This is a genomic window from Streptomyces sp. NPDC033180 (assembly GCF_055577645.1).
Map to the genome: position 1 here is coordinate 279,400 of NZ_JBVIPU010000002.1, position 452,334 is coordinate 731,733.

General features: G+C 70.5%; 402 protein-coding genes and 11 pseudogenes (2 of these 413 cut by a window edge). 184 read left to right on the top strand and 229 right to left on the bottom strand.

The window, feature by feature from the left end; genetic code table 11:
• Positions 1–174, bottom strand: the start of a protein-coding gene (locus tag ACZ5WE_RS07945; protein ID WP_467684687.1) for an MFS transporter. The gene continues 1,461 nt to the left of window position 1, outside the view; 174 of the gene's 1,635 nt are visible here — the first part of the coding sequence; the start codon lies at positions 172–174; its stop codon lies off the left edge, out of view.
• Positions 175–359: 185 nt separating this feature from the next.
• Between ACZ5WE_RS07945 and ACZ5WE_RS07950 the strand changes: the two genes are divergently transcribed.
• A complete protein-coding gene (locus ACZ5WE_RS07950; protein ID WP_467684685.1) occupies positions 360–572 on the top strand; it encodes a DUF4287 domain-containing protein in 213 nt (70 codons plus the stop codon).
• 7 nt (positions 573–579) lie between these two features.
• On the opposite strand, the gene ACZ5WE_RS07955 is transcribed toward ACZ5WE_RS07950, so the two are convergent.
• On the bottom strand, positions 580–2,124 hold the full coding sequence (locus tag ACZ5WE_RS07955; RefSeq protein ID WP_467684683.1) for an FAD-dependent oxidoreductase: 1,545 nt from the start codon (positions 2,122–2,124) through the stop codon (positions 580–582).
• A 99-nt stretch (positions 2,125–2,223) separates the two neighbouring features.
• Positions 2,224–3,138 (bottom strand): AurF N-oxygenase family protein, encoded by a 915-nt coding sequence (locus ACZ5WE_RS07960; protein ID WP_467684681.1) that lies wholly within the window; start codon positions 3,136–3,138, stop codon positions 2,224–2,226.
• A gap of 278 nt (positions 3,139–3,416) precedes the next feature.
• Between ACZ5WE_RS07960 and ACZ5WE_RS07965 the strand changes: the two genes are divergently transcribed.
• Positions 3,417–4,796 carry an alpha-amylase gene (locus tag ACZ5WE_RS07965; RefSeq protein ID WP_467684679.1) on the top strand — a complete coding sequence of 460 codons (1,380 nt, stop codon included), beginning with the start codon at positions 3,417–3,419 and terminating at the stop codon, positions 4,794–4,796.
• Position 4,797: 1 nt separating this feature from the next.
• Here the strand turns inward: ACZ5WE_RS07965 and ACZ5WE_RS07970 are convergent, their stop codons facing one another.
• Positions 4,798–5,226: a nitroreductase/quinone reductase family protein gene (locus ACZ5WE_RS07970; RefSeq protein WP_467684677.1), complete on the bottom strand. Its 429-nt coding sequence runs from the start codon at positions 5,224–5,226 to the stop codon at positions 4,798–4,800.
• 29 nt (positions 5,227–5,255) lie between these two features.
• Positions 5,256–5,807 (bottom strand): TetR/AcrR family transcriptional regulator, encoded by a 552-nt coding sequence (locus ACZ5WE_RS07975; protein ID WP_467684675.1) that lies wholly within the window; start codon positions 5,805–5,807, stop codon positions 5,256–5,258.
• Between the two features lie 177 nt (positions 5,808–5,984).
• On the opposite strand from ACZ5WE_RS07975, the gene ACZ5WE_RS07980 reads away from it, so the two are divergent.
• Entirely contained in the window at positions 5,985–6,452 is a 468-nt protein-coding gene (locus tag ACZ5WE_RS07980) for a nuclear transport factor 2 family protein (RefSeq protein WP_467684673.1), read from the top strand.
• Here ACZ5WE_RS07980 and ACZ5WE_RS07985 read toward each other — a convergent pair.
• The 8 genes from ACZ5WE_RS07985 to ACZ5WE_RS08020 form a co-directional block, all read right to left on the bottom strand.
• On the bottom strand, positions 6,433–7,698 hold the full coding sequence (locus ACZ5WE_RS07985; protein WP_467684671.1) for an MFS transporter: 1,266 nt from the start codon (positions 7,696–7,698) through the stop codon (positions 6,433–6,435). The two genes, ACZ5WE_RS07980 and ACZ5WE_RS07985, sit on opposite strands and share 20 nt — an antisense overlap.
• Complete coding sequence (locus tag ACZ5WE_RS07990; protein WP_467684669.1) at positions 7,695–8,921, bottom strand: ATP-grasp domain-containing protein; 1,227 nt, start codon at positions 8,919–8,921, stop codon at positions 7,695–7,697. The genes ACZ5WE_RS07985 and ACZ5WE_RS07990 overlap by 4 nt, the downstream gene beginning before the upstream one ends.
• Entirely contained in the window at positions 8,918–10,048 is a 1,131-nt protein-coding gene (locus ACZ5WE_RS07995; protein ID WP_467684667.1) for a pyridoxal-phosphate dependent enzyme, read from the bottom strand. The genes ACZ5WE_RS07990 and ACZ5WE_RS07995 overlap by 4 nt, the downstream gene beginning before the upstream one ends.
• The gene (locus ACZ5WE_RS08000; RefSeq protein WP_467684665.1) at positions 10,045–11,055 is read right to left on the bottom strand and encodes an ABC transporter substrate-binding protein; all 1,011 of its coding nucleotides are present in this window, start codon (positions 11,053–11,055) and stop codon (positions 10,045–10,047) included. Before ACZ5WE_RS08000 ends, ACZ5WE_RS07995 begins: the two co-directional genes overlap by 4 nt.
• Entirely contained in the window at positions 11,052–11,867 is an 816-nt protein-coding gene (locus ACZ5WE_RS08005) for an ABC transporter ATP-binding protein (protein ID WP_467684663.1), read from the bottom strand. Before ACZ5WE_RS08005 ends, ACZ5WE_RS08000 begins: the two co-directional genes overlap by 4 nt.
• The gene (locus ACZ5WE_RS08010; protein WP_467684661.1) at positions 11,868–12,995 is read right to left on the bottom strand and encodes a FecCD family ABC transporter permease; all 1,128 of its coding nucleotides are present in this window, start codon (positions 12,993–12,995) and stop codon (positions 11,868–11,870) included.
• Between the two features lie 118 nt (positions 12,996–13,113).
• Entirely contained in the window at positions 13,114–13,857 is a 744-nt protein-coding gene (locus ACZ5WE_RS08015) for a class I SAM-dependent methyltransferase (RefSeq protein WP_467684659.1), read from the bottom strand.
• Between the two features lie 154 nt (positions 13,858–14,011).
• A complete protein-coding gene (locus ACZ5WE_RS08020) occupies positions 14,012–15,376 on the bottom strand; it encodes an FAD-dependent oxidoreductase (protein WP_467684657.1) in 1,365 nt (454 codons plus the stop codon).
• A gap of 256 nt (positions 15,377–15,632) precedes the next feature.
• On the opposite strand from ACZ5WE_RS08020, the gene ACZ5WE_RS08025 reads away from it, so the two are divergent.
• Together ACZ5WE_RS08025 and ACZ5WE_RS08030 are read left to right on the top strand one after the other, a co-directional pair.
• Positions 15,633–16,592 (top strand): SMP-30/gluconolactonase/LRE family protein, encoded by a 960-nt coding sequence (locus ACZ5WE_RS08025; protein WP_467684655.1) that lies wholly within the window; start codon positions 15,633–15,635, stop codon positions 16,590–16,592.
• 81 nt (positions 16,593–16,673) lie between these two features.
• On the top strand, positions 16,674–18,128 hold the full coding sequence (locus tag ACZ5WE_RS08030) for a glyceraldehyde-3-phosphate dehydrogenase (RefSeq protein ID WP_467684653.1): 1,455 nt from the start codon (positions 16,674–16,676) through the stop codon (positions 18,126–18,128).
• A 64-nt stretch (positions 18,129–18,192) separates the two neighbouring features.
• Here ACZ5WE_RS08030 and ACZ5WE_RS08035 read toward each other — a convergent pair whose 3' ends face one another.
• The 4 genes from ACZ5WE_RS08035 to ACZ5WE_RS08050 form a co-directional block, all read right to left on the bottom strand.
• A complete protein-coding gene (locus ACZ5WE_RS08035) occupies positions 18,193–19,461 on the bottom strand; it encodes a PucR family transcriptional regulator (protein WP_467684651.1) in 1,269 nt (422 codons plus the stop codon).
• A gap of 74 nt (positions 19,462–19,535) precedes the next feature.
• Entirely contained in the window at positions 19,536–22,163 is a 2,628-nt protein-coding gene (locus tag ACZ5WE_RS08040; protein ID WP_467684649.1) for a helix-turn-helix transcriptional regulator, read from the bottom strand.
• Between the two features lie 184 nt (positions 22,164–22,347).
• Complete coding sequence (gene bdeA / locus ACZ5WE_RS08045) at positions 22,348–23,244, bottom strand: bis(hydroxyethyl) terephthalate hydrolase (protein WP_467684647.1); 897 nt, start codon at positions 23,242–23,244, stop codon at positions 22,348–22,350.
• A 163-nt stretch (positions 23,245–23,407) separates the two neighbouring features.
• A complete protein-coding gene (locus tag ACZ5WE_RS08050; RefSeq protein ID WP_467684645.1) occupies positions 23,408–25,750 on the bottom strand; it encodes a collagenase in 2,343 nt (780 codons plus the stop codon).
• A gap of 332 nt (positions 25,751–26,082) precedes the next feature.
• Between ACZ5WE_RS08050 and ACZ5WE_RS08055 the strand changes: the two genes are divergently transcribed.
• The 3 genes from ACZ5WE_RS08055 to ACZ5WE_RS08065 all read left to right on the top strand — a co-directional run bounded on the left by ACZ5WE_RS08055 (position 26,083) and on the right by ACZ5WE_RS08065 (position 30,416).
• A complete protein-coding gene (locus ACZ5WE_RS08055) occupies positions 26,083–26,754 on the top strand; it encodes a GntR family transcriptional regulator (protein ID WP_467684643.1) in 672 nt (223 codons plus the stop codon).
• Positions 26,755–26,904: 150 nt separating this feature from the next.
• Complete coding sequence (locus ACZ5WE_RS08060) at positions 26,905–29,607, top strand: discoidin domain-containing protein (RefSeq protein WP_467684641.1); 2,703 nt, start codon at positions 26,905–26,907, stop codon at positions 29,605–29,607.
• 83 nt (positions 29,608–29,690) lie between these two features.
• Positions 29,691–30,416 (top strand): class I SAM-dependent methyltransferase, encoded by a 726-nt coding sequence (locus ACZ5WE_RS08065; RefSeq protein ID WP_467684639.1) that lies wholly within the window; start codon positions 29,691–29,693, stop codon positions 30,414–30,416.
• A gap of 13 nt (positions 30,417–30,429) precedes the next feature.
• On the opposite strand, the gene ACZ5WE_RS08070 is transcribed toward ACZ5WE_RS08065, so the two are convergent.
• Genes ACZ5WE_RS08070 through ACZ5WE_RS08100 form a run of 7 tightly spaced genes read right to left on the bottom strand, consistent with a single transcriptional unit; the run spans position 30,430 to position 36,958 of the window.
• Positions 30,430–31,026: a hypothetical protein gene (locus ACZ5WE_RS08070; protein ID WP_467684637.1), complete on the bottom strand. Its 597-nt coding sequence runs from the start codon at positions 31,024–31,026 to the stop codon at positions 30,430–30,432.
• Positions 31,023–31,892 carry a carbohydrate ABC transporter permease gene (locus ACZ5WE_RS08075; protein ID WP_467684635.1) on the bottom strand — a complete coding sequence of 290 codons (870 nt, stop codon included), beginning with the start codon at positions 31,890–31,892 and terminating at the stop codon, positions 31,023–31,025. Before ACZ5WE_RS08075 ends, ACZ5WE_RS08070 begins: the two co-directional genes overlap by 4 nt.
• On the bottom strand, positions 31,889–32,851 hold the full coding sequence (locus ACZ5WE_RS08080) for a carbohydrate ABC transporter permease (RefSeq protein ID WP_467684633.1): 963 nt from the start codon (positions 32,849–32,851) through the stop codon (positions 31,889–31,891). The genes ACZ5WE_RS08075 and ACZ5WE_RS08080 overlap by 4 nt, the downstream gene beginning before the upstream one ends.
• Positions 32,848–34,131, bottom strand: a complete 1,284-nt coding sequence (locus ACZ5WE_RS08085) for an ABC transporter substrate-binding protein (protein ID WP_467684631.1) — start codon at positions 34,129–34,131, stop codon at positions 32,848–32,850. The genes ACZ5WE_RS08080 and ACZ5WE_RS08085 overlap by 4 nt, the downstream gene beginning before the upstream one ends.
• Before the next feature lie 57 nt (positions 34,132–34,188).
• Positions 34,189–34,935, bottom strand: coding sequence for a cupin domain-containing protein (locus tag ACZ5WE_RS08090; RefSeq protein ID WP_467684629.1), 747 nt, complete (start codon positions 34,933–34,935; stop codon positions 34,189–34,191).
• A complete protein-coding gene (locus ACZ5WE_RS08095) occupies positions 34,929–35,843 on the bottom strand; it encodes a DUF6807 domain-containing protein (protein WP_467684627.1) in 915 nt (304 codons plus the stop codon). The genes ACZ5WE_RS08090 and ACZ5WE_RS08095 overlap by 7 nt, the downstream gene beginning before the upstream one ends.
• Positions 35,840–36,958, bottom strand: coding sequence for a Gfo/Idh/MocA family protein (locus ACZ5WE_RS08100; protein WP_467684625.1), 1,119 nt, complete (start codon positions 36,956–36,958; stop codon positions 35,840–35,842). The genes ACZ5WE_RS08095 and ACZ5WE_RS08100 overlap by 4 nt, the downstream gene beginning before the upstream one ends.
• A gap of 213 nt (positions 36,959–37,171) precedes the next feature.
• Between ACZ5WE_RS08100 and ACZ5WE_RS08105 the strand changes: the two genes are divergently transcribed.
• Positions 37,172–38,515 carry a Gfo/Idh/MocA family protein gene (locus ACZ5WE_RS08105; protein ID WP_467684623.1) on the top strand — a complete coding sequence of 448 codons (1,344 nt, stop codon included), beginning with the start codon at positions 37,172–37,174 and terminating at the stop codon, positions 38,513–38,515.
• A 60-nt stretch (positions 38,516–38,575) separates the two neighbouring features.
• Here ACZ5WE_RS08105 and katG read toward each other — a convergent pair whose 3' ends face one another.
• On the bottom strand, positions 38,576–40,789 hold the full coding sequence (katG, locus tag ACZ5WE_RS08110; protein WP_467684621.1) for a catalase/peroxidase HPI: 2,214 nt from the start codon (positions 40,787–40,789) through the stop codon (positions 38,576–38,578).
• A 359-nt stretch (positions 40,790–41,148) separates the two neighbouring features.
• Between katG and ACZ5WE_RS08115 the strand changes: the two genes are divergently transcribed.
• Positions 41,149–41,562 carry a Fur family transcriptional regulator gene (locus ACZ5WE_RS08115; protein WP_467684619.1) on the top strand — a complete coding sequence of 138 codons (414 nt, stop codon included), beginning with the start codon at positions 41,149–41,151 and terminating at the stop codon, positions 41,560–41,562.
• Positions 41,563–41,616: 54 nt separating this feature from the next.
• Positions 41,617–42,048, top strand: coding sequence for a VOC family protein (locus tag ACZ5WE_RS08120; protein ID WP_467684617.1), 432 nt, complete (start codon positions 41,617–41,619; stop codon positions 42,046–42,048).
• A gap of 10 nt (positions 42,049–42,058) precedes the next feature.
• On the opposite strand, the gene ACZ5WE_RS08125 is transcribed toward ACZ5WE_RS08120, so the two are convergent.
• Together ACZ5WE_RS08125 and ACZ5WE_RS08130 are read right to left on the bottom strand one after the other, a co-directional pair.
• Complete coding sequence (locus ACZ5WE_RS08125) at positions 42,059–43,780, bottom strand: acyl-CoA dehydrogenase family protein (protein WP_467684615.1); 1,722 nt, start codon at positions 43,778–43,780, stop codon at positions 42,059–42,061.
• 72 nt (positions 43,781–43,852) lie between these two features.
• The gene (locus ACZ5WE_RS08130; RefSeq protein WP_467684613.1) at positions 43,853–44,410 is read right to left on the bottom strand and encodes a PadR family transcriptional regulator; all 558 of its coding nucleotides are present in this window, start codon (positions 44,408–44,410) and stop codon (positions 43,853–43,855) included.
• A 146-nt stretch (positions 44,411–44,556) separates the two neighbouring features.
• Here ACZ5WE_RS08130 and ACZ5WE_RS08135 point away from each other — a divergent pair, with 146 nt between their 5' ends.
• Complete coding sequence (locus ACZ5WE_RS08135) at positions 44,557–44,805, top strand: hypothetical protein (RefSeq protein ID WP_467684611.1); 249 nt, start codon at positions 44,557–44,559, stop codon at positions 44,803–44,805.
• 18 nt (positions 44,806–44,823) lie between these two features.
• On the opposite strand, the gene ACZ5WE_RS08140 is transcribed toward ACZ5WE_RS08135, so the two are convergent.
• The gene (locus ACZ5WE_RS08140; protein WP_467684609.1) at positions 44,824–45,693 is read right to left on the bottom strand and encodes an NAD(P)H-binding protein; all 870 of its coding nucleotides are present in this window, start codon (positions 45,691–45,693) and stop codon (positions 44,824–44,826) included.
• Between the two features lie 82 nt (positions 45,694–45,775).
• On the opposite strand from ACZ5WE_RS08140, the gene ACZ5WE_RS08145 reads away from it, so the two are divergent.
• Entirely contained in the window at positions 45,776–46,255 is a 480-nt protein-coding gene (locus ACZ5WE_RS08145) for a MarR family winged helix-turn-helix transcriptional regulator (RefSeq protein ID WP_467684608.1), read from the top strand.
• A 20-nt stretch (positions 46,256–46,275) separates the two neighbouring features.
• Here the strand turns inward: ACZ5WE_RS08145 and ACZ5WE_RS08150 are convergent, their stop codons facing one another.
• Together ACZ5WE_RS08150 and ACZ5WE_RS08155 are read right to left on the bottom strand one after the other, a co-directional pair.
• On the bottom strand, positions 46,276–46,731 hold the full coding sequence (locus ACZ5WE_RS08150; protein WP_467684607.1) for an iron chaperone: 456 nt from the start codon (positions 46,729–46,731) through the stop codon (positions 46,276–46,278).
• Between the two features lie 73 nt (positions 46,732–46,804).
• Positions 46,805–47,260, bottom strand: coding sequence for a carboxymuconolactone decarboxylase family protein (locus ACZ5WE_RS08155; RefSeq protein WP_467685182.1), 456 nt, complete (start codon positions 47,258–47,260; stop codon positions 46,805–46,807).
• A 176-nt stretch (positions 47,261–47,436) separates the two neighbouring features.
• Here ACZ5WE_RS08155 and ACZ5WE_RS08160 point away from each other — a divergent pair, with 176 nt between their 5' ends.
• Positions 47,437–49,881 carry a tetratricopeptide repeat protein gene (locus tag ACZ5WE_RS08160; RefSeq protein ID WP_467684605.1) on the top strand — a complete coding sequence of 815 codons (2,445 nt, stop codon included), beginning with the start codon at positions 47,437–47,439 and terminating at the stop codon, positions 49,879–49,881.
• A 3-nt stretch (positions 49,882–49,884) separates the two neighbouring features.
• On the opposite strand, the gene ACZ5WE_RS08165 is transcribed toward ACZ5WE_RS08160, so the two are convergent.
• The 8 genes from ACZ5WE_RS08165 to ACZ5WE_RS08200 form a co-directional block, all read right to left on the bottom strand.
• A complete protein-coding gene (locus ACZ5WE_RS08165; RefSeq protein ID WP_467684604.1) occupies positions 49,885–50,676 on the bottom strand; it encodes an AAA family ATPase in 792 nt (263 codons plus the stop codon).
• 59 nt (positions 50,677–50,735) lie between these two features.
• Complete coding sequence (gene fabG / locus ACZ5WE_RS08170; RefSeq protein WP_467684602.1) at positions 50,736–51,440, bottom strand: 3-oxoacyl-ACP reductase FabG; 705 nt, start codon at positions 51,438–51,440, stop codon at positions 50,736–50,738.
• Positions 51,440–51,598: a hypothetical protein gene (locus ACZ5WE_RS08175; RefSeq protein ID WP_467684600.1), complete on the bottom strand. Its 159-nt coding sequence runs from the start codon at positions 51,596–51,598 to the stop codon at positions 51,440–51,442. Before ACZ5WE_RS08175 ends, fabG begins: the two co-directional genes overlap by 1 nt.
• 3 nt (positions 51,599–51,601) lie before the next feature.
• A complete protein-coding gene (locus tag ACZ5WE_RS08180) occupies positions 51,602–52,180 on the bottom strand; it encodes a hypothetical protein (RefSeq protein WP_467684599.1) in 579 nt (192 codons plus the stop codon).
• A 117-nt stretch (positions 52,181–52,297) separates the two neighbouring features.
• Positions 52,298–53,308: an AvrD family protein gene (locus ACZ5WE_RS08185; RefSeq protein ID WP_467684597.1), complete on the bottom strand. Its 1,011-nt coding sequence runs from the start codon at positions 53,306–53,308 to the stop codon at positions 52,298–52,300.
• A gap of 190 nt (positions 53,309–53,498) precedes the next feature.
• Entirely contained in the window at positions 53,499–53,984 is a 486-nt protein-coding gene (locus tag ACZ5WE_RS08190; protein ID WP_467684595.1) for a MarR family winged helix-turn-helix transcriptional regulator, read from the bottom strand.
• Between the two features lie 239 nt (positions 53,985–54,223).
• Complete coding sequence (locus tag ACZ5WE_RS08195; protein ID WP_467684593.1) at positions 54,224–55,882, bottom strand: MFS transporter; 1,659 nt, start codon at positions 55,880–55,882, stop codon at positions 54,224–54,226.
• Positions 55,883–56,031: 149 nt separating this feature from the next.
• Positions 56,032–56,454 carry a secondary thiamine-phosphate synthase enzyme YjbQ gene (locus ACZ5WE_RS08200; RefSeq protein ID WP_467684591.1) on the bottom strand — a complete coding sequence of 141 codons (423 nt, stop codon included), beginning with the start codon at positions 56,452–56,454 and terminating at the stop codon, positions 56,032–56,034.
• Positions 56,455–56,555: 101 nt separating this feature from the next.
• On the opposite strand from ACZ5WE_RS08200, the gene ACZ5WE_RS08205 reads away from it, so the two are divergent.
• The 6 genes from ACZ5WE_RS08205 (at position 56,556) to ACZ5WE_RS08230 (ending at position 61,841) form a co-directional block, all read left to right on the top strand.
• A complete protein-coding gene (locus ACZ5WE_RS08205; RefSeq protein ID WP_363206664.1) occupies positions 56,556–56,639 on the top strand; it encodes a putative leader peptide in 84 nt (27 codons plus the stop codon).
• 120 nt (positions 56,640–56,759) lie between these two features.
• Positions 56,760–57,620 carry an ABC transporter permease gene (locus ACZ5WE_RS08210; protein ID WP_467684590.1) on the top strand — a complete coding sequence of 287 codons (861 nt, stop codon included), beginning with the start codon at positions 56,760–56,762 and terminating at the stop codon, positions 57,618–57,620.
• Positions 57,593–58,369 (top strand): ABC transporter ATP-binding protein, encoded by a 777-nt coding sequence (locus tag ACZ5WE_RS08215; RefSeq protein WP_467684588.1) that lies wholly within the window; start codon positions 57,593–57,595, stop codon positions 58,367–58,369. The genes ACZ5WE_RS08210 and ACZ5WE_RS08215 overlap by 28 nt, the downstream gene beginning before the upstream one ends.
• Positions 58,370–58,425: 56 nt before the next feature.
• Positions 58,426–59,469, top strand: coding sequence for an ABC transporter substrate-binding protein (locus tag ACZ5WE_RS08220; RefSeq protein ID WP_467684586.1), 1,044 nt, complete (start codon positions 58,426–58,428; stop codon positions 59,467–59,469).
• A 2-nt stretch (positions 59,470–59,471) separates the two neighbouring features.
• Positions 59,472–60,680 carry an LLM class flavin-dependent oxidoreductase gene (locus ACZ5WE_RS08225; protein WP_467684584.1) on the top strand — a complete coding sequence of 403 codons (1,209 nt, stop codon included), beginning with the start codon at positions 59,472–59,474 and terminating at the stop codon, positions 60,678–60,680.
• A 51-nt stretch (positions 60,681–60,731) separates the two neighbouring features.
• Positions 60,732–61,841 (top strand): NAD(P)-binding domain-containing protein, encoded by a 1,110-nt coding sequence (locus ACZ5WE_RS08230; RefSeq protein ID WP_467684582.1) that lies wholly within the window; start codon positions 60,732–60,734, stop codon positions 61,839–61,841.
• Positions 61,842–61,901: 60 nt separating this feature from the next.
• Here ACZ5WE_RS08230 and mltG read toward each other — a convergent pair whose 3' ends face one another.
• Both mltG and ACZ5WE_RS08240 read right to left on the bottom strand, forming a co-directional pair.
• A complete protein-coding gene (mltG, locus tag ACZ5WE_RS08235; RefSeq protein WP_467685180.1) occupies positions 61,902–62,741 on the bottom strand; it encodes an endolytic transglycosylase MltG in 840 nt (279 codons plus the stop codon).
• Between the two features lie 46 nt (positions 62,742–62,787).
• Positions 62,788–64,605: an ABC transporter ATP-binding protein gene (locus tag ACZ5WE_RS08240; RefSeq protein WP_467684580.1), complete on the bottom strand. Its 1,818-nt coding sequence runs from the start codon at positions 64,603–64,605 to the stop codon at positions 62,788–62,790.
• Between the two features lie 116 nt (positions 64,606–64,721).
• Here ACZ5WE_RS08240 and ACZ5WE_RS08245 point away from each other — a divergent pair, with 116 nt between their 5' ends.
• From ACZ5WE_RS08245 to ACZ5WE_RS08255, 3 genes are all read left to right on the top strand, one after another.
• Complete coding sequence (locus ACZ5WE_RS08245; RefSeq protein WP_467684578.1) at positions 64,722–65,165, top strand: MarR family winged helix-turn-helix transcriptional regulator; 444 nt, start codon at positions 64,722–64,724, stop codon at positions 65,163–65,165.
• Between the two features lie 18 nt (positions 65,166–65,183).
• On the top strand, positions 65,184–68,102 hold the full coding sequence (locus tag ACZ5WE_RS08250) for an FAD-binding and (Fe-S)-binding domain-containing protein (protein WP_467684576.1): 2,919 nt from the start codon (positions 65,184–65,186) through the stop codon (positions 68,100–68,102).
• 163 nt (positions 68,103–68,265) lie between these two features.
• Positions 68,266–69,735, top strand: coding sequence for a Gfo/Idh/MocA family protein (locus ACZ5WE_RS08255; protein ID WP_467684574.1), 1,470 nt, complete (start codon positions 68,266–68,268; stop codon positions 69,733–69,735).
• On the opposite strand, the gene ACZ5WE_RS08260 is transcribed toward ACZ5WE_RS08255, so the two are convergent.
• Together ACZ5WE_RS08260 and ACZ5WE_RS08265 are read right to left on the bottom strand one after the other, a co-directional pair.
• Positions 69,674–71,110, bottom strand: a complete 1,437-nt coding sequence (locus tag ACZ5WE_RS08260; protein ID WP_467684572.1) for a cation:dicarboxylate symporter family transporter — start codon at positions 71,108–71,110, stop codon at positions 69,674–69,676. The genes ACZ5WE_RS08255 and ACZ5WE_RS08260 overlap by 62 nt on opposite strands.
• Before the next feature lie 196 nt (positions 71,111–71,306).
• Positions 71,307–72,047, bottom strand: a complete 741-nt coding sequence (locus ACZ5WE_RS08265; RefSeq protein ID WP_467684570.1) for a L,D-transpeptidase family protein — start codon at positions 72,045–72,047, stop codon at positions 71,307–71,309.
• 272 nt (positions 72,048–72,319) lie between these two features.
• On the opposite strand from ACZ5WE_RS08265, the gene ACZ5WE_RS08270 reads away from it, so the two are divergent.
• Both ACZ5WE_RS08270 and ACZ5WE_RS08275 read left to right on the top strand, forming a co-directional pair.
• A complete protein-coding gene (locus ACZ5WE_RS08270; protein ID WP_467684568.1) occupies positions 72,320–74,155 on the top strand; it encodes an ABC transporter transmembrane domain-containing protein in 1,836 nt (611 codons plus the stop codon).
• Positions 74,152–75,933, top strand: coding sequence for an ABC transporter ATP-binding protein (locus tag ACZ5WE_RS08275; protein WP_467684566.1), 1,782 nt, complete (start codon positions 74,152–74,154; stop codon positions 75,931–75,933). The genes ACZ5WE_RS08270 and ACZ5WE_RS08275 overlap by 4 nt, the downstream gene beginning before the upstream one ends.
• Before the next feature lie 166 nt (positions 75,934–76,099).
• Here ACZ5WE_RS08275 and ACZ5WE_RS08280 read toward each other — a convergent pair whose 3' ends face one another.
• The gene (locus ACZ5WE_RS08280; protein ID WP_467684564.1) at positions 76,100–76,894 is read right to left on the bottom strand and encodes a metal-dependent hydrolase; all 795 of its coding nucleotides are present in this window, start codon (positions 76,892–76,894) and stop codon (positions 76,100–76,102) included.
• Here ACZ5WE_RS08280 and ACZ5WE_RS08285 point away from each other — a divergent pair.
• Positions 76,893–79,529 (top strand): DEAD/DEAH box helicase, encoded by a 2,637-nt coding sequence (locus ACZ5WE_RS08285; RefSeq protein WP_467684562.1) that lies wholly within the window; start codon positions 76,893–76,895, stop codon positions 79,527–79,529. The genes ACZ5WE_RS08280 and ACZ5WE_RS08285 overlap by 2 nt on opposite strands.
• Positions 79,530–79,636: 107 nt before the next feature.
• A complete protein-coding gene (locus tag ACZ5WE_RS08290) occupies positions 79,637–80,542 on the top strand; it encodes an acyl-CoA thioesterase (RefSeq protein WP_467684560.1) in 906 nt (301 codons plus the stop codon).
• A 20-nt stretch (positions 80,543–80,562) separates the two neighbouring features.
• Here the strand turns inward: ACZ5WE_RS08290 and ACZ5WE_RS08295 are convergent, their stop codons facing one another.
• Both ACZ5WE_RS08295 and ACZ5WE_RS08300 read right to left on the bottom strand, forming a co-directional pair.
• A complete protein-coding gene (locus tag ACZ5WE_RS08295; RefSeq protein WP_467684558.1) occupies positions 80,563–80,838 on the bottom strand; it encodes a hypothetical protein in 276 nt (91 codons plus the stop codon).
• A 126-nt stretch (positions 80,839–80,964) separates the two neighbouring features.
• Positions 80,965–83,256, bottom strand: a complete 2,292-nt coding sequence (locus ACZ5WE_RS08300; RefSeq protein WP_467684556.1) for an MMPL family transporter — start codon at positions 83,254–83,256, stop codon at positions 80,965–80,967.
• Between the two features lie 249 nt (positions 83,257–83,505).
• On the opposite strand from ACZ5WE_RS08300, the gene ACZ5WE_RS08305 reads away from it, so the two are divergent.
• Entirely contained in the window at positions 83,506–84,003 is a 498-nt protein-coding gene (locus ACZ5WE_RS08305) for a tetratricopeptide repeat protein (RefSeq protein WP_467684554.1), read from the top strand.
• 40 nt (positions 84,004–84,043) lie between these two features.
• Here ACZ5WE_RS08305 and ACZ5WE_RS08310 read toward each other — a convergent pair whose 3' ends face one another.
• Together ACZ5WE_RS08310 and ACZ5WE_RS08315 are read right to left on the bottom strand one after the other, a co-directional pair.
• Positions 84,044–85,030 carry a DUF6397 family protein gene (locus ACZ5WE_RS08310; RefSeq protein ID WP_467684552.1) on the bottom strand — a complete coding sequence of 329 codons (987 nt, stop codon included), beginning with the start codon at positions 85,028–85,030 and terminating at the stop codon, positions 84,044–84,046.
• Between the two features lie 109 nt (positions 85,031–85,139).
• Entirely contained in the window at positions 85,140–85,553 is a 414-nt protein-coding gene (locus ACZ5WE_RS08315) for a roadblock/LC7 domain-containing protein (protein WP_467684550.1), read from the bottom strand.
• A gap of 93 nt (positions 85,554–85,646) precedes the next feature.
• Between ACZ5WE_RS08315 and ACZ5WE_RS08320 the strand changes: the two genes are divergently transcribed.
• Positions 85,647–86,075, top strand: coding sequence for a PPOX class F420-dependent oxidoreductase (locus ACZ5WE_RS08320; RefSeq protein ID WP_467684548.1), 429 nt, complete (start codon positions 85,647–85,649; stop codon positions 86,073–86,075).
• A 44-nt stretch (positions 86,076–86,119) separates the two neighbouring features.
• Here the strand turns inward: ACZ5WE_RS08320 and ACZ5WE_RS08325 are convergent, their stop codons facing one another.
• From ACZ5WE_RS08325 to ACZ5WE_RS08345, 5 genes are all read right to left on the bottom strand, one after another.
• Entirely contained in the window at positions 86,120–86,725 is a 606-nt protein-coding gene (locus ACZ5WE_RS08325) for a GTP-binding protein (protein ID WP_467684546.1), read from the bottom strand.
• Positions 86,706–87,119, bottom strand: a complete 414-nt coding sequence (locus ACZ5WE_RS08330; protein ID WP_467684544.1) for a DUF742 domain-containing protein — start codon at positions 87,117–87,119, stop codon at positions 86,706–86,708. Before ACZ5WE_RS08330 ends, ACZ5WE_RS08325 begins: the two co-directional genes overlap by 20 nt.
• A 19-nt stretch (positions 87,120–87,138) precedes the next feature.
• Complete coding sequence (locus ACZ5WE_RS08335; protein WP_467684542.1) at positions 87,139–87,573, bottom strand: roadblock/LC7 domain-containing protein; 435 nt, start codon at positions 87,571–87,573, stop codon at positions 87,139–87,141.
• On the bottom strand, positions 87,570–90,122 hold the full coding sequence (locus ACZ5WE_RS08340; protein ID WP_467684540.1) for a sensor histidine kinase: 2,553 nt from the start codon (positions 90,120–90,122) through the stop codon (positions 87,570–87,572). Before ACZ5WE_RS08340 ends, ACZ5WE_RS08335 begins: the two co-directional genes overlap by 4 nt.
• Positions 90,123–90,187: 65 nt before the next feature.
• The gene (locus ACZ5WE_RS08345; RefSeq protein ID WP_467684538.1) at positions 90,188–90,961 is read right to left on the bottom strand and encodes an MHYT domain-containing protein; all 774 of its coding nucleotides are present in this window, start codon (positions 90,959–90,961) and stop codon (positions 90,188–90,190) included.
• Between the two features lie 151 nt (positions 90,962–91,112).
• Between ACZ5WE_RS08345 and ACZ5WE_RS08350 the strand changes: the two genes are divergently transcribed.
• Positions 91,113–91,721, top strand: a complete 609-nt coding sequence (locus tag ACZ5WE_RS08350; protein ID WP_467684536.1) for a class I SAM-dependent methyltransferase — start codon at positions 91,113–91,115, stop codon at positions 91,719–91,721.
• Positions 91,722–91,759: 38 nt separating this feature from the next.
• Here the strand turns inward: ACZ5WE_RS08350 and ACZ5WE_RS08355 are convergent, their stop codons facing one another.
• Positions 91,760–92,665 carry an oxygenase MpaB family protein gene (locus tag ACZ5WE_RS08355; RefSeq protein ID WP_467684534.1) on the bottom strand — a complete coding sequence of 302 codons (906 nt, stop codon included), beginning with the start codon at positions 92,663–92,665 and terminating at the stop codon, positions 91,760–91,762.
• A gap of 100 nt (positions 92,666–92,765) precedes the next feature.
• On the opposite strand from ACZ5WE_RS08355, the gene ACZ5WE_RS08360 reads away from it, so the two are divergent.
• The gene (locus ACZ5WE_RS08360) at positions 92,766–93,047 is read left to right on the top strand and encodes a hypothetical protein (RefSeq protein ID WP_453398570.1); all 282 of its coding nucleotides are present in this window, start codon (positions 92,766–92,768) and stop codon (positions 93,045–93,047) included.
• Between the two features lie 488 nt (positions 93,048–93,535).
• Complete coding sequence (locus ACZ5WE_RS08365) at positions 93,536–94,423, top strand: hypothetical protein (protein WP_467684532.1); 888 nt, start codon at positions 93,536–93,538, stop codon at positions 94,421–94,423.
• Between the two features lie 31 nt (positions 94,424–94,454).
• On the opposite strand, the gene ACZ5WE_RS08370 is transcribed toward ACZ5WE_RS08365, so the two are convergent.
• From ACZ5WE_RS08370 to ACZ5WE_RS08380, 3 genes are all read right to left on the bottom strand, one after another.
• On the bottom strand, positions 94,455–97,868 hold the full coding sequence (locus tag ACZ5WE_RS08370) for a hypothetical protein (RefSeq protein WP_467684530.1): 3,414 nt from the start codon (positions 97,866–97,868) through the stop codon (positions 94,455–94,457).
• A 192-nt stretch (positions 97,869–98,060) separates the two neighbouring features.
• Positions 98,061–98,243 carry a hypothetical protein gene (locus tag ACZ5WE_RS08375; RefSeq protein ID WP_344522782.1) on the bottom strand — a complete coding sequence of 61 codons (183 nt, stop codon included), beginning with the start codon at positions 98,241–98,243 and terminating at the stop codon, positions 98,061–98,063.
• Positions 98,244–98,385: 142 nt separating this feature from the next.
• On the bottom strand, positions 98,386–99,441 hold the full coding sequence (locus ACZ5WE_RS08380) for a fatty acid desaturase family protein (RefSeq protein WP_467684528.1): 1,056 nt from the start codon (positions 99,439–99,441) through the stop codon (positions 98,386–98,388).
• A 247-nt stretch (positions 99,442–99,688) separates the two neighbouring features.
• On the opposite strand from ACZ5WE_RS08380, the gene ACZ5WE_RS08385 reads away from it, so the two are divergent.
• The 3 genes from ACZ5WE_RS08385 (at position 99,689) to ACZ5WE_RS08395 (ending at position 105,776) form a co-directional block, all read left to right on the top strand.
• Complete coding sequence (locus ACZ5WE_RS08385) at positions 99,689–102,559, top strand: DEAD/DEAH box helicase (protein WP_467684526.1); 2,871 nt, start codon at positions 99,689–99,691, stop codon at positions 102,557–102,559.
• Positions 102,556–103,881, top strand: coding sequence for an SWIM zinc finger family protein (locus ACZ5WE_RS08390; protein ID WP_467684524.1), 1,326 nt, complete (start codon positions 102,556–102,558; stop codon positions 103,879–103,881). Before ACZ5WE_RS08385 ends, ACZ5WE_RS08390 begins: the two co-directional genes overlap by 4 nt.
• 542 nt (positions 103,882–104,423) lie before the next feature.
• Positions 104,424–105,776, top strand: coding sequence for an esterase-like activity of phytase family protein (locus ACZ5WE_RS08395; RefSeq protein ID WP_467684522.1), 1,353 nt, complete (start codon positions 104,424–104,426; stop codon positions 105,774–105,776).
• Between the two features lie 29 nt (positions 105,777–105,805).
• Here ACZ5WE_RS08395 and ACZ5WE_RS08400 read toward each other — a convergent pair whose 3' ends face one another.
• Together ACZ5WE_RS08400 and xylA are read right to left on the bottom strand one after the other, a co-directional pair.
• Positions 105,806–106,138 (bottom strand): hypothetical protein, encoded by a 333-nt coding sequence (locus ACZ5WE_RS08400; RefSeq protein WP_467684520.1) that lies wholly within the window; start codon positions 106,136–106,138, stop codon positions 105,806–105,808.
• A gap of 330 nt (positions 106,139–106,468) precedes the next feature.
• Complete coding sequence (gene xylA / locus ACZ5WE_RS08405; protein ID WP_467684518.1) at positions 106,469–107,635, bottom strand: xylose isomerase; 1,167 nt, start codon at positions 107,633–107,635, stop codon at positions 106,469–106,471.
• Between the two features lie 192 nt (positions 107,636–107,827).
• On the opposite strand from xylA, the gene xylB reads away from it, so the two are divergent.
• Together xylB and ACZ5WE_RS08415 are read left to right on the top strand one after the other, a co-directional pair.
• Positions 107,828–109,291 (top strand): xylulokinase, encoded by a 1,464-nt coding sequence (gene xylB, locus ACZ5WE_RS08410; protein ID WP_467684516.1) that lies wholly within the window; start codon positions 107,828–107,830, stop codon positions 109,289–109,291.
• A gap of 27 nt (positions 109,292–109,318) precedes the next feature.
• Positions 109,319–110,521, top strand: coding sequence for an ROK family protein (locus ACZ5WE_RS08415; protein ID WP_467684514.1), 1,203 nt, complete (start codon positions 109,319–109,321; stop codon positions 110,519–110,521).
• A gap of 80 nt (positions 110,522–110,601) precedes the next feature.
• On the opposite strand, the gene ACZ5WE_RS08420 is transcribed toward ACZ5WE_RS08415, so the two are convergent.
• Positions 110,602–111,075: a cupin domain-containing protein gene (locus ACZ5WE_RS08420; protein ID WP_467684512.1), complete on the bottom strand. Its 474-nt coding sequence runs from the start codon at positions 111,073–111,075 to the stop codon at positions 110,602–110,604.
• Positions 111,076–111,313: 238 nt separating this feature from the next.
• Between ACZ5WE_RS08420 and ACZ5WE_RS08425 the strand changes: the two genes are divergently transcribed.
• The 8 genes from ACZ5WE_RS08425 to exaC all read left to right on the top strand — a co-directional run bounded on the left by ACZ5WE_RS08425 (position 111,314) and on the right by exaC (position 119,855).
• Positions 111,314–112,213: a LysR family transcriptional regulator gene (locus tag ACZ5WE_RS08425; RefSeq protein ID WP_467684510.1), complete on the top strand. Its 900-nt coding sequence runs from the start codon at positions 111,314–111,316 to the stop codon at positions 112,211–112,213.
• Positions 112,214–112,344: 131 nt separating this feature from the next.
• Positions 112,345–113,283: a MerR family transcriptional regulator gene (locus ACZ5WE_RS08430; protein ID WP_467684508.1), complete on the top strand. Its 939-nt coding sequence runs from the start codon at positions 112,345–112,347 to the stop codon at positions 113,281–113,283.
• Positions 113,284–113,366: 83 nt separating this feature from the next.
• On the top strand, positions 113,367–113,834 hold the full coding sequence (locus ACZ5WE_RS08435) for a hypothetical protein (RefSeq protein ID WP_467684506.1): 468 nt from the start codon (positions 113,367–113,369) through the stop codon (positions 113,832–113,834).
• On the top strand, positions 113,813–114,595 hold the full coding sequence (locus ACZ5WE_RS08440; protein ID WP_467684504.1) for an MFS transporter: 783 nt from the start codon (positions 113,813–113,815) through the stop codon (positions 114,593–114,595). The genes ACZ5WE_RS08435 and ACZ5WE_RS08440 overlap by 22 nt, the downstream gene beginning before the upstream one ends.
• A 413-nt stretch (positions 114,596–115,008) precedes the next feature.
• Entirely contained in the window at positions 115,009–116,019 is a 1,011-nt protein-coding gene (locus ACZ5WE_RS08445) for an acetamidase/formamidase family protein (protein ID WP_467684502.1), read from the top strand.
• A gap of 38 nt (positions 116,020–116,057) precedes the next feature.
• Entirely contained in the window at positions 116,058–116,657 is a 600-nt protein-coding gene (locus tag ACZ5WE_RS08450) for an N-acetylmuramoyl-L-alanine amidase (protein ID WP_467684501.1), read from the top strand.
• 87 nt (positions 116,658–116,744) lie between these two features.
• On the top strand, positions 116,745–118,010 hold the full coding sequence (locus ACZ5WE_RS08455; protein WP_467684499.1) for a GAF domain-containing protein: 1,266 nt from the start codon (positions 116,745–116,747) through the stop codon (positions 118,008–118,010).
• A gap of 321 nt (positions 118,011–118,331) precedes the next feature.
• Positions 118,332–119,855 carry an acetaldehyde dehydrogenase ExaC gene (gene exaC / locus ACZ5WE_RS08460; RefSeq protein ID WP_467684497.1) on the top strand — a complete coding sequence of 508 codons (1,524 nt, stop codon included), beginning with the start codon at positions 118,332–118,334 and terminating at the stop codon, positions 119,853–119,855.
• A gap of 236 nt (positions 119,856–120,091) precedes the next feature.
• Here the strand turns inward: exaC and ACZ5WE_RS08465 are convergent, their stop codons facing one another.
• Positions 120,092–122,068, bottom strand: coding sequence for a hypothetical protein (locus tag ACZ5WE_RS08465; RefSeq protein ID WP_467684495.1), 1,977 nt, complete (start codon positions 122,066–122,068; stop codon positions 120,092–120,094).
• Positions 122,069–122,461: 393 nt separating this feature from the next.
• Here ACZ5WE_RS08465 and recA point away from each other — a divergent pair, with 393 nt between their 5' ends.
• On the top strand, positions 122,462–123,538 hold the full coding sequence (gene recA / locus ACZ5WE_RS08470; RefSeq protein ID WP_467684494.1) for a recombinase RecA: 1,077 nt from the start codon (positions 122,462–122,464) through the stop codon (positions 123,536–123,538).
• A gap of 269 nt (positions 123,539–123,807) precedes the next feature.
• Here the strand turns inward: recA and ACZ5WE_RS08475 are convergent.
• The 3 genes and pseudogenes from ACZ5WE_RS08475 to ACZ5WE_RS08485 form a co-directional block, all read right to left on the bottom strand.
• A pseudogene (locus tag ACZ5WE_RS08475) lies at positions 123,808–123,924 on the bottom strand (nitroreductase family protein); the annotation flags it as partial.
• A gap of 23 nt (positions 123,925–123,947) precedes the next feature.
• Positions 123,948–124,304, bottom strand: coding sequence for an STAS domain-containing protein (locus tag ACZ5WE_RS08480; protein ID WP_467684492.1), 357 nt, complete (start codon positions 124,302–124,304; stop codon positions 123,948–123,950).
• 140 nt (positions 124,305–124,444) lie between these two features.
• Positions 124,445–125,332: a sigma-70 family RNA polymerase sigma factor gene (locus tag ACZ5WE_RS08485; RefSeq protein WP_467684490.1), complete on the bottom strand. Its 888-nt coding sequence runs from the start codon at positions 125,330–125,332 to the stop codon at positions 124,445–124,447.
• A gap of 94 nt (positions 125,333–125,426) precedes the next feature.
• Between ACZ5WE_RS08485 and ACZ5WE_RS08490 the strand changes: the two genes are divergently transcribed.
• Together ACZ5WE_RS08490 and ACZ5WE_RS08495 are read left to right on the top strand one after the other, a co-directional pair.
• A complete protein-coding gene (locus tag ACZ5WE_RS08490; RefSeq protein ID WP_467684488.1) occupies positions 125,427–125,876 on the top strand; it encodes a carboxymuconolactone decarboxylase family protein in 450 nt (149 codons plus the stop codon).
• Positions 125,877–126,059: 183 nt separating this feature from the next.
• Positions 126,060–126,482, top strand: coding sequence for a CBS domain-containing protein (locus tag ACZ5WE_RS08495; RefSeq protein WP_467684486.1), 423 nt, complete (start codon positions 126,060–126,062; stop codon positions 126,480–126,482).
• Positions 126,483–126,546: 64 nt separating this feature from the next.
• Here the strand turns inward: ACZ5WE_RS08495 and ACZ5WE_RS08500 are convergent, their stop codons facing one another.
• Together ACZ5WE_RS08500 and ACZ5WE_RS08505 are read right to left on the bottom strand one after the other, a co-directional pair.
• Positions 126,547–128,340, bottom strand: a complete 1,794-nt coding sequence (locus ACZ5WE_RS08500; protein ID WP_467684484.1) for a glycoside hydrolase family 15 protein — start codon at positions 128,338–128,340, stop codon at positions 126,547–126,549.
• Between the two features lie 85 nt (positions 128,341–128,425).
• The gene (locus ACZ5WE_RS08505; protein ID WP_467684482.1) at positions 128,426–128,680 is read right to left on the bottom strand and encodes a DUF6480 family protein; all 255 of its coding nucleotides are present in this window, start codon (positions 128,678–128,680) and stop codon (positions 128,426–128,428) included.
• A 210-nt stretch (positions 128,681–128,890) separates the two neighbouring features.
• On the opposite strand from ACZ5WE_RS08505, the gene ACZ5WE_RS08510 reads away from it, so the two are divergent.
• The 4 genes from ACZ5WE_RS08510 to ACZ5WE_RS08525 all read left to right on the top strand — a co-directional run bounded on the left by ACZ5WE_RS08510 (position 128,891) and on the right by ACZ5WE_RS08525 (position 131,641).
• Entirely contained in the window at positions 128,891–129,700 is an 810-nt protein-coding gene (locus ACZ5WE_RS08510) for an SDR family oxidoreductase (RefSeq protein WP_467684480.1), read from the top strand.
• A 287-nt stretch (positions 129,701–129,987) separates the two neighbouring features.
• The gene (locus ACZ5WE_RS08515) at positions 129,988–130,620 is read left to right on the top strand and encodes a hypothetical protein (RefSeq protein ID WP_467685178.1); all 633 of its coding nucleotides are present in this window, start codon (positions 129,988–129,990) and stop codon (positions 130,618–130,620) included.
• Positions 130,617–130,871, top strand: coding sequence for a hypothetical protein (locus ACZ5WE_RS08520; RefSeq protein WP_467684478.1), 255 nt, complete (start codon positions 130,617–130,619; stop codon positions 130,869–130,871). Before ACZ5WE_RS08515 ends, ACZ5WE_RS08520 begins: the two co-directional genes overlap by 4 nt.
• Positions 130,868–131,641 (top strand): metallophosphoesterase family protein, encoded by a 774-nt coding sequence (locus ACZ5WE_RS08525; RefSeq protein ID WP_467684476.1) that lies wholly within the window; start codon positions 130,868–130,870, stop codon positions 131,639–131,641. Before ACZ5WE_RS08520 ends, ACZ5WE_RS08525 begins: the two co-directional genes overlap by 4 nt.
• Before the next feature lie 59 nt (positions 131,642–131,700).
• On the opposite strand, the gene ACZ5WE_RS08530 is transcribed toward ACZ5WE_RS08525, so the two are convergent.
• On the bottom strand, positions 131,701–132,588 hold the full coding sequence (locus tag ACZ5WE_RS08530; RefSeq protein ID WP_467684474.1) for a universal stress protein: 888 nt from the start codon (positions 132,586–132,588) through the stop codon (positions 131,701–131,703).
• A gap of 220 nt (positions 132,589–132,808) precedes the next feature.
• On the opposite strand from ACZ5WE_RS08530, the gene ACZ5WE_RS08535 reads away from it, so the two are divergent.
• Both ACZ5WE_RS08535 and ACZ5WE_RS08540 read left to right on the top strand, forming a co-directional pair.
• Positions 132,809–134,023: a hypothetical protein gene (locus ACZ5WE_RS08535; protein ID WP_467684473.1), complete on the top strand. Its 1,215-nt coding sequence runs from the start codon at positions 132,809–132,811 to the stop codon at positions 134,021–134,023.
• Positions 134,024–134,794: 771 nt separating this feature from the next.
• Positions 134,795–136,066 (top strand): hypothetical protein, encoded by a 1,272-nt coding sequence (locus ACZ5WE_RS08540; RefSeq protein WP_467684471.1) that lies wholly within the window; start codon positions 134,795–134,797, stop codon positions 136,064–136,066.
• Here ACZ5WE_RS08540 and ACZ5WE_RS08545 read toward each other — a convergent pair.
• Together ACZ5WE_RS08545 and ACZ5WE_RS08550 are read right to left on the bottom strand one after the other, a co-directional pair.
• A complete protein-coding gene (locus ACZ5WE_RS08545) occupies positions 136,063–138,180 on the bottom strand; it encodes an ATP-binding protein (protein ID WP_467684469.1) in 2,118 nt (705 codons plus the stop codon). The two genes, ACZ5WE_RS08540 and ACZ5WE_RS08545, sit on opposite strands and share 4 nt — an antisense overlap.
• 116 nt (positions 138,181–138,296) lie before the next feature.
• The gene (locus ACZ5WE_RS08550) at positions 138,297–139,418 is read right to left on the bottom strand and encodes an amidinotransferase (RefSeq protein ID WP_467684467.1); all 1,122 of its coding nucleotides are present in this window, start codon (positions 139,416–139,418) and stop codon (positions 138,297–138,299) included.
• Positions 139,419–139,734: 316 nt separating this feature from the next.
• On the opposite strand from ACZ5WE_RS08550, the gene ACZ5WE_RS08555 reads away from it, so the two are divergent.
• The 5 genes from ACZ5WE_RS08555 (at position 139,735) to ACZ5WE_RS08575 (ending at position 143,319) form a co-directional block, all read left to right on the top strand.
• A complete protein-coding gene (locus ACZ5WE_RS08555; RefSeq protein WP_467684465.1) occupies positions 139,735–140,463 on the top strand; it encodes a dienelactone hydrolase family protein in 729 nt (242 codons plus the stop codon).
• Between the two features lie 72 nt (positions 140,464–140,535).
• A complete protein-coding gene (locus ACZ5WE_RS08560; protein WP_467684463.1) occupies positions 140,536–140,973 on the top strand; it encodes a pyridoxamine 5'-phosphate oxidase family protein in 438 nt (145 codons plus the stop codon).
• A gap of 395 nt (positions 140,974–141,368) precedes the next feature.
• Positions 141,369–141,992, top strand: a complete 624-nt coding sequence (locus ACZ5WE_RS08565; protein WP_467684461.1) for a GNAT family N-acetyltransferase — start codon at positions 141,369–141,371, stop codon at positions 141,990–141,992.
• Between the two features lie 119 nt (positions 141,993–142,111).
• Positions 142,112–143,074, top strand: a complete 963-nt coding sequence (locus tag ACZ5WE_RS08570) for a TerC family protein (protein WP_467684459.1) — start codon at positions 142,112–142,114, stop codon at positions 143,072–143,074.
• Between the two features lie 41 nt (positions 143,075–143,115).
• Positions 143,116–143,319 (top strand): hypothetical protein, encoded by a 204-nt coding sequence (locus ACZ5WE_RS08575; RefSeq protein ID WP_467684457.1) that lies wholly within the window; start codon positions 143,116–143,118, stop codon positions 143,317–143,319.
• 98 nt (positions 143,320–143,417) lie between these two features.
• Here ACZ5WE_RS08575 and ACZ5WE_RS08580 read toward each other — a convergent pair.
• A pseudogene (locus ACZ5WE_RS08580) lies at positions 143,418–143,768 on the bottom strand (CHAP domain-containing protein); the annotation flags it as partial.
• A gap of 268 nt (positions 143,769–144,036) precedes the next feature.
• On the opposite strand from ACZ5WE_RS08580, the pseudogene ACZ5WE_RS08585 reads away from it, so the two are divergent.
• The 3 genes and pseudogenes from ACZ5WE_RS08585 to ACZ5WE_RS08595 all read left to right on the top strand — a co-directional run bounded on the left by ACZ5WE_RS08585 (position 144,037) and on the right by ACZ5WE_RS08595 (position 149,890).
• Positions 144,037–145,022 (top strand): annotated as a pseudogene (locus tag ACZ5WE_RS08585) (hypothetical protein).
• 63 nt (positions 145,023–145,085) lie between these two features.
• A complete protein-coding gene (locus ACZ5WE_RS08590; RefSeq protein WP_467684455.1) occupies positions 145,086–146,969 on the top strand; it encodes an HSP90 family protein in 1,884 nt (627 codons plus the stop codon).
• A gap of 2 nt (positions 146,970–146,971) precedes the next feature.
• The gene (locus ACZ5WE_RS08595; protein WP_467684454.1) at positions 146,972–149,890 is read left to right on the top strand and encodes a hypothetical protein; all 2,919 of its coding nucleotides are present in this window, start codon (positions 146,972–146,974) and stop codon (positions 149,888–149,890) included.
• Between the two features lie 25 nt (positions 149,891–149,915).
• Here the strand turns inward: ACZ5WE_RS08595 and xdhC are convergent, their stop codons facing one another.
• The 3 genes from xdhC to ACZ5WE_RS08610 are packed head-to-tail and all read right to left on the bottom strand — an operon-like array spanning position 149,916 to position 154,652.
• On the bottom strand, positions 149,916–150,725 hold the full coding sequence (gene xdhC, locus ACZ5WE_RS08600) for a xanthine dehydrogenase accessory protein XdhC (RefSeq protein ID WP_467684453.1): 810 nt from the start codon (positions 150,723–150,725) through the stop codon (positions 149,916–149,918).
• 1 nt (position 150,726) lies between these two features.
• Entirely contained in the window at positions 150,727–153,174 is a 2,448-nt protein-coding gene (gene xdhB, locus ACZ5WE_RS08605) for a xanthine dehydrogenase molybdopterin binding subunit (RefSeq protein WP_467684452.1), read from the bottom strand.
• Positions 153,171–154,652 (bottom strand): xanthine dehydrogenase small subunit, encoded by a 1,482-nt coding sequence (locus ACZ5WE_RS08610; RefSeq protein WP_467684450.1) that lies wholly within the window; start codon positions 154,650–154,652, stop codon positions 153,171–153,173. Before ACZ5WE_RS08610 ends, xdhB begins: the two co-directional genes overlap by 4 nt.
• 567 nt (positions 154,653–155,219) lie before the next feature.
• Here ACZ5WE_RS08610 and ACZ5WE_RS08615 point away from each other — a divergent pair.
• Positions 155,220–157,655: a SpoIIE family protein phosphatase gene (locus tag ACZ5WE_RS08615; RefSeq protein ID WP_467684448.1), complete on the top strand. Its 2,436-nt coding sequence runs from the start codon at positions 155,220–155,222 to the stop codon at positions 157,653–157,655.
• Between the two features lie 9 nt (positions 157,656–157,664).
• Here ACZ5WE_RS08615 and ACZ5WE_RS08620 read toward each other — a convergent pair whose 3' ends face one another.
• From ACZ5WE_RS08620 to ACZ5WE_RS08630, 3 genes are all read right to left on the bottom strand, one after another.
• Complete coding sequence (locus ACZ5WE_RS08620; RefSeq protein WP_467684446.1) at positions 157,665–158,492, bottom strand: aldo/keto reductase; 828 nt, start codon at positions 158,490–158,492, stop codon at positions 157,665–157,667.
• Positions 158,493–158,564: 72 nt separating this feature from the next.
• Positions 158,565–159,983: an NAD-dependent succinate-semialdehyde dehydrogenase gene (locus ACZ5WE_RS08625; RefSeq protein ID WP_467684444.1), complete on the bottom strand. Its 1,419-nt coding sequence runs from the start codon at positions 159,981–159,983 to the stop codon at positions 158,565–158,567.
• A gap of 167 nt (positions 159,984–160,150) precedes the next feature.
• Positions 160,151–161,656, bottom strand: a complete 1,506-nt coding sequence (locus ACZ5WE_RS08630; protein WP_467684442.1) for a hypothetical protein — start codon at positions 161,654–161,656, stop codon at positions 160,151–160,153.
• Between the two features lie 294 nt (positions 161,657–161,950).
• Here ACZ5WE_RS08630 and ACZ5WE_RS08635 point away from each other — a divergent pair, with 294 nt between their 5' ends.
• Positions 161,951–162,139: a hypothetical protein gene (locus ACZ5WE_RS08635; protein WP_467684440.1), complete on the top strand. Its 189-nt coding sequence runs from the start codon at positions 161,951–161,953 to the stop codon at positions 162,137–162,139.
• Between the two features lie 183 nt (positions 162,140–162,322).
• Here ACZ5WE_RS08635 and ACZ5WE_RS08640 read toward each other — a convergent pair whose 3' ends face one another.
• The 3 genes from ACZ5WE_RS08640 to ACZ5WE_RS08650 all read right to left on the bottom strand — a co-directional run bounded on the left by ACZ5WE_RS08640 (position 162,323) and on the right by ACZ5WE_RS08650 (position 168,419).
• On the bottom strand, positions 162,323–165,616 hold the full coding sequence (locus tag ACZ5WE_RS08640; protein WP_467684438.1) for a family 78 glycoside hydrolase catalytic domain: 3,294 nt from the start codon (positions 165,614–165,616) through the stop codon (positions 162,323–162,325).
• Between the two features lie 164 nt (positions 165,617–165,780).
• Entirely contained in the window at positions 165,781–166,983 is a 1,203-nt protein-coding gene (locus tag ACZ5WE_RS08645; RefSeq protein ID WP_467684436.1) for a serine hydrolase domain-containing protein, read from the bottom strand.
• Between the two features lie 164 nt (positions 166,984–167,147).
• Positions 167,148–168,419: an alginate lyase family protein gene (locus ACZ5WE_RS08650; protein WP_467684434.1), complete on the bottom strand. Its 1,272-nt coding sequence runs from the start codon at positions 168,417–168,419 to the stop codon at positions 167,148–167,150.
• 239 nt (positions 168,420–168,658) lie between these two features.
• Between ACZ5WE_RS08650 and ACZ5WE_RS08655 the strand changes: the two genes are divergently transcribed.
• On the top strand, positions 168,659–169,219 hold the full coding sequence (locus tag ACZ5WE_RS08655) for a DinB family protein (RefSeq protein ID WP_467684432.1): 561 nt from the start codon (positions 168,659–168,661) through the stop codon (positions 169,217–169,219).
• A gap of 55 nt (positions 169,220–169,274) precedes the next feature.
• On the opposite strand, the gene ACZ5WE_RS08660 is transcribed toward ACZ5WE_RS08655, so the two are convergent.
• Positions 169,275–169,856, bottom strand: coding sequence for a TetR/AcrR family transcriptional regulator (locus ACZ5WE_RS08660; RefSeq protein WP_467684430.1), 582 nt, complete (start codon positions 169,854–169,856; stop codon positions 169,275–169,277).
• Between the two features lie 126 nt (positions 169,857–169,982).
• Here ACZ5WE_RS08660 and ACZ5WE_RS08665 point away from each other — a divergent pair, with 126 nt between their 5' ends.
• Both ACZ5WE_RS08665 and ACZ5WE_RS08670 read left to right on the top strand, forming a co-directional pair.
• Positions 169,983–171,149: an agmatine deiminase family protein gene (locus ACZ5WE_RS08665; protein WP_467684427.1), complete on the top strand. Its 1,167-nt coding sequence runs from the start codon at positions 169,983–169,985 to the stop codon at positions 171,147–171,149.
• Between the two features lie 126 nt (positions 171,150–171,275).
• The gene (locus ACZ5WE_RS08670; protein WP_467685176.1) at positions 171,276–172,781 is read left to right on the top strand and encodes a carotenoid oxygenase family protein; all 1,506 of its coding nucleotides are present in this window, start codon (positions 171,276–171,278) and stop codon (positions 172,779–172,781) included.
• 105 nt (positions 172,782–172,886) lie between these two features.
• Here the strand turns inward: ACZ5WE_RS08670 and ACZ5WE_RS08675 are convergent, their stop codons facing one another.
• Positions 172,887–174,014, bottom strand: coding sequence for a S1 family peptidase (locus tag ACZ5WE_RS08675; RefSeq protein ID WP_467684425.1), 1,128 nt, complete (start codon positions 174,012–174,014; stop codon positions 172,887–172,889).
• 134 nt (positions 174,015–174,148) lie between these two features.
• Complete coding sequence (locus tag ACZ5WE_RS08680; RefSeq protein WP_467684424.1) at positions 174,149–175,168, bottom strand: helix-turn-helix transcriptional regulator; 1,020 nt, start codon at positions 175,166–175,168, stop codon at positions 174,149–174,151.
• 166 nt (positions 175,169–175,334) lie between these two features.
• Between ACZ5WE_RS08680 and ACZ5WE_RS08685 the strand changes: the two genes are divergently transcribed.
• From ACZ5WE_RS08685 to ACZ5WE_RS08700, 4 genes are all read left to right on the top strand, one after another.
• The gene (locus tag ACZ5WE_RS08685) at positions 175,335–175,796 is read left to right on the top strand and encodes a VOC family protein (protein ID WP_467684422.1); all 462 of its coding nucleotides are present in this window, start codon (positions 175,335–175,337) and stop codon (positions 175,794–175,796) included.
• Between the two features lie 125 nt (positions 175,797–175,921).
• Positions 175,922–176,113 carry a CsbD family protein gene (locus tag ACZ5WE_RS08690; protein WP_467684420.1) on the top strand — a complete coding sequence of 64 codons (192 nt, stop codon included), beginning with the start codon at positions 175,922–175,924 and terminating at the stop codon, positions 176,111–176,113.
• Positions 176,114–176,381: 268 nt separating this feature from the next.
• A complete protein-coding gene (locus ACZ5WE_RS08695) occupies positions 176,382–176,795 on the top strand; it encodes a hypothetical protein (RefSeq protein WP_467684419.1) in 414 nt (137 codons plus the stop codon).
• Between the two features lie 83 nt (positions 176,796–176,878).
• Positions 176,879–177,565: a DUF6766 family protein gene (locus ACZ5WE_RS08700; protein ID WP_467684417.1), complete on the top strand. Its 687-nt coding sequence runs from the start codon at positions 176,879–176,881 to the stop codon at positions 177,563–177,565.
• A gap of 27 nt (positions 177,566–177,592) precedes the next feature.
• Here ACZ5WE_RS08700 and ACZ5WE_RS08705 read toward each other — a convergent pair whose 3' ends face one another.
• From ACZ5WE_RS08705 to ACZ5WE_RS08720, 4 genes are all read right to left on the bottom strand, one after another.
• Positions 177,593–178,372 (bottom strand): uracil-DNA glycosylase, encoded by a 780-nt coding sequence (locus tag ACZ5WE_RS08705; protein WP_467684415.1) that lies wholly within the window; start codon positions 178,370–178,372, stop codon positions 177,593–177,595.
• A complete protein-coding gene (locus ACZ5WE_RS08710; RefSeq protein ID WP_467684413.1) occupies positions 178,369–178,917 on the bottom strand; it encodes a cysteine hydrolase family protein in 549 nt (182 codons plus the stop codon). The genes ACZ5WE_RS08705 and ACZ5WE_RS08710 overlap by 4 nt, the downstream gene beginning before the upstream one ends.
• Positions 178,918–179,176: 259 nt before the next feature.
• Complete coding sequence (locus ACZ5WE_RS08715) at positions 179,177–179,677, bottom strand: YceI family protein (protein ID WP_467684411.1); 501 nt, start codon at positions 179,675–179,677, stop codon at positions 179,177–179,179.
• Positions 179,678–179,849: 172 nt separating this feature from the next.
• Positions 179,850–181,352 (bottom strand): SulP family inorganic anion transporter, encoded by a 1,503-nt coding sequence (locus tag ACZ5WE_RS08720; protein WP_467684409.1) that lies wholly within the window; start codon positions 181,350–181,352, stop codon positions 179,850–179,852.
• 235 nt (positions 181,353–181,587) lie between these two features.
• Between ACZ5WE_RS08720 and ACZ5WE_RS08725 the strand changes: the two genes are divergently transcribed.
• A complete protein-coding gene (locus tag ACZ5WE_RS08725; protein WP_467685174.1) occupies positions 181,588–182,013 on the top strand; it encodes a MerR family transcriptional regulator in 426 nt (141 codons plus the stop codon).
• Here the strand turns inward: ACZ5WE_RS08725 and ACZ5WE_RS08730 are convergent.
• A complete protein-coding gene (locus ACZ5WE_RS08730) occupies positions 181,986–183,209 on the bottom strand; it encodes a 4-hydroxybenzoate 3-monooxygenase (RefSeq protein WP_467684407.1) in 1,224 nt (407 codons plus the stop codon). The two genes, ACZ5WE_RS08725 and ACZ5WE_RS08730, sit on opposite strands and share 28 nt — an antisense overlap.
• A gap of 188 nt (positions 183,210–183,397) precedes the next feature.
• On the opposite strand from ACZ5WE_RS08730, the gene ACZ5WE_RS08735 reads away from it, so the two are divergent.
• Both ACZ5WE_RS08735 and cpt read left to right on the top strand, forming a co-directional pair.
• Complete coding sequence (locus tag ACZ5WE_RS08735) at positions 183,398–183,811, top strand: hypothetical protein (protein ID WP_467684405.1); 414 nt, start codon at positions 183,398–183,400, stop codon at positions 183,809–183,811.
• 49 nt (positions 183,812–183,860) lie between these two features.
• Complete coding sequence (gene cpt, locus ACZ5WE_RS08740; protein ID WP_467684403.1) at positions 183,861–184,394, top strand: chloramphenicol phosphotransferase CPT; 534 nt, start codon at positions 183,861–183,863, stop codon at positions 184,392–184,394.
• Positions 184,395–184,420: 26 nt separating this feature from the next.
• On the opposite strand, the gene ACZ5WE_RS08745 is transcribed toward cpt, so the two are convergent.
• The 4 genes from ACZ5WE_RS08745 to ACZ5WE_RS08760 form a co-directional block, all read right to left on the bottom strand.
• The gene (locus tag ACZ5WE_RS08745) at positions 184,421–185,608 is read right to left on the bottom strand and encodes a serine hydrolase domain-containing protein (protein WP_467684401.1); all 1,188 of its coding nucleotides are present in this window, start codon (positions 185,606–185,608) and stop codon (positions 184,421–184,423) included.
• A gap of 264 nt (positions 185,609–185,872) precedes the next feature.
• The gene (locus tag ACZ5WE_RS08750) at positions 185,873–186,229 is read right to left on the bottom strand and encodes a PRC-barrel domain-containing protein (RefSeq protein WP_361839446.1); all 357 of its coding nucleotides are present in this window, start codon (positions 186,227–186,229) and stop codon (positions 185,873–185,875) included.
• 147 nt (positions 186,230–186,376) lie between these two features.
• Positions 186,377–188,425: a CocE/NonD family hydrolase gene (locus ACZ5WE_RS08755; protein ID WP_467684398.1), complete on the bottom strand. Its 2,049-nt coding sequence runs from the start codon at positions 188,423–188,425 to the stop codon at positions 186,377–186,379.
• A gap of 38 nt (positions 188,426–188,463) precedes the next feature.
• On the bottom strand, positions 188,464–189,768 hold the full coding sequence (locus ACZ5WE_RS08760) for an ATP-grasp domain-containing protein (protein WP_467684397.1): 1,305 nt from the start codon (positions 189,766–189,768) through the stop codon (positions 188,464–188,466).
• A 370-nt stretch (positions 189,769–190,138) separates the two neighbouring features.
• Here ACZ5WE_RS08760 and ACZ5WE_RS08765 point away from each other — a divergent pair, with 370 nt between their 5' ends.
• Genes ACZ5WE_RS08765 through ACZ5WE_RS08775 form a run of 3 tightly spaced genes read left to right on the top strand, consistent with a single transcriptional unit; the run spans position 190,139 to position 192,165 of the window.
• Positions 190,139–190,819, top strand: a complete 681-nt coding sequence (locus ACZ5WE_RS08765) for a HemK2/MTQ2 family protein methyltransferase (RefSeq protein ID WP_467684395.1) — start codon at positions 190,139–190,141, stop codon at positions 190,817–190,819.
• Positions 190,803–191,132 (top strand): CDGSH iron-sulfur domain-containing protein, encoded by a 330-nt coding sequence (locus tag ACZ5WE_RS08770; RefSeq protein ID WP_467684393.1) that lies wholly within the window; start codon positions 190,803–190,805, stop codon positions 191,130–191,132. The genes ACZ5WE_RS08765 and ACZ5WE_RS08770 overlap by 17 nt, the downstream gene beginning before the upstream one ends.
• Positions 191,122–192,165, top strand: coding sequence for an iron-containing redox enzyme family protein (locus tag ACZ5WE_RS08775; protein ID WP_467684391.1), 1,044 nt, complete (start codon positions 191,122–191,124; stop codon positions 192,163–192,165). The genes ACZ5WE_RS08770 and ACZ5WE_RS08775 overlap by 11 nt, the downstream gene beginning before the upstream one ends.
• Positions 192,166–192,221: 56 nt before the next feature.
• Here the strand turns inward: ACZ5WE_RS08775 and ACZ5WE_RS08780 are convergent, their stop codons facing one another.
• Positions 192,222–193,253, bottom strand: a complete 1,032-nt coding sequence (locus ACZ5WE_RS08780) for a MerR family transcriptional regulator (protein ID WP_467684389.1) — start codon at positions 193,251–193,253, stop codon at positions 192,222–192,224.
• A gap of 154 nt (positions 193,254–193,407) precedes the next feature.
• On the opposite strand from ACZ5WE_RS08780, the gene ACZ5WE_RS08785 reads away from it, so the two are divergent.
• A complete protein-coding gene (locus tag ACZ5WE_RS08785) occupies positions 193,408–193,968 on the top strand; it encodes an RNA polymerase sigma factor (RefSeq protein WP_467684387.1) in 561 nt (186 codons plus the stop codon).
• Positions 193,969–194,230: 262 nt separating this feature from the next.
• Here the strand turns inward: ACZ5WE_RS08785 and ACZ5WE_RS08790 are convergent, their stop codons facing one another.
• The 4 genes from ACZ5WE_RS08790 to ACZ5WE_RS08805 form a co-directional block, all read right to left on the bottom strand.
• Positions 194,231–194,941, bottom strand: coding sequence for a C39 family peptidase (locus ACZ5WE_RS08790; protein ID WP_467684385.1), 711 nt, complete (start codon positions 194,939–194,941; stop codon positions 194,231–194,233).
• Positions 194,942–195,016: 75 nt separating this feature from the next.
• Positions 195,017–195,697: a peptidoglycan-binding domain-containing protein gene (locus ACZ5WE_RS08795; protein ID WP_467684383.1), complete on the bottom strand. Its 681-nt coding sequence runs from the start codon at positions 195,695–195,697 to the stop codon at positions 195,017–195,019.
• Positions 195,698–195,885: 188 nt separating this feature from the next.
• Complete coding sequence (locus tag ACZ5WE_RS08800) at positions 195,886–196,869, bottom strand: ArsR/SmtB family transcription factor (protein ID WP_467684381.1); 984 nt, start codon at positions 196,867–196,869, stop codon at positions 195,886–195,888.
• Positions 196,870–196,999: 130 nt separating this feature from the next.
• Positions 197,000–197,566, bottom strand: a complete 567-nt coding sequence (locus tag ACZ5WE_RS08805) for a hypothetical protein (RefSeq protein WP_467684379.1) — start codon at positions 197,564–197,566, stop codon at positions 197,000–197,002.
• A 144-nt stretch (positions 197,567–197,710) separates the two neighbouring features.
• On the opposite strand from ACZ5WE_RS08805, the gene ACZ5WE_RS08810 reads away from it, so the two are divergent.
• Positions 197,711–198,049 (top strand): TIGR04222 domain-containing membrane protein, encoded by a 339-nt coding sequence (locus ACZ5WE_RS08810; RefSeq protein ID WP_467684377.1) that lies wholly within the window; start codon positions 197,711–197,713, stop codon positions 198,047–198,049.
• Between the two features lie 266 nt (positions 198,050–198,315).
• On the opposite strand, the pseudogene ACZ5WE_RS08815 reads toward ACZ5WE_RS08810, so the two are convergent.
• Together ACZ5WE_RS08815 and ACZ5WE_RS08820 are read right to left on the bottom strand one after the other, a co-directional pair.
• A pseudogene (locus ACZ5WE_RS08815) lies at positions 198,316–198,987 on the bottom strand (dioxygenase family protein); the annotation flags it as partial.
• Positions 198,988–199,081: 94 nt separating this feature from the next.
• A complete protein-coding gene (locus tag ACZ5WE_RS08820; RefSeq protein WP_467684375.1) occupies positions 199,082–200,038 on the bottom strand; it encodes a helix-turn-helix transcriptional regulator in 957 nt (318 codons plus the stop codon).
• 177 nt (positions 200,039–200,215) lie between these two features.
• Here ACZ5WE_RS08820 and ACZ5WE_RS08825 point away from each other — a divergent pair, with 177 nt between their 5' ends.
• Entirely contained in the window at positions 200,216–200,974 is a 759-nt protein-coding gene (locus ACZ5WE_RS08825; protein WP_467684373.1) for a PP2C family protein-serine/threonine phosphatase, read from the top strand.
• A gap of 67 nt (positions 200,975–201,041) precedes the next feature.
• Entirely contained in the window at positions 201,042–201,662 is a 621-nt protein-coding gene (locus ACZ5WE_RS08830; RefSeq protein ID WP_367038942.1) for an L-threonylcarbamoyladenylate synthase, read from the top strand.
• 10 nt (positions 201,663–201,672) lie between these two features.
• Here ACZ5WE_RS08830 and ACZ5WE_RS08835 read toward each other — a convergent pair whose 3' ends face one another.
• From ACZ5WE_RS08835 to ACZ5WE_RS08870, 8 genes are all read right to left on the bottom strand, one after another.
• Entirely contained in the window at positions 201,673–202,338 is a 666-nt protein-coding gene (locus ACZ5WE_RS08835) for an alpha-ketoglutarate-dependent dioxygenase AlkB family protein (RefSeq protein WP_467684371.1), read from the bottom strand.
• The gene (locus ACZ5WE_RS08840) at positions 202,335–202,898 is read right to left on the bottom strand and encodes a type 1 periplasmic-binding domain-containing protein (protein WP_467684370.1); all 564 of its coding nucleotides are present in this window, start codon (positions 202,896–202,898) and stop codon (positions 202,335–202,337) included. Before ACZ5WE_RS08840 ends, ACZ5WE_RS08835 begins: the two co-directional genes overlap by 4 nt.
• Positions 202,895–203,116, bottom strand: coding sequence for an Ada metal-binding domain-containing protein (locus ACZ5WE_RS08845; protein ID WP_467684368.1), 222 nt, complete (start codon positions 203,114–203,116; stop codon positions 202,895–202,897). The genes ACZ5WE_RS08840 and ACZ5WE_RS08845 overlap by 4 nt, the downstream gene beginning before the upstream one ends.
• A gap of 80 nt (positions 203,117–203,196) precedes the next feature.
• Complete coding sequence (locus ACZ5WE_RS08850) at positions 203,197–203,931, bottom strand: 2OG-Fe(II) oxygenase (RefSeq protein ID WP_467684366.1); 735 nt, start codon at positions 203,929–203,931, stop codon at positions 203,197–203,199.
• Positions 203,932–203,959: 28 nt separating this feature from the next.
• On the bottom strand, positions 203,960–204,463 hold the full coding sequence (locus tag ACZ5WE_RS08855; protein ID WP_467684365.1) for a methylated-DNA--[protein]-cysteine S-methyltransferase: 504 nt from the start codon (positions 204,461–204,463) through the stop codon (positions 203,960–203,962).
• 213 nt (positions 204,464–204,676) lie between these two features.
• Positions 204,677–204,895, bottom strand: a complete 219-nt coding sequence (locus ACZ5WE_RS08860) for a hypothetical protein (protein WP_467684363.1) — start codon at positions 204,893–204,895, stop codon at positions 204,677–204,679.
• Complete coding sequence (locus ACZ5WE_RS08865; RefSeq protein ID WP_467684361.1) at positions 204,888–205,859, bottom strand: DMT family transporter; 972 nt, start codon at positions 205,857–205,859, stop codon at positions 204,888–204,890. The genes ACZ5WE_RS08860 and ACZ5WE_RS08865 overlap by 8 nt, the downstream gene beginning before the upstream one ends.
• 143 nt (positions 205,860–206,002) lie before the next feature.
• Positions 206,003–206,809: an EamA family transporter gene (locus ACZ5WE_RS08870; RefSeq protein ID WP_467684359.1), complete on the bottom strand. Its 807-nt coding sequence runs from the start codon at positions 206,807–206,809 to the stop codon at positions 206,003–206,005.
• Positions 206,810–206,912: 103 nt separating this feature from the next.
• Here ACZ5WE_RS08870 and ACZ5WE_RS08875 point away from each other — a divergent pair, with 103 nt between their 5' ends.
• Entirely contained in the window at positions 206,913–207,764 is an 852-nt protein-coding gene (locus ACZ5WE_RS08875) for a LysR family transcriptional regulator (protein ID WP_467684357.1), read from the top strand.
• Between the two features lie 711 nt (positions 207,765–208,475).
• Positions 208,476–209,261, top strand: coding sequence for an SAM-dependent methyltransferase (locus ACZ5WE_RS08880; protein ID WP_467684356.1), 786 nt, complete (start codon positions 208,476–208,478; stop codon positions 209,259–209,261).
• Here the strand turns inward: ACZ5WE_RS08880 and ACZ5WE_RS08885 are convergent.
• Together ACZ5WE_RS08885 and ACZ5WE_RS08890 are read right to left on the bottom strand one after the other, a co-directional pair.
• The gene (locus ACZ5WE_RS08885) at positions 209,258–210,394 is read right to left on the bottom strand and encodes an FAD-dependent oxidoreductase (protein WP_467684354.1); all 1,137 of its coding nucleotides are present in this window, start codon (positions 210,392–210,394) and stop codon (positions 209,258–209,260) included. The two genes, ACZ5WE_RS08880 and ACZ5WE_RS08885, sit on opposite strands and share 4 nt — an antisense overlap.
• A 46-nt stretch (positions 210,395–210,440) precedes the next feature.
• Entirely contained in the window at positions 210,441–211,139 is a 699-nt protein-coding gene (locus tag ACZ5WE_RS08890; RefSeq protein WP_467684353.1) for a TetR/AcrR family transcriptional regulator, read from the bottom strand.
• 249 nt (positions 211,140–211,388) lie between these two features.
• On the opposite strand from ACZ5WE_RS08890, the gene ACZ5WE_RS08895 reads away from it, so the two are divergent.
• The 3 genes from ACZ5WE_RS08895 to ACZ5WE_RS08905 all read left to right on the top strand — a co-directional run bounded on the left by ACZ5WE_RS08895 (position 211,389) and on the right by ACZ5WE_RS08905 (position 213,636).
• A complete protein-coding gene (locus ACZ5WE_RS08895; RefSeq protein ID WP_467684351.1) occupies positions 211,389–211,805 on the top strand; it encodes an ATP-binding protein in 417 nt (138 codons plus the stop codon).
• Positions 211,806–211,896: 91 nt separating this feature from the next.
• Entirely contained in the window at positions 211,897–212,253 is a 357-nt protein-coding gene (locus tag ACZ5WE_RS08900; RefSeq protein WP_467684349.1) for a DUF779 domain-containing protein, read from the top strand.
• 198 nt (positions 212,254–212,451) lie between these two features.
• Complete coding sequence (locus ACZ5WE_RS08905) at positions 212,452–213,636, top strand: phosphodiester glycosidase family protein (RefSeq protein ID WP_467684347.1); 1,185 nt, start codon at positions 212,452–212,454, stop codon at positions 213,634–213,636.
• Between the two features lie 21 nt (positions 213,637–213,657).
• Here the strand turns inward: ACZ5WE_RS08905 and ACZ5WE_RS08910 are convergent, their stop codons facing one another.
• The 11 genes from ACZ5WE_RS08910 to ACZ5WE_RS08960 all read right to left on the bottom strand — a co-directional run bounded on the left by ACZ5WE_RS08910 (position 213,658) and on the right by ACZ5WE_RS08960 (position 224,203).
• On the bottom strand, positions 213,658–213,852 hold the full coding sequence (locus ACZ5WE_RS08910; RefSeq protein WP_160503040.1) for a hypothetical protein: 195 nt from the start codon (positions 213,850–213,852) through the stop codon (positions 213,658–213,660).
• 134 nt (positions 213,853–213,986) lie between these two features.
• A complete protein-coding gene (locus ACZ5WE_RS08915; protein ID WP_467684345.1) occupies positions 213,987–214,844 on the bottom strand; it encodes a phosphatidylinositol-specific phospholipase C/glycerophosphodiester phosphodiesterase family protein in 858 nt (285 codons plus the stop codon).
• 127 nt (positions 214,845–214,971) lie between these two features.
• Positions 214,972–215,646 carry an ABC transporter ATP-binding protein gene (locus ACZ5WE_RS08920; RefSeq protein ID WP_467684344.1) on the bottom strand — a complete coding sequence of 225 codons (675 nt, stop codon included), beginning with the start codon at positions 215,644–215,646 and terminating at the stop codon, positions 214,972–214,974.
• Positions 215,639–216,553, bottom strand: a complete 915-nt coding sequence (locus ACZ5WE_RS08925) for an ABC transporter ATP-binding protein (RefSeq protein WP_467685172.1) — start codon at positions 216,551–216,553, stop codon at positions 215,639–215,641. The genes ACZ5WE_RS08920 and ACZ5WE_RS08925 overlap by 8 nt, the downstream gene beginning before the upstream one ends.
• Before the next feature lie 83 nt (positions 216,554–216,636).
• Entirely contained in the window at positions 216,637–217,512 is an 876-nt protein-coding gene (locus tag ACZ5WE_RS08930) for an ABC transporter permease (RefSeq protein WP_467684342.1), read from the bottom strand.
• Positions 217,505–218,470 (bottom strand): ABC transporter permease, encoded by a 966-nt coding sequence (locus tag ACZ5WE_RS08935; protein ID WP_467684340.1) that lies wholly within the window; start codon positions 218,468–218,470, stop codon positions 217,505–217,507. The genes ACZ5WE_RS08930 and ACZ5WE_RS08935 overlap by 8 nt, the downstream gene beginning before the upstream one ends.
• A gap of 32 nt (positions 218,471–218,502) precedes the next feature.
• Positions 218,503–220,098: an ABC transporter substrate-binding protein gene (locus tag ACZ5WE_RS08940; RefSeq protein WP_467684338.1), complete on the bottom strand. Its 1,596-nt coding sequence runs from the start codon at positions 220,096–220,098 to the stop codon at positions 218,503–218,505.
• Between the two features lie 122 nt (positions 220,099–220,220).
• Complete coding sequence (locus tag ACZ5WE_RS08945; protein ID WP_467684337.1) at positions 220,221–221,348, bottom strand: acyl-CoA dehydrogenase family protein; 1,128 nt, start codon at positions 221,346–221,348, stop codon at positions 220,221–220,223.
• Positions 221,345–222,562 (bottom strand): acyl-CoA dehydrogenase family protein, encoded by a 1,218-nt coding sequence (locus ACZ5WE_RS08950; protein WP_467684336.1) that lies wholly within the window; start codon positions 222,560–222,562, stop codon positions 221,345–221,347. The genes ACZ5WE_RS08945 and ACZ5WE_RS08950 overlap by 4 nt, the downstream gene beginning before the upstream one ends.
• Positions 222,559–223,527 (bottom strand): NADPH:quinone oxidoreductase family protein, encoded by a 969-nt coding sequence (locus tag ACZ5WE_RS08955; protein WP_467684334.1) that lies wholly within the window; start codon positions 223,525–223,527, stop codon positions 222,559–222,561. The genes ACZ5WE_RS08950 and ACZ5WE_RS08955 overlap by 4 nt, the downstream gene beginning before the upstream one ends.
• 79 nt (positions 223,528–223,606) lie before the next feature.
• Positions 223,607–224,203, bottom strand: coding sequence for a helix-turn-helix domain-containing protein (locus tag ACZ5WE_RS08960; protein ID WP_467684332.1), 597 nt, complete (start codon positions 224,201–224,203; stop codon positions 223,607–223,609).
• Positions 224,204–224,325: 122 nt separating this feature from the next.
• Here ACZ5WE_RS08960 and ACZ5WE_RS08965 point away from each other — a divergent pair, with 122 nt between their 5' ends.
• Together ACZ5WE_RS08965 and ACZ5WE_RS08970 are read left to right on the top strand one after the other, a co-directional pair.
• Complete coding sequence (locus tag ACZ5WE_RS08965; RefSeq protein WP_467685170.1) at positions 224,326–225,306, top strand: NAD(P)/FAD-dependent oxidoreductase; 981 nt, start codon at positions 224,326–224,328, stop codon at positions 225,304–225,306.
• A gap of 51 nt (positions 225,307–225,357) precedes the next feature.
• Positions 225,358–226,380, top strand: coding sequence for an SDR family oxidoreductase (locus ACZ5WE_RS08970; RefSeq protein WP_467684330.1), 1,023 nt, complete (start codon positions 225,358–225,360; stop codon positions 226,378–226,380).
• Here ACZ5WE_RS08970 and ACZ5WE_RS08975 read toward each other — a convergent pair.
• The 8 genes from ACZ5WE_RS08975 to ACZ5WE_RS09010 all read right to left on the bottom strand — a co-directional run bounded on the left by ACZ5WE_RS08975 (position 226,301) and on the right by ACZ5WE_RS09010 (position 235,162).
• Positions 226,301–227,137 carry an enoyl-CoA hydratase/isomerase family protein gene (locus tag ACZ5WE_RS08975; protein WP_467684329.1) on the bottom strand — a complete coding sequence of 279 codons (837 nt, stop codon included), beginning with the start codon at positions 227,135–227,137 and terminating at the stop codon, positions 226,301–226,303. The genes ACZ5WE_RS08970 and ACZ5WE_RS08975 overlap by 80 nt on opposite strands.
• A 74-nt stretch (positions 227,138–227,211) precedes the next feature.
• The gene (locus tag ACZ5WE_RS08980; RefSeq protein WP_467684328.1) at positions 227,212–227,964 is read right to left on the bottom strand and encodes a PIG-L deacetylase family protein; all 753 of its coding nucleotides are present in this window, start codon (positions 227,962–227,964) and stop codon (positions 227,212–227,214) included.
• A gap of 39 nt (positions 227,965–228,003) precedes the next feature.
• A complete protein-coding gene (locus ACZ5WE_RS08985; protein ID WP_467684326.1) occupies positions 228,004–229,323 on the bottom strand; it encodes an alpha/beta fold hydrolase in 1,320 nt (439 codons plus the stop codon).
• A gap of 68 nt (positions 229,324–229,391) precedes the next feature.
• On the bottom strand, positions 229,392–230,408 hold the full coding sequence (locus ACZ5WE_RS08990) for a LacI family DNA-binding transcriptional regulator (protein ID WP_467684324.1): 1,017 nt from the start codon (positions 230,406–230,408) through the stop codon (positions 229,392–229,394).
• A 57-nt stretch (positions 230,409–230,465) separates the two neighbouring features.
• Positions 230,466–231,581, bottom strand: coding sequence for a rhamnose ABC transporter substrate-binding protein (rhaS, locus tag ACZ5WE_RS08995; protein WP_467684322.1), 1,116 nt, complete (start codon positions 231,579–231,581; stop codon positions 230,466–230,468).
• 38 nt (positions 231,582–231,619) lie between these two features.
• On the bottom strand, positions 231,620–232,618 hold the full coding sequence (locus tag ACZ5WE_RS09000) for an ABC transporter permease (protein ID WP_467684320.1): 999 nt from the start codon (positions 232,616–232,618) through the stop codon (positions 231,620–231,622).
• Positions 232,611–233,669, bottom strand: a complete 1,059-nt coding sequence (locus tag ACZ5WE_RS09005; protein ID WP_467684318.1) for an ABC transporter permease — start codon at positions 233,667–233,669, stop codon at positions 232,611–232,613. Before ACZ5WE_RS09005 ends, ACZ5WE_RS09000 begins: the two co-directional genes overlap by 8 nt.
• On the bottom strand, positions 233,666–235,162 hold the full coding sequence (locus ACZ5WE_RS09010; RefSeq protein ID WP_467684317.1) for a sugar ABC transporter ATP-binding protein: 1,497 nt from the start codon (positions 235,160–235,162) through the stop codon (positions 233,666–233,668). Before ACZ5WE_RS09010 ends, ACZ5WE_RS09005 begins: the two co-directional genes overlap by 4 nt.
• A 291-nt stretch (positions 235,163–235,453) precedes the next feature.
• Between ACZ5WE_RS09010 and ACZ5WE_RS09015 the strand changes: the two genes are divergently transcribed.
• The 8 genes from ACZ5WE_RS09015 (at position 235,454) to ACZ5WE_RS09050 (ending at position 247,915) form a co-directional block, all read left to right on the top strand.
• Positions 235,454–238,651, top strand: a complete 3,198-nt coding sequence (locus ACZ5WE_RS09015) for an alpha-L-rhamnosidase (protein WP_467684315.1) — start codon at positions 235,454–235,456, stop codon at positions 238,649–238,651.
• A 33-nt stretch (positions 238,652–238,684) separates the two neighbouring features.
• Positions 238,685–239,854 carry an L-rhamnose isomerase gene (rhaI, locus tag ACZ5WE_RS09020; protein ID WP_467684313.1) on the top strand — a complete coding sequence of 390 codons (1,170 nt, stop codon included), beginning with the start codon at positions 238,685–238,687 and terminating at the stop codon, positions 239,852–239,854.
• 5 nt (positions 239,855–239,859) lie between these two features.
• Positions 239,860–241,899, top strand: coding sequence for a bifunctional aldolase/short-chain dehydrogenase (locus tag ACZ5WE_RS09025; protein ID WP_467684311.1), 2,040 nt, complete (start codon positions 239,860–239,862; stop codon positions 241,897–241,899).
• A 387-nt stretch (positions 241,900–242,286) separates the two neighbouring features.
• Complete coding sequence (locus ACZ5WE_RS09030) at positions 242,287–243,705, top strand: rhamnulokinase (RefSeq protein ID WP_467685168.1); 1,419 nt, start codon at positions 242,287–242,289, stop codon at positions 243,703–243,705.
• 83 nt (positions 243,706–243,788) lie between these two features.
• Positions 243,789–244,550, top strand: coding sequence for a (Fe-S)-binding protein (locus ACZ5WE_RS09035; RefSeq protein ID WP_467685166.1), 762 nt, complete (start codon positions 243,789–243,791; stop codon positions 244,548–244,550).
• Positions 244,547–246,061 (top strand): LutB/LldF family L-lactate oxidation iron-sulfur protein, encoded by a 1,515-nt coding sequence (locus ACZ5WE_RS09040; RefSeq protein WP_467684310.1) that lies wholly within the window; start codon positions 244,547–244,549, stop codon positions 246,059–246,061. Before ACZ5WE_RS09035 ends, ACZ5WE_RS09040 begins: the two co-directional genes overlap by 4 nt.
• A complete protein-coding gene (locus ACZ5WE_RS09045) occupies positions 246,058–246,729 on the top strand; it encodes a LutC/YkgG family protein (protein WP_467684309.1) in 672 nt (223 codons plus the stop codon). Before ACZ5WE_RS09040 ends, ACZ5WE_RS09045 begins: the two co-directional genes overlap by 4 nt.
• A gap of 22 nt (positions 246,730–246,751) precedes the next feature.
• Positions 246,752–247,915, top strand: coding sequence for an ABC transporter ATP-binding protein (locus tag ACZ5WE_RS09050; RefSeq protein ID WP_467684307.1), 1,164 nt, complete (start codon positions 246,752–246,754; stop codon positions 247,913–247,915).
• Between the two features lie 79 nt (positions 247,916–247,994).
• Here ACZ5WE_RS09050 and ACZ5WE_RS09055 read toward each other — a convergent pair whose 3' ends face one another.
• From ACZ5WE_RS09055 to ACZ5WE_RS09065, 3 genes are read right to left on the bottom strand one after another with little or no spacing between them, the layout of a single operon-like run.
• A complete protein-coding gene (locus ACZ5WE_RS09055; protein ID WP_467685164.1) occupies positions 247,995–248,948 on the bottom strand; it encodes an ABC transporter substrate-binding protein in 954 nt (317 codons plus the stop codon).
• Between the two features lie 29 nt (positions 248,949–248,977).
• Positions 248,978–249,658, bottom strand: coding sequence for an ABC transporter permease (locus tag ACZ5WE_RS09060; protein ID WP_399388189.1), 681 nt, complete (start codon positions 249,656–249,658; stop codon positions 248,978–248,980).
• Entirely contained in the window at positions 249,655–250,335 is a 681-nt protein-coding gene (locus ACZ5WE_RS09065) for an ABC transporter permease (RefSeq protein ID WP_467684305.1), read from the bottom strand. The genes ACZ5WE_RS09060 and ACZ5WE_RS09065 overlap by 4 nt, the downstream gene beginning before the upstream one ends.
• 181 nt (positions 250,336–250,516) lie before the next feature.
• Between ACZ5WE_RS09065 and ACZ5WE_RS09070 the strand changes: the two genes are divergently transcribed.
• Positions 250,517–250,963: an SPW repeat protein gene (locus tag ACZ5WE_RS09070; RefSeq protein WP_467684303.1), complete on the top strand. Its 447-nt coding sequence runs from the start codon at positions 250,517–250,519 to the stop codon at positions 250,961–250,963.
• Between the two features lie 166 nt (positions 250,964–251,129).
• Here ACZ5WE_RS09070 and ACZ5WE_RS09075 read toward each other — a convergent pair whose 3' ends face one another.
• Genes ACZ5WE_RS09075 through ACZ5WE_RS09090 form a run of 4 tightly spaced genes read right to left on the bottom strand, consistent with a single transcriptional unit; the run spans position 251,130 to position 255,751 of the window.
• A complete protein-coding gene (locus ACZ5WE_RS09075; protein ID WP_467684301.1) occupies positions 251,130–252,494 on the bottom strand; it encodes a GH1 family beta-glucosidase in 1,365 nt (454 codons plus the stop codon).
• Between the two features lie 38 nt (positions 252,495–252,532).
• A complete protein-coding gene (locus ACZ5WE_RS09080; RefSeq protein WP_467684300.1) occupies positions 252,533–253,429 on the bottom strand; it encodes a carbohydrate ABC transporter permease in 897 nt (298 codons plus the stop codon).
• A complete protein-coding gene (locus ACZ5WE_RS09085) occupies positions 253,422–254,420 on the bottom strand; it encodes a carbohydrate ABC transporter permease (RefSeq protein WP_467684298.1) in 999 nt (332 codons plus the stop codon). Before ACZ5WE_RS09085 ends, ACZ5WE_RS09080 begins: the two co-directional genes overlap by 8 nt.
• Before the next feature lie 11 nt (positions 254,421–254,431).
• A complete protein-coding gene (locus ACZ5WE_RS09090) occupies positions 254,432–255,751 on the bottom strand; it encodes an ABC transporter substrate-binding protein (protein ID WP_467684296.1) in 1,320 nt (439 codons plus the stop codon).
• Between the two features lie 191 nt (positions 255,752–255,942).
• Here ACZ5WE_RS09090 and ACZ5WE_RS09095 point away from each other — a divergent pair, with 191 nt between their 5' ends.
• The 3 genes from ACZ5WE_RS09095 (at position 255,943) to ACZ5WE_RS09105 (ending at position 258,399) form a co-directional block, all read left to right on the top strand.
• Positions 255,943–257,247, top strand: coding sequence for an ROK family transcriptional regulator (locus ACZ5WE_RS09095; protein ID WP_467684294.1), 1,305 nt, complete (start codon positions 255,943–255,945; stop codon positions 257,245–257,247).
• Positions 257,248–257,505: 258 nt separating this feature from the next.
• Positions 257,506–257,703: a hypothetical protein gene (locus tag ACZ5WE_RS09100; protein WP_467684292.1), complete on the top strand. Its 198-nt coding sequence runs from the start codon at positions 257,506–257,508 to the stop codon at positions 257,701–257,703.
• A gap of 6 nt (positions 257,704–257,709) precedes the next feature.
• Positions 257,710–258,399 carry a YoaK family protein gene (locus tag ACZ5WE_RS09105; RefSeq protein WP_467684290.1) on the top strand — a complete coding sequence of 230 codons (690 nt, stop codon included), beginning with the start codon at positions 257,710–257,712 and terminating at the stop codon, positions 258,397–258,399.
• Positions 258,400–258,404: 5 nt separating this feature from the next.
• Here ACZ5WE_RS09105 and ACZ5WE_RS09110 read toward each other — a convergent pair whose 3' ends face one another.
• The 3 genes from ACZ5WE_RS09110 to ACZ5WE_RS09120 all read right to left on the bottom strand — a co-directional run bounded on the left by ACZ5WE_RS09110 (position 258,405) and on the right by ACZ5WE_RS09120 (position 261,054).
• Positions 258,405–258,866, bottom strand: a complete 462-nt coding sequence (locus ACZ5WE_RS09110; protein ID WP_467684288.1) for an SRPBCC domain-containing protein — start codon at positions 258,864–258,866, stop codon at positions 258,405–258,407.
• 10 nt (positions 258,867–258,876) lie between these two features.
• Positions 258,877–260,268, bottom strand: coding sequence for an MFS transporter (locus ACZ5WE_RS09115; RefSeq protein WP_467684287.1), 1,392 nt, complete (start codon positions 260,266–260,268; stop codon positions 258,877–258,879).
• Positions 260,269–260,493: 225 nt separating this feature from the next.
• Complete coding sequence (locus tag ACZ5WE_RS09120; protein WP_467684286.1) at positions 260,494–261,054, bottom strand: NAD(P)H-dependent oxidoreductase; 561 nt, start codon at positions 261,052–261,054, stop codon at positions 260,494–260,496.
• Positions 261,055–261,183: 129 nt separating this feature from the next.
• Here ACZ5WE_RS09120 and ACZ5WE_RS09125 point away from each other — a divergent pair, with 129 nt between their 5' ends.
• Complete coding sequence (locus tag ACZ5WE_RS09125) at positions 261,184–261,852, top strand: TetR/AcrR family transcriptional regulator (protein WP_467684284.1); 669 nt, start codon at positions 261,184–261,186, stop codon at positions 261,850–261,852.
• A 221-nt stretch (positions 261,853–262,073) separates the two neighbouring features.
• Here the strand turns inward: ACZ5WE_RS09125 and ACZ5WE_RS09130 are convergent.
• From ACZ5WE_RS09130 to ACZ5WE_RS09140, 3 genes and pseudogenes are all read right to left on the bottom strand, one after another.
• A pseudogene (locus ACZ5WE_RS09130) lies at positions 262,074–262,333 on the bottom strand (SAM-dependent methyltransferase); the annotation flags it as partial.
• A gap of 42 nt (positions 262,334–262,375) precedes the next feature.
• On the bottom strand, positions 262,376–262,900 hold the full coding sequence (locus ACZ5WE_RS09135) for a DinB family protein (protein ID WP_469157284.1): 525 nt from the start codon (positions 262,898–262,900) through the stop codon (positions 262,376–262,378).
• An 85-nt stretch (positions 262,901–262,985) separates the two neighbouring features.
• Positions 262,986–264,692, bottom strand: a complete 1,707-nt coding sequence (locus tag ACZ5WE_RS09140) for an ABC transporter ATP-binding protein (RefSeq protein ID WP_467685162.1) — start codon at positions 264,690–264,692, stop codon at positions 262,986–262,988.
• Positions 264,693–264,985: 293 nt separating this feature from the next.
• On the opposite strand from ACZ5WE_RS09140, the gene ACZ5WE_RS09145 reads away from it, so the two are divergent.
• Both ACZ5WE_RS09145 and ACZ5WE_RS09150 read left to right on the top strand, forming a co-directional pair.
• Complete coding sequence (locus ACZ5WE_RS09145) at positions 264,986–267,091, top strand: ATP-binding protein (protein ID WP_467684281.1); 2,106 nt, start codon at positions 264,986–264,988, stop codon at positions 267,089–267,091.
• Between the two features lie 105 nt (positions 267,092–267,196).
• A complete protein-coding gene (locus ACZ5WE_RS09150; protein ID WP_467684279.1) occupies positions 267,197–267,625 on the top strand; it encodes a hypothetical protein in 429 nt (142 codons plus the stop codon).
• Positions 267,626–267,688: 63 nt separating this feature from the next.
• Here the strand turns inward: ACZ5WE_RS09150 and ACZ5WE_RS09155 are convergent, their stop codons facing one another.
• From ACZ5WE_RS09155 to ACZ5WE_RS09175, 5 genes and pseudogenes are all read right to left on the bottom strand, one after another.
• Positions 267,689–267,811 carry a hypothetical protein gene (locus ACZ5WE_RS09155; protein ID WP_467685161.1) on the bottom strand — a complete coding sequence of 41 codons (123 nt, stop codon included), beginning with the start codon at positions 267,809–267,811 and terminating at the stop codon, positions 267,689–267,691.
• Entirely contained in the window at positions 267,808–269,220 is a 1,413-nt protein-coding gene (locus ACZ5WE_RS09160; RefSeq protein WP_467684277.1) for an acyltransferase domain-containing protein, read from the bottom strand. Before ACZ5WE_RS09160 ends, ACZ5WE_RS09155 begins: the two co-directional genes overlap by 4 nt.
• A 109-nt stretch (positions 269,221–269,329) precedes the next feature.
• Positions 269,330–270,982, bottom strand: a pseudogene (locus ACZ5WE_RS09165) (beta-ketoacyl synthase N-terminal-like domain-containing protein); the annotation flags it as partial.
• On the bottom strand, positions 270,979–272,781 hold the full coding sequence (locus tag ACZ5WE_RS09170; RefSeq protein WP_467684276.1) for a fatty acyl-AMP ligase: 1,803 nt from the start codon (positions 272,779–272,781) through the stop codon (positions 270,979–270,981). The gene ACZ5WE_RS09170 and the pseudogene ACZ5WE_RS09165, both read right to left, overlap by 4 nt.
• Before the next feature lie 190 nt (positions 272,782–272,971).
• Positions 272,972–273,724: a TioE family transcriptional regulator gene (locus tag ACZ5WE_RS09175; protein ID WP_467684274.1), complete on the bottom strand. Its 753-nt coding sequence runs from the start codon at positions 273,722–273,724 to the stop codon at positions 272,972–272,974.
• 123 nt (positions 273,725–273,847) lie between these two features.
• Here ACZ5WE_RS09175 and uvrA point away from each other — a divergent pair, with 123 nt between their 5' ends.
• The 6 genes from uvrA (at position 273,848) to ACZ5WE_RS09205 (ending at position 280,720) form a co-directional block, all read left to right on the top strand.
• Positions 273,848–276,415, top strand: a complete 2,568-nt coding sequence (gene uvrA, locus ACZ5WE_RS09180) for an excinuclease ABC subunit UvrA (protein WP_467684273.1) — start codon at positions 273,848–273,850, stop codon at positions 276,413–276,415.
• A 156-nt stretch (positions 276,416–276,571) separates the two neighbouring features.
• On the top strand, positions 276,572–277,885 hold the full coding sequence (locus ACZ5WE_RS09185) for a lipase family protein (protein ID WP_467684271.1): 1,314 nt from the start codon (positions 276,572–276,574) through the stop codon (positions 277,883–277,885).
• A 138-nt stretch (positions 277,886–278,023) separates the two neighbouring features.
• Entirely contained in the window at positions 278,024–279,295 is a 1,272-nt protein-coding gene (locus ACZ5WE_RS09190) for a PucR family transcriptional regulator (RefSeq protein WP_467684269.1), read from the top strand.
• 122 nt (positions 279,296–279,417) lie between these two features.
• A complete protein-coding gene (locus ACZ5WE_RS09195; protein WP_467684268.1) occupies positions 279,418–280,002 on the top strand; it encodes a hypothetical protein in 585 nt (194 codons plus the stop codon).
• A gap of 5 nt (positions 280,003–280,007) precedes the next feature.
• Positions 280,008–280,457, top strand: coding sequence for a hypothetical protein (locus ACZ5WE_RS09200; protein WP_467684266.1), 450 nt, complete (start codon positions 280,008–280,010; stop codon positions 280,455–280,457).
• A 122-nt stretch (positions 280,458–280,579) separates the two neighbouring features.
• A complete protein-coding gene (locus ACZ5WE_RS09205) occupies positions 280,580–280,720 on the top strand; it encodes a DUF5999 family protein (RefSeq protein WP_467684264.1) in 141 nt (46 codons plus the stop codon).
• Positions 280,721–280,859: 139 nt separating this feature from the next.
• On the opposite strand, the gene ACZ5WE_RS09210 is transcribed toward ACZ5WE_RS09205, so the two are convergent.
• The 6 genes from ACZ5WE_RS09210 to ACZ5WE_RS09235 all read right to left on the bottom strand — a co-directional run bounded on the left by ACZ5WE_RS09210 (position 280,860) and on the right by ACZ5WE_RS09235 (position 284,969).
• The gene (locus tag ACZ5WE_RS09210; protein ID WP_467684262.1) at positions 280,860–281,153 is read right to left on the bottom strand and encodes a hypothetical protein; all 294 of its coding nucleotides are present in this window, start codon (positions 281,151–281,153) and stop codon (positions 280,860–280,862) included.
• On the bottom strand, positions 281,143–281,892 hold the full coding sequence (locus ACZ5WE_RS09215) for a hypothetical protein (protein WP_467684261.1): 750 nt from the start codon (positions 281,890–281,892) through the stop codon (positions 281,143–281,145). Before ACZ5WE_RS09215 ends, ACZ5WE_RS09210 begins: the two co-directional genes overlap by 11 nt.
• A 42-nt stretch (positions 281,893–281,934) precedes the next feature.
• Entirely contained in the window at positions 281,935–282,219 is a 285-nt protein-coding gene (locus ACZ5WE_RS09220; protein ID WP_467684259.1) for a zinc finger domain-containing protein, read from the bottom strand.
• A complete protein-coding gene (locus ACZ5WE_RS09225; protein WP_467684257.1) occupies positions 282,216–282,563 on the bottom strand; it encodes a hypothetical protein in 348 nt (115 codons plus the stop codon). Before ACZ5WE_RS09225 ends, ACZ5WE_RS09220 begins: the two co-directional genes overlap by 4 nt.
• A 137-nt stretch (positions 282,564–282,700) precedes the next feature.
• Positions 282,701–284,422, bottom strand: coding sequence for a phage/plasmid primase, P4 family (locus ACZ5WE_RS09230; RefSeq protein ID WP_467684255.1), 1,722 nt, complete (start codon positions 284,420–284,422; stop codon positions 282,701–282,703).
• 352 nt (positions 284,423–284,774) lie between these two features.
• On the bottom strand, positions 284,775–284,969 hold the full coding sequence (locus ACZ5WE_RS09235; protein WP_467684254.1) for a hypothetical protein: 195 nt from the start codon (positions 284,967–284,969) through the stop codon (positions 284,775–284,777).
• A gap of 319 nt (positions 284,970–285,288) precedes the next feature.
• Here ACZ5WE_RS09235 and ACZ5WE_RS09240 point away from each other — a divergent pair, with 319 nt between their 5' ends.
• The 5 genes from ACZ5WE_RS09240 (at position 285,289) to ACZ5WE_RS09260 (ending at position 287,484) form a co-directional block, all read left to right on the top strand.
• The gene (locus ACZ5WE_RS09240; RefSeq protein ID WP_467684252.1) at positions 285,289–286,116 is read left to right on the top strand and encodes a hypothetical protein; all 828 of its coding nucleotides are present in this window, start codon (positions 285,289–285,291) and stop codon (positions 286,114–286,116) included.
• Positions 286,113–286,367, top strand: a complete 255-nt coding sequence (locus ACZ5WE_RS09245) for a hypothetical protein (RefSeq protein WP_467684250.1) — start codon at positions 286,113–286,115, stop codon at positions 286,365–286,367. Before ACZ5WE_RS09240 ends, ACZ5WE_RS09245 begins: the two co-directional genes overlap by 4 nt.
• On the top strand, positions 286,354–286,689 hold the full coding sequence (locus tag ACZ5WE_RS09250; RefSeq protein ID WP_467684249.1) for a hypothetical protein: 336 nt from the start codon (positions 286,354–286,356) through the stop codon (positions 286,687–286,689). The genes ACZ5WE_RS09245 and ACZ5WE_RS09250 overlap by 14 nt, the downstream gene beginning before the upstream one ends.
• Positions 286,689–286,892, top strand: coding sequence for a hypothetical protein (locus ACZ5WE_RS09255; protein ID WP_467684247.1), 204 nt, complete (start codon positions 286,689–286,691; stop codon positions 286,890–286,892). Before ACZ5WE_RS09250 ends, ACZ5WE_RS09255 begins: the two co-directional genes overlap by 1 nt.
• 76 nt (positions 286,893–286,968) lie before the next feature.
• Positions 286,969–287,484 (top strand): hypothetical protein, encoded by a 516-nt coding sequence (locus ACZ5WE_RS09260; protein ID WP_467684245.1) that lies wholly within the window; start codon positions 286,969–286,971, stop codon positions 287,482–287,484.
• Here the strand turns inward: ACZ5WE_RS09260 and ACZ5WE_RS09265 are convergent.
• On the bottom strand, positions 287,481–287,705 hold the full coding sequence (locus ACZ5WE_RS09265) for a hypothetical protein (protein WP_467684244.1): 225 nt from the start codon (positions 287,703–287,705) through the stop codon (positions 287,481–287,483). The genes ACZ5WE_RS09260 and ACZ5WE_RS09265 overlap by 4 nt on opposite strands.
• Positions 287,706–288,468: 763 nt before the next feature.
• Between ACZ5WE_RS09265 and ACZ5WE_RS09270 the strand changes: the two genes are divergently transcribed.
• Both ACZ5WE_RS09270 and ACZ5WE_RS09275 read left to right on the top strand, forming a co-directional pair.
• Positions 288,469–289,230: a helix-turn-helix domain-containing protein gene (locus tag ACZ5WE_RS09270; RefSeq protein WP_467684242.1), complete on the top strand. Its 762-nt coding sequence runs from the start codon at positions 288,469–288,471 to the stop codon at positions 289,228–289,230.
• 112 nt (positions 289,231–289,342) lie between these two features.
• Positions 289,343–290,137, top strand: coding sequence for a DUF559 domain-containing protein (locus tag ACZ5WE_RS09275; protein ID WP_467684240.1), 795 nt, complete (start codon positions 289,343–289,345; stop codon positions 290,135–290,137).
• Here the strand turns inward: ACZ5WE_RS09275 and ACZ5WE_RS09280 are convergent.
• The 3 genes from ACZ5WE_RS09280 to ACZ5WE_RS09290 form a co-directional block, all read right to left on the bottom strand.
• Positions 290,122–290,568 carry a hypothetical protein gene (locus ACZ5WE_RS09280; protein ID WP_467684239.1) on the bottom strand — a complete coding sequence of 149 codons (447 nt, stop codon included), beginning with the start codon at positions 290,566–290,568 and terminating at the stop codon, positions 290,122–290,124. The two genes, ACZ5WE_RS09275 and ACZ5WE_RS09280, sit on opposite strands and share 16 nt — an antisense overlap.
• A 47-nt stretch (positions 290,569–290,615) precedes the next feature.
• Positions 290,616–291,872 (bottom strand): recombinase family protein, encoded by a 1,257-nt coding sequence (locus ACZ5WE_RS09285; protein WP_467684237.1) that lies wholly within the window; start codon positions 291,870–291,872, stop codon positions 290,616–290,618.
• Between the two features lie 163 nt (positions 291,873–292,035).
• Positions 292,036–292,647: a TetR/AcrR family transcriptional regulator gene (locus ACZ5WE_RS09290; RefSeq protein WP_467684235.1), complete on the bottom strand. Its 612-nt coding sequence runs from the start codon at positions 292,645–292,647 to the stop codon at positions 292,036–292,038.
• 109 nt (positions 292,648–292,756) lie between these two features.
• On the opposite strand from ACZ5WE_RS09290, the gene ACZ5WE_RS09295 reads away from it, so the two are divergent.
• Positions 292,757–294,232 (top strand): cytochrome P450, encoded by a 1,476-nt coding sequence (locus ACZ5WE_RS09295; RefSeq protein WP_467684233.1) that lies wholly within the window; start codon positions 292,757–292,759, stop codon positions 294,230–294,232.
• Positions 294,233–294,321: 89 nt separating this feature from the next.
• Positions 294,322–294,591, top strand: a complete 270-nt coding sequence (locus ACZ5WE_RS09300; protein WP_467684231.1) for a hypothetical protein — start codon at positions 294,322–294,324, stop codon at positions 294,589–294,591.
• Here ACZ5WE_RS09300 and ACZ5WE_RS09305 read toward each other — a convergent pair.
• On the bottom strand, positions 294,566–294,865 hold the full coding sequence (locus ACZ5WE_RS09305) for a hypothetical protein (protein WP_467684230.1): 300 nt from the start codon (positions 294,863–294,865) through the stop codon (positions 294,566–294,568). The genes ACZ5WE_RS09300 and ACZ5WE_RS09305 overlap by 26 nt on opposite strands.
• Before the next feature lie 65 nt (positions 294,866–294,930).
• Positions 294,931–295,500, bottom strand: coding sequence for a TetR/AcrR family transcriptional regulator (locus ACZ5WE_RS09310; protein WP_467685159.1), 570 nt, complete (start codon positions 295,498–295,500; stop codon positions 294,931–294,933).
• Between the two features lie 214 nt (positions 295,501–295,714).
• On the opposite strand from ACZ5WE_RS09310, the gene ACZ5WE_RS09315 reads away from it, so the two are divergent.
• Together ACZ5WE_RS09315 and ACZ5WE_RS09320 are read left to right on the top strand one after the other, a co-directional pair.
• Complete coding sequence (locus ACZ5WE_RS09315; protein WP_467684228.1) at positions 295,715–297,184, top strand: purine-cytosine permease family protein; 1,470 nt, start codon at positions 295,715–295,717, stop codon at positions 297,182–297,184.
• A 119-nt stretch (positions 297,185–297,303) separates the two neighbouring features.
• Positions 297,304–298,956 (top strand): amidohydrolase, encoded by a 1,653-nt coding sequence (locus ACZ5WE_RS09320; RefSeq protein WP_467684226.1) that lies wholly within the window; start codon positions 297,304–297,306, stop codon positions 298,954–298,956.
• 15 nt (positions 298,957–298,971) lie between these two features.
• Here ACZ5WE_RS09320 and ACZ5WE_RS09325 read toward each other — a convergent pair.
• The 9 genes and pseudogenes from ACZ5WE_RS09325 to ACZ5WE_RS09365 all read right to left on the bottom strand — a co-directional run.
• Positions 298,972–300,156 (bottom strand): annotated as a pseudogene (locus ACZ5WE_RS09325) (glycosyltransferase); the annotation flags it as partial.
• Entirely contained in the window at positions 300,153–300,296 is a 144-nt protein-coding gene (locus ACZ5WE_RS09330; RefSeq protein WP_467684224.1) for a hypothetical protein, read from the bottom strand. The pseudogene ACZ5WE_RS09325 and the gene ACZ5WE_RS09330, both read right to left, overlap by 4 nt.
• An 8-nt stretch (positions 300,297–300,304) precedes the next feature.
• Complete coding sequence (locus tag ACZ5WE_RS09335) at positions 300,305–301,093, bottom strand: MerR family transcriptional regulator (protein WP_467684222.1); 789 nt, start codon at positions 301,091–301,093, stop codon at positions 300,305–300,307.
• Between the two features lie 73 nt (positions 301,094–301,166).
• Positions 301,167–303,050: a DUF2264 domain-containing protein gene (locus tag ACZ5WE_RS09340; protein ID WP_467684220.1), complete on the bottom strand. Its 1,884-nt coding sequence runs from the start codon at positions 303,048–303,050 to the stop codon at positions 301,167–301,169.
• The gene (locus ACZ5WE_RS09345; protein WP_467684218.1) at positions 303,047–304,063 is read right to left on the bottom strand and encodes a hydroxyacid dehydrogenase; all 1,017 of its coding nucleotides are present in this window, start codon (positions 304,061–304,063) and stop codon (positions 303,047–303,049) included. Before ACZ5WE_RS09345 ends, ACZ5WE_RS09340 begins: the two co-directional genes overlap by 4 nt.
• Positions 304,064–304,105: 42 nt before the next feature.
• Positions 304,106–304,387 (bottom strand): annotated as a pseudogene (locus ACZ5WE_RS09350) (carbohydrate ABC transporter permease); the annotation flags it as partial.
• Positions 304,388–304,631 (bottom strand): annotated as a pseudogene (locus ACZ5WE_RS09355) (sugar ABC transporter substrate-binding protein); the annotation flags it as partial.
• A gap of 91 nt (positions 304,632–304,722) precedes the next feature.
• On the bottom strand, positions 304,723–305,817 hold the full coding sequence (locus ACZ5WE_RS09360; RefSeq protein ID WP_467684217.1) for a substrate-binding domain-containing protein: 1,095 nt from the start codon (positions 305,815–305,817) through the stop codon (positions 304,723–304,725).
• A gap of 119 nt (positions 305,818–305,936) precedes the next feature.
• Positions 305,937–307,445, bottom strand: a complete 1,509-nt coding sequence (locus ACZ5WE_RS09365) for a membrane-associated oxidoreductase (RefSeq protein ID WP_467684215.1) — start codon at positions 307,443–307,445, stop codon at positions 305,937–305,939.
• 133 nt (positions 307,446–307,578) lie between these two features.
• On the opposite strand from ACZ5WE_RS09365, the gene rpmF reads away from it, so the two are divergent.
• Both rpmF and ACZ5WE_RS09375 read left to right on the top strand, forming a co-directional pair.
• Positions 307,579–307,749, top strand: coding sequence for a 50S ribosomal protein L32 (gene rpmF, locus ACZ5WE_RS09370; RefSeq protein ID WP_467684213.1), 171 nt, complete (start codon positions 307,579–307,581; stop codon positions 307,747–307,749).
• A 5-nt stretch (positions 307,750–307,754) separates the two neighbouring features.
• Positions 307,755–308,921 carry a GTP-binding protein gene (locus tag ACZ5WE_RS09375; protein ID WP_467684211.1) on the top strand — a complete coding sequence of 389 codons (1,167 nt, stop codon included), beginning with the start codon at positions 307,755–307,757 and terminating at the stop codon, positions 308,919–308,921.
• Positions 308,922–308,955: 34 nt separating this feature from the next.
• On the opposite strand, the gene ACZ5WE_RS09380 is transcribed toward ACZ5WE_RS09375, so the two are convergent.
• Complete coding sequence (locus tag ACZ5WE_RS09380; protein WP_467684209.1) at positions 308,956–309,342, bottom strand: STAS domain-containing protein; 387 nt, start codon at positions 309,340–309,342, stop codon at positions 308,956–308,958.
• Positions 309,343–310,056: 714 nt separating this feature from the next.
• Between ACZ5WE_RS09380 and ACZ5WE_RS09385 the strand changes: the two genes are divergently transcribed.
• From ACZ5WE_RS09385 to ACZ5WE_RS09405, 5 genes are all read left to right on the top strand, one after another.
• A complete protein-coding gene (locus tag ACZ5WE_RS09385; RefSeq protein ID WP_467684207.1) occupies positions 310,057–310,875 on the top strand; it encodes a glutamate ABC transporter substrate-binding protein in 819 nt (272 codons plus the stop codon).
• 93 nt (positions 310,876–310,968) lie between these two features.
• On the top strand, positions 310,969–311,643 hold the full coding sequence (locus ACZ5WE_RS09390) for an amino acid ABC transporter permease (protein WP_467685157.1): 675 nt from the start codon (positions 310,969–310,971) through the stop codon (positions 311,641–311,643).
• On the top strand, positions 311,640–312,518 hold the full coding sequence (locus ACZ5WE_RS09395; protein WP_467684206.1) for an ABC transporter permease subunit: 879 nt from the start codon (positions 311,640–311,642) through the stop codon (positions 312,516–312,518). The genes ACZ5WE_RS09390 and ACZ5WE_RS09395 overlap by 4 nt, the downstream gene beginning before the upstream one ends.
• A gap of 150 nt (positions 312,519–312,668) precedes the next feature.
• Complete coding sequence (locus ACZ5WE_RS09400) at positions 312,669–313,835, top strand: lactonase family protein (protein WP_467684204.1); 1,167 nt, start codon at positions 312,669–312,671, stop codon at positions 313,833–313,835.
• Between the two features lie 67 nt (positions 313,836–313,902).
• Positions 313,903–315,543 (top strand): alpha-amylase family glycosyl hydrolase, encoded by a 1,641-nt coding sequence (locus ACZ5WE_RS09405; RefSeq protein WP_467684203.1) that lies wholly within the window; start codon positions 313,903–313,905, stop codon positions 315,541–315,543.
• On the opposite strand, the gene ACZ5WE_RS09410 is transcribed toward ACZ5WE_RS09405, so the two are convergent.
• Together ACZ5WE_RS09410 and ACZ5WE_RS09415 are read right to left on the bottom strand one after the other, a co-directional pair.
• Positions 315,540–316,163: an isochorismatase family protein gene (locus ACZ5WE_RS09410; protein WP_467684201.1), complete on the bottom strand. Its 624-nt coding sequence runs from the start codon at positions 316,161–316,163 to the stop codon at positions 315,540–315,542. The genes ACZ5WE_RS09405 and ACZ5WE_RS09410 overlap by 4 nt on opposite strands.
• Positions 316,156–317,346, bottom strand: a complete 1,191-nt coding sequence (locus ACZ5WE_RS09415) for an amidohydrolase family protein (RefSeq protein WP_467684199.1) — start codon at positions 317,344–317,346, stop codon at positions 316,156–316,158. The genes ACZ5WE_RS09410 and ACZ5WE_RS09415 overlap by 8 nt, the downstream gene beginning before the upstream one ends.
• Before the next feature lie 225 nt (positions 317,347–317,571).
• On the opposite strand from ACZ5WE_RS09415, the gene ACZ5WE_RS09420 reads away from it, so the two are divergent.
• On the top strand, positions 317,572–317,862 hold the full coding sequence (locus tag ACZ5WE_RS09420) for a YkvA family protein (protein WP_467684197.1): 291 nt from the start codon (positions 317,572–317,574) through the stop codon (positions 317,860–317,862).
• Here the strand turns inward: ACZ5WE_RS09420 and ACZ5WE_RS09425 are convergent.
• The 3 genes from ACZ5WE_RS09425 to ACZ5WE_RS09435 all read right to left on the bottom strand — a co-directional run bounded on the left by ACZ5WE_RS09425 (position 317,833) and on the right by ACZ5WE_RS09435 (position 320,434).
• Positions 317,833–318,552, bottom strand: coding sequence for a DUF2470 domain-containing protein (locus tag ACZ5WE_RS09425; protein WP_467684195.1), 720 nt, complete (start codon positions 318,550–318,552; stop codon positions 317,833–317,835). The genes ACZ5WE_RS09420 and ACZ5WE_RS09425 overlap by 30 nt on opposite strands.
• 167 nt (positions 318,553–318,719) lie before the next feature.
• Positions 318,720–319,349, bottom strand: coding sequence for an MBL fold metallo-hydrolase (locus ACZ5WE_RS09430; protein ID WP_467684193.1), 630 nt, complete (start codon positions 319,347–319,349; stop codon positions 318,720–318,722).
• Positions 319,349–320,434 carry an S-(hydroxymethyl)mycothiol dehydrogenase gene (locus ACZ5WE_RS09435; RefSeq protein ID WP_467684191.1) on the bottom strand — a complete coding sequence of 362 codons (1,086 nt, stop codon included), beginning with the start codon at positions 320,432–320,434 and terminating at the stop codon, positions 319,349–319,351. Before ACZ5WE_RS09435 ends, ACZ5WE_RS09430 begins: the two co-directional genes overlap by 1 nt.
• Positions 320,435–320,645: 211 nt before the next feature.
• Here ACZ5WE_RS09435 and ACZ5WE_RS09440 point away from each other — a divergent pair, with 211 nt between their 5' ends.
• Positions 320,646–321,437 carry an ABC transporter permease gene (locus ACZ5WE_RS09440; RefSeq protein ID WP_467684189.1) on the top strand — a complete coding sequence of 264 codons (792 nt, stop codon included), beginning with the start codon at positions 320,646–320,648 and terminating at the stop codon, positions 321,435–321,437.
• Between the two features lie 33 nt (positions 321,438–321,470).
• A complete protein-coding gene (locus ACZ5WE_RS09445) occupies positions 321,471–321,962 on the top strand; it encodes a glutathione peroxidase (protein WP_467684187.1) in 492 nt (163 codons plus the stop codon).
• 67 nt (positions 321,963–322,029) lie between these two features.
• On the opposite strand, the gene ACZ5WE_RS09450 is transcribed toward ACZ5WE_RS09445, so the two are convergent.
• The gene (locus ACZ5WE_RS09450; protein WP_467684185.1) at positions 322,030–322,731 is read right to left on the bottom strand and encodes a restriction endonuclease; all 702 of its coding nucleotides are present in this window, start codon (positions 322,729–322,731) and stop codon (positions 322,030–322,032) included.
• A 150-nt stretch (positions 322,732–322,881) separates the two neighbouring features.
• Between ACZ5WE_RS09450 and ACZ5WE_RS09455 the strand changes: the two genes are divergently transcribed.
• Positions 322,882–324,054, top strand: coding sequence for a D-alanyl-D-alanine carboxypeptidase family protein (locus tag ACZ5WE_RS09455; protein ID WP_467684184.1), 1,173 nt, complete (start codon positions 322,882–322,884; stop codon positions 324,052–324,054).
• A gap of 25 nt (positions 324,055–324,079) precedes the next feature.
• Here the strand turns inward: ACZ5WE_RS09455 and ACZ5WE_RS09460 are convergent, their stop codons facing one another.
• Positions 324,080–324,493: an SsgA family sporulation/cell division regulator gene (locus tag ACZ5WE_RS09460; protein ID WP_467684183.1), complete on the bottom strand. Its 414-nt coding sequence runs from the start codon at positions 324,491–324,493 to the stop codon at positions 324,080–324,082.
• 187 nt (positions 324,494–324,680) lie between these two features.
• Here ACZ5WE_RS09460 and ACZ5WE_RS09465 point away from each other — a divergent pair, with 187 nt between their 5' ends.
• From ACZ5WE_RS09465 to ACZ5WE_RS09475, 3 genes are all read left to right on the top strand, one after another.
• Positions 324,681–326,222 carry an ATP-dependent DNA ligase gene (locus ACZ5WE_RS09465; protein ID WP_467684181.1) on the top strand — a complete coding sequence of 514 codons (1,542 nt, stop codon included), beginning with the start codon at positions 324,681–324,683 and terminating at the stop codon, positions 326,220–326,222.
• Positions 326,223–326,359: 137 nt separating this feature from the next.
• Positions 326,360–326,845, top strand: a complete 486-nt coding sequence (locus ACZ5WE_RS09470) for a cation:proton antiporter regulatory subunit (RefSeq protein WP_467684180.1) — start codon at positions 326,360–326,362, stop codon at positions 326,843–326,845.
• A 4-nt stretch (positions 326,846–326,849) separates the two neighbouring features.
• Positions 326,850–328,112 carry a cation:proton antiporter gene (locus ACZ5WE_RS09475; protein WP_467684178.1) on the top strand — a complete coding sequence of 421 codons (1,263 nt, stop codon included), beginning with the start codon at positions 326,850–326,852 and terminating at the stop codon, positions 328,110–328,112.
• Between the two features lie 80 nt (positions 328,113–328,192).
• Here the strand turns inward: ACZ5WE_RS09475 and ACZ5WE_RS09480 are convergent, their stop codons facing one another.
• The gene (locus tag ACZ5WE_RS09480) at positions 328,193–330,049 is read right to left on the bottom strand and encodes a gamma-glutamyltransferase family protein (RefSeq protein ID WP_467684176.1); all 1,857 of its coding nucleotides are present in this window, start codon (positions 330,047–330,049) and stop codon (positions 328,193–328,195) included.
• Between the two features lie 11 nt (positions 330,050–330,060).
• A pseudogene (locus ACZ5WE_RS09485) lies at positions 330,061–330,708 on the bottom strand (oligopeptide/dipeptide ABC transporter ATP-binding protein); the annotation flags it as partial.
• Between the two features lie 691 nt (positions 330,709–331,399).
• On the opposite strand from ACZ5WE_RS09485, the gene ACZ5WE_RS09490 reads away from it, so the two are divergent.
• The 3 genes from ACZ5WE_RS09490 (at position 331,400) to ACZ5WE_RS09500 (ending at position 334,986) form a co-directional block, all read left to right on the top strand.
• Entirely contained in the window at positions 331,400–331,813 is a 414-nt protein-coding gene (locus tag ACZ5WE_RS09490; RefSeq protein ID WP_467684174.1) for a VOC family protein, read from the top strand.
• A 111-nt stretch (positions 331,814–331,924) separates the two neighbouring features.
• Positions 331,925–333,451: an MFS transporter gene (locus ACZ5WE_RS09495; protein ID WP_467684173.1), complete on the top strand. Its 1,527-nt coding sequence runs from the start codon at positions 331,925–331,927 to the stop codon at positions 333,449–333,451.
• A gap of 14 nt (positions 333,452–333,465) precedes the next feature.
• On the top strand, positions 333,466–334,986 hold the full coding sequence (locus ACZ5WE_RS09500) for an MFS transporter (protein WP_467684171.1): 1,521 nt from the start codon (positions 333,466–333,468) through the stop codon (positions 334,984–334,986).
• 14 nt (positions 334,987–335,000) lie between these two features.
• Here the strand turns inward: ACZ5WE_RS09500 and ACZ5WE_RS09505 are convergent, their stop codons facing one another.
• Entirely contained in the window at positions 335,001–335,480 is a 480-nt protein-coding gene (locus ACZ5WE_RS09505) for a GNAT family N-acetyltransferase (RefSeq protein WP_467684170.1), read from the bottom strand.
• A gap of 177 nt (positions 335,481–335,657) precedes the next feature.
• Between ACZ5WE_RS09505 and hemC the strand changes: the two genes are divergently transcribed.
• The 5 genes from hemC to ACZ5WE_RS09530 all read left to right on the top strand — a co-directional run bounded on the left by hemC (position 335,658) and on the right by ACZ5WE_RS09530 (position 341,634).
• Positions 335,658–336,593 carry a hydroxymethylbilane synthase gene (gene hemC, locus ACZ5WE_RS09510; protein ID WP_467684169.1) on the top strand — a complete coding sequence of 312 codons (936 nt, stop codon included), beginning with the start codon at positions 335,658–335,660 and terminating at the stop codon, positions 336,591–336,593.
• 102 nt (positions 336,594–336,695) lie between these two features.
• A complete protein-coding gene (locus ACZ5WE_RS09515) occupies positions 336,696–337,583 on the top strand; it encodes an endo alpha-1,4 polygalactosaminidase (RefSeq protein WP_467684168.1) in 888 nt (295 codons plus the stop codon).
• A 60-nt stretch (positions 337,584–337,643) separates the two neighbouring features.
• Entirely contained in the window at positions 337,644–338,903 is a 1,260-nt protein-coding gene (locus tag ACZ5WE_RS09520) for an APC family permease (protein WP_467684166.1), read from the top strand.
• Between the two features lie 257 nt (positions 338,904–339,160).
• Positions 339,161–339,985: a GntR family transcriptional regulator gene (locus ACZ5WE_RS09525; RefSeq protein ID WP_467684164.1), complete on the top strand. Its 825-nt coding sequence runs from the start codon at positions 339,161–339,163 to the stop codon at positions 339,983–339,985.
• Positions 339,986–340,227: 242 nt separating this feature from the next.
• On the top strand, positions 340,228–341,634 hold the full coding sequence (locus ACZ5WE_RS09530; protein ID WP_467684162.1) for an MFS transporter: 1,407 nt from the start codon (positions 340,228–340,230) through the stop codon (positions 341,632–341,634).
• A gap of 54 nt (positions 341,635–341,688) precedes the next feature.
• Here ACZ5WE_RS09530 and ACZ5WE_RS09535 read toward each other — a convergent pair whose 3' ends face one another.
• A complete protein-coding gene (locus tag ACZ5WE_RS09535; protein ID WP_467685155.1) occupies positions 341,689–342,954 on the bottom strand; it encodes an amidohydrolase family protein in 1,266 nt (421 codons plus the stop codon).
• Positions 342,955–343,713: 759 nt separating this feature from the next.
• Here ACZ5WE_RS09535 and ACZ5WE_RS09540 point away from each other — a divergent pair.
• The gene (locus ACZ5WE_RS09540; protein ID WP_467684160.1) at positions 343,714–344,382 is read left to right on the top strand and encodes an HNH endonuclease family protein; all 669 of its coding nucleotides are present in this window, start codon (positions 343,714–343,716) and stop codon (positions 344,380–344,382) included.
• A 111-nt stretch (positions 344,383–344,493) separates the two neighbouring features.
• Here the strand turns inward: ACZ5WE_RS09540 and ACZ5WE_RS09545 are convergent, their stop codons facing one another.
• Complete coding sequence (locus ACZ5WE_RS09545) at positions 344,494–345,504, bottom strand: ArsR/SmtB family transcription factor (protein WP_467684158.1); 1,011 nt, start codon at positions 345,502–345,504, stop codon at positions 344,494–344,496.
• An 18-nt stretch (positions 345,505–345,522) separates the two neighbouring features.
• Between ACZ5WE_RS09545 and ACZ5WE_RS09550 the strand changes: the two genes are divergently transcribed.
• The 3 genes from ACZ5WE_RS09550 (at position 345,523) to ACZ5WE_RS09560 (ending at position 349,687) form a co-directional block, all read left to right on the top strand.
• Positions 345,523–347,436 (top strand): sensor histidine kinase, encoded by a 1,914-nt coding sequence (locus ACZ5WE_RS09550; protein ID WP_467684156.1) that lies wholly within the window; start codon positions 345,523–345,525, stop codon positions 347,434–347,436.
• A gap of 12 nt (positions 347,437–347,448) precedes the next feature.
• A complete protein-coding gene (locus ACZ5WE_RS09555) occupies positions 347,449–348,093 on the top strand; it encodes a response regulator (RefSeq protein WP_467684154.1) in 645 nt (214 codons plus the stop codon).
• Positions 348,094–348,262: 169 nt separating this feature from the next.
• Positions 348,263–349,687 carry a PP2C family protein-serine/threonine phosphatase gene (locus tag ACZ5WE_RS09560; protein WP_467684153.1) on the top strand — a complete coding sequence of 475 codons (1,425 nt, stop codon included), beginning with the start codon at positions 348,263–348,265 and terminating at the stop codon, positions 349,685–349,687.
• A gap of 24 nt (positions 349,688–349,711) precedes the next feature.
• Here the strand turns inward: ACZ5WE_RS09560 and ACZ5WE_RS09565 are convergent, their stop codons facing one another.
• On the bottom strand, positions 349,712–351,211 hold the full coding sequence (locus ACZ5WE_RS09565; RefSeq protein ID WP_467684151.1) for a DNA-binding protein NsdB: 1,500 nt from the start codon (positions 351,209–351,211) through the stop codon (positions 349,712–349,714).
• 233 nt (positions 351,212–351,444) lie between these two features.
• Here ACZ5WE_RS09565 and ACZ5WE_RS09570 point away from each other — a divergent pair, with 233 nt between their 5' ends.
• A complete protein-coding gene (locus ACZ5WE_RS09570) occupies positions 351,445–352,584 on the top strand; it encodes an aminoglycoside phosphotransferase family protein (protein ID WP_467684149.1) in 1,140 nt (379 codons plus the stop codon).
• A gap of 78 nt (positions 352,585–352,662) precedes the next feature.
• On the opposite strand, the gene ACZ5WE_RS09575 is transcribed toward ACZ5WE_RS09570, so the two are convergent.
• The 6 genes from ACZ5WE_RS09575 to ACZ5WE_RS09600 form a co-directional block, all read right to left on the bottom strand.
• Complete coding sequence (locus ACZ5WE_RS09575) at positions 352,663–355,749, bottom strand: ThuA domain-containing protein (protein ID WP_467684148.1); 3,087 nt, start codon at positions 355,747–355,749, stop codon at positions 352,663–352,665.
• A 128-nt stretch (positions 355,750–355,877) separates the two neighbouring features.
• Positions 355,878–356,750: a sugar phosphate isomerase/epimerase family protein gene (locus ACZ5WE_RS09580; RefSeq protein ID WP_467684146.1), complete on the bottom strand. Its 873-nt coding sequence runs from the start codon at positions 356,748–356,750 to the stop codon at positions 355,878–355,880.
• Positions 356,747–357,970 (bottom strand): substrate-binding domain-containing protein, encoded by a 1,224-nt coding sequence (locus ACZ5WE_RS09585; protein ID WP_467684144.1) that lies wholly within the window; start codon positions 357,968–357,970, stop codon positions 356,747–356,749. The genes ACZ5WE_RS09580 and ACZ5WE_RS09585 overlap by 4 nt, the downstream gene beginning before the upstream one ends.
• Entirely contained in the window at positions 357,970–358,998 is a 1,029-nt protein-coding gene (locus tag ACZ5WE_RS09590; RefSeq protein ID WP_467684142.1) for an ABC transporter permease, read from the bottom strand. The genes ACZ5WE_RS09585 and ACZ5WE_RS09590 overlap by 1 nt, the downstream gene beginning before the upstream one ends.
• Positions 358,995–359,963, bottom strand: coding sequence for an ABC transporter permease (locus ACZ5WE_RS09595; RefSeq protein WP_467685153.1), 969 nt, complete (start codon positions 359,961–359,963; stop codon positions 358,995–358,997). The genes ACZ5WE_RS09590 and ACZ5WE_RS09595 overlap by 4 nt, the downstream gene beginning before the upstream one ends.
• 41 nt (positions 359,964–360,004) lie before the next feature.
• Positions 360,005–361,534: a sugar ABC transporter ATP-binding protein gene (locus ACZ5WE_RS09600; RefSeq protein WP_467685151.1), complete on the bottom strand. Its 1,530-nt coding sequence runs from the start codon at positions 361,532–361,534 to the stop codon at positions 360,005–360,007.
• A 191-nt stretch (positions 361,535–361,725) separates the two neighbouring features.
• Here ACZ5WE_RS09600 and ACZ5WE_RS09605 point away from each other — a divergent pair, with 191 nt between their 5' ends.
• Positions 361,726–362,928, top strand: a complete 1,203-nt coding sequence (locus tag ACZ5WE_RS09605; protein ID WP_467684140.1) for an ROK family protein — start codon at positions 361,726–361,728, stop codon at positions 362,926–362,928.
• 66 nt (positions 362,929–362,994) lie between these two features.
• On the opposite strand, the gene ACZ5WE_RS09610 is transcribed toward ACZ5WE_RS09605, so the two are convergent.
• Positions 362,995–363,882 (bottom strand): SDR family NAD(P)-dependent oxidoreductase, encoded by an 888-nt coding sequence (locus ACZ5WE_RS09610; RefSeq protein WP_467684138.1) that lies wholly within the window; start codon positions 363,880–363,882, stop codon positions 362,995–362,997.
• Positions 363,883–363,968: 86 nt separating this feature from the next.
• Here ACZ5WE_RS09610 and ACZ5WE_RS09615 point away from each other — a divergent pair, with 86 nt between their 5' ends.
• Positions 363,969–364,571 carry a TetR family transcriptional regulator gene (locus ACZ5WE_RS09615; protein WP_467684136.1) on the top strand — a complete coding sequence of 201 codons (603 nt, stop codon included), beginning with the start codon at positions 363,969–363,971 and terminating at the stop codon, positions 364,569–364,571.
• 203 nt (positions 364,572–364,774) lie between these two features.
• The gene (locus tag ACZ5WE_RS09620; protein ID WP_467684135.1) at positions 364,775–366,787 is read left to right on the top strand and encodes an N-acetylmuramoyl-L-alanine amidase; all 2,013 of its coding nucleotides are present in this window, start codon (positions 364,775–364,777) and stop codon (positions 366,785–366,787) included.
• A gap of 89 nt (positions 366,788–366,876) precedes the next feature.
• Here ACZ5WE_RS09620 and ACZ5WE_RS09625 read toward each other — a convergent pair whose 3' ends face one another.
• Positions 366,877–369,219, bottom strand: a complete 2,343-nt coding sequence (locus ACZ5WE_RS09625) for a glycoside hydrolase family 95 protein (protein WP_467684134.1) — start codon at positions 369,217–369,219, stop codon at positions 366,877–366,879.
• A 136-nt stretch (positions 369,220–369,355) separates the two neighbouring features.
• Positions 369,356–369,856 (bottom strand): hypothetical protein, encoded by a 501-nt coding sequence (locus ACZ5WE_RS09630; RefSeq protein ID WP_367039047.1) that lies wholly within the window; start codon positions 369,854–369,856, stop codon positions 369,356–369,358.
• A gap of 562 nt (positions 369,857–370,418) precedes the next feature.
• Here ACZ5WE_RS09630 and ACZ5WE_RS09635 point away from each other — a divergent pair.
• Entirely contained in the window at positions 370,419–371,150 is a 732-nt protein-coding gene (locus tag ACZ5WE_RS09635) for a leucine-rich repeat domain-containing protein (RefSeq protein WP_467684132.1), read from the top strand.
• A gap of 35 nt (positions 371,151–371,185) precedes the next feature.
• On the opposite strand, the gene ACZ5WE_RS09640 is transcribed toward ACZ5WE_RS09635, so the two are convergent.
• From ACZ5WE_RS09640 to ACZ5WE_RS09665, 6 genes are all read right to left on the bottom strand, one after another.
• Positions 371,186–372,115 carry a universal stress protein gene (locus ACZ5WE_RS09640; protein WP_467684130.1) on the bottom strand — a complete coding sequence of 310 codons (930 nt, stop codon included), beginning with the start codon at positions 372,113–372,115 and terminating at the stop codon, positions 371,186–371,188.
• Between the two features lie 168 nt (positions 372,116–372,283).
• Complete coding sequence (locus tag ACZ5WE_RS09645) at positions 372,284–372,547, bottom strand: DUF397 domain-containing protein (RefSeq protein WP_336605706.1); 264 nt, start codon at positions 372,545–372,547, stop codon at positions 372,284–372,286.
• Positions 372,548–372,654: 107 nt separating this feature from the next.
• Complete coding sequence (locus ACZ5WE_RS09650) at positions 372,655–373,839, bottom strand: thiolase domain-containing protein (RefSeq protein ID WP_467684128.1); 1,185 nt, start codon at positions 373,837–373,839, stop codon at positions 372,655–372,657.
• Positions 373,839–374,927, bottom strand: coding sequence for a thiolase domain-containing protein (locus ACZ5WE_RS09655; protein WP_467684126.1), 1,089 nt, complete (start codon positions 374,925–374,927; stop codon positions 373,839–373,841). The genes ACZ5WE_RS09650 and ACZ5WE_RS09655 overlap by 1 nt, the downstream gene beginning before the upstream one ends.
• Positions 374,928–375,887: a Zn-ribbon domain-containing OB-fold protein gene (locus tag ACZ5WE_RS09660; RefSeq protein ID WP_467684125.1), complete on the bottom strand. Its 960-nt coding sequence runs from the start codon at positions 375,885–375,887 to the stop codon at positions 374,928–374,930.
• Positions 375,888–375,974: 87 nt separating this feature from the next.
• On the bottom strand, positions 375,975–376,775 hold the full coding sequence (locus ACZ5WE_RS09665) for a crotonase/enoyl-CoA hydratase family protein (protein WP_467684123.1): 801 nt from the start codon (positions 376,773–376,775) through the stop codon (positions 375,975–375,977).
• Positions 376,776–376,950: 175 nt separating this feature from the next.
• Here ACZ5WE_RS09665 and ACZ5WE_RS09670 point away from each other — a divergent pair, with 175 nt between their 5' ends.
• Entirely contained in the window at positions 376,951–378,570 is a 1,620-nt protein-coding gene (locus tag ACZ5WE_RS09670) for an acyl-CoA synthetase (RefSeq protein WP_467684121.1), read from the top strand.
• Positions 378,571–378,722: 152 nt separating this feature from the next.
• Here the strand turns inward: ACZ5WE_RS09670 and ACZ5WE_RS09675 are convergent, their stop codons facing one another.
• Positions 378,723–379,337, bottom strand: coding sequence for a chorismate mutase (locus tag ACZ5WE_RS09675; RefSeq protein ID WP_467684119.1), 615 nt, complete (start codon positions 379,335–379,337; stop codon positions 378,723–378,725).
• Between the two features lie 19 nt (positions 379,338–379,356).
• Positions 379,357–379,563, bottom strand: coding sequence for an alpha/beta fold hydrolase (locus ACZ5WE_RS09680; protein ID WP_467684117.1), 207 nt, complete (start codon positions 379,561–379,563; stop codon positions 379,357–379,359).
• Between the two features lie 177 nt (positions 379,564–379,740).
• On the opposite strand from ACZ5WE_RS09680, the gene paaK reads away from it, so the two are divergent.
• Complete coding sequence (gene paaK, locus ACZ5WE_RS09685) at positions 379,741–381,027, top strand: phenylacetate--CoA ligase PaaK (RefSeq protein WP_467684116.1); 1,287 nt, start codon at positions 379,741–379,743, stop codon at positions 381,025–381,027.
• Between the two features lie 3 nt (positions 381,028–381,030).
• Here paaK and ACZ5WE_RS09690 read toward each other — a convergent pair whose 3' ends face one another.
• Positions 381,031–382,530, bottom strand: coding sequence for an acyl-CoA synthetase (locus ACZ5WE_RS09690; RefSeq protein WP_467684114.1), 1,500 nt, complete (start codon positions 382,528–382,530; stop codon positions 381,031–381,033).
• A 159-nt stretch (positions 382,531–382,689) separates the two neighbouring features.
• Here ACZ5WE_RS09690 and ACZ5WE_RS09695 point away from each other — a divergent pair, with 159 nt between their 5' ends.
• Positions 382,690–385,107 (top strand): penicillin acylase family protein, encoded by a 2,418-nt coding sequence (locus tag ACZ5WE_RS09695; protein WP_467684112.1) that lies wholly within the window; start codon positions 382,690–382,692, stop codon positions 385,105–385,107.
• Positions 385,108–385,240: 133 nt separating this feature from the next.
• Here ACZ5WE_RS09695 and ACZ5WE_RS09700 read toward each other — a convergent pair whose 3' ends face one another.
• Both ACZ5WE_RS09700 and ACZ5WE_RS09705 read right to left on the bottom strand, forming a co-directional pair.
• On the bottom strand, positions 385,241–386,797 hold the full coding sequence (locus ACZ5WE_RS09700) for an acyl-CoA synthetase (protein ID WP_467685149.1): 1,557 nt from the start codon (positions 386,795–386,797) through the stop codon (positions 385,241–385,243).
• 65 nt (positions 386,798–386,862) lie between these two features.
• A complete protein-coding gene (locus ACZ5WE_RS09705) occupies positions 386,863–387,966 on the bottom strand; it encodes an NAD(P)H-dependent flavin oxidoreductase (RefSeq protein WP_467684110.1) in 1,104 nt (367 codons plus the stop codon).
• Positions 387,967–388,141: 175 nt separating this feature from the next.
• Here ACZ5WE_RS09705 and ACZ5WE_RS09710 point away from each other — a divergent pair, with 175 nt between their 5' ends.
• Complete coding sequence (locus tag ACZ5WE_RS09710; protein WP_467684109.1) at positions 388,142–389,950, top strand: serine hydrolase domain-containing protein; 1,809 nt, start codon at positions 388,142–388,144, stop codon at positions 389,948–389,950.
• Positions 389,951–389,989: 39 nt separating this feature from the next.
• On the opposite strand, the gene ACZ5WE_RS09715 is transcribed toward ACZ5WE_RS09710, so the two are convergent.
• From ACZ5WE_RS09715 to ACZ5WE_RS09750, 8 genes are read right to left on the bottom strand one after another with little or no spacing between them, the layout of a single operon-like run.
• Complete coding sequence (locus tag ACZ5WE_RS09715; RefSeq protein ID WP_467684107.1) at positions 389,990–391,540, bottom strand: phytoene desaturase family protein; 1,551 nt, start codon at positions 391,538–391,540, stop codon at positions 389,990–389,992.
• A gap of 48 nt (positions 391,541–391,588) precedes the next feature.
• Complete coding sequence (locus ACZ5WE_RS09720) at positions 391,589–393,829, bottom strand: serine/threonine-protein kinase (RefSeq protein ID WP_467684105.1); 2,241 nt, start codon at positions 393,827–393,829, stop codon at positions 391,589–391,591.
• Positions 393,811–394,779 (bottom strand): oxygenase MpaB family protein, encoded by a 969-nt coding sequence (locus ACZ5WE_RS09725; RefSeq protein ID WP_467684103.1) that lies wholly within the window; start codon positions 394,777–394,779, stop codon positions 393,811–393,813. Before ACZ5WE_RS09725 ends, ACZ5WE_RS09720 begins: the two co-directional genes overlap by 19 nt.
• Before the next feature lie 42 nt (positions 394,780–394,821).
• The gene (locus ACZ5WE_RS09730) at positions 394,822–395,865 is read right to left on the bottom strand and encodes a 2-hydroxyacid dehydrogenase (RefSeq protein ID WP_467684101.1); all 1,044 of its coding nucleotides are present in this window, start codon (positions 395,863–395,865) and stop codon (positions 394,822–394,824) included.
• A gap of 47 nt (positions 395,866–395,912) precedes the next feature.
• On the bottom strand, positions 395,913–396,521 hold the full coding sequence (locus ACZ5WE_RS09735) for a histidine phosphatase family protein (RefSeq protein ID WP_467684099.1): 609 nt from the start codon (positions 396,519–396,521) through the stop codon (positions 395,913–395,915).
• On the bottom strand, positions 396,518–398,029 hold the full coding sequence (locus ACZ5WE_RS09740; protein ID WP_467684097.1) for an FGGY-family carbohydrate kinase: 1,512 nt from the start codon (positions 398,027–398,029) through the stop codon (positions 396,518–396,520). Before ACZ5WE_RS09740 ends, ACZ5WE_RS09735 begins: the two co-directional genes overlap by 4 nt.
• On the bottom strand, positions 398,022–399,608 hold the full coding sequence (locus tag ACZ5WE_RS09745; protein ID WP_467684096.1) for an FGGY family carbohydrate kinase: 1,587 nt from the start codon (positions 399,606–399,608) through the stop codon (positions 398,022–398,024). Before ACZ5WE_RS09745 ends, ACZ5WE_RS09740 begins: the two co-directional genes overlap by 8 nt.
• 13 nt (positions 399,609–399,621) lie before the next feature.
• A complete protein-coding gene (locus tag ACZ5WE_RS09750; protein WP_467684095.1) occupies positions 399,622–400,977 on the bottom strand; it encodes an MFS transporter in 1,356 nt (451 codons plus the stop codon).
• 290 nt (positions 400,978–401,267) lie between these two features.
• On the opposite strand from ACZ5WE_RS09750, the gene ACZ5WE_RS09755 reads away from it, so the two are divergent.
• Positions 401,268–402,053, top strand: a complete 786-nt coding sequence (locus ACZ5WE_RS09755) for a DeoR/GlpR family DNA-binding transcription regulator (protein ID WP_467684094.1) — start codon at positions 401,268–401,270, stop codon at positions 402,051–402,053.
• A gap of 21 nt (positions 402,054–402,074) precedes the next feature.
• On the opposite strand, the gene ACZ5WE_RS09760 is transcribed toward ACZ5WE_RS09755, so the two are convergent.
• From ACZ5WE_RS09760 to ACZ5WE_RS09790, 7 genes are all read right to left on the bottom strand, one after another.
• Positions 402,075–402,749 carry a TetR/AcrR family transcriptional regulator gene (locus ACZ5WE_RS09760; protein ID WP_467684093.1) on the bottom strand — a complete coding sequence of 225 codons (675 nt, stop codon included), beginning with the start codon at positions 402,747–402,749 and terminating at the stop codon, positions 402,075–402,077.
• Positions 402,750–402,786: 37 nt separating this feature from the next.
• Positions 402,787–404,607, bottom strand: a complete 1,821-nt coding sequence (locus ACZ5WE_RS09765; RefSeq protein ID WP_467684092.1) for a bifunctional sugar phosphate isomerase/epimerase/4-hydroxyphenylpyruvate dioxygenase family protein — start codon at positions 404,605–404,607, stop codon at positions 402,787–402,789.
• Between the two features lie 25 nt (positions 404,608–404,632).
• On the bottom strand, positions 404,633–405,496 hold the full coding sequence (locus ACZ5WE_RS09770; RefSeq protein WP_467684090.1) for a shikimate dehydrogenase: 864 nt from the start codon (positions 405,494–405,496) through the stop codon (positions 404,633–404,635).
• A gap of 61 nt (positions 405,497–405,557) precedes the next feature.
• Positions 405,558–406,943, bottom strand: coding sequence for an MFS transporter (locus tag ACZ5WE_RS09775; protein WP_467684088.1), 1,386 nt, complete (start codon positions 406,941–406,943; stop codon positions 405,558–405,560).
• Between the two features lie 530 nt (positions 406,944–407,473).
• On the bottom strand, positions 407,474–408,664 hold the full coding sequence (locus ACZ5WE_RS09780; protein WP_467684086.1) for an acyl-CoA dehydrogenase family protein: 1,191 nt from the start codon (positions 408,662–408,664) through the stop codon (positions 407,474–407,476).
• Between the two features lie 174 nt (positions 408,665–408,838).
• Positions 408,839–409,366 (bottom strand): GNAT family N-acetyltransferase, encoded by a 528-nt coding sequence (locus ACZ5WE_RS09785; RefSeq protein ID WP_467684085.1) that lies wholly within the window; start codon positions 409,364–409,366, stop codon positions 408,839–408,841.
• Positions 409,367–409,464: 98 nt separating this feature from the next.
• Positions 409,465–411,684 carry an NADP-dependent isocitrate dehydrogenase gene (locus ACZ5WE_RS09790; RefSeq protein ID WP_467684083.1) on the bottom strand — a complete coding sequence of 740 codons (2,220 nt, stop codon included), beginning with the start codon at positions 411,682–411,684 and terminating at the stop codon, positions 409,465–409,467.
• A 229-nt stretch (positions 411,685–411,913) separates the two neighbouring features.
• On the opposite strand from ACZ5WE_RS09790, the gene ACZ5WE_RS09795 reads away from it, so the two are divergent.
• The gene (locus ACZ5WE_RS09795; protein ID WP_467684081.1) at positions 411,914–413,212 is read left to right on the top strand and encodes a cytochrome P450 family protein; all 1,299 of its coding nucleotides are present in this window, start codon (positions 411,914–411,916) and stop codon (positions 413,210–413,212) included.
• Here ACZ5WE_RS09795 and ACZ5WE_RS09800 read toward each other — a convergent pair.
• Positions 413,202–414,785, bottom strand: a complete 1,584-nt coding sequence (locus ACZ5WE_RS09800) for a phosphodiester glycosidase family protein (RefSeq protein ID WP_467684079.1) — start codon at positions 414,783–414,785, stop codon at positions 413,202–413,204. The two genes, ACZ5WE_RS09795 and ACZ5WE_RS09800, sit on opposite strands and share 11 nt — an antisense overlap.
• Before the next feature lie 128 nt (positions 414,786–414,913).
• Positions 414,914–415,444 carry a CGNR zinc finger domain-containing protein gene (locus ACZ5WE_RS09805; RefSeq protein WP_467684077.1) on the bottom strand — a complete coding sequence of 177 codons (531 nt, stop codon included), beginning with the start codon at positions 415,442–415,444 and terminating at the stop codon, positions 414,914–414,916.
• A gap of 26 nt (positions 415,445–415,470) precedes the next feature.
• Between ACZ5WE_RS09805 and ACZ5WE_RS09810 the strand changes: the two genes are divergently transcribed.
• The 3 genes from ACZ5WE_RS09810 (at position 415,471) to ACZ5WE_RS09820 (ending at position 417,638) form a co-directional block, all read left to right on the top strand.
• Positions 415,471–416,010 carry a GNAT family N-acetyltransferase gene (locus tag ACZ5WE_RS09810; RefSeq protein WP_467684075.1) on the top strand — a complete coding sequence of 180 codons (540 nt, stop codon included), beginning with the start codon at positions 415,471–415,473 and terminating at the stop codon, positions 416,008–416,010.
• Positions 416,007–417,284, top strand: coding sequence for an MFS transporter (locus tag ACZ5WE_RS09815; protein WP_467684073.1), 1,278 nt, complete (start codon positions 416,007–416,009; stop codon positions 417,282–417,284). Before ACZ5WE_RS09810 ends, ACZ5WE_RS09815 begins: the two co-directional genes overlap by 4 nt.
• 105 nt (positions 417,285–417,389) lie before the next feature.
• The gene (locus ACZ5WE_RS09820; protein WP_367039071.1) at positions 417,390–417,638 is read left to right on the top strand and encodes a hypothetical protein; all 249 of its coding nucleotides are present in this window, start codon (positions 417,390–417,392) and stop codon (positions 417,636–417,638) included.
• Positions 417,639–417,705: 67 nt separating this feature from the next.
• On the opposite strand, the gene ACZ5WE_RS09825 is transcribed toward ACZ5WE_RS09820, so the two are convergent.
• The gene (locus tag ACZ5WE_RS09825; RefSeq protein WP_467684071.1) at positions 417,706–418,104 is read right to left on the bottom strand and encodes a VOC family protein; all 399 of its coding nucleotides are present in this window, start codon (positions 418,102–418,104) and stop codon (positions 417,706–417,708) included.
• A 180-nt stretch (positions 418,105–418,284) separates the two neighbouring features.
• On the opposite strand from ACZ5WE_RS09825, the gene ACZ5WE_RS09830 reads away from it, so the two are divergent.
• The 6 genes from ACZ5WE_RS09830 to ACZ5WE_RS09855 all read left to right on the top strand — a co-directional run bounded on the left by ACZ5WE_RS09830 (position 418,285) and on the right by ACZ5WE_RS09855 (position 423,836).
• Positions 418,285–419,022, top strand: coding sequence for a hypothetical protein (locus tag ACZ5WE_RS09830; protein ID WP_467684069.1), 738 nt, complete (start codon positions 418,285–418,287; stop codon positions 419,020–419,022).
• Positions 419,023–419,304: 282 nt separating this feature from the next.
• Positions 419,305–421,080 (top strand): sensor histidine kinase, encoded by a 1,776-nt coding sequence (locus ACZ5WE_RS09835; RefSeq protein WP_467684067.1) that lies wholly within the window; start codon positions 419,305–419,307, stop codon positions 421,078–421,080.
• A 114-nt stretch (positions 421,081–421,194) separates the two neighbouring features.
• Positions 421,195–421,614: a roadblock/LC7 domain-containing protein gene (locus ACZ5WE_RS09840; protein WP_467684065.1), complete on the top strand. Its 420-nt coding sequence runs from the start codon at positions 421,195–421,197 to the stop codon at positions 421,612–421,614.
• Complete coding sequence (locus ACZ5WE_RS09845) at positions 421,611–421,973, top strand: DUF742 domain-containing protein (protein ID WP_467684063.1); 363 nt, start codon at positions 421,611–421,613, stop codon at positions 421,971–421,973. Before ACZ5WE_RS09840 ends, ACZ5WE_RS09845 begins: the two co-directional genes overlap by 4 nt.
• A complete protein-coding gene (locus tag ACZ5WE_RS09850) occupies positions 421,954–422,568 on the top strand; it encodes a GTP-binding protein (protein ID WP_467684061.1) in 615 nt (204 codons plus the stop codon). The genes ACZ5WE_RS09845 and ACZ5WE_RS09850 overlap by 20 nt, the downstream gene beginning before the upstream one ends.
• Positions 422,565–423,836, top strand: a complete 1,272-nt coding sequence (locus tag ACZ5WE_RS09855; protein WP_467684059.1) for a cytochrome P450 — start codon at positions 422,565–422,567, stop codon at positions 423,834–423,836. The genes ACZ5WE_RS09850 and ACZ5WE_RS09855 overlap by 4 nt, the downstream gene beginning before the upstream one ends.
• 41 nt (positions 423,837–423,877) lie before the next feature.
• Here the strand turns inward: ACZ5WE_RS09855 and ACZ5WE_RS09860 are convergent, their stop codons facing one another.
• Together ACZ5WE_RS09860 and ACZ5WE_RS09865 are read right to left on the bottom strand one after the other, a co-directional pair.
• The gene (locus tag ACZ5WE_RS09860) at positions 423,878–425,104 is read right to left on the bottom strand and encodes a cytochrome P450 (protein ID WP_467684057.1); all 1,227 of its coding nucleotides are present in this window, start codon (positions 425,102–425,104) and stop codon (positions 423,878–423,880) included.
• A 175-nt stretch (positions 425,105–425,279) separates the two neighbouring features.
• Positions 425,280–426,020, bottom strand: a complete 741-nt coding sequence (locus ACZ5WE_RS09865; protein WP_467684055.1) for a chitinase — start codon at positions 426,018–426,020, stop codon at positions 425,280–425,282.
• Between the two features lie 579 nt (positions 426,021–426,599).
• Between ACZ5WE_RS09865 and ACZ5WE_RS09870 the strand changes: the two genes are divergently transcribed.
• Positions 426,600–428,075: a UDP-N-acetylmuramoyl-L-alanyl-D-glutamate--2,6-diaminopimelate ligase gene (locus ACZ5WE_RS09870; RefSeq protein ID WP_467684053.1), complete on the top strand. Its 1,476-nt coding sequence runs from the start codon at positions 426,600–426,602 to the stop codon at positions 428,073–428,075.
• 156 nt (positions 428,076–428,231) lie between these two features.
• Positions 428,232–429,797: a purine-cytosine permease family protein gene (locus ACZ5WE_RS09875; RefSeq protein WP_467684051.1), complete on the top strand. Its 1,566-nt coding sequence runs from the start codon at positions 428,232–428,234 to the stop codon at positions 429,795–429,797.
• Position 429,798: 1 nt separating this feature from the next.
• Here ACZ5WE_RS09875 and ACZ5WE_RS09880 read toward each other — a convergent pair whose 3' ends face one another.
• From ACZ5WE_RS09880 to ACZ5WE_RS09895, 4 genes are all read right to left on the bottom strand, one after another.
• Entirely contained in the window at positions 429,799–430,302 is a 504-nt protein-coding gene (locus tag ACZ5WE_RS09880; protein ID WP_467684049.1) for an SRPBCC family protein, read from the bottom strand.
• Positions 430,303–430,378: 76 nt separating this feature from the next.
• Positions 430,379–430,726 carry an Asp23/Gls24 family envelope stress response protein gene (locus ACZ5WE_RS09885; protein ID WP_467684047.1) on the bottom strand — a complete coding sequence of 116 codons (348 nt, stop codon included), beginning with the start codon at positions 430,724–430,726 and terminating at the stop codon, positions 430,379–430,381.
• Positions 430,723–431,385 carry an Asp23/Gls24 family envelope stress response protein gene (locus ACZ5WE_RS09890; protein ID WP_467684045.1) on the bottom strand — a complete coding sequence of 221 codons (663 nt, stop codon included), beginning with the start codon at positions 431,383–431,385 and terminating at the stop codon, positions 430,723–430,725. The genes ACZ5WE_RS09885 and ACZ5WE_RS09890 overlap by 4 nt, the downstream gene beginning before the upstream one ends.
• Complete coding sequence (locus tag ACZ5WE_RS09895) at positions 431,376–431,900, bottom strand: RNA polymerase sigma factor (protein WP_467685147.1); 525 nt, start codon at positions 431,898–431,900, stop codon at positions 431,376–431,378. The genes ACZ5WE_RS09890 and ACZ5WE_RS09895 overlap by 10 nt, the downstream gene beginning before the upstream one ends.
• Before the next feature lie 297 nt (positions 431,901–432,197).
• Here ACZ5WE_RS09895 and ACZ5WE_RS09900 point away from each other — a divergent pair, with 297 nt between their 5' ends.
• The 4 genes from ACZ5WE_RS09900 (at position 432,198) to ACZ5WE_RS09915 (ending at position 434,533) form a co-directional block, all read left to right on the top strand.
• A complete protein-coding gene (locus ACZ5WE_RS09900) occupies positions 432,198–432,719 on the top strand; it encodes an Asp23/Gls24 family envelope stress response protein (RefSeq protein WP_467684043.1) in 522 nt (173 codons plus the stop codon).
• Positions 432,720–432,781: 62 nt separating this feature from the next.
• Positions 432,782–432,967, top strand: a complete 186-nt coding sequence (locus ACZ5WE_RS09905; protein WP_160503241.1) for a hypothetical protein — start codon at positions 432,782–432,784, stop codon at positions 432,965–432,967.
• Positions 432,964–433,965 carry a DUF6286 domain-containing Asp23/Gls24 family envelope stress response protein gene (locus ACZ5WE_RS09910; protein ID WP_467684041.1) on the top strand — a complete coding sequence of 334 codons (1,002 nt, stop codon included), beginning with the start codon at positions 432,964–432,966 and terminating at the stop codon, positions 433,963–433,965. The genes ACZ5WE_RS09905 and ACZ5WE_RS09910 overlap by 4 nt, the downstream gene beginning before the upstream one ends.
• Complete coding sequence (locus ACZ5WE_RS09915) at positions 433,949–434,533, top strand: hypothetical protein (protein ID WP_467684039.1); 585 nt, start codon at positions 433,949–433,951, stop codon at positions 434,531–434,533. Before ACZ5WE_RS09910 ends, ACZ5WE_RS09915 begins: the two co-directional genes overlap by 17 nt.
• 69 nt (positions 434,534–434,602) lie before the next feature.
• On the opposite strand, the gene ACZ5WE_RS09920 is transcribed toward ACZ5WE_RS09915, so the two are convergent.
• Complete coding sequence (locus tag ACZ5WE_RS09920) at positions 434,603–435,163, bottom strand: rhodanese-like domain-containing protein (RefSeq protein WP_467684037.1); 561 nt, start codon at positions 435,161–435,163, stop codon at positions 434,603–434,605.
• A gap of 81 nt (positions 435,164–435,244) precedes the next feature.
• Here ACZ5WE_RS09920 and ACZ5WE_RS09925 point away from each other — a divergent pair, with 81 nt between their 5' ends.
• The gene (locus ACZ5WE_RS09925) at positions 435,245–435,523 is read left to right on the top strand and encodes a metal-sensitive transcriptional regulator (RefSeq protein WP_467685145.1); all 279 of its coding nucleotides are present in this window, start codon (positions 435,245–435,247) and stop codon (positions 435,521–435,523) included.
• 85 nt (positions 435,524–435,608) lie between these two features.
• On the opposite strand, the gene ACZ5WE_RS09930 is transcribed toward ACZ5WE_RS09925, so the two are convergent.
• On the bottom strand, positions 435,609–437,126 hold the full coding sequence (locus ACZ5WE_RS09930; protein WP_467684036.1) for an SDR family oxidoreductase: 1,518 nt from the start codon (positions 437,124–437,126) through the stop codon (positions 435,609–435,611).
• A gap of 66 nt (positions 437,127–437,192) precedes the next feature.
• Positions 437,193–438,206, bottom strand: coding sequence for a LacI family DNA-binding transcriptional regulator (locus ACZ5WE_RS09935; RefSeq protein WP_467685144.1), 1,014 nt, complete (start codon positions 438,204–438,206; stop codon positions 437,193–437,195).
• A gap of 280 nt (positions 438,207–438,486) precedes the next feature.
• Between ACZ5WE_RS09935 and ACZ5WE_RS09940 the strand changes: the two genes are divergently transcribed.
• The 11 genes and pseudogenes from ACZ5WE_RS09940 to ku all read left to right on the top strand — a co-directional run bounded on the left by ACZ5WE_RS09940 (position 438,487) and on the right by ku (position 450,573).
• Positions 438,487–439,413: a carbohydrate ABC transporter permease gene (locus ACZ5WE_RS09940; protein WP_467684034.1), complete on the top strand. Its 927-nt coding sequence runs from the start codon at positions 438,487–438,489 to the stop codon at positions 439,411–439,413.
• A gap of 4 nt (positions 439,414–439,417) precedes the next feature.
• Positions 439,418–440,386 (top strand): carbohydrate ABC transporter permease, encoded by a 969-nt coding sequence (locus ACZ5WE_RS09945; protein WP_467684032.1) that lies wholly within the window; start codon positions 439,418–439,420, stop codon positions 440,384–440,386.
• Positions 440,387–440,448: 62 nt separating this feature from the next.
• A pseudogene (locus ACZ5WE_RS09950) lies at positions 440,449–441,791 on the top strand (ABC transporter substrate-binding protein).
• Between the two features lie 51 nt (positions 441,792–441,842).
• Complete coding sequence (locus tag ACZ5WE_RS09955; RefSeq protein WP_467684030.1) at positions 441,843–443,897, top strand: beta-galactosidase; 2,055 nt, start codon at positions 441,843–441,845, stop codon at positions 443,895–443,897.
• 38 nt (positions 443,898–443,935) lie between these two features.
• The gene (locus tag ACZ5WE_RS09960; protein ID WP_467684028.1) at positions 443,936–445,978 is read left to right on the top strand and encodes a glycoside hydrolase; all 2,043 of its coding nucleotides are present in this window, start codon (positions 443,936–443,938) and stop codon (positions 445,976–445,978) included.
• Between the two features lie 121 nt (positions 445,979–446,099).
• Entirely contained in the window at positions 446,100–446,279 is a 180-nt protein-coding gene (locus tag ACZ5WE_RS09965; protein ID WP_467684026.1) for a hypothetical protein, read from the top strand.
• A gap of 161 nt (positions 446,280–446,440) precedes the next feature.
• The gene (locus ACZ5WE_RS09970; protein ID WP_467684024.1) at positions 446,441–447,991 is read left to right on the top strand and encodes an FAD-dependent oxidoreductase; all 1,551 of its coding nucleotides are present in this window, start codon (positions 446,441–446,443) and stop codon (positions 447,989–447,991) included.
• A 14-nt stretch (positions 447,992–448,005) separates the two neighbouring features.
• Entirely contained in the window at positions 448,006–448,491 is a 486-nt protein-coding gene (locus tag ACZ5WE_RS09975) for a flavin reductase family protein (protein ID WP_467684022.1), read from the top strand.
• Between the two features lie 83 nt (positions 448,492–448,574).
• Positions 448,575–448,898, top strand: a complete 324-nt coding sequence (locus tag ACZ5WE_RS09980; RefSeq protein WP_467684020.1) for a DUF6343 family protein — start codon at positions 448,575–448,577, stop codon at positions 448,896–448,898.
• Positions 448,899–448,914: 16 nt separating this feature from the next.
• Positions 448,915–449,559, top strand: coding sequence for an HhH-GDP family DNA glycosylase (locus tag ACZ5WE_RS09985; protein WP_467684018.1), 645 nt, complete (start codon positions 448,915–448,917; stop codon positions 449,557–449,559).
• A gap of 84 nt (positions 449,560–449,643) precedes the next feature.
• On the top strand, positions 449,644–450,573 hold the full coding sequence (ku, locus tag ACZ5WE_RS09990) for a non-homologous end joining protein Ku (RefSeq protein ID WP_467684016.1): 930 nt from the start codon (positions 449,644–449,646) through the stop codon (positions 450,571–450,573).
• 8 nt (positions 450,574–450,581) lie between these two features.
• Here ku and ACZ5WE_RS09995 read toward each other — a convergent pair whose 3' ends face one another.
• From ACZ5WE_RS09995 to ACZ5WE_RS10005, 3 genes are all read right to left on the bottom strand, one after another.
• Complete coding sequence (locus tag ACZ5WE_RS09995; protein WP_467684014.1) at positions 450,582–450,953, bottom strand: VOC family protein; 372 nt, start codon at positions 450,951–450,953, stop codon at positions 450,582–450,584.
• A gap of 319 nt (positions 450,954–451,272) precedes the next feature.
• Complete coding sequence (locus ACZ5WE_RS10000) at positions 451,273–451,794, bottom strand: nucleoside 2-deoxyribosyltransferase (protein ID WP_467684012.1); 522 nt, start codon at positions 451,792–451,794, stop codon at positions 451,273–451,275.
• A protein-coding gene (locus ACZ5WE_RS10005; protein WP_467684010.1) for a thymidylate synthase crosses the window boundary here: on the bottom strand, positions 451,791–452,334 show its 3' portion. Its footprint extends 458 nt past the window's final position; only the last 544 of its 1,002 coding nucleotides appear in the window; its start codon lies beyond the right edge, outside the window — the gene reads right to left on this strand; the stop codon is at positions 451,791–451,793. The genes ACZ5WE_RS10000 and ACZ5WE_RS10005 overlap by 4 nt, the downstream gene beginning before the upstream one ends.

Below are 452,334 nucleotides of genomic sequence, written 5' to 3' on the forward strand. Positions count from 1 at the left end.
CTCGGTGGAGAAGCCGAGCGAGGTCTGCATGTGCGGAAGAGCGATGTTCACGATGGTGATGTCGAGGACCACCATCAGCTGGCACGAGGCGATGACGAGGAGTGCGATACCGCTGCCGCTGCCCCGCTTCGGGGAGGCGGCAGGCTTCGAGGGTGTCGTCCGAGAGCCCGTCATGGAATTGCTCGCGTGTCAAGCAGGCAGTGAACGGAGGCGTTCACTCCCTCAGGCTAAGCCCGGCCACCCGGGCCCGCCATTCGTTCGCCCCGTGTGACCCACGACACCCCGGCCGCCCGATGAATTGATCGCGCCCCACCCGTCTTACTGGCAACACCGCTGCGAAAGAACGGGACGGCCTCATCATGACCGAAGCCACCAAGGGACCTGCCGGCTACTTCCCTTCGATCGAGAAGACGTACGGGCGCCCGATCGCGGAGTGGAAAGACCTCATCCGTTCCTCGCCGCTGACCAAGCACATGGAGCTCGTCGGCTGGCTCAAGGCCGAACACGGTCTTGGCCACGGCCACGCGAACGCCCTGGTCGCGCACACCCTAGCCGAGGCCCGTGCCGTGTGAGCCGCCGCTAGCGGCTCAGCGCGGCGCTCCCCTTCCCGCACCGGCGCCGGGCGAGCCGGTGGAAGGCCTTCGGCGCGCTCCGCGGCGGGGGCAGGGCGCCGGCGACCGCGTCGGCCAGGAGCGTGGTGACGGTCTCGGCGGCGCAGGTGCGGTTGGCGCCGATGCCGCCGCTGGGGCCCCGCTTGATCCAGCCCACGACGTAGGTGCCGGGCTGTCCCGTCACTCGGCCGCCCTCGTGCGGCACGGTGCCGGTGGCCTCGTCGAAGGGCAGTCCGGCGACCGGCAGCCCGCGGTAGCCGATCGCGCGCAGTACCAGGCCCGTCCGTATCGTCCGCTCCCCCGACGCCTCCGCGACGCGCACGCCTCGGACGGCATCTTCGCCGAGCATTTCCACCGGGGTCGAGTGGAAGCGGAGCACGATGCGCCGACCGGGAGCGGGCGCCCGCGACCAGTCGATGCCCTTGCGGGTGACACCGCGCAGGAGTGCCGCCCTGCCCTTCGGGTCGGTCGCCGGGCCGGCCTCGTCGATGGCGGGCGCGGTCCGGGGGTCATGGTCGTCGACGACGAGGTCCAGGCCCGGAACGTGCTGGAGGGCGAGCAGTTCGGAGTTGGTGTACGCGGCGTCCTCGGGACCGCGCCGCCCGAGCAGGACCACCTCGCGCACCTTGCCCGCACGCAGCGCCGTAAGGGCGTGGTCGGCGATGTCGGTGCGGGCGAGGCTGTCGGGGTCGGCGAGCAGGATGCGGGCGACGTCGAGGGCGACGTTGCCGTTGCCGACGACGACCACGCGCTCGGCGGACAGGTCGATCGAGTCCGGCGCCGCGTCCGGGTGGCCGTTGTACCAGGCGACGAAGGCCCTCGCTGAGATGCTGCCGGGCAGGTCCTCGCCCGGCACGGCCAGCGTGCGGTCGGCCGATGCGCCCACGGCGTAGATGACCGCGTCATGATGCGCGGCCAGCTCCTGGGTGGTGACGTCGACGCCCACGTCGAGCCCGAGATGCATCCGCACCCTCGGATGCGTGTGGAACCGCGCGAACGTGTCGCCGACCTTCTTGGTCGCCGGGTGGTCCGGCGCCACGCCGAAGCGTACGAGGCCGCCGGTCACCGGAAGCCGGTCGATCAGCGTCACTTCGGCGCTGGTGTGCAGGAGCAGATCCTGGACCGCGTACATCCCCGCCGGTCCCGTGCCGACGACGGCGACCTTGAGCGGCGCGAAGTCCGACGGCAGGACGCGCGGGAAGGACGGCTCGTCCCAGGCGTGGAAGTTCGGTCCTTCCGGGGCCGGTTCGGGCTCCCGGTCGGCGTAGTACGCCGCGTTGATCGTCGCGTACTCCCGCTGGGCGGCGGGCAGGCCGTCCACCGGGAAGATGGCTTCGACCGGGCAGACGTCGGCGCAGGCGCCGCAGCCTATGCAGGTGGCCGGGTCGATGTGCAGCATCTCCGTGCTGCCGAACGCCCTTTCCTGCGGTGTCGGATGGATGCAGTTGACCGGGCACACGGCGACGCAGGTGGCGTCGTTGCAGCAGGTCTGGGTGATGGCGTAGGAGGTCATGAGTGTCGGCTCGACTCGCTCGGGTCAGGGAAGACCGGCTCGGATCAGGTGGGCTCAGATGAGGCCGGCTCAGATGAAGTTGGCGCAGAGGGAGTTGACTCAGATGAGGTTGGCGCGCTTGTAGAAGGCCAGGGCCGGCCTGGTGAGCAGTCGGGAGGAGGCCAGGAACTCCATCAGGCCCGAACAGCTGGACCGCATCATGGACTTGTGGTGCTCGTTGGCCTTCGCCTCGGCGAGCGCGCGCTTCTCGTCGAGCCCTGCGTTCGCGTACACCTTGGGGTTCACCATGCTGGTGACGATGTAGTACGACGCGATGGCGACGACGAACGCGTTGATCTGGCGGCGCAGTCGGCCCGCCCCGGCAAGGCACTTGGTCGTCTGGTCGCGGGCGAACTTCATGTGCCGTGATTCCTCGACGACATGGATGTTGTTGATCGTGCGGACGAAGGGCACGACGCGCTCGTCCCGCATCCAGTCGCGCTGCATGACGTCGAGCACTTCTTCCGCGACGAGGATCGCGGCGTACGCCGCCTCACCGAAGGCCACCGTCTTGAACGCCCGGCCGAGCTCCATCACGAAGCGGTTGGGGCGGTAGGCGGGCGCCCCCAGCTTCTGGGCGCCGCGGGCGAACATGATCGAGTGCCGGCACTCCTCGGCGATCTCGGTGAGCGCCCACTGCACCTCGTCGCTCGCAGGGTTCTTCGCGTACACGTCGCGCAGCACCATTTGCTGGAGGATCATCTCGAACCAGATGCCGGTGCTGGCCACCGACGCGGCTTCCTGCCGCGTGAGTTCCTTGCGCTGGGCCTCGGTGAGCTCCTGCCAGTAAGAGGTGCCGTACAGGGAGCTCCACTCCGGGCTCGCGCCGTGGAAGTCCCGGTCGAGCGGTGTCTCCCAGTCCACTTCGGTGGCGGGGTCGTAGGCCAACACGGCGGCCGAGTCGAGCAGTCGCCGGGCCACGTCGTCCTCTTCGGGGCGGTCCTGGGCTATCGGCCGAACAGTGCTGCTTGCCATGCTGCGGCTCCTTGACTCTGATGCGTACGTTCTCTTGTTCGCTCAGGCAACGGACCGGGGCGCCGTCCCGCAACGCTCCGCGGCCCGCTTGTTAGACAGACCGTATAACAAGGAAAGCGGCGAGCCTACCCCTGAGTAAGAAGTGAGTTGGCGCAAGTTCTTGCAGCAACAACCCCGCACCAGGCAGCGATAGTTGAAATATCTTGCAGAATGCATTGACGCGTACATGCGTGGACGGCAGGCTCCCCCTCGGAATCCCCCCACGAAGGAGCCGCACCATGCAGCACCGTTCCCGCCTGCTCGCCACCACGTCGGCCGGGGTCCTGGCCGCGGCCGGTCTCGCGACGTTCGCGCCCTCGCAGTCGCAGGCGACGCCGCCCGGTGAGAAGACCGTCACCGCCACCATGTTCGAGCGGCAGTTCGTGGAGGTGGGCAAGGCCTGCACTGAGCAGCTCGGCCCGGCGGGCTACGGCTACGTCCAGGTGTCGCCCGCCTCCGAGCACATCCAGGGCGGCCAGTGGTGGACCTCGTACCAGCCCGTCAGTTACCAGATCGCCGGCCGTCTCGGCGACCGCGCCGCTTTCAGGAGCATGGTCGACGCCTGCCACCAGGCGGGCGTCAAGGTCATCGCGGACGCCGTCATCAACCACACGGCGGCAGGATCGGGTACGGGCACCGGTGGCACGGCGTACGGCAAGTACGAGTATCCCGGCTACTTCCGGGACGCCGACTTCCACACCTGCCGCACGAGCATCAACGACTACACCAGCCGCGACAACGTCCAGAACTGCGAACTGGTGGGCCTGGCCGACCTCGACACCGGCAGCGACGCGGTGCGCGGCACCATCGCCGCCTACCTCGACGACCTGCGGTCCCTGGGCGTCGACGGCTTCCGTATAGATGCCGCCAAGCACATGTCCGCCGACGACGTCGCCGCCATCAAGGGCAAGATGAGCGACCCCGGGTTCTGGGTGTCGGAGGTGATTCACGGAGGCGGCGAGGCCGTACAGCCCGACGAGTACACCGGGATCGGGGACGTCGACGAGTTCCGTTACGGCGGGCACCTCAAGAGTGCCTTCCAGGGCGGGAACATCGCACAGCTGAAGTCGGTCGCGGACGGCAAACTGGGCAGCGGTTCGGCCCGTACGTTCGTCGACAACTGGGACACCGAACGAAACGGCTCGACGCTCACCTACAAGGACGGCGCGACCTACGCCCTGGCCAACGTCTTCATGCTCGCGTCCCCCTACGGCTCACCGAACGTGTACTCCGGCTACGAGTGGTCCGACAAGGACGCTGGCCCGCCGAACGGCGCGGACGGCTGGACGAACACGCACACCCAGCGGGCGGTCACCGGCCTGGTCGGCTTCCGCAACGAGGTGGGCGCCGCCGAGCTGACCGACTGGTGGGACAACGGCGGCAGCGCCCTGGCCTTCGGCCGCGGCGACAAGGGCTTCGTGGCCCTCAACAACGGCGACGGCGAGCTGACCCGGACGTTCGCGACGTCCCTGCCCGGCGGCACGTACTGCAATGTCGCCAAGGCATCCCCGGACAGCTGTGACGGCAACACCGTCACCGTCGGGGACGACGGAAAGATCGAGACCCCCCTGCCCGCCCACAGCGCCCTGGCACTGCACACCGGCGCGAAGGCCGGCTGACTCAGACCAGCCGGAACACCGGATGACGTACCGACTCGGCGGCGAACTCCGCGTCCGTCGAGTCGCCCGTCACGTCGAAGTAGGGGCGGGTGACGGGCACTTCGCGCCAGTACTGGCGAAGGACGGGGACGCTCTCCTCGGGACCGAGCTCGACCACGCGCACTGTCTGCGACTTGCCACCCCTCATGAGGTCGATCTGCCCGGCCGCCCGGGCGTTGCGCACCCAGTTGCTCACCCCGTAGGCGCCGACGACCCAGCGCTCGCCCCCGGCCGACATCACATCGACGGGTGTGGAGAACAGGCGGCCCGACTTCCTGCCGCGCACGGTCAGGATGTACCGGTAGCCCTTACCGATCCCGAACCGGGTCATCGTCCGGAACACGCCGTTGATCAGACGCGTGCCGAAACCGACGCGATACGTCTTGGCCATCAGCCTTCTTCCTGTTCTGCGACCGGCGATTACCGCGCGGCCAGCAACTGAGCCGCGCCCTGGCGGGCTTGGCGTGCCGGTTCGGGTGAGCCCGATATGGCGGCCGCGGTCATGGCCCCCTCCGCGAGCAGGACCAACGGGCCGACAGTCTGCCCCGATTCGCCCGCGTCGGCCACTAGTTCCGCCATGTAGTCGCGGAAGGCGCCCTTGTGCGCACGGACGGTGTCGGCCACCGCCGGGTCGACGGCCCCGAGCTCACCGAAGGAATTGATGAAGGCGCAGCCGCGGAAGTCCGGTTCGGTGAACCACTCGTAGAGCCAGTCGTAGACAGCGAGGACACGTTCCGTCCCGCCCTGCACGCTCTGCGCGTACTCGGCCAGCCGGGTCCGCCAGCGGAGATCGCGACGCTCCAGGCAGGCGATGACCAGCTCCGATTTCGAGGGGTAGACCTGATAGAGCCGCTTGAGCGAGACGCCCGATGCCGCGCGCACCTGGTCCATGCCCACGGCCTGGATGCCGCGTTCGTAGAAGAGCTCCTCGGCGGCATCAAGAAGCCTGACTTGCGCTTCGGTGCGGTCCATGCGATCTCCACGGTTGGGGCCGAAACGGCGAGAACGGGCGTTCTCTGACAGTACTACGGTCCTGAGCGCGCCCGCGCCGTTGCGCGAGAACGCACGTTCTCCTATCGTGAGCCCTTCCGCGGGAGAACGGCCGTTCTCGCGGTGGTGGCATTGCCGTTGCGACCTAGGGAGAGAGCCATGACCGCACGACCCCCCGTTCCGCCCTTCACTCCGGAGACCGCGGCCGCGAAGGTCCGCCTCGCGGAGGACGGCTGGAACTCCCGCGATCCCGAGAAGGTGGCCCTCGCCTACAGCAGGGACTCGCGTTGGCGAAACCGCGCGGAGTTCGTCACAGGGCGCGACGCCATCGTCGCCTTCCTCTCGCGCAAGTGGGACCGGGAGCTCGACTACCGCCTCATCAAGGAACTCTGGGCGCATGACGGCAACCGCATCGCGGTGCGCTTCGCCTACGAATGGCACGACGACTCCGGCCACTGGTACCGCTCGTACGGCAACGAGAACTGGGAGTTCGGCGACAACGGCCTGATGCGTGTCCGGCACGCGTGCATCAACGACCTGCCCATCCAGGCGTCCGACCGCAAGTACCACTGGCCGCTCGGTCGCCGCCCCGACGACCACCCCGGCCTCAGCGACCTGGGTCTGTGACCGCCGCCCCGCGGGACCAGCGCCTCAGGAGCAGCGGCAGCAGCGCGCACTGCGCGGCGACCGCGATCCAGAACAGGCCCGCGCCGTCCGCGCGTTCGGCCAGCCGGTAGCCCTCGCCCCCGGCGACTCCGCTGGCGAAGGCGCCGATTCCGGCAGCGAGCCGCTGGTGGCCGAACACGACCGCCGGGGCGCGGGACGACCGGGCGAGGGCTTCGAGGTCGTTCTTGAAGAAGAGGACGATCTCACCGAGGCAGATGAACAACGCTCCGGCCAGGATCGCGACAGGGTTGCCGACGGCGAGCGTGGCCATCCCCGCGCTCATCGCGCCGAAGCCGAACCACAGGGCGCGGGCGTAGGGCAGGCGCGCGATCCAGTCCGAGAGGAGGGGCTGCGCGACGACGAGCACAAGGGCGTAGAGGGCGAGGACGAGGCCGTAGTACGTCGTCGAGGTGCGGGGCACCGCGTACAGCGCGAGGTAGTGCTGGAAGAACATGAAGACGTACAGGCTCAGCACGGTGGTCGCGAAGGGCAGCAGTGCGAGACCGGAGAACACCCTTTCCCTGTGGTCCCTCTGGGCCGATCGGCCTTGCCCGGCCCTCTTGGTCCGCGCGTGGCCGGGGTTCTCCGCGGGCAGCAGGGCATGGCCCGCGGTGATCGCAGCGAACAGCGCGGTCACCGCGGTGAAGAGGCCTGCCGAAGCGCTGAGGACGAAGGGCGCCGCCGCCAGCGGCCCCAGGGCGATGCCCGCGTTCAGGGCCGAGCCGTTGGCGGACAGCAGCAGGGGACGCTGCCCCTCATCGGCTTCGTGTATCAAGTAGGCCTTGTTCGCGGGCAGATAGAGAGCGGCACCCACGGACACCAGGAAGAGGGCGAGGACGGCGGCTGCCGGATCGCTGAGGCCGGGCAGGAAGCCGGCGAAGCCCGCGGTGCGGATCACCAGGGCCAGCAGCATCGTGCGGCGCAGGCCGATGCGCTCGGCGATCGCGCCACCCACCACCCCGCCCGAGAACTGCACGAGCGAGGCCACGGCCAGCACGACGCCGACCGTGCCGAGCCCCATGCCGAGCCGTTCGTGGAGCAGCACCGACATGAAGGGCAGGACGGCGAAGCTGCCCAGCGGGATCAGGAACGATCCGGCAAGGAGGAAGCGTTGCGGCCCGGTGAACCGCGCGAGGCCGGATCGCAGGCGCCCGCGCGGCTTCCCACCAGTCCGCAGGCGCCCGCGCCGCTTCCCCAGGAGGGTCACTGCGGGGCGTCGGAGGCGACGAGCGGCCGTATGCTTCCGGCCGCGCTGAGCGCACGGTGCAGGGCGAGTTCGGCGGTCGCGCCCTCGGCCAGCACGATGCCGGTGCAGCCGCGCTGGTCACCTACGTGTTCCAGGCGGTCACCGGGGGCCGCGGTCGGGTACCACTCGGGCGAACCGGGAAAGGCGGTCAGGCCGTCCACGCCGGTCCATCCGGTGAGGGTGCCGGTCCTGTCGGGGTAGACCAGGACGAACCCCGTGGCGGGGCCCGTGGCCGTCGGTGCGTCGAGCAGGGCGGGGCGCAGGCCGAGCGCCACGGCGACCATCGCGTCGTACACGTTGGTGCGCAGGGCGCGGCACAGTGCCTCGCCGACGAGCGCGCCGCCGATGCGCCGGTTGATCTCGACGAGCTCCGGGCCGTCGGCGGTGAGGACGAACTCGACGTGTGCGAAACCCGCGTCGTGGCCCGCCGTCGCAAGGACGCGCCCCACCCAGTCCTGGATCAGGGCGAACTCGGGTTCCGGCAGGGCCACGGGGAAGGCCGCGGCCTCCTCGCGGACGGACGGCTCGGGAGACATCTGGCGGCTGAGGACGCCCAGGAGCCTCGTCTCGCCCGCCCAGCTGAGCGTCTCCGCGCTGTAGACGGGCCCGGCGAAGAAGGACTCCGCGAACAGCCTCCCGGAGAAGGAGCGTTGGGAGGCTTCGCGGAGAGCGGCGTGCAGCTGCCGCTCGTCGCGGACCAGCCAGACGTTGCGGGACGAGGTGCCCGCAGAGTCCTTGAGGACCACCGGCAGGCCGATCTGCCGGAGCACCTCGTCGGCCGCCGCGAGCTCGGCCGGGATGGTCAGGGCGGGGCCGCGGCTCAGGTTCTGTTCGTGGAGGAGGTTGCGCACCCGGTACTTGTCCCGCAGGAGCCGGACCGCGCTCGGATCGGGGCCCGGCAGGCCGAGTTCGGCGGCGAGGTCCGCGCCCGGCACGCTCCAGGTGTCGGTCGAGTTGATGAGCCCCTTCAGGTCGGGCACGGCTGCCAGGGCCTCGGCGGAGGCGGACGCGACGCGGGTGTCGACGTCGACGATGTCGAGTGCGCCCGCTTCGATGCGGTCCAGTTCGTGTCGGTAGACGGCTCGGTTGCCCGTGAGCAGGCAGAGCCGGTGCCCGGCGGCGTCGGCCGCCTCCACAAGGCGTCCGAGACCGAAGGTGAGTGCTTCCAGAGCGGCGATCGTCACGATGCCTTCCCCTCCTTCTCGTGCTGATCATGCTGATCATGCTGATCGTGCTTCTGGTGCTTCTGGTGCTGGTGCTTCTGGTGCTTCGTGCGTACGTCGTAGCTGCGCCGGTTCCACTCCATCGCCGACCACGGCAGCGCGAGATCGGCCAAGTCCGTTATCTGGTGCGGCTTGAGGGTGCGCGGGTCGAGCGCCTCCTGGTGACGGGCGAAGACGCGCTCGGTGTAGCGGTGCCCCGTGTCGGCGCCGATCACCAGGTGCATCCGGTCCGGGTTGCGTGCCGCCTCCCAGGCCGTGACGAGGTGGGCCGCCCCGGTGGACAGGCCGGCGAACACCGCGTGGGCGCGCAGCAGATCGACGGCTCCCGCCATGGCATGCCGGAAGTCGACCCAGTGGAGGGTGTCGTACAGGTCGTGGCGGACGTTGTCGAAGGGGATCGAGCTGCCGATCCCGGCGATGATCGCCTCGGGATCACTGAAATCCTCACTGCCGAACGTGACACTGCCGAAGGGCTGCAGCCCCAACAGCCTTACCTCACGGCCGCGTTGCCGCAGCGGCTGGACGAGCCCGCCGGTGGAGGCGCCGGTACCGACGGCGCCGACCACGGTCAGCGGGGCGTCCGGCAGCGCGGCGTCGACCAGGTCCGCGAACTCCTCGTAGCCCGCATAGTGGACGCCGTCGTGGTACTGGCGCATCCAGTGCAGGTCGGTGCGCGCGGCGAGCAGTTGCCGCACACGGCGCACCCGCCGCTCCTGGTCGAGCCGCAGACTGTCCGATGGCGGCATCTGGTCCACCGTGGCGCCGAGGATCTCCAACTGGGCGCGCATCGCGGCGTCGACGGTGGTGGAGGCCACGATGTGGCAGCCGAGCCCGTAGCGGTGGCAGGCCATGGCGAGGGCGAGCGCGTAGATGCCGCTGGAGCTGTCGACGAGGGTCTGGCCGGGCCGCACGGTGCCGCGTTCGAGGAGGGTACGGACGGCGCCGAGCGCCGCGTACACCTTCATCGTCTCGAAGCGCGCGAGGACGACGTTGTCACAGAGCCGCAGCAGGTCGGGGGCTTTCATCGCGTCGGTGATGTGCCCGTGCACGGTGGCCGCGGGTGCTGCTGCCGTGCGCAAGGGCGTCATCGGCCCACCGACCGGAGGTAACCGCCCAGGCGCTCCGCGCCCTTGACGTTGCGCGGGCCGCTGACGGCGTCACCGTAGGACATGACGAAGAAGCGGCTCTCCTTCACGGCCGGGACCGACTTCAGGCTGTCGAGCGACTTCAGGTAGGCGATCTTCTCCTTGGCCGGCTGGTCGGCGTAGTCGATGATGACGATGACCTCGGGCTTCGACTTGATCACCGGTTCCCAGCCGACCGTCGTCCAGCCCTTGTCGAGGCCGTCGAAGACGTTCGTGCCGCCCGCCGCCTTGATGATGTCGTTCGGTGCGGCATGGCGCCCGGCGGTGAAGGGCTGGTCGGTGCCCGAGTCGTAGACGAAGACCTTGGCCGGGTCGCCCTTCTCGGGCCACGTCTTCTTCAGGGCGGTGACGCGCCCCTTGAGGTTGTTGACCACCTTCTCGGCTCGCTTCTCCACGCCGAAGATCCGGCCCAGGTTGTCCAGGTCCGTGTAGAGCGCCTCCAGAGGGGTGACGTCGACGCTCTTGTCGCCGTAGTCCCAGCACGTCTCGGTGTGCAGATAGCTGGCGGACCCGACCTTCTCCAAGAGGGCGGGCGTGATGCCCCGCTCCTCGCTGAAGCCGGAGTTCCAGCCGGCGAAGACGAAGTCGGCCTTGGCGTCGGCCACGATCTCGCGGGTGATGCGCTCGGTGCCCAGGCGCTCCACGTCGGCGTAGTCGTCGCGCCAGGGCGACCCCTTGATGGAGGGGTCGCCGAGCTTGTTCATGACGTAGCCGCGCATCCGGTCGGCGAGGCCGAGGGAGAACATCTTCTCGGCGCCGCTGACGTCGTAGGCCACCGGACGCTTCGGGCGGGTGTAGGTGACGTCCTTGCCGCAGTTGGAGACGGTGACCGTCTCCGTCTTGTTCTTCGCCATCGGCTCGACCTCGGCGCCGCAGCCCGTGGTCAGGAGTCCTGTCGTCAGCAGCGCGGCGGCCGCCAGGGCTGCACGGGGCAGCGGTGGTCGGATCATGAGCGGAATCCTTCTGATCGGGCGGCGGCGGGTGCCGGGGTGCCGGTGGGGGCGAGTTCGTAGACGAGTTGGGGCGTCCCGGTGCGGGGGTGGTGCACGACGGTGGCGTCGACGCCGAACACCTTGCGGATCAGCTCGGGGTTCAGGACGTCCGCCGGCGTGCCCGTGGCGACCAGGGAGCCGGAGCTCAGGACGGCGATGCTGTCGCAGGCGGCGGCCGCCAGATTGAGGTCGTGCAGGGCCGTGAGCACGGTGAGGCCCGATCCGCGCAGGAAGGAGAGGAGCTCCACCTGGTGGCGGATGTCCAGGTGGTTGGTGGGCTCGTCGAGCACCAGGACACGGGGTTCCTGGACGAGGGCGCGCGCCACGAGCACGCGCTGCCGTTCTCCGCCGGAGAGGGTGAGCACGCTGCGGTCGGCGAGATGGGTGATGTCCAGGCGGTCCATCGCCTCCCCGCACAGGGCGCGTTCGCGTGCGGTGAGGGGCTGGTTGCCGCGTGCGTGCGGGGCGCGGCCGAGGGCCACGACCTCCCCGACCGTGAAGTCGAGTTCGGTGTGGCTCTCCTGGGTGAGCGCGGCGATCGACCGGGCGCTGTCACGCAGCTTGAGTGTCGTCAGGTCGGATCCGTCCAGGAGCACGGCTCCGGACGTCGGCTTCAGCGCCCGGTAGACGCAGCGCAGCGCGGTGGACTTGCCGCTGCCGTTCGGTCCGACGAGCCCGACGATCCGCCCCGCCTCCACCTCGATGTTCAACCGGTCGACCAGGGCACGTCCCGCCGCCTCGACCGAGAGCTCCCGCAGTACGAGGGTCATTTACCGCCCTCCGAACAGGTAGCCGCGGCGGCGCATCAGCACGATGAACACCGGCACGCCGATGAGCGCGGTGATGACGCCGAGCGGCAGTTCTTCGGGGGCGAAGGCGGTACGGGCGACGAGGTCGACCCAGACCAGGAAGCAGGCCCCGGCGAGTGGGGCGACGGCGAGGACGCGGCGGTGCGTCGAGCCGACGAGGATGCGTACGACATGCGGCAGGACGAGCCCGACGAAGCCGATCGCGCCGCTGACCGCGACGATCAGGCCGGTGACCGCCGCCGTGAGGAGGAAGAGACGGCGCCGCAGCGCCTCCGCGTCGACGCCCAGGCTGGCCGCCGTCTCGTCGCCCAGTGACAGGACGTCGAGCGACCGGCTCTGGCGCAGCAGCACCACGATCGTCATCAGGACGGCACCGGCCGCGAGCGGCAGCGACTCCCAGGACGCCGAGCCGAGGCTGCCGAGCAGCCAGAACAGCACGGTGCGCGCGGCCTGGCCGTTCGGGGACAGGAACACGAGCACGCTCATCAGCGCCTGGAACCCGTAGGCCAGCGCGACGCCGGTGAGGACCAGTCGCAACGGTGTCAGGCCAAGTGGCCCGCGCGCGGCCAGGTACACGAGGACGGTGGCGCCGAGCGCCCCGAGGAACGCGGCGGCGGACAGGGCGTAGACGCCGAGCCCGGCGAAGACTCCGAACACCACGACCGCGGTGGCCCCGACGGAGGCACCGGATGAGATGCCGAGGACGAACGGGTCCGCGAGGGCGTTGCGCACCAGCGCCTGGATGGCGACGCCGACGACCGAGAGCCCCGCCCCGACCACGGCGGCGAGCAGCACCCGCGGGGTGCGCACGTGCCAGACGATGGAGTAGCCGCTCACGTCATCGGCCGCGATGCTGCCGCCGGTGAGGGCGGCGGTCAGGAACCGCACCACGTCCCCGAGCGGTACGACGGTCGGGCCGAGGGCGATCCCGGCCAGGACGGAGACGACCAGCGTCGCGGAGAGCACCACCAGCGTGGTCACGAGCCGTCCGCGGCCTGCCTTGCCCGCCGTCGGCTCGTGCGGGGCTGCCTCTGGGGAGGCGACCCCGGGCGATGCCTCTGTCGGGGCATCGGATGTGGCCTCGGTCATGAAGTCCCTTCACCCGTTGGACAGTTCGGAGCGGTGCGGCACCCCTGCGGGTGCGGCACGATCCAGTAGTCGGCGGGAGACATCACTCAGTTCCCGGAGATCCACGAACTGCCCCCCGTCAGCGGGTGGGCTTGGTCCCTCGCACGATCAGGCGCCGCGAGTGGTGGTCGTAGGGCTCGCCGTCGAAGCCGCCGAAGCACTCCACGTCGGTGAATCCGGCGTCCTCGAAGAGGCCGCGCAGTTCGGCCGCGCTGTAGAGGAAGGAGGTGATGGAGGCTTCGCGCGCGATGCCGTCACGCACGAGCGTCCAGTCGGTCCGCAGCCGTGTCCAGCTGTCCAGGACGGTGTCGCGCTGCACCACGTACGCACCGTCGAGTTCGACGAGTTGGGGGCGCCCGATCCAGCCGGCGAGCACTTCCTTGCCCATCACGTCGATGAGCAGTTGCCCGCCCGGGACCAGCGAATCGTGCGCGTTGCGCAGCACTTGGACGTTGTCCCGCGGGTCGTCGAAGTAGCCGAAGGAGGTGAAGACGTTGAGCACCACGTCGTACGTGTCCGGCTCGACGTGGGTGAGCATGTCCGCCCGGATCAGGCGGACGTCGACCCCGGCGTCCTCGCACCCGGCCCGGGCGCGTTTCAGGAGCTCCGCGCTGAGGTCCACACCCGTGACCGTGTAGCCGCGGCGCACCAGCGGCGCCAGATAGAGCCCCGGTCCGCAGCACAGGTCGAGTACGCGGCTGTCGGCGGGGAACTCGAGGAGCGGCGAGCGCGCGACGAGGTCCGCCGTCTCCTCCCGCCGCCGCTCGGAGAACATCGTCTCGGAGAAGTCGGACCAGAATCCGTCGTCCTCGTACCAGTGCATGCTGCCGCGGCCTCGATCCAGTGGGCTGTTTCGGCCCGTACGCCGCGGCTGTGTGGGCGGCGGCGTACGGGACTTGCGCACCAGTGGTCGGCTGCGGGTCGCGTCTGGTTCCCGCCAGGAGGCGCGGGCCGCTTGTTCGGGCCCGCGCGTCGGCCTAGGCCCCGCTCGCCCTGAGCATGTCCTCACGCTCCACGATCTTCACGCGCTCACGCTCCTGCGGCTCACCCAGCGCCTTCTCCGCGGCGTCGAGGCGGTACCAGCCCTCCCACGTGGTGAAGCGGACGTTCCGCTCGCCGAGGAAGGACTCCACGGCTGCCGGGTCGGGAGCGGTGGGCGTGTGCAGACGGGCGTTCGTGTGGTCGTCGATGAGGCTGGCGACGGTCTCGTTGGCGTCGCCCTTGGTGTGACCGATCAGGCCCACAGGGCCGCGGCGGATCCACCCGGTGACATACGTCGACTGCAGGTGCTCCCCGGTCTCCTCGATGACGCGGCCTGCCTTGTCCGGCACCGTGCCCGACGCGACGTCCCAGGGCAGCTTGGGCAACTCGTCGGAGAGGTAGCCGACGGCGCGGTAGACGGCGCCGAGGTCCCAGTCCTTGAACTCGCCGGTTCCCTTGACGTTGCCCGTGCCGTCGAGGGCGGTGCGCTCGGTGCGCAGGCCCACCACCCGGCCGTCCTCGCCGAGGATCTCGGTCGGGGACTCGAAGAAGTGCAGGAACAGCTTGTGCGGCCGCTCGCCGATGTCGCGGATGGCCCAGTTCTCCAGCGTCTTGGCGACCATGTCGGCCTGCTTGTTGCCGCGCCGGGTCGCGATCGAGCCGTCGTCGTAGTCGATGTCCTCGGGATCGACGATGACCTCGATGTTCGGGGAGTGGTCGAGCTCCCGCAGCTCCAACGGGCTGAACTTGGCCTGCGCGGGGCCGCGGCGGCCGAAGACGTGCACCTCGCGCGCCTTGTTGACCTTGAGTCCCTCGTGGACGTTCGGCGGAATCTCGGTGGGGATGAGCTCTTCCGCCGTCTTGGCAAGGACGCGTGCCACGTCGAGCGCCACGTTGCCGACGCCGAGGACGGCCACCTTCTCGGCGTCGAGCGGCCAGGTGCGCGGCACGTCAGGGTGCCCGTCGTACCAGGAGACGAAGTCCGCGGCGCCGTGCGAGCCCTCGAGGTCGAGGCCGGGTATGTCGAGCGCCCGGTCGGCCGTCGCGCCGGTGGAGAAGATCACCGCGTCGTAGAAGCTGCGCAGGTCGTCCAGGTCGATGTCGCGCGGGTAGTCGACGTTGCCGAAGAAGCGGATCTGCGGCTTGTCCAGGACCTGGTGCAGGGCGGTGACGATGCCCTTGATCCGGGGGTGGTCGGGGGCGACGCCGTACCGGATGAGGCCGAAGGGCGCGGGCATCCGCTCGAAGAGGTCGATCGACACACCGGGCTCGACCGCCACTGCGGATTTCAGCAGCGCGTCGGCGGCGTAGATGCCGGCCGGACCGGCTCCGACAACGGCTACCCGCAGAGGGCGAGACATGATCAGGTTTCCCTTCGAGCGAAGACATGGGGCTCGTCGGGAAGCCTAAACTAAGGCAATCCTAAGTTAGTACCCGGCCTTGACCTATGACCTCATAAGGACAACTTATGGGGTCGCGAAGCCTGGGTTTGAGTCGCAGGTCGCATGCGGGACCAGGACGCGAGGGAACCCCGGGCACGGCCACCTCGTTGTCAACACGCCTGACACGCAACAGAGTCGATGCTCCCATCCCCGCCCTTCACGGAGGCCAGGAACCATGACCCGCGATCACCGGAAGCATCCCCGCCCATCCCGTCGCACCGCCCTCAAAAGCGCCGCCCTGGCGGCAGTGGCGGTGGCGGCCGGCGCCGGCACGGCCGACGCCGCCACTGCCGCACAGGGCGCCACATGGCCGACCGAGTTCCCGCTCCCCGACGGCTTCCTCCCCGAGGGCATCGCCATCGGCAAGAGGCCGTACGCCTACATGGGCTCGCGCGCCAACGGCGCCGTCCACCGCACCGACCTGCGCACCGGCCGGGGCGAGATCCTCTACGAGGGGGCCGCAGGCACGGTGGCGGTCGGCCTGAAGGTGGACGACGACGGCTTGCTCTACGTCGCCGGGAACACCGGGGTCGCACGGGTCCTCGACACCCGCAGCCGGGACCTCGTGGCCACGTACCAACTGACGGAAGCCGCCGGTCACTTCATCAACGACGTCACCCTGCTCGGCGACCGCGCCTGGTTCACCGACTCGCGCGACAGCGTGCTCCATGGAGTACCGCGCGGCCGCAAGGGCAAGGTGCGCGCCCTGCCGCTCCGCGGCGACTGGGTGCAGACACCGGACGCGATCAACGCCAACGGCATCGTCGACACCCCCGACGGCCGGGGACTGATCGTCGTCAGCAGCTCGCCCGGCAAGCTCTACCGCGTCCACCTCAAGACCGGGCACGCCACCGAGATCACACTGTCCGGCGCGCAGAACGTGGTCAACGGCGACGGCCTCCTCCGGATCGGCCACACCCTGTACGTCGTACAGAACCGGCTGAACCTCATCAGCGTGTTCCACCTCGACGCCGAGGCCGGCACCGCCACCCTGCGCCGCACGATCACCGACCCCCGCTTCGACGTCCCCACCACCGCGGCCCGCTGGGGCGACCGCCTCTATCTCGTCAACGCCCGCTTCACGAGCCCTCAGGAGCCCGGGACCACGTTCAACGCCGTCGCCGTACGTCGCTAGATCCCCCAGATGGCACCCATTGCAAGATCAAAAGTCGCTCGGGTTAGCATATGAGCGCCGCCTAGCTCGAAAGATAAACCTGTGACTGTCAATGACGACTCGTTCACCAATTGGAAGCACCGCGAGGAGATCGCGGAGTCGATGATCCCGATCATCGGGAAGCTGCACCGGGAGCGGGACGTCACCGTCCTGCTCCACAGCCGCTCCTTGGTGAACAAGTCGGTGGTCAGCCTCCTGAAGACCCACCGATTCGCGCGACAGATAGCCGGTGCGGAACTCTCCGTCACCGAGACGCTGCCGTTCCTCCAGGCCCTCACCACGCTCGACCTCGGTCCCTCGCAGATCGACATCGGCATGCTCGCCGCGACGTACCGGGCCGACGACCGCGGTCTGTCGGTGGCGGAGTTCACCGCCGAGGCGGTCGCCGGCGCCACGGGCGAGAACAAGATCGAGAGCCGCGAAGGACGCGACGTCGTCCTGTACGGCTTCGGTCGCATCGGCCGCCTCGTCGCCCGCCTGCTCATCGAGAAGGCCGGCTCCGGCAACGGACTGCGCCTGCGCGCCGTCGTCGTGCGCCAGAGCGGCGGGCGGGCCGTCGAGGACTTGGTCAAGCGCGCCTCGCTGCTGCGCCGTGACTCCATCCACGGCCAGTTCCAGGGCACGATCACGGTCGACGAGGCGAACAGCACGATCATCGCCAACGGCAACGAGATCAAGGTGATCTACGCCAACGACCCCTCCGAGGTCGACTACACGGCGTACGGCATCAAGGACGCCATCCTCATCGACAACACCGGCAAGTGGCGCGACCGCGAGGGGCTCTCCAAACACCTGCGCCCCGGTGTCGACAAGGTCGTCCTGACCGCGCCGGGCAAGGGCGACGTCCCGAACATCGTGCACGGCGTCAACCACGACACGATCAAGCCGGACGAGCAGATCCTGTCCTGCGCCTCCTGCACCACCAACGCGATCGTCCCGCCGCTCAAGGCGATGGCGGACGAGTACGGCGTCGTGCGCGGGCACGTGGAGACCGTCCACTCGTTCACCAACGACCAGAACCTCCTGGACAACTTCCACAAGGCCGACCGCCGCGGCCGCTCCGCGCCGCTCAACATGGTCATCACCGAGACCGGCGCCGCGTCCGCCGTCGCCAAGGCGCTGCCCGACCTCAAGGCGCCCATCACCGGCAGCTCGATCCGCGTCCCGGTGCCGGACGTCTCGATCGCGATCCTCAGCCTGCGGCTCGGCCGCGAGACCAACCGCGAGGAAGTCCTCGACTACCTCCGCAACGTGTCGCTGACGTCGCCTCTCAAGCGCCAGATCGACTTCACCAGCGCGCCCGACGCGGTCTCGAACGACTTCATCGGCTCGCGCCACGCCTCGATCGTCGACGCGGGCGCCACGAAGGTCGACGGCGACAACGCGATCCTCTACCTCTGGTACGACAACGAGTTCGGCTACTCGTGCCAGGTGATCCGCGTCGTGCAGCACGTCTCCGGCGTGGAGTACCCGACGTACCCGGTGCCGGTGGCCTGACACGCGTACGACTCTCCGGTGGGCGGCAAGGGATTCCCCTTGCCGCCCACCGGCCGTTTCGCTCTCACCCGCCGAGCAGCCTCCGGGCCCCGAGGGCGAGCGAGATCTCCACGAGGTCGCCGACCCGGGTGAGGCTGCGGCCGGTCAGCTGCTCGACGCGGCGCAGCCGGTTGAGGACGGTGTTGCGGTGGCAGTAGAGGCGGGCACCGGCCCGCTGCGCCGAGCCGTCCGTCTCCAGCCACCCGACGAGTGTGTCGAGGAGGAGGTCCCGGTCGGCGGGGTCGAGGGAACGAAGCGGGCCAAGGACACGCTCGGCGAGCGCCTCCGCGAGCTCGGGCGACGAGACGACGAGGGCGTCGGGCAGACGTTCGTCCAGGAGTACGGTGCCGCCGCTGCGGGGGCAGACGCGCAGGGCGGTGTCGGCGAGGCGGCGGGCGTGAGGGACGGCGGCAAGGCCCTCCACGGGTGAGCCGATTCCGGCGCGGGCCCCGGTCGGCAGGGCCAGAGCGGCGCCGAGCGCGGACAGTTCGGCTGCCGGTCCGCCGTCGGCGGCGGCGTCGCCGAGCAGCACCAGTGCGTACTGAGTCTCGGGGCCGGAGTGGCGCAGGGTCCGCGTCCCCGGCGGCAGGGTGAGGATGCCGCCCTCCCCCGCCAGGGCGATCACGGCGTACCACCCGTGCTCGGGCAGCCCCAGCACATCGGCGGCGGTGGGCAGGTCGGTGAGCCGCGCGCTTCCGTCGAGGAGGCTAGCGGTCAGGAGCCGCATGCGGTTCTCGTGCCGCCAGGCCATGCGGCGTTCGGTGCGGCGGTAGGCGTCGGCGACCACGCCGCAGTGTTCGTCGACGAAGTTCCATACGTCCGTGGCGACATGGATGAGCAGCCGCATGTCGTCGGGGTTGCCGCGCGAGACCTCCTCGACAAGTCCCTGCCACACCATCGCCCCGCCGAGCCGGAAGGCGTGCAGCAACGCGTCGAGCGGCAGGCCCCGTTCGGCGCGTACCCCGGCGATCTGAATGGATGTGCGGTGTGCGGCCTCCCTGGTCTCCGCCGGCTGGAGGAGCGAGGTGACGCTGTACCGCAGCGAGCGGTGCACCTCCTGCCACACCTCGGTGGGGCGGGCCTCGATGGCCGCGCGGTAGGCGGGCTCCTGCTCGCGCAGTTCCGCGACGAGCCGGTCGGTCATCGCGGCCAGGTCCCTCAGCAGGGCGCGGGCCGCGCGGTGCAGTACGGCGACGGCCTCGGCGTCGAGGAGGGAGCGGGCGCCGGGTGCGAGCGGGGCGATGGCGGGCACTTCGTGCAGGGGACCGACCCGTGACCGCAGGACGTGTGGCATGGGGCCTCCACGGGAGTGTGCGCACTGCCGGATCTTCCTGACGCCCGAAGAATGGCATACCGCCCAGTCGGTACCTAGAGGTGTGCGGCAATCTCCTCATCACGGTCCGGCAACCCTCCGTCGCCGCCGAGGAGCCGGGACAGCTCGACGCGGGAGCGTACGCCCAGCGTGGCGAACACATTGCGCAGGTGGTGGTCGACGGTGCGGTGGCTCACCGACAGGCGTTCCGCCACCTCGCGGTTGGTGGCGCCCTCCGCCACATGACGGGCGATGCGCTGCTGCTGCGGGGTCAGCGCCGAGAGCACTCCTGCTCCCGGCTCCCCCGCCACCGCCTCGCCCGCGGCGCGGAGTTCACCACGGCTGCGGTCCGCCCAGGCGCGGGCCCCGCACCGCTCGAAGCCGACCAGCGCGTCGCGCAGCGGGCCGCGCGCCTCGCGGGTACGGCGCCTGCGGCGCAGCCACTGGCCGAACAGCAGCTGCGTACGGGCCCGTTCGAACTCGCCGGGCGAGCGGTCGTGGTGCGCGAGCGCGCTCTCGTACGCGGTGGCCGTCTGCTGCGGCGGAGCCAGCAGGGCGCGGCAGCGGGCCAGTTGGGCCGGGGCGAGCCGGTCCGCGGTGGCCTCGGTCCAGCGGGTGAACTCGGCTGTGGCGTCACGGGCCTCTGCCGTGCGCCCCGTCGTTGCGGCCGCTTCGACGAAGCAGGGGACGGCGAGCATCCTGACGGCGAAGTGCCCGCGCCGGGGTCCCGGCGCGACCAGGGGGGCGAGGCGGGCCGCCGCGTCCCCCGGGCGCCCCGCCGCGAGATCCGCTCGCGCGACGGCCCAGGTGGCGAGTGTGGCGGCCTGGTGGAGACCGTGCGGTCCCGCGCCCGCGGCAGCGGCCGCCGCGTGCCCGGCGCAGGCGTCCGCGTCACCCTCCACGGAGGCGGCGAGCGCGAGGACGGCGTGCAGACAGGCGGCGACGTTGGGCTGCCCGATCCGGTGCGCGGCACGAAGCCCTTCGAGGGCGTGCGCCCGGGCCGTGGTGTGCCGTCCCGCACGCAGCTCTCCGTACGCCAGGTGCTCCAGGGCGCGCGGCAGCAGGACCTCGGGGCCATAAGCGCGCACGGCCGCGAGCGCTCGGGCACCGGCGCCGCAGGCTGTCTCGACCTCGCCGACGACCAGGGCCGCGGCTCCGGCGCGCAGCAGCCCGGCCGGCTCGGCCGTCCGTGGCACTTCGTCCAGGCAGCGGCGCAGCAGGGCGTGGCCCTCGGCGGTGCGGCCCGAGAGGACCGCGCACATCCCGGCGCGGTACGCCTCCAGGGGCGGGTCGTCGGCGCAGGTGGGGACACGCGCCATCGCCTCCCGGTAGGCCGCGGCGTCGCCCATCGCCCAGGCCGCCTCCGCCGCGCCGATCAGCGCGTGGCGGGCGGCTTCGGGCGGGAGCAGCACGGCGGCGGTGAGCAGGGCCTCCCGGGCGTCGGCGGCAGGGCCATCGGCGAGGGACAACAGCCCCCGGACCTGGTGGACGCGGCCGTGGGCGGGGGAACCGGCGGTGCGGGCGAGCAGGGCGCGGGCCCGGACGGGGTCGCCTGCCTGCCGGGCCGCCTCGGCCGCGTCGGCGAGCCGGTCGGTGCGCAGTGTCGTGTCGGCGGTGAGCGCCGCGGCGCGGGCCAGGGCGGCGGAACGCTCGGCCGGCGGGCGGGGCGCGCTCGCCGCGGCGGCAAGGGCCCCAGCGAGCCGCGCGTCGTAATCCCCTGCGGCGCAGGCGAGTTGGACCAGGCGGGAGAGGCGGTCCCGGCAGACCACGGCGAGCCGGGCATGGGCGGCTCTACGGCGAGCGAGCGGGGCACGGTAAAGCACAGCCCGGCGAAGAAGAGGATGAGCGAAGTGAACCCGCCCACCCACTCCGACCACCACCCCAGCAGCTTCAGCGGGCGCGAGCCCCACGGAACCCTCAGCCGCGCGCCCCCCAACCACCCCAGCCCGCAACAGCAGAGCCAGATCCGCCCCCGCACCCTCGGCCTCATGCTCCCCGGCCGCCGCTGCGAGCAGCAGCAGGGATCGGGTGGGGATGGGCAGGTCGTCGATGTGGGTGGCGTAGTCGGCGAGGATGGCTTCGCCGCCGGGGAGGTCGTCGGGGAGTGCGGCGCGGCCGGACAGTTGGCCTGGGGTCAGGGCCGCGACCAGGGCGGTGAGCAGGCGCGGGTTGCCCGCGGCCTCGCGGATCAGCCAGGCTCCGACGTCCGGGTCGGCCGAGCCGCGGGTCAGCCGGTCGAACAGGGCGGCAGCCGCGCTGTCGTCGAGTGGACCCAGGCGCAGGGTGGTGAGCCCGCCCAACTCGTCTGATCCTGCGAGGCGTTCGGTGCGGGTGAGTACGACGGCGACGGAACTTTCGGCGGGTCGGCGGCGCAGGTCGGCCACGAGAGCAGCCCGGTCCGCCGGGCGCCAGGTGTGCGCGTCGTCGACGCAGACCAGCAGCGGGCCCTCACGCGGCAACGCTGCCGGAGCGACGAGTCGCACTGACGGCACCGGCACGCAGATCGCCCGCGCGTACTCGACGAGTGCGGTGCGGCCGAGGCCGGGCAGCGCGGTGAGGGCGAGCACGCCGCCCCTGCCGGCCCGTAAGCGTCCCACCAGGGATTCCACTGCGGCGATTTCCTCGCGGCGGCCGTGGAGCTCGGGAGCCCTGAGCACGCCGGGTACGGTCGTCGAAAGGGTCACGCCCGCACGTTACTTCCGCGTAACACGGCCCGGAAGCCCCGCGTCCGCCGCACTGGGCACGCCACCAGCGGCATCCGCGTCCAGGTGTGCCCGGGCACAGTCCGAAGGCCCGGGACACGACACGCGCCGTCCGCCTCCGGCTGACCGGCGGCGGACGGCGGGCCCCCATGACGGGTCATCAGGGTCAGGAAGTGTGCGGGCAGTTGCCTCGGTACTCCTCGATGGTGAGGCTCGGCCTCGGCAACGGGCAGAGGAACTGCTCGTAGCGGGTGTCGTTGTCGATGAACCGCTTCAGCCAGGAAATGCTGTACTTCGCGATCGTCGTGTTGGACGAGTTCGGCGTGAAGTGGGAGGCGCCGTTGAGCTCCAGGTACGCCTTGTCCAGGCTGCTCGGCAGCGACTGGTAGAACGGCTCGGAGTGGGAGGCGACGGGGGCGACGGTGTCACCGTCGGCGCCCACGACGAGCGTGGGCGTACGCAGCTCGGGCCAGGTCTTGTCGGTGTTCCAGCCGGTCAGCGGGATCGCCGCCTGCAGCGAGGTACGGCTCTTGGCGGCCTCCAGAGTGCCACCACCGCCCATCGAGTGGCCCATCACACCGAGCCGGGAGGCGTCGACGCGGCCCCGCACCGAGCTCGAATTCGTCAAGTAGTCGAGCGCGGACAGGAGTTGGCGTCCACGGCTGTCGGGCTGGTCGAGCGTCGTGTTGGTGTCGATGGTGAAGACCACGAAGCCCTGGGAGGCGAGCCGGGGCCCGAGCCAGGCAATGCTCGACTGGTAGGCGGTGTAGCCCGGCGAGATGACGACCGCACCGAAGGTGCCGTCGGCGGTGGACGTCGGGTAGTAGATGGTGCCGCCGCCGAAGCCGGACACGCTCAGCGAGGAGACGTCGGTCTGCGAGACGGCGTACGAGCCGCGCGTGGCCTCGATGCTGGAGACGGTGGGTTCGGGGCCACGCTCGTACGGGTTGTCCGCGGCGGCCTGGGCGCCGGGCGCGAGGCCGGTGCCGAGGAGGCCGGCGGTGGCGACCGCGGCGGCCAGAGCGGCCCGCACCACAGGGCGGGAGAAGACGTGCAGGCGCACGGAGGGGTCCTCTCGGTCGTGGCGGAGCCACCCGGGAGAGGGAGGTACGCCCCGGTGGAGGCCGCCGTGTTGGTTGGCGGTCCCCACCGTGGCGGTGCCGACGGAGTGTGGACATCGGCGAAATCACCGGTGTCGCGCGGATGTTGTCCGCCCCGCAGGGGTGTCAGCCGCGCAAGGGGCCCTCGCAGGTGTAGTCGGACGTCCCGGCGCGGCCGTTGGTCCAGATGTCCACCTCGCCGAAGGTGCAGTTCATGTCGGCGAGGTTGTTGTCGCCACCCGCGGCTCGGTCGAGGATGAAGCCGTCGACGGTCTCGGACATGTCCTTGAAGACGAGGTCGGCGCTTGCCGCGTCACTGAGGTTCGCGGTGATCCGGCCGGCGCACGCGAACCGCGGGCGGCCGGGCGTGCTGGTGGAGCGGCAGTCGGGCGTGATGCCGGTCGTCGCGACGAACGAGGAGCGGACCTGGCCGGCCGTGCTGTCGCGCAGCTGGGCGACGGGGACGTACTCGGTGTCGGGGACGAACAGGTCGTCGACATGCGCGATCTGCTGGTCGAGGAAGGCGTCGAAGCCGCTCTGCAGCCCCGAGTCCCGGCCGAGGCGATCGCGCCAGGCGTCGAAGGCGCGCGGGTCGTCGGAGCGCAGGTGCCGGTACATCTCCTTGATCAGCGCGGGGCGTTCGGTCCACAGGAACTCGAAGAAGGCGCCGGCGTAGTCGTAGAAGCGGAAGCCGTCCCCGTCGTAGGTGGCGTGCAGCAGCTGGTCCACGGTCATGCGCGGCCCACCGCCAGCGGTGTCGTCGATGATGCCCTGGATCAGGGACTTGCGGACCTTTATGCCGTCGTCGCGGGTGGCACCGTCGAAGAACTCCGCCGTGCCCTCGTCCATCGCCGTGGTCCGGTCGCGCTCGTACCAGGGCCCCTCACCGAAGAAGCCGGGCACCGCCCAGCGGCCGTTGAGGTAGTGCGTGTACTCGTGGCGGAACAGTTCCTCGAGCGTCAGCGAGGAGTCCTGGGGGACGCGCCGCTGGTAGGTGTAGAAGGTCGCGCCCCTCTCGATGTAGACGCCCCCGTTGTCGGTGCCCATGCCGGTCAGCAGCGGATGGAAGTTCTCGTAGTCGGCGCGGGAGGCGTACAGGACCGTGGTCAGGGTTGAGTTGGGGTCGCCGCCCAGCGGCTCCTGGGTGCCGACGACGCGGTGGAACTGGGCCTTGACCTGCTTGCTGGCGTAGTAGAGCTGGTCGACGGTGTCGCGGTCGAGGGCGGTGCGGACCTTCATGCCACCCTCGTCATACGCGTAGGTCTGCGGGAAGAGACGACGCTCGATGTCGTCCTTGCACACCTGGTACGGCTCGCAGGCCTCGAATTCGATCAGCCAGGTGACGACCTTCGCCCACGGCGCGCTGCCGTCACCGAAGTTGCGGGCGGTGGTGTCAAGGAGCGGGCCGAGCCCGGCGACGGTCTCGGCCCGCAGGGCGTCGATCTGGCCGATCCTGCCGTACTCGCTCACCGCGTCGCGCACGACCCAGGCGTTGGGCCTGCCCTTGAGGTGGGTGTGCCCGGCGAACGCCTTGAAGGCGGCGCGGTAGGAGGGGTCCGCTGCCACCGCGGCACGGAAGGCGGTGTCCTGGTTGCCCGGATAGACACCGAGGTAGTTCAGGGTGAGCGCGGAGAGGGCGGCGCCTGCCCAGCTCGTGTCCTGGGCGGTGTCGGGGTGGGCGGCGTCCATCGTCGCCAGGACCCGCTTGACGAGCGGGAGTTGGTGCTGACGCAACCCTGCCGCACTGGCCGCGATCAGCGCCTCGCGGAGCGTCTCGGCGTTGGAGCGCGTGACGTCGAAGGCGTGGGCCGCGGCGCCGAAGGCGTCCACGGCCCGTCGCATGGCGGCCAGGGTCGCCGGGTCGGTGATGTCGACCTCGTCGTGCGAGAAACCCTGGTAGGAGACGGCGTGCAGGTAGGTGAACATCTCAAGGAGGTGGCTGCGGTTGGTGCCGTCGTGGGATGCGGCGAGCTGGGTGGCGCGTTGGGAGACGGCCTGAATGTGGGCGGCCGACATGACCGGGGCGAGGCGCCGGTCCCAGTTCCAGATCAGACCGCGCAGACAGCCGTCGGCGGTGACGGCAGGATCGGCGAGGAAGTCGACGAACCGAGCGGGCGACAAGCCCGTGACGCCGTCGAGAGTGCACGGTACAAGCACCTTGCCGACAGTGGCGCGGGGCACGTCGCCCGTGGCCTTCGCCTTGTCCGTTCGGGGGCCGGGGACACGACCGTCGGCGAGCCCACCGGGGGCGGGGAGCTTCCATGTGGCCGGCTTCGGGGCCTTGGCGCGGCGGTCGACCCGGTCGAACGGGCTCTGCGCCTCGGGTCCCGGCGCGGCGGGTGAAGCGGCGACCGGACGCCGATCGGGTGCGGGGCCGTCCGCGTCGGCGGCGGGTGCGGCCGTGGCGCACAACGCCACGGATATCGCCGCGGCTACCACGGATCTGTGCAGGGTACGGGGCTGGTGCACGACAGGCTCCTGATGTGTGGGAGGTGGGGAGAGCGGTGCATGGCGGCACGACACGGGGCTTGGCGCCACAACTAACGCGTCGTCAGGGCCACTTGAGGGGAGCGGCTCCGCCATGTGATGCGTAACGTAGTAATGTGAAATGGTACTGACAACCCCTCAGACACCGTGTGACTGGCAACTCCCCTTTCGCAATCGGCAGGTTCACCCTGTTCGCGGCCGCCGTGACGGCCCGCCAGACCCTGGGGACAGAACAACGTGACCTTGTACGCTGGTGAACCACTCGGGGCGGGCGCGCGGGCCACGGCCTGCGGGGCCACGAAGGGATCACCACCATGGGTCACCTCCCACAGCGCACCCTCGTCACTCCCCGGGAGCGGCTGCGCGATCAGGTGGCCCACCACCTGCGGGCCGCGCTGATATCCGGTGAACTCAGGCCCGGCGCGGTCTACTCCGCACCCGTCCTCGCCGAAGGCTTCGGGATCTCCGCGACACCGGTGCGCGAGGCGATGCTCGATCTGGCCCGTGAGGGCCTGGTGGAGCCGGTCCGCAACAAGGGCTTCCGCGTCACCGAGGTCGATGAACGCGACCTCGACCAGTACACGGAGATCCGCACCCTCATCGAGGTCCCGATGATCGGCCGCATCACGCGGTCCGCGTCGCGCGCGGAGCTGGAACAGCTGCGCCCCGTCGCCGAGGAGATCGTGCGCGCGGCCCGGGAGCACGACCTCATCGGCTATCTCGAGGCGGACCGGCGGTTCCACCTCTCCCTACTGGCGCTCGGCGGCAACGACCGGCTCGTCGAGACTGTCGGTGACCTGCGCAAACGCTCCCGCCTCTATGGCCTTACGGCGCTGGATGAACGCGGCCGGCTGATCCCGTCGGCGCAGGAGCACATCGAGCTCCTGGACCTGATGGTGGCGGGTGACGCAGAAGGGGCGGAACAGTGCATGACACGCCATCTCGGGCATGTGCGCTCACTGTGGGCCCGGGGCACCAAGGCGTAGGCACCGAGCCTTGACTCGGCACGGGCGCTCGACACGGGCCCTACTCGCGGGTTCGTTTGATTCTTCAACACATCGCGCGACTCATTGACGCGGACCGTTCACCTCTTTATGGTCGCCTGACCTTCCCCGGCGACCCCGCAACGGAGCACAATGAGGTCCCTCCCCCGCACGGCCCGGTTCATCGCACCCTTCCTCGTGGGTGTGCTTGCGGCAGCCGTTCCCCCCACCGCGGCGGCCGACATCGCGTCCCCCGGCACCGAGAAACCGACGACGCCCGCGCCCTCCCCCCATGACGACTGGACGCTGACGTCGACCCGTATCGACGCGAAGGACACGTACCACGCCTTCGTCGGCAACGGCTATCTCGGCCAGCGCGTCGCGCCCGACGGATCCGGCTACACCGCCTCCGACGCCAAGACCGGATGGCCGCTGTTCAGCCGCCGCTACGACGGTTCCTTCGTCTCCGGGCTGTACGCGCACAACAAGGACACCACCGAGAACCGCGAGGTCGCCGCGGCCATCCCCACCTGGAGCCCCCTCACGGTCTCCACCGGTGGCCCCGGCTCCGAGACGTTCACCTCCGCGACCCCGGCCTCCCGGATCTCGCACTACCGGCAGAGCCTCGACCTGCGCCGTGGCCTGGTGCGGACCGAGCTCACCTGGACGGCCGCGGACGGCCGGGCCACCGACCTCGTCTACGACGTCCTCGCGGACCGCGACAACCCCCACGTCGGCGCCGTACGCCTGCGCATGACCCCGCACTGGGACGGCGACGCGAAGGTCACCGACCGTATCGACGGACACGGCGCCCGGCGCATGACAGCCACCGGCGGCGGCGAACGCTCCGGGGGGCGCACCATGGCCGTGGGGTTCCGCACGGACGGTACGAAGACCGACGGGACGGTCGCTTCGACGCTCCGCGCCGGGCACGGCGCGCGTACAGAAAATGAACAAACCTCTGCTCCTGCCCGCAAGTTGAGCGCGCATCAGTCCGTCGGACTGCCTGTCCGGTCCGGGCAGACCTACGAACTGACCAAGTACGTCGGCGTCGACACCGCACTGACCTCCCGCTCCCCCGAGCGCGATGCCGTCGCGGCCTCGCAGCGTGCTGCCGGGCGGGGCTGGGACGCACTGTTCGCCGGCCACACCGCTGCCTGGCGCAAGCTGTGGCGCAGCGACATCGAGGTGGCAGGACAGGGCGAACTCCAGTCGTGGGTGCGCTCAGCCCAGTACGGGCTGCTGTCCAGCACCCGCCCCGGCTCGGCCAACAGCATCTCCCCCACCGGACTGAGCAGCGACAACTACGCGGGCCTCGTCTTCTGGGACGCGGAGACCTGGATGTACCCGGCGCTGCTCGCCGCCCACCCCGGCCTCGCCAAGTCCGTGGTGGAGTACCGCTACCGCACCCGGGACGGCGCCCGCGCCAACGCGAAGAAGCTCGGCCACCGCGGTCTCTTCTACCCCTGGACCAGCGCGAGCAAGGGCGATCTCAAGGCCGAGTGCCACAGCGTGGACCCACCGCACTGCCGCACCCAGAACCACCTGCAGAGCGACGTCGCCCTGGCCGCCTGGCAGTACTACCTCGCGACCAAGGACACGAAGTGGCTGCGCTCCCGCGGCTGGCCGGTGATCCAGGGCATTGCCGAGTTCTGGGCCGACCGCGCCACGCGCAACGCCGACGGCAGCTACTCCATCAAGGACGTCGCGGGTCCCGACGAGTACAGCAACGGCGTCGACGACGGCGTGTTCACCAACGCGGGCGCCGCCACCACTCTGCGCACCGCCACCCGCGCCGCGGAACTGCTCGGCAAGGACGCCCCGGCGAGCTGGAACACCGTCGCCGACAAGCTGCGTATCCCCTACGACAAGAAGAAGCAGGTCTTCCAGCAGTACGACGGTTACAAGGGCTCGGTGATCAAGCAGGCGGACACCGTGCTGCTGATGTACCCGCTGGAGTGGCCGATGTCGAAGCAGGCCGCCACGAACACCCTCGACTACTACGCGGCCCGCACCGACCCCGACGGTCCCGCCATGACCGACTCGGTGCACGCCATCGACGCCGCGGCGATCGGCGAGCCCGGCTGCTCCGCGTACACCTACCTGACGCGCTCCATCCGTCCCTTCGTGCGCGGCCCGTTCGACCTGTTCTCGGAGGCGCGCGGCGACAAGGCGGGGGCCTCCGATCCGCTGTCGGGCTCCCCGGCGCAGAACTTCACGACCGGCCAGGGCGGCTTCCTCCAGGTCTTCACCAACGGACTGACCGGGCAGCGGATGCACGAGAACAGCGTGCACCTCGACCCGATGCTGCCGCCGCAGCTGTCCCAGGGCGTGAAGCTCAACGCCCTGCACTGGCAGGGACGTACGTACGACATCGCCATCGGTGCCCATGAGACGACGGTGCGCCTCACGCACGGCGAGCCCTTCGAGATCGAGACCCCGCAGGGCAAGCAGGTCGTCAGCGAGGGCACGCCCGCGCACATCAAGACCCGCCGCCCGGACCTCGAGCCGACCGACAACCTCGCCAGGTGCCGTGACGCGAAGGCGAGTTCGGAGCAGCCGGGCCAGTACGCGGACGCCGCACTCGACGGCAACACCGCCACCGCCTGGGTCCCCGACACCGCCCGTGCCACGCTCACCGCGGACCTCGGCAAGGTCTCCCGTATCACCGGGATCACCCCGCGCTGGACGGACGTGAAGCCCACGAAGCAGACAGTGCAGACGTCGCGAGACGGCCATCACTGGAAGACCGCCGAGCCGGACGACGGAGCCACGGCCCGCTACGTCCGTGTGAAGTTCACGTCCAAGGACGCGAAGAAGCCCGCGGGCATCCAGGAGTTGACCGTCAACCGCTAGGTCGCGGCGGCAACGGCGGGAGTGGCGGCGAGGCACCGAAAAGGAGTGCCCTCGCCGCCACTCGCGTTGGTAGCGTGCCGCGCGTGGCGGACGAGGCGTACGAGAACCCGAGGCTGGCGGCACTTTACGATCCGCTCGAGGCGGACCGCGGCGACCTGGACGTATATGCCGACGTGGCAGCGGAACTGAGAGCGCATCAGGTACTGGACGTCGGCTGTGGCACGGGGACGTTCGCGCTGCTCCTGTCCGACCGCGGCCTCCGCGTCACCGGCGTCGACCCGGCAGCGGCCTCCCTCGACGTGGCCCGTTCCAAGCCCGGCAGCGAGCGCGTGCGATGGATCCACGGCGACGCGAGCGCGCTCCCGGCCATGCGGGTGGACCTGGCCACCATGACCGCCAACGTGGCCCAGGCGATCGCGGACCCGGAGGTGTGGGAGTCCACCCTTCGCGGCATCCATGCCGCGCTGCGGCCGGGCGGCCACCTCGTCTTCGAGACCCGTGACCCCGCCCGGCGGGCTTGGGAGGGGTGGAACCGGGCCGCGACCCGCCGCACGGTCACCGTCGAGGGCGTCGGCGGTGTCGAGACCTGGGTGGACGTCACCGATGTCAGCTTGCCCCTGGTGACCTTCCGCGGCACCGTCGTCCTCACCTCGACCGGCGAGACGCTCACCTCCGAATCGACCCTGCGCTTCCGCGAGCGCGACGAAGTGACCGCCTCGCTCACCGCCCACGGCTATGTGGTGGACGAGATCCGCGACGCCCCCGACCGCCCCGGCAGGGAACTCGTCTTCCTCGCCCGCCGCCCGTAGCCCCAAGAGCGGCTCAGCACGGGGTCGTCCGTACGTTGCGTACATCGATGGCAGTCAGCGCCAGGGCCAGTGGCCCCGGCACGAGGAACGCGAGCGGCAGCATCATCCATGCGCACAGCGCGGCCGCCCCGAGGGCGAGCAGGACCAGGAGGCTGCCGCCCGTATCCCGCACCGCTGCGCCCGCGGCTCCGCGCACCGCGGCACGCCAGTCGCTCAGCGCTTCGGGACGGGCGCAGGCGCGCAGGCCCACGATCACACCGCACGCTCCGATCACCGCCGCCGTCACGGCGAAGGCCCGGGCCCCCGGCAGCCCCGCCCCGGCCAGCGCCAGGTCCGCCACGAGCAGCAGCACCCCGGTGAGTGCGACCGTCCCAGCGGCGAGATCACCGGCGCGGAACCGACCGCGTAGCAGCAGCAAGTAACGCCTCGCCGTGGCGGGTTGGCCGACCCCGGTGCCGCGCACCACCGCGCAGGCGGTGGAGAGCGCCGCCGGAGCGGTGATCAGCGGCAGGCAGGCGAGCGCCGTGACCACGCCGAGTGCCAGGACGTCCGCGAACAGGGTCATGCGCGGCCCGAAGATCTCGCCCGTCTCGCGGGCCCGCGCGCTCATCCCTTGACCCCGGAGTTGGCCATGCCCTCGACCAGGAAGCGCTGGAAGGCCAGGAAGAACAGCACGATCGGGAGCAGTGCGATCACCGACATGGCGAACATCGGGCCGAACGCCGACTGGCTGGAGGCGTCCACGAAGGACCGCAGGGCCAGCGTCAGCGTGAACTTCTCCGGAGAGAAGAGATAGATCAGCTGGGTGAAGAAGTCGTTCCAGGTCCAGATGAAGGTGAAGATCGCGGTGGTGATCAGCGCGGGCCTGGTGAGCGGCAGGACGACCAGGAAGAAGCTCCGGAACGGGCCGCAGCCGTCGATCCTGGCGGCTTCCTCCAGCTCGCGCGGCAGGCCGCGCATGAACTGCACGATGAGGAAGACGAAGAAGGCCTCGGTGGCGAGGAACTTCGGCAGGATCAGCGGCCAGTAGGTGTTCACCATGCCGAGCTGGTTGAAGATGATGTACTGCGGGATCAGGACGGCGTGGTGCGGCAGCATGATCGTCGCGATCATGAAGGCGAAGAGCGGCCCGCGGAAGCGGAAGCGCAGCCGGGCGAAGGCGTAGGCCGCGAGCGAGCAGCTGAGTACGTTGCCGAGGACCGCGCCGCCCGCGATCAGGAGCGAGTTGGAGAGCAGCCGTCCGACGGAGACGTCGTCCACGCCGTCGAGGGCGGTCGAGTAGTTCGACCACTCCAGCTTGCTCGGCAGCAGGTTCAGGCTCGCGATCACCTCGTCGGCGGGCTTGAGTGACGTGGCGACGAGCCAGGCCAGCGGATAGAGCATCACCAGGAGCGCGGCCAGGCATCCGGCGTGCAGCGCGACGCGACGCCAGGGAAAGGACCGCCGGGCCGCGGTGGTGGCAGTGGTGGTGGTCATCGCTCCCCCTCGTTCGCGTAGAAGACCCAGGAGCGCGAGGTGCGGAAGAGCACCGCGGTCACGGCTCCGATGGCGAGCAGCAGGACCCAGGCCATGGCGGAGGCGTAACCCATGTGTGAGGCGACGAATCCGCGGTCGTAGAGGTAGAGCGTGTAGAAGAGAGTGGAGTCGGCGGGGCCGCCCTTGCCACCGCTGACCGCGAAGGCGGGCGTGAAGACCTGGAAGGCCTGGATGGTCTGCAGCACCAGGTTGAAGAAGAGCACCGGCGACAGCATCGGCAGCGTGATGGAGACGAACTGCCGCTTGCGGCTCGCCCCGTCCACCGCCGCCGCTTCGTAGAGCTCGACGGGGATCCGCTGGAGACCCGCCAGGAAGATCACCATGGGGGCGCCGAACTGCCAGACCGTCAGGAGCGCCACGGCGAGCAGCGCCCAGCCGGGCTTGTTGACCCAGCCGCCGGTGTGGATGCCGATGTCCGCAAGGAGGTTGTCGACGGTGCCGCCGTCGTTGAAGACCGCCCGCCACACCAGGGCGATGGACATGGAGGCGCCGAGCAGCGAAGGGGCGTAGAAGGCGGAGCGGTAGAAGGACTTGCCGCGCTTCATGGACTTCAGGGCGAGCGCGACGGCGAGGGCGAGCGCCAGTTGCAGCGGCACGGCGATCACGACGTACATCAGCGTCGCGCCGACCGAGCGCCAGTAGCGCGGGTCCTCGGTGAACATCTGGACGTAGTTGCGAAAGCCCACCCAGCGCGGGGCGTTGAACAGGTCGTAGTCGGTGAAGGACAGGTACAGCGAGACGGCCATCGGAAGGAGCGTCAGGACGACGGCGCCGAGCACCCAGGGTGACAGGAAGACCCAGGCGGCGCCCTCGCGCCGGAGCCTGCCGGGCTGCTTCGGCGGTGGTGCGGGGCTCTTGGTCCGCGCGGCCTTCGCGGGTATGTCGGTGGTGGTGGTCATGACCTCAGCTCCGCCTTCGCCTCGGTGATGAAGTCCTCCGCGGCCTCGCGGGGTGACATCTGCTCGAACGACACCTGGTCGTAGTCGCGCTGGAAGGTGGTCTGCAGGGAGTTGTCACCGCTGGGCGGAGCCTGCGGCGGCGTCTTGAGGCTGCCGTCGACGGAGGCCTGGTAGTCGGCGACGGTCTTGTCGAAGTCCTTGAGTTCGGGGCCGAGTTCATCGCGGATCGGCTCGTTGACGGGGATACCGCGGGAGGCGCCCAGGATCGCTGCCGCCTTCTCGTCATTGATCATGAAGTCGATGAACGCGGCTGATTCCTCCGGGTGTTCGCTGCCTGCCGCCGCGCCCATGAACATCGAGGGCTTGAAGTACTGGCCGGGTGTGCCGTCCGCGCCTGACGGCATCGGGGCCAGCGTCAGCCCTTCGCCCACCATCGGCGTGTATCCGCTGGCGGGCGCGTCCCAGTTGAAGTCGGCGACCGCCGTGCCGCGGGCCAGCGGCTGGTTCTCCACCGACCCGTCGAGCTGTGTGGTCTGCTCGGCGGACGTCACCGCGCCCTCCCGCCGCAGCTTGTCGGTGAAGGTCCACCAACGGGTCAGGTCGTCGGCCGTGAAGCCGAGTCCGCGGTCCTTCGTGTAGAGCGACTTGCCCTGGCCGCGCAGCCACACCTCGAAGCAGTCCTCGCTCTGCCCCGGGTCGATGGAGCCCGCCTTCCCGGACTTCCTGGCCAACTGCCGCATGGCGTCGGCCCATTCGTCCCAGGTCCAGCCCTTGCGCGGGAGCGTCACCCCGGCCGCCTTCCACTGCTCGGCGTCGTACACGACGGTCTCGGTGCCGCGGCCCTGCGGGATCGCGTACTGGGTGCCGTCGACGACCCCGGTGGCCAGGAGGCCGGGGTCGATCTCGTCGGTGTGCAGGGTCTTCTTCTGCTTTCCGAGGTCGAGGAGGATGCCGCCGGACGCGTACTGGTCGATCTGCCGGTAGTCGAGCTGCATCACATCAGGGGCGTCCCCGCCCGCCGCCTGGGTGGCGAGCTTCTGCTTGTACGCCTCGTAGCCGGCGAACGAGGTCTGCACCGTGATCCCGGGGTGCTCCCTCTCGAACAGCGCGACAGCTTCCCTAGTGCGGGCCGCCCGGTCGGGGTTGCCCCACCAGGTGTAGCGCAGAACGGTCTTGCCGCCGCCGCTCGCTTCGTCCGAGCCGCCGCAGCCGGTGAGCAGCGCGCTGAGCGTGAGCACCGCGACCGCTCCGCAGGACCACTTTGTCCTGTTTCCGGGCATGCCGATGACACCTCTCCTCTCTGGATTCCTGACGGGCGCTTCTAAGAGTGGGGACGGTTACTCGCCGTGGTACGGGAGCGTGGTGCCGGGCAGTTCGTACTCGTCGCGGCGTCCGCACATGCCGTAGCCACCAAGTCGCGAAGGACGGTTGTCGTACGAGCCCGAGCCCGCGAGGTAGTCGGGGCTGCCGGACTCCAGGGCGTCGAGCTGCGTGCCCGTGCGCTCGGCGGTGGCAAGGGCGCCTGCCCGCCACAGCTCACGCCACGTGGGGACCTTGTCCTTCACGAGCCGGGCCGCGGCCTGCTGGAACTCCAGGTAGGGGCCGTTGTCCCCGGCCCTGAGCGCGTCCCGCAGCGGCAGGTATCCCTCGACGGCCAGGTCACGGCGTTTGCGTGCGGCGGCTTCCGCCTCGAGGCCGGTCTTCGCGGGGAGCCGCGCCGCGGCGGCGTACCGCTCGGGGTCGGCGAGCACGTCGGGCGGGAAGGTGAAGACGGCGTCCCCGGCCTCGGGCAGGCCGCTGTTCTGCATCAGGACCGTGATCCGCAGGTCGCCGCCCTGGACCATGCGATGCACGGTGCCGGGCGTGAACCACGCGACGGAGCCCGCTTCCAGGGGGACCTCGCGGTAGCCGTCGGGGCTGAGCGTCTGGACGGCGCCGCGGCCACCGGTGACGACGTACGCCTCCGTGCACACCAGGTGCAGATGCGGGCTGCCGCCGCACACGCCGTCGGCGGCCTCCCACTCGTAGGCGCTCAGATGCGAGAGGCCGACGGCTCCGGGCAGGGGGTGCGGAAGGCTCACCATGACAGGCCCTTCAGATGTGTGGCGACGCGGTCGCGGTCCCAGGCTCCGTCGGCGACCACGACGCGGTAGCGGTAGGCGAAGGAGGCGCCGGGCGGCAGTTCGAACTCCTCGAAGAAGGCCCAGGAGAACGCGACGGTCGGGATGGGTTCGGAGCGCACGAACCAGTGCGAGTCGTGGATCCCGTCCGCGTTCTCCGGGCTGTGCGCGAAGACGAGCGTCGAGTGCGCGTCGACGTCGTCGTGCTCGGCGGTGAAGGCGAGCCAGGGGCCCTGTGTGCCCATCAGACCTCCCGCGTCCTTCTCGCCGTCGGGGCCGAAGGCGGTGCCGCCGGTGAAGTCACGCGGACCGCGCCACTGCAGGCCCGTGTAGCCGGCCATCTCGCGGCCCGCGGTGGTCGGCGAGCCGAAGCGCAGAGGTTCGTCACGGATGTTGGCCAGGCGGATCGACCAGTCCAGGGCCCAGGACCCGGAGTCCTCGTCGACCGAGTGGACGGTGATGTCCCGCTCTTCCCTGGCCCATTCCTGGCCGCCGTTCTCGATCCAGGTGAGCTCCTCGGTGAGGTGCATGCGGTCGTCGTCGACGGCGAGGGCGGGGAAGCCGTCGTGGCGCATGGACCCGATCCGCTCCGGCAGGCGCAGATAACCCTCGCCGTGGACATAGCAGTTGCCGCCCCAGAAGTTCTGCCCCGACAGGTGGCTGGCGGTCATCTGGAGGCCCTTGTGCCAGCGGTGGTCGCTCGGCCGGTAGCCCGAGACCTGGTGTCCGGCCAGGGTGCGCAGAGGGTGGACATAGGGCTTGCGGGCCTCGAAGGCGTCCGTGTCCGGTGCGTAGACGTAGCTGAGCAGTTCGACGCCGCCCGACCGGACCGTGATGCGCTCGCCGTGGGTGTGGGTGACCTGAATCGTCATCGCTGGGGGCTCCAGTCGGGGTGGCTGCCGTGCATGGCCGGGTAGTAGGGGTCGCCGGAGGCGATCTCGCCCGCGAGCACCGGCTGTCCGGTGAACGCCGACTTGTAGAGCGCGGCGGCGAATTCCAGGGTGCGGCGGGCGTCGGTGCCGCTGCCCGGCGGCCTGACGCCCTGCTCGTGGGCGTCGAGGAGGGCGCCGAGCTGGGCGGCGTGCGAACTGGGCGTGTCAGCGGCAGGAGCACGCCAGGCATCCGTGCGTGCGGCGTCGATGTGCGGGGCCGGTGTGTAGACCCAGTCCTCGTTGGAGTGGCCGTAGAGATGCGTGAGTTCAACTGTCGCGTCCGCGCAGTCGACGCGGATGCGGCTTACCTCGTCCGGCGACAGGACGCTGTTGACGACGGTGGCGAGCGCGCCGCTCTCGAACCGCACCAGGGCGGTGGAGACGTCCTCGCTCTCGGTGTCGTGCACGAGACGGGCCGCCATGGCGCGCACCTCGGTCCAGTCGCCGAGCAGGTGCAGGAGCAGGTCGAACTGGTGGATGCCGTGGCCCATCGTGGGACCGCCGCCCTCGCTCTCCCACCGGCCGCGCCACGGCACCGCGTAGTAGGCGCTGTCCCGGTGCCAGGTGGTCTGGCAGTGCGCGACCCGGGGCGCTCCGAGCTCGCCGCCCGCGATCAGCTCGCGGGCGTGGACGGCGCCCGAGCCGTAGCGGTGCTGGAAGACCACCGACGCGTACGTTCCCGATGCCTCCTCGGCGGTGGCGATCTCGTCGTACTCGGCGAGGGAGAGGCACAGCGGCTTCTCGCACAGCACCCACGCGCCCGCCTTCAGCGCGGCCACGGTCTGCGTCCGGTGGAGCGACGGCGGGGTGCCGATCAGGACCAGGTCGGGGCGGACCTCGTCGAGCATCGCGTCGAAGTCCGCGTAGCCCTCGACGTTCAGGTCCGCAGCGGCCGCCTCCGCGCGGAACGCGGCGAGCCGAGCGGGGTCGACGTCGACTGCGGCTCTCAGCTCGATCCGGTCGGAGTGGGCCCGCAGGGCGGGCAGATGACTTCCGGTGACGATGCCGCCTGTGCCGACGACGGCGGCCCGTAGACGGGTGGGGGTGGAGGACATACGGTCTCCTCGAACGAACTTAGAAAGCGCTTGCACCGGTGCCGACCCTAGGCACGGCAGGAATGTCAGGACAAGACCTCGGCGCCGAAAACCGGAACGAACTGAAACGACTCAATAATGGGGACGGCGAACGTTGCCGCGCGCTCACCACCTCCCCCCGCGACGCCCACATCCGGACATCCGAACACCTCGACTCCCCGAACGGATGCACACATGCCCTTCGACGCCGCACGCCGTCGGCGCTGTGCCGTGGTGGGACTCGGCGCCCGCGCCCAGCTCTTCACCGAGGCACTCGCCGGTCCCTACGCGGACCGGATCGAACTGGCCGGTTTCTGTGATGTCAACGCTCACCGCATGGCCGTCCACAACGACTGGATCGCGACCGCCCACCCCGGCCGCCCACCCGTACCGACGTACCCCGCGGACGACTTCGAGGAGATGCTGCGCCGTGAGCGCGTCGACCTCGTGGTGGTCTGCACCGTCGACCACCTCCACGACCACTACATCGTGCGGGCCCTCGAAGCGGGCTGCGACGTCATCACCGAGAAGCCGATGACCACGACTGCCGAGCGCGCCCGCCGCATCCTCGACGCCCGGCGCCGCACGGGCCGGGAGGTCCGGGTGGCCTTCAACTACCGCTACAACCCTGTGCACTCGGCCGTGCGCGAGCTTCTGGCGGACGGCGCGATCGGCGAGGTCGGCTCGGTGCACTTCGAGTGGCTGCTCGACCTGCGGCACGGCGCGGACTACTTCCGCCGCTGGCACCGCGACAAGGCGAACTCCGGTGGCCTGATGGTGCACAAGGCCACCCACCACTTCGACCTGGTCAACTGGTGGCTGGACGCGCGGCCCCAGACCGTCTACGCACAGGGCGGACTCTTTTTCTACGGCGACGAGGCGGGCACCCGGCGCGGTCTGGCCCGCGACTACTCCCGCGCCCACGGCTCCTCCGCCGCCGAGGACGACCCCTTCGCCGTCCGCCTGGCCGACTCGTCCGTACTCAGCGCCCTGTACCTGGAGGCGGAGGAGGAGGACGGCTACCACCGCGACCAGAACGTGTTCGGACCCGGGGTGAGCATCGAGGACGACATGGCGGTCCTGGTGCGTTACGCCTCCGGCGCGACCCTCACGTACCACCTGACCGCCTACGCGCCCTGGGAGGGCTGTCGCATCGCCTTCAACGGCAGCGAGGGACGCGCCGAACTCCTCGTGGAGGAATCCACCTGGACGCGCCCCGACGTGCGGACCGAGGGCGCCAGTGCCGTCCCGCACGGCGCGGCGACCGGGGACGAGGCCGGGCGCGCGCAACTCCTGCTGCGCCGCTTCTGGGAGGAGCCGCGGGAGGTGAAGGTGCCCACCGGTGAGGGCGGGCACGGCGGCGGGGACGTGCGCATGCTCGCCGACCTCTTCGGCGAGCGGGCCCCGGGTGACGGGGACCCCCTGGGCCGCGCGGCGGACGCCGGCGACGGTGCACGATCGCTGGCCACGGGCCTGGCCGCGAACCAGTCCTTCGTGACGGGGCTTCCGGTCGACGCCCCGGGCCTCATGGGCAGTTGAAACGACGTCCGGGCCGGCCCACGTGGGCCGGCCCGGACGTGTCGTTCAAGAGTGCCGGACTCAGACCAGGTCGAACCGGTCGAGGTCCATGACCTTGCTCCAGGCCGCGACGAAGTCCTTCACGAACTTCTCCTTCGCGTCATCGCTCGCGTAGACCTCGGCGAGCGCGCGCAGCTCGGAGTTCGAGCCGAAGACCAGGTCGGCGCGGGTGCCGGTCCACTTGACCGCGCCGCTCGCGTCACGGCCCTCGAACGCGTCCTGCGCCTCGGACGTCGACTTCCAGGTCGTGTCCATGTCGAGCAGGTTGACGAAGAAGTCGTTCGACAGCGTGCCCGGCTTGTCCGTGAACACGCCGTGCTTCGACCCGGCGTGGTTGGCGCCCAGGACGCGCAGACCGCCGACGAGGACCGTCAGCTCGGGCGCGCTCAGGGTCAGCAGGTTCGCCTTGTCGATCAGCAGGAACTCGGCCGGCAGGCGGTTGCCCTTGCCGACGAAGTTGCGGAAGCCGTCGCTGGTCGGCTCGAGCGCGGCGAACGACTCGACGTCCGTCTGCTCCTGCGCCGCGTCGACACGGCCCGGCGTGAACGCCACCTCGACCTGGACACCCGCGTCCTTGGCTGCCTTCTCGACCGCCGCGGAGCCGCCGAGGACGACCAGGTCGGCCAGCGAGACCTTCTTGGCACCGGAGTTGAAGGACGACTGGATGCCTTCGAGCGTACGCAGCACCTGCGCGAGGCTGTCCGGGTTGTTCACCTCCCAGCTGCGCTGCGGCTCCAGGCGGATACGACCGCCGTTGGCGCCACCGCGCTTGTCGCTGCCGCGGAAGGAGGACGCCGCGGCCCAGGCCGCGGAGACCAGCTGCGCGGTGGTGAGGTCCGAGGCGAGGATCTTCTCCTTGAGCGATGCGATGTCCGAGGTGTCGACCGGCTCGCCATCGGCTGCCGGCAGCGGGTCCTGCCACAGCAGCACCTCGTCGGGCACCTCCGGGCCGAGGTAGCGCACGATCGGGCCCATGTCACGGTGCGTCAGCTTGTACCAGGCACGGGCGAACGCGTCCGCGAACTGGTCCGGGTTCTCGTAGAAACGCCGCGAGATCTGCTCGTAGACCGGGTCGAAGCGCAGCGACAGGTCGGTGGTGAGCATCATCGGGAGGCGCTTCTTCGACGCGTCGAAGGCGTCGGGGATGATCGCCTCGGCGTTCGTCGCCACCCACTGGTTCGCACCCGCCGGGCTCTGGGTGAGCTCGTAGTCGTACTCGAAGAGGTGCTTGAAGAAGTCGTGGCCCCACTGCGTGGGCGTGGTGGTCCAGATGACCTCGAGGCCGCTGGTGGTCGCGTCCTTGCCCACGCCGGTGCCGTGGGTGTTCTTCCAGCCGAAGCCCTGCTGCTCCATGAGCGCGGCCTCGGGGTCGTCGCCGACGGCCTCGCTCGGTCCCGCGCCGTGGGTCTTGCCGAAGGTGTGGCCGCCCGCGATGAGCGCGACGGTCTCCTCGTCGTTCATCGCCATGCGGTGGAACGTCTCACGGATGTCGCGGGCCGCGGCGACCGGGTCCGGGTTGCCGTTGGGGCCCTCGGGGTTGACGTAGATGAGACCCATCTGGACCGCGCCGAGCGGGTTCTCCAGCTCGCGGTCGCCGGTGTAGCGCTCGTCGTCGAGCCAGGTGGTCTCGGGGCCCCAGTACACGTCCTCGTCGGGCTCCCAGACGTCGGCGCGGCCACCGGCGAAGCCGAAGGTCTTCAGGCCCATCGTCTCCAGGGCCACGTTGCCGGTGAGGACCATGAGGTCGGCCCAGGAGAGGTTCTGGCCGTACTTCTTCTTCACCGGCCAAAGGAGCCGGCGGGCCTTGTCGAGGCTGACGTTGTCCGGCCAGCTGTTGAGCGGGGCGAAGCGCTGCTGTCCGGCGCCCGCGCCGCCACGGCCGTCGCTGATGCGGTAGGTGCCCGCGCTGTGCCAGGCCATGCGGATCATCAGCGGGCCGTAGTTGCCGAAGTCGGCGGGCCACCAGTCCTGCGAGGTGGTGAGCACCTCGGCGATGTCGCGTTTCACGGCCGGCAGGTCGAGGCTCTTGAACGCCTCGGCGTAGTCGAACTCCTCACCCAGCGGGTTGGCCACCGCGGGGTTCTTGGCGAGGATCTTCAGGTTGAGCCGCTCCGGCCACCACTGGCGGTTTCCACCGCCCTGGGACGGGTGCGGCGCGCGAGCGTGCGCGACCGGACAGCCGCCTGTCTCTTCCGGCTTCGGGTCGGTGACGATCGCGTCATGGTTCTCAGTCATGGGAATCCTTCCGGACGGGGCGGATCACGGTGCTCAGAAACTGCGAACGGCGAAACGGTCGGGGGCGCCCAGGGGTGGCGCGGACCTCGTCGGCCGGGAATCCGATGCCGAGTCGGTCACCGTCCAAGGGCCGGTGCGCGCGTGAGCGGTGCGTTCGCGGGACTGCTTCTCCGCGAACGGGGTACCGGATGCCGGGGCGAACGGACCCGTCTCCTGAAGTCACGTGCTGTTCCCTGCTGTTGCCCTGTCCCTTGGCCGTCGGCCGGAACTGATCCTACGATGGACCAAGTCCAAGTCAATACGACAGACGGGTCCGTACGAATTCAGGCCTCAGACAATGCACAGTTAGGCTGGTAGGCATGAGCGATCTGCTGGGACGACTCCGCGGACGTGGGTGGCGGATGACCGCTCAACGCCGGGTGGTCGCCGAGGTACTCGACGGTGAGCACGTTCACCTGACCGCGGACGAGGTGCTCGCGCGCGCCACGGACCGGCTGCCGGAGATCTCCCGCGCCACGGTCTACAACACCCTCGGGGAGCTGGTCTCCCTCGGCGAGGTGATCGAGGTGTCCACGGGCCGCGCGAAGCGGTACGACCCCAACGCCCACCACCCCCACCAGCATCTGGTGTGCTCCGGCTGCGGCGCCATCCGCGACGTGCACCCCGGCGGCGACCCGCTGGCCGCGCTGCCGGACTCCGAGCGCTTCGGCTTCACCGTGTCCGAGGCCGAGGTCACGTACCGGGGGGTGTGCCCGGCCTGCGCTCGGGCGTGACAGGGGCACGCCCACCCAGGGTCCGCTCGGCCCCACGCCGAAGGAGGCAGCGCCATGACCGTTCTCGACTCCGCCATCCCCCGGTTCCACCTGGCCGTGCCGGTCGACGACCTCGCCGCAGCCCGTCTTTTCTACGGTGAGGTACTCGGCCTGGAGGAGGGCCGCAGCGCGGACACCTGGGTGGACTGGAATCTGCACGGCCACCAGCTCGTCACCCACCTCGCGCCGAAGGCCGTCCAGCGCGTCCACAACGCGGTCGACGGCCACGACGTCCCGGTGCCGCACTTCGGACTGATCCTGCCGACCCCCGAGTTCCAGAAGCTCGCGGAGCGACTGCGCACGGCAGGAATCGAGTTCGTCATCGAACCGTACGTCCGCTTCGAGGGCCGGCAGGGCGAACAGCGGACGATGTTCCTCCTCGACCCGGCCGGCAACGCCCTGGAGTTCAAGGCGTTCGCCGACGACTCCCAGGTGTTCGCCGCCTGAGCGGCGCCGGCTAGGGCGCCATCTCGTACGCCCCGGCCAGCGCCTCCACGCGCTGCCACACCCGTGCCGAGCGGGCCTCGTCGACGACCGGGCGGCGGACCGCTCCCAGCGCCCAGCTCTGCTGCTCCGCGGTGGCGGCGTCCTTGCCGTGCAGTTCGACGGCGTGCGCGGAGAAGTCGCGTACGAGGACGGCGAACAGCTCGTCGAGTACGTCCTCGTCGAGGCCGGTCAGGCGTGCCTGCTCCAGGATCAGCTGGCCGTGCACGACCAGCGCGAACAGCTGGCCGACGGCCAGGAGAAGGTCGAGGTCGCGGCTCTGCTCCTCGTCAGGGGCGGCCGTGGTGACGAACTCGCAGAGGGCGTCGGCCTGTTCGCGCAGACGGGCGACGTTGGGCACGGCGGCGTACGCGTCGTAGGCGGTGCGCCAGTCGTGGAAGCGGATGGCGCCCAGGCCGCGGGCCGGTCCCTGCCGGAAGAGGAAGTCGTCGTCCGCCGCGTCGAGGCGGGTCGGCACGGGCTCGTACGCGGCCGGGTTCAGGAGGTGGTTGCCCATGAACTTGAGGATGAGGGCGAGATTGACGTGGACCGTGCCTTCGAGCTTGGGCAGGCCTCGGATCTCGATGGCCGCCTGGGCGAAGTAGTTGTCCTTCTCGAAGCCCTTGGCCGCGATGACGTCCCACATCAGGTCGATGACCTTCTCGCCCTCCGTGGTCACCTTCATCTTCGTCATGGGGTTGAAGAGGAGGTAGCGGCGGTCGTCGGGACCGGCGGAGCGGAAGTAGTCGACGGCGCGGTCGCTGAACAGCTTCATCCCGACCAGGCGGACGTAGGCGTCGGTCAGCTCGCGGCGCACGTGCGGGAAGGCGGTGACGGGCCGGCCGTAGAGGATGCGGTTCTGGGCGTGGGTGACGGCCTCGTACATCGCGTGCTCGCAGATGCCGATCGAGGCGGTGCAGAGGTTGAACTTGCCGACGTTGACGGTGTTGAGGGCCGCGTCGAAAGCGGCACGGCCGGTGTGCAGGATGTCGTCGGGGCCGACCGGGTAGTTCTCCAGGCTGAACTCACTCACGTACTTCGAGGAGTCGACGACGTTCTTGACCAGGTGGTACGCCTCGTGGCGGCTGTCGGCGGCGAAGAAGACGTAGCCGTCGGGGCCCTCGACGTCGGTGCGGCGGCCGAAGACGGAGACCAGACCCGCGGCGTTGCCGTTGCCGATGTAGTACTTGGAGCCGGTGGCCCGGAAGCCGCCGTCGCCGTCCGGCTCAAGGAGCATGTCGGTGGAGTAGATGTCGGCGCCGTGGGTCTTCTCGGACAGGCCGAAGGCGAACACCTCTCCCTGAGCGAGGAGTTCGGCCGCGCGCGTGCGGGCAGTGGCGTTCTCGCTCTGCCAGACCGGGCCGAGGCCGAGGATGGTGACCTGCCACGCGTACCAGTAGTCGAGCCCGTAGAAGCCGAAGACCTCGTTGAGGGCGGCGATCCGGGCGGTGTCCCAGCGCTTGTCCTGGTGCCCCTCGGCGGCAGACGCCGGGGTGAGGAAGGTCGCGAACAGGCCTTCCTTGGCGGAGAACTCGAGGAAGTCCGCCAGCCAGGCGCGGTCGCGGTAGTCCTCGATCAGGCGACGCTTCCCCCGGGCCTCGAACCAGTCGACGGTCGCGCGCAGCAGCCTTCGGGTCTCGGGGTCGAAGTGCTCGGGGTCGTAGGTGCGCGGGTTGAACAGCAGCGGGTCGGCCATGGGTGTTCGCCTTTCCGGCTCGGGAGGTCGGGTGAGGAGTGGTGGGTGTAGCGGACGCGGCGCCGGGCCGGTTCAGCCCTTGGGGCCGAGCCGGTGGAGGGTGGCGAGCACGTCGTCCAGCCAGGCGAGCGTCATCCGTTCGTACGCGATGCCTCCGCGCAGCACGACGTGCTGGAGCTCCTGCCCGGCGTCAGGCGTGCAGGGCGCGTCGGGTCCGGTGAAGTCGCGCAGCTCGCCCGCGAGATAGCGTGCCAGCCGGTCGGTGTGCGCCCGGCGGTGCCGCTCGACCTCGTGGATCAGCGCGACCGGATCGTCGAAGGCCGCGCCGCGGATCTTCACCGCCAGCTCGTGTCGCACGCTCTCGGGCTCGATCGGCTCGTGCAGCCACCGGGAGAGCACGGACCGCCCGAGGGCGGCGACGGAGTACTCCTTCTTGTCCGGCCGCGCCTGCTGCGGCACCTCGCGGACGTCGATCCACCCGTCGCTCTCCATGCGCTTGAGAACGCGGTAGATCTGCTGGTGGGTGGCGGTCCAGAAATAGCCGATGGACCGCTCGAACCGCCGGGCCAGCTCATAGCCGGAGCCCGGCTTCTCAAGCAGCGAGACGAGGATCGCGTGCTCTAGCGCCATGCCCCGATCCTGCTATGCAACTCGTTGCATAAACAAGTGGAGCTGCCCTGGTGAGACACGGCTCACCCGGGTGCCGACCGCCCAGGACCCTCGGCCGCCGCCGGTCGGCTCGGCATCGACTCCAGGAACGCTGCCGTCGGGAAGCCGTGGCACGAGGCGCGACGGCAGCAGCGCGATACGGGCCCGCCGCGCACCAGGTCGGCGAAGAATTCGAGGCCCTGGCCCCTCGAACGCCACCTCGCGCCGCGGGGCTCACCGTGCCGGGCACCGGCGGCACCATGGTGGTCGACGCCGACGGCGTCTCCGCGCTGTCGATCGAGGATCTCGCGGTCGCCCTGCTGGACGAGGCGGAGCGCCCCAAGCATCACCGGGCCCGGTTCACGGCGGGGTACTGAGCCTTCAGAACGCCACCACTACTGGGTCTGGGCCTGCGCCATGAAGGGGGCCGAGTTCTCGGACACCCACTGCGCATAGCTCAGCGGCGGGCGGCCCAGCAGCCGTTCCACGGTGTCAGTAGTGCGGCCCGGCGTCCGGGCGTAGTCGGCCAGCGAGCCGAGCAACCGTTCGGGGACATCCGTCGGCAGGCCCTGGGCGAGCATCGCGCGGCGGACGTCCTCGGGTCCGACCTCCTGGAAGATCAGCTCTCGGCCGACCGCATCGCCGATGATCCGGAGCTTCTCCCGCTGGTCGAGCGACTGGGGCCCGGTGAGCGCCAGGTCCTGCCCGGCGCACTCTTCGCCGGTGAGCGCCCGCACGGCCACCTCCGCGATGTCGCGCGGATGGATGGGCGAGGTCGCGGCCGAGGGATGGGCGCCGAACACCGTGCCGGTGGCGCGGATCTGCGCGGCCCACGCCAGGGAGTTGGTGGTGAAGTCCGCACACCGCAAGACCGTCCAGGCCGGCCCGGCGGCGCGTACCGCGGCCTCGAACTCCCGGAACTCGTCAATGAATCGGGGGTGGCCCGCGGGCTGCTCCACGGTCAGGGCCGACAGCGCGACGACCTTCTTGGCGCCTCGCTCCGCGGCGAGGGCCAGGAGGTCGGCCGTGGCGGTGGCCGTGCCGACCGGACGGAGGCCGGTCAGTACCCCCTCGACATGATCGGGCAGGACCGAGGCCAGCGACCCGGGCCGGGAGGAATCACCGCACACCACGTGCGCGGCATCCGGCAGTCCCGCCAAGGCCCGGTCGCCGCGGGTCACGGCGGCCACCTCCTGACCTGCGTCCAGCAGAAGTCGTACGGCTTCGCGCCCCACGTGCCCGGTAGCTCCGACCACTATGAACATGGCATTCCCCTTCTCTCGCCCAGCTCGTCCGGGTGCCGTAATATACGAGAACCGTAACACTATCCTTCGAGGGGCGTAAGTTATGAGTTCCGTAGCATCTGGTTCCGACACCGGCAGCCACCGTCGCGCGACCGTCGGTGTGAAGCAGGCGCTGCGTGAGCTGGACGCGCAGCTCGCGCTGCTCAACCGGCAGGTCGGCGGCCGGCTCGGCCTCAAGGACGTGGACATGGACTGCCTCGACCTCATCAACGCCCATGGCCCGCTGAGCCCCGGCGCGCTGGCCCGCCGCGCCGGTCTCCACGCCGCCACCATGACCGGGATCCTCGACCGGCTCGAACGCGCCGGCTGGATCTCCCGTGAGCGCGATCCGGCGGACCGCCGGGCCTCCCTGGTGCGGGCGCTGCGCGACCGCAACGCCGAGCTGCTCGGGCACTTCGCCGGCATGAACGCGTCCGTGGAGCGGATCTGCGACGACTACCCGGACACGGAACTCGAACGCTTCACCCAGTTCCTCCACCGCGTCGCCGAAGCCGGCCAGGCCGCGGCACAAGATCTCGGGTGATCCACAGCCCACCACCCGGATCAGCGCACCGCGTTGCGCACGAGCGCCGTGATCCTCGCCTCTCCCTCCGCGGTCAGCTCCGTCAGGGCGTACGAGGCCGGCCACATGGCGCCGTCGTCGAGGTTCGCCTTGTCGCTGAAGCCGAACGTCGCGTACCTCGCGCTGAACTTCTGCGCGCTCTGGAAGAAGCAGACGACCTTGCCGTCCTTGGCGTAGGAGGGCATCCCGTACCAGAGCTTCGGCGCCAGCTCCGGAACGCTCTCCTTGATCACGGCATGGATCCGCTCGGCCATGACGCGGTCCGATTCCTGCATCTCGGCGATCTTCTCGACCACGGCGGCCTCCTCCTGGGCCGCCTTGTCGGCGCGCGATCCGCGGCGCGCGGACGTCTTGAGCTCCTGGGCGCGTGCTTTCATCGCGCCTCGTTCCTCATCGGTGAATCCGTCGAACTTCGCGGTCTTCTGCGTGGTCGTCATGGCGAGTTCCTTACGTACGTGAGTGGGTGGGGGCACGGGCGGAGCCGCCGCGGCGGCTCGTCCCGACGGGGTCTCAGCCCCGCGCACCGGCGATCTGGCGGGTCGTGGCGTTGAGCCGGTTGAACAGGTTGGTGACGCCGATCATGAGGACGATCGCGGCCAGCTGCTTCTCGTCGAAGTGGGTGGCGGCGGCGTCCCACACCTCGTCGGTCACCGCGTCGCCCCGGTCGGCGAGGCGCGTGGCGGCCTCGGCGAGCTCCAGCGCCGCCCGCTCCGGCTCGGTGAAGTACGGAGCCTCACGCCAGGCGGCGACCGTGGCGAGCCGCTCGTCGCTGACGCCGGCCTTGCGGGAGGACTTCGCACCGCCGTCGACACAGGCACTGCAGCCGTTGATCTGGCTGACCCGCAGGTGCACCAGCTCCAGGGTCTGCCCCTCCACCCCACCGGAGTGCACGGCCTTGAAGAGCGTCTGGATGGCCGGCATGGCGTCGGACAGGACGACGGCGGGGTTCTGCATACGGGACTGCATCTCGGTGTGCTCCTTCTTGCGGTCGGTCCCCGTTCCCTCGGGGTGTGACTCCATATCAGCGGGAACCCCGCGCCACGCCCATGGCGATGGGACACCGTGGGACAGCTGAAACAACCTTGAGCAGCGACGACATGGCCCGGTAGGTTTCCGACCACACGGGACACGGGGGGTATCTGGTGGATGAGCCGCAGCGCACGGCGAAGGCGGACCCGCAGAACGAGCTGGCGGCCCGGCTGCGCCTGATCCAGGAACTGTCCGGACTCGGCGTACGGGCTCTGGCGCGGGACGCGGGCCTCAGCTCGTCGTCACTGTCGCGCTACCTCAGCGGCCAGACCGTGCCTCCCTGGCCCGCGGTGATCGCGCTCTGTCGCCTCGTCAAGCGCGACCCCCGTCCACTGCGCCCCTTGTGGGAGCGGTCCTCGAACCCGCTGCCCGCACCCCCGAAGTCCAGCCGCCAGGGCAGACCGCGGCCCCGCAACGATCTGCCGCGCGACGTACCGGACTTCACCGGCCGCGAGGCCCAACTCGCCGCCGTGCTGGCCGCGGTGGAAACCCACCGGGTGGTCGCCGTCGACGGCATGGCGGGTGTCGGCAAGACCTGTCTGGCGATGCACGCCGCGCACCGGCTCGCCGCCGACTACCCGGACGCCCAGCTCTATGTGGACCTGCACGGCTTCACCGAGGGCCGGGAACCGCTCGACCCCGACTCCGCGCTGCGGATGCTGCTCGGCGCGCTGGACGTCCCGTCCGAGAAGGTCCCGCGGGAGGGAGTCGAGCAACTGGCCGCCTGCTGGCGCTCGGAGCTGGCCGACCGGCGGGTCGTCGTGGTGATCGACAATGCCGCCGACGCCGACCAGGTCCGCCCCCTGCTCCCGGGAGCCGGCCCGTCCGTCGCACTGATCACCAGCCGGAACCGGCTTCTGGGCCTGGACGAGGTGCCGCCGGTCTCCCTCGACGTGCTGAGCCCGCAGGAGAGCGCGGAGCTCCTTGCCCGTGCGAGCGGCGACCCGAGCGGTCCCGATGGGCGGCTCGCCCGCGACCCGGAGTCCGCCGCAGAGGTGCTGCGGCTGTGCGGCCACCTGCCGCTGGCCCTGCGCCTCGCCGCCGCCCGGCTGCGGCACCGGCCGGGCTGGACGGTGGGCGTCCTCGTCGAGCGGATGGCCGAGGGCGCGAGCGAGTTCGACACCGCGTTCGCCATGTCCGTACGGCAGTTGGACCGGTCACAGGCTCGCCTGTTCCGGTTGCTCGGCCTGCTGCCCGGGGGTTCCTTCGACGAGTACCTGGCTGCGTCGCTCGCGGACGTGCCGCTGAACAGCGCGCGGGCGATGCTTGAGGACCTGGTCGACGCGCACCTCGTTCAGGAGTCGACGGCGGGCCGCTACCGCCTGCACGACCTGGTGCACCAGCACGCGCGCCGGGCCGGCGAGGAGCAGGACTCACCGGCCGAACGGGAACAGGCGCTTGCCCGCTTCCTCGACTACTACGTGCACGCGGCCGCTGCCGCCGACGCCGCGATGCCGTTCCTTTCGCCGGGCAGGCCGCCTACCGCGGGCAGGCCGCCTGGCGCGCTGCCGCGGTTCGCGGACAAGAACGCGGCGTTCGCCTGGCTGGTCGCGGAGTACGAGAACCTGGTGGGCGCCTTCGAGACGGCGGCCGCCGTCGGGGCCGACGCGCATGTGTGCGAGCTGCCGCGTTTCCTGCGGGCGTACTTCGCGCGGCGCTGCGGCACGACGCACCTCAACGTCCTCTTCGAACGCTCATTGGCCGCGGCCGAGCGCCTCGGCGATCCGCTCCAACTGGCGAACGCGCACAGTGATCTGGGCTTCGCTCGCTACAACGCGGGCCGTATGGCGGAGGCCACCGCCTCGTATGAGGCGGCGCAGCCGCGGATGTCCCAGGCGGGGGACGTGGGGTCACAAGCCGAACTGACCCTGCGGCGCGGTTATCTGAAGTGGGACGAGGGTTACGTCGAGGAGCCGCTCGAACTCTTCAGGCTGGCAGGGAAGTTGTACGAGCAGGCCGGCTGTCCGACCGGGACGGCCGCCGCGGCCGCGGCGGAGGCCTGGGCGATGCTCCAGCTGGGACACCGCGAGGAGGCGGCGCGGCGGGCCCGGGAGGTCATCGGCATGCCCCACGCCGACCCCGCGTCACCGCCCGCGCTGACGGCGCGGATCACCCTCGGCGTGGCGATCGCCCACGACGAGCCCGACGAGGCGGCGGAGCACCTGCATCAGGCGTTGGCGCTCGCCCGCGAAGACGGGCACCTCCACAACGAGGCGTGGTGCCTCAACTGCCTGGGTGTCGCGCTGCGGCACATGGGCCGCTACGAAGAGGCCCTCGCCGGCCACCGGAAGGCGTTCGCGCTGCTCGACGAGCTCTTCGAGGAACACTGGAAGATCCACTTCCTCAACGGCTACGCCGAGACCTGCCGCCTCGCGGGCCTGCCCGACGAGGCCCTGCGCCTGCACCGCCAGGCTCTCGAACTCGCCCCGGCGCTGGGCTACCGCAACGAGGAAGCGCTGGCCCATGAGGGAATCGCGATCGTCCTCGACGCGACGGACCCGGCCACGGCCGCCGAACACCGCGCGGCGGGCCGGGCCGTCCTGGAGGTGCTCAACTGACGTTCAAAAGCGCACCGCGTACGAGACGCGCCGCCGTAGGGACTTGGCCCGCTGAGCCTCGTGGAAGCGGGCGTCCTGTTCCAGGATCGCGGCGGCCCTGCGCACCTTCACGCCGGCTTGTTCGATCGCTTCGTCGAGCGGCATCACCAGGGGCAGGTCGAAGATGTCGATGATCCGTTCCACGCGTTCGCGGACGCTCCCGCCCACCACGTGGTAGGGGATCTCCAGCTCCTCCAGGGTCTCGATCAGCAGGTCGTCGGACATCCTGCGGAACTTCTCGGAGACCGGCCGGTGTCCGTCGGCCTTCAGCTCGAACTCGACCGGCAGGTGCACATAGGCGTCATAGGTCCGCTTGGCACGGGCCTTGGCGACCGCGCCGTAGGCATCCATGTACTGGCGGTAGAACCGCTTCACAGGAAGCCCGGCCATGTTCTTCACCGCCCGCAGGAACAGGTTCGCGCCGGGATTGATGCCGACCCGCATGCGTGCCTCGCCGTAGATCCACTCGTGGATCACGGAGCCATCCGAGATGAACGGCCCCTGGCCCGCCTCGTGGTGGATCCGCTCCTCGAGCCGGCGCAGCCCGAGCATCGTCAGTTCCATCGCACTGAGTTCCTGGACCTGCTTGCCCGGTACGAGGTCCGCCAGGATCTCCCGGGCTGTCATCGCGTGCGTACGGGGAATGCCCGTCGCCATCGACAACGTCTCGGTCGTGGTGCTCTTGCCGCTGGAGTACGTTCCGGAGATCGCCAGGTGCAGGCCGCTGTGCGGTAGGGGGGTGATGGTGTTCCCCATGGTGTGCTCTCTTCCCGTTGTGGGTGCCCCGGCCGGAGCCGGGGCGTGGGGTGATGTGGTCAGCCGCCCAGGCCCAGGCCGCCGCTGACCGGCAGGACCGCTCCGGTGACGAAGCGACCCGATTCGCCGGCGAGGTAGCGCACGGCGGCGGCGACATCATCGGCTTCGCCGACGCGGCCGAGCGGAGTGATGGACAGCAGGTGTTCGCGTCGCTGATCAGTGATCTCGCGGCTCATGGCCGTGTCGATCAGGCCTGGTGCGACGACGTTGACCGTGATGTTCCTGGGGCCGAGCTCCCAGGCGAGGGAGCGGGCCATGCCGAGCATTCCGGCTTTGGCAGCCGCGTAGTTGACCTGGCCCGGCGCTCCGTACGCGTAGGTCATGGAGGAGATCAGCACGATCCGCCCCCAGCGTGCCCGCACCATGCCGCGCACGGCACGTCGCACCGTACGGAAGGCGCCGTGCAGATTGACGTCGACGACGTCCGTGAAGTCCTGCTCGTCCATGCGCAGCATCAGGACGTCCCGGGTGATGCCCGCGTTGACGACGAGCACTTCTACCGGCCCGTGGGCGGCCTCCGCTTCCTTGAAGGCGGCGTCGACGCTGCCGGAGTCCGTCATCTCGGCGGGGACGCCGAGCAGTCCGCCAGGCGGTGCGGCGTCCCGGTGGGTGACGGCGACACGATCGCCGTCGGCCGCCAGGGCGGTCGCCACGGCGAGTCCGATACCGCGGTTGCCATCGGTGACCATGACCGAACGTCCCATCAGTGACTCCTCGGGACGGTGACGTCCTTCGCCTGCCGACTGCGGCCTTCCGCCGTCCGTCGGCCACTGACCGCCAGATTCCGCGTGGCTGCCGCGACAATCCGGAGACCGATCTCCTCCAGGCTGGGGAGCGGGTTCAGCGGGTTCAGCGGGTTCATGGGTCACCTCGCCGAGCCGGTCGCTGCCGCGCAGTACTGCGAAGCCTCGGCGAACAGATGCTCGACGGCTGCGGCGAGGCGGTCCGCTGTCAGCGCGTTCGGCAGCAGCCGCCTCGCGAACCGGGGGCTCAGCGGCACTCCGTCGCGCCGCTCCTCGGTCATCAGCGGCGGCAGGAACGCCATCGGAGTACGGGACAGTTCCGCGTCGCTCTCCGCGAGGAAGCGCGCGGCGCGCTTCCTGTCCGCCTCGGGCAGCCAGTCGAGGAACGGCAGGCTGACCTCGACGACCTCGTCGTCCGCGGGGTCGTCGAAACCGGCGCCCGTCTGGTCGCGCAGCAGTCGGCAGGGCGCGGCCTGCCACTCCTCGCGCAGCATGGGCACCCGGCATCGGGCCTCGTCAAGGAGGACGAGCAGCGGCCGTTCCCCGTCCAGGTGCTCGCACACCTCGGCACGCTGCTCTGTGTCCGGCCATATTCCCGTCGGTGTCCACTGCGTTCCTGCCGGTGGCCACTGCCTTGTTTCCGGCCCGGCGGCACGCTCCTTCCAGAGCATGCGGGCCGGTCCTTCGAGTACGACGAGCACGTCTCCTAATCGGAGCGTGGGCGTAAAGCGCATGATCTGTTTCCCCCGTTGCGTTTCTTGCGTGCACTCTGGTGCGAATTGGGCGCGGATACAGCCGGCAGAAATGCGGCAGTGCGATTACGCGGCGGCGGGCAGCCGGTGTGCCAGCCAGCATCGCCCGTCAATCCCCGCGAAATCGTCCACCGCGAGTTCCGCGGTGCGCCAGCGGGCGTCGCCCATGGGCAGGAGCCGTGAGCTCGCGGTGCGCACGGTGGGAGTGAAGCTGTGGCCCAGAGGGCGCACCGGTGTGCCCGCGCTGATGACGAAACGCCTCATCCAGAGCGTGTCGGTGTTGCCGCGGGACAACCCGTCCTGTGCGTAGAGCAGGATCTGGGCCAGCTGGGCCACGCCCACGAGCGCGTCGACCAGGGAGACCGACGGCCGGTAGGCCGCTTCCGCTCCACAGGTGTGCGCCTCCTCGCCGGTGGCGACGACGCGCTGCAGCCCTCGGACCTCCTGCCGTTCGAGGTCGACGCGGACCTGCTCGGCGTACTGTTCGCGCTGCTTGTAGCCCACTCCGTAGTGGCGGGCTCGCGCGGGCCCGAGTGCCTGCTTCTCGTCGGAGTACGTGGCCGGTGTTCCCGCCCCGCCGCCCTGTTCGTGCACGAGCGTGCAGCGCACTTTCAGGCTCCCGACCCGGCAGTCGAACGTACTGGCCGGCATGGGGCGCTCGCCCGTCGGACCTTCGACGGCTACCAGCCTGCCGTGCACGGGAAAGTCCGCGAGGTCTTCGTGCGGCGTGCTGCCGGCCCGTACGTCGGCCCGGCGCAGCCAGATCCTGCGCCGCTCGGCGGCTCCGAGCCCGAAGGCCCGGGCCAGGTGCGTCTCCGCGAGGTTCGCGGCGAGCACCAGCGCGTCGATGCTGCTCAGATGCGGTCGCAGCTCACCGACGCCCGTCTTGCGGGACCAGTCGCTCGGATAGGTGAGCGTGCCCCGCGCGGTGACGAGCGCTCCCGGCTCGGCGGAGCCGTCGGTGGTGATGTTCTTGAGGCCTTGAGTGACGCGTTTGTATCCGCTTCCGAAAAAGCGGGAGCTGCCAGGGCCGAGACAGCTATCCAGAGATCCGTATAGTAATTCCTTGTTGCCCATTCCCCGTTTACCTTCCCCCGTGTCGCGGGCCAAGCGGCCCGGACAGAAAAAACACTAGCCAGCACGCCAAGGGGAAAGCAATTACTTAAGGGAATCTGTGACGGCCTCCACAGATCCACATAAAGAAAACCTCAGAAAGGGATTCTATAATTCCAGTTGCACCGGAACAATTACGGAATTCGGCCGAACGTCACTCGCAGGCGATCACGCGCGGCCAGCGGTCGGCGAGCAGATCACCGAGCAGTGCCCGCAGCCGGTCGCGATCCTGTGCGGGCACGGCGGACAGGAAGTCCCGCTCCACGGCGTCCACTGCGCGTCCGGCCTGCTCAAGGGCCTCGCGGCCGCCGTCGGTGAGGCGCAGGATGTAGCGCCTGCGGTCTGCCGGGTTGCGCCGCCGCTCCACATGGCCGGCCCGCTCCATCTCGTCGATCAGAGCCACCATGGTCGTCGGGTCGAGGTGGAGGAGTCGGCTGAGATCCTGCTGAGACAGGCTCAGATCGCTTTCCAGCGCCGCGAGGACGTAGAAATAGCGCAGGCGCATGCCCTGCGCCATGAGGACCCGCTCCGCGTCCTCCATGAGGATCGATCCGGCCTTGTTCAGCAGATAACCGGTCCTGCGGACGAGGGGGAAATCGAGCCCGGCGGATTGCGCCGGGACGGGCGTCGCCTCTGTCATCCGGGCCGTCCCCTTTGCTTCTGAGCGCTTTGAAAGCAACTGAGAGCTGCTGAGCGCTGCTGAGATGTCGGTGAAACGACCGGCCCGGGGAGGCTGTTGCTCGGTGATGTCGAACATCCCCTGCGGCGATCGTCGATCACGTCAAGGGTACTGGCGGTGACACCGGCCTCCAAGGCCGGTGTCACCCAGGGTGCGTGCCGCGCCCGGTAGGGCGGGTGGCCAGGCCGTCCCCGACCGGGCTACCCATCTCCCCCGGCTCGCACGGGCTGGGCCACGGCCGGCACTCCGGCGCTCTCGTCTCCCAAGAGCCCTTGCGCGTCCGCGCCGTTCACCTCTGCCCCGTTCTCGATGTTCCCGCTCTCGCCCCGGGCGCTCTCGTGCAGATCGCGCGTACGGACGAAGGCGAATCCCACGAGCGCGCCGACGGCGGCGACGACCGCGCACACGAACATCACATCCGTCAGCCCGTCCACGAAGGCGGTGCGGGCGGCTGCTTCGAGTGCGGGAGCCATCCCGGCGGGCGCACGGCCGGCCGCCTCCGCGCCACCGCCCGCCGCCACGGCCTCGCCGAACTCGTGGGCGGACGCGCCCAGTTGCCTACCCGCATCGGACTGCGCGAAGAGGTCGCTCACCCTGCCCTGGAACGCGGCACCGAAGCCCGCGATGCCGATCGCGACGCCCACCTGCTGGAACGTCTCGTTGATCCCCGATGCCATGCCCGCCTTGGACGGTTCCACGACGGCGATGGACAGCGACGCGCGCGGCGGATTGAAAAGCCCCATGCCCAGGCCGATCCCGAACATGCTCGGCAGCAACGCGGTCCAGGACGTGTCCGGCCCGCTGAGCGCGACCAGGGAAAGCCCGAGGGCGATGAGGGCGAGGGACGTCCCCATCAGCAGCCGCTGCGGCACCCGGGTGGTCAGCGACCCCGATATCGCCGCGGCGACGAACAGCGTCGCCGTCAGCGGAAGGAACCGAAGGCCGGTCTCCCAGGGCGAGTACGCAAGGACGTTCTGCACGTACGACACCAGGAGGAAGATCGCGGACATGGTCGCGGCGGCGCACAACAGCGTCACCACCGACACCCCGTTGAACGTCCTGTTCCTGAACAACGACAGCTGGAACATGGCCTGTTCACCGCGACGCCCCTCCACGACGCCGAACGCCGCGAGGAGGACCACGGAGGCCACGAACATGCCGACGATGGGCGCGCTGCCCCATCCCTCGGCCTCTCCGCGCAGCAGCGCGAGCACGAGCAGCGTCAGCGCGCCGGTGAAGAGCACCAGACCCCACCAGTCCACGGCGGGCGCCGACTCCGCACGGGACTCGCGCATCCGCAGCGTGCTCACGGCCATGGCGAGGAGCCCGACCGGAATGTTCACCAGGAAGATCCAGCGCCAGCTCAGCCCGTCGGTGAGCGCACCCCCGATGAGCGGGCCGAAGGCGATGGACAGGCCGACCACACCACCGAAGATGCCGAAGGCCCTGCCTCGGTCCTTGCCCTGGTACTCCTGCCCGATCAGCGCGGGGCCGACGGCGAACAGGACTGCTCCCCCGAGCCCTTGGACCCCGCGCGCCACGGCCAGGACGACGGCATCGTTCGCGAGGCCGCAGGCGAGCGAGGCCGCCAGGAACACGACGAAGCCGATGTTGAAGACACGCTTGCGCCCCAGGCGGTCGGCCAGCGATCCGGCCGTCAGCAGCACAGCGGCGAGACCGAGGGCATAGGCGTCGAGCACCCACTGGAGCGAGGTGAAGCTCGCATCGAACGCATCCCTGATGTCGGGCAGCGCCACGTTCACCACGGTCAGGTCGAGCAACAGCATGAACGTGGCCACACACACCACGGCCAGGGTCCACCCCCGCCCGCCCACCGACGTCGTTCGTCCGGACATCATTCCCCCGAAATCAGAATGATCAGTTTCTCAAATCATCGATTTTTCCAACGATTCGAGAAACTACGAACGCCCCGGGCGCCTGTCAACGGACCACCCGTGTCTCGGCCATGATCCGACCGCGATCCGTCCGGAAACCGCCTGGCAGCCCCTCACCCGAGGAACGACAGCCGCACCTCGCGCCGGGGATTGTCCCTGTTCGTGTCCACCAGGCACACCGACTGCCACGTCCCCAGCTCCAGGCGCCCCTCCACCACCGGCAACGTCGCATGCGGCGGCACCAGCGCGGGCAGGACGTGGTCGCGGCCATGGCCGGGGCTGCCGTGCCGGTGCTGCCAGCGGTCGTCGGCCGGGAGCAGGGTGTGCAGCGCGGCCAGCAAGTCGTTGTCGCTTCCCGCGCCCGTCTCCAGGATCGCGACGCCGGCGGTCGCGTGCGGGACGAATACGTTGAGCAGGCCGTCACGGCCGGCCGCCGCCTTACTCAGGAAGCTCTGGATGTCGTCGGTGAGGTCGAAGACCGTCTCCGCCGAGCCAGTGGTGACGTTCAGGACACGGGTGGTGAAAGCATCGGACATGGGGCCATCTTCCCTCACGCCGCTCCCATTCACTGATATGCGGCGTCCGCCTTTCGAGACGACATTGACCGTACGCGGACGATCTGGCTACGTTCTGCGGCATGTTGCGTTCAGCCCTGCTCACCACGCGCGGTCACATCGACCTGCTGCGGGTGGCCTCTGCTGCGTGTCCCCGCGGCTGCTGACGCCTCCTCAGCCCGCTTTTCTCTCTTCGCTCTTCTCTGCCCTGCTGCCCTCGCGCGGTTGATGTCGCCATCCCGCGCGTAGGCCCTTCGGGCACCCCTCCCTCCTGCCGTGGAGCACCCATGAGCATCAGCCATGCCCCGCCGAGTCCCGTACCCGATATTTCGGAGATATCGAGGTACGACCTCGTCCCCCTCACCCCCTCATCCACCCGCCGCACCCGCGTCCCCCGCTGGCTGCGCCGCACCTCCGGCCCCCTGGCGCTCCTCGCCCTGTGGCAAGTCCTGAGCTCCACAGGGGCGTTGCCCCAGGACATCCTCGCCTCGCCGGGGACCATCGCCGGCGTCGCCCGTGATCTCCTCGCCGACGGTTCACTGACCTCCGCCATGGGGGTCTCCCTCCAACGGGTCGCGGTGGGGCTCCTGCTCGGCACCGTCGTCGGGACCTCGCTCGCGCTCGTTTCCGGGCTTTTCCGCGTCGGCGAGGACCTCGTCGACGCCAGCGTGCAGATGCTGCGCACCGTGCCGTTCGTCGGGCTCATCCCGCTGTTCATCATCTGGTTCGGCATCGGCGAGGCACCCAAGGTCGCCATCATCACGTTGGGCGTCTCCTTCCCGCTCTATCTGAACGTGTACGCGGGCATCCGCGGGGTCGACTCACAGCTCATCGAGGCCGGGGAGTCCCTCGGGCTCTCGCGGTGGGGGCTCGTGCGGCACGTCATCCTGCCGGGCGCGCTGCCGGGTGCGATGACCGGGCTGCGGTACTCCCTGGGCATCGCCTGGCTCGCCCTCGTCTTCGCCGAACAGATCAACGCGGACTCCGGGATCGGCTTCCTGATGGTCCAGGCGCGTGACTTCCTGCGGACCGACGTCATCGTCGTCTGCCTGATCGTCTACGCCTTCCTCGGCCTCATCGCCGACTTCATCGTCCGTACCCTCGAAAGGCTGCTGCTGCAATGGCGACCGACGTTCACCGGCCGGTGACCCCCCATGCGCCCACGACTCGGGCCACTTCGGCCGTACGGGTCCAGGAGCTGACCCGCTCCTTCGACGGGCGTGCCGTCATCGATCACCTTGACCTCGACGTACGGCCGGGCGAGTTCGTGGCGCTGCTCGGGCGCAGCGGCTGCGGCAAGTCGACCCTGTTGCGCATCCTCGCCGGGCTCGACCGGGACATCGAGGGGACGGTCCTCGTGCCCCGCCGCAAGGCCGTGGCGTTCCAGGCACCCCGGCTCATGCCCTGGAAGCGCGTGTGGCGCAACGTCCTGCTCGGGCTGAAGGGAAAGCCCGAACGCGGCGTCGCCGAGCGGGCGTTGGAGGAGGTCGGCCTCAAGCACCGCACGAACGCCTGGCCCAAGACGCTCTCCGGCGGCGAGGCGCAACGCGCCTCCCTCGCCCGTGCCCTGGTGCGCGAGCCCGATCTGCTGCTGCTCGACGAGCCGTTCGGCGCGCTCGACGCGCTCACCCGCATCAAGGCCCAGCGTCTCGTCGACGAACTGTGGCAGCGACGCGGCTGCGCCGTCCTGCTCGTCACGCACGACGTGGAGGAAGCCGTGCTCCTGGCCGACCGGGTGCTCGTCATGGACGACGGGGTCATCGCGTACGAGACCGAGATCGATCTGGACCGGCCGCGCGGCATCGCCGATCCGCGCTTCGCCGAGCTGCGCGCCGAGCTCCTGCAGCGCCTGGGCGTCGACGCGCACGACTCCGCGGAAGCCGTGGCCGCGGCGTGAACCCTCCGCATGCCCACTCCCCCGTGAACAGCACGAACGGACCGAACGGACTCACCATGCGACGACACATCGCCGCCCCCGCCCTGCTCCTCCCCCTGGCCCTGCTGCTCGCCGCCTGCTCCGGCTCCTCCTCCGCCAGCACCTCCTCCGGCGGCTCCGGTGGCGGGACCGACGGCCAGGGTTCGCTCACCCTCAACGTCGGTGACCAGAAGGGCGGTTCGGAGGCCGTGCTGCGCGCGGCCGGGGAGCTCGACGACCTGAAGTACAAGATCCGCTGGTCCACCTTCACCTCCGGGCCGCCCCTCCTGGAGGCCGTCAACGCCAAGGCCGTGGACATCGGTGCCGTGGGCAACACGCCGCCTGTCTTCGCCGCCGGAGCGAACTCGAAGATCTCCGTGGTGGCCGCGACCCACGGCACCGCGGCGGGCGAGACGATCCTCGTCCCGAACGGCTCGGAGCTGAAGAAGACCGAGGAGCTCAAGGGCAGGTCCATCGCCGTGGCGCAGGGATCGTCGGCGCACTACCAGCTGATCGCGTCCCTCAAGAAGGCCGGGCTCGGCTTCAAGGACGTCAAGGTCAAGTATCTCCAGCCGGCCGACGCGCTGGCCGCGTTCACCAGCGGAAAGGTGGATGCCTGGGCGGTCTGGGACCCGTACACCTCGCAGGTCCTCGAAAGCAGGAAGGGCCGCGTCCTGACCGACGGTGACGGTGTCGTCAACGGCCTCGGCTTCCAGGTGGCAGCGCCCGGCGCACTCAGGGACAAGAAGAAGTCCGCGGCGATCGACGACTACCTCAAGCGGCTGCGCAAGGCCCAGGACTGGGTCTACGACCACCCGGAGGCGTGGGCGAAGGTCTGGGCGAAGGACACCGGGCTGCCCTACGAGGTCGCGCTCGCCGCGGTCAAGCGCACCAACGGCACCCGGGTCCCGGTGGCCGTGGACAAGAACGTGATCACCTCCGAGCAGGAGATCGCGGACACCTTCGCCGACCAGAAGCTCATTCCGCGCCGCATCGATTTCGGCGACTTCGTCGACACCCGCTTCAACGGCGACCTGCCGCCCTCGACCAGCAAGCCGCGCACATACCGCAAGGAGTCCTGACGATGACCGTCCACCTCAACTGGTTCCTGCCGACCGGCGGCGACGGCCGCACCCTCGTGGACCGGCACGCCTACACCGACGGCGGCATCAAGCGCTCGCGCGTCACGCCGGTCAGCGGCGTGCGAGCCCCCGATATCGACTATCTGATCCAGATCGCCAAGGCCTCCGAGCAGTTGGGCTTCGAGGCGGTGCTGACCCCGACCGGCACCTGGTGCGAGGACGCCTGGCTGACGACGGTCGCGCTGGCCCAGCACACCGAGCGGCTCAAGTTCCTGGTGGCGTTCCGGCCCGGTGTCATATCGCCGGTGCTCGCCGCGCAGATGGCGGCCACGTATCAGCGCATCACGCGCGGGCGGCTGCTCCTGAACGTCGTCACGGGCGGCGACTCGACCGAGCAACGGCGCTTCGGCGACCACCTCGACCACGATCGCCGTTACGCCCGTACCGATGAGTTCCTGTCCGTCGTACGAGGCGTGTGGGGCGGCAAGCCCTTCGACTTCCACGGCGAGCACTACGACGTGGAGGGCGGTCTGACCGCGCTGCCTCCGGACCCGCTGCCGGAGATCTTCTTCGGTGGTTCGTCGGCGGCGGCCGGTCCTGTCGCGGCGCGGCACACGGATGTGTATCTGACGTGGGGCGAGCCGCCCGAGCAGGTCAAGCAGAAGATCGACTGGATTCGTGGTCTCGCCGAGGAGCAGGGGCGCACGGTCCGGTTCGGTATCCGCCTTCACACCATCTCGCGTGATTCCGCCGCCGAGGCGTGGGCCACGGCGCACCGGCTGCTCGACGACCTCGATCCGGACACCGTCGCCGCCGCCCAGCAGGCGCTCGGACGCAGCGAGTCGGTCGGCCAGCAGCGGATGCTCGCGCTGCACGGCGGTTCCCGCGACGATCTGGAGATCTCGCCGAACCTGTGGGCGGGCGTCGGGCTCGTACGGGGCGGCGCTGGCACCGCGCTCGTCGGCAGCCACGCGGACGTCGCCGACCGGATCGAGGAGTATCACGCGCTGGGGGTCGAGCACTTCGTGCTTTCGGGCTATCCGCATCTGGAGGAGGCGTACTGGTTCGGCGAGGGTGTGATCCCGGATCTGGCGGCGCGCGGGCTGCTGCCCCGGATTCCGGTCTCGCGGTTGTCCGGACTGCCCGCGGCGAACGGGCGCCCGGCCTCCGCTCCGGGCGGCGCCCCGCTGCTGGTGGCGGGCGGGCGCTGACCCGGAGGGCTGCGCGGGAAGATCCCGCGCCCCGATGGAGTTAGTAGAAGCGTGAACGACATCGGGGCGCGGGACGCGGCCGCACACGAAGCGGCGCAAGAGGTGGACGCGGTGGTCATCGGCGCCGGGCAGGCGGGCCTGTCCAGCGCGTACCACCTGCGCAGGGTCGGTTTCGAGCCGGACCGGGACTTCGTCGTCCTGGACCACTCACCGCGCCCCGGCGGCGCGTGGCAGTTCCGCTGGCCCTCGCTCACCTACGGGAAAGTGCACGGCATGCACTCGCTCCCCGGAATGGAGCTGACCGGGGCTGACCCCGCGCGCCCTTCGTCAGAGGTCATCCGGGAGTACTTCGAGGAGTACGAGCGGCGCTTCGACCTGCGCGTGCACCGGCCCGTCGACGTACAGCGGGTGCGCGAGGGCGACGGCGGGCGTCTGCTGGTCGAGACGTCGGCCGGGACCTGGGCGACGCGGGCGCTGATCAACGCCACGGGCACGTGGGACCGGCCGTTCTGGCCGCGCTACCCGGGGCAGGACACCTTCCGTGGGCGGCAGTTGCACACGGCGGTCTATCCGGGGCCCGAGGCGTTCAAGGGGCAACGGGTGATCGTCGTGGGCGGTGGGGCCTCGGGCACCCAGCACCTGATGGAGATCGCTCCCTTCGCCGCCGAGACCACCTGGGTCACCAGGCGCCCGCCCGTCTTCCGCGAGGGCCCGTTCGACGAGAACTGGGGGCGCTCGGCCGTCGCCATGGTCGAGGAGCGGGTGCGGCAGGGGCTCGCGCCGCAGAGTGTGGTGTCGGTGACGGGGCTGCCCGTCAACGACGCCATCCGGCAGGCGCGGGCGGACGGGGTGCTCGACCGGCTCCCGATGTTCGACCGCATCACGCCGAGCGGCGTCGAGTGGGACGACGGGCGGCGCGTCGACGCCGACGTCATTCTCTGGGCCACCGGATTCCGAGCAGCCATCGATCACTTGGCGCCGCTGCGGCTGCGCGAGGCGGGAGGCGGCATCCGGATCGAGAGCACCCGCGCCGCCGCCGACCCGCGCATCCACCTGGTGGGGTACGGGCCCTCGGCCAGCACGATCGGCGCGAACCGTGCGGGGCGGGCGGCAGTGCGGGACATCAAGCGGCTCCTTGAGGACGTGCCGGTCCCGGTGTGACCGCAGGGCGCGGCGCTCGTGCCGCCATCCGAGCGCCGGGCTCGAGCACGTCGGGTGTTCTCAGCCGTCCTGCTTCTTCTGGTCCTTGCTCTTGTTCTTGTTGAATTCCGCCACGTTCTTCTGCTGTTCCTCGAAGCTCGCCGTGAAGCGGGTGTCTCCCGGCTTGACCGTCACGAAGTACAGCCAGTTGCCCGGCGTCGGACTCGTTGCCGCGCGCATCGCCTCCTCGCCGGGGTTGCCGATCGGGGTGGGGGGCAGACCCATGCGCGCGTAGGTGTTGTAAGGGCTGTTGATCTCCGTGTCGCGGTCACGGGTGTTCAGCGTCGAGCGGTTCAGGGCGTAGTTGATCGTCGAGTCCATCTGCAGCGGCATGCCCTGTTCGAGGCGGTTGAAGATGACGCGGGCCACCTTGCCCATGTCCGCCTTGGAGCCCGCCTCGGCTTCGATGATGCTGGCGATGGTGACGGTCTGGTAGACGTTCACGGCGTTGCGTTCGGCGCCGGCCGTGACCTGGCCGCCGCTGAACTTCTTGGCGGCCGTGTTCACCATGTACGAGAGCACGGACGCGGGGGTCGACTGGTCGCTGATGGGATACGTGGCCGGGAAGAGGTAACCCTCGGGGTTGCCGCGCGCGTCGCCGGGGAGTTTGAGGCCCGCCTTGGGAAGCGTCTTCTTCGTGGTGCCGGTCGGCACACCGAGGACCTTGTCGACGGCCCCGTACACCTGGCTGGAGCGCCAGCCCTCCGGGATGGTCAGTGACTCGGGGCGTCCGTCGTCGTCCGGGAGCAGCAGCGGTACCGACACGGCGGTGACCGCCGCGACGGCTCCGGTCGCGATCAGGGCGATCCGGCCCCGACGCGTCAGTCGAATCGTGCCCCGGCGCGGAGTCTTGGTCTGCAGCATGCGGGCACGATATCCCGCAAATGCGGACAAACCGTGCATATTTTCATGTTGCTGGCTCCAGTTGGGCGTCTCTTCGGACCAGGGCGGCGTAACGGCCGTCTCTCTCCAGGAGCTCCTCGTGGGTACCGCGCTCGGCGGTCCGGCCCGCGTCCAGGACCACGATCTGATCGGCGCCGCGGACCGTGGAGAGCCGGTGCGCGATCGTAAGCGTCGTCCGGTCGGCGGACAGGGCGTCGATGGCTTCCTGCACGGCGTGCTCGGTGTGCGTGTCCAGGGCGCTGGTCGCCTCGTCCAGGATGAGCACGGGCGGGTCGCGCAGGATCGTACGGGCGATGGCGAGGCGCTGCTTCTCGCCTCCGGAGAAGCGGTGTCCGCGCTCGCCGACCACCGTGTCGTACCCGTCGGGCAGGGACGCGATGTGGTCGTGGATCTGGGCGGCGCCCGCGGCCGCGATCAGTTCCTCGTCCGTGGCGTCGGGCTTGGCGAAGCGCAGGTTCTCGGCGATCGAGGCGTGGAAGAGATATGTCTCCTGGGAGACGACACCGACCGCACGGGCCAGCGTGTCGAAGTCCAGCTCGCGCACGTCGACGCCGTCGATCGTGACGCGGCCGCCCGTCACGTCGTACAACCGCGGCACCAGATAGCTGAGGGTCGACTTTCCCGATCCGGTGGGGCCGACGACCGCCAGGCTGCCGCCGGCGGGGACGGTGATGTCGATGCCGTCGAGGATCGGGCGGCTCCGGCCGTCGTCGCCGTCGTAGCGGAACTCGACGTCCTCGAAGCGGACTTCCCCCTTGATCTGGTCCAGGCGCACCGGGCGCTCGGGCTCGGTGATGTCGATGGGCAGGTCCAGATACTCGAAGATGCGCTGGAAGAGCGCGAGGGAGGTCTGGATCTGCACACCGGTGGACAGCAGGCTCACAGTGGGCCGGAACAGGCCCTGCTGGAGCGAGACGAAGGCGACGAGCGTACCGATCGAGACCGTCGGGCCGCCCATCTGGAAGGCGAGGCCCGCGGTCCAGTAGATGACTGCGGGCATGGCGGCCATGACGATCGAGATGACGGCCATGCGCCAGCGACCCGCCATGTTCGAGCGGACCTCGAGGTCGACGAGGCGCTCGGACTCGTCGGCGAAGGACTTGGTGAGCGAGTCGGCGCGACCCATCGTGCGGCCGAGCAGGATGCCGCTGACGGAGAGCGATTCGGTGACCGTCGCCGCCATCGCGGCCATCTGCTTCTGCCGCTGCGTGGCTATCTTCTTGCGCTCGCGGCCGACCCGGCGGCTGATCCACACGAAGACGGGCAGCAGGAGCAGCGAGACGACCGTCAGGCGCCAGTCGAGGGCGAGCATCGCGACGATCGTGGCGATCACGCTGGTGAAGTTCGAGACCAGGGAGGTGGCGGTGGAGGTGACCGTCGCCTGCATGCCGCCGATGTCGCTGGCGATGCGGGACTGGACCTCACCGGTGCGGGTCCTGGTGAAGAAGGCGAGCGACATGCTCTGCAGCCGGCCGTACACGGCGGTGCGCAGGTCGTGCATGACGCGCTGACCAACCGTCGTACTGATCAGGGTCTGCAGCACGCCGAAAACGCTGGTGACGACCGCGCTGAGAATCATCCCCAGGGCAAGCAGGCTCAGCAGGCCCGTCCGTCCCTGCGGGATCGCGGTGTCGAGAATCTCCTTCAGCAGGAAGGGAGTGGCGACCGAGACCAGGGAGGCGGCGCCGACCAGCAGGCCGACGATGGCGAGGCGGGCGCGGTAGGGGCGGAAGAGGCGCAGGATGCGGCGGATCTGCCGCGGCTGTTCCTCTTGGCCGGGGGCCGGCGGCTGCGGTGTCCACTTGGGTTCGTCGTGAGGCATGGGCTCCTACGGGAGGTGAGACGGCCGCCGACAGAGATACCACCGACGATGGATGAGCGATCCTAGCTCACTGTTACCTATGCTCACAATGCACAAGGTCCTGATAATGTTCCCGCATGACCACCCCGGACGCCGACGGACTGCTCGCCGAACAGCTGCTGCGGCTGAGTCGCAGGCTGCACCGCATCCAGAAGCGCCATCTGGTGCCGATCGGCATCACCCCGGCCCAGTCGCGCCTGCTGCGCACCCTCGTGCAGTACGACACCCCACCGCGTATGGCCGACCTCGCCCAGCACCTCGAAGTGGTCCCGCGTGCCGTGACGAGCCTGGTCGACGGCCTGGAGACCGGTGATCTCGTGCGTCGCGTCCCCGATCCCACCAACCGCCGGGTGATCCGCATCGAGCTCACGGACGCGGGACGCAAGGCTCTCGGAGAGCTGCGCGGCGCGCGCCTGGCCGCCGCGGAGGACATCCTGGCCCCACTGGACGCCGAGCAGCGGAAGCAGCTCGGCGGCCTGCTGAACGCGCTGTTCGCCGTGCAGGACGTCTCTAGCCGCTGACCCCGCCGAGGAGAGCTCATGCCGTTCCTGGAGCCCAAGCCGGAAGCCCTGCGCCCCGCGTCGCACCCGGAGGGCCCGGCCCCCGACCGGGTGCCGGACCGGCAGGCCAAGGGCACCCCCGAGCCACTGCGCTCCGAGCTGTCGGCGCTGCTCGGCGAGGACAAGGTCCTGACGAAGATCTCCGACCTCGTGCGGTACGCCTCCGACGCGAGCCCCTACCGCTTCGTGCCGCAGGTCGTGGTCGTCGCCGAGGACATCGACGACATCTCCGCCGTCCTGTCGTACGCGCACGGCAGAAGCCGCGAGGTCGTCTTCCGCGCGGCGGGCACCTCCCTCAACGGCCAGGCCCAGGGCGAGGACATCCTGGTCGACGTGCGCAAGCACTGGGCGGGCGTCGAGGTCATCGGCGGCGGAGAGCAGGCCCGCATCGGCCCAGGGACGACGATCCTGCGAGCCAACGCCACGCTCTCCCGGCACGGCCGGGTGCTCGGCCCCGACCCGGCGAGCGCCATCGCCTGCACGATCGGCGGGGTCGTCGCGAACAACGCCTCCGGAATGACGGCGGGCACCACGCGCAACTCCTATCGCACGGTGGCCTCGCTCACCTTCGTCCTGCCGACGGGCACGGTCGTCGACACGGCGGATCCGGACGCCGACGAGCAGCTGACACACGCCGAACCAGCCCTGTGCGAAGGCCTGTTGGCCATCAAGCGGGAGATCGAGGCGGACCAGGAGCTGACGGCCCGCATCCGCGCCAAGTACGAGATCAAGAACACGAACGGCTATCGCCTGGACGCGTTCCTGGACGGCGCGACACCCGTCGAGATCCTGCGCGGCCTGATGGTCGGCTCCGAGGGCACCTTCGGGTTCATCTCGGAGGTCGTGTTCGACACGCTGCCGCTGGACCGGCACATCACCACGGCCCTGCTGTTCTTCCCCTCCCTGCCGGCCGCGGCTGCGGCCGTCCCCCTGTTCAACGAGGCGGGCGCACTGGCCGTCGAGCTGATGGACGGCAACACCCTGCGCGCGTCGACCAGCGTGGCGGGTGTGCCCGCCGACTGGGCGCGGCTCCCGAAGTCGGCGGCCGCGCTCCTGGTGGAGTTCCGCGCACCGGACGAGGCACGCCAGGAGGCGTACGAGGCTGCGGCCGCCGAGGTGGTCGAGGGGCTCGAACTGGTCGTACCGGTCGCCTCGGTGACCAACGCCTTCACCCGCGACCCGAAGACGATCGGGGGCTACTGGAAGGCCCGCAAGGCGTTCGTGACGGCGGTCGGCGGCTCGCGCCCCTCCGGGACGACGCTGATCACCGAGGACTTCGCGGTGCCACCGTCCCAGCTCGCCGACGCCTGTGCGGCCCTCCTCGAACTCCAGACTCGGCACGGCTTCGACGCCGCCGTCGCGGGGCACGCCGCGCACGGCAATCTGCACTTCCTGCTCGCGTTCGACGCGGCCCTCCCGACGGACGTGGAGCGCTATGCCGCGTTCATGGACGAGTTCTGCCGGCTGACCGTCGAGCGCTTCGACGGCTCACTGAAGGCCGAGCACGCGACGGGCCGCAACATCGCACCCTTCCTCGAGCTCGAATGGGGCCCGAAGGCCACGGAGTTGATGTGGCGGACCAAGCAGGTCATCGATCCTGATGGGGTGCTCGCGCCGCGCATCGTCCTCGACCGCGACCCGAAGGCCCATCTCCGCGGCCTCAAGACCATCCCCAAGGTGGAGCTGATCGCGGACCCCTGCATCGAGTGCGGATTCTGCGAACCGACCTGCCCCAGCGAGGACTTGACGACCACTCCGCGCCAGCGCATCGTGCTGCGCCGCGAAATGATGCGCCAGGCCTCCGGGTCCCCGGTCGAGGAGGGCCTGGTCGAGGCGTACGGATACGACGCCGTGGACACCTGCGCCGGAGACTCCACCTGCAGGCTGGCCTGCCCAGTGGGCATCGACACGGGCGCTCTGATGAAGGACTTCCGGCACGCACGGCACTCGCCCCGCGAGGAGAGGACAGCCGCCCTCGCCGCCAGGAACTTCAAAGCGGTCGAGGCCGCCGCACGCCTCGCGGTGGCCGCCGGCGACCGGATCAGCGACCGGCTCCTGACCTCGGTGACGCGCGCCGCGCGCAAGGCCGTCCGCCCCGATCTGGTGCCCGAGTGGCTGCCGGTCATCCCGGGGGCGGCAGCTCGCAAGCTGCCGCGCACCACGCGCGTGGGCGCGAGCGCCGTCTACTACCCGGCGTGTGTCAACCGCATCTTCGGGAGCCCGGGCGACCGATCCCTGCCGGAGGCCATGGTGGCCGTCTCCACGCGCGCGGGAAGGCCCGTCTGGATTCCGGACGACGTCGCCGGGACGTGCTGCGCGACGATCTGGCACTCCAAGGGGTACGACGAGGGCAACGCGGTCATGGCCAATCGCATCGTCGAGGCGGCCTGGGGCTGGACGGCGGGCGGCAGGCTGCCCCTCGTCGTGGACGCCTCGTCCTGCACGCTCGGTATCGCGCACGAGGTCGTGCCCTATCTCACCGCCGACAACCGTCAGTTGCACCGGGAGCTGGACATCGTCGACTCCCTCGTCTGGGCCGCGGACGAGCTGCTCCCCCACCTGCGCGTCTACCGCACGGTCAGCTCCGCGGTCCTGCACCCCACCTGCTCCATGAGCCATCTCGGCGACGAGGCCCAGCTGCGCGCCGTCGCCGAGGCCTGTGCGGACGAAGTGGTGGTCCCGGACGACGCGGGTTGCTGCGCCTTCGCGGGCGACCGCGGCATGCTGCACAAGGAGCTGACGGAGTCGGCCACCCGCAAGGAAGCGGCCGAAGTCACCGCGCGCCCTTTCGACGCGCACCTCTCGGCGAACCGCATGTGCGAGGTCGGCATGGACCACGCCACGGGCCGTGCCTACTACTCCGTACTCCTGGAGCTGGAGCGCGCGACGCGTCCGTGAACACCCCGAAACGCCTCACAGCCGGGCCGCCCGCACGAGGCGTCTCGCACGAGGGCGCGAAATAAATCCAACTCCCTGGCCACTTCGGTCCCTTGCGCCACGCTCGTCCCCCCATCAGGGTGGCATCCGTTCCAGCGCAGGCATCCAAAGCCACGGAGGTCCGATGCACGACGAGCACGCGACACCGAACCCTGACGAGTCCGCCACCCCTGACGAGTCCGCCGACGGCACCTCCCGCCGCGCCGTGCTCCGCACCGCCGGCCTCGCCGGAGCCGGGCTCGGTCTCGGTGCCCTCGCCGGCGGCACGGCCCACGCCGACGCCCCGCAGGGCGTGCCCGCGGCGCCCGCGGCCGCGGGCACGGCCGCTCAGGCGCCGCCCCGCAAGGGCAAGACCATGATCGGCGTACCGTTCGAGCGGCGTTCCACGGTGCGTGTCGGCATCGTCGGGCTCGGCAACCGCGGCGGCAGCATGATCGACCTGTTCCTCGCGGTCCCCGGGGTGAAGGTGGTCGCGCTCTGCGACCCGGTCAAGGACAAGACGGCGGCCGCCGCGAAGAAGGTCACGGACGCGGGGCAGCCCGCCCCGGCGACGTACACCAAGGGCGATCACGACTTCGAGAACCTGTGCAAGCGCGGTGACATCGACTTCGTGTACGTGGCGACGCCCTGGGACTGGCACTTCGACATGGCCAAGTCGGCGATGCTGAACGGCAAGCACGTCGGCGTGGAGTGTCCCGTCTCCCTCCAGCTCGACCAGCTCTGGGAACTGGTCGACCTCTCCGAGCGGACCCGCAGACACTGCATGCAGTTGGAGAACTGCTGTTACGGCAAGAACGAGATGCGTGTCCTGCGCATGGCGCACGCGGGCAAGTTCGGCGATCTGCTGCACGGGGCCGGCGCCTACAACCACGACCTGCGCGGCCTGATGTTCGACCCGGACTACTACGAGGGCCCGTGGCGGCGCCTGTGGCACACGCGGCTGCGCGGCGACCTCTACCCCAACCACGGCTTCGGCCCGGTCTCCAACTACATGGACATCAACCGCGGCGACCGCGTCACGCACATCTCCAGCTTCGGCACGCCCGCCCTCGGTCTCGCCGAGTACCGCAAGGCGCACATGCCCGCGGGCGACCCGAGCTGGAAGGAGACGTACATCGAGAGCGACCGCACCATCAGCCTCGTCCAGACGGCGAAGGGGCGGGTGATCCGTCTGGAGCACGACGTCTCGACCCCCCACCCCTACAGCCGCATCAACAGCCTCGGCGGCACGAAGGGCGTCTTCGAGGACTACCCCGAGCGCATCTACATCGAGCCGGACCACACGAACGACGAGTGGGGTGACTTCGCCAAGTACGCGGACGAGTACGACCACTGGCTGTGGAAGGAGCACTCCAACCCGCCGGGGGGGCACGGCGGCATGGACTACATCATGATCTTCCGTCTGATGCAGACCATGCAGCTCGGCCTCGTACCGGACTTCGACGTCTACGACGCCGCGATCTGGACCTCGCCCGTCCCCCTGAGCCATCTGTCGATCAAGGCGAAGGGCGCACCGCAGGAGATCCCGGACTTCACTCGCGGGCTGTGGAAGAAGGCGCGTCCGGGAGTGGACTCCCAGAAGCCGCAGGCGTAAGGGACTTGGGCCCGGCGGTGCTCACATCGGCGCTGCCGGGCTCCTCCTGCGACGCGGCGGTCTCAGCCTGCTCCGGTACGAAGGGGATCTCGCCGCCGAGCACCTTCTTCGCCCGCGCCGTGTCCAGCGCACCTTCCCAGCGCGAGACCACGAAGACGGCGACGCAGTTGCCGAGCAGGTTCGTGGCGACGCGCATGGCGTCCATGATGCGGTCCACACCGAGCAGCAGGGCGACGGCGCCGGCCGGGATGACCCCGAGCGCGGAGGCGGTCGCGGACAGCGCCAGGAACGCCGAACCGGGCACGCCCGCCATGCCCTTGCTGGTCAGCATCAGGACGAGGACGACCGTGATCTGCTGGCCCAGGCTCAGGTCCACGCCCACGGCCTGCGCGATGAACAACGTACCGACGGAGAGGTAGATCGAGGCCCCGTCGAGGTTGAAGGAGTACCCCGTCGGCAGGACAAGGCCCACCGCGTCGTCGCGGCAGCCGGCCTGGCGCAGCTTCTGCATCATGCGCGGCATGACGGCTTCACTGGAGGCCGTGCCGAGCGCGAGCAGCATCTCCTCGCGCGTGTAGCGGACGAACTTCCACAGGCTCAGGCCGGTCAGGGCCTTCAGGGCGACCCCGAGCAGGACCAGGAAGAGCAGGGCCACGGCGTAGCAGACACCGATGAGCTTGCCGTACGTCGACAGGGCGCCGAGCCCGTACTCCCCCACCAGGTGCGCGGTCGCACCGAATACGGCGAGCGGTGCGAGCTTCATGATGAAGCCGACGATCGCGAAGACGACCTCCTGGCCCTGCTCGATGGCGGGCAGGATCGCGGGGACCTTCGTGTTGCCCAGGTGCAGCAGGGCGGCGCCCACCAGGCAGGACAGGACGAGGACTTGGAGCAGCGAGTTCTCGGCGAAGGCGCCGATGGCGCTGTCGGGCAGCGAGTGCAGGATGAACTCGCTCGTCGAGGGAAGTTCACCGCCGCCGGTCTTCTCGTCGACGGCCGACGCGTCGAGTGTGGAGGGGTCGACGTTCATGCCGGTGCCGGGGCTGACGAGGTTTCCGGCGACCAGGCCGACGACCAGGGCCACGGTGGTGGCGACCTCGAACCAGATGAGGGCCTTGATCCCGATGCGGCCGAAGGCCTTGAGGTCTCCGGCCTTGGTGATTCCGGCGACGACCACGCAGAACACGAGCGGGGCGATCATCGCCTTGATGAGACGTACGAAGCCGTCGCCGAGCGGTTGGACGGCGGTGCCCGCGTCGGGCCACAGCCTTCCGACGAGGACTCCGAGCACCAACGCGCAGGCGACCTGCGCGAACAGCGAGGTTCGCAAGGTGCGTGCTACGCGTCGCGGCAGGGACGGTACGGACTGCGGCACGGGCACTCCTGTAGTGAGGCTTCAAGTAGCTTCTGCCATGCGGAAATTTCTTTCCGCGCGGCGTCACTATGGCGGAGCGCTCGCTTCCGGAAAAGACCTCCAGATCACATCGGTGAAAATCTTGGATCTTGCTCCAACTCCCCGGAGCCGGGCATGCCGAGGCACGCTCCGGAACACCGTCTCGGAGCGCGAAGGGCTAGCCCTTCAGATTCGCCTTGTCGCCCATCAGCACCACCGGATGCTGCTTCGGGTCGAGGTTCTCGAGGAGGTACTCCATGCCCGGCTTCGACAGGCTCACGCAGCCCGACGTGCCGCTGCCGTGGTCCATGTGCAGCCAGATGCTGCCGCCCTTGGACTGGCCCTGGGGGCGGGACGGGTCGTTGGGCGGGGTGCCCTTGGCGCGGTTGTAGTCGATCGCGATGACGTAGTCGAAGTCGTGCCAGTGCGTCTTTGGCCAGTAGTGCGGGGCCTGCATGGACGTGCTCTGCGTGTACGGGAACTTCGCGCCCGGGTCGGCGAGGACGCCGCCCGCGTCGGTGAGTGTGAAGACGCCGACCGGGCTGCGCTTGTCGTTCTCGCGGTGGTCGGTCGTCCAGCCCTTCTTGCCGTTGTGCGCGGCCCAGCTGCGGGTCTTGTCCCAGGTCGAGCCGGACTTCTCGTACAGGACGACGGTGGACTTCGCCGAGTCCTCGCCCTCTCCGTAGACCGCGACGACCTGCCGGGAGTTCTCGGGGATCTTGTTCTGCAGACGGTCGCCCACATCGGGGATGCGCTTGAGGTCGGTCGTCGCCGACGCCTCCGCTCTTTTCGCCCGGCCCGCGCCCTCGTCGTTCTTCGCTCCGGCCTTCGCCCCGCCGTCCGAGCTTCCGCAGGACGTCAGGAGAACACCGCAGGCCGCGAGGGCGGCCGCCGTTCGCACCGCACCGGCTATACGCATCCGCCCATGGTCGCACTCGGTTCACGTGAGCCGCCCCGGCGCCCGGCCCCGGGCGGAGAAGGGGCCGAATCTTTACTCCAGGACGGAAAATCGTTTGCTTCGCGCCACCGTGCGAGGCGAACCTTTCACGGCGTGTTACCGCCGCTCGATGTCGACTTCTCCCCCATATGGAGCCGCTGTCCCGCCCGTTCACCGCCGTCCGTTCACGCCGGCACGCTCCGCCGAACCGACGGCCCGTCTCTTTCGACCCCGACCCTGGGACGTCACACGTCATGCAGATTCGCGATCTTCCGTTCACCGACCCGGGCATGCCGGATGCCCGCTCGGGCCCCCACTTCCTGCGCTGGCTCGGGCGGAACCAGCTCGACGGCCAGCTGAAGTCCCTCGCCTGGGGCCTGCTGCACTTCGGCTCCATCGCGGTGCTCCCCTACCTCGTCGGCCTCGCCGTGCAGGCGGTGGTCGACCGCTCCGGGGAGCGGCTCGCCGTCGCGGGCGGGGTGATGCTCCTCTGCGGAATCGCCATCGCCCTCGGCGACACCATGCTGCACCGCACGGCGGTCACCAACTGGATCACCGCGGCCGCTCGCGTCCAGCAGCTGCTCGCCCGCAGGACCGCACAGCTCGGCTCGGCGCTCACACGGCGCGTCGCCGCCGGTGAAGTGGTCGCGGTGTCCACCGGTGACGTCGAGAAGATCGGCTGGTTCGTGGAGGCCATCTCACGGTTCACGGCAGCCGCGCTCACGGTCGTCTTCGTCTGCGTGGGCCTCGTCGTGTACCAGCCCGCTCTCGGCGTGGTCGTCGCGGTGGGCGTGCCGGTGCTCGCGCTCGCCGTGCTTCCGTTGCTGCCGCGCGCCACCCGGCGGGCCGACCACCAGCGCGAGAAGGCCGGGCGAGCGACCGAACTCGCCTCGGACACCGTCGCCGGGCTGCGTGTGCTGCGCGGCATCGGCGGCGAGGAACTCTTCCTCGACCGCTACCGCCGCGCCTCGCAGGAAGTGCGTACGGCCGCCGTGCGCAGCGCCCGGATGTGGGCGGCGATCTCGGCGGTTCAGGTGCTGCTGCCGGGGCTGCTCCTGGTCGTGGTCGTCTGGCACGGCGTGAACCTGGCCCGCGAAGGCCGGATCACCATCGGCGAACTGGTCACCGTCTACAGCGCGGTCACGATGCTGACCTACCCCTTGCGGCACTTCGAGGAGATCGCGATGGCCTACAGCTTCTCGCGCCCCTCGGCCAAGCGTGCCGCGCGGGTGCTCTCGCTCCAGCGCACGACGTGCGCCGGTGACGAGCAGACGGCGAGCACCGACCACGCGGGGGGCGGAGCACGCGGGGACGCTCCGACGCCCACGGGTGATCTCTACGACCCGGCGACCGGGCTTCTCGCTCCCTCGGGCCGCCTCACCGCCGTCGTGTGCGGCGACCCGGACGAGGCGGGACGGCTCGCCGAACGCCTCGGCGGACACGCGACGTTCGACGACGCACAGGAGCTGGCGTCCGTACTGCTCGGCGGGGTGCCGCTCGACGAGGCGCCGCTGGCCACCGCCCGCACCGCAGTCCTCGTCCAGGACAAGGACCCCGTGCTGCTGTCCGGCACCCTCCGCGCACTCCTCGACGTACCGGCATCGGGAGCGGTGAGCGCCGACGAGGCCCTGGAGGCCGCGCAGTGCGCCGACGTCCTGGACGCTCTGGCGCAGGGTTCGGTGGGCGAGGCCCCGCTGGACGCCCATGTCACCGAGCGCGGACGTTCCCTGTCGGGAGGGCAGCGGCAACGGCTCGCGCTGGCCCGCTCGTTGATCACCGACCCCGAAGTCCTCGTACTCGACGAGCCGACGTCCGCCGTCGACTCGCACACCGAGGCGCGGGTCGCCGACGGCATCAAGGGGCTGCGCAAGGGGCGTACGACCGTGGTCCTCACATCCTCGCCGCTCCTCCTCGACCGCGCCGAGCGCGTGGTCTTCCTGCACGAGGGCGAGGTCGCGGCAGTGGGCGTGCACCGCGAGCTGGTGCGCAGCGAGCCGCGCTACCGGGCGGTCGTGACGCGTGAGACGGACGAGGAACAAGCCTCCGTGCACCTGACCGACATCAAGATCGACATTGAGGAGACGGCATGATCGGCCTGGCGCCACCGGAGTACGACCCGGCGGCCCCGACCACCGCGGACACCCTGCCCGTGGGCGCACCCGCGACAGTAGGGGCGTACGTACGCGAGCTGGTCAGGCGGCACCGCCGGGCCTTCGCCCTGCTCATCACGGTCAACACCTGCGCCGTGATCGCCTCGATGGCCGGTCCCTACCTGCTCGGCGATCTGGTCGAGAGCGTCGCGGACAGCGCCCGTGACCTCCATCTGGGGCGCACCATCGGCCTCTTCGCCGTTGCCCTGCTCGTGCAGGCCTTCTTCGTCCAGCAGGTGCGGTTGCGCGGCGCGATGCTCGGCGAGCGGATGCTGGCCGATCTGCGCGAGGACTTCCTCGTGCGCTCGGTCGGGCTGCCGCCGGGTGTGCTGGAGCGGGCCGGGACGGGGGATCTCCTTTCGCGGATCACCACGGACGTCGACCGGCTCGCGAACGCCATGCGGGAGGCGGTGCCGCAGTTGGCGATCGGCGTGGTGTGGGCCGGGCTCCTGATCGGCGGTCTCGCCGTGACCGCGCCACCGCTCGCGCCCGCCATCCTCGTGGCGGCGCCGCTCCTTGTCGTCGGCTGCCGCTGGTACTTCAAGCGGGCTCCCTCCGCCTACCGTTCGGAGGCCGCGGGATACGCCGCTGTCGCCGCCGCCCTCGCCGAGACCATCGACGCGGGGCGCACGGTGGAGGCGCACCGGCTCGGAAAGCGCCGCGTGGAGCTGTCGGAGCGCCGTATCAAGGAATGGACGGCATGGGAACGACACACTCTCTACCTGCGCTCCGTCCTCTTCCCGGTCATCACCTTCACCCACACCATCGTGCTCTGCTCCGTCCTGGTGATCGGCGGGGTGTTCGTCCTGCACGGCTGGATCGGCGTCGGCCAGCTGGCCACGGGCGCGCTGATCGCGCAGATGCTCGTCGACCCGCTGGGAATCATTCTCAGGTGGTACGACGAGCTTCAGGTCGCCCAGGTCTCGCTGGCCCGCCTCGTCGGCGTACGGGACATCGAACCGGACGCGGGCGACAGCTCCGTCACTCCTGACGGACGCGATGTACTCGCGGACGACGTGCACTTCGGCTACCGCGCGGGCGTCGACGTCCTGCGGGAGGTGTCCCTCGCCGTCGAGCCGGGCTCGCGCGTCGCCCTGGTCGGCCCGTCCGGCGCGGGCAAGTCCACGCTCGGCAGGCTGCTCGCCGGGATCTACGCACCGCGCGAGGGCCACGTGACGCTGGGCGGGGCGGAGCTTTCGGCCATGCCCGCGGAAGATGTCCGCTCGCACGTGGCGCTGGTCAACCAGGAGCATCACGTCTTCGTGGGCTCCCTGCGCGACAACCTCCTGCTCGCCAGGGCCGGGGCGCGGGACGCCGAACTGTGGGCGGCGCTCGGCGCGGTCGACGCGGACGCCTGGGCGCGGGCCCTGAGCGAGGGCCTGGACACCGAGGTGGGCTCGGGCGGTTTCGCCCTCACCCCCGCGCAGGCCCAGCAGATCGCGCTCGCCCGCCTGGTCCTTGCCGACCCGCACACCCTGGTCCTCGACGAGGCGACCTCGCTCCTCGACCCGCGCGCGGCACGCCACTTGGAACGCTCCCTCGCGCGCGTCCTGGACGGCCGCACCGTCGTCGCCATCGCCCACCGCCTGCACACCGCGCACGACGCGGACGTCATCGCGGTGGTCGAGAACGGCCGGATCAGCGAGCTGGGCAGCCACAACGAGCTGGTGGGGGCGGGCGGCGCGTACGCGGCGCTGTGGCGCTCCTGGCATGGCTAGTCATCCGCCGCGGGTGACCGGCTAGTCATCCGCGGCGGATGGCCAGTCGGTCATCCGCGGCGGGCCGAAGCCCTTCTCGCTTCGCGCCCGGCGTGGGGCACCACCGAGCCCGTTGCGCCCGTGGCACCGCAGCGTCGATCTCAGGCCGGCAGGCCTCGCCCCCCACTCAGATGAAGTTGAGCGCGGCCGCGCCGCCCACTCCCCCGAGCAGCATGAAGACCGGCATCAGCACCTTCAGCTCGACCCAGCTGCCCGCCCGGAACCGCATCAGCTTCGGCGGTCCGATGGGGTACCAGCGCTTACGGCCGATGGGGATGGGCCACAGGATCGGGCAGCCGGAAACGGTGAGCGCGTCCCCGATGTCGTGCACCAGGGCGCCGAGCACGATCGGTAGTCCCAGCCACAGATACTCCTGGCCCGGCGCGGTGAACAGCCAGTCCGCGCCGTTCCCGGGCTTGTCCAGGACTCCGGCGAGGATCCAGGCGCTCGTCGCGGCCAGCAGCCACACCAGCACATCGCTGCTCGACCCGCGCGCGGCCCGCCACAGCAGGCCTTCGATGGCGAGCACCATGTGGACGAAGAGCAGCGCGAGGACCGCCCAGCGGCCGCCGAAGATGGCGAGGGCTGAAGCACCCGCCCCGATGAGGACGGCCCACAGCCAGGTGTGCGTGAGGGTGCGGTGTCCACCCGCCCGGCGCGGGTCGCCCTGCTTGCGGGTCGCCTTGTAGACGGCGGCCGAGAGCTTGTCGACGATCTCGCAGAGGCCACGGGAGACGGGTCCGAAGGCCCGCGAGATGGTCGCCGACTTGTGATCGAGGTCGGGTGCGAGGGCGGCCCCGGCGCAGATCAGGGCTCCGACGAGGAGAACCGGCCAGGGCATCGTGTGCCCGGCGGCCGCCGCGGCCGCCCCGACGCCGAGCCAGGCCGCCGCCCCCGACAGTGAGTGTGCCGGACCCATCATGGCTGTTCCCCGCCCCATTTCTGTTGTGCTGACGCCCCGTTGGCCACACAGCGTAGCGTTCGTGATCTTCGTGCGAGCCGCCGGTTCCCGGATCGGGACAGAAGGAAGGCAAGATGGGGGTGTGACCCTTATTGATCAGCTGCCGCCGGATGCCGACCCCGATGCCCTCTTCGAAGCCTTCTCCTCGTGGGCCGAGGAGACGGGGATCACTCTCTATCCGGCTCAGGAGGAGGCGCTGATCGAGGTGGTCTCCGGAGCCAACGTGATCTTGTCCACGCCGACCGGCTCCGGAAAGAGCCTGGTCGCGGCGGGCGCGCACTTCACGGCGCTGGCCCAGGACAAGGTCACCTTCTACACGGCTCCGATCAAGGCACTGGTGTCGGAGAAGTTCTTCGACCTGTGCAAGCTCTTCGGCACCGAGAACGTCGGCATGCTGACCGGTGACGCGTCCGTGAACTCCGACGCCCCCGTCATCTGCTGCACGGCCGAGGTCCTCGCGTCGATCGCGCTGCGGGACGGCAAGAACGCCGATGTCGGCCAGGTCGTGATGGACGAGTTCCACTTCTATGCCGAGGGCGACCGCGGCTGGGCCTGGCAGATCCCGATTCTCGAACTGCCGCAGGCGCAGTTCATCCTCATGTCCGCGACGCTCGGCGACGTCTCGATGTTCGAGAAGGACCTGACGCGCCGCACGGGACGCCCCACCTCGGTGGTCCGCTCCGCGACCCGCCCCGTCCCCCTGTCGTACGAGTACCGCCTGACGCCGATCACGGAGACGCTCACCGAGCTCCTGGAGACCAAGCAGGCGCCGGTCTACATCGTGCACTTCACTCAGGCACAGGCCGTCGAGCGCGCGCAGTCGCTGATGAGCATCAACATGTGCACGCGGGAGGAGAAGGACAAGATCGCCGATCTGATCGGCAGCTTCCGCTTCACCACCAAGTTCGGCCGCAACCTCTCGCGGTACGTGCGCCACGGGATCGGCGTGCACCACGCGGGCATGCTGCCCAAGTACCGGCGGCTCGTCGAGAAGCTGGCGCAGGCAGGTCTGCTGAAGGTCATCTGCGGCACGGACACGCTGGGCGTCGGCGTCAACGTCCCGATCCGCACAGTGCTGTTCACCGCCCTCACCAAGTACGACGGCACGCGCGTACGCACGCTGCGCGCCCGGGAGTTCCACCAGATCGCGGGCCGCGCGGGACGCGCGGGCTTCGACACCGCGGGCCTCGTCGTGGCACAGGCGCCCGAGCACGTCATCGAGAACGAGAAGGCGCTCAACAAGGCCGGCGACGACCCGAAGAAGCGCCGCAAGGTGGTGCGCAAGAAGGCCCCCGAGGGCTTCGTGGGGTGGACCGAGTCCGGCTTCGAGAAGCTCATCGCCTCCGAGCCCGAGCCGCTGACCTCCCGCTTCCGCGTCACCCACACCATGCTCCTCGCGGTGATCGCCCGCCCGGGCAACGCCTTCGAGGCGATGCGTCACCTCCTTGAGGACAACCACGAGCCCCGCAAGCAGCAGCTGCGGCACATCCGCCGCGCCATCGCCATCTACCGTTCGCTGCTCGACGGCGGAGTAGTGGAGAAGCTCGACGAGCCGGACGCATCGGGCCGCATCGTGCGTCTGACGGTCGACCTCCAGCAGAACTTCGCACTGAACCAGCCGCTGTCGACGTTCGCACTGGCCGCCTTCGACCTGCTCGACCAGGAATCCCCTTCGTACGCCCTCGACATGGTGTCCGTCGTCGAGTCCACCCTGGACGACCCGCGCCAGATCCTCGCCGCCCAGCAGAACAAGGCGCGCGGCGAGGCCGTGGCCCTGATGAAGGCGGACGGCGTCGAGTACGAGGACCGCATGGAGCGCCTCCAGGACGTCACGTACCCCAAGCCTCTGGAGGAGCTGCTCTTCCACGCGTACAACACCTACAGGACGAGCCACCCGTGGGTCGGTGACCACCCGCTCTCCCCCAAGTCCGTGATCCGCGACATGTACGAACGGGCGCTGACCTTCACGGAGTTCACGTCCTTCTACGAGCTCGCCCGCACCGAGGGCATCGTCCTTCGCTACCTCGCGAGCGCGTACAAGGCCCTTGAGCACACCATCCCGGACGACCTGAAGTCCGAGGACCTGGAAGACCTCATCGCCTGGCTCGGCGAGATGGTCCGCCAGGTCGACTCCAGCCTCCTCGACGAGTGGGAACAGCTCGCCAACCCCGAGGTGATGACGGCGGAGGAGGCCCAGGAGAAGGCCGACCAGGTCAAGCCGGTCACGGCCAACGCCCGCGCCTTCCGCGTCCTGGTCCGCAACGCGCTCTTCCGCCGCGTGGAGCTCGCCGCGCTCGACCACGTCGAGGAGCTGGGCGAACTGGACGCCGATTCCGGCTGGGACGCGGACGCCTGGGGCACGGCCATGGACAAGTACTGGGACGAGTACGAAGATCTCGGCACCGGCCCCGACGCGCGCGGCCCCAAGCTGCTGCTCATCGAGGAGGACCCGGAGCACGGTCTGTGGCGCGTCCGGCAGACGTTCGCCGACCCGAACGGCGACCATGACTGGGGTATCAGCGCGGAGGTCGATCTCGCGGCTTCCGACGAGGAAGGCCGCGCCGTCGTCAGGGTGACCGACGTCGGCCAGCTCTGACGGCTGACAACTGACAGCTGACAATTACTGACAGTTGCCCGCTGACAGTTAGCCGCTGACCGCTGACCGCCCCGAGCTTCCCCCCGGACAGGAGTCGAGGAACCCTCATGAGCAACCCCGCCGACCGCCTTGTCGACGTGCTGGACCTGGAGCAGATCGAGCTCAACATCTTCCGCGGCCGCAGCCCGCAGGAGTCCCTGCAGCGGGTCTTCGGCGGGCAGGTCGCCGGGCAGGCCCTGGTTGCCGCCGGGCGCACCACCGAGGGTGAGCGTCCGGTGCACTCACTGCACGCCTACTTCCTGCGGCCAGGCCGCCCGGGCGTGCCGATCGTGTACCAGGTCGAACGGGTGCGGGACGGACGCTCCTTCACCACGCGCCGTGTCACCGCGGTCCAGCAGGGCCGCACCATCTTCAATCTCACCGCCTCCTTCCATCAGCCCGAGGAAGGGGCCTTCGAGCACCAGCTGCCGCCGCGCATCACGGCCCCCGACCCCGAGTCGCTGCCGACGGTCGCCCAGGAGATCACCGAGCATCTGGGCGAGCTGCCCGAGCAGCTGGAGCGGATGGCCAGACGTCAGCCCTTCGACATCCGCTACGTGGACCGGCTGCGCTGGACCACCGAGGAGATCAAGGACGCCGAGCCGCGCAGCGCGGTCTGGATGCGCGCGGTCGGCCCGCTCGGCGACGATCCCCTCGTCCACACCTGCGCGCTCACGTACGCCAGCGACATGACACTCCTGGACGCCGTCCGCATCCCGGTGGAACCGCTGTGGGGCCCGCGTGGCTTCGACATGGCCTCGCTGGACCACGCCATGTGGTTCCACCGCCCCTTCCGCGCGGACGAGTGGTTCCTGTACGACCAGGAGTCCCCCATCGCGACGGGCGGCCGCGGACTCGCGCGCGGACGTATCTACGACATCGAGGGCAGGCTGCTGGTCTCGGTCGTACAAGAAGGACTCTTCCGAGCCTACGGGGAGCGGCACATGGACGGCCGCCCGTCGACGGGGGCGTGAGCGTCCCGTCAAAACGGCGGTCAGTCCGGTGCGTCGCCGAACGGGTCCCCCAAGACGCCCGCGAGACGGACAAGTCCGAGCCGGTCGCCGTCGCTGACCGCCGCGTAGACGGTGTACGACCACCCGCGGTCGGCCGCGTGTCGCGACGCCCACCCCAGGAGTTCGTCGATGTCGACGGTGTCGAGGACTTCGTACTCGTGCGCCGTCACGGTTGGCACGTCCCAGAAGTAGACGCGGTAGCGCGCGTGGTCCAGTTCCCACGTGGTGTCATGGGGGTCGATGCCGCGGATCTTCATGGGGATGAGCCTAGAGCGTGGCGTTACGACTGCTCCGGCCGCATCGGGGGCTCCGGCTGCTTCGACTACTTCGACTGCTTCGGCAACGCGGCGCCTGACTCAGGCCCTACCTGCCGTCGGTGGAGGTCAGCTGGGGTTGTCCGGCTTCTCGGTCTGCCGTGCGGGCCGGCTCTCGCCCTCGGCGTCGATGTGCGGAAGCAGCCGGTCCATCCAACGGGGCGCCCACCAGGCGCTCTTGCCCAGCAGCGTCATGACCGCCGGCACCAGCAACAGGCGGACCACGGTGGCGTCGATGAGGACGCTGGCCGCGAGGCCGAGGCCCAGCATCTTCACCACGATGTTGTCGCTGATGATGAAAGCGGCGAAGACGCTCACCATGATCAGTGCGGCGCAGGTGATGACCCGTGCGGTGATCTCCAGGGCGTGGGCGACGCTCGCCTTGGCGTCGCGGGTGCGCAGCCACGCCTCATGGACCCGGGACAGCAGGAAGATCTCGTAGTCCATGCTCAGACCGAAGACGATCGCGAACATCATCATCGGCACATAGCTCTCGATCGGGACTTTCCCCCAGACCCCGAGCGCGGGGCCGCCCCAGCCCCACTGGAAGACGGCCACCACGACCCCGTACGAGGCGGCGATCGACAGTACGTTGAGCACGGCGGCCTTGACCGCGACGAGCAGGCCGCGGAACACGACGAGGATGACGAGGAAGGCCAGGGCCACGACCACCGCGATGATCAGTGGCAGCTTCTTGGAGACGATCTCCAGGAAGTCGGCCTGCGCGGCGGTCGTCCCCGTGACGTACGTGCCCGCCTTCGTCCCTGACACTGCCTGCGGGAGCACGTCGTCGCTCAGGTGCTCGTGCAGTTCGGTGGTCCGCTCGTCCTGCGGAGCAGCCACGGAGTAGGCCGTGGAGATCAGCACGTCGCCGTCCGACGTGGCCTTGAGCGGGGTGATCGCCGCCGCGTCGGGCACGTCTGTGAGGGCCTTCTGCGCCTGGGTCGCCAGTGCCGCCCTGTCCGACTGGGGCACGTCGCTCTGGTCGATGACGAGTGTCATCGGGCCGTTCGAGCCGGGTCCGAAGGCGGAGGACATGAGGTCGAAGGCGCGGCGGTCGGTGAAGGACTTGGGATCTGCCCCGTCGCCGATGTGCCCGAGCTGGATGGAGAAGACCGGGACGGACAGGACGGCGAGCACGGCGGCGCCGCCGACGAGGAACCACCACGGCCGTCGCTCCACACGCTGCGCGTAGCGGTGCCAGCCGCCCTGGTCCGCCCCCGGCTCGGTGCTCGTCTCGGCGACCAGGGCTCGCACCCGGAGTTTGTCGATCCGCCGTCCGATCAGCCCGAGCAGGGCAGGCACCAGGGTCAACGCGCCGAGTACGGCCGTGACGACGGTGACCGCGGCGGCCAGGCCCAGCTTGCCGATGAACGAGATCCCGGAGACCCAGAGGCCGGACAGGGCGATGATCACTGTGCATCCGGATACCAGGACCGCCCTGCCGCTGGTCGCCGTCGCGTGTCCCGCCGCCGTGACCGGGTCCTGGCCGAGGAGATTCTGGCGGTGGCGGGTGACCAGGAAGAGGGCGTAGTCGATCCCGACGCCGAGTCCGATCATCGTGGCCAGCGTCGGCGAGACCGTGGCGAAGGTGAACACACCCGCGAGGAGGCCCAGGCAGGCGAGGCCGCACAGCACGCTGATCAACGCGGTCACCAGAGGCAGTAGTGCGGCTAGCACGCTGCCGAAGCCGATCAGGAGGACCACGATCGCTACGCCGAACCCGATGGCCTCGCTCGTCCGGTCGTCCGGCGCGGGCCGGGCGAGCTCGCCCACCGGGCCTCCGTACTCCACCTCCACACCGGCGCTGCGTAGTGGCTGCACCGCCTTGTCGACGCCGTCGAGATAGTCGTCGCCGAGGGTGGAGGGCTGCACGTCGAAGCGGACGGTGATGTAGCCCGTCTTGCCGTCGGAGGTCAGCGGTCCCAGGTTCGGCGTGCCGGCGGGCTGCTGCTGCGCGGGAAGCGGGCTCTGTGCGGACAGCACGTGGGGGAGCTTCTGCAGGCTGCTGACGGCCGAGGCGACCTGGTCGCTCTCGTCTCCGAGAGGTTTGTCCGAGTCGTGCAGGACGACTTGGGCGCTGTAGCCGCCGGCCGCGGGCTCGTGTGCCTGGAGAACATCCAGGCCCGCCTGTGACTCGGTGCCGGGGAGGGAGAAGTCGTCGGAGTACTGACCGCCGTAGGCGTGATTCAGGACCTGCAGCCCGACCAGGGCAGCCAGCCACACCGCAATGACCGTCACGCAGTGGCGGGCGCACCACTGCCCGATCCGTCGAAGCCTGCCCGGACGTTGCGGTGAGGCGTTCGACCGGCGCGGTGACGCGCTCGGCGGCGGCTCACTCGGCCCGTGTGACGCAGACATGCTCGCTCCCGGAGGCATAGGTCACTCCGGATTCAACGCAACCGCGGCGCTCTCGGCACCCCGGAGGCGGGGAAACGGGTGACGCCCCTCGTTCCATGCATTCCAGGTGCTGACGGTCACCACTCTCAGGAGCGCGGTGGGGGAGATGTGTTTCAGGCAAAATGACATGTGAACCTCCGGTCGCTTCGGGGCTTCGGGTGGACTGAGACAGAGTTAGAGAAAGACGGGGCGTTGAAGAGGGATGAGGACATGACCGGGGATCGCGACCGCCTGCTGGCCGAGGCCGTGCGGCTCCGCGCGGACGGTCGCCGCGAGGAGGCACGGGATCAACTCCTCGCCCTGTGCGAGCAGTTCCCTCTGGATGCGGAGGTGGCGTACCAGACCGCGTGGGTGCACGACACACTCGGCCTGGAGGCCGAGGCGGTGCCGCACTACGTACGCGCGGTCGAGGGACCGGGCCTTTCTCCTGATGACCGCCGGGGAGCGCTCCTGGGTCTGGGCAGCACCTATCGCGTCCTTGGCCGGTATCCGGAAGCCGTCACGACCTTGGGCGAGGCGGTGGCCGAATTCCCCGACGACGCCGCGCTCAAGACCTTCCTGGCCATGGCCCTCTACAACACCGGCCGAGCCCATGACGCGATGGAGATCCTGCTGACCCTGCTCGCCGCCACGAGCCAGGACCCGGACATCGTCGGCTACCGCCCCGCGATCGAGCACTACGCCAAGGACCTCGACGCGACCATGTAGCGGTGTGACCCGCGGCCGACCTGCCCTCGCACTCTGCTGGCTACGCTCCCCTGCGGCGCATCCACTTGAGCAGACCTCGTGGCTCCGGCGCCCGGTCCCTCTTCCCCTCGTCGGGCGGCGCGGCGGGTGGCGCCTCGTGAGAAGGCGGGGGTTGCTGGCTTGTCTCGGCGTCGGGCTCTACCCGAGCATCAGGGATGGCACCGGGCGTCGGATCGGGAACGGGCTTCGGTGCGGGCCGCGGCGCCGGGCGCTCCCCCCGGGCCTGGGAGAGGCCGATGGTGAGGTTGGCCCGCAGCCACCGGATCTCGTCCGGGTCGTCGGCGGTCGTGATCTTCTCGATGATCCGTCCCGCCGGTGATTCCGGGGCGCCCTGGCCGAAGGGCTGGGGCATGAGCCTTCGTACGTAGGCGCGTTCGTACGGATCCTTGATGATTTCCGCGATCTGGACAGGGTCGAGCAGTGAGGCCACCGCTGCGGCACGCTCCCAGGGATCGTCGGACTGCCGCAGCAGCGCTCCCGCGTGACGGCCCCGCCAGTTCCGCGCCCGCAGGTCGACACCCGCCTCCAGCTGGGTGCGGATCGTGCCGGGGGCTCGACCGGTGAGGAGACCGGCGTTGACCTCGGACTCGGCGAAATGCTTCAGTTCTTCGGCCAGATACAGCCAGACCACCGCTCGATAGCGGTTGAGGTAGAACTTCACCGGCGTGACGAAGCCTGCGCGTGTGAGACGGGTGAACCGGGCCGTGGAGATGTCCATGAGAGCCGCGCCCTCCGTGGTCCCGACGGCTCTGATGCGCTCCATCCACGCCTCGGGAAAGCCCTTCCCGGCACGGACGCGCTCGATCTCCTCGTGTGTGACGCGGCGCCGTCCACCGAGCGCGTCACTGACGGTGTGGATGCGCCCCAGCATCACCGCGAGCTCGAACTCGCCGCGTTTCAGCCCCAGTTCTCGTGCCGCTCGGCTCTGCGTGACCGATGTCCGCGCTGCCGTGTCGGCGGTTTCCAGCGTGATCGTGTGACCTGTCATGGTGGTTCTCCCCCGTGAGGCGTCTTTGCTCTCGGGAAAACCGTAGCGCGATCACCGCGACCCGCGCCGAGCCTGTGGATAACTTTCGCCGCGTCGCCGTTTCAGCAGGTCAGAGGTCTACAACCGGTGTCCGTTCCGGCTGCCTGGCACCCACGCCGAGATGCTCGCCGACCCGATTGACGAGGAGCGTCATCTCGTACGCGACCTGCCCGATGTCCGCCTCCGCGGAGCTGAGGACGCACAGGCAACTGCCGTCGCCGGCCGCCGTGACGAACAGCACCGCGTCGTCGAACTCGATCATCGTCTGACGCACGCTGCCCGCTCGGAAGTGCCGCCCCGAGCCCTTGGCCAAGCTGTGCAGACCCGAAGAAACCGCGGCCAGATGTTCCGCGTCCTCGCGCTTCAGTTCCGAGCTCGCGGCAGTTACCAGGCCGTCGTTGGAAAGCACCAGAGCGTGCCGTACGGGCTCCATGCGCTTGGTCAAGTCGTCGAGCAGCCAACCGAGGCCCGTGTTCTGCACCATGTTCCCGTCTCCCCGCTTTCTGTTCCCCCTGGCTGAAGGAACTGACCTGCCAGCCTTCCCCACCATCGTTCCCCCGGCAAGCATGATGAGGACATGGCACAGAAGATGACCGAGGACCAGTGGCGGGCGTTCATCTCGCAGGGCACCCGTACCGGCAAGCTGTCGACCGCCCGGCCGGACGGCAGCCCACATATCGCCCCGATCTGGTTCCTGTTGGACGGGGACGAGTTGGTGTTCAACACCGGGGCAGAAACCGTCAAGGGGCGGAATCTGGCGCGGGATGGGCGTGTCGCCCTTTGTGTGGACGACGACAAGCCTCCGTTCGCGTTCGTGGTGATTCAGGGGCAGGCACGATTGATCGACGATCTCGACAAGGTGCGGCACTGGGCGGGCCGGCTCGGCGCCCGCTACATGGGCGAGAGTCGCGCCGAGGAGTTCGGCGAGCGCAACGGCGTGCCCGGCGAGCTGCTCGGGCGCGTCAAGATCGACAAGGTGGTCGCCCACGGCGGCATTGCCGACTGACGACGCCTCAGCTCACCCTGCTGTGCTCGGCCCACCGGCCGGGCTCAGCCCACCGTGTCGAGCAGCCGGGCGGTATGCATCCGCCCGGCGTACTCGACCAGGCGTATCAGCACCTCCTTTCCCGAATCGCGGTCCCGTGCGTCGCACAGCACCACGGGGGTGCCGCGGTCGAGGTCCAGGGCCCGTGACACTTCATGTGCACCGTACGTACGCGCGGTCGCGAAGCAGTTGACGGCCACCACGAACGGGATGTGCCGGTGCTCGAAGTAGTCGACGGCGGGGAAGCAGTCCTCGAGCCGTCGGGTGTCCGCGAGGACGACGGCACCGAGCGCACCCTGGGACAACTCGTCCCACAGGAACCAGAAACGGTCCTGCCCGGGCGTACCGAAGAGGTACAGCGCCAGGCCCGACCTGATGGTGATGCGGCCGAAGTCCATGGCAACGGTCGTCGTGGTCTTGCGGTCGACTCCGCCGGTGTCGTCCACCGACTGACCCACCTCGCTGAGGAGTTCCTCGGTGCGCAGCGGGCGGATCTCGCTGACTGCGCCGACCAGGGTGGTCTTGCCCACCCCGAAGCCGCCCGCGACCAGAATCTTCAACGCCATGGCGGTCGTGTCGCCGCCGCCGGCGTCAGAGCGCTCGGAGCCCATCGATCACCTCTCGCAGGATCTTCTCGTCGGGTAGCTGTGCGGGGGGCACGGGTCGGTTCACCTTCACGCAGCCCATTTCCAGCAGGTCGCCGAGCAGCACCCTGACCACGCCCACGGGAAGGTCTGCGTCGGCTGCCAGTTCGGCGACCGTCTGGGTCTCCGTGCGGCACAGTTCGATGAGCGACCGGTGCTCCGGGCCGAGTGCGGTGTCGTCCCCCGGGCCCGGTGCGTTCTCGTCCAGCGTGACGAGTGCGATCAGATCGAAGCGCACCCCGCTGGGGCCGGGGCGGGTCCGTCCGCCCGTCATCGCGTAGGGCCGGACCAGCGGTCCGGCCTCGCTGTCGTACCACTGGCTGCCCGTGTCGCGCGGTTCGGCGTTCCTGTCCTCGGTCATCTGCGTCGACCGCCCTGTGTCATCCGACGGCCGGTGGCTGCGCCGCGAAGCGCGGTGGCGTGTAGAGGTGCTCGCCCACCCGTTTCACCAGACGTGCCATCTCGTAGGCGACCAGGCCGATGTCGGCGGTCACGGAGCTGAGTACGGCGAGGCAGGAGCCGTCGCCCGCCGCTGCCACGAACAGGAAGCCGTCGTCCATCTCGACCATGGTCTGGCGCACTCCCCCGGCCCCGAAGTGCCGGCCCGCGCCCTTGGCGAGGCTGTGGAACCCGGAGGCGACCGCGGCGAGGTGTTCGGCGTCCTCCCGGGTGAGGGCGGTCGAGGCTCCGACGGCGAGTCCGTCGTTGGAGAGCACCACGGCGTGCCGTACCTCACCGACGCGCAGCACCAAGTCATCGAGCAGCCAGTCGAGTTCGCCGGCCCTGCCTGCTGTGACGCTCTGATCCTGGATCATGTGTGGTCTCCTTCGGTGCTGTCACTGGCCTGGGCGGCCCCTTGGATGTCGGGGACCGCGCCGACGATGCCCGGCCTGCGGCCGCCGCCGCGGGCCCAGCCGTCGCGGTAGGCGGACATGCGGTCACGTGCCTCTTCGGGGCTGCGCTCGGTGTCTTCGCGTACGCTCACGGATCCGGCCGCGCCGTCGTGGGGTCGCTCGCGCAACTGGGGGGCCAGGCTGGCCTGGCGCACGCGACGCGGGAGATCGTCCGAAGGCTCCGGGGCGCTGTCGAGTTCCGCGTCCGGGGGCTTGTGGAGGCGAAGAGCGGTGACGCCTGGGGGCGTCGATGCCGGAGCGTCCGTGGACGCGGCCAGTGCGGGGCGCGCGGGAGGGGCGGGCACGGAGTTGCCGTTCATCGGTGCGGCATCGGGCACGCGCGCGTGCCGGTTCTGTTCGCGGTCGCGTTCCATGGTGTGGGCTCCGGGGCTCTCCGGCGTGGTGCTCTGCAGCAGTGCGGTGGGCAGGAGGACGACCGCGGTGGTACCGCCGTAGGGAGACGTGCGGAGGTGCACTTTGATCCCGTGTCGCGCGGCGAGCCTGCTGACGACGAAGAGCCCCAGTTGGTCACTGTCGAACAGGTCGAGTGCTTCGGACTGCTCGATGCGGCGGTTGGCCTCGGCCAGGGTCTCCCCGCCCATCCCGAGGCCACGGTCCTCGATCTCCAGGGCGTAGCCGTTGCCGACGGGTTCGCCGTTGACCCGCACCTTGGTGTGGGGCGGTGAGAACTGGGCGGCGTTCTCGACGAGTTCGGCCAGGAGATGGGTGAGGTCGGCCACGGCGGTGCCGACGACCGCGGCGGTCGGGAGTTGTCGTACCTCCACGCGCGCGTAGTCCTCGACTTCGGAGACGGCCGCACGGACGACGTTCGTCAGGGAGACGGGCAGGCGCCAGGCACGCCCCGGCGCGGCTCCGGAGAGGATGATCAGGCTCTCGGCATGCCGCCGCATCCGGGTGGTGAGGTGGTCGAGCCGGAAGAGGTCGCTGAGTTCGTTCGGGTCGTCCACCCTGCGCTCCATGCTGTCGAGGAGGCTGAGCTGGCGGTGGACGAGGACCTGGCTCCTGCGGGCGAGGTTGACGAAGACGCCAGAGATGCCGCTGGCGAGTTCGGCGCGCTCGATGGCGGCGCGCAGGGCCGCCCGGTGGACCGTGCCGAGCGCCTCGTAGACCTGTCCCGTCTCGTCCTCAGCGGGCGGGCCGGGTGGTGCTTCGGCGTGAATGTCGATCTCCTCGCCGGTGCGCAGCCTGCGCATGGCGTGCGGGAGTTTGTGGCGTGCGATCTCCAGCGCGCCGTTGCGCAGGCTCACCAGCTCGACGACCAGGCCTCGCCCGATGCGTACGGAGATGACCAGCGAGGCGGCGACGGCCAAGAGCCCGAGGAGCACGGCGGCGCCTGCCGGGGTGAGCAACCCGCGGCTGAACGGGTCGGCCCGGTCGGCGGCGCTGCGGTTCGCGCCCACGTCGATCGCGCGCAGTTCGTCCCGCACGGCTGCGTGGGAGCTGTCCCACTTGGCGGCCGATGACGCGTCGGCGGCTTTGCGGCCCGGTGGTGCGACGAGCACCTTGTCCTCGACGGCGCGCACGTCGGCGTATGCGCTCCCCTCCACGAGGTCCTGCCAGGCTGCTCGTTCGGGGCCGCGCAGATCCGTCACCGCCGCGTCGGTCAGGGTCCGCCGGGTGTCGACAGCGCCGGTGAACTGCCGCAGCCGCTCGCCGTCCAGGGAGCCGTCGAGCCGGGCGCTGGACAGGACGGCGTCCTCGCGCGCCAGCATCTCTGCGGCCCTGGAGAATTCGAGCAGTACGCGCGCGTCGGAGCCGAGTTCGGCGTCCTGGATGCCGGTGAGGGCGCCGCCGACCCCGAAGGCGGCCGAGATGGTCTTCGTGTACTGGCCGTAGGTCGTGTCCCAGCCCGTGCGCCGGTCGAGCACGTCGGTCCGCAACGTGCTCAGGCTCTCGGCAGCGGAGACGAACGATTCAAGCCTGGACGCCACGCCGGTGGGCAGATCGGCGCCGTCGGCGACTGTTCCGCCCTCGCCACGGCGCAGTTTCGCCACCGCGCGGTCCGTGCGTTCCGCCTGCCTCTCGAGTTCACTGCCCCGGTCGGGTGCGGGCTCGGTCGCGTAGCGCACGGCTGCCACGCGCTCGGTCTGGAGTGCGGCGATGGCCGTGTCGACGGGACCGCGGACGTCTGTGTCGACGCGCTGCAACTGCCGCAGGTGCGCCATGTCTTGTGCCGTGCTGACCGTGGCGTACCCCCACAGCCCGAGCAGGGAGACGACCGGGACCATCAGCAGGCACACGATCTTGGCCCGTACGGTGCGGGGGCGCGGCCACCATGAGCGTTCGCGCGACGCGGGGCGCGTCGGCGGTCCGGGCTCCAAGGGGACTTCCGTGTCCGGCCGTTCGTCGGCGGGTGGTCCTGCGTGTGCGCGTCGACCGCGTGCCGGGGCCCCGGGCTTCGGCGGCACCGTGCCGTCGGCCGGGTCGGGGGTCCTACGGGGTGTACGCATGGCCTCCTCGCTCGGAGAGATTTCGGGGGTGAGTCCGCCGGACCGTGCCCGGTTCGAGTGCGACGCTATGGGGCGGCAGGCTCCACCGGTCGCTGGGCCGCCACGGAGGCCTCGCGCTCTCCCGAGGTCGGGGAGAGCGCGACAAACGCCGAGGTCAAGAAGAGATAGGACCCAAGGCCGACCGCGAGGGGGAAAATGAACTGCATGGTCGTCGCCCCGGGCAGTGCCGCACCCGACTCGGTGACACGCACGCTCACGGCCAGCATTCCGGTGTAGTGCATGCTGCTCACCGCTCCGCCCATGACAAGTGACGCGACGGCTACCGCGAGAGGCGACTTGATGTTGAGGGCCGCCCACAGGGCCGCGGTCGCGGCGACGACGGCGATGACAACGGAGAGGCCGACCAGTACGGGGTCGTAGCGCACGTCGCCGTGCAGCCGCAGCGCGGCCATGCCCAGATAATGCATGCTCGCGACGCCGAGCCCGGTCGTGAGCCCGCCGAGCGCGAGCGCGCGCCCGCGGTCACGGCCGTAGCCGACGGCGAAGACGCCGACTCCGACGACGGCCATCGCCACGACAAGGCTCAAGATCGTCAGGGGTACGTTGTAGTGGATCTCGGTGCCGGTGACGCCGAAGCCGAGCATGGCCACGAAGTGCATCGTCCAGATCCCCGTGCCGATGGCCGAGGCCGCGGTGATGAGCCAGTTGCGGCGTGAGGTGCCCGTGGCGCCGAGCGCACGGACGGTGCAGCGCAGCCCGAGGGCGGCGCCGATACAGGCCATCGCGTACGACAGCACGGGGGTCAGCCAGCCGAAGGTGGCGTGGTCCAGGTGTCCCATGGCTCCGGGACGCTAGTCCGGACAGGGGCGCACAACGGGGGCGCAGTTCGAAAGGTGTTGGAATATGACTGAGAGAGGGCCTTGAACGATCGCGTCACGCTCGAACGTGTGCCCCCAACGCACACGCGAGTCGTTGAGCAATCATGTCCACATGAGCGATGACCACACGCGTGTCCGTGACTTCTTCTCCGCCCGAGCGGCCGACTGGGACAGCAGGTTCCCCGACGACGGGCCCGCCTATCGGGCCGCCGCGTCCGAGCTCGGCCTGAGCCCCGGCGGCCGAGTCCTCGACGCCGGGTGCGGCACCGGACGCGCGCTGACCGCGCTCAGGGCCGCCGTAGGGCCCTCCGGGGTCGTAGTCGGGATCGACCTGACTCCCGCCATGCTGGAGGCCGCCACACGGGCGGCCAGAGACCGCGAAGGGCATCTCCTGCTCGGGGACGTGACCCGGCTTCCACTGCGCGACGCGTCTCTCGACGCCGTGTTCGGAGCGGGGCTGATCTCCCATCTGCCCGATCCGGTGGCGAACTTGCGGGAGTTGAGGCGCGTCGTGCGCCCCGGAGGAACCCTCGCCCTCTTCCACCCCATCGGCAGGGCGGCGCTCGCGGCGCGGCAGGACCGACAGATCACCCCGGACGATCTGCGGGCCGAGGGCAACCTCCGCCCGTTGCTCGCCGATGCGGGCTGGCAACTGACCTCGTACGTCGACGAGGACGCGCGGTTCCTCGCGCTCGCGACGAACCGTGCCGAACTCGACTGACCGCGGGCGACGTTGAGTCCACTCCGCTGAACTTGAGCTCACTCCGCCGAGGCGGCCGCCGACTCGTCCGTGTGCGCCACCGGGCAGCCCCGGATGCCGGGCACCGGGAACGTGCCGAGTTCGCCGATCCGGTACCCCTTCGGGTACCCCTTGATCTCCCGGTTCTGGCGGGCGTAGTGCGGCGCGTTACGGGGCGGCAGCAAGCGCACGGCACGGCCGCGCAACCGCACCGCTCGCCTGACCAGCGTGCGGGTGGCGGGGCCTGGTGGTTCGTAGCGGAAGGCGCGCAGGAGGGGGTCGTCGAGCAGCGCGAGGGTCGAGGCACGCAGCAAGGGCGCCAGAGGACGCGGGTACCAGGACGCCATGAGGTCGAGGGTCGCGTCGGAGACCCTGCGCGCTCCCTCGTCCCACGCGAAGTGGGCCTCTTCGTAGGCATCGAGACACATCTCGAAAGCCTCGTAGGACTCCGGGATCCCCTGGATCCCCATGTTCCGGCCCAACGTGCGGTAGTAGACGGCGGCCGCAGTCATCTCGTGTCGGGACAGCTTGCGCCATCCGTAGGCATCGATCCAGCGCTTGGGCATCACCACGAACGTGCACAGCACGTAACGCATGTCTTCATTGCTGATGTCATAGCTGCGGTGCATCTGGTTGATGCGGCGGATCGCGGTGCGGCCCTCGTCCGTGCCGAATCCGTGCTCCACTACGGCATCGAGGAGCAGGGCCGTGTCGTCGTACCGCTTCTGCGTGCGATCCGTCAGTTCCGCTGTCTCAGCGAGGAGTCGACCGATGCTGGGCACGGCGTACGTGCGGTAGAGCGCGAACTCGAGAGCGCGGGTGTAGTCCCATGGGAACTCATACGTCGCGGTGAGTCGGTAGATCGTGAGGGCATCCTTCTCCGGGTCGAGACGCAGGATCTCCTTGAGCCGGTCATAGCGCTTCACCGCACTGTCCCCCTTCTTTCGCCGGAGCTCCAACTCTACGTTGGGGTACAACAGATGAGTGATCATCAGCGGCAACCACAACCGGGGGAAGGCGGCCCACATGTTCGACAAGCTCCGCAAGCTGTGGCGCTCGGACGAAGCTGTTCGCGTCAAGAAAGAGGAACGCCCGCACAACCTCTTCGAGGCGGCTGCCGTCTACGTGGCGGCGTGCGCCGAGGACGACCAGGACCGCCAGGACGAAGCCACAGGCTGGGTGTCGCCGGAGGCCCTGTCCTTCGGTGTCAGCGAACTCGCCTGCCGAGCGGTCATCGCTCTCGCCCGGGAACGCGACGAGTCGCCGACGGACGTGGCGCGTACGCTCCTCGGCCTGCCTGCCGCCTGACATCCGTGGGCGTGAGATCGGGGCAGGCCAGTGCCTCATGGAGGGGGTTGCCTGTCCCGGCCGCGTGCGCGAGGCGTTCTCGGACCTCGCGCGCAGTGCGTGGGCGGTAGCCGGGGCCGCCGCAACAGCCCTGCCGGAAGCGGAGCCCGGACAGCAGGACCGCGCTCAGGGCACGCCAGGCCGCCGTGTCGCGGCGCTTGGGCACGGCGAGCGCCGAGCCCGCGTTGAGCAACTGGCCTCCGCACTGGGGGCAGATGTCGACACGCACACGGCCGTAGTCGGCCGCCTTCTTGAAAGAAGCACGGCACGGCAGACAGACGAAGTGCGAACTGGCTCTGGGCATGACACCCAGCGTAGGTGCCCGCCACGAGGGTGTACGAGCGAGTTTCCCGGTACCTACGAGCGACCTTCCTGGTCACGCGCCCCTCGACGATCAAGCAGACCTGTGGTTAGGGTGCGCCGACGGATGAAGCGATGGGGAGGCTGGCATGGCCGGAACGGACGACGCTGTCGCCGCCGAGGACGACGCGCTGTACGTGCTGACCGCGGTGCTGCTGACACCCGCGAAGTTCCCGAGTGTGCTCGGTGACGACTATCCGGAGGCGTGCGCGGCGCTGGGGCTCGCGCCGCTCGCGGCGGGGTACGGCCTGGTGCTCGGTCAGGACGGTGCGGGCGCACGGTGGACGGTCGTGATCGACGACGTGTCACTGGTGGCCGTCGCCATCGCATCCTGGGACTGCGGCATGGAGTACGACTTGTCGCCCGACGAACGTACGGTGGTCGCCGCGCTGCCCGGCTGGCCGCTCGCGGTCGCCGTCGCGGCGCCCAACGTGCCCGCTCCTCACGATCCCGAGCCCGAGGAAGCGGACCAGAAGCCGCTCGCTCCTCCGCAATCCGACACTTGGGGTCCTGCGCAGCGTCGGCTCGGCGCCGACGAGATCGCGCTCCAGTGGGCGGCGTGGCGCGAGCAGGTCGACGAAGACGACTTCCTGACCGACCGTGCCGAGGAGGGCGCGGCGCAGGAGGGCGCGCACACCGGCTCGGAGAGCGGCCACACCCCCCAGGCCGAAGCCGCTGTCGAAGCCGAAGCCGACGCTGGACAGGCTCCGCTCGCCGGTGTGCGTCGCGTCCTTGCGGAAGCACGGGCATACGTGAGTACTCCGCCGCCCCTGGGCCGCGTGCGATCCTCGTTCGCCTCCGGGGAGGCACGCACGCTGCGCGCCGACGGTCCCGGCTGGTCCATGGTCGCCAGGACCGACGACATCGCGTTCGTACTTCTCGACGAAGAGCCGGGAGAGGTACTGCCGGTGGGCCGCGGGCCCGAACTCCCCTTGCTCCTCGACGCGCTCGACAAAATGGCCGTGCGCCCCGCCTGATCCCCCTTACCCCGCCGGTCCCGCGTCTTGCTCAGGGACTCTGCTCGGGGTCGAGGAGAAGCGCCGCCATCGCTGTGTCGTGGTCCGCGTGATCGCGCAGGGCCTCCAGTTCAGCGCGCCACGCCTGGTCCCACGATGTCGCCCGTCCACCAACGCGCACGAGCGCGAGCGCCATCAGTCCGGCCGCCGGAGTGCCTCGTTCACGCAGCAGGCAGCCGGCGGCGAGCAGGGCCGCACGCGCGCGCGGCGTGGGGACCTCCAGATGGAATCCGCTCGCCAGGGGCAGCCGTTCGGGGCGTTCCTCGACCAGGTCCAGCAGCCGCTCCCAGCGCCCGGCGTGATGTTCGCCGTGCCGCACGGCGGCCAGCGACGTGTCCCATGTCAGGGCTGCCGCCTCGGCGTACAGGCCGACGGCGCGCAGCGACAGGGCCAGGGAGTCTGCGATGAGGAGCATCTGGGCAGAGCCTCGCCGGACGCGTATGGCCTCGCCGATGCCGGAGAGGCGACGGAGCGCGTCAGCGCGCACCTGAGGATCCGGGGTGAGGGCGCGTTCCTGAAGCCGCCGGAAGGCGTCCTTGAGAATAGGCCCTCCGACCCGCCCCAGGGGGAGCCAGGCCAGCTGCTGTGCGGCGGCGTCCCACTCCCGTCGACGCCGCACCGGGTCCGTGGCGACGTCGGCCACAGCCCGCATGGCGTCGGACGATTTCGGCGTGCACCAGGCGGGCAGGGCACGGCACGCGGCGACCACGGTCTCTTCGTCACCGTCCCGTACCAGGCGGGCCAGGAAGTCCGCGTAGCCCTCCCCCGCAGATTCACTCACCGGCCCCACGCGCGCGTGGATCACCGCTTCCCGTACGGCGGGTTCATCCGCCGCAAGAGCCAGACGGGCGGCGATGGCGGGGCGGTCGATCGCGAAAAGGAGGTGGCGTGCCACGACGGCGCGTACGTCACGGTGTTGCCCCGGTGCATCCCAGGCAGCCACCATGGCCTCGAACGCCGCGGCCCCGGTGAGCGTGCCAAGGGCTCGGACGGCTTCCTTGCGGGAGCCGACCGGGGCATCCGCTGCGCAGGCCACGGGGCTGAGCAGGGCGACCGCTTCCGGGTCCGGCACCGTCTCCAGGAGCCGGCGGACAGACGCCATGGCGGCCCGGCCCCGGACGCCGCCCGTCGCGGCGTGCCGCAGCAGGACGCCCAGCAGGGACTCCGTAGAGGGCAGCACGCCATCCTGAGCCTTCATGAGGACGCTGCCCAGCGCACCGAGTGCCGCCGCGGCTACGGGCTGTGGCGCCGACTCCGCGAGTGTCGTGAGCAGCGCCGGTTCGCGCACCTGCGCTGCCGCGTCGGCTCGGGTACGCAAGGGGGCATGCTCGTCGGCGGCGACGCGCGCGTGGTGTTCGTCCCACCTGCGGCGTTGTTCGGGCAGCCAACGACCGGTGACACCGGGGTGCAGCCCCGCGGCCCAGGAGGCGGCCCGGGGGCGTACCTGGCCCGTGAGCCCTTCCCTGGCGGCGAGCAGTACGGAGTCCAGCAGGTCGGTACGACGGGTGACGACGGTGCGCAGGATGGTCGGCACTGCCGCGAACGAGGCGTCGTGGCCGATCAGTTCGGCGCTGCGTCGTTCCCGCAGCGCCACCGGCACCGCCCAGGCGGCTGCCGCGCGGGCGGCGAGGTCCGGGTCATCGGACTCCCATGCCATGTCACGCACGAGAGCGTCGAGTTCCGGCAGCGCGGCGAGGTGCGACGCGAGGAGTTCCGCGAGGGCCATGCGGAGATCGGGACGTGCCGGTGTGCCCGGCAGGACCACGGACAAGACGGCACGCGCCCCTTCCTCACCGATGCGCAACGGCGCCGCTGTCTTGCGGGAGCGCGGGTCGGAGACGACGTGGCAGAGCAATTGCGTCGCATAGGCCGCACGGTTGAGCCTGCCGGTCGCCGCGGCACTTTCCGCGCCGCGGCGGAGCAGTTGTTCCGCCGCGGCCAGGGTGTGGGCGGTCGAGTCGCGGGACTGGACGGTGGTCAGCGCCGCGTCACGCAGGACGCGGTCGGGCAACGCCGCAAGCAGACGCGGGGGCGCCCCGGCGAGCTGCTGGAGGGCGGCCCTGCGCACCTCCTCCTGGTCGTGCCAGGCCCGCTCGCAGTCCCCCGCGATCCTCGCGAACTCGTCCGGGTCGCCCTCGAGTTCGGCGCAGGCGAGCAGCGCCGGCCAGGCCATCAGTCGCTGATGGATGCGGTGCTGCCCGGCCATGTGGCGCAGCAGCGGTTCTCCCAGGCCGAGTGGGAGCGCGACGGCCAGTCGGCTCGATGTCCATTCCCGACGCGACCATCGCTCCACCCAGGGCATGACGAGCGCCGCTCTGTCGGCCGGCTCCAGGGCCGTGAGGGCAGCCACGGGCAGGCTCCGCACCGAGCGGCGACGGGTGGTGCGTTCCTCGACCAGGCGGCGGCGCTCCGCCGCGGGCAGCAGTACCAGCAGGCTGTCGGGCTCGGTGTCGTGACGGCCCGGCCCGTGGTGCCGCGGCTGCGTTACAGGGCAGCGACGGGCGAGGTCCACCAGGTCAGCGGGTGGGAGGGCGCGTAGGCCGCGCAGTGTGGCGGGCGGCAACGCACCGGCGGAGATCGGTAGTTCGCGGGGAGAGCCGTCCTGGTTGGGCGGGGCTGCGCGCAGGATCTCCATGACGTGGGCCGGACGGCGCAGCAGCGTGCGGGCCGCTCGCGGCGTCAGGAGGTCCGGCGCCCGCGCCAGGAGGAGCAGCCCCGCTTCCGAGTCGCGTTCCGCGGCCGTGCTCGCGACCGCGCGGTTACGGTTTGTGAAGTGATAGCGGCCGTGGTTGGCACGGCTCTCGCCCCGGGTGACGAGCAGCTGGGCCACGGCGAGCGGTGCGGTGCGGGTCAGTGCGCTCAGGACGCCCGGAGGTGGATCGAGACGTGGCAGCCAAGCGGCAACCGTCTGTGCGGGGCACGCGGGCAGCAGCCGGGCGGCGTCCCGCGCACCGAACCGTTCGTGGACGTCGGGCAGCAGGCGTGCGGCGAGGGTGTGCCGTCGACTGAGGCGCAGGACGCGGTAGGTCTCGTGCCGGGCCGCCCCGATGTCGCTCAACGCGAGCTGCTCCAGGGCTGTTTCCGGCACGGGTAGCCGGATGGCGGCCGCGAGGGCGCGGCGGCGCAGGAGGGGGTCGGTGAGGGCTTCGGCGATGGTGGTGAGGTCGCGTCGGGCAACGGCGAGGAAGAGGCCGGTGTGCCGTTCGTCAGGGGTTCCCGCGGTGAGAGCCGCGCGGAGTGTGCCGTACGCGTCCTCGGTGAGCGCTCGGGCGTAGCGGGCGAGGGCGCTCATGCGGGCCGGGAAGGGCAGCGGGTCGAAGTGGGCCTTCAGCCAGGCCGACGTCAGCGGCGCGGGAGTGGGCTGAGGCTGGGGGGACGGCGTCAGCGACGCCTCGTGTGCGGCCATCAGCGATCACCGTGGGATCGCTGGGCCTCCTTTCGGGAAGTCATGTGCGCCATGGTCACCGCCGAGCTACTGGGGCGCAATGGGTTTTCCGCTCGCGGTCCCGCCGGGGGCGGGACCGCGAGCGGAAAAGCCGTCAGCCCCTGCGCGTCGCGTGTCCGCTCCCCGGCGCGGTGCCCGCTCCGGGGTGCAGGGTCAGTGGCCGAGCTCCTTGCGCGAGACACGGCGCAGCCTGCGCCGCTGTCCGGGGTCGAGCGTCAGATAGGCCGCGGCCGGGACCCCGAGCACGATCAGGAGGGCGGCCCACCAGGGCAGCCAGATCAACAGGATGATGCCGGCCGCCACACCTCCTGCGGCGATCTTCGCGTTCTTCGACATGTGCGTCGCCTCCTTCGCGGCAGCTGCCGCTCTCTGTCTTGAGAAACGGGCTCAGGCCGTCCACGGTTCCAGACTGCTCCCCTGAGAGACCCCTGAGGAGCAACCCTGACGCAACCCTGAGCCGCAGCGCGTCTCCGCCCGGCTACTCGGCCCTCAGCGGCTCGCCGACCTCGTACATGTGGCGCAGTACCTGTCGGTAGGAGTCGATGAACCCGGCTTCCGTGTACGGCATGCCCAGCTCGGCGCAGTGGGCGCGGACCAGGGGCTGGGCACGCCGCAGACTGGGGCGGGGCATGCTCGGGAACAGGTGGTGCTCGATCTGGTAATTGAGTCCGCCCAGGAACCAGTCGGTCAGCGCGCTGCCGCGGATGTTGCGCGAGGTGAGGACCTGGCGGCTGAGATGGCCCCAGCGCTCCCCGTCCGGGTCGGGCATTTCCATGCCCTTGTGGTTGGGCGCGAAGGCCAGCCCGAGGTGCAGGCCGAAGAGCGCCTGGTGGATGGCGGCGAAGACGAGGGCGTGACTCACCGGCATGGTCACGAGCAGGAGCGTCACGTATCCGACGAGGTGCGCCACCAGGAGAAGGCCTTCGAGCACGCGTTCGCGCGGCGCCTGGCGGCGCAGGTCCTGGAAGCCGTAGATCTTCATGGCGATGCCCTGGAGCAGCGTCAGCGGGAAGAACAGCCATGCCTGGTTGCGGGTTAGCCAGCCCCGGAAGCCCACGCGGACCTTGGCCTGCTTGCTGGTCCAGACGAGGACGTCCGCTGCGACGTCGGGGTCCTTGTCGAGGTGATTGGGGTTGGCGTGGTGGCGGTTGTGTTTGTCGTTCCACCAGGCCGAGCTCATGCCGAGGAGGAGGTTGCCGTGCACGAGACCGATGGCGCGGCTCACGCCGCGGTCGCCGGTGATCTGGGAGTGACCCGCGTCATGGCCTATGAACGCCGTACGGGCACACAGCGCGGCCAGGACGGGCGCGAGGAGCAGCACCCACCAGGAGCCGCCGACGAGGAACATGCCCGTCGCCACGGCGGCCAGCGCAACGGTGTTGATCACGATGGTGCGGGCATACCAGCCGGTGCGGCGACCCAGGAGCCCCTGCTCCTTGACGGTGCGCAGGAGAGGCGTGAAATCGCTCCCGGCCGGCTGCCTTGTGGTGGTGCCTGGGGAACGCTCCGCGACTGCTGCGACGGCCTGGGACATGGTGAGGTCTCCGGTCTCTGACTGGATCGGGCTGACATGGCACAACGTATGGGCCCGTGACCTGCGGCAACAATGGCGCCTTCACCCGTCTTGGGAGGGGGTCAGCACCGCTCGGAAGGGGGGTTGGGTACACCCCCGAGACGTCGTGACATGGATCACCTCGCGATCGCTAACGCCTTCGGCGTGACGTGTTGTACTCTCGGCCGCTCCAGTCCCAGTAGTCAAGTTTGAGGAATGCGCCATCGCCGTGCACAGGCCCTCTGCCGCGTCATCTTCCGAGATCTCTGAACTGTCCCGCTGCTCCGTCCTGTTCGTCTCCGCCGACCCGGCGCGCACCGGCCGGGTCGCCTTCTGGCGTCCCGAGGGAGACGCGCCGCCCGCCTGCTCCGCGGGCACCATCGAGGAGCTGACCATCGCGGTGCCCGGCGACGACGGCGCCCAGCTCAGCGACGTATCCGCAGTAGTGCTGCCGATGCGCGTGGCACTCCCGGTCCTGACACGCGCGCGTGCGTCGGCCGGGGTTCACCCGACGGCCGCTTTCTGGGGCACGGCAGGCGTGCTCGCGCTGCAATTCGCCGCGCGCGGACTGCTGTTGCCCGGCCTGACACCGGGTGATGACGACGCGTGGCGCTCGGGCCCCCTGGGCGCCGACGACCTGCGACGTCTGCGCGATCTCGCCGCCGCCATGCCCCCCGCCGCGCACGCCCTTCCGCTGGGGGGCGACTCCGAGCCCCTGCGGCTGCCCGAACCGGAGCGGCTGCTGCGCCAGTTCCTGGACGCGGTGGCCGATACGCTGCCGCGCTCCCCCGCCGCGACGCTGGCCGCCGGCGCTCCGGCCTTCGCCGCTCCGCAGCCCCAGCACATTCCCGAGCAGCGTCCCTGGGCCACCGATGTGGCCGCCGGGCACGATGCAGGCGTACGGATCTCGCTGCGCGTCGAGGTGCCCGGCCTGGTGTCGGACACCCCCGACGGGACCCGGCCGCCGTTCCGCGCCGTGCTGCAGATGCACAGCGTCAGCGACCCCTCGCTCGTCGCGGACGCGGCGGAGGTGTGGGCCGGTTCCGGCGCATCGGGGCAGGCCTTCGGCGCGCGGTCGCGGATGGACGCACTGCTCGCGCTGCGACGCGCCACGCGCGCGTGGCCGCCGCTCGCCCCACTTCTCTCGGCCACTGTCCCCGATGCGATCGAGCTCGCCGACGAAGAGGTCACCTCACTCCTGGGCGAGGGGTCCCGCTTGCTCGCCACCGCGGGTGTCGACGTTCACTGGCCCAAGGAGCTGGCACGCAATCTGACCGCCCGCGCGGTCGTCGGCCCGCCCGACGACGACGCGAAGGCCCCGGACAAGCCGTCCTCGGACACACCCTCGTACCTCTCCACCGACGCGTTGCTCGCCTTCAACTGGCGGTTCGCGCTGGGCGATCAGCAGCTGTCCCGCGCAGAGCTCGACCGTCTCGCCGAGGCCAACCGCCCCGTGGTCCGTCTGCGCGACCAGTGGGTGCTCATCGATCCCGAAGAGGCGCGGCGCGCTCGCGCACATCAGGATCACAAGGTCACACCGATCGATGCCCTGAGCGCCGTCCTGACGGGCACCACCGAAGTGGGCGGGCGGCGCGTGGAGGTACAGCCGACGGGCTGGCTCGCCACACTGCGCGAACGCCTCGCGGACCCCGAGGGCATGGAGCCTGTCGGCCAGCCCGAAGCGCTCGCCGCGGACCTGCGCGACTATCAGTTGCGCGGCCTGAACTGGCTGGCCCGGATGACCTCCCTGGGCCTGGGCGGCTGCCTCGCCGACGACATGGGCCTCGGCAAGACGATCACGCTCATCTCCCTGCATCTGCACCGGCAGACCGCCGGCGATTCCGCGGGACCCACCCTGGTCGTCTGCCCCACGTCCCTCATGGGCAACTGGCAGCGCGAGATCGAGAAGTTCGCCCCCGGCACCCCCGTACGCCGCTTCCACGGCGCTCAGCGCAGCCTGGAGGCCCTCGCCGACGGGGAGTTCGTGCTCACCACGTACGGCACGATGCGGCTCGACGCGGACAGCCTGGCGCACACCTCTTGGGGCATGGTCGTGGCAGACGAGGCCCAGCACGTCAAGAACCCGTACTCGGCCACAGCCAAACAGCTGCGCACCATTGGCGCACGCGCGCGCGTGGCACTCACCGGCACCCCTGTGGAGAACAACCTCTCCGAACTGTGGGCCATTCTCGACTGGACGACACCGGGCCTGCTCGGGAAGCTCGGCACCTTCCGCACCCGCTACGCCCAGGCGGTCGAAAGCGGTAAGGACCCTGCGGCCGCCGAGCGGCTCGGCCAGCTCGTGCGCCCCTTCCTGCTGCGCAGGCGCAAGTCCGACCCGGGCATCGCACCCGAACTGCCGCCCAAGACGGAGACCGACCGGGCCGTGTCTCTCACCACGGAGCAGACGGGCCTCTACGAAGCCGTGGTGCGCGAGACGCTCGCCGAGATCTCCGGCGCCGACGGCTTCGCGCGGCGGGGCCTGATCGTCAAGCTGTTCACCGGTCTCAAGCAGATCTGCAACCACCCGGCGCAGTACCTCAAGGAGGGCAAGCCGCGGATCGAGGGCCGTTCCGGAAAGCTGGAACTCCTCGACGAGCTGCTCGACACGATCCTCTCCGAAGACGCGAGCGTGCTCATCTTCACGCAGTACGTCCAGATGGCACGCCTCATCGAGCAGCACCTGGCGGGCCGCGGCACCCCGTCCCAGTTCCTGCACGGCGGTACGCCCATCGCGGCGCGCGAGGCGATGGTGGAGCGCTTCCAGGCCGGTGAAGTCCCGGTCTTCCTGCTGTCGTTGAAGGCTGCGGGCACCGGTCTGAATCTGACGCGGGCCGAGCATGTCGTGCACTACGACCGCTGGTGGAACCCCGCTGTCGAGGCGCAGGCCACCGACCGGGCATACCGCATCGGGCAGACACAGCCGGTGCAGGTGCACCGCCTGATCGCGGAGGGGACGATCGAGGACCGCATCGCCGACATGCTGTCGCGCAAGAGGGAGTTGGCGGACTCGGTGCTCGGTTCCGGGGAGGCGGCGCTGACGGAACTCACCGACGCCGAGCTGTCGGATCTGGTGGAACTGCGAGGGGGGACTCGATGAACGACAGGTACGAAGAGCCGAACGGCGGGACCCACGGGGACGGCGGCCACGGGGAGGGCGCGTACGCGCACGAGCGCACCTTTGCCGCGCTGCCGGCCACGCACGGCCGGGGGTTCGCACAGAGCTGGTGGGGCCAGGCCTGGCTGAAGGCCCTTGAGGACACGGCGCTGGACCTCGCGCAGTTGAAGGCCGGACGCAGGCTCGCGCGCGCGGGAGCGGTGGGCGCGGTTTCGGTGCGCCCCGGCCGGATCACCGCGGTCGTCCAGGACCGCGACGGCACCCCGCGCCGCTCCGACGTACTCCTGCAGCGGCTCAGTGAGGACGAGTGGGACCGCTTCCTGGGCATGGCCGTCGAGCGGGCCGGGCACATCGCGGCGCTGCTCGACCGTGAGATGCCGCCGCACCTGGTGGAGGACGCGGCAGCAGCGGGTGTCGAACTCCTGCCCGGCATCGGTGATCTGGAGCCGGAGTGCGACTGCGACGCATGGGACCACTGCGGGCACACTGCCGCGCTCTGCTATCAGGTGGCCCGGCTGCTCGACCAGGATCCGTTCGTGCTGTTCCTGATGCGTGGCCGTGCGGAACGCGAGCTGCTGGACGAGCTCCAAGTACGGAGCGTGGCCCGGGCGGAGGCCGAGGAGACGCCCGCGGCGGAGCAGGAGGGGGCCCAGGAGGGCGTGGACGCCGACGAGGCGTACGCGGAGGGGGCCATCCTGCCCCCGCTGCCCCAACTGCCTCCGCTGCCGCCTGAGCCCGGTCTGCCGCCTTCCCTCGACACGGAGGCGGAGCCCGCGCCCGGTCTCGATGTGGCGGCAGTCGAGTTCCTGGCGACGCAGGCGGCGGTGGAGGCGCACCGGCTGCTGGCCGAGGCGCTCTCCCCCGGCCACGAACGGCTCCCTGTCGAGCAGGAATTGACGTTGGACGAGGATGCCGTGCGCCTTGCCGCCACTGCTCCCGCGCCGGTGGCCGCGCGCCTCGCGACCGCCGCGGGCCGGGGCAAGGACGGCCTCGCGCTGGCCGTACGGGCCTGGGAGTACGGAGGCCTGGCCGCGCTGTCCGTCCTGGAAACGGAGTGGACCCCCGAGGCGGACGCACTGGCACGCGCGCGAGCGGCACTGGACACGGCCTGGGACGAGGGGGAGCGTCCAGCGCTGCGCGCCTCCCGCAATCGCTGGACCGTGGTCGGGAGCGACGCCCAGTTGCGGCACGGCTCCGACGGCCGCTGGTGGCCCTACCGCAAGGAGCGCGGCCGATGGGCCCCGGCGGGCCCCGCGGCCCACGACCCCGCGACCGCACTGGCCGTGGTGACCGGCGGCGAATAGCCGGCGGGTCCGGTGCGAGCCTTGCGCTCGCCCGCACCGGACCCGAGCCCACGGCCCGCTCACGCCGCACCGAATCCGAGCCCCAGCTCGCTCACCGGCAGCGATCCCCCCCAGCGCGTTACGCCGCCGAAACTGTCCACCCGGCAGGAATGCGCGCGGCGGCCACCGGCGCACCCGAGCCACTCACGCGCACGCCGGGAACACCGGCGCGTGCACTCCCCCTGACCAGCGATTGAGCGCGAGCATGACATCCGAGAGTGTGGATCACACCGGTTCAGGGGGCGCCGACCGCGACTGGGCTCCCCCGTCCCGCAGGGCCCCGTAGTGATGGAGTGCGTCAGCGCGATCTAGGCGAAGGGGGGCGACAAGGGCCAGGTGCCCAACTGCTGCCGACCGGCCCGCACATGACGGCGGCGCCTCCTACCCCTCGCGGGAGGCGCCGTCAGCACGCACCCTCACGTTCATCTCCCTGCCTCCCTGTGTTCGCGGCGACGGCGAAGTCTGATCGCTGTCACCGAACACTCGCTCCCCAGGAGGCACTCATGTCCCCGCACGCCGCCCGTAAGCGTCAGGTACGCCGTTCCGTCGCCGCGGGTGTGCCGTTCGCCGTGCTCGTGGCGATCGCGGTGACCGGCACCGCCACGGGCGCCCAGTCCGGTGGCCAGGAGAAGACGCCCCGGATCACCTCGACAGCGACGCTCGGCGACGTACCTCTGGGGGCGTTCAGCAACTCCCTGCTGCCCGGCACGGTGAGCGATGACCGCGGTGTGGATCTCGGCGGCATCGGAAGTGACATCTATCCGGCAGGCCGCAAGGGCGAGTTCTGGACGGTCACCGACCGCGGGCCCAACGGCCAGATCACGGTGGACGGCAAGAAGCGACGCACCTTCCCCGTCCCCGGTTTCGATCCGGCGATCGTGAAGGTCCGCGTCTTCGGTGACACCGTGAAGGTCATCGACGCGCTCCCGGTGACGACCTCCTCCGGGGAGCCCGTCACCGGGCTCCCCAATCAGGAGGGACGCGATGAGGCGCCGTACACCTACGACGCGAAGACGGCGCTGACCTATGACCCGAACGGTCTCGACACCGAAGGCATTGTGCGGGCGAACGACGGCAGCTTCTGGCTGGTCGACGAGTACGGGCCCTCGCTCGTCCATGTCTCCGCACGCGGGAAGGTGATCAAGCGCTATGTCCCCGAGGGCCTGAAGCTGTCGGGTGCCGGCTATCCGGTCGTCGAGGCGCTTCCGGGCGTCCTGCTGCACCGCAAGGGCAATCGGGGCTTCGAGGGGCTTGCCCAACTGCCGGGCGGGGACCTGGTGATGGCGGTCCAGAGCCCGCTGTCCGTGCCGGACGAGGACACGGGTGACGCGTCGCGGACGACGCGCCTGCTGCGTTTCTCGCCCAAGAAGCAGGCGGTCACCGCCGAGTACGCGTACCGCTTCGACGCCGTGGGTGTCGTCGATCCGGGCGAGGGCGACACATCCGAGCTGAAGATCTCCTCCGTGGTGGCCGTCGGCCGGGACCGGCTCCTGGTCGAGGAGCGCACCGACAAGGCCGCGCGGCTGCAGACGGTGAGGCTGGACCGCCGCTCCGACATTCTCGGCGAGCGGTGGGACGACGCCTCCACGAAGCCCTCCCTGGAGCAGCTCGACGATCCGGCGGCCGCCGGAGTGCCCGTCCTGGAGAAGCGTCTCCTGGTCGATCTGGGTGGCATCGACGGCGTACCCGACAAGATCGAAGGTGTGGCCCGCGTGGACGGCCGCACGCTCGCCCTGATCAGCGACAACGACTTCGGGATGACGGACGGGGCTGAGGCGTTCGACGAAGAAGGCCGGCTGGTGGACAGCGACGTGGAGACCACGGTGACGTACGTGCGGCTGCCGAGGGGTCTCTGAGCCCGCCGGCTCCGCGTCGAACCCGCCGGTCAGGGCCTCGGTTTCGTGACGTCCACCTTCAAGAAGTAGTAGCGCACTTCACTGTCCGCACGTGACGGGACCAAGGGGTCCAGGTCGCTCGGCAGCTCGCTCGGCAGTTCGCTCGGCAGTTCGCTCGGGAAGTCCGAAGGCAGGCCGCTGGGCAGGTTCGAGGGAACCTCCGTCGGCAGCTCGGAGGGGATCTCCGACGGGATGCTCAGCGAAGGGGTTGGCTGACTGTCCGAGCTCTCACTGCTCTCGGAGGGGTCCTTCTTGTCTCCTGAACCGTCACCGCTGGTGGCCACAAGTACCACGGCGACGACGGCTCCGATCGCGACGATCACCGCAAGCAGGATGAAGAGTCCGCCCCGGCGTCCGGACGGCCCACTCGGCGGCGGAGCAGGAGGCCACCCGCCTCCACCAGGGGGCGCACCGCCGCCGCCCGCAGGAGGCCATCCCCCGCCGCCCGGAGGTGGTCCGAACCCGTCGCCCGGAGGCGGCCCGTACCCTCCCCCGGGCGGTCCGAAGCCGCCGTCGCCCGGAGGGGGCGTGTCACCCGGTGGAGGGGGAGGCGGCGGTACGGGCGGCATGGCCATACCATCAAGAGTCGCCTCGAATGGGTCAAGATGCGACCCCTGCGCACAAGTTGCTGCCTCCGGATTGGGAGCCTCCGGTCAACCCCGCGCCCCCAGGAGGTGGTCCATGGCCAGCTGGTCGAGGTGTTCGAAGGCCATGCCACGGTCCGCGGCTGCCGTCACGTCGAAGCCCTCGAAGGCACCGCGGTCGGCGAGCAGCCCGGAGAGGCCGTCCTCGGCTGTCGGCAAGGACAGCTCGTCCAAGCGGGATGCCCGCAGGGCCTCCTGGACCTCCGGGTCGGCACGGAACGCCGCCGAACGCTCCCGAAGGATCAGGTAGTTGCGCATGCAGCCGGCGGCCGACGCCCACACGCCCGTGTAGTCCTCCGTGCGCGGCGGCTTGAAGTCGAAGTGCCGCGGCCCCTCGTAACCGCCCCTCTCCAGGAGGTCGACCAGCCAGAAGGCGCTGCGCAGATCGCCGGCCCCGAAGCGCAGGTCCTGGTCGTACTTGATGCCGGTCTGGCCGTTGAGGTCGATGTGGAAGAGCTTGCCCGCCCACAGGGCCTGCGCGATGGAGTGCGGGAAGTTGAGGCCGGCCATCTGTTCATGGCCCACTTCGGGGTTGACGCCGAACAGGTCGGAACGCTCCAGGCGCTCGATGAAGGCCAGGGCGTGCCCCACCGTGGGCAGAAGAATGTCGCCGCGTGGCTCGTTCGGCTTGGGCTCGATCGCGAAGCGCAGGTCGTACCCCTGCTCCGTCACATACTCGCCCAGCAGGTCGAAGGCCTCCTTCATGCGGTCGAGAGCGACGCGTACGTCCTTCGCCGCCCCGGACTCCGCGCCCTCCCTGCCGCCCCACGCGACGTACGTGTGAGCGCCCAGTTCCACCGCGAGGTCGATGTTGCGGATGGTCTTGCGCAGTGCGTAGCGGCGCACGTCCCGGTCGTTGGCGGTGAACCCCCCGTCCTTGAAGACGGGGTGCGTGAAGAGGTTGGTGGTCGCCATCGGCACGACGAGGCCCGTCGCGTCGAGCGCCTGCCGGAAACGCTTGATGTGCGACTCGCGCTCGGTGTCCGTGGCACCGAAGGGGATCAGGTCGTCGTCGTGGAAGGTCACTCCGTAGGCACCCAGTTCGGCCAGGTGCCGCACGGAGTCGGCCGGGTCGATGGCCGCCCTGGTCGCGTCGCCGAACGGGTCCCTTCCCTGCCAGCCGACGGTCCACAGGCCGAAGGTGAACTTGTCCTCAGGAGTGGGCTGGTACGTCATGTGCGGCTCCCTGGATATCTGGTGCACGGGTGTGCGGCCGAGCCGGCACGGCATCGTGCGCGCTCGTGTCCGACTGCCGCGACTATTTCGTCATGGCACTTAACAAATTAGTATCCGGAGGCACCCCTGGGAAGGTCGGACGGAAAGAAGTCCGGGCATGCCCGGACAGAGCCGCGGGAACGGAGACCCCCGATGTCATCAGCGCCAGTAGCCGACGGGCCACTCGTCGTCGGCGTGGACAGCTCCACGCAGTCCACGAAGGTCCTGGTCGTCGACGCCGCCACCGGCAGGGTGGTGGCGAGCGGCCAGGCCCCGCACAGCCTCAGCTCGGGGGCCGCCCGCGAGAGCGACCCGGAGGAGTGGTGGAACGCCCTGTGCGCGGCTCTCGACCAGTGCGGCGAGCCGGCGCGCGAGGCCGCCGCGGTCTCGGTCGGCGGCCAGCAGCACGGGCTCGTCACGCTGGATGCGCGGTCCAGGCCGGTGCGGCCCGCGCTGCTGTGGAACGACGTGCGCTCGGCGGCGCAGGCCCGCTCTCTGGTGGACCGCCTGGGAGGCCCGAAAGTATGGGCCGAGCGCGTCGGCAGCGTGCCGGGGCCCTCCTTCACGGTGACCAAGTGGGCCTGGCTCAGCGAGCACGAGCCAGAGGCGGCCCGCGCCACCGCAGCCGTGCGACTCCCCCACGACTACCTGACCGAACGCCTCACCGGAAACGGCACGACCGACCGGGGCGACGCCTCCGGTACGGGGTGGTGGGCGCCGGCGACGGAGGCGTACGACGAGGAGATCCTGGGGCTCGTAGGCCTTGACCCGGAGCTGCTGCCGCGCGTGGTGCGCCCCGGTGAGGTCGTCGGCACCGTGCGCGGGAGCGGGGAACTTCCCTTCTCCAAGGGCACGCTCGTCGCCCCCGGGACCGGCGACAACGCGGCGGCGGCGCTCGGCCTCGGCCTGCGCCCCGGGATGCCGGTCCTGAGCCTGGGAACATCGGGCACCGTGTACGCGGTCTCCACGCGCCGCCAGGCCGATCCCACGGGCACCGTGGCCGGCTTCGCAGACGCGCGCGGCGACTGGCTGCCGCTGGCCTGCACCCTCAACTGCACCCTGGCCGTGGACCGGGTGGCCGCGCTGCTGAGCCTCGACCGTGAGGCGGTGGAGGCGGGCGGCGCCGTCACCCTGCTGCCCTACCTGGACGGCGAGCGCACCCCTGACCTGCCGCATGCCTCGGGGCTGCTGCACGGGCTGCGGCACGACACGACTCCGGGGCAGGTGCTGCAGGCGGCCTACGACGGGGCTGTGCACTCGCTGCTTGGGGCTCTCGATCTGGTCCTGGACGCGGACGCGGACCGCTCGGCTCCGCTCCTGCTCATTGGCGGCGGAGCGCGGGGCACGGCGTGGCAGGACACCGTTCGGCGCTTGTCGGGGCGGGCCGTTCAGGTGCCCGATGCCAGGGAACTGGTTGCCCTCGGCGCCGCCGCCCAAGCCGCGGGCCTCCTCACGGGCGAGGATCCGGCGGCTGTCGCGCGCCGCTGGGGCACGGCGGATGGGCCGGTGCTTCCCCCTGTGGAGCGGGACGAGTCGGCGCTCGCGCGGATCGCCGGGGTAGTCTCCGACGCGGCGTCGCTGCTCGACGCAAGGGGCCACGAGGACACCCGGCCATGAGGACGGAAGACAGGGACTGACGGGGGCATGACCGCACCACCGCACGACGCGCGCCGGGGCACGTCCGGCGCCTCGCTGCCCGACACCCAGCAGGGAATGCGCCGCCGCAACCTCTCGCGCGTCATGCACGCCGTCGCGGCGCACGGGCCGCTGTCCCGTGCCGCCGTGGCCAACCGCATCGGTCTGACGCGGGCCGCGGTCTCCACCCTGGTGGACGAGTTGATCCGCTCCGGGCTCCTGGACGAGCTGGGTCCCGGGCGCCCCGGCAAGGTGGGGCGCCCTGGCTCCGCGCTCGCGGTCAGCGGAAGCGGACCGGCCGGCATCGGCGCCGAAGTGGGCGTCGACCATCTCGCGGTGTGCGTGGTCGACCTGCGCGGAGAAGTACGCGCGCGTGCCGTGCGACAGGGAGACAACCGGGGACGTGCCCCTCAACCTGTCCTCAAGGAACTCATCTCGTTGGTGCGGCAGGTGAGCGACGAAGCCCACCTGGCAGGGCTGCGTCCGGCGGGAATCGCCCTCGCCGTCCCAGGCCTCGTCGCCCGCGGGACAGGGGTGGTGGTGCGCGCTCCCAATCTCGACTGGCACGACGTCGATCTCGGCGCCCTGCTACCGGACAGGCTGCCGCTGACGGTGGACAACGAGGCCAACTTCGGTGCACTGGCCGAGCTGTGGCTCGGCGACGAGGCGCCCCAGGACTTCCTCCACGTATCGGCTGAGATCGGCATCGGTGCCGCGCTGGTCGTCGACGGCCGGCTGCTGCGCGGGACACGTGGCTTCGCGGGCGAGTTGGGGCATGTGCCGGTCTGGCCGGACGGCCCGGCGTGTCCGTGCGGCGGACGAGGCTGCCTGGAGCAGTACGCGGGCGAAGAGGCGGTGTTGCGCGCGGCGGGTCTTGATCCGCGTGCGGACCGCGTCGGGCTTCTCGCGGAGCGCGCCGCGCAGGGCGACGAGGACGTACGAAGGGCGCTGCACGGTGCGGGAGCCGCCCTGGGCATCGCGCTCACCGGTGCCGTGAATCTGCTGGATCCGCGCTCGGTGGTGCTCGGTGGAGCCCTGTCTCGGCTGGCGCCTTGGTTGCTGCCGTCATTGGAGGGCGAGTTGGGGCCCCGCACGGCGGGGACGGCGTGCGCTGTCGCTGTCTCCGGGCTGGGCTCCGAGGGACCGCTGCTGGGGGCGGCGCACTCGGTCGTGCGAGCGGTGCTCGATGATCCGGCGGGGGCGGCAGCGTAGGGGACGATTGAGGCGGTCCACGAGGAAGCGGCCTGCCGGCAGCGTGACACGCTTCGACAGACTTGCGGACCACCCCGTTGTCAGCGCCACTCTGCTCCCCCGACGAAATGCACGTCGTACCTGTCGTGCAGCTCGTCCATGCTGTCCCACCCCGCCTCACCTCGTGCAATGCGCCCCAACTGCCGGAAATATTCGAACCGTTCGAGTCCCGGGGTGAGCACGGCGAAGAACTCCGCCGGGCCGTCGGCCGACGCTCCGAAGGCGTGCACCGTGCCGGGCGGCAGCACGATCAGACCGCCCTTGCCCACAGCCGTCAGTGTGCCGTCGATCAGGAAATCCATGGTGCCGTCGAGCACATAGAAGAGCTCAGTGGACAAGCGGTGGTGATGCGGGCGTGTGCCGTCGGCGCCGGCCGGCAGGACGAGGCGGTTGGCCCCCAGGAGCCCACCGGTCGCTCGGCTGTCTTCCAGCAGCCGGAACTGGCCGCCTCCGGGCAGGGGCACCTCCTCCGCGTCCCGTGCGTGGACGATCAAGGCTTGTGGATTGCGGGGCATGTCGTACTCCTTCGGGACGGCGGGTGACTGTGGGCCGTCGTGAGGGGTCGTGGGTGGCCAGGAGGCGTGGGTGGCCAGAGGAGGGGCCATGAGGGAGCGTGGGTGGCCAGGAGGGGCGTAAGTGGCCGTGGGCATTAGTCCATCGCGGGAACACAGCGCGTCCAAGAAGCTGTTCATGAAGGCAGTGATCACTCGAGCCGATGAATGTGCTCATCAGGACCGGACGCGGGAGGGGGCGGTGACCACGGTGGAACTTCGGCAACTCGAGTACTTCGCGGCGGTCGCGGACGAGGGCGGCTTCGGCCGGGCGGCGGTACGACTGCACGTCGTACAGGCCTCGGTGAGCCAGCAGGTCGCCCGGCTCGAACGGGGGTTGGGCCTGCGCCTCTTCGACCGGTCCACCCGCCGAGTGAGGCTGACAGCGGCCGGGGAGCGGCTGCTGCCGGAGGCGCGGGCCGCGCTCGCAGCCGCTGCCCGTGTGAAGCACCTGGCCGCCGGGATCGTCTCCGGCAGCGAGGGCGTGCTGCGACTTGGCACCGCCAGGGCGTTCGCCGAGCGCGTGCACCCGGCCCTCGACGTGCTGGCGGAACGGGTCCCGGGGCTTCGGGTGCGGTTGGTCCAAGAGGCCCGTGAGCAGCGAATCGAGGCACTACGGAGCGGCGAGTTGGATGCCGCGCTCGTCCGTGGTGACGGAAAGCTGCCGGGCCTCGCGGCGGTCGCGGTCTGGGACGACCCGCTGATCGTCGCCCTTGCCGCGACGCACCACCTGGCAGCCTCGCCCCATCTCGAACCGGCTGATCTCGCGGGCCTGCCACTGCGGTTGGCGCCGCGAGATCGCAACCCGGCCTTTCACGATCTGGTGACGGGGCTACTGCGGGCCTCGGGTACCGATGTGCCGGCCGGCCCGCACTTCACCACCCTGCAGGAGACCCTGACGGCGATCGCCGCGGACTCCGCGGGCGGCGCGGCGTCGTGGACCGTCTTCGACCTTGTGGGTGAGCTGCCCCAGGTCCGCCGTATCGCTTTCCGGCCGCTGCTCGGCGCACGCTTGGCCGTCAGCCTTGCCGTACGACCCGGGCCGCTCTCCCCCGCGGTTCGACATCTGCTCGACGCCCTGGGCCCCGCGCGTACGCGGTAAGTCACGTGCGCAGTATGTCGCGTGGCCTGTAAGTGCAGTATGTCGCGTGCGCAGTAAGTACTGGGCTCCGCTCCGACCCCGTGGGTGAAGCGGCTTGAGTCTCCAGTAGGGGGAGACATGAAGGTGGGGTCATGAACGGCGACACGCTCTACTCGATCGGTGATCTGGCGCGACGGACCGGCCTGACGGTCAAGACCGTCAGGTTCTACTCCGACGCGGGGATCGTGCCGCCCGCCGACCGCAGCCCGGCCGGCTACCGCCTGTACGGCACCGACGCCGTCGCCCGCCTGGACCTCGTACGCACCCTGCGCGATCTCGGTCTCGACCTTCCCACCATCCGAAAGGTCGTGGACCGGGAGGTCTCGCTCCCCGAGGTCGCCGCGGCGCACGCGGACGCACTGGAAGTGCAGATCCGTGTCCTGCGCCTGCGGCGCGCGGTCCTGACAGCGGTGGCCAAGCGCGGGTCCACCCCTGAGGAGTTGGATCTCATGCACAAGCTCGCCAAACTCTCCGAGGACGAACGCCAACGACTGATCGACGACTTCCTCGGCACCGTCTTCGACGGCCTGTACGACCACCCCGCCTTCGCAGCGGTCACCCGCTCCCTCACGCCCGACCTGCCGGACAACCCCGAGACCGAGCAGGTCGAGGCCTGGGTGGAGCTGGCCGAGTTGTTCCAGGATCCGGGGTTCCGCTCCACTATGCAGGGGATGGCCAGAGATCTGGCGGCCGACCGCACCCCGGACGACAGCACCGGCCTGGCACGTATCCTCGCCGAGGCAGTGAGGGCCCAGGTCACCCTGGCCCTGGCGGCAGGCACCGATCCGGCGTCGCCGGAGGCCGACCCGATCGTCACGGCGCTCGCTGCGCACTACGCACACATACTCGGCCTGCCCGACGACACCGTTCTGCGCCGCCGCCTGGTGTCCCGCCTGGAGACCATGGACGACCCCCGCAGGGACCGCTACTTGACGCTGCTCGCGGTCATCAACGGGTGGCCCGCGCCCGAGAGTCTGGCGCCGGTGCTCGGCTGGACCGTCCGGGCCCTGTGTGCCCGTCTGCCTCGGTAGTGGTCTCGGTGGGGGCCTCAGCAGTGGGCCGAACAAGCTCAGACTGCGCCGTCCACAACGAGTCGACCGATGAGTCGACCAAAGTGGCGCCCCGGCGATTCCTCTCCGGCTACCGGGGCCTCATGGGAGTGCCCGGCTTCTGGCACCTCGTCGCGATCGGGATGGCGTCGAAACTGCCGTCCAGCATGGTCGGCCTGAGTCTGCTGCTCCTGGTCGGCCGAAACCACTCGTACGGGACTGCGGGCCTCGCGGTGAGCGCCTTGGCGGTCGGGCAAGGCGTGACCGCTCCCCTGCGCGGCCGGCTCATCGACCGGCATGTGCCACGCACTGTTCTGCTGAGCTTTCTGGCCGCCTACCTGACGGTCACGCCCCTGCTGGTCCTGGTGGTGCGCGGAGGCGAGTCCGTCACCACGATCCTCGTGCTCGCCGCGGCCATGGGCGCGAGCGCCCCTCCAGTGGCCGTCATGATGCGCTCGGCCTGGCACCGCTCCACGAGCAGTCGACGGACACCGGGGCGCTGGCCACAGCGATGGCTCTCGACTCCTCGATGATGGGCGCCGCACTGATCACGGGCCCTGTGCTCGCCAGCTGGCTGAGTCTGTCGGTCTCGCCGGTCATGCCGTTCGCGGCCGTCGCGCTGCTTACGGCCACCGCGGTCGGTCTCCTGATCAACGCGCCGGGCCCACCGTCGCGTCCAGCTCGGACGGGGCATTGGCTCGGTCCCCTGACGTCCGCTCCCCTGCGGCGCCTGCTGGCTGCGGACGCGCTCTTCGTCATGGCGGTGACCGCCGTGGATGTAGTGCTGCCGATCTACGCACGGGAGTACCACGCGACCGGGTTCACCGGTGTGTACTTGGGGATCCTGTCCATCAGCAGCGTGCTGGGCAGCCTCGCTCTGGGCGCCGTACCGCATCTCCTGTCCCGCGGCCCCAAGATCTCCATACTCCTCTGTGTCCTCGCGACGGGGACCGGCGCGCTGGCGCTCGCCACAGGAGTGTCGCCTCTTGCGGCGCTCCTGGTCTGCCCACTGGCCGGTCTGGTGATCGGCTGCACCTTCGCGGCCCTGCGCACGGCGGGCGGCGACCTCGCTCCCGAGGGACGTGTCACCGAGACGATGTCCTGGCTGAGTGGCCTCGACATGGTCGGCGGTGCGGTGGGAGCTGCGGTCTTCGCACACGTCGCAGCAGACGAGGGGAGCCGGGACGCGCTGCTGCTGATACCAGCTGTCGCCTTGCTGGCCGCGGTGATCGCCTGGAACCCGCGTACGCGGAAGCCAGCACGGAGCCGAGCCACGGAACCAGAACTGTCGTAGCGCATCGCACTCGGCACGATCGCCGCGCTTAGCACTCCCAGCGAACTCGACACCCTCGACGCACTCGACACTCTCGACGCGCTCAACACCTCCAGCGAGCTCGGCAGACTCAACGCGCTCAACACTCCCGGCGAGCTCGACGCTCTCGGTACGCCCGGCACCCTCAAGAGTGACCGCGTTATCCACAATCACGGTGCTGTGCACAGATTCCGATCGCGCCCTTCCGACTCAACCAACCCTCGCCGTAACGTAATTGACGCGGGACACCATCGCACTGGCGGCGGTTTCGTGTCCGCGCGGATCGGGGGATTCAGGTGTCGGGAGCGCAGCCGTCCTGGGCTGCGTCGCGAGGCCATCGGGCCGAACAGAGTGCCCGAGTTCCCCACGGAGCGACAGAGGAGAGCAGTCCTGCCATGAACCAGCCTCGGATCCTGACCGTTCGGCCCGAACCGGGCGAGTACGCATGGACGTTCGGTGGCGTGCCACCCGTGGCACGCATCGCTCCGGGTACGGTGCTCGACCTGTACACGGAGGACTGTTTCGCGGGGAACGTGCGCTCCGAGAAGGACCTGGTGTCCGAGGTCTGCCAGTTCCCGTTCCTGAATCCGCAGACCGGGCCCTTTTATATCGAGGGCGCTGAGCCGGGCGACACCGTCGCCGTGCACTTCGTGTCGATCGAACCGGCACGCGATTGGGCGGCGTCCACGACGGTCCCCCTCTTCGGGGCGCTCACCTCCACCCACACCACCGCATCGCTCCAGCCTCCGCTGCCCGAGACCGTGTGGATATGGCAGCTCGACCGGGACAGGCGCACCGCGCACTTCAGCGCGCGTGACGGCGACTTCGAGATCGCGCTGCCGATGGATCCGATGCACGGCACGGTCGGCGTCGCACCCGCCAATCTGGAGGTGCGCTCGGCTCTGGTCCCCGACGCGCACGGCGGAAACATGGACACTCCCGAGATGCGGGCAGGCGTCACCTGCTACCTCGGGGTGAACGTGGAAGGCGCGCTTGTGAGCCTGGGCGACGGACACGCGCGGCAAGGCGAGGGGGAAACCTGCGGAGTCGCCGTCGAGTGCGCGATGAACACAGTCGTGATCGTCGAACTCCTGAAGGGGATCGCCACGCCCTGGCCGCGCCTGGAATCCGACACTCACATCATCTCCACCGGTTCGGCACGCCCGCTCGAGGACGCCTTCCGAATATCCCAACTCGACCTGGTGCAGTGGCTGGTGCGCGACTACGGCTTCAGTGAGCTCGACGCCTACCAGTTCGCGACCCAGACCGTCGAGTCGCCGCTCGCCAATGTCTGCGACACCAACTACACGTGCGTGGCCAAGCTCCGCAAAGAGTGGCTGCCGGCGCGCGAAACTCACCGGGGGCTGCACGCGCGGCTGCGAGAGACCGCCACGCTGCTGCCCTGAAGAGTCCAGCTGTTCCCCCACCGAGAGGCAGGCCCGCCATGGATCGAGCAAGACGATTCCCCAGCAGGCGCAGGCTGTTGCAGGGGGCAGCCCTGGCTGCCGTCCCCACCGCGCTCCTCCCCGTCACCCGCGCCACGGCCAGGCCTCGGGCGGTCGACTATCCGCTTGCCGAGTGGGTGCCGGCGAGCAGCTCCAACTACACGGCTGCCAACCGCCCCAGCACCTACCCCGTCGACTACGTGATCGTCCACGTCACCCAGGAGACCTACGCCGACACGCTCGCCATCTTCCAGAACTCGGCGAAGAAGGTATCGGCCCATTATGTGGTGCGCTCCAAAGACGGACACATCGCCCAGTGCGTCCGCGAGCGCAACGTCGGCTGGCACGCGGGCAACTGGGACTACAACACCCGAAGCATCGGCATCGAACACGAAGGGTGGGTGGACAAGCCCGAGTACTTCACCGACGCGATGTACGAGCAGTCCGCGCTGCTGACCGCGGCCATCTGCGATACGTACGCCATCCCCAAGGACCGCAAGCACATCATCGGGCACGTCGAAGTGCCCGGCGCCGACCACACCGATCCGGGGTCGCACTGGGACTGGACGCGCTATATCCGCCTGGTCAACTCTGCCTGACGCCGACAGTCCCATGGCGTGGCGCTTGTCGGGGCACGCTCGCGGGGCGACGATGGCACAGCCGCATCGCCGTCCCGGGAGGCCGAGTTGACCGAACCATGGGTGGCTCTGGAAGTCGGTGCTGATCCTGCCGAGCGGGTGCGGGTGCTGCGGCGTGCCCACGAGACGTTCACGGAGGCGGGGACACTCACGCGGCCGGTGCGTTCCGTGGTGGCCGAGTCGTGGCGGCGCTCGGCCAGGGCCAGGGTCAGCCCTGAGGACACCGGAGCTGCGGTGGAACTCACCGACGGGGACCTCGGCTCATATCGCGCCGAGCATCCGCTGGCCGGGGTGATGCCACTGTTCCGTGAGCTGATGGGCACCTTCGCGATGGACGGCGAGCATCTCCTCGCGGTGTGCGACGCGCACGGCAGGCTGCTCTGGGTCGAGGGCCACTCCGCGACCCGGCAGAAGGCCGGGCGGATGAACTTCGTGCCGGGCGCCCGCTGGGCGGAGTCCGCGATGGGGACGAACGCTCCGGGCACGGCGGTGGCGGTGGACCGGCCGGTGCAGGTGTTCGCGGCCGAGCACTTCATCCGGCGCGTCCAGCCGTGGACGTGCGCGGCGGCCCCGGTGCACGATCCGCGGACCGGGCGGCTGCTCGGAGCGGTGGACATCACCGGGGGCGACGGTCTGGCGCATCCGCACAGCCTCGCCTTCGTGCAGGCGGTCGCTCGGGCAGCGGAGTCCCAACTGGCTTTGCTCGCACCGCCGGTGGAGGCGAGGGACGCCGTGGGTCTCACCGCGCTGGGCCGTGACGAGGCGCTGCTCCTGACCGACGGTCGCAAGGTGCGGCTGAGTCGTAGGCACAGCGAGATCGTCGTCCTGCTCGCCCGCCACCCCGAGGGACTGACCGGCGATGAGCTGCTGTGCGCGCTGTACGAGGACGAGTCGGTGACGCCGGTGACGCTGCGGGCCGAGTTGGCCCGGTTGCGGCGGCTTCTCGGGCCGGAGCTGCTGAGGTCGCGCCCCTACAGGCTTTCGGTACGGGTCGAGTCTGATGTCGATGCCGTCGAGCGACGGCTCGGTTCGGGGGCGGTCACCGCGGCCGCCGCCGCGTACGCGGGCCCGCTTCTGCCTGCTTCGCAGGCCCCTGCGGTGGCCAGGCTGCGGCGCAGGCTCACCGAGCAGCTGCGGGCTGCGCTGATCGCACGCCGTGACCCCGATCTCCTGGCGGACTGGTTGCACACTCCGTGGGGTGAGGACGACCTGACGGTGTGGCGCGCGCTGGCGCAGGTACGGGCGACGCCTCCGGTACTTGCCCGGCTCCGGGAGCTGGATGCGGAGTTGACCGACGCGAGGCAGGAGAGCTGAACCCGCCGGGCGGGCCTGTACGGCAGGGTGCGGGCTGGACCGGCGCGGCATCATCACGCCCACCCGGGGGTGGCCGCAGGCGCGGGCGACGCAGCACACCCCCCCCCAACGACCGCAGCCGAAGTTGCCGACGTTGCCGACGTCGCCGCCCAACCCCGGAACAACCGCCCCCACGCGGCCCAGCCGTCCGCCGAGTACCGAACCCGGCCTGAGCGAACGAGCCGCAGACCGGCTCCCGCAACGTAGCTGCAACGTCCGCCCTCCTACTCTCCGGGCGAGAGCTGCCCAGCGGCGGGCAGCCTTCCCCGGGAGGCCACCAAGATGACCCGTTACGCAGCGCCCGGCACCGACGGCGCAGTTGTCTCCTACCAGGACCGCTACGACCACTTCATCGGCGGCGAGTACGTCCCGCCGGCCCGCGGCCAGTACTTCGAGAACCCGAGCCCGGTCAACGGGCAGCCCTTCACCGAGATCGCCCGCGGTACGGCCGAGGACGTGGAGCGCGCCCTGGACGCGGCGCATGCCGCCGCGCCCGCATGGGGCCGCGCCTCCGCGACCGAGCGCGCGGACGTCCTGCGGAAGATCGCCGACCGCATGGAGGCGAACCTCGAACAGCTCGCGGTGGCCGAGAGCTGGGAGAACGGCAAACCGGTACGCGAGACGCTGGCCGCCGACATCCCGCTCGCCATCGATCACTTCCGCTACTTCGCGGGGGTCATCCGTGCGCAGGAGGGGACGCTGAGCGAGGTGGACGAGGACACTGTCGCGTACCACTTCCACGAGCCGCTCGGCGTCGTCGCCCAGATCATTCCGTGGAACTTCCCCATCCTGATGGCGACATGGAAGCTCGCGCCCGCTCTCGCGGCAGGCAACGCGGTGGTACTCAAGCCCGCCGAGCAGACCCCGGCGTCCATCCACTACTGGATGAGCCTGGTGGCCGATCTGCTGCCGCCGGGTGTCGTCAACATCGTCAACGGCTTCGGTGTCGAGGCGGGCAAGCCCCTCGCCTCGAGCCCGCGCGTCGCGAAGGTCGCCTTCACCGGTGAGACCACGACGGGGCGGCTGATCATGCAGTACGCATCGGAGAACATCAAGCCGGTGACGCTCGAGCTGGGCGGGAAGTCGCCGAACATCTTCTTCGACGACGTGTGGGCCGCCAACGACGACTTCCGTGACAAGGCGCTCGAGGGCTTCACGATGTTCGCCCTCAACAACGGCGAGGTGTGTACCTGCCCGTCGCGTGCCCTCGTCCAGCGGGGCCACTACAGCGAGTTCATGGAAGCGGCGGTGGCACGCACCGAGCAGATCGTGCCGGGCCATCCGCTGGACACCGACACCATGATCGGAGCCCAGGCCTCCAACGACCAACTGGAGAAGATCCTCTCCTACCTGGACATCGGCCAGCAGGAGGGCGCGAAGGTCCTGACGGGCGGTCAGCGCATCACATACGACGGCGAACTGGCCGGTGGCTACTACGTCCAGCCGACGATCTTCGAGGGTGACAACCGCATGCGGATCTTCCAGGAGGAGATCTTCGGCCCGGTCGTCTCGGTCGCGTCGTTCAACGACTTCGACGACGCCATCAAGACCGCCAACGACACGCTGTACGGCCTGGGCGCGGGAGTGTGGACGCGCGACATGAACACTGCCTACCGGGCGGGCCGCGCGATCCAGGCGGGCCGAGTCTGGACGAACTGCTACCACGCCTACCCCGCACACGCGGCGTTCGGCGGCTACAAGCAGTCCGGGATCGGACGCGAGACGCACAAGATGATGCTGGAGCACTACCAGCAGACGAAGAACCTTCTGGTTTCATACAGCCCGAAGAAACTTGGGTTCTTCTAGAGCCTCAAGTCGGCTGCCTGGAGGCACCGTTGTGCTCCAGGCAGCCCGACACAATAGCTACCCAATGCAATCAGCCGGGCTCTTCCCGTCACTCTCTGGCGCCCAGTGCCGCCCACCGTAGCTCGACCAGCCGCGCTCACCCAGTGTCGCTACAGCAGGTCGACGGGCTGACTGCCGATCGGCGAATCCTCGGCGCACCGCAACGTCTGCACAACCTGCGGAACGTGCCACCACGCTCAGTGCGGACGCGTCCGCCAGGCCCGGGCGAAGAGTTCGGGCAGGGGGCCCGCGACGGGCCGGGAGTAGACCTTGCGCCCGATGACCCGGACCCCGAGCAGCCCGGCCTTCCAGGTCTCCATCGGAGGGTAGAACTTGTCCCCGCCCGCCCAGTCGCCGGGCAGGAACACCCCCCGTCCAGCCCTGGCTCTGCGGTCGGTGACCGCCAGACCGGCCTCGACGAGTGCGGCCGCAACGGCCTTGTGGTGCGCGGGAGTCCACCGGTTGAAGCGGCGGACACGGCGATCGGTGGGTACGGGCAGAGCGAGCAGCTGCAGATACAAGGTGGCGGCGTCCGTATCCAGACCGGTGGTGGTGGCCGCCTCCTCGACCACCTTTGGAGCGGACAGCCGCGGATCGGTCTCGTAGCCGCCCGGCGGCAGCGACCCCTCGGTTATGCGCTGCACGATCCGCTCGAACTCGGGACCGCGCAGCCGGCGGACCAGCGCCAGATGCGAGTCCTCCCCGTCGACCACAGCCTCCAGGCGCCGCGAGCGCTCGTCGGCCCCGTAGCGGCCTGGCCGGAAGTACACGCCGGGCGCCTCGCGCTCACCGCGCCGGTCGAATCCTGCTTCGGACACGACGACCAGGCCGTCGTCCAGCGTGGGGTGGGCAAGCGGCTCAGCGGCGTCCAAGTAGGGCAGGGCGCCGGGGAAGCCCGGCAGCAGGTCCGCCACGGTGCGGCCGCGCAGGCTGCGGCCACGGGCGGAGAGCAGCAACCCCGGGTGGGCCAGGCGTTCCCGCAGCAGCCGTACGGTCTCGGGGACACCCCGGCGTACGGGATCTCCTTCGGGAAGCTCGGCGTACACCCAGTCGACGGCGTCGCCCACCACGGCGAGCAGCTCTCTGAAACGGAAACCCTCGTCGCCCTCCCAGCCGCCGCCGCTGATGCTGTTCACCCGCAGCCGGGTGTCAGGGTCGCGGGTCAGCCGCGGCTCGCGCGCGGGATCGGCGAACACGGCGCACACGGCTGCCGGGGCCATCCGTACATCGCTGTGCTCGGCAGCGACGGCGAGCGTCGACTCGGGCACGGCGGGGCGTACGCCCTGTTGCCTGCGCCAGGCCTCGGCGATCCGCTCGGCGAGCGCCAGCTGCCCGCCCTCCATCCACAGCTGCCCGGGGTCCGCGGGCAGCACGTCGGCCAACAGGTCTAGGCGCTCGGCCACCCGCAGGGTCGCCAACTCCCGCTCACCGGCCTCGGCTTCGGACTGCTTGAGCCCCATCACCTTGCGCGCCTCGGCATCGAGTCCCCGGTACCCGTACTTCACATCGGGTATTCCGGCGAGCAGCAGCGCGGCACCGGCCTGGCTCAGCCCGGTCCGCTCGGCGAGCACCGCGGCCGCCGCGCGGTCCCAGGGCGCGGGGCCCTTCTGCCGTACGAGGTGCACGAGGCGCCGCAGTCGGTCAGGTGTGTCCCAACCGGCCGCGAGTACCGGCTCGGTGGCCGTGATCCGACCTGGCGCCGGCGGCTGGGCGGTGCCGGTGCGCAACTCGACGAAGCGCTGCCCGTCCCGGCCGGCGCCTAGCCCGTGCAGAGCCACCACCGCACCATCGCGGGTCCGAGCGGCACACGTGTCCTTGTCGGCGAGTTCGAGGACGCCCGTACGCATCCGGACGCGAACCTCCGGGTCGGCAAAGGGAGTTTCTGCCCATACATCCAGCATCGCCAGCTGGACCGCGCGCAGATGGTCCTGCACGTGGAAGGAGCTCGCCCGCAGAGCCACGGCGCCGCACCGGCCGATGAACCGGTACCAGTTCCAGCCCCGGTACCGCGCGGGCGCCTCCTTGCCGCTCCCGGTCAAGTAGCCGCCGACCTCGGTGAACACGGCGAGCGTGCCGGGCCCCCAGTATCCGGAACCTTCGATGAAACCGTTGAGGGCCTGGGCGATCCACTTCTCGTCGAAGGGCTGTGCGGGGCATATCGGGGTGTGGGGCATGCGGCCATCCTGCCGGATCGCGTGCCTGCCTTTTCGCCGGTGCCGGGGCACGCGTTTCACGCTTCTTCCAGGAGCACGAAAAAGGCGCCTGCACTGGGCTATTACCGTCAGGCGCCTTCCGCTCGGCCCCGCTGAGAGCAGCGCCCGGTTTATGTTGTACCTCCCAGTTTCTCCCACTGCTAGCCCCTCCCGACCAGTGCACCGGTCAGTGACCACATCCGACAGTGCCGTGGTTCAGCGAGGGGAAGCGGCCCTCGGTTTGGTACCTTTCACTGGACACGTAAATCGATCGGATGTTCGTTTTCTGGGATCTCCGAGACGTCCGTTGTCGGCAGTAGACGCTCACGTTCTCCGACGTGCGGCGTGCCACACAATCGGACCGGGTGAAAGCTCATGGCAGGAACCGACCACGAGAAGGCGCTGGACACCGCGCTCGCACAGATCGAGCGGAAATTTGGCAGGGGTGCGGTCATGCGCCTCGGCGAGCGGCCCAATGAGCCCATCGAGGTGATCCCTACCGGATCGACCGCGCTGGACGTGGCGCTCGGTGTGGGCGGTCTGCCCCGCGGCCGTGTGGTGGAGGTGTACGGGCCGGAGTCCTCCGGTAAGACGACGCTGACGCTGCACGCGGTAGCGAACGCGCAGAAGGCCGGCGGCTCGGTGGCGTTCATCGACGCCGAGCACGCTCTGGACCCGGAGTACGCCAAGAAGCTCGGCGTCGACACCGACAATCTCATCCTGTCCCAGCCGGACAACGGCGAACAGGCGCTGGAGATCGCCGACATCCTGATCCGCTCCGGCGCGATCGACCTGATCGTGATCGACTCCGTCGCGGCCCTGGTGCCACGCGCCGAGATCGAGGGCGAGATGGGCGACTCCCACATGGGTCTGCAGGCCCGTCTGATGAGCCAGGCGCTCCGCAAGATCACCAGCGCGCTCAGCCAGACGAGGACGACGGTCATCTTCATCAACCAGCTGCGCGAGAAGATCGGCGTGATGTTCGGCTCGCCGGAGACCACGACCGGTGGCCGCGCGCTGAAGTTCTACGCCTCGGTGCGGCTCGACATCCGCCGGATCGAGACCCTGAAGGACGGCACGGACGCGGTCGGCAACCGCACCCGCGTCAAGGTCGTCAAGAACAAGGTCGCGCCGCCCTTCAAGCAGGCCGAGTTCGACATCCTCTACGGCCAGGGCATCAGCCGCGAGGGCGGCCTGATCGACATGGGCGTGGACAACGGCTTCGTCCGCAAGGCAGGCGCCTGGTACACGTACGAGGGCGACCAGCTCGGCCAAGGCAAGGAGAACGCCCGCAACTTCCTGAAGGACAACCCCGATCTCGCCAACGAGATCGAGAAGAAGATCCTCGAGAAGCTCGGGATCGGGGTGCCGGTGAAGGGCGCTGTCGCCGAGGACACGCGCGCCGTCCCGGTCGCTGATGCCGCACGGGCCACGGCGGGAAACGCCGTCTGACAGGCACGGGCGCGGCCAGGCCGCGGGCCAGGCTTCCGACATGTTCGACATCGCGGCGTGCTCCACGGCCCAGATCCGCTCGCGTCCCTGTTCCTTGCCGAGAACCTGCTCCTGCGCGTCCGGGCGATACCAGCCCCCGCGCGAGACACAGAGGACACCGCGCTCGGCAAGGAATCGACGACCGCGTCAGGATCCGGCCGGCCGGGAGCGGCCGGATACGCCGGGGGTGCCGGCTCCTTTCGAGGTGGCAGCTCGGCCAAGGGTTGGCCGGTCACGACATACAGATGCCACAGCTGGAGGTTCCCGCTGGACGGAGCCCGTGGCGCTGCCTTCAGCACTCGTTCGAGTGCCTCCTTGGGCACCGGCTCATCGCTGAACGCCCGCGCGCCCCGGCGGCTGTCGCGGCGCCCTAGTTGGCGTCCGGGGCGGACTCGACGGGTAGTCGCTCCTCAAGTGCGTTGCGGTGGATGCAGGTGCCCACCGCGGGGCTGACCGCCGTCAGTGCGACGCAGATGCCGACCAGGTCCAGGGCTTCGCAGATGCCCAGCAGCGTGAACAGGCTGGCGTTGTCGCAGTAGGTCACGGCTGACAGGTCCAGCAGGAGACGCCCGCGTATCCGGGGCTGCGCCGCGAGAAGCGCCACGGCTTCCCGCACGTCGGCCGAGGTGGAGACATCCAGCTCCCCCCTCAGCGCAACCATGATTCCGGCTCCGGCCCGGTCGTGGTCCTGCTGGATGACCAGACGGGGCAGAAGAGGCTCGCTCATCGTCAGTCCCGAATGCCTGCCGACCCGCCTCACTTGCCGAAGCGGATGCTGACAGGCCGAAGATACCCTTCGTTCCCTGTTGCGCACCTGCGCATGAACGTTGTGGTGGCGCCGGCGAACACGGCCTCCCGGGCCGGGGCTCATTCCGGTTCCGGCAGGTCCATGAGTGCGAGCTTGGCCGGGTCGATCACGACCGTGATCTCGGTGATCCGGCTGTCGACGACGGTGAACGCGAGGACCGAGAGCGGGGTGCCGTCCTCGTGCCAGGAAATGACCCCGGGGATGCCGTTGACGAGCACCGACCGCCCCTGTGTGGCCGCGCTCGCGGACAGTTGCGCGCCGGCCGCGATCTTGGTGGCGCCGAGGGTGACGACCACGCCGGAGGGCGTGTCGACGGTCAGTTTCACCTCGGGGTCGAGTACCCGTAGCAGCCCCTCGAAGTCGCCGTGGCGAGCCGCCGCCAGGAAGGCCTGGACGACCTCGCGCTGCTCCCGTCCGGCGCCCGCCGGCCGCTCGATCGCCTGCACCTTCCTGCGGGCGCGGCTGGCGAGCATCTTGGTGGCGGCGGTGGACTTGCCGAGGATCTGGCCGATCTCGTCGAAGGGCACCGCGAACAGGTCGTGCAGCACGAACGCCAGCCGCTCGCTCGGTCCGAGCGACTCCAGGACGACGAGCAGCGCGAGCCCGACCGAATCGGCGAGCACCGCGTCGTCCTCGGGAACAGGAGCGTCGTCGAGCGTCACCACGAGCTCGGGCAGGCGATCGTCGTAGGACGCCTCCGGGCGGGCCTTGCGCGATCGCAGGACATCGAGGCTGATCCGGCCGGCCACCGTGGTCAGCCAGCCGGCGAGATCGTGGATGGTCGTCGCGTCCTGGCGGGAGAGACGCAGCCAGGCCTCCTGGACCACGTCCTCGGCGTCGGCGTGCGATCCGAGCATGCGGTAGGCGACCGCGCGCAGCCGGTCACGCTGGGCCTCGAACGCCTCGGCTATCGGGTCCGTCGGGCCCGTCGGGATGGTGTTGGACATGTTGTTACCTTCCTCGGCACTGCTCCGTCATGGGTGATGACGGGCCCGAAGGGGCGCAGGTAACCGATGATCCACCGATGAAGGAGCAAGAGCGATGGAAGCACGCATGACGAGCAAGGCCGATCCCGACGTGACCAAGGCAATTCAGCACCTCTACAAGGCACTTCACGTCGGAGGCGTGGACAAGCACCTGCTGTCTCTCGTCCATCTGCGTGCCAGCCAGATCAACGGCTGCAGCCCCTGCGTCTTCGCCGCGATCCAGGGGGCGAAGCAGGCCGGTGAGACAGAGGAGCGGCTGCACAACGTGGTCACGTGGCGCGAGACGCCCTTCTACACCGATGCGGAGCGGGCTGCCCTCGCTCTGGCCGAGGCCGCCACCCGGCTCCAGGACGGGGCGCCCGGCGTGACCGACGAGATCTGGGACGCCGCCGCCGACCACTTCAGCGAGGAGCAGCTCGGCTCGATCATCCTGGAGATCGCGCTGACCAACTTCTTCAACCGGATCAACCGCACGGTCCGGGAGCAGGCCGGCAAGACCTGGTGAGGCGCGGGGGCGTCATCCCACGGGACGACGCCCCCGCCCCGGAGCACGGTGATCGTGAGCATCCGGGGGATCTCGCGGCAATCCCGTTTCAGGGGCTTCCCTCCCGGTCACCCGAAACTGACAGGATCCGGCGTTGAAGACGCGCTGGAGCACCCGGCAGCAGAGATGGGACGGTGCTTCATCATGGCCACGGCGAAGGCACGAGACATCATGACCGGCGGCGCGCAGTGCGTACAGGCGCACGACAACGCCCTCGACGCGGCACGCAAGCTGACGGAACTTCAGGTGGGCGCCCTGCCGATCTGTGGCGAGAACAACCGGCTCGTCGGCGTCGTGACCGACCGGGACATCGTGGTGACGGTCCTCGGTGCGGGGCTCGATCCCGCGGAGGTGGAGATGGGCACCCTGGCCCAGGGGGAAGCAGTGACGATCGGCGCGGACGACGACGTGGACGAGATCTTCGCGACCATGACCCGGCACAAAGTCCGGCGCCTGCCGGTGATCGACGGTACCGACCTCGTCGGCATGGTCGCCCTCGCGGATGCCGCCCGGGCTCTCGAGGCACCCGAAGCGGGACGTCTGATCGAGGCTCTCTCCACTGACTGAGTCCCCGCTCGATATCCCGACTACCGGGCCCGCTCGGTATCCCAACCACCGTGCCATGAACGGACTATGCCGCAGGCGGAGGCGTCTCGGTGAGGCGTCCCGCGCACTCCAGGAGCAGTGCGTGGACGAACGCCTGCGGGAGATTGCCGCGCATCTGCCGCTGGATGATGTCGTACTCCTCGGAGAACAGTCCGGGTGGTCCGCAGGCCGCACGGTTCCGTTCGAAGTAGCGCAGGGCATGCGCAGTGTGGCCCTGCTGGTGCTCGGCCAGCGCCATCATGAAACCGCACAGCAGGAACGCGCCCTCCGCCTCCCCCAGGGGGCGCTGGTCGTGGCGGAAGCGGTAGACGTACTCGTCGCAGGCCAGTTCCTCCCGTACGGCGCGCAGGGTGGCGCGGGTGCGGGGGTCCGAGCCCGGCAGGGCGCCCCGGACCGGCGGCAACAAGAGCGCTGCGTCAACGCCCGGTTCGTCCGGGGCTCGCTGCCAGTGGCCGTCGGCGTGCAGGCTCGTGCGTGCCGTTTCGGCGAGCAGGGTGTCGGCGAGTGAGGTGAGGCGTCCGACGTCTCTACCCGCCCCGGGCAGCGCGGCCACCGCGCGCAGCCCGGCGACGCAGGCGAGCCGGGAGTGGGTCCAGCGCCGGTTGTCGATCTCCCAGATGCCGGCCTCAGGCTGGTTCCACAGCTGTTCGACGGCGCCGACGGCGGTCTGCACCGCGCGCCGGCCGTCGCCGTCGAGCCGGTCGCACCGGCCTGCGGCGGCCAGCAGTTGCAGGGCCTCGCCGTACACGTCGAGCTGGAACTGCTGGTTCACCCAGTTGCCGATCTTGTCTGTTCCTCCCGGATACCCGGGCAGGTCCAGGGTCCGCTCGGACGGCACAGCGCCGCCGCTGACGGTGTAGGCGGGTTTGAGCTTCGGCCCGTCCTGGAGGACTCTGGCCGCGACGAAGCCGACCGCGCTATCGAGGAGGCCGGTGGTGCCGACGCCGGCCGCCGCGATGCCCGCGTAGCACTGGTCGCGGATCCACGCATAGCGGTAGTCGTAGTTGCGGCCCGCGCCCGCGCGTTCCGGCAGGCACATCGTGGCGGCCGCGACCATGCCGCCGGCACCGCTGGTGAGGCCGCGCAGGACGGCGAGGGCGTGGTGCGCGTCGCGCGTCGCGATGGTCCGCGTGGGCTCAGGACAGGCCCGCGCCCAGGCTTCTTCGGTGCCGTCCCACGCCCTGTCGGGGTCCACGGGTTCGTCGGGGAGTGTGTGGGGCGACAGTTCCAGTACGAGGTCGTGGTGTCCGCCGGGAGGCACGGTCAGGTCGAAGGCGAGCAACTCGCCCCTGCCGTGCACGGCGCGGGTTGTCCGCGCCGCTTCCGCACCGGTCCAGCGCCAGCCCAGCGCGCCGGTCCTGCCCGTCCACACGCCGTTGTGCCGCCGGAGGTGGTGGCTGCTGTTGTCGCCGAAAGCGCCCCGCGGTTCGAGCAGCACCCGCACCTGAGCGGGACAGTCCGTGGCCAGGATCCGGCGGAGCAGGACCACCCGGTCGGCGTCCCCGGGAAAGGCGAGGGCTTCGCGGCACTCGACGGGTCCGGCGCCCGTGATGAAGCGGCTGTGCCAGATCAGGCTTCCGGTCTCGTAGAAGCCGCCCCATACGTGCCGGGGATCGAGAGGCGTGACGGCATAGGTGCCTCCGCCTCCGACCAGCGTGGAGAACACGGCGTCGGAATCCCAGTGCGGCGCACACATCCATGCGATGTCCCCGTGCGGGCCGATCAGGGCGCCTCGTTCGCCGTCGGCCAACAGGGCGTACTCCCGCAGCACGTGCGGAGGGAACTCGGGGCCGGGGTCGATCGGTTCCGGCGTCGGCATGCCGTGGCGTCCTCTCCATCGACGTCATTCACTCCCCTCCGGCTGGGTGCCCCGCTCCGTCTCGGACCCGTGTCGCCTCACCCCGTCACAGCAGCAGGACGAGGGCGTAGACGAGGAAGAACGCCGCGATCAGCCCCACAAGGGTGGCGATCAGCATCAGGGGGCCCTTGGCCCATCCCGTCGTCGGATTGTGGGTCTCTCTCGGGCCCGCTCCGGACATGCTGCTCTCGGCGGGTGGAGTCTCGCCCGGCGGCACACTCCCGCCGGGTTCCGGGCCTGGGGTGCTACGGGGGTCCGGACCCGGGTCCGGGTCCGCGTCCGGATTCTTGGAAGGAGTCATGTGAACCAAGTTGCCACGGCGTCGCCGGGCTCGCCGTCTCACCACGACGAAGGCTCGGGCCCGCGCATCGAGAGTGAGTCGAGCTCTCGAGAAGACCCGCGGCCTGAGGTGGCCCAACCTGGACAGAGGCTTATGAGTGATTCGTCCAACGGCTCGTCGCTCCCGTGACCTCGGGTCCGACCGGGAGCGCACGGCACGCGAGGAGGCTCCATGACCGTCCCCACCACTTCCACCACCAAGGTGGCCGTCATCACGGGCGCGGATTCCGGCATCGGCAGGGCCACGGCCGTCCGTATGGCCGCGGCCGGAATGGATGTCGGCATCACGTGGCACGGCGATCGGGAAGGCGCCGAGAGGACGGCCGACGAGGTGGGGCAGCACGGCCGGCGTGCTGCCGTCGCCCAAATGGACCTGAGCCGGCTCCCCGACGCCGCGCGGGTGATCGACGAACTCGCCGGGCAGCTCGGCCGTATCGACGTACTGGTCAACAACGCCGGCACCGGCACGGCCACCCCCTTCCTGGACCTGGAACACGAAGACGTCCTGCACGTCCTCGACGTCGACCTCGTCGGCCCGTTCCTCTGCGGGCAGCACGCCGCGCGCCGCATGATCCAGCAGGGCGACGGTGGCCGGATCGTCAACGTGACCTCCGTGCACGAGCACCAGCCCCGGGTGGGCGCGGCACCGTACTGCGCCGCCAAGGGTGGGCTCGGGCTGCTCACACAGGTGATGGCCCTGGAACTGGCCGAGCACGGCATCACCGTCAATTCCGTCGCGCCCGGTGAGATCGCCACACCCATGACCGGGCAGGAGGACGCGGACGTCCACAGGGAGCGCCGCCCCGGCATCCCGCTCGGCCGGCCCGGTGACGCCCGCGAGATCGCCGCCGTCATCGCCTTCCTCGCCGGACCCGACGCCTCGTACGTGACCGGCTCGTCCTGGGTGGCCGACGGTGGCATGGTGCGCATGGGCCCGCAGGCAGGCTCCCATCTCCGGAGCGACGAGTGGCGGCACCCGTGAGCGTTCCGAGGCCGTCCGCCTCAGGTGGGGAGGTGACCCGCTATCCCCTGCGGTATAAGGGAAATCGCGCCTACCTGTGCGCCGCGGTGCCGTACAGAGACCGGTTTCGTATATCAGCCGACGGTTTGGGTACCGGTGCTGCCTGGAGCAGGGATCGTCGAAGAGGGCCGGCCCGCGTGTGCGGCGCTCGGCGTCCGGAAACGGAGCAGCAGGTGACGCGGAACGCAGACAGGCCCACTCCTGACCGGCACCCCACTCCCGGTGGTCGGCCGGAGTCAGTGACGGAGCTGAGCCCGGCGGCCGAATCGGCCGGGGGGCACTTGCTGCACGAGGCTGGTGCCACGGAGCTTCCGCCCGACCTCAACCAAGCCATTCTGGAGGCGACCAAGCAGGTCGCCACCGTCCTCAAGAAACACCGGCACGACTTCGCCCTCGCCGGCAGCGTCGCCGTCTACGCGCACGGCGGGACCACCAACCTCCAGCACGACGCCGACTTCTGCATCAAACCCGAGGACGCCGACGCGGTCTCGGCCACGCTTCAGGAGGCCGGACTGACGGTGTACGCGCCGCCCGAGGACTGGCTGCTCAAGGCCAAGTGCCTGGGCCAGGACATCGACCTCATCTTCGAGCTGGCCCACCAGCCCGTGTCCGCGGAGCTGCTCGGGCGGGCCGTGGACCTGCCGGTGGACTCGGTGCTCATGCCGGTGCTCGCGCCGACCGACCTGATGCGGGCCCTGCTGGCCGCTTTCTCCGAGCACCACTGCGACTTCGGCGCCGTGCTGCCCATCGCGCGGCAACTGCGCGAGATGGTCGACTGGCAGACCGTTCGCCGGGCGTGTGGGGACGCACCGATGCCGGCCGCCTTCCTGTACCTGCTGGAACGCCTGGAAGTCATCGCACCGGACGGAGGAGACCGATGACCGACCCTGCCAACGTCGAGTACCGCATCGCTCATCTGCAGGAGCGGCTCGCCGCGGGAGATCTCGGAGAACTGGGCATCCGCGTCGCGATCCGCGGAGCGTCCGTGACGGTGGTCGGAACCGCCCCCACGACGCACTGCCGCGAGGAGCTGGTGCGTACCGTGACCGAGGAACTGGCCGGGCTGACCGTCTACTTCGACATCGCGGTGGCCGATTCGTCGGCCCCGGACCACCCGGAGGAACTGGCATGATCCGCGTCGCAGCCGTAGGGGACATCCACATGGGTCCGGACAGCCAGGGCCTTTTGCGGCCCGCGTTCGAGACGCTTCCTGACTGTGCCGACCTGCTGCTTCTGGCCGGGGACCTCACCCGCCACGGCACACCGGAGGAAGCGAAGGTGGTAGCCCGGGAAGTGGCCGGTCTGCCGGTGCCGGTCGTCGCCGTACTCGGCAACCACGACCATCACGACGAGCGGCCCGAGGAGGTCACCACCATCCTTCGCGACGCGGGCGTACGGGTGCTCGAGGGTCAGGGCACCGTCGTGGAGGTGGAGGGGAAGCGTGTGGGCGTCGCGGGCACCAAGGGGTTCGGCGGCGGGTTCGTCGGCCGGTGCGGCAGCGAGTTCGGCGAGCCCCTGATGAAGGAGTTCGTCCGGTACACGCGCCGTTGCGCCGAGGGCCTGCGCGCCGCTCTGCACGAATTGGCCGAGCAGGGGTGCGACACCCGGGTGGCGCTCACGCACTTCGCGCCCGTGCCGGACACCCTGGCGGGAGAGCCCCTGGAGATCTATCCGTTCCTCGGCAGTTATCTGCTGGCGGAGGCGGTCGACGATGCGGGCGCGGAGCTGGCCGTCCACGGCCACGCTCACGCGGGCACCGAACACGGCATGACCAGCGGTGGCGTGCCGGTCCGCAACGTCGCCCAGCCGGTCATCCGCAAGGCGTTCAACGTCTACCACCTGCCGGACCACACCCGCGAGGAACCCGCCGCGGCCGCCGCCTCTGCCGACCGGCGGGCGTGAGGGCCCGGGCGTGATCGTCCGGTCGTCGCCCTCTTGCGTACCTCTCTTCGCCCTCTTGCCTACTTCGAGGACGGAACGACAGCCACGGGGCACTCGGCAGTGTGCAGCGCCTCGCCGCTGACGGAGCCGAGCATGAGCCTTCGCAGGCCCTTGCGCCCGTGGGAACCGACGACCAGCAGGCCGGCACGCCGCGACGCCTCGGCCAGAACCGTCGCGGGCCGCACACGCTCAACGCGCACCTTGACCTTGACGTCCGGATACCGGCTGAGGCGCTTGGCGGCCTCTTCCGCCAGCGTCCGGCGGGCTCTCTCGTCGAGTGCCTCGTAGTCGGGGGCCACCATGCCCGGTCCTGCGGGCATCTGGCTCATGTGGAAGGCGCCGTGCACCATTCGAAGATCAGCTCCTCGAAGATGGGCCTCGGCGAAGGCGAGATCCAGGGCCTCTCCCGCCACATCATGTACGTCCACACCCACCACGACCGGGTTGTCCCTGACAGGACCCGCCCCGGGGCGGACGACGACCACGGGGCAGTGAGCGTGAGTGGCCACCTGCCAGCTCACCGAGCCCAGGGGCAGGCGGGTGAATCCACCGCTGCCACGGTGCCCGACCACCAGCCATGACGCCTCGGCGGAACGCTCCACCAGCGTGGCCGCGGGCTTTCCCACGAGGGCCTCCGCCGTCACCGCCACCTCGGGAAACTCCGCCTCGACAAGCTCCACCATCGGCGCCACCACCTCCGAGAGCGATCGCTCCACCGGGCTGGTCCGCTCTCCGCGTTCTTCCGCGGAGCCGGCAGGAGAAGACCCCGCCCCAACATGCAGGAGGTGCAGCGGGCTGCCGTGCAAGGACGCGTGTCGCGCCGCGTAACGCACGACGGCGTCCTGGTCACTCCCTTGCTCGACCCCCACCAGGACGAGTCGCTCCGCTCCGTCGTCGTGGTTGAACATGTCTTCTCCTTGCCGATCGGTTCCAGCGAGCCTGGGGCTGCCGGTCGTCCAGATACCCCGAGCACCCGATTTCAACCAGTAGATACAGGTAAGCGCAGCACATCAGCCCTCACGGACAGGGGCAAACGGGACGCGGTCACGCCGCCGACGCTGGGTGCCTGGGTGCTCCTCGCACCGGTCGTCGCAGGCGTTGTCAGACCCCTGGGGCAGGCTGGTGGTTATGCGGACACTCTTCAGCGGCGAATTCAGCGTGGCCTACGGTCAGATGTACGTCGACAGCCGCAGCGATCCCGACGAGGGGCCGGAGGCAGGTCTCCACGAGTGCTTCATGGGACAGCAGGCGGGCCTCTGTGGAGCGGCCGTCCCCGGGCACCTGTTCCTGCTGACCGGCACGCACACCGGCTCCGTCCCCCTCACTGCCGAACTGCACGAGGCGGAGCCGCCTTTGGACCTCGACGGCTGGGAGGAGATCGTGGAGACGTCGTTCCGTGCGGCCTCGGACGCCACGCAGCTGATCGAATGGGACGGCGGAGGGTGGGACCTCGGCCTACCCCCGGACGCCTACCGAGTCCGCTACCACTGCCGGGGCATGAACGAGGCCCACGACGGCGTACGGAGCGAAGACGAGCCCGTCCTGGACGAGTATCTGCTCCAGTTCTGGCCGGCCCCGCAGGAGCGCGATCGCATCGTGAAGGAGACCAGCGAGTCCGCCGCGTACTGGCACCGGTTCGCGAGCGAGCTGCCACCGCCGCCCACCCCCGAGGAACGGGCCGAAGCCGAACGCCTCGCCCGCGAACAGGAGGAGCTCGCGGCACGGGAGCTGCGGGAGCGCGTCGAGAAGGAGTCATGGGGTGGACGCCTGCCCAGCGACCGGCTGCGGAACGTCGCGGGCAATGTGGCCGGGATGGTGGACCTCGATGCCGCTCTCGTGCACGCGATCGACGAGGCCGGGCCGGACGTCCAGCGCGCGACAGCGCGTTGGGCCGCGCGCCGTTCCTGCGAGACGTCCGGGCTCAGCGCCGTGGACTGGATCGCCCGCGGCCTGGCGGAGCTGGAGAGGGGTACGCCCTTCTCGCCGCCGCTTGACGACGCGGACCGGGCCTGGGATCTCCTCTTCTCCGATCCGCGGGTCCCGCACACGGTCGTCACGCTGCCGGACGGTACCCCCAACGCCTCCCAACAGGCCATGGCCCTCCCTGCCTTGACCGGCGCGGCGGCTCCCGATCCGCTCCAGGCCGCGCTGGACGCCCTCTACGCCGCCGCTGCCGCCCACGGGCCCGCCTGGCGTGCCCTCTTCACCGAAGTCCGCGGCGCGTTCCCGAAGGCTGACTTTCCCCCGCCGCCACCCGAGAGCCGCCCGCGGCGCCATATGGCAATCAGACTCGTGAACCGCTTGGAACACCGCCCGAACGAGAAGCCGCAGCCAGAGCTGTGACTGCCGGGAGAGGGGCGGCCGGACCCTGCTCCGGCGGCGCCCCGCCTTCCAGCCCGCCCGGCATGACACCCATCACAGAGCGTGATCGACCGTGTTACGCAGCTTCGGCTGCTACTCCGGCCGCGGCGGCCTCTGCTCCCGCCGTCGCACCCCGTTTCCCAGCCAGAAAGCCCAGAGCAGCGCGCCACGACGTCCCTTCTGCCACTCCATGCCCATCCCCAGCTTCGGACCCAAGGCACAGGGGCAATATCTCCGTGCGGTTAGGGTGACCCAGCGATGGCGCCATACACGCTCAGGAGGGGCACAAGTGCGGGCCGAATCCCTGCCGATACGCGTGCCGGTCGGACATGACTCCGGACGTTGGGCCAGCCGCACGACTCAACGCCGGGTCCTGATCGTGGTCCACAACGCCACGTCCGCAGGCCGCCTCCTGGACGTGCTGCCACTGTTCCATGACGACTTCCGCGTCCAATTGCTCGTCACCGCAACGGGTTCCTCCGCCTTCCAAGGCGGAATCGACGAGCTCTTCGCCGACTTGGGCTTCCCCGTACTTCCTTGGGAACAAGCTCTCTCCACGCCGGTGGATCTCGCTGTCTCCGCGAGTTTCGGTGGGCAAATAGCTTCTATTCAGGGCAAATTGACCATTATCTCGCATGGGGCGGGATATACTAAGAAACTAGCCCAGCCGGGAGCCGGGAGCCGGGAGCCGGGAGCCGGGAGCCGGGAGCCGGGAGCCGGGAGCCGACGTTCGGCCTCTCACCGGAGTGGCTCTTGGCAGACGGCAAACCGTTCATGGACGGCCTCGTGCTGTCGCACCCGGAGCAGTTGGAGCGGTTGGGCCGTGTCTGCCCGGAGGCCGTGGACGTCTCCGTGCTCGCCGGCGACCCGTGCTTCGACCGTATGCTCGCCGCGCGCCCGTACCGTGATCGCTTCCGCCGAGGCCTGGGTCTGCGGCGAGGCCAACGGCTTGTCGTACTGAACTCCACCTGGAACCCGGAAGGTTTGTTCGGAAGTGGAGGCGGCCATGACCTCCTGCCGAGTCTGCTGCCTCGGCTCGCCGCGGAGTTGCCGGCTGATGACTACCGGCTGGCTGTCGTGCTGCACCCGAACATCTGGTACGGACACGGCCCCGGGCAGGTCCGTGCCTGGCTGGACCAAGCTCGCCGCAGCGGACTGACCTTGATCGACCCGGCTCACGCATGGCGGCAGGCCCTGGTGGCAGCTGACGTCGAACTCGGCGACTTCGGCGCGGTTTCCTACTACGCGTCCGCCCTGGGTGTTCCAGTGCTGTTGGCCGCCACCGGGCAGGACAGGCTCGACCCCGAGTCCCCGCTCGCCGCGTTCGTCCGCAGCGCACCCCGGCTCGACCCGCACGGCCCGTTGCGCCCTCAGGTGGAGAGGCTGCTCTCAGGGCACCGGCCGGCCGCTGACCCTGCCGAGTTCGTCACCTCCGCTCCAGGCGCCTCGGCCGTGCTCCTGCGGCGCCATTTCTACGAGTTGATGGATCTTCCCGAGCCCGCCACCCCCGCGTTGCTGGAACAGCTGCCCCTGTCTCCCCACGATCCGCCGCGGCGGACAGCACCACTGCGCGTGCTCACGCGCGTCCGTCACACCGACGTCGTGATCGCGAGATCCACTGAGCACTCCTACGAGGCGGACGGCGACGTACACCTCGCGGTGCACGAGGACACCCGGGATCCGGGCCGGCTGGAGCTGGCCGACGTGATCGTGCGCGAGGGAGCCGCGGACGACCCGCGCCTGGGTGGCCCGGACGTGTGGACGGCCGAGATTCTGGGCCGGCATGCGCACTGCGCGGTCGCCGCGTACGTGAGCGGCCCGGACGCATGCACCGTCCGCAGCCGGGAGCACGGACTGCTCCGATTGTCCGCGGGCCCGGGGGCGGACATCGATCCGGCGGCGTACGCCTCTTCGCTGTACGCGTGGCTGGTGGACGGCGGCCGGGTCCCGCGCGCGGGCATCACGCTAGGGGTGCACGCGGCAGGTGGCGTGCACCCGGTGGTCGTGAAACCCGCTCTGGACTAACGACGGCCCTCGCAGCGCAGCCGCAAGCCATCCAGATACCGCAGGTGCGGAACGGCCGTCGGACCGAGCAACCCCTCGGCCTCGGTGATCTTCGTCAGAGCGTCGGCGTTCTCGCCCGCGTCGTGGAGGGTCTCGGCGAGATCGGTGAGGGCACGCGCCTGGTTGTAGCTCTCCCCCTGCTCCTTGAAGAAGTTCGTCGCTGCCTCCAGGAGGCGCTGCGACTCCACCAGCCTCCCCATTCCCCGTAGGGCACGCCCCTGATGACGCTCCGTCAGGGCGAGAGCGCGTGCCACGTCCTGTGCTCCTTCTTGGCCGGGAGTGATCCTCCGGTAAATGTGCTCGGCCTCGACGAACCGATCATGGGCTGCCGCGTATCGCCATCGGTAGAGGTTCAGGAGACCCAGCAGCTCGACGGACGATGCCTCCCCCCGTACGTGACCCGCCGCACGCTCGCTCTCGGCGGCGGCGTGCGCCGCGTGCTCGGCTTCCTCCCACCGCTCGAGTTCCCCCAGACAGTGCGCGAGTTGAAAGTGCAACCCCGCCGCCGTACGCGAACGGGGCTGATGCTCGTCGGCGCACCGGGCCGCGACACGCAGCGCGGGCAGGACCTCGTCCCAATGGCCGGCCTTCAACTGAAGTGGCCACAGGGCTCGCGCCAGACGCAGGGCGGTCGTGATGTGCTGGTACTCCTGCGCCACGGTGACCGCTCGGACCAGATTGGCCACCTCCGCTGCCAGCACTGTCACGCCCTGCGCCTCATCGCGGTACGCCTCCCCGTCTTCCGGCACGGGCTCGGTACGCCAGCTCTGCGGCAGGGCCGCGTGGGCCGCGCGCAGAGCGCGGTTCAGCAGGGTGTCGAGTGCGCGCTCCACGGCGGCGGAGCATGCGGGGATTCCGTGCTCCGGCCCTGCTGTGTCAGCCAGATAGCGCCGCACCTCGGGGCGGAAGCGGTAGCGGTCGTCGCCCACGAAATCCAGCAGTTGGACGTCTGCGGCCTCGTTGAGCATGCGAGCCGCCTCTTCCGGCACGACGTCGGCGGCCGCGGCAGCGAGGTGGGCGTCGATGGCGGGCCAGCCGCCCAGCGCCGTCAAGCGGACCAGCCGCGCCGTGTCCGGCCGGAGACCGTCGCAGGCGTTCCGGGCGGCTCCGCGCACCGGATCACTCCCCTGCGTCTGGCCCCCCGGACCCGCCACGTCATCTTCGGCCAGCAGACGCACAGCCTCGGCCTTCAGAGCGAAGGCGTTGCCCGCGCAGTGCTCCAGCAGCCGGGGTATCCGGGCCTTGACCCGTGCGATGTTCTCCTGCCCTGCGACCTTCTTCACCATCTGCGTCGCGTACCGGTCGGTCAGGGGAGCGACCTGGACACGTTCGGCCTCCAGCGCGAAGGGACGGCCGGAGACGACCACCAGCAGGAAGACATCGGGCGTCGCCGGAATCAGGCTCCGGACCTGGGCCGCCGACGAGGCGTGATCGACGATCAGCAGGGCCCTGCGCCCCGCGGTGAGCTGACGGTAGAGCTGTTCGCGGCCGGACGCGGTGGGTGGCGTCTGCTCCGGCGCGACGCCCATCTGCCGCAGCAGGCGCAGCAAGACCTGGGCAGGTTCGGGTTCGTGGGCCCCTGAGCCGTCACGGAGGTCGACGTAGAACTGCCCGTCGGGGAACTGGGCGTAGAGGGTGGCGCCCAGGTGCAGCGCCACCGCGGTGGTACCGATTCCTGGCGGCCCGTGCAGCAACGCGACGCGTGGCCGTCCGGCCGCGGGACGGGTTGCCTCCCGCTTGAGCTGCCGCACCGCCTTCTGTCGGTTGGTGAAGTCCCGGGCCGCTGGGGGCAATCCACGTACGGGCGCCAGGGCCAGGGCCTGCTCCGGGAGGCTGCGAGCCAGTAGCGCCCACTCACCCGCCTGCTGCGGGTCACGCGCCAGCCGCAGGTGCATCTGCCCCGCCAGTGTCCGCCACTCTTCGGGACCGGTCGGCAGTGGCGTCTCCCGGCCCATGGTTCTCCTCGCCAACGCACCGGTCGACAGGAGGAATTGCTTGCCCATCTCCCCCGCGGCGCCGTTGCCCGCTGCCGTGAGAAAAGCAGTCAGCGCACTCAGCGCCACAATCTCCAGCACTACGGCCCCTCCCCTGGGTCACGATCCGATCTTGCCGGACTGTATCGCCGCAACCAAGGCCCGCGGAAACATTTGAGACCCCGTCAACTCGCCGCACTGTCGGCTGGATGCACCGGTCAGCCGCAATACGATTCGAGCGTGCCGCGGCGCCGGACATCGAGTGTCGCGCAGTGGAACGAGCCGCCGAAAGGCGCGTAGTGCAGCAGGTCGCACGGGATCGGCTCGAACCCCCAACTCTCCAGCGCCCGCAGTGTCCCGGTGTGGTGCCGCTCGGCGATCACCCGCTTCTCGTCGATCATGAGCACGTTCATGTTGAGCCACTTGCCGCACATCGAGGTCATCTTGAGCAGGCGCTCGTCGAGGGGGTCGGGCTCAGGGGCGACCAGGACGTCCCACGAGCTCAGAACGTCGGGCAGGTGGTCGACGTCGATGTACTCCGGGTTGATCAGCACCTTGCCGGGCGCGAGCAAGAGGAACGTCGTGTCGATGTGCATCGGCGTCCGGCAGCGGCTCTCGATCTCGTGGATGCGGTATCCACGTCCGAGATGTCGGCGCAGCCAGTCGATGCCCATCTGGTTGGTCACGTTGCTCCGCGTCACGAACAGGTCGCGTCCCGCGCGGACGAAGTCCGCCGCGTCGAAGACCGGCTCGAACTCGGTGAGGATGTAGCGCATGGGCTCGTCGGCCTCCGGCGCGCTGAAATCCTCCTCGAACAGTTCGTCGGTGAGCTGCGGCCTCGGCGCCGCCGTCCAGCGCGCGCCGCGCCGGAAGTAGTCCTTGAGCATCGTGCGGTACGAGTGCGTCTCGAAGTACCGGCACGGCCAGGCCATCGGGGTCTCGATGATTTCGTCGCCGATCACGAGCATGCTGTCGCGCGGACAGGTGTTGCAGAACCCGCGCGACGACCAGTCGGGGGTGCCGAAGCGTTGCCTGTGGTCGACCTCGTCCGGCCGCGTGACCGTGACACCGAGGGACTGCAGGAGAGCGATGAACTGATCGAGTTCCTGCTGCGCCGGCTCGATCAACATGCTCGGATATTCGAAGCCGCCGGCAAGTCCCTGCAGTCGCGCCGCCCATGGAGGGATATTGCAGGCCACGACCGGATGGTTGGAGGGAATCGTGGCGCCCTCCAGACGCCCGACGACGACCTCCTCCAGCGGGTCCCACTCATTGTGAGAACTCACCGGCGAAACGACGGGTTCCCGGGCGCCATCCGTCACGTCCGTCGACGTCGCCATCACACGTCGCCCGCGGCCCACGCACGGGCCTGTTTCACTGCCACCGCCGTCCGGATGCCGACCCTCTGCCTAACCACCATGCTCAGTCGCTTTCGATCAGGGAATCGGCAACCAGCCGCGTGCGTGCCGTTGCCTTGTCCAGGATGGTGTGCCCAGAAAGAAGGTGCAGGGCTCCTTAGGCCGAATGCCCTCGCTCAGGAAGAGCATGCCGCGGCCGACCCGGAGGCCGTATCGGCCGGATGGGCCCCGGCCGGAGGTTCTGCCGGCGGTGAACACCGGCCCGGATCGGTCTCGACGATCACTACGGTCCGGACTCATGACGACGATTGCCACACGCACGGTCGAGTACCCGGCCGATGGCTTGATGATGATCGGGCACCTCGCACTCCCGGACGGTGTCGACCGCCGGCCCGCGGTCCTGATCGGACCCGAGGGGACGGGTCTGAACGACTTCCAGCGCCGCCGGGCCGACGCCCTGGCCGAGCTGGGGTACGTGGCTCTGGCCTTCGACATCAACGGCGGGCGTTGGTTCACCGACCCGGAGGAGATGCTGGCACGTGCGATCCCGCTGCTCGCCGACCCCGACCGGATGCGGGGCATCGGCCACGCGGCGCTCGACGTGTTGCGTGCCGAACCGCGCACCGACCCCGACCGGATCGCCGCCATCGGTTACGGCACCGGGGGCGCGATCGTGCTGGAACTCGGGCGCGACGGCGTCGACCTGCGTGCGATCGGGACCATCAATGCTCTGACCACCGGCCGACCGGGCGAGGCGGCACGCATTCGCTGCCCGGTGTGGGCAGGGGTCGGGTCGGAAGACCCGATCATGCCGCCCGCCCAACGGGAGGCGTTCGCCGCCGAGATGCAGGAAGCGGGCGTCGACTGGCGCCTCGCGGTCTACGGCGGCGCCTTGCACGCCTTCCACCATCCGCCGGTCGACCAGGCCGTGGTCCCCGGCGTCGGCCACCACCCACGGCACGCACAGCGAGCCTGGCACGATGTCGTCGGCCTGCTCGCCGAGTGCCTGCCCGTGACGGCTTCTTAGGCCCGCGGCCCACTGCCCGCCCCTGCCCACTGCCCATGGGCAACTGCGCGAAGGCAGAGGAAGATCGGCGCCATGCCAACCCATGCATTCGACGTGGACGAATTCCTCCAGCAGCCCCTCACCGCACGGATCGCCACGAACGGGCCGACAGTTCGGCCGGTCTGGTTCCTCTGGGAGGACGGCGCCTTCTGGGTGCTGACAGGCCCTTGGACCCGGCTGTTCGGCCGTGTGCGGAAGGACCCCGACGTCGCCCTCGTGGTGGACGAGTGCGACCTGACAACCGGCAGCGTCCGGCAGGTGATCGCCCGAGGCCCCGCCGAGCTGGTGCCCTTCGACATCGCCCGAGGCCGCCGCAAACTCGTTCGCTACTTGGGAGCGAACGAGTCCCGGTGGGATCAACGGTTCGTGGACTATCTCCATGACGACCCCGTCGAACGGGGTACGACGTGGCTACGGCTGCGGCCCTCCACGATGACGACGCAGGACCTCAGCTACTCCGTGGTCTCTTGATGGTTCCGCTCCACGGTCTCCTGGTACTTCAGCGGGCCTGGGCCAGCTCCCAGCTCGTAGCCGCCACGTCAAGACCCGTTCGCACCCCGTCGACGACCTCCTGGGGACTCTCAGGGAGGTTGATACCTCCATCGCCGCTGGATTCGTCCGCACTGGCGGGGCCAGTCACGGCAAGGGCTGCGGCAGCAACGGTCAGGGCAACGACGATGCGCTTGGTATTCCTCATGCCCACGTGAACGATCACGCGTGGCTGAGGATACGGACGAGTCCCGATGGTGGGCCCTCACGCCCCGCGAGCACTGTGACTATCAGATCGGTGACGATCGTATGAGTAGTGACAGCTCGCCGGCTACCAGCTCGCCGGCCGGGCACTCACCGGGGGCTCTGCCGCCACCGTGCTGCGCGCGTACGGTCACCTGCGCGGACTGCCCCGGCGCCGGCTCCTCGCCCTGTTCGAACGCCGTCCGGCCCCGGGCCGGCTCGTCATGGACGGGATAGCCGTGGACCCGGTCATGCGAGGCCGCGGCGTCGGGCGCCTGCTTCTCGAGGAAGTCGCGGCCGTCGCGATGGAGCAGGGCTGCCGGGAGAGCAGACTGGACGTGATCGACACCGACCCGCGGGCCAAGGCCCTGTACGCGTTCGACCAGGATGCCGGGCTAACGCCCTGGGACGGCGTGTGGCACCTGGCCGCTTTCGCGGTGCCCGAATCGGCGCGCACAGCCCGGGACTCCCTGCGCGAGACGCTCGTCCATCTCGGCGGCGCCCCGCTCCAGGGCGGACTGTACGTCTGCGCCAATGTCTGGGAGCCGTACGTGGAAGAAGCGGCCCACCGCCTCGGGGCCCACGCCGCGCTCACCCTCCTCACCACGACGGACCTGCGTCGGGGCGTGGCCCAGGAGCCTGGAGAGCTCGCCCGCCGTCTGTGGCCCCAGCTCCTGCCGCGGCCCTGGCCCGACACAGAGGCCCGGGGGCTTCTCGCCCGGTGCTGGGCCAGCCCTGCACGGAAGGGAACACGGTGAGGAGCGGTCCTGGTGCGGGTGCGGGGGTGCGGGGCGGGTGCGGGCGACAAGGGTGTACCGCTGGGTCAGAATTGTTCCAAAGGCAGGCTTTCCCCCCACCCGCGTCAGGGGGTCTCCCCGTGCTCGATGTGCCGTTCTGGCTCTGGGCGACATTCGTGGTCACCGTGGTCGTGTCGCTGGCTGTGGACCTGCTGGCGCACCGGGAGGCGCATGTCATCGGGTTCAAGGAAGCAGCCGCCTGGAGTGGCGTGTGGATCGGTCTCGCCCTCATCTTCGGCGCGGTCGTCTTCCTCGTACTCGGCACGACTCCGGGAGTGGAGTACACCACCGCCTGGCTGCTGGAGAAGAGCCTGTCGGTCGACAACCTGTTCGTCTTCGCGCTGATCTTCGCCTACTTCAGGGTGCCGCGCGCCTACCAACACCGCGTGCTGTTCTTCGGCGTCATGGGCGCGTTGGTGTTCCGCGGGATCTTCCTGGCCGCCGGCGTGGCCGTGGTCAGCCGGTTCACCGCGGTGCTCTTCGCCTTCGCGGCCATCCTCTTCTACAGCACCTACAAAATCCTCAAGGGGGAAGAGGACAGCTTCGACCCGGGCAGGAGCATCGCCGTTCGGCTGCTGCGCAAAGTGGTGCCGGTCCGGGACGAGTACGCCGGGATGAAGTTCTTCGTGAGAGAGGCGGGCAAACGCGTCGCCACACCTCTGCTCGCGGTCGTCGCCGCGATCGAGGCCGCGGACCTGATCTTCGCCGTGGACAGCGTCCCCGCGGTCCTCGCGGTCAGTGACGACGCCTTCATCGTCTACACCAGTAACGCCTTCGCCATCCTCGGCCTGCGGGCGCTGTACTTCCTGCTCGCCGGTCTCCTCGATCGGTTCCACTACCTCAGCAAGGGCCTTGCGCTGATCCTCTCCTTCATCGGTGTGAAGCTGATCCTTCAGGCGTCGCACAAAATGATCAGCAGCAGCATCCCGGAGATCCCCTCACCCATCAGCCTCGCGGTGATCGTCACGATCCTGGCGGCAGCCGTCACACTGAGCATCCGACGACCCCCCTCGCCACCTCAGGACAGCACCCCGTCGTCGTAAAATTCTGCCCATTTTATTGCAAACTAACTTATTCTGGGCATATGCGTAGCGACGAGCATGCAAAGGCCCCGCAGGCCGGCAGTGACGTCTGCCCCGTCTGCCACAATCCCGTGCCCGCGGAGGTCTCGCGGCACAAGACGATGGGAATCTACGTCCCCCAGTGGAAGCCGGGTTCCTGCCACAACCCGGACTGCTCGAAATCCAAGCACGAGGAGAACGGCACGAGGAGCAGCAGCGGCCAGTAGCGGCCGACGCAGCGCGCCCCGGGGAGAGGCCGGTGCGGCACTCTCCCCGGGGCGCGCTCCCCTCTTCGGGCGCTGGTCCTGCCTGCTGGCAGGGGGCGTTATCCCTTCTCAGGGGAGACGTAACCGACGACGTCGCCGCGCTCGGTGTTGGAGCGTGCGCGCTTGAAGACGCCTTCCTTGCCGCTGCCGCTCGACGTCTTCGTGGTGTTGCCCTCGATGGTCGTGAGCTTCTTTCCGCTCTTGCGGTAGTCGACGACGACACCCACGTGATCCACGTCCCAGCCGTTGGTGCCGAGGCTCGGCTTGCCGCCGTCCCAGTCGTAGAGCACCGCGTCACCGGGCTTGGGGACGTAGGAGCCGCGCTTGTGCCACTTGCCGGTGCCGGCCTTGGCGGCCCGGTGGAAGGAGCCCGCCCACGGGTCGATCATCTTGGTCTTGGCGCCGGCCCTCCCACAGCACTTCGATCGGCCCGAGTAAGCGGTATTCCAATGCCATGGTCTGCCCCCCGAGGTGTCACCGCCACTGACTCACCCCTCATGTCCCCCAACCTCCTTGTGTGAGCGACGAGTTGAGAGGGCGGGCCGCCTCGGGGCCCATCTCAGCGATCGAATTCGGAAACGGAACCGTGAAGTTGCAGTGATAACCCTGTGGAACTGGTGTGGGTGGAGCCGCTTATGCTGCAGCCGACGATCACGCGGAACCTGGGGAGGGCGCGTCATGCTCGGCAAGTTGTTCGGCAGAGGTGCGATGAGACCGTCGGCCGATCCCTACGCTCTTCCAGTCCCGAATCGGCAGAGGAACGGGATGTACACGCTGCGCGCCCTCGGGGACACGCGGGTGCGCACGCTGGTGGAAGCGGCCGAATCGGGTCACTGGGAGGCGGTCAGGACGGCTCTCGCGCCCTTCGATGTCGGCCATGACCACCACGTGCTCGCGAGCTGGCCGACTTGGACGGCGTGCAGAACTGGATCGGCCGGGCCGTCGATGAGGACAAGGAGCACCGGGCGACGGCCCTGCTGATATCGGGGGCTCGCCACATCAGCTGGGGCTGGGAAGCGCGCACCGCCGACCGGGCCGTGAACGTCACGCGGGAGCAGTGGCGGGTGTTCCGCGAGCGGCTCCACATCGCCGAGGAACAGCTGCTCGAGGCCGCCGAGCTACGGCCGGGATGGGTCACGCCGTGGCGCCGCCTGCTCACCTCGGCCCGTGGCATGTCGCTGGGCCCCGTCGTCAGCGAGACACGGCTGCGGGCGGCCCTGCGCCGCGACCCACTGGACCTGGAGACACACCTCGAGTGGCTGTCGCAGATGCAGCCCCGGTGGGGCGGCAGGCCGGGCGAGGCCCTGGCCTTCGCCCGCGACGCGTTCGCCCGCGCGCCGCAGGGTCACCGTCTCGGCTGCGTGATCGCCATGGCGCACATCGAGGACTGGGTCGAGTCGGACCGCGGGGACTGCCTCGAAACTCCCGGTATCCAGGCCGAGTTGCGCAACGCGGCCGACCACAGCATCCTCCACCCCGCTTACGTCCGCCGCCCCGGCTGGCAGCACGACTTCAACATCTTCGCCATGGCGCTGGCACTGGCTGAAGAGCGCCACACGATCCGGCGCGTCTTCCAGGCCCTGGACGGCGCCTACACCGAGTGGCCCTGGGAGCACTTCGCGGAGCCCGAGAAGCAGTTCGCCCGCTACCACCGCCGCGCCTGAGCCCACCCCGGCCCCACGCCGCACTGCCCGCCACCCGTCGCTTCTCCCACTCCGGACTGCCCGATGACTCTGCCCGAAACCGCCGCGAACCCGGCCGGCGCGGACCGCACCTTCCAGGTGGATCTGCGCGGCCTCGTCGATCTCCTCTCCCATCACCTGTACTCCAGCCCCCGCGTCTACCTGCGCGAACTCCTGCAGAACGCGGTGGACGCGCTCACCGCCCGGCAGGGCCTGGCACCGGCCGGTCCTGCCGATGCCTTCGGTATCCGCCTGTACGCCGATGGCTCCGTGGTACGCGTCGAAGACGACGGCGTCGGTCTCACCGAGGCCGACGTGCACACCTTCCTCGCCACGATCGGACGCAGCAGCAAGCGCGCCGTGGGGGCCCTGGCGGACGAGCCCGTCCGAGGCTGGGGAGGCATCGCCGAGCAGCGCGGCGACTTCATCGGCCAGTTCGGCATCGGTCTGCTCTCCTGCTTTCTGGTCGCGGACGAGATCCACGTCCTCAGCCGCTCCGCCCGGAGCCCCGACGCCCCCGTCGTCCAGTGGCGGGGGCGTGGCGACGGCAGCTACACCGTCCGCACCCTGCCCGCCTCCGCACGCCCCCGGCCCGGCACCACCGTCACGCTGACGCCGCGCGGCGATGCGGCCGAGTGGACCCGGCCGGCGCAAGTACACGCGCTGGCCCGGCACTTCGGCTCCCTGCTGCGCCACCCGGTGACCTTCGACGACGGCACCGGCGGCCCCGGCGCGTCCGTCAACCCGGACCTCGCACCCTGGGCGCGCACGTATCCCACGCCGGGGGCCCGCTCCCGCGCGCTGGCCGCGTACGGCGAGGAGGTCTTCGGATTCACGCCGCTCGACACCATCGAGCTGGACCTGCCGGCCGTGGGTCTGAAGGGCATAGCGTGCGTACTGCCCGAGGCGGTGCCGACCGGCCGCCGCCACGGCCACCGCGTGCACGTCAAGGGCATGCTGCTGTCCGAGCAGGCCGAGGAGATCCTCCCCGACTGGGCCTTCTTCGTCCGCTGCGTCGTCGACACCGAGAGCCTGCGCCCGACGGCGTCGCGCGAGTCCCTCTACGAGGACGACACCCTCGCCGCGGTCCGTGACGCCCTCGCGGAGCGCCTGCGCACATGGATCGCCCGGGCCGCCGCCAGCGACCCGGACCTGCTCGCACGCTTCCTGCGAGCCCATCATCTGGCCGTGAAGTCGCTCGCGGTGCACGACGACGAGATCTTGCGGATGCTCTTGCCCTGGCTTCCGTTCGAGACCACCGACGGGCACTGCACGCTGGACGAGTTCGCGCGCACCCATCGCACCGTGCTCGTGACGTCGAGCGTGGAGGAGTTCCGGCAGGTCGCCGCGATCGCATCGGCCGCCGGGCTCGGCGTCGTCAACGGCGGCTACACCTACGACCGTGAACTGGTCCACCGACTGCCCGAGATCAGGCCCGAGGTCGGCGTCGCCGACCTCGACCCGGCGACCCTCACCGCGCACTTGGATCCCGTCGACCGGGAGACGGAGCTGACCGCCGCGGCCTACCTCGCCCTGGCCCGCGAAGCCCTCGCTGTCTTCGACTGCGACGTGGCGCTGCGCACGTTCCAGCCCGCGTCGGCCCCCGCCCTCCTCGTCGACAGCCGCGACGCCCGGCACGAGCGCACCCGCTCCCAGCTCGCCCGTGAGCAGGAGGGCGGCCTGTGGGGCGACATCCTGGGCGCCCTGCGCCAGGAGGCGCCGCGGGCCCAGCTGATCCTCAACCAGCTGAACCCCCTGGTACGCACGGCCGTCGCCATCGACGAGCCCGAGCTCGCCCGCACCAGCGCCGAGGCCCTGTACGGGCAGGCCGCACTGCTGTCCCGGCGCCCGCTCCGGCCCGCCGAATCGAGCCTCATCAACCGCTCCTTCCTCGACCTGCTCGCCCACGCCCTCCGCAAGGACAGCTGACGATGACGACCGCACCCCGGACCACCGACGAGCTGTACGAGGCGCTGCGGGAGAACGACCGGCGCCCCTACGGTCGCACCCGCACCGTCACCGCGGAGGAACTCGTCGACGCGGCCGAGCAGTTCGCCGAGCCCGTCCCGCTCATCGAAGCCCTCCTCGAGCTGCAGGAGGCGTACACCTACGGCTCCGAACCACGGAAGTCGCCCGTGGTCTTCGCCCGTCTGCTCACCCTGTTCGACGAGCAGCCCGACGTCTTCGACGAGCGCCTGCGCCACATGCTGTTCTGGCGGTTCAAATGGGTGGCGCACGCCCTGCGCGCGTTGCCCGAGGTGCCGCTGGCAGGCCTGCGCCAGTGGCTGACGGAGATGCGCGACCGGTACGAGAAGGCCGGCCTTGGGCTCCAGCCCTACTACGGCCAGGCGTACCAACTCGCCGCCCACGTGGGTGAGGACGCCACGCTCGCGTTCGAGCTGTGGGCGGGCCGCACACGCACCGGCTTGAGCGACTGCGAGGCCTGCGAGATCTGCGAGCGTGCCCTGCACCACCTCGCGGCGGGCGATGACGAGCGAGCACTGCGCGCCTGGGAGCCAGTCCTGGCCGGAGAGGAATCCTGTCAGGAGGAACCGGCCCGTTCCGTCTCGCACGCGCTGCTGCCGCTGCTGCGCACCGGTGACGCCGACCGGGCCCGCGCACTGCATCTCTCCGGCTACCGCGGCTGCCGCCGCAACCCCGCCATGGCCGGGGAGGTCGGCCGGCATCTTGAGTTCTGCGCGCTGACCGGTAACGAGGCGCGCGGCCTGGAACTGCTCTCCGAGAACCGGAGCCTGTTCGACGAGGTGGACTCGCCGCTGAGCCTGTTCGACTTCCTCACCGGCGTGGAGGTCCTCCTCCAGCGCGTGGTCCTCCTCGGGCACGGTGACCTGCCCGCCGCCGGATACCCGGGCCGCACCTGGACGGTGGCCGGCCTGCGTGCCGAGGTGCGGGGCCGCGCCGACGACCTCGCCGCCCGCTTCGACGCCCGCAACGGAACCACGGCCCACGCCGAACGCCGCACGGCCCGCCTCGACCGTGCCCCGCTCCTGGACGCGCTTGAACTGACCCTGCGCCCCCGCAGCCTCGATGATGTCGCCCCTGTCACCCCGGCGCCCGCGCGAGCCGACACCTCCACATCGCTGCCCGAACTCATCGCCCGCGCACGGGGGTTGGACGAACAGGGGCACCCGGACGCACAGGCCTGCTGGGCGCGGCTGCGTACGCTCGCCGCCTCCCGCGGCTACGCCCACCCCGATGACCCAGCCGTGGGCCCACTCGTACAGCTGCGCGCGGATCTGCTGGCCGACGAGGCGAGCCGGGCGGGTGACAAGGACGAGTTCGCCGAGGCTGCCGCCCTCCACGAAGAGGCCGCTGCCCTGTACGACGACGCCGGAGCTCCGGGGCATGCGGCGCTCGCCCGCGCCTGCGCCCTGCTCGACACCGCCCAGCTCGCCGCGGAGGACAGCGACACCATCGAGGCGAGGACCGCCGCGCTGACCGCCGCCCACGCCTCCATGGTCCGCCTGCACGAGGAGGCTCCCGGCCTCGCTCCGTACCAGGAGGCCCGCATGCTGCGGCTGCGGGCGACCACGCTCGGCATGCGCCTGCAGACATCGGGAAGCGAGGAGCATGTCGCGCCCGTCCTCGCCGAAGTGGACCTGCTCCACGCCTTCGCCACCCGGCACGACGTCGTCGGGCAGATATCCGGCGCCCTGCTGCTGCGCGTCAGTGCGTACGCCATCTCCGGCGACCTGCCCGCCGCGGTGGCCGAGATCGACGCCCTGCTCGACCGGCTGAAGACGCACGGTCCTGCCTGGCACCTGCCCCGCACGCTCGGACTGCGCGGCAAGCTCCAGCTCGGCCTGCAGGACGCGCAGGCCGCGTACGCGAACCTGACCGAAGGGCTGCGACTGGCCGCCGGCGGCCGGGCCGACGCGGTGGAAGCCGGCAGCCTGCACGGCGACCTGGCGCAGGCCTGCGTCCGCCTGGGCCGCCCCGAAGAGGCACTGCGGCATCTGACGCGCTCGGCGGAGCTGGGCCTGCGCCATGGCAGCCGTATGGACGCGTTCTGCACGTACAGCAACGCCGCCCGGCTCAGCCTCGACCTGGGGCGCGTCGAGGACTGCATCTCTCTGCTCGACTCGCTGCTTGCCGAACCGGACGTCGCCGACGGCACGTTGGACGACCGGCTCGCCGCACAGCTGCGCCTGACCCGCGCCCGCGCGCTGCACGCCGGGGAAGACCTCAAGGCCGCCACGGCAGAGTTCGTCGCCCTCGCTGCCGAGTCGGCCGGCTGGGACGACGACCCGGGGAGCCACGCGATGATCGCTGCGGAAACGGCCGTGCTCCTGGGCGAGTCCGGCGAGTTCGGGCGGGCCCGCGACGCCGCGGCCCAGGCGCTCGCCGCTCACGCCAAAGACCCTCGCTACGAACAGCTCAGCAGCTGCCTGCGCGAGCTGGCCCGCCTCCAGGCCCAGCGGCAGGGCCGTGACGGCCTGGCCGACGCCCGCGCGTTCCTTGCCGATGCCGGCCGGGTCGCCGACGAGGCCCGCGCCGCCGCGTATGAGACCCACGACCGGTCCCTGGACACCGCCCTCGCCTACGAGCACGGGCGGGTCAACGCCTACGTCGGCGAGTACGAGGAGGCGCTGGCCGCCCTGGAGAAGGCCCTCGCGCTGCTCGGTGAGCCGGGGCCAGGAGACGACCGGGCCGGCGAATGGGCCGAATGCGTGCGCCTGTCGGCCGCTGTGGAGGGGATCTACCTGGAACGCCCCTGCCCGGCCCTCACCCGTCTCGACGCGGCGGTCTCCCGCCTGACCGCCCTGGGCCACACCGAGGAGACCGAACCGCTGATCTCCTTGGCGGCCCAGTTGCGCGACGAGGAGTAGCGCGCCGGGCAGGGCGGTCGGTGAGTCAGGCTTCCTCGGTTTCGAACGTGCGCAGCAGATCGGCGGCGACACTCACGGCAATGGTCGCGGGTTCCTTCCCGGTGATGTCCGCGAGGCCGATCGGGGTCTTGATCCGATCGATGGTGGCCTCGTCGTGACCGCCCTCGGTGGCGAGGCGTTTGCGGAACCGCGCCCACTTGGCCGCCGACCCGATCAGTCCGATGGAGCCGAGATGGGTGGTGCGCAGGGCGGCGTCGCACAGCGCGGCGTCCTCGGCGTGATCATGGGTCATGATCAGGACGTGGGTGCCGTGCGGCAGCTCCGCGAGCACCTCCTCGGGCAGCAGCGGCGTGTGATGCACGTGCACCTGCCCCACCGCGTCCGCCAGCACGCCGAGCCGCCGCTCGGTGAGGAGGTCGGAGCGGCTGTCGACCAGATGGAGGTCGAGGTCCTGGCGTGCCAGGATGCGCGCGAGTTCAAGCCCGACGTGCCCGACGCCGAAGATCGCCACCGCCCGTACCACGCCCAGCGGTTCGAGCAACACCGAGACCGTGCCGCCGCAGCACTGCACGCCGTGCTGGTTGGTCACCTTGTCGTTCAGGGCGAAATCGATCAGCTCCGGCTCCGGCTTCGACGCGGCGATCATCTCCCGGGCCCGGTCGATCGCCACGGCCTCGACGTTGCCGCCACCGATCGAGCCCCACGTCTCGGTCTGCCCCACGACGAGTTTCGCTCCTGCGTCGCGCGGGGCGTGCCCGCGCACGGTCGCGACGGTCACGAGCACTCCGGGCTCCCGGCGTGCTCGTAGCCGTGCGACCGCGGCGACCCACGTCATGTCAGGCACCGTTCAACGCCGACGCTGTAGCGTCGGCTCGGTTCTTGCCGTTGTCGGTCTGTCCGTTTCCGGTGTGGCCGTTGATGGCAAGCCCGTCGGGGGCGAACCCGTTCCGGGAGGCTTCGGCCTGGCGAGCCGCCTCGATCGCCCAGAACACCGCCTCCGGCGTCGCCGGCGAAGCCAACTCGACGCTGACCCCGCTCGGCCCGAAGGCGGCGGCTGCCTGCCGCAGGGCTTCCCGTACGGAGAACGCCAACATCAGCGGAGGCTCGCCTACTGCCTTGGATCCGTACACGGCGCCTTCTTCCGTGGCGTTCTCCAGGAGCGTGACGTTGAACTCCTCGGGCATCTCCGAGAAGCTCGGCAGTTTGTAGGTGCTCGCGGCCTGGGTCAGGAGACGGCCGCGGTTCGGCCCGTCACCGGCGTCCCAGCGCATGTCCTCCAGTGTCAGCCAGCCCGCGCCCTGCACGAAACCACCCTCGACCTGACCGATGTCGATCATCGGGGACAAGCTGTCGCCGACATCGTGCACGATGTCCACGCGCCGAATGCGGTACGCGCCCGTGAAACCGTCCACCTCCACCTCGGCCGCGGCGGCGCCGTGGGAGAAGTACTTGAACGGCGAGCCCCTGAACGTCTTCGCGTCCCAGTGCAGTCCCTCGGTCCGGTAGAAACCGGCCGCCGACAGCTGAACCCGCTGGAAGTACGCGGTGCGCACCAGGTCGTCCCAGGCCAGCTCCTTGTCGCTGCCCAGGGCACGCGCCGCGCCCTCGACGATGCGCACGTCCGAGGCGTTGGAACCCAGCTGGGTGGCGGCCACCTGCGACAGCCGCTCGCGCAACTGCTCGCAGGCGTTCTTCACCGCCGCGCCGTTGAGATCCGCTCCGGCGCTCGCGGCGGTGGCGGAGGTGTTGGGGACCTTGTCGGTTCGCGTCGGCGCAAGCCGCACCTTGTGCAGCGGGATACCGAGCGTGGTCGCGGCCACCTGCAGCATCTTGGTGTGCAGGCCCTGGCCCATCTCGGTGCCACCGTGGTTGATCAGGACCGAGCCGTCCTTGTAGATCAGGACCAGTGCACCGCCCTGGTTGAAGGCGGTGAGGTTGAACGAGATCCCGAACTTGATGCCGGTGACCGCAAGGGCCCGCTTGGTGTGCGGGTGCGCGGCGTTGAAGGCGGCGATCTCGCGCTTGCGGTCGACGATCCCGGCGTTCGCCTGGACCTTCTCCCAGACAGCCGCGATCCGCTTGTGCTGGACGACCTGCTGGCCGTACGGCGTCGCCTGGCCCTGCTGGTAGAAGTTCCGCTCCCGCAACTCCATCGGGTCCAGGCCGAGCAGCGGTGCGCACCGGCCCATGATGTCCTCGATCACCAGCATGCCCTGCGGTCCGCCGAAGCCTCGGAAGGCGGTGTTGGAGACCTTGTTGGTCTTGGCGATGCGGCCGGCGATGCGCGCGTTGGGGATCCAGTAGGTGTTGTCGATGTGGCACAGCGCACGCGCCACCACCGGCTCGGAGAGGTCCAGGCTCCAGCCGCCGTCCGCGGTTAGGGTGGCGGCCAGGGCCCGGATGCGGCCGTCGGCGTCGAAGCCGATCTTCCAACTGGCGTGGAAACCATGCCGCTTGCCCGACATGGTCAGGTCCTGCGTCCGGTTGAGCCGCAGCCGGACCGGCCGGCCTGTCAGTTTGGCGCCGAGCGCGGCGATGGCCGCGAACCCGTGCGGCTGCATCTCCTTGCCGCCGAACCCGCCGCCCATACGCAGGCACTGCACCGTCACCTCGTGACTGTGCAGGCCGAGCACGTGCGCGACGATCTCCTGGGTCTCCGAAGGATGCTGGGTGCTGCTCTGGACGAACACCTGCTCCGCCTCGTCGAGATGGGCCAGCGCCGCGTGCGTCTCGAGGTAGAAGTGTTCCTGGTCGGAGAACTGGAACTCGCCGGTGAACACGTGCGCGGAGTCGGCGAAGCCCGCGTCGACGTCGCCGGTCAGCATCACTGGCCGGGCGCCGTGAAAACTCTCGGCCGCGATCGCGTCCTGCAACGTGACCAGGGAGGGCTGTTCGTCGATGTCCACCTCGACGGCCTCCGCGCCGAGCCTGGCCGCCTCCAGGGTCTCGCCGAGTACCCACGCGACAGCGTGGCCGTAGAACATGACCTCGTCGGGGAACAGCGGTTCGTCGTGCTTCATGCCGGCGTCGTTCACGCCGGGTACGTCGGCACCGGTCAGCACGCGCACCACGCCGGGCACGGCGAGCGCGGGCTCGGTGCGCAGCGCGGTGATCCTGCCGCAGGCCTTCATGACCTGGACCGGGTACGCGTGCAGCACGCCCTTGGTGCGCTGGACCAGGTCGTCGGTGTAGAGCGCGGTGCCCGTGACGTGCTGGAAGGCACTCTCGTGCGGCATCGAGACGCCGACGACGGGCTTTTCGGGGCGTTGGGACAGTTGACTCATGAGGAAACCGCCTCGGTGGTCTGCGCGTACAGCTTCAGGAGGCTCTGGCCGAGCATCGCGGAACGGTAGAGGGAGCTGGCACGGTGATCGCTCATCGGTGTGCCCTCGCCCCGCAGCACCCGGGCCGCGGCCTCGACGGTCTCCGTCGCCCAGGGCTTGCCCTCCAGGGCCGCCTCGGTGGCGAGGGAGCGGATCGGGGTGGCTGCCACGCCGCCCAGGCCGATCCGTGCCTTGCGGACGATTCCGTCCTGGATGTCGAGCGCGAAGGCGGCGGCCACGCTGGAGATGTCGTCGAAGCGCCGCTTGGCGATCTTGTGGAAGCCCACGACCGGTGACAGCGGCAGCGGGACGCGCACCGCGCGGATCAGTTCGCCGGGGCGGCGCACGCTCTGCCGGTAGCCGGTGAAGTAGTCGGCCAGGGGGACCTCGCGCTCGCCGTCTGCGTCGGCGAGGACCACCGACGCCTCCAGCGCGAGCAGCGCCGGCGGGCTGTCACCGATCGGGGAGCCGGTGCCGAGGTTGCCGCCGAGGGTCGCGCCGTTGCGAATGAGCCGGGACGCGAACTGCGGGAACAGCTGTGCCAGCAGCGGGACTTCGCCGTTCAGGTGGCGTTCGATCTCGGTGAGTGTCAGCGCGGCGCCGATCTCGACGCGGTCGGATTCGACCCGTAGCTCCCGCAGTTCGGGCAGCCGGTCGATGGCGACCACGCAATTCTCCCGCCGGGCGCGGATGTTCACCTCCACGCCCCAGTCGGTGCTTCCGGCGACCACCACCGCCTCGGGCCGCTCGCGCAGCAGTCGCAGCACTTCCGCCAGGGTGCCCGGCCGCAGGAACGACCTGTCGCCCTGGGTGTATTCGGTGGCGACCGGTGCTGGCGGGGACTGCTCGCGACGCTGAGCGAGCAGGTCCTCGTCGGTGGGTGTGCCGACGGCGAACGCGGCATCGCGAATGGGGCGATAGCCGGTGCAGCGGCACAGGTTCCCGCTCAACGCGTGCAGATCGAAGCCGTTCGGGCCGTGCTCGGCGTCAGTGCTGCCAGTGGCTTCGGCGCCGTCGGCCGGGTCCGCGTGCGCGCAGCGGTCAGGCCGGTAGTACTCGGCGGCCATGCTGCAGATGAACCCCGGTGTGCAGTAACCGCATTGGGAACCGCCGCGGACCGCCATCTCCTCCTGCACCGGGTGCAGCGTAGGAGGCGTGCCGGGCTCCCCGGGGGTGGCCAGGCCTTCGGAGGTGATGATCTCCTGACCATCGAGGGCAGCCGCCGGGACCAGGCAGGCGTTGACCGCCACCCAGTCGGTGGGCTTGTTCACCCCGGGGCGGGCCACCAGGACCGAACAGGCTCCGCATTCACCCTCGGCGCAGCCCTCCTTGGTGCCGGTGAGGCCCCGCTCGCGCAGAAAGTCCAGCGCTGTGGTGTGGGGTGCAGCCGGTGAGATCGGTGCTTCTTTCCCGTTGACGGTGATCCGCGCCGCTACCATGCCAGGCCTTCTTTTCGGTGCGTGATGGGTCGATACATCGTGTTCGCCAATTTCAGGCAGCTTTCTGTGTTCAAAGGCGCCAGTGGAAGAAGCGGGCGCAAAACGGCACGCAACAGTTACGTACCAGGGAGGTGGTGACGAGAGGGGGTGACGAGACGTGGTGACACAAGGGGGTCACGAGAAGTGCCGAATGTGCCACGGACGTGCGGACACACGTGTCACGGACGGGCAGCAGGCACGTCGGAACGGCGGGCTCAGCGGCCGTTCAGAGGGGCTGGCTCAGCAGCCGTGCGCGATGCGACCCGGAACCCAGACCGTGCGCTGGGCGAGGCGACCAAGATCAGAGCTGGTGTTCATCCGCTGGTCGCCCCCTTTCGCTGGTGACAGGTCGACAGCCACCGCAAACTAATGGCTGGAGCCATCGGGGTCAAGAGGTCGACCTCCCGCTGCCACAGGGCCCGTGTCGCCCGTCGCAGCCCCACGGTTCCGTTGAGTGGGTGTACCGCGGTTGTGCGCGCCCCGAGGACGGCGGATTCTGTAGGGGATGAACGGGGCTGATGTGGTGCCATGACGGCATGGAACGCTGAGCAAGGTGCTGATTTTCGTGGACCCCTCGACGTCACCAGGGCGGCCACGGCGGTCGTCGATGCCCAGGACACGGTCATCGGCTGGAGCCCCGCGGCGGAGCGGCTCCTCGGATACCGGCCGCAGGAGATCGTGGGGCGGCCCCTGAGCACGTTCCTCTCCCCCGGCCCGGCGCCCCCTGTCCTGCCGCTCCCTCCCGAGTTCCGGGGCAACGAGATCCGCGTCGCCCGGCACCGGGACGGGCATGAGCTGATCGTCGCCACCGCGGTGTGTGCCCTGCCGGGCGACGGCACGGCGGCGCGCGTCCTCGTCGCGACGGAGCTGAAGGACCTCCAGCTGTGGGAATCCCGGCTTGCCCTGTTGCACGGGCTTGCCACCCAGTCACCCGTCGGCCTCGGCATCTACGACGATGACCTGCGTCTGACCTGGTGCAATACGGCTTTCGAACGAGAGATCGGGCGGCCGTTCGCCGAGTTCCGGGGTCGTCGGGCCGATGAGCTGTACTCCGAGGGAAAATTCGTGACCAAGGGACATCCGCCCACTCTCGAAGCGGTCATGCGGCATGTCCTGGACACCGGAGAACCCTTCCTGGATCTGCACTTCCAGGGCAAGCCGCCCAGCGATCCGGAGACGGTCCACCTGTGGTCCTGCGCCTACTACCGGCTCCAGGACGCCGACGGACGCGTCATCGGCGTCTGCGAGGACGCGTTCGACATCTCCGACCGCTACAAGGCCCAGCGACGTCTGGCCCTGCTCGTCGAGGCGGGCCGCGGCATCGGCACCGCCCTCGACGTGCGGGTCACCGCCGAGAAGATCACCGAAGTGGCGGTACCGGAGTTCGCCCACACGGTGACGGTCGACCTCGCGCAGGCCGTACTGGAGGGCGAGGTGCCGGCCACCAGCGGCGCGGCGGCGACATCCCTGGTGCGGGTCGCCCGCTGCTCGGCCGCGGAAACCGATCGGGAGAGGCCGGGGCAGCGGCCCCTGCCCCCTCCCTCCGCCGAGAACCACGTCGTCGAGAACGGCGCCGTCGAGAACCACCTCGTGGAATACCCGCCCGACTCGCCGCAGCACCGCAGCCTCGCCTCGGGCGGGCTCGTGCTCGACGACACGGACCTGGTCGTGCCCCTGCGGGCCGGGAACAGCACCCTGGGGCTCGTCACCTTCATGCGCGACGGCACCGGTTCGACCACCTTCGACAGCGGCGAAGTGGCACTGGCCGACGAGTTGGTCGCCCGTACGGCTGTGTCCATCGACAACGCCCGCCGCTTCACCCGGGAGCGGACCGCCTCTCTCGCCCTCCAGCGCCAGTTGCTGCCGCAGCACGTGCCGGAGCAGTCAGCGGTCGAGCTGGCGCACCGCTACCTGCCCACGGACGACGTGACGGGCGTCGGCGGTGACTGGTTCGACGTCATCCCGCTGTCCGGAACCCGGGTCGGACTCGTGGTCGGGGACGTGGTCGGTCACGGTCTGCAGGCGGCGGCCACCATGGGCCGGCTGCGCACGACCGTACGCGCGTTCGCCCAGATGGACATGGATCCCGTCGAGCTGCTCTCGCGGCTCGACGATCTGGTGGCGCAGTCGGCGGAGGAGCAGCGCAGCGAGCTGGGCACGCCCGACGGGACCTATGCCGATGTGACCACCGGGGCGACCTGTCTCTACGCGGTCTACGACCCGGTGTCGCGGCGCTGCGTCATGGCCAGGGCCGGGCACCTGCCGCCCGCGGTCGTCGCCGCGGACGGCCGGCCGACCTTCCCCGACCTGCCGGCGGGACCGCCCCTGGGCCTGGGCGGCCTGCCGTTCGAGTCGATGGAGATCGAGCTGCCGGTGGGCAGCCTGCTCGCTCTCTTCACCGACGGCCTGGTCGAGGCGCGCGACCGCGACATCGATCACGGACTGGACACTCTGGGGCGGGTGCTCAGCGACCGGCATGCCTCGCTCGAGGAACTGTGCGACCGGGCCGTGGCACAACTCCTGCCGAGCGGCTCGACTGCCGACGACACCGCCCTGCTGCTCGTCCGCACCCGCGAGCTCGACGCTTCGCAGGTCACCGAATGGGAGTTGCCCGCACAGCCGGTCGCCGTGGGCCGCGCCCGGGAGCTGGCGACCCAACAGCTGCACCAATGGGGACTTGAGGAGCTGACGTTCGCGACCGAGCTCGTCGTCAGCGAGCTGGTGACCAACGCGGTCAGATATGCCGAGGGCCCGATCCAGGTACGCCTCATCCGCGACCGCACTCTGCTGTGCGAGGTCGCGGACAGAGGCCACACCTCACCGCACCTGCGCCACAGCGGCGACGACGACGAAGGCGGACGCGGCCTGTTCATCGTCGCGCAACTGGTCCAGAGGTGGGGAACGCGCTACACCCGCTCCGGCAAGACCATCTGGACCGAACAGGCCTTCCCGGCGGCGGGGTGAGGCGGGCCCTCAGCTGATGAAGCGGTCCGGGTCGGGGCCGGTCCGCTCGTCGCGGTTCAGCGCGGAGATCTCACCGATGTCGCCCTCGCTCAGCTCGAAGTCGAAGAGGTCGAAGTTCTCCTCGATGCGCTTCTGGGTCCCCGACTTGGGAAAGACGATGTCCCCGCGCTGGATGTGCCAGCGCAGGGTCACCTGGGCCGGAGACTTGCCCACCCGCTGCGCGATGCGGTTGATGGTGGGGTCGTCGAGCACCTTGCCCTGCGCGATGGGCGACCAGGCCTCGGTGGCGATGTCGTGCTCGGCGCCGAAGGCCCTGACGTCGTCCTGGGTGAGGTAGGGGTGCACCTCGATCTGGTTGACCGCGGGCACCACGTCGCTGTCCTGCAGCAGCCGGCGCAGGTGGTGGGGTTGGAAGTTGGAGACTCCGATGGCCTTGGACCGTCCCGAGCGGTAGATCTCCTCCAGGGCCTTCCAGGTCTCCACGAAGTCACCCTTGCCGGGCAGCGGCCAGTGGATGAGGAAGAGGTCCAGGTAGTCGAATCCCAGATCGTCCATGGTGCGGTCGAACGCCTTGAGGGCATCGTCGTGCGCGTGGGCGTCGTTGTTGAGCTTGCTGGTCACGAAGATGTCGGCACGGTCGATGCCGGAGTCACGCACGGCCTGGCCGACCTCCTTCTCGTTGCCGTACATCTCGGCCGTGTCGATGTGCCGGTAGCCCGCTTCCAGCGCGGCCAGCGTCGTCTCCCGGGTCTCCTCCGGCTCGATCTGGAAGGTGCCGAAGCCGAGCTGGGGGATCCGCACTGCGTTGTTGAGGGTGATGTCGGGTACTGCGGTCACGGTGGCTCCTCGTATGGCTCATTGCTGGTGGTCAGGGTTGTCCCGCCGTGGACGTACGGGACGGCGCGGCTTTCAGCCGGCGATTCCGTGCAGTTCCGCGTCGGGCGGCAGGACCCGGACGAGCTTGCGGTTCACGAACTCCCGCATACCGAGCTTCGAGAGCTCACGTCCGTAGCCCGAGCGTTTGATTCCGCCGAACGGCAGGTCGGGCTGGGTCGAGGTCGGGTGGTTCACCCAGACCATGCCGGTCTCCACGCGCTCGGCCACCCGGCGGCCCCGCTCGACGTCCGCGCAGAACACGGATCCGCCGAGGCCGTACTGGCTGTCGTTGGCGAGGGCGATGGCCTCGTCCTCGTCGGCCACGCGGTAGATGACCGCGGCGGGTCCGAAGAGCTCCTCGGCGTAGGCGCGCATGCCCGGCTTGACGCCGGTGATGATCGTCGGCTCGACGAAGGCACCGGGGCGGTCGATGCGGTGCCCACCGGTGACCAGTTCCGCTCCCTGGTCCACCGTCTCGCGGATCTGGTCGGCCAGGTCCGCGGCCGCCTGCTCGGAGGAGAGCGGACCCAGGGTGGTCGCCTCGTCCGCGGGGTCGCCCGGCCGCAGCGCCTCGAACTCGCGGCGCAGCCCGTCGACGAAGTCGTCGTACACGTCCTCAAGGACGATGAACCGTTTCGAGGCCACGCAGCTCTGGCCGGTGTTCGCCATCCGGCCCGCCGCCGCGGCCCCGATGGTGCGGTCGAGACTCTCGCCGTCGAGGACGATGAAGACGTCGCTGCCGCCGAGCTCCAGCAGGCTGGGCTTCATGTTCCGCCCGGCCCGTTCGGCGACCTTGGACCCTGCCCCCTCGCTGCCGGTGAGGGAGGCTCCGCGGACCACCGGGCTGTCGATGATGCGCGAGATCTCCTCGTGGCTCACGAAGAGGTTCGTGTAGACGCCTTCGGGGGCCTGGGCGTCGCGGAAGAGAGTCTCCAGGGCGAGTGCGGACTGCGGGCAGATGCCCGCGTGCTTGACCAGTACGGTGTTGCCGAGCACCAGGTTCGGCCCGGCGAAACGGACCACCTGGTAGAGCGGGAAGTTCCACGGCATGACACCCAGAAGCACGCCGAGGGGGTCGCTGACGAGGTACGCCTCGCCCTCCCCCTCGAAGTCCAGCGGCTCGGCCGCGGCGAAATCCGGGCCGCGGCGCGCATAGTACTCCAGGATCGACGCGGCCAGGTCCACCTCACCGCGCGCTTCCCCGATCAGCTTGCCCATCTCCAGGGTGATGAGCTGGGCCAGCTCTTCCTTGCGTTCCTTCATCAGTTCGGCCGCACGACCGACGACGGCCGCGCGCTCCGCGATCGGACGCTTCCGCCATGCGTCGAACGCATGGCCCGCGGTCTCCAGCGTGGAATCGACTTCTTCGCCCTCGATGACCGGGAACTCCACGAGGGTCTCCCCCGTGTACGGGCTCACGGTCGCGAACGGACTCTTGCGCTGATCCGACATGAATTCTCCAGAGCGACGAGCGCGGGCAGCTTGGGACACAGGGCGGAACGCCGCGTTCCGGCCCCATCCCGGGGTACCCGACACCGCGGGGCGCAAACAGCTCATATGCAAAAAAGGGCGCATATGCCCCTGCGGGTGGGGAGGCGCCCGGCGGACTCATGGCGGACTCATCCCCGGTTACCCACCGGCGCCGCGGGCCCCACATGGATCCTCAGGTCACCCACCCGATGGGACGGCCAGTCGCGCGCGAACCCCGGCGGTCTGTCCTCCGCCCTGGCGAGGGCGGCCGTCGGCGTCCGCTGTGCGGTCCGCAGGAGCTCCGCCCGGGTGGTGCTGGCGTTGTGCCCCTGGGTCTGGGCGGATGAACACCCGGCGTAGAAGGCGATCGGGAGCGCCTCGTGCCCGTTCAGCACACAGGGCGGGCGTACGCCGAGCCGGTGAAGCTCGGCCGCCGTACGGGCCCACTCCTGACGGCCGGCGGTGGAGCGACGCACGGCGTCCTCGAGGATCACGTACTGCGTGGCCAGATGCCCCACGAAGAGCAGCGCAGCCATCGTCACCACCGCCGGCCGCCACGCTCGGCGCGTGGTGGTGACCAGATGGATGAGGGCGTCGGCGACCGGGATGGCCACCAGCGCGTAGAACGGGAGCAGGAAGCGCGGCGCGGCGTATCCGATCATGAACAGGTACGGGACGCTCGCCGTCGCGGCGCAGACCAGCGGCAGGAGCGTACGAGCGGTGCGCCGCCCCCTGACCGCGACGGCGAGACCCAGCGCGGCGAGCAGCGGCAGGGCGAACCACCACGCGATCAGCTCCGGGGCCGGAAGCGAACTGTCGCACGGACGGCACAGAGTCTGACCGCCCAGGCTGCGCAGCTGATCCAGGACGGCGATGTTCCAGCCGAGGCCGCCCTGGATCCGCGAGGCGTCGGCCAGACGCGCGCCGAGGCCGCCGAAACTGACGTACGCCTCGACCACCCAGCCGACAGCACCCGTCCCGAGCCCCGCGACGAGCGCCGCGAGCAGCCGGGGTCGCCGCCACCGGCGGAAGCACACCAGCAGCGCGAACAGCGGGAGGACCACCCAGACGGCGTCGGTGGGCCGCATCCACGCCAGCAGCGCCGCGCTCGCGCCCACGCCCCACAGCGCGGCCCGGTCGCGGCGGTCGGCCTGGGCACGCAGGAAGCATCCGACACCGGCCAGGGCGCCGATCGCGACCCAGTAGTTGGGCATGACCTCCGGGCCGTAGAAGACGCTCACCCAGAGCGAGGCGAACAGGACACCGGCCAGGACCACCACCCGTTGCGGGAAGAGCCCGCGCCAGGCGCGCAGCGCCAGGAAGAGGCCGAGGCCGGACAGCAGGGCCATGTAGACGCGCAGGAGTGAGGTGGACGACGACCAGGAGGCGATCGGCGCGGCCAGCAGGGAGATGCCTCGGGACCGGGGTGCGCTGAAGAACGCCGCCGGGGCGTGGCCGCTGACCTGGCTGACGTACACCGCCTCGTCCCACCCGAGCCCCATGCCGGGCCGTACGAGGGCCAACTGGACCAGCGTGAAAGCCACCGCCACGGCAGCCAGCCACCCCTGACCGGCGACGCGTCGCGGCGTACGGACTACCGGCGTCGGGCCGCGGCTCTCCACTCCGACGAGCGGGGCACTCAAGGTCTTGACCATCGCCTGCCTTCCCCCCTACACGCAGCAGGGCTCCCCTTCCGGCCTACTGGGCGCAGGACGAAAGGCACTAGTCGGAAAAACGTGCACAAACTAACCCGACTCACCGGGGAGCGCAGCGCGAAGATCCGGGTCATGGGCCGACGACGGAGACAGGACCGCGCGGGCCGGCACGCCGAAGGGCGCCTGTCTCTCCCGACCGTTCGGCGACATGCGCCGCCCGGCGCCCCTGTCTCCGTTCGGTTTACGCGCGTCACATCCGGGGAGGCGCACCGGACTTGACACGGGAGGTGCACTTTGTTCCCCAACGCGGGACAGAACGGCCAGTGGGTCCGCACGCGCACGGAGGCGGACGCGAAGGCCTTCATCGAGGAGAAGCACGCCGATCAGGAACGCTCCCTCCAAACGGGGACCGGCACGCTGATCCTTACGGCTGTGGTCGTACTGCTCGTGGCCGCAGGAGCCCTGTACAGCCGGCTCAGCTGACGACCCGTCCGCTGCATGCGCGGCTCACGCCACGAACCTGGTTCGGGCTCGCTCGCAGAGCACGGCGGCCAACCGAAAGCCCCTGCCTCGGCGCCGAGGGCCGAGCGCCGAGGCAGGGGTAGGGGCAGGGGGTAGGGGCAGGGGGCAGGGGGCAGGGGGCAGGGGCACAAACGTCCGGAAGCGTCAGGGGCGCCCGCTGAAACTCCACGTCCCGTGCGGCGCGAGGTACACCGCGTAGCCCTGTTCCATACGCACGAACTCAGTGCCCTGGGGCGCCTGGGCCGCCTTGCGTGCCGCGGCGGGCACATGGACCTCGGCCGTCGCGCCCACCGGCACCCGCACCGTCAGGCGCACCGTCTCGTCGACACGTGACCAGGACACCTCCGCCGGCCCCCGGACGGTGTGGAACTCGGTGCGCGCCCAGCTGACGCCCGTGCGCGCGTCGGGCCGCACGGTGAACGTCCGGTATCCCTCGTCGCCGGGACGCAGCCCCGCCACGTTCTCGTACAGCCACTGGACCACGGTGCCCTGGAAGTAGTGGTCGCGTGAGCGTGAGTCGAGCGGCCACATCTCCCACATGGTGTCCGCGCCGTTGTCGAACCAGTGGCCCCAACTCGGGTACGTCCGCTGGGTGGCGATGGCGTGGGCCACGTCGGAGTGGCCGTGCGCGCTCAGGCAGCGGAGCAGCACACTGGTGCCGAGGCAGCCGGTGTTGAGGTGGTTGCCCCGCTTCTTGATGTCTTCGAGGAGCGAAGCCGTGACGCTCGCCCGTGCGCCGGGCGGGACCAGGCCGAAGGCCAGCGGGATGCAGTTGTTGGTCTGCCGGTACTCGGGGTCCTTGGCCGTGCGGTAGTGGCCATCGGGGGCGAGGAACGTCGCGTTGAGGCTCTTCTTCAGCTCTTCGGCGGTATCGAGGAAGCGCCGTCGGACATCGTTGTCACCCGCTACGCGTGCCATCTCGGCGGTGTCGGTGAGCGCCCGGTGCAGATAGGCGGTCGCGGTGAGCCGGGTGTCCTCGGGCGGGTTGCCGCCGTAGCCGGGCGAGAGATAGTCGCCGAGCGCCGTGACCGCGAGACCGTCCTTCAAGCGGTCGATCTCCCAGTCCAAGTACCGCACCAGAGTGGGCAGATGGGTAACGATGACACGCTCGTCGCCATAGACCCGGTACATCTCGCGCACCAGGAACGGGTAGACCGTGGTCCACTCCGGGGACGGGCCGAGGTCCCCGTACCCCCAGCCTCCGCTCGGCACGATCACCGGAAGCTGGCCGTCCTTGTTCTGGCTGTCCCGCAGGTCGCCCAGCCACTTGCTCAGGAACCGGTGCATGCCGAGGGCGTACATCATGACGGGCGCACCGACCTGCGCGTCGCCCGTCCAACCGTTCTTCTCGTACATCGGTGTGTCGGTGGGGATGCCGTGCAGGTTGTTCTGGATCGTGCGCCGCATGGCCTGTTCGAGCCGCTCGTAGAAGGGCTCGGAGCACGTGAACGTGCCCGTGTCGTCGACGGGCGAGTGCACCAGGCGGCCGAGTACGTCATCGGGGTCGGGCTTACCCGGCAGCCCGCTGATCTGGACATAGCGAAAACCCTTGTACGAGAAGCGGGGTTCCCACACCTCGTCGGCGCCGCCACCCGCGCAGATGTACTCGTCGGTCTGGAAGCGCCCGGGCACGTGGCCCGTCTCGGCGTGCACGCTTCCGTCGTCCTTGAGCTTCTCGCCGTGCGCGAGCCGTACGAGGGTGCCCGCGTCGGCCCGCACGCGCAGGCACGTCCACCCCGCCATGGTGCGTCCCATGTCGACGATCCAGTCGTCGCCGTGCGCCTTCACCGCCACGGGCCGCACGGTGTCGATGACCTCGATCGCGTCGTGCGGCTGCGCGCGCAGCTCTCCCTTCGGCGGATCACGCCGCACGGGCTTCTTCCAGTCGCTGTCGTCGAAGCCCGGCTCGGTCCAGTCCTCGGGGTTCTCGCGGGCATCGTACGTCTCGCCCGCGTAGAGGGAGTTGGTACGGGTCGGCCCCTCCGTGATCCGCCATGAGCCGTCCGTGGCGACGGTGGTCCGGGAACCGTCCGGGTGATCGATCTCGAGCTGGCCGAGGAGTTGGGGTTCCCCGTGCCACGGGGGCTTGTGCCAGTTCCATACGTTGGGCGTCGTCATGCCGTAGAAGCCGCGCCCGAGCGTGACGCCGATGGCGTTGGAACCCCGGCGGACCTGGTCCGTCACGTCGTGCACGGCATAGAACACCGTCTCCTCGTAATCCGTGAATCCCGGGTCGAGCACCTGGCGACCGACCCGGCTGCCATTGATGTGGGCCTCGTAATAGGCGAGCCCGCTGATGTAGAGGCGGGCGCGCGTCACGGGTTTGCGGACGCTGAACTCGCGGCGCAGCAACGGCGCGGGCTGCTCGGCCGCCGGAACCTGCGCGTCACTCCCCCACGGTCCCTCACCGAACGGCGCGAGCACCTTCGCTTCGGGCCACCCGCCGTCGTCGAAGTCCGCCCCCTGCCAGCCCTCCTGCTCCGACTCCGCGCATCTCCATCCGCCCCCGGTCACCAACTCGTGGGTGCCGCTGCCGGATTCGACAAGCAGGCGAACGAGCAGACCACCGGGGTTGACCGAAGCGCTGCCCCGGTTCGTCGCACGAGCGGCGACCACCACGCGCCGACCCGCGCCTCGTACGCGCTCGGTCACGTCGGCGAGACGGGCGGACCGCCAGCCGTCGGTCTGCTCAGGGGCGTGCAGTACCTCACCGCCGTCCACGTAGAGGGTGAAGTCGTCGTCGGCGGTGGCCACGACCTGGGCGGCGGACACGTCGACCCCCTCGGGCAGTTCGAGCACGCCACGGAACCATCTCGCTCCCGCCGGTGCGTCCTCGGCGGTGGAACCCGGCGACCAGATCCATGACGCCTCATCGAAGCCCAGCGGCTTCGGCGCGGCGTCCGCGCCGATCCAGTGCCCCCGCCAGGCGTCCTTCGCCAGTGCTGTCTCCCACCAGCGCGAGGCGCTCCAGGCCGATGCCCTGCCGTCGGCGTCCCAGACCCGCACCTGCCAGTGGTAACGGGTGCGGGATTTCAACGCGGGTCCCCTGTAGGGGATTTGGAGGGTACGCGGGGAGGAGACGCGGCCGGAGTCCCACACCTTCTTGGCGTCCTTGTCGCCCGCGGCAGCTGTCGGGCCGAGCCAGACCCTGATCTGATACGCGCTCTGCCGGGCGCCATGGCCCGGCGCCGACAGCTCCCAACTCAGCCTCGGCTCCGCGACATCCGTACCGAGGACGGAGGTCGCGTACTCGACCGTGGTGCGCTCCACTCTCAGCGCCCCTGCCTCCTCCCCTTGGTCCCCGTGCTCGTCCGCACCGGCTGGGCCCACAGCCTGGCTCAGCCCGATGACGCCCGCGCCGGCACCGCCCGCGGAAGTCCTCAGGAAGGCCCGCCGGTTCCACGCACTGCCGCGCGTTGTCTCACGCTCTTCGCTCATCGCACGTCCCTTGGATGATGAATCCGAGTGCCCACAAAGGTAAATGAAACGTTTCATTCACGCCCCGGCAAGCCTAGGTCGACCACTGCGGGCAACTCAAGAGGTGTGCACGGGCGGCCATCCGGCACTGACGACCCGTCACGTAGGGGTACGGGCAGTCTGGTTCAGCGGCACAGAGCCGCGTCCACGACCTTGTCGACACGCTTTCTGCCTGCCTCGTCGCCGAGTTGCATGGTCACGGCGACGTTGGCGGCACGGCCGTCATCAGTGGCTCCGCCCCGGGTCTCGTACCCCGGGAAGCTGCCGCCGTGGCCCCAGTACAGGCCGCCGCCGCAGGCAAGCGGCTTGCTCACGAGCCCCAGGCCGTAGCGGGCGCCGGGGCCGAAGGTGTCTTCGGCGGGGAGGGTCGAGCCGCGCATCTCGGCGAGCTGGGCCGGTGCGAGGAGGCGGCCGCGGTCGGACAGAAGCTCGGAGTAGAACCGGTTGAGGTCGGAGTTGGTGGAGACCAACGCGCCCGCGGCCCACCCCCAGGAAGGGTCGATTTCCGTGATGTCCCGCAGAGGCGCGTCGGCCGACTCCCGGTAGTAGCCGTGGGGGTGGGGCTCTCGGATGGTGGCGTCGCCGGGGGCGGGGAAGTAGGTGTGGCGCAGACCGATGCGTTTGATGATGCGTCGGTCCATCTCCTCGGCGAGGGAGCGCTCGGTGACCTTCTCGACGATCAGGCCGGCCAGGACGTAATTCGTGTTGCTGTACGCCCACTTCTCCCCGGGGGCGAAGTCGGCCTTGTGCTGGAGAGCGATGTCGAGGAGCTCGCGGGGTTCGAAGTAACGGACGTCATCCCCGAGGTAGTTGCTGTAGTTGGGCAGTCCGCTGTTCTGCTGGAGGAGCTGGCGGACCTTGATGCGGCCCCCGTCGATCCCATCGCCTCGCACGAGACCCGGGAGATAGGTGTCGACCGGGGCGTCGAGGCGGATCTTGCCTTCGCGGACCAGTTGCAGCACGACCACGGCGGTGAACGTCTTGGTGTTGCTGCCGATCCGCACCTGACCGTCTCTGGGCACCTTCGAGCCGGTGGCCACATCGCCCACCCCCGCGGTGTAGGTGCGGGTGCGGCCCTCGCGGTCCTGGGCACTGGCCAGCGCGGCGGGCACGTCGTCGGAGCGCACCAGCGTGTTCACGCCCTGCTGGACGGTGTCCGGCCTGGCGGCCGCGGATGCCGCGGGCGGCGCGACGGCGCCCAGCGTCATGACGCCGACGACCATCGCTGCCGCGGCCGGGACGGCTCTGCGCGGACCGCTCTGCCACCCGGGACGCAGACCGCCTTGCTGCCTGGAAGAACGGGTCCTCTGCCCTACCTGCTCACGCATGAGCCAACTCCTACGGAATCTTGGAAACCATCGGCATATGCCGGTCCCAGCATTTCCGTAGGCGCCCGCCCGGGACGATCCTGCTGGCCGCCCTGCTCCGGGTAGGGCTAGCCCCAGGTGCGCCCGTCCGGTGGGGCGGGCGCGGGGAAGCCCGGCGCTTTTGCTCAGCCCGCGATCGAGTCCAGTTGCTCGGCCGCAGGGCGCAGCGCCCACAGGTCCCCGCCGGGTGGCGTCTCCAGCTCGGGGACTGCCTTGCGCGCCGCGGCGTCCCCGGCGTCGGCCGCCGCGTGCACGACATCGCTCGCGGCGAACCGGTGGAACTCCAGCTCGGGGTGCGGCCACGGTGCTGCCCCCGTGGCGGCGGGCAGAAGATAGCCGACGGCCTTGAACAGGCTCTGCCCGTCGGGGCCTTGGTGCGACCAGAGGTCCACGCCCACGTGCCGGCCGATGGCGGCGAGCCGGGTGTAGGCGACCAGGTCGAAGGTGGAGTAGTGCCAGCTGCGTGTCCGGGCGAGCTCCTGCGGCTGGCTGCCGTCGCCCGCGATCTGGGGGTCGATGCGGCGGGCACCGGCGTCCAGGACGGTGCGGCGGGCGAGCGTCGTGTCGCCGGTGGCGTAGGCGAGAGCGGCGACCTGCATGTCGTAGAACGTGCCGTGATTGTTCTGCGCGGCACTCTCCTGCTTCCCGAACTCGCTGTGGACGAGCCAGCCGAGGAAGTCCTTGTTCCACTTCGTCATCGCCGAACGGTCGCTCTTCGACCAGCCGGGCGCACCTGTGCCCAGGATCGCGACCGCGTCCACGACGCTCGTGTACGACTGCGAGAAGTCGATGATGCCGATGGCCCGGCCGTCGTACTTGCAGGGGATGAACTGCGCGTGGTCCAGGTTCGGGTTCATCTTCGTCGCCGGATCGAGGAACCAGGTGCGCAGCACCGAAGCGGCCTTCTCGGCATACCGCTTCTTGCCCGTGTAGTACCAGGCCAGGGTGAGGTCGTACGTCGAGTCGAAGACCTTCTCCACGTCCTGGCGGTCGGTCCCGGTGTCGACCTCGGGATTGCGCTGCCCGTCGCGCTGTTCGTACGGGCAGCCCCACGGGTTGTCGGCGGTCGGCGACTGCGTGGGCCACCAGTAAGGCGCCTGGCTCAGGTAGTCGTGCACGTCACCGCCGGGCGCGGGCTTCGGCTTGTCGACGACCGTCCAGGGCCCCTGGCCGATCCACGCGTCGGCGCGGGCCGTCAAGTTCCGCACCGACCGCTTCAGTTGGGGGTCGCCGCGGTCCAGGCGGAGCTTGGTCTGCTGGAGCCGCTTGCCGTCGAGCACGGCGGTTCGCGGGGCGGCCTCGCGGGCGGAGGCGGCTCCGACCGGCATCAGCACGGAGGCGAGGGCCGCCGCCGCGGTGAGCAAGGCTGCGAACCGCACCCGGGATCTTGCGCGCATCACACACTCCAGTCAACGGGTAAGCCTTGTAAGGGAGTTCAGGGTTCCAGTTCAGGGATATGAACAACGTTCGCCATCTGGACTGGGAGAGCGTAGAACCCGCAGGGTCGACAGGCAACGGGCGCGACAGGACGGCTTATGCGCGCCCTCGCACTTCTCCCTTTAGGACAGCGTCTGGCCTATAGGCGTCATAGCGTGGTCCTTGACCGGCGGGACAGGAACATCGGAAGGCGGAAACCATGGCTTCGAACGAGCTGACCACCACCCCCGACCAGGCAGAAACTCCGGCCGTCACCGGCGAGCGCGCCGAATGGCTGGACGCGCTGGCCAAGCACCGGCACTTCCTGCGCTTCACGGCCCGCGATCTCACCGACGAGCAGGCAGGGCTGCGGACCACCGCCAGCGCATTGTGCATCGGCGGCCTGATCAAGCACGTCGCCGAGGTTGAGAAGGCCTGGGTGAACTTCATCCTGGACGGCCCTTCGACGATGGGGGATTTCACGTCCATGACCGAGGACGACTGGGCCAGCCGGGATGACGGGTTCCGGATGCTGCCGGGCGAAACGCTGGACGGCGTACTGGCCGACTATGAAGAGGTGGCCCGCCGAACGGACGAACTGGTCGCCACTCTGCCGGACTTGGACGTCACGTGGCCGTTGCCGAAGGCTCCGTGGTTCGAGTCCGATGCACAGTGGTCGGCCCGCCGGGTACTGATGCACATCGTCACCGAGACCGCCCAGCACTCCGGCCACGCCGACATCATCCGCGAGTCCTTGGACGGCGCGACGAGCATGGCCTGAGGCAGGCTCATTGACTAAATTTTCAGGAACGTAGGGATCTTCAGGACGTGAGGATCTACTGCTCCCGCAGCAGCGCCAGCTCGGCGGCGATGGCACCGCGCATCAGGTCGCGCGCGTGGTCGATCCGCAGTCCGCCGCTGAGCCAGCGCATGCTGAGCCCTTCGAGCAGTGCGGTGAGTCGCTCTCCCGCCGCGGCCAGGGCGGGCGCCGGGGCCGTCGGCCGCACCTGACCGATGAGGGCCGCCACCTCCTGCACCCACACCAGGGTGGCCCTGGCGAGGTCCTCCCGCAGCACCTCGTCGAAGACGGCGCTCGCCCGCAGCTCGCCCCAGGCGGTGCTGTTCTCCCTGACCACCTGGGTGTCCTGCAGTTCCAGGAGGAGGGTCTCCTCCAGTTCCGCACGCGGAGTCAGCGGTTCGGCGTCCGCGGCGCGGCCGGTGGTGTAGCGCTCGGCACGGTCGTTGATGAACTCGAGCGTGTGGCGCAGGATCCCGGTGCGGTCCTTGAAGTGGTAGTAGATCAACCCGGTCGAGACGCCCGCCTCTGCGGCGAGTTCTTCGACACGCAGGCCGCGGACGCCGCGACGGGCGATGAGCCGCGCGGCCGCTTCGAGGATCTGAGTAGTGCGGGACGCCATGGATCCGAACCCTACCGGCCTTCCCCCGGCTCGGTGATCTCGGGCTCTCGCCGTCTTTGACTGAATTTTCAGTTTGTGTCAGAGTCGAGGCAACGAGCGGCCCCATCGCGATGATCGGAGTTCACCGTGTCCCCCCTCCTCCCGCCTCTTCGATCTCGTCCGTCCCTCCCCTCCCGCCGCTCAGCCCTGCGCGCACTCGCCGGGATCGGCACAGCCGTGCTCGGGGCCTCGGCGTGCGGGCCCGGCGACGAGCTGGCGGCGGCCGGCGACACGGAGACCGCGGGACTGCGCATGGGCGCCGAGTGGGAGAGCCACGCGCGCACCTTCATGTCGTGGCCCGCCCTGGCGTCGGTGTGGGGCGAGGACCTCCCCTACATGCGCGAGGACATCGCGCGCGTCGCCCGCACCATCGCGGAGTACGAGTACGTGGTGATGCTGGCCGGGCCCGACCAGCAGAAGGCCGCCCAGAAGGCCTGCGGGCGGGATGTCGAGGTGATCCCGCTGGTCGTCGACGACCTGTGGGCCCGCGACACCGTGCCCGTGTTCGTGGAGCAGGACGGCGACGTCGTCGGTGTCGACTTCAACTTCAACGGGTGGGGCGACAAGCAGGAGCACACGCACGACGCCCGTGTGGGCCGCACCCTCCTGTCGAAGTACGAGATCCCTCGCAGGAAGGCTCCCCTGGTCGCCGAGGGCGGCGCCTTCGAGACCGACGGCCGGGGCACGCTCCTCATCACCGAGAGCTCGATCGTCAACGACAACCGCAACCCCACAAAGAGCCGGGATCAGGTCGAGGCCGAGCTCAAGCGGACGCTGGGCATCAAGAAGGTGATCTGGCTGGCCGGTGTGCGCGGCGAGGACATCACCGACGCGCACGTGGACAGCCTCGTGCGCTTCACCGCACCCGGTGTGGTGCTCCTTGACCGCGCTGCACCCGGCACGCCCGCCGACTCCTGGTCGCGCGCGGCCGACCAGGCGAAGGCCGTGCTCAGCAAGGCGACGGACGCCAGGGGCCGGCCCTTCGAGATCATCGATCTGCCGCAGCCCGACCTGGACAGGATCACTGGTGAGGGCGACGACTTCGTGTCGACGTACGCCAACTTCTACGTCGCCAACGACTCCGTGTTCATACCCAGGTTCGGGGACCGGAAGGCCGACGACCGCGCCCGGAGCATCCTGCGGGAGCACTTCCCCGAGCGCGACGTCGTGCCGGTCCGGATCGACGCCATCGCCTCCGGTGGCGGCGGCATCCACTGCTCCACGCACGATCAGCCCGGCAGGCCGGTCGGCTGACGCAGGACCTGGGAGGTGGCATCAGCACCACCCGGGGCCCGGGTCTCAGACCTCCTGCCCCACGGCCCGGTTCGGCGCAGGCTTGTTCCCGTCACCAGAGAACTGCGACGGGAACGGGGAGACATGATGACCAGTCATACGCGACGGAGGATTCTCCAAGGGGCGGCCCTCTCGGCGGCGGGCAGCGTGGTCGGCGGTTACGGGCTCGGCCACGACGCGGCGGCGCAGGACGGCCGGGTCGGTGACCAGGGCATGGGCGGCAAGAAGCCACTCCCGTTCCTGGAGGGCGCGTTCGCGCCCGTCACCGAGGAGTTGACCGCGTTCGACCTGAGGGTGACCGGCCGCGTGCCACGCGACCTGGACGGGCGTTTTCTGCGCACAGGCCCGAACGCGCTCGGCCTCGAGGACCCGCGGGCGCACCACTGGATGCTGGGCGACGGCATGGTGCACGGGGTGCGGCTACGCGGCGGACGTGCCGAGTGGTACCGCAACCGGTGGGTGCGCTCCTCGCAGGTGGCGAAGAAGCTGGGCGAGCCGTATCCGGGCGATGCTTCGCCGGACGACTTCGCGTGCAACACGCACGTCATCGGGTACAAGGGGCGGATCCTGGCGCTCCAGGAGGGCGGGCCGCTGCCGTACGAGCTGGACGGCGAGCTCGGCACGGTGCGCCCGTGCGACTTCCGCTCCACACTGCGGGGCGCGTTCACCGCGCACACCAAGTACGACGCGGCAGCGGACGAGTTGCACGCGGTGGCGTACTACCCGACCTGGGACCATGTGCGGCACATCATGATCGACGGGACCGGGCGGGTGGCCCGGACCACCAGGATTCCGGTCGCGGACGCGCCGATGATGCACGACTTCGCCCTCACCCAGAAGTACGTGGTGATCGTGGACGTTCCGATCACGTTCGACGCGGCGGCCGCCGAGGCGGGGGCCAAGGTGCCCTACATCTGGAACGACCACCACCCCATGCGCGTCGGGATCGTGCCGCGGGCCGGAGGCGCCGCCCGCTGGTTCGAGGTCGACCCGGTGTACTACTCGCACACCCTCAACGCGTACGACCAGGGCGACACGGTGGTGGTGGAGTACACCGGCATGCCGGCCCCGTTCCACGCGGCAGGGCGGGGCAGCGGCGGGCCTTCCGCAACCGGCACGCCGACGCTCGACCGCTGGACGGTGGACCTGCGCACCGGCAAGGTCCGCAGCACCCGCATCGACGATCTGCCGCAGGAGTTCCCTCGCGTCAACGAATCCCTGGTCTCCCGCAGGCACCGCTACGGGTACACGGCGAGCGCGGCCGAGATGTGGCGGGCGTACGAGACGGTCGACGGGGCTGTGCCGGACGACAAGTTCACCAACTGCCTGGTGAAACACGACATGTTGCGCGGCAGCAAGCAGGTGGTCCGCTTCCCGAAGGGCGCGGCGGCGAGCGAGCCGGTGTTCGTGCCGCGCCGGGGCGCGCGCGGCGAGGACGACGGCTACGTCCTCGCCTACGTGAACGACCCCGAGCGCGGAGCGACCGACCTCGTGATCCTCTCGGCCCAGGACTTCACCGGCCACCCACTGGCCCGAATCCACCTTCCGGGCCGGGTGCCGCTGGGCTTCCACGGAAGCTGGGTGGGTGCGTGACGGTGTACCCGTGGGCCGCGACAGGGATCCATCGCGGCGCCTCAGCCCTCAGGCGGTCGGCGCCGCGATGGCTTGGAGCCCTCTCTCAGGAGTTCCGCGCGGACCTCAGTTGCCGCCCGCGCCGATCTCGGCGCCCACCGCGGCCAGTGCGGTGGTCACGGGCTGGAAGAAGGTCTCGCCGCCCGCGGTGCAGTCGCCGCTGCCGCCCGACGTGAGGCCGATCGCGCTTCCGTCAGCGGTGAACAACGAGCCGCCGCTGTCCCCCGGTTCGGCACAGACGTCAGTCTGGATGAGCCCGCTGACGGTGCCTTCCGGGTAGTTCACCGTGGCGTTGAGGCCGGTGACCGTGCCGGACTGGAGGCCGGTGGTGCTGCCCATGCGGGACACCTCCTGCCCGACCGCGGCCTCGGCGGCCTGCACGATCTCCGTGGTCTGGCCGTCGCCCGTGTTGACCGTGCTCGGGGCCTCCGTCGCCGGATCGTCGTACGTGACCAGGGCGAAGTCGCCGTCCCCCGGGAACGTCGCGGCCTGCACGGTGCCGATGGCCGCGCCGTCCTGGGCGTCCGACCAGCTGTCGGTGGCCACTCCGCAGTGCCCCGCGGTCAGGAAGCCGGGGCTGCCGTCCTCGGTCGTCACGTTGAAGCCGAGCGAACAGCGTGCGCCGCCTCCGAAGATGGCGTCACCGCCTGCGGCGAAGGGCTTGAACTCTCCTGCGGACTTCTGGATGCGGGCCATTCCCGAGCCGAGTGACTTGACGGTCGACTCGAGCTTGTCCCAGCGTTCGCCGGTGACGGTGCGGTCGGCCGTGACCACGACCTGGTTGGTCCTGGGGTCCGTGGCCCACGCGGTCCCGGCCATGGTGGCCCGGCTCGCCAACGTCTGGGTGGCGGAGCCGAGTTCGCCCGCGCTGTTGTCGACGCTCCGCGCCACCGCTCCGGCCTTTCTCACCTCGACGTTCACCGCGTTGTCGCTGCCCACGACATTGACGACGAGCTGCTGCTTCGCCTCGTCGTAGTACGCCCCGGCGTAGGCGTCGCCGAGCTGCGAGGCCAACGGCTCGACCAGCTTGGTCGCCGAGGCCGCGCTGAGGTTCCTGGCGGCGGACCCTGAGGCGGTCTCCGACCCGGACTGCGAGGCGTTGGCCTGCTGCAGCAGGACGGCCGTCGCGACCATGCCCATGGCCGCGGCCCCTGCCAGAACGGCCTTTCGCTTGGGTATTCGCTTGTGCCTCAACTCGTCGCCTCCTGTGGGGGATACCGATTGCGATCACCGACCGAGGCCGGGGACATGTCCGGTCCTAGATACGGGAGCGACGAGGGTTGCGTTCATCGATGACCGCGGTGAGCCGTGCCACAGCGACCAGTGGCTCAGGGCTTGTTGACGTCCGGCAGCGGCGGGGCCGCCGTACCGGCCGCCAGCAGACGCTCCGCCAGCGCGCGGCAGCGTTCACCGAGCTCCGGAGGGTCGAGCACCTCGAAGTCGTGCCCCAGCAGGAGCACATGCATGAGCACGGCGTCCAGGCGCTCGGCGCCGCTGAGCACCTCGCAGTGCTCGCTCCCCCGCGGTCGTACGACCGCCGCCGACGCCGGAATCTGCGCCCGCACCGTGTCGGCCGGCGCGTGCACGAGGAAGCGTGCCCGGTGCGGGTAGACCCGACTGGCCACGCCTTCCTGTACGTACGTTGCCGCGTCGGGCGCCTCGCGCGGGCGGAAGCGGAAGGTCCGGGCGGCCGGGTCGGTCATCCGGTCGACACGGAAGCTGCGCCAGTCGTCGCGATCGAGGTCGTAGGCGAGGAGGTACCAGCGGCGGTCGGAGGCGACCAGGCGGTAGGGCTCGACCCGCCGCCGTCGCACTTCGCCCTTGGACGGGTAGTCGAAGCCGGCCTCGACCTCGTCGCGGCACGCTCTGGCCAACGTCACGAGCACATCGGGATCGACGGGCGTGCGACCTGTGCCGAAGAACTCCACCGAGTCCGAGAGCGCGCGCACCTCGTGCCGCAGCCGCGCGGGCAGCACCTGGTCGAGCTTGGACAGCGCCCGGAGGGCGGCCTCACCCGCACCGGCTACCGCGCCTCCCGCGCCGGCGAGCAGCGAGACCGCGGTGGCGATCGCCTCCTGGTCGTCGAGGAGCAGCGGCGGCAGGTCACGCCCCGGGCCGAGTCGGTAGCCACCGCCGACTCCCTGGCCCGCATACACCGGACAGCCCAGCGTGCGCAGCCGCGCGACATCACGTCGTACGGTGCGCGGCGTCACCCGGAGCCGCCCGGCGAGTTCGGGACCGGTCCACACCTGGCGTTGCTGCAGCAGCCCGAGCAGCGTGAGCACCCGCTCCGTCGTACCCAGCTCGTCGTCGCGCGGCCCGTCCATGGTGCGCAGCCTGCCAGACATAGCGGACCGATCCTGTCCGCCACGGGTGCAACGGTGGCTCCATGGCCGCAGACGCAGTCAACTGGAACCGGACGCTGTGTGAGCAGGGGGCCGGCCCGGGCGCGTGGCCTCGCAGACGCCGCCTCTTTGCGCAGCTGAATTCCGCTTACCCGAACGGAGCAATCCGATGAGCCGCGACATCCAAGTCACCTTCGACGCCCATGACCCGCGAGCGCTGTCGTCCTTCTGGCGCGACGTGTTGGGCTACGTCCATCCCGGCCCGCCCGGAGTCGACCTGGCGGAGGGCGCCGACGCCCTCGCGGCGTGGGACGAGTTCCTCGCGCGGATGGGCGTGCCGGAGGATCAGCGCAACACGAAGTCGGCCATCGAGGACCCGGCGGGAGACGGCCCACGCGTGTTCTTCCAGCAGGTCCCGGAGGACAAGGTCGCCAAGAACCGCGTCCACCTCGACGTCCGTGCGGCTCCCGGACTCGAGTCAGCGGAGCGCATGGCGGCCCTGGAGGCCGAGTGCGAACGCCTCGTCGCGTTGGGGGCGAAACGGCTGCGCCGCGAAGAGCCCGCTCCCCCGATGAGCGCCGGCTTCATCGTGATGACGGACCCGGAGGGCAACGAGTTCTGCCTGGACTGATTTCGCCCCGTCGTGACCGTGCGTGACGACTGGACGGGCGGGGTCTCCGTGTCCCGCTTACGTTGAACGCAGAGGCCAACACCGTGTGTGAGTTCGGTGGGCGCTGTACCGACAAAGGAGTGGGCATGGCTGACAAGGGCGGCATGGACAAGATGAAGGGCAAGGCCAAGGAGATGACCGGCAAGGTCACGGGTGACCGCGGCAAGCAGGCCGAGGGCAAGGTGGACCAGGCGAAGGGCGAGGCCAAGAAGGCCATGGGCGACGCCCGCGACCGCGCCCAGGACACGCGGGACTCCATGAAGCGCCGCGACACCTGACCGGCTCCCCACAGCCGAAGCCGATGCCCCCGCACACTCCTGTGCGGGGGCTTCGGCCGTTCTGGACAGCTCCCGTACGGCCCGCCCCGGGGGCTCTAGGCCGCCACGATGAATCGGACCGGCTGCCACAGCGTGTCGGATGCGCAGGTTCCGCCTGCCGGGAGGGTGTGCGGCATCGTCGGCTGAGCTCGTACCCGCGCGGCACACCGCCCAGGTGCGACGCCTCGGAGAGCGGCGGCCGCGAAGGAGAGCAGATCTGGTGCGCGGTATGCGCGGAGCGAGAGCGGGTGCGCTCGCGGCGGTGCTGCTCACCGCCCCGAGCGGCTGCGGCAGCGTCCAGGAGCGCGAGGACTCCGCCTCCGCGGCGGCGCTGCGCTTCCAGGAGAACGTCCGTACGACGGACACCACGCGGGGCTGCGCGGCGCTGGCCCCCGGCACCCGCGACGAGCTGGAGCAGAACGCCGAACTGCCGTGCACACGCGTCCTGCCCGACGCGGGGCTGCCCAAGCCGGGCGCGGCGGACGAGGTGCGCGTCGTCGACGTGTACGGGCGTCAGGCCCGTGTCGTGACGGACCACGACACGCTCTTCCTGTCGTCCTTCCCCGGCGGATGGAAGGTCACGGCGGCCGGCTGCACCGAGCGTACGGGCATGCCGTATCAGTGTCTGATCAAAGGCGGTTGACGGGTGCGGGCGTTGTTCACGCTGTATCTCCTGGTGGTGACCGGGGGCCTTGCCTACTGCATCACGCTGGGGCTGATGCAGCGATGACGCGGGCCGGGCACTTTCTGCGCGACAACGGGCTGACCCTGGTGTTCGGCACGGGATTCGTCCTCACCCTGGTCGGCCAGGCGGTCGCCGGGCACGCCGACTTCAACAACCACCTGGTCGCCGAGCAACTGCAGCCGGTGAGCTTCGGGGGCTACCTCCTCACCTCCGACTTCGCTGTGGACGTGACGGAGAACTGGCAGTCCGAGTACCTGCAGTTCTTCCTCTACATCTTCGGCACGGTATGGCTGCTCCAGCGCGGGTCACCCGAGTCCAAACCGCTCGACAAGGCGGGTCTGGAGGCGGACGAGGACCAGAAGGTCGGCCGGCACGCGAAGCCGGACTCTCCGCGCTGGGCCGCGGCGGGCGGCGTACGCCAGGCCTGGTACTCCCGGTCCCTGGGCACGCTCATGTGCACGTTGTTCCTCTTCTGCTGGCTGGCCCAGTCCATCACCGGCGTGGCCGCGTACAACGAGGAGCATCTGCGGGAACTCCAGGCGCCGGTCAGCTGGTTCCAGTACCTGGGCGCCGCGGACTTCTGGAACCGCACTCTGCAGAACTGGCAGTCCGAACTCCTCGCCGTCGGGTCGATGGCCATCTTCTCCGTCTATCTGCGACAGCGCGGCTCACCGGAGTCAAAGCCGGTCGGCTCGTCCCACGACTCGACCGGCGTCGAAGGCGGCTGAAGCCGCGGGCGGCGCGTGCCCGGCCGATCACTGCTGCCCATCCACTCGTGCGTAGGGGGGAATACCCGCCTCGCCCGCTGCCTGGCGCAGGACGTCCCTGAGCATGTCCGGAGTCAGTCGGCCCGTGAACGTGTTCCGCTGGCTGACGTGGAAACAGCCGTACAGGGTGACAGGACCCGGGCCGGATTCGCCGGGCGCGTCGGCCCCTGAGCGGGCTCCGGTCGCCTGCTCCACTTCACGCTCCAGCGTCACCCGCGCGCCATGGGCGAACCGCGGCCGTGGCTTGGGCACGCGCCACCCCGCCGCCGCGAACGCCGGCAGGGCCGCCTGCCAGCCGAACGCCCCCAGAATCACCGCCGATCGCAGCCGCGGGCCCAGCAAGTCCAGCTCCCGCACGAGCCACGGCCTGCACGTGTCCCGCTCACCGGGGGTCGGCTTGTTCTCGGGCGGTGCGCAGTGCACCGGCGACGTCACCCGCAGCCCACGCAGCGTCAGGCCGTCGTCGATGGACACCGCCAGTGGGCTCGAGGCGAGACCCAGGTCGTACATCGCCTTGTACAGGACGTCTCCGGAACGGTCGCCGGTGAACATCCGTCCCGTCCGGTTCCCTCCGTGTGCCGCGGGCGCGAGCCCGATGACGAGCAGCGAGGCGTCCGGCGGCCCGAAGCCGGGCACCGGCCGGGCCCAGTACGTCCAGTCCATGAAGGCGGCCCGCTTGACCCGGCCCACCTCCTCCCGCCACTCGACCAAGCGGGGGCAGGCGGAGCACCCCGCGATGCGGGCGTCCAACTCGTCCAGCGGGTTCATTCGGGCCCGAACAGCGCGTCGTCGGTGGAACGGGCCAGGCGTGCCTGCATGTTCCGTTCCATCATCTGCAGCGCGGCGCCGGCGAGGTCACTGTGAATGCTCGCGCAGGCGTCCTCGGCCACGACCACGTCCAGGTGCCGGATGTGAGCGTCGAGCGCCGAGTAGAGGATGCACTGCTCGGTCACCTGGCCGCAGAGGAGCACGGACTCGATGCCGCGCTGGCGGAGCAGGTACTCCAGAGGGGTGTCGTAGAAGATCGAGTGCCGGGCCTTCACCACGAAGAGCGAGTCGCTCTTGGGGCGGATCGGAGCGACCAGATCGGCATGCGGGCCGCTCAGGACGATGTCCAGGAGCTCGTCGTGGTGCGAGCGCCACTGACCGAAATTGTCGTTGGCGTAGATCACCACGACGTCCTCGGCCCGCGCACGCTCGATCAGTCTGCGGACGTTGGGCAGCACTTCCTTGACCGACCTGCGGAGAATCTCCGCATCGGGGTGGTCGTACATGTTGATCATGTCGACGACGATGAGAGCCTTCACAACCATGCTCCGAGTCCATCACGTGCCTCACCGGTAATCACGGACGCCCCGCCTGAGCGCACGGCCGTGCCTCCGTCGCGTGCTCACCCGAAGATGGCTGGCGCGGCATCCGGATCCGGCGAGATGCTCCAAGTGTCCGAGTCCGCGCGCAGCCCTGTGATCGCGTTCCCGCCTGCCTGGAGAGGGAGTTGTGATGACCGTGGTCACGTCGGAGCCGTCCCAGCCCGAAGTCCGTGCGGTTGGCACGGCCGGTAGACGGCCACGGTCAGCGGGCGACCGCTTCGATGGCGAGTCGGATCTTCAGGCGGCGACCGGTCATGCCCTTCGCCGTGGTCACGCCGAACGCGTACCGGTCGATGACGGCTGTCCCCTCGACGGACAGCCGTCGGCCGTTCCGCGCGACCGCGCCGACGCTGACGGCGACGGGCTGCGTGACGCCTCGTACCGTCAACTCCCCTTGCAGCACTGCCGTGCCCGTCTCGGATTCCGTCACCCGGCGACCGCGGAACTCGATCTCCGGATGCCTGGCCGCGTCGAGGTAGTCGGCGGAGGTGACGTGCCGGTCGCGGCGCTCCAGACCCGAGTCGAACGAGTCCGTCGTGACCGTCACATCCACTGAGGAGTCCTCGACGGGATCAGCCACGGTGATGCGGCCCCGGCTGATGCCGAAGGCGCCCCTGACCGGGAACAGGCCGAAGACCGTGCGCGTTTGGAACCGCACCGTCGAAGCCGCCGCGTCGATCTCGTACGTGCCGCTCTCCGGCACCCTTTGATCTTTCCTAGCCGCAGGAACCATGACCTCCGCGCCTCCCTCTTCCGCCGTCCGCGGTGGCTCGGCCATCCCGCGGTCACTCAACTCAGCGTGCCCGCGGAGCGAGATGCGGGGCAGATCCGGATGTCGCCGATCCCCCGGTACACATGTCATGTGTCCCGGACGGTCAGTGGCGGGTGAGTTCGCCGCTGAGCTTCTCGTGGAGCTGGGCACTCGGCCTGTTCAGGCCGATGATCTCGACCGTCTTGCCGCGCTGGGCGTACTTGGTCCCGATCGCGTCCAGGGCGGCGACGGAGGAGGCGTCCCAGATGTGGGCGGCCGTCAGATCGACGACGACCTTGTCGGGGTCGCCGGCGTAGTCGAACTGTCCGACGAGGTCATTGGCGGAGGCGAAGAACAGCGCGCCTGTGACCGAGTACGTGACCTTGCCGGCGTCTTGGTCAGTGATGGCTGTGACCTCCGCGAGGTGGGCGACGCGCTTGGCGAAGACGACCATCGCGGTGATCGATCCCGCGACCACGCCGACGGCGAGGTTGTGCGTGGCGACCACGCACGCCACGGTGACGGCCATGACCGTGATCTCACCGGCCGGCATCCGCTTCAGTGTCTTCGGTGCGATGGAGTGCCAGTCGAAGGTCGCGAAGCAGACCATCACCATCACGGCGACCAGCGCGGCCATGGGGATATCGGAGACGACGGGCCCGAAGACGATGCACAGGACCATCAGGAAGGCGCCCGCGAGGAAGGTGGACAGGCGGGTGCGGGCCCCGGACACCTTCACGTTGATCATCGTCTGGCCGATCATGGCGCAGCCGCCCATGCCGCCGAAGAAGCCGGTGACGATGTTGGCGACGCCCTGGCCGATGGACTCACGGGTCTTGGAGGAGCGGGTGTCGGTGATGTCGTCGACGAGCTTGGCGGTCATCAGGGACTCCATCAGGCCGACCAGCGCCATGGCGAGCGCGTAGGGCGCGATGGTGGCCAGGGTGTCGAGTGTGAAGGGCACGTCCGGCAGGCCGGGCACCGGCAGCGAAGAGGGCAGCTCGCCCTTGTCGCCGACGGTCGGCACGGCGATCCCGGCGGCGACCGTGATCACCGTGAGGGTCACGATGGACACGAGGGGTGCCGGGATCACCCTGGTGACCTTCGGGAAGAACACCATGAGGGCAAGACCGGCCGCGATCAGCGGGTAGACGGGCCAGGGCACGTGGTGCATCTCGGGGACCTGCGCCATGAAGATCAGGATGGCGAGGGAGTTGACGAAGCCGACCATCACGCTGCGGGGCACGAAGCGCATCAGCCTGGCGACACCGACCGCGCCGAGGACGATCTGGAAGACGCCGGCCAGGATGACGGCGGCGACCAGATAGCCGAAGCCGTGCTCGCGGTTGAGCGGGGCGATGACCAGAGCGACGGCGCCGGTCGCGGCGGAGATCATCGCGCGGCGTCCGCCGACGACCGAGATCACCACGGCCATGGTGAAAGAGGCGAACAGACCGATCGCCGGGTCGACCCCGGCGATGATGGAGAACGAGATCGCCTCGGGGATCAGCGCGAGCGCGACGACCAGACCGGCGAGCACCTCGGTGCGCCAGACCTTCGGATCGGACAGCCAGTCGGGGCGCAGGCCACGCAGCCGGGCGGCCGGGGACAGTGCGGACGTGGACAAGAGTGGTACCTGTCATGCTCGGGCAGCGCCTGGCATCACCCTGGGCGTGCGGAAGAGTGGGCCGCGAGCGCTGCTCTCAGCGGCTGCGACACGGCGGAGGTCACGGATGGCGTCCCGATCCGTGAGCGGGGCGCCGCGCGGGCCGAACCCGGCAGCCGCCGACTCTACCCTAACGTTACGGTAGAGATCGAAGGTGGCCGCCCCGGCGGCGACGAGTGACGAGGAAGGCAGGCGCGTGGGCGGCGAGCACATGCAGATCGGTGAGGTCGCCGCGCGGACCGAGCTGTCGCTGCGCACCATCCGTCATTACGAGGACACCGGCCTCGTCATCCCCTCCGCCCGCTCCCAGGGCGGATTCCGTCTGTACACCGAGGACGACGTGGCCCGTCTGATGGTCATCCGCCGCATGAAGCCGCTCGGCTTCACGCTGGACGAGATGCGCGATCTGCTCGCCACCACCGACCGCCTGGACCACGGCGAGGAACTGTCACCCGCGCGGCGCGAGGAGCTGGTGACGCGGCTGCGCGGCTTCGAGGAGGCCACGCAGCAACGGGTGCGGGATCTGCGTACGCAGTTGGCGCGGGCCGAGGAGTTCGCCGCCACGCTGCGCGCGCACCTCCCCCACGCCGAGCCTCAGTCGCCGGCGCCCTTCCCGATGTAGATCTCGGCGAACGCGGCAGCGGCGGCCGGCGAGCCGAGGATTCTGCGCAGCCGGGCGGCCGCGGTGCCCGCCTTGAACGGGATACCCGACGACGTCCCGTGGAACAGTTCCGAGAGCCACCGGGAGAACTCCTGGTACTGCCACACCCGCGGCAGGCAGGCATCCGAGTATCCGCTCAAGTCGCTGTCGTCCCCTTCCGCGCAGTAGGCGACGAGGGCATCGCCGAGCACCATGGCGTCGTGCAGTGCCAGGTTCATTCCCTTCGCGGCGATCGGGGCGACGAGGTGCGCGGCGTCGCCCGCGAGGTACAACCGCCCGTGGGACATGGGCTCCACGACGTAGTTGTGCATGTCGAGGACACGCTTCTCGATCAGGCGCCCCTCGGTGAGCGGCGGCGCCCCCGCCACCGCGAGGCGGGCGTGCAGCTCGGACCAGACACGCTCGTGCGGCCAGTTCTCGGGGTCGTCACCGGGCGGGCACTCGAGGTAGTAGCGGGTGACCTCGGGGCTCCTGGCCATGTGGGCCGCGAAGCCGCGCGGGTGGATACCGAAGACGACGCAGTCCGAGGACGGTGGCGCCTGGGCGAGGAGGGCGAGCCAGCCGATGCCGTAGTCGTGCCGGGCGATGGTGGCCCCCTCCGTCCCCAGGTAGGCGCGCGTCACGCCGCGCGCGCCGTCGCAGCCCGCGATCGCGTCGCAGTCGACGCGTAGGCGCTCACCCGTCTCCGGGTCGGTGTACGACACCGAGGGACGGTCCGTGTCGATGCCGTGCAGTTCCACGTCGCGTACGCCGAAACGGATGTCGCCGCCCGCCCGGTCGGCGTAGGCGCGCACCAGGTCCGTCACCAACAGGGGCTGGGGATAGACGAAGTGGCGATGCCCGGAGAGCTCCCCGTACGCGAAACGGTGGCGCTCCCCTGCCCATCGGAATTCGCACTCACCATGCGTCTGCGCGTGGGCGAGCAGCCGGTCGGCGAGCCCCCGCTGTTCCAGGGCGCGCACCACCCGTTCCTCGATGAAGCCCGCGCGGGGGCGCTGTTCGATGAACTCTCTGCTCTCCGTCTCCAGAACCACGCAGTCGACGGCGGCGGTACGGAGGATGTTGGCGACGGCAAGGCCCGCCGGTCCGGCTCCTACGACGACGACGCGGGTACGCCGTCGCGGCGCGGAGGGCTCGGGAGATGAGTCGGGGTTCATCCGGGAATTATGACGGGGACACGACCAGAGGACGACGCCGGACAGCCCGCATCGGATGTGGTGCGACAATCTGCCCGAGACCACGCCCGTGCCCGATCTCCGGTGCGTCGGTCTCGTTGCGGGAGGCGCCGGTCACGGACGTCCCCGGGGCAGCGGCGCCCCGGCGGACCGGCGGTGGGGAGGAATCGATGCTGGCGGAGTGGCGGTACATCGCCAAAGGCGTGCGGGTCGTTCCCGAACCCGTGGCCACGCCCTTCATCTGGACGGGAGCGTACGCGGGCGCCTTCGTGCTGGTGATGGTGCTCGATCTGCTGGGTGCGCTCGACCGTACAGGGATCGCGCTCGCGGCTCTCTCCGTGCTGGCCGCGCTGCTGGGCGTGCGGGGCCGTTTCATCGCGGCACCGGGGACGGCTCTGTTGTGCTGGATGCTCCTGAACGTCTTCGCCGCGCACCCCATCGGGGAGATCTCCTGGGCCGGGCACCGGGATCCCGAGTGGATCACGTGCCTGCTGGCCGCGGCTCTCGTCGGCACGACGGCGGGCCGCGTGCTGCACGCGCGCGCCGCGTACCGCCGCCTCGGCCCGTACGACGGGACGGGCTGACCGGCGAAATGCGTTTCCTGCGGCGCTGTGCTGGTTCTACTGTGACGCGGTGACGACTCAAGTGATCGTTCTCAACGGCGGGTCCAGCTCCGGGAAGTCCGGCATCGTACGGTGTCTGCAGGCGGTGCTGCCCGATCCATGGCTGGCCTTCGGCTGCGACACGCTGGTCGACGCGATGCCCGCGTCCATGAGGACCGCGTCGGAGGGGATCGAGTTCGGCGCGGACGGCGAGGTGATCGTAGGCCCCGCATTCCGGATGCTGGAGGCGGCGTGGGTCGAAGGGGTCGCGACGATGGCCCGCGCCGGCGCCCGGGTCATCGTCGACGAGGTCTTCCTCGGTGGTGCGGCGTCTCAGGAGCGGTGGCGCAAGTCCCTCGGTGATCTGCGGGTGTTGTGGGTCGGCGTCCGCTGTGACAGCACGGTCGCCGCCGGCCGGGAGACGGCGCGGGGCGACCGGGTGGCCGGGATGGCCGCCTCCCAGGCCGAAGTGGTCCACCACGGCGTGCTCTACGACATGGAAGTGGACACCACGCGCACCGAGTCCCTGGACTGCGCGCGAGCCATCGCCGCCCGGGTCGGCTGAGCGGCGACGCGGCGGCCCCGGCGGCTTCAGGCGCCCGTGAGCGCGGCGACGACCCGTTCGGTCATGTCCTCCCGGGCGTTCAGCGGGGTAGGGGTGTAGGTGAGCACGAAGCGACGCTGCTGATCGCGCGTGGAGAAGATCCGGGTGCGGTAGCCGTACCACTCGCCCGTCTTTCCCCAGAAGGTCACGCCGTTCACCGTGGCCTTCTGCAGACCCATGCTGTAGCGCGCCGGGCTGCCGTCCAGCATGAGCACGTCGGCGGGCGGCGGCGTGAACAGCTTCTCCATCGCGTGGGGCGGCAACAGCGCGCCTCGGAACAGTGCTTCCAGGAAGCGGGACAGATCGTCGACGGTCGAGACCAGTTCGCCCTCGCCCCAACTCGACGACGGATTGCAGACGGTGACGTCCCGCAGCGACCCGTCGGACATGCGCAGGTAACCCCGCACGTGCGAGCCGTGCAGTCGTATGTCGTCGCCCGGTATCGACGTCCGTTCGAGGCCCAGCGGACGCAGGATGCGCTCCCTGATCACATCGCCGTAACGCATCCCGCACAGACGCTCGATGAGCAGGGCGAGCAGGACGTAGTTGATGCCCCGGTACTCCTGCTTGGTGCCGGGCGGGAACTTGAGCGGTCCATGCGTGACCGTCGCCACCAGCTCCCGCGGCGTCCACCGGTCGAATCTGTGCCGGATAACCTCTTCGGGAGTACGCGGCGCGGGCATGCCCCGGTGATCGGGCAGGCCGCTGGTGTGGTTCAGAAGCTGCGCCACGGTGATGCGGGCGAAGCTCCGCGGAAGCAGACCCGGCAGACAGCGGCCGATCGCGGCATCCAGCTCCACGCGGTGCTGCGCGACCAGTTGCAGGACGACTGCCGCGATGAACACTTTGGTGACGCTGCCCGCGCGGAACGCGTCGTCCGGTTCGGCGGCACGGCCACTCGCGAGGTCGGCCACGCCCGCGGTTCCGGACCAGGAGCCCTCCGAGCCGGCGACATGTAACTGCGCGGACGTCGATGGCGGACGCGTGAGATCGGAGATGGCGGCCCGCAGCGCGGCCGGGTCGAGTGGCGGGAGCGCGGTGGCCTCGACGGCGTCGGCCGAGGCGGTGGGCCTCGCAACTGCCCGGGCCACAGCGCCCGGTGCCGTGGACAGAAGAGCCCCGGCCGCGACGGCTCCGCCGACCAGGGACCGGCGCGAGAGAGAGTGCGATGTCATGCCGCTCATCCTGTCGAAGCCGAACTCGCTCGCCATCAGGGATCTCCCTGATCCCACCCCTGATCGAACCCGGACTCCTTCTCCCTGGTGCCGCTCGATCGAAAAGAACCGCATAAGGCCGACGGGAGAACGGGAATTCAATTCGGTAGCGGCATTTCCTCAGTTCCGGAAATACCTGATGGCGCCCGGGGCATGAAGTGCCTCGGACGCCATCGGTGTCAGTGGGGCGGCGTGGTCACACCCCCGGTCGTGCCCGCGCGAGCGTCAGTGGCCCGGGCCCAGACCGCCGTAGTAACCGCCGAGCTGGTCCCGGTAGGCGGGGTCGCCCAGGTGCTTCTCCTTGTCGAACTCCGGCGCGTCCTTGATCTGGTCCTTGGTGCGTGAGACCAGGATCTTCCGCGCCTCGTGGTCGATGGCGGTGACGGTGCTCGCGGGCAGCAGCACCTCCTTGCCGAAGATCCACACTCCGGTGTCGACGACGATGTACTGGTTGGCGACCTCGTTCGAGTGCTTGTCGACCTTGCCGATGTGACCGTCCGCGGCCTCGACCTTGTAACCCGTCAGGTCGGCGTCCGGGCCGTGCCCGGCGGTGGGAGCGTAGCTCCAGATTTCGTTGCTCATCGAGAACTCCTCAATTGGTTTTCCCTGAAACGCAGGGATTCACATAGCGGGAGGAGATGATCAACCTCCAACGCATCGGGTGCCCTGCCAAAAAGACGCCAAACAGAAACTTCCGGCCGTATCACCGCGGCTGCTTCCGCCGCGGTGTCAGAGCAAGTCCCGGGGCACGGTTTCATTCCAGGTACGCGAGAAAACCCGCCTGTCGCCCTCGTAACCGTCCAGGGTGGCGTCCACCCGGAAGTTCTCCTCGTCGCAGCTGAGGACCGTGCGGGTCTCCACCCGTACGTCCCAGTCGTCTCGCCGGAAAGTCATCGTCCAGGCCGACTCACCGGTGGCGGATGTGAAGTCCTCGGCCACGGAGGTGTAGCGCTCGTAGGCCCGGCGGCCGACGTCGAGGTTGATGTCCTCGAGCCGCACCGTCCCCCGGTCCTTGACGATCTCCAGCTCCGCCGCGTAGTCGACCAGGTCACGCTTGACCTGCCAGCGCTCCTCGGGGGCGACCAGTTGGACGGGAGACCTCGGCCGGGTGCCTTCCGGCTCGTCGAAGGGCTGCTCCGGCAAGGCATCGGGCTCCTCCACCGGGCGGACCGGGAGTGTCAGGGTGCTCGATGTCTCGTACACGGTCAGGAGTACCGGCTTCGGCGGTGGCCAGGCCAGCGGCCAGTACGAGGTGGAGAGGGACAGGCGGATGCGGTGACCTGGCGGGAAGGCCTGGGCGACGCCGTTGAGCGGGATGACCGCGCGGTAGCGGCGCCCCGGTTCGAGCGGACGCGGATCGCCGTGCGCCTCGCTGCGGGTGAGGTTGAGCAGGCCGTAGCTGACCCGGGTGGCGCTGCCGTCGGGGGCCACGTCGGAGAGGCGGGCCGCGACCATGGCGACGGGTTCGCTGACGCTCAGGTCGAGTTCGACGCTGGGCGAGCCGAGGATCTCCGTGCGCTCGGTCAGCCGGTCGGTCTGGAAGACCAGCGAGCCGCCGTCCTCCTCACGCTGGTCGTAGGGCAGGTCGGGGGGCGCGTTGTAGGAGGCCCACTTCCCGCCGAACTGGCCTACGGACAGCGGCGATTGGACGGAAAGGCCCTCTTCGGGTGCAGCGGCATCGGCCGGAGCGTCGAGCTGAGCCACCGGGTCGGAGAGACCGTGGCGCGTCAGGCGCCGCACGACCGGAGTGATGTGCGGGGAGGGCCAGGACGGCTCTCCCACCCAGCGGCCCGGACGTTCCTCGTACGACGTGGAAGGCGGCACGCTGTCCTGCATCCACGTCCGCAGCATCGGCCCTTCCATGACGCCGTTGTCGACGCCCTTCAGCCAGTGGTCCCACCAGCGCACCACTTCCTGGAGATAGCCGATGGCGGGGCCCGGTTCGCCGAGGTGCGGAAACTTGTGGGACCAGGGGCCGATCAGACCCTTGCGCGGCACGTCCAGGTTTCCGAGCAGCCGTGTCACCGCGTTCGAGTAGCCGTCCGCCCAGCCGCTCGACGCGAGGACGGGACAGCGTACGGCCTGGTAGTCCTCGCAGACCGAGGCGTGCCGCCAGTAGTCGTCGCGGCGCTGGTGCTTGAGCCATTCGAGCACCCAGGGGCGGGTGCCCTCCATCCGCTCGTGCCACATGTCGCGCCACCGGTCACCGACCATGGCCGGGTCCGGCGGCATGGTGCCGTAGGCGAACATGGTGCCCGCCTCGGCGAGGTTGTCGGACAGCAGCTGGCCGCCCATGTAGTGCATGTCGTCGGCGTACCGGTCGTCGGTGAACGACGCGATGACGATGGCGCGCAGGCTCTCCGGCTGTCGTGCGGCGACCTGGAGCGCGGCGAACGCGCCCCAGGAGATCCCCATCATGCCGGTGGTGCCGTCGCACCAGGGCTGGTCGGCGAGCCAGGCCAGGATGTCCTCGGCGTCGGTCTGCTCCTGCTCCAGGTACTCGTCCTTGAGTACCCCTTCGGAGTCGCCGGTGCCGCGCAGGTCGACGCGGACGCAGGCGTAGCCGTGCCCGGCGATGTAGGGGTGGTGGATGGAGTCGCGCTCGGCGGTCAGGTCGCGCTGGCGGTAGGGAATGTACTCCAGGACCGCCGGGACGGGTTCCTGGTCGGAGGACGTCGGCCGCCAGATGCGGGCCGCGAGGCGGGTTCCGTCCGCCGCGGGGATGGTGACGTTCTCCTCTTCCTTGGTCTCGTACGGAAGGTCGCTCACATAGCGCAAGCCGGGTCGCTCCTTCGTGGTGCGGAGGTGTTCGCGATTCAGTCGTTCTTCGTGTCGCGCCCACCCGGTTCGGCCTCGTCGAAGGTGAGGCCGAGGGCAGCCACGCACTGGTCGTACTTGGTCCGGATGTCCTCCTCGCTCTCCCCGCCCGTGAAGATGTGAGCCACCTCGTAGCTGTAACTGTCCTGTTCGGATGCGTCCGACAGGCGCTGCCCCTCCTCGACCACCACGTCGACGCGCACGCCCGGGATGCGGCGCTCGATGCTCTCGATGTCCTTGCGGGAGGGCACGTTGTGGACCGTGGCGTCGGCGAACCAGCGGTAGTACCACTTGGCGGCCGTCTTGTACTGGCCCTGGCGGTAGGGCAGTTCGGGGTCCTTGCCGAGCGCGAGGCTCAGCATGCAGTGGTGGTTGGGCACCCCGTCGACGAACTCGAACATCTCCGCGTGCGACTGGGAGTGGCGCGGGTTGATCTCGAGGAGGTTGAGCGCATCGGACCGCGGATCGTAGAAGTACTCGATGCTGAAGGTCGCCGCCTCCATGCCGATCTGCCGCATGACCCGCTCCGACACGTCCCGCAGCCGCTCGATCACGGGTCCGGGGAGAGTGGAGGGGTACTGGTGGCGCAGGAAGCACGACGAGTCGGGGTACTGAATCGAGTCGATGATGCCGTAGACGGTGACCTCGCCCTCGTGGACGTAGCCCTCGACCGCGACCTGGATGCCGTTCAGCGCGCCTTCGGCCAGGCATACCTGGCCGCCCACGTCGGCCATCTCCGGGGGCAGCTCGACGCGGGCGAGTATGTCCTCGAAGGGACGCCCGATGCGCCCCATCCCCTCACGGATGCGGTCGGCCGCCTCCGTGAACTCGGTCTGATCCTTGACCCCGTATGCCAGTTCCGATGAGTACGACAGGGCCGGCTTGAGCCACATCGGGAAGTCCATGCCCTCGGGAGGCTTGGGATCGGCGCTTTCCATGTCGACCCTGCCGAACGGCGGATGCGCGTCGGTGACCCGCCGCTGTTCCAGTCGGCTCCAGTACTTGTGCTCGCACTTGACCACGGAGTCCAGACTGGTGCTGCGCGTCCCGTAGCGCTCGGCGAGGATCGGCACGAGCGTGCTGACGGGGAAGTCCCAGTAGCCGACGATCGCGTCGATGTGACCGTCGAACGCGTCGAGGATCCGCTCGGCCTCGGCGAGAAGGCCGGGGACCGACACCTCGCCGCTCTGCAGCTCGTCGACGGTGAGCAGGGGGTGAAAGACGTAGTCCTGCGCGTCCGGCACGGCGCGCAGCGTCGGCAGATTGGCCTCGTCGAGGCCGAGCACGAAAATGTTGTACGGCATGGCGCCCTTTCGATGGTTGGGTGCCACAGCTGTTCCGCTGGGTGGCAGGGATGGCCGCGTACCCACAGCACAGTGGCGCAATCCCCACCCCTCGTCCCGCATCGGCCCCGCTCGCGTGACCAGCGCCGCACGGCGGGCGCCGCACGTGTGCTTCACGGTTCGTCGGGCACCAGGGACGGACGACAGTCGCGGGAGCGAGCCCCGAGCACCCGAAGGAACCCATGAGGCCGAGGAGACACGCAGTCGGTCCGATACGTCACCGTGCGTCATCACCCGAGTGGTGGCCGGTGCCGGAACAGCGGAGGGTGGTGAGAGGGCGGAGCGAGGAGGGATTCCGCCCGGCCGGCCCCACAACGACCGGAGGTGCGTGATGATCGCCGACACGACAGCGGGTGTGACCCCGGGGCATCTGATGACCCTTCCCGGCGTCTATGCACCGCAGGACGACACGGGCCTCCTCGCACGCGCACTGTGCCGAGAGGACATCGGTCCGGGTACGGACGTACTGGACCTCGGCACCGGCAGTGGCGCTCTGGCCGTCCACGCGGCGCGGCTCGGCGCCCGGGTGACGGCGGTGGACATCGCCCGGCGTGCCGTCCTGACCGCCCGCCTCAACGCGCTGGCGGCGCGGCAGCGCGTCACCGTCCTGCGGGGCGACCTCACGGCCGCCGTTCCCGGCAGGTCCTACGACTTCGTGGCGAGCAATCCCCCGTACGTGCCCTCCCCCTCCGGCCGGCTGCCGCGGCGCGGGGCGGCCCGCTCCTGGGATGCTGGGCAGGACGGTCGGGCAGTGGTCGACCGCATCTGCGACGCGGCCCCCGAAGTGCTGCGCCCCGGAGGTGTGTTGCTCATGGTCCACTCGGCTCTGTGCGACGCCGACAAGACGCTGCGGCGTCTTACGAAGGCAGGCCTGGAGACCTCGGTGGCCGACCGCGCCCTGATCCCGCTCGGGCCGGTCCTGCGCTCCCGCCTGGACTTCCTGCGCAGCCAGGGGCTGTTGGGGGACGAGGACAAGGAAGAACTGGTGGTCATCCGTGCCGAACGCACCTGAGCCCGCACCGACCGCACGGGACCAGCGGACCCGCCGCGTCACGATCGACCCGGAGGGCCCGCTGCTCGTCGAGGGTCCTGTCGAGGTGGTCGCGGAGGACGGCAGCGTCATCGCGTCCCGGCGCTTCACCGCCGCGATCTGCACCTGCCGCCGCAGCCGGACCTACCCGTGGTGCGACACCAGTCACCGCCGCCGCGTGAGGCCCGAGGACACGGCCTCGGCAGCCACCGCGCCGGACGCCGACACCGACACCGACACCGACACCGAGGATGCCGAAAAGACGATGGGGGAGGAAAAACCCGATGCCCGTTGAGAACCAGGCCGCCTCCGACGGTGTCCGCGAGTCGCGCCGCGCGAGCCCCGCGCTGCCCGAGCCCCGCGGCGTGCTGTCCCGCCTCGTGGTCGGCACGCTGCGTTCCGGGGGGAGCCCCGGCCCGCTGCCCCTCGACACACACGACGCCGACCCCTACGGAGACGATCTGCAGCTCGCTCTCTACACGCTGTACGAGCTGCACTACCAAGGCTTCGACGGGGTCCGCGAGGATCTCGAATGGGACCCCGAGCTCCTGGGACTGCGGCGTGCGCTCGAAGGGCGCTTTCTGGGCGCCCTGCGCGCCAACTGCCGTTCCACGGACAGCGCCGAACGCGCCTTGGCGGACCTGCTGGTGGAGCCCATCGGTCACAGCGACACCAGTGTCAGCCACCACCTCCAACGCGACGGGGAACTGTGGCAGTTGAGGGAGTACGCCGCGGCGCGCTCCCTGTACCACCTCAAGGAGGCCGACCCGCACGCCTGGGTCATCCCCCGGCTGCACGGCCGCGCCAAGGCGGGCATGGTGGCCATCGAGTTCGACGAGTTCGGAGCCGGGCGGGCGGAGGACATCCATGCCCGCCTCTTCGCCGACCTCATGGCGGACCTCTCGCTGGAGACGGCGTACGGGCACTATCTCGACGCCGCTCCGGGCGAGGCGCTCGCGACGGTCAATCTGATGTCCCTGCTCGGCCTGCACCGGGCGCTGCGCGGCGCGCTGGTCGGACACTTCGCCGCCGTCGAGGTGACCTCGTCGCCGGGGTCGCGGCGGCTGGCCAAGGCCATGCGCAGGATCGGCACCGGGCGGGCGGCCGAGCGGTTCTACGACGAGCACGTGGAGGCCGACGCCGTTCATGAACAGGTGGTGCGCCGCGAGGTGATCGGTGGCCTCCTCGCGAGTGAACCCGGCCTCGAGGCGGACGTGGTCTTCGGCATCGAGGCCACGGGTTTCCTGGAGGACCGCCTGGGTGCACGACTTCTGTCCGCCTGGCGCGACGAACGCAGCGCGCTGCGCACGCCGTTGACGGCGGACTGACGGCGGACTGACGGCGGACTGACGGCGGCGGACCGACGGCGGGCCGACTGCCGCGATCACCTCCCGCGTTCGGTCGCCGCCCGACCGCGCACTCTGCCGATCTGGGTCAGCGCCTCCCGCAGGCTGGTGGGCCGCAGCGCTCCACGAACCGCCGGACCTGACCACCCGGGCCCGCCGAGCATGACCACGGGACGGCCGCGGGCGCCGCGCAGCCCCCACCGGGTGTCGGCGATGTGCCGGGCCAGCGGAACGCTCGCGGTGGAGCGGGCCTGTGCCCACAGCACGACGACGGCCGGACCGGTCCTGCGCACCGCGGCCGAGACCGCCTCGACCGGCACGGCCGCGCCGAACATGCGCTGGGGTACGCCGAGTTCACCCAGCGCCGCGCTGAGCGCCTCCAGCGGGAGTGAGTGCTGTTCACCCGGTACGCAGGCGAGGACGAGGGGCGCGTCCGCGTCCGGTGCGCTCGGCGGGGCCGGAGCCGCGGGGGCCGTGGCGCAGCGGTGCAGGGTGCGGGAGACGTGCCAGGAGAGCAGGTGCTCGACCTCCACGTAACGGTCGCCGGCCTCTTCCCACTTGCGGCCCACCGCGTGCAACGTCGGCACCATCACCTCCTGCCACGCGGTGACCAGACTGTGGCTCGCCACCGCGTCGGCCAGTAGGTCCTGCAGGGCGGGGACGTCGAGCCGTACGGCGGCGCGTGAGAGTCCACGTCGGCGGCGGAGGAACGTGTCGGGTGACGGCATCGGGACAGGGCCCGCGGGCCGTCGCTGTCGCGGCACGGCGGACTGTCCGGGCGCGGGCACGGCGCCGGCCCCGGGGTCGAGCAGCTTGAGGGCCTCGTGAGCGGCCACGGCCGGCGGCATCCCCGAGGAGGTGAGGCGGCTCATCTCCTCCACCATGGCGACGTCACGCTCGGACCAGCGGCGGTGGTGACCGGGATCGCGCCGGGCCGGGCCCAGACCGTATCTGCGGTCCCAGGTCCGCAACGTCGTCGGTGACACCCCGAGCCGTCGCGCCAGGGCACCGGTGGTGACTCCGGTGATCGCCGATTCGCTGCCCTGACCGCGGCGTTGGCCCTCGCTCATCCGGCCACGATACGACGCACAACCGATGCGGGTTGCCATGCGCCAGCGGCTGTTTCCAGGATGACCGGATCGCGGACACGGCGACGAGGCGGCTGCCCGTTTCCGTTCGGTCGTACGGCGATTGCGATCGCCGGGAGGAGCTGACGAGACGCCCATGAGCACACCGGCGCCACAGCAGATGCGAGCCCCCGTCAGGGACGCCGGAGACGAGGCGGGCATCACGGCGGTGTACCGCCGGTGGGGGCCGCTGGTGCACGCCCTGGCCCAGCGCGCGCTCGGCGACAGCCGCGAGGCGGAGGACATCACACAGCAGGTGTTTCTCGCCGCATGGCGCGGCCGGTCCGGTTACCGTCCCGAACTCGGCAGTCCGGCGGCCTGGTTGACGGGGATCGCCCGGCACCGGATCGCGGACGCGCTCAGCGCGCGCGCCCGACGGGCGGCGCTCGTCCAGGGTGCGGGGGCTCAGTACGCCACCATGGACCACCGGGCGAACGAGGACATGGAATCGGCGGTCGACCGGACGCTGATGACGCAGGAGTTGGCGAGGCTGCCGGGCCCGCAGCGGGCCGTGTTGCGCATGGCGTTCTACGAGGACCTGACCCATCCGCAGATCGCCGAGCGCACCGGGTGGCCGCTGGGCACGGTCAAGAGCCATGCCCGGCGCGGCATGCGCAGTCTGCGCCTGCGCCTGGAGGACGTACAAGGCGGCCGGTGAGAAATTCTCGGGCGCGGGTGCATCCATGCAGCGGGCTTCCACGGAAGTAGGAAGTGGCTCGTCGTGACCGTTCCCTGAGCCTGAGGTCGGCAGATCCGCCCGGACCCTGCCTCCTGTCGGCCTCAGCGGAGTCGGTGCCGCTGAGGCCGTCGTCGTTCCCCTCGAAACGGCGACCGTGCGGGCTGTGGGTGGCGCATGTGTCGGTGGCGCCGCCCACAGCCGGCGACGCACTGCTCAGGGCTCACTGCTCAGGGCTCACTGCTCAGGCGGCGTATCCCTTCGGCGGGATCAGGGTGGCGAGCTGGTCGAAGGAGAGCCAGTAGACCTGGTTGCCGCCGAAGGAGGCGGGGTCGGCGATCAGGACGGTGCGGTTCGCGTCGTCGTAGCCGATGACCGTGAAGTAGTGGTAGATCGTCTGGTCCGGCGGATAGCCGGGCGGCTGGTTGCCGGGTGGGGCCACGATGTTGGTCACCAGCGGGTAGTTGTTGCCGATGTCCAGGACGATGTCGTTCCACAGCAGGTCCTTCTGGGCCTGGGTGGGCGGATCGTTCGGCATCTCCTTGGTCTCGTACCAGCCGGTGCCGAGGTTGGCGTTGAGCACGCCGGTCACCTGGCTGATGTGATCGGTGCCCGCCTCGGTGGTGCCGAGCTGCTCGGCCAGCGCACCCTGGCCGGGCGGGGCGATCCGTGCGGACAGGGCGATGCGGGTGGCGGCGGGTCCGCACCAGTAGCCGGTCTCCTGAACCTGGTAGTCGACCGGGAGCGTGTGCGCGCTCTTGGTGCGCGCACCGCCTACGCGCAGCCGGGTGCCGGGCTCGTTCTGTCCGCTGACGACCGCGGTCCCGGCCTTCGAGCCGTGTCCGAGGACGGACACGCTGTGCGGGGGTGCGGGTTCCGCCCGGGCGGCGGCCGGGGTGGCGAGGGCGCCGACCGCTGCCACGGCGATCGCTGTGGAGACAAGTCTCTTGCGCATACGGGCTCCTGGGGTGAGGTGCAGCGTTGAGAGGTGGGAGGTGCGTAGGACGCTGAGTGGCCGGGGCGGCCGGGATCAGGGAATCGGCGGGACCGTGGGCCCCTCCTGGGCGAGCAGGTCGCGGGCGAACTGCTCCCACTGCGCGTAGCGGTCGGGATGGGCGGAGACCTGGACGGCCTGGCAGACGTCGCCCGGGGGCATGGTCTGCCAGCCGTCGATCTGGATGAGCCCCGGGTTGCTGCCGAAGGGGGCCACTCCGTAGAAGGACTTGGAGGAGGTGGCGACGTCGGTGATCTGCTCGGGTGTGCCCCAGCCGGTGCTCGGGCGCTGTTGGAAGATCCCCAGGGAGTCGTGGTCCACCGGCGTCAGGTAGTTGACGAACTTCGACTCCTGCATGGCGGTCATCAGTGCGATGACCAGGCCCTGTTCGGGGATCTGCGCGCCCTTGCCGACCCCGATGACGGTGCGTGCGTTGGCGAGTTCCTCGGGCCCGAGGTCGGCAACTGTCCGGAAGGTTTGCCGCAGTTCGGCGTCGGACGCCTGCTGCAGGGCTCTGGCGGTCGCACTGTCGACCGAGCCGGTTCGTGGCAGGCCGTGACGCTCCTGGAACCACTTCAGGCCGTGCCCGGAGGATGCCACGGAGGCCGTGGGCGGCGCGGAGGCCTGGGCGGTGCCGGGCACGGCGCAGAGAGTGCCGGCGACGGCGAGCGAGGCGGCCACGGCCGCGCGGCGGGTGAGGGTACGAGTAGTGCGCAACGCCACTCCTTCTTCGGGTCGTCGTTGCGTTCCCTCGTGCCGCGCGCGGGAGTTCACACATGGACGCGCGTTGAACGGCGCGCGCAGGACGGGGTGTTGGGACGCAACACGGTGGGGGGATGCGTGTGCAACAGCCCGGCCAGCTTCCTTGCATGCCCATGCCAGACGCAATCGATGAAAGCCCAGACTTACGACCCGCAGCTGCGCAGCAGCGCGCGTCCTTCCGCCGTGGCGACATGGAGCGAACGCCCCGCTCTGCGGACCGTGGTCAGCAGGCCCGCCGTACGCAGCACCTTGACGTGCTGACTGATGGCCGGGTGGGTGACCGCCAGGAGGCGGGCGAGCTCGACCGTGGACGACCCGGTGCGGGCCGCCCTGAGCACGGCGGCGCGCGTGTGCCCGATGAGGGGCCCCAGGGCGCCGTGGTCCGGACGGTCGGCGGGTGCGGGATCGTGGGTCCAGTCCATGGCGTGGTCTATGGGATAGACCAGGACAGGCGGCAGTGCGCCGTCGGCAAGCGTGACGGGTGTGGGCCAGCAGAAGAACGAGGGCTGCAGGGTGAGGCCTCGCCCGTCGAGAAGCAGCTCCTGATCGACCGGATAGTCGACCTCCAACACCGGTGGGCGCCAGCGCAGTTGAGGCCCGAGCTCGGCTAGCAGCCCGTCGGTTCCGCCGTCGAGGAGGCTGTGCAGGCGGATGATGCGGTCGGCGTCGATCTGGGCGTGGATGCGGGGCCAGAACGGTGCGAGCGCCTCCAAGTGGTACGTATGGAGCGCTTGCCCCAGCTGCCGGAGCGCGGCGGCGTCGCCTTGCGCCAGCGACTTCGTCCAGCCCGGCAGCCGACGCGATGCGGCCACCCGCGTCAGATCGGTGCGCAACCGCTGCAGGGGGGTGCGCACGAGGGTGTCGACCGCCGCGTGGAGCGTCTCGCCTTCTCCATGGGCGGGGGTGAGGAAGTCCGGAGAGCAGCCGTGCGGCGGCAGGAGGGGCGAAAGGAGTCGGCAGCTGTCCGAGAGACGCGGCCTGGCCCACCGCCGCCATTCCCCGAACACCCTTGCCCCGTCCCGCCGTTGCAGCGTTTGTACGCTGTTGCTGATCTCCCAGAGGAAGTCAGGCCCCGAGGCGACCCGTACCCGCGCCAGGTCCTCGGCCGTGAAGTACACCCGCAACATGGTCCACCTCTCCCCCGTGTGCCCCCTCGCCACCGCGCGTCAGGCCTCCAGGCGATCGTCGCGGGGCAGTTGCTGTCAAGCCGCCCGTGGCTGCCGACGCGGTTGCGGGCCCCGCAACCGCGTACCCCCGTCAGTCATAGTCACCGGACGGCAGCGGCCAGGTCCGCACTTTCGTCGTGAAGGAGGCGTCGGGACACACTCTGCTCCAGGCCGATCGGAAGTGTTCGCGCCTCCGTGCGTCCATCCCCGCGAAACGGCAACGCAAGCGGCGGCCCTGACGGAAGTGGAGGTGCAGGACGGCTGACCCGTCGCCAGGAGTGTCAGGCTCCTGAAAGGGCGTGATCACCAGGTGCACACGGCTGACCGAGGCCGCCGGGAGCTCCACGGTCCGCCCGACGGCCCTCCGCAGTCTCAAGGCCGACCGATCGCCGGGGACCACGTGCACCTCGACGACGGAACGGCTGTCACGCACCCAGTGAAGGGCCACCGGCAGCCCGACGAGCAGTAGGCAGCCCGTGACCACGGTGGCGACGAGGGGTTCGTCGGCGGCGAGCAGCAGCCCGACGACACCGAGGCCCACTCCGACCGTGACCGCGGCGCGCAGCATCCGGTGCCGCAGATGCGCAACCCTGTCCGCGGCACGCCAGAGGACCTCTCCGCTCGCGCCGTCAGCATCGACATCCTGGTTTTCCCGCATGCCGTCATGATGACCGCGGAGCCTGGCCGCACCAATGGGGCCGCAACCCTCAAGTTTTGCTCTGAAACGGTGAGGGAGAGGGGTGTGGGCTCCCGCCGTCGGGCACCACAGCCGAAAGACACGGTGTCCGAAGGGGGTGGGGGCATGCGGATGCACTTCAGGCGGGCCACGACGGCGGCGGGAGCACGGCGGGCCCTTGGTGTGTACGACGTCGCGTATCTGGCGGGTGGGCCGCGGCGGGTGGTGGAGTGCGCGGTGGTCGCGATGGCCGAGCGGGGGCTGCTCAGGCTCAGGGCTTCGCGCATACGCGCGGTGGACGGGGAGTTGCCCGAGCATCCGGTCGAGCTCGCCCTGTTCACGGCGTGCCCGGACAGCAGCAGCGCGGCATCCGTGTGCGCGGACCTGCGGGAGTCCCCGGAGGTGGCGGAGATCGGCGACCGGCTCGCCGACTGGGGCCTGGGACCCGGGGCCGGCACCAGCTGACGCGGGCCGGCAGGCTGCGGCTCCGGACGGCTGAACAGGACGGGAGCCTCCCGGTGTACGTGTGCGGCGGTCCCGAGGTGCTCCCGAAGGGGACGGTCCGACGCGGTGTCATGGAGGCGCAGTTGATTCCGTCCGGTCTCGGCCGGGCCATGATCCGCATGGGCAACGCCCTGGACCATGGCCCGGGCTCCGATCACTCCGACTCGGGTTGTGGAGGGGCCGGAGGTGGCGGAGGTGGCAGGGGCGACTGAAGTCGCCCCGTGCTACGGCACGTTCAGGACGAAGTCGAAGTCCGCCTCCTTCGCGTTTTGGACAGTGCGTACGTTCATGAGAAGCCGGGCGTCGAAGATCGGGTCCGTGTTGTTGCGCGGCTCGCCGGGGAAGTACAGCTGGGTCGTGAGGACCGGGCGTCCCGGAGCCTGCACCTTGACGTGCAGGTGCCGGGTGCGTCCCGGGTAGAGGCCCGGCACGATCGTGGTGAGCGTGAACGCCCCGTTCGCGTCGGTGAATTGGTGGCCCCTGAAGCGGAACCCCGTGTTGTCGTACGTGCCGTAGGTGTCGGCCTGCCAGAAGTCCATCAGGACCCGGGGTGTCGGCCGGCAGGCGCGTCCGAAGACGTAGCCGGTGACAGTGAGTCGTATGCCCGGTGTGCCGGGCTGGAGGAGCGAGGTGCGCCGGGGCGAGTTGGGTTTGAAGTACGGTCCCTCCATCTGCGGCGGCGTCGGGTCGTCGCCGTCGTCGCAGGCCGGGGTCGCCTCCGGCACCACGCCCCGCTCCCCGGCGGTCCGGGCCAGTGCGGGAACACCCATGAGGGCCACGGGCAGGGACATGCCCACCGCGGCGGCCGCTCTCAGGACGGTCTTGCGGCTGGGACCGCCGTCGCGACGTCCCTCCGGCCGACCGGTCCCGCCGTCGTCGCCCGCGCCGTCGTCGCCCATGCCGTCTCCGGTCGTGCCGTCTCCGGTCGTGCCGATCTCGCGCTCCATCACTCCTCCTGAAGGGGGTGGGGTGGGTTCCGGATCGGCTCCGAAGCTATGCGGAGGGCCGTGCGCGGGCGATGGACTCAAGTCGGTGGTCGTGGTGAATATCGCCACCGCCGCGCCGGAAGTCCCCGGGGCTCGCGCCGGTCTCGCGGCGGAAGAAGCGACAGAAGTAGGCGGGGTCCCCGAAGCCGACCCGGGCCGCGACCTGACGGACCGACAACTCCGTGCGCAGAAGCAGGCGTTTGGCCTCGTGCACCCGCGTCTGCCGGATCAGTTCGCCGGGCGTGCGGCCGGTGGACGACTTCACGGCCTCGCTGAGGTAGCTCTCGCAGACGCCCAGGTGCCGCGCGCACGCGCGCACGGACCGCAGGGAGCCCTCGGGGGCGCCGAGCAGGGTCACGAATTCCGCGGCGACGGAGCCGGACCGCGTGCGCGGGGCGGGCGGGGCCGCCGCCGTTTGGTGTGCGGGCAGCCGCGCCGCCCGCACCACGAGGACGTGCAGCAGGGCCCGCAGCACGCTGTGGAACCCGTCGGCCCCCGCACGGTACTCACCGTCGAGCTCGGCCACGAGGCGCGCGGTCCGGTCGGCGGCGTCGTCGCGTAATTCGAGCCACGAGCGCGCCCCGAGCCCTCGCAGTGCGTGGCGGTCCGCGGGGTGGTCCAGGAGGAAGTCGTCGGTGAAGAGGATGACGCTCCCCTCGAGACCGGTGACGTTCTCCCAGTGGTGGACCTGTCCGGGGGCGATGAAGCACAGGTTCGGCGGACGCAGCGCGAAGCGGGCGAGATCGACGACGTGTCTGCCGGTCCCGCCGGTGACGTGGACGATCTCGTGGAAGGTGTGCCGGTGCGGGAATGCCGCACGCGACATCGGCCCGATGGTGTCGAAGGTGCCGATGGCGAAGGGCAGCGCGTTGGGCATGGGAACTTCCAGGCGATGCGTCGGCATGCCCTCCTCGCCGGGTAGACCGCTGTTCCCCTCGCCGGGCAGTACCGTCGTGCCACGCATGCGTACGCTCCTCACCACGACCGGAGGCTGGTCCAGACCAGCTGACTCCCTCACCTTGGCACGCGCGGTCACCGGCGGGCAGAGGGCGGCCACGCTCCGCCGCTGAGCCGGGAGCGGCTCCCGGCGTGACAATGGTGGTGCGGAACACGCCCGCCGTTGCGGAGAGGCGGCCCACGGATGCCGTACATAACAGTCACCGCGCTGAGCCACCCCGGACTCGTACGCGATCACAACGAGGACAGCCTGGCCGTCGGCCCATGGACGCTGTGCGGAACGATGACCGAGAACCCGCAGACCCTGGGCTTCCCGCTCGGCAACCCCCTCGTCGTCGCGGTCGCCGACGGTATCGGCGGTCAGCCGGGCGGCGAGGTGGCCAGCGGCCTCGTCGTACGGCAGCTGGCGTCGATCGGGCCGTCCCTTGACAGCGAGCAGGCCGTTCATGACGCGCTGAACGCCTGCAATCACGCCGTGTACGCGGCCGCCGAGCAGGATCCGGAGCTGACGACCATGGGGACGACGGTCGCGGGTGTCGTGCTCCTCGGGAAAGAGCTTCTGGTGTTCAACGTCGGCGACAGCAGAGTGCTCGACGTGAGCCGCAGCGGCGCCGGCGGCACGCTCCGCCAGGTGAGCGTCGACGACAGCCCGCCGCCCGCGCCCGGCCGTCGCACCACGTCGATCGTCACGCAGGCGCTCGGCGGCGCGCTCCGGTTCAGCGCGATCACTCCGCACGTCAGCACGTTGCCGCTGGTCGGGGGTGAACGCTTCTTGGTGTGCAGTGACGGCCTGACCGACCCCGTGCCCGAGGACACTCTCGACGAGCTGCTCGCGTCCCACGACGGCGGCCGTGCGGTCTTCGAACTGTGGAAGGCCGCGATCGAGGCCGGCGGCCCCGACAACATCACGCTCGCGCTGATCACGGTCGTCGACGAGGACTGACCCGCGTGGTTCGGCTGTGCCCGGTGAGAAGCGGGGGTCCGTTGATGCGATCCCGTACGCTCGGCGGATGGCGAAGTATTTTGACGTGCACCCCGAGAATCCCCAGCAGCGGAGCATCAGCACCGTGGCCGACAGCATCCGCTCCGGTGCGCTGATCGCGTATCCGACGGACTCCTGTTTCGCGCTCGGCTGCCAGCTGGGCAACCGCGACGGCCTCGACCGGATCCGGAAGATCCGGAACCTCGACGATCGCCACCACTTCACCCTGGTGTGCGAGAACTTCGCGCAGCTCGGGCAGTTCGTGCACGTCGACAACGACGTGTTCCGTGCGATCAAGGCGGCCACGCCGGGCAGTTACACCTTCATCCTGCCCGCGACGAAGGAGGTGCCGCGCCAGCTTCTGCACCCGAAGAAGAAGACGGTCGGTGTCCGGATCCCCGATCACGTCGTCACGCAGGCCCTGCTCACCGAGCTCGGTGAGCCGCTGCTCTCCAGCACCCTGCTCCTGCCCGACGAGGAGGAGCCGCTGACCCAGGGCTGGGAGATCAAGGAACGCCTCGACCACGTGGTGGACGCCGTGGTCGACTCGGGCGACTGTGGCACGAGCCCGACCACGGTCATCGACTTCTCCGGCGGCGAGGCCGAGATCGTGCGCCGAGGGGCGGGCGACACCTCGCGGTTCGAGTAGCCGCCGGGGGTCAGCCCGTGAGGCCGGTGACCCGCATCGTGATGTTCAGGCGCCCCGATGTCAGTCCGGTTGCGGGGTCCGCGGTGCCTTCGTGGACCTTGGGCACGCCGTGGAAGACGTAGCGCGAGGGGCCGCCGAAGACGAACAGGTCGCCGGAGGCCAGTTCGATGTCGGTGTAGGGCTTGGTGCGGGTCTCCGTGTTGCCCACGCGGAATACGCAGGTGTCGCCGATGGACAGGGAGACCACCGGGGCGGATGACCGCTCGTCCTTGTCCTGGTGCATGCCCATCCTGGCCTGCCCGTCATAGAAGTTGACCAGCGCCGTGTCCGGGGTGTAGTCGGCCGCGGCCGACGGGTCGCCGTCGCCGTACGCCGCGGTGAGTGCCCGGCGGCCGAGGTCGACCATCCAGTCCGGGAACGCGGCGACCCGGCGGCCGTTCACGTCTCCGGCGGTGCGCGTGTACCGGTACGGCTGCCAGTGCCAGCCCACGCACACCGTCTGCACGGACATGACGCCTCCACGCGGCAGCTCGGTGTGGCGGATCGGCACCGGCCCTGTGGCCCACTCGCGGCACGCCGTGACGAGTTCGCGCTGCTGGTCCGGGGTGAGCCACTCCGGCACGTGTACGGCGCCGGGGGCGACCTCTCTGGTGGGGCGGGGGATCAGGGCGCTCACGAGGTCCCCTCGGCGGCCAGGTAGGTGGTGACCCAGCGGTGGCGTACGTCCCAGGTGGCGCCGTCGGCGGTGGCGCCACGCAGGCCGTGCAGGACGTCGTCGCCGGCGAGTGCGGGGACGCGGGAGTCCTGGAGGGAGGCGAAGGCGTAGGTGCGGGCCGGGTCCCAGTCGGTGGAGTGGCGCAGGCGCCGGGCCAGCTGGGCGAGGCCGAGCGGCGCCGCGGCCATGACCCAGGCGTCGGGGATCTCCGCGGTCAGCCGGTGCGCGGGGCGCAGCCAGGACGCGGCGGTCTCGGGCCAGCTCACCGTGGTGAGGACCGTGCCGCCGCGCGCCGTCCACACGGCGGCGAAGGCTTCGGCGGCGGCGCGGGAGGCCGGGTCGCGGCTGTGGCCGATGGTGACGGTCTCGATGCGCGCCTTGGGGAAGGTCAACAGGCCGACGAGAGCTGCGAGTTCGGCTTCGGTGTGTGCGGCGGGGACGGGCAGGTCCGCGTGGGCGGCCGCCTCGGCGGCGCCGATGAGGGGCGAGCGGGAGGAGGCCCGTTCCTTGAGGATGCTCATGGTGTGCCGGTGCTTTCTGGGTCTGCTTTCCAGCGAGCGTACTGAGCGGGCAGGCAGACCGCACAGGGACGGTATCCGGCCGTGACGGCGGTGGCCTCGTCGGCGAAGAACACCCGGTGGGCGGCGTAGGGGCCGCGGACGACGGCCCGCAGCGCGGAGGGGCAGTCGAGGCGGCCGTACAGGCGCCCGCGACGGTGGCCGCCGAGCGTGCCCGGCATGTCACTTGGGTAGGGCTTTCCGTCCGGGCCGCACAGCGTGTACGTACGCGGACGGCCCGGCCCCCCGGCCGGGGAAGGGCTCACGCCGCGTCGTGGAAGACCAGGCCGAGTGTGTGCCGGCGCCCGGAGCGGACAGTGCTCACGCCGTGCCGCATCGGTCCGGTCGACCAGCCGCGCTTGGAGGCCACGGGCCGGTCGCGCGTCGTGAAGACGAGACCATGACCTTGCGGCACAGTGGTGGACGATCCGCGCGACTGGGCGCGGGGGCGCTGCTCGGTCATGATGAACTCGCCGCCGGTGAAGTCGGCTCCCGGGACGTCGAGCCCGATGACGACCTGGAGCGGGAAGAGCATGTCGCCGAAGACATCGCGGTGCAGGGCGTTCCAGTCACCGGGTCCGTAACGGAGCAGGATCTGGGCGGACTTGGCCTGCCCGGCCGCGTGGCACATCTCCACCCACTCCCCCAGGCTGTCGGGCCAGGGAGCGGGCTTGCCGAGCCTTGCGGCCCAGTCGCGGGCGATGGGCAGCAGGCGGGGGTAGAACGACTCGCGCAACTCGCGTACAACCTCGGGCAGTTCATGGGTGAAGTAGCGGTACTGGCCGGAGCCGAAGCGGTAACGGGCCATGTCGATGGTGCTGCGGAAGCGGTCGGTCTCGTCGTACAGGGCGGCGATGTCGCGGCAGGTTTCGGGGGTGAGGAGTTGGCCGGTGAGGGCGTGGCCGTGCTCGTCGAGCTCGGCGGCGAGTGCGTCCCAGTCCTCCGCCGCGACGCGTTCGCCGACGCGGGCGCCCGCCGGGTGAGCGGTGTCGATCATGATGAGAGGTCCTTCGCGGTCGTGCGGGTCAGACGAGGGTGGGCTGCAGGGCGCCCTCGTGGGTGAGGAGGTGGACCTTGCGCTCCACTCCGCCCGCGTAGCCGCGCATGGAGCCGTCGGCGCCGATCACGCGGTGGCACGGGCGCACCACCAGCAACGGATTGGCGCCGATCGCGGCGCCCAGGGCCTGGACCCGCCCGCGGTCCACGCCGATACACGCCGCGAGCTCGCCGTACGTGGTCGACGTGCCGTACGGGATCTCCTCCAGGGCGCTCCAGACGCGCCGCTGGAAGTCCGTACCGCTCGGGGTGAACTCGATGTCGAAAGCGGTGAGTTCACCGGTGAAGTAGGCGGCCAGCTGGCCTGCGGTGTCCACGAAGCGGTCGGGCTCGTGGGTCCAACTACCATGCACGGCGGCTGCGTTCCTCTGCCCGGGCATGGACAGTGACGTCAGCGTGACGCCGTCCGGCGTGGGCTCGCCCACGAGCAGCAGCGGCCCGAGCGGGCTGTTGACGGTGGTGTGGACGGTCATGGGGTGACTCCCTTTTCCTTGCTCTGCTTCCACCTCCAACAGTGCGATGGCGCGAGCCCGGATGCTGGCGGGAATCGGACATCGCGCTGAGGTATCGCGGCTGCCCGCCCGCACCCGGCTGCGTCGCCCCTGCCGCACGGAGCCTGGCGGCAGATGTTGGCGACTGCTACCACCCGAGGCCAGAGGGACCTTCGCGCACCCACCGGACACGCCCTAGTCGCGATCGTTGATCCCCGGCTCGATGACCTCGTCCAGGACCTTTCGGACCGCTTCGTACGCGGAGGCGAAGATCTCCGCTCCCAGCGCTTCGTTCGGGTCGTCCGTCTTCGATGTGTCGGACTGCGTCTTCCAGTGCCGCTCCTCCTGCTGGGCCCAGGCCCGGGCTCGCTGGATGCGGCGGAGCAGTTCGTCGGCGTCCACGGCGTCAGTCATGCGGGGAATCTACCCACCGAAGCCCCGCACCAGCCGGGCGACCCGAGACTTCCGGGATCTCCTTCGGCGGTGCAACCGGGGTTCGCTGCCGCCTGCGCGTCATGCCCACTCCGACGAGTACGACCATCATCCCCGCGGCCACCCGGAAGCTGAAGGCCTCGTCGAGCACGATGGCGCCCAGTGCCACGGACACCACCGGCAGCAGATACCCGACGGTCGCGGCGTTGGTCGCGCCCTCGTCGGCAATGATCCGGTAGGTGAGGTGGAAAGTGATGCCCGTGGCGAAGATCCCCAGGATGGTGACGGCGACCAGGGTCGTGGGGGCGACGTGGACCGTCTCCAGGCCGCCGACCGGCAGGGCCAGCGTCGTCAGGCCCGTCGCCGCCATGAGTTGGGCGGCGGAGAGGGACAGGGTGGGCGTGCCCTTCCCGACGAGGTGATGCCCCATGTACGTGAAGCCGACGGCGTAGCTCGCCGCCGCCCCCACGATCGCGAGGGCGCCCCAACTCGTCAGCCCTGACTGCTGCCACGGGGCGAAGATCAGTGACGTGCCCGCGAAACCGAGGAGGAGCCCGGCGAGGCGGACGGGGCGAAGGCCTCGTTCCGTGCCGATGGCGAGGCCGATCAGGACGGACCACAGCGGCGTCGTGGCGTTCAGCGCGCCCGCCACCCCGGAGTCGACCGTCTGCTGCCCGACGCTGAAGAGCCCGAAGGGCAGGGCGTTGCAGAAGAAGGCGGCGACGAAGATGTGCTTCCACGTCGCGCGGCCCCGTGGAAGGCGACCGCGCGCGATGACGAGCAGGACCGTCAGAGTCGCCGCCCCGAGTGCGCAGCGCAGGAGGGTGACCTGCACGGGAGACAGTCCCTCCAGGGCCAGTTTGATCCACAGGAAGGTCGATCCCCAGAGGAGGGCGAGTACGCCCACCCTTGCCGCTGCCCACGTTCCCCCGGGGACGCCGTTCACAGTTGCTCTCCTTGTTCGCCTGGTTCGCCTGGTTCGCCGCACTGTGGCCATCGGGCCGTTGTCAGTGAACGATGCCGTCGCCGACCTGAAAGGACAAGCAAAGAGTTTTGAACCTTCGTTAAGCTCAGCTACATCCGCTAGGGCTACTTCAGGACGCTCACCCCGTTCGCCGTCACGATCGCGGCGATGGCCAGCCACTCCAGCCAGTCCAGGGACTGGCCCAGGACGACCATGCCCACCAGGGCCGCGAGGACCGGATTGACGCTCATGAAGATTCCGAAGAAGCGGGCGTCGACCCGGCGCAGGGCGAGCAGGTCGGCGAGGAACGGGACCGCGGAGGAGAGGATCCCGGCGGCGGCCGACCCCTCGACGCCCGGGATGCGGGCTCCGACCGTGCGGTTGAGCAGGATGTACGAGGCCCAGCAGGCCGCGGCGAGCAGACCGAGCGCGATGCCGACGTAGTCCGTACTGGGCTGCGGGCGGGCCAGCGCGACCACCGCGGCCCCCGCCACGACAGCGCAGCCGAGGTCCACCGCACGGCGGGAGGCGGCAAGCGCGACCGTCAGCGGGCCCAGGAACTCCAGGGTCACGGCGAGGCCGAGGCCCACGCGGTCGATCGCGGAGTACAGGGAGAGATTCATGGTTGCGAAGACCGCCGCCAGGCACAACAGCGGCCACCACTGTCGCCAGGTGAAGGCGCGCACTTTGGGCCTGCCCACCGTCAGGAGCACGGCTCCCGCGACCCATTGCCGTACGGCCACGACACCCGCGGGACCGATGACGCCGAACGCCAAGGCGCCTGTGGCAGCGCCGACTTGGTTACACAAGCCACTGCCGAACATCATCACCATGCCCGAGAGGCTGCCTCGGGAACTCCGCGCCGGATCACCGGCAGACTCCGGGGCGCCCCGGACGGCGGCGGGCACGGCTTGGCTCTGGGACGTTCGCATGCACCGCAGGATGCGTCACGCGCGCACATACGAGAAATGCATGCGAGCGCCCATCCATACGCTCTGGTTATCCAAGTGCTCCGGTCATCCATACACTGAGGCGATGGATCTGGAACTGCGGCATCTGCGCTGCCTGGTCGCCATCGTCGACACCGGCGGTTTCACCGATGCCGCCGCCGAGTTGGGTGTCTCCCAAGCGGCGGTCTCCCGCACCCTCGGCGGACTCGAGGCAGTGCTCGGGGTGCGCCTGCTGCACCGCACCAGCCGGAGCATCACGCCCACGACGGCGGGGGTGCAGGTGCTCGCCCGGGCCCGGCACCTGCTCGCGGAGGCCGACGACCTCATCCGCGAGGCGACCACCGGACACACCCGGCTGCGCATCGGCCACGCCTGGTCGGCGATGGGCCGGCATACGGCGGAGTTCCAGCGCCGTTGGGCCGCCGGACACCCCGACGTCGAGCTGTACCTGATCCGGACGAACTCCGCGACCGGCGGCCTCGCCGAGGGCCTGTGCGACCTCGCCGTCGTCCGCACCGCCTTCGACGAGACCCGTTTCGCCAGTGCCGTCGTCGGTCACGAGCGCCGCTTCTGTGCCCTGGCCAGTGATGACCCGTGGGCCAAGCGGCGCTCCATCCCCCTGGCCGACATACGGGACCGCACGCTCCTCATCGACCGGCGCACCGGCACCACCACCGCCGAGCTGTGGCCCGAAGAGGCCCGCCCCCCAGTGGAGTACACCCAGGACATCGACGACTGGCTGGCCATCATCGCGTCGGGCCGCTGCGTCGGCCTCACTCCGGAGAGCACCGCCAACCAGTACCGCCGCGACGGCGTCGTGTTCCGCCCGCTGCGCGACGCCGACCCCATCGCCGTCCGTCTCATCTGGCGCCGCCACGACCCCCATCCGGTGACGCACGCCGCCGTGGCGCTCCTGACCGATCTCTACCGCAAGTGAGGCGGGCGGACCGTCCGTGCCGAGCTGCAGCAGATGCGCCTCGGCCGCGTCCGTCCGCCCTGGCACACGGGCGGGCAGGTCGAACCCCCAGCGGGTCATGAGGTCGCCGCATGTGTGGAAGTCGTCGAGCGCGGCGTAGGTGCGCCCGGCGGCGCACGGCCCTCATCAGGGTGGCCGCCCGCTGATGGGGACTGCGCGCGGGGGTGCGCACACACCGCTCGGCTTCCCCCTGCCGGGCGCGGGCGCGCACGGAGCCGGGAAGCCCGGGATGTTCGTACGCCATCCAGGACCGGAGGCAGTCGAGCCGGCGCGAGGACTTCCCGTCCGGCTGTCCGCAGGCCTCGGTGCCGGTGCCGCCCCGCTCGGCGGCGCCGAGTATCTCCCGGGCCGGGTCGACCTGGCCGAACCAGAGGAGGTGGCCGACCAGTTCGCCCGTGTCCACGGGAAACGCGTGCGGTATTGCCGGTGGTGCGGGAACCAATGGAATTTCACACGGCCCTGGCGGGCTCGCGCGAAGGGGCGGCGGAGGTGGCGGAGAAGAGCCGTGACGACTGAACCGACAGGAGGACTGGCGCGATCGGCACGGCCGGTCGGACGGGGTGTGACTGATTCGTCGCCCTCGCACACCCGAACCAACACCCCCTGCTCAAGGTGGTGTTGCTGTGGCAGACTGCGGCGATCCAAGCGTCTCGCAGCAGCAACGGAGTAGTCATGACAGCAGGTGCGCCCAGGCCGACGATCGACACCAGCAAGCCGCATCCCGCGCGCGTCTATGACTGGCTGCTCGGCGGCAAGGACAACTACCCCGTCGACGAGGCCGTGGGCGAGGCGCTGCCGCTCGAGGCGAAGGACGCCGCACGGCAGAACCGCGCGTTCATGCACCGCGCGACCGCCTGGCTCGCCGCCCAGGGCGTGGACCAGTTCCTCGACATCGGCACCGGCATCCCCACCGCGCCGAACCTGCACCAGATCGTCCAGGACATATCTCCGTCGGCGCGGGTCGTCTACACCGACAACGACCCCATCGTGCTGCGCCACGCGGAGGCACTCCTCGTCAGCAGCCCCGAGGGGATGACCGACTACATCCAGGCGGACGTCCGCGAACCCCTGGAGATCCTCGAACACGCCCGCGGCCTCCTCGACTTCGGCCGCCCGATCGCCCTCTCCCTCATCGCGCTCATGCACTTCCTGCCCGACGACCAGGACCCGTACGGCATCGTGAACAGGCTGGTGGGCGCCCTGCCCTCCGGCAGCCACCTGGTGCTCTCGCACGCCTCGTCCGACATCTTCCCCGAGCTGGCCGAGCAGGTCACCGCCGAGTACGCGAAGGGCGGCATCAAGCTCGGCTTCCGGACCCGTACCGAGGTCGGCCGCTTCTTCGACGGACTCGACCTCGTCGACCCGGGCCTGGTGACGGCTCCGGAGTGGTTCAAGGACACCGCGCGGCCACAGGCGGAGGACAGCGGGATCTACGCGGCTGTGGCGCGCATCCCCTAGTTGCCGGCGAACAGATCGAGCAGGCCCTGCGGCGCGTCGTCGCGGAAGCAGCGGACGAGGCTGTCGGCGGACTCGGCGGCGGCCTTCTCGCTGCGCGGGAACAGCGCCTCTTCGTAGGCGGCGAGCGCCGCTTCAGTGTCCCCGGGATGCGCGTCAATGGCAGCCGCGAGTTCGGCTCCGTCGAACATGGCGAGGTTGGCGCCCTCCCCCGCGAAAGGTGACATGAGGTGCGCCGCGTCGCCGATCAGCGTGACGCCCGGGACCCGGTCCCAGCGGTGGCCGATCGGCAGGACGTGGATCCGGCGGGGGATCAGCGGGCCGTCGGCGTCGGCGACCAGCGCCTGCAGGCTCTCGTCCCAGTCGGCGAAGTGCTCCAGTACGGCGGCCTTGGCCGGGCCGGTGTCGTCGGCGGTGAAGTCGACGGTCGAGATCCAGTCCTCGGTGGCCTTCAGCGCGGTGTAGATGTGCAAGCTGCCGTCGGACTCGCGGTGGGCGAGGAAGCCCTTGCCCTCGCCGAGCGCGAAGAGCATTCCGCCGCCCACGACGGCGGCACTGTCCGGGTGGCGTACGTCGGCGTCGACGAGGTCCGCCTCGACGAAGGAGAGGCCGGCGTAGACGGGAGTGGCGGCCGAGACGAGCGGGCGGATCCGGGACCAGGCCCCGTCGGCGCCGATCAGCAGGTCGGTGGTGAAGGCGGAGCCGTCGGCGAGGGTCACCTCGTGGCGAGCGCCACCGAGCGCACGCGCCCCGGTGATCTTCGCGCCCCAGTGCACGGCGCCGTCGGGCAGCGAACCGAGCAGGAGATCGCGCAGTTGGCCGCGCTCGACCTCGGGGCGGCCGCCGTTGCCGTCGTCTTCCTCCTCCATGCGGACCACGGCGTCCTTGTCGAGGACGCGCATCGCCTCGCCACCGGGGTGGATGAGCGCGCGGAACTCCTCGTACAGATCGGCGGCGCGCAGAGCGGCCTGCCCGGATTCCTCATGGATGTCGAGCATGCCGCCCTGCCCGCGGGCGGCCGGTGAGGCCTCCAGGTCGAACAGGGCGGCCTCGATGCCGTGGACGTGCAGGACGCGGGCGAGGGTGAGGCCTCCGAGTCCGGCGCCCACGATGGCGACGGGGTGATGCGTGGTCATGGCGATGCTCCTTGGTGGGGTCTCGGCGTACGGCTCCGGACGGCGCTCAGCTCCGGGCGCCGTCGGCCGGCAGAGGCGTGTGCAGAATGCCGTTGATCAGCGTCCGGAAGCCCCAGGAGAGCCGGGCCTCCGGCCGACCGGACAGAAGCTCGGCGGCCAGCCCGGCGACGTGCGGATGCGTCTGGTCGGACGCGTCCCGCAGGGCCCCGGCGAGCGTGTCCCACTCGTCCCGGGCTTCGGCGGCCCGCTCGCCCGGGGCGTGCTCGGCGGCGGTCGCGGTGGCGTACTGGAGCAGGAGGTCGACGCCCCAGGCCGCCTGGCCGGGCGGGACCCCGCCCTCGTCGAGCAGGGCGAGCAGGGTCTCGATGAGACGCAGGTAGTGCTCGCCGCTGGGCCGGGCCACCAGCGCGGCCTTCGCGAGGCCGCGGTGGCGAAAGAGCACCGCGGTGTAGGAGGTGAGCACCTTCTCCAGGCGCTCGCTCCAGCCGCCCCCCGCCAGCGCCGCCTCCACCGTGCCGAGGAGCTCGTCCAGGATCGCCGCGTGCAGTTCGGCGGTGTTGCGGACGTAGACGTACAAGGAGGCGGGCCCGGTGTCGAGCTCCTGGGCAAGACGGCGCATGGTCACCTTGCCCAGGCCCTCGGCGCCCATGATCTCCACGGCGGCGGCCACGATCCCGGACCGGGTCAGGGCCGGCTTCGCCGGGCGCTCGCGGCGGCTGCGCGGGGCTTTTGAATGAGCTGTCATACGACCAGCATAACGAACATGTTCGTGACGAGCGCGTTCGGAGCGAATGCGTTCGTCACCGGGCCTCCGCTTCGAGACGCCCACGCTCCCGCGGAACGGTGACGTCCTCGCACCCAGGAGCTTGATTGACGATCAGCGAGGGCGGGCATCACCGAGGGGCAGGATCGGCCGCGCAAGACATGCCGCGGCCCCGGTGAGCGGATGTCGTCGCGAGCAGCCGGTTGTCCCAGGGGAGGGAAGTGAGTCGCCATGCGTGCGCACAAGCGCGCCCATCGGCACGTCGCCCGCGTTGAGTACGCACTGCCACAGGAAGCCGCATCGGCCGGCCAGGCGCGGAAGTTGACCTCCGCGTTCCTCAGTCGGCCGCGTCGGCACCTGACAGAAGTGGACGCCGAGCGGGTGGACGACGCCACGCTGATCGTGTCCGAACTCGTCGCCAACGCCACCCAGCACGGCCGCAGTTCCTGCCGACTGCGCCTGGAGGTGTCCGACGACAAGGTGACCGTCGAGGTCCACGACGCGAGCCCGGTCGGCCCGCGCGTGCTCAAGCCGAGCACGGAGCGGGACAGCGGACGGGGCCTCGCCATGGTGCGACACCTCGCCGCGCGCCTCGAGGTCGTCGGCAGCGGCCGACGCGGCAAGACCGTTCGGGCGGTACTCGCCTAGGGCCGTTCGGGCGGTTCTCCCCCCGGCGGCGCCGCGCACAACGGCCCCGGCCGCAACGTCCTCGCAACCTTGCCCGGAGTTGGATGGGGCCATGACCGATACTCCACGCGTGGAGCTGACCCCTGCCGCCGCCGATCTGGTGCGGCGGCTGCGGGCGGCCCACGGCCCCCTGATGTTCCATCAGTCCGGCGGATGCTGCGACGGCAGTGCGCCCATGTGCTATCCGGAGGGCGAGTTCCGCACCGGCGACTCCGATGTGCGCCTGGCGTCGCTGACCGTGGAGGGGGTGGCGGAACCGGTCACCTTCTGGATGTCGAAGAGCCAGTACGACGTGTGGAGCCACACTCGGCTGATCGTGGACGTGGTGCCGGGCCGGGGCAGCGGCTTCTCCCTCGAAGCCCCGGAAGGCGTACGTTTCCTCATCCGTTCCCGATTGGTCGGCACCTAGCCACCGGCCCTGCACCCGTCCGGCGCTGCCCTCTGGTGCACTTTCTGACCGACCCTCAGACTGAGGCGGTCGGTCGGCCAGCAGACTTCAGGGGGCACGGTGGCAGCACGGGGCAAGCACATCCTGGGACGGTTCAGAACGGCGAGAGCGACGCTCTCGGTACTGACGGCATGCGGAACGCTGGCCGGTGCGGCTCTGATGGGAGCGGCACCGGCCGGCGGCGTGGAGGCGGACGAGGAGACGGCGGCGTCGCGGATCGCGCCGGGCGTGGAGTACCGGCAGTTCGACATCCCGGCCTCCCACGGCACGGCCCGCGCACACGTACTCGACGTCGATCTGAGCGATCGGCGCATCGGCGTCGATCTGCTCTATCCGGGTGCGGTGGGCGCCCGCTCCATCGTCTCCGCGCTCGCGGACGGGGCGGGGGCGGTCGGCGGGATCAACGGCGACTTCTTCAACATCTCCGAGACCCAGCATCCGGGCGTCGAACCCACCGGCGCCCCCGTGGGCCCGGCGGTCGCACATGGCAGGGCCCTCAAGGGGGCGGTGCCGAACGGCCAGCGCTTCGGGCCCGCGATGCCTCCCGGGGTGACGACCGAAGCCGTGCTCGGCGTGGGCTCCGACCGCCGGGCCCGCATGGACGACCTCCGCCTCGACGGCGAAGTACGGACCAAGGAGACCCGGTTGCCGCTCGGCGGACTCAATCAGTACGCCATCCCGGTAGGTTCCGTCGGCGCGTTCACCAGCGACTGGGGCAGCACCTCGCGGGTGCGCTCCACCTGCGGCACCGACACGAACCGCGGCGCTCCCTGCAGCACGGACACCCATGAGGTGACGGTGCGCCAGGGCCGTGTCGCGGCGTCAGCAGGCACACCCGGCAGTGGTCCGGTGCCCCGAGGCACCACCGTCCTCGTCGGCCGCGAGGCGGGCGCCCAAGAGCTGCGGAAGCTTTCGGTCGGCGACCGGGTTCAGGTCAGCCACCGGTTGGTGGCGGCCGAGTCCGGCACCCCTTTCCGCTTCGCGCTGGGCGGCTTCCCCGTCCTGCGTGACGGCGCCCCGCTGCCCGGCCTCGACTCCGCCACATCGGCCGTGCGGACGGCGGCCGGGATCTCCGACGACGGCCGACGCCTTCTGCTGCTCTCCCTCGACGGCTCCCCCGAGTTCCGTTCCGGACTGACCATCGCCGAAGTCGCGGAAACCCTGCAGGGGTTGGGCATGCATGACGGCTTCAGCCTGGACGGCGGCGGCTCCTCCACCCTGGCCTCGTCCACCACCCTGGTCGCGAGGGCCCCGGGGGCAGAGGCCGTCACCGTGCGCAACAACCCCAGCGGCGGCGTGGAACGCGCTGTGCCGAACGGCATCGGCGTGTTCTCCCGGAGCTAGCCCCCTACGAACACCCCACCGTCACGGCTGCAGGCCGCTGACGATGTCCGCGGCGGCCGTGACCCCGTTGTGGATGGTCGGCGCCATGCTCGAACTGGCCAGATAGAAGCCGAGCAGCGCACAGACCAGGGCGTGCGAGAACTTCAGCGCGCCGTTGCGCAGAAAGACCACCGCCAGGATCACCAGCAGCAGCACCACAGAGACCGAAATGGCCATGGGGACAACCTCCTCCGCCACGTCAACACCGCGGCTTTCGGCCGAGTGTGGCGCAGCGGAGGGGCCGTCCGGGCGACCGGCATGTCCTCCGAACGGGTGTTATGTGCCGGGGCGTTGCTTCAGCGGGCCGGGGCCTACCGCCCGTGGGCGTCGAGGAACGCCTCTAGCCCCGCCAGGTCGTCCGTGTTCAAGTGATCGACGCCGGCGGCGAGCAGCTCGCCCCACACCGCGTCGCGCGCCGGACCCGCCAGGTCGGGCGTCGCCCAGAAGCGGACGCGCTGACCGCGCTTGTGGGCGGTGGCGACGATGCCGCGCAGCTTGTCGCGCTCGGCGGCGGGGATCGCGCCGACGCCCTGCCAGCCGAAGTTGAGTGTCCAGTTGTCGCTGATCAGCGGGATGAGCGAGGCGGGCGCCGGGCCGCCCAGGTCGGCGAGGCGGCCGTCGTAGAAGGCGCGGCGCTCGCGCTGGGCCTCCATCGGCACGCGGGCGGCCCGGTCTCCGGAGATCACCGCCGTCACGGGTCCGCGGCGCACCTTGCCGTGGGAGTACGAGGTGAACAGGTTCCGGTAGCGCCGCAGGTGGCGGTCGAGCTCCAGGTACGTCGCCGCGCCCTCGGTCTTGATGTCGATCAGGAGCTGGAAGGCGGTGCGGTGGTAACCGCGGTACACGGAGCCGTGGTTGGCGCGGACGCGGGCAGCCAGGGGGTCCAGGTAGAGCGATTCGAGCGTACGGGTGGGGTCGAGGTCGATCGGGTCGTGCGCGACCAGGAGCTGTCCGTCGACGAGGTAGATGTCGGCCTCGACGCTGCCGAATCGGTGGTCGAGCGCGTCGAACAGGGGCCGGGGGTGTTCATAGTCGTTGTGCGCGTGGGCGCGGATGAGAGGGCGGGGGTGGTGCCCTCGCTCGCTTGCCCGAGCGTACGCGGGGACGGCTGCGGTGCCGGCGAGTGCGGCACCGATGGTGAGGGCTCTACGACGGGTGACGAGTGCCACAAAGACTCCCGGAAAGGGCAAGAGGACGACGGGCGGGCCTCAGTGAGTATGAGGCCATGCTCGTGTCAAGAAACCCCTTGGCGGCGGGAGTTGGCGCTATCGATGCCCCTCGTTCATTCCGGACGCGTCACGCGGCCCGCGGCGTCCGCCCCACCAGCTCGGTCCAGTGGACGGTCCGCTCGCACCACCGCTCCAGGAGCACCCGGTCGTGCCCGACGGCGAGCAGTCCTGCGTCGCTCTCGCGCCGGTACTCCTCCACGGCGTGCACGAGTGCCGCGGTCGTCGAGGCGTCGAGCATCGCCGTCATCTCGTCGCAGATCAGCCAGCGCGGGCGGAGCACCAGGGCGCGGGCCAGGCAGGCGCGCTGGAGCTGGCCGTCGCTGACCTCGTGCGGCCTGCGGGCAAGGAGGTCCTCGCCGAGGCCGACCGTGGCCGCCAACTCCCGTACGCGCTCGCCGACTTCGCTTCCGCGCCCGGCCGCGCGGAGCGGTTCGGCGATCAGGTTCGTGAGGGTGAGGCGCGGGTCGGCGGAGAGGCGGGGCTGCTGGAAGACAACACCGAAGGCGGTGCGCTGGGCGCGGGGGGCGCGGTGCCGCCAGCCGCGGGCGGGCTCACCGTCGATGACGACGCGGCCCGACTCGGGCTTGTGCAGCAGGGCCGCGACCCGGGCCAGGGTCGACTTGCCGCAGCCGCTGGGGCCGAGGAGTCCGAGGGAGGCGCCGGGAGCGAGCGTGAGGTCCACCCCGCGCATGACGGGGGCACGGCGGTCGTATCCGGCGGTGATGGCGAGGAGTTCAAGCACGGGGTGCCTCCAGCAGGGCCGCCGTATGGGGGTGGTGGCAGGCGACCCCGGCCACGGCCTGCGGCACGCTCCCGCAGGCCTCGTCCGCTCCGGTGCAGCGTGCCGCGAACGCGCATCCGCTCGGCAGCGCGGAGAGCTCGGGCGGCATGCTGGGGATCGGCGTGAACTCCCGCTCCGGGAGGGCGTTCAGGAGGCCGCGCGCGTAGGGGTGCCGGGGCCCGGGGGTGCCGAAGAAGTCCTCGGCGTCGGCGAGTTCGACGATGCGGCTCGCGTACATCACGGCGACGCGGTCCGCGATGCGCTCGGCGGCGGCGAGATCGTGGGTGATCAGGAGCAGCGCGCGGTCCTCGCCGACGTGCTTGCGCAGCTCGTCCACCGTGCGGTCGACGAGGTCACGGTCGAGGCCCGTGGTCGGCTCGTCGGCGAGCAGCAGGGGCGCGTCGCCGATGAGCGCGAGCGCGGTGGCGGCGCGCTGGGCGAGCCCGCCGGAGAGCTCGTGCGGGTAGCGGTCGAGGTGCCCGGCGGGGAACGCCGCGCGATCGGCGGCGGCCTCGGCGGCCTTCCGCAGCTGCGGGCGGCGCACGTCCGCCAGCTCCCGCAGGGTCTCCTCCAGCTGCGCACGGACCGTGCGCACCGGTGTCAGGTGCGCGGCCGGACTCTGCGGTACGAGACCGACGCGCCGCCCACGGACCGTGCGGGCCAGGGTGCGCTCGTCCGCGGCCAGCAGGTCCTGGTCGCCGATGAGCGCGGACCCGGCCGTCTCCGCGTTCTGCGGAAGCAGCCCGAGCAGCGCGGAGGCGAGCACGGACTTGCCGCAGCCGCTCTCGCCGACGAGGGCGAGGCACTCCCCCGCCGCCAGGTCGAAGTGGGCGTCGGTGACGGCGGAGACGAAGGTGTCGCCGCGCATGCGGAACCGTACGGAGAGTCCTCGTACGGAAAGCACCGGGGACGAGACGGGCTCGATCGCGGTCTCGGTCTTGGTCACGGCGGTCACAGCATCAGCTCCGATCGGCGCCGGGGATTGATCCGTTCCCGCCAGGCGCCCGCGAGGCCCGCGATCGCCAGGGTGGGCACGATGATGAACAGGCCGGGGAAGAGCGTCGGCCACCAGTCCCCGGCGAGGAGCGAGCCGCGCGCGCTCTGCACGAGGGTGCCCAGGCTCGCCTGGTGGGTGGGGAGTCCGAGGCCGAGGAAGGACAGCGCGGACTCGTGCCAGATGGCGTGCGGCACCATCAGGACGGCGGCCAGACCGGCCTGCGGCAGTACGCCGGGCAGCAGATGCCGCACGGTCACGCGCAGCCGCGACGCACCCCCGGAGATGGCGGCGTCGACGTACGGGCGTGACCGCAGCGACAGCACTTCGGCGCGCACGATGCGAGCCGTGGACAGCCAGTGTGTGAGCGCCACCGAGACGACCACCGGCCACACACCAGGCCGGAACATCGCCACGATGAAGATGCCGAGCAGCAGGTGCGGGACGGACGAGAAGACGTCCACGAGCCGCATCACGATCCGGTCGACCCAGCCGCCCGACGCGGCGGCGAGCGCGCCTACTGCCGTGCCGATGACGGTCGCGACGACGGCCGCCACCACACCCACGAGGAGTGAGACCCGCAGCCCGTACACGCAGCGCAGGAGCAGATCGCGTCCCACGTCGTCGGTGCCGAAGGGGTGCCCCCAGGAGGGCGGTTGGAGCTTGGCCGCGAGGTCGACGGCCTGTTCGTCGAGGTTCACGAGGGGCGGTACGACGAGGACGGCGAGGACCACCGCCGCGACGATCACCGCCGAGGAACGCACCCGCCACGCGCGCGTGGAGCGGCTCTTGGAAGCGCCCCCGAGGGAGGCACGCCATGTCACGTCAGCCATCGAATCCCACCCTCGGGTCGGCGAGGCCGTACAGCAGGTCGGCGAGGAGGTTGCCCAGGAGCACCGCCGCCGTCGCGAGGACGGTGAGCGCGGCGAGCAGCGGGAAGTCCACGGCGGTCGCCGCCGACACGGTGGCCGCCGCGATGCCGGGCCAGCTGAAGACGGTCTCCACCAGGAGCGCGCCCGTGATCAGTTCGGGCACGCGGGAGCCGATCAGCGTGAGCACCGGCAGCATGCCCGAGCGCAGTGCGTGACCGAGGAGCACGGTCCGTTCGGCGAGGCCACGCGCGCGTGCGCCGCGGACGGGGTCGTCGCCGAGCGCGTCGCCGACCCCTTGGCGTACGTAGAGGACGAACCACGGCAGCTGCGAGATCGCCAGGACGGCGGCGGGCAGCACGAGGTGGCTCGCGACCTGCCCGGCGGTCACGGCCGAGCTCGCGGTGTCCGTGAGCCCACCCGACGGCAGCACCCCGAGCTTCAGGGCGAACAGCCAGACGGCGAGCAGGCCGATCCAGAACGGCGGGGCGGCTTCGAGCGTGTAGGCCAGCGAGGTCACGACGCGGTCGAGCCAGCCGCCTGGGCGGCGCGCGGCCAGGACGCCGAGCATGGTGCCGACGAGGATGGCGAGCAGGAACGCGGTGGCGGCGAGCAGTACGGACCAGCCGATGCGCTCACCGATGACGTCGGAGACGGGCTGGCGCAGGGTGCTCGAATCGCCGAGGTCACCGTGCACGGCCGACGTCAGCCAGTCCCACCAGCGCTGCGCGAGCGGCTGGTCGACGCCGAGATTGGCGCGCAGCTGGTCGAGGTTCTCCTGCGAGGCGGTGAGCCCGGCCGTGCCCGCGTACGCCTTGACGGGGTCGAAGGGGGACGCGGCGGCGATCGCGAAGACGCCGAAGGTCACGGCGAGCAGGACCGGGACGGCGAACAGGGCCCGCCGTCCCGTCATGCGCGCCATCGGCCCCCAGGGGAGCTTCCGGAGCGCGGACTTCACTGCTTCGGCTGCCAGTCCTCGACGTTCCACCACGGGCCGGACGCGAGGCCGTGGTCGTGCGGCTCGGTCTGGGTGGTCAGGTCGCCGAAGCGCTTGTCGACGACGTAGAGGTGGTCGATGTGGGTGAGGAAGGTGTAGCCCGGGTTCTTCACCAGCTCGCGCTGGACGGTGTCGTACGCGGCCTGCCGCTCGGCGTGGTCGCCGCTCTCGCGGGCCTCGTCGAGCGCCTTGTCGACCTTGGGGTTGTCGTAGTGGGCCATGTTGTTGAAGCCGTCACCGGCGAGCGAGGACTTCAGGAGCGTGTACTGGTCGAAGTCCGGGTCTGCCGGGGAGCCGCCGCCCGCGAGGACCGCGTCCTTGGGCATGCGCGGCTCGATGACCTCCCACGTGCCTGCCTGGACCTCGACCTTGACGCCGAGCTTCTTGGCGTCGGATGCGTAGGCGAGGGCGTGGTCCTGGCGGAGCTTGTCGCCGGAGAGGTACCAGAGCGGGAACTTCGCCTGGACGCCGTCCTTCTCGCGGATGCCGTCCTTGCCCGGCTTCCAGCCCGCGTCGTCGAGGATCTTCTTGGCCTTGGCGGCGTCGAACTTCCGCTCGGTGCCCTTGGTGAACCAGGGGCTGTCGGTCGGGACGGGGCCGTAGGCCTCCTTGCCCGCGCCGTCCAGGATCGAGTCGACCATGGCCTTGCGGTTCACGCCGGTGTCGAGCGCGCGCCGGATGTCGGTGTCGCCCGTGACCTTGTTGCCGGTGGGCAGGGTCACCACGCGGTAGTCGAAGGTCTTGGCGGCGTAGGACTTCTTGTTGCCGTCGCTCTCGTACTTCTTGGCGAGGTTGGGCGGCAGGATCGCGCCGTCGAGCTCACCGGCGTCGAGCCGGGTGGCCCGGATGTCGTCGTCCTTGATGATCGCCATGGTGAAGTTCCTGACCTTCGGCGTGCCGCCCCAGTAGCCGGGGTTGGCCTTGAAGGTGAGCTTCTCGCCCTTGGACCACTTCACGAGCTTGTACGGGCCCGTGCCGACCGGCTTGGTGGTGAACTCGCCGGTGTTCACGTCCTGCTTGCCGGCTATGTGCTCGGGAGCGATCGGCAGGACGGTGCGCTCGGCGAAGGGCGCGTAGGGGTACTTGAGGTGGAAGACGACGGTGTCGTCGCCCTTCGCCTCTACGTTCTTGACGGCGTCGAGCTCGGTCTTCGCGGCGTTGTTGGTCTTCTTGTCGAGGATCGTCTCGTACGTGAAGACGACGTCCTTGGAGGTGAAGGGCTTGCCGTCGCTGAACTTGACGCCCTTGCGCAGCTTGAACGTGTACGTCTTGCCGTCGTCGCCGACCTTGGGCAGCTCGGCCGCGAGCGCGGGCTTGAGCTTCATCTCGGCGTCGTGCGTGAGCAGACCGTCGAAGATCTTGGAGTTGCCGTCCTTGCCGTAGCCGAGGAGCGGGCTCAGGGTGTCCGGTTCGTAGGCGATGCCGACGACCGCGGAGTCCTTGGCGCCACCCGCGTTCTTGCCGTCGCCCGGCGCCGAACAGGCCGAGGCGGCGACCGCCAGTGAGGCGGCCGCCGCTACCGCGCCCGTACCCCGTATCGATCGGGCCCTCATGCTCCACACCCCTACTGAAGATCAAACGTTATTGCGAACGGGTCGCAATTATGCCTCATGTAATGGGTGGGTAAAACGTGCGGGCCGTACCAAGTGGATCACGGCGGCCGCGGCCGCCGAGGTCAGGGCGCGGGCAGGTTCACCAGTGCGGCCAGGCTCTTCCGGTGCCGCCCCACCGTGCCGAGCGCGATCGAGTCGGCCTTGGCCCGCTTCAGGTAGAGATGGACGGGGTGCTCCCAGGTCATACCGATGCCGCCGTGCAGCTGGAGCGCCTCCTCGGCGATGTGCACCGCGGCGGGCGACGCGTAGGCCTGCGCGAGAGCCGCCGCGACATCGGCGTCCTCGCTTCCGGCGGCGAGGGTGTCGGCCGAGTTGCGGGCCGCGGCACGGAGGTTGACCACCTCCAGCCAGAGCTGGGCGAGGCGGTGCTTGAGTGCCTGGAAGGAGCCGATGGGCCGGTTGAACTGGTGCCGTTCCTTCGTGTACCGGACGGTCTCGGTCAAGCACCAGTCGGCGAGGCCCAGTTGCTCGGAGGCCAGGAGCCCGGCACCCGCCCGCAGACCACGCCGTACGGCGGGTCCGGATTCCGGACCGACCACGCGCGCGCGTGCCCCATCGAAGGTGACTGTGGCCGGCGGCCGTGTGAGGTCGAGCGAGGTCTGTGGCGTGACGGTCACGCCAGCGTCTTCCGCGTCCGCCGCGAAGAGCCCCGCATCCGTCGGCACCAGAAGCACATCGGCGGCGACCGCGTCGGCGACACCGGTGACGCTGCCGTGCAGGGCGCGGTCCTCCGCGCGTACGCCGGGCAGCACGCCGCCTGGAGCGGTGGCCAGCGGCACGGTGAGCACGCCGACGGTTCGTCCCGACGCGAGCGAACCGAGGAGTTCCCTCGCCGCGTCACTGTCGCAGGCCAGCAGCGTCTCGGTGGCGATGACGGCACTGGTCAGATACGGCACGGGCGCGACCGCCCGGCCCAACTCCTCGAGGACGACGGCTGCTTCGCGGTGCGTGGCACCCTGGCCGCCGAGTTCCTCGGGCACGAGGAGGCCCGCGAGACCCATGCCGTCCGTGAGCGCCTTCCACAGCTCGCGGTCGTGCGGCTCGGCCGTCTCGCTGCGGGCGAGCACGGCGGTGGCGTCGCAGCGATCGGCGAGGAGGTCGCGTACGACCGAGCGCAGCGCCTCTTCCTCCTCGGAGTACAGCAGGTCGCGCGGCGCGGGCTGCGGGATCTGTGAGGGCTGCGTACTCATCGGGCGAGGTCCTTCCACGCGACGTCCTTGTCGGTGCGCGGCTCGGAGGGCAGTCCGAGTACGCGCTCGGCGACGATGTTGAGCAGCACTTCGTTCGTGCCGCCCTCGATGCTGTTGCCCTTGGTCCGCAGATAGCGGTAGCCGGCGTCGCGGCCGACGAAGTCGACCGTCGCGGGCCGCCGCATCGTCCAGTCCTCGTACAACAGCCCTTCCTCGCCCAGGAGTTCCACCTCCAGGCCGCTGATCTCCTGGTTCAGGCGGGCGAAGCCGAGCTTCATGCCCGAGCCCTCCGGACCCGGCTGCCCCGCGACGAGCTGCTGGCGGAGGCGCTCCCCGGTGAGCCGGGCTACCTCGGCCTCGACCCACAGCTTGAGCAGCCGCTGGTGCAGATCGTGCGTGCGCAGCTCGGGGCGATCCCGCCAGGCCTCGACGACCGGGCCGATCATGCCGCCCTCGCGCGGGATACGGGCGCCGCCGATGGACACGCGCTCGTTCATGAGGGTGGTCTGCGCGACCTTCCAGCCGTCGCCGATCTCACCGAGACGGTGCCCGTCCGGGATACGTACGTCGGTGAGGAAGACCTCGTTGAACTCGGCTTCGCCGGTGATCTGCCGCAGCGGCCGCACCTCGACGCCCGGGTCGGTCATGTCGCAGACGAAGTAGGTGATGCCACGGTGCTTGGGCACCTGTGGGTCGGTGCGGGCGATGAGGATGGCCCAGCGGGCGGCGTGCGCGCCGGACGTCCACACCTTCTGCCCGTTGACCACCCAGGTTCCCCCACTCTCGGCCTCGCCCGAGTGGGAGGTGCCACCGTCGTCACGGACGGCGCGTGTGCCCAGGGCGGCGAGGTCGGATCCGGCGCCCGGCTCGCTGAAGAGCTGGCACCACACCTCGTCGCCGACCCACAGCGGCCGCAGGAAGCGCCGCTTCTGCTCCTCGGTGCCGAAGCGCAGGATGGTGGGCGCGGCCATGCCGAGGCCGATCCCGATGCGGCGCGGGTCGTTGTCGGGCGCCCCCGCGGCCTCCAACACGGCGTCCACGACGGCCTGCAGCGACCGCGGAGCCCCGAGCCCGCCGAGGCCCTCGGGGTAGTGCACCCAGGCGAGTCCGGCGTCGAAGCGGGCCTTCAGGAAGGCGGTCCGTTCCGTTGCCGCCGGCGGGTGCGCGGCGAGGAACTCCTCGGTACGGCTGCGCAGTTCGGCGGCGTCCGTCATGCGTCACCTCCCTCGGGGACCACGGCGACCCGCCCTGTGGTGACACCGTCGGCGACCCGCTGGACAGCGGCGGCCGCCTCACCGAGCGGTACGCGTTCGCTGATGAGCGGCTTGATCGCCCCCTTGGCCGCGAGCTGCGTGAGCTCCTCGTGGCAACGGAGGATGGCCGCGGGGTCCTTGGCGTTGTAGAGGCCCCAATGCAGGCCGAGAACCGCGTAGTTCTTCACGAGGGCGTGGTTGAGCGCGGGCGTCGGGATGACTCCGCTCGCGAAGCCGACGACGATGATCCGCCCCTCGAAGGCGACGCACTTCGCGGACTGCGTGTACGCGTCGCCGCCCACGGGGTCGTAGATGACATCGGCGCCACGACCGCCGGTGGCTTCCTTGACGGCGCCGATCACGTTCTCCGTACGCCGGTCGATGACCAGGTCGCAGCCGAGCTCGCGCGCCACCTCGGCCTTCGCCGCGCCGCCGACGACACCGATGACCTTGGCGCCCGCCGCCTTGCCGAGCTGGACTGCCGCGCTGCCCACTCCCCCCGCGGCCGCGTGCACCAGGAGGGTCTCGCCCGCCTGGAGGTGCGCGCGGCGGTGCAGGCCGAACCAGCCCGTCTGGTAGCCGATGTGCAGCGCGGCGGCCTCGGCGTCGTCCAGAGCGTCGGGGGCGGGCAGCAGGGCCGCCGTGTCCGCGATCGCGTACTCGGCGAAACCCCCGTACGGAAGAGCGGGGTTGGCGATCACGCGCCGCCCGTCCTCGGTCTCGCCGCAGATCTCCACGCCGGGCGTGAAGGGCAGCGGGGGCGTGATCTGGTACTGCCCGCGGCAGAGCAGGGCGTCGGGGAAGTTGATGTTGGCCGCGCGGACCTTGAGGAGCAGCTGTCCGTCGCCGGGCACCGGCCGGTCCACGGCTTCGAGGCGCATCACCGCGCTCGGCTCGCCGTTCTGGTGCACTTGCCATGCCTGCATGCGGGGCCTCCACGGGGCTTTCGTAGACCAAGCTCCGTCGCATACTAAGCGGTCGCTTGCAGCCAGGGGAACCGTCTCGTCAGCCCGTTTTGGGCCGCGCCCTCACGTGCATCCGCTCGCCCTGCGGCCCGAACAGACTGAGGAATTCCGCCGACCCCTCCCCCGTGGACCCGAACCAGTGCGGAAGGCGCGTGTCGAACTCCGCCGCCTCGCCCGCCGTGAGGATCACGTCGTGATCGGCGAGCACGAGGCGCAGCCGCCCCGACAGGACGTACAGCCACTCGTACCCCTCGTGGGTCTGCGGATCGGGCTGGGTGGTCCGGGAGGGCTCGAAGACCTTGTACGCCTGGAGACCACCGGGCTGGCGGGTCAGCGGGACCATCGTGCGGCCGTGCCGGACGATCGGCTTCGCCCGCACCCGCGGGTCACCGACGGGCGGGGCGCCGACCAGCTCGTCCAGGGGGACCTGGTGGGCGCGGGCGATGGGGAGCAGGAGTTCGAGGCTCGGCTTGCGGTGGCCGGACTCCAGTCGGGAGAGGGTGCTCACGGAGATGCCGGTGGCGGCGGCGAGGCCCGCTAGCGTCGCGCCGCGTTCCTTGCGGGTTCTGCGCAGGCGAGGCCCTACCTCGGCCAGCACACCGTCCAGACTCGCGCCGTCGTCGTTGTTGTCTGTCATTCCTCCATTGCAGTATCGGCAAACTTGATTGTCAATCCCGCGCCCTCGATGCGACGGTCTCCGTGGAGGTGGTCACGATGCACAGCAACACGATGAACAGCAACACGATGGACAGCGACATGATGAGCGGCGACATGGCGAACAGGGACAGCAGCGCGTACGACGTGCTCGTCGTGGGCGGCGGCGCGGCGGGACTGAGTGCGGGGCTCGTCCTCGGACGGTCACGGCGCCGCGTGCTGATCGTGGACGCGGGCGAGCCGCGCAACGCGCCCGCCGCCCACATGCAGGGCTTTCTGTCGCGGGACGGCATGCCGCCCGCCGACTTCCTCGCCGTGGGGCGGCGGGAGGTGCAGGCGTACGGAGTGGAACTCGCAGACGATCAGGTGACGGCCGTACGGCCCGACGGCTCCGGGGAGTTCGAGGTCGATCTCGCGGGCGGCCGGTCGGTGCGCGCCCGCCGCGTCGTCCTGGCCACCGGCCTGGTCGACGCACTGCCGGACGTGCCGGGCCTTGCCGAGCGCTGGGGCCGCGACGTGCTGCACTGCCCGTACTGCCATGGCTACGAGGTGCGGGACCAGCCCTTCGGCGTGATCGCCTCGCCGGTGAGCGGCATTCACCAGGCGCTTCTCGTCACCCAGTGGTCCAAGGACGTGACCCTGTTCCCGCACACCGCGTCGGAGTTGTCCGGCCACGACCGGGAGAGGCTGGCCGTCGCCGGGGTCACGGTGGTGGAGGGCGAGGTGACCGGGCTCGACGTGGTGGACGACCGGCTGGCGGGGGTGCGGCTCGCGGACGGTCAGGTGATCTCGCGCGCGGTGCTGTTCGTGGAGGCGGGTGCGGTCCCGCGCGACGATCTGGCGACCCGGCTCGGAGCGGCCACCCAGGACACTCCCTTCGGGCCCTACCCGGCCGTGGACGCGACCGGCCGCACGAGCGTGCCCGGCGTATGGGCCGTGGGCAACGCGGCGGGCCCCAAGGTGCAGGTGGTCAACGCGGCCGCCGCGGGCTACCAGGCGGGGCTCGTGATCAACAACGAGCTCGTCCTCGCGGACATCGAGGAGGGCGTGGAGGTGCGGCGCCGGCACGTCCTGGCGCAGGCATGAATTCCGCACGGGGCATGGAGTGTTGAAGCATTACGCGATAACGATGCGGCCATGACGGACGACGCGAACGAAGGGGTGTTGCCGGGACTCCCGGCCCCCGCCCCGCCGGGCACGAGCGCCCTGCCCGCGGGAACGTACGACGGGACGGTCGTCCTCGTGACCGGCGGTGGGACCGGCCTCGGCAAGGCGATCGCCACGGAGTTCGCACGCCTCGGGGCGGATCTGGTGATCGCCGGCCGCAAGGAGGAACGGCTGAAGGCGGCACGGGACGAACTCGCGTGCCTCGGCGGGCGGGTGGCGGCCGCGCCGTGCGACATCCGTGACCCGGACCGCGTCGCCGAGGTCTTCGACGTCGCGCAGGACGCCTTCGACCTGCCGGACGTCCTGGTCAACAACGCGGCGGCGAACTTCCCCGTGCCCGCCGAGGACATGTCCCCGAACGCGTGGCGCTCGGTCGTGGACATCACGCTGAACGGCACGTTCTTCATGACGCGGGAGTTCGCCCGCCGCCATCTCGCGGCGGGCACGCCCGGCTCCGTCATCAACATCGGGGCGTCGTACGCGTGGGCGGGCGGCCCCGGCTTCGCGCACAGCGCCGCGGCCAAGGCAGGCGTGAAGAGCCTGGTCGAAACCCTGGCGGTGGAGTGGGGACCGTACGGAATCCAGGTCAACGGCCTGGTGCCGGGCCTGATGCCGCACGAGGACATGACCGCGGACATCCGCGACAACCTCGACCGGGCGGCACCCTCGCGGGAGCACGAAGCGGTGGACCGGCAGCGCGAGTTGAGATCCCGGCAGCCGGCCCTGCGCGTCGGCGCCCCGCGCGAACTGGGCTGGGCAGCGACCTTCCTCGCCTCGCCCTACGCCCGCTACATCACCGGGCACACCCTGGTGGTGGACGGCGCGAACTGGCAACGGCGGGGCCTGGTGAGCCCGGAGGTGGTGCCGGTGCGCGCGCAGATGGGGCGGGGGCCCTTCGGGGAGCAGGCGGCGTCTACTTCCCCTCGAACGTCGCGGCTCTCCGCTCCCCCTTCGCCGCGTACCCGGCACGTGAGTCCTCCGACGTCAGGGTGATCGCCGCGTTCAACGCGACCCGGTCCAGGGCCGCGTCCATCCCCGCGTCCGCGAACGCGTCGATGCCCCGCTTGATGCCCTGGACGGCCAGGGGGGCGTTCGCCGCCATCTCCGAAGCGACTTCACGAGCCGTTTTGCTCAACTCGTCCACAGGGGTGCGGAGTTGCACGAGACGCAGTCGCTCGGCCGTGGCCGCGTCGATGCGGCGGCCGGTGAGCGAGAGCAGCTTCGCCCAGCCGGCGCCCGCCTCGCGCGCGATGCGCAGATCGCCGCCCGCATCCACCGCGACGCCGATCTGAGCCTCGGGCAGCGCGAACACCGCGTCGTCGGACGCGATCCGTACATCCGCCATCAGCGCGAGTTCGAAGCCGAATCCGAGGCAGTACCCCTGCACCGCGGCGACGACCGGCTGCGGGAGACGCGCGAACGTGCGGAAGCGTTCATGGACCCAGCGCATGCCCTCGTAGTAGTTGCGGGTGCGCTCGGAGACCGAACGACCGCCGATCGCACCGCCGTTCAGGTCGGTGACGTCGATCCCCGCACAGAACGCCCGCCCCTGCGCGCGCAGCAGCACCGCCCTGATCGAGTCGTCGAAGCGGATCCGGTCGGCGAAGATGCCGAGCTGGCGCGTGGACTCCCAGCTCCACGCGTTGAGTTTGCGCGGATGGCAGAGGGTGAGGATGCCCAGACCGTCCTCGATGTCGAGGCGCAGCCGCTCCTCACCCTCCGGGATGTCCGTGCCGATGGTGTCGATCATTCAGCACCAGCTCCAGCCTCTGTTTCTGACGGGCCGTCAGGACGACGACGTGCCGTCAGCGTAGTGGCGGTGGCTCAGCGACTGAAGACCTCGAAGGCCACCGCGGGCTTCCCGCCGAAGCGCGGTGCCAGCTGCTGGGCGTAGCCGATGAGGAACTCACGGCAGTACTTCTCGGGGTCCTCCGTCGTCAACGCCTCGATGTACGTGCGGTGTTCGAGGAGCGAGGCCACGGAGCGCTCAAGGCCTGCCGTCGCGTCCACCGCGTGGGTGGGCGAGGACGAACCGGCGACGGCCACCCAGCGCACTCCGTCCCAGGGCTCAAGACCGTCCTCCTCGATCAGCTCGGGGAAGATCCAGCGGTTGCCCGCGTCCGCCACGGCGTCGAGCGTCGCGCGGCCGACGGCGACGTGGTCCGGGGTGTTCCACGCGACGCCACCCCAGGTGTCGCGGTGGTTGAGCGTGATCACGAGCTCGGGCCGGTGCCTGCGGACCGCGGCGGCGATGTCGCGGCGCAGCGCCGTCCCGTACTCGATCACGCCGTCCTTGTGGTCGAGGAACTCCACGGCCGACACACCGACGACCGCCGCGCTCGCCTGCTGCTCCCGCTCGCGCAGTGGGCCGCACGTGGCGGGGTCGAGGGTGTCGATGCCCGCCTCACCGCGGCTGGCCAGGAGGTAGGCGACCTCGCGCCCGCCGTCCGTCCATCCGGCGATCGCGGCGGAGCAGCCGTACTCCAGGTCGTCGGGGTGGGCGACGACGGCGAGGGCCCGCTGCCAGTCCTCGGGCATGGGGGTGAGCTGGTCGTTCTCGTTCAACGGCTCTGTCATGCCGGCAGCCTAGCCGCGCGGAGCCCGGTCAAGGGCCCGTCAGGCCTCGCCCCTGGCGAGGGCGAGGAGCCGGTCGAGGACGCGCGGCGAACCCACCCGCAGTCCGTCGTGCTCGTACTCGTCGGTGACCCAGGTGCGCAGACCGCGGATGGAGCGGGCGGTGCGCAGCGCGTGCGCGGTGTCGACGTACATGTCGTCGTGGTAGATCGCGGCGGCGGCCGGCACCTCGTTCGCTGCGAGGCGTGCCGTGTCGTACAGGGGCGCCCAGCCGGTGCGTGCGGCGAGGAGGTCGGCGGTCTCGCGCAGCGGCCGCAGGGCGGGGTCGCAGTCGAACTGCCAGCGCTGGACGGCTTCGCCGGTGAACAGGAGCGGCGCGTCCCCGGCAAGCGCCTTGCCCGGGTCGAACTGCGGGAACTCGCCACGCAGCCGCTGCGCAGACCAGTCGGTCGGCCGCTCGCCCTGGCCGTAGATGGACTCGTGCAGGAGCGCGAACAGGGGGTGGCTCCAGTGCGAGAGCGCGGCCTGTACGCCTTCCTGGAACGCGTCGGAGAGTGTGTGCCCCGCCGGGGTCCGCACGAAGGCGTCTTCGAGGAGGTAGTGGAGGCGGTGGCTGCCGTCGCCCGTGCCCAGCAGCATGCCGAGGGACTGGAACGCCTCGACGGTGAGGCGGTAGCCGCCGTTGAGGACCGGCTCGTGCTCGGCGATGTGGGCGGCGATACGGCGGGCGCGCTCGACGTCCTGGGGGTAGCGGGCGTAGTGGGCGGCGGTCTTGCGCTCCATGCGCGGGTAGGCGGCGCGGTAGACGTCGTCCGCGTGGCCGTCGAGCGTGGGCAGGCCGCCGGTGATGATGGCGGTGTGCAGGCCTTCAGGGGCCGCCGAGAGGTAGTGGGTCGCGCAGAAGCCGCCGAAGCTCTGGCCGAGGACGGTCCAGGGGGCGCCGCCGGTCAGCTCGCGCCTGATCAGCTCGCAGTCGCGGACGATGGAGTCGGCACGGAAGTGCGTGAGGTAGTCGGCCTGTTCGCGGGGGCCGCCGCGCAGCGGGAGCGTCTGGCGCGTCGCCGGAGTGGAGCTGCCGGTTCCGCGCTGGTCGAGCAGGAGCACCCGGTAGTCCTGCAAGGCCCTGCCCAGCCATGCCTCCTTGCCCACGAAGCGGTTGGCCCCGAACCCGGGGCCGCCCTGGAGGTACACCAGCCACGGCAGGTCGGCGTCCCCCCGGCCCCCGTGCGCACTCGCCACGGCCTCGCGGGCGAAGACCTCGATCCGCTCCCCCGCCGGGTCGTCGTGGTCGAGGGGCACGGAGAAGCGGTGGTCGGTGAGGACGACACCGGGCTGGCGGTAGGAGGCGGTGGCGAGGGTCAAGGGGGCTCCTGGGCGACATACGGCATGGGACGATCCGCCCCAGTCCAGCACACCCGCCTCGGAGGCGGTCAGCGGGGCGCCAGGCTGGAGCGCCGCACCACCAGCTCCGGCTGGAGGACCACTCGCCGGTGATCGTGCTCGTCGGGATCGGCGTCCGACTCGGTCTCCTCCAGGAGGAGTTCCGCGGCCATCGCGCCCATCTTGATGGCGGGCTGGCGCACCGAGGTGAGCGGCACGACGGCCGCCGCGGCGAACTCGATGTCGTCGTAGCCGACGATGGCGATCTCCTCGGGCACGCTCACCCCGGCCGCGTACATCGCCTGGAGCACCCCGAGAGCGAGCAGGTCGTTGGCGCAGAAGACGGCGGTCGGCCGTTCGGCGAGACCGAGGACGCGGGCGCCCGCGTCGCGTCCTGCGGCGACATCGAGGCGTTCAGTGGGCAGCTCCCGCAGCGCAGACGCCGGCAGACCGGCCTCGGCGAGAGCCTTCAGTGCCCCCTCTCTGCGGTCCTTGACCTGGTTGAGTCCGGGCGGTCCGCTCACGTACGCGATGCTGCGGTGCCCCGCGTCGACGAGATGGCGCACCGCGAGCGCCCCGCCGAGGACGTCGTCCACGGAGACGGAGCACTCGGTGGCGCCCTCGGCCACCCGGTCGACCAGGACGAACGGGATGGAGTGCCTGCGGAACGCCTCGATGTTCCGGCCCGTGGCGTCCGCGGGGGTCAGCAGCACGCCACGTACCCGCTGTTCGGCGAAGAGCGCCAGGTATTCGGCCTCTTCGGAGGGGCTCTGTCCGCTGTTGCACATCATGACGCGGAGCCCGGCGTCGCGCGCGGCCCGCTCGGCACCGCGCGCGACGTCCACGAAGAAGGGGTTGCCCATGTCGAGCACGAGCAGCGCCATGATGCGGCTCTGCCCCGCGCGCAGCTGCCGTGCGGACTCGCTGCGGACGTAGCCGAGCCGGTCGATCACGGACTGCACCCGGTGGCGTGTCTCTTCGGAGACGACGTCCGGGCGGTTGATCACGTTCGACACGGTGCCCACCGACACGCCGGCGTGCTTCGCCACGTCTTTGATGCCGACCATGCGTCCCCTTGTTCCGTTGCGCGTACGGCGCCTTGTGCGCCGTCGCGTGCGATCCCCTCAGAATTTGTACTGGTCGATGTTCTTCTTGTCGAAGACGGTCGGCTCACCGAGATCGACGACCCCCTTGTCACCGATGGTGAAGCCTCCCAGGTCGCCCGCCTCGAACTTCTCGCCCTTCTTGCCGGTGATCTGGCCGGACTTCAGGGCCACGGCGGCGTGCGCCGCGAGCGCGCCGAGTTCGGCCGGGTCCCACAGCTCGAAGCCCTCGACGGTGCCGTTCTTCACGTACTGACGCATGTCGTTGGGGGTGCCGAGGCCGGTGAGCTTCACCTTGCCCTTGTACTTCGATCCCGAAAGGTACTGGGCTGCGGCCTTGATACCGACGGTCGTCGGCGAGATGATCCCGGCCAGCTTCGGGTGCTCCTGGAGGAGGCCCTGGGTCTGCTGGAAGGACTGCTGGGCGTCGTCGTTGCCGTAGGCGGTCTTCACCAGCTTCATGTTCTTGTACTTGGGCTTCTTCAGCTCGTCCTTCATGTAGCCGATCCAGGTGTTCTGGTTCGTCGCCGTCTGGGCGGCGGAGAGGATCGCGATGTCGCCCTTGTAGCCGAGCTGCTTGCCGAGCAGCTCCACCTGCGTGCGGCCGAGCGCCTCGGCGCTGGACTGCGAGACGAACACGTCACGGCACCCCGGGTTGGTGTCCGAGTCGTAGGTGACGACCTTGATGTCGTTCTTCATGGCCTGCTTGAGGGCGGTGCACAGGGCGCCGGGGTCCTGCGCGGAGACGGCCATGGCGTCGACCTGCTGCTGGGTGAGCGTGTTGACGTAGGAGACCTGTCCGCTGGTGTCGGTGGCGCTGTTGGGGCCGGTCTCCTTGTACGTCGATCCGAGCTCCTTGAGGGCCTTCTCGCCCCCCTTGTCGGCGACGGTGAAGTACGGGTTGTTGACCTGCTTGGGCAGGAAGGCGACCGTGAGGCCCTTCTTGGTCGGGGCGTCCGGGTCGGCCTTGGCGTTCGATGCCTTGGCCGCGTCGTCGTCCTTCGACGACTCCTTGGTGGTGCCTCCGCAGGCGGTGGCGGTGAGGGCGAGCGAGGTGACGGCTGCCAGGGCCACGCAGGCGCGGGTGAGGGCGGTGCGGCGCACGGGTCGGCGGACGGATCGGCGGGGAGAGAGCATCGTTGGTCCCTTTCGGACTTTCGAGACGGTACGAGGGGTCAGCGGGCGGGAGCCGCGGCGCGGCGGCCCGCTCGGGCGACGGCGATCTGGCGGGCCACGCGCGGCCCGAGGACGGACACCACGAGCAGCACGCCGGTGACGACGATCTGCGACTGTGCGGAGACGTTGAGCAGGCTCATCGCGTTCTGCAGGGCGCCGAGCAGGAAGACTCCGGCGATCGCGCCGCCGAGGGTCCCCTTGCCGCCGTCGAAGTCGATGCCGCCGAGCAGGACGGCGGCGACGACGGACAGTTCGAGGCCAGTGGCGTTGTCGAAGCGGGCGCTCGCGTAGTGCAGGGCCCAGAAGATGCCCGTGAGGGAGGCCATGAGCCCCGTGGCGACGAACAGCCACAGCTTGTGCCGCTTGACGCGGACGCCCGCGAACCGCGCCGCCTCCTCGTTGGCGCCGATCGCGAAGAGCGAGCGCCCGAAGGGCGTGGCGTGCAGGACGACGACGGCGATGGCGAGCAGCGCCAGGAAGGGCAGGAAGGCGTACGGCAGGAAGGTGTCGCCGACTCGGCCGGCAGCGAAGTCCAGGTACTGCGAGGGAAAGTCGGTCACGGCGTCCGAGCCGAGCACGATCTGCGCGATGCCCCGGTAGGCGGCCATGGTGCCGATGGTCACGGCGAGCGAGGGCAGTCCGAGGCGGGTCACCAGGAGGCCGTTGACCAGGCCGCAGACGACACCGAGGAGGAGTACGAGCGGAATGATCGTCTCGATGGCCATACCGGCGTTCCAGAGGGCGCCCATCACGGCTCCGGAGAGCCCCGCCGTCGAGGCCACGGACAGATCGATCTCTCCGGAGACGACGAGAAGGGTCATCGGGAGGGCGATCAGCGCGATGGGCAGCGTGTTGCCGATGAGGAACGACAGGTTGAGGGCGTTGCCGAAACCGTCGACAAAGGAGAACGACATCAGGAGGAGCACGACAAGGAGAGCGCCGACAACGGTGTCCCAGCGGACGGCGCGCGTGACGTCGAGCCGGTTGGAGTCAGCCATGGCGGCCAGCCCTTCTGTTCGATGCGGCCTTCTTCGTCAGGGCCTTGGCGACGCGCAGGGCGACGATCCGGTCGACTGCGATGGCCAGGACGAGCAGCACGCCGTTGATGGCGAGCACCCACACGGAGCTGACGCCGAGCGCGGGCAGCACGCTGTTGATGGAGGTCAGGAGCAGCGCCCCGAGCGCCGCGCCGTAGACGCTGCCGGAGCCGCCGGTGAAGACGACACCGCCGACCACGACGGCGCTGACGACGGTGAGCTCGTAGCCGTTGCCGGTGGCGGAGTCGACGTTGCCGAAGCGGGCCAGGTAGAGCGCGCCCGCGAGCCCCGCGAGCGCTCCGCACGCGGTGTAGGCGGCGAGGATGCGCTTGCGCACCGGGATGCCGGCGAGCCGGGCTGCCTCGGGGTTGGAGCCGAGGGCGTAGAGCTCGCGGCCGCCGCCGAAGTGCCGCAGGTAGTAGGCGACCGCGACCAGGACGGCGAGCGCGATAAGACCCAGGTACGGCACCGCCGAGATCCCGCCGGAGCCGAAGTCGACGAAGCCGTCCGGCAGGTCGGACGCGGTGATCTGCCGGGAGCCGACCCATATGGAGTCGACGCCCCGGATGACGTAGAGGGTGCCGAGGGTGACGACGAGCGCGGGTACCTGGCCGAGGCTGACGAGCGCCCCGTTGAGCAGGCCGCAGCCGACACCGAGCGCGATGGCCAGGAGGATCGCGACCGTCGGGTTGCCGCCGCCCTGGAGGTAGTTGCCGGCGGCGAAGGCGCTGATCCCGAGCGTCGAGCCGACCGACAGGTCGACGTTGCGGGTGATGACGACCAGGGCCTGCCCCGTCGCGACAAGGACCAGGATAGTCGCGTTCAGGAGCAGGTCCTTGATGCCCTGCTCGGAGAGGAACTCGCTGTTGCCCGCCTGGGTGATGCCGATCATCACCAGGAACACCAGCAGGATGGCCAGTTCGCGCATCTTGAAGACGCGGTCCACCAGGCGCGTTCCCGCGGCCTTCTCCGGGTCCACGGCGGGCGCCGGGCTCTGGGTGGTCACGCTCATGCCGTCCTCCCTGTGGCGGCCGCCATCACGGACTCCTCGGTCGCCCGCGCGCGCGGGATCTCGGCGGCGAGCCGCCCTTCGTGCATGACGAGGACCCGGTCGGCCATGCCGAGGATCTCGGGCAGGTCGGAGGAGATCATCAGGACCGCCACCCCGTCGGCAGCGAGTTCGGAAAGCAGACGGTGCACTTCGGCCTTGGTGCCGACGTCGATTCCGCGGGTCGGTTCGTCCACGATCAGGACTTGGGGCCGGGTGGCGAGCCACTTGGCGAGGACGACCTTCTGCTGATTGCCGCCGGACAAGGTGCCGACGGCGTCGGCGATCCGCGAGTACTTCACCTGAAGCCGCACCGCCCAGTCGAGCGAGCGGCTGCGTTCGGCGCCGCGGTCCATGAGGCCGGCGCGCACCGTCGTACGCAGTCCGGTGAGTCCGATGTTGCGCTCGATCGACATGTCCATCACCAGGCCCTGGGCACGCCGGTCCTCCGGGACGAGGGCGAGCCCGGCCGCCATGGCGGTGCTCGGTGCGCCGTTGACCAGCGCCCTTCCCTGCACCTCAACTGTTCCGGCATCCCACCGGTCGACGCCGAACACGGCACGGGCGACCTCGCTGCGCCCGGCCCCGACGAGCCCCGCAAGCCCGACGATCTCCCCGCGCCGGACATCGAATGAGACATCGGTGAAGATGCCCTCGCGGGTCAACCGGCGGACGCTGAGCGCCACTTCGCCCACCCGCGTGTCCTGCTTCGGGTAGAGCTCGTCGAGGTCGCGGCCCACCATGCGGCGTACGAGGTCGTCCTCGGTCAGGCCTTCGAGCGGCTCGCTCGCGATCAGACCGCCGTCGCGCAGCGTGGTGACGCGCTGGCACAGCTCGAAGATCTCCTCCAGGCGGTGCGAGATGAACAGCACCGCGGCACCCTGTTCGCGCAGGGTGCGCACGACGCCGAAGAGGCGGGCCACTTCGCTGCCGGTGAGTGCCGCGGTCGGCTCGTCCATGATCAGGACCCGGGCGTCGAAGGAGAGCGCCTTGGCGATCTCGACGATCTGCTGGTCGGCGATGGAGAGGCCGCGGGCGGGCTGTTCGGGGTCGAGGTCCACGGCCAGGCGCTTGAAGAGCGCGGCGGCCGCGGCGTGCACGGCCTTGTGGTCGACGCGGCCGAAGGAGCGGCGTGGCTGGCGCCCCGCGAAGATGTTCTCCGCGACGGAGAGGTCGGGGAAGAGCGTCGGCTCCTGGTAGATGACGGCGACGCCCGCGTCCCTGGCGTCTCCTGGGCCGTGGAAGACGACCGGGGACCCGTCGAGCGACAGCTCTCCGGCGTCCGGCCGATGGACCCCGGCGAGGGTCTTGATGAGGGTTGATTTCCCTGCGCCGTTCTCGCCCGCGAGGGCGTGCGCCTCACCGGCGTACAGCTCCAGGGAGACGTCGTGAAGGGCGCGCACGGCCCCGAAGGACTTGCTCAGGCCCTGCACGGCAAGGACGGGGGGCTCTCTCATAGGTAGCACCGATCGGTCACGAAGGGGCATGCGGCTCATGGCTGCGGGACTCGGGCGGGCGGGGCGTCATCGGGAGTCACCCACCGGACACCCGGCGTGAAAGGTTTCAATCGATTTCCAGGGAAGCTAAACCCGCGCCAACTCCGCCGTCAATGGGCGGGACTTGAAATTCCTGTCTCGACTCGATGCGCCAAGGCCCAGACGTGCGAGACCCCTTGACAGCAGCCAGCGCTCTCCCTAGCTTCGCCTCTCGTGAAACGATTCACCGCCGAGTCGTTACGGAGTCGAGTTGTGATCAGCAGAAGACGTTTGCTCAGCACCACCGCCACGGCCGCCCTGGGGACGGCGATGGCGACGGGGGCCGTACCGACGGCCGCCGCAGCACCCTTCGCGGGAAACCGGTCCTTACGCGTGAGCGGGCCGACCGTCGAATACGTGAGTCACCCGCTCGGTCTCGACGTGCCCCGCCCGAGGCTGAGTTGGCCCCTGACGGCCACCAAGGAGGGCCAGGCACAATCCGCCTACCAGGTGCGCGTGGCCACCGCCCCGGGCCGGCTTTCCGAGCCCGATGTCTGGGACAGCGGCAAGGTCGCCTCCAGCGACTCGGTCCTGGTCCCCTACGCGGGCCCCGACCTCAAGTCCCGTACGCGCTACTACTGGTCGGTGCGGGTCTGGGACACCGCGGGCAGGGCCTCCGACTGGAGTGAGGCCTCCTGGTGGGAGACCGGACTCTTTGAGGCGAAGGACTGGACGGCGCGGTGGATCGGCGCCCCCACCTCCCTCATCGGCGCACCCTCCCTGGCCGACGCCTCGTGGATCTGGTTCCCCGAGGGGGACCCCGCGAACAGCGCCCCGGCGGCCACCCGCTGGTTCCGTGGCCGCGTCGATGTCCCCGAAGGGGTCACCCGCGCGCGTCTCGTCATGACGGCCGACGACGGGTACACCGCGTACGTGAACGGCACGCGGGTGTCGCACACCGAAGCGGACAGCGCCGCCGACAACTGGCGCCGCCCCGCGGTCGTCGACGTGACCGACGGGCTCCGCGCCGGCGCCGCGGTCATCGCCGTCTCCGCCACCAACGCCACGACCGGGCCCGCCGGTCTGCTCGGTGTGCTCGAGCTGACGACCGCCGACGGCGTGCGCACCTTCACCACGGACGGCACGTGGAAGGCCACTGACAAGGAGCCCTCGGGCGACTGGCGGTCGGCGGGGTACGACGACGGCTCGTGGTCGGCGGCGAAGGTGGCCGCGGCCTGGGGTTCGGGACCCTGGGGGAAGGTCGCCCCCGAACACTGCCCCGCGGCCCAGCTGCGCCACGAGTTCCGCCTCCGGTCGGGGAAGAAGGTCGCGCGGGCACGCCTGTACTCCACGGCCCTCGGCCTCTACGACGCCTGGCTGAACGGCGAGCGCGTCGGCGATGACCGCCTGGCGCCCGGCTGGACCGACTACGACAAGCGGGTCCAGTACCAGACGTACGACGTGACGAAACAGCTCAAGTCCGGCGCCAACGCGCTCGGAGCGACACTCGCGGTCGGCTGGTACGCGGGCAACGTCGGCATGTTCGGTCCGCATCAGTACGGTGAACAACCGGCACTCCTGGCTCAGTTGGAGGTCACGTACACCGACGGCTCCACCGACCGTGTGCTGTCGGGCACCGACTGGCGCGCGGCCATGGGCCCGGTCACCGCCGCCGACCTCCTGTCGGGCGAGGACTACGACGCGCGCCTGGAGACCGCCGGCTGGACGCGCGCGGGCTTCGACGACTCGGACTGGGTCGCGGCCGATGCCGTCGACGAGGTCGAGGCCGCCGTCGTGGCTCAAGTCGACGGGCACACGCGCGTGGAGAGCGAGATCTCCGCCCGGAAGGTGAGTGAGCCGAAGCCCGGCGTCTTCGTCTTCGACCTCGGTCAGAACATGGTCGGCGCGGTCCGGCTGAACGTCTCCGGGAAAGCCGGGACGAAGGTCCAGTTGCGTCACGCGGAGGTCCTGAACCCCGACGGCACGATCTACACCACCAACCTGCGGACCGCGCGTGCCACCGACACCTACACGCTCAAGGGCGGCGGCAAGGAGACGTTCGAGCCGCGGTTCACCTTCCACGGCTTCCGCTACGTGGAAGTGACGGGCTACCCGGGCACGCCGCCGCGCGACGCCGTGGTGGGCCGCGTGATCCACACGTCGGCTCCGTTCACCATGGACTTCAGGACCGACGTCCCCATGCTGAACCAGCTGCACAGCAACATCACATGGGGACAGCGCGGCAATTTCCTCTCGATCCCCACGGACACCCCCGCGCGCGACGAGCGCCTCGGCTGGACCGGCGACATCAACGTCTTCGCGCCGACCGCCGCCTACACGATGGAGTCGGCGCGCTTCCTCACCAAGTGGCTCGACGACCTGCGTGACGGCCAGGCCGACGACGGCGCCTTCACCGACGTGGCACCGTTCGTCGGTACGGTCGGCAAGGGCGTGGCCGGCTGGGGTGACGCCGGAGTGACCGTCCCCTGGGCGCTGTACCAGGCGTACGGGGACACGCGCGTCCTGGAGCAGTCCTGGTCCTCGATGCTGAAGTGGCTCGACTACCTGGAGAAGCACAGCAACGGCTGTCTGCGCCCCGCGGAGGGATACGGAGACTGGCTCAACATCCAGGACGAGACTCCCAAGGACGTCATCGGCACCGCCTACTTCGCCCACAGCGCCGACCTCGTCGCGCGGACCGCCGAAGCGCTGGGCAAGGACCCGGCCCCGTACAAGAAGCTCTTCGGAAGTGTCCGTGACGCCTTCCGCGCGGCGTACGTGACCGGCGGCGGGCGGGTGAAGGGCGATACGCAGACCGCGTACGTGCTGGCTCTGTCCATGGACCTGCTCGCCGACAGCGACCGCGCGCCGGCGGCCGCCCGCCTGGTGGAGCTCATCAAGTCCAAGGAATGGCACCTGTCGACAGGCTTCCTGGGCACACCGCGCCTGCTTCCCGTCCTGACGTCCACCGGCCACACGGACGTCGCCTACCGCCTCCTGATGCAGCGGTCCTTCCCCAGCTGGGGCTACCAGATCGACAAGGGCGCCACGACGATGTGGGAGCGCTGGGACTCCATCAAGCCGGACGGCAGCTTCCAGGACGCCGGCATGAACTCCTTCAACCACTACGCCTACGGCTCGGTGGGCGAGTGGATGTACGCCAACATCGCGGGCATCGCACCGGCAGGCCCGGGTTTCCGCAAGATCCTCGTCCGCCCGCGCCCCGGCGGCGGCGTGACCGAGGCGCAGAGCAGTTTCGACGCGCTCTACGGCCCGGTCAGCACCCACTGGAAGACGGACTCGGACGGGTTCCGTCTGACCCTGACCCTGCCCGCCAACACCACTGCCGAGGTGTGGATCCCCGCCGACAAGCGCTCTCAAGTCGCGCATGGCGCGGCGGAGTTCCTGCGGATGGAGGACGGCTGCGCCGTCTTCGCCGCCGCCTCCGGCACGCACCGATTCTCCAACTGACCCACCCCGACCGCCCTTTCGGAAGGCTGCGCGATGACCGCCGGAACCAGCAAGGACGCCGTGAAAGCGGCACTCACCACCCAGGCCCTGGAGACTCCCTCCTGGGCATACGGCAACTCCGGTACCCGCTTCAAGGTCTTCGCGCAGCCAGGTGTCCCGCGCACGACCCGGGAGAAGCTGGACGACGCCGCCCGGGTGCACGCCCACACGGGCACGGCGCCCAGGGTGGCCCTGCACATCCCCTGGGACAAGGTCGACGACTACGGCGCGCTCGCGGAGTACGCGACCGAGCGCGGCGTGACGCTCGGCGCGATCAACGCCAACGTCTTCCAGGACGACGACTACAAGCTCGGCTCGGTCACCAATCCGGACCCGACGGTCCGGCGCAAGGCACTCGAACACCTCCTGGAGTGCGTCGACATCATGGACGCGACGGGTTCACGCGACCTGAAGCTGTGGTTCTCGGACGGCACCAACTACCCCGGCCAGGACGATCTCCGCAGCCGCCAGGACCGTCTGGCGGAAGCCCTGCGGACGACGTACGACCGCCTCGGCGACGACCAGCGCATGCTCATCGAGTACAAGCTCTTCGAGCCCGCCTTCTACGCGACGGACATCCCGGACTGGGGCACGGCCTACGCCCACTGCCTGAAGCTGGGGCCGAAGGCGCAGGTCGTCGTCGACACCGGCCACCACGCGCCCGGCACCAACATCGAGTTCATCGTCGCCACGCTGCTGCGCGAGGGCCGCCTGGGCGGCTTCGACTTCAACTCGCGCTTCTACGCGGACGACGACCTGATGGCGGGCGCCGCGGACCCCTTCCAGCTCTTCCGGATCATGTACGAGGTCGTCCGGGGAGGCGGCCTGGACTCGGACATCGCGTTCATGCTCGACCAGTGCCACAACATCGAGGCGAAGATCCCCGCGATCATCCGCTCGGTGATGAACGTGCAGGAGGCAACGGCGAAGGCGCTCCTCGTCGACGCGGACGCCCTGGCCGAGGCCCAGCGGACCGGCGATGTGCTGGCCGCCAACGCCGTCCTGATGGACGCCTTCAACACCGACGTCCGCCCCCTACTGGCAGAAGTCAGGGAGGGCTCGGGGCTCGACCCTGATCCCATGAGGGCCTATCAGGAGTCAGGCTGGCAGGAGCGAATCGTCAAGGACCGCGTGGGCGGCGAGCAGGCCGGATGGGGGGCGTGAGCGACATGACGCAGCACGCACGGATCAAGGAACTCCTCGACCGCGCCCACCGCTTGGGCGCCGACCCGCGCAACACCAATTACGCGGGCGGCAACGCGTCGGCGAAGGGCACGTCCCCCGACCCGGTCACGGGCGCGGACACCGACCTGATGTGGGTCAAGGGCTCGGGCGGCGACCTGGGAACCCTCACCGAGGACGGCCTCGCGGTCCTGCGCCTGGACCGCCTCCACGCGCTGAAGGAGGTGTACGGCGGCGCGGACCACGAGGACGAGATGGTCGGCGCCTTCGACTACTGCCTGCACGGCAAGGGGGGCGCCGCCCCGTCCATCGACACGGCCATGCACGCCTTGGTGGACGCTCCACACGTGGATCACCTCCACCCGGACTCGGGCATCGCCCTGGCCTGCGCGGTGGACGGGGAGAAGCTGACGGCCGAGTGCTTCGGCTCGACGGTGGCCTGGGTGCCCTGGCGGCGCCCCGGCTTTCAGCTGGGCCTGGACATCGCGGCGGTGCAGGCGGCGAACCCCGACGCCATCGGCTGCGTCCTGGGCGGTCACGGCATCACGGCCTGGGGAGCCACGGCGCAGGAGTGCGAGCGCAACTCCCTGCACATCATCCGCACGGCGGAGGCGTTCCTTTCCGAACACGGAAAGCCTGCCCCGTTCGGCCCGCCCCTGGACGGGCACACCCCCCTCCCCACCGCGGCACGCCACCGCCGTGCGGCCGAACTGGCCCCGCACATCCGCTCGTTGGCGTCGACGGACCGCCCCCAGATCGGCCACTTCACCGACACGGAAGCCGTCCTGGACTTCCTGGCCTCCGCGGAGCACCCGCGCCTCGCGGCCCTGGGCACCTCCTGCCCCGACCACTTCCTCCGTACGAAGATCAGGCCCCTGGTCCTCGACCTGCCACCCACCGCGCCACTCCAGGAAGCCATCACCCGCCTCAAGGAGTTGCACGCGGCCTACCGAGAGGAGTACGCGGGCTACTACGCCCGCCACGCCGACCCGGCCTCTCCCGCGATGCGGGGCTCCGACCCGGCCATCGTCCTCATTCCCGGCGTAGGAATGTTCTCGTTCGGCAAGGACAAACAGACCGCACGCGTGGCAGGCGAGTTCTACGTGAACGCCATCAACGTCATGCGGGGCGCCGAGGCCGTCTCCACCTACGCTCCGATCGACGAGTCGGAGAAGTTCCGCATCGAGTACTGGCCGCTGGAAGAGGCCAAGCTCCAGCGCCTGCCCAAGCCCAAGCCACTGGCCACCCGCGTCGCCCTCGTGACGGGTGCGGGCAGCGGCATCGGCAAGGCGATAGCGCACCGCCTGGTGGCGGAGGGCGCGTGCGTGGCGGTCGCCGACCTCGACGCGGAGAACGCGGCGGCGGTGGCAGAAGAGCTCGGCGGCCCGGACAAGGCCGTGGCCATCCCCATGGACGTCACATCCGAGGAGCAGATCGCGCGGGCGTTCGCCGCTGCGGCGCTTGCCTTCGGCGGAGTCGACCTGGTGGTGAACAACGCGGGCATCTCCATCTCGAAGCCGCTGCTCGACACCACGGCCCGAGACTGGGACCTGCAGCACGACATCATGGCCCGCGGCTCGTTCCTCGTCTCCCGCGAGGCGGCCCGCGTCATGCGGGATCAGGCACTGGGCGGCGACATCATCTACATCACGTCCAAGAACGCGGTGTTCGCGGGCCCGAACAACATCGCGTACTCCGCCACCAAGGCGGACCAGGCCCACCAAGTGCGTCTGCTGGCCGCAGAGTTGGGCGAGTTCGGTATACGGGTGAACGGCATCAATCCGGACGGCGTGGTGCGGGGGTCAGGCATCTTCGCGGGCGGCTGGGGCGCGCAGCGCGCGGCGACGTACGGGATCGAGGAGGAGAACCTGGGCGAGTTCTACGCCCAGCGGACCCTCCTCAAGCGAGAGGTGCTCCCCGAGCACGTGGCCAACGCTGTCTTCGCCCTGACGGCAGGCGACCTCACCCACACGACAGGCCTGCACATACCCGTGGACGCGGGCGTCGCGGCGGCGTTCCTCAGGTAACCCGCCGCCCCGCCCGCCTCTCCGGCCGCGGCCGCGCAACCAACCGGAGGGGACGTGGCGGTATGTCCGCCCGGAGCACGGCACGTGGCGCTCCGGCGCCGCAGTAGCCCTGCGTGCACACCGAGATGGCGAGGACGGACATACCGGCGCGGCCCCGCACCGAAGAGCACCACGCGAACCACGGGCGACCCGCACTCGCCCCCGCACCATGCACCCACGCAAGACGCCGCACCACGCGACCACGCAAGACCCCGCACTCAACCTTCAACCCTGCGAGCCACCATGCCCATCGCCACCCCCGACCCCCGCTCCTCCCCTCACTCCTCCCCCCGCCCCTCGGACCACCACTTCGCCGCGATCGACCTGGGCGCATCCAGCGGGCGCGTCATGGTGGCGAAGGTCGGCGTCGACACACTCAGCCTCCTGGAAGCGCACCGCTTCCCCAACCGTCCGGTCCGCGCCGCCGGCACCCTGCACTGGGACATCCTCTCCCTCTACGACGGAATCCTGGACGGCATCCGCGCCGCAGGCTCTGCCGCCCCCCTCACCTCCATCGGCATCGACGGCTGGGCAGTCGACTACGGCCTCCTCGACTCGGACGGCGCCCTCCTCGGCAACCCGGTGCACTACCGCGACACCCGCACCGAGGGCATCGCCGCCAAGGCATGGACGACCGTCCCGCCCACCGACCTCTACGCCATGACGGGCATCCAGTACGCCCCTTTCAACACCCTGTACCAACTACTGGCCGCGCAGGGGTCCGCCCAACTCGCCACCGCCAAACGCCTGTTGCTCGTACCGGACCTGCTGACGTACTGGCTGACGGGTGAACTCGGCACAGAGCTGACGAACGCCTCCACCACACAGCTGATGGACCCCGGGACGGGCGACTGGTCGCACGAGGTAGCGACGCGCCTGGGCATCGACCTGGGACTGTTCCCTGCCGTGCGGCGCCCCGGCGAGCCGGCGGGCCGACTTCTCCCCCAGGTCCTCGACGACACCGGCCTGACCTCGCCCACCCCCATCACGACGGTCGCCTCGCACGACACCGCGTCAGCCGTCGCCGCCGTCCCCGCCACGACCGACGACTTCGCCTACATCTGCACCGGCACCTGGTCGCTGGCAGGCCTGGAACTGGCCGCCCCCATCCGCACGGAGGAGAGCCGCGAAGCGAACTTCACCAATGAGCTGGGCATAGACGGAACAGTCCGCTTTCTGCGCAACATCATGGGGCTGTGGCTGCTGCAGGAGTGCCTGCGCACCTGGAACACAGGCGCAAGCGCCCCCACCCTGGAAACGCTGCTGATCGAGGCCGCCACCGCCCCCGCCCTGCGCTCCCTCGTCGACGCGGCGGACCCCGCCTTCCTGCCCCCCGGCGACATGCCGCAGCGCATCGCCCGAGCCTGCGAGGCCACGGGCCAGCCCGCCCCCCGCACCCCCGCCGAGACGACACGCTGCGTCCTCGACTCCCTGGCCCTGGCCCACCGCCGGGCCATCGAGGACGCCCAACGCCTCGCGGACCGAGCCGTGGACGTGGTGCACATAGTCGGCGGCGGGGCCCGCAACGCGCTCCTGTGCCAACTCACCGCGGACGCCTGCGGACTGCCCGTCGTCGCGGGCCCGGCAGAGGCGGCGGCGCTGGGCAACGTACTTGTCCAGGCCAGGGCGCATGGCCTGATAGCCGGAGGTCGCCACGAGATGCGCGCCCTGCTGGCCCGCACCCAACAGCTGACTCGCTACGAGCCGAACCACGACCCGGCGAGCAGGACCGCGTGGGAGGAGGCCTCCCGACGTGTCCTCCCATGACGCGCCCCCGCATCATGACTCCCGCAAAGCGTGCGCAGCGCATACGCTGCACTCATCCGATGATCGACGAGGAGGAACCCGCGATGCGTGTCGCTCTGTTCCTGACCTGTGTCAATGACACGCTCTATCCCGACACAGGCCGAGCAGTGGTGAAACTGCTGACCAGGCTGGGAGTTGACGTCGACTTCCCGATGGCGCAGACCTGCTGCGGGCAGGCGCACTACAACACGGGTTACCGCCACCAGGCAGAGCCGCTCGCCCGTCATTTCTCCGATGTCTTCGGGGCGGACGAGTACGACGCGATCGTCACACCATCCGGTTCGTGCGGCGCGATGGTCCGCGAGCTCTACCCCCGCATGGGAGAACGCGCCCGCGACGAGGGCCGGGGTGGCGGCCTGGCGGCGACGCTGGCACCCGTCGTTCCCAAGACGTACGAACTCACCGAGTTCCTGGTGGACGTCCTCGGTGTGACGGACGTCGGGGCGTACTACCCGCACACGGTGACATACCACCCGACCTGCCACGGCCTGCGCGGTCTCGGCCTGGGTGACCGCCCCACCCGGCTGCTCCGGGCGGTCAAGGGCCTTGAGCTGCTCGAGCTCCCGGGCGCGGACGAATGCTGCGGCTTCGGCGGCACCTTCGCGATGAAGAACTCCGATGTCTCGTCGGCGATGGGCACGGACAAGGTGCGCAACGCCGAGTCGACGGGCGCCGACGCCCTGTGCGCGGCGGACAACTCCTGTCTGATGCACATCGGGGGCACGATGTCCCGCCTCAGGAGCGGCCTGCGCCCGGTCCACATCGCGGAGATCCTGGCGAGCACGGAAGAGGAACCCCTGTCATGAGCGGCATGAGCGACACGAGCGGCACATTCGTGGGCATGCCCGCCTTTCCCGCGGCCGCCCACGAGGCCATGGGCAACAAGACCCTGCGCGCCAATCTGCGGCACGCCACGCACACCATCCGCGACAAACGAGCCCGCGCCGTCGCCGAACTGGACGACTGGGCCCAGCTCCGCGAGGCGGGCAAGCGGATCAAGGACGAGACGCTGCGCCATCTCGACCGCTATCTGGTCCAGTTGGAGGAATCGGTCACGGCGGCGGGCGGCACCGTGCACTGGGCGGCGGACGCCGACGAGGCCAACCGGATCGTCGCCGACCTGGTCAAGGCAACCGAAGAATCCGAGATCGTCAAGGTCAAGTCCATGGCGACCCAGGAGATCGGCCTCAACGAAGCTCTCGAGGCCGAGGGCATCGCCGCGTACGAGACCGACCTCGCCGAACTCATCGTGCAACTCGGCAAGGACCGTCCCTCACACATCCTCGTGCCCGCCATCCACCGCAACCGCGGGGAGATCCGCGAGATCTTCGCGCGCGAGATGGGCGAGTGGGGCCGCCCCGCCCCTGACGGCCTCACCGACACCCCCGCCGAACTCGCCGAGGCCGCCCGCCTCCACCTCCGGGAGAAGTTCCTGCGCGCCAAGGTCGGCGTCTCCGGGGCCAACTTCATGGTCGCCGAGACGGGCACCCTGGTCGTCGTCGAGTCGGAGGGCAACGGCCGCATGTGCCTGACGCTCCCCGAAACGCTGATCTCGGTGGTCGGCATCGAGAAGATCGTGCCGACCTGGCGGGACCTGGAGGTCTTCCTCCAAACACTCCCCCGCTCCTCGACGGCCGAGCGGATGAACCCGTACACGTCGATGTGGACCGGCACCACCGACGAGGACGGGCCGCGCGACTTCCACCTCGTCCTCCTCGACAACGGCCGCAGCGACACGCTCGCCGACAAGGTCGGCCGCCAGGCGCTGCGCTGCATCCGCTGCTCCGCCTGCCTCAACGTCTGCCCCGTGTACGAACGAGCCGGAGGCCACGCCTACGGCTCGGTCTACCCCGGCCCCATCGGAGCGATCCTCAGCCCTCAACTCCGGGGCACACAGAGCGAGATCGATGCCTCGCTCCCCTACGCGTCGTCCCTCTGCGGCGCCTGCTACGAGGTGTGCCCGGTGGCCATCGACATCCCCGAAGTCCTCGTCCACCTGCGGGAGCGCGTGGTCCAGGGCGGCGAAGTGACACGGCACGGTACGAAGGTGACACTGCGGCCCGCCAAGGGGCACGCCGCGGAGCGTGCGGCGATGCGCGCGGCGGGCTGGGCGTTCGGCCGGCCGGGAGCGCTGCGTGCCGGACAACGTCTGGCGTCCGGGACCCGGCGTATGCACCCGCGCACACTTCCCGGGCCGGGGCGGGCATGGAGCGGGACACGGGATCTGCCGAAGGTGCCGGCGGAGCCGTTCCGCGACTGGTGGCGGCGTACGAACGGCGGCCAGGTGGAGAAGGCGCGGAAGGGCGGCACGAAGTGAGCAGCAGGGGCCGGATCCTGGGCCGCGTCCGACGGGCACTGGCCGACGTACGCGACGGCGAGGAGCAGGAGGAGAGGGACGCCGAGACCACCGAGACCACAGCCGTCCCCCGCGACTACCTGCGTGAACACGGCGACCGCACCACCGGGCAGACCGTCGACCTGCTGGCGGAGAACCTCGCCGACTATCGCGCGCTCGTGCACCGCTGCGCGGACGAGGAGCTGTCGCAGCTGCTCGGGCGCCTGCTCGCCGCGCGCGGCGCACGGACCGTGCTCGCGCCGCCCGGTCTCCCGCCGTCCTGGCTGGGGGCCTGCGACGCGACCCGCGTCGAGGACCGTGCCGCGAGCACTCCGCATGAGCTCGACGCGGTCGACAGCGTCGTCACCGCCTGCGCGGTCGCCGTCGCCGAGACCGGCACGATCGTCCTGGACGGCGGCCCCGACCAGGGCCGTCGGCGGATCACGCTCGTCCCCGATCACCACATCTGTGTCGTACGGGTCCCGGACCAGGTGGTCTCCTCCATCCCGCAGGCACTCGAACGGCTCGACCCCGCCCGCCCGCTGACCTGGATCTCGGGACCGTCCGCCACCAGCGACATCGAACTGGACCGGGTGGAGGGCGTGCACGGCCCGCGCACCCTGGAGGTGGTGCTGGTGAGCGGAGTGTGAGGGCCGCGGTTAGCGTGAGGGCATGATCCGGTTCGAGCAGGTGAGCAAGCGCTACCCGGACGGCACGATGGCCGTGGACGATCTGTCCTTCGAGGTCGCCGAGGGGGAACTGGTCACGCTCGTCGGCCCTTCCGGGTGCGGCAAGACGACCACGATGATGATGGTGAACCGCCTCATCGAGCCGACCGCGGGCCGCATCTTCGTGAACGACGAGAACATCGCGGACGTCGACCCGGTCCGCCTTCGCCGCCGCATCGGCTATGTCATCCAGCAGGTGGGGCTCTTCCCGCACCGGACGGTCCTCGACAACACGGCGACCGTTCCCGCGCTGATCGGCTGGAAGAAGGCGAAGGCGCGGGCGCGGGCGGCCGAGCTGCTCGACCTGGTGGGCCTCGACCCGAAGACGTACGGCCCCCGCTACCCCGAACAGCTGTCCGGCGGGCAGCGCCAGCGGGTGGGCGTGGCACGTGCCCTGGCCGCCGATCCGCCCGTACTCCTCATGGACGAGCCGTTCGGGGCGGTCGACCCGGTGGTGCGCGAGCAGTTGCAGGACGAGTTCCTGCGGATGCAGGCGGCGGTCCGCAAGACGGTTCTCCTGGTCACGCACGACATCGAGGAGGCGGTCAGGCTCGGTGACCGGATCGCGGTCTACGGGCAGGGACGCATCGAGCAGTACGACACGCCCGGTGCGGTCCTCGGCACTCCGGCGACGCCGTACGTCGCCGGGTTCGTGGGCGCCGACCGCGGCCTGAAGCGGCTCTCGGTCACCGAGATCCAGCCGGACGACCTGGAGCAGCCGACGGTGGTCCGGGTCGACGAGCCCGCCGCGCATGCCGCGGCCCGGCTGCGCGAGGAGGGCGCCCGCTGGGGCGTCGTCCTGGACACGGACGGAGATCTGCACGGCTGGGTCGGCATCGACGAGGTGGCCCTCGCCGGAGAAGGCGGCAGAGTCGGTGATCTGGCTCATCGCATGAAGGCGTGGGTCCCGGTGGGCGCCCCGCTCAAACAGGCGTTCGGTGTGATGCTCCAGCACGACGCGGGCTGGGTCGCGGTCCTGGACGGTGCTCGCTTCCTCGGCGTGCTGACCCCGGCGAAGCTTCACGAGGCACTGCGCCGCTCGGTGGACGCGGACGCGCAGGGCGTGGCGCGGGACGAGGTGGAGTTCGACTCCGTCGCCGACGCCTGACGCCACACCACGGGCCTCACAGCACGCTCACACACGGGCCTCACAGCACGCTCACACCACGGGCCTCACGCCACGGGTGTCACAGCAGCCCCTTCTCCTCCAAGTACGTCCGGGCGACGTCCTGCGGCAGCCGGCGCCAGCTGTCCACCTGTTCGTTCATGGACGCCAGGTCCTTGGTCGTCAGTACGGAGTTGAGGCGGCCGAGTGCTTTCGAGACGCCCTCGCTGCCCGCTCGGGAACGGTTGACGACCGGGACGATGTAGTCGGCGTTCTGTAGTTTCTTGTCGTCCTTCAGCAGGACGAGGCCGAAGTTGTCGAGCGTGGCGTCCGTCGACGTCGTCAGGACCATCTGGTCCTGACCGCTCTGCACGGCCTTCTTGGCCTGGGTCGTGCCCACGCCCTTGGGGTCGACGGAGGTGATGTCGATGCCGTAGACCTTCTTCAGGCCGGGTTCGCAGTACGGGCGTTGCACGCATTCGTCGCCCGCGGCGAGGCGCACCTTCAGGCCGGACTTTCCGAGGTCGCTCAGGGTCTTGAGGTGGTGTTGCTCGGCGAAGGACGACGTGACCGCGAACGCGTTCTGGTCCACGGCCTTCCCCGGGTCGAGGACAGTGAGGCCGCGCGGGGTGGCCAGTGCGCGCAGGGCCTTCATCGTGGCGTCCAGGTCGGGCGAGCCGACCGGCTTCGCGTCCGCGCCGTTCTTCTTGGCGTTCAGCCAGTCCGCGAATGTCGCCGCGTACTCGGGCACGACGTCGATCTGCCCGGACTCCAAGGCGGGTTCGTACAGCTCGCGGTTGGCCACGGAGAGGATCTCCGCGCTGTATCCGGCCTTCTGCAGGAGCAGGGAGTACATCTGGGCGAGCAGATCGCTCTCGGTGAATCCCGCGGAGCCGACGACCAGGTGATGGCTGTCGCCGGGTGGCGCGGTGACCTCGCCCTGGGTCTCCAGGGACGGTCCCGAGGAGCACCCGCCCAGCAGCAGGGCGACCCCGGCAGCAGCAGCCGTACCCCACCCTGCGGGCCACCACCTCATCCCGTACGTCCCCTCCCCCGTGCGCCGTCTCATCCGGTCCGTCCTCTCCCCCGCGCCCATCCGGGGGCGAGCCGTTCACCGATCTCGAAGAGTCCCTCGACGATCAGCGCGAACACGGCGACCAGCACGGCGCCCGCCACCACCTGTGGGGTGCTCGCGAGGTTGAAGCCGGCCGTGATGATCCGGCCGAGTCCCCCGCCGCCCGCGAGGGCCGCGATCGTGGCGGTGGCCACGAGCTGCACGGCGGCGATCCGCACTCCGCTGAGGACCAGCGGCATCGCGAGCGGCAGTTCGACCCTCCAGAGCATCTGCCGTCCGGTCATGCCCATGCCCCGCGCGGCCTGTACGACGCTCCGGTCGACCCCGCGCATACCGACATAGGCGTTGGTGAGCAGCGGCGGCACGGCGAACAGGACGAGCGCGACGACGGTGGGTCCCTCGCCCCAGCGTCCGATGGGGGTGAGGAGCAGCAGGACAAGGACCGCGAAGGTCGGCACCGCGCGGCCGACGTTGGAGATGTTGACCGCGAGGGCGCCGCCCTTGCCGAGGTGGCCGAGGACGAGCGCGACCGGCAGCGCGATCAGACAGCTCAGCAGCAGGCACACGACGGTGAGGACGAGGTGCTGGGTCAGCCGGTGCCAGATGCCGTCGTCGCCCGCCCAGTGGGCCGAGTCGGTGAGCCACTGCCAGGCGTCACTGATGGTGTTCATGAGCGGACCGCCCTCGTCCACGGAGTGAGGATCCGCTGCACGCCGAGCAGCAGCAGATCGGCCAGTACGGCAATGACGACACACAGCACGGATGCGGTCAGTACCTGCGCCTTGAAGTAGGTGTTCATCCCCGTGTAGATCAGGTTGCCGAGCCCGCCGAAGCCGACGATCGCGCCGACCGTGAGGAGGGAGACCGCGGAGACGGTGGCGATGCGCAGGCCTGCCATGGCGGCGGGCAGCGCCAGTGGCAGTTCGATGGTGAGCAGGAGCCGGATCGGTCCGTAGCCCATGCCGCGGGCGGCCTGCCGGGTGTCCTCGGGCACGGAGCGCAGGCCGGCCAGGATGTTGCGGACGAGCAGTGTCAGTGAGTACAGGACGAGCCCCGCGACCACGAGGGACGCGGACAGGCCGTACACGGGAAGCAGCAGCGAGAACATCGCGAGCGAGGGGATCGTGTAGAGGATCGTGGTCAGCGCGAGGACGGGGCCGGCCGCCAGGGCCCAGCGGCGGGCGACGACGGCCAGCGGTACGGCGATGACGAGCGCGATGAGGACGGAGACGGCGGTCAGCTCCAGATGCTGGAGGACCGCGTCGACGATGATCTGGCGGCGGGTGCTCAGATACTCACCGCAGATCCACTCGTTGCGCGCGAGGCAGTCGTCCGGGGGCGCGGTCACGTGTTCATTCCAGCGGGCGGTGCATGGGACGGCGCGTTCTGGTCCCCCGTACGGGCGGCGACCCCGGGGTCACGAATCACCTACGACTACGCATAAAGAAAAAATAAGCGCAGAATGGACGTGCGCGACATTCCGCCGCGCAAGGTCATCAGGCCTGCATCGAGCAGAGGAGACGAGTCTCATGGCCGACGTCTCACACAGGGGAGACATAGCCGCTCACCCTGACGTATCCGAAATGCGGGATCGGTACGCCCGTGTTCTCGGTGGAAAAGATGTGGCGCTAGTGGACGGACCTGTGTTCCTCACGGGTCTCTTCTGTGCCATCTCCCCGTGGGTGGTCCACTTCACCACGAGCCAGCCAGTCCTCACGACGCACAACCTCATCATGGGCATCGCGATCGGCCTGCTGGGTCTCGGGTTCACCGTCGCGCCTGCCAGGATGTACGGCCTGAGCTGGGCCATGTGCGCCATGGGTGCATGGATGATCGTGTCGCCGTGGGTCGTCGGCACGAGCCCTGACGCGGGCGTCATCCTCACCAACATCATCATCGGCGGCCTCACCCTCCTGTTGGGCCTCGTGTGCATCGGCGCAGCGGCGAAGGAGGGCCGCAAGACGAACCCGGCCTGACCGAGGAGGTCAGAACGAGGAGGTCAGAACGAGGAGGTCAGAACGAGGAACGCGCGGCAGAGACACCGACAGCGACCCCCGGATCGGCGGAGAGCCGGGAGCCGCTGTCGGCTGTGCGGGCGGTGCGAGCGGTGTCGGATGAGGTCCGCTTCAGGGCCGCGTCGCGTCAGGCGGCGCGGCTCACCCCGCCCTGGTGGCCGCGGATGATGTCGGCATAGCGCAGACCGCTGCCCTTGACGGTGCGGCGCTGCGTCTCGTAGTCGACGTGCACCAGGCCGAACCGCTTGTCGTAGCCGTAGGCCCACTCGAAGTTGTCGAGCAGCGACCACGCGTAGTACCCGGCCAGAGGCGCTCCCTTGCGGGCGGCGCTCGCGCAGGCGGCGAGATGCCGGACCAGATAGTCGGTGCGCTCCGGGTCGTCGATCGTGCCGTCGGGGCGTACGACGTCGGGGTAGGACGAGCCGTTCTCGGTGACGTACAGCTTGCGCGCGCCGTAGTCGTTCGTGAGGCGCAGCAGCAGGGTCTCGATGCCGTTCGCGTCGATCTCCCAGTCCATGCCGGTGCGGGGCACGCCTTCGCGGCGCTCCTGGTGGGCGTAGGGCGCCGGTCCCGCGGGGTCGTCGGAGACGACGGCCGGGAAGTAGTAGTTCAGGCCCAGCCAGTCGAGCGGCTGCGCGATGGTCGCCAAGTCGCCCGCCCGCTCCGGGAGTTCGACCCCGTAGACGTCCCGCATGTCGGCGGGGAAACCGCGGCCGTGCACCGGGTCGAGCCACCAGCGGTTGGTGTGGCCGTCCACACGGCGGGCGGCGGCCACGTCCTCGGGGCGGTCGCTCGCGGGCTCGACCGTGGAGAGGTTGTTGACGATGCCGATCTGCGCGCCGGGTGCCGCGGCGCGGATGGCCTGGGTGGCGAGACCGTGTCCGAGCAGCAGGTGGTACGAGGCGCGCACGGCGGCGGTCAGGTCGGTGAGGCCGGGCGCCATCCGGCCTTCGAGGTGGCCGATCCATGCCGAGCAGAGGGGTTCGTTGAGCGTCGCCCACTGGGTGACGCGGTCCCCGAAACGCTCCGCGGCGACGGAGGCGTACGCCGCGAAGTGCTCGGCCGTCTCCCGCTCGGGCCAGCCGCCGCGGTCCTGGAGTACCTGCGGCAGGTCCCAGTGGTAGAGCGTCACCGACGGCGTGATGCCCGCGTCGAGCAGAGCGTCGATCAACTGGTCGTAGAAATCGAGGCCCTTGGCGTTGGCCGGCCCGTCGCCGCCCGGTACGACGCGCGGCCAGGCGAGGGACAACCGGTAGGCGTTGGTGCCCAGTTGCTTCATCAGCGCGATGTCCTCGCGCCAGCGGTGGTAGTGGTCGCAGGCCACGTCACCGTGATCGTCGTTGTCGATCTTTCCTGGGGTGTGCGAGAAGGTGTCCCAGATCGAGGGTGAACGGCCGCCTTCAAAGACGGCGCCCTCGATCTGGTACGCCGATGTGGCCGTGCCCCACGCGAAGTCGTGCGGAAGTGCGGCAAGGTCGATGAGCTCGGACACAGACGTCCTCTCAGACGGGGTGGTGACAGGGAAGTGGGTCACTTGACGGCTCCGGCGGTGAGGCCGGCGACCAGGTAGCGCTGGAGCAGGAGGAAGCCCGCCACCACGGGGATGCTCACGACCAGCGACGCGGCCATGATCTGGTTCCAGTAGACGTCGTTCTGGGTGGAGTAGCCCTGCAGACCGATGGCGAGGGTGCGGGTGGCGTCGTTCGTCATGACGGAGGCGAAGAGCACTTCTCCCCACGCGGTCATGAACGCGTAGACGGCGACGGCGACGATGCCGGGGATCGCGGCGGGCACGACGACCTTGAAGAGCGCGCCGATCGGCCCGCAGCCGTCGACGAGCGCCGCCTCGTCCAGATCGCGCGGCACCGAGTCGAAGTACCCGATCAGCATCCAGATCGAGAACGGCAGCGAGAAGGTCAGATACGTGAGGATGAGCCCGCCCCGAGAGCCGAACAGGGCGATCCCCGTGGCGTTGCCGATGTTGACGTACATCAGGAACAGCGGCAGCAGGAACAGGATGCCGGGGAACATCTGGGTGGACAGGACCGTCACCGTGAAGACGCGCTTGCCCCGGAACTGGTAGCGGCTGACGGCGTAGGCGGCGAAGACGGCGATCACCACCGAGCAGACGGTGGCCGCGCCCGCCACGATCAGCGAGTTCATGAAGTACTTCGCCAGCGGAACGGTCTTCCAGATGTCGATGTACGGGCGGATCGTGAGCCCGCTCGGCATCCAGCGGAACTTGCCCGACACGTCTTCGAGGGGCTTGAGCGAGCTGGAGACCATCACGAACACCGGAAGCAGCACGAAGCCCGTGAGCAGCGTGAGGAAGATCCGCCGAGACCAGAGGAACGAGCGGGGTGCCGCCATCGGCGACCGGGGCTTCGCGGCCCCGCGGGGCCGCGCGGCCGTGCGGACGCTAGACATGAGCGGACTTCCTCTCGCGCGAAGTGACCCACAGATAGACGCCCGTCACGGCGAGCAGGAACAGGAGCAGCAGGACGGACATGGCGGAGCCGGTGCCGAAGTTCCAGGTGACGAACGAGGACTGGTAGATGTGGATCGAGACGAGGTCCGCCGCCTCGGGCGCCGACCTGCCGAACAGGACGTACGGCGTGTTGAAGTCGTTGAACGTCCACAGGAACAGGACGAGCACGAGGACCTGGTTGACGGAGCGCAGGGACGGCAGCGTGATGCGGCGGATCTGCTGCCACATGCCCGCGCCGTCGAGCGCGGCCGCCTCGTACATCTCTCTGGGGATGTTCTGCAGCCCGGCCATCATGATGAGGAAGGCGAAGGGCCAGCCCTTCCACACCGACACGGTGAGCAGCGCGACGAAGCTGTTGTCGCCGATGAGCCAGAACGGCGCGCTGTCGGTGAGGCCCAACTGGTCGTGCAGCACGTGGTTGATGAGGCCGTTGTCACGCTGGAACATGAAGCCCCAGGTGATCACCGCCGCGTAGACGGGCAGTGCGTACGGGACGAGGAAGAGCGCTCTGAGGAAGCCCCGCCCCTTGAACGTCTCCTGCAGATAGATCGCGGCGGTCGTCCCGATCAGCCAGCACAGGCCCACCGAGAGCAGTGTGAAGGCGCAGGTGACGAAGAACGAGTGCAGCAGTGCCTCGCCCACCGGTGCGTCGAAGTCGACCGCGATCTCGTAGTTGTCCAGGCCGGACCAGGGCGCGGCGCCCCAGTCGCGGATGAAGAACTGGGTGAGCTCCTTGAAGCTCATCGTGATGCCGATGACGATCGGCAGCAGATGGACGAGGAGTTCGAGCAGGAGGGCGGGAAGCAGCAGGAGGTACGGCAGGCCGATGCGGCGGAGCCGGCCGGGACGGCGGGGCCGCGGGCCCCGCCGTCCCGTCTCCGGGGCGGTCACGGCCGGCTCCTTCGCACCCTGAAGGACGGTGGTGGTCATGGACGTGTCGCTCACTGCTGGGACATCTGCTGCTGAGCCTTGACCAGTTCGGCCTTCACCGACGCGGTGGTGACCTCACGGCCGTCCGCGGCGTTCGCGAAGAGATTCTTGACCGCGGTGCCGACCGCGGTCTCGAACTGCGACTCGTTGGCCACCTGGGGCAGCGGCGCGGCGCTCTTGGCGAGGGTGTCGCGCAGGACCTTCAGCTCGGGACGGTCGAAGGCGGCGTCCTCCTGTGCCGCCTTGACGGGCGGCACGGAGCCGTAGGACTCGCAGAGGATCTTCTGTTCCGCGTCGCTCGTCATGAACTTCACGAATTTCAGTGAGCCGTCGACGTTCTTGGTGTTCTTGAAGACGGCCATGTTGATGCCGGCGACCATCGAGTTGGTGGCCTTGCCCTGGCCCGGAGCGCCGGAGCCGACGGGAACGGGCGCCACGCCCCACTCCTCGTCGCTCATGCCCTGCGACTTGAAGGTGGTGGCAGCGGCCTGCCACAGCACCATCGCCGTCTTGTCCTTGGCGAAGTCGCTCAGGGACTGGTTCTGCGCGTACTCCGCGTTGCCCGGCGCGATGATCTTGTCCTTCGCCATCATGTCGACGTACTGCTTCACGGCCGCGACCGCGCCGTCGGAGGTGAAGTCGGCCTTGCCCTCCGGGGTGAAGAAGTCGGCGCCGTGCTGCTTGCCGAGGGCGAAGACCTGGTGGATGTTGTTGGAGAGGTTCGCCCCCTCGGCGCCCAGGGCCCACTTCCCGCCCTTGGAGATCTTCTTGCCGTCCTCGACCATCTCGTCCCAGGTGGCGGGCGGCTTGTCTATGCCGGCCTCCTTGAACATCTTTTTGTTGTAATAGAGGGCGTACGCCATGGAGTACAGCGGCACCGCTGCGGGGTCCTTGTCCGGCCCTCCGGCCGAGCCGAGCGCGGACTCCACGAAGCGGTCCTTGCCGCCGATCTTCGCGAAGTTCTTCTCGTCCCAGGGCAGCAAAGCCCCGCTGGCCTGCAGCGACGCGCTCCAGGTGTTGCCGATGTTCAGGACGTCGGGGCCCTGGCCCGAGGTCGTCGCGGTCAGGATCCGGTTGAGCAGCTCCGACCACGGGATGACTTCGAGCTTGACCTTGATCCCCGTCTGCTTCTCGAACTTGGCGAGCTCGGGCTTGAGGATCTTCTTGTCCGCCTCGACGTTGGGTCCTTGGTTCGACGCCCAGTAGGTCAGCGTCTTCGGTGAGTCGTTGGACCCCGCTCCGCCCGACGTCGAACCGCCGCCGCAGGCGGACGCGGTGAGGGCGAGCGAGAGAGTGGCGGCGCCGACGGCGGCGGCTCGGAATCTGCGCATGGCTCCAGGTGTCCCTTCCGGAGGGAGTCATGGGGAGGATGGCTGGCCCAGCGCCGGGTCGAGCAGCGCCGCGTTCAACTCTTGAATGCCCTCATGACTTAATTTAGGACGTGAGTTAAACCGGCAGGGAAGATACCGTCAAGGGGTCACACAGAACCAACTTCGAGGCAGAGCAGGCCGGAAGGAACCACATGGCTGGGCAGCGCAACGGGCGTACGGTGCACGACCTGCGGCGGGAGAACCGCGCCGCCGTACTGCAGCGGCTGTACTTCGAGGGACCGATGAGCCGCTTCACGCTCGGGCCCGCCACCGGGCTGAGTTCAGGTTCCATCAGCAATGTCGTGGCCGAGCTGGTGACGGAGGGGTGGGTGGAGGAGGCGGGCAGCGTGGAGTCCGACGGCGGACGCCCGCGTACGCTGCTGCGGGTGGCGCCAGGACGCGGTCAGCTGATCGGCGTGGACGTCGGCGAGACCCGCGTACGCGTCGAACTCTTCGACCTCTCGCTGTCCGAACTCGCCAGGGCAGAGCGGCCGTTGACCCTGAAGGGCCACGACGTCAGCGGCATCGCCGAGCACATCCGTGACGGGATCGCCGAGGTGCTCGGTGCGGCGGGCGTCACGGAGGAGGGACTCCTCGGCGTCGGGATCGGCGTACCCGGAATCGTCGCGCGCGACGGCGAACTCGGTGCCGTCGTGCACGGGCAGACCATCGGCTGGAACGCGGTCCCGCTGGAATCACTGCTGCGCGGGGCAGGCCGGGGGGCGACGCAACTCCCCGACTCCGTCCCGTACTTCATCGACAACGGCGCCAAGACACTCGGCCAGGCGGAGATGTGGTTCGGCGCGGGGCGCGGGACACGCGACGCGGTGGTGGTCCTGTTCGGCTCGGGTGTCGGCGCGTGTGTCGTCACCGAGGACGTGGAGCAGGGCCGCGCCGTCGAGTGGGGTCATCTCACCGTGCGGGTACAGGGCAGACGGTGCCGGTGCGGGGCCCTTGGCTGCCTGGAGGCGTATGCGGGGGCGGAGGCGCTGCTCGAACGGTGGCAGGAGGCGGGTGGACGCCCGCCCGGGGGAACGGATGAGGAGAGCGCGCTCACCGCCATGCTCAACGCCGCCTACCCGGAGGGCGACGGCGCGGCCGACCCGACGGCCCTGGCAGTGCTGGAGGAGACCGCCGAGTACCTGGGAGCGGGCCTCGCCGACCTGATCAACCTCTTCCAGCCGGAGCGGATCCTCGTCGGCGGCTGGGCCGGGCTCCAGCTCGGCCAGCGCTTCTTGACCGCGGTGAAGCGCTACATCCCCACCTACGCCCTCTCCTACCCGGCGGGGCGCGTCACCATCGACCTGGGCCGTCTCGGCCCGGACGCGGTGACGGTCGGGGCCGCGACGCTGCCGCTCGCCGACTTCTTCGCGCGCGGCGGCCGACGCGCGGCGCCGGTACGCGAGGCCGAACTGCCGGGCTGGCAAACCGCGTTGGAGGGGCGATCGCCGTCCTAGGGCTGTTCCGCCGCGGCCCCGGAGGCGGCCCGCTCGCCGCCGGAACGCGGGTGGTCGTCGGCGGTGGCGGCCTGCGCGAGAAGGCTCACGGCTTCCAGCGACGGTGCCAGGCTCGGTGCCGGCGAGCAGTCTTCTCGGTGCCACTCACACGATGGCACTCCCCTTCGTCTTCGACCTCGGGCCGGATCAACTGCACGGCACCTACGCCCCGTTCGACTCCGAGAACCTTCCTCCCGACCTGGCTCCACGGATGCACGGATGCACGCCGCGTGGATCCGCTTCGCCCGGACCGGCGACCCCGGCTGGGTCACGTACGACACCCGGCGCCGGGCCGCGATGGTCATCGGCCTCCGCTGGTCGGTGCGTGAGGACCCCCGCGGCGATGTGCGCCGGGCGTGGAGGCGGTCAGGTGAGCGGGCGTGGGCGGGTGGGGCGGCGGCCCGTGCCTGCCGATGAAACGGTATGAACTCATTGCTCGACCGGGCCGCCGCCCGCCTCTTTCCCGACGTCGAGGACCACCATGGCGTGCTGCCTCCGCTCCTTGTCGTGTTGACCTTCGCCACGGGCCTCGTCGACGCCGTCAGCTACCTCGGTCTCGACCGTGTCTTCGTCGCCAACATGACCGGCAATGTCGTCTTCCTGGGCTTCGCGCTCGCGGGCGACGTGCAGCTGTCCGCGACAGCCTCACTCCTCGCGGTCGGCGCGTTCGTGGCCGGCGCGTGGGCAGGCGGGCGGATCGCGCCGCGGATCGCGCAGCCGCTGCGGCTGTTGGCGCTCCTTGTCGCGGCGCACGCCGTGCTGGTGACGGCCGCCCTGGTGCTCGACCTCGTGGTCGACGCCCGGCACGTCCTGATCGTGCTGCTCGCTCTCGGAATGGGGCTGCAGAACGCCGTGGTCCGCAGACTCGCCGTACCCGATCTGACCACCACCGTCCTCACCATGACCCTGACGGGCCTGGCCTCCGACCGGCCGGTCCCCGCGTTCACGCGCAGGTTCGCGGCCGTCGCGGCGATGTTCGCCGGGGCCCTCGCGGGCGGGCTCCTTCAGCTCCACCACGGCACGGCCGCCGCGCTGGCGCCGGCACTTCTCCTGCTGGCCCTGGTAGCTCTTACGGCGTCGCTGCGGGATGCGGCCGAGTCGCGTGCGAGCTGAACCGCCTACCGCCCTCCCTCGACGAGCCGGGCGAGATTCGCCAGTGCCATGCGCGTCCCCGTCTCGTTGTCTGCGGCGGGCACGCTGTCGGGGATCCCTTCGTGCACGACCAGGACATCGGTTCCGCCGTCCGCGTCGGTGAGCGTGGTCGTCATCGTCATGGTGGCGCCGAGCACGGGATCCTGCGTCTCGAACCGCAGCACTTCGACCACCTGCTCGTCCGGTACGAGCTTCGCGAAGTGGCCGTGGTACGTGTCGGTGTGCGAGGCCGACTTGCCGGTGCCCGCCTGTCCGTCGTAGGTGAGCGAGATACGGAACCGCCCGCCCGCACGGGCATCGAAGGCGTGCACATGACTGCTCATGCCGTCCGGAACACGCCAGCGCGCGATCGCGTCCGCGTCCAGAAGGGCCTGGTAGACGGCCGTGCGCGGGGCGTTCACGTGCCCGGACACCTGTGTCGAGTACATGAGGACCAATCTAGGACGCTGACCGCACGCGCGGGCCCTCGTCCTCTTCCGGAAGCCGGCCGCCCAGGCGTGCCAGCGGGGAGAGGGCCATGAAAAGCGGGGACAGTGCCAGGCACACGGCGGTCAGGAGCAGACTCGCGCGCAACCCCCAGGCGCCGGCCAGGAGACCGCCGAGCAGCGATCCGAAGGGCGTCAGGCCCATGCCGACGAAGTTGATGGTCGCGACGACGCGTCCCTGCATCGACACGGGCGTGATGGCCTGCCGTACGGCCATGAGTGTGACGTTGACCAGCTGGCTGAAGACGCCGAAGACGAAGTTGATCGCCATGAGCGAGCCGATGGTGGCGGCCGCGGATCCGTGCAGGGCGGGCACGCAGAGCATGACGCCGTCGGCGAGGACCGCTGAGGCCACCACCACTCTGCCGTAGCCGAACCTCTCCGGCAGCCTCGCCGAGAGCAGCGAACCCACCACCGCGCCCGGCCCCATGGCGGCGAGCGCCAGGCCGACCGCCATGCCGGACAGGTGCAGTTCGCGCGGCAGGAAGAGCAGGTAGACGGTCATCACGGCCGCGAACGAGAACTGGAAGAGGGCAGAGGCAAGTCCCACGGCCCGCAACGACGTGTTGCTGAGGACGAAGCGGAGGCCGTCCTGTATCTGTCGCCAGACGCCCGGAGCCCGCTCGGCACGGCCCGCACGCTCGGCTCGCTCGGCTCGCTCGGCACGATCGGCCCGCTCAGGCAGCGTCTCGCGTCGGCGGATGCGCCGGATCGACACGAAGGACAGCGCGAAGAAGAACGCCCCGGCCACGGTGGCGACCGGCGCGGAGAACAGCGACACCATCGCGCCACCGATCGCGGGCCCGCCGATCTGTGCCGCGGATCTGCTGCCTTCGAGCGCGCTGTTGCCCGCGAGCAACCGGTCGCGGTCCAACAGCCGTACGAGCGACGCCTGGTAGGCCACATCGAAGAACACGCTGAGGACACCGACGAGGAAGGCGACCACGAGCAGCGCGGGAAGCCCGAGCAGCCCGAGCATGTACGCGAGAGGGATCGCGGTCAGCGCCAGGGCCCGCCCGAGATCCGCGACGACCATCACGTTGCGAGCGCGCCGACGGTCCACCCACGCGCCCGCGAGGAGCGAGAAGAGCAGGATCGGCGCCTGCTCCACCGCGCGCAGGGCGCCGAGTTGGCCGGCACCGACGTCGAGTGCCACCACGGCGACTAGCGGCAGGGTCACCTGACTCGCCTGCGCTCCCAGCTGCGAGGCGGTCTGCCCCAGCCAGAGTCTGCGGAAGTCGGCGTCCCGCCAGAGGCTCGATGGAGGGCGCACGGAATCGGCACGAGAAGCGAACGGCACAGGGGCCCCTTGAGGCAGAGTACGTTTCGCCGTGCCGCAACTCATGGGCAGCACGCGATTGACAGGTCGATGGCGACCTACGAGTCAACGCGCGCTTCAGTGACCGGGCATTCCAACTCCTCGGATATCACGTGGTGTTGGCCATCCTCGGGCACGAGTTCACGAAGTGCCACCTCTTATCCTCGGCCGGTGACCCGCCACACGCCCTTGCTCCGGTCCGCAGAAGAGCCCTGGTCGGCGAACCGGCCAGGGCCGTGCCTCGTGGAAGCGTCAGGCGGCGGCAGGCGCGGCCTTTTCGGTGAGGCGGGTGACGATCCCGGTGAGGGCGGTGGCCACCTCGGTGTCGTCGGCCGGGTGGGTCTCGGCGAAGCGCGTCAGGGAGGCGGGGATGGAGAGCTTGGCGTCCTCGACGACCACACCGCCGGCGAGGCCCGCGGCCTTGCGGGCCTCGTCCTGCGCCCACACGCCGCCGTACTGGCCAAAGGCCGTGCCGACGACGGCGACCGGCTTGCCGGAGATCGCACCGGCGCCGAACGGCCGGGACAGCCAGTCGATCGCGTTCTTGAGGACCGCCGGCATGGTGCCGTTGTACTCGGGCGAGAAGAGCAGGAAGGCGTCGGCGCCGCCGGCCACCTCGCGCAGGCGGACCGCGGCAGCCGGGACACTGCCCTCGACGTCGATGTCCTCGTTGTAGAAGGGCAGGTCCGCGAGGCCCTCGAACAGCTCGATGTCCACACCGGCGGGCGCGTGCTTCGCGGCGGCCTCGGCGAGCTGGCGGTTGTGGGAGCCGGCGCGGAGGCTGCCGACGAGGGCGAGGATGCGTACAGACATGGCGGAACTCCTGAAAAGTGCGGACGGAACTCATCGGGTAAGAAATCAAGCGGACCGAGGTCCGTTTAAAGTTGTACCACCTATCCGGACCACGGTCCACTTAGCTGCTCGGAGCGCTACGCTTGACGCATGACCGGCTCCGTTCCCTCGCCCCTCCCCTCGCCCGACAGACCGGGCGGGGCGACTGAGCTCGCCCTCACCCCGGCCGGCGCACCGCCGGCGCTCAGGGCTGACGCGGCCCGCAACCGCACGCTTCTGCTGGAGGCCGCCTCCCAGCTCATGGCAGGGTGCGGAGCCGCGCGGCTGACCATGGACGCGGTGGCCACGGCTGCCGGAGTCGGCAAGGGGACCGTCTTCCGGCGCTTCGGCGACCGCACCGGACTCCTCGTCGCCCTGCTCGACCACCGCGAGCAGCAGCTCCAGGCCGCCTTCCTCTCCGGACCGGCCCCGCTGGGCCCCGACGCCCCGCCCCTGGAGCGCCTGTACGCGTTCGGGCCCGCCCTGATCCGCCACGAACGCGACCACCACGAGCTGATCCTGTCCTCACGGACCGACCCGCTGCGCACCTACGCCGTCCCGGCGAACCGGCTGCGCGTCACGCACGTCACGATGCTGCTGCGTCAGACGGGCGTGGCCGGCGATGCCGAACTGCTCGCCCACACCCTGCTCGGCTCCATCGACAGCGTCCTCATCCATCACCTGACCGTCGAGCGCGGCATGCCGCTCGACCGCGTGGAGGCCGGGTGGCACGCCCTCGTCACCCGGCTGGTGGCACCACCGCCCTCACCGGCCGCCTGATCCGTGCTTCACCCTTCCACGCCCTGGCACTGAGCTCCGTTCTTGCGCGCGGTCACCAGGGCGTAGGTGAGGAACGTTCCGTTGTCGGCGGTGAGCATGTCGAGCACCGGCTGGTTGGCCCCCCGGCCGCCCGGCCGGGAAGTGCTCGGCGCAGGCCCGCGTCCACCGGAGCCAGTCCTGCCGACCGTCCTCCTGGAGGCGTGCGGAGGTGACCGTCACCAGGGGGTCGCCACCCCCAACTGGCCGCCGGGGCGCAAGAATCGCAGGAGGTACGGGAGGTAGTTGTCCGCGGTACCGAAGTACTCGGGGGCGTCGATGCTGACGACGGCGTCGAAGCTCTCCTCCTCGAAGACAGCCCGCCGCCTCGTCCGCGGCGATCCACCAGTCGGCGGCGACGGCCTCGGACGCCGTACTCGCGGGCCAGGAAGACCGAGGTCACGCCCTTGCCGGAGCCCAGGTCGAACACGCGCATCCCGGGTCTCGGGGGCGAGGGCGACGGCGCTCCCGGTTCCCCCGCCCGCCGCTACACGCCGATCGCGCCGTCGATGCGCTCACGGAGCAGGTCGGCGTGGCCGTTGTGCCGGGCGTATTCCTCGATCATGTGGACGAGTACCCAGCGCAGCGACACCGTTCCGCGCCACCCGTCGGCGCCCTCGATGTCGAGGCCGGGCGCGTCGGCGACGAAGCGGTCGGCGAACGCCACCTCGGCGTGCCAGGCCTCCCACGCGGCGGCGATGACGGCCGGATCGGGCACCGCGCCATCGAAGTCATGGTCGGGGTCCGTGTCCGAGCCGAAGCGGGGCGGCGCGTCCTGACCGGCCAGCACGCACCGGAACCAGCGGCGCTCCACGTCGGCGAGGTGCCGGACGAGGCCGAGCAGCGAGAGCGTGGAGGGCTCGACGGACCGTCGGGCCAACTCGGCTCCCAGACCTGTGCACTTCAGCTCCAGCGTCGTGCGCTGCGCCGCGAGGAAGTCCACGAGCATGAGCCGCTCGTCGCCTGTCGTGCGTGCGGCGAGCCGGCCGTCCCGCTCCTCTTCGACGAACATTTCCGCTCGCCTGCGTCCGCTGGTCATGTCCCCATCCAACCCCGGGTGTCATGTCCGGCGCCAGCCCTTATGGGCGCCTTGGCGATCATGCCGACGTCGCGAGGAACTGCGTCGCCGCCAGCTCCCCGTACAGGGGATCGGCCGCCACCAACTCCTCATGTGTGCCGGACGCACGGACCCGCCCCGCGTCCATCACCACGATCCGGTCGGCCAGGGTCACCGTCGAAAGGCGGTGCGCCACCACGAGGACCGTCACCTCGCGGGACACCTCGGAGACCACGTCGCGCAGGGCCAGTTCGTTCACCGCGTCGAGCTGCGAGGTCGCCTCGTCGAGGAGCAGGAGGCGCGGCTTGCGCAGGAGCGCCCTCGCTATCGCCACGCGTTGGCGTTCGCCGCCGGACAGTTGGGAGCCGCGGTGTCCCACCAGCGTCTCAAGACCGTCCGGCAGCCGGTCGACGAGGGTGTCGAGCCTGGCGCGCACGAGAACGTCCTGGATCTCGTCGCCGGTCGCGCCGGGTGCCCCGAAGAGGAGGTTCTCGCGCAGGGTGCCTGCGAGGACGGGTGCGTCCTGCTCCACGTAGCCGATGGCGGAGCGCAGTTCGGCGAGCGGCCACTTCCGCACATCGCGGCCGTCTACCAGGACGCGGCCGCCCGTCGCGTCGTAGAACCGCTCGAGGAGGCCGAAGACGGTGGTCTTGCCCGCGCCCGAAGGCCCGACGAAGGCCGTCATGCCAGGGCCAGGAATATCGAAGCTCACGCCGTGGTGGACGTACGGAAGGCCGTCCCGGTAACGGAAGGTCACGTCCTCGAAGGCGACGGCGGCGGGACCGCGCCGCCCCGTATGCGATGCGGGCTCGGTGACGTCCTCCGTCTCGAGGCGTTCGGCCCGTACGATCCGGGCGATGGCCGCCGAGCCGACCTGGTACTGCGAGACGCCCTCGACGAGACGGGACACCGGGTCGATCAGATAGAAGAGGAAGAGCAGGAAGGCCACGAGCGTCGAGACCGAGATGGCGCCCGACGCGACGCGCGCGCCGCCGATGCCCAGGACGGCGAGGAACGACACCTGCACCGCGAAGCCGACCGAACTCCAGGCCACCGCCTGCCACTTGGCGGAACGCACCCCGTGCCGCCAGGCCTCCTGCGCGGCGGCTTGCACGGCGGCGGTCTCGCGCTCCTCGGCGCCCGATGCCTTGAGCGTGCGGAACGCTCCGAACGCCCTCTCCAACGCGGTCGAGATCGTGCCGACCGCTTCCTGGGCCCGCTCCGTCGACCGCGCGATCTTCGGCATCACCAGGGCCACCGCGCCGCCGATGAGCACGATCACGCCGAGAGTGACGCCGAGCAGCACGACGTCCATGAGGCCCATCATGACGATCGTCGCGATGAAGGTGAGGCCGCCCGCGACAGCGGACACCACGGACTGCGTGGTGACCGCGCGCAGCAGTGTCGTGTCCGAGGTGATCCGCGACATCAGGTCGCCGGGCTGGGTGCGCTCCACCTCCGGCAGGCGCAGCCGCAGCAGTCGCCCGATCAGTGAGCGCCGGGCCGCGAGCACCACGGATTCCGCGGTGCGTTCGAGGACGTACGCGCCGACGGACTCGATGGCGGTGCCGAGCACCACGAGCGCGGTGAGCAGGAGGATGATCCCGGCAATCGATTCGTCGCTGCCGAGGCGGTCCACCAGGGCTTTCGCGGCGAGCGGCTGGGCGAGGCCGGTCGCGGCGCCGATCAGTGTGCACAGGGCGCCGAGCGTGACGACCCAGCGGTGCGGGCGGAAGTAGCGGTACAGCGCCCGCCAGGTCTCCCCGGCGGAGAGCCGCTCCTGCGCCGGTTCCTCTGATGCCGGTCTCTTGTGGGCCGGCTGCTCCGGCTCGTTCTTGGTCACATCGGACAGGACGCCTGTGACAGCCGATCTGCCTGACCGGCCGCCCGGCACTTCGCCCCGTAACCCAGATCGGGGCCCGGAGTTAGAGGATCTGTCGAATTCGTTGCAGTGACGATTCTGCAGGGCGAGTGTGGCGTGGGGCGGGCGGCAGGGCTCGCGGCGTGGAAGGCCGAGCGTGAAGGGGGGTGACGGGGCGAGTGCGTGTGCGCGGGGGTGCTCTGGTGGGCCGGGCCGAGGATCTTTCGAGACTCCGTCGCCTGCTGGCCCAGAGCAGGCTGGTGACGGTGGCGGGCGGCGCGGGCGTCGGCAAGAGCACCCTCGCGGCGCACGCCGCGGCGGCGGTCGGCAGCCGACTGGCCGACGGCGTGGTCGTCGTGCGGTGGTGGGACGACGGCCCTGCGCGAGGGCAGTCGGTGGCACGGGCGGTGGTCGAGGCCATGGACGGATTGGACGGATTGGACGGAGAGAACAGAGGGGACGGAGAGGGCGGAGAGGCGAGTGGGGGTGAGCATGGCCCGTCCGGGGCGGGTGCCGGTGAGCGGGGCCAATCAGCGGCCGGAGGCACGCAGGGTGCCGGTGAGCGGGGCCAATCAGCGGCCGGAGGCACGCAGGGCAGCGGCGAGCAGGGCGGCTTCGGGGAACCGGAGCTCATTGCTCGGCTTCAGGCGCGCAGGGTCCTGATCGTTCTCGATGACTTCGACCCCGTACGCGACGAGTGCGTACGTCTGGTGCAGTCGCTGCTGCTGCGTGCACCGGGCGTGCGCGTTCTCGCCACGGGGCGGCAACCGCTGGGCCTCGGACAGGAATTGGTGCTGCACCTGCGGCCGCTCCCCGTTGGCGCACCGGGGACCACAGAGGAGCCGGGCCCCGCGGTGGAGCTGTTCATGGAGCGGGCGCGCGGCGTACGGCTCAGGGCGGATGCGCGGTCCGTTCCCTCCCCCCGAGTATCCGACGGCTCCCCCCACCCACCCGACGCAGCCGAACTGCGTGCCGTGAGCGACATCTGCGCGCGGCTGGAAGGCGTACCGCTCGCGGTGGAACTCGCCGCGGCGCAGACCGCCCTGCATCCACCCGCGCAGCTCGCGCGGCTGCTCCGGCCCGCTCAGGGGTGGCTCGGCTCGCCGAGGGCACCCTTGCGGCGGCACCGGTCCTTACGCGCCGCCGTGGGCGCGAGTTACGCCCTGTGCGGGCAGGCCGAGCGCAGCGTCTGGGCGCGGCTCAGCGTCTTCGCGGGCGAGTTCGACGAGGACGCCGCTGTCCACGTGTGCGCGGGCGGCGGACTCGACCGTGAGCGGGTGGCGTCCTGCCTCGCGCGGCTCGTCCTGGCCTCGGTGCTCGAACCGGTGCGTGATCCCGGCGGTGTGCTGCAGCCCCGCTATCGGTTGCCCGCGGCGGCCCGCGAGTTCGGTGCCGAACGCCTTGCATCCGTGGGCGAGTCCGACGCGGCGTCCTCCCGCCACCTCGCCTGGTACCGCACCGTCGCCTCGACCGCCCACCAGTTGTGGAGCACCGGACGGCACGCACAGGCGACCCTGCTGCTGCGTGACGAGGAGCCGGACCTGCGCGCCGCGCTCGAGCGGGCCCGGCACACCGCCGGCCGGAGTGCGACCGCCCTCGCCATGGTCGTGGACCTGTGGTTCTGGTGGGCGGTGTGCGGACACGCCGCCGAGGGGCGTGAGCATCTGCGGCGGCTGCTGCCGCTCGGCCGCGCCGACACCCCGGGCTGCGGGCAGGCTCTGTGGCTGGCGGGCTGGCTCGCGGCGTGCACCGGCGCTCCGGAGGCCGAGGAACTTCTCGGCCAGGCCTGGCGCGTTGCCATCCTCTCCGGGGACGACGCGACCATCGGCAGGGTCGCCCACGTACAAGGCGTCATCGCGTTGCGCGGCGGAGAGACGGAACGCGCCATCGCGTATCTACGGGAAGCCGCCCACACCGTCCCCGCCCACGCCGACCACGGCCCGCCCGCCGCGGTCAGCTGGGCGGAGCTCGCCGTGGCACAGGCGCGCGTCCACCCGGCCGACGCGCTGCGCAGTGTCCGCCGCGCGTCGGCCGGGACGCAGACGCGGCACGACATATGGGCGCGCTCCATGACGCAGTACGCGCACGCTCTCGTCGAGTATCTGCACGGTCGCCGCAGCCGGGCCTGGCGCCGCGCGCACAAGGCACTGGACGGGGTCGTCTCCGTCGCCGGGCCGCTCGGCGCCGCCTCGGTCCATCAGCTGATCAGCGCGATCGAGCATGGCCCCGCGCTCGGCGGAGCCGAGTGGACCCCTCCGTGCGGGTGGAATCCACCGGGGACTTGAGGCACTCGGGTCAACATGCGCAAGAGAGGCCCAGCCATCTGATTCGTTCATCTTCCCGCGGTCTACACATGGTTCGACCCGGAAGTGAACGAACGGAGCGAGCGTGTGAATCGGTTGAAGCTGAAGTACGCGACGGTGAAGTACACGTCGGTGGCGGGCATCGCGGCCCTCGCCGTTCTGGCGGGCCCCGCGGTGCCCGGCGCCGGCGCCGTGAGCCCGTCTTCCCCGCACGCGCCCGGGGCCGCCGCGACCGCGGCCCCGCGTCCGACACTGACGGCGAAGTCGACCGTGAGCAGCGTGCGCGCATGGCACAACTTCCACATCTACGGGGTCGGCCGCCACATGCGGGCCGGCACGCGCGTCACCCTGCAGCAGAAGCAGGGCAAGCGCTGGGTGTCGCTTCCCGCGTCGGTGTACACCGCGCGCAACGGTGCGTACAAGATGCGGGTCAAGCTCGGCCTCAAGGGCCGCAACTCCCTGCGCATCGTCGGGGGCCGCGCCATCTCGCCCATCGTCTATGTGACGGTGCGCTGAGCCCAACAGGCCCGGACGAACGCGAGGTGGGCCCTTCCGTCGAGCGGGAGGCCCCACTTCGGGTCACGTGCCCCTCTTCCCCAGCCCGGTCCTCGGTGCGAGCGCGAGCACGCCGACCTTTCCCGTATGGCGGTTGGCCTGGACGAGGCGGGCGGCTTCGGCGGTGTCCTGGAGGTCGTACGTCACCGACAGGGCGGGCCGGATGTGGCCGAGGTCGAGGAGACGGGCGACACCGCGGTCCTGATGCGCGCCGCGGTGAGCGAGTCGAGCCCCAGGTCGGTGAGGGGAATATCGGCGTCGATGCGGTCCGGGGTGTAGCCCATGACGTCGGCCACACAGCCGCGGAGGCGATCCAGCGGGCCGGTACCGCGGGTGGGTGCCGGCGTGTGATGTGGCCCCGGTTGCGGGCCGGGAGTCTCGCCCGCCCAGAACCGGCGGTGCCGCCAGCGCGGGGTGGGGACATCCACGATGCGCGCGCCCGGATGCAGTCCCTGGAGTGAGGCGGGTAGGCCGACGCCTCGTACGAGCAGGGAGGCAAGCGACGTACGGAAGGTGAGCGCGTCGTCGGTTCCGCGGCGCAGGGTCGGCACAGTCAGTGAGCCCGCGACACCCGCTTCCTCCAGGGTCTCGGTCAGCGGACGCAACTGCGTGGGGTGCGGGGCCACTTCGACGAACAACCGGTGGCCGTCGTCGGCGGCGGCTCGTACCGCCTGCGTGAAGCGGACGGGGCGCCGCAGATTGGCCACCCAGTAGTCGATGTCGCAGGGCGCCGGGTCGCGCGGGTCGGCCAGGACGGTGGAGTAGCGACGGCAGCCGGGCGGCGCGTGGCGCAAGGCGCCGAGCTCCCGGGCGAACTCGGCGAGCAGCGGGTCGACATCGGGCGAGTGCCCCGCGCCGGTGACACGCAGCGAACGGGCGAAGCCGCCCTGCCCGGTGACGTGATCGATGAGTCCGCGCACATCGTCCGCGGAGCCGGTGACCACGCTCTGCACGGGGGACGCGTGCACGGCGACCTGGAGCGTGCGGAAGTCGGCGGCCAGGGGCTCGATCTGCTCGCCGGGGCGGTCCACCACGGCCATGGCACCGCCCGTGAGCCCGGCGAGGAGCCGCGAGCGGATCGCGACGACACGCGCGCCGGTGGCCTCGTCGATGGCGCCGCGGACGACGGCCGCGGCGACCTCCCCCATGGAGTGGCCGATCACGGCCGCGGGCTCGAAGCCGTACGACCTCCACAGCTCGGCGAGGGCTACCTGGATGCCGTAGAGGGCGGGCATGACGACGGCGGGCGAGGTCAGATCGGCGCCGGGATCCATGCACTCCCGCAGACCGACGCCGGCCTGTTCGCGCAGCAGCGGCTCGATGCGGTCCACGGCCGCGGCGAACTCCGGCTCCGCGGCCAGGAGTTCGCTTCCCATGCCGGGCCACTGCGAGCCGTACCCGGAGAACACCCATACCGCCCCGGGGTCGCCCCCGGTCGCGGGTGTCCCGACCACGACCCGCCCATCGGGCTGCCGTCCGCCCAGGTGGGCAAGGGCCGTGGTCAGCTCCTCCCGGTCGCGGGCGACGACCGCCGCCCGGTGGCGGCCACGCCCCACCCGGCCTGACAGGGTGCGGGCCAGGTCCGCCGGGCGGACGGCCGGCCGGTTCTGTCAACCACTGGGCCAGCTCCCCCGCGTACGCGCGTACGCGGTCCTCGGTGACGCTGTCGAGCAGGATCACGGCCGGACCGGTGACCGCCGGGCGCGGGACGCGCGGCTCGCGGTGTTCCGTCAGGGCCGCGTGCGCGTTCGTGCCCCCGAAGCCGAACGCCGAGACTCCGGCCCGCGCGGTGCCCGAGTAGCGGGGCCACGGCTCGGGTCCCGTGACGACGCGCAGGCCGAGCGCGTCGAGGTCGGCGTGCGGACCCGGCGCGGTGAAGTGCAGGTGGGGCGGTATCTCGCCGTGGTGCAGGGCAAGGACCGTCTTGATGAAGCCGGCGATGCCCGCCGCGGCCTCCAAATGGCCGATGTTCGTCTTCACCGAGCCGATGAGCAGCGGCTGGTCGGCTGCACGCCCGCGCCCCGCGCCGAGCGCGGCCGAGAGCGCGGACGCCTCGATCGGGTCGCCCAGAGCCGTGCCCGTGCCGTGTGCCTCGGTATAGTCCACGGCCGCGGCTTCGGCGGCAGCGGCACCATGGCACTGCTCGAGGAGTGTGCGCTGGGCCTGCGCACTCGGCGCCGTCAGTCCGTTGGAACGGCCGTCCGAGTTGACCGCGGTGGACTCGATGACGACGAGGACGCGGTTGCCGTCGCGTTCGGCGTCCGCGAGGCGCTTGAGGACGACGACTCCGCAGCCCTCGCCGCGCACCATGCCGTCGGCCGAGGCGTCGAACGCCTTGCAGCGTCCGTCGGCGGCCAGTGCCCCAGCGCGCTGGAAGCCGAGCGTCACCGCGGGCGAAAGGAGCAGGTTGACCCCGGCTGCGAGCGCCATGTCGCTCTCCCCCGCGCCGAGGCCGCGTACCGCGTGGTGCACGGCGACGAGCGAGGAGGAGCACGCCGTGTCGACCGCCATGCTCGGGCCGCGCAGGTCCAGGAGGTAGGAGAGGCGGTTCGCGGCGATGCTCAGGGCCGCGCCCGGCGGTGTCGAGGACCCGACCGACTCCGGGTCCGCGGTGGTGAGATGGGCGTACTCGTTGCCGCTGATGCCCACGAAGACTCCGGTACGGGTGCCGGCGAGGGACGGCGCGGGCAGCGCCGCGTGGTCGACGGCCTCGCGGGCGACCTCCAGGAGCATGCGCTGCTGCGGGTCCATGGCGGTGGCCTCTTCGGCGCCGATGCCGAAGAACTCGGCGTCGAAGCCCGCCACGCCGTCGATGCTCCCGTCCCCGAGGAAGCCACCGTGCCTGCTGAGGTCGTCCGGCAGACTCCGCCCCTCCCGCACGAAGGGCACCCAGCGGTCGTCGCCGACTGTTCCCACGGCGTCGCGGCCCTCGCTCAGGAGCCGCCAGAAGGCGGCGGGCGAGGTGACTTCGCCGGGCAGCCGGCAGCCGATCCCGATGACTGCGACCGGTGTATCACCGTGCCCACAAGGCGTGTTGGAGCCGACCGCCATGGACGGCGAACCGCCGTGCTCCGGTTCGCCGCGCGCCACACGATCCGTGAGCGCACCGATCGTCGACGCCTCCCAGAGCAGCGTCGCGGGCAGCCGGGTGCCCGCCAGGTCGCTGAGTCGTGCCGTCAGGACGACCGCGTCGCGTGAGGTGAGGCCCAGCTCCGCCAGCGGGCGGTCGTCGGCGATCTCCTCGGCCGCGAGGCCGTACCAGGCGCTCAGGCTCCCGGCGATCGCGGCGCGGATCTCCGCGTGGCCCGCCTTCCTCATCGCGTGCCCTCCGCGCCGCCCCGGCCCCCCTCACCGAAGGCGCCGAGCAGATAGCGCGCCCGGCCCGCGGCTCTGGCGACCTTGCCGCTGCTCGTCCTCGGCAGTGAGCCCGGCGGGATGAGGCGGAGTTCCGCGAGGCGCAGCCCGTGCCGCTCCGAGACGGCTGCCGTGGCCGTGCGCAGGGCGGAGAGCAGGTCCTGTTCCGTTGGCTCCGCGCCGCGGCGGTGCTCGGCGACGACGACCAGGACGTCGGTCTGCGTACCGGTCCAGGGCACGCAGAACGCGGCGAGCCGGTCCCGGCGTACGAGGCGGACGGCCGACTGCACGGTCTCCTCGATGTCCTGGGGGTAGTGGTTGCGGCCGTCCACGATGATCAGGTCCTTCAGCCGCCCTGTGACGTAGAGCCGGCCTGCGTGGAGCGCGCCGAGATCCCCCGTGCGCAGCCATCCCGCCGCGCTGTCATCTCCGCCATCGGTGACCTCCCCGGTGGTGTCGGGCGGAGAGAAGCCGAACACTTCCTCCGAGAGCCCGCTCCGCTTCCAGTAGCAGAGGCCGATGTTGGGGCCACGCAGCAGGATCTCGCCGACCTCGCCCGGCTTCAGCGCGGCGCCGGTCGCCGGGTCGACGATGCGCAGCTCCTGCCCTGCCGGGGTGCCGCAGGCGACCAGGTGCGTGGCATCCGGGTCGCTCAACTCCCTTACACCGAGTTGCCCTTGGGACAGGTCGAGCGGGTCGCACGCCAGGACGGTGGGCGGCGCGTTGAACGTGTCGGTCGTCACGAAGACGGTTGCCTCGGCGAGACCGTACGCCGGGCAGTGGGCCGCGGGCGCCAGCCCCGCCTCGGCGAACGCGTCACGGAAGCGGTCAACCGTGCCGGGGCGCACGGGTTCGCTGCCGTTGATGAGGACCTTGACGCGGTCGAGGCGCAACTCTGCGGTCTCGTCCCTGTCGACCCGGCTCGCGCAGTAGTCGTACGCGAAGTTGGGGGCGGCGCTGATCGTCCCGGGATACGCGGCGAGCAGCCGTAGCCAGCGCACCGGGTGCTCCAGGAAGGCGACCGGGTCCATGAGGACCGAGGGGAAGCCGCCCACGACGGGAGCGGCCACACTCAGGACGAGGCCCATGTCGTGGAAGAGCGGCAGCCAGCCGACCGTCGTGCTGCTCGCCGCGTCGGCCGCGAAGGCTTCGATGGCCTGACGGGCGTTGGCCACTACGTTGGCGTGGCTGATCACGACGCCGGCCGGACTGCGCGTGGAGCCTGAGGTGTACTGGAGGTAGGCGATGTCGTCCGGTTCGAGCCGCTCGGGAAGGGTTGTCGGGGACGTGTCACCCGGCCGGTCGACCAGGACCACAGGCACGGGCGGCAGCCCCTGCCCGGCCATGAATCGCTCGGCTCCGAGTGCCGTTGCCGTGTCGGTCAGCACGCAGGCGGGCTCGCAGTCGGCAAGGACTGCCGCCAATCGCCCCTCATGTCCGGGGAGTTCGGGGCTGAACAGCGGCACCGCGATCACCCCCGCGTAGAGGCAGCCGAGGAACGCCACCGCGTAGTCGAGGCCCTGCGGGAGCAGCAGGGCCGCCCGCTCTCCGGGGCCCGCGGTCGCCGCGACCCGTCCGGCGACCGCGCGGGCACGGACGTCGAGACCCTGCCAGCCGAGGGTGTGGTGCAGTCCGGCGGAGGACGGTTCGGGGAACTCCACATAGGTGAAGGCACGTTGGTGCGGTCGGTTGGCTGCCCAGTGCGCCAGGTGGTCGGTCAGCAGCGGGCCTTCGGGCGGCTGAAGGGTCTGAGATCGTGACATGGCGGCTCCAACTGGACAGCGCGGGGACCGGGACGAGCATCGCGGGGCCGTGATGGGCACCGCGGGGGCCGGGACGAGCGGTGCACCAGGTTCCGCCCGGATGTGACATGTGAGTAAGACGGGTTGCTGACAGTTCGTCTGACAACCTCTGTCACTTCACTGACAAGCCTCCGCGGATGGCTACGTCGGGTCAGGCGGATCCGTCGCCCGGTGCGCCATCGACGTACTGATCGTCAGTGACGTACTGATGCAGCTGCCAGGAAGCGCCCAGCATGGCGGTCGAGCGCGCGGCGACGCCCTCGAGGCGTTGCTCGATGGCGGCCCGGAGCGCGTCGGGGCTGCCCGTCTCGTGCAGGCCGTCGAGCACGGCGTGGATCTGGGACAGGGGGTAGTGGCCCTGTCGGAGGATGCTGACGATGCGGGCGTCGCGTACGTCGGCGGGGCCGAACCAGCGGTAGTGGGTGACCGGTTCACGCCGGGGCCTCAGCAGGCCCGCCGACTCCCACACCCGCAGCGCGGAGGTACGCACACCAAGGCGGGCCGCCACCTCCCCGATGCGCAGGTGCGGCGGCCCGGCGGGCGAAGGGTCATCCGGGGTCTGTTTCGCGACGGCTTCCAGCGCCTCGCCCGCGGCGCGGAGCGAGAGCCGCTGCTGGTGCAGATCGGCGTGCCCGGCGTCGACGAGGGTGAGCGCCAGCGGGATGTCTCCCGCGTGGACGGCCCGCATGATCGCCTGGGCGGTGTCGAGGCCGTAGCCCGGGACGAGCGCGCGATAGGTCAGCAGGGCGTCTCGGTGGCGGGTGCCGAACCTGCGGTATCCGGCGGGCGAGCGCGGGGTCGGCGGCAGGATGCCCGCGTCGGCGTAGTTGCGGATCTGCTGGGTCGAGATACCGGCCGCCCGCGCCAGATCCACCGGGCGCAGCGCGGTCTCGCCTCGGCTCATGAAGGGGCCTCTCCTGTCTGGCTTGGACCCATGCATTTTAGGGTTTGTCGAGCCGATCCCCGCCTTGTTCGGCTTCCTTCGCTCGAAAGTCTCAAGAAGGACTTCAATGGAACACTTGAAGGCATGGATGCCAGCACTGCCAACGCCAATGCGATCCGCATCAAGGGCGCTCGCCTTCACAACCTCAAGAACGTCTCGCTCGCCATCCCCAAGAACCAGCTCGTCGTCCTGACCGGCCTCTCCGGCTCCGGCAAGTCCACGATCGCCTTCGACACCCTGCACCGTGAGGGTCAGCGGCAGTATCTGGAATCGCTCGGCCTGGTCACCACCTTCGCGAGCAAGCCATCGGTCGATTCGATCACCGGTCTCTCCCCGTCGATCAGCGTCGATCAGCATCTGACCAACCGCAGCCCCCGGTCGACGGTCGGCACGGTCACCGAGGTCTTCACATATCTGCGTCTGCTGTGGGCGCGGATCGGCCACCGCCCGTGCCCGGCGTGCGGGCGGGACGTCCCGCCCGCCTACCACGTGAGCGGCGACGAGATCTGGGACGACGAACCGTCCGGGGCCGCGCCCGCCCCCGACACATCGGCGGATGACCGGCCCGCACTCCCCTGCCCGCACTGCGGGGCCCCCGTGCCGGGCATGGTGATGGGCACGTTCTCCTTCAACAAGCCCGCCGGCGCCTGCGTCACCTGCACCGGTATCGGCACCGTCTTCCTAGCCGACGCGCACCGCCTGGTCGACGACAACCTCAGTGTCGCCGGGGGCGCCGTGCTCGGCTGGCTCCCGGCGCTGACCGCGCGCAACATCCCGATCCTGTACGCCGCCGGCGAGTACTACGGCTTCGCCTTCGACGCGGAGACACCCGTACGCGAACTGGGTGACACGCAGCGGGACTTGCTGCTCCACGGCGTGGAGAGCGAGCGGTTCGCCCGCCGTTTCCCGGACGCCGCGCCACCGGCGACAGTCAGCCGGGGCCGCTTCGAGGGCGTGGTCACGGCCATGCTGCGCCGGTACGCCGAACGTATCGACGACGCCGCCTACCGGGAGAAGGCGGAGAAGTTCCTCGTCAACGACGTCTGCCCGGACTGCGACGGCACCCGTCTGCGCCCGGAGAGCCGGCGGGTCACCGTCAACGGCCTGACCATCGTCGACGCGTCGCGCCTGCCGCTCGACGAGCTCGCCGGGTGGATCGACGGCCTGCGGGAGTACGTCACGGACGCCGAGGCCTGGCAGGTCACCGAGCCGATCGTGGACGATCTGCGCGAGCGCGTGCGCCGCCTGGTCGACATCGGCGTCGGCTATCTGACCCTGGAGCGGGCCACACCCAGCCTCTCGGCGGGCGAGACCCAGCGACTGCGCCTGTCCGCGCTGCTCGGCTCGGGCCTCACCGGCGTGCTGTACGTCCTGGACGAACCGACGATCGGGCTGCACCCCGCGGACACCGCCCGCCTGGTCGACGTCCTGCGTCGCTTGCGCGACCTCGGGAACACGGTTCTGGTGATCGAGCACGACCTCGATGTGCTGCGCGCGGCCGACCATGTCGTCGACGTCGGGCCCGGCGCGGGCCGCGCCGGCGGGCACATCGTGGCCTCGGGTTCGCCGGACGAGGTGGCGGCGACCACCGGTTCGGTCACCGGTGACTATCTCTCCGGGCGACTCACGATGCCGCTTCCCGCGCTCCGGACACCCGCGTCCGACGCCGAGCTGGTCGTCCGCGGGGCGCGGGCGCACAACCTCAGGAACGTCACCGCGCGGCTGCCCCTCGGGCGGCTCGTCGCGGTGAGCGGACCATCGGGATCGGGCAAGTCGTCACTGGTGCTCGACATCCTGGGGCGGGCCGCACGGCAGCGTTTCCACGGTGCGAGCGAGGCGCCGGGCGCCCACGACGGGATCGAGGGCTGGGAGCACGTCGACAAGGTCGTGACGATCGACCAGCAGGCGATCAGCCGGGTGCCGCGGTCGAACGCGGCGACGTACTCGGACGCGTTCACGCCGATCCGTGAGGCGTTCGCGACGGGTGACGGCGCACGCCAACGGGGGCTCACCGCGGGGCACTTCTCCTTCAATGTGGCGGGGGGCCGTTGCGAGCGGTGCACCGGGGCGGGTGTGCTGACCGTGCAGATGCACTTCCTGCCCGACGTGGAGGTGCGCTGCCCGGCCTGCCGCGGGCGTCGCTTCAAGCCCGATGTGCTCGCCGCACGGTACGGCGGCCATGACATCGCGCAGGTCCTCGACATGACGGTCGACGAGGCGCTGACGGTGTTCGCCGCCGTGCCGGGTGCGGCGACCCGGCTCCAGCGGATGTCGGACGTCGGCCTCGGCTACCTCCGGCTCGGCCAGCCCGCGACCACGCTCTCCGGCGGTGAGGCCCAACGCGTGAAGCTCGCCAAGGAGTTGGGGCGCCGCGCCACGGGCCGCACCCTCTACCTCCTGGACGAGCCCACGACCGGCCTGCACGCCGCCGACACCGCACGTCTGCTCGGCGTCCTGCAACGCCTGGTCGACGCCGGCAACACCGTCATCACCATCGAGCACAACGTGGACGTCATCCGCGCCGCCGACTGGGTCGTCGACCTGGGGCCCGAAGGCGGCGCGGCGGGCGGCGAGATCGTGGCCGAGGGCACCCCGAAGGAGATCGCGCGGGCGAGCGGGTCGCGGACCGGAGCGTTCCTGGACGGGGTGTGACGCGAGGCCCTCCGCGATCACGGCCGGCGTCCCCTTGTCCCCCACGCACAGTTCCGGCCCGACGTGCTGTGGCTCCGCTGACTATCGACGTCCGATCACCGCTTCGTAACTTCACGCCGTGCACAGCTGTCCACCCTCGACACGAAGGAGCATCCCGTGCGCAGGCCGAGAGCGAAACGGAAGAAGAGACTTCTCGTGCTGACCGCGGCCGTCGCCCTCGCCGGCCCGGGCCTCGGCGTACCGACCCTGACGGCGGGCGCCGCCGCGCCCCCCGAGGCGTCAGCGGCGTGCGACGCCCCGGACGAGCGGATCTACCAGGTGCCGGGGTCCGTCCCGAGCGATCCCGGCAGTGTCATCGCCTGCCGGGAGACGCGGCTTCCCCACGTGCCGGGCAATATCGCGATGCGCGCCTGGAAGGTCCAGTACAGCTCGAAGGACAACACGGGCGAGCCGGTCGCGGTCTCCGGCACTGTCGCCGTGCCGGACACGCAGTGGAAGGGGCGGGGCAGCCGTCCCGTCGTGGCCTTCAACCCCGGGACGCTGGGCCTCGGTTCGCAGTGCGCCTTCTCCAAACAGCTGGCGGGCGCCTACCAGGACGCGTACGAGGGCGACAACATCGCGGCGCTCCTGAAAGCCGGTTACGCGGTCGCCGCGACGGACGGCGCGGGCTACCTGGACGGCCAGACCCACCCGTACGTCTCCGGCGCCGACGCCGGGCACGCGCTCCTCGACATCGCGCGCAGCGCCCCCGCGATCCCCGGCAGCGGTCTCGACCCGAGGACGAAGGTCGGCCTGTGGGGCTACTCCGAAGGCGGTGCGGCCAGCCTGTGGGCGGCGCAGCTCGCGGCTTCGTACGCCCCTGAACTCGACGTCGTCGGCGACGCGTCCGGCGGTGTGCCCGGCGATCTGAAGGTGGTCGCCAAGGCGCTCAACGGCGGCCCCTTCGCGGGCTTCATGGTCGACGCCGTGCTCGGCCTGTCCTCGGCACATCCCCGGATGCCGTTCGAGGAGCTCATGAACGAGCAGGGTGAGGAGACCCTGAAGAAGGCCAGGTCGCACTGTCTGGCAGGCACCATCTCGACCCTCGCGGGCCAGAAGATCGAGGACAACACCAAGGGCCGTCTGAGCCTTGGGCAGCTCTACGCGCTCAGGGGCACGGACGGCAGGACGTGGGGCCAGGTCGTCGACGCGCAGAAGCTCGGCGTCGGCATCGGCCGCTCGGGTTCCGGAGCCACGTACGAGATCGACTTCCCCGTCCTGCAGTACCGCGGCGCACTGGAGGAGGTCATCCCGACCGAGACCGAGGACGCCACGCGCAAGGCGTACTGCAAAGCGAACATCACCACCCAGTGGAAGATCTATCCGGGCGAGCACCTGACGACCGATCAACTGGCCAGGGACGACACGGTCAGGTGGCTCGGCGACCGGTTCGACGGTAGACCGGAGTTCGGCAACTGCCTGCTGCCGTGAGCCAGTTCGCACCCGCTGCCTCTTGTCACCCGGGTGACAGGAGGCAGCATCATGGCTGTCCGTCCTCGACGGGCCGCCGCGGACCCGCGGCGGTATCTTCACCAAACCTTTGTCCCCCGCGCGCAGAGGGAGCACGCCATGGTGAACGGTTCGACGCTGCCCGGCGGCACACCCGCGACCCCCGCATCGGCGGGCACCCCGGCGGAGGAGTCGTACGCCGCGTTCAGGGCCTTTCCCTCGGGCCTGCACGATCACGTGCGACCTTTCCTCGACGACATCACCGCCGAGGTGGTGCGGGCGATCCGCACGGAGATACCGGAGTACGCCCGCCCGACCGACGACACGTACATGCATGTCGTGAACCGGGGCGTGGAGCAGGCCTTGGAGGGGTTCCTGGCCCGGATGGCCCGCCCGGACACCGACCGGGAGTCGGTGAAGGCCACCTACCAGAACATCGGCAGGGGCGAGGCGGACGAGGGCCGCAGCCTCGACTCCTTCCAGTCCGCCCTGCGGCTCGGCGCGCGCGTCACCTGGCGCCGGATCAACGCCCTGGTCGACGCCGACCTGTTGCCGCACACCGTCCTCGCGGCCTTCGGGGAGGCGCTGTTCCTGCACCTGGACGAGATGGCCGCTGCGACGACCGCGGGGTACACCGAGGCCAGGCTGCACGCGGCGGGCGAGCTGCAGCAGCGCCGCTCGCGCCTCATCGACCTGCTGACCGCCGATCCTCCCGCGTCGGCGGAGGCCATCGCCGATCTTGCGCAGACCGCCCAGTGGCCCATGCCGCGCGAGGTGGCCGTCGTCGTCATCGACCACGTCCTCACCCCGGAGACCATCGGGCCCATCGTGCCGCCGGAGTTCCTCGCGCGCTTCTCGGAGCAGCCCGGCTGCGTCGTGGTGCCCGACCCGCAGGGCCCGGGGCGGGCCCGCTCCATCGCCGCGGCCTTACAGGGGCTGCGTGCGGTGATCGGTCCCACGGTCGCGCTGCACGAGGGTGCGCGTTCGCTGCGCTGGGCGCTGCACGCCCTGGGTCTGTCCCGGCGCGGCATCCTGCCCCGGACGGGCCTGCTGCACTGCGCCGATCACTTGGCGACGCTGCTCCTCTTCCACGACGAGGCCCTGATCGACGCGCTCGCACAGCGACATCTGCTCCCCCTGGAGGAGGTGCGCTCACCGCAGCGGGAGCGCCTCGCCGAGACCCTGCTGTGCTGGCTGAGATGCGGGCACAACGCGAGCGAGGTCGCCACGCGTCTGGCAGTGCACCCGCAGACGGTCCGCTACCGCCTGCGGCAGCTGGACGAGGTGTTCGGCGACCGGCTGCACGACCCGCTGGCGCAGTTCGAGATGCAGTTGGCGCTGCACGCGCTGAGCCTGCGGCCGGTCGCTGGTGAGGAGAAGGCGGCGCACTGAACAGACGTGCCTGCGGCGTCCCGTGCACGTCACCCGGACGCGCCGCGAGGGCGGCCGCTCTCGCCCGACACCCGGCCGTAATGTCCCCTTCGCCCCACCCCCAGGCGAAGGAGAGTTCTCACGTGCGCCCCCACCGGACCCCCCGGATCCCCCCGCGGCTCCTCCCCCGCCTCGTCGTCCTCTTCCTCCTCCCCCTGCTCACCACCCTCAGCAGCACCCTGGTCGCCCCGGGTCATGCCCACGCGGACGCGCCGGCGCAGCACGCGCCGGCCGCCACAAGCCTGCATGCCCCGCTGCCCGCCCTCGATGAGCCATGCACCAGCAAGGACCCCGCGGTCTGCCTGATCCGGCAGATGACTCCGCAGGAGCGGGAGCGCGCACGTGAGGTGCGGCTGCGCTACCACCAGCTCCTGGACACCATGGAACGCGTGGCGGACCGTATGCACGAGGAGGGCCGCTCCGACGAGGAGATCGCCCGCGTCCTCGTCGACATGCGCAACGAGGCCAAGGACATCACCCGCGCCGGGATGAGCCCCGAGGCGGTACAGGCCCTGGAGGAGCGGAACATGAAGAAGTACGGGAACCCTCTCGGCCCGACCGCGGACCAGCAGTTCGCCAAGTACGGCAGCTGGGCCAAGGTCATCGAGGCGTCCACCCGCACCAGCGCCGCCGTCGACCAGGAACTCGGCATCCCGCCGCGCGTCTGACATCCGTGCTGCTCAAGGACTACGACCAGCACGGCCGTGCGTGGGACCTCGACCCCCGCACGGGGCACCTCTCGCCCGCGTCCGGCCGCTGCCACGGTTTCGCCCACGCGGGCGGGGAGGCGGCAGCGGCGCTGTACGCGGACCCCGCCGACGAGGAGCCGGTTCTCTGGCTCCAGTACGGCCGACGCCGCTGGAACTGCGCCGCGGTGACGGCCCATCAGTCAAACGGCCCGGACGGCACCCGCCGCTTCACCGTCGAGGACGCGCGGGGCACGGCCTTCCTCGAACTCCTCCACCCCGCACCGGATCCCGGCCCCTTCGACCCGACGTACGACTGGATGGACGCGGAGGCGGACGACTTCTTCCTCTGGGCGGCGGGACGCCTGACGGACACGGACGCAGCGTCACGTACCGCACTCCTGGCGCACTTCCGGACCGGTTTCCTCCCTGCCTGAGGTCACAAATCACCTATCCGAGCGATGAGTTGACGCCTCCCGCGGAGTCTTCACTCACACAAGGAGAAACCGATCAAGACCGGGCCGCGCACGAGGTTCGCGACCCCCACCCGGAGGTACACATGTGCGCCCACCAGCCCCCGTGCCCGCTCGCGGACAGCCCCGACCACCTCGCGGCACGGATCGCCTCCGCCCATCCCGAACAGGGCTGGAGCCTGCTGTGCAACGGCACGATCGTTTTCGACGACTCAAAGATTCGATAAAAACTCCTTTACCTACCTTACGCTGAGCTACTGGGCTCGCGCCGAATACACCCAGGTCAGAGCGGTTTACAGTCGCTAACCGGGGCCCTTGAGCGATCTTGGCCCAATTTACGGAAATCGCTACTCGATGTAACCGCGTTCAGCGCCTGTTCCGCAGGTCGTTCGAGGCACCCCAGCCGCCCGGGTCGTCCAGGGTGGAGCCGTCGATGACCCGCCCGAGCGCCGCGACCTGTCGCCGGGCCCGGAGTTCGCGCGGCCATGTGGCCAGGGCTGCGGCCTCAGGGTCAGCCGGGGCGGGGTCGGGTGCAGGGGTGCGCCAGCGCGCACGGGCCTGTTCCAGCTCGGTGGACAGCTCCGCCACGCGCTCCAATTCAGGAGCCTCCAGGGAGAGTTCGGCGGTCAGCTCGGCCCGGATGGTGCGCCTAGTCCTCATCGTCGTCCTCCTCGTCGAGCAGGGCACGGGCACGGTCCAGTACGGTGTCCGCGTCGTCCGGTACACGGTCGCTGCGGCCCGGCGGCAGGGCGGCCACCGTGGGCGGTCGCTGAGGCTCCACCGCGACCACTCGGTACCGCAGGCCATCCGGCCCGTCGATGTACAGGGTGCCGTCCTCGTTGTACGGGGTGGCCGGGGCTGCCAGCGGAGGCAGGGGCTCCGGCGGGGTGAACGTGCCACTGTCCAGGGCCTTGAGCCGGGCTGAGGCGGCCTCCAGTGCGTACTGCCGCCGGTCGGGCGGCAGGTTGATGGCCGCGAACCCGGCCATGACCGCCTCCACGACCTCCGTACTCTCCTCGTCGATGCGGTGTTCCAGGGAAACGGTCAGGGCCTCGGGGGCATCGGCCCCGTGCAGCTTGCGCCGGGACTCGTTGAGCCCACGCAGGGTGTTGATCGCCTTGAGCCGGGTGTCCGGGTCATCGGTCGCGACGTACTGCGCCTGGGCCTTGCGCCACAGATCGTCCAGCTCGGCATCCCGAACGGCAACCATGCTGCCCACCACCGGTCCGAGGTGGTCGGCGATGCGCTGCTCGATGATCGTGTGGACGCGCCCGGGGCTCAGGTTGACCTCCTTGGCGATCTGCCGCTCGGTGAGCCCGCGCACCTTGAGCTTGAAGATCTTCTCGTCACGCTCGGCGGTGGCGGCCCGGCGGCGGCGGAGCTGTGGTGGTGCACCCATGCGCTTGCCCTTCTGTGCTTGGTCGTATGAGGCGGGTGGGGCCTATGCGGCGAGCACGTCGGCCAGCTCGCACAGGACGTTCATGGCGCTGTCGCATGCCTGCTCGGCGGCAGCCGTCCAGGCGGCGTGCGCCCGGGTGTACCGGACCGCCCGGGGACGGTGCGGTCCGGTACGGCCGGGGGCCCGGACGGTGCACGGACGGCCCACCGGAGCCCCGCACCACCGGCACGCGAAGTCCTCCGGCCGGGGTGCCGGGACCCGGGCGGCGAACCGGCTCCGGGCCTCGGCACAGGCGTCCGTGAGGACGGTGGGGGCGGGGGCGGTCATGACCCGGGCTCCGTTCGTGGGATGCGGACCTCGGAGGTCCCTTCGATCTCCGTCACAGGAGAGGCGAAGTTGTTGGCCAGTTGCTCCAGGAACAGCTCCGCCTCCCGCCACTGAGTGATCCAGCCCTGGCCGTACCGGCCATCCAAGGCAGCACTGAGGGCCCGGCTGCACGGTGCCTTGTGGGACACGTACAGGGGCGACCTCTGCCCGGAGTCGACGTTCACGCGCCACTCGACGTTGCCGGAGCGCTCCACGGTCTTCCGGCACACGTCGCACACCAGGGCTGGACAGAACAGATCTTCCATCCCGTTGGGGTGCCTGATGACTTCCACCATTTCGATCATGATCAATTCCCTTCGGCGGACCGGGCTGTTCGGGCTGTTTCTTCCCCACTGTGTGTAGTTGAGAGGCTCAGAGAGGTCGGTCTCTACTCCCTCAGCTAGGAGAGGTAGGTCCGGAACAGCCCGAACCGCCCGCCGTACTACGCGAATGGGTCGATAGCGCCCTTCCGGGTCACGTTAAGCCCTCGGGAGCGGGCTGTTCCTACCCGCGCCTCGGCCACCCCCGGGCAGTTTCGGAGCCGGTCCATGAGGGTCTTTCGGCCCATGAACCGCCCGCCGTTGTCCTCGGCCCACTTCTTGAACAGCCCGTGGAGTTCGTTCGCCGTCATCCCGGCGCCGGGTCGCGTGGTGGTAGTCAGCTCCTCGTCGAACCACTGGCGTACGCGGTCCGAGCGGGATTCGAACTCCGCCTGCACGTCGGCCTGCGTCACGCCGTACCGGCCGCCACGCACGTTCATCCGCTGCCAGGCCCGCACCCACCGCACGAGGACGCCCGGCAGCTCGTCGTGCATCTTGCGTTCGATCTCGGGGTTCTCCCGGCCCGCGAACGACAGCCCGAACTTGAACGGCTTCACGCGCTCGGTGTATGCCCGGCTCGACTCGCTCACCTGCGGCAGCTCGTTGGCGCTGAAGGCGAACAGGGCCCGGTTGGTGAACTGGAACATGGCCCCGTGCTTCCGGTCGGCGGAGATCACGTCCTCACCGGTGAGCATCTTGAACAGGGAGGTGTCCTGCACGTCCTTGCCGGACAGGTCGGCCGCCGCGTTGAGGATCTTGCCGTAGATGTTCGCTGCCACGAACCGGTTCTCGCTGAGCTGGTGCAGCGTGACGGCAGAGATGTTGTCCTCGCCCGCCATGGCCTCCATCAGTCGCAGGAAGGTCGACTTGCCTGAACGGCTCGGGCCGTACAGGAACAGCGCCTTGGGCGGCGTCCGCGACGGGTCGAGCATCGTGCTGGCGACCTCTTCAAGGTCGTCGACCTGGTCCGGGCACACCTCGTTCAGCCACGCCTCATATGCCGGGCACAGTGCCTCAGGGTCCCAGGTGACGGGGAGTTGAGCCGTCGACAGGTAGTCGGGACTGTGCTCCGTCCACTTATCCGTGGCGAGGTTGAGCATGCCGTTCGCGAGGTTCACGATCGGCTCGGCGGCGTGCGCCGGGAGCTTGCGCCCCTGCTGGTACAGCTTGGCTTTGACGACCTGTTCCGCCGCTGAGAGGTGGGCGGGGCGGTGCTGCTCGCCCAGCCGCTCCGAGACGGCCGCCGCGAACCCCAGGCCGTCGATGCGGTACACGCCGTCCTGGTACAGGGCTACGCGCTCCTCCGCCGTCAGGGCGGCCGGGTGCTCGTTCAGTACGGCCTTGGCCAGGGTGTCGACCAGCAGCGAGCCGGATGCGTCGAAGTACCTCGACTTGCGCTGTGAAGGCCGCTTGGGCAGCCTCGGTGCGGCGGCCTTGACGATCCGCCGCAGGTACGGCGTGCGCTTGTCCTCCGGTCGCCGGGCCATCACGTCGTCCAGCCCGTCAGTGCCCCGGGCCCCGGCGAGCTTGACCAGCTTGACCGTGTCCGCACCCTCCGCCGTGAGCGCCTCCCACAGACCTTCGGCTGCGTCCCAGACGTGATGGTTGGTCGTCACATCCTTGTCGAACAGCAGGACCACGTCCTGCCCTTCGGCCCACAGCAGGTCGGCGCCGGACCATCCCCAGCAGCCGTTGAGCCCGATCACGCCCCACTCAGCCGGGGCCGACAGGACCGCCTGGCGGGACTGGAGGCAGCCCTCCACCACGAGCGTCGGGTGCCCCGGCTGCGCCGCCCGGAAGTGCCACAGCATCGGCTCAGCGCCGGACTGGTTGACGTACTTCACCGGCTCGCCGTCCTCGTTGTGACGGGCTCGTCCGGCCGGACGACGCACGACACCCGGCCGTCCAGATCCTGCGCCGTGAAGATCATTCCTCGGCTGCGGACCAGCGCCCGGGGAGTGTCCGGCGGCAGGTCGCCCATGTCCCACAGCGAGCGAATGCCCAGCTCGGCCGTGCACTCCAGGGGAATTCCCGACCGCTCCAGCTTGGCCCGACTGGCAGCCGTGAACGGGTTAGACGAATTACCCGAACCGGCTGAGGTATTTCCGGCCTGCGAATGGGTAACCTGGTCAGTGACGTTGGTCGCGTCGTTCTCTGCGTGGGGGCCCTTGTCCTGAGGGCCCCTTACGTATGCATTCATTCCGCCGCACCCCCCGCAGGGACGAGCAGCGTGCGCAGCTTGGCTATGTGATCGTCGGTCAGCTCGGGTGCGCGGTCGACGACCTGTTTTACGTAGGAGCCGAGGGAATTCCGGGCCGCCGCTCCTTTGCGGGCGCGCTCTTGGCGTACCTCGGGCGACGGCGGGTTCTTGAGGACGTACTTCCTCTTCATCGTGGAGGCCTCACAGGACAGGTGCTCTGTCCGTGCCCCTCACGGTTGTGCGGCCGGGTTCCTCGGCGACCGTTCCCCTCCCCGAAATTCCGGGGCCGCTACAAATGTAGCGCGCTTGATTCCATTCACCTAATGTGCAGTTCAGAGGCTCCATTTCGATTTAGGCAAATGATTACCCGAGGGTCGGGGCCGACTAATCATGCGATTAAATAGAGGGCCTGCCCCTGATCACTCGGCCGGAGGGACAGTAGGGGCAGACCCATTTCTCATGCTACAACTCGGTTAACAAACCCGACCCCGCTGCATAAGGGGCGCATTCATGGAATCCATATCCGTTGCCGAGGCGGCTCAGCGGCTTTCCCTCTCCTCCGTCGCCGCGTACGAGGCGATGCACGCCGGGCGACTCGTGCAGGTGCCCGGCTCCGCTCCGGCCCGGGTGACGGCCGACTCCGTACAGCGCATGGCCGCCGACCGCCGAGCCGCAGCCGTCCGGCGCCGCAGCGACCTGTGTTCTCTCGCCCGTCATGTGGCCGGGCTGCTGCGGCCTGAGCCTGCTCATGCGACAGCCGCGCTCCAGACGTACCTGCTGCCCACCGGCCGGGACGCGCTCAAGCTGCTGCCCGCCGACGCGTTCGCGATCTTCGGGCGTGACGTCCTGGAGGCGGCGGCGAGCCGGGACAGGCTCCGCAGGGGTGGCGGCTGCCCGACATGCCACGCGCACCTGAGCGCCAGGGTTCACCAGACGCACGAGCCCAGGGACGAGGCCGCGTACAAGATCCTGCTCGGTCAGCCGTGCGCCGAAGACGTGACCCGCTGGCGAGCCGACGCCGAGAACCGGCGCCGAGCGGCTGCCAGTCTCCGGCTGGCCGAGACCACCAAGCGCCAGCAGGCCCAACGCGAACGCGCCCGGCTGGAGTTCAGTGCGGCAGAGGAGGCCGTCAGGGTGGCCGTCTCCCGCCGTACAGATGCCGCCCACCGGGTTGCCACACTCGACCCCCGGGTCGCCCGGGAGGCGGCAGCTCAGGCACGCCAGCGCGCAGGGTTCACGGCCTCCGGAGACCTGCCGTGCGGGTGCACGGCGGACACCTACTGCCGTACGCACGCCGCCGCGTTCGGCACCTACGACCGGCGGGCGGCCCGGTCGTGAGCGCCCGGTACCAGTGGCCGCCGGGCGACACCCTGAAGCCGCACGAGCGGATCCTGTCCTTTCTGCGGGACAACGGCTCGTCCGGCGTCACGGCCTCCACGGTGGGCGTGCTGATCGGCATGGCCACTAGCCAGGCCCAGTTCAAACTGGAGGCGCTGGCCCGCCGGGGCCGGGCCGTCCGCGACGGGGACCGCTACCGGGCCACTCCAACTGAGGAGCGAGCAGGAGGAGTTAACCGTGGAACAGCCTGAACAGATCGTCGCCGCCGGACGCGACGCCATCGCCGAGATCCAGCAGGCATCGGATGAGGCGGTGGCGGCCGTCGTGCGTGTGATCGAACGCGAGACCGGCGTCACCCTCACCGTCCCGGCCACCCCGTCGGTGATGGACGCGACGCGCGCACAGCTCGCCGCCGCCGACGCCCGCGCACAGCACGCCGTGGCCGCCATGGACACCGTCCTGCGACGGTGGACGTGGGGCGACGCCCACACGCTCGGAGAGCTGATGCCCACCCTCCCCGAGGATGTCCGCGAGCAGGTGGCCGATCACCTCGTGCGGGCAGGCCTGAGCTGATGGGCGGCGGGGTCGACGGAGTCAGCCCGTTCCTGCGCGCCAAGGCCCTGCGTCACATCCGGACCAACCCCGGCCGCACGGCCGACGAGCTGATGGCGATGCTGTCGGTGTACGACCGCAGCTGGTTCGGCCGCATCCTGCTCTCGCTGCGCCGGACGTGCCAGGTTCGTGTGGACGGCAACGGCCGCATCTGGGTCCCCTGAGCTGGGGCGACTCGTTGCCGGCTCGGATTAGCTAAATGACTCCGGGGGCGAGCCAAGGATCGGCAGACTTCGGTGCATGACACTCGCCGACTGGCTCAAGTTCACGCCCGGCTGGCTGGCCTTCGCATGGACACTGGGCACCGGGGCCCGCAAGGTCTGGCTGCGCCGCCACCAAGTCGCCCTCGGCCCCGCAGCCGAAGAGTTGCGCGCAGCCCTGGAAGCCGCCCGGACACGCTTCGAAGACATCATCTCGGCCAAGGGCCGTCGGGCCGACTGGTTCCAGGATGAGGAGCGACGCGAGACCGACCGGAGGATTGAAGGCCTAGCAGAGCGCCTCAAGGACGAAAAGCTGCGCTCCACGCTGAACGGCGTCATTGCAGCATGGCGCGTTGCCGTCGACGCGGCACCGCCACGACGCCTCATCGGCGGGTACATAGAGGACTACCCCACAACCAAGGACCAGCAGGAACAGCGTGAAGATCAAGAACGGTTTGACCGACAGGTTCCAGCTGCTCAAGCGGGCACGTCGGACGCGCAGTCGGCACTGCGCCGCCTCAACAAGCTGGAACGCAGGATCCACGGCCGGAGCTAGCTGCCCTGACGGCGGTAGTACTCGGTCACATCCGGCTCGTTGTCCAGCCAGTGCTGGCACACCGCCCTCCAGTGGATACGCGGGCTGAGATCGTTCTTCAGGTAGACCTCAGCCACGAGGTCGCGGTCACACCACTTCTTGCCGTGGGCGCTGCACTTGGTGTCGTCGCGCTGCGGCTGCGGCGTCTTCCACCGCTTGATCTCCACGATGTCGGACTTCATGACCGGGCAGCGTAGACGCACGGAGCCCCGCCGGGGGGGGGCTCACCTACTCAGCCGGAGCCCGCACCGGTGTCAGCCCGTCGTCAGTGGGACGGCTGTTGTCCGTCGGCCTGTCGTCAGCCCGACTGAAACGAGCCCTGACCTAGGTATCTCCTGGCGATCATGCGGCTGACGTCAGCCGGGTGTCAGGCCGGGCACCGAAGAGCCCCGAGCGCTGGCCGCTCGGGGCTCGGCAAGGGGATGTCAGGCGCTGTGACCTATGCGCGGGCCAAGGACGGGGTCGTCTGGCGCGGGCGGTGAGGAGCAGGCCGCAGAGTCGGCACAGACGATGATGCGGACGTCAGCGGCGGACGCACGGGGGATCCAATGGACGATGCCGTCGGTGGTCCAGCGTCCGCAGTGGGCACAGGTGCCGTGGACGTGGTGGGTGTCCATGTCCCACCGGGGCGGGCTCACCGAGCGCTCCCACGGGCGGCGCAGCGCGGGCACTGGCACGGCGGATACGCGAGGGAATACACGGGCTCATCCGCTGGCAGCAGATGGACTGCCGACCGGACGGGCGTGCGCTCGCCCGTGTCCGGGTTGATCCGGTAGACCCGCAGAGTCAGGCCAGGATGCATGGTCTTACTGTCTGTAGTCGTCACGTAACTCACCATCGCGCCCACCCGTCACAGGGCGCGGCGGCGAGGGAGGCGTCATTCCGGCGACGCAGGGGGCGTCAAACCGGTGTCATTACCCAGGGCGCGCGGGTAGCGTGACACGTATGAGCACACCGAACAGCGCACTGCGTGCCGTGCGACTCGGCATGGTGATGAGCCAGGACGACTTTGCCCGTGCGGTCCGTGAGGCGGGACAGCATGCGGGCCAGCCCAACGACGCCAACAAGCGACTCGTTCAGCGATGGGAGAGCGGGGAGACGGCCGCACCCCGGCCGGTGTACGCGCGGGCCCTGGAGGTAGTGACCGGCCTGCCGATCGAGTCGCTGGGGTTCGGGTCTCCGGTGCAGATGCGGGTGGCGGACGACGGCCACGGCGGTCACGACGTGGAGGACAGCCCCACCGGCACGCCCCGGCCCAACGGCGCCCCCACCCCGCAGACCACACCCCGGGGCAACTACTCCGGCATCTGGCTGAGCACGTACGAGTACTTCAGCTCCGGCCGGGACACGAGCTTTACGGGCAAGCACTACGTGGTGCTGCTCCAGCACGGCAACCGGCTGACGGGCCGCAGCCTGCCGCTGGGGTCGCTCAACCCGGACAGTCCGCTCACCCTGGACCTCCAGGTGGAGGGCAACATCGTGACCGGGACGTGGAACGAGCAGACCGCCAGCGACGGGTACTACCGGGGGGCAAGATACTTCGGTGCGTTGCAGATGCTGGTGGAGCCGACTGGCCGCCGGATGGCCGGTAAGTGGGTCGGGTTCGGCAAGGAGTTCGACGTGAACACTGGGCCGTGGGAGCTGAAGTTCCAGGACGCCGACACCAGCAAGGCCACGATCAACAGCTACAACCGGGCGCCCGAATGACCGAGCCCGCACAGCACTGAGCCCGGCGGGGCAAGATCACCAGCCGGGCTCGGTGCTGTACGGGTGGGCCGAGGGCCTCCCATTGTCAGCGGCAACTGTCACAATCCCGTGCATGAGTGATGAGCTGGCGTCGCCCGACATGTCCCTGGCCCTCGACGCTCCGCAGAACGCTCCCCTGGCGAGCGAGTGGCTGCTCGGCACGAGCGCCGTACTCGCGTACCACCTCGGGAAGACCGATACGGCGCGGATGATCGCCGACGTCTCCTCAGTTGAAGTCCGGCTCTGGAACACGGAGTACGACCAAGAGGGCTACCGGATCGTGCTCGTGGTGGAGCCGAGCATCTACCCCACATACAACGACGCAGAGTTGGAGGGCATCGCCGAGGTAATGCGCGACGTGCTGTGGGGGTCGGGTAAGTCCGTTGACGAGCTTGTCGCCCGGCCCTCGATCCCCAGCCTCGGTCCCGACTGGCGCAGGCAGGTGAAGACTGCCGACGGCCCGAAGCCGAGCAACCAGGGTCGCAGGCAGCAGCTCAAACCCAATCACCCGGTAGAGGATCAGCTCCGGTTCACCAACGAGTGGGAGCTGGACGTGTACCGGGTGCTCAAAGCGCGACAGGCGTCACTGCCGGACACCGAGACCATCGGGATAATGCCCTTGGGCGGCATGCGGGTTCGTGAGTGGACCTTCGAGCCCGACCTGTTGATCACGTATCGCGGGTACGCCGGAGTGATCGAGGTCGATGGGCCGCAGCACAAGGGGCACGCGGGTTACGACCACAGCCGCACTCGCCTGTTCCTGCACTCGGGCGTCAAGGTTGTCGATCGGCTGAACGTGCAGGAAGTGAAGAACCTGGCGGAGGTGGAGAAATTCGTGGACGGCTTCCTCGCTCAGCTCAACCGGTAGACAGCACGGAGCCCGGCCGGTGATGCTGCCCGGCCGGGCTCCGTCGTGTGCGGGGTAGGTAACGCTGCCCCCGTCCAGTCGATGCGTACCGACTCGGGGTTGAAGTACTTCGATCCGGGAGCCCACCCCGCCGTCCGGCCGGACGCCGCAGGCAGGATCGTCACCACGGCCAGTACGCCGATGAACTCACGCCGCTGCTCCAGGCTGTACACCGACCGCCACCAGGCCAGCGCATCGTCCGGGTCGGTCTTGTGTCGGCGGACCAGCTCCGGCAGGTCGATACGGCCGAGCGCCCCGCGCGGTTCACGGGCGGCGGCCGAGGCGGAGACGGCTTCAGCAATCTGCCGCTCGACCGCCGTGATCTTCTCCTTGATCCTCCGGGCTGCCGACCTGTACTCAACCGGGTCGGCTTCGTCGTCATCGGCGAACACGTCGGCCAGGCCCCTGAGGCGGGTACTGAGCGCCGCATGACGGGCATTCAGTTGTTCGGTGGACTGTGCCGCCGGGGCGGGTGTGGCAGGTGGCCAGAACGGATCATGTGCCGCTTCCCAGACCAGGTGGGCGAGGACGGTGCGCTCCACGTGGCCGTCCACAGCAAGGACGTTCCTCGACACGTGCCCGCCCGTTCCGCCGGAGCTGTGTAGACCAACCCGTTGCGGGTGCGTCCCCGGCCGGTTGTGGTGGTCGTGCCGGTGCAGACGCCACACAGGTACAGCCCTCCGCCCAAGTACCTGCGGGCCGGACCGGGCGACGTGCGGCGCGTCGGATTCTTGAGGATGGCCCGGCAGATTCGCCAGGTCTCCTCATCCACGATGGCGGGCCACGCCCCCTTGCCCGTGATCTCTCCGGCGACCTCCATGAGACCGGCGTTCCGGGGCCGGACCAGCAGCTTGAGGAAGGTCGTCTCCGTCCAGTCGCCGGGGGTCGGCTCGGTGCGGGTGCCGTCTGGCAGACGCTTGCGGCGGGGCGGGGTGCGTACGCCTGCGGCATGCCACTTCCGCAGCTCGGATCGCTTGGTGGCACCCTCGGCTATTGCGCGCGTGGCCGCTTCCATGTGCCAGGCTTCCGAGCCAGGGGCGTTGACTGGCTGCGCGTCGCAACCCTCGGGGCAAGCGACCGTCACGGCCACGATGCTGTCGCCGTCCTCTTCGCGATGCACCGTGATCACAAAGCCCTCGGTGGCTCCGCAGTCGGGGCAGACCAGGGAGCGCGGGGTGACGCCGTCGGCCTCGTACCCGAAGGGACGGCCGCCGCCCCGGTACGTGCCATCACGGACGTTGTCCTTCTTGGCGTCGGCTACGCGCTCGCCGATCTCCTCGGACTCCTCCTGCGCGTCGATCGCCTTGCGCCGGGCGATGCCCCGGCCCTCGGCGGTGTTCATGTTGATCGCCCCGCCCTTGGTGAACTCAACGGCGATGTCCTGTTCCTGGATCAGATCGAGCAGCACGAACGCGTTGCGGTAGTTGCGGTTCAGCCGCTTGTCCGACACGGCCAGGACCGCGTTCGCCGTGCCCTCCTGGAGCATGGTCAGCAACTGGTCGTAGCCGGGCCGCTTCTTGCTGCCGGTGCCGGTGATGTCGTTGTCGACCAGCACGGTGACGACGTGCCAGCCACGCCGGTCAGCCAGCCGTCGGCAGTGTGCTTCCTGCCGGTCGACACCGAACTCGCGGCCCTCGCGGTCGGAGCTGATACGGCAGTAGATGACCGCGCGGCGTGGTTGCTTGGTGGGTTTCATCGGGTGCCCCCTCTAGGACTCGCTTCAAGCGTCGCCCTAGAGGGGGTCTACCCGGATTCCCGACGACACCGGCGAACTGTTGCCGGACGGCCGGGTGGTGGCTGTGACCAGGACGCCGGCGATGGCGGCCTGAGCGCGCGGCCAGGGCGCGCAGGAGGTCACCTCACGGCGTGATCGCGCCCAGCAACGCCCTCGCGCACAGGTCGCGCACCTGTGCGCGCGGCAGCAGCTCCGGCTTCTCCAGCCACTCCAGGCAGACGGTCACCATGAAGGCGAGCCAGCCGCGCACGGCAAGGCGCAGGGTGGGAAGGTCGTGAGGAGTGGACGCCGCCTCGGGGTCCGCGGCCAGGGCTTGAAGGATCTGGTCCTCGTGGGCCGCGAGTCCTTCCCGGTAGATCCTGCGGGCCGTGGCGTCGCCCGTCTCCTCCGCCCGGTGGAACGCGCGAAAGCCCTCGGCGTGCGACTCGACGTACGCCAGGAACGTCTCGAGGCCCGTGCCGATCTGGTCGCGGACCGGGACTCCGGGCACGGCCGCCGTCAGGCGCAGCATCCTGTGGCTCTCGCGCTGCACCACGGCGGCGAAGAAGTCGCTCTTGGTCGGGAAATAGTGGTACAGCAGGCCGCGTGAGACGCCCGCGATCTCCGCCACCCGCTCGACCCACACGTCGTCGTACGGATTCTGGGCGAAGAGCCGCGCCCCCGCCTGGAGCAGCTGCTCCCTGCGCTCCTCGGTGCTGAGTCTGCGGCGCGTGCGCTCCTGTGGGTTCGCGGCCATGGGAGCACCTTACTTGACGTGGATTCAACAGCGGGCCCAGACTGGAACACCTTATTGAATCCGCGTACAACAGGCTCAACGGGTCTGCGGCACAAGGGAGATGGCACACATGGCTCAGGTGTCGCAGACATCGCAGGCGGCGAAGGGTCCGGAGACTCCCGCCAAAGGCTTTCGCAGCGCCGAGCTCGGGTGGCCGCGCCTCGACCTCATCCCGCATCCACCGCGCCGCCTGCCCCTGGTCGGTGACATCCTGGGCGCCAACGTCCGTACACCGGTGCAGGATTCGATGCGCATCGGCAGCGCTCTGGGGCCCATATTCCGCCGCAAGGCGTTCGGCAAGGAGATCGTCTTCGTCTGGGGCGCCGGGCTCGCGGCCGAACTGGCCGACGAGTCGCGCTTCGCCAAACACGTGGGCCTGGGGGTCGCCAACCTGCGGCCGGTGGCCGGTGACGGCCTGTTCACCGCGTACAACCACGAGCCCAACTGGCAGCTGGCGCACGACATACTCGCCCCGGGCTTCAGCCGGGACGCGATGGCCGGCTACCACCCCCTGATGCTGGATGTCGCCCGGCAGTTGACCGCCCGCTGGGACGCGAGCGAGGAGGCAGGCCGGTCCGTGGACGTGCCCGGCGACATGACGAAGCTGACCCTGGAGACGATCGCCCGCACCGGTTTCGGGCATGACTTCGGCTCCTTCGAGCGGACCAGGCCGCATCCCTTCGTGTCGGCCATGGTCGGCACGCTCTCCTACGCCCAGCGCCGCAACGTCGTACCGCCCGCGCTCGCCCCGCTGCTGCTGCGCGGCGCCACCCGGCGCAACGCCGCCGACATCGCCTACCTCAACCGCACCGTCGACGACGTGGTCGCAGCCCGCCGCGCCGCGCCCGGTCCGGGCGACGGCGATCTGCTCGACCGGATGCTGGAGGTCGCCCACCCCGACACCGGCGAGCGGCTCTCCGCCGAGAACATCCGCCGCCAGGTCATCACCTTCCTGGTCGCTGGGCACGAGACGACCTCGGGCGCCCTGTCCTTCGCGTTGCACTATCTCGCGCGCTCCCCCGAAGTCCTGGCCCGTGCCCAGGCGGAGGTCGACGAGATATGGGGCGACGCCGAAGAGCCCGCGTACGAGCAGGTCGCCAAGCTCCGCTATCTGCGGCGCGTCCTCGACGAGTCGCTGCGGCTGTGGCCGACCGCGCCCGGCTTCTCGCGCCAGGCCCGGCACGACACGACGATCGGCGGCGTGCACCCGATGCGCGAGGGGGCGTGGGCGCTGGTCCTCGCCACGCTGCTGCACCGCGATCCGGCGGCCTGGGGCGAGCGCCCCGAGGAGTTCGATCCCGACCGGTTCGCCCCTTCGGCGGTACGCGCGCGGCCCGCCCATGTCTTCAAGCCTTTCGGCACGGGTGCGCGGTCCTGCATCGGCCGTCAGTTCGCGCTGCACGAGGCGACCTTGGTCCTCGGACTGCTCCTGCGCCGCTACGACCTGCACGCCGACCCCGGTTACCGCCTGCGGGTCGTCGAGCGCCTCACCCTCATGCCGGAGGGCCTCACTCTGCGGCTCACCCGCCGCGCCAGGGCCGCGTAGAGCTCGATTGTCAGACCCGTGCGCAAGAGTGGAGGGTCCACCGGTGCGAGCCACCGGTCCTTTCGATCCCGCGCAGAGGAGCTCTCGACATGACCAGCACGCCGACCCCGGAACTGGCCGCCGCCCAGGCCTGCTTGCGGCTGCTGCACACCGCACGTGCCGCACTGTCCGGCCCCTCACCGGCCGCGGCGGCCTCGCTCCTCGCCGGACCCATGGCGGAGGCGGACGAAGCACTGCGCCGCGCGGGCCTGACGGGCAACGAGGCCGCGCTCCTGAACAGGATCTACGACCTCGAGCCCGACCGCCCCGACCCCCGGGCGTGCCCCGCTTCGGCTAGTTCGGCTCCGTCGACTCCTTAGGCTGCTCGACCTCTTCGAACTCATCGGGCCGCGTCGACTTCTTCGGCTTCCAGGTGAACTTGTCGCCGCCCACCCAGCGCACCAGATCCGGGTCGTCCACGTCGTGTACGACGACACCCGCCTGAGCGGCCACCTCCAGGACGTCGACAAGTTCCCTGGCCTCGCCGACCACCTCGCCGTCGAGCTCCACGATGCGGAAGGGCGGTCGGCCGGGGTTGACGCCAAGGACCGTGATCCGAGGGTTCGCCATATAGAGGTACGCGCTTTCGGTCATGTCTGGAGGCTTCCACGCTCCGGCTCCGTCATGACCATCACGACCTGCCCGTTCGGCCGCTCGGGCTACGTACCGGTCGCCTCGGGGTGTCCGACGAGCCGCTCGGCCGCCGAGCGCGCGGAGGCGAGGGCCCCCTTGCGGTCCGCTCCGCGCTGCCCGAGGACGACCCGGGTGCTCAGGCCGTCGAGGAGAGCGAGAAGTTCTCCGGCGCGGCCCGCGGCGTCGTCCACGGCGAAGGCCTCCCGAGCCGCGCCCTGGGTGAGCAGGGCCTCCAGGTCCGCCTGCCAGCCGCGGTCCAGATCGTCCTGGGCCGTGCGGAGCGGTGCGTTCCCGCCGGCTCGCGCCCACAGCTCGATCCACAGCATCCAGCGGGGGTCGCGCGGCCCCTTGGGCAGGTACATCCGCAGGAAGCGGTCGAGCTTGCGAGCGGGCGCCGCCCGGCCTGCGAGCAGGGCACGCCGCTCCTCGGTGAGCGCGGCCTCGCTCCAGCTCAGCGCCTCCAGGAGCAGGCGGTCCTTGCTGCCGAAGTAGTACAGGATGTGGCCGCCGCTGGTGCCGAGGCGCTCGGCCAGCGCGGACATGGTGAGCGCGGCGAGGCCGTTCTCGGCGATCGCCGTCATGGCCTCCTCCAGCATCCGGTCCCGCGCGACCTGCCCGTCCCGCCGTCGTGCCACGCCTGCTCCCGTTCCGGTCCCCGCGTCCTGCTCCACCCGCCGACCCTATCCCCGGCGTCCACCGCGGATTTCCCGCAGGGTCTTGACGGCTCCCCGACCTGTGGCGCATTTTGAATGCCGTTCTAGGAAATAGAACGGCATTCAAAGTCTGGGTGCCGGAGAGTGAGGTGCCCGCATGACGCAAGAGGCCCCGGTTCCCGCCAGAACGACGTCCACCGGAGCGACCACCGCAGGAGCGACCACCGCCGGGATCGGCACGGGCGTCACCAGCGACGAGGTGTTCCGGGTGGAGACCCACGGCATCGACCCGATCCCGGACGAGGACCGGCACGGCAGCGCCAAGGATCTGTTCTGGCTCTGGTTCGGCTCCAACCTGACCTTCACCTACGTCATCAACGGCGCCCTCGCCGTCAGCTTCGGCCTCAGCTTCTGGCAGGCCACCGCCGTGGTCGTGATCGGCGGGCTCTCCTTCTTCGTCATCAGTGCGGCAGGCCTCAGCGGCATCCGCACCGGCACCGCGACCCTGGTCATCTCCCGCGCCGCATTCGGCGTGCTCGGGAACTTCCCCGCCGGGCTGCTCAACTGGGTGGTCTCCATCGGCTACACCATCGTCAACACCGTGGTCGGCACGCTCGCCCTCGAAGCACTCTGCACCGACCTCGGCTGGGCGGGCGGGGACGCGGCGCGCGCCCTCGCGCTCGCGGTGACCCTCGCGATGACCTTCGCCGTGGCCATGTGGGGGCACGCCACCGTGCAGCTCGCCGAGCGCTGGATGGCGTACGTGCTGGCGGCCGGCTTCGGGGTACTGCTCGTGTTCGTGCTGCCCGACGCGGAGTTCGGTGCGGCCACGGGCGGAGGCGCGGGCTTCTCCGGCTGGACGCTCGCGTTCGTGGTGATGCTCGCGGGGCCGTTCTCGTATCTTCCGATGCCCGCCGACTACACCCGCTACCTGCCCCGGGGCACCTCGCTGCGGTCGATCACCGTCAGCGGCGCACTCGGCGGTCTCGTCTCCTCCGTGGCGCTCGGTGTCGCGGGCGTCGCCGCTGCCACGCAGGCCGACATGACGGACGCCGTCGCGGGGGTGGAGAAGCTGCTTCCGGGCTGGTTCCAGCCGGTGTTCCTGCTGCTCGTGCTCGGCGGCTCGGTCACCAACTCGATCCTCACGCTCTACTCCTCGAGCCTCAACCTCCAGGTGCTCGGCATCCCTTGGAGCCGTGCGAAGGCCATCATCATCAGCATCGCCGTGACGGCGCTCGGCTCGCTCGGCGCACTGTTCCTGACCGACTTCACCGAGTCACTGCTCAGCTTCCTCTCGCTCCTGATCATCGTGTTCGCGCCGTGGGGCGGAGTCTTCCTCACCGACATGCTGCTGCGACGGTGCCGGTACGACACCGGGGCTCTGCACACGACCGGCCGCGAGGGGGCCTACTGGTACCGGTCCGGCTTCCACCCCGCCGGGGTGCTCGCCCTGGTCGCCGGGATGGCCTTCGCCGCGCTGACCTGCGACTCGGAGCTGTGGACAGGACCGCTGGTCGCACCGCTCGGCGGCGGTGACCTCACCCTGCTCGGTTCGCTCGTCGCCGGGCTCACGTACTGGGCGCTGGCCCGCCGCAGCGTTCCCGTGTCCCTGCCGGTCTCCGCTTGAAGCAGGCATGAAGCGCGCATCAAGCACACAGGAAGCACGCGTCCAGCACGCACGCAGCGCCCCTCGCGCACCCCTCGTACGACACGAACTACCCGTACCACCCCAGGAGTTCACCTCTCATGACCAGCACCACCCCCAGGCCCGCTGATCTCGTCCTGCGCAACGCCCGCATCCACACCGTCGACCCGGACCTCCCCTCGGCCGAGGCACTCGCCGTCCTGGACGGGCGCGTCGCGTGGCTCGGACCCGACGCGGAAGCGGGCTCCTGGACCGGCGAGGGCTCCCGGGTCGTCGACGGCGGCGGGCGCCTGGTCCTGCCCGGCTTCATCGACGCCCACAACCACGTGCGCCTCGGCTCGGACAACGCCTGCGTACAGCTCGCCGGTGCCCGCACGCTCGACGAGATCCACGACCGCATCCGCGCCTGGCGGGCCGGGAATCCGGACGCCGGCTGGATCGAGGCCGAGGCGTTCGACTACTCGGCCGTCCCCGGCGGCCGCATGCCGAACGCCGCCGACCTCGACCCCGTCACCGGCGACACCCCGGCCTTCGTCCTGAGCTACGACGTCCACACCGCCTGGCTCAACACGGCCGCGCTGCGCCGTCTCGGCGTCGACCGCGACCGTACGTCGCTGCCGTTCGGCCGCGCCGAGACCGACCCGGAAACGGGCGAACCCACCGGTTTCATCAAGGACTTCGCGGTCAAGGGGCTCTCCCGCGACGGGCACCGGGCGCTGCGCGAGCTCGGTCTGCCCTGGGCGTCGCCCGACCGGCAGTACGGGCGCCTTGCCAAGAGCCTGGACGACGCGATCGGTTTCGGCATCACCACAGTCGTCGAGCCGCAGAACTCCCTGGACGACCTGGAGCTGTTCACCCGTGCCCGCGCGGAGGGACGCCTTCGGTCGCGCATCGTCGCCGCGCTCTTCCATCCGCGCGGCACGTCCGACGCGGACCTGGACGACTTCGCCGACGCCGCACGGCAGTTCACGGACGACCGGCTGCGGGTCGGGCCGCTCAAGCTGTACATCGACGACGTCGTCGAGCCGCGCACGGCCGCGCTCCTGGAGCCCTACACCGGGTGCGGGAAACACCGGGGCGACACGTTCTATCCCGCGCACGAGTTCGCTGACCTGCTCGCGAAACTGGACGCGCGCGGCTTCCAGTGCTTCGTGCACGCCACCGGTGACCGGGGCATCCGCACGGTCCTGGACGCCGTCGAGCACGCCCGCGCCCTCAACGGCCCGCGCGACGCCCGCCACCAGGTCGTCCACGTCGAGTGCCTCGACCCCGCCGACACCTCGCGCTTCGCGGAACTCGGTGTCGTCGCCTGCATGCAGCCGCGCCACTGCGCCCCCGAGATCGCGGGCCCCGGCCAGGACTGGGCCGAGAACATCGGCTCCGACCGGTGGCACAAGGCCTGGCCGATGCGGAGTCTGCACGAGGCCGGGGCCGTCCTCGCGCTCTCCAGCGACTGGAACGTCGCCGAGATGGACCCGATGGCGGGCATCTACACCGCCCTCACCCGCCGCCCCCTCGGTGGCGGCGAGGCCTGGCAGCCGGACGAGACGCTCGACGTGGAAACGGCCGTCCACGGTTACACGATGGGCTCCGCGTACGCCAACTTCCTCGAGGACGAGCGCGGTTCGCTGACCGTGGGCAAGCTGGCCGACTTCGTCGTACTGTCCCGGGACATTCTGCGGGTGCGTCCGCAGGACATCCCGGGGACGAGGGCCGAGGTCGTGGTGGTGGGCGGGGAGGTGATGCGGGGCTAGCCGAGCCTCTCGACCCTTGAGTACCTGACCGGCGCCGTCCTCCGCGCCCATCCGGCGGGCGACGGTGCCGGCGGCCTTCCCGTACCTGGCATCGCTCACCGCACGCCGGATCTGTTCGGCCAGGCGCTCCGCGGTGAGCTCCTTGAACGGGACGGGCGTGGTGGCCGCGCCGAGACCGGCGACCCGCGACGCCCAGAAGGGCTGATCCGCCATGACGGGCACGGGAATCGCGGGCACCCCGGCCCGCAACGCCGCCGCCGTGGTGCCTGCGCCCGCGTGATGGACCACGGCGGCCATCCGCGGGAAGAGACGCGCGTGGGGCATCTCGTCGACGGTGAGGATGTCGTCGCCGTGCGCCATCAGTCCCGCCCGCCCCTCCTGCAGGACTCCCCGCAGCCCCGCCCTGCGCAGCGCGGAGACGGCCAGCTCGCTCAGCCGTGCGCCGTCACCCGCGGCCATGCTGCCGAACCCGATGAAGACGGGCGGCGGCCCGGCCCGCAGGAAGTCCTCGACGGGGGCGGGCAACGGGGTGGCCGGGTCGTGGTGCGGCCACCAGTTGCCGACGACGTCCAGGCCTTCGCGCCAGTCCGCCGGCCGGGGCACGACGGCGGTGCTGAATCCGTGCAGGACAGGCCACCGGGCCTCTTCCTGTCGCCGCCGGGCGGCGCCCCGCCCTTGCCGGGGCAGCGAGAGGCGTGCCCGCAGGTCGGCGATCGCGTCGGCGTAGACACGGTCCGTCATGCGCAGGGAGAAGCGGCCGAGCGCCCGGTTGCCGGGACCACCGAGCGACCTGCCCCCACCCACCACCGGCGCGAACGCCCCAGTGGGATGGGTGGGTTGGAGGTAGACACCCAAGGACGGCACGCCCATGGCCTCGGCCAGCTGCCAGCCCAGAGGAGCCGTGGTCGTCGACAGCAGCAACGCGTCGGCGCCGGGCTCCGCAGCCTCCAGAAGCCCCGCGCCCAACTCCCGCACGAACGCCGCGGCGGTGCGCATCAGCTGCCGATTGCCTCCACCGGCGGCTCCGCCCGTCTCTGCGGGCAACGAGCGGAATTCAAGTCCGGCCCTTCGCACGAGCGGTGCGAAAGACTCCTGCGTGGCAAGGGCGACGTCATGCCCGCCCTCCCGCAACCGTGCGCCGAGACCGGTGTACGGGGCGACATCCCCGTACGATCCGGCGGCAGCCATCAGAATTCTCATCCCACTCCCTCCCTGCCCGCGCCCCGCTGAGACCCGAAGAACGTCTGCACGGCCGGCACGACATCGCGCCCGGCCTCCCGCAACCGGACGCCGAGACCAGTGGGCGCCACGACGTCGCCGTAGGGCCCTGCGGCAGCCATCACGAACCTCATCGGTCTCCCACCCCACCCGCACTCTGCTCCGCGTTGGCCCGCACCGCCGTGTGCAGGAACGCCGTCAGGCCCGGCCGCTGTTCCGACGGCGGTACGACGAGGGCGAAGGCACGGGGATCGTCGGCGAAGTCGTCCGCGATGCGCAGGTGCATGGCGGGCGGGCAGGGCGTGAACCAGCGGGTGATGTGCTGCCGGTGCTCCTCGGCGAGGGCCATGGCGCGCTTTCCTTCGGCGGGCTCGCCCTCGTCGAACGCCTTGATGAGTTCGGTCCGCCAGGCTGCCGCCTCGCCCATGAGCCGCGCCCAGTCCTCCTTGGAGTGGGCGGCGGCCCTGCTCATCGCCTCCCGGTGCCCCGCGCTGTCCTCCCACTTGAGGCCGGCCTCGGTGGCGTAGCTCAGGTCGAAGGTGATCTCGCCGAACACCTCGAACCGTTCCTGCGGGTTGAGCCGCACGCCGGTCTGCTGCACTTCCATGGCCCGCTCGGCGACCTCCACCAGGCGGCCCAGTTTGCCGATCTGCTCCACCAGCGCCTTGTGCCGGGCCCGCAGTTGGTCCAGCGCGTTGGCCTGCGGGTTCGCGAGGATCTCCGCGATCTCCTCCAGGGCGAAGCCGAGTTCGCGGTAGAAGAGGATCTGCTGCAGGCGGGCCAGATCGGCCTCGCCGTACAGCCGGTACCCGCCCGCGCTTCGCTCGCTGGGCACGAGCAGCCCGGACCGGTCGTAGTGATGCAGCGTACGGACGGTGACCCCCGCGAACCCGGAGACCTGCCCCACCGTGTAACTCATGGACCTCGCCTTTCGTCGCGTACAGCGTGCAGCCTGACGCGACGTGAGGGTCAAGTCGGCCCTGGCCCGGCACTCACCCGTGCTCGACGGTCAGTGGTTCGAAGACGATCCGGGTCACGGAGCCGTCGTCCGTCCAGCGCGCCTCGATGGTGTCCTTCGTCGTGCTCACCACCGTGGCCGCGTCCGTCAAGGACGCGGGGTCCGGTTCCGCCGTGAGCGTGGCAAGAGCCGCGTACACGGTCGTGCCCTCCGTCTCGGCCGTGAGACGCGGCACGCGGGCCCATCGGGTGAAGGCCGTGCCCTGGGGTGCGCGCTGTTCGTCCTGGGCCGTCCAGCCGTGCAAGGAGTGGAGCGCGGAGAACAGGGGTTCTTCGGGGCCTGTTGCCCAGCCCGTGTGGGAGACGCGGGCGCCGTGCGGGGCGCCGACGACGCGGTGCACGCGCAGCTCGTGGCGGCCCTTGGCCACGGTGACGCTCTCCACGCACAGGCCCGGCACCATCGGCGGGCCGCTCACGAAGGCGGGGGTGTGCCGGGACGCGGCCCAGCCCCAGCCGTTGCCCTGCCCCGCGCCCAGCGGATGGATGCGGCAGCGTGCGCTGCGTACGCCCGCCACCTCCACCGTCAGGTGGTTGTCCGCGATGTTGCCCCGTGCCGTGGGGCCGGTCCGCGTGGAGTAGGCCTGGCGGGCGTAGAGCGGGTCCTCGTGTGCCGCCGACTCGGCCTCGTGCGGGCGCGCGTGGTCGCTCCCGTGGTTGTGCAGCCGTACGATCCCGTCCGCGCGGGTGCCCTGTACGAGGAGGCCGGGCGCGGGCAGCGCGAGGACCGTGTCGCGGCTCTCGCTCGGGGCGGGTTCCTCCGTGGCGGTCCACAGCGGATGGCTCGCCGGTGCCAGGAGGCCGACGAACGCCTTGGACGCCCAGTACGGCGACGCGGGACCGGAGTAGGACTGCAGGGTCGCTTCGTGCGGGCCGTGCCAGCCGAGGGTGAGCAGTCCGTCGGCGCTGACGGAGCCGCGGTCGATGAAGTAGCGCAGCGAACCGCTGAGCAGGCGGCGCGAGGTGCCGGGGGTGAGGGGCGTGTGGCCGGTGAGTGCGCCGAGGGCCACGGACGCCCCGGCGGCGAAGCGGTAGGTCAGGGAGCGGCCGAAGTGGATCGGGGCGCCGTCGGCGCCGAAGAGCAGCCCGAAGCTCTGCAGATGCTCGTGCAGGCGGGCGCCGTGCCGCCCCAACTGGCCCTGGTCACCGCCCAGTCGGGCATCGAGCGTCGGGTACAGGTGCAGCGCCCAGCCGTTGTAGTGGTCGAAGGCCCTGCCGTCCCCGTCGGCGTACCAGCCCTGGCCGCGGTACCAGGTCTCCAGGAGTTCGAGAGCCCGCTCGCGCGCCCTGGCCGTCTCCGCGTCGCCACGGCCCACGGACTCCAGGAACCCGGCCACGGTGTAGGGGAACAGGTACCAGTTGTTGGGTGCGGGGATGTGACGTATCGCGCCGCGCAGCCACTCTTCCGCCCGGTCCTGTACGTCGCTGTCGAGCCGGTCCCACAGCCAGGGCCGGGTCAGCCGCAGGCCGAGGGCGACGGACGCGGACTCGACCATCGGCTGGCCCTGGACGTGGTGGTCGAGGATCACCGGCCAGGACTCGGCGTCGTCGCGGCCGGGTGTGCGCGTGCCCGCCGCGAGGCCCTGTGCGTACCGGTCGAGCCAGCCGTGCGGGTCCTTGCCCTCGGCGCCCGCCACCCGGAACGCGGCGGCGAGGAGGGTGCGGGCGTATCCCTCCAGGCCGTCCGAGCGCACGCCGGACGCGGAGGGCCGGCCCGGCAGGTCGAGCAGGGCGCCGTGCGGGGTGGCCCACTTCCAGGCGGCACCCAGGAGACCGTCGGCTGCGGCCTCCCAGTGCTCGCGCGTGTACCCGGTGTGGGGGCTCAGCTCCCGGTCTTCTCCGGGCAGTCCGGGGATGCTCATGCGAGGTGGGCCAGCCTTTCGCGTCGTACGGCATGGGCGAAGCCGTCGCCCCCGGCCCAGCGGCCTAGCTCGGTGACGGCGAGATCGGCGAGGCGCCGCCACTCGTTGCCCTGCGAACCCGCCAGGTGTGGGGTGATCATGACGTTGTCGCACTCCCACAACGGGTGCTCGGGGGGCAGGACTTCGGGGTCGGTGACGTCGAGCACGGCGCGGACGCGGCCGGCCAGCGCGGCTTCGGTCAGGGCGTCCTGGTCGAGGATCGCGCCGCGGGCCGTGTTGATGAGCACCGCCTCGTGGCGCATCGCGGCGATCAGCTCACGGCCGACCAGACCGCGGGTGGCGGGAAGGAGGGGCGTGTGGACGCTGACGACATCGCTGCTCGCGAACAGCTCCCCGATGCCGACCGGCCGCACGCCGAGTGCCCGGGCCTCCTCGTCGGAGACGTACGGGTCGTGCAGCAGGACCTGGAGGTCGTAGGGGCCGAGGAGTTCGATGACGCGGCGACCGATCATGGAGGCGGAGAGGATGCCGACCGTACGGCCGTAGTTGCCCACGCCGTGCGACAGGCCGAGCCATGCGTCACGGCGCCGGGTGGCCTTGAACTCCCGTGACCGCTCCATGACTTGCTTGCCGCTGAGCAGTATCATGGCGACGGTGTACTCGGCGACGGGCAGCGCGTTGGCCGCGGCCGCCGACGACACCTCGATGCCGCGGTCCCAGCACTCCGGGGTGATGTGGCCGCGTACCGATCCGGCGGTGTGCACGACGGCGCGCAGCCGGGGCGCCGCCGCGAGCGCCGCGGCATCCAGCCGTGGACAGCCCCAGCCGGTGACCAGGACCGCCACGTCCCGGAGCACGGCGCGTGCCGCCTCCGTGGTGAAGTCGTCGAGGACGGTGTCCGGTTCCAGATCGCAGACCCGGCCCAGTGCGGCCAGAGCGTCGGGGCCGAGCACGGCCTTCGCCGCGTCCGGGGCCATGGCGAGCGCGGCTCGCGGCCGGTGGCTGCCGTTCATCAGCACATTCCCTTTCACATCGTTCACGTGGTCCGCATGGCTTCACTTGACCGAGCCCGCGGTGAGTCCCGACTTCCAGAAGCGCTGCAGCAGTATGAAGGCGAGGATCAGGGGCAGCACCGCGAGGAGCGAGCCGATGATCACCACCGGGTAGTACTCGGGCGAGACGGTGGCCGAGCTGTTCCAGGTGTAGAGCCCGAGGCTGACCGGGTAAAGCTTCTCGTCCGAGAGCATCACCATGGGCAGGGAGAAGTTGTTCCAGATGGCGGTGAGCTGGAAGAGGAACACGGTGACGAGGCCGGGGCCCAGCATCCGCTGGGAGACGTACCCGCCCATGGCGCCGGACGGAATCTGCTGGAACTCGACCTGGATGGCGGTCGTGGGTCTTGTTGAACGCGTCGACCACTTCCTGGCTGCCGCGCAGTGCGGACCAGAAGGTGATGCGTGTGGTGCCGCCCTTGCTGCTCGACGTGCCGCCCGTGCTGCCCGAACAGGCGCTGAGGGCACCTGCCATGGGAGCTGCGGCTGTCACGGCGAGCAGGGATCGGCGGCTCGGTCGACCAGGCATGAGTTCCTCCCGCGGCTCTTGTTCGGGACACGGGAATCCTGATCGTGTGAACGGGGCCGGTCAATAGACCGATCAAAAGAAACTGAAGCGGTCAAACGGTCCCACGGTGTGCGGCGGATCCCCGGACCTTGAGCTCCGGCAGCAGCTGCACGCGTTGCGTCGGCCCTGCGCCGGGACCCGCCAACTCGTCGAGTCTGCGCAGCAGTAGACCGGCCGCCGCCCGTCCCACCTCGTGCTTCGGCGGAGCCACAGCGGTCAGCGGAGTACTGCCGAGCGCGGCCACCACATCGTCGTACGCCACCACCGAGCAGTCCCGCGGCACCCGCACCCCGCCGTCCATGAGCTGTTGCACGAGCATCAGCGCGTCGACGTCGCCGTGCAGCACCGCGGCCGACGCCCCGCGCTCGCGCAGCCGCGCCGCGAGATCGAGTGGCTCGCGTGCCCGTCCCGCTCCCGCGCCCCGGGCGCTGAGCATGATGCTCCAGTCCTCGATCTCCGGCCGGGACGCGGCGATCTCGGCGAACGCCGCACGCAGGGCGCGGGCCGTCGGGCTGTCGTCGCGCGCGGCCAGGACGATCCGCTGGTGACCGAGCCGGACGAGGTGGTCGACGGCGAGATGGATTCCGAACCAGTGGTCGGTGCAGACCGAGTCGATCGAGTGCAGCGCACCGCCCGCACGCGGGCGCCGCTCCATCAGGACGGTGGGCACGCCCAAGGCCGCCAACCAGGCGTAGTCCGCCTCCTCCTCCGCCTCGGTGCGCCAGCGCGGGGCGATGAGAAGCCCTCGTACACCTTCGGCCAACACCCGCTCGACCAGCGGTCGTTCGGCGCCTTCCACCTGCGGTGCGATGTGCAGGGCGACCCGCATGCCCGCCTCGCCCAGGACGCCCCGGGCCCCGTGCATCGTCTCGTACAGATAGGTGTGCCGCTCCGGCACCATCAGCGCCACGGCCCCGCCGCTCGCCACGGGTTGGGCCTGCTCGGGGCTCCGCTCCACGGGCCCGACCGACCGCGCGACGCCGTGCCCGCGCCGCAACTTCCCCTCACGGGACAGGTCTTCGACGTCACGGCGCACCGTGATCACCGACACCTCGAGATCGTCGGCGAGATCACTCAACCGCGCCTCACCACGCGACTCCACGACCGCGAGTATCCGCTGCCGCCTGCCATCCCTCGGCTCCCGCATGCTGCCGGCCCCCTCGCGACGTACCCGTCAGGTGTTCGTTTGAGCGTTTCGCCGGAGGATATCGATCGTTGCCCCCGCCTGTGTCCAGGTCGGCGATGTTCGTCGCGATGAGCGCTGGGTCACTGACGGCTGAGGGAGCGGGTGATACCGGCCGCGACGGTGGTGACGAGGAGCCAGCCCGTGGCGATCAGCAGATACGAGAGCCACTGGTACCGGCCGACCGGCGCGAAGGCCTGCTCCTGGCCGAAGCCGATGATCGGAATGAGCAGGTCGAGGGTGTAGAAGACGGGGTTGAAGTCGGGGGCCTCGTCGGCCTTCAGCGCGGGCGGATAATGCAGGGCGAAGGCGAGCGCGCCGGTGAGCAGCAGGACGAGCAGCCATCCGGCGGCGCGCATCGGCCGAAATCCATAACCGACCGTCACATCCTGGAGATGGCCCCAGACCCTGGCGTACGGGGGCAGCGTCCGCCGGTGGCGGCGGAGCTTGGCCAACTGCACGGTGCGAGCGGCGGCCTCGTCCCCCACGGTGCGGTACGCCGCCGTCAACTGCTCGTAGGCCTGCGGGAGATAACCTCCCGCTTCGCGCTCGAGCAGCGGCAGCCGCTGCTCGGCGGGCAGGTCCGGGGCGAGCCTGCGGTAGCCGAGGCCGTCGAGCTTGACCTGGTCCGGCCAGACCTCCGGAGAGGCGTACAGCAGGTCGAGCTGGGCGCGGCGCAAGTTCACGGAGCCCTGGATCGGCGCGGCCTCCCGCAGCCACAGCTCACCGACGACACAACTACTGGCGCGCAGCGCCGTCCCACCGGGGCGGGAGAGGCGGGCGTGGGCCAGATTCGCGTGCTGCGGGATTCTGGCGCCGCTCAGGTTGAGCGTGCCGCGGGCGCGCAGCCGCTTGGCCCGCAGATCGGTGCCGACCGAGAGGTTCTCCGCGTGCAGGACGACATCGCCGGGAGCACTCAGCTCGGCGTCGTCGAGGTTGACCTGGCCTCCGACGGTGGCGCCGTTCAGCCGGACCTGGCCGTGGGCCACCAGGCCGACGGCCCACAGGTCGGCACCGATCGCCGCGTGGTTCAGCTGCAGCACCGCTTCCGCCGCCGCTCGGGATCCCGGCGAGTCCGGTGCGGGGGGCTCGCCGGGGTCCTGTGGGGCGCCGAGCTCCGCGCCGTTGGCGAAGAAGGCGCCACTGATCTGCGCGCCCGCGAGGCGCACCGGGCCCGCTATCCGGCAGCAGGTGATCCGCAGGACCAGCTCGACCCGGAGGGTGCCCGCCGTCAGCCCCGGCAGGACCGAGTCGGTCAGGGCCAGGGCGCGGATCTGGGCCCCGTACAGGTCCGGCGTCTCCTCGAAGTGGCAGGACCGCAGCCGTACGGGCGCCTCGACCGTGCCGTACTTGAGGTCGAGGCGCCCGGTGATCCGGGCGCCCGTCAGCTTCAGGCCCGCCACTTCGCCGTCCCGCGCGGGCCCGTTGAGCAGCAGCGCCCGCAGCACCTCGGCACGCACCGTCCGCTCGGGCCCCCAGGACCCACCGGCCCGGGGGTCGTCGTCGGGACTCTCGCTGAAGTCGACGCCGTCGCCGAGCGGAAACGCCTGCCAGACGCGGTGCTCCGCCGGTGTCAGGTCGGTGATCTCCATCGGCCGGATGCTGTCGCGGGCGCGTTCGGCCTGTCAACCACGGGTCTGGGACCGACCGGCGCAGACCCTAATTCGAAATGGGACCCATTTTCATATAGCCTCGGCACGCACCGCCGAGAAAGGACCCGAACCCATGGCCGTACCCAAGCGGAAAACGTCCCGCAGCAACACCCGCCACCGCCGCGCCCAGTGGAAGGCCAGCACCCCGCGGCTCGCGCCGGTCACCGTCGACGGCTCCGCCTACCTGGTGCCCCAGCGACTGGCCAAGGCGTACGAGCGCGGCCTGCTGCGCCCCGAGGGGTGAGGGGCGTGGCCGGGCGACTGCCGGTGACCGTCCTGTCCGGCTTCCTCGGCGCGGGCAAGACGACCGTGCTCAACCATGTCCTGGGCAACCGCGACGGCCTGCGCGTCGCGGTGATCGTCAACGACATGAGCGAGGTCAACATCGACGCGGCCCTCGTGCGCGGTGGCGAGGCCGCCCTCTCGCGCACCGAGGAGCGCCTCGTGGAGATGACCAACGGGTGCATCTGCTGCACCCTGCGCGACGATCTGCTGGAGGAGGTCGACCGGCTGGCGCGAGCGGGCCAGTTCGACTACCTCCTCATCGAGTCCAGTGGCATCTCCGAGCCGATGCCGGTCGCCGCCACCTTCGCGTTCCCGCGCGACGACGGGGCAGCACTCGGCGACCTGGCCCGCCTCGACACGATGGTGACGGTGGTCGACGCCGCGAACTTCCTGCCGGAACTGGCGGGCGGGGACGGCCTGGTGGAGCGAGGGCTCGATCAGTACGAGGAGGACGAGCGGACCGTCAGCGATCTGCTGATGGACCAGGTCGAGTTCGCGGACGTCGTCGTCCTGAACAAGCTCGACCTCGTGGACGCGCGGAGCGCTGAACGGCTCGCCGCCGCACTCGCCCGCCTCAACCCGTCCGCCCGCGTCGTGACCGCGACACACGGCCGCGTCGATCTCCAACAGGTGCTCGGCACCGGCCTTTTCGACCTGGAGAGGGCACAGCAGGCACCGGGGTGGGTGCGGGAGCTGAACGGCGACCACGTGCCGGAGACCGAGGAGTACGGGATCTCCAGCACCGTCTTCCGCTCCGAACTCCCCTTTCATCCGGAGCGGTTGTGGAACTTCGTCACGAAAGGCCTGGACAGTGGGACCTTCGGAGATGTTCTGCGGTCCAAGGGCTTCTTCTGGCTCGCGAGCCGCCCGAACGTGACCGGACTGTGGTCACAGGCGGGGTCCGTGGCGCGCTTCGAACCGTCCGCGGCGCGTGGCGCTGGGAACCAACCGGGGCAGGAACTGGTCTTCATCGGGACGGAGTTGCGCGCCGATGCACTGCGGGCGGCACTCGCCTGTTGTCTCATGGCCGAGGGTGAGAGCCTCCCCGCGGATGATCCGTTCCCCGCGTGGGACATGTACGGGATCGACGACACCTGCGAGCACGAGGCCCTCGCCGTCGCACAGCAGTAGGCCCGGCAGCTGCGCACGGGCTTCCTCCGGGCCTCTAGGCCGGCCTGTTGAGGTTTCCCTCGCAGTCGTCGGGCGTTTCCAGAGCGGCGGGCATGCTGTCCAGGACGGTGAAGCTGCCATCGAGCCGGGTGATCCGCAGAACCCGCCACACGCGCGGGCTGCTGCGGACCAGCCGCAGGGTGCGTCGTTTGGCGACGGTCCGGCCTTTGATGCGCACGAGGAGCCGCAGTCCTCCGGCGTCCAGGAAGGTCACCTGCCGCAGGTCCACCAGCACGTCTGCGCCCGGCCGGTCCAGCAACTCCGCTACGCGCGGCGAGAGTTCCTGATCCGCCCAGGCGTCCAGTTCACCGCGGAACGTCAGAATGATCGATCCGTCCACCACACGGTGGTGCAGCCCAAAGCCCGGGTCGGGCGTGCCCATGGTCCACCCCCCAATTCACTACACCCCGCATACGAAGAGTTACGACAACGCGAGCGGCGAGGCCCTGAGGCCGGCGCCCGACGCCGCCGGGGTCTGGGGCGGCACCGCGAATGGCACCTACATCTTGCCCGCTCAGAGCTAGTTCATACCTCCGGGTGGCATCCTCGGCCACTGCGCGGCGCATATTCGCGGCCCATCTACCGCAGTTACTCTCCGTATTTCGCGCGCTGGGTGCGACACCGTTCGTGCGCCGCGCCGGGGGGGCGCAGACGCTCGACGCCACGACCGTGCCGACGACAAGAGCGAGATCCGCACCACCAGGGACCTCGCCGACCGGAGCCCGCGGCGAGCGCGAGGGCACCGGCTTCGTTGACGCCTGCGGTGAATCAGCAGGGGTCACCAGGGGTTTCGTCCGACAGCCCGAGGCCCTCGTAGCGGCTGCGGCGCAGCAGGATGTCCGTGGCGTGGACCGCCACGGATCCCGTCGATGGTCACGCTGATCGAGCGGCGGATACGGAGGCCGCAGGCCTGTGGGCCGAGACCGGCGAGGCTGTGACGGGCCACCCCGCCCGAGCACTCGGTCTGCCGTTCGATCCGAGGTAGATGTCCGGATCGCGTCGTTGTGGCCGCAGTGCACGTGTGGGACGTTGGCTGGTCTACGGGGTTTTTGATCGAGCTCGACCAGCGGGGTGGCCCTGCGAGGGGGAAGACCGGATGAGGCGTTGCAGGAGGGCCGCGGCCTTCGTCGCACTGGTACTGACCGGCACCGCGGGATGCGGTGGGTCGGGCGGCGGGCAGGACGGGGAGCGACTGACCGTCGCGGTCCGTGATGACCTTCCGGGCATCGGGCTGCGAGGGCCCGACGGCGCGTATCGGGGCCTTGACATCGACGTCGCCACCTATGTCGCCGAGGAGTTGGGCGTATCGAAGGACCGGATCACGTGGAAAGCGACAGTTCCGGCCGAGCGCGAGAATCTGCTGGTGCGCGGGGACGTGGACCTGGTCGTCGCGAGCTACTCGATCACCGAGGAGCGCAAGCGCAAAGTCTCCTTCGCCGGGCCGTACTTCCTCGCCCACCAGGACCTGCTGGTCCGCGCCGACGACCCGTCCATCAAGGACGCCGACGACCTGAACTCCAGAAAACTCTGCTCGGTCACCGGGTCCACGTCCGCGCAGAACGTGAAGGACGAGCTTGCTCCGAAGGCCGACCTGCAGGAGTTCAGTTCACCCACGGAATGCCTGACCGGCCTGGAGAACAAGGTCGTCGACGCGCTCACCAACGACGACGCGATCCTCGCCGGCTTCGCCGCGCAACGCGCGCACCGCGGCAAGTTCAGACTCGCCGGCCTGCAACTCAGCGATGAGCGCTACGGCATCGGCGTGGCCAAGTCCGACACCGAGCTGCGGGGCAAGGTCAACAAGGCGCTGCGGAAGATGATCGCTGACAAGTCCTGGGACCGGGCGGTACGCAAGCATTTCGGCCCGGCTCGCTTCGACTACGAAAAGGCTCCGAAGATCACCGAGACCGGCTGAGGGCCCGTGGTCGGCCACCTCCCGTCCGGGGCTCCGTCCCCCGCACCCCCGTCCCGCCCGACCGGCCCGTCCGCCTTCGAGACCGCCGCGCTGCTGCCCGACTTTCTCGACCTGCAGCGCTACGACCTGTTCGGCGCCTTCTGGGTGACCATCCAACTCGCGCTGTACGCAGCGGTCGGGGCCCTGACCTGGGGCACGATCCTGGCCGGCCTGCGGGTCAGCCCGGTCCCTCTGCTGCGCGCCTTCGCCGCCCTGTACGTCCACCTCGTCCGCAACACGCCCCTGACCGTCATCATCGTCGCCACCTCGCTCGCCCTGCACCAGACGATGGGCGCGACGCTCGGCGGCAGCACGGCGAAGGAGACCGGGTTCCGTCTCGCGGTCCTGGGATTGTCCGCCTACACCGCCACTTTCGTCTGCGAATCACTGCGTTCCGGCATCAACAGCGTGCCGGTCGGCGAGGCCGAGGCCGCCCGCTCACTGGGCCTGACCTTCCCCCAGGTACTGCGCCACGTCGTGCTGCCCCAGGCGTTCCGTGCCGTGGTGAATCCGCTGGCCACCGTGCTGATGTCGCTGACCAAGAACACCACGACGGCCGCCGCCATCGGGGTCGGCGAGGCCGCCCTGCTGATGAAGGAGATGATGGAGAACGAAAGCCACGCCATCTTCGCCGTCTTCGCGGTCTTCGCCTTCGGGTTCGTCTGCATCACCCTGCCCACCGGACTCCTGTTGGGCTGGATCAGCACCAGAGTGGCGGTCCGGCGATGAACGCCCTCTCCGTCCTGTACGACGCCCCCGGTCCTCGCGCCAGACGCCGCAACCTGCTGTGCTCCTCGCTGTTCCTCCTGGTACTCGCCGCCGCGGCCTGGTGGGTCCTGAAGCTGCTCGCCGACAAGAACCAACTGGCCGCCGAGAAGTGGGACCCCTTCGTCGAAGACTCCCGGGTGTGGACCGAGTTCCTGCTGCCGGGCCTGCTCCACACCGTCCAGGCCGCCGCCCTCGCGCTGGTCCTTGCCCTGCCCCTGGGCGCCCTGCTCGCCGTCGCGCGGCTCTCCGACCACGCGGCGCTCCGCCGGTCCGTCGGAGCGCTGATCGACTGCTGCCGCGCCGTCCCTGTGCTGATGCTGATGCTCCTGGCGAACGAGGTGTACGCGCGCTTCAGCGACGTCTCCCCCGAGATGCGCCCGCTGTACTCGGTCGTGACGGGCCTCGTCGTCTTCAACGCCGCCGTGCTCGCCGAGATCGTACGAGCCGGGATTCTCGCCCTGCCCCGAGGCCAGAGCGACGCCGCGCGTGCTATCGGGATGCGCAAGGGCCAGGTCATGGCGTCCGTACTGCTGCCCCAGGCGGTCACCGCGATGCTGCCCGCCCTCACCACCCAACTCGTGGTCATCGTCAAGGACACCGCGCTCGGCGGTGAGATGCTGGCGTTCGACGAACTGCTCCACCAGGTCCGCCTGGTCTCCGCGAACTACGGCGCCAACACCATCGCCTCCTTCACCGTCGTCGCGCTGCTCTTCATCGTGCTGAACCTGCTGCTCACCACCCTCGCCGCCCGTACCGAGTCCTGGGTCGGGCGCAGCAGGAAGAGAACGGGAGCAGCGGTCACCAGCGGCCTATCGGGGCCCGCCCCGCTCGCCTGACCCTCGCGTCCCGGGCGTGCACCCCTCGCGTCCCGGCGTTGCGCAGAACGCAACCCTGGTTGTGCCTCTTGTCCTTGGAGGTTCGCGGATACCACTGTGTCTGCCACGTGCGTCACCAGCGACGCGTGAGTTGCGGACATGGAGGCTGGCATGACCGGTGAGAACGACGGGCAGCGCACGGCAGACGCCTGGGGGCGGCGGGGATTCATCGGAGCAGTCGCCGCCACTGCCGTCGCCGCGTCCGCGCCGGCCGCATTCGCCGCATCCCCTGGAAGGCCCCCGCACCGCGCGCGCCCACTCTTTCTCGGCACGTACACCACCAGGCCAGAAGGCGGCGCGGGCCTCGGACTTGCGACGTACGACGAAGCGACGGGACGCATCACCGGCACCGGCACGCTGACCGGGGTGCCCGACCCCTCCTACCTCTGCCTCCACCCCTCGGGCAGGACCCTCTACGCCGTCAATGAGCGGGAGCAGGGCGGTGTGACCGCGATCGCTCTCCCGCCCTCGGGGCCCGAGGTTCTGGGTGCGCGCGGTACCGGCGGCGCCGGGCCCTGCCATCTGTCCGTGCACCCGAGCGGCCGCTGGCTGCTCAGCGCGAACTATCTCTCCGGCAGCGTGGCCGTTCACCCGATACAACGCTCGGGCGCACTGGGCGAGTTGAGTGACGTGGTCACCCACTCCAGCCCGCCGCCCGGCCCGGGGCAGGACGGGCCGCACGCCCACCAGATCGTGACAAGCCCGGACGGCGGACACCTCCTGGCCGTCGACCTGGGCAACGACACCGTGCACAGCTATCGCCTCGATGCGAAGAAGGGGAAGCTCACCCAGGTCTCGTACGCCACCCTGCGACCGGGAGCCGGGCCGCGCCACCTCACCTTCCATCCCTCGGGACGCTTCGCCTATCTCGCCAACGAGCTCGACAACACGGTGGTCGTCTGCGCGTACGACCCCGCGAGCGGGCGGCTGACCCCCGGTGCGCCGCAGCCCACCGGGACGGGCGAGGGCACCAGCTATCCGGCGCAGTTGCTCGTCACGCGCGAGGGAACCTTCGCCTTCCTCGCCAACCGCGGGCACAACAGCCTCACGCGGTACGCGATCGAAGCGGGTGGCGCCCGGCTGCGGCTGCTCGACACGGTCCCCGTCGGCGGGGACTTCCCCCGGCACATCGCCTTCTCGCCGTCCCAGCGGCTGCTGTTCGCGGCCAACCAGAAGTCGAGCTCGGTGAGTGTGTTCCAGGTGGGCAAGAGCGGCCAACTACGCCTGGCGGGAGAACCGTTCGCCGCGCCGGTGGCCGTGTGCGCGCTACCGCTCTAGGGCGCGTTCCGTGCCCGACTGATCCGCCTCAGCCGCAACCGTACGAGGGAAAGGACGCACCCGCTCCATGACTTCGTTCCGCCCCGCCCCCGACTGGCTCTCCGACGCCGTCTTCTACCAGATCTATCCGCAGTCCTTCGCCGACTCCGACGGCGACGGCATCGGTGACTTCAACGGCATCACCGGGCACCTGGACCACTTGGCCTGGCTCGGTGTCAACACTGTCTGGATCAACCCCTGCTTCGCCTCGCCGTTCCGCGACGCGGGGTACGACGTCTCCGACTACCTGTGCGTCGCGCCCCGCTACGGCACGAACGACGACCTGGCCGAGCTGGTGAACGAGGCGGGGCGGCGCGGCATCCGGGTGCTGCTCGATCTGGTGGCCGGGCACACCTCGGACCGGCATCCGTGGTTCACCGCGTCGGCCGGCGACCCGGACGACCATCGGTACATCTGGGCGGCAAAGGGCTGCCCCGACGGTTTCGTGCGGTCCCCGGGGAGCCGCCCCGGCGCGTACCTGCCGAACTTCTTCGACACCCAGCCCGCCCTCAACTTCGGTTACGCGCGCAAGGACCCGGCCGAGCCCTGGCGGCAGTCCGTCGATGCCGAGGGTCCGCGCGCCAACCGGGCCGCGCTGCGCGACATCATGGACCACTGGCTGGGGCTCGGCCTCGCCGGTTTCCGCGTCGACATGGCGCACTCCCTCGTCAAGGACGACCCGGACCGCAGCGCGACGGCCGCGGTGTGGACCGAGCTGCGCGGCTGGCTGGACGCCGCCCACCCGGAGGCGGTGCTGCTGTCCGAGTGGGGCGATCCGGCGGTGTCCGTGCCCGCGGGGTTCCACGCCGACTTCTTCCTCCAGTTCGGCGGCCCCACCAACGGCGGGCCCCTGCGCTCCCTGTGGAACAACGGCGAGGGCACGGACGACGAGGCGTGGGACCCTGTCGACTGCTTCTTCGACCCGAGCGGCAGGGGATCACCCCGTACGTTCGTCGAGGCGTGGCAGGCGGCCCGCGAGGCCATCGGTGATGCCGGGCACGTCGCGCTGCCCACCTCCAACCACGACTTCTCCCGCCTCAACTGCGGTCCGCGCACCGCCGAGCAGCTCCCGGCGGCGTTCGCCTTCCAGCTCACCTGGCCCACGCTCCCCGCGATCTACTACGGCGACGAGATCGGCATGCGCTACGTCCCCGGGCTGCCCGACACCGAGGGCAGCGTGCTCGGCCCGCGCTACAACCGGGCGGGCTCGCGCACTCCCATGCAGTGGGACGACAGCCCGACCGCGGGCTTCTCCACCGCACCGGCCGGCCGCCTCTACCTGCCCGTCGACCCCGACCCGCGGCGCCCCAGCGTTGCCGCCCAGATGGCGGACGAGACCTCTCTGCTGCACCTCGTGCACCGGCTCATCGCCCTGCGCAAGGCCACTCGGGAGTTGGGACCCGACGGCTCGGTGGAGGTGCTGCACAGCGGCTATCCGTTCGTGTACGTCAGGGGCGGGCACCATCTCGTGGTGATCAATCCCCGCAGCACACCGGCGGTGTTCACCACCCCTGTCGTGGGCGAGAGCCCGCGCGCGCTGGAGGCGGAGGGTGTGGAGGCGGGAAGCGGCGTCGTCACGGCGCGGGGGTTCGGGTACGGCGTCTTCGATCTGCGTACTCCGCCCGCTCGCCAGGGCCTGTCCGGTGGATCAGGGTCGGACAGCTTCTAGGGCTTGGTGAAGTCGACGTCCCGGGCCCTCGCGACGATCTCGACCTCGTCGCCGAGGGCCCATTCGGCCACCCGGGACACCATCGCCGCCGGGACCGGGTCGCTGATGCCCTCGGCGGCCGGGATGTCGTACGTGGCGTGCGCGTCGTGCGGCAGGACGACGCGGAAGTCCAGCTCCAGGGCGGTACGCGCGGTCGCCATCACGCACATCTCGGACTGCACCCCGCAGAGGGCGAGGTCGCGCACACCCGCTGCGGCGAGCAGGTCCGCGAGTCCGGTTTTCTCGAAGCCGTCGTCGACGGTCTTGCGCAGGACCTTCTCGTCCCGGTCCGTGTCCGCGGGGAGGTGTATCTCCCAGCCCGGGGTGCCGGGTTCGTCGACGGCGCCCGGCTCCCCGTCGTTCTGGAGCTGGATCACCAGGGCGCCCGCGGCGCGGGCTCGGGTGATCAGGTCGGTCGTACGGTCGAGGACGCGGGCCGCTTCGGGCACGGCGTCGGCGCCGGTGACGAAGGCGGCCTGCATGTCGACGACGATCAGCGCCTGGACCGGCTTCGAGGATGGAGGCGCCTGGACGGGCTTCGAGGAATGTGGCTGCGTAGGTGGTGCGGATTGCTCACTCATGGTCCACCATCTTGCCGTTCGCCATGATCAGACGTACGTCACCCAGGGCCTCAACGTCCCTGAGTGGGTCGCCGTGCACCGCGATCAGGTCGGCACGGTACCCCGCGGCCAGGTGTCCGACCTGGTCGGCGATGCCCAAGGCGTCGGCGGCCTCCGAGGTCGCCATGTCGATGACGCGACCGGGCTCCAGCCCCAAGTGCTGGTAGAAGCCGAGGCTCTGGGCCAGGCCGTCACAGCCCGCACGCTGGACTCCGGCGTCCGTCCCGGCGATCAGCCGCGCGCCGTGCTCCGCCATCGTGCGGACCTGGTCGAACATCTCCTTGGCCCGTTCGGCGCCGAAGAACATGGGCAGCATCCGCCAGTTCGGGCTGACCGTGGGGCAGATCCGGATGCCCTTGGCGACGATGGCGTCCAGGACGTCCTCGCGCAGGCCGATGCCCTTGCGCGTCATCCAGGTGCAGTGCTCGATGGTGTCGACGCCCGCCATCACGGCGGCCACGATCCCCGCCGTGCCGTGTCCATGGGCGGCGACCGGCAGTCCCGCCCGGTGCGCTTCACGGACGATCAGACGGATCTCGGGGGCGTCGAACTGGGACTGCCAGGTGGCGGGACCGCCTCGGGTGAGGCCGCCGCCGGTGGCCATGACCTTGATGACGTCCGCGCCGAGCTCGGCGTTGCGCCGCACCAGGGCGCGGATCTCGTCCTCGCCCTCGACCTCACCGCCCAAGAACCAGCAGTGGCCGCCTTTCGTGGTCAGCGGCGTCGTGGCCGCGACGATCCGCGGGCCCGGCACCCGGGACGCGGCGATCTCCTCGCGCAGCCGCAGCGTGAGGCGCCCCCGGTCACCCAGATCGCGCACCGTGGTGACGCCGCTGCGCAGGAACTGGAGTGCCCGCTCCTCCATCGCCGCCATGAGGGTGGTGTCGCTGTGCGCGTCCAGGACGGCGACGGGGTCCTTGCTCGCGTCGAAGACCAGGTGGACATGGGCGTCGATGAGGCCGGGCAGCACTGTGGCGTCGGGCAGCGCGTACCGCCGCGACACGCCGCGTGCCAGGGGCTCGACCTCGGCTCGGGCGCCCGCGGCGACGATGTCGGTGCCCTGTGTCAGTACGGCGCCGTCCGTGACGTGCTGGCCACGAGGCCCGGTCAGAACCCGCCCTGCCAAGATCAGCGTCTGGCTCATCTCTGCCTTTCCGGGAAGGAGTTGGAGGTGCCGGCGGTGGTGCCGGCCTCCATCGTCCGTCATGGGAGGGCAGAAAGTCCGTCGCGGGAGAGCGGAACGTCCGTCATATGAGGGCGGGGCAGGATGTTCGCGCGGCGTCCCGCGGGTACCCATAGCCTGGGCCGAGTGCCCGCACAGGGCGTCGCAGGACGTCGCAGGACATCGCAGGACGGAGGTCAGGGTCTGATGAGCACGGAAGTCACGGTCCTCCTTGTTGCCGGCGCGGTCCTGGTGGCCGTGACGCTCGCGGTCGCGATCGCGCTGCTCGTACGTCTGGTCCACGCGCGGCGCACGTTGCGCGCGGCGGGGCTGCCGGTCGAGCGTCAGTGGGTGTTCTGGGGCGCGGTCGCCTATCTCGTCCTGCCGGCCGATCTGCTGCCCGACCCGGTGCTTCTCGATGACATCGGTGTGCTCGTACTCGCGCTGCGGTCCATGAGGTCGGCGAACTCAGGCGTCGGGGGGCGTGGGGCGCAGTAGGGGGCGGCGCAGGTGCCGGGCCTTCGTGAGCAGGATGTGCATGCGCTCGGTCACCTGGGACACGTCCTCGACGGGCTCGTCGAAGGCGAGCCGGACGTCCGCCTGGCTGCTGGCCTTCTCGAGGCGCAGCGTGAGCGCGTAACGGTCGATGGCGAGCGGGCGTACGCGCACCACGCCGTGCAGGCTGTCCGCGCACACGAGCCGGGTCAGCTGCTCGACGGCGTCCTCGTGCGCGTCGGCGAGATGGGTGAGCAGGCGTGCCTCCGCCTCGGCCAGCGGGTCGGGTGCGGCCAGGGCGAGTTCGTCGAGGTCGATGCCGACGCGGCCCCCCGCGGAGTCGTGCAGTACGGCGCAGGTCGGCGCGAAGATGAATCCCTCCCCGTCGGGGACCAGAGACCCCGACAGCCACAGCCGGGCCCGGATACGGTCCCGTACCGGTACGGGGGCGACGTCGGCGAACTCCACCAGGGTCGACGGTTCGCCGCGCGGCGCGCAGATCATCGCGGTGGCCAGCGCGCTGTCGGGTGGCGGTGACAGCAGGAGGATGCCCTCCGGCGTGACGCTGTGCGCGCCTACGAGTTCATCCCTGCCGATCTCCGTTGTCACCGCGCAGGACCACGCGGTGGTGAGCAGTGAGCGAGCGCGAGCCGCTGCGGTGGGCACGGTCGTGCCGGCGTGACGGACACCCATCCTTCAACCTCCATTAGGTAAGCCTTGCCTAACTTATCGGAGATCGCGGAACAGGGCCAGTACGCGAAAGGCCCCGCGCGGTGAATCACGCGGGGCCGATCGGTGCGCCGGGCAGAGCCCCGGTCGCGAACGTCGGTTGGCACGGTCAAAGGCCGCGGCCGGTGCGGTCAGTGACCGCGGGCGATCCACTCCTCCAGGTGCGGCGCCTCCGCACCCACGCTCGTGCTGTCGCCGTGCCCGGTGCGCACCACCGTCCCGGCCGGCAGCGTCAGGAGGCGGTCCCTGATCGAGTCGACGATGGTCGGGAAGTCGCTGAACGACCGGCCCGTCGCCCCCGGCCCGCCCGCGAAGAGCGTGTCGCCGGTGAAGACCGTGCCCAGGGCGGGCGCATGGAGACTCACGGCGCCCGGGCAGTGGCCCGGGGTGTGCAGGACCTTCAACGCCACGCCCGCCACCGCGAGTTCCTGCCCGTCCGCCAGCTCGCCGTCGGGGGCACGGTCGGGGTGGGTCTGCTTCCACAGCTCCGCGTCGGCGGGGTGCAGCAGGATCGGCGCACCGGTGCGGGCCGCGAGCGCCGGGGCCGCGCCGATGTGGTCGTCGTGGGCGTGCGTGCACACGATCGCGACGACCCGGCGCTCGCCGACGGCCGCCGCGATGGCGTCCGCGTCGTGGGCCGCGTCGATGACGACGACCTCGCTGTCGTCCCCCACGATCCACACGTTGTTGTCGACGTCCCAGGTGCCTCCGTCGAGGGAGAACGTGCCCGAGGTGACCACGTGGTCGATGCGTGCCGCCATCAGAAGACCACCACCGAACGCAGGACGTCCCCGTGGTGCATCCGCTCGAATGCCTTCTCCACGTCTTCCAGCGCGATCGTCTCCGTGACGAACGCGTCCAGGTCGAGCCGCCCCTGCTGGTAGAGGTCGATCAGCATCGGGAAGTCGCGTGAGGGCAGACAGTCCCCGTACCAGCTCGACTTCAGCGCGCCGCCGCGCCCGAAGACGTCGAGCAGCGGCAGATCGATGCGCATCTCCGGTGTCGGCACGCCGACCAGGACGACCGTGCCCGCCAAGTCGCGGGCGTAGAAGGCCTGTTCATAGGTCTCCGGGCGGCCGACCGCCTCGATGACGACGTCGGCGCCGTTCCCGCCCGTCAGCTCGCGGACCGCCTCGATCGGGTCCGCCGAACGGGAGTTGACGGTGTGCGTGGCACCGAGGCTCTTCGCGGTCCGCAGCTTCTTGTCGTCGATGTCGACGGCGATGATCTTCGCGGCTCCGGCGAGGCGCGCGCCCACGACCGCCGCGTTGCCGACGCCGCCGCAGCCGATGACGGCGACCGAGTCGCCGCGTCCCACGTTGCCCGTGTTGATGGCGGCGCCGATTCCGGCCATGACTCCGCAGCCGAGGAGCCCGGCCGCGGCGGGCGATGCGGCCGGGTCGACCTTGGTGCACTGCCCGGCGGCGACGAGGGTCTTCTCCGCGAAGGCGCCGATGCCGAGCGCGGGCGAGAGCTCGGTGCCGTCCGTGAGGGTCATCTTCTGCTCGGCATTGTGCGTGGCGAAGCAGTACTGGGGGCGGCCGCGCAGGCAGGCGCGGCACTGGCCGCACACCGCACGCCAGTTGAGGATCACGAAGTCGCCGGGCGCGACCTCCGTGACACCGTCGCCGACCGACTCCACGATGCCCGCCGCCTCATGGCCGAGGAGGAAGGGGAAGTCGTCGTTGATGCCGCCCTCGCGGTAGTGCAGGTCGGTATGACAGACCCCGCAGGCCTCCACCTTCACCACGGCTTCCCCGGGCCCCGGGTCCGGCACGACGATCGTCTCGATCCGTACCGGCTCGCCCTTCGCGCGCGCGATCACGCCTTGTACCTGCTGCGCCATGAGGTCAGCCCTTCTTTCTTCCGGCGTTGCGTACTCGTCCGGCATCGCGTCTTTCCTCCCGCATCCTCACATCCGGAGCCCGCCCGCGACGACCCCGGACGCACGAGTTCCGATCACCGGTCCCAGGCTCCTTCCCTGCTCGGCGGGATCCGCGGGGATCCGAGGGGATCCGAGGGGATCCGCGGGCCGCGGTGCCGCCTAGGGTGTGCGCGTGCGTGATCTCGCCGCTCAGGCCCTGCTTCCGGTCAACGCGACGCTCGGTGTGGTGCTTCTCGTCCTGCTGCTCGCCGCGGCGACGACCGCCGCCGTGTTCCGCCTCTCCCCCGACGGCTCGCACGGCAGGGCGCGGGAGATCCTCGTGGTCGGGGTGCGGGCTGCCGTGCAGCTGGGTGTGGTGGCTCTGGTGATCGGCTGGGTGATCGACCACGTCGTGGTGCTCTTCGCCTTCCTGATCCTGATGTTCGCCGTCGCCGCGCGTACGGCGGGGCGCCGCGTCACCGCCAACGGCACCTGGTGGTGGGCAGCGCTGCCGATCGCGGCCCCGGTCGTCCCGGTGGTGGCGGCGTTGACCCTGGCCGGCCTGCTGCCGGCGAACGGCATCGCCATGATCCCCGTGACGGGCATCCTCATCGGCGGCGCGCTCACCGCGACGGTGCTCGGCGGGCGCCGGTCCCTCGACGAACTCCACTCCCGCAAGGGAGAGTTCGAGGCGGGCCTGGCCCTTGGGCTGCCGGCCAGGGACGCCCGCCTGGAGGTGGTACGCCCCGCCGCGTCGGACGCCCTGCTGCCCGGCCTCGACCAGACCCGCACGGTGGGCCTTGTCACGCTCCCCGGAGCCTTCGTCGGCATGCTCCTGGGCGGCGCGTCACCCGTGCTCGCGGGCGCGGTGCAGCTGTTCGTGCTGATCGCCCTCATGGCGGTCCAGGCGATCGCGGTGGCCACGACTGTCGAGCTGGTCGCCCGCGGACACCTGAACCGGACGGGACCGGCGGGACCGGAGTGATCGGCGCAGCCCCCTGAGCGTAGGCTCCGAATCATGTCTGTCTACGAAGATGCAGAGATCGGCACCCTCCAGGGCGGCCCGGCGAACCTGGGCCAGTACCTGGGCAAGGCCGTCCTGATCGTCAATGTCGCCTCCAAGTGCGGGCTCACCCCGCAGTACGCGGGCCTCGAGCGCCTCCAGGAGAAGTACGCGACGCGTGGCTTCACGGTCCTCGGCGTGCCCTGCAACCAGTTCATGGGCCAGGAGCCCGGTACGTCGGACGAGATCGCCGAGTTCTGTTCGGCGACCTACGGCGTGACGTTCCCGATGACCGAGAAGGTCGACGTGAACGGCGACGACCGGCACGCGCTGTACGGGCACCTCGTGGGCGCGGCGGATGCCGAGGGGCACACCGGCGACATCCGCTGGAACTTCGAGAAGTTCCTCGTCGGTGCGGACGGCGACGTGGTGGCCCGGTTCGCCCCGCAGACCGAGCCGGACGCTCCCGAGGTCGTCGCCGCGATCGAGGCGAACCTGCCGAAGTAACCCCAGCACACCGACAAGGCGCGACACACCGGCAGGCGCCGGTGTGTCGCGCTGTTGGCGCGGATGCCTATCCGTACGTCTTCTTCCAGCGCACCCGGTGCTGGCCATCGCCCTGCCCCGCGTCGCTGACGCCGAGCAGCGAGCCCAGTGGGGCACCGCTGTGCCACAGGCCCATGTGGTCACGGTGCAGGGCGGCGATGCCGGTCTCGGCCGCGAAGGCTTGCGCGGGGCTGCTGAATCGCGCGGTCGTCGCGCAGATCGCCACGTCGGCTCCGAAGTGCACACGGGAGCCCAGGAGATCGCGCAGGTCGCGTGCGGCGACGGCGCGGCTCGGTGCGTACCGCTTGCATTGGATGATCATGGATCGCCCGTCCGGGAGCCGCCCGACCACGTCCACGCCGTTGTCCCCCGCCCCTCCCACCCTGCGTACGTCGGTGCATCCGTCCCTGCGGCACAGCCCCGCGACCAGCTCCTCGAACTCGGTGCCGGTCATCGCGTCCGCCCGCGTCAGCGACCGGTGGCCCGCCCGCACCGCGTCCTCCTTCCGCCACGCGCGATCGCGGTCGCGGGCCACCTGGTCCGTGCGCCACAGCCACCACAGCACGGACCCGAGCAGGCCGAGGATCAAAACCCCCGCCACGTAAGGCCGGAGCGGCGACCAGATCAGCATCAACTGCAGGAGCAGCACGGCGCCGCACACCGCCCACGGCTTCCACGTCGTCCCGCGCCGCTTCCGCGCCGCCGTGCGCTGTCCCCGCCGAGCGGTCATCCGGGCCCCCTCCGCCGTCCCTGCCTCGCAGTGTGGACGCGGACGTGCGGGTTCGGAAGGCCCCGCGCACACGCGGCCGCAGGCCACCCCGTACATCCAGCCGGACCAAGCTGACCTGCGGGCTTCGGGCCGCGCTCGTACGGTGACTGAATGGTCATCAGGTACCTCCCGCGCTCCTCATCCGCCCGCACCGCGGCCCTCGCGGCAGCCGCTCTGGTCCTCCTGCCCACACCCGTCGCCGCAGCAGTCGAGGAGCCCACGCCGCCCAAGCCGGGCCCCGCCTACTCCTCGAACCTCCTCGACCGGCCGGGCACCCAGGTGCGGCCCGGCGCAGGCGCCCCGGCCGTGCCGAACGACGTCTCGGCTCTCGCCTGGCTGGTGGCCGACGCCCGTTCGGGCGAAGTGCTCGCCGCCCACAACGCCCACCGCCAACTGCCGCCCGCCTCTACCCTGAAGTCGCTCTTCGCCCTCACGGCCCTGCCCCACCTGGACGCCGTCGCCCGCCACCAGGTCACCCAGAGCGAGCTCTCCGAGGTCGGGGACGGCAGCAGCCTCGTGGGGGTCGAGGCGGGGCGCAGCTACAGCATCGCCGACCTGTGGCGCGGCGTGTTCCTCAGCTCCGGCAACGACGCCGTGCATGTGCTGGCCAAGCTCAACGGCGGCTGGCAGAAGACCGTCCGTCAGATGCGCTCGAAGGCGGCCGCCCTGGGTGCCCACGACACCCACGTGGTCTCTCCCGACGGTTACGACGCGGAGGGGCAGGTGTCGTCGGCGTACGACCTGGCGGTCTTCGGCCGGGCGGGGCTCGCTGACCCGCAGTTCGCCCGCTACTGCTCGACGTCGGTCGCCAAGTTCCCGAACGGCAACTGGTCCTACCCCATTCAGAACACCAACCGGCTCCTCACCGGAGCCGACGGCGTCGCGCCCTACCCCGGCCTGCTCGGCATCAAGAACGGCTACACGAGCCACGCGGGCAACACCCTGATCAGCGCGGCGCAGCGCGGCGGCCGCACCCTCGTCGTGTCGGTGATGAACCCTCAGGCCAGCGGCGGGTACCGCGTGTACGAGGAGACCAGGGCGCTCCTCGACTGGGGCTTCAGGGCGGCGGGGCACGTCAGGCCGGTGGGCTCACTCGTCCCCGAGAGCGAGCAGCGGGGCGCGACGCAGGGCTCCGCGCCCGCTGCCGGGCTCGCCTCCCATGCGATGGACGCGGACGGCGTGAACTGGACCGTGATCCTTCCGGTGGCCGTGGGTTCGGCGGCTCTGGTGGCGGGTGCGATGGTCGTGATCCGGCGGCGACGGACGGCCCGCGTCCACGGCTAGTACTCGGTGACGTCCTCGGAAGCCTTCAGACTCCGCCCAGCAGTCGGTCGAGGTCCTGCTCCAGGTCCAGCCCCGCGGCCTCACGCCCCACCCCCACGACGGCGTACGTACCCAGCAGGAACCGCCGCAGCACGGCTCTGTCGAACTGCACCAGGGCCAGACCCTGCGGCGCGCGGAACTCGAGAACCGTGCGGGCCCGCCCGCACGGCCAGATGCGCACGTCGCCGCCGCCCGCGGGGGTGCGAAGCCCCACCTCCAGGAGCTGGCGGGCGAAGATCCAGGTGACTTCCGCGCCGTCGAGAGAGGCCTCGGGCGGGAAGAGCATCTGGACGGCCAGGGGGTCGGCCGCGGCATAGCGCAGGGTCACGGGCAGCGCGCGCTCGCGCCCTTCGGGGGTGATCAGGCGGGCACGGGCGGGCTGCTCAAGGGTGACGGCCATGATCGGACTCCTGTTCTGGCGCAGCTGCCGCTGCTCGCACTGCTTTCTTCCGTGCTTGTTCGAGTCCGAATCGGGGGGTTTATTACGCGACACGCGAGGCGAATTATGTGACCTGCGCCACTCCCGCACCGGGCCCGGGGCTCGCCTCCGGTTTCGGGAAGGGGCGGGACCGGGGAAAGGACACCGCATGCTCCTAGCCCGCCTGGCTCATGTTTCCGCCGCCGTGGCCACCACCCCCGCCCGGTCGCAGAAGATCACCCTCCTCGCCGACCTCTTCCGCTCCGCCACCCCCGCCGACGCCCCCATCGTGATCCCCTACCTCGCAGGCCGCCTCCCCCAGGGGAGGCTGGGCATCGGATGGAGTCTCCTGAAGGAGTCACCCCCGCCCGCCGCGGAGCCCACCCTCACCGTCCAGGACACGGACAACGCCCTGACCGCCATCGGTGCCGTGTCCGGGCCGGGGTCCCAGGGCGAACGCAAACGGCTGGTGAGGGAGTTGATGGGCACGGCCACCGGCGATGAACAGCGGTTCCTCGTCGGGCTGCTGACCGGCGAGGTGCGGCAGGGTGCGCTCGACGCCATCGCGGTGGAGGGCCTCGCCCGCGCCACCCAGACGCCGGCGACCGCGGTGCGCCGCGCGGTGATGCTGGCGGGGGCGGTGACGCCCGTCGCCGAGGCCCTCCTGGCCAGGGGGCCGAGCGCGGTGGACGAGTTTCGGCTCAGCGTGGGGCGGCCCGTGCTCCCCATGCTCGCGCACGGCGCAGGATCGGTCACCGAAGGCGTCGGCAAACTGGGCGGTCCGTGCGCCGTCGAGGAGAAGCTGGACGGCATCCGCGTCCAGGTGCACCGCGACGGGGACGACGTCCGCGTCTACACCCGCACCCTCGACGACATCACCGACCGCCTGCCCGAACTCGCGGCTGCCGCAAAGGACTTGGCGGGCGAAACCCTCATTCTCGATGGCGAGGTCATCGCGCTCGACGGCGACGGCAGACCCCGCCCCTTCCAGGAGATCGCCGGACGTGTCGGGTCCCGTGTCGACGTCACCACCGCGGCCGCCGCGCTCCCCGTCTCCCCCGTGTTCTTCGACGTCCTGTACGCCGGAGGGCAGGATCTGCTCGACCTGCCGTTCGCCGAGCGGCACACCCATCTGGCGCGGCTCGTCCCCGAGCCGATGCGGGTGCGGCGCACCGTCGTAGCCGATCCCGCCGACGAGGCGGAGATCGGCGCCGCCGAGGAGTTCTTCGCCGCTACTCTGCGCCGCGGCCATGAAGGCGTCGTGCTCAAGGCCCTCGACGCGCCGTACATCGCCGGGCGCCGCGGTGCGAGCTGGCTGAAGGTCAAGCCGGTGCACACCCTGGACCTCGTGGTCCTGGCCGCCGAGTGGGGGCACGGGCGGCGGACCGGCAAGCTCTCCAACCTCCATCTGGGTGCCCGGCGCGACGACGGCACCTTCGCCATGCTCGGGAAGACCTTCAAGGGCATGACGGACGTGATGCTGGCCTGGCAGACCGAGCGGCTGCGTGAGCTCGCGGTCGGCGACGACGGCTTCGTCGTGACCGTACGTCCGGAGCTGGTCGTCGAGATCGCCTACGACGGACTGCAGAAGTCCACCCGCTATCCGGCCGGCGTCACACTCCGCTTCGCCCGGGTCGTGCGCTATCGCGAGGACAAGTCGCCCGCGGAAGCCGATTCCGTCGAGACGGTGCTGGCGGAACGTCAGCCTTAGAACCGGGGCGGCCCCTCTAGACCCGAGGCGAGACCTCTACCACCAAGTTCTGGCAAAGAACGGGCCGATAGGGTGACCTTAACGCCGTATTGACGCCCACAAGACCACGCAGCCAGATCAGCAATAGGGGAAGAGCCGTGCCCGCTTCACGCCTCAGCCAGACGCCACTTCCAGGCATCGGAATCCGGTACGACCTGACCACCCGAGAACAGCGCCGGGTCTCGGTCGTCGCACACCGGGACGGAGCGCGCACCCTCAGCGCCTACCAAGCCGACGACCCCGACGAGTGCGCGCTCTCGCTGCGACTGAGCTCCGGTGAGGCCGACGCCCTGATCGACGCGCTGATGCCCTCGCACCACAGCCCGAACCTCCTGCACACCACCGATCTCGGTCTGGTCGCGGAGCGCATCGAGGTGGCCGGCTCCTCGCACTGGAACGGACGGCTGCTCGGCGAGACCCAGATGCGCACCGAGACCGGTGCCTCCATCGTGGCCGTGCTGCGCAGGGCCGAGGCCATTCCCTCGCCCGCGCCGGACTTCCGCCTCGCCGGCGGGGACACGCTCATCGTGATCGGCACCCGCGAGGGTGTGGAGAGCGCCGCCGCGATACTCGAGCGGGACTGATTCGATGCACTCTGCTGTCTTTCTCATCGAATTCGGCGCGATCATTCTCGCGCTCGGGCTGCTCGGCAGATTCGCCGGACGGTTCCGCTTCTCCCCTATCCCCCTCTATCTGCTCGCCGGGCTCGCGTTCGGCGAGGGCGGTCTTCTGCCGCTGGGCGCCAGTGAGGAGTTCGTCGCGATCGGCGCCGAGATCGGCGTCATCCTGCTGCTCCTGATGCTGGGGCTCGAATACACCGCGAGCGATCTGGTCAGCAATCTCAAGACCCAGTACCCGGCCGGTCTCGTCGACATGGGGCTGAACGCGGTGCCGGGCGCGATCGCCGCGCTGCTGATGGGCTGGGGTCCTGTCGCCGCCGTCGTGCTCGCGGGCGTCACCTGGATCTCGTCGTCCGGCGTCATCGCGAAGGTCCTGAACGACCTGGGCCGTCTCGGCAACCGCGAGACGCCCGTCATCCTCAGCATCCTGGTCCTCGAAGACCTGGCGATGGCCGTGTACCTGCCCATCATCACCGCCTTGTTGGCCGGTGTCGGCTGGGCCGCGGGCAGTCTCACGCTGGGCATCGCGCTCGGGGCGGCCGGTCTGGTGCTGTTCCTCGCCGTGCGCTACGGCCGGGTCATCTCGCGCTTCGTGTCGAGCGACGACCCCGAGAAGCTGCTCCTGGTCGTCCTCGGTCTGACGATCCTGGTCGCCGGGATCGCGCAGCAGCTCCAGGTCTCGGCCGCCGTGGGGGCGTTCCTGGTCGGCATCGCGCTGTCCGGCGAGGTGGCCGAGGGCGCGCACAGCCTCCTCGCGCCGCTGCGGGACCTGTTCGCCGCCGTCTTCTTCGTCTTCTTCGGGCTGCACACCGATCCGGCGAGCATCCCGCCGGTACTGCTTCCCGCACTCGCGCTCGCCGTCGTGACGGCGTGCACGAAGATCGCCACGGGGTACTGGGCGGCCCGCCGCGCCAAGATCTCCGTCAAGGGGCGGTGGCGGGCGGGCGGTGCGCTGGTGGCGCGCGGCGAGTTCTCCATCGTCATCGCGGGTCTTGCCGTCACCGCGGGCATCGAGCCGTCGCTCGGCCCGCTGGCCACCGCGTACGTCCTGATCCTGGTGATCGTCGGCCCGCTGACCGCACGCTTCGCGCAGCCGGTGGCCGCGCTGGTGGCCGGCGCCGTGTCGCGCCGCGGGGAAGTGGCGACCGCGGTGTCCGTGCCCTCCCCCCAGGAGCCGGAGCGGTCTTCGGAGGAGTCGCTCGACGGACAGGGCACGAGCGGCCGGCCCTGACGCCCGCCGTCGGCCGGGTACGCGACGTCGCGTACCCGGCCGACGTTCCGCGCGCCGCTCCGGGGCGCTCCCCGGGTTCTCTACCGCCCCACGGCGTATCCCTGCATTCCCCGCGGGTTGGCTGCCGCCGACAGCACACCGGTGCGCGGGTCCCGTGCCACCGCGCACAGCCGGCCCTCCGACCAGGGCTCGCCGACCGTCACGTCGTGCCCGCGCCGCCGCAGCTCCTCGACGACCGCCTCGTCCATGCGGGACTCGACCGTGACGCTCCCGGGGCGCATGCCGCGCGGGTAGAAGGAGCCGGGGAAGCTGTCGTTGTGCCAGTTGGGGGCGTCGATGGCGCCCTGGAGGTCGAGGCCTCCGCGTACGGATGCCCGCAGCGCGACCGCCAGGAAGAAGTGCACCTGCCACTGGTCCTGCTGGTCTCCGCCGGGTGTACCGAACGCCATCACCGGTACGCCGTCCTTGAGTGCGAGGGACGGCGTCAGGGTGGTGCGCGGGCGGCGGCCCGGCGCGAGGGAGTTGGGCAGGCCCTCCTCGAGCCAGGCCATCTGGAGCCGGGTGCCGAGCGGGAAGCCCAGTTCGGGGACGACCGGATTGGACTGCAGCCAACCGCCACTGGGCGTGGCCGCGACCATGTTGCCCCAGCGGTCGACGATGTCCAGGTGGCAGGTGTCGCCGCGGGTCGCGCCGTCCGCCGAGACGGCAGGTTCGCCGGGCACGGGTGAGGTGCCGCTCTTGGCGACGGTCGGCTCACCGGCGCCCGCTCCGGGCAGGCCCAGCGCGTCGAAGCCGGGCTCCCCCGCGGCGACGGCGCTCGCGTGCGCGGATATCTTCGCGGTGCGCCCGCCGGGGCTTCCGGGGCGCAGGTCGTGCGACGCCTTCTCACCGATGAGCGTCCGCCGCTCCTCGTTGTAGGCCTCGGACAGGAGGTCGGCGACCGGGACCGTGCCGGCGCCGTCCGCGTCGCCGTACCAGGCCTCGCGGTCGGCCATGGCCAGCTTGCAGCCCTCTATCAGCAGGTGGACGTAGTCGGGCGAGCCGTACGCGGGCAGGTCCGCGAGCGCCGATGGGAGCACGGCCAGCTGCTGCAGGAAGACCGGACCCTGGGTCCAGCCGCCCGCCTTGCACAACGTCCAGCCGTTCCAGTCGTACGTCGCCGGGGCTTCGTAGCTCGCCTCCCATCCGGCGAGGTCGGCGGCCGTCAGCGTTCCGGTGTGCCGGGATCCGCTGGTGTCCATCGTGGGGCGGCCCGCCTGGCGTACCAGTGCCTCGGCGATGAACCCCTCGCTCCAGATCTGCCGCGCGGCGTCGATCTGCTCGACGCGCGAGCCGGTGCCCGCCTCCTCGATCACGCGGCGCCAGGTCGCGGCGAGCGCCGGGTTGCGCAGGAGCTCGCCGGGGCGCGGGGCATGTCCGTCGGGCAGGTAGATCTCGGCCGACGAGGGCCATTCGTTCTCGAAGAGCTCGCGTACCGTCTCGACGGTCTCGCCGACGCGCTCCACGGGTGCGTGCCCGTCTTCCGCGTACCCGATGGCGTACTTGAGGACATCGGCGAGGGACTTGGTCCCGTGGTCGCGCAGGAGCAGCATCCACGCGTCGAAGGCTCCGGGCACGGCAGCCGCGAGCGGCCCTGTGCCCGGCACCAGGTCGAGGCCGAGCGAGCGGTAGTGGTCCACGGTCGCTCCGGCGGGCGCGACGCCCTGCCCGCACAGGACCCGCACCTCCCCGTCGGCGGGGGCCAGGATGATCGGCACCTCACCTGCCGGGCCGTTGAGGTGCGGCTCGACGACGTGCAGGACGAAACCGGCGGCGACCGCCGCGTCGTACGCGTTGCCGCCGTCCTCCAGGACGGCCATCGCGGACTGCGAGGCGAGCCAGTGGGTGGAGGACACCATGCCGAAGGTGCCTTGGAGGGTCGGCCTAGTGGTGAACAAGAGTGCTGCTCCTAGCGTGCGGTGCGGGTACTGGGGATCGTACGGAGGTTCGGGGCGGCGGCAGCGTCCGGAGCCGTGCCGTCGTCCGCGACCAGGTGGCAGGAGACCTGGCGTCGGCCTTCTCCCGGAAGCGTGCGCAGTTCGGGCACCTCGATTCGGCAGCGGTCGACGGCCAGCGGGCAGCGCGTGTGGAGACGGCATCCGGGCGGCGGAGCGAGCGGGCTCGGCAGTTCACCGCTGAGGACGATGCGCTCGCGGGTGCGCTGGAGCACCGGGTCGGGCACGGGCGCGGCGGACAGGAGCGCCTGCGTGTACGGGTGCTTGGGGTCGGCGAACAGCTCGGCGGTCGGCGCCTGTTCGACGATCTGGCCGAGATCCATGACCGCGATGCGGTCGGCGAGGAACTCCACGGCGGCCAGGTCGTGCGTGATGAACAGGCATCCGAAGCCGCGGTCCCGCTGGAGATCGGCGAGGAGGTTGAGGACGGAGGCCTGGACGGAGACATCGAGGGCCGATGTCGGTTCGTCGGCCACCAGGAGGTCCGGGTCGACGGAGAGCGCGCGGGCGATGGAGATGCGCTGGCCTCCGGAGAGTTCGTGTGGATGCCGGTCGGCGTGCTCGGGGCGCAGGCCGACCTGGCCGAGGAGTTCGGCGATACGCGCGCGTGCCGCGTGCGGATGGCGGCGAGCGCCTCGGGGCTGCGCTCCTCACCGGCGAGCGCGAGCGCCGGATCGACGTCTTGGGCAGTGCGGTGGCGAGCTGCGGTATCACCGTCCCGCGTTCGTCGATGTCGTAGAGCTTCTCGCACATCCCGGCGAAGACGGTGCGGCCCACGAGGGTCTGTGCGAGAGTCGGATCGAGCTTGTCCGGGTCGGCGTTGAGGGCGGTGAGGGTGCCTCCGTCACGCACGGGGCGGTCGTCGGTCATGCGCTCACCGCCGACCTCGGTGGCCGAGGACTGCAGGGAGCCGCAGCCCGCCGCCAGGGTCATCACCAGGGCAACTGCCGCGAGGGCAACCGCTTTTCGGCGCACGAGTAGGTACCTCCGCCAGGCTGGTTCCGGGCTGATCGTGGACGATCAAGGAATACGGCAGAACGTATTTCGCATACAGTCCGCACACAAGAGGCCCGTCCGGATGCTGGGCCGGATTTGATGAAGATTGAATAACCGGGCGCGAAAAATGGCTGCGCGCTACATGCAGCGGACTTTCCGTCCATCAAGGGACGAGCCGCCCCTGAGCCGTCCCCGAGCCGTCCCTGTGCCGCTCGCCGGGCCGCTCGCCGGGCCGTTGTCAGTGCCGCGCGCTAGTGTCCGCGCAACTGACCCTTCACCCCGTTCCGGGAGGTTTTCATGGTCTCGCGTCTCAACCCGTATCTCAGCTTCGACGGCGATGCCCGTCAGGCCCTGGAGTTCTACAAGGAGGTCTTCGGCGGCGATCTCGCGCTCAACACCTTCGGCGAGGCCGGCCACCAGGGCACTCCGGAAGCCGACCAGATCATGCACGGCATGCTGCAGGCGCCGAACGGCTTCACCCTGATGGGCGCCGACACCCCACCCGGCATGGACCACAGCCCGGGCAACAACTTCTCGGTGAGCCTCAGCGGAGACGACGAGGCCGAGCTGCGCGGCTACTGGGAGAAGCTGTCCGCCGGCGGCTCGGTGGCCGTACCGATGGAGAAGCAGATGTGGGGCGACACCTTCGGCATGTGTACGGACCGCTTCGGCATCCCCTGGATGGTCAACATCAGCGAGCCGCAGAGCTGAACGGTTCCGCGACCGGGGCCCGCCCCTGCCGCGTCCCGGTCGCGGCCTCTGAGCAGCGCGCCTAGGGTGTGACGGGGGTGTCTCGTGTGACGGGGGCGTCTGGAGGCACCGATGGACCGCTCACCCGCGCCGGAACCCTTCGATACGGGGCAGGACGCAGGATCCACGGCCTCCGCTCCCCCACACCCGAGCGGTGGCCGGCACGAGCACCGCTGGCTGATCCTCGGGATCGTGGGAACCGCCCAGCTGATGGTGGTTCTCGACGCGACGATCGTGAACATCGCGCTGCCATCGGCCCAGCAGGACCTCGGGTTCAGCGACGGCAACCGCCAGTGGATCGTCACCGCGTACGCGCTCGCCTTCGGCAGCCTGCTGCTCCTCGGCGGACGCATCGCCGACCTGGTGGGCCGCAAGCTGGTCTTCCTCGCCGGGCTCGGCGGATTCGCACTCGCCTCGGCCCTCGGTGGCGCGGCGAGCAGCTTCACCATGCTGGTGGTGGCCCGCGCCCTCCAGGGCGTGTTCGGTGCGCTTCTCGCGCCCGCCGCGCTGTCCCTGCTCACCACCACGTTCACGGATCCCAGGGAACGCGCGAAGGCGTTCGGCATCTACGGCGCCATCGCGGGCGCGGGCGGCGCCGTCGGACTGCTCCTCGGTGGCGTCCTGACCGAGTACCTGGACTGGCGCTGGTGCCTGTACGTGAACCTGATCTTCGCGGTGTTCGCCATGCTGGGCGGCGCGCGGCTGCTGCACGGGGGCAGGCCCGCCGACCGCCCGAAGCTGGACGTCCCCGGCACTCTGCTGGTCTCCGCGGGACTGTTCTGCATCGTCTACGGCTTCTCGAACGCCGAGACGCACGCCTGGAGCGACGTCGACACCTGGGGGTTCCTGGTGGTCGGAGCCGTCCTGGTGGCGGCCTTCGCCTGGTGGCAGACGCGGGCCGCCCATCCGCTGCTCCCGCTGCGCGTGGTGCTCGACCGGGACCGCGGGGCGTCGTTCCTCGCGATGTTCATCTCCGGCGCCGGCATGTTCGGTGTCTTCCTGTTCCTGACGTACTACCTCCAGCAGATCCTCGGCTACACACCCGTGAAGACGGGGCTCGCGTTCCTGCCGATGGTCGCCGTGATGGTGGTGATCTCCGTCGTCACGACCAACCTGCTCGTGCCGCGGTTCGGCGCGAAACCGATCGTGCCGCTCGGCATGGGCCTCGCGGCGGCCGCGATGGCCTGGCTCACCGCCCTCGACGTGCACAGCGGTTACGCGGCGCACGTGCTGCCGCCGTTGCTCGTCGCCGGCCTCGGCCTCGGCCTGGTCTTCGCCCCCGCGATGAGCATGGCGACCGCGGGGGTCGCCGCGCATGACGCGGGTGTGGCCTCGGCCATGGTCAACACCAGCCAGCAGGTGGGCGGTTCGATCGGCACGGCCCTGCTCAACTCCCTCGCGACGAGCGCCGCCGCCAACTACCTCGTGGGCAGACGGCCGACGCCGGAAGTGAAGGCCCAGTCGGCGATGGAGAGTTACTCGACCGCGTACACGTGGTCCGCGGTCTTCTTCGCAATCGGTCTCGTCGTTACGGTCGTGCTCTACCGCAGGGGTGCTCCGGTCCACTCGGACGCGGGCGGCGGCGCGGTGCGCCTGTAGGAGGACAGTGAGGCGTGGCTTCCACATCGAGGGCTTCCGCGGCGGAAAGCGCCGACGACGGTGTCGCGCTGGCCTCCGCGCGGGGCCGCTGGGTGCTCGTCTGCGCCGTGCTCGCCTCGGGCATGGCGATGCTGGACGGCACGGTGGTGAACGTCGCCCTGCCCACCCTCGGCCGCGACCTGGACACGTCACTCGCGTCCCTGCAGTGGGTCGTCAACGCCTACATGCTCACGCTCTCGGCACTGCTGCTGCTCGGCGGGGCGCTCGGCGACCGCATCGGACGGCGGCGCACCCTGGTCATCGGCGTCGTGTGGTTCGCCCTGGCCTCGGCGCTGTGTGGGATGGCGCAGGACGCCGGGATGCTCATCGCGGCACGGGCGTTGCAGGGCATCGGCGGCGCGCTGCTCACGCCGGGTTCGCTGGCCTTGGTGCGTACGTCGTTCCGGCCGCAGGACCAGGCACGTGCGGTGGGCGCCTGGTCGGGGCTCGGCGGGGTCGCGGGCGCGGTCGGGCCGTTCCTCGGCGGCTGGCTGATCGACGGTCCCGGCTGGCGGTGGATCTTCCTGATCAACGTTCCGCTGGCGGCGCTCGTGCTCCTCGCGGTGCGTCATGTGCCGGAGAGCCGGGCCGAAGGCGCCGCGGAGAAGCCGTTCGACGTGACGGGGGCGTGCCTGGCGGCGCTGTTCCTCGCGGGCCTCAGCTTCTCGCTGATCGGCGCCGCGGGCGACTCGTCGAAGGCGGCGGCGCTCCTGCCGGGGCTCGGCGGACTCGCGGCGGGTGTCGCCTTCGTCGTGGTGGAGCACCGCCGCCGCCATCCGATGCTGCCGCTCTCCCTCTTCCGCTCCCGCCTGTTCAGCGCCGCCAACATCATGACGCTGTGCCTGTACGCGGCCATCGGCGGGCTTCTGTTCATGCTGCCGGTGCAGTTGCAGACGACACTTGGCTACGACGCGCTGCAGGCGGGGACGGCGACGCTGCCGATCACGGTTCTGATGCTGCTGCTCTCGGCCGCCGCCGGCGATCTTTCGCGGCGGGTCGGGCCCACCCTGCCGCTGGTCGCGGGGCCGCTGATCGCGGCCGCCGGGGCGCTCCTGATGCTGCGGATCGAGCCCGGCGCCGCGTACGTGACGGAGGTCCTGCCGGCGGTCGTGGTCCTCGGCCTGGGGATGAGCGTGTTCGTGGCTCCGCTGACGGCGACCGTCCTGGCCTCGGTCGACGCGGGGCGCGCGGGTCTGGCGAGCGGCGTCAACAACACCGCGGCGCGGGTGGCGCAGATGCTCGTCGTCGCGGCGCTGCCCCTTGCGGTAGGCCTTTCCGGGACGGCGTACGCGGATGCGGACGCGCTGAACTCGGCGTTCGGCAAGGCGGCCGTGGGCTGCGCGGGCCTGTTCGTCCTCGCGGCGGCAGCGGCGGCGGTCTTCATCCGCCCGCGTCCCGCCTCCTGGCACGAGGACGCGGGGAACACGCCGCGCTGCAAGTCCCATCTGGGCGTCGACGCACCGCCGTTGGAGCCGGGGAAGGACTGTGCCGGGTAGCGGCGCCCGGAGGGTCAGATCGCCGCGTCGGGGGCGTCGCGCACGAAGAGGGTGACCGAGACGCTCTCCACGAAGCCGTTGCGCCGCATCAGCGCGGCGGACGCGGTGTTGCGCGACTCGACATCGGTCACCACGGCGGTGGCACCGGCGGCGGTCAGCGTGGCGCAGCAGGCCTGCACCAGATGGCTGGCGATGCCCTGCCCCTGATAGGCGGGAGCGCTGGCGATCCACTCCAGGTTCCCCCAGTCCGTACGCTGGTCGAAACCCATCGAGCCGCAGACGAACCCGGCGAGAGCGTCACCGTCGAGCGCCACCCAGCAGGACGAGGCATCGGCGTCCAGGTGCCTGGCGATCGCCGAGAGGGACCAGGATGTGTACGGCTTCACCGAGGTGTCGTACACCTCGCGCCCCAGAGCGAGGATGTCGGCCAGATGGGTGGGAGCCATCCGTTCGAGAACGATCGGGGACCGCTGGTGAGCGGCGGCGGCTGACATGGGACCTCCCGGGTGACTGACGCCGGGACCTGCTCGGGGGCGGGGCGGTGACCGGCTGCTTCTCACGCTATGAGGGCCCGGGGCCTCGCGCACGCCAGGACCGCCCGCCGCCGGGCGCACTGCCGGCCCGAGGAGTCCTTTAACAGACTGCTGTGGTGAGCGCCTATCGTGGTGCGCATGTCCGCTCCTGAGCTGATCCGCATCGTCTCCCGTTCCTCCCCCATGGCGCTGGCCCAGGTGGAGCGCGTGCGCGCCGAACTCACCGCCCTGCACCCCGGGATCCGTACGGAGGTCGTGCCGGTCACGACCTCCGGAGACCGTTGGATGGGAGACCTCGCGAAGCTCGGCGGCAAGGGTGCTTTCACCAAGGAGGTGGACGCGGCGCTGCTCGCCGGTGAGGCGGACCTCGCGGTGCACTGCGTCAAGGACGTACCGGCGGACCGGCCGCTTCCGGCAGGCACGACCTTCGCCGCGTTCCTCAAGCGGGACGACATCCGCGACGCGCTCATCCACCCCGGCGGTCTCACCCTGGACGAGCTGCCCGCGGGAACCCGCATCGGCACGTCATCGGTGCGCCGCATCGCGCAACTCGCCGCATCGCACCCGGAGTTGGAGTGTGTCCCGATGCGCGGGAACGCCGGACGCCGGATGGAGAAGCTGGCCGCGGGCGACGCGGACGCCCTGCTGCTCGCGGTGTCGGGCCTCGAGCGCATCGACCGAATGGACGTGGTCAGCGAGGTCCTGTCGGTGGAGACGATGTGCCCGCCGATCGGCGCGGGAATCCTGGCGCTCCAGTGCCGTGAGGACGACACGCGGACCATCGAGGCCGTCTCGGGCCTCGGCGACCCGGAGGCCTGGCGGGAGGCCACCGCCGAGCGCATGTTCCTGCACGTCCTGCAGGGACACTGCAACTCCCCCATCGCCGGGTACGCGCGCTGCGAGCGGGGCGGCGACCTTTCGCTGCGCGCCCGGGTGTTCACCCCGGACGGCAAGACGGTCCTCAACGCCCACGAGTGGGCCGGGCCGCTCGACCCGGCGACGCTCGGCACGTCCGTGGCGGTCACGCTGCTGCGCCAGGGCGCGCGCGAACTGATCGACTCCATCGCGCACTGAGGTCTGCCGGGAACTCCGAGGTCACCCCGGGGCGGACGCGTGACGCGCTGCACTGATCCAGCGGAGGCCTGTACCTGCAGCCGCCCCGAACGAAAGTCTTCGATGCGCCACCCGCACAACCCGTACCACCCGGCCAGCTCGCACCACCCGCACCGCTCACGCCGCTCGCGCGCGGGCCGGCTGGTCGCCTGCGCCGCAGCCCTCTTCCTGGCCGCCGCCTGCGCGACCGACGCCGGCAAGGACTCCCCGGCCACGAACCGGACCGACTCCGTGCGTGCGCCCGAGCCCGACGCCGTCTTCGACTACCAACTCGGCGGGCCCTACCGGCCTGACCACGCCGTGCAGGCGGTCTCCCGCGACCGCTCCGCCGAGCCCGCCGAAGGCCTGTACAACGTGTGTTACGTCAACGCCTTCCAGACCCAGCCGGGCGACGCCATCACCTGGTGGAAGAAGAAGCACCCCGACCTGCTCCTGAAGGACGACGACGGCTCCCTGGTGGTCGACGACGACTGGGACGAGCCGCTCCTCGACATCTCCACGCCCGGCAGACGCCGGGATCTGATGGACGTCGTCGGGCCGTGGATCGACGGCTGCGCGAAGTCGGGCTACGACGCCGTCGAGCCCGACAACCTGGACTCCTACGAGCGTTCCGACGATCTCCTCACGCCCGAACACGCCGCCGCCTTCGCCAAGTTGCTCGCCGAGCGGGCTCACGGCCGCGGCCTGGCCATCGCCCAGAAGAACACCACCGACCTCCTTCCCGAGCGCGCCCGCATCGGTTTCGACTTCGCCGTCGTCGAGGAGTGCGCGGCGTACAAGGAGTGCGGTGACTTCGCCGACGCCTACGACGACAAGGTCTTCGCCGTCGAGTACACGCGCAAGGACTACCGCGACGCCTGCGACGCCTGGGGACCTCGCCTGTCCATCACCCTGCGCGACCGCGACGTCAGCCCCAAGAGCGCGAAGGGGTACGTCTTCGCGCAGTGCTGAGGCGATGTCGGATAGCGTCTCCACGCGTGAAACAGGCGTTCCGCTGCCGAGGAGCCATCGATGAGCACGCCGCCCGCTGCCTCGAACTCGCCCCGTCTGCAACGGCGAATCGGGGTAGGTGACGCCGTGTTCATCGGCCTGGGGTCGATGATCGGTGCGGGTATCTTCGCCGCGTTCGCCCCCGCCGCCCGTGCCGCGGGCTCGGGGCTTCTCGCCGGTCTCGCGATCGCGGCGGTGGTCGCCTACTGCAACGCCACCTCATCGGCCCGGCTGGCCGCCCGCTACCCCGCCTCCGGCGGCACCTACGTCTACGGCCGTGAACGGATCGGCGACTTCTGGGGCTATCTCGCGGGCTGGGGCTTCATCGTCGGCAAGACCGCCTCCTGCGCGGCCATGGCCCTCACCGCGGGCGCGTACGCCTGGCCCGGCCACGAACGCCCCGTGGCGATCGCCGCCGTGGTCGCCCTGACCGCCGTCAACTACGTCGGCATCCAGAAGGCCGCCTGGCTGACCCGCATCATCGTCGCGCTCGTCCTCGCCGTCCTTGCCGCTGTCGTGGCCGCCTCCTTCACCAGTGGTCAAGCTACCGCCGCCCACCTGGAGTTGAGCGGCGACGCGGATGTGAGCGGCGTTCTGCAGGCCGCCGGGCTGCTGTTCTTCGCCTTCGCCGGATACGCGCGCATCGCCACGCTCGGCGAGGAGGTCCGCGACCCCGGGCACACCATCCCCCGCGCGATCCCCATCGCCCTGGGCGTCACGCTGGTGGTGTACGCGGCGGTCGCCACCGCCTCCCTTGCCGTACTCGGCCCCGGCGGTCTCGCCGACGCGGCGGCACCCCTCGCGGACACGGTGCGCGCCGCCGGGGCGCCCGCCCTGGCCCCCGTGGTACGCGTCGGTGCCGCCGTCGCCGCGCTCGGCTCGCTGCTCGCCCTGATCCTCGGCATCTCACGTACGACACTGGCGATGGCCCGCGACCATCACCTTCCGCACGCGTTGGCCGCGGTCCACCCTCGCTCCAGCGTCCCCCACCGGGCCCAACTCGCGGTGGGCACCGTCGTATCGACCCTGGTCGCCTTCGCCGACCTGCGCGGCGCGATCGGCTTCTCCTCCTTCGGGGTGCTCGCCTACTACGCCGTCGCCAACGCCGCCGCCTGGACCCTGACGCCGGGCGAAGGCCGCCCGCCGCGCGCCGTCCCCGCCCTGGGCCTGGCCGGCTGCCTGCTCCTGGCCTGCAGTCTCCCGCTCTCCTCCACCGTTTCCGGCGCCGTCGTTCTGGCTGCCGGCGCGGTCGCCTACTTCGTACGCCGGAAAGTCATGTAGGCCTCGCGTCACGGCCCCACGTCACCGAGGACCGGCCGGAGCACGACGCGCGCGCCGCCGAGCGGACCAGGCGTGCGCGCTCGACTTCGGGCTCCGGTGGCACACCCCACCGCCTGCCTCGCGAAGCCCCAGGTCACGACATCGCCGCAGGTCACATAGGGTGGCGTAACTTCGCGGCAACATTGCTCGCCTAGCGTCGGTGTCTGGCGCGACGTCCTGCCCGCGCCAGATACCCACGCATCCACCTTGAGGGAGCCATGCGCGATCCGAAGCCGAGGGGCGACGGGTCCGGCGGGCCGCTGACGCGGGCCGACCGGGCCCGGACCGTGGCCAGTGTGCTGCGCAGGCAGGTCATGCGCGGCGCCTTCCCCGGTGGAGTACTGCCCGATGAGCGAGCCCTGATCGCCGAGTTCGACGCCTCCCGGAACACGGTCCGGGAGGCCCTCGGCCTCCTGCGCGACGAAGGTCTCGTCGAACGCCGCCGGGGCGTGGGCACGGTGGTGATCGGCCGTGCCTACGAGCATCCGCTGGGCGAACTGTCGGGGCTCGCCGAGGTGCTCCAGCGGCACGGCACCGTCGTCAACGAGGTACGCGAAGCACGCGTCCTGCGGCCGCCGCACACGATCGCCCGCCGACTGGACCTGCCCGAAGGGAGCCCGGCCGTCTACCTTGAGCGGCTGCGCCGGGTGGACGGCATTCCCCTGTCCCTGGACTGCACCTATCTCATCCCCGAGGTGGGTGAGCCCCTCCTGGCACACGCCGGGAAGACACCGCGCACGCTGGAAAACCACGACGTCTTCGATCTGATCGAGACCGCGACGGGCATGCCGCTCGGCTCGGCCGAGGTGTCCGTGCACGCCACGGTCGCCGATCCGGCGACCTGCGCCGTCCTGGAGATGCCCGAGGGCGGCGCGATCCTCGCCGTCGAACGCCTCACCCGCCTCGCCGACGGCCGCCCCGCCGACCTGGAGTTCCTCCATCTGCGCGGAGACCGTCTGACCCTGCACGCCACGCTCGACCGGGCGGCCAAGTACACCGACCGCGCCCACATCTCCGACAACGCCGGCAGTTCCTTGCCGTAACGGCTTCGCGCGCCACCGCCGGTGCGGGCACCCCTGTGTGACGGGGTGCCCGCTCCGTATCAGGCATGCGTCGTGACCTGCTGAGCGCTCCCAACTCCTCTGCCACGGAGGCCCCGTTGGATCACGCCGATCCCCTGCACGCCCCCCACCCGCCCCCTCGCACCCAGCCGGATCCACGCCCCCATCGTCCGCCCACGCTGACCACGCCGGCCATGTGTCTGTGCGTCACCTTGGTGATCGGCATGGTTTCCGCCGTCAATCTGGCGATCCCCGACCTCTCGGCCGATGCTCTGCACCCCTCCGCCCAGTCGGTGGTGTGGGTCGTGGACGGCTATGTCGTCATGTTCGCCTGCCTGCTGGTGCCCGCCGGCGCACTCGCCGATCGCAGGGGCCGCAAGGGAACCCTCATGTGCGGCATGGGTGTTTTCACGCTGGGCGCGGTGATCTGCGCCGCCGCCCCGCATGTCGCCGTACTGATCGCCGGGCGCATGATCAGCGGGGTCGGCGCGGCCGCCGTGCTGCCCACGACGCTCGCCCTGCTGGTCGAGGGCCTGCCCGATCGGGCTCGGCGCAAGGCCGTCGCCGTGTGGGCGTCCATGACGGGGCTCGCGGCCGTACTGGGCAACGTGGGCGGCGGGGCCGCCATCGAGTACGGGAGTTGGCGCACGCTCTTTCTCTGTCTGATCCCGCTCGCGCTGTGCGCCCTGCTCCTGGTGGCCGCGGTGGCCCCCGTCACCGCCCGCCGCCCGAGCCCCGCCGCGCCGCTCGCCGGCGCCCTGCTCACCGCGGGCTTCCTGGCACTGCTCTACGCGATCGTCGCCGGACCGCAGTCCGGCTGGAGCGCCTGGCCGGTGCCGGCAGCCGGCACAGCGGCGGTTGCACTCCTTGTCGTCTGGGCCCGGCGTGAGCTGCGCGCCCGCGACCCTCTCCTGGATCCACGGCTCTTCGCGCGGCCGGCCGTACGAGCGGGGGCGGCGGGGATGGCCGCTCTCTTCGCCGGGATGTTCGGCCTCTTCTACCTCAACGGCCAGTACCTCCAGTACGCCAAGGGGTACGGGCCGCTCGAAGCCGGGCTGCGGTTGCTGCCGATGGCCGCGGCGCTGCTGGCAGGCCCGCGCCTCGGCCTGCTGATCGAGCGGGTGTGCGGCCGACGCGGCACCGTCCTCATCGGGATGCTGGTACTGGCCGCCGGGCTGTGCGTGGTGTCGGCCGCCAGTGCCCGCACCCCGTACGCGCTCTACGCCCTGGGCGCCGGACTCACCGCACTCGGCTGCGGCACCGCGAGCCCGCTGCTCTCGCACGCCGTGATGAGTGCGCTGCCCGCGGAGCGGGCTGGGACGGGCTCCGCATTGCAGAGTCTCGCACGGGAGTTGGGCAGTGCCGTCGGCATCGCTGTCACCGGCACCCTCACCACCGCCGTCTTCACGGCCCGCCTCCCCTCTGATCTGTCCGGCGCCGATTCCCACCCGTCCGGCGCCGATCGGCCGACGACGGTCGCGGAAGCCGTGTCCCACACCTCCGACCCCCATCTGCACAGGGCGGTCGTCGACGCGTTCACCGCGGGCCTGCACACCGCGACGTTGACCTTGGCCGCCGTGATCGCACTGATCGCGTTCGCCGTCGCCAGGTGGCTTCCGCCGGAGCGGTGAGCCAGCAGGTCCGGCCCCGGAGCGAAGCCCCCGGAGCCGGACCCGGCCGAACAGCTACCGCGGCTCCACGCGCTGCAGCTCCGCGCGGCGCACCACCTCGGGACCGGTCTTCGCCGCCCGTGCCACCAGCGCGCGGCCGTCCCAGTCCGGCGGCCAGCCCTCCCACAGCCGCAGCTTGCCGTCGACCACGACGGCGGTGATCTGGTCGCGGTTGGCCAGGCGGACGAGTTCCCACTCCAGGTCATAGGAGGGGGTGAGCTCAGGGACGTTGACGTCCACGACGAGGAAGTCGGCGGCCTTGCCCACCGCGATCTCCCCGGTCACCCTGCCAAGACCGAGGGCGTCTGCGCTGAGCGATGTCGCGTGCTCCAGCCACATCCGACCCGCGCCGCACGAGGAATCCCCCGACGCCATGCCGTACGCCAGCCGCTGAGCCGTCTCCGCGGCATCAACGAGGCGGAAGCCGTCGCCGCGCGTCCCGTCGGTGCCCGTGCCGAAGCGCACCCCCATCGCGGCCAGCATCGTGGCGTGTGCGACAGCGTTGCCCTTCCAGGCGCTGGCCACGGGGTTGTAGCTGATGGCCGCGCCGGAGTCGGCCAGCATCCGCATCTCGCCGGGCGTGAGCAGAGTGGCATGCGAACCCAGCGTCTGCGGGCCCAGCGCCCCAACGTGCCGCAGGTACTCGACCGGCCGCCGGCCGACGCTCTTCAACGACCTCTCCACGGAGGCCAGATGTTCATTGACATGGATCTGGAAGACCGCGTCGGCCTCGCGGCACAGGTCCGCCGTCCGCTTGAGGATTTTCGCGGACGCGTCCTCGGGCACGGGGATGGCCAGGGAGGGGTGGATCAGCGGATGCGCCTCCCATCGGCCAAGATGCTCCGGCCCGCCCTTCCCGTCGGACACGACCTTGGAGAGTACGCACCGGATACCGGCTTCCTGCGTTCCCTTCGCCACAGCGGCCACATCGACCGGCGCCCGCGTCCCGGCATCGGCAACCGTCGTGAAGCCGCCCCGCAGCGCCTCGAGGGACGCCAGCTTCGCCGACACATAGGCACTCTCCTCATCGAGCGCGTGTTCCAGCGGCTCCCATATCGTCTTGAAGATCTCCGAAGGCTGCCCGAACGACTGGGCCTTGCCGAAACTCTGCGTCAAGTGATGATGCGCGTCGACGAAGCCCGGCATGATCATGTGCCCGTCCAGCCGCACCGGTCGAAGCCCGGGGTGCGCGGCCATGAGCTCCTTGGCCGGCCCGACCGCCCGGAACTTCCTGCCGTCGACGAGCACGGCCTGCCCACGCTTCGGGCCTCCCGGCAGCATCAAAAGCTCCGGTACGAGCAGCTTCCTGGTCCCCTTGAACTGCTCCGCCCGCACCGCACCGGGTGAGTCGGCCCCCTCACCGGCACCCTGCCTCTTCGTGCCCGGCCGCCCGGCGCCGTTCTCGCCCGTGGCCGCGGTGGCACTCCCGGCGGCCGGAGCGCTGATGAGCCCAGCGGCACCCGCCAGCCCTGCTCCGACCAGAAACCTGCGTCTGCCGGGCTGCTCCCCCGGCCCCGATCGCTCAGGCCCTTGTCCTTCGCCCTGGCTCTGCCCTTCCCTGTGGCCGCCTTGCCCTTCGCTCCGGCCCTGCTCCGCCGACCGCTCGATTCGCCGCTCGCTCGCCAACTCACTCGCCCGCTTCCGTACTTCGCATGCCTGCGCAGTTGCCACTCCGCGCACGCCGGGCTCCGCGTGCGGGTGCCAACGGTGCGCCGCGCGTACGGCGAAGCCCGAGGTCAGCCGTACGGCAGGTCGGTCGTGCGGGGTGGCCCGACCCTAGGACCACCGCCGGGCGTGGAACAAGACTTCCGGCATGCGACATTCACATACTGAGCAGGCAGGTGGCACAACTGCCGCCCTGCGCCACCAAACCCCTGGTCAAGCCATACATCCGGCCCGAACGAAGTGGCGTAACCTCACCGAAACATAGCGGGGTCCGGGCGGGCCGAGACGTTTCTGCGGTGAATCCCCTGACCCACCTGGCCGGGTCCCCTGCCATGCGCCACCAGCCGGGACTCGTCGGCCACTACACCTGTGGACATGATCAAGAACTTCGCGCGCGGCCTGACCGCGCTCTCCCTGTCGCTCGTCCCTCTCATCGCCCCCGCGCCCGTCCTCGCACAGACCACTGAGGTCACCACTCTGGCCGATGCCCTGCACCGGCTCCCGGTCGCGGACGAGCAGCACGAGGGCTACTCCCGCGGCCACTTCAAGCACTGGAACGCCGGACTCGACAAGAAGGACGGCTGCGACACCCGCGCGGAAGTGCTCATCGCCGAGGCCGAAGAGGCCCCCGAGGTAGGCGAGAGCTGCGCGCTGAGCGAGGGCGAGTGGGTGTCGTACTACGACAACCAGGAAGTCGACGACCCGGACAAACTCGCCGTCCATCACATGGTGCCGCTCGCGGAAGCCTGGGCTTCGGGCGCCTCCGGCTGGAGCACGGAGCGCCGTGAGGACTACGCCAACGACCAGGGCGCACCCGCCGGCCTCGTGGCCGTCACCAAACGCTCCGACCGCTCCAAGGCCAACCAGGACCCCGCCGGTTGGATGCCGCCTCTGCCCGGCGCGCACTGCCGCTACCTCTCCGACTGGGTGTCCACCAAACTGCGCTGGGACCTGGCCGCGAACCCGGCCGAGCTCGACGCCATCGCGGTATTCGCCAACGGCGAGTGCAAGAACACTTCCGTCATCTACACGGCCGCCCCGTAGGTCGCTCACCCGAGACCGCCGAAACTTCGCCGGCGGCATCCGGCGGGCCGAGGCCCGGCACGGTCAGTTGCATCGCCGGATGTCGCGCTGCGGGCGGAAGCTCTCCGGCTCTCAGGCTGCGGTGTTGAGGAGGTTGGTACCCGCGGGGGTGGTGATGCGCAAAGCGGTGTTGTGGTGCCGGGTGGTGTGGGAGAGGCCCGCGGTGCGGAGAACGGTCGCGTGCTGGCTGGCGCTGGCCGGGGAGATGCCGGCGTGGCGGGCGAGTTCGGTGGTGGTGCAGCCGGGGTGGTGGGCGATGGTCCACAGCACCACGGCGCGGGTGTGGCCGAGGAGCGCGGTCAGGGAGTCGGGGACGGTGCTCAGGGCTCGTGCGGTATCGGTGGGCGGCAGGAAGACGTCCGTGTCACGGACGCCGACGGGGTACGTCAGCCACGGCTGGGGTTCAGCTGTTTCGTCCAGCGCCGGGTATACCGCCCCGAAGACTGAGGGGATCAGGAGCAGCCCGCGACCCGCGAGATGAATGTCGCCTGCGCTGCCGGATGCCATGGTGAGTTCCAGCACGGGCGACTTCCACGGGATGTAGCGGGGGTTGAGGCCGGACAGCAGGGTGTGGAGCCCGCCTCGGGTGGCCTGGCGGGTGCGCAGTGCCTGATCCGCGCGGCTGAGGGCATCGATGTGCCCCTGATACGGGGCGATGACGTGCATGTGCGCGTGGGCGACGGTGTCGGCCAGTTCCGTGAGCAGGTGTCTGTCGCTGCCGAGCGCCTGTGTCCAGGACGGCACGGGACGCGAGTGACCGCGTCCGGCCCAGGTCTCCGTATCTTTGCGGAGACGGGCGGCGGGCGTGGCCCGCACCCGCTCCAGCGCCTCGTCGATGCTGACGGCGCCGGCGTGATCGAGGAAGTCCACGGTCCAGCCCGTCGGCGGGATCAGATCGAACAGTCGCCTCACCCTCGGCGACAGACGGCGCAGCGATTCCCTGCGCCAGGCCCCGAACCGTGTGGAATGGCTGCCCTCTTGCAGCAGTCGCAACGCGATATCCAGCTCCAGCATGGGGCGAGGGCCCTCGGCCAGCCGGGTGCGGGCCAGGTCTGCGGCTGTGACGTGGATACGCAGAGGCATACGCAGAGCCTGATCAAGATGTCGTTATTCGGGCTGGGCCAAATCACGTCGACCCTCGATCACCTGGGCGGATGCAGCCCCCGGGGCGTCGGCCACGTCAATGCCCACGGCACCTCCACGCCGGCGGGAGACCTCGCGGAAGCGCGAGCGCTGCTGCGCGTCTTCGACGGCCAACCGCCACCGGTCACCGCGCCCAAGGGCGTCCTGGGGCACTGCCTGGGGGCAGCGGGTGCCGTCGAGGCCGCTCTCGCCGTCCTCACTCTTGAGCACCAACTCATCCCGCCCACCGCCAACCTCACGCAGCAGGAGGAGAGTTACGCCCTTCCCGTCGTCACCGGCCGGCCTTCTCCCGCCTCCGTGGAAGCCGTCCTGTCCAACTCCTTCGGTTCGGCGGGCAGAACACCGTCCTCCTTTTCACGACCCCCTGACGCCCCGCCCCCCCCTGCGCAGACTGCGGCAGTCAGCGCCCAGACGCCGCCTTCCGCGACACTGGTCACCATGCACGTCACACACCCACAGGCCGCCGACGCCACCACCTCCCGCACGCCGGAACACCCCGGGACGCCCACCGGCACGCGAGGGGCGCGCGCCCTCCTACGAGCCGTGGGGCGTGCCCCTTTCACCCGGCGGGCGTGGGCCGAGGCCGCCTACTGCCTGGTCGGGTTCCCGTTGGGCCTCGTGGGCGGCGTGCTGCTCGCGGTGGTGCTGGCCCTTGGCGCGGGTTTCACCGTGTCGGTGGTGTTCGCCGTACTCGGCGCTCTTTTCTTCATCGCCGGGCTCCGATGCGCCCGGGCGTCGGGCGGCCTCCATCGTCGCCTTGCGGCGCGGCTCCTGGGGGACCGGACGCCCGCGCCGCCACCGCTGCGCCCCGAGGGGCGGTTGGCCAGCCGCCTCGACGCCCGGCTGTGGGACGGCGCCGGCTGGCGGTCGGTGGCCTATGTTCTGGTGAAGCTGCCGATCAGCTGTCTGGGGGCGTACGCCGTCCTGTGGTGGCCCGCGGGTCTGGTCGACCTCACCGCGCCGCTGCGGTGGACGGTGTTCGGGCAGCACCCCGAGCCCGGTTCCCCTGAGGGCATGCCGGTGCTCACGCCGATCCCCTTCGGCGGCCTCGACGCGGACACCTTCGCCGGCACCTTCCTCGCGGTCGCCATCGGTGCGGGCACCCTGCTGTGTGCCCCCTGGGCGACCCGCCTGGTGACCGAGGCCGATCGGTGGCTCATCGGCACCCTGCTCGGGCCCGGCCCACTCGCCGATCGTGTACGTGACTTGGAGGAGACGCGGGCGCTCGCCGTGGACGACTCGGTGGCGCTGCTCCGCCGCGTCGAGCGCGATCTGCACGACGGGGCTCAGGTCCGCCTCGTCGCGGTCGCGATGAGCCTCGACATGATCCGGCAGCGGCTCAACGAGAGCGAGAGCTCCGGTGCCGGCCCGGGCGGCCACAAGGGCGGTGGAGCTCTGGATGTCGCGCGCCTGCGTCAACTCGTCGACGGAGCGCACCACAACGCCACCGAGGCCCTCACCGAACTGCGCGATCTGGCCCGCGGCATCCATCCCCCGGCCCTTGACGACGGCCTGCCGGACGCGCTCGCCACGCTCACCGCGCGCAGCAGCGTCCCGGTCGACCTGGTGACGGACGTACCAGAGCGTCCGACCCCGGCGATCGAGACCATCGCGTACTTCTGCGCCGCCGAGCTGCTCGCGAACGTCATCAAACACAGCGGGGCCCGGCGGGCCGCCATCACGGTGGCCCAGTCGGACGGCCGGCTTCTCCTCCAGGTCGATGACGACGGGCGCGGCGGGGCGGACGCGGCAGGGGGGAGTGGACTGACGGGACTCGCGGGGCGCGTACGTACGGTCGATGGGCGGATAGACGTCAGAAGTCCTGACGGCGGGCCGACGACGGTCGCCGTCGAGCTGCCGCTGCACGCGTGAGAGCATGCCGCCATGCGCGTCGTGATCGCTGAGGATGCCGCGGTACTGCGGGAGTTGCTGGGCCAGATGCTCGCCGAGCGCGGGCACGAGATCTGTGCGTCCGTGAGCGATGCGGACACGCTGCGCGCCGCGGTCGCCGAGCACCGCCCGGACGTCACGGTGACCGACATCCGGATGCCGCCGACGCACACGGACGAAGGGCTCCGCGCGGCCATCGACATCCGCCGCGACCACCCCGGCACGGGAGTGCTGCTCTTCTCCCAGTACGTGGAGACGAAGTACGCCACACGGCTGCTCGCCGCGGGTTCGGCGGGCGTCGGTTACCTGCTCAAGGACCGTGTCGCCAACGTCACGGAGTTCACGGACGCCCTGGAGCGGGTGGCCGCGGGCGGTACGGCGCTGGACCCCGAGGTCGTCACACAGCTGGCCGGGGCAGGGCGCCGTGCGCAGGAGCTCGCGCCCCTCACCGACCGCGAGCGCGAGGTCCTCTCGCTGATGGCCGAGGGCCGGTCCAACGCGGCGATCGCGCAGAGCCTCGTCGTCTCCGCGGGCACCGTCGAGAAGCACGCGACCGCCGTCTTCGACAAGCTCGGGCTGCCCGCGTCACATGACCACAACCGCCGTGTCCTGGCGGTCATTCGCTACTTGCGCGGGTGATCGGGACCGGGCAGCCGGAACATATCGTTCCGAAGGACACCGTCATATGCCAGAAGCACCACCGCGTCGTGTGTTGCCAAATCCCTTACGAGCCCCTCCCCGCTGTGCGAAAGTCATTAGCGGTCCATCCCGCCCGTTTGGTCGCACCGCATCCTCAACGGAGCACCTCATGCCGTCCCATGTCTTCGCGGACCGCCCTTCCGCCCAGCCGCCCGAACGCGGCTCGGTCGAAGCGCTGATCACGCAGACGCGCCGGCTCCGCGGCGAGGTCGACGCCGTGCGCCGGGATGCCGGGCCCGATCAGAGCGACCCGCAGGGACGCTGGCAGCGCGCCCTGTGCGACCTGGCGGTCCACCAGCTCAACGACCTGGACGACCACCTCGCCCAGTTGCGGGACGGACCCGTGGAGCCGGCCGTGGGGCCCGCCGCTCCGGCCGTTCCTCCGCCGCTCGAACCGCAGCGCGGCTCACTGCTCAGCCGCGTCGGCAGCGCGGAGTGGAACCTCCTGAGCGACGAGGCGAGTTGGTCGGGCGAGCTGTACCAGATCCTCGGGCGGGACCAGGAAGCTCCCCCGCTCTCCCTCGACGAACTGCCCTCCCTGGTGCACGTCGACGACCAGCCGATGCTGACGGCCATGGTCACGGACTGCCTGATCGACGGGAAGCCGATCGACGGCGAGTTCCGTATCGTGCGCTCCGACGGCGGCGTACGACAGGTACACATGATGGGCGAGCCCGTGCTCGCCGCTGATGGCAGCACCGCCTCGATGTGGGCGGTCATGCGGGACGTCAGCGAGCTGCGCCGCAGCCAGCGAGCGGTGCGCGAGACCCGTGACTCGCTGCAGCGCCAGCGGCACATCGCACAGACGGAGCACCGGCTCGCGGTCGAACTGCAGGAGGCCGTGCTGCCGCCGTGGCGCGGCTCCCTGCGGTTCCCGCACGGCGGGCCCGCGGCATTCGACCTCGCCGCGCACTACCTCCCCTCCTCGACGAGCTCACTGATCGGTGGCGACTGGTACGACGCGATGGAGCTGCCCGACGGCCAGTTCCTGCTCAGCGTCGGCGACCTCACGGGGCACGGCGTCACCGTCACCTCGGGTATGGCGATGCTGCTCGGCGCCGTGCGCGGCATGGCCGTCACCGGAGTGCGGCCCGGCCAACTCATGGGCTGCCTCAACCAGTTACTGGACGGCACCGCACAACCGGCGCTCGGCAGCGCCGTCTGCTGCCAGTACACCCCCGCCACCCGCACTCTCAGCTGGGCGCAGGCGGGACACCCCGTCCCACTGCTGTTCCGCGGTGGGACGGGGCGCGCGTTGACGCCACCGGGCGGAGTGATCCTCGGGGCGACCTCCGGAGCCACGTACGAGCAGGCCGAAGAGCAACTCGAGCCCGGCGACCTGCTGTTGCTGCACACCGATGGGCTGGTCCCCCGGCGCACCAGGGACGCGGCAACGAGCCGGCTGCTCGCGCTCGCGCCACGCTTCATGGAGACGCGGGGTGCGCAGGACTGCGTACGGATGGTCGTCGAGGAGTTCGGCGTGGCCCCGCGTGAGGACGACGCCTGCCTGCTGATCGCCCGGGTCAATTCCTGACCCGCGCCCGAGCTCTGCCAGGCCCTACGCGCGGACCCGGCTGCCACCTCCGGTCTTGGCCGCCGCCTTGGGCAGGGCCATCTTGATCTCCTCGCGCAGGTCCTCGATCTTCGGGTAGCCCGAGTACTGAGCCGTCAGGCGGTACATCTCGCGCAGCCGGTCCCAGGTGCGGTGCGAGGAGTTCGAGCCCATCGACACCAGCGCCAACCGTGCGTACCGATCGGCCTGTTCGGGGTCGTCGGCGATGAAGCATGCCGAGGCCAGCGAGATGTAGTCGAAGATCTGCGAGCGGTCGCGGCCCTTGGACCGCAGATCGATCGCCTCTCGGGCATGGCGCTGGGCCGTGTTGGCGACGGACGCGTCGTGATCGGCGAGGGTGCGGAAGGCCAGGGCCTGCATGCCGTGCATGTCCGCCTCGTCGAACATCTGCATCCAACTCGGCGGTGGCACATCGCCCTTGTCGGAGACGAACAGATCCTCCGCGATGCCCAGTGTGCGGCGCATCGCCTGCCCCTTGCCCATCGACGCCTGCGCCCAGGCCTCGATGGTGTAGAGCATGGCCTGCGTGCGCGGCAGCATCTCCTCGCCCGAGCCCGACTGGGCGAGCTTCATCAGGTCGAGGGCGTCGTCGGGCCGGCCGAGGTGCACCATCTGGCGTGCGGCCCGGGACAGGGCCTCACCGGCGCGTGGCCGGTCGCCGCCCTCGCGGGCCGCGTGCGCGGCGATCACGAAGTACTTCTGTGCCGTGGGCTCCAGGCCGACGTCGTGCGACATCCAGCCCGCGAGGACGGCGAGATTGGCAGCGACGCCCCACAGGCGCCGCTGGAGATGGTCGGGGTGTCGGTAGGCGAGCATGCCGCCCACTTCGTTGAGCTGTCCCACCACAGCCTTGCGCTGCAGCCCGCCGCCGCGTGCCGCGTCCCAGGCCCGGAACACCTCGACGGAGGTCTCCAGTTCCTCGATCTCCTGCGACCCGATGGGGGCAGCCTCATAGCGGTCGAACCCAGCGGGGTCGGCGTGCAGGGGATGGTCGGTTCGGGGAGCGTCGGCAGCGAGGGCCGGATCGGTGTGCAGCCAGTCGTGCATGGCGCCGGTCAGTGCGGAGCCGGCGGCGAGCGCGGCACCCGCGCCCACCAAGCCGCGTCGGTTGAGCATGAGGTCCATTCCCGTGAATTCGGTGAGGACCGCGGCTGTCCGTTCGGGCGCCCACGGCACGCCGTCGGGGTGCTCCACACCACCGTCGCCACGCCGTTTTCCCACGCGCCCGTGCCGGACCAGACCAAGATCCTCAATGGTCACGACACGGCCGAGACGCTCGGTGAACAGAGCCGCCAGAACCCGGGGCACGGGATCGCGCGGGATTTCTCCCATGTCGATCCAACGCCGTACCCGCGAGGTGTCGGTGGCCAGCTGCGGATGGCCCATGGCCGCCGCCTGCCGGTTCACCAGTCTCGCGAGCTCCCCCTTGGACCAGCCTGCCAGGCCGAACAGGTCCGAAAGTCGGGTGTTGGGTTGTCCGTTCACGTCAAGCCCCCAGGTTCTCGGCTGAGTTGACAGTAACCCTCTGTCAGTTGCTGAGCGACTATTCGCCAGGGTTCGCCAGGGTGCGCCACATGGTGTGCCAGGGGACGCCGGGTGTCAGGTAGGAATGCGCCACCCCGACCCGGACCACCGCGGGACATTCCCCAGGGTGCACCAAGGCGGCCGGGGCGGGAGGCGCCGCAATTCGCAGGCACACGAAGGGATCTGTATCGCCCATGTACACAGCATCGTCCTCCGTGTCCGCCCCGCCCCGGCCTCTGCACAGCCGACAGCCCGGCAGCGGCCCGTATCTGGAGCCCGCGCGCCCCGCGGCCGGGTCGCTCGGCGCCGGCCGGACGCGACGCGTTCCGGGGCCGGGCACGCAACCGCTCAGCGGGAGACTCGACTTGTCAGGCCCCCAGGGGGCGCAACTGCGCACCGCGATCGCCTCGGTGCACCGCATCTGTCCAGAGTTCAATCCGGTACAGGTGCTCCGCCGCAGCGGACGCACCGTACTGCTCGTGGGAACCACAGGACGCAGCACCGCGATCGCCAAGTGTTTACTGGACCACTCGCCGGTGTGGGCCGAGCAGATCCGGCACGAAATAGCTGCCTACCGCTCGTTCGTCCGGCACCGTCCTCCCGTCCGGGCCCCGCGGCTCATCGCCGCGGACCCCGAGGACTGCACGCTGGTGATCGAGCGGATGCAGGGGCGCGTCGCCGCGCTGTCCCGCCATCCCGTGGAGTCGCCGCCCCGCGCGGACGTGCGGTTGGCGCTCAACGCGATCCGTCACCTCAACCGGTGGCGTCCACCGCAGGAGTTGTTCGGCAGGCCCCTGGACTACGGCAAGCGGATCTCCCGCTTCCATGACCTCGGCCTGCTCACCGACCGGGACATGGGCGACCTGCAGAAGCTTCTGCACGGCATCGCGCACTCGGCCGGGCAGCACGGCACGTGGCAGTTCTGTCACGGTGACGCGCTGCTCTCGAACATCCTGCTTTCCCCCGCGGGCCCGGTGCTCGTGGACTGGGAGCACGCGGGCTGGTACCTGCCGGGCTATGACCTGGCGACGCTGTGGTCGGTGCTCGGTGACGCACCCGTCGCACGGCGCGAGATCAGTCAGCTGGCGCAGGAGCAGGGGCCGGCGGCGCGTGACGCGTTCCTGGTCAACCTGATGCTGGTGCTGACCAGGGAGATCCGTACGTACGAGATGGCCGTGCAGCGATCGATGCACGACGCGACCCCGACGGCACCGGGACCAGCCCACCCGAGTGCCGCGCCGTCCGGCGAGGAACAGCGGCTGCTGCTGAGGCGACTGCACGACGACTGCCAGCTGGCCCGCAGGGCCGTGCGCGCGGCGGTCGGTACTCGCTGACGGGGAGACAAGTCCGCAGTGCGCCTTGGACAGCGGCGCACTGCGGACTTGTCTATGCCCCCGGCTACTTCCGGGTGACTATGACGTGGTGAACTGCACCGCGTCTACGTCAAAGGAATTGTTCTGCGGCGACTTGAAGACCAGATACAGCTTGTGTGTGCCGGCCAGGGCTTCGACCGGCACGTCGGGTGTGGCCTGATAGGTGTCCCAGCCCCCGGTGTTGGGGACGGGTGTCGTGGCGAGCAGCTTGCCGTCGGGCGCGTCCGCACGCAGTTCGATCGAGCCGACGCCGTACGGCGAGGACAGCTTGTAGCTGACCTTGCTGACGCCTTCGACACTCATCGGGCTGTACGCGATCCAGTCGCCGTCACTGACGTCGCCGATGCGCTTGCCGTTCTCGGCGCCCTCCTGGGAGACGATGCGAGTACCTGACTGGTCGTCGTGGTACTCGGCCTGCTTGTGCTTGGGGTGCATGACGGAGCGGCCGTAGCCGGTGAGGGCACCGACGCCGTCGCCGCCCTTGTCGGTGTACTTCGCGTTGAGGACGTAGGTGAGGTCGGCTCCCTCGGGGTGACCGCCCAGGTCACCGGTGTCCACGGTGCCTTCGCAGCCGGGGATGTCGGTGGTGGGGTGCTCGTGGTCGTCGTGGCCGAGGGCCGGGTTGACGGTGACCTTGGAGCAGTCGATCGTGCCGTCCTCGGGGTCGGTGACCGTGACCTTGTAGGGGATCTTGTCGCCGAACTCGATGAGCTTGCCGTCGACCGGGGTCTCGACCTTCACCTTGGGTGCCGTGTTGCCCGCCGTGACGGGCACGTTGGCGTAGCCGGACTTACCGGTGGAGTCGGTGATCTTCAGCTGGGCGTTGAAGTCTCCCTTGGTGTCGTACGTGTGGGAGGGGTTGGCGTCGGTGGAGTCGTACGTGCCGTCTCCGTCGAAGTCCCAGGCGAAGGTGAGCGGATCGCCGTCCGGGTCCTTGCTGCCCTCGCTGGAGAAGTCGACCTTCAGCGGAACGGGGCCGTTGGTGGCTGACGCCTTGGCCTGGGCGAGCGGGGTGCGCTGCCCCTGGGCGTAGTCGATGCGGTAGAGACCGGAGTCGTTGTTGCCGCCGCCGAACTCGCTGCCCCACTCCAGGACGTACAGCGATCCGTCGGGACCGAAGGTCATGTCCATCGGCTTGGCGAACTTGGCCGACTTCAGGAAGTCGTTGATCTTCAGGAGCTTCCCGCCCTTGTCGAAGCGGATCTCCTTGACCGAGTCGCGGGCCCACTCGTAGAAGAAGCTCGCGCCCTCGAAGTAGGCGGGGAACTTGGTCTTGGAGGGGTTCTTGGGGTCGTAGTGGTAGACGGGACCGCTCATCGGCGCCGAGCCGCCCTCGCCCATCTCCGGGAACTCCTTGGACGCGCCGTAGCCGTACCAGATTTCGGGCTGCTGGATCGTCGGCAGGTCCTTCAGACCGGTGTTGTTCGGCGAGGGGTTGGTGGGCTTGGCGCAGTCGAACTTGGCGCCGACCTCCTGGGTGTCGGGGTTGTAGGGGGCGTACGCCTGGTTGTTGCCGTGGCAGAAGGGCCAGCCGAAGTTGCCCGCCTTCTTGATGACGTTGTACTCGACGAGGCCTTCGGGGCCGCGGTTGGTCTCGGGGGCGCCGCGGTCGGGACCGTAGTCGGAGGCGTGGACGTAGCCCGTCTTGGGATCGACGGTGAAGCGGAAGGGGTTGCGGAAGCCCATCGCGTAGATCTCGGGGCGGGTCTTCGCGGTGCCCTTGGCGAAGAGGTTGCCCTTGGGGATGGTGTAGCCGCCCTTGTCCGAGGGCTTGATGCGCAGGATCTTGCCGCGCAGGTCGTTGGTGTTGCCCGCGGTGCGCGCGGCGTCCAGCATCTGCTTGCCCGCGCGCCAGTCGAGCGGTGCGTAGCCCTGCCAGTTGGGGTCGAGGTTGGGCGGGACGTCGTCGCCGACTCCGAGGTAGAGCGTGCGGTTCGGGCCGAACTCGACGGCGCCGCCCGTGTGTCCGGGCTCGGGGAAGGTGCGGTCGCGGTAGGCGGGCACGTCCAGGAGCTTCTTCTCGCTGGCGAGGTCGAGGGTGTTGTCCGGCTTGACCGTGAAGCGGGAGAGGCGGTTGACGTCGTCCGTCGCCTTGGCCGGCGCGTAATAGAGGTAGATCCACCGGTTGGTGGCGAACTTCGGGTCGAGCTCCATGCCGACGAGGCCGTCCTCGCCGCCGGTGTAGACGTCGAGCTTGCCCGCCGTGGAGGTGGAGTGGCTCTTCGGGTCGAAGATCTTCACCTCGCCGCTGCGCTGGACGTAGAAGACCTTGCCGTCCTTGGCGACGTCCAGCTCCATCGGGTCGGCGGTGTTGTCGTCCAGTGCGGTCTTCTCGTAGCCGGACCAGACGGTGCCGCCGCAGTCGCCGGGCTTGTTGCCCGCGGCCCACTCGATACCGCCGAGCACGTGCTCGCGGAAGGCCGGCTCGGTGTACGACGCCTTGTCGTGGCCCATGGCGGTGGCCCAGACCTTGCCGCCCTCGGCGCTGCGGCACCAGGAGATGGGGTGGTCGGCGCCCATCTTGGAGCCGCCGGGGTCATACGTGGTCTCGTCGGCGGTGACCAGGACGTGCACGTCACCGCGGGGATTCTTGTCGAAGTTGTACCACTCCTCCGGGCGCTCCCAGCGCTCGGGAAGACCCTTGGTGGAGGGGTGCGCGCGGTCGGCGACCTTCGCGGTGCCCTTGAGGACGCCCGGTGAGTGGGCGGGCATGTGGGCGCCGGCGTTGATGAGGTCGTCCCACCAGGGGAAGGAGTCCTCGACGCCCATGTCGAGGGTGTTGTGCAGGGCGACGACGCCCTTGCCGCTCTTCACGTACGTCTTCATGGCGTCGCGTTGGGCGTCGGTGTCCCAGACCATGCCGGAGTTCTGCAGCATGATGATGACGTCGAAGTCCTTGAGCTTCGCGTCGTCGAAGACCGTCGCGTCGTCGGTCGTGACGAGCTCGAAGTTGTTCGCCGCCGCCTGCTCCTTGACCATCTGGACACCGGCCGGAATGGAGTCGTGGACGTAGCCGACGGCCTTGGTGAAGAGCAGCGCGCGGAAGGCTGGCGCCTTGTCGGCCGCGTTCGACGTGGCGGGCAGGAAGCCGACCGCGAGGAGTAGCGCCGCGACGATCGCGATCACCGCTTTTCGTACGGTTCTCGGATCGCGTAGTCGTCTTGTGTCGCGCACATGACAGTCCACGGGGGTGGTCCTCTCTGCTGGGAAGGACGGACGGACGTGCGGGATTGCCGGATGTCAGAGGGCGGTCGTCAGAGGGCGGCCACGGCCCGGCGCAGAAAGCCGAGCCCGCCGGTCGCGAGCGCGTCCTGGGTGGGCGCGAGGGGCCGCCAGACGGACGCGGCGACAGCGATGGCGTCGTTGTGGGCCGTGAACGACTCGATGCAGAGCGGCCCTCGGTAGCCGGACTCGCCCAGGGCTCGCAGGAAACCGGGCCAGTCGAGATGATCGGTGCCGGGGGCGCCGCGGTCGTTGGCGCACACCTGGACGTGGGCGATGCGGCCCGCCGCCGCGCGGACCGCTTCCGGCAGCGAGTGCTCCTCGATGTTCTGGTGGTACGTGTCCAGAGCGATGCCGATGGAATCCTCGGGCAGGCCCGCGAGGCCCTCCAGGGTCTGCGCGACGGTGTTGAACAGGCTCGTCTCGTAGCGGTTGAGTGGCTCGACGGCGATACGGACACCGGCGCGAGCCGCGTACTCGACGACCGGGGCGATGTGTTCCCGCCACTCCTCGTACGCCGCCTCGCGCGCGGCCCGGTCCATCCGCCACGTCCGGCCGACCGCCGCGTACACCGGACCCGCGATCGCGGGGGCACCGATCGCGTGGGCCGCGTCCACGCAGCGGCGGAGGTAGTCCTGGGTCGCGCGCAGGGTGCCCTGGTCCGCGCGGACCAGGTTCCGCTCGTCGGGCATGACGGCGACGACGACCGCGGGCGCCAGGCCCGTGGCGTCGAGCAGCTTGACCACCGCCGCGGGTTCCCAGTCGTCGGGCTGCTCCAGGGGCAGCTCCACGCAGTCGAAGCCCCAGGCCGCGAGCCGGGGCAGTGTCTCGCCGAGTGCCTCGGTGGTGACCGGCGACTGCCAGATCCAGGGGTTCGCGCCCAACTTCCAGGCGGTGTACGTCACTTCTTGCCTCCCCAGTCCTCGGGGAAGCCCGGCAGTTTCTGGCAGCCGCACATCGCGTAGTGCAGGGGCGGCATGCCCTCCTGGAGGTACTCGTCGAGGTTGTCCTGCGTGACCGTGGGCTGCGGCAGCTTCCACTCCTTGGGCACCTGTTCGCCGTCCAGGATGCGCAGGGCCGCGATGACCGGCGTACGCCACTGGAAGGTCGGATAGGTGGGGGCGATCGCGGTGAGGTCCTTGTCCTTCCACGCCTGGAGGAAGTCCTGCTGGTCCTCGCCGGTGATCGGCGGGACGTCGACGCCCGCGTCCTCGAAGGCCTCGACGGCGGCGACGGCCGTGGCGCCGGAGTCCATCCAGACGCCGTCGATGGAGCCGTGCCGGGAGATCGCGTCGGAGACGATCGACTTGGTCTTGGCGGGGTCGCCGTCGGTGAACTTGGTGTCCACAACGGCGAGTTGGCTCTTGTCGAAGGCCAGCTTCGCCGCCGACCAGCGGGTCTCCAGGACGTCCACGCCGGGCGAGATGCGCAGGGCGAGGATCTTGCCCTTGGGCTTGACCCTGTCGACGAGGAAGTCCGCGGCGACCGCGCCGTAGCCATAGCCGCCGATGGGGTTGACGAAGGTGACGGCGCAGTCGGTCTCCACACCCCGGTCGAAGACGATCACCGGGAGCTTGCCGCAGGCCTCCTTCACCGCGGGGGTGAGGGTGGCGGTGGTGTTCGGCGAGACGATGAGCGCGTCGCAGTCCTTGTTGCCCGCGAGTTCCTGGATGTCGGAGATCTGCTTGTCGTCCTTGCCCTGGGCGTCGAGGACCGTGAAGTCACTGATCTCCTTGTGGAGCTTCACCTCGGCCTTCATGTTCTTCAGGCCGACCTGGCGCCAGGGGTTGAAGACGCCGGCGTTGGAGAAGCAGAGGTGAGTGCCGCCCGAGCCCTTCTTCTCGTACTGGGCGGTGTCGGTCATCTCCGGTTCGAGCATCTGCTCCCAGGGCTTGGCGGCCGGTCCCTCGGGGGCCCCCTTGCCGAGCTTCAACTGGCGGTCGTACTCGGCCTGTTCGAAGAACTTGGAGGGTTTGTCGCCGTCCTTGTCGGAGCCGGCGGTCTGCGATGCCCCCGCGGGCGCGTCGGGCGGCGTGTCGCTGGAGCAGGAGGTGAGCAGGGCGGCGCCCGCGAGGAGCGCGGCGGCGGGTGCGAGGGCGCGTCTGTGGTTCACATGGATGTGCATCACGAGGGTCTGCCTCCCGAGGAGTGGGTACGACGGCGGCGCAGCCGGGACCAGTCGGCGGCCCCGAGCCCGACCGCGGCGATGACGATGACGCCCTGGACGGTGGACTCCAGGGCGCCCGATACGCCCTGCAGGTTGAGCAGCGTGAACAGAGCCTGCAGCGAGAAGGCACCCGCCATCGCGGCGACCACCCTGCCCCGGCCGCCGCCGAGCACGACCCCGCCGAGGACCACGGCGGTGATCGCCTCGAACTCGTAGCCGCGGCCCGCCTGCGCGGAGACCCCGGAGAAGCCGCCGACGAGGACGGCGGCGAGCGCCGCCGCCGCGCCGGACAGGACGAAGGCGATGACGCGGGCACGGTGCACGCGGACTCCCGCCAGGGCGGCGGCGCGTTCGCTGTCCCCGGTCGCCATCAACGTACGGCCGAAGTCGGAGCGCATCAGCAGGACGGCGACGACACCCGCGACGAGGCAGGCGAGGACCGCCCATGGCAGCCAGCCCATGGCGGTGCCGCGTCCCATCTGACGGAACCCCTCGGACAGTTGGCCGTGCGGGGAGCCGCCCGTCCAGAAGAAGACGGCGCCCTCCAGGATCAGCATCATGCCGAGCGTGGTGATGAAGGAGGGCACTCTCAGGCGGGTGGTGATCAGCCCACTGACGAGGCCCGTGGCCGCCCCGGCGAGCAGCAGGCCGGCCGTGATGAGCGGCCAGGGAGCGTGCGGGAACGAGCCGTACACCTCGGCCGCCGCGACGACGCCCGCGGTGACGATCGCCCCGACGGACAGGTCGAACTCGCCGCAGACGATGACCAGATACTGCCCGGCGGCGAGGATCACCAGGGGCGCGGCCCGCTTGACGAAGGCGAGGAAACGGTCGGGTTCGTAGAAGCCGGGGTCGGTGGCGGCGAGCGCCACGAGCAGCACGACCAGGAGCGCGTAGACGGGCGCACCGGTGCCGAGTGAGCGGACAACGCGCTTGTACGGTGCTGGTGTTGGGGCCTTTGCCGTGGAGCCCGTCTGGCTGCTCATGCGGACCTCCTGCTGCCGCGCCGTGCGTAGAGGGCGACGGCGGCGATGATGACGACGCCGCGGACGACGTTCTTGAAGAACGGGTCGACGCTGAGCTGGTTGAAGACGGAGTCGAGCACGGCGAGCACGAGGACACCGCCGAGCGTGCCCGCCACTCCCCCGCGCCCACCCGCGAGTACGGTGCCGCCGAGCACGACGGCGGCGATCGACTCCAGGTCGTAGCGGGCTTCGGTGCCCGCCCAGGGGGCGCCCGCGCCGAGCCGTGAGGCGAGGAAGAGGGCGGCGGCGCCCACGCAGAGCGAACACAGCACGTGGGCGGCGATGATCGTGCGGCGGGTACGGACGCCGGAGAGCCGGGCCGCGTGTTCGTCGCCGCCCGTGGCGTACAGATGGTGCCCGAAGCGGGTGCGGCGGGTGATCAGCCACATCGCGGCGGCGATGGCCGCGAGCAGGAAGAGCGAGACCGGGATCGGGCCCATGCGGTCGTAGCCCAGATGCTGGAAGGAGGCGGGGACCTTGCCGGCCGGGCCCGTGTAGTTGTCCTCGATCCAGCCCCGCAGGATGAACGCGGTGCCGAGCGTCGCGATGAACGCGTTGACCTTGAGCCCGGTGACGATGAGGCCGTTGGCGAGTCCGACGGCCGCTGACAGGGCGAGGACGGCGAGCACCGCGGTGACGACGCTGCCGTCCTCCATGGTGGTGGCGGCGACGAGTGTGCCGAGGCTGATCAGGTACGCCACCGACAGGTCGAGGGACCCGGTGAGGATGACGGCGGTCTGGCCGACGGCGACCAGGCCGAGGGCGACGCAGTTCTGCAGGATGCCGACGACGTTCGAGAGCGTGAGGAAGTCGCCGCCGCGCGCGGCGACCACGATCCAGCCGAGCACGGTGACAGCTCCGGCCGCGAGCCAGACGCCGACGGCGGGGTCGGTGAGCCTGCTGCGGCTGGGGGCACGGGTCTTCAGGGAGGCGGGCGGTGGGGCGACGGTGGTGCCGGTGGTACCGCTCACGCGACGGAATCCTTTCCGGACAGGGCGCTCGGGTCTCCTGGCGGGGCGGCCGAATCTCCGGGCGGGCCGGTCGTGGCGAGCCGCATCACGTCCTCCTCGGCCGCCCCCGGCGGCAGTTCACCGGCGATGCGGCCTTCGGACATGACGAGGATGCGGTCGCTCATGCCGATGAGTTCGGGCAGTTCGGACGAGATGATCAGGACGGCGATGCCCTCGCGGGCCAGTTCGCGGACGAGAGTGTGGATGGCGGCCTTGGCGCCCACGTCGACGCCTCGGGTCGGTTCGTCGAAGAGCAGGACGCGGGGACGGGTGGCGAGCCACTTGGCGATGACGACTTTCTGCTGGTTGCCGCCGGAGAGGAAGCGGGCCTCCAGGTCCTCGCCACGTGCCTGGAGCCGCACCCGCTCCAGGAGCTCGGTGAGTTCGCGGGCGGCGGGCGGCTCCGATCGGGCCGGTACCGCGCGGGTCACGAGCAGGGCGTTGTCGCGCACGGACTGGCGCAGGGCGAGCCCCTCGGCCTTGCGGTCCTCCGTCACCAGGGCGATCCCGGCGCGGATGGCCTGCCGCGGGGTGGTGGGCCGCAGGGCTTCGCCACCCACCGTCATCGTCCCGCCGCTGAACGGGGCGGCGCCGAACAGGGCCCGCGCCAGGGAGGTACGGCCGGAGCCTTCGAGGCCCGCGATGCCGGTGACCTCGCCGGCGCGCAGCGTCAGGTCGATGCCGCGGAGCCGGTCGTTGCCGCCGCCGGTGACGGTGAGGCGTACCTCTCCGATGTCGCCGGGTTGGGCGCGTGGCGGGTAGTAGGCGCTCAGCTCCCTGCCCACCATGGCGCGGACGACCTGGTCGGTGTCGGTGTCCTGGGTGCGGACGGTCGTGACGTGGCGGCCGTCCTTCAGCACCGTGATCCGCCGGGAGAGTTCGAAGACCTCCCGCAGGCGGTGCGAGATGTACAGGATGCCGAGGCCACGGGCCGCGAGCCGGCGTACGAGGTCGTGCAGGAGGCCCGCCTCGTGATCGGCGAGTGGCGCGGTCGGTTCGTCCATGACCAGGACGCGGACGTCGGATGCGAGCGCCTTGACGATCTCGACGGTCTGCTGCCGCGCGACGGACAGATCGCGGACGTACGTGCGCGGAGTGATGCCCGATACGCCTGCCTCGGCGAGGAGTTCGGCGGTGCGGGCCTCCATCGTGCGTCGGTCGACGAGGCCGTAGCGGGTCGGCTCGCGGCCCAGGAAGACGTTCTCGGCGACCGTGCGGTGCGCGAGCAGCGCGAACTCCTGGTGGATGATGCCGATTCCGGCGGCCTGGGCCTGCGCGGGATGACTGAAGGAGTGCTCCGTTCCGTCGAGCACGATGGTGCCCTCGTCCGGGACGTGTTCGCCGGCGAGGACCTTCATCAAGGTGGACTTGCCCGCGCCGTTCTCGCCGACCAGCGCGTGCACCTCGCCGGCGGCGAGGTCGAGCGATACGCCGTGCAGCACACGCACTCCGAGAAAGCTCTTGGACACCCCGCGCATCGCCAACATCTCTTGCGTCGCCTGCATCGCCTGCACCCTCGGCTCCTTCGGCAGCGGTCTGCAGAGCAATGTGATGAGGGAGCTTTGACCTGTCAAGAGCCCAAGCAGCTTTCTCTGCAGGCGAGTTGACGGCCACTTAGGTCGATCGCCGAACAGCATCGGCCTTGTGAGCAGCGAAACTCGTCCCTATGGTGACTGCCATGTCTGGAGCGCCGGATCACCCCGATTCCGTACCGTCCACACCGTCCTCACCCGGTGAAGTCCTCGCCCTGCTCCGTACGGGGGCGGTGGAGACCCGCGCCGATATCGCCCGTCTGACGGGGCTCGCTCGGTCGACGGTGTCGCAGCGGGTGGACGCGTTGATCGCGCACGGCTTCGTCACGGAGGAGGCCGACGGCGGTTCCACGGGCGGCCGGCCACCGCGCCGGCTGCGTCTGCGCACGCGCGAACATGCGGTGGCAGGAGTCGACTTGGGGGCGTCGCACTGCCGGGTCGCCCTGATGGACATCGGCGGCGAGATGCTCGCGCTGCGCGAGGACCCGCTCTCCATCGCGGACGGCCCGCAGGAAGTTCTCGGCCATGTCGAACGGACGCTGCACACCCTTCTCGATGAGGCGGCACGCGACCCCGCCTCGCTGCAGTCCATCGGGGTCGGGGTGCCGGGACCCGTGGAGTTCTCGACGGGCCGCCCGGTGGATCCCCCGATCATGCCGGGCTGGCATCAGTACCCCATTCCCGAGTTCTTCGCCGAGCGGTTCGGGCCACGCGCCCTCGTCGACAACGACGTGAACGTGATGGCGCTCGCCGAGCAGCGCCGAGCCTTCCCGGACACGCGCTATCTGCTCTACATCAAGGTGGGCACGGGCATCGGCTGCGGCATCGTCGCCGACGGCCGGCTGCACCGGGGTGCGCAGGGCAGTGCGGGCGACATCGGGCACATCCGGGTGGGCGACATCGAGGATCCCTGCCGGTGCGGCAACTCCGGGTGCCTGGAGGCGGTGGCGGGCGGCGCGGCGATCGCACGCAAACTCTCCGGGCTCGGCCTGCAGGCGACCTCGGGCAGCGATGTCGTACGCCTGGTGAAGTCCGGCAACCGCGACGCCGTCCGCATGGTGCGCGAGGCGGGCAGAGCGGTGGGCGAGGTGCTCGCGGGCCTGGTGAACTTCTTCAACCCGGACACGGTGGTGGTCGGCGGAGTGATGGCCGCCGTCCACGATCAACTCCTGGCGGGCGTACGGGAAGCGGTGTACCGCCGCTCGCACCCCTTGGCCACCCATGTGCTCCGCATCGAGCCGAGCCGCACCGGCGAGAACGCGGCGGCGATCGGCGCGGGCATCCTCGCGGTCGAGCACGCGCTGTCCCCGCGGCAGGTGGACCGGGCCCTGGCGGGCGCGGCCCGGTGAATGCCGTCGGAGCGCGGCCGTACACCCCACCCCGGCCCGCGAAGACGGGCAAGCACCTCGTGCCCCTCAGATCCCGTCCTCGGAGGTGAGCTCCTCGCACAGCGACCAGACCGCTTCGCGCGTACGGGGGTCCTCGGCGAAGTCCGGCCACCGGACCCGGCGGCACTTGGCGTTGAAGTAGGCGCCGGTGACGTGCGCGACCTCCGGGCTCGCCGCCAGGTGGATGCTGGACCTGGCGGGCCTGGCGAGATCCGCGAGCAGGATCGGGCCGAGCAGCCGGACGAGGGGCGCGGCGGGGCGGTACGCCCAGGGGAAGGCACTCATCGGGGTGGACTTGTTCCCCGGTGTGTAGGCGTGGCCGGGATAGGCCACGTTGATCGTGACCGTGCCGCCCTCGGTCCGCCGGGCGTGTTCGTAACTCATCGCCATGAGCGCGGCCTTGGTGTGGTTGTACTGGCCGAAGGTCCAGCCGACGAAGGTCTTCTGCGCCTGGAGGTTGCCGGGGTCGACCGGGCCGCGCGGGATACCGCCCGTGAGGTTGATGACCCGGGCGGCTGGCGCCTTCTCCAGCTGGGGCATGAGGCACCGGGTGAGGAAGAAGGGCGCGAGGACGTTCGCGGCGAAGGCGGTCTCCACACCGTCGGCGGTCAGGCGACGAACGGGCGGGTTCATGCCGAAGTTGTTGACGAGGACGTCGATCCGGTCGAAGCGAGCGCCCACCTCGGCGACCACCCGGTGCAGGCCTTCGCGCAGCGTGAGATCTGCCGCCACCGTCTCCACGGAACCGCTCCCGGCCTCGCGCGCGATCTCGCGCGCCGCCCGGGCGGCCCGTTCGGGGTCACGGCCGACGAGGATCACGTCGGCTCCGCGCCGCGCGAGTCCCCGGGCCGTCTCCTTGCCGATCCCTCCCGTACCACCGGTGACCAGTGCCGTTTTGCCGCGTAAGGACGTCATACCGCCTCCTGTGATGGGCTGCGCTCCCAAAACACGTCACTCGGTGACACGTTAGGCAGTGGGTGAAGCAAAGTAAACTCCGGTGCATGGGAAGCGGAGAGAGTGCAGAGCAGCCGGAGACCGGTGGGCTGCGCGCCCGGGCCCGGCGTGCCATGCGGGCCGAACTGGCGTCACTGGCACTGGAGTTGTTCGCCGCGCGGGGTTTCGACGAGACGACCGTGGAGGACATCGCGCACGCCGCGGGTCTGTCGAAGCGAAGCTTCTTCCGGTACTTCCCGTCCAAGGAGGATGTGGTCTTCGGCGCCGTGGAGTCGATGGCGGACGACGTCGCCGACGAGGTACGCGGACGGCCCGACGGCGAGGCGCCCTGGGACTCCCTCCATCAAGTGCTTCGGGCATGGCAGGAGCGGATCCATGTCTCCGGACGGCAGTTGGCCGAGCTCGCCCTCATCGACGCGACGCCGTCGCTGCGCGCACGGCTGCACCAGAAGCGGGACGCCATGCGGGCCCAGGTAGCCGAAGCACTCGCGGAACGGCGGGGCGCGAAGCTGGACCTGTTCAGCGCCGACGTCCTCACCGCGGCGGCCACCGCGGCGCTCGACGCGGCGGACCGGGAGTGGCTGCGCTCGGGCGGCACGGCGGACCGCGGCGTCCTTGTCGACCGGGCGTTCGCGACACTGCGCCCCTGAGCCGGGCCCGTGCTGCTCATTGGTCCAATCCAGTGACGCGTCGCAGGCCGCGCCGCCTGCCGGGGAGAAACCCGCCGGGACCGGCGCTGACATGGGAAATTCCTTGCCCTGGGCATGATTGACGGATCGTCGGAGAGCCGGTACCACTGACGCACGCCCGGCCCCGCACGCCCCATCACGCTTCACCGTCCCAGGAGGCTGCATTGCGAGGATCCGCCACCGCCCGCACCCCTGCCGCGCGCAGACGCGCCATCAGGACCGCGGGCGCCCTTGTCTCCGCCGGTCTGCTGCTTCCGCTGCTCGGTGCCGCGCCGTCCGCCCCGTCCTCGTCGTCCTCGTCGCCCGCCTCGTCGCCGGACGCGCTGCAGGGTGCCTTCGCTGCCGCGGCCGCCGAATACCGCGTCCCGCAGAGCGTGTTGCTCGGAGTGTCCTACCTGCAGTCCCGCTGGGACGCGCACGGCGGCGCCCCGAGCGTGAGTGGCGGCTACGGCCCGATGCACCTCACCGACGCGCGCACCGCCGTCGCCGGCACCCCGCACCACAGCGAGGGCGATGAAGATCCGCGCGGCGACGCGTCACGCGGCGTGCTGAAGCCGAGGGAGTTCACGACTGAGGTGCCGGAGAACTCCGAACTGCCGGCCCGGCTCAAGACCCTGCCCCGCGCCGCCGAACTCAGCGGGCAGTCCGCCGAGAAGCTGCGCACCGAACCGGCCGCCAACGTACGCGGCGGCGCCGCCCTGCTCGCCGCCGCGCAGAAGAAGCTCGGCAAGCCGCTGAGCGACGACCCCGCCGACTGGTACGGCGCGATCGCCCGCTTCTCCGGAGCCGACGACCGGGCCACGGCGGCGACGTACGCCAATGACGTCTTCGCCGTCATCCACGACGGCCAGGAGCGCACCACGGACGCCGGGCAGCGCGTGGCGCTCGCGGCGGTCAGCGGCCTGAAGGCGGATGCCTCGCAGGTACGGGGCATGGGGCTGCGGAAGGCCCCCGAGGGCGAGACCGAGTGTCCGTCCACCGTGTCGTGCGAGTGGATCCCGGCGCCGTACGAGGAGTTCAAGGACCCGAACGGCAACGACGACTACGGCAACCACGACCTGTCGAACCGGCCGGGGAGCCAGAGCATCGACACGATCGTCATCCACGACACCGAGGGCCGCTGGGAAGGCGTCCTGAACATGGTGCAGGACCCCACATACGTGTCCTGGCAGTACACCCTGCGCTCCACCGACGGCCACATCGCCCAGCACGTGAAGGCCAAGGACGTCGCCTGGCACGCCGGCAACTGGTATGTGAACTCCAAGTCCATCGGCCTGGAGCACGAGGGCTTCCTGACGGCGCCCGACACCTGGTACACGGAGGCGATGTACCGCTCGTCGGCACGCCTCGTGAAGTATCTGTCGAAGAAGTACGACATCCCGCTGGACCGTCAGCACATCATCGGGCACGACAACGTCCCGGGCACGCTGCCGTCGACGATCGCGGGGATGCACACCGACCCCGGCCCTTACTGGGACTGGCAGCACTACTTCACACTGATGGGCAAGCCGTTCAAGCGGACGGCGGGCCCGAACGGCGGTCTGGTGACGGTGGCGCCGGACTACTCCGAGAACCGGCCTCAGTACACGGGCTGCGTCAAGCCCGGCGAGAAGTGCGAGCCGCACGGTTCCGCCGCCGTGCGCGTCCACACCGAGCCGCGTGACGACGCGCCGCTCATCAAGGACATCGGCCTGCGGCCCGGCGGCGGCGACTCGACGACCGGCGTGAACGACACCGGCGCGCGCCTGTCCACCGGCCAGCAGTACGCGCTCGCCGACCGCGAGGGCGACTGGACCGCCGTCTGGTACCTGGGCCAGAAGGCCTGGTTCAAGAACCCGAAGAAGCAGCCGACGGCCGTCGACGCGAAGGGGCTCGTGGTGACCCCGAAGGGCGACGCCGCGGAGATCCCGGTGTACGGGCGTGCCTACCCGGAGAAGGAGGCGTACCCGGCGGGCGTCCCGGTGCAGCCGGTCACGCCGCTGCCGTACAAGCTCCTCGCGGGACAGAAGTACGCGATCGGCGACAAGGTGCCGGGCGAGTACTTCTACGCGCCGACGTTCGACACGGCGCCGCACAAGGTGGTACGCGGCAAGGACATGTACTACGAGGTCCAGTTCGGGCACCGCGTGGCGTATGTCCGGGCTGCCGATGTGCGGGTGGTGCGCTCGGGCTCATAAAGCCGTCGAGGACGGTCGGGGGCCGGGTCCGCGTGGGGGCGGGCCCGGCCCCGACGCGTGAGCCGGCCGGCTCTCGTGCGCGAGCGGACTCAGTCGAGGACGTACCGCTGTCCGGCCCGCGCCTTGAAGGTCTTCTCGCCGCCCTTCAACAGGCCGCTGCGCACGGTGAGTTCACGGGTGCGCGAGGCCGTGAGCACGATGCGGGTGGCCCGTCCGCCCGACCACTCGACGTCGAGGCGTGCCCCACCGCGCGCCCGCAGGCCGCGCACCGACCCCTCGGGCCAGCTCGCGGGCAGCGCGGGCAGCACCTCGATGACGTCGAACTGGCTCTGCAGGAGCATCTCCACGATGCCCGATGTCGCCCCGAAGTTACCGTCGATCTGGAACGGCGGATGGGTGTCCCAGAGGTTCGGCAGCGTCGAGGACTTGAGCTGCTCTCCGAGCATCTTGTGCGCGTGGTCGCCGTCGCGCAGCCGCGCCCAGAAGTTGACTTTCCACGCCTTGGACCAGCCGGTGCCGCCGTCGCCGCGCGCGGTGAGGGAGACCTTCGCGGCGTCGGCCCACTTGCTGCCCGGCTCGATCTGGCGCCCGGGGTGCAGGGCATAGAGGTGGGAGACGTGCCGGTGGTCGTCGGTCCTGGAGTCCACGTCGGCCTTCCACTCCTGGAGCTGCCCCCAGGAACCGACGCGCAGGCCGGGGTCGAGCTTGCCGAGGGTCTTGTCGAGCTCGGCACGGAACGCGGCCGAGTCACCGAGCACGCGTGCGGCCTCCAGGGTGTTGCTGAGCAGGTCGTGCACGATCTGCTGGGCCATGGAGTCGCCCGCGGTGAAGTCGCCGTGCTCGGGCGAGTAGCTGGGGGTGACGACGAGGGTGCCGTCGCGGAGGTCGGTACGGAGGTTGTCGAGCCAGAACTCGGCGGCTTCCTTCATCGCCGGATACGCGGTGGAGCGGAGGTACTCCGTGGAACCGCCGAAGCGGTAGTGCTCGTAGAGCTGCGCGGTGAGCCAGGCCGCGGCCTCGGGGAACCAGAAGGAGGTCGACCAGTCGTGGACGCCGGTGAAGCCGTAGGGGTTGGTCTCGTTGTGCACCACCCAGCCCCGCGAGCCGAACATCTCCTTCCCCGTACGCCGCCCCGGCGCGCGCAGTGCCTCGACGAAGCGGTCGTAGGGGGCGGTGGTCTCGGCGAGGTTGGCTGCCTCGGCGAGCCAGTAGTTCATCTGGAGGTTGATGTTGGTGTGGTAGTCGGCCGACCAGGGCGGGGTGGTGCTGTTGTTCCACACGCCCTGGAGGTTCGCGGGCAGCGAGCCCGCGCGGGATGAGGCGATGAGGAGGTAGCGCCCGTACTGGAAGAAGAGGGCTTCGAGCGCGCGGTCGGCCGCGCTTCCACCTGCGCCGTATCCCTTGAGCAGCTGGTCGGTCGGGACGTCCGCCGGCGCGCTCTGGCCGATGTCGAGGGCGACCCGCCCGAACAGGTCGCCGTGGTCGCGCAGATGGCGGGCGCGGATCGCCGCGTGCCCGTCGGCGATGGCCTTGTCGACGGTGCGGGCGACGCGAGCGTGCGGGTCGTCGCCGCGGTAGTCGGGGTAGGTGTCGGCGTAGTCGGTTCCCGCGGCGAGGGCGAACCAGACATGATCGGCTCCGCTGACGGTGATGCTGCCGTCCGCGTTCGCCGTGCGCGTACCACCTCGGTGCACGACGCGCAGCTGCGCCTCGAACTTGAGGCCGTTGTCGGCGAGTTCACCACGTACGGCGATCCGGTCACCTTCGGCCTTCGCGGTGAAGTCGGCGCGGGGCGAGGTGTGGCGCAGGGTGCAGGTGACGCTCGCGGGGCGGTCGGCGGCCAAGCTCCCGACCAGCACGCCGTCGGGGTGGGAGGCGAAGAACTCCCGCTCGTGGCGCACCTGTCGGTGGGTGTACGTGACGGTCGCGAGGCCCCCGCGGAGATCGAGGGCACGGCGGTACGTGGCGTCGGGCGCGTCCGGGGCGCCCGCCATGTCGAGGTGCAGATCGCCGAAGGTCTGGTGGGCGCCGTAGCCGCGGCGGGGCTGGCCGAGGTCGGCGGCGACCGCGTCGGGGGCGAGCCCGCCCTTCTCGTCCAGTTCCTCGCGCACGGCGTCGAGTGCGCCGGGTCTGGCCTCGCGCCAGTTGCCGTGGTCGTAGCCCTCGTGGGAGCCGGGGCCGCCGGTCCACAGGGTCTTCTCGTTGAACTGGAGGCGCTCGGAAGCGAGGGTGCCGAAGACCATGGCGCCGAGTGCGCCATTGCCGATGGGGAGGGCCTCGCGCTCCCAGTCGGCGGCGGGCTTCGCATACCAGAGCAGCGATTCATCGGAGGTGTCGCGCCTGTCATGTCGCCCCTCGGCTGCGGCCACCGTACTGGAGAGCACGCCTCCGCCCGCCGCCAGAACGGTCGCTCCGCCTACGGCGGACTTCATCGTGGTTCTTCGCGAGATCCCGGGAGTCATGACCGGTCACGTTAAAAGTCCGATGACTCGCCTGGCAAGGCGCATGACAAAACCCACCCCTCCGACAGCAGGGGTGGGTGCGTGGCCCTCGGTCGTACCGGGTGTGTCAGCCCTGCTGGAAGAGCTCAGCGGGCAGCGGCTTCAGGAGGGCGTACAGATCGTCGGTGATCGGCCGGTCCCAGGCGGCGATGGTGACCAGGACGCCGTCGCTGCGGTCGAACTGCACGCAGGAGATGCGGCTTTCGGAGAGCTTGAGGCGGCGCACGATCAGGAGGTTGTCGCCCTGCATCACCGGCATGTCCTCGGTGGTGACGACGGTGACCTCCTCGTCGTTCTCCAGCGCGAGCAGCAGCTGGGCGACCTCGAAGGGCACCTCGTCGTCGGCGATCTCGCGCGCCGGTGAACCCTCGGGCAGATTGCCGATGATCATCGCGGGGCCGCGCCCGCCGAAGAGGTCGTAGCGCAGGAAGACGCCCTGGCAGCTGCCGTCGGGGGCGGGCAGCAGACCCGCGCCGAGGTTGCCGGGCCAGTCACCCGGGTCCATGGCCAGGACATCGAAGTCCGGACCAGCGGGAGTGGCGGAGCTGCGGCGGCGGAGGAAGGACATGCGCCAATGGTACGTGGCCCGCGGCGCTTGTCGGCGCGGGGGCGGCGCCGGTCCGCGCGGGGGCGGCCGGAGGGCGAGCCGGTGTTCAGCGCGAGGTCAGCGGGGCCGGTGGGGCGCGAGCGCGGCGGCGAGGGCGAGGTGGACCAGAGCGGTCCGTTCCCCCTTTCCGGCAGACGACGGACAGCGCGGAGCGACCGGACGACTGCCCGCTCGTCGGTGTGCGGCTTCTCGGCGATGCGCGGCGTTGCTCCGCGACGCGCGCGGCAGGCTCGCCGCGGGCGGTGAGCGCCCCGGCGCGCTCGCCGGGGGGGCGCCTCCGTATCGGCGCTGTACGGCGGACGGGACGCGGCCGCGGCCGACGCCGGCTTGTCACGGACCCGATCGTCCTCGCCTCTGAACTCCTCGGCGGGTGCGCGAAGTTCGCCCGGGTGGTCGGCGATGACGAGCAGGAGCGGTGGGGCCTCCGCCCACCCGGGGCCCGGGAGCCCGGGAGCCCGGGAGCCGATGCGGCCACCGCGGTGCGGTTGGCTACGGTCATGCACTCCGACGAAGGGCTCCCCACGTGACGGTCGGCACCGGGAACGTACTCAACTACTGGCACGGCGGCCTGAGCGACGTCCCCGACGAGGTGTGGCGCCACCCGTCCCTGGAGGTCCTGCTCCTCCCCGACAATGAGCTCACCCGGCTCCCCGCCCGGATCGGCACCTTGGCCTCGCTGCACACCCTGGACCTGGGCCACAACCACCTGACCGAGCTTCCGCCGGAGCTCGGCGACCTGACGGCCCTCAGCCGCTTCCTCTACGTCCACGACAACCGCCTCACGTCGCTTCCGGAGACCCTCGGCAACCTGACGCGGCTGACGTACCTCAACGTGGGTGAGAACCGGCTGACGACGCTGCCGGACACACTGGGCTCACTCGACGCCCTGGTGGAACTGCGCGCCCAGCACAACCACCTGACCTCGATGCCTTCGTCACTCGGCGCCCTGACGTCCCTGCGTGAAGTGTGGCTGCGCGGCAACCGCCTCTCGTCGCTGCCCGCCTCGGTGGGCCGTCTCGGCGAACTGCGCGAACTGGATCTGCGCGAGAACGAGTTCGCGACGGTGCCGGAAGCTCTGCGCGACCTGCCCCTGCTGCGGAGGCTCGATCTGCGGACGAACCGCCTGCGGGAGCTCCCGTGGTGGCTCGGCGATCTGCCCGCCCTGGAGAAGCTCGACCTGCGCTGGAACGAGGTCGCCGTGCCGCAGGAACTGATGCGGAGGCTGGAGGGGCGGGGGTGCGTGGTGCTGCGGTGAGTATCGGCGATTGGCCGGGGGAGCGGGAGCCGTTTCTAGCGGTGTTCCGGAGGCACCACGGCCACCGCGCCCTTCGCATGCAACAGCACCGCGTTGGTCACCGATCCCATCAGTCTCCCCAGTGGCATCCGGCTCTGGTGGCGTCCCACCACCACGAGCTCCGCCTCCCGCGACGCGTCCACAAGGAGACCCGCCGCGTCCCCCGGCAGTACCTCCTTCTCGACGCGCACCTTCGGACTGCGCTCCTGGAAGGGCGCGAGCTGCTCGCCCGCGAGCTCCGTGTACCGCGCCGCGGTCGCCGCGTCCGCTTCCGCCGAGGTCACGAAGTCACCGGTGGACGTGTAGACGAGGACGGGCCCCGGGTAGGCGCAGACGACCCGGAGCACCGCGCCCCGCAGCGCCGCTTCCACGAAGGCGAAGCCGATCGTGTCCTGGTGCGGCGAGAGCGGATCGAGCCCGAGCACCACGCACGGCTCGGCCCCCGCCGTGAGCTCCTCGTCCGGCCTCACCACGACCACGGGGCACGCCGCCTCCCGCGCACACGCGAGACCGTTCGAGCCGAGCAGCAGACTGGCGAAGCCGCCGCGCCCGCGCGACCCGAGCACCAACAGCTGTGCCTCGTCGCCGAGCGGCGTGATGTCCCGCCCCGGGGCGCCCTCCACGATCTCGACCGTCAGCGGAGGCAGATCCGCCCGCCCCTGCAGGGCACCGCGGACCCGGTCGATGACCGGGTCGGCGTCCGGGCGGTGGTCGAGGGTCGGCATGTGCGGACCATCGGCCAGCGGCATCGCGTACTGCCGCACGTGCACGATCCGCAGCGGCGCGTTCCGCAGCCGTGCGGCGGTCAGCGCCCATTCCAGGGCGTGGTCGCTGCCGGCCGACCCGTCGACGGCCACCACGACAGGCAGGTCGAGGGCCGGGGCGGGTTCGGCCTGGGCGGGTCCAACGGGCGCGTCGTCACTCACGGCTTCCTCGTCTCCGGCGCAAGGCCAAGGTGGGCCGGCTCCGCTTGCGGCCCCGGCCCCGTGCGGGAGGCCGGCCGAAGGCGGAGTCCGACGTCACCAGGTCAGCACGGCACAAGCCGCGAGCGGCCGCGACAACCGGAGACGAGGGTCCACAACGCCCCACACGGCCTACGTCAGGTCGAACTCCCCCGCCCGCGCGCCGTGCACGAACGCTCCCCACTCCGCCGGTGTGAAGATGAGGGACGGGCTCTCGGGGCGGCCGGCGTTGCGCATCGCGATGAAACCTTCGACAAAGGCGATCTCCACATCACCCCGCCCCTCGCTGCTCGATTGCCAGTCCGCTGTGCTGAGGTCGAGCTCCGGCTTGTCCCAGCCCGCGAGCGGGCGCTGCTGACCTGCGAGCGGATGCTGCTGAATGGTGCCTTCGGCCACGTCCGTGCTCCTCCCGATGCGTCGTCCGCCCGCCAGCCTAGCTTTCGGTTCCGGTACCGGACAGGCCGCGGAAGGAGGAGGGCCGCCTGTCCGGCACGACACACCCGTCACGTGGTGGGCGGCTCCGCGCCGACCAGCCACATGGAGAAGAACTGCGAACCGCCGCCGTAGGCGTGCCCGAGCGCCCTGCGGGCCCCGTCGATCTGGTGCTCACCTGCCTGGCCGCGCACCTGAAGTGCCGCCTCGGCGAACCGGATCATGCCCGAGGCGCCGATGGGATTGGTGGACAGGACGCCGCCCGACATGTTGACGGGCAGATCGCCGTCCAGCTCCGTCACGCCCGACTCGGTCAGCTTCCAGCCCTCGCCCTCCTCGGCGAAGCCCAGGTTCTCCAGCCACATCGGCTCGTACCAGGAGAACGGCACGTACATCTCGACCGCGTCGATCTCGCGCCGCGGGTCGGTGACCCCCGCCTGCCGGTAGACGTCGGCGGCGCAGTCCTTGCCGGCCTGCGGCGACACGAAGTCCTTGCCCGCGAAGAGCGTCGGCTCGCTGCGCATCGCGCCGCCGTGCATCCAGGCGGGCGGCCGGGGCGAACGGGCCGCGCCCGCACGGCCGGTGAGGATCATCGCGCAGGCTCCGTCGGAGGACGGGCAGGTCTCGGAGTAGCGGATCGGGTCCCAGAGCATCGGCGACGCCTGGACCTTCTCCAAGGTGATGTCCTGCTCGTGGAGATGGGCAAAGGGGTTCTTGAGGGCGTTGCGGCGATCCTTGTAGGCGACGAGCGAGCCGACCGTGTCGGGGGCGCCGGTGCGTCGCATGTACGCGCGCACGTGCGGGGCGAAGAAGCCGCCCGCGCCCGCGAGGAGCGGCTGCTGGAAGGGGACGGGCAGGGAGAGCCCCCACATGGCGTTGGATTCCGACTGCTTTTCGAAGGCGAGGGTGAGTACGGTGCCGTGGACGCGGCCCGCGATCAGGTTCGACGCGACCAGCGCCGTGGACCCGCCGACGGATCCCGCCGTGTGGACGCGCAGCATCGGCTTGCCCACGGCACCGAGCGCGTCGGCGAGGTACAGCTCGGGCATCATGACGCCCTCGAAGAAGTCCGGCGCCTTGCCGATGACGACGGCGTCGATGTCCGCCCAGGTCAGTTCCGCGTCGTTCAGGGCGGCTTGGGCGGCCTCGCGGACGAGGCCGGCGATCGAGACGTCCCGCCGGGCGGCGACGTGTTTGGTCTGGCCGATCCCGACGACGGCCACGGGCTCCTTGCCCGCCCCACTCACCCCACTCATCACGACTCTCCTTCGAGGACGGCGACCAGGTTCTGCTGCAGGCAGGGGCCGGATGTGGCGTGTGCGAGGGCCCGGTCCGACTCGCCCCGGTGGATGCGGGCGGCGGCCTCACCGAGCCGGATCAGACCGGCGGCCATCATGGGGTTCGCGGCAAGCGCGCCCCCGGACGGGTTCACCCAGACGTCGTCGCCCAGCTTCAGCGCCTTGCGCAGGACGACCTCCTGGGAGGTGAACGGCGCGTGCAACTCGGCGGTGTCCACGGGCCGTTCGAAGGCTCCGGCCCGCTCGGCGGCCAGACGGCTGGAGGGCGAGTCGGTGAGGTCACGTACGCCGAGGCTGTGCGCTTCGATGCGGTGGTCGATGCCCCGTATCCAGGCGGGCCGCTCGCAGAGCTCACGGGCCCGGTCCCCGGCCGCGAGGATCACGGCGGCGGCCCCGTCCCCGATGGGCGGGCAGTCGCCGGTGCGCAGCGGACGTACGGCGTAGTCCCCCTGTGCCACCGCACCCCGCAGCTGTGCACGGGAGTTGGCGGACGCGTCCTGGCGGCTGCGCGCCGCGACCCCGGCGAGCGCGGGCTCGTCGGTGTCCCCCGCGTCGATCAGGGCCTGCGCCTGGAGAGCGGCGAGGGCGACCGAGTCCGGCCAGAGGGGTGCCACGTAGTACGGGTCGAGCTGCCGGGTCAGTACGTCACGCACCGACCCGGGCGACGACTTGCCGTAGGAGTACACGAGCGCGGTGTCGGCCTCGCCGGTGAGCAGCTTGGTCCACGCCTCGTACAGCGCCCAGGCCCCGTCCATCTCGACGTGCGACTCGGAGATCGGCGGCCAGGCACCGACCCCGTCGAGCGCCATGGTGAAGGAGAAGGCACGCCCGGCCAGATAGTCCGACGACCCGGAGCAGGTGAAGCCGATGTCGCTGGTCTTCAGGCCGGTGGCGGCGAGAACCTCGTGCAGGACCGGCATGAGCATCTCCACCTCGGAGAGCTCGTCGGTGGAGCGCCGATGGTCGGTCTGCCCGAAGGCGACGATGGCGATGTCCCGGACGGGCCGCATCACGGACGGCTGCGCGGACGGCTTCGCGGGCGGCATCTACACCAGCTCCTTGTACGTGTCGTAGTCGGCGTCCGGCTCACCCGTGGGCCGGTAGTGGTCGGGGAAGCGGGCACCCTCGGTCCACACCGGCTCGACGCGCAGCCCCATCCGCACCTGGTCGTAGGGGATGCCCGCGATGCGGGCGTGCAGGGCGAGATCGGCGCCGTCCAGGGCGATGTGCGCGTAGACGTAGGGCACTTCGATGTCGAGGTTCTTCGCCTTGATGTTGACGATGCAGTACGTGGTGACGGTGCCGCGGGGGCCGACCTCGACCCGTTCGGTGGTGGCGACGCCACAGGTGGGGCAGGCACCGCGGGGCGGGACGTAGACCTTGTGGCAGGAGGGGCAGCGCTCGCCGACGGTCTTCCGCTCGGAGAGTGCCTTGATGTAGGCGGTCTGCGCGCGGCCCGGCGCATAGGTGTAGTCGAGCCGCGCGGCGGCGACGATGCCGGTGACGGGGTCGCTGAACTCCCCGTCGTGCGGCACGGCTTCACTACCTCCCGCCCCCTCGTACGGCTCGAAGCAGGCGATGTCGGTGATGGCACCGGTGCGGTCGTCGGCCCAGCGGATCCGGACGCGCATGCCGGTCCTGACCGCTTCGGGGTCCGGCGCGTCCAAGGCGTGCAGCAGGGCGGTGTCGGCGCCGTCGAGCTTGACCAGGACCCAGGCGAAGGGCCTGTCCAGGGGCTGCCCCCTGCGGGGTTCGTGGTTCCAGGCCCAGGTGGTGACGGTGCCGGTGCCAGAGACCTCGACCAGGTCGCGTATCTCGTCGGCGGTGACGGGGTCGTACTCGACGGGCGGGACGAGGGTGCGCCCGTCGGTGGTCCTGACTCCGAGTACGGTGCGTTCGCGCAGCCCGGTCAGGAAGGCGCTCTGCACGGGCCCGAGGGACCGGGTGAAGGGAAACTCGACAACGAGAGGCGCACGAAGCACTTCGGGTGAGGGAGCGGATGCCATGAGCAGAACTCCGTTTCTCGGAGGCGCCCCGAAGGGGCGCGGGGAACTGCGCGACCAGCCACAACGGCCCCGCAGCCGGGGAACGACCTACGCGCGCCGGAACACCGGGTCACGCTTCTCCGCAAAGGCTCTGGAGCCCTCTTTGGCATCGGCGGTGTCAAAGATCGGCCACCCCCGCTTCAACTCCGCCGCCAGGCCGTCCGCCTCGGACATCTCGGCGGCCTCGTACACGGACGCCTTCACCGCCTCGACGGCGAGCGGCCCGCACGCGTTGATCTGTTCGGCGATGACGAGGGCCTTCTCCAGGGCGGTGCCGTCCGGGACGACATGGCCGACGAGGCCTATGCCGGCCGCCTCCTTCGCCGAGTAGGGCCGCCCGGTCAGCAGCATCTCCAGGGCGTGCGTACGGGGAATCTGCCGCGGCAGTCGCACGGTCGAGCCACCGATCGGGAAGAGGCCGCGCTTGACCTCGAAGAGACCGAACGTCGCGGACTCGCCCGCGACGCGGATGTCCGTGCCCTGGAGGATCTCCGTGCCGCCCGCGACGCAGTGGCCCTCGACCGCGGCGATGACGGGTTTGCGGGGGCGGTGGTGGCGCAGCATCGCTTTCCAGTGCAGGTCGGGGTCGGCTTTCATCCGGTCCCGGTACCGCTCACCGTCCATGCCCTTGCCCGCGAGGGCCTTGAGGTCCATGCCGGCGCAGAAGGCGCCGCCCGCTCCGGTGAGTACGACGGAGCGGATCGCGTCGTCCTCGTCGGCGGCCACCCAGCCGTCGTAGAGCCCCACCAGCATCGGCAGCGAGAGCGCGTTCTTCGCCTCCGGCCGGTTGAGCGTGAGTATCAGTGTGGCGCCTTCGCGCCGCACAGCCAGATGTTCCGTCCCACCCATAGCCGTGCTCCCTCTGCTGTCGGCTTCGGACCTGGAACAGGTTGCAGTAGGCGGGGAGCCAGTTCAAGAGTTTTCTGACAGACAGTCAGATTTCTTGAACGAGGGCCCTTCCCACTTGTGGGTGCCTCTGCTCTGATGACCGCCAGGAGAGATGACGCCGGGGTCAGGAGGAGCGGTGGAGTACAACCTTGCCGACCTGTTCGAGTCGGTCGTCGACGTGGTCCCGGACCGCGAGGCGCTCGTGTACATCGATCACCCCGGTACCGGGGCGGAACGCAGGCTGACGTACGCCGAGCTCGACCAGGCCGCCAACCGTCTCGCGCACCACCTGATCGACAGCGGCCTGAAGCCCGGCGAACATTTGGGGCTCCACCTCTACAACGGCGTCGAGTATCTCCAGACCGTCCTCGCCTGCCTCAAGGCACGCCTCGTACCGGTCAACGTCAACTACCGCTACGTAGAAGAGGAGTTGGTCTACCTCTATCGCGACGCGGACCTCGCCGCGCTCGTCTTCGACGCGGAGTTCACCGAGCGGGTCTCGGCCACGCTGCCGCGCACGGAGAGGCTGCGGCACCTGGTGCGGGTGGGGACGCCGCCCGCCGAGGCCCCCGCGCTCGACGTGGTGGCTTTCGCCGACGCGGAGGGGGCGGGTTCGCCGGAGCGCGGTTTCGGGGCGCGCTCGGCGGACGACCTGTTCATCATCTACACCGGCGGCACCACCGGCATGCCCAAGGGCGTCATGTGGCGCCAGGAGGACCTGTTCTTCGCCGGGCTCTTCGGCGGCGAGCCCGCGGGCGAGCCGGTGAAGCGGCCCGAGGAACTGGCGGAGCGCGTCGCCGCGGGCGGACCCGGCATCACGTTCTTCCCCGCTCCCCCGCTGATGCACGGCACCTCGACCCTGACGTCGTTCATTGCCTTCAACTACGGCCAGCGGGTGGCCATTCACCGCAAGTACGTGCCCGAAGAGGTGCTCCGCACGATAGAGCGGGAGAAGGTCTCCAGTGTGTCGTTGGTGGGCGACGCGATGCTCAGGCCGCTCATCGACGCCTTGCACGGCCCGCTCAAGGGCACGGACCTGTCGTCCCTCTTCAGCGTCTCGTCATCCGGGGCGATCATGTCCGAGACGGTCCGCGCCCAGTTCCAGGAACTGGCCCCGAACGTCCTGCTCCTGAACAACTTCGGCTCCTCCGAGTCCGGCTCCAACGGCAAGGCGACCGACGACTCGGGCCCGGAGAAGGGCTTCCGCCTGGAGGTCAACGAACGTACGCAGGTGGTGGATCTGGTCACGCACGACCCGGTGCCGGTGGGCGTTGTGGGCCGTCTGGCCCAGCGCGGCCACGTACCGCTCGGCTACTACAACGACCCGGTGAAGACCGCCGAGACGTTCTTCCAGAAGGGTGACGAGCGCTGGGTGCTGCTCGGTGACATGGCGACGGTCGACGATGACGGCATAGTCACCGTCCTCGGGCGTGGCTCGCAGTGCATCAACACCGGGGGCGAGAAGGTGTATCCGGAGGAGGTCGAGCAGGCGCTGAAGTCTCATCCGGATGTGTACGACGCGCTGGTCGCCGGAGTCCCGGACGAACGCTGGGGCAACCGCGTGGCCGCGGTGATCCAACTGCGGGACGGAGCGCCCTCGTTGGACCTGGAGTCGATCCAGACCCACTGCCGCACCCACCTGGCCGGTTACAAGATCCCGCGAGCGCTGGTCATCACGGACGACATCCAACGCTCCCCGAGCGGGAAGGCGGACTACCGGTGGGCGAAGGCGGTGGCGGCGGGGGCGGATCGCTGAGGGTGTGATGTCGGCGATCTGACGGCAGCGACCAGGGAGACGGAGAGAGCCCCAGCCGCACCAGCCACGCACTCCAAATCGATGTCACCGCAGGGCAATCGGCTGGGTGGGCGAGAAAGAATCCGCCGCGAAGCGGCGGTCCGGAAAAACCGTCAGCCGGAGCAGACAGACCGAAGTGCCCGCCCCAGAGCCACGGCGTGCAGCGCATCAAGCTGCCGCTCACCCCGCACCCGTACGCCCGCCACAGCCACAAGCCCCCGACAAGAAGGCGTGGACCTCGCCGACGGAGAGCCGGCGATCCCCCGCACCAGCTCGCCGTTCACGCGATTGATCTCCTTGCGGACCTCCCCGAGGTCCGGCTTCTCCGCAGGCACCTGCGAAGGGTCCGCGTCCCACCGCCGGTGCAACTCCCGCTGCACCACCTTGTTGGCCTCGATCTGGTCCCGGAAGATCCGCACGGTCGCCTCAGGGTCGGCGCCAAGATCCCGCGCCTGTCGCGCGACATCGTCGAGCACCTGCTTCTCGCGAGCCGGGTCGTCGATGGGGCTGCCCGTGCCGTACTTCGCGGCGGCGACGAGATCGGCGGTGGCAAGACGCTGGGCGGCGAGATCGACCAGCGGGTGGAGCCGGGCGTACGCGGGCTCGGGGGCGACGGCCGCCGGCCGCTGTGACGGAGCGGCGACAGCGATGCTCCCGCTTCCGGCCAGCAGAGCCACGCTCGTGGCCCCGGCGGTGAACAGACGCCCCGCGGACGAGGTAAGACGCACAGAGACTCCTCCAGTAGTCCTAGTCCTGCGCGAGGAATCCTGCCACGCGCCGCGCGAACCACTCCGGATCATCAAGCCAGGGGAAGTGCCCGCCGCCCGGCTGCACCTGACGCACGCCCCCGGGGAAGAACCCGGCGAACTCCGCCGCGTGCGCGGGGTTCGGAGCGCCGTCGTACTCCCCCGCGAGCTCGGTCCCGTCGTACGCGGTGAAGGTGAAGGTCGGCATGGGGGTGATCATCACATCTCGCGCCGCAGCCGGACAATGCCGTTCGGCTGTCGCGCCCCAGCTCAAGGCTGCCCTGCGCGATCTCTTGACGGCCGCCTCCGGGGCTGGATTACTGACCTTGACAGAAGATCGACGACCGAATGATCGGTCGCCCGTTTGGGACGGGAGAAACTCCATATGACGGCCATGCTGGACGCGGCGGAGCGCCTCGGGCGCGAGGAGCTGGAGGCGCTGCAGCTGGAGCGCCTGCAGGACACCTTGCTGCACGCGTACGAGAACGTGCCCTTCTACCGGGCGGCGTTCGACAAGGCGGGCCTGCGCCCCGACGACTGTCGCGCACTGTCCGACCTGGCCCGCTTCCCGTTCACGGCCAAGACCGATCTGCGGGACAACTACCCCTTCGGGATGTTCGCGGTCGAGCAGTCCGAGGTGCGGCGCCTGCACGCGTCCAGCGGCACGACGGGCCTGCCGACGGTTGTCGGCTACACCGAGCAGGACCTGTCGATGTGGGCGGACGTCGTCGCCCGCTCGATCCGCGCGGCGGGTGGCCGTCCCGGGCACAAGGTCCATGTGGCGTACGGCTATGGCCTGTTCACCGGCGGGCTCGGCGCGCACTACGGGGCCGAGCGGCTCGGCTGTACGGTGATTCCCGCGTCCGGCGGCATGACGGCGCGGCAGGTCCGGCTGATCCAGGACTTCCGCCCCGAGATCATCATGGTCACGCCCTCCTACATGCTCACGCTCCTGGAGGAGTTCGAGCGCCAGGGCGTCGACCCGCGCACGACGTCCCTCCAGGTCGGCATCTTCGGCGCCGAGCCGTGGACGGAGGAGATGCGCCGCGAGATCGAGGAGCGGTTCGCCATCGACGCGGTGGACATATACGGGCTCTCGGAGGTCATCGGCCCCGGGGTCGCCCAGGAGTGCGTCGAGACCAAGGACGGCCTGCACATCTGGGAGGACCACTTCTATCCGGAGGTGGTGGACCCGATCACCGGCGAGGTGCTTCCGGACGGCGAGCGCGGCGAGCTGGTCTTCACGTCCCTCACCAAGGAGGCCATGCCCGTCATCCGCTACCGCACCCGCGACCTGACACGCCTCCTGCCCGGCACGGCCAGGACGTTCCGCCGGATGGAGAAGGTCACGGGCCGGTCGGACGACATGGTGATCCTGCGCGGCGTGAACCTCTTCCCCACGCAGGTGGAGGAGATCGTCCTGCGGACGCCGGGCGTCGCCCCGTACTTCCAGTTGCGGCTGACCCGCGAGGGCCGCATGGACGCGCTGACGGTCCGCGCCGAGTCCCGCGCGGAGACGACTGCCGAGCGGCGCGAGGCGGCGGCGCGGGAGATCGCGACGGCGGTGAAGGACGGCATCGGCGTCTCGGTGGCGGTCGAGATCGTCGATCCGGAGACGATCGAGCGGTCGATGGGGAAGTTCAAGCGGATCGTGGACCTGCGCAACCCGTAAGGCTTACGACGCGCTGAAGCGGTCCCGCAGCTCCCGCTTGAGGATCTTCCCGCTCGCGTTGCGCGGCAGCTCGTCCACGAACAGGACCCTCTTGGGCGCTTTGAAGTGGGCGAGCTTCTGGCGTGCGTGGTCGATGAGTTCGGCCTCGGTCACCTCTCCGTTGCGTACGACGACGGCGGTGACCGCTTCGATCCAGCGCTCGTCCGGCAGCCCGATCACCGCCGTCTCCGCGACGCGTGCGTGGGTGTAGAGCGCGTCCTCGACCTGGCGCGAGGCGACGAGGACGCCACCGGAGTTGATGACGTCCTTCACGCGGTCGACGACGGTGAAGTAGCCCTCGTCGTCCCGCACGGCGAGGTCCCCGGAGTGGAACCACCCGCCACGGAACGCCTCCTTGGTCTCCTCCGGCTTGTCCCAGTAGCCCTCGCACAACTGCGGTGAGCGGTAGACGACTTCGCCCCGGGTGCCGTCGGGCACCTCCACACCGCGCTCGTCCACGACCCGCGCCTCGACGAAGAGGACGGGCCGCCCGCAGGAGTCCATCCGTCCCTCGTGCTCGTCGGGCCCGAGGACCGTGGCGAGCGGGCCGATCTCGCTCTGTCCGAAGCAGTTGTAGAACCCGAGCGACGGCAGCCGTTCGCGCAGCCTCTCCAGGACGGGGACGGGCATGATCGACGCCCCGTAGTACGCCTTGCGCAGGGCGCCGAGGTCGCGGGTGGCGAAGCCGGGGTGGTTCGACAGGCCGATCCACACGGTGGGCGGCGCGAAGAGACTGTCGGCGCGGCCCGCCTCGACGAGCTCGAAGATCCGCTCGGCGTCAGGCGCGTCGATGATCGTGTTCTCGGCACCCACCGCGAGGTACGGCAGCAGGAAGACGTGCATCTGCGCCGAGTGGTAGAGCGGCAGCGAGTGGACGGGTTTGTCCGTCTCCTTGAGGTCGAGGGCGGTGATGGCGCTGACGTACTCGTGGACGAGGGCGCGGTGCGTCATCATCGCGCCGCGCGGCGCGGCGGTCGTCCCTGAGGTGTAGAGCAGCTGGGCGAGGTCCTCCGCGCCGGGTTCTTCCCCGTCGTACGCCGGTGCGGCCGTGAGTCGCGCGAGCAGCGAGTCGTCCGCGTCGCGGAGGGCGAGCACGCGGACGTCGCCGGGCAGGCGCGGGGCGAGATCCGGGTCGGCGAGGACCAGCGAGCAGCCCGACTGGCCCACGATGTACGCCAGGTCGTCACCGACGAGGTTCTGGTTGACCGGCACATGGACCAGGCCCGCCCGCGAGCAGGCCAGGAACCCGATGAGGTAGGCGTCGGAGTTGTGGGCGTAGGCACCGACTCGGTCACCGTGGCCAAGGCCCGCCGCACGCAGCACCTGAGCGGCACGCGCCACGGCCATGTCCAACTCCGCGTACGTCCAGACCCGCTCGCCGTAGCGCAGAGCAACTCGCCCCGGCACGCGCCGCGCGCTCCGTCGAAGGACCCCGTCGACCGTATTGCTGCGTACACCCGTCATGGCGTGATCCTGTGCCGCGCGCGTCACGGCGGTCAAGGCTCCGGACAGGGCACGAAACCTGGCCGGTCCCGGTACTCGATCAACTGACATACCGGTTGGTACGCTCAACCGCCCTTGCCCTGATACCAGTTGCATCAGTTGCACCAGTTGGGAGGCAGCATGCGTTCCCGCTCCAGACGGCTGACGGCCCTCGGCATCAGCCTGTTGACCGCCACGGCCCTTCTGCCCTCGTCCGCCGCCACCGCCGGCGCGGCGGACGCGCGCGACGCCCGCCCGTCGGGCGGCGGCCTGTCCGCCACCGTCCGCTACACCCAGTACGGCATCCCACATATCCTCGCCAAGGACTACGAGAACCTCGGCTTCGGCACCGGCTGGGCGCAGGCCGCCGACCAGGTATGCACCCTCGCCGAGGGATATGTGACCGTACGCGGAGAGCGGTCACGCTACTTCGGCCCCGACGGCAAGCCCGACGGGTCGCTGTCATCGGCGACCACCAACCTCTCCAGCGACCTCTACTTCGGCGGCGTCCGCGACACGCACACGGTGGAGAAGCTCCTCAAGCAGCCCGCCCCCGCCGGACCGAGCGCCACGTCGAAGAAGCTGATGCGCGGTTTCACGGCGGGCTACAACGCGTGGCTGAAGCAGAACCGCGTGACGGACCCCGCGTGCAAGGGTGCCAAGTGGCTGCGCCCGATCACCTCCCTGGACGTGGCCCGGCAGGGCTTCGCCGTCCAGGTCCTCGGTGGTCAGGGACGCGGCATAGACGGCATCACCGCCGCGCAGCCGCCGAGCGCGACAACTCCGGACCGCGCGCCGGACCCCGAGCGCACCGCGAAGGAGGCGCGCGAGCTCTTCTCCGCCGAGGAGGCCGTCATGGGGTCCAACGCCGTCGCGTTCGGCGGGAAGACCACCGCGAACGGCAAGGGTCTGCTGCTCGGCAACCCGCACTACCCCTGGCAGGGCGGTCGACGTTTCTGGCAGTCGCAGCAGACCATTCCCGGCGAGCTGAACGTCTCGGGCGGTTCACTGCTCGGCACGAGCGTCGTCAACATCGGCTTCAACGGCGATGTGGCGTGGAGCCACACGGTGGCGACCGGCGTGACGCTCAATCTGCATCAACTCACCCTGGATCCCGCCGATCCGACCACCTATCTGGTGGACGGCAAGCGGGAGAGGATGACGAAGCGGACGGTCGAGGTGCCGGTCAAGGGCGGCCCCCCGGTGACCCGCACCCAGTGGTGGACCCGATACGGCCCGGTCACCACCGGCCTCGGCGCACAGCTTCCGCTGCCCTGGTCGGCGAAGACGGCGTACGCCCTGAACGACCCCAACGCCACGAACATGCGCGGCAGCGACACCGACCTCGGCTTCGGCAAGGCCCGCTCCACCGACGGCGTGTTGAAGGCGCTGCGCGACACGCAGGGGCTTCCCTGGGTCAACACCGTGGCCGCCGACCGCAAGGGCCACTCGCTGCTCAGCCAGTCGCAGGTGCTGCCCCGCATCACCGACGACCTCGCCCAGCGGTGCTCCACGGACCTGGGCAAGGTGACGTATCCGGCGTCGGGCGTGGCCGTGCTCGACGGTTCGCGCGGCGCGTGCGCGATCGGCTCGGACAAGGACGCCGTCCAGCCGGGCATCTTCGGCCCGTCGAAGATGCCCACGCTCAAGGACGCCCCGTACGCGGAGAACTCCAACGACAGCGCCTGGCTCACCAACGCCGACCGGCCGATCACGGGGTACGAGCGGATCTTCGGGACGATCGGCACGCAGCGTTCCATGCGGACGCGCGGTGCCATCGAGGATGTCGCGGCGATGGCGAAGGAGGGCGGTTTGACGGTCAAGGACCTCCAGAAGCAGCAGTTCGCGAACCGCGCCCCGGCCGGCGACCTGGCCGCCGACGACGCGGCGCGTGCGTGTGCCGCGCTGCCAGGAGGCACCGCAACGGGCAGCGACGGCAAGGCGGTTGACGTACGCAAGGCCTGTGCCGCCCTCAAGGCCTGGGACCACAGCATGGACACGGACAGCAAGGGCGCGCTGCTCTTCGACCGGTTCTGGCGCAAGCTGGTCGCCGCTGTGCCCAGCGCCCAGCTGTGGAAGGTGCCGTTCTCGGCCGCCGACCCGGTGCGCACCCCGAACACCCTCAACACGGCCGCGCCGGGCTTCGCGACCGCCCTCGCCGACACGGTGGCCGAGCTGAAGGGCGCGGGCATCGCGCTCGACGCGCCGCTCGGCAAGAACCAGTTCGTCGTACGCGGCTCGGAGCGGCTGCCGATCCATGGCGGCACGGAGTCGATCGGCGTGTGGAACAAGGTCGAGCCGGTCTGGGACGCGAAGGGCGGCGGTTACACCGAGGTCGCGCATGGTTCGAGCCACATCCAGGCGGTCGGCTGGGACAAGAGCCGCTGCCCGAAGGCGCGCACGCTCCTCACGTACTCGCAGTCGTCGAACCCCGATTCGCCGCACTATCGCGATCAGACACGGCTGTACTCCGAGGAGCGCTGGGTGACGTCACGCTTCTGCGAGAAGGACATCCTGGGCGATCCGAAGCTGAAGGTGGTGAAGGTCCGCCAACGCTGAGGCCACGAGCCGCGTGAACCGAAGCCGGTGGTCCCCTGGGTCGAGCTCGGCCCAGGGGGCCACCGGATTTGCTTTTCGATCTCGACCGGTGGGGGCTGAGCGCGCAGTTCCCCGCGCCCCTGACGGGGCCCGACTACAGCGCGCGCTCCCGTCCCTCCCAGTACGGCTCTCGCAGCCGTCGCTTGTAGAGCTTGCCGTTCGGGTCGCGGGGCATGACCTCGATGAAGTCGACGCTCTTCGGCCTTTTGTAGCCCGCCAGTTGGCTTTCGCAGTGGTCGAGGATCTCGGTGGCCAGGGTGTCGCCGGCCGTGTGCCCCTCTGCCACCTCCACGACCGCCTTGACCTGCTCGCCCCACTCGTCGTGCGGGATGCCGAACGCCGCCGCGTCCGCGACGGCGGGGTGGGTGAGCAGGGCGGACTCGATCTCGGCGGGGTAGATGTTGACCCCGCCCGAGATGATCATGTCGATCTTGCGGTCGCGGAGGTAGAGGTAACCGTCCTCGTCCAGGAGGCCGAGGTCGCCGACCGTGAAGAAATCGCCGATGCGGTTATTCTTCGTCTTGGACTCGTCCTTGTGGTAAGAGAATCCGCCGGTGCTCATCTTCATGTAGACAGTGCCGAGTTCACCGGGCGGCAGTCGGTTGCCGTCGTCGTCGAAGACGGCGAGTTCACTGATGGGCCAGGCCCTGCCCACGGTGCCCGGCCGCTTCAGCCAGTCCTGCGCGGTGGCGAAGGCGCCACCGCCCTCGCTGGCCGCGTAGTACTCCTCGACGCACTCGCCCCACCACTCGATCATGGCCCGTTTGACGTGGTCCGGGCAGGGTGCGGCACCGTGGATGGCGTGGCGCATCGACGACACGTCGTACGCCGACTTCGTCTCCTCCGGCAGCGCGAGGAGGCGGTGGAACTGGGTCGGGACCATGTGGGTGTGCGTGCACTTGTACGTGTCGATGAGGCGCAGCATCTCCTCGGGCGTCCACTTGTCCATCAGGACCAGCGGGTGGCCGATGTGCAGGGCGGCGCCCGCGAACTGGAGTACCGCCGTGTGGTAGAGCGGCGAGCAGACGAGGTGCACGTTGCCGTCGAAGGGCTTGACGCCGAAGATGCCGAGGAAGCCGCCGAGGTACGACTCCTCGGGGAGCTTGCCGGACAGGGGGCGCCGGATGCCGCGCGGGCGTCCCGTCGTGCCCGAGGTGTAGTTCATGACCCAGCCGAGGGTGCGGTCGGCCGGCGCCGACTCCCGCTGCCCGGCGAGGAGTTCGGCGTACGGGCGGAAGCCGGGGACATCGCCCACGGAGTACCGGTGCGTGGCCGGGAGCTTCGCCTCGTCGGCGGCGTCGGTGGCCGCCTGCGTGAACCGTTCGTGCGCGATCAGTACCTTCGCGCCGGAGTCGGCGACGATCCAGGCGATCTCGGGCCCGACCAGGTGGTGGTTGACCGGGACCAGGTAGAAGCCGGCCTGCGATGCCGCGAGGTACGCGGTGAGGAACTCGACGCCGTTGAGCAGCACGACGGCGAAGGCGTCGCCGCGCTCAAGGCCCGCGGCGCGCAGCCCGTGGACGAGTTGGTTGGTCGCCGCGTGCAGGCGCCGCGCGGTCCACTGCTCGCCGTCGGGTGCGGTCAGGACCGTGCGGTCCGGTTCGGCTTCGGCCTGCGCCCAGAAGCCGTTGGGGGGCGTGCTGCCCGGCATGCTGCTCATCAGGACCTCTCCTCCGTCTCTCGTCAGTCGTCAGTGAGTCAGTCGGTCATCAGTCGTCAGTCACGTCCGGCGATACGGTTCACTCGGTCGATGGCGCGCTCGAAACCGCTGGTCAGGTCGTCGAAGACCGCCTGGACGCCGCGTTCGCTGTTCATGCGGCCGACGATCTGCCCGACGGGCGTGCCGAGCAGCGCCTGGACCTCGTACTTCTGGATGCGCGATACCGCCTCGGCGACCAGGAGCCCCTGCAGCGGCATGGGCAGCGTGCCGGGGCCGGCCGGGTCGTCCCAGGCGTCGGTCCATTCCGTGCGCAACTGGCGTGCGGGCTTGCCGGTCAGGGCGCGTGAGCGGACCGTGTCGCCCGAGCCCGCCGCCAGGAGCTTCTCGGTGAGCGCCCGCGAGTGCATGTCGGCCTCCGTCGTGGTGAGCCAGAGGGAGCCGAGCCACACGCCCTGCGCGCCGAGCGCGAACGCGGCCGCGATCTGCTCCCCGCTGCCGATGCCGCCCGCCGCGAGGACCGGCAGCGGCGCGACGGCCTCGACGGCCTCCGGCGTCAGGACCATGGAGGCGATCTCACCGGTGTGGCCGCCCGCCTCGTAGCCCTGCGCGACGACGATGTCGATGCCCGCCTCTGCGTGTTTGCGCGCGTGCCGGGCGCTACCGGCAAGCGCGGCGACGAGTACGTCGTTCTCGTGGGCGCGCTGGATGACGTCCGCCGGCGGTGAACCGAGCGCGTTGGCGAGCAGTTTGATCGGGTAGTCGAAGGCGACGTCGAGCTGGTTGCGGGCGACCTGTTCCATCCAGCCGGTGATGCGCCAGCCGGACACCTCCCCTTCCGCGAGTTCGGGTACGCCGTGTTTGCCGAGGGTGTCCTTGACGAACTGGCGGTGGCCTTCGGGGATCATCGCCTCGACGTCGGCCTCACTCACCCCCTCGACCTTCTTCGCCGGCATCACGACATCGAGTCCGTAGGGCCGGTCGCCGACGTGCTCCTGCATCCAGTCGAGGTCACGGGCCAACTCGTCGGGCGCCGTGTAGCGGACCGCGCCGAGCACGCCGAATCCGCCCGCCCTGCTGATGGCTGCCGCCACCGCCGGGAAGGGCGTGAAGCCGAAGATGGCGTGCTCGATCCCCAGTTTCCTGCTCAGGTCTGTCTGCATGGGCGCAGGATGCCGCAGCCGCCCGGACGACGGAAGAGATTTTCTGATGCTGTGTCAGATCTTTGCAGGGCACCCGTGGTTGACAGGGCGTGGTGCTGACATGAAAGTTTCAGCAGTCTCTTGTGATCCCGAAAGATAATTTCAGCTCAGGAGCGTTTCAGGAGGGGGCACGGTCATGGCCGAGGACAGCGGGGCGGCGTCGGACAGAGCGGGTGGCGGGCTGAGCCGCCGCCAACTGGGCGCGCGGGCCGTCGCCTTGGGTGGCGCGCTCGCGCTGGTGCCCTTCCCCGCGGGTCCGGCCGCGGCGGCGGGGGCCACCACCGGCGCCAAGCATCCGACACTGCGGCCCGGCAGCCCCGAGCGGGCGGGGCTGCTCGCCGGGCATCTGCGCCAACTGGTCGCCGACGCGGAGCAGTTCCTCGGCCCCTCCCCCAAGCGCCCCTGGTACGCGGGCGCCGTCCTGCTCGCGGGCCGCGGCGGCACGGTCGCCCTGCACCAGCCCATCGGCAAGGCCGTGCGCTACGCGGCGTACGACGAGAGGACCGACACCGGCATCGAGCTGCCGGCCGACCGGCAGATCCCGATGGCCAAGGACACGGTCTTCGACCTCGCGTCCGTCTCCAAGCTGTTCACCTCGCTGCTCGCGGTGCAGCAGATCGAGCGGGGCGAGCTCGAACTGGAGGCGAAGGTCGCCTCGTACCTCCCCGATTTCGGGGGCGCGGGCAAACAGGACGTCACCATCCGGCAGCTCCTCACCCACACCTCCGGGTTCCGTGCCTGGATCCCCCTCTTCAAGGAACCCACGCGCGAAGGGCAGTTGCGCCTCATCTGGAACGAGTCACCGCTCAACCCGCCCGGCACCAAGTACCTCTACTCGGACCTGAATCTGATCTCGCTCCAACTGCTCCTCGAAGAGATCACGGGTCGTCAGCTGGACGCACTGCTCCACGACGAGATCACTGCTCCACTCGGGATGCACCGCACGCGCTACAACCCGCCCGCGTCCTGGCAGCCGAAGATCGCCGCGACCGAGGACGCCCGCCTGCCCTGGTCAGGCCTCGACCGCGGCATGGTGTGGGGCGAGGTGCACGACGAGAACGCCTTCGGCTTCGGCGGGGTCGCGGGACACGCGGGGGTCTTCTCGTGCGCCTGGGACCTCGCGATCCTCGGCCGCACCCTGCTCAACGGCGGGATCTACGGGCGCTCCCGCATCCTGTCCGCCGAGTCCGTGCAGCTGATGTTCAGGGACTTCAACACCGCCTTCCCCGGCGACGAGCACGGTCTGGGCTTCGAGCTCTACCAGCACTGGTACATGGGCGCGATGGCGACACCGCGCACCGCGGGCCACACGGGGTTCACCGGCACGTCCCTCGTCCTGGACCCGACGACCGACTCGTTCCTGGTCGTCCTCGGCAACTCGGTCCATCCGGTGCGCAGTTGGCGCTCGGGTTCGGCCCCCAGGGTGGCGGCGGCGAACCGCATGGCGCGCGCCGTGCCGGTGCGTCCCGCGCGCGGACGCACCGCCTGGTTCTCCGGCATGGCGAACGCCACCGCGGCCACCCTGACCCTGCCGCCGCTCTCCCTCACCACGGATCGGGCGAGGCTGCGCTGCGAGCTGTGGTGGGACACCGAGCCGGGATCGGACCAGCTGCGCCTGGAGTCCTCGCGGGACGACGGCACGACGTGGCAGCCGGTGCCGTTCACGACACAGCACAGGGGATCGGATGCCCGCAGGCACCCCGACGGCACAGCCTCCGGTTGGTCGGGGCGCGTCTGGCACCGCCTCACCGCGGACCTCTCGGGCCTGCGGGGCGAGCAGGTGCGGCTGCGGTGGCGGTACGCGACGGATCAGCTCTACGTGGGGCGCGGTGCGTACGCCGACGGGCTGCGGGTCGAGGACGGCGGGCGTACCGCCTTCGACGAGGCACGGCCCGCCGACGCGGCCCGCATCGAGGCGGTGGGGTGGGCCCCGTCGGCCGACTGAGGACAGGCCGCCGGGGCAGAGGCCGCCGGGGCAGCCGCCCTACTCCCCCAGCGCGGCCATCGCCGCGTTGTGCCCGGGGATGCCGCTGACCCCGCCGCCGCGCACGGCGCCCGCGCCGCACAGCAGGACGTTCGCGTGCCGTGTCTCCACACCCCAGCGGCCTGTGCCGTCCTGGGCGTAGGGAAAGGCTAGGTCGCGGTGGAAGATGTTGCCGCCGGGCAGGCGCAGGTCGCGTTCCAGGTCCAGCGGGGTCCTGGCCTCGATGCAGGGGCGCCCGTCGGCGTCGGTGGCGAGGCAGTCGGCGAGCGGCTCGGCCAGGTGCGCGTCCAGCTGCGCCAGCGTGGACTTCAGGAGTTCGGACCGTACGGCGTCGTTGTCGTGGGCGAAGAGGCGGGCCGGCGTGTGCAGGCCGAAGAGGGTGAGGGTCTGGCAGCCGCGCTCCACGAGTTCGGGGGCGAGGATGCTGGGATCGGTCAGGGAGTGGCAGTAGATCTCGGACGGCGGCGCGGCGGGCAGTTCTCCGGACGCGGCCTGGGCGTACGCGGCCGCCAACTCCCCGTAGCCCTCCCCGATGTGGAAGGTCCCGGCGAAGGCCTCGTGTGGGTCGACCGACGTGTCGCGCAGCCTCGGCAGCCGTTCGAGCAGCATGTTGACCTTGAGCTGGGCGCCTTCGGCCGGGGCGGGCGGGGTGTCGCCGACGAGGGCGGCCAGCTCCTGCGGTGAGGCGTTGACCAGGACGTGCCGGGCGGCGACGGTGGCCTCGCGCTCGGGCGTGCGGTAGGTGACCTCGGCGGTCTGTCCGTCGGACCGGATGCGGGTGACCTCGTGGTCGGTGGCGAGCTCGGCACCCGCCGCCCGGGCCGAGTCCGCGAGGGCGCCGGTGAGAGCACCCATGCCGCCGACGGGCACGTTCCAGTCGCCGGTGCCGCCACCGATGACGTGATAGAGGAAGCAGCGGTTCTGGCGCAGGGACGGGTCGTGGGCGTCGGCGAACGTTCCGATGAGGGCGTCGGTGAGCACCACGCCGCGCACCAGGTCGTCGGCGAAGCGCTCCTCGATGGCGACGCCGATGGGCTCCTCGAACAGCGCGCGCCAGGCGGCCTCGTCACCGACCCGCTCGCGCAGGGCGTCGCGCGTGGGCAGCGGCTCGGTGAGCGTGGGGAACACCTGCTCGGCGACCTGCCCCGTCATCGCGTAGAACTCCCGCCAGGCCTCGTACTCGCGCGGACCGCCGGTGAGCCGCTCGAACGCGTCCCTGGTGCGCGCCTCTCCCCCGCCGACGAGCAGCCCGGCGGGACGCCCGTCGCGCTCGGTCGGCGTGTAGGAGGAGACGGTGCGGGTGCGTACACGGAAGTCCAGGTCGAGGTCCCGGACGATCTTCCGCGGGAGCAGGCTGACCAGGTACGAGTAGCGCGAGAGCCGGGCGTCGACGCCGGTGAAGGGCCGGCTGGACACGGCGGCGCCGCCGGTCCCGGAGAGCCGCTCCAGGAGCAGGACGGAGCGTCCGGCGCGGGCGAGATAGGCGGCGGCCACGAGTCCGTTGTGACCACCGCCGACGATGACGGCGTCGTATCGATCGCGAGGAGGCATAGCCCTTCGTAACACGTGGGGCCGCCCCGTGGGGTGATCGTCGCGCGCTCAGTGCCCCCCGCCCGAAGCCCTCTGCTGGCGCAGAGCCGCCACTCGGCGGTAGAGCTCGACCGCCTCTGTGCCGCGGCCCAGCTGCTCCAGGCAGTGCGCCTCGTCGTTGCGGCTGGCCAGGGCGTCGGGGTGGTCGGCGCCAAGGACCTGTTCGCGGGCGGCGGCAACGCGGCGGTACTCGGTGAGGGCATCCGCCCAGCGGCCGAGCCAGCCGAGGCCCACGGCCACCTCGCGGCGGCTGACCAGGGTGTCCGGGTGGTCGCCGCCGAGGACGCGTTCGCGTATCGCGCAGACGTCACGGGCCTCGGCCAGGGCCTCCTCCCAGCGCCCCTGGCGGCCGAGGTTGACCCCGAGGCCGTGCCGTGCGCGCAGGGTTTCGGGGTCGGAGGGGCCGTTCACGCGGGCGCGGTCGTCGATCAGGTCGCGGTACAGCTCGAGGGCCTCGCCGCTGCGACCGAGCCTGCCGAGGCTGATACCCACCTCGTAGCGCGCGGCGAGGGTGTCGGGGTGGTCGGCGCCGAGCGCCCGCACGCGCGCGTCGGCGACCTCGCGGTACGTCTGGAGCGCCTCGGGCCAGCGGCCCAACTGGCCGAGCGCGTAGGCGACTTCGTAGCGGGTGACGAGGGTGTCGGGGTGTGTGGCGCCGAGGACGCGCGCTCGGGACGTCGCCACCTCGCGGGCCAGTTGGTAGGAGTCCTCCAGTCGGCCGAGCCTGCTGAGGTTGTACGCCAGGTTGTGCCGGCAGCGCAGGGTGTCGGGGTGATCGGCGCCCGCGGTCCGTTCCCGGACGGCAAGGACGGAGGTGTACATCTGGTGGGCCTCGAAGTGTCGCCCCAACTGCCCCATGACGTACGCCATTTCCTGCCGTGCGGCCAGCGTGTCCGGATGCTCGGGGCCCAGGGTGCGCTCCCTGCCCTGGGCGACGCGCCCGTACTCCCGCAGGGCGTCGGCCGCGCGTCCGGTGCGGCTGAGGGTGAAGCCCACTTCGTAGCGGCTGGCGAGCGTGTCCGGGTGGTCGGGGCCGAGCGCGTGCTCCCGCTCGGCGGCCACCGCGCGGTGCACCTCGCCCGCCTCGGCCCAGCGGCCGAGGCGTCCCAGGCTCAGGCCCGCGTTGTGCCGGCTGACGAGGGTGGCGACCACCTCCGGTGACGGCGTGGGCCGTTCGGGCCCGCGCGGCGTCGCGGCCCGGCGCGCGTCGGTGCGCGGGATCCACTCGCCGGTCAGGCCGGCCGCCGCGTCGGGCGGCGTCGTCCGCAGCTCGGACGCGCCGTTCGCCTTGTGCCCGGTCGTCATGCCGCGGGTCCACGAGGGCAACCGCGGCTCGCGCGATGGCGGCTGCTCCGGGCGGCGCACGGGCGGGGTGACGACGGTCGGGACGTACGTGGGAACTGTGCGGCCGGTGACGATGCGGCGCCCCAGTTCGCGTGCGTCGCTGGGCCGCTCGTCCGGTTCCTTGGCGAGCAGGTCGAGGACGATCCTCTCGAAGTACTCGGGCAGCTCGTCGCGGTGCCTGCGCGGCGGCTCGGGCGGCGTGTCACGGTGGCCGACGAGCACCGCCCAGGCGTCCTCCAGGTCGAACGGCGGCGCCCCGGTGGCGATCTCGTACAGCACGCACCCGAAGGAATAGAGGTCGCTGCGCTGGTCGACCTGGGCGCCGCTGATCTGTTCGGGGGACATGTAGTGCGGCGTGCCCATCGCGATGCCGGTGCCGGTCAGGCGCGAGGTGAAGCCGATGTCATGGCCGAGCCTCGCGATACCGAAGTCGCAGATCTTCACCGTGCCGTCCGTGAGCCGCATGATGTTCGCGGGCTTCAAGTCCCGGTGCACGATGCCCTGTTCATGGGTGTAAGCAAGCGCGGCGGAGACCTGGTCGGCGATCTCCACGACGTCCGGGACGGGCAGCGGATGCTGTTTGTTGTCCTCCAGGAGCTGGCTGAGGTTGCGTCCTTCGAGCAGCTCCATGACCAGGTACAGGACGCCGTCGTGCTCCCCGAAGTCGTGGACGACGGTGACGCCGCGGTGCTGCAGCGCGGCAGCGACGCGCGCCTCTCGGCGGAACCGCTCACGCAGCACGCGCGTGAACGACTGGTCGTGCTGCGGCCCCATCGGCTTGAGGCACTTCACGGCGACCCTGCGCCCGAGCGACTCGTCGCGCGCACGCCACACCTCGCCCATGCCGCCGCGCCCGATCAGGTCCAGTAGCCGGTACCGGCCCTGGATCAGCCTGGTGTCCGCCATCTCCCGCCGTCGCCCCCGTTGCTTCGCTTCGCCCTCCCCGGCCCGTCCAGTATGGCTGCCCGCCTGTCGAGTTTGTACGGGGCAGGCCGGGCGCCGGGCCCGAGCCTGGCCATGGCGCGCAGAATGTGCTTCGGGGGAAGTTGCCAGCGTAGGCGGGCGGGAACGGTGCGCAGGATGGTGCCGGTGGTGACAAGTCGCCGGGTCACGGTGGCGGGTGGCGGGGCCGTCCTGCCGTACAACGCGTGGGCGTACGGCGGCAGCGAGGCGTAGGCCAGATTCGCCACGCGCCGCCACAGCAGGGCGCGCGCCGGGATCAACAGCGGGTGGGTCGGCGGGCGTTGGAGGAAGTCGTCGACGTCGCGCGCCTCCGGACCGGCGGCCAGTTCGGGCCGGACGCGCTCGAAGTACGCGGCGAGTGCGGCGGTCGACGCCGGTATGTCGGCGGGGTCCAGGCCGACGAGGCGGCCGCTCTCCCGGTGCTCGGCGACGTACCGGTCGGCGAGCTCGTCCGTCAGGCGGAACCCCGACCGGCGTGCGACGTGCAGATAGGAGTCTATTTCGGCGCAGTGCACCCACAGCAGCAGCTCGGGCTCGTCGACGCCGTAGCGCTCCCCCGTCTCGGGGTCGGTGGCCTTGAGCATCGTATGGATCTTCCGCACGCGCGCCCCCGCGTGCTCGGCGACGTCGGTGGTGCCGTACGTGATGGTGCCCACGAAGTCGGCGGTCCGCATGAGACGGCCCCAGGCGTCCTTGCGGAAGTCGCTGTTCTGCATGACGCCACGGACCGCGCGCGGGTGCAGGGCCTGCAAGTACAGGGCGCGGATTCCGGCGACCCACATCATCGGGTCGCCGTGCATCTGCCAGGTCACGGACGACGGCCCGAAGAGCCCCGGGTCGGCCTCCACCGGAGCCGCCTCCACCGGGTGTCCCGATGAGGATGCCTCGCGCATACAACCACCTCCTGAGCGCAGGCTACGCCGCCGCGGCTCGCCTCAACCCGCCTTGAACACCTCGGGGTTGGCGCAGTGCTCCAGCGGCTCGCCGCGCAGGAAGCGGCCGGCCTCGGCGGCCACGATGTGGGCTGCCTTGTGCGCGACCTGCTGGCTGCCACCCGCGATGTGCGGGGTGAGGACGACACCAGGGGCGGTGAGCAGCCGGGATCCCGCGGGCAGGGGCTCCTCGGGGAAGACGTCGAAGCCCGCGCCCGCGAGCCGGCCCGACTCCAGGGCGTCGCAGGCCGCTTCGTAGTCGAGGAGCGCGCCGCGGGCGCAGTTGACCAGGATCGAGCCGCGGGGCATCGCGGCGATCTGGTCGCGGCCGATCATGCCCTTGGTCTCGTCGGTGACGCGCGCGTGCAGGGAGACGATGCGCGAGCGGCGGAGCAGTTCGGCGAGGGATACCTGTTCCGCGACTCCCGCCAGTGCCTCGGGCCTTACGTACGGGTCGTGCACCAGGACCTCGGCTCCCATCGCGCGCAGGACGCGGGCGACCCGGCTGCCGATGGCGCCGTAGCCGACGAGGCCGACGGTCGCTCCGTCGATCTCGATGCCGCAGTTGTCGTAGTCGTAGTAGTCGCCGCGCCAGATGCCGTCGCGCAGGTCGGTGTGGGTGTCGCCGACGCCGCGGGCTGCGGCGAGCAGGAGGGTGAGGGTGTGTTCCGCGGTGGCGGTGGCGTTGCGGCCGGGGGCGTAGCAGACGGCCACGCCGTGCCGGGTGGCGGCTTCGAGGTTGGCGTTGACCGGGCCGCCGCGGCTGGTGCAGAACAGCTTCAGGTCGGGGCTGGCCGCGAGGATGCGCTCGGTGAGCGGGCCGTGCTCGGTGACGCAGATCTGTACGCCCTGGAGCGCCTCGATCATCTCGTCCTCGCTGCCGGATGCCTCGATGACCTCGGCGACCGGCCCGAACGGCGTGTGCGGCCACGGGAACTGGAGCTCGCGGACGTCCAGCGGCAGCTCTCCGGCGGCGGCGCGCACGGCCGCGGTGAACAGGCTCGGGCGGATGAAGTGGTTGCCGGCGGCGAGGACGGTGGTGCTCATGGGGGGTCTCTCCTGAGGGGTGATGCGGGCGGTACGGGTGTGGCAGGTCAGTGGAGCGCGGGGGTGTTCAGTCGCAGCAGTGCGGTCTGCCCGTCCTCGACGCGGATTTCCGTGAGGGCGCCGTTGAGCAGGTGAGGGAAGACCCGGCGGTAGTCGGAGAGGGGGATGCCGAGGAGGTGGCAGAACAGGACGCGGACGAGCGTGGAGTGGGCGACGATCAGGACCCTGCCGTGCGGCTGTTCGCGGGCGATGTCGGCCAGGCAGTCGGCGGCGCGTGCGGCGGCCTTGCGCGGGTCCTCGCCGCCGGGCAGGTGGTGCTCCACCGGGTCGTCGAGGAAGGCGGCCAGCTGTTCCGGGAAGCGCTGTCGCATCTCGTCCCTGGTCAGGCCGTCCCCTTGGCCGAAGTCGAGTTCGTAGAGTCGCTCGTCGATCCGCGGCGTGAGGCCGCAGGCGTCGGCGGCGGGGGCGGCGGTGAGCCGGGCGCGGGAGAGCGGGGAGCTCCAGATCGCCGTGAGATCCGCGGCGCGGGCCCACTCGGCGAGCGCGTCGGCCTGCTCGCGCCCGTGCGGGGTGAGGGGCACGTCGGTGCGGCCGGCGTAGCGGTTCTCCGCGTGCCAGACGGTCTCGCCATGGCGTACGAGGATGAAGTGGGTCACTGGGCTGCCCTCCTGCGGGCGTGGTCGGCCACGGCCGGGTCGAGCCAGCCGCGGCGGGTGAGTTCGTCGATGAAGCGGAGGTAGAGGGGGAGGTAGCGGGCGGTGCGGGGAGGCGACGGGTGGATCTCCTCTTTGATCCGGACCATGGCCGCGGCCGCTTCCTGGAGGCTCGCACCGCGGGAGGTGGCGGCGAGCACCGCCATGCCGATGGCGCCCTCCGCCTGTTCCGGCAGGCGTACGGGACGCCCCAGGACCTCGGCGCGCAGCCGGCACCAGTAGCGGTTGCGGGCGCCACCACCGGTGAAGGTGAGCGGTCCGTCGACGGGGGCGCCGAGGTGGTCGAGATAGTCGAGGCTGAGCCGTTCCAGGAAGGCGACGCCGAGCAGCAGTGCGTGGAACTCGGCGGCGCGGGTGGGGACTTGGCCGAGAGTGAAGGGCTCGGCCTCCGGCGCGCGGAAGGGGAAGCGTTCACCGCCGGCGGAGACCAGGGGGTAGGTGACCGCGTCCGGGTCGAGCGCGGCGGCCTGTTCGGTGAGGCCGTCCAGGTCCTCGCCGGGGAAGTGCCGGGAGATGACACCCGCGCCGCTGCTGGACGCGCCGCCCGGCAGCCAGCTCTCGCCCGGCCCGCGGTGGCAGTACACGACGCCCGCCGGGTCGCGGACCAGATGCGGGCTGCTGCCCTTGAGGACGAGGGTGGTGCCGAGCACCGAGTTCCAGGCGCCGGGTTCCAGGGCTCCGGAGCCGATCTGGGCGGCGCAGCCGTCGGTCATTCCGGCGACCAGGGTGGTGCTTTCGGGGATACCGGTGGCTTCCGCGGCTGCGGCGCAGACGGTGCCCAGCACGCTGCCGGGGCGTACGACGTCAGGCAACAGTCCTTCGCCGATGCCGAGTTGAGCCATGGTCTTGTCCGGCCAGCGTTCTTCGACCAGGTGGTAGCCGGTCTTGAGGGCGTGACTCGCGTCGGCGGCGACCTGATGTCCGGCGAGGCGCCAGGTGATCAGATCGACCTGGTGCAGCAGCCGGACGCCCGCGCCGGACGCGGCGGGCTCGTGGTCGAGGAGCCAGCGCAGTTTCGGTAGCGCCCAGGAGGGCTGCATGCTGCGGTATCCGAGCTCCCGCCAGACGGCATCCCCGGCTTCGTTGACGGTCACCGTCTGGTCGGCGGCTCGCCCGTCGTCGTACATCAGGCCGGGGGTGAGCGGGTGGCCGGTGGCGTCGGCGAGCAGGATCGTGCCGGAGGTACCGTCGATCGCGAGTGCGCGGATCCGCCCCGCGTCGAGTCCGGCCAGGGCATCGCGGCAGGCGGCGGACAGGGCGGTCCACCACTGCTCGGGGTCCTGCTCGTGGCGCACGCCGTCGCGGCGGCCGGTCAGCGGCCGCGACGCGGCGGCCAGGAGCTGCCCGGTGCCGTCGACGGCGACGCAGCGTGCGCTCTGGGTACCGAGGTCGAGGCCGAGCCAGATGCCGTCGAGGGGGTCGAGGGCGTCGGCGAGATGGGTCTCAGACATGGTCGTCTCCCAGGGCGGTAGGGACGCCGTCGACCAGGGCGGCAGAGACGCCGGCAACTTCGTGCGAGGCCCCGCCCGGCCCCGCTGTACGGCTCCCCCGCCAGAGCGCACCACCGCTCCAGCCCGCCTCGCGCACGATGGACCTGCGGCCGATGAAATCCTCGTACAGGGCGGCGTAGAACTGCGCGCGTTCCGGGTCGGGTTCCCAACTGCTCTGCATCCGGACGTACTTGGCGGCAGCCGTGTGCATGCTGCTCTCGGCGCCGGTGCGGACGAGGCCGGTGAGGAAGGCGCCCTTGGCGCCCAGCTCGGTGTCGCCGGAGCGGGCGGTGGGCACTCCCGTGGCGTCGGCGATCAGCGCGCACCACGCGTCGCTGTTGGCGCCGCCGCCGCACAGCCGCAGCTCGCTCACGTCCGTGCGGGCCGCGGCAAGCGAGTCGCGCAGGACCAGTGAAAGCCCGTCGAAGACGGCGCGGGCCATGTCGGCGCGCGAGTGCTCCAGGGAAAGTCCCCAGAAGGAGCCGCGGGCGTGCGGGTCGAGGAACGGGGCGCGTTCGCCCGCCGGGGAGAGGTAGGGCAGGAACAGCAACCCGCGGGCGCCCGGCTCCGATTCGAAGGCAAGCCGCGCCAGGTCCGGCGGCCCGGGAAGCCCCAGCATCCGCGCGGCCCAGCCCAGCACTTCGGCGCCGTTGAGGGTCGGGAAGGCACGCAGCACCCGTTCGCGGCCGCGGTAGGCGATGTTGATGCCGGACGGTTCGCCGCTGGTGTCCACGTCCGTGCGGACGATCTCCGTGCACAGGGTGGTGCCGAGGATGCCGCACGCCTGCCCGGGGTTGACCACGCCGACGCCGCGGGCGGTGGCGGCGATGTCGTACGGGGACATCACGACGGGAAGGCCGGCCGGCAGGCCCAGTTGGCCCGCGGCGTCGCCGGTGATCTCGGCGATCCGTTCCGACTCGCCGAGGACGGTCGGCAGGAGCCGGTGGTACGCGCTCAGGCCGAACAGGTCGAGGATCCGCGGGTCGTAGTCCCCGGTGGTGTGGTCCAGGAACGGGGCGGAGGCGTCGGACTCGTCGCAGGCCAGAACACCGGTGAGGCGCAGGAAGAGCCAGCCCGCGGCGGTGAGCGAGGTGCTGGAGCGCGCCAGGCGGTCCGGGTCGTGGGCAGCGAGCCAGCTGAAGAGGGCGTTGGGCATGCCCGCGCAGGTCAGTGAGCCGTTGCGGCGGAAGGCGGCTTCGAGGACGCCCTCACGCTGCCAGGTGGTGAGCAGGTCCCCGGCCCGGCCGTCGGACCACAGGATCGCGGGTCCCGTCGGGCGGCCGTCCTCGTCGACGAGCCAGGCCCCGTCGCCCTGCGCGGTGAAGGACACCAGCCAGACGGGGTCCGCGAGGCCGGAAAGCACGCTGCGGACGGTATGGACGACGGCGTTCCAGACGGCGTCCATGTCCTGTTCCGCCCAGCCGGGGTGGGGCCGGAGCACTTCGGTGGCGAGCCGGGAGACCGCGATCTCCTTGCCCTGGTCGTCGAAGACGACCGACTTGATCATCGTGGTGCCGACGTCGATGGTCAGTACGGACATCAGGTCAGTCCTTTCACGCCTGGGCCGAGGCGGCGGACGCCGCACCCGATGTGGCGGCCGGCGCTGTGCCCGGGGCGGCGGACGCGGGGTCAGGCGATTCGCCGCCCACCTCCGCCGCACCCGCGTCGTCCGGCAGCTTCAGGAAGAGTGCGAGCACGGTGCTCACCGCATGCATCCCCGCGAAAATCCAGACCACCCCTGTGACACCGAGCGGCCCGACGAAGACCGCGACGACGGCGGGGCCGACGAAGGTGCTGGCGCCCGCGCCCAGGTTGAGCGCGGCGAGCGCCTGCCCCTTGTGCCGCGGCTCCAGCGAGGGCACCAGTGCCGAAAGGGGTACATATCCGGCCAGCGTAGCCCCGTAGAGAGCGGCGGCGGCCAGTGCCAGCGGGAAGTTGTCGCCGGCGGCGTTCGGGACGTAGAAGAGCAGCAGCGTACTGAGGGTGCATCCCGCGCCACCGAACCAGGCGATGGTCCGACGCCAGCCGACCCGGTCGCCCACCACGCCGAAGAGCAGGTTCGCGAAGATGTTGGTGGCGAACATGGCGCTGAGCAGATGCAGCCACTCGGTGAGGCTGAAGCCGACCGTCTTCGTGAAGTGGATCGGCATGATCACGAAGAAGCCGAACTGCGATGCCGTGTTGATGACCCGCGCGAGCGATCCCGCGCCGACCCGGGGATTGCGCCACAGGACCGTGACGCTGCCGACGAGGGTGGCGAGCGGCCCCTCACCCTCACCGCGCGACCGCTTCCCGCCCCGGTCGTCGCGGACGAGCAGCAGGGCGACGAGACCGCCCGCCGCTACGAGGACCAGCGCGGACCACAGCGTGGCGTAGGCACCGATCCGCGGAATGAGTCCGCCGGCGACCAGTGAACCCAGGGTGGGCAGACCGCCGGTGAAGGCGAACCAGTACCAGCCCATGGCCGTGCCGAGCCGGGCGCGCGGCGCCACCGAGGCGATCCAGACCAGGAACCCGTAGGCGAACAGCGGGTAGCCGAGGCCGCGCAGGCCGTACCCGAGCATCATCAGCGGATAGCTGGTCATCGGGATGGCCAGGACGAGGAAGAGGAGCTGGAAGACGCCCCAGATGCCGAGACCGGTCCACATGACGCGGCGCGGGCCCCACAGGTCGGACAGCACTCCGGAGAGCCAGGCGGCGATGGCCGCGGCGCCTCCGTAGACGGTGAACAGCAACGCGACGCGGGGCTGCGAGATGCCCTCGTCGACCAGGTACGGCGAGAGATAGCCGGACTCGACCCCGTCTCCGATCATGAAGAGAAGCAGCCCGAGGTAGCCCCAGGCGAGGGTCGGCGGGATACCCAGGCGTGTGATCAGCGAACGCGGAGGAGGGGACGGAGGGGTCGGCATCGACTCTCCCCTTTCAGCGGCGGAGGCAGGTGTCTGCGGTGCGGGCAGGTGTCCGCGGTGGGGGCTGCAGGGACGGACGAGCTGATGGAACAGCTGGCCGGAAAGGCGAGTCAAGGGCGGCCGGAATCTTCCCAGCGGAGCGGGCACCTGCCGTGTTGCGTCGTGGCGGAGCCGCTCGCGGACGCCGCTCTCCTCGACGGAGGAGCGATAAATCCGTGCGAACATAACGCGGCGAGTTCACACACGTACCGCCCGGATGGCAGGGAGCGGACACCGGAGGGAGCACCGCGATGGACCGTGTCGAGGCGCAGGAGGAGCGGCGGCGGCAGATGCGCGAGGCCGTCATCGGCCGCGGCTTCGTACGCACCGCCGATCTGGCCGATGAGTTCGGCATCAGTCTGATGACCGCGCATCGCGATCTGGACGCCCTTCAGGCGCAGGGCTGGCTGCGCAAGGTCCGAGGCGGTGCGACCGGGCTGCCGTCGGCGCAGTTCCACGGCAGTGTCGCGGAGCGGATGGCCACCATGGCGCAGACCAAGCAGCTTCTCGCGCGGGCCGCGGCGACCCTGCTCGTGCCGGGCCAGACCGTGCTGCTCGACGACAGCACGACCTGTCTGCTCCTCGCGCACCAGGTCACCGAGCACACCCCGCTGACCGTGCTCACCAACTCGCTGCCGGCCATCACCACACTCGCGAAGGAACCCGGCATCTCGCTGATCACGCTGGGCGGCGCGTACTTCCCGGCGTACGACGCGTTCATGGGCCTGCACACCGCGGACGCGGTCCGTGCCTTTCGCGCCGACGTCCTCTTCATGTCCACGACGGCCGTCACCAACGGCCGCTGCTACCACACCTCACCGGAGACAGTGCAGGTCAAGCGGGCGATGATGGAGTGCGCGACGCGACGGGTGCTGGTCGCGGACCACACCAAGTTCTGCAAGGACGGTCTGTACGCCCTCGCACCGCTGACCGACTTCGATCTGCTGATCGTGGACGACGGCCTGGCGGCGGAGCAGGTACGGGCGGTGCGGGCGGCCGGCACCGAGGTGATGGTGGTACCCGCCCGCGATCAGTAAGGGTCAACTCCCGTTTGTGTCCTAGTGCTTTGCGCCCGGTAGATCCGATGTCAGGTAGGAGATGACCATGTCCCCCAGCATCGTCCGGTAGTGCTCACGGCGCGGCGGCTCGGTGAGGTCGCGGCCGAAGAGCGTACGGAAGGTGTGCCGGTTGGAGACGCGGAAGAAGCAGAACGAGCTGATCATCGCGTGCAGGTCGACGGCATCCACGTCGGCCGTGAACACGCCCTGCTCGCGCCCGGTTTCGAGGATCGAGGCGATGACGTCGATCGCCGGAGAGCTGAGGGAGGCAAGACTCGGTGAGGCACCGATGTGCTTCGCCTCGTGGATGTTCTCGATGCTGACGAGGCGGATGAAGTCCGGGTGTGCCTCGTGGTGGTCGAAGGTGAGCTCGGCCAGACGCCGGATGGCGGACACCGGGCCCAGATGCCCGACGTCGAGCTGCTGCTCCTCGTGCCGGATGACCTTGTACGCCCGCTCGAGGACCGCGGTGAACAGCTGGTCCTTGCTGCCGAAGTAGTAGTAGATCATCCGCTTCGTGGTCCGCATGCGGGCGGCGATCTCGTCCACCCTGGCCCCCGCGTACCCCATGCGGGCGAACTCCTCGGTGGCCACGTCGAGGATCTCCCCCCGCGTACGGGCCGCGTCCCGGGTTCGCTTGACGGGCGGGGACGGCGGGGGGACTGCGGCGGCCATGCGGCTCCTCAGGGCGGACTCATCGGCGCCGGTCAGTCTAATGCTGGTGAAAATGCTGAGCCGCGAGCCGTACGGCCGCGTTCCGCGCCCCGTAGCCCCGGTAGCCGCCCGTGCGTTGCACCAACTCGAAGAAGACACGCCCGACCGTGGCGGTGTAGCAGTGGAGGAACTCCCCGTTCTCGTCGCGGTCGTAGAGGATGCCGAGCTCCGCGAGGGTGGCCAGGTGCTGCGGGTCCAGTTCGTAGCGGGCGTCGAGGTCGTCGTAGTAGTTGGCGGGGATCGGGAGGAGGCCCGTGCCCGTTTCGCGGACGCGGCGGGCCGCTCCGACGATATCGTCCGTCGCCAGCGCGATGTGCTGGAGGCGGCTGCTCTCGGCGTCGGGTGCCGGTGCGATGTTGAGGACGATGCGCACACCGCCGTCGGGGGACGCGACGGCGCGGCTGCGCACGAGGCCGTAGGGATCGGCCAGCTCGAGGCTGTCGTCCGGCTCGAGGCCCAACACGCCCCGGTGGAACAGCGATGCCTCGTCGAACTGGTGCCAGGGCTGGGTGAGGGCGATGTGGTCGATGTGGCGGACGATCGCGGGCGGTTCGCCAGTTTCCTCCCCCGGCAGGGCGCGCGACGGTACGTCGACGAAGTCACCGGTCCAGCTGGGGTGGTGGGGCTGCTCCGTGCGGCAGAAGAAGAACTCCGTGCCATCGGGTGCGGCCACCGCGTCCAGCGGTGCGTCCCGCGGCCCTCGGCGCCTCGGCACCACAGGTGCGAGCAGCTCCTCCGCGCGCCGTGCGGCTCGCTCCGGGTCGGGGGTCTCCACGCCGACGGCGGTCAGAGCCGGGCCTTGACGACGGCCGCCGGCGCCGGCACTGGCGCCGGTGTTGAGCAGAATCCTGGCGTCCCCCTGTTCCCACAGCTCGACCGGCTTCCAGGTGTGCCGTGCGGTGTGGGCGAAGCCGAGGGACTCGAGGACTCCGCGCAGTGGTTCGGTGTCGGCCGCGGTCAGCTCGGCGAAGGCGAACCCGGAGGGCGCGGCCGCGGTGGGGAGCGCGGAGAGACCGGCCGACTCCTCCAGAAGGAGCAGCGAGCGGAGCGCGTCGACGGCGGTGGAGGCCGCCCCCGCCTGCCGGAAGACGTCGTTGAACACTTCGAGGGACAACGGCCCTTGGTATCCGGCCCGCACGGCGGCGGCCACCAGAGGGACGAGGTCGAAGCCGCCCTGGCCGGGGAAGCAGCGGTAGTGCCTGCTCCACTGCAGGACGTCCATCGCCATCAGGGGCGCGTCCGCGAGCTGGAGGAAGAAGATCTTCTCGCCGGGGATGTCCGCGATGCCCTTGGGGTCGCAGCCGCGGGAGAGGATGTGGAAGCTGTCGAGGCAGGTACCGAGGGCCGGATGATCCGCCTGTTCGACGATCCGCCAGGCGTGGTCGTACGTGCTGACGTGCCGGCCCCAGGCCAGGGCCTCGTAGGCGATACGGATGCCGTGGGCCGCCGCCCGGTCGGCGAGCAGCCGCAGCTGCTCGGCGGCGAGCGCGTCGTCGTCGACCGACTCGGGGGCGACGCTGGAGCAGACGAGGAGCAGGTCCGCGCCCAGGCGCTCCATCACGGCGAACTTCCGTTCCGCGCGCCGCAGATTGCGGGCGAGAACATCGGCGGGGACGGCCTCGAAGTCGCGGAACGGCTGGTAGAGGTCGATGCCGAGACCCAGATCCGCACAGCGAAGGCGCACCTCCTCGGGGCTGAGCGGGCCGCCGAGCAGGTCGTTCTCGAAGATCTCCACGCCGTCGAATCCGGCGGTGGCGACGGCGGTGAGCTTCTCGGACAGCGGGCCGCTGAGCGAGACGGTGGCGATCGATTTGCGCATGGTGTCCTCCTGTCGGGCCGGGACGTCAGGCCGCCGGGAAGGCGGCCAGATCGCCGAGGTCGGCGAGCATTGGTCCGGTGTGCGGTTCGAGCCCGGTGAAGAGCCGGAAGGCGTCGGCCGCCTGGAAGACGGCCATGCCGCCGCCGTCGAGTGTGCGGCACCCGATGGCGCGGGCCTCGCGCAACAGGCCGGTCTCCAGCGGCCGGTAGACGACTTCGGCCACCCAGAGTCCGGGCCTGAGCAGCGTGACAGGCAGGGGCAGGCCCGGGTGCGCGAGCATGCCGGTGGGTGTGGCGTGGACGAGGCCGTCCGCGGCGGCGACGCGTCCCGGTATCTCGGCGGTCGGCGCGGACATGGCGCGACCCGGCCCGAAGCGCGAGGTCAGCGCGGCGGCGAGGGTGGCGGCACGGGCCGGGTCGGTGTCGACCAGGGTGATTCGGTCGACGCCGAGGTTCAGCAGGGCGTGCGCCACCGCGGCGCCCGCGCCGCCCGCGCCGAGTTGCACGACATCACCGGTCGGCGCGTCGGCAAGGCCGCGGGCGAAGGACTGGGCGAAGCCGGTGGCATCGGTGTTGTGCCCGATGGCACGTCCGTCCCTGAAGACGACGGTGTTCACCGCGCCGAGTTCGGCGGCGTCGGGGGCGAGCTCGTCCAGGTGCTCGATGACCAGCTGTTTGCAGGGGTGGGTGATGTTCAGGCCGTCGAAGCCCAGGCGCTGGGCAGCGTGCACCAGCTCGCCGACGGCGTCGGGTGCGACGCCGAGTACGTCGATGTCGAGGGTGCGGTAGATCAGGCGCACACCGTGCCGGTCCGCCTCGCGTTCGTGCAGGGCGGGGCTCAGGGAGGGGCCGATACCGGAGCCGATCAGGCCGGTGAGGTACGAGGTCATCGAGAGTTCCTGTGGGTCGTCTTGGCGGGGTCGATCACGAGGTCGCGGCAGGGGGAAAGGCTCAGAGAGCGGCGGCCTCGGGCTGCGTCGTCGGCGCCTTCTCGTCCCCGGTGCGCAGCCCCAGCTCGGCCGTGGGCACACGGTGCGTCTCGCGCCCCGTGGTCACGGCGATCGCGCAGATCGCGCAGAAGGCCGCGGTGAAGATCGCGACGCCGAGCCAGCCGTCGCCGTCGGGACCGTCGATCTGTGCCGCGAAGGTGACCGCGAAGCCCGCGATGGCGAAGCCGATCTGGGTGCCGATGGCCATGCCGGAGAGGCGGACCCTGGCGGGGAACATCTCGCCGTAGAACGAGGGCCAGATGCCGTTGGCCGCGCTGTAGACGACACCGAAGAGCAGCACTCCGGTGACGAAGACCAGCGGGTAGCTGCCGGTGGAGATCGCCCAGAGGTAGACGAAGATCATGCCCCCGCTGCCCAGCGCCCCGACGAGGAAGACGGGCTTGCGGCCGATCCGGTCCGACAGCTTGGCCCAGAGCGGAATGGCGAGCAGCGCCACCGCGTTGGCGCTGCCGGCGACCCAGAGCATGCCGGTCTTGTCGAGGCCGACCGCGTCACTCGTGGCGTACGAGAGGGCCCAGACGGAGAAGATCGTGCTGACCGTCGCGATCAGCGCGGCGGCGACCACGCGCAGTACGTCTGCCCAGTGGTCCCTGAGCAGCTCCGCCAGCGGCATCTTGGCCACCTTCCGGTCGGCGGAGACCTGTTGGAAGACCGGGGTCTCGTCGAGGGTGCGGCGGATGACGTATCCGGCGACCGCGACGAGGGCGCTCAGCAGGAACGGAATGCGCCAGCCCCAGCTGTGGAGCTGCTCGTCCGGGAGCGCGGCGACCGGCAGGAACACCAGGGTCGCGAGGAGCTGACCGGCCTGGGTCCCGTTGAGGGTGAAGCTCGTGTAGTAGCCGCGCCGGTGTTCCGGCGCATGTTCCAGCGTCATCGCGTTGGCACTGGCCTGCTCACCGGCCGCTGACAGGCCCTGGAACACCCGCATCAGGACGAGCAGCACCGGAGCGACGGTGCCGACCTGCGCGTACGTGGGCAGACAGCCGATGAGGAAGGTGGACAGACCCATCAGGATCAGCGTCCAGACCATGATCTTCCGGCGGCCGAGCCGGTCACCGAAGTGGCCGAGGACGAGAGCTCCGAGGGGACGGGCGGCGTAGGCGACGCCGAAGGTCGCAAGGGAGATGAGGGTGGCGGTGGCCGGGTCGTCCGGGTCGAAGAAGACCTTGGGGAAGACGAGGGCCGCGGCGCTGCCGTAGATGAAGAAGTCGTAGTACTCAAGGGCGCTGCCGATCCAGGCGGCGAAGGCGGCCTTGCGCGGCCTGCCCTGCGGCTTGCCCTGCGGCGGCGGGGCCGAAGGCTGGTCGGCCTGCGGGTGAGCGGACACGTGAACTCCTCGGGGAGAGCAGCCCGGCCGCGAGCGGGGCGGGCTGCGAGGGGACGTAGTTAACGCACTAGATAGTTAATTAACGTGGCAGTGATGCTCGCCCGCCCCTCGGGCCGTGTCAATACATCCGGGCGTAACAGCTGCGCCCGGGGCGGCCGCCGCGCAGAGCACTGCCGACCACACAGGCATTTCACGCTCGCCGTGCTTGCTCGTCTCCTTCGCGGCATGGGGCTGGCGACGGAGGCTCCTGCCCGCCTCGGCTTGCGGTAGCGCTCGCCGCTGTGGGCTGTGTGACCATCTGGCGGGGCGCGCTTTTCGGCACGAAGGAATGCAGGACGGAGTGCACGAGCATCGGCTGGATCGGCCGGGTGCTGTTGCCGTGGCTGCGCACGGACTGGTGGCAGCCTCTGGTGGCGCTACTCGTCCTGAGTGCGCTGGCGGGTCTGTTGAGCGGCTCCCTCGTCATGGGAGCGAGGGCAGGCAGCAGCTGGTGGAAACGCCGCCAGGAACGCGAGCACCGGTCGCACGGGTCAGCGGCGTACCCGTGGCATCCCCAGGCCTATCCAGGAGATGATCTCGCGCTGGATCTCGTTGTTGCCGCCGCCGAAGGTGAAGATGACGGCGCTGCGGTAGCCGCGCTCCAGCTCTCCGTGGAGGACCGCGCCCGCGGAGCCTTCCTTGAGCGAGCCTGCCGCGCCGACGACTTCCATGAGCCAGGCGTACGCGTCCCTGCGCGCCTCGGAGCCGTACACCTTCACGGCGGAGGCGTCCTGGGGGGTGAGGGTGCCCTCCTGGACGGCGTTCACCATCTGCCAGTTGAGGAGCTTCATCGCGTCCAGCTTGGTGTGCGTCCTTGCCAGACGCCCGCGCACCCAGCCGAGGTCGATGACGCGGCGGCCGTCGGCGAGCTTGGTGTCGGCGGCCCAGCGCTGCACGTTGTGGAAGGCGCGGATGGCCATGGTGCCGTGCGCGGCGAGCGTGACGCGTTCGTGGTTGAGCTGGTTGGTGATGAGCCGCCAGCCCTTGTTCTCCTCGCCCACGCGGCGCGAGGCGGGCACGCGGATGTTCTCGTAGTAGCTCGCCGTGGTGTCGTGCGAGGCAAGGGTGTTGATGATGGTGCAGGAGTAGCCGGGGTCGGAGGTCGGCACGAGGAGCATGGTGATGCCCTTGTGGGGCGGGGCCTTTGGGTCGGTGCGGACGGCGAGCCAGACCCAGTCGGCGGTGTCTCCGTTCGTGGTCCAGATCTTCTGGCCGTTGACCGTGTAGTGGCCGGTGGCCTCGTCTCCCTCGCGGACCGCCTTGGTCTTGAGCGCCGCGAGGTCGGTGCCCGCGTCCGGCTCGCTGTAGCCGATCGCGAAGTCGAGTTCGCCGGAGAGGATCTTCGGCAGGAAGAACGCCTTCTGCTCCTGAGTGCCGAACTGCATCAGAGTCGGCCCGACGGTGTTCAGGGCCATCAGAGGCAGCGGGACGCCGGCCTGGGCGGCCTCGTCGAAGAAGATGAACTGCTCCATCGGGGAGAGCCCGCGCCCGCCGTACTCCTTGGGCCAGCCGACGCCGAGCCAGCCGTCGGTGCCGAGGCGGCGGATGGTCTCCCGGTAGAACTGCTTCTGCGCGGCGGGGTCGGCGTACCGGGCGTACGCGTTGTCGGGCACCAGCTCGGCGAAGTACGTGCGCAGTTCGGTGCGCAACTGCCGCTGCTCAGGCGTGTATTCGAGGTGCACGGCCCCTCCTGCTTTCGCTGGCTCTCCGGGCTTGGGCTTGGGCTTGACGGCGCACACAGTAGAACGCGTTTCAGAAATAGGGAATGGCGGTGACGGAAGCGCCGTGCGCTGCGCGCGCGTGGGCGGCAGATGGTTCGGCGTCCGGCCCGGCGCCCGCAAGCCCGGCGCGTTCGGCTAGGCCCCCGGGCCACCCGCGGAGTACAGAACCTGCGCCGCGCCCCATTCGACGAAGGCCTCCGTCTGCTCCATGCCGATCGACTCGAGCAGCCGGCGCGACCGGGTGTCGGCCTCCTGCGTGACCGCGACCACCTCCGAACCGCCGGGGGTGGTCGCTTCACGCACCCAGGCGACGGCGGCGGTGACGGCCTCACGGCCGTATCCGAACCCCCAGTGTTCGGGCAGCAGTTGGTACGACACCTCGGTCCGCCCGGCACGACGCGAGTCGGGTTCCAGCTGCAGCCCGCCGATCACCGAGCCGTCCGTGCACAGCGTCACGCTGAAGGCGCCGCGCACACCGACGCAGTGCTGCTCGCGCACGCGAAGTGTCTCCTTGTCGACCGGCCCGCCGAGGTGGCGGCGGACGTCCGTGTCCGTCCAGAGCCGCACCATGGCGGGGATGTCGCCGGCCTCGATCGGGCGCAGGACGAGACGGTCCGTGGTGAGGGTGGCGGGCCAGGGGAACATGCTCGGTGATCGCGACATGGGCCCGATCCTGCCGGACCCGCCCGCCGCACGCGCGAACAGGTCCGCCCCGGCAGCGAGTTCGCTGCCGGGGCGGACCTGTGTCAGCCGAAGTCGCCTCAGCCGAGAAGGCCGAGCGCCTTGTTCAGCGTGGCGGACGGGCGCATGACGGACGCCGCCTTGGCCTCGTCGGGCTGGTAGTAGCCGCCGATGTCGGCGGGCGAGCCCTGGACGCCGTTCAGCTCGTCGACGATCGTCTGCTCCTGCTCGACCAGCGTCTTGGCCAGCGGGGCGAACTCCTTGGCGAGCTCCGCGTCCGCGGTCTGCTTGGCCAGCTCCTGGGCCCAGTACATGGCCAGGTAGAAGTGGCTGCCGCGGTTGTCGATGCCGCCGACGCGACGGGTCGGCGACTTGTCCTGCTCCAGGAAGGTCGCCGTCGCACGGTCGAGGGTGTCGGCAAGGACCTGGGCGCTGGCGTTGTCCGTGGTCTGCGCGAGGTGCTCGAAGCTGGAGGCCAGGGCGAGGAACTCGCCCAGGCTGTCCCAGCGCAGGTAGTTCTCGCGGACCAGCTGCTGGACGTGCTTGGGGGCGGAGCCGCCCGCGCCCGTCTCGAAGAGGCCGCCGCCGTTCATGAGCGGAACGATCGAGAGCATCTTGGCGCTGGTGCCGAGCTCCAGGATCGGGAACAGGTCGGTGAGGTAGTCACGGAGCACGTTGCCGGTCACCGAGATGGTGTCCTCGCCGCGGCGGATGCGCTCCAGGGAGAACGCCGTCGCGTCCACCGGCGACATGATCTCGATCTGCAGGCCGTCGGTGTCGTGCTCGGGCAGGTACGCCTTGACCTTCTCGATGAGCTGCGCGTCGTGCGCGCGGGTCTCGTCCAGCCAGAACACAGCCGGCGAGCCGGTCGCGCGGGCGCGGTTGACGGCCAGCTTGACCCAGTCGCGGATCGGGGCGTCCTTGGCCTGGCACATCCGGAAGATGTCGCCGGTGGAGACGGCCTGCTCCAGGACGACGTCGCCGGCCTCGTTCAGGACGCGCACCGTGCCGGGCGCGGCGAGCTCGAAGGTCTTGTCGTGGCTGCCGTACTCCTCCGCCTTCTGCGCCATGAGGCCGACGTTGGGCACCGAGCCCATCGTCGACGGGTCGAAAGCGCCGTTGGCGCGGCAGTCGTCGATGACGACCTGGTACACGCCGGCGTAGCTGGAGTCGGGCAGCACCGCGAGGGTGTCGTGCTCGCCGTCGTCCGGGCCCCACATGTGGCCGGAGGTGCGGATCATCGCGGGCATCGAGGCGTCGACGATGACGTCGGAGGGCACGTGCAGGTTGGTGATGCCCTTGGTGGAGTCGACCATCGCGAGCTCCGGGCCCTCGGCGAGCTCGGCCTCGAAGGACGCCTTGATCTGCTCGCCCTCGGGCAGCGCGTCGAGGCCGTTGAGGATGCCGCCGAGACCGTCGTTCGGGCTCAGGCCCGCGCCGGCGAGCGCCTCGCCGTACGCGGCGAACGTCTTGGGGAAGAAGGCGCGCACGACGTGGCCGAAGATGATCGGGTCGGAGACCTTCATCATCGTGGCCTTCAGGTGCACGGAGAACAGCACACCGTCGGCCTTGGCCTTGGCGATCTGCGCGGTGAGGAACTCACGCAGCGGACCCACACGCATGACGGAGGTGTCGACGACCTCGCCCGCGAGGACCGGTACGGACTCACGCAGGACCGTGGTGCTGCCGTCCTCACCCGTGAACTCGATGCGCAGCGTGTCGGCCTCGGCGATGGTCGCGGACTTCTCGGTGGAGCGGAAGTCGTCCACACCCATGGTGGCGACGTTCGTCTTCGAGTCGGCCGTCCAGGCGCCCATGCGGTGCGGGTGCGCCTTGGCGTAGTTCTTCACCGAGGCCGGGGCGCGGCGGTCGGAGTTGCCCTCGCGCAGGACCGGGTTGACGGCACTGCCCTTGACCTTGTCGTAACGGGCGCGGATGTCCTTCTCCGCGTCGGTCTTCGGGTCCTCCGGGTAGTTCGGCAGCGCGTAGCCCTGCGACTGGAGCTCGGCGACGGCCGCCTTCAGCTGCGGGGTCGAGGCCGAGATGTTCGGCAGCTTGATGATGTTCGCGCCGGGCGTCTTGGCCAGCTCGCCCAGCTCGGCGAGTGCGTCATCGATGCGCTGGCTCTCCTCGAGGAACTCGGGGAAGAGAGCGATGATGCGCCCCGCCAGGGAGATGTCACGGCTCTCCACGGCGACCCCTGCCGTCGAGGCGTAGGCCCTGACCACCGGCAAGAACGAATACGTCGCGAGGGCCGGGGCCTCGTCGGTCTGGGTGTAAATGATGGTCGAGTCAGTCACCGGGTGCTCCGCTCCACGTCTGCAACATTGCTCGACATCAAGATATCTCGTGATCGCCCCCTTCCACGAAGCGGCCCCGGTTCTGAGGCGTGACAGCCCGTAGCTCGCCTCACGTTCCGTGAGGTGGGTGTCTACTGATGGTTGCTGTTGGGTTCCCACAGGTACTGGCCGTCGTTCCTGGCACCGGGGCCGACCGCCGTGGCGGGGCCGCCGCGGCGAGGATGAGCGGGTGATCGCTCCCCCGGACATCGCTCCCCTGGACCCCGCGGATCCCGCCTTCGCGCGCGACCCGTTTCCGTACTACGCGCGCCTGCGCGACCGGGGGCCGGCCGTACGGGTCCCGCTCGCCAACGGGACACACGCCTGGCTCGTCACCGGATACGAGCGGACGCGGGCCGTCCTTGCCGACCCCCGCTTCTCGAACGTGCCCCCGCAGGGAGCGGGGCGGCCGAAGGGTGACTCGCCCGCACAGGGCGCCCGCGCCTGCCTCAGCCGGCACATGCTCAACTCCGACGCCCCGGATCACACCCGGCTGCGGCGGCTGACCACCGCCGCGTTCGCCCCGCGCCGCGTCGACGCGCTGCGACAGCGCGTCGAGGAGCTGACCGCCGGGCTCCTGCGGGAGATGGAGCTGCGGCTGCGGCGCGAGGGGAGCGTGGACCTGGTGGACGCCTTCGCCTTCCCCCTCCCGGTCCTGGTGATCGGTGAGGTGCTCGGGGTGCCGGAAGCCGACCGGGCGGATCTGCGGGACTGGACGTACCGGGTCGGCTCCCCCGCCGACGCGCTGGAGCCGGGCGCGGTGGACGAGGCGTGGACCGGTCTGTACGGCTACTTCACCGAGCTGATCGCCCGCAAGCGGCGCGCGCCCGGCTCCGATCTCTTCAGCGCGCTCACGCAGGACGCGACAGAGGGCGGCCTCGACGACGGGGAGCTGCTCGCCATGGCGTTCCTCCTCCTGTTCGCGGGCTACGAGACCACGATGAACCTCCTCGCGTCGGCGTCGCTGCTGCTGCTCACCCACCCCGAGGAGCTGGCGGCCGCGCGCCGTGATGCCACGCGCTGGCCCGCCGTCGTGGAGGAGACGCTGCGGCACGCCAGCCCGCTGGAGGGCACGACCTGGCGGCACACGACCGAGGAGGTGGACCTCGGCGAGGGCGTGCTCATACCCGCGGGCGCCTCCGTCCTCGCGGTACTCGCCGCCGCCAACCGCGACCCCCGGCACTTCCCGGAGCCGGACGCCTTCCGTCCGGGCCGCTATGCGCCAGGGCCCGGTGATGCGCGCACGGCGCCGCACGCCGCCTTCGGCCACGGACCGCACTTCTGCCTCGGCTCACGGCTGGCCCGCCTGGAGGCGACGATCGCGCTCCCCCGGCTCCTGACGACGTTCCCCCACCTCCGCCTGATCGCAGACCCGGCTCACCTCCCGTACAGACCGGGCCTCTTGGTCCGCGGCCCGCGCCACGCCCCCGTCACCACCGCTCCCGTCACCACCGCTCCCGTGTCCGCCCGGACAGCGGTCAACGCGTGAGCAGCAGCGCGTCCCCCACCGGGCGCTCGGTGCCGTCCGACGGGGAGTTGATCACCTTGCCGTTCACCGTCATCGTGACCGAACCGCCGCCGTCCAGGGCCATGGCGTGGACCGCGCCGAGCGACTTCATCAGTTCCGCGCCTTCGCCGAGGCCGAACCCGTCGCTGTGGCCGGGCTGCCTGCCGTCCGCGGCGACCAGGAGCACACGGCCCTGACCGTCGACGCCAAGCAGCAGGCGCGGGTTGCGCTTGATGCCCCAGGTGTAGGCGAAGGAGCGGTCGCCGGCGCGCTCGATGCCGTCAGCGGCGTAGTTCACCGCGACCTTGCCGCCGCGCACCAGCTCGGGGCCTCCGTTGACGATGTCGCCCTCGGGGCCGAGCTTCAGCTCTCGGCCGCGCTCGTCCAGGATGCGTTCCCGTAGCTTCATCGCGCTTGTCTGCTTCGCGTGCGTACGCAGCCAGGTGGCGCCGGAGCCGATGCCCGCGAGGACGCTGCCGCCTTCCGGCACTGCGCCGCCGCGCGCACGCACCTCCCGTACGCGCCCGCTCGCGTCGAGCACCGCCTCCAATCCCTCGCCCGCCGGGGTGTTCGCGCCGAGCTCGTCGGTGAACTTCACGATCTCGTCGGGGTCGGTGCAGGTCACGTCGTGCTGCGGACGCTCGGTCGGAGAATCGCCGCCGACACCGCCGCAGTTGCGGACCAGACCCGGGGCACGGTTCACGCCGTCCACGACCGCGGACGCCGATCCCGCGCGGACCCGGAGTTCCGTGCTCAGCTTCTTGAACTCCGGACGCAGACCGTCGCCACGCAGCACCGCCGCGATCCGGCCGTTGGTCGCCGCGCTCTGCAACTCCCCGCGGTACGCGGCGATGCCGGCTGCCGCGCCCGGCACCCCGTCCTTGCCCTCCATGACGAAGAAGCCCGCGTTGACGCCGAGCAGGGCGTCGTCGCCCGCGGCCATGGCGCTCACCGTCTCGCGACCGGCCACACCCGTGCCGTACGTGCCCTTCATCGCACCGCCGTAGCGCTTCGGGTCGACGATCGCCACCTTGACCCGGGCGACTCCGGTGCCGGGCACACCGTCGGCGCCTGTCCACTCGCTCACCGCGTCGAACCCGGCGGAGGCGAGCGCCTGCCGCTGGGCGTCGGCCTCGGTCCGCGCGTCGTACGCCCCCACCCGTACCCGCACCCCGACCACGCCGGCCCGGTCAGAACCCCGCGGCCACGAGACCGCCTCGGCACGCGCGGCGAACCCGGCCGCGCGCACCCGCTCGGCCAGCGCCTCCGCGTCCCGCTCGGCGGCGAGGTGAGCGCCGTTCGCCCGCACAGTGACCGTCCAGTGGTCGGCGCCGGGGCGCCCCGAGACGGTCCCCCGGTACAGGTCGACCCCGGCGGCCAGGCGGTCGTGCCGCCAGTCGGCGATCGGCCCCGGGACAGCGGCAGTTGACGGGGCGGCGGTCGCGGTGTCCCCGTAGCGGTCGACGACGACACCGGGGGCGAGGAGCCCCGCGGCGGCGACGGCCACCACCGACGCCTTCGCTGCGGCTCTGAACGGACGGCGTGCATGGGCCACGGGAACTCCTGGGTCGCGTAGGTGCACCCGCAGCGAACGCGAGCGCGCGGACGGTGATCGATCCCAGGAGTGAATACCAGAAGTCCGGCCGGAGAACAGGCCCCGTTCCCCGCGTTCCGGGGCCGGAGTCAGTCGTCCCGGCCCGTGGAGCGCGCCCGGTGCCTGCGGACCGCGTCGCGGTTGGCGCACCGCTGGGAGCAGTAGCGCTGCAGTCCGGTGCGTGAGGTGTCGGCGAAGATCGTGGCGCACTCGATGACGGCGCACCGCCGGAGCCGATGCATGCCGCGCCCGGCAAGGTGCAGCGCCGTGCCGACGGAGATCAGCTGGAACAGCAGGGCGCCGAGCGGCTGCCGGTCGTCGCGGTAGTGCAGGTGCCAGCCCGAGCCGGCGTGGTCGGTGAGCCGGGGGTGGGCGGCGGAGGCCGCCAGCATCTGGTTGAGCAGCTCGGCGCGCTCCTCCTCGTCGGTCGCGTCGACGACCTTCTCCCACTCGTCCAGCGCGTCGTGGGTGCGGTCGAGGTCCTCCGGTGCGACGGGCCGCTCCAGCACGAGTCCGGCGGCGCGGCAGCGGTCCGCGAGCTCAACGGCGGTCTCCGGGCGCCGGTTGGCGAGGTCGGCGGCCAGATTCACGACGTCCTCGCCGTAAGGGTTGAGGTGCACAAGACCATTACACCAGGCTGATCGGCATGTCACAACGCACCGGAGACCCCAGCGGCATCGAAGGCCCCGTCGACGTCGAGGACTCCGTCGGCATACGCCCGGCGACGCAGGACGACATCGCGGAGCTCGTGCGCCTGCGGGCTCTGCTCTTCGAAGAACTCGGCGGCGACTACTTCAACCCGTCATCGGCAGACGCCAGTTGGCGCGATGACCTGGCCGTCGTCCTGAAAAGCCAGTTGGCCAGGGGGAACACGCGGATCCTCGTCGTGGACCACGACAACGACGACAACAGCGACCTGGCCGCGTGTGCCATCGGCTCGGTCGAGCAGCGGCTGCCGGGCCCGCACCTGCTGAGCGGCCGGGTCGGTCTTGTGATCGGCGTGGTCACCGACCCGGCGCACCGTCGGCGCGGGCACAGCCGCTCGCTCATGCACGGCCTGCTCGACTGGTTCCGGGAACGCGAGGTGGCCCGCGTGGACCTGTACGCCTCCCACGAGGGCGAGCCGCTCTACCGCGACCTCGGTTTCGTCAACCATCCCGATCCCGCCCTGTATTGGCGCCCGTGACCGCCCTCCCCGAGGTGGCGCACAGCGCGTGGCGCTACCGGTGGGTCATCCTCGGCATCGCCACCTTCACCCAGGCCGCGGCCGGCTTCTTCGTGCAGGGCATCGGGGCGATGGGCATCCATCTGCAGCGTGACCTGCACCTGAACACGGTCCAGTTGGGCCTGCTGGTCTCGGCGGCCCAGTTGGTCCCGCTGGTCGGGCTGCTGGTGGCCGGGGAGCTCCTCGACCGCCGCAACGAGCGCTGGGTCGTCGGGGCGGGCGCGGGCGTGGTCGCCGCGGGCCTGCTGGCGGGAAGCGCGGCACCGGGGTATCTGTCCCTGCTCCTGACGCTGTTGTTCGTCGGCGCGGGCTACAGCACCGTGCAGCCCGGCGGCAGTAAATCGGTGGCGTCGTGGTTCGACACGTCCCAACGGGGCCTGGCCATGGGCATCCGCCAGGCGGGGCTGCCGCTGGGCGCCGCGCTGGCCTCGGCCGCGCTGCCTTTCATCGCCGAGGCGCACGGCTGGCGGGCCACGCTCGTGACAGGCGGGCTCGTCGCGCTCGTCGGGGCCGGTCTCTTCATGGGGTTCTACCGCAGGCCGCCCGTCCCACCAGTCGCCGCCGCTCCCCGGGGCCCCGGGCCACGGGAGTCGCTCAGGTCGCAGCTCGGCGCACGGCTGCGGATGCTCCGTGAACCGTTCATGGTGCGGATCATGCTCTCCGGGTCGAGCCTGATCTCGGTGCAGTACGGCGCGGGCGTCATGACGGTGCTGTACCTGCACGAGACGGCGTCCGTCGGACCCGGGACCGCGGCACTTGTCCTGGTGGCGGTCCAGGGTGCGGGCGTCGTCGGCCGTGTCGCCCTGGCGGCCTGGAGCGACCGGAGCAGGTACGGGCGGTACGGCTCACTCGTCCTGTGCATGGCCGCCGTGACAGCCGCGATGGCCGTGCTGATGACGCCGCTGGGCCGGTCACCCGCCGTCGCCTGCTGCACGCTCGTGTGGCTCGGCTTCTTCGGCTACGGCTGGTACGGCCCCTGGGTCGCCCACGTGACCGAATCGGCTCCGCCGGGCCGGACGGGGTTCGCCCTCGGTCTCGCCATGTCCGTCAACCAGATCGCCATCGTGGTGATGCCACCGGTGCTCGGCCTGCTCAAGGACCTCACCGACAGCTTCGTACCCGTCTGGGGACTTCTCTCTGCGATGACCGCCCTCGCCCTGTCCGTCTCCGCCCGGGCACGGCCGGGCAACCGGCCCCGCTCGTGTGGCCGATACGGCGGCTGCGGTCCACCGTGAAGCAGTACGAGGTGTCGGCGCCACCACGGCGGGTAGCCGCGCCTGCGCAGCAGAAGCCGCCGTGAGACCACGCGGAACGAAGTGACAAGGACTGGAGGGATCACCGTGAGCGAGGAGCTGCCCGAGACCCGGGGTGAGGACGAGACTCCCGTACCGAGGGATCTGCCCGATCAGCAGGCCTCGGACGAGGAGGACCACTGGGAGCCTGACGACGAGTCGGCCACCACGGGCAACGCCCCGGACGCCGACGACGACGTGCCGGACACGGACGAGGCGGGCACCGGCCGGCGCGGCGCACCGCACTCGGGCGGCGTGCGCCCGGACCAGCCGGTGCCGGACGAGCCCGCCGACTGAGCGGGAGTCACCGCCGACTGAAGATGGGGTCGTCGGAGTCCGCGAGGCAGCCCCCGCCGGCGCACGCTCAGCGGGGCGGCCTCGGCTCGGCGGACACGGCGAGGGTGAACGAGTGGCCCGCCGGGTCGCTGTAGGTCCGGGTGTCCCTGGGGCCGGAGTTGTCCTTGGTGTCCACGGGCCGGGCGCCCAGGCCGATGGCCTCGCGCTCCGCCTCGTCTATGTCGCCGCGGTCCACCAGAATCCTGAGGTGCGCCTGCTGGGCGTCTTCCGGCCGCGGCCAGCTCGGGGGCGCGTAGCCGTAGTCCCGGTGGACCGCCAGGCAGATGCCCTGGCCGTCGTAGACCTCGACGTAGTCGGGGTCGTTGCCCATGCTGGCCGTGGCTCCGAGCAACCCCGCGTAGAACTCCGCGAGCTCCTCGGGCTTCGCACAGTCCAGGACGAGGACAGCGGTCTTCTTCACACCCATGGGGTCCCTCTTCTGTCGGCATGGATCGACATGGATCGGCATGCATCGTCGTAGCTCGGCACAGAGGCGGTGGCCGTCCCACCCGACCACGCCGCGACTGTCCGAGTGCCCCGCTCGGCCCGACTCAATCGGCATCCCGCGTGGAACGCGCGGCGTGCCGCCGCGGGCGACACTGGGGGCATGCGCCTCGTCGACCAGTGCCCGCACCCGTCCGTCTACGGCCGTCTCCGCGTCGAGCGACGCGACCTCTCGCCCGCACGCTGGCTGGAGCAACGCCCGCCCCACGACGACGGGTTCGGCACGGTCGCCGGGGTCTGCGCGCCCGGCTTCGACGCGTACGCGCGCATCCTCCACCCGGCCTGGCTCGGCAGTGAGCCGGTGCGGTGGGGCCAAGTGGCCGCCGTGTACGGCCGTCAGGTGTCGGCGGGGACGCGCTGGCACGAGCTGATCGGGCTCGGGGGCCGCCTCCACCACCGCAACGACGACACCCCGGCCGTCCCCGGCGTCTGGGACGAGCACCCCGACGAGGGCCCGACCCCCGCCTGCGTGGCCCGCACCCTGATCTCCGTCCTTTCCCGGCACACGCGCACCCCTGATCGCTGCTGGTACGGACTCTGGGAGGGGTATGGCCAGTACAACTGGGACGGCTGTCCCGTCTTCCGCACTCCGGGCCGCGACGAGATCCTGCTCTCCGGGCCGCTGGACGACGCCGACTCGCCCGCGTCACCGGGCGGCCCCGATGAGGGGGTGCCGGAGCTGCCCGACCTGTGGTGGCCCGATGACCGCGCCTGGTGCGTGGCCGGTGACGTCGATCTGGTGAGTACGTACGTCGGCGGTTCGGCGGCCTGCGTCGCGGATCTCCTCGCGACGGGGGGCCTAGAGGCGTACGAGATCACCGAGACGTCGGCGGTCGACTGATTCACCGTCACCGTCCGTGTGGAGTCGCCCCGCGGGGTCATCCAGGCGGAGTCGAACTCCTCTACCACGGCGTCATGTTCGAGGGGCGAGATCACGACGAAAGCCTCTTCGCGACGGCCTCTTCCGCCTCCCTGTCCTCCGCGCCCCGCGGGGTGACTAGCATGGCGCGAAGTGTGGTCCGGAAGATCGCCGTCCCCTTCGGCGTTCCCACTGGGCCCGCGACCGATGCGTACATCGGTCGGCTCGTTGCTTACCTGCACTCAAGGACCGAGGGACCGCTGAATGCCCGTGCCTGCTCCTCCCAGCCCGCACCGAATAGAGAAGGCGCGTCGACCCGCGTCGGCCCTGCCCGTGGTCGTGCTGGTGGTGACCGCCGCGGCCGGTGCCATCGCGGGCGTCATGGCGCCGGGCCATGCCCGGGTCTGGACGGTGGCTTCGGTCCTGACCGGCTGGCTGTGTCTGGCGATCACGCTCGTGACGAGTTCCCTGCTCGTCAAGCGGGTCCGCGGCGCCGCCGCCGCGGACCACTCCGAGGCCGCGTCCCTCAAGGCACAGCTGGCACGCCAGGGCGCCGAGTCCGCGCACCTGGTGAACGTCACGCTGCCGACCGTGGTGAAACGGCTGCGCGACGGGACGAGCGCGAGTGAGACCTTGGCGCAGACGGCTCCGCCGTCGGATCCGCAACTGCGCCAGGTCATCCACGTGTTCGCGTCCGTGGTGGAGGAGACCGTCCGGCACGCGGCCGACGCCGAGTCCCGGCGTGACCAGGCTCAGGGTCAACTCGCCCAGGCAGCCGAGGAGTTGGACCAGCTGACCGGGGTGACGCTGCCGACCGCGATCGAGCGGCTGCGCGAGGGCGCTTCCGCGGACACGGTCCTCGCCGGTCTCGAGTGGCCGCGCAACCCCCTGCTGCGGGTGCCCGCCGAATCGTTCGTACGGGAGCTCGCCTACAGCGAGCGGCGTGCCGCGGCCGCGCAGGCGGCATCCGCCAAGGCGCTGAGCCGGGTGCAGGCCAAGTCCGTGAGCATGCTCGCCGATCTGCGGGACATGCAGGAGCGGCACGGCGTCGAGGTCTTCGGCGATCTGCTGCGCCTGGACCACAGCACGTCGCAGCTGGGTCTCATGACCGACCGTCTCGCCCTGCTGATGGGCGGCCGTTCCAGCCGCGCGTGGAACAAGCCGATCGTCATGGAGAGCATCCTGCGGGGTGCGGTGGGCCGGATCTCCGCGTATCAGCGGGTGCGGCTGCACTGCTCGACGACCGTGGCGATCGCCGGGTTCGCCGCGGAGGGCGTCATGCACGTCCTGGCCGAACTCATGGACAACGCGGCGAACTTCTCCCCGCCCATCGACGAGGTGCACGTCTATGTGGAGGAGCGCAGCGCCGGGATCGTCGTGACGATCGAGGACAGCGGCCTGAAGATGGCCGACGCGGCGATGCGCCGTGCGGAGGAGTCGGTCTCCGGGCACGTCACGGACCTGGCATCGCTGCAGGGCACCCGGCTCGGCCTCGCGGTGGTGGGGCGCCTCGCCGCCAAGTACGGCATGAGCGTCAACTTCCGTCCGTCCTCGCGCGGCGGCACGGGCGTCGTGGTGCTCCTTCCCCCGCAGCTCATGGCCCAGCAGCGCGACCCCGCTCCCCAGCAGATCGCCCCCCGCAGCGTCGAACCGGCGCCCGCGCAGGCCCCGGCAGTGCCCGCACCGGCGGGCGCTGAGATCCCCGCGTCCCCGGAAGGCGCCCCGGAGCAGCCCGCCGCTCCCATGCGGCCCGCCGGCGCGCAGACCCAGCCGGAGCACTCCCGCCCCGCGGCCGCCACGACCAACGGCCTGCCCGTGCGCGCCCCCGGCCGCACGATGGCCGAGGCGGAGCGTGAGCGCGAGCAGCGCAGGGCGGCGTCCGATGCCGCGGCCGGGGCCGGGGCGCTCGCCGGGGACGCGGGTCTTCCGCCGCGTGACGCCGGTTCCCGTTTCGGTGCCTTCCACCGCGCGCGGCGGGCAGCGGGCGACGTGCCCGGCTCCCCCGCGGCACCCGAGTCCGGGCCGCCGCCCACCGAGTAGACCGAAGCCACCCGCACGGCGCCCGGGCTCTGGCGCCCCCTTCCCCGCTCGAAATCGTGAGATTGGAGGGACGGGCAGGTGACCGGAAGAACCGCGCATCTCGCCCCGCCTACCATGCAGACCACTGACAACAGCCTGACCTGGCTCCTGCAGAGCCTCCTGAAGCGCACCCCCGGTACGCGGCACGCCCTGGTGCTCTCCCGGGACGGCCTGAAGCTGTGCTGGAGCGAGCATCTGACGCTCGACCAGGCTGACCAGCTGGCGGCGATCTGCTCCGGCATCCAGGCGCTGGCCCAGGGTGCCTCGATGGAGTTCGGCGACGGGACCGGTGGCGTCCGGCACTCCATGACCGAGTTCCACGGCGGGCTGCTCTTCATCGTCGAAGCCGGCCAGGGAGCGCATCTGGCGGTGGTGGCCGAGGAGAACGCCGATCCCGGAGTGGTGGGCCACCAGATGACCGAACTGGTCGAGCAGATCGGTGAACATCTGCGGGCCGAGCCGCGCGCTCAGGGCGAAGGCAGCGGCTCCTCGTGACGCCGCGCAGGCCCGTGGACATCGGTGATCCGGACCGGCTCTACACGGTCACCGGCGGTCGCAGCCGCGCCGACGACGATTCGTTCGACCTGGTCACGCTGGTGGTGAGCGAGTGCGAGCCCACTGCCGGGACGCAGTCGGAGCACGTACGGATCCTCGAACTGTGCCGGCATCCGACGGCCGTGGTGGAGATCGCCGCGGAGATGAAGCTGCCGATCACGGTGGTGCGGATCCTGCTCGGTGACCTGCTCGCGATGGGCCGGATCACCGCCCGCCATCCCCGCGCGGCCGGTTCGGCCGCCTCGATCCCCGATTCCGCCCTTCTCAAGGAGGTGCTCCATGGGCTCCGCAACATCTGAGCTGCCCTCCCGCACGCCCCTTTCCGACACTGCCGAGACCGGTTTGAAGATCGTCGTCGTGGGCGGCTTCGGGGTGGGCAAGACCACGCTGGTCCGTTCGGTCAGCGAGATACGTCCGCTGAACACCGAAGAGGTGATGACGCAGGCCGGTGTCGGCGTCGACGAGACGGCCGACGTCGCAGCCAAGACCACCACGACGGTGGCGTTCGACTTCGGCCGCATCAGCCTCAACGAGCGTGTGGTGCTCTATCTGTTCGGTGCTCCCGGGCAGGAGCGCTTCTGGTTCCTGTGGGACCGGCTCTTCTCCGGCACGCTCGGCGCCGTCGTCCTGGTCGACACACGCCGGATGGACGAGTCCTGGTACGCCATCGACCGTCTCGAACACCACAGGACGCCGTTCGTGGTGGCCGTCAACCGCTTCGACGACGACACCTCCACGCACTCCCTGCAGGAGATCCGCCAGGCCCTCGCGCTGCCCGACCACGTGCCGCTGATCGACTGCGACGCACGGGTGAGATCGTCGGGCAAGGACGTACTGATCACCCTCGTGGACCACCTCTACGCACTGGCCATGGCCCAGGAGATGACACCGTGACCGAGCCGACCGGATCCCCTGATCTGCAGAGCCCGCCGCCCGGGTGCCCGGCCCACGCGGCAACGGGCGCGGTGCGCCTGGGCGGTCTGGAGTACCAGCAGACGCCTTCGCAGCTCTACCGCACCCTGCGCAGGGAGCACGGCGCCGTCGCGCCGGTGCTCCTCGACGGCGACGTTCCCGCGTGGCTGGTGCTCGGCTACTCCGAGGTCAGCTATGTGACCGGCCATGACGAGCTGTTCGCCCGCGACTCGCGCCGCTGGAACCAGTGGGAGCACATTCCCGCGGACTGGCCGCTGCTCCCGTTCGTCGGCTACCAGCCGTCGGTCCTGTTCACCGAGGGCGCGGAGCACCGGCGGCGGGCGGGGGTCATCACGGAGGCCCTCGAAGGGGTCGACCAGTTCGAACTCGCCCGGGACAGCGCCCGGATCGCCGACCGGCTCATCGCCGAGTTCGCCGGCAGCGGCCAGGCGGAGCTGATGGACGCGTACGCGCACGCGCTGCCCATGATCGCCGCGGTGCAGATGTGCGGCATGCCGGAGGCGAGCACGGACACCCAGCAGCTGGTGGACGACCTGCGGATCTCGCTCGACGCGCACGAGGGCGACGACCCGGTGGCGGCGTACACCCGTGTCGCGGAGCGCATCCAGCTCCTTGTCAAGGAGAAGCGGGAGAAGCCCGGTGCGGACGTCACGTCGAGGATGCTGACGCATTCGGCGGGACTCACCGACGAGGAGATCGTCCAGGACCTGATCTCCATCATCGCGGCGGCGCAGCAGCCGACGGCCAACTGGATCTGCAACACGCTGCGGTTGATGCTGACCGACGAGCGGTTCGCCCTGAACGTGTCCGGCGGGCGCCTCAGCGTGGGCGAGGCGCTCAACGAGGTGTTGTGGCTCGACACCCCCACCCAGAACTTCATCGGGCGCTGGGCCGTGCGTGACACCCAGCTCGGCGGGCGGCAGATCCGGGCGGGCGACTGTCTGGTGCTCGGCCTCGCCGCGGCCAACACCGACCCGCAGATCTGGCCCGAGTCGCATGTCGGCCCGGAGAACTCCGCGCATCTGTCCTTCAGCCACGGCGAGCATCGCTGCCCCTACCCGGCCCCGCTGCTCGCCGACGTCATCGCGAGGACCGCGGTCGAGACGCTCCTGGAGCGGCTGCCCGACCTCGTCCTCGCGGTGGAGCCGCACGAGCTGACCTGGCGCCCTTCCATCTGGATGCGCGGTCTGACGTCGCTGCCGGTGCAGTTCACGCCTGCCGCGCACTGAAACGGAGCCGGGGCGCCGCCTTCGGGCGGCGCCCCGGTGGGTCAGTCGGTGACGGGGGTGAACTCCACCGGCAGCGACTGCGGCCCCCGGGTGAAGACACCCTGCTCCACGGGGTCGAAGCCCTTCGCGAGCCGTACGTCGGGCATCGCGTCCAGGAGTTGGCCGACGCCGATCTCCACCTCGGCCTTGGCAAGCAGCGCGCCCACGCAGAAGTGTCGGCCGAGGGCGAAGGAGAGGTGGTCGGCGGCGGCGGAGAACGCGGTCGTCGTGGTCAGGTCCTCGCGGAAGATGTCGAAGCGGTCGGGGTCGCCGTAGCGCCGCTCGTCGCGGTTGGCCGAGCCGATGAGGCAGGTGACGGTGGCCCCGGCGGGGATGGTGCCGCCGGTGACCTCGACGTCGGTCGCCGACTGCCGCATGATCATGTGGACGGGCGGCGTGTGGCGCAGGGTCTCGGCGAAGGCGCGGGCGATCAGGGCGCGGTCCTGCCGGACGGCTTCGAGCTGCTCGGGGTGCGTCAGGAGGTTGGCGAAGATGCTGGCGATGGCCTTGTCGGTGGTCTCGCCGCCCGCCGCGAGCAGCAGGCTGCAGAAGGCCTTGATGTCCTCGTCGCTCATACGCACGCCGTCGACCTCGGCGGCGCACAGCGTGGAGAGCAGGTCCTCGCCGAGGTTGTCGCGGCGCTCCCGGATGATCGGGATCATGTAGTCGGCGAACTCCACCCGGGTGCGCTCGCCGGCCGCCGCGACCTCGGGGTCGCCCGCCAGGTTGCCGAGGAAGGCGATGACGGTGGTGTACCAGCCGTGGAAGCGCGCGTGGTCGGCCTTGTCCAGGCCGAGCATGTCGGCGATCACGTTGACGGGGAAGCGGGTGGCGTAGTCCGCGACCAGGTCCACGCTGCCGGTGTGCCGGAAGGTGTCGATGAGTTCGCGGGAGTTGCGCTCGATGACGGGCAGGAACTTCTCCTGGAGGTCGCTGCCGCGGAAGGCCGGTGCGACCAGCGCGCGCCGCACGGAGTGCTCCCGGCCGCTGAGCTGGAGGATCGTCTTGCCGTGTACGGGCTCGATCTGCCAGTCGTAGTTGTCGGTGGTGAACTGCGAGCCCTTGTCCTTGAACACCCGCTCGACGTCCTCGTACCGCGAGATGATCCAGCTCTGCGTCGCCTCGTGCCAGAACAGCGGCGCGCTCTCCCGCATCGCTCGATAGGCCGGGTACGGGTCCTTGGCGAACTCGGGCGAGAGGATGTCGGGGACCTGCTGCGCGGTGGACATGTGGCTCCTAGGTCGAAAACAGGCAACGCGCACCAGGCTATTGATCACTTACTGAGGCAACCAGCCCCTCCCGGCCGACGGTTGAGCGCTGCACTAATGTTGGCCGAAAATCACCCTCGCCCCACCGGACGGAGCCGACGGGGCGAGGGGAGCTTTCACTGGGCAGTCCAGGCCGTCAGCAGCTGAGCTTGTCGCCCGGGGCGACACCGAGGATGCCGGTGAACTTGGTGTAGTTGTTGATCCGGCTCTGCACCTGCCCGGGGTTCTGTCCGTCGCATTCCAGGGTTCCGTTGATGCTGCGGATCGTCTCGCCGAATCCCGCGCTGTTGACCATGGCGTTGTGCGGCGTCATGGTCCCCGGACCGTTCTGCGTGTTCCAGTACCAGAGGCCGGTCTTCCACGCCACGGCCGGATCGTTCTGCACGAGGTCGGGGTTGTTCAGGAGATCGATCTTCAGGGCGTCGCCCGCCGCCTTGTAGTTGAAGTTCCAGCTGAGCTGGATGGGGCCGCGGCCGTAGTACTTGTCGTTGCCCGCCGGGCAGCCGTAGGGCTGGGAACTGTCGCAGTAGTGAGGGTAGTTGGCGGTGTTCTGCTCGACGACGTGGACCAGACCGCCCGTCTCGTGGCTGACGTTCGCCAGGAAGGCCGCGGCCTCCTGCTTGCGTACGGTGTCGCTGCCGGTCTGGGTGAACTCGGGATAGGCGCTGAGCGCCTCCGTGAGCCCGCTGTAGGTGTAGAAGGAGTTCCGGTTCGGGAACATCTGGTTGAACTGGGCCTCACTGACGAGGAACTCCGCCGCCGCGGCCCGCTCCTTGCGTCCCGTCTTCTCCGCGGAGGCGTTGGGCGCGAGGGTCAGGAGGGTGAGCGCGGCGGCCGACGCGGTCGCGGTCAACCCGGCAAGGACACGAAGACGCATGGGGGATCACTCCTTGGCGGGCCGGCGCATGCCTGTGCACGGCCGCCCGTCACGTGGTGGGGGGAGGTAGTGGGGCCGCCTCTTGAACGCGCGTGAGGGGTGAGGGACGCGAAGAGACGCGGCAGGAATCCACCAGTGATCACACCGGCACACCGGGAGCTGCAGCTGCCCGGAATGGCTCCTACCGTTGGACTAGACCATACCGAGTGACGCGTCCGCGTCAATACCCTTTCGCGTGCCCGTAGTTGGCCCGCGGCCGACAGCCAAGATCGCCGGCGGCATTCCGGTACGTCCGCGGCCGGCCGCCCTGGCCGTACACTGAAGCGGTGTCGGGCTGGTCCCTGCTCCGCCCGGCCACCCGTGATCAGCCCTCCACGACCTGGATCCGGTCCTCCGCGACCGGTCGTGCGGCGCACGGGTAGCGTTCCTCGGCCGTCCTGGCCCTTCGGCCGCACGCAGATATCCCCCTGCGGGGCCCGCTCGCCTTACGCGTATCACCGCGGATTCCGGCTCGCCGTCGCCCTGCCCCTCGGGTCGGGCGTACGCGGTGTGCCGCGGACCGCCTTCGAGGGGACTGTTGTGAAGCTCAGCGCACTGCTCGACGGACACGACCACCACGTTCTGCACGGTGACCCGGGGGTCCCGGTCACCGCGGGGATGACCTTCGATGCCGGACATGTGACATCAGGATCGCTGTACGTCGCCGTTCCCGGCCACGAGGAGGGCGGGCCCGGGGGCATCAGCCGGGCACTGGAAGGAGGGGCGGTGGCGGTCCTCGCCGAGGACGGCGCGCTGCCGGACCTGGGGCCCGCCGGACAGGAGGTGTGCGTGGTGCGGGTGACCGACGCACGGGCGGCCGCCTCGCTCGCCGCCTCCCGGTACTACGGTGATCCCGGCCGCGCGATGGACGTCGTGGCGATCACGGGGACGAACGGCAAGACCTCCGTCTCGTACATGGTCGAGTCGGCGCTCAGGCTGGCCGAGGGCGCGAAGGTGGGGGTGATCGGCACCTCGGGGAGCCGGATCGGCACGGAACGGATACCGATGCCCCGGTCCGTCCTGAGCACCCCCGAGTCGCCGGATCTGCACTACCTCCTCGGCCACATGCGCGACCGGGACACGAGCAGCGTGGTGCTCGAAGCCACGTCCATGGGTCTGCTGCAGCGGCGCCTCGACCACGTGCCCGTGGACATCGGCGTCTTCACCAATCTCACCCAGGACCATCTGGACGACCACGGGACGATGGAGCACTACAAGAACGCCAAGCTGCGCCTCTTCGCCGAGCTGTGCGACCGCGCGGTGGTCAACGCCGATGACCCCGTCAGCGCCGAGATCATGGCCCTGATGCCCGGCGCGGTGACCACCTACGGCCTGGACGCACCGGCCGACTACCGGGCGAGCGACCTGGTCGTGGACGCGGCGGGCACCCGCTTCACGCTCCACCACGACGGCCGCAAGTATCCTGCCGCGATTCCGATACCGGGCCGCTTCTCGGTGTCCAACGCGCTGGCCACCCTCGCGGCGTGCCATCTGCTCGGGCACGAACTGCCCGCCCTCGTCGAGGCCCTTGACCGGATGCCGCCCACGCCGGGCCGGCTCGAACGCTTCACCACCGCACAGGGGGTCTGCGTGATCGTCGACTACGCGCACTCGCCGGACTCACTGGAGAAGGTCCTCGCCACGATCCGCGGCTTCGCGACCGGGTCGGTGATCACCGTCTTCGGCTGCGGCGGCGACCGCGACAGCACCAAGCGGGCACTGATGGGCGAGATCGCGGGCCGTCACTCCGATCTGTGCGTCCTCACCTCGGACAATCCCCGCGACGAAGATCCCGAGGCCATCCTGGACCAGATCGTTCCCGGCCTGACGTCCACCGGGACCGCCTTCCACCGGGTGGCCGACCGCCGCGCCGCGATCTCGCGCGCGCTGACCGCCGCACGGCCTGGTGACATCGTGCTCGTCGCGGGCAAGGGCAGCGAGCCGCACCAGATCGTCGGCGAGCAACTCATCCCCTTCGACGACATGACGGTGATACGCGAACTCTGCGCGCTGTAAGGCTGATTCGCGCAGACGGGTGTGCGATTCATCCATCACCCCGGCGCGCGCAGTGCGAATCGGGCACTGGTGCGCGGGGGCACATGGCGTTTACGGTCCCTGAACTTTCCGCCACAGCACCTCCCACGCCGGGTGCTGTCACCCAGGGAGCCGCCTGTGCCCAAGGAGCCATCTCCGTCCGTCACCGAGGTCGAGACGCACGGAGTCGAACGCATCCCGGACGCGGACCGCACGGCGGGTCCGCTCGATCTGTTCCGTCTTGCGTTCGGCGGCGCCAACACCTTCGCCACCTGCGTGCTCGGGGCGTTCCCGATCCTGTTCGGGCTCTCCTTCTGGCAGGGGCTCGCGGCGATGCTCATCGGCCTGTGCGTCGGCGCGCTGCTGCTCGCCCCGATGGCGGTGTTCGGGCCGCGCAACGGCACGAACAACGCCGTCTCGTCGTCGGCGCATCTGGGCGTGCACGGCAGGATCGTCGGTTCCTTCCTCTCCCTGCTCACCGCCGTGGCGTTCTTCTCCCTGTCGGTGTGGAGTTCGGGCGACGCGCTCATCGGCGGCGCGCACCGGCTGCTCGGGGTGCCGGAGAGCGACGTGGCCTACGGCTGCGCGTACGCCGTCTTCGCCGCTCTCGTCCTCGCCGTGTGTGTCTACGGCTTCCGCTTCATGCTGCTCGTCAACAAGGTCGCGGTGGTGGCGGCGACCCTGCTGTTCGTCCTCGGCCTTGTCGCCTTCGCGGGGGACTTCGATCCGTCGTACGCCGGGATCTTCACCGCGGACGCCGACCGGGCGACCCAGGACCTGTTCTGGCCGTCCTTCATCGGCGCCGCGCTGATCGTGCTGTCCAACCCGGTCTCCTTCGGAGCCTTTCTGGGCGACTGGGCGCGCTACATCCCGGCCGACACCCCTCGTCGCAGGGTGATGGGAGCGGCCTTCCTCTCGCAGGTCGCCACGGTGCTGCCGTTCGGCTTCGGCCTGGCGACCGCGGCGATCATCGCCGAGCAGGCGCCGAAGTACATGGACCCGGCCGCCCCCAACTTCGTCGGCGGTCTGCTCGCGATCGCGCCCGCCTGGTACTTCCTGCCGGTCTGCCTGATCGCGCTGATCGGCGGCATGTCGACCGGCACCACCGCGCTGTACGGCACCGGCCTCGACTTCTCCTCGGTGTTCCCGCGGCTCAGCCGCGTCCGGGCCACCGTCCTGATCGGTGTCCTGTCCATCACGTTCATCTTCGTGGGCCGGTTCGGCTTCAACCTCGTCCAGGCGATCTCCACCTTCGCCACGATGATCATCACCTGCACCGTGCCGTGGATGATCGTCATGATGCTCGGCTACGTCACCCGGCGCGGCTGGTACGACCCCGAGGCGCTGCAGGTCTTCACGCGCCGGCAGCACGGCGGCCGCTACTGGTTCGCCCGTGGCTGGAACTGGCGCGGCATGGCGGCCTGGTGGACCGGCGCCGTGACCGGCGTGCTGTTCACCAACATTCCCGGGCAGTTCGTCGGGCCACTCGGTGACCTCGCGAACGGCGCCGACATCAGCCTGCCGCTGGGAGCGGCCGTCGCGGCGATCGTCCATCTCGCCCTGCTCGCGGCGTTCCCGGAGCCGCGCGGGGTGTACGGGCCCGACGGCCCGCGCTGGGTGCGCGCGGCCGACACGCCGATCGCTCCGATCACCGGGCCGGAGGGCAGCGCTCCCGGGGAGCCCTCCGCGCAGGTGCGGGCCTAGCTCAGCCCGCCTTCTCCAGCTCCCGCTTGAGGTTCTTCAGGGTCCTGTCGATGTTGCCGACCTGGAAGACCGCGAAGGTGCGACCGCCCGTCGCGAGGCGGTCGAAGGCGTTGGCCACGAAGGCGGGCCAGGACCGCCTGTCGTCCGTCCAGGTCTCGGTCACCTTGGTGTCGCCGTCACTGTCATGGAACCGGTACTCCCAGGTGGCGATGGGGGCACGCAGCCGGGGGCGCTTCAGCCCGATCGCGTGCACGCGGAAGGCGAAGCACCGCCCCGGCTCGGCCTTGGTCACCGTGCACCGCGTGGTCCAGCGGAACGGCCCGCGCTTGTTGTGCCCGTCGAAGACCAGGCCGACGACGGCGGGGACTTCGCCTCCGGGCAGGGTCGCCCCGAGGTTCTCGGGGCTCCAGCGCCCCATCAGAGCGGGCTGGCTGACCTGCTCGTACACCGCCCGAGGTGACGCCTCGACCAGGATGCTGCGTGACACTGTGAACGTGCGGGTCATGACAACTCCGTTCCTCGACCCGCGACCTTACTCACCAGTAGCGCGAATGTCAGCCCTCTCTCCGCCGCGGGGTGCCTCAGACCAGGCCGGTGACCGTGACGGTGATGCCGGACACGGCGGACTCGCCGGCCACTCGCTCGACGGCCTTCGCCGTGGCCGAGCGCACCTCCCGTGTCACGTCCAGGGTCCGCCGTCCCCGGTGGAGGACGGCGTACACCTCCACGCTCAGGGCCTCAGTGTCCTTCTCCCGCCGCACCTGTACTCCCGCGGAGCCCGACGGAGTACTGGGGAGACCACGCCTCAGCACCGCCGACGACCGCAGCAGGTCCGCGAGGCCCGGGCGCAGGAAGGCGACCCCCGGGGTGCCGAGTACCGCCTCTATGACGGCCTCCGCCACAACGCGCGCGACGTCTCGGTCACTCATCGCCGCCGCCCTTCCGCGCTGTCATCGCTGTCATCGTCGATGAGGTCGCTGATCGTCACGTCGACGACCGCGATCCGCATGCCCAGCTCGTCGTCCACCGCATCGAGCACCCTGCTGCGCACCCGGTCCGCGACCTCCCGCAGGTGCCACGCGAGCGGGACCTGCACCTCGATGCGGATCCTGGCCGGCCCGCGTGCGAGGCGACCCGCGGGCGCCGGGGACGCGGGCTCGTCCAGTGGCCCGATGCGGCAGCTGCCCGCGCGCACGCCCGGCAGTGACTCGGCCGCGGCCCGGACCGTTCTGGCCGCGGCGGCCTCCACGATCCACGCGTCCTCGTCCTCGTCGCCCAGGGGCAGTGTCCGGCCCGGCCGCAGTTCCAGACGCACCACGTCCATGACACGGCCCGCGAGCGCGGAGGTGTCCTGCTCCCGCGGCGCCGTGTCGCGGGCCTGAGTGACGATCCCCTCCAGGCGCAGCAGTGCGTTCAGGGCCCGCGTGCAGTGCGGGCAGCCGTCGGCGTGGGGGTCGGGAAGGCCCGCCTCGCGCTGTTCCCACACGTGCGACAACTCGCGCCCGCAGGGCAGCAGTTCATCCTCGGGCAGCACTCCGAAGCCCGCCTCCCGCTCGTCGTCCGGTACGGATTCCCCGTTCATCGCCATGCGGCCATCGCCTCCGTCAGATAGCGCCGCGCTCGAAAGACACGGCCGCGGACCGCCTCCGCACTGATACCGACCGTCTCGGCGATGACCTCGTAGGGCGTGCCGTCCAGCTCACGCAGCACCCAGCACACCCGCTGCTCGGGCGAGAGCCCCTCCATCGCCCGCGCCAGGTCCGCCACGGCGGCGTGCCCCTCCGCCACCCGCGCGGGCGAGACCTCGTGCTCCGGCGCGGCCGGCTCGGGCAGGCCGTCGAGCGCCACGACCGGCCGCCGCGAACGCAGCAGGTTCAGGCAGCGGTTGGTGACGATGCGGTAGACCCACGTACCGAACTGCGCGTCCCCGCGGAACTCCGGCAGCTTGCGCCAGGCGCTGACGAAGGACTCCTGCACGGCGTCCTCCGCCTCCGGGCGGCTGCCGAGCAGGCGCGTGGCCAGGCGCAGCGCCATGGGCGCGTGGCGGTGCACGAGGGCTTCGAAGGCCTCCTCGTCGCCCTCCGCCGCCCGCACGGCGAGCAGTCCGTCGTCGCGGCGCGAGGACGCGTCCGCTTCGTCACGTCGTGAGGACCCGTCCGCTTCCTCACATCTTGAGGACGCGTCCGCCTCCTCGGCTGTTCCGCCCCGGTCGCCCGGCACACGCGGCTCCTCTCACTTCGGTCGTGCTCCTACGACACACGAAGGGCCCTCCGCGTTACGCGGCCCAGGAACGCTACATGCCGGGACGGGAAATTCCCGCGAGGCGCGTAACGGAGCCGGGGTACTCGGGTCGGAACAGGAGAAGAGGCGGACAAACCCTGACGACGAGGAGACGCCACCATGACGACGCAGGACCTCACTTCGAACACCGCGGCACCCGGCAGCACGGAGAAGGACCTCACCGGCGAGGTTCGCCGGAGCGCTCCGGGAGCCACCACCGTCAGCGGAGCGACCGGCGCGGCCGAGCCGGCGGCGACGCGTGGCAAGACGTCCATCGCCGATGTCGTGGTCGTGAAGATCGCCGGCATGGCGGCCCGCGAGATTCCCGGCGTCTTCGACATGGGAGGCGGCTTGTCCCGCACCATCGGCGCCGTGCGCGACCGCGTTCCCGGCGGGCGTCCCAACGTCGGCCGCGGGGTGAAGGTCGAGGTCGGCGAGCGGCAGACGGCGATCGACCTCGACATCGTCGTCGAGTACGGCGTGCCCATCACGGACGTCGCCCACGACGTGCGCGAGAACGTCATCTCGGCGGTGGAGCGCATCACCGGTCTCGAGGTGGTCGAGGTGAACGTCGCCGTCAACGACGTCCACCTGCCCGAGGACGACAGCGCGGACTCCGGCGCCGAGACACGCGTCGAGTAGCGCGCCGCCCCGCCCCACGCGGGCCAAGACGTGACGTCCCCTTCTGTGGTGTGAGGTGAGTGGTGAGCACAGCTCTGGTCGGCCTGATGGCGGGCATGGCCCTGGGATTCGCCGGGTGGTTCGGCGGCTTCGGCGCCTTCCTCCTGGTCGCCGCGCTGGGCGCGGTCGGCTTCGTCCTGGGACGCCTCGTCGACGACGGCACGGACATCCGCGCCTTCCTCGGCGGACGTGACCGGGAGCGGCGATGACCACGCCCGCGGCGGAGCGCGGGACGACGACCGTCGCGGACCGCGCGGTGCGCCGCATCGCGGAACGCGCCGCGACAGAGGCACTGGCACCCGGCGCGGTCGAGGTCGACGGAGGGACGGCGGCCGTACGCGGCCGCCGGGCCCGGGTCGGCGTCACCGTGACCCTGCCCTATCCCGCCGTGCTCGACGAGGCGGGCGAGAGCGTGCGGTCGCACGTCACCGAGCGCACCGCCCTGCTCACCGGCCTCACCGTGCCCTCGGCGCGGATTCGCGTGCGGGGGCTGTCCCTGGGATCGGCCCGCCACGAGCTGTCCGCCGAGCGGCTCGCCTCACCGGTCGAGGCCACCGCACCGGCCGTGGTGCGCGCGCGCCGCCCCTGGTCTCAACGCCGCCTGCCCGTCGGGGTACTGGCGCTGCTCGCCGCCGCGGCCTGCGGAGTGCTGCTGTACGACGTGGTGTCCGTGCACGCGGCCGGACAGGCTCCCGCGCGGTGGCGGGTTCAGGCGATGGAGTGGCTTGTCACGCACGGGCCGTACGGCGGCACGACGTCGGGCCTCCTCGCGGCGCTCGCCGTCTTCGGGCTCGGCGTGTGGCTGCTGGTCCTCGCCCTCACGCCGGGCCGTCGCGGAGTCCTTCCGATGAGGCCGCCGCTGCCGGGGGTGCGGGCGGTCCTTGAACGCCGGGCGGTCGGGGCCCTGCTGCGGGATGCCGTGACCGACGTACCGGGCGTCGGCCGGGTCAGGGTCAGGGTCGGCCGCCGTACGGCACGGGTGCGTGCCGGGCTCGAGTTCGGTGAACTGGAGGGTGCGCGGCGGGCGGTGGCAGAGGCTGCCGAGGCGGCGACAGCGGAACTCGGCCTCGCCGGACCGCTGCGGCTGCGCGTGCGCCTGCGTACGGAACCCGCCTGGCGAGCCCCGGCGGGTTCAGGGCCCGGGGCCGCGTCCGGGAACGGGCCCCTCGCGGCGGAGAGGAGCGCCCCTGATGAGCCGGCTCCGTAGCAGTACGAACCGTTCAACTCTGCTCTGCGCGGCGGCAGTTCTCCTGTTCGCGGGACTCGTACTGGCTTCCGCGGTCGCTCCCGTCCGCGACCGGCTGCCGTCGGCCCTCCCCGGTGTGAGTGCCGACCGGGTGTGGCTTGATCAGGAGATGCTCGACCGGTGGCGTGAGCACGGCTGGTGGCCGCCCGTCGTGATCGCCGCGCTGGCCGTCGGCGCCGTCCTGTTCCTCTGCTGGGCCGCCGCCCAGATCCGCACCGGCCGGCTGCGCGAACTCCCGCTCGGCCGGCCCGGCGTCACCCTCTCCGCGGCGGCACTGGCCTCCGCGATGGCCGAACGCGCCCGAACCGTCGACGGCGTGGCCCGCGCGCACGTACGACTTCTCGGACGCCCCCGGCGGCTGCGCGCCCGCATCACGCTGGTCCTCGACCCCGGCGGCTCCCCCGAGGCGGTGCTGCGCGAGCTCGCCCGGGACACCATCGCCGAGGCGCGGGCGGCGGCAGCACCCCGCATCCTGGAGGCGGACGTACACCTCACCACCCGGCGGCACCGAGCGCGCCGCATCCACTGAGCGAACTGGGCTACGGGGCTGAAGGGCTGAAGAACGGCCGGAGGGCCAGACGGCTAGAGGGCCAGAGGGCTAGAGGGCTTCCAGCGTGGTGCGGAGGTCGGTGGCGCGAGGGCGGTTGTGGGGAAGCCTGGCGAGCACGGCAGCCAGGCCACAGGTGTCGGTGACGGCGGAGAAGACGAGGCCTGCGCCGATACCCGCGGCCAGCCAGCGCGCGGGGCGGAAGCGCGTTCCCGCGGCGAGGCCGAGGACGACGAGGGACCCGGCGGCGAGCCGCACCTGGCGCTCCATCGGCCAGGCCGTCGGCGTGCCCTCCGAGGGATGCAGCGGGTGGCCCTGTTCGGCCCATGCGGTGGTGCCGCCGGCGAGGGTGGCGGCGGGGATGTCGGCGGCGGCCAGCTCGTCGCACGCGGAAGCGGAGCGCTTACCGGAGGCACAGACCATCAGGAGCTCACCACGGGCTGCCGCGGCCTTGAGCTCGGGCAGCGCCATGTGCAGGTGATCGACGGGGATGTTGTGGGCCCCGGGGAGGTGACCGGAGGCGTACTCGCCGGGGCTGCGGACGTCGATGACGGTGTAGCGGTCCAGGCGGGCGGCCGCCTCGGCCGGGGCCAGATCGGTGGGGGGAGTCATATGGGGCTGTCCTTTCGTTGAGCCAAGGCTCTCACCCCGGCAGGCTACAATACCCCCGGGGGTATGAACGGAGGTGGCAGCGTGCAGTTGGAGATGGCGGCCGACGAGCTGAGATCGGTGCTGAACCGGCTGCGCCGGGCGCAGGGGCAGATCGCCGGCATCATCAAGATGATCGAGGACGGCAGGGACTGCGAGGACGTGATCACGCAACTGGCGGCGGTCTCCCGCGCACTGGACCGGGCCGGGTTCGCGATCATCGCGACAGGACTCCAGCACTGCATGGCCGAGGGCGAGCAGTCCCCCGGTGACCGGGATCAGATGCGGACCCGCCTGGAGAAGCTGTTCCTCTCCTTGGCCTGATCACCGGCCTGATCACCGGCCTGATCCTTGACCCGGCCCCGACGACGATCAGCCGCCGTACGGGGCGGGAACTTCGTCCCGCGGGTCACGACTTCCGGGTGGTTTCGGCGGGGCGCTGTTCGGCCGTACGCGTGATGTTGCGTGCCATGCCGCCGAAGACGAGCGCGTGAAACGGCGAGACGCTCCACCAGTACGCGTGCCCCAGCAGGCCGTGCGGATGGAAGAGCGCCCGCTGCCGGTAGCGGGTGCGCCCCTTTTCGTCCTCCTCCGCGTACATCTCGAGCCAGGCGAGGCCCGGCAGTCGCATCTCGGCCCGCAGCCGCAGCAGCCGTCCCGGTTCGATCTCCTCGACCCGCCAGAAGTCCAGCGAGTCCCCCGCCCGCAGCCGCTGGGCGTCGCGGCGCCCCCGTCTCAGGCCGACCCCGCCGACGAGCCGGTCCAGCCAGCCGCGCACCGCCCAGGCGAGCGGGAAGGAGTACCAGCCGTTGTCGCCTCCCACGCCTTCCACGACGCGCCACAGCGCCTGCGTCGACGCGTCCACGGTCTGTTCCCGCCGGTCGGTGTAGAGGCTGCCGCCCGCCCAGTCCGGGTCGGTGGGCAGCGGGTCGCTGGGGGCGCCCGGCACGGAGGCGGACGACCAACGGGTGCTGACCTGGGCGTCCTTCACGCGTTCCAGGGCCAGCGAGAGCGCTCTGTCGAAGCCGATCGGAACGCCGGGTGCGTCGGGGACGTAGCGGGCGATGTCGTGTTCGTGGCAGACGACCTCGTAGCGCAGGGATTCCGCGAGCGGCCGGGCGATCGAGGCCGGCACGGGGGTGACGAGGCCGACCCAGTGGCTGGAGAGGCGTGGGGTCAGCATGGGCACCGGCAGGATGAGGCGGTGGGGCAGTTTCGCCACGGCCGCGTACCTGCGCATCATGTCGGCGTAGGTCACGACGTCGGGGCCGCCGATGTCGAAGGGGCGGCTGACCTCGTCGGGCATGGTGGCGCTGCCCACTAGGTAGCGCAGGACGTCGCGCACGCCGATCGGCTGGATCCTGGTGCGCACCCAGCTCGGCGTGACCATCACGGGCAGGCGTTCGGTGAGGTAGCGCAGCATCTCGAAGGACGCGGAGCCGGAGCCGATGATCACGGCGGCGCGGAGCACGGTGGTCGGAACGCCGGACTCCAGGAAGATCCGGCCCACTTCGGCCCGGGAGCGCAGATGCGGCGAAAGATCCTCTTCCCCGATACCCTCGGGGGTGAGCCCGCCGAGGTACACGATGCGCCGCACGCCCGCCGCGCGGGCCTGCTCGGCGAAGATCCGGGCCGCCTCGCGGTCCCTCTCCTCGAAGCCGCGGCCGGTGCCGAGCGCGTGGATGAGGTAGTACGCGACGTCGATGTCCCGCATGGCCGCGCCGACCGACTCGGCGTCGGACGCATCGCCCCGCACCACATCGGCCCGCCCGGCCCAGGGGTAGTCGCGCAGCTTCGCGGGCGAGCGTGCGAGGCACCGCACCCGGTGCCCGGCGTCGAGCAGCTCGGGAACGAGCCGCCCCCCGATGTATCCGGTCGCTCCGGTCACCAGGCAGCGCAGCTCCTGCGCGCCTTTGCCGCTGTCCATGGGAACCTCCGGCCTCGGGTAACTCCTCGGCTCCACCATCTCCCGGGGGTGTCCTCTCGCGCGCGGTCAGCGCGAGGGTGGCTCCGCGGTGCTCCGGCGCAGGACGAGCCGCGTGGGCACCAGTGTGGTGCCGCGGTCCGGTGCGCTCTGCTGCATCTGGCGCAGGACTCCCGCGACGCAGCGGCGCCCCACTTCGGCGAAGTCCTGGTGGACGGTCGTCAGGGGCGGTTGGAAGGAACCGGACTCGGGAATGTCGTCGAAACCGATGACGCTGACGTCGTCCGGCACCTTGCGTCCGCGCTCGTGCAGGGCGCGCAGCAGACCGAGGGCCATCTGGTCGTTGGCGGCGAACACCGCCGTGCAGTCTTCCTGTTCGGCGATGCCGAGTCCTGCCCGGTATCCCGACTCCGCCGACCAGTCCCCGCGCACGACGGGCGGCGGGACGCACCCCGCCTCTTCGAGCGTGGCCCGCCAGGCGTCGGCGCGGCGTTGCGCGGCGTAGGAGTCCTCGGGCCCCGCGAGGTGCCAGACGGTCCGATGTCCGAGGCCGAGCAGGTGCCGTACGGCGTCGCGGGTGCCGCCCGCCTGGTCGGTGTCGACCACGGTGTAGCGGTCCCCCGCGTCCGAGTCGGCCACGACGACCTGCACATGGGGAGGCAGGGAGAGGGCCGCCGCGTCGAGCAGATGCACTTCCATGATGACGATGACGGCGTCGACGGCGAGCTCCCCGAGCCGGGAGAAGGCGCCCCGCACCTCGTCCTGGGTGGGGACGGCGACCGGGAGCAGAGTGACGGCGTACCCCTCCTGTGCAGCGGAGGTGGCGATCGCGTCGATGGTGCGTACGTTGCCGGTGGTGGAGAGGGTGAAGGTGATCAGGCCGATCGTGCGGAACTCGCCGCGTTTCAGGGCGCGGGCGGCGCTGTTGGGCCGGTAGCCGAGTTCCTTCATGGCGGCGAGCACCTGCTGCCGGGTCTCTTCGGTGACGCCCGCGAACCCGTTGGAGACGCGGGAGACGGTCTGCGAGGAGACGCCGGCGAGACGGGCCACGTCGGCCATGGACGCGCTCTGCCCGCGGCACATGGCCCGTTCCGCCGGGATGCCGCTCGCCGAGGCGCTGTCGGTTGCTTCCACTGTCTCCCTCGCCGCGTGTGTCTCAGCTATCTCGTTCGTCTCGGTGGCCCCAGTCTTCTCCGCCGACCCTTGACCGTCGCCATCGGGGCAGTGTAGACATTCCGCCACTGAATGTTTACGTAAACATAACATCCCGCGCAGCTCGGCACAGACCCTTGTCACACGGTGATGTTTACGCAAACATCGCGCCACGTGACGCCGGCTCCGAGATGGACGAGCGAGGAACGACATGACGACGCTTCACCTGCAGGGGGCCGCAGAGCGGCGTCCCGCCCGACCCCCGTCACCGGGGAACCGCCGTTCCTGGGTGGGATGGGGGTTCATCGGCCCCTTCGTGGCGGTCTTCGCCCTGGTCTTCCTGGCACCCCTCGCCTACTCCGTCCATCTCAGCCTCTTCCGTGACCAACTCATCGGCGGGACCACGTTCGTGGGCCTCGACAACTACCAACAGGCCCTGACCGACGACCGGTTCTGGGCATCCCTGGGTCGGGTCTCGCTGTTCCTCGCGGTCCAGGTCCCGATCATGCTGGGCATCGCGCTGCTCGTGGCCCTCGCCCTGGACAGCGGCCGCCTCTACGGCAAGGACTTCTTCCGCATCTCGGTCTTCCTGCCCTATGCCGTGCCCGCCGTCGTGGCGTCGCTGATGTGGGGCTTCATGTACGGCACCCGCTTCGGGCTCGTGGGTGACATCAACGACGCCCTGGGCGTCTCACTGCCCGACCCGCTCTCGCCCGACCTGGTACTCGCGTCGATCGGCAACATCGTCACCTGGGAATTCGTGGGCTACAACATGCTGATCTTCTACTCCGCGCTCCGCGTCATCCCGCACTCCCTCTACGAGGCCGCACAGATCGACGGCGCCGGTCAGCTCCGCGTCATCACGGCCATCAAACTCCCCGCCATCCGCGGTGCGTTGGTCATCGCGACGATTTTCTCGATCATCGGCAGCTTCCAGCTCTTCAACGAACCGAGCATCCTGCAGAACCTCGCGCCCAACGCCATCACCACCGACTACACCCCGAACCTCTACACGTACTCGCTGTCCTTCTCCGGCCAGCAGCAGAACCACTCCGCGACGGTCGCCATCGTCATGGGCCTGATCACGATGGTCATCGCCTACGTCGTCCAGCTGCGCGGCATGCGCAAGGGAGCGTGACCCGATGACCGGACCGAGCAGCCCCGTCACCACCGCTCCCCCGACCGTTCCGCCGCCTGCCCGCGCCCCGGGCGCCGCACCCCGGCTGCGGACGCCCCGCGTCCGCACGTCCCGAAGGCACACCGCGGGCCGCCCCCGGCGCAGCGTCCTGCTCACCGTGCTCACCGGCCTCGTCCTGCTCTACAGCCTGATACCGCTGCTGTGGCTTGTCATCAGCGCCACCAAGACCCAGGAGGGGCTCGCCGGTTCGTTCGGCCTGTGGTTCGGCGGGGACTTCGCCCTGTGGGACAACATCAGCGCGACCTTCACCTACGACGACGGCGTCTTCACCCGCTGGTTCCTGAACACCCTGCTGTACGTCGTGGTCGGGGCCGGGGGCGCCACCTTCCTCGCGGTCCTCGGCGGCTACGCCCTCGCCAAGTTCGACTTCCCCGGCAAACGAGCCGTGTTCGCCGTCGTCATCGGGGCGGTCGCCGTGCCCGGCACGGCTCTGGCGGTGCCCACCTTCCTGATGTTCAGCAAGATGGGCCTGACCGACACCCCGTGGGCCGTCCTGATCCCCTCGCTCATCTCGCCCTTCGGCCTCTATCTGATGTGGGTGTTCGCCACCGAGGCCATCCCCACCGAGCTGATGGAGGCCGCCCGTATCGACGGGGCGAGTGAGCTGCGCACCTTCTTCCAGGTCGCTCTGCCGCTGCTCGCGCCCGGCACCGTGACCGTCCTGCTGTTCACGATGGTCGCGACCTGGAACAACTACTTCCTGCCGCTGATCATGCTCAAGGACCCGGACTGGTACCCGCTGACCCTGGGCCTCGACAGCTGGAACGCCCAGGCCGCGACAGCGGGCGGCGATCCCGTTTTCCACCTGGTGATCACCGGTTCGCTGATCACCGTCATCCCGCTGATCGCCGCATTCCTGCTGCTCCAGAAGTACTGGCAGTCCGGTCTCGCCGCCGGAAGCGTCAAGGAGTAACCACCAGCTGCCAGTTGTCACGTCCCGCCCCTTGTAGACCACGGAGAAGTGGAAGCATCGCCATGCCCCAGAACACCCGCCGCCTGCTGCGCGGCACAGGTCTCGTCTGCGCCCTCGCCCTGGGAGCGACCGCCTGCGGCGGCTCCGACGACGAAGGATATCCGCCCAGAAGCAGGTCTCGTCCGCGGACATCGATGCGGCCCTGAAGAAGGGCGGCAAGGTCAAGGTGTGGGCATGGGAGCCCACGCTCAAGAAGGTCGTCACGGGCTTCGAGAAAAAACACCCCGCCGTAGATGTCGAGTTGGTGAACGCGGGCACCAACAAGGACCAGTACACGGCCCTGCAGAACGCCATCTCGGCGAAGAAGGGCGTCCCTGACGTCGCGCAGGTCGAGTACTACGCCCTGAGCCAGTACGCCCTGACCAGGTCCATCACCGACCTGACCCCCTTCGGCGCGGACAAGCTCGCGAAGTCCTACTCGCCGGGCCCGTGGAACGCGGTGAAGTCCGGTGACGGCGTCTACGCCCTGCCGATGGATTCCGGCCCGATGGCCCTCTTCTACAACAAGAAGGTCTTCGACAAGCACAAGATCGAAGTGCCGACGACCTGGGACGAGTATCTCCAGGCCGCCCGCAAGCTGCACAAGGCCGACCCGAAGGCGTACATCACCAGCGACACGGGAGACGCGGGCCTCACCACCAGTCTGCTGTGGCAGGCCGGTTCGCGCCCCTACAAGGTCGACGGCACCAAGGTCGGCATCGACTTCTCCGACAAGGGCGCCCGCGCCTACACGGAGACCTGGCAGAAGCTCATCGACGAGAAGCTGATCGCGCCGATCAACCCCTGGACCGACGAGTGGTACAAGGCCTTCGGCGACGGCACCATCGCGACCCTGCCCACCGGCGCCTGGATGCCCGCCAACTTCGCCTCCGGCGTGAAGGAGGCATCCGGCGACTGGCGCGCGGCGCTCCTGCCGCAGTGGACCGCGGGCGCCAAGGCCAGCGCCGAGAACGGCGGCAGCTCGCTCGCCCTGCCGGAACTCGGCAAGAACAAGGAACTCGCCTACGCCTTCGTCGAGTACGCCAACTCCGGCAAGGGCGTGCAGACCCGCATCGCGGGCGGCGCCTTTCCCGCGACCACCAAGGACCTCGAGTCCAAGGCGTTCCAGAACACCGAATTCCCCTACTTCGGCGGCCAGAAGGCCAACAAGGTCTTCGCCGAGTCCGCGGCGAACGTCGCCGACGACTGGAAGTACCTGCCCTACCAGGTGTACGCCAACTCGATCTTCAACGACACCGCGGGCAAGGCCTACGTCTCCGGCACTCCCCTGTCCAAGGGCCTGAGGTCCTGGCAGGACGCCTCCGTGAAGTACGGCTCCGAACAGGGATTCAGCGTCCAGAAGTGACGCGACCAGATCCTCGCACGCACCCCCGAGCACCACACCGGAAGGACCACCATGCCCCCCACCCTCCCGTCCCGGCTGCTGCGCGGACCGGACGGTGACGCCACCTCCCGGCTCGCGTACGGCGCCGACTACAACCCCGAGCAGTGGCCGCGCGCGGTCTGGGAGGAGGACGTCCGGCTGATGCGCGAGGCCGGCGTCACCATCGTCTCCGTGGGGATCTTCTCCTGGGCCCGCATCCAACCGGCCGCGGACACCTGGGATTTCGCGTGGCTGGACGAGGTCATGGACCTCCTTCACGCGGGCGGCATCGGGGTCGACCTGGCCACCGCCACCGCGTCCCCGCCACCCTGGCTCACCGCGGCGCACCCGGAGATCCTGCCGGTCACCGCCGCCGGTGAGACGGTGTGGCCGGGGGCGCGGCAGCACTGGCGGCCGACCTCGCCCGTCTTCCGGAAGCACGCGTTGCGCCTGGTGCGCGAGATGGCCCTGCGCTATGCCGATCACCCGGCCCTCGTGGCGTGGCACGTCTCGAACGAGCTGGGTTGCCACAACATCCACGACTACTCCGACGACGCGGCCCGCGCCTTCCGCGACTGGCTGCGCACCCGCTACACCACCCTCGACGGGCTCAACCACGCCTGGGGCACGGCGTTCTGGGCGCAGCGCTACAGCGACTGGGAGCAGATCCTGCCGCCGAGGCTCGCGGCGTCCCACCCGAACCCCACCCAGCAACTGGACTTCAAACGATTCTCGTCGGACGCGCTCAAGGAGTATCTGCGCGCGGAGCGCGACGTCCTGCGCGAGCTCACACCGGAGATTCCCGTCACCACGAACTTCATGGTGATGGGCGGTACCAAGGGCATGGACTACGCCGACTGGGCGGGCGAGATCGACTTCGTCTCGAACGACCACTACGTCGTGCCGGGCCCGCAGGCCAGGGACGAGCTCTCGTTCTCCGCCAACCTCACGAGCTCCATCGCCGGCCACCGTCCGTGGTTCCTCATGGAGCACTCCACCAGTGCCGTCAACTGGCAGCCGGTCAACGTGGCCAAGCGCGAGGGCGACCTCGCGCGCGACTCCCTGCTGCACGTCGCGCACGGCGCCGACGCCGTGTGCTTCTTCCAGTGGCGCCAGTCGGCGGCGGGCGCCGAGAAGTACCACTCGGCGATGGTGCCGCACGCAGGAGCCGACAGTGAGGTGTTCCGCGCGGTGACCGGCCTGGGGCAGACCCTTGGGGCACTCGCGCCCGTCGCCGGGACCGGACGCGAACCGGCACGCGTGGCCGTCCTCTTCGACTGGGACTCGTGGTGGGCGAGCGAGCTGGACTCCCATCCCACTTCCCTTCTCGACTGCCACCAGGAGGCCCTCGACTGGTACTCCGCGCTCCTGGCCCTCGGCATCCGCGCCGACGTCGTGACCACGCGGACCGACCTCACCTCGTACGACGTCCTGATCGCGCCCGTGCTTCACGTGGTCCCCGAGGCGCTCGCCAAGGAGCTCACGCGGTACGTCGAGGGCGGCGGCCATCTGGTCACGACCTACTTCTCCGGCATCGTCGACGAGAACGACCACATCTGGCTCGGCGGCTATCCAGGAGCGCTGCGCGAGCTGCTCGGCATCCGCGTCGAGGAGTTCGGGCCGCTGCTCGCGGACGACACGGTCGCCCTCGACAACGCCACCACGGGCACGGTGTGGACCGACCGGATCACCGTCACGGGGCCGGAGGTGGAGGTGCTCGCCCGCTACCGCAGCGGTGCGTACGCCGAGCGTCCCGCCGTCACCCGTCGTGCCGCGGGCCTGGGTTCGGCGGCGTACGTCTCCACCCGGCTCGGCACGGACGGCCTCACCGCCCTGCTGCCGGAGCTGCTCGCCACCGCCGGCGTCGAGAGCGAACTGCCCGCCCCCGCACGGGGACGCGTCGAGCTGGCGGTACGCCGTGGCGCCGACAGCCGCTATCTGTTCCTGGTCAACCGGACGGACGAGACCGTGCCGCTGCCCGGTCTTACCGGGGAGCTCCTCGTCGGCGGGGCGGGGGACGCCGCCGACGGCGCTCTCGTCCTGCCGCCCAGGGAGGTCGCCGTCCTGCGACAGCCCAGCAACGCCTGACTGCCACCTCCGAAGCGCACCTACGTTGGGAGCACACGTTGGCACCTCGCACCCGCACGCGACGCACCCGCACGCGACGGCTCATCGGCATCGTCGGCATCACCGCCCTCGCCACCGGAGCGGCCCTGCTCACCGCGCCGCCGCAGACGGCCGCGGCGGCATCCGCCGCTGTCACCGTCCGGCCCGACCCCTCCTACCAGCACGAGAAGTTCGAGGGCTGGGGCACGAGCCTGGTCTGGTTCGCCAACGCCACCGGCGACTACCCGAAGGAGATACGCGAGAAGCTGGCGGAGCTCCTCTTCGGCGACGAGGGGCTCGGCCTGAACATCGCCCGCTACAACATCGGCGGCGGCAACGCCCCTGACGTCAAGGACTATCTGCGCCCCGGGGGCGCGGTCGACGGCTGGTGGAAGGCCCCGGCGGGCACCACGCGCGAGGACACCGACTGGTGGAGCGGCACGGATCCGGCCGACTGGAACCCGAAGGCCGACGCCACCCAGCGCTGGTGGGTCGAGCGGATCAAGAACGACGTCGACCGCTGGGAGACGTTCAGCAATTCGCCGCCCTGGTTCATGACCGAGAGCGGTTATGTCTCGGGAGGCTTCGACGCCTCCGCCGACCAGCTCGAGTCGGAGTCCGTCGACGACTTCGCCTCCTACCTGGTCGGCGCGACCGAACGCCTCGAAAAAGCCCACGGCATCAAGGTCGACACCCTCGACCCGTTCAACGAGCCCAACACCGACTACTGGAGCACCCGCCTGGGAGCGGACGGCGAGCCGGTGGGTGGCCGCCAGGAAGGGGCCCACATCGGTCCCGAGCTCCAGCAGAAGGTGATCCGCGCACTCGACCCGGCGCTCGAGAAGTCCCGGACGGGCGCGGACATCTCCGCGATGGACGAGACCAACCCCACCACTTTCACGCGCAACTGGAACTCCTACCCGCAGGAGGTGAGGGACGCCGTCGGCCAGATGAACGTCCACACCTACGGCACCGAAGGACGCACCAGCGTGCGCGACCTGGCCAAGGCCGAGGACAAGCCGCTGTGGATGAGCGAGGTCGAGGGCGACTGGGGCGACGGGCAGGACTTCGACGACATGCGGCCGGGTCTCGGCATGGCCCAGCGCATGGTCGACGACCTGCGTGAACTGGAGCCGGAAGCCTGGGTGTTCTGGCAGCCGGTCGAGGACTACGACAACATGAAGCCCGGCGGTGAATCCGCCAAGGGCGGCAACTGGGGAAGCATCCAGCTGCCGTTCAGCTGCACCTCCAAGGACACGCTGGAGACCTGCCCGATCCGCACGAACACCAAGTTCGACACGGCCCGCAACTTCACCCACTTCATCAGGCCCGGCGACCGGCTCGTCAAGGTGGACGACACCTCCAGTGCCGCCGCCGTGTCCCGCAAGGGCAACGGAGCGACGGTCGTCCACGTCAACAGCACGACCGCCGGACGCACGGTGACGGTCGACCTCTCCAAGTTCGGCCACGTGAGCGGTGGAGCCACCGTCACGCCCGTGGTGACCAGCCCCGATGGCAAGCTCGAACGGCACGCCGCCATCGATGTCCGCGGCCAGAAGGCCAGCTTCGAGGTGCCCGCCCAGTCGGTGACGTCCTTCGTCGTCAAGGGCGTCTTCGGTGTCGCGGAGGACGCCTCTCTGCTGCGGAAGAACCACACGTACGAACTGACCGGTGTGCAGAGCGGCAAGGAGCTCACGGTCGCCGACGACGGCACCGGCCTCGTCGTCAGGGCCGCCGCGGACGATGTGCGCCGTCGGTGGCAGCTGCGGCAGATCAGCGGTGACACCGGCAACGAGCGACGGTATGTGTTCACCAACCCGGCGGAAGGAAAGCGGCTGGCCGTCCGTGACGGCGTCCCGGTGGTCGAGGCCGACACCGGGCCGCGCGGCAGTACCGCCCAGTGGATCATGTCCACGACCGGCGACGGCACTTGGACCCTCGTGAACGCCGCCACAGGCCGGCTCCTGGAGGTCGGCGGCCAGGCCACGCACGACGGAGCGGCCGTCACGACGTGGACACCGAACTCAGGCGCCCACCAGCGCTGGAAGGTGACCGAGCGGTAACCCGGCCCTCGACAGCCCTCCCCACCAGGCATCATCACGCAGTGCGATCGCTTGACATGCACTGGGTTACGGCCCGTGCCACGATGAGAAAACCAAATCCGCCCTCACGAGGAGTGAACTCATGGGCAAGCAAAAGCGGTCCGCCGATCCGTCCCGTCAGACCCCCGGGCGCCAGGAGCCCCCGCAGCGGGGTCAGCGCCCGCAGGACCCCGCACAGCCGGGCCAGCGCCGCCAGCAGGAGCGTGAAGCGGGCGACGCACGCGCGCAGCACCGCCAGGGCGTGGACGACGACCTGGTCTGACGCGCGGACCGCGTAAACCCCGAGGGGCGCACCCAGTACCTGGGTGCGCCCCTCGGCAGTACGTCCGACGCGGACACGTGACCAATGAGACTCCTCGTCGGGGGTACCCGTCCGCGTCAGCGCCGTGATGACCACGTACCACCGGTCCCCCAGGAGAAGACATGACCACGCAACGCCGCACAGTTGACGAGTCGTACTGGATGGCGACCACGCCCGGTACCGGGTACCCGGCCCCCGACGCGGATCTGACGGCGGACGTCGTGGTCGTCGGCGCCGGCATCGCCGGCCTCTGCACCGCCTGGGATCTGGTCCGCGCCGGTCTCGACGTCGTCGTCCTGGAGGCGGATCGGATCGCCGCGGGCGTGAGCGGCTACACCACGGCCAAACTGTCCGCCGCGCACGGCCTCATCTACGCCGGCATCGAGGCGAAGCACGGCGCGGACGACGCCCGGCTCTACGCCCTCTCGCAACAGGAGGCGGTCGAGCGGACCGCCGCCCTCTGCGCCGAGCTCGACATCGACGCGGAGCTGGAACGGGCCCCCGCCTTCACCTACGTACAAGACCCCGCACGCGTCGACGAGCTGCGCCAAGAGGCGGATGCCGCTCGGCGGGCCGGGCTCGACGCGTCGTTCGTGACCGAGACGGAACTGCCCTTCGACGTCGCCGGTGCGGTACGCGTCGAGGACCAACTGCAGTTCCATCCGCGGAAGTTCCTGCTTGCCCTGGCGGACAACATCACCGGCGCGGGGGGCCGCATCTTCGAGCGTGCCCGGGTCACGGACCTCCATGACGGCGCCCGTTGCCGGGTCACCACGGAATCCGGCGTCACGGTCGAGGCACGCGACACGGTCATCGCCACGCACTACCCGGTCTTCGACCGCACCCTGCTCTTCACCCGGATCAAGCCCCGCCGGGAGCTGGTGATCGCGGCGCCCGTGCCGTCGGACGCGGCGCCCGCGGGCATGTACATCACGCCGGAAGGCGGCACCCGTTCGCTGCGCAGCGCCCCCTACGACGACGGACGACGGCTGCTCATCGTCACCGGGGAATCGTTCGAACCGGGCGCGGGCGGCGTACGCGAGCGGTTCGAACGGCTGGACTCCTGGGCGCGCGAGCATCTGCCGCACTTCGCCGAGAAGGGCGAGGCCTACCGCTGGGCGGCGCAGGACAACGACTCCGCCGACCGCCTGCCGTACGTCGGCCATGCCCACCCGGGCACCCAGCACGTCTTCGTCGCCACCGGCTTCGGCGGCTGGGGCATGAGCAACGGCGTGATGGCGGGGCGCCTGCTCACCGCCCACATCGCGGGCGGACCGCGGCCGGCCTGGACCGATCTGTACGACCCGCGCCGACTGCCGCCCGTCCGCGACGCGGGCCGGATCGCCTCCTACCAGGCGGCAGCGGCGAAGCACTTCATCGGCGACCGGCTGCACACCAGCCACGTCGACTCGCTGACCGACATCCCGCCCGGCAGCGGAGCCGTCGTACGCCTGCAGGGCAAACGGTGCGCGGTCTACCGCGACGAGAGCGGGAACGCCACGGCGCTCTCCGCGCGCTGCACCCACCTGGGATGCCTGGTGCAGTTCAACGACGCCGAGCGGGTCTGGGAATGCCCCTGCCACGGCTCCCGCTTCGCGACGGACGGCTCGGTCCTGCACGGCCCCGCCACACATCCCCTGGAACCGCGTGAGACACCGGATTCCCCGGCCTAGGAAAGGTTGACGTTTTGGTGACTGTGGACGGGTTCACCGACCGCCTCGACTACCCGATGTACGTGGTGACGGCGGCTGCCGACGGTGCGCCCGCGGGCTGCCTTGTCGGTTTCGCCTCGCAGTGCGCGTTGAAGCCGCCTCGTTTCGTGGTGTGGCTTTCCCGGGCGAACCACACGTATCGAGTGGCCCGGGATGCCGCGTTCCTCGGTGTGCATCTCATCGGGCGCGATCAGCACGAACTGGCGCGGCTGTTCGGCGGCGAGTGCGGCGAGCGTGTCGACAAGTTCGCCGACATCCGCTGGGAGCCGCGCACGGGCGGGGCTCCCGTGCTCACGGACTCCTGCGCCTGGTGGGTCGGCAGGATCGAGCGGCACGCCGACTGGGGAGATCACGTGGGCTTTCATCTCACGCCGGTGGAAGCGGGCGCGGACCCGCCGCCGCACGGGGAGCTGCTCCGACTGAGCGACGTCACCGACCTCACCCCCGGCCACCCGGCATGATCCCGGCAGGCCGGCACGGCAGGACTATCCTTGAGCGTGACAAGGACCCACGGCAGCCTGTGCCTCAGCTGCTGGAGGTAGCCATGAACGGCGAACGCCCCGGCCACCGCGGGCACCCGCAGACGGAGTCACACCCGCAGTCGGAGCCCGGCCTGACGAGCGCCGGGCCGCACACTCACCGCGCCCATCGCCTGCGCCACTTGCTCACCTACCTCTACACACCGCTCTTCCTGGCCCTCGCCGTGCTCTTCGGGGTGTGGGCGACGCGTTCCGTGAGCGGGGAACCTCCCAGCCCGTGGGCGCTGGCGGGCCTGGCGATCCTCTTCGCGGTCCTGGCCCTCCTCGCCCTGGCCGTTCTCTCGGCCATACACCACCATCACCGGGACCACAACGGCCCGCGGCACTGAACAAGGAGGGGTGGACATGGCCGGTCAGAAGGCTGTGATGCGAGAACTGCTCAGGACGTCGGGCCAGACGTACGCGGCGGAGGCGGGGATCCGACTCGCCGACACCCCCCAGCCGCTCTATCGCACGCTCGTCCTGTCCTGCCTGCTCAGCGCCCGGATCCGGGCATCCGTCGCGGTCGCGAGCACGCGCGCGCTGTACGAGGCGGGGATGCGGGGTCCGCGGCAGATGGCCGACGCCTCCTGGCAGCAGCGCGTCGACACCCTGGGGCGCGGCGGCTACCGACGCTACGACGAACGGACCGCCACCCAGCTCGGCGACGGCGCCCGGCTCGTGCTCGACGAGTGGGGCGGGGATCTGCGCAGGCTGCGCGCGAAGGCCGACGGCGACGCGGCGGCCCTGAAACGGCTACTGCGACAGATGCCGGGCCTCGGTCCCACCGGCGCGGACATCTTCCTGCGCGAGGTGCAGGACGTATGGACCGAGTACGGGCCCTGCTTCGACGCCAAGGTGCTGCAGGGAGCCGAGCGCCTCGGGCTGCCCCGGAACACGTCCGCGCTGCTGCGGCTCGCGGGCGACGAGAAGCCGGGCGTGGCGGCCGCGGCACTGGTCCGGGCCGCCCTCGACCGGAAGCCGGCGCAGGCCGCCCGCGACTCCTCGTGACGTGTCCCGCGGCCCTCGGCTCCGGGATGCGTCACGCCCCCTCCCGGTGTGCCATGAGAGGAGACCGAAAGGGGTGACGCAGCCATGGCACGTCCGGTGTGGAGTGGGACCGTGACGTTCGGCCTTGTCTCACTGCCCGTGCAGATGTTCACCGCCACGGACAGCCACACCGTCCGCTTCCACCAGTTGCAGCGCGGCACGTCCGACCGGGTGCGCAACAAACGGGTGAACGAACGCACCGGCGACGAAGTAGCTCTCGACGACATCGTCAAGGCCTACGACGCCGGGGACGAGTACGTGCTGATCGAGCCGGACGAGCTGGACGACATCGCGCCGGGACGTTCGAAGACGTTGGAGATCACGGGCTTCGTCGACCTGGAGGAGATCGAGCCGATCTTCTTCGACAAGACCTACTACCTCGGCCCGAAGGGCAAGGAGTACACCAAGGTCTACGCCCTGCTGGAGAAGGTTCTCGCCGAGGCGGACAGGGCGGGGATCGCCACGTTCGTGATGCGCAACCACCAGTATCTGGTCGCGGTGAAGGCCGAGGGCGGTCTCCTGACGCTGCACACCCTGCACTGGGCCGACGAGATCCGTGATCCGCGCGAGGAGATCGACGACCTGCCCGGGAAGACGAAGGTCACCGACCGCGAGCTGAAGATGGCACGCCAGCTCGTCGACACACTGCGCGTCGACTGGAACCCCGACGACTTCCACGACACCTACCAGGAGCAGGTGGCGGCGCTCATCGAGGCCAAGCGCAAGGGCGAGAAGGTCGAGAAGGCGGAGCCGCCCGCGGAGTCCACCAATGTCGTCGACCTGATGGACGCCCTGAAGGCGAGCGTGGACCGGGCGAAGAAGCCGGCGCGCACGAAGAAGGCGGACCTCGATGGCCTGACCAAGGCCGAGCTGTACCGGATGGCAACTGACGCAGGCGTCCCCGGTCGCTCATCCATGAACCGGGATGAGCTGATCGAGGCTCTACGCGGCGTACGGCAGCCCAAGGCCTCCTGAAGCCGAAGTCACCCCTGGCAGAGGCAGAAGGGGTGTCCCGCCGGGTCGGCATAGACACGCCAGCCCCGCTTCCCGCCGTCGTCGTCGAGGTCGAGCGGTGTCGCCCCCACGGCGAGCACCTCGTCGTGCGCCTTCTCCATGTCGGTGACGGTGAAGTCGAGGTGCAACTGCTGCGAATCCGATGCGGCCTGCGGCCACTTGGGCGGACGGTGGTCCGGTGCGCGCTGGAAGGAGATGCGCGCGCCGCCCGTGGCGTACAGGTCGAACCAGTCCTCGTCGTACGGCCGGACCTCGCCGCCGAGCACGGCCTGGTAGAAGCGGGCCAACGGCTCGGGTTCCGGGCAGTCCAGCGCAACCAGGGTGTAGGTCGCGATCGCCATGGGCGGTTCGCCTCCCGCGTCTCGAGGTGCAGAGGGGGACCGGGTTCCCCGCCTTTTCACCGTAAACCCACCGCTTCTCCCGTGCCTCTTCCGACTGCGGGAGGGAAGCTCCGCCCGGCAGGACGTGCACCGGCACGTACCGGCGCGAGGGCGTCGTCATCACCGTGACGGAACGAAACGGCGCCGTATGCGCTGCGGTCCCAAGACCGCGTAATCCCACGATGTCGGCCTTCACTACCCCAACGGGTGGTGAAGGCCGACGCCACGTTCAGTCCCGGAAATTCGCCAACGGTGTGGCCCGCTGCCGGGGGCTTTCGTCTCAGCTGCTCAGGTCCGCCGGCTCCCGCTGCCGCGAGACCGCACGCCGTACCGCCTCGTCGACGGCAGGCAGCGCCGCCTCCAGGTCGCTGAAGACCACGTACTCGACCGTCGCCACGGCGTGCAGCCCACGGACGAGGAACGCGTACTCCTGGCCCTCCTCGAGCAGCAGCACGATCGGTTTCCCGAAGGCGCTGGCCCAGCCCATCTCTATGTGCGTGCCGGGAGAGGCGGGCAATCCGGGGAAGGCCACGAACACGTCGGCCTTGCGGATCTCCTCCTGGTCGAGCGGAGTGCACTGGGCGGGAGCCATCAGTTCGGCGCCCCACGCCTCACGGCGGTGTGCGTTGTGGACGCTGAACCCGTGCCCCTCGAAGTGCTCGATCAGGGAGGCGAAGGGTGCGCGCGTTCCCGACGGCATCTCGCCGGTTGTGGGATCGAGCAGCTGGAGGAAGGGTCCCGCGAGGAAGAGGGTGTTGACGCCGAGTTCACCGGCGAGCTCGCGGGCGGGAGTCGTGGTCATGCGGAGACCTCCTGGTCGGCAGCGGTACGGGGCCATCGGCACAGCATCATCCGGCGGTACAGAGGCGGGAGTTCGTCGAGCAGCTCACGGTCCGTCAGTGGCTCGAAGGTCAGTTGACGGTGCAGCTCGAAGAGCCCGATCACGTCCTGCCAGTAGCGGGGCAGGTCAAGGGCGCGCAGCGCGCCGGGACCGAGCCGCAGCCGGTCGGCGCGCAGTCGTGCCTCGATCCGCAGCACGTCGCGCACGTGCGGCCAGTTGTCCCCGGCGGGCATCGCGGGGAACGGCTCCGGTGCGGTGTCGTCCGCGCCCTCGCGCAGGACCCGTTCCACGAGCGGGGCGTCACTGTCGTACACATGCAGGGAGCCCACCTGGTGGACGTAGCTCCCCACCTCGACACCCAACTGCCTGGCGAGCATCTCCAGGAGGAAGGTGAAGGAGAAGACGTCGCTCACCATGCCCCGGTAGGCGTCGTTGGCGCGCATGAAGCCGACCGCGTGCAACTTCCCCTCGCGGAGCATGAACTGCAGGGCGAGGGTGCAC

Bases quoted from the DNA above. Each gene is read 5' to 3' on its own strand.
- ACZ5WE_RS09740 (WP_467684097.1), bottom strand. From the start codon at position 398,029: ATGTCTGAGACCCATCTCGCCGACGCCCTCGACCCCCTCGACGGCATC.
- ACZ5WE_RS09515 (WP_467684168.1), top strand. From the start codon at position 336,696: ATGCGCCACCCGCACAACCCGTACCACCCGGCCAGCTCGCACCACCCG.
- ACZ5WE_RS09455 (WP_467684184.1), top strand. From the start codon at position 322,882: ATGGTCATCAGGTACCTCCCGCGCTCCTCATCCGCCCGCACCGCGGCC.
- ACZ5WE_RS09785 (WP_467684085.1), bottom strand. From the start codon at position 409,366: ATGTCGCGATCACCGAGCATGTTCCCCTGGCCCGCCACCCTCACCACG.
- ACZ5WE_RS08305 (WP_467684554.1), top strand. From the start codon at position 83,506: ATGACCGGGGATCGCGACCGCCTGCTGGCCGAGGCCGTGCGGCTCCGC.
- ACZ5WE_RS08485 (WP_467684490.1), bottom strand. From the start codon at position 125,332: ATGTCCAACACCATCCCGACGGGCCCGACGGACCCGATAGCCGAGGCG.
- ACZ5WE_RS07970 (WP_467684677.1), bottom strand. From the start codon at position 5,226: ATGGCCAAGACGTATCGCGTCGGTTTCGGCACGCGTCTGATCAACGGC.
- ACZ5WE_RS09085 (WP_467684298.1), bottom strand. From the start codon at position 254,420: ATGACCACCACCGTCCTTCAGGGTGCGAAGGAGCCGGCCGTGACCGCC.
- ACZ5WE_RS09010 (WP_467684317.1), bottom strand. From the start codon at position 235,162: ATGAGAGAGCCCCCCGTCCTTGCCGTGCAGGGCCTGAGCAAGTCCTTC.
- ACZ5WE_RS08100 (WP_467684625.1), bottom strand. From the start codon at position 36,958: ATGTCCTCCACCCCCACCCGTCTACGGGCCGCCGTCGTCGGCACAGGC.
- ACZ5WE_RS08350 (WP_467684536.1), top strand. From the start codon at position 91,113: ATGAGCGATGACCACACGCGTGTCCGTGACTTCTTCTCCGCCCGAGCG.
- ACZ5WE_RS08205 (WP_363206664.1), top strand. From the start codon at position 56,556: ATGTTGCGTTCAGCCCTGCTCACCACGCGCGGTCACATCGACCTGCTG.
- ACZ5WE_RS08590 (WP_467684455.1), top strand. From the start codon at position 145,086: ATGACTCTGCCCGAAACCGCCGCGAACCCGGCCGGCGCGGACCGCACC.
- ACZ5WE_RS09395 (WP_467684206.1), top strand. From the start codon at position 311,640: ATGAACGCCCTCTCCGTCCTGTACGACGCCCCCGGTCCTCGCGCCAGA.
- ACZ5WE_RS08000 (WP_467684665.1), bottom strand. From the start codon at position 11,055: ATGATCCGACCACCGCTGCCCCGTGCAGCCCTGGCGGCCGCCGCGCTG.
- ACZ5WE_RS09850 (WP_467684061.1), top strand. From the start codon at position 421,954: ATGGGCTCCGCAACATCTGAGCTGCCCTCCCGCACGCCCCTTTCCGAC.
- ACZ5WE_RS09765 (WP_467684092.1), bottom strand. From the start codon at position 404,607: ATGCGCAAATCGATCGCCACCGTCTCGCTCAGCGGCCCGCTGTCCGAG.
- ACZ5WE_RS08270 (WP_467684568.1), top strand. From the start codon at position 72,320: ATGCAGATTCGCGATCTTCCGTTCACCGACCCGGGCATGCCGGATGCC.
- ACZ5WE_RS09050 (WP_467684307.1), top strand. From the start codon at position 246,752: ATGATCCGGTTCGAGCAGGTGAGCAAGCGCTACCCGGACGGCACGATG.
- ACZ5WE_RS08125 (WP_467684615.1), bottom strand. From the start codon at position 43,780: ATGGCCGACCCGCTGCTGTTCAACCCGCGCACCTACGACCCCGAGCAC.
- ACZ5WE_RS09700 (WP_467685149.1), bottom strand. From the start codon at position 386,797: ATGCCGGGCAGCACGCCCCCCAACGGCTTCTGGGCGCAGGCCGAAGCC.
- ACZ5WE_RS08520 (WP_467684478.1), top strand. From the start codon at position 130,617: ATGACCGACCCTGCCAACGTCGAGTACCGCATCGCTCATCTGCAGGAG.
- ACZ5WE_RS08215 (WP_467684588.1), top strand. From the start codon at position 57,593: ATGGCGACCGACGTTCACCGGCCGGTGACCCCCCATGCGCCCACGACT.
- ACZ5WE_RS08960 (WP_467684332.1), bottom strand. From the start codon at position 224,203: ATGACAGACAACAACGACGACGGCGCGAGTCTGGACGGTGTGCTGGCC.
- ACZ5WE_RS09430 (WP_467684193.1), bottom strand. From the start codon at position 319,349: ATGGCGGCACGCATCGACCACGTGGTCACCTCGGGCACGTTCTCCCTC.
- ACZ5WE_RS07995 (WP_467684667.1), bottom strand. From the start codon at position 10,048: ATGACGCCCTTGCGCACGGCAGCAGCACCCGCGGCCACCGTGCACGGG.
- ACZ5WE_RS08660 (WP_467684430.1), bottom strand. From the start codon at position 169,856: ATGGCGTCCCGCACTACTCAGATCCTCGAAGCGGCCGCGCGGCTCATC.
- ACZ5WE_RS09945 (WP_467684032.1), top strand. From the start codon at position 439,418: ATGACCGGACCGAGCAGCCCCGTCACCACCGCTCCCCCGACCGTTCCG.
- ACZ5WE_RS09000 (WP_467684320.1), bottom strand. From the start codon at position 232,618: ATGGCTGACTCCAACCGGCTCGACGTCACGCGCGCCGTCCGCTGGGAC.
- ACZ5WE_RS09880 (WP_467684049.1), bottom strand. From the start codon at position 430,302: ATGACCCGCACGTTCACAGTGTCACGCAGCATCCTGGTCGAGGCGTCA.
- ACZ5WE_RS08760 (WP_467684397.1), bottom strand. From the start codon at position 189,768: ATGCCGTACAACATTTTCGTGCTCGGCCTCGACGAGGCCAATCTGCCG.
- ACZ5WE_RS08780 (WP_467684389.1), bottom strand. From the start codon at position 193,253: ATGAGCGAGGGCCAACGCCGCGGTCAGGGCAGCGAATCGGCGATCACC.
- ACZ5WE_RS09690 (WP_467684114.1), bottom strand. From the start codon at position 382,530: ATGACGGGTGTACGCAGCAATACGGTCGACGGGGTCCTTCGACGGAGC.
- ACZ5WE_RS09570 (WP_467684149.1), top strand. From the start codon at position 351,445: ATGTACACAGCATCGTCCTCCGTGTCCGCCCCGCCCCGGCCTCTGCAC.
- ACZ5WE_RS09955 (WP_467684030.1), top strand. From the start codon at position 441,843: ATGCCCCCCACCCTCCCGTCCCGGCTGCTGCGCGGACCGGACGGTGAC.
- ACZ5WE_RS08380 (WP_467684528.1), bottom strand. From the start codon at position 99,441: ATGTCCCAGGCCGTCGCAGCAGTCGCGGAGCGTTCCCCAGGCACCACC.
- ACZ5WE_RS08025 (WP_467684655.1), top strand. From the start codon at position 15,633: ATGACCCGCGATCACCGGAAGCATCCCCGCCCATCCCGTCGCACCGCC.
- ACZ5WE_RS08640 (WP_467684438.1), bottom strand. From the start codon at position 165,616: ATGAGCGAAGAGCGTGAGACAACGCGCGGCAGTGCGTGGAACCGGCGG.
- ACZ5WE_RS08325 (WP_467684546.1), bottom strand. From the start codon at position 86,725: ATGGGCTCCGAGCGCTCTGACGCCGGCGGCGGCGACACGACCGCCATG.
- ACZ5WE_RS08745 (WP_467684401.1), bottom strand. From the start codon at position 185,608: ATGACATCGCACTCTCTCTCGCGCCGGTCCCTGGTCGGCGGAGCCGTC.
- ACZ5WE_RS09520 (WP_467684166.1), top strand. From the start codon at position 337,644: ATGAGCACGCCGCCCGCTGCCTCGAACTCGCCCCGTCTGCAACGGCGA.
- ACZ5WE_RS09710 (WP_467684109.1), top strand. From the start codon at position 388,142: ATGGCCGAGGACAGCGGGGCGGCGTCGGACAGAGCGGGTGGCGGGCTG.
- ACZ5WE_RS09935 (WP_467685144.1), bottom strand. From the start codon at position 438,206: ATGTGCCGCGGGCAGAGCGCGTCCATGGCCGACGTGGCCCGTCTCGCC.
- ACZ5WE_RS08445 (WP_467684502.1), top strand. From the start codon at position 115,009: ATGAACCAGCCTCGGATCCTGACCGTTCGGCCCGAACCGGGCGAGTAC.
- ACZ5WE_RS08650 (WP_467684434.1), bottom strand. From the start codon at position 168,419: ATGCGCGCAAGATCCCGGGTGCGGTTCGCAGCCTTGCTCACCGCGGCG.
- ACZ5WE_RS08095 (WP_467684627.1), bottom strand. From the start codon at position 35,843: ATGACGATTCAGGTCACCCACACCCACGGCGAGCGCATCACGGTCCGG.
- ACZ5WE_RS09360 (WP_467684217.1), bottom strand. From the start codon at position 305,817: ATGCGGGAGCCGAGGGATGGCAGGCGGCAGCGGATACTCGCGGTCGTG.
- ACZ5WE_RS08510 (WP_467684480.1), top strand. From the start codon at position 128,891: ATGACCGTCCCCACCACTTCCACCACCAAGGTGGCCGTCATCACGGGC.
- recA (WP_467684494.1), top strand. From the start codon at position 122,462: ATGGCAGGAACCGACCACGAGAAGGCGCTGGACACCGCGCTCGCACAG.
- ACZ5WE_RS08275 (WP_467684566.1), top strand. From the start codon at position 74,152: ATGATCGGCCTGGCGCCACCGGAGTACGACCCGGCGGCCCCGACCACC.
- ACZ5WE_RS08785 (WP_467684387.1), top strand. From the start codon at position 193,408: ATGAGCACACCGGCGCCACAGCAGATGCGAGCCCCCGTCAGGGACGCC.
- ACZ5WE_RS08105 (WP_467684623.1), top strand. From the start codon at position 37,172: ATGCCCTTCGACGCCGCACGCCGTCGGCGCTGTGCCGTGGTGGGACTC.
- ACZ5WE_RS08705 (WP_467684415.1), bottom strand. From the start codon at position 178,372: ATGAACCCGCTGGACGAGTTGGACGCCCGCATCGCGGGGTGCTCCGCC.
- ACZ5WE_RS09660 (WP_467684125.1), bottom strand. From the start codon at position 375,887: ATGGCATCCGCTCCCTCACCCGAAGTGCTTCGTGCGCCTCTCGTTGTC.
- ACZ5WE_RS09600 (WP_467685151.1), bottom strand. From the start codon at position 361,534: ATGTTGGCGATGCGCGGGGTGTCCAAGAGCTTTCTCGGAGTGCGTGTG.
- ACZ5WE_RS09225 (WP_467684257.1), bottom strand. From the start codon at position 282,563: ATGATCGAAATGGTGGAAGTCATCAGGCACCCCAACGGGATGGAAGAT.
- ACZ5WE_RS08220 (WP_467684586.1), top strand. From the start codon at position 58,426: ATGCGACGACACATCGCCGCCCCCGCCCTGCTCCTCCCCCTGGCCCTG.
- ACZ5WE_RS08840 (WP_467684370.1), bottom strand. From the start codon at position 202,898: ATGAGCATCCTCAAGGAACGGGCCTCCTCCCGCTCGCCCCTCATCGGC.
- ACZ5WE_RS08560 (WP_467684463.1), top strand. From the start codon at position 140,536: ATGCCAACCCATGCATTCGACGTGGACGAATTCCTCCAGCAGCCCCTC.
- ACZ5WE_RS08480 (WP_467684492.1), bottom strand. From the start codon at position 124,304: ATGAGCGAGCCTCTTCTGCCCCGTCTGGTCATCCAGCAGGACCACGAC.
- hemC (WP_467684169.1), top strand. From the start codon at position 335,658: ATGTCCGCTCCTGAGCTGATCCGCATCGTCTCCCGTTCCTCCCCCATG.
- ACZ5WE_RS09655 (WP_467684126.1), bottom strand. From the start codon at position 374,927: ATGCCGCCCGCGAAGCCGTCCGCGCAGCCGTCCGTGATGCGGCCCGTC.
- ACZ5WE_RS08415 (WP_467684514.1), top strand. From the start codon at position 109,319: ATGACCGCACCACCGCACGACGCGCGCCGGGGCACGTCCGGCGCCTCG.
- ACZ5WE_RS08420 (WP_467684512.1), bottom strand. From the start codon at position 111,075: ATGCCCCGCAATCCACAAGCCTTGATCGTCCACGCACGGGACGCGGAG.
- ACZ5WE_RS08850 (WP_467684366.1), bottom strand. From the start codon at position 203,931: ATGATCGACACCGCTCACCCGGCGGGCGCCCGCGTCGGCGAACGCGTC.
- ACZ5WE_RS08505 (WP_467684482.1), bottom strand. From the start codon at position 128,680: ATGACTCCTTCCAAGAATCCGGACGCGGACCCGGACCCGGGTCCGGAC.
- ACZ5WE_RS09175 (WP_467684274.1), bottom strand. From the start codon at position 273,724: ATGAGCCGAGGCGAGACCGCGCTGCGCCCGGTGGATCTGGCGCGGGCG.
- ACZ5WE_RS09105 (WP_467684290.1), top strand. From the start codon at position 257,710: ATGAACTCATTGCTCGACCGGGCCGCCGCCCGCCTCTTTCCCGACGTC.
- ACZ5WE_RS08790 (WP_467684385.1), bottom strand. From the start codon at position 194,941: ATGCGCAAGAGACTTGTCTCCACAGCGATCGCCGTGGCAGCGGTCGGC.
- ACZ5WE_RS08265 (WP_467684570.1), bottom strand. From the start codon at position 72,047: ATGCGTATAGCCGGTGCGGTGCGAACGGCGGCCGCCCTCGCGGCCTGC.
- ACZ5WE_RS09055 (WP_467685164.1), bottom strand. From the start codon at position 248,948: ATGAGGTGGTGGCCCGCAGGGTGGGGTACGGCTGCTGCTGCCGGGGTC.
- ACZ5WE_RS08005 (WP_467684663.1), bottom strand. From the start codon at position 11,867: ATGACCCTCGTACTGCGGGAGCTCTCGGTCGAGGCGGCGGGACGTGCC.
- ACZ5WE_RS09190 (WP_467684269.1), top strand. From the start codon at position 278,024: ATGGTGAACGGTTCGACGCTGCCCGGCGGCACACCCGCGACCCCCGCA.
- ACZ5WE_RS09530 (WP_467684162.1), top strand. From the start codon at position 340,228: ATGGTTTCCGCCGTCAATCTGGCGATCCCCGACCTCTCGGCCGATGCT.
- uvrA (WP_467684273.1), top strand. From the start codon at position 273,848: ATGGATGCCAGCACTGCCAACGCCAATGCGATCCGCATCAAGGGCGCT.
- ACZ5WE_RS09040 (WP_467684310.1), top strand. From the start codon at position 244,547: ATGAGCGGCATGAGCGACACGAGCGGCACATTCGTGGGCATGCCCGCC.
- ACZ5WE_RS09865 (WP_467684055.1), bottom strand. From the start codon at position 426,020: ATGCGTCTTCGTGTCCTTGCCGGGTTGACCGCGACCGCGTCGGCCGCC.
- ACZ5WE_RS09695 (WP_467684112.1), top strand. From the start codon at position 382,690: ATGCGTTCCCGCTCCAGACGGCTGACGGCCCTCGGCATCAGCCTGTTG.
- ACZ5WE_RS09450 (WP_467684185.1), bottom strand. From the start codon at position 322,731: ATGACCGCTCGGCGGGGACAGCGCACGGCGGCGCGGAAGCGGCGCGGG.
- ACZ5WE_RS08175 (WP_467684600.1), bottom strand. From the start codon at position 51,598: ATGAACCCGCTGAACCCGCTGAACCCGCTCCCCAGCCTGGAGGAGATC.
- ACZ5WE_RS09840 (WP_467684065.1), top strand. From the start codon at position 421,195: ATGCAGACCACTGACAACAGCCTGACCTGGCTCCTGCAGAGCCTCCTG.
- ACZ5WE_RS09550 (WP_467684156.1), top strand. From the start codon at position 345,523: ATGTCGTTATTCGGGCTGGGCCAAATCACGTCGACCCTCGATCACCTG.
- ACZ5WE_RS08395 (WP_467684522.1), top strand. From the start codon at position 104,424: ATGTCCCCGCACGCCGCCCGTAAGCGTCAGGTACGCCGTTCCGTCGCC.
- ACZ5WE_RS08225 (WP_467684584.1), top strand. From the start codon at position 59,472: ATGACCGTCCACCTCAACTGGTTCCTGCCGACCGGCGGCGACGGCCGC.
- ACZ5WE_RS09300 (WP_467684231.1), top strand. From the start codon at position 294,322: ATGACCAGCACGCCGACCCCGGAACTGGCCGCCGCCCAGGCCTGCTTG.
- ACZ5WE_RS08730 (WP_467684407.1), bottom strand. From the start codon at position 183,209: ATGAACCCCGACTCATCTCCCGAGCCCTCCGCGCCGCGACGGCGTACC.
- ACZ5WE_RS09910 (WP_467684041.1), top strand. From the start codon at position 432,964: ATGACCACGCCCGCGGCGGAGCGCGGGACGACGACCGTCGCGGACCGC.
- ACZ5WE_RS08500 (WP_467684484.1), bottom strand. From the start codon at position 128,340: ATGCCGACGCCGGAACCGATCGACCCCGGCCCCGAGTTCCCTCCGCAC.
- ACZ5WE_RS08615 (WP_467684448.1), top strand. From the start codon at position 155,220: ATGACGGCATGGAACGCTGAGCAAGGTGCTGATTTTCGTGGACCCCTC.
- ACZ5WE_RS08300 (WP_467684556.1), bottom strand. From the start codon at position 83,256: ATGTCTGCGTCACACGGGCCGAGTGAGCCGCCGCCGAGCGCGTCACCG.
- ACZ5WE_RS08875 (WP_467684357.1), top strand. From the start codon at position 206,913: ATGGATCTGGAACTGCGGCATCTGCGCTGCCTGGTCGCCATCGTCGAC.
- ACZ5WE_RS09590 (WP_467684142.1), bottom strand. From the start codon at position 358,998: ATGAGCAGCCAGACGGGCTCCACGGCAAAGGCCCCAACACCAGCACCG.
- ACZ5WE_RS09435 (WP_467684191.1), bottom strand. From the start codon at position 320,434: ATGGCGCAGCAGGTACAAGGCGTGATCGCGCGCGCGAAGGGCGAGCCG.
- ACZ5WE_RS08855 (WP_467684365.1), bottom strand. From the start codon at position 204,463: ATGACCGTCCACACCACCGTCAACAGCCCGCTCGGGCCGCTGCTGCTC.
- ACZ5WE_RS09270 (WP_467684242.1), top strand. From the start codon at position 288,469: ATGAGCACACCGAACAGCGCACTGCGTGCCGTGCGACTCGGCATGGTG.
- ACZ5WE_RS08595 (WP_467684454.1), top strand. From the start codon at position 146,972: ATGACGACCGCACCCCGGACCACCGACGAGCTGTACGAGGCGCTGCGG.
- ACZ5WE_RS09680 (WP_467684117.1), bottom strand. From the start codon at position 379,563: ATGCCGACCTTCACCTTCACCGCGTACGACGGGACCGAGCTCGCGGGG.
- ACZ5WE_RS08905 (WP_467684347.1), top strand. From the start codon at position 212,452: ATGGGAGCGGCACCGGCCGGCGGCGTGGAGGCGGACGAGGAGACGGCG.
- fabG (WP_467684602.1), bottom strand. From the start codon at position 51,440: ATGGGACGTTCGGTCATGGTCACCGATGGCAACCGCGGTATCGGACTC.
- ACZ5WE_RS09205 (WP_467684264.1), top strand. From the start codon at position 280,580: ATGTGCGCCCACCAGCCCCCGTGCCCGCTCGCGGACAGCCCCGACCAC.
- ACZ5WE_RS09415 (WP_467684199.1), bottom strand. From the start codon at position 317,346: ATGAGCCAGACGCTGATCTTGGCAGGGCGGGTTCTGACCGGGCCTCGT.
- ACZ5WE_RS09460 (WP_467684183.1), bottom strand. From the start codon at position 324,493: ATGGCCGTCACCCTTGAGCAGCCCGCCCGTGCCCGCCTGATCACCCCC.
- ACZ5WE_RS08185 (WP_467684597.1), bottom strand. From the start codon at position 53,308: ATGGGCAACAAGGAATTACTATACGGATCTCTGGATAGCTGTCTCGGC.
- ACZ5WE_RS08070 (WP_467684637.1), bottom strand. From the start codon at position 31,026: ATGAGCGCGCGGGCCCGCGAGACGGGCGAGATCTTCGGGCCGCGCATG.
- ACZ5WE_RS09755 (WP_467684094.1), top strand. From the start codon at position 401,268: ATGGACCGTGTCGAGGCGCAGGAGGAGCGGCGGCGGCAGATGCGCGAG.
- ACZ5WE_RS09410 (WP_467684201.1), bottom strand. From the start codon at position 316,163: ATGAGTGAGCAATCCGCACCACCTACGCAGCCACATTCCTCGAAGCCC.
- ACZ5WE_RS08440 (WP_467684504.1), top strand. From the start codon at position 113,813: ATGGCTCTCGACTCCTCGATGATGGGCGCCGCACTGATCACGGGCCCT.
- ACZ5WE_RS09115 (WP_467684287.1), bottom strand. From the start codon at position 260,268: ATGAGTTGCGGCACGGCGAAACGTACTCTGCCTCAAGGGGCCCCTGTG.
- rhaI (WP_467684313.1), top strand. From the start codon at position 238,685: ATGACCGCCGGAACCAGCAAGGACGCCGTGAAAGCGGCACTCACCACC.
- ACZ5WE_RS09090 (WP_467684296.1), bottom strand. From the start codon at position 255,751: ATGCGCAGATTCCGAGCCGCCGCCGTCGGCGCCGCCACTCTCTCGCTC.
- ACZ5WE_RS08290 (WP_467684560.1), top strand. From the start codon at position 79,637: ATGAGCAACCCCGCCGACCGCCTTGTCGACGTGCTGGACCTGGAGCAG.
- ACZ5WE_RS08120 (WP_467684617.1), top strand. From the start codon at position 41,617: ATGACCGTTCTCGACTCCGCCATCCCCCGGTTCCACCTGGCCGTGCCG.
- ACZ5WE_RS08315 (WP_467684550.1), bottom strand. From the start codon at position 85,553: ATGGTGCAGAACACGGGCCTCGGTTGGCTGCTCGACGACTTGACCAAG.
- ACZ5WE_RS08320 (WP_467684548.1), top strand. From the start codon at position 85,647: ATGGCACAGAAGATGACCGAGGACCAGTGGCGGGCGTTCATCTCGCAG.
- ACZ5WE_RS08930 (WP_467684342.1), bottom strand. From the start codon at position 217,512: ATGGCTGACGTGACATGGCGTGCCTCCCTCGGGGGCGCTTCCAAGAGC.
- rhaS (WP_467684322.1), bottom strand. From the start codon at position 231,581: ATGCTCTCTCCCCGCCGATCCGTCCGCCGACCCGTGCGCCGCACCGCC.
- xdhC (WP_467684453.1), bottom strand. From the start codon at position 150,725: ATGACGTGGGTCGCCGCGGTCGCACGGCTACGAGCACGCCGGGAGCCC.
- ACZ5WE_RS09965 (WP_467684026.1), top strand. From the start codon at position 446,100: ATGGGCAAGCAAAAGCGGTCCGCCGATCCGTCCCGTCAGACCCCCGGG.
- ACZ5WE_RS08245 (WP_467684578.1), top strand. From the start codon at position 64,722: ATGACCACCCCGGACGCCGACGGACTGCTCGCCGAACAGCTGCTGCGG.
- ACZ5WE_RS08010 (WP_467684661.1), bottom strand. From the start codon at position 12,995: ATGACCGAGGCCACATCCGATGCCCCGACAGAGGCATCGCCCGGGGTC.
- ACZ5WE_RS08830 (WP_367038942.1), top strand. From the start codon at position 201,042: ATGGCGAAGTATTTTGACGTGCACCCCGAGAATCCCCAGCAGCGGAGC.
- ACZ5WE_RS09970 (WP_467684024.1), top strand. From the start codon at position 446,441: ATGACCACGCAACGCCGCACAGTTGACGAGTCGTACTGGATGGCGACC.
- ACZ5WE_RS09285 (WP_467684237.1), bottom strand. From the start codon at position 291,872: ATGAAACCCACCAAGCAACCACGCCGCGCGGTCATCTACTGCCGTATC.
- ACZ5WE_RS08495 (WP_467684486.1), top strand. From the start codon at position 126,060: ATGGCCACGGCGAAGGCACGAGACATCATGACCGGCGGCGCGCAGTGC.
- ACZ5WE_RS09860 (WP_467684057.1), bottom strand. From the start codon at position 425,104: ATGTCCACCGCGCAGCAGGTCCCCGACATCCTCTCGCCCGAGTTCGCC.
- ACZ5WE_RS08330 (WP_467684544.1), bottom strand. From the start codon at position 87,119: ATGACCGAGGACAGGAACGCCGAACCGCGCGACACGGGCAGCCAGTGG.
- ACZ5WE_RS08195 (WP_467684593.1), bottom strand. From the start codon at position 55,882: ATGATGTCCGGACGAACGACGTCGGTGGGCGGGCGGGGGTGGACCCTG.
- ACZ5WE_RS09980 (WP_467684020.1), top strand. From the start codon at position 448,575: ATGAACGGCGAACGCCCCGGCCACCGCGGGCACCCGCAGACGGAGTCA.
- ACZ5WE_RS08165 (WP_467684604.1), bottom strand. From the start codon at position 50,676: ATGGGGAACACCATCACCCCCCTACCGCACAGCGGCCTGCACCTGGCG.
- ACZ5WE_RS09170 (WP_467684276.1), bottom strand. From the start codon at position 272,781: ATGTCACGATCTCAGACCCTTCAGCCGCCCGAAGGCCCGCTGCTGACC.
- ACZ5WE_RS08910 (WP_160503040.1), bottom strand. From the start codon at position 213,852: ATGGCCATTTCGGTCTCTGTGGTGCTGCTGCTGGTGATCCTGGCGGTG.
- ACZ5WE_RS08975 (WP_467684329.1), bottom strand. From the start codon at position 227,137: ATGATCGACACCATCGGCACGGACATCCCGGAGGGTGAGGAGCGGCTG.
- ACZ5WE_RS09080 (WP_467684300.1), bottom strand. From the start codon at position 253,429: ATGTCTAGCGTCCGCACGGCCGCGCGGCCCCGCGGGGCCGCGAAGCCC.
- ACZ5WE_RS08955 (WP_467684334.1), bottom strand. From the start codon at position 223,527: ATGCAGGCATGGCAAGTGCACCAGAACGGCGAGCCGAGCGCGGTGATG.
- ACZ5WE_RS09295 (WP_467684233.1), top strand. From the start codon at position 292,757: ATGGCTCAGGTGTCGCAGACATCGCAGGCGGCGAAGGGTCCGGAGACT.
- ACZ5WE_RS08860 (WP_467684363.1), bottom strand. From the start codon at position 204,895: ATGACTGACGCCGTGGACGCCGACGAACTGCTCCGCCGCATCCAGCGA.
- ACZ5WE_RS08530 (WP_467684474.1), bottom strand. From the start codon at position 132,588: ATGTTCAACCACGACGACGGAGCGGAGCGACTCGTCCTGGTGGGGGTC.
- ACZ5WE_RS09135 (WP_469157284.1), bottom strand. From the start codon at position 262,900: ATGTTCGTCGAAGAGGAGCGGGACGGCCGGCTCGCCGCACGCACGACA.
- ACZ5WE_RS09930 (WP_467684036.1), bottom strand. From the start codon at position 437,126: ATGGACAGCGGCAAAGGCGCGCAGGAGCTGCGCTGCCTGGTGACCGGA.
- ACZ5WE_RS09215 (WP_467684261.1), bottom strand. From the start codon at position 281,892: ATGGGTGCACCACCACAGCTCCGCCGCCGCCGGGCCGCCACCGCCGAG.
- ACZ5WE_RS09405 (WP_467684203.1), top strand. From the start codon at position 313,903: ATGACTTCGTTCCGCCCCGCCCCCGACTGGCTCTCCGACGCCGTCTTC.
- ACZ5WE_RS08690 (WP_467684420.1), top strand. From the start codon at position 175,922: ATGGCTGACAAGGGCGGCATGGACAAGATGAAGGGCAAGGCCAAGGAG.
- ACZ5WE_RS08210 (WP_467684590.1), top strand. From the start codon at position 56,760: ATGAGCATCAGCCATGCCCCGCCGAGTCCCGTACCCGATATTTCGGAG.
- ACZ5WE_RS08945 (WP_467684337.1), bottom strand. From the start codon at position 221,348: ATGAGTACGCAGCCCTCACAGATCCCGCAGCCCGCGCCGCGCGACCTG.
- ACZ5WE_RS08845 (WP_467684368.1), bottom strand. From the start codon at position 203,116: ATGCCGGGCACGCTCGGCGGCCACCGTCGCGGGCGCCTGTACGGCCGC.
- ACZ5WE_RS09070 (WP_467684303.1), top strand. From the start codon at position 250,517: ATGGCCGACGTCTCACACAGGGGAGACATAGCCGCTCACCCTGACGTA.
- ACZ5WE_RS08820 (WP_467684375.1), bottom strand. From the start codon at position 200,038: ATGCGTGGCACGACGGTACTGCCCGGCGAGGGGAACAGCGGTCTACCC.
- ACZ5WE_RS08655 (WP_467684432.1), top strand. From the start codon at position 168,659: ATGGCTTCGAACGAGCTGACCACCACCCCCGACCAGGCAGAAACTCCG.
- ACZ5WE_RS08695 (WP_467684419.1), top strand. From the start codon at position 176,382: ATGCGCGGAGCGAGAGCGGGTGCGCTCGCGGCGGTGCTGCTCACCGCC.
- ACZ5WE_RS09615 (WP_467684136.1), top strand. From the start codon at position 363,969: ATGGGAAGCGGAGAGAGTGCAGAGCAGCCGGAGACCGGTGGGCTGCGC.
- ACZ5WE_RS09560 (WP_467684153.1), top strand. From the start codon at position 348,263: ATGCCGTCCCATGTCTTCGCGGACCGCCCTTCCGCCCAGCCGCCCGAA.
- ACZ5WE_RS08980 (WP_467684328.1), bottom strand. From the start codon at position 227,964: ATGACAGAGCCGTTGAACGAGAACGACCAGCTCACCCCCATGCCCGAG.
- ACZ5WE_RS09650 (WP_467684128.1), bottom strand. From the start codon at position 373,839: ATGAGTGGGGTGAGTGGGGCGGGCAAGGAGCCCGTGGCCGTCGTCGGG.
- ACZ5WE_RS09005 (WP_467684318.1), bottom strand. From the start codon at position 233,669: ATGAGCGTGACCACCCAGAGCCCGGCGCCCGCCGTGGACCCGGAGAAG.
- ACZ5WE_RS09490 (WP_467684174.1), top strand. From the start codon at position 331,400: ATGGTCTCGCGTCTCAACCCGTATCTCAGCTTCGACGGCGATGCCCGT.
- ACZ5WE_RS09540 (WP_467684160.1), top strand. From the start codon at position 343,714: ATGATCAAGAACTTCGCGCGCGGCCTGACCGCGCTCTCCCTGTCGCTC.
- ACZ5WE_RS09725 (WP_467684103.1), bottom strand. From the start codon at position 394,779: ATGCGCGAGGCATCCTCATCGGGACACCCGGTGGAGGCGGCTCCGGTG.
- ACZ5WE_RS09825 (WP_467684071.1), bottom strand. From the start codon at position 418,104: ATGGGTGTGAAGAAGACCGCTGTCCTCGTCCTGGACTGTGCGAAGCCC.
- ACZ5WE_RS09035 (WP_467685166.1), top strand. From the start codon at position 243,789: ATGCGTGTCGCTCTGTTCCTGACCTGTGTCAATGACACGCTCTATCCC.
- ACZ5WE_RS08800 (WP_467684381.1), bottom strand. From the start codon at position 196,869: ATGTTGCGGGTGTACTTCACGGCCGAGGACCTGGCGCGGGTACGGGTC.
- katG (WP_467684621.1), bottom strand. From the start codon at position 40,789: ATGACTGAGAACCATGACGCGATCGTCACCGACCCGAAGCCGGAAGAG.
- ACZ5WE_RS09745 (WP_467684096.1), bottom strand. From the start codon at position 399,608: ATGTCCGTACTGACCATCGACGTCGGCACCACGATGATCAAGTCGGTC.
- ACZ5WE_RS09315 (WP_467684228.1), top strand. From the start codon at position 295,715: ATGACGCAAGAGGCCCCGGTTCCCGCCAGAACGACGTCCACCGGAGCG.
- ACZ5WE_RS08155 (WP_467685182.1), bottom strand. From the start codon at position 47,260: ATGCAGTCCCGTATGCAGAACCCCGCCGTCGTCCTGTCCGACGCCATG.
- ACZ5WE_RS08710 (WP_467684413.1), bottom strand. From the start codon at position 178,917: ATGGTTGTGAAGGCTCTCATCGTCGTCGACATGATCAACATGTACGAC.
- ACZ5WE_RS09365 (WP_467684215.1), bottom strand. From the start codon at position 307,445: ATGGAGATCACCGACCTGACACCGGCGGAGCACCGCGTCTGGCAGGCG.
- ACZ5WE_RS08735 (WP_467684405.1), top strand. From the start codon at position 183,398: ATGCTGGCGGAGTGGCGGTACATCGCCAAAGGCGTGCGGGTCGTTCCC.
- ACZ5WE_RS08285 (WP_467684562.1), top strand. From the start codon at position 76,893: ATGGCTGTTCCCCGCCCCATTTCTGTTGTGCTGACGCCCCGTTGGCCA.
- ACZ5WE_RS09425 (WP_467684195.1), bottom strand. From the start codon at position 318,552: ATGGGTGTCCGTCACGCCGGCACGACCGTGCCCACCGCAGCGGCTCGC.
- ACZ5WE_RS08885 (WP_467684354.1), bottom strand. From the start codon at position 210,394: ATGACCACGCATCACCCCGTCGCCATCGTGGGCGCCGGACTCGGAGGC.
- ACZ5WE_RS07980 (WP_467684673.1), top strand. From the start codon at position 5,985: ATGACCGCACGACCCCCCGTTCCGCCCTTCACTCCGGAGACCGCGGCC.
- ACZ5WE_RS09060 (WP_399388189.1), bottom strand. From the start codon at position 249,658: ATGAACACCATCAGTGACGCCTGGCAGTGGCTCACCGACTCGGCCCAC.
- ACZ5WE_RS08360 (WP_453398570.1), top strand. From the start codon at position 92,766: ATGTTCGACAAGCTCCGCAAGCTGTGGCGCTCGGACGAAGCTGTTCGC.
- xylB (WP_467684516.1), top strand. From the start codon at position 107,828: ATGTCATCAGCGCCAGTAGCCGACGGGCCACTCGTCGTCGGCGTGGAC.
- ACZ5WE_RS09760 (WP_467684093.1), bottom strand. From the start codon at position 402,749: ATGGCCGCCGCAGTCCCCCCGCCGTCCCCGCCCGTCAAGCGAACCCGG.
- ACZ5WE_RS07965 (WP_467684679.1), top strand. From the start codon at position 3,417: ATGCAGCACCGTTCCCGCCTGCTCGCCACCACGTCGGCCGGGGTCCTG.
- ACZ5WE_RS09525 (WP_467684164.1), top strand. From the start codon at position 339,161: ATGCGCGATCCGAAGCCGAGGGGCGACGGGTCCGGCGGGCCGCTGACG.
- ACZ5WE_RS09995 (WP_467684014.1), bottom strand. From the start codon at position 450,953: ATGGCGATCGCGACCTACACCCTGGTTGCGCTGGACTGCCCGGAACCC.
- ACZ5WE_RS09555 (WP_467684154.1), top strand. From the start codon at position 347,449: ATGCGCGTCGTGATCGCTGAGGATGCCGCGGTACTGCGGGAGTTGCTG.
- ACZ5WE_RS08250 (WP_467684576.1), top strand. From the start codon at position 65,184: ATGCCGTTCCTGGAGCCCAAGCCGGAAGCCCTGCGCCCCGCGTCGCAC.
- ACZ5WE_RS09125 (WP_467684284.1), top strand. From the start codon at position 261,184: ATGACCGGCTCCGTTCCCTCGCCCCTCCCCTCGCCCGACAGACCGGGC.
- ACZ5WE_RS07955 (WP_467684683.1), bottom strand. From the start codon at position 2,124: ATGACCTCCTACGCCATCACCCAGACCTGCTGCAACGACGCCACCTGC.
- ACZ5WE_RS09730 (WP_467684101.1), bottom strand. From the start codon at position 395,865: ATGAGCACCACCGTCCTCGCCGCCGGCAACCACTTCATCCGCCCGAGC.
- ACZ5WE_RS09240 (WP_467684252.1), top strand. From the start codon at position 285,289: ATGGAATCCATATCCGTTGCCGAGGCGGCTCAGCGGCTTTCCCTCTCC.
- ACZ5WE_RS08700 (WP_467684417.1), top strand. From the start codon at position 176,879: ATGACGCGGGCCGGGCACTTTCTGCGCGACAACGGGCTGACCCTGGTG.
- ACZ5WE_RS08015 (WP_467684659.1), bottom strand. From the start codon at position 13,857: ATGCACTGGTACGAGGACGACGGATTCTGGTCCGACTTCTCCGAGACG.
- ACZ5WE_RS08190 (WP_467684595.1), bottom strand. From the start codon at position 53,984: ATGACAGAGGCGACGCCCGTCCCGGCGCAATCCGCCGGGCTCGATTTC.
- ACZ5WE_RS08490 (WP_467684488.1), top strand. From the start codon at position 125,427: ATGGAAGCACGCATGACGAGCAAGGCCGATCCCGACGTGACCAAGGCA.
- ACZ5WE_RS08965 (WP_467685170.1), top strand. From the start codon at position 224,326: ATGAGCGGCGACATGGCGAACAGGGACAGCAGCGCGTACGACGTGCTC.
- ACZ5WE_RS08555 (WP_467684465.1), top strand. From the start codon at position 139,735: ATGACGACGATTGCCACACGCACGGTCGAGTACCCGGCCGATGGCTTG.
- ACZ5WE_RS08365 (WP_467684532.1), top strand. From the start codon at position 93,536: ATGGCCGGAACGGACGACGCTGTCGCCGCCGAGGACGACGCGCTGTAC.
- ACZ5WE_RS09475 (WP_467684178.1), top strand. From the start codon at position 326,850: ATGCACTCTGCTGTCTTTCTCATCGAATTCGGCGCGATCATTCTCGCG.
- ACZ5WE_RS09025 (WP_467684311.1), top strand. From the start codon at position 239,860: ATGACGCAGCACGCACGGATCAAGGAACTCCTCGACCGCGCCCACCGC.
- ACZ5WE_RS09385 (WP_467684207.1), top strand. From the start codon at position 310,057: ATGAGGCGTTGCAGGAGGGCCGCGGCCTTCGTCGCACTGGTACTGACC.
- ACZ5WE_RS08990 (WP_467684324.1), bottom strand. From the start codon at position 230,408: ATGGTCGGCATCAAAGACGTGGCGAAGCACGCCGGCGTGTCGGTGGGC.
- ACZ5WE_RS08055 (WP_467684643.1), top strand. From the start codon at position 26,083: ATGGGTCACCTCCCACAGCGCACCCTCGTCACTCCCCGGGAGCGGCTG.
- ACZ5WE_RS09340 (WP_467684220.1), bottom strand. From the start codon at position 303,050: ATGAGCATCCCCGGACTGCCCGGAGAAGACCGGGAGCTGAGCCCCCAC.
- ACZ5WE_RS08465 (WP_467684495.1), bottom strand. From the start codon at position 122,068: ATGCCCCACACCCCGATATGCCCCGCACAGCCCTTCGACGAGAAGTGG.
- ACZ5WE_RS08335 (WP_467684542.1), bottom strand. From the start codon at position 87,573: ATGATCCAGGATCAGAGCGTCACAGCAGGCAGGGCCGGCGAACTCGAC.
- ACZ5WE_RS08020 (WP_467684657.1), bottom strand. From the start codon at position 15,376: ATGTCTCGCCCTCTGCGGGTAGCCGTTGTCGGAGCCGGTCCGGCCGGC.
- ACZ5WE_RS08390 (WP_467684524.1), top strand. From the start codon at position 102,556: ATGAACGACAGGTACGAAGAGCCGAACGGCGGGACCCACGGGGACGGC.
- ACZ5WE_RS08900 (WP_467684349.1), top strand. From the start codon at position 211,897: ATGACCGATACTCCACGCGTGGAGCTGACCCCTGCCGCCGCCGATCTG.
- ACZ5WE_RS09545 (WP_467684158.1), bottom strand. From the start codon at position 345,504: ATGCCTCTGCGTATCCACGTCACAGCCGCAGACCTGGCCCGCACCCGG.
- ACZ5WE_RS09255 (WP_467684247.1), top strand. From the start codon at position 286,689: ATGGGCGGCGGGGTCGACGGAGTCAGCCCGTTCCTGCGCGCCAAGGCC.
- ACZ5WE_RS09100 (WP_467684292.1), top strand. From the start codon at position 257,506: ATGCACGCCGCGTGGATCCGCTTCGCCCGGACCGGCGACCCCGGCTGG.
- ACZ5WE_RS09345 (WP_467684218.1), bottom strand. From the start codon at position 304,063: ATGAACGGCAGCCACCGGCCGCGAGCCGCGCTCGCCATGGCCCCGGAC.
- ACZ5WE_RS08940 (WP_467684338.1), bottom strand. From the start codon at position 220,098: ATGAGGGCCCGATCGATACGGGGTACGGGCGCGGTAGCGGCGGCCGCC.
- ACZ5WE_RS09770 (WP_467684090.1), bottom strand. From the start codon at position 405,496: ATGACCTCGTACCTCACCGGCCTGATCGGCTCCGGTATCGGCCCCTCC.
- ACZ5WE_RS09705 (WP_467684110.1), bottom strand. From the start codon at position 387,966: ATGCAGACAGACCTGAGCAGGAAACTGGGGATCGAGCACGCCATCTTC.
- exaC (WP_467684497.1), top strand. From the start codon at position 118,332: ATGACCCGTTACGCAGCGCCCGGCACCGACGGCGCAGTTGTCTCCTAC.
- rpmF (WP_467684213.1), top strand. From the start codon at position 307,579: ATGGCCGTACCCAAGCGGAAAACGTCCCGCAGCAACACCCGCCACCGC.
- ACZ5WE_RS09505 (WP_467684170.1), bottom strand. From the start codon at position 335,480: ATGTCAGCCGCCGCCGCTCACCAGCGGTCCCCGATCGTTCTCGAACGG.
- ACZ5WE_RS09890 (WP_467684045.1), bottom strand. From the start codon at position 431,385: ATGGCGATGAACGGGGAATCCGTACCGGACGACGAGCGGGAGGCGGGC.
- ACZ5WE_RS08890 (WP_467684353.1), bottom strand. From the start codon at position 211,139: ATGACAGCTCATTCAAAAGCCCCGCGCAGCCGCCGCGAGCGCCCGGCG.
- ACZ5WE_RS09610 (WP_467684138.1), bottom strand. From the start codon at position 363,882: ATGACGTCCTTACGCGGCAAAACGGCACTGGTCACCGGTGGTACGGGA.
- ACZ5WE_RS09985 (WP_467684018.1), top strand. From the start codon at position 448,915: ATGGCCGGTCAGAAGGCTGTGATGCGAGAACTGCTCAGGACGTCGGGC.
- ACZ5WE_RS09885 (WP_467684047.1), bottom strand. From the start codon at position 430,726: ATGAGTGACCGAGACGTCGCGCGCGTTGTGGCGGAGGCCGTCATAGAG.
- ACZ5WE_RS08340 (WP_467684540.1), bottom strand. From the start codon at position 90,122: ATGCGTACACCCCGTAGGACCCCCGACCCGGCCGACGGCACGGTGCCG.
- ACZ5WE_RS07975 (WP_467684675.1), bottom strand. From the start codon at position 5,807: ATGGACCGCACCGAAGCGCAAGTCAGGCTTCTTGATGCCGCCGAGGAG.
- ACZ5WE_RS07960 (WP_467684681.1), bottom strand. From the start codon at position 3,138: ATGGCAAGCAGCACTGTTCGGCCGATAGCCCAGGACCGCCCCGAAGAG.
- ACZ5WE_RS08825 (WP_467684373.1), top strand. From the start codon at position 200,216: ATGCCGTACATAACAGTCACCGCGCTGAGCCACCCCGGACTCGTACGC.
- ACZ5WE_RS08345 (WP_467684538.1), bottom strand. From the start codon at position 90,961: ATGGGACACCTGGACCACGCCACCTTCGGCTGGCTGACCCCCGTGCTG.
- ACZ5WE_RS08680 (WP_467684424.1), bottom strand. From the start codon at position 175,168: ATGTCTGGCAGGCTGCGCACCATGGACGGGCCGCGCGACGACGAGCTG.
- ACZ5WE_RS09830 (WP_467684069.1), top strand. From the start codon at position 418,285: ATGCGCCTCGTCGACCAGTGCCCGCACCCGTCCGTCTACGGCCGTCTC.
- ACZ5WE_RS09305 (WP_467684230.1), bottom strand. From the start codon at position 294,865: ATGACCGAAAGCGCGTACCTCTATATGGCGAACCCTCGGATCACGGTC.
- ACZ5WE_RS09210 (WP_467684262.1), bottom strand. From the start codon at position 281,153: ATGAGGACTAGGCGCACCATCCGGGCCGAGCTGACCGCCGAACTCTCC.
- ACZ5WE_RS09495 (WP_467684173.1), top strand. From the start codon at position 331,925: ATGGACCGCTCACCCGCGCCGGAACCCTTCGATACGGGGCAGGACGCA.
- ACZ5WE_RS08535 (WP_467684473.1), top strand. From the start codon at position 132,809: ATGCGGACACTCTTCAGCGGCGAATTCAGCGTGGCCTACGGTCAGATG.
- ACZ5WE_RS08880 (WP_467684356.1), top strand. From the start codon at position 208,476: ATGACAGCAGGTGCGCCCAGGCCGACGATCGACACCAGCAAGCCGCAT.
- paaK (WP_467684116.1), top strand. From the start codon at position 379,741: ATGACGGCCATGCTGGACGCGGCGGAGCGCCTCGGGCGCGAGGAGCTG.
- ACZ5WE_RS08950 (WP_467684336.1), bottom strand. From the start codon at position 222,562: ATGACGGACGCCGCCGAACTGCGCAGCCGTACCGAGGAGTTCCTCGCC.
- ACZ5WE_RS08075 (WP_467684635.1), bottom strand. From the start codon at position 31,892: ATGACCACCACCACTGCCACCACCGCGGCCCGGCGGTCCTTTCCCTGG.
- ACZ5WE_RS08200 (WP_467684591.1), bottom strand. From the start codon at position 56,454: ATGTCCGATGCTTTCACCACCCGTGTCCTGAACGTCACCACTGGCTCG.
- ACZ5WE_RS08775 (WP_467684391.1), top strand. From the start codon at position 191,122: ATGCCCGTTGAGAACCAGGCCGCCTCCGACGGTGTCCGCGAGTCGCGC.
- ACZ5WE_RS08870 (WP_467684359.1), bottom strand. From the start codon at position 206,809: ATGCGAACGTCCCAGAGCCAAGCCGTGCCCGCCGCCGTCCGGGGCGCC.
- ACZ5WE_RS08450 (WP_467684501.1), top strand. From the start codon at position 116,058: ATGGATCGAGCAAGACGATTCCCCAGCAGGCGCAGGCTGTTGCAGGGG.
- ACZ5WE_RS08080 (WP_467684633.1), bottom strand. From the start codon at position 32,851: ATGACCACCACCACCGACATACCCGCGAAGGCCGCGCGGACCAAGAGC.
- ACZ5WE_RS09380 (WP_467684209.1), bottom strand. From the start codon at position 309,342: ATGGGCACGCCCGACCCGGGCTTTGGGCTGCACCACCGTGTGGTGGAC.
- ACZ5WE_RS09940 (WP_467684034.1), top strand. From the start codon at position 438,487: ATGACGACGCTTCACCTGCAGGGGGCCGCAGAGCGGCGTCCCGCCCGA.
- ACZ5WE_RS09920 (WP_467684037.1), bottom strand. From the start codon at position 435,163: ATGACTCCCCCCACCGATCTGGCCCCGGCCGAGGCGGCCGCCCGCCTG.
- ACZ5WE_RS09320 (WP_467684226.1), top strand. From the start codon at position 297,304: ATGACCAGCACCACCCCCAGGCCCGCTGATCTCGTCCTGCGCAACGCC.
- ACZ5WE_RS09310 (WP_467685159.1), bottom strand. From the start codon at position 295,500: ATGCTGGAGGAGGCCATGACGGCGATCGCCGAGAACGGCCTCGCCGCG.
- ACZ5WE_RS08550 (WP_467684467.1), bottom strand. From the start codon at position 139,418: ATGGCGACGTCGACGGACGTGACGGATGGCGCCCGGGAACCCGTCGTT.
- ACZ5WE_RS09605 (WP_467684140.1), top strand. From the start codon at position 361,726: ATGTCTGGAGCGCCGGATCACCCCGATTCCGTACCGTCCACACCGTCC.
- ACZ5WE_RS09335 (WP_467684222.1), bottom strand. From the start codon at position 301,093: ATGAGTTACACGGTGGGGCAGGTCTCCGGGTTCGCGGGGGTCACCGTC.
- ACZ5WE_RS09095 (WP_467684294.1), top strand. From the start codon at position 255,943: ATGGCTGGGCAGCGCAACGGGCGTACGGTGCACGACCTGCGGCGGGAG.
- ACZ5WE_RS09810 (WP_467684075.1), top strand. From the start codon at position 415,471: ATGTCACAACGCACCGGAGACCCCAGCGGCATCGAAGGCCCCGTCGAC.
- ACZ5WE_RS09625 (WP_467684134.1), bottom strand. From the start codon at position 369,219: ATGAAGTCCGCCGTAGGCGGAGCGACCGTTCTGGCGGCGGGCGGAGGC.
- ACZ5WE_RS09265 (WP_467684244.1), bottom strand. From the start codon at position 287,705: ATGAAGTCCGACATCGTGGAGATCAAGCGGTGGAAGACGCCGCAGCCG.
- ACZ5WE_RS09275 (WP_467684240.1), top strand. From the start codon at position 289,343: ATGAGTGATGAGCTGGCGTCGCCCGACATGTCCCTGGCCCTCGACGCT.
- ACZ5WE_RS08375 (WP_344522782.1), bottom strand. From the start codon at position 98,243: ATGTCGAAGAACGCGAAGATCGCCGCAGGAGGTGTGGCGGCCGGCATC.
- ACZ5WE_RS08295 (WP_467684558.1), bottom strand. From the start codon at position 80,838: ATGAAGATCCGCGGCATCGACCCCCATGACACCACGTGGGAACTGGAC.
- ACZ5WE_RS09290 (WP_467684235.1), bottom strand. From the start codon at position 292,647: ATGGCCGCGAACCCACAGGAGCGCACGCGCCGCAGACTCAGCACCGAG.
- xdhB (WP_467684452.1), bottom strand. From the start codon at position 153,174: ATGAGTCAACTGTCCCAACGCCCCGAAAAGCCCGTCGTCGGCGTCTCG.
- ACZ5WE_RS10000 (WP_467684012.1), bottom strand. From the start codon at position 451,794: ATGACCACGACTCCCGCCCGCGAGCTCGCCGGTGAACTCGGCGTCAAC.
- ACZ5WE_RS08150 (WP_467684607.1), bottom strand. From the start codon at position 46,731: ATGACGACCACGCAGAAGACCGCGAAGTTCGACGGATTCACCGATGAG.
- ACZ5WE_RS08240 (WP_467684580.1), bottom strand. From the start codon at position 64,605: ATGCCTCACGACGAACCCAAGTGGACACCGCAGCCGCCGGCCCCCGGC.
- ACZ5WE_RS08685 (WP_467684422.1), top strand. From the start codon at position 175,335: ATGAGCCGCGACATCCAAGTCACCTTCGACGCCCATGACCCGCGAGCG.
- ACZ5WE_RS09110 (WP_467684288.1), bottom strand. From the start codon at position 258,866: ATGTACTCGACACAGGTGTCCGGGCACGTGAACGCCCCGCGCACGGCC.
- ACZ5WE_RS08895 (WP_467684351.1), top strand. From the start codon at position 211,389: ATGCGTGCGCACAAGCGCGCCCATCGGCACGTCGCCCGCGTTGAGTAC.
- ACZ5WE_RS09420 (WP_467684197.1), top strand. From the start codon at position 317,572: ATGAGCACGGAAGTCACGGTCCTCCTTGTTGCCGGCGCGGTCCTGGTG.
- ACZ5WE_RS09030 (WP_467685168.1), top strand. From the start codon at position 242,287: ATGGTGGCGAAGGTCGGCGTCGACACACTCAGCCTCCTGGAAGCGCAC.
- ACZ5WE_RS08115 (WP_467684619.1), top strand. From the start codon at position 41,149: ATGAGCGATCTGCTGGGACGACTCCGCGGACGTGGGTGGCGGATGACC.
- ACZ5WE_RS09585 (WP_467684144.1), bottom strand. From the start codon at position 357,970: ATGCACATCCATGTGAACCACAGACGCGCCCTCGCACCCGCCGCCGCG.
- ACZ5WE_RS08370 (WP_467684530.1), bottom strand. From the start codon at position 97,868: ATGGCCGCACACGAGGCGTCGCTGACGCCGTCCCCCCAGCCTCAGCCC.
- ACZ5WE_RS08810 (WP_467684377.1), top strand. From the start codon at position 197,711: ATGCGGATGCACTTCAGGCGGGCCACGACGGCGGCGGGAGCACGGCGG.
- ACZ5WE_RS09120 (WP_467684286.1), bottom strand. From the start codon at position 261,054: ATGTCTGTACGCATCCTCGCCCTCGTCGGCAGCCTCCGCGCCGGCTCC.
- ACZ5WE_RS09750 (WP_467684095.1), bottom strand. From the start codon at position 400,977: ATGCCGACCCCTCCGTCCCCTCCTCCGCGTTCGCTGATCACACGCCTG.
- ACZ5WE_RS08645 (WP_467684436.1), bottom strand. From the start codon at position 166,983: ATGCGTGAGCAGGTAGGGCAGAGGACCCGTTCTTCCAGGCAGCAAGGC.
- ACZ5WE_RS09400 (WP_467684204.1), top strand. From the start codon at position 312,669: ATGACCGGTGAGAACGACGGGCAGCGCACGGCAGACGCCTGGGGGCGG.
- ACZ5WE_RS09630 (WP_367039047.1), bottom strand. From the start codon at position 369,856: ATGTCCTTCCTCCGCCGCCGCAGCTCCGCCACTCCCGCTGGTCCGGAC.
- ACZ5WE_RS09330 (WP_467684224.1), bottom strand. From the start codon at position 300,296: ATGGCTGCCGCAGGGCCCTACGGCGACGTCGTGGCGCCCACTGGTCTC.
- ACZ5WE_RS08970 (WP_467684330.1), top strand. From the start codon at position 225,358: ATGACGGACGACGCGAACGAAGGGGTGTTGCCGGGACTCCCGGCCCCC.
- ACZ5WE_RS08935 (WP_467684340.1), bottom strand. From the start codon at position 218,470: ATGGCGCGCATGACGGGACGGCGGGCCCTGTTCGCCGTCCCGGTCCTG.
- ACZ5WE_RS08925 (WP_467685172.1), bottom strand. From the start codon at position 216,553: ATGCGCGGCGACACCTTCGTCTCCGCCGTCACCGACGCCCACTTCGAC.
- ACZ5WE_RS08765 (WP_467684395.1), top strand. From the start codon at position 190,139: ATGATCGCCGACACGACAGCGGGTGTGACCCCGGGGCATCTGATGACC.
- ACZ5WE_RS08280 (WP_467684564.1), bottom strand. From the start codon at position 76,894: ATGATGGGTCCGGCACACTCACTGTCGGGGGCGGCGGCCTGGCTCGGC.
- ACZ5WE_RS09665 (WP_467684123.1), bottom strand. From the start codon at position 376,775: ATGGGTGGGACGGAACATCTGGCTGTGCGGCGCGAAGGCGCCACACTG.
- ACZ5WE_RS08145 (WP_467684608.1), top strand. From the start codon at position 45,776: ATGAGTTCCGTAGCATCTGGTTCCGACACCGGCAGCCACCGTCGCGCG.
- ACZ5WE_RS08060 (WP_467684641.1), top strand. From the start codon at position 26,905: ATGAGGTCCCTCCCCCGCACGGCCCGGTTCATCGCACCCTTCCTCGTG.
- ACZ5WE_RS08130 (WP_467684613.1), bottom strand. From the start codon at position 44,410: ATGGCGCTAGAGCACGCGATCCTCGTCTCGCTGCTTGAGAAGCCGGGC.
- ACZ5WE_RS08630 (WP_467684442.1), bottom strand. From the start codon at position 161,656: ATGGTCAAGACCTTGAGTGCCCCGCTCGTCGGAGTGGAGAGCCGCGGC.
- ACZ5WE_RS08750 (WP_361839446.1), bottom strand. From the start codon at position 186,229: ATGAGCAACGAAATCTGGAGCTACGCTCCCACCGCCGGGCACGGCCCG.
- xylA (WP_467684518.1), bottom strand. From the start codon at position 107,635: ATGACGTACCAGCCCACTCCTGAGGACAAGTTCACCTTCGGCCTGTGG.
- ACZ5WE_RS08575 (WP_467684457.1), top strand. From the start codon at position 143,116: ATGCGTAGCGACGAGCATGCAAAGGCCCCGCAGGCCGGCAGTGACGTC.
- ACZ5WE_RS08140 (WP_467684609.1), bottom strand. From the start codon at position 45,693: ATGTTCATAGTGGTCGGAGCTACCGGGCACGTGGGGCGCGAAGCCGTA.
- ACZ5WE_RS08430 (WP_467684508.1), top strand. From the start codon at position 112,345: ATGAACGGCGACACGCTCTACTCGATCGGTGATCTGGCGCGACGGACC.
- ACZ5WE_RS09900 (WP_467684043.1), top strand. From the start codon at position 432,198: ATGACGACGCAGGACCTCACTTCGAACACCGCGGCACCCGGCAGCACG.
- ACZ5WE_RS09445 (WP_467684187.1), top strand. From the start codon at position 321,471: ATGTCTGTCTACGAAGATGCAGAGATCGGCACCCTCCAGGGCGGCCCG.
- ACZ5WE_RS09235 (WP_467684254.1), bottom strand. From the start codon at position 284,969: ATGAAGAGGAAGTACGTCCTCAAGAACCCGCCGTCGCCCGAGGTACGC.
- ACZ5WE_RS09915 (WP_467684039.1), top strand. From the start codon at position 433,949: ATGAGCCGGCTCCGTAGCAGTACGAACCGTTCAACTCTGCTCTGCGCG.
- ACZ5WE_RS08670 (WP_467685176.1), top strand. From the start codon at position 171,276: ATGACCAGTCATACGCGACGGAGGATTCTCCAAGGGGCGGCCCTCTCG.
- ACZ5WE_RS08255 (WP_467684574.1), top strand. From the start codon at position 68,266: ATGCACGACGAGCACGCGACACCGAACCCTGACGAGTCCGCCACCCCT.
- ACZ5WE_RS09720 (WP_467684105.1), bottom strand. From the start codon at position 393,829: ATGGCGGACACCAGGCTGATCCAGGGCCGGTACCGGCTACTGGACCTG.
- ACZ5WE_RS09220 (WP_467684259.1), bottom strand. From the start codon at position 282,219: ATGACCGCCCCCGCCCCCACCGTCCTCACGGACGCCTGTGCCGAGGCC.
- ACZ5WE_RS09715 (WP_467684107.1), bottom strand. From the start codon at position 391,540: ATGCCTCCTCGCGATCGATACGACGCCGTCATCGTCGGCGGTGGTCAC.
- ACZ5WE_RS09535 (WP_467685155.1), bottom strand. From the start codon at position 342,954: ATGCTGCCGGGAGGCCCGAAGCGTGGGCAGGCCGTGCTCGTCGACGGC.
- ACZ5WE_RS07950 (WP_467684685.1), top strand. From the start codon at position 360: ATGACCGAAGCCACCAAGGGACCTGCCGGCTACTTCCCTTCGATCGAG.
- ACZ5WE_RS08310 (WP_467684552.1), bottom strand. From the start codon at position 85,030: ATGACAGGTCACACGATCACGCTGGAAACCGCCGACACGGCAGCGCGG.
- ACZ5WE_RS09465 (WP_467684181.1), top strand. From the start codon at position 324,681: ATGCTCCTAGCCCGCCTGGCTCATGTTTCCGCCGCCGTGGCCACCACC.
- ACZ5WE_RS09835 (WP_467684067.1), top strand. From the start codon at position 419,305: ATGCCCGTGCCTGCTCCTCCCAGCCCGCACCGAATAGAGAAGGCGCGT.
- ACZ5WE_RS09260 (WP_467684245.1), top strand. From the start codon at position 286,969: ATGACACTCGCCGACTGGCTCAAGTTCACGCCCGGCTGGCTGGCCTTC.
- ACZ5WE_RS08805 (WP_467684379.1), bottom strand. From the start codon at position 197,566: ATGCGGGAAAACCAGGATGTCGATGCTGACGGCGCGAGCGGAGAGGTC.
- ACZ5WE_RS08035 (WP_467684651.1), bottom strand. From the start codon at position 19,461: ATGCCACACGTCCTGCGGTCACGGGTCGGTCCCCTGCACGAAGTGCCC.
- ACZ5WE_RS08085 (WP_467684631.1), bottom strand. From the start codon at position 34,131: ATGCCCGGAAACAGGACAAAGTGGTCCTGCGGAGCGGTCGCGGTGCTC.
- ACZ5WE_RS08625 (WP_467684444.1), bottom strand. From the start codon at position 159,983: ATGTCGGATCAGCGCAAGAGTCCGTTCGCGACCGTGAGCCCGTACACG.
- ku (WP_467684016.1), top strand. From the start codon at position 449,644: ATGGCACGTCCGGTGTGGAGTGGGACCGTGACGTTCGGCCTTGTCTCA.
- ACZ5WE_RS08525 (WP_467684476.1), top strand. From the start codon at position 130,868: ATGATCCGCGTCGCAGCCGTAGGGGACATCCACATGGGTCCGGACAGC.
- ACZ5WE_RS08090 (WP_467684629.1), bottom strand. From the start codon at position 34,935: ATGGTGAGCCTTCCGCACCCCCTGCCCGGAGCCGTCGGCCTCTCGCAT.
- ACZ5WE_RS08610 (WP_467684450.1), bottom strand. From the start codon at position 154,652: ATGGTAGCGGCGCGGATCACCGTCAACGGGAAAGAAGCACCGATCTCA.